Below are 461,373 nucleotides of genomic sequence, written 5' to 3' on the forward strand. Positions count from 1 at the left end.
AACTTTGCTGAAAAATGCTAATCTATTTGAATCTTTAAATTTTAGATACTTTGGGCCAGTTGACGGGCACGATGTTAAAAAATTGGCTAAAACGCTAGAAGATCTTAAACACATACCAGGTCCCAAATTATTACATGCTGTCACTATCAAAGGAAAGGGCTTTGCGTTGGCGGAGAAAGACCAGACGAAGTGGCACGCTCCAGGTTTATTTGATAAAATTACCGGTGAGATCAAGAAGTCTTCGAATGATAAACCGGTGGCTCCCAAATTTCAGGATGTCTTTGGACATACCTTGGTGGAGCTTGCAGAAGCGAATGATAAGATTGTGGGTATAACACCTGCAATGCCATCCGGTTCTTCCATGAATATTATGATGAAAGCTATGCCTGAGCGTGCATTTGATGTCGGTATTGCTGAACAACATGCTGTTACTTTCAGTGCTGGACTTGCAACTCAGGGACTATTGCCATTTTGTAATATTTATTCATCGTTTATGCAACGGGCCTATGATCAGGTAATCCATGATGTTGCATTGCAAAATCTGAACGTCGTTTTCTGTTTAGACCGTGCGGGCGTGGTAGGAGCGGATGGTGCGACACACCATGGAGCTTATGATATCGCATTTATGCGCTGTGTTCCAAATATGACGGTTTCTGCGCCGATGAATGAGGAAGAGTTACGAAATTTAATGTATACAGCTCAGTTACCCAATAAAGGTCCATTTGTTATTAGATATCCTAGAGGAAATGGTGTTATGCCAGACTGGCGTCGCCCGTTTACGGAAATTGAAATTGGAAAAGGACGTCTTATAACAGATGGGGAAGAGCTTGCTATATTGAGCTTTGGCGCTATAGGAAATGAAGCCGTTAAAGCGGTACAGCAGTTGAATGAATTAGGGATACACCCAGCACATTATGATCTTCGATTTGCTAAACCATTAGATGAAGTCTTACTCCATCAGGTCTTTAAAAAGTTTGATAAAATTATCACGGTTGAAGATGGAAGTTTACAAGGGGGAATAGGTTCCGCTGTATTGGAGTTTATGGCAGATCACGGATATCATAGCCAAGTGGTTCGTTTAGGTATTCCGGATAAGATCATTGAGCATGCTGAACAAAATGCACAGTGGAAGAATGCCCACTACGATGCGAATGCGATCATAGCAGAAGCTAAAAAACTTTGTAATGGAAAATTGACCAGTTCAATGGTCGGATAAAAGTTATATACTATAGAAACAAAAAAGGAGATCCATATGGACCTCCTTTTTTGTTTCTATAGTATAGCTTTTTTTGGAGCTCACAATTAATCTCATATGTTACAATATGTTTTTTTCTTTCGGATAAATTATAAAGATTTTTGTTTTACAGTTGGACATAAATAAGTTGAATCGTCCATTAGCAATGATGTTAAGTTGGCTTTAAATTCTTATAAATTTAATATTAAAAATATATGAACTAAAGATTGTAATTAGCTATTATTTTGGTTAATTTAGATTTAGACCTTAAGGACTGAGACGTAGTTAGTTTGCTACTTTTTTTGTTCTTTTTTTTCAAATAAATTTGGAATGTTAATAATTATTTTTAGAGATCAATTTTAGCGCTAGTTTTCCACAATTTTACATAGTAAATATCTGATATATAATGGTTTATTAATTATTTTATATTTTAGTTTTTTAGCTGATATTTTTTTGTCATCTTCGTTCTCAGAGAAAGTTATCAACATATTTTTTGTCGCGTATTGTAAATCAACTTATTAACAATTTTAGAATGGAAAAAACGTATTCAAGTGTCTGGAATAATTGTCTTTCGATTATCAAAGATAATATACCAGCGCAAAGTTTCAAGACCTGGTTTGAACCTGTGAAAGCAGTCCGTTTGGAGGGTGACGTTTTGACTATTCAAGTGCCTAGCTTATTTTTTTATGAGTGGCTGGAAGAACACTATGTAGGAATTCTTCGTAAGACCGTAAAGAAATTTTTAGGAGAACAAGGTAGATTGGAATACAATATTGTAGTGGAGAAGTCTTCAGCTTCTCATCCCTATACGACTAATCTTCCATCGAATGGCAATGGAGCAGAAGGGAAAAGACAATCTATCCCTGTACCGGTATCTTTAAATAGAGATATCAAAAATCCATTTGTTATTCCTGGATTGAAAAAATTGCAGGTTGATCCGCAATTGAATCAAAACTACACATTCGAAAATTTTATCGAAGGTGAATGTAATCGTCTTGCTCGTTCAGCAGGTTATGCTGTAGCGAATAAGCCGGGAGGTACTTCATTCAACCCTTTGATGATTTATGGTGATGTTGGTTTGGGAAAGACACACCTTGCCCAAGCAATCGGAAATGAAATCAAGAGAAATCTTCCCGATAAACTGGTCATTTATGTGTCTTGTGAGAAATTCTGTCAGCAGTTTGTGGATTCATTGAAAAATAATACAATCAATGATTTCGTTAACTTTTATCAAGCAATGGATGTCATCATTATGGATGATGTACATAACTTTGCCGGTAAAGAAAAAACACAGGATATTTTCTTCCATATTTTTAATCATTTGCATCAATCTGGAAAGCAAATTATTTTGACTTCAGACAAAGCACCTAAGGATTTAGCTGGTTTGGAGGAACGTTTGCTTAGTCGTTTTAAATGGGGATTATCTGCAGATATTCAGATTCCTGATCTTGAGACGAGAATGGCAATTTTGAAGAAGAAGATGTATTCCGATGGTATTGATTTACCTGAAAATGTAGTGGAATACGTCGCAACACAGATCGATAACAGCGTTCGTGAATTGGAAGGAGCCATGGTTTCATTATTGGCTCAGTCTACTTTGAACAAAAAAGAGATCGATTTGGGCTTAGCAAAATCGATGTTGAAGAATTTTGTGAAGAATACCCATAAGGAAATTTCAATGGACTTTATTCAAAAATTAGTCTGTGAATATTTTGAAGTTCCTGTGGATATGGTTAAATCGAAAGTTAGAAAGCGTGAAATCGTGCAGGCCAGGCAAATTTCGATGTACCTAGCAAAAGCACATACCAAATCTTCACTAAAATCGATCGGAGCATTCTTCGGAGGAAGAGACCACTCGACAGTCATTTATGCCTGTCAAACCGTAGAGGATTTAATTGAAACTGACAAGAAATTTAAAACTTATGTAAGTGACATTATGAAAAAATTAAAATCTTAATGTCAATTATCGTAAGTAAAGCACTAGAAGGGCTGTCCATATTACTTGGACAGCCCTTTTTTAATGTATTTAAGGCCCTGTAAGGCATAAAAAAGCCTCTGGATATGCCATTACATATCCAGAGGCTTTTCATTCGTTCTCGAATGGTTATTGTTGTTGTTGATTGCTCTGTCCGTTACCGGATTCTTTTTGTTCTGTTGTTTCTTGTGTTGCCGGAATGTTTACCGGAGGTCGCTCAGTTACATATTTCTGATAAGCAACTTTTTGTTCATCTGTTAGCAACTGTGCTATTTTAGTATCTGACTCAACCTGTATTTTGGCAATATTCTCCTTTTTGACGTCAACCTTAGTCGTCGAGTCCTGAATGACAGCCGCTATAGCCTTTTCTTGATCCAATACGATTGTTGATACCGCAGTTTTCTGCTCGTCATTTAATGTCAGCTTTGTGACTAATTCAGTCACTACCTTTGTTGCATTTTCTTCCGGTGTTGTTTGTGTTTGTTGTGCAAATGTTAGGCCCATCGCTAGAAAGAAACCTATGCCTGCTAAAAATAACTTTTTCATGATGTTCAATTTTAGATGAAATTATTCAATGTTTTTCTGCTACCTAATTTTACTTTGTTGTCGATTATTGACCAGATTCAGTTTTCGTAGGCTCAGCTGTGGTCGGCACGCCTTTAGCTGGTCTTTCAGTTATGACTTTTTGATAAAGCGATTTCTGATCTTCGGTAAGTAATTGACTGACTTTGGTATCTACTTCAGTCTGTAGCTTATTAAGTGCTTCGCTTTTCGCTTGAGGAGAAGACCCAGTATCTTTTACTATTGTCTGTTCTGCTTTTACCTGATCCAATAGAATGGTTGATACCGCAGTTTTTTGCTCATCATTCAGATGCAGTTTCTGTACAAGTTCAGTCGTTGCTTTAGCAGCTGCATCCTCGGGACTACCCTGTTGTGCAAACGTCAGGCTAAGCGTCAAACAAAATCCTATTCCTGTTAAAATTAGCTTTTTCATATCTATTGTATTTAAAAAGTTACAATTAAACGATCTTGCTATAAAAACTCGGAAAGGGTATTTATATTGTATCAACTATGTTACTTTAACAAAGTTTTAACATTAACTGATTGTAATTCATTGAAATACGGGTTTTGATATGTGATGTGAAATGCAAAAATTGATGATATCGCTGTTATTGCACTGTTAACAGGATCGATAAAGTTAGACGAGCTTAATTGTGATGACAACGTCAGAATAGAACTGAACGTGACATAAAAAAGGCCTTGTCAAAAAACAAGGCCTTTTCTAAGATAGCTTTATTAATTGTCGGAACGTTTAGACATTCTTTCTTTCATTTTTTCTTGTTGTTCGTCAAATAGCTTAGCTTGGTCTGGAGTAAGCCATGATTTGATTTTGGTTGTTTGTATTTCCTGAAGCTGCTTAAATTTTTCCATACTCGCTTTTCGATCTCCACCATCATTTCGAAGAGCAGCCCGTTGTTGAGCCTGACTTAATGTAAGGTTATAGATCGAATCTTTTTGCGTTTGATTTAGGCTTAATAATTTGTCTAAATGCTCTACGCGCATTTTAGCTTGTTCTTCAGGACTACGTTGCTGACGTTGTTGGGCAAAAACTCCTGTAGCACTTAAAAATAGACAAGCTACTGCCATTAAAATTTTCTTTTTCATCTTTGTATAGTTTATATCATGAGTGCCGAATATCGGGTATACACTCAATTTGTTCATTATAGACAGAGCGAAAACTTTTGAGATTCTCTGTTTACATATAGAATATAAATTTGATGAAAAAGTTTAGTATAGCATCTGATCTTAACAAAATTTAAGGTTGATTAACACTTTGAGCCACTGCATTATATAGCCTTTCATGGAATATTTCCTGTTGGATAGGGTCGTGAAATTGAAGACCGATCGGCAGATAAGCCAAATCAATTGCAGTAAATTGCTGTTTAAAAGGTTTTAGTCGCTGAAAGTCCTTTTCAGTTGTCAATACGATCTTTTTGCTGCTCGCCAGATCGTGGTAAGATTTTGCAATTTGATTGATATCCGATTCAGTAAAAGAATGATGATCTTTAAAGGAAATGTGTTGGATTGAATTGGTTTTGTTTTGGAGATAATCTACTAAGGGTTGAGGTTTAGCAATACCCGTAACCAAAATAATATCTTTGCCTTTGACATCGATTAGATTTCCTTTACTATTGATGGGTTCAAGATAGTCGATATAGCTAAATACTATTAAAGCTTCTTTGTTATAATACCTGATTTTGTTTTCTATCCGTTTTTTTTTGCTCATTAGAAAGATCAATAGGACATTTCGTAATCGTTATGATCTGTGCGCGTTTAGCCTCCATAAGGAGATCCCTAAAGTTTCCTGTGGGAAATACGAACATAGGGTGAGAAAATGATAAAAAATCAAATAATAATATATTGAAAAGAGGCGATAATTTTCGGTGTTGATAAGCGTCGTCCAGAATAATAAGTTGATGAGTTGACTGAAGTTTTTCAACTCCAGTACAACGATCCTCACAAACCGCAACTGTGATCGCTGGAAATTTGTTTTTGAACTGTAAGGGTTCATCACCGACATCCGTAGCCGATGAATCCGTCTGTACCAAAAAGAAACCTTTGGTGCTACGTCCATATCCTCGACTGAGTATTGCCGTTTTAAAGTGGTCTTTAAGACTTGAGACTACAAATTCAGTCATTGGGCTTTTTCCTGTACCACCTACGGCAAGATTTCCTATAACAACGGTTGGAATGTCAAAAGACCGCGATGGAAGCAGCTTAAAATCATATAATCGATTTCTTATCCACACCACAAGGGCATAGATGATGGTAAAAGGAAATAATAGATATCGTAATAAGCGTATCATTTTGGAACAACGGTTAACCCTACGTCTGTGATTTCTTTCAACGGATTTTCTTTCATGTTCTGTTCGATGGAAATCGTATAAATTCCTGTATCCGGAAATAGGTAATCTTTATGGATGATGGATTGATTGTTATACAAGCTACCGGAGGATTTTCCGAGCCATTTTCCATCCGGTCTGGCCATTTTTATTTCTTTACGAAAAGTATATTGCTTTTTACCTGGGCCTCGTTGGTAAATAAGTACAAAAAGATTGGAAAAAGCATATTCCGGTGTATGACGGACATCCATCAATACGTCATATCGTTTGGTCTTGTCGCTGATATGAAATTGAAAACTAGGCGGTGATGTATTCAGCCAAGCTTTATTATCAATGGGTTTATTTTCATTTATGACAAAAGTTTGGTCACAAGAACACCCTATGCCAATACATAACAAACCAATCAGGAAAGGAGAGCTTTTGAGTTTCATGTTTATTTATAAAAAGAATATGCCTAATGGGTTAAAATTAGGCATATTTTTTTTATTCTGCTTTCGGTGCAGCATTGTTGTTATTACCTTTGTTTTTATTCCGATGGCGATTGAAGCGCTTTTTGGGTCTGTTATTAGATCCTTCTTTATTCTCTTTATTCGCGCTTGGAGCTCCAGCATCGGTCGAAATCTGAGGTTTAGTACTTTGTCTAGGTGTACTTTGTTCGGACTTCTCAGTTTTTTGTCCAGCCTTACTTTCAGGTTTGACAGTATTGCTTTTGGATTTTCTTTTTTTCTTTCTTTTATTCCGGTCATCAAGTCGAGTTAAGCTATCCTGTCCGACTACATTTTCGTAATCGTAATTGATATTTTTCTCTTCTCTGACTTCATCGTTATCTACTGCACTCGAAATTGCTTCCGGTTTGATCCCCTGCTTATTCATTTCGACAAACTCTTTGACTTGTTGAACGGGGATAGCGATCCAATTTTCGGCTCCAGGAAAAGAGAACCACATCATTTTTTTGAAGATATCGGTCTTTTGAAGATAAGCAATCCCTTTTAGGGTTTCGATGCGGTCGATATTATTCGGGATGTCTTTTAAAGCATCCATGTAACTATCTAATTCATAATTGAGACAGCATTTTAATTTTCCGCATTGTCCCGCTAGCTTTAACGTATTCAAAGAAAGATTTTGATAACGTGCTGCCGACGTGGACACTGTTTTGAAATCCGTTAACCAGGTTGAACAGCAGAGTTCGCGACCACAGGAGCCGATTCCACCGAGGCGGCTAGCTTCTTGTCGCATACCTATCTGGCGCATTTCAATGCGTATTCTGAAAGCTTCAGCCATTTTTTTGATAAGCTCACGGAAATCCACGCGGCCCTCAGCAGTGTAGTAGAAGGTAGCCTTGGTTTTATCACCCTGGTAGTCAACATCAGAAATCTTCATGGACAAACCCAGGTCCAAAGCCAGTTTACGTGCTTTGTGCATCGTTTCCCATTCGAGATCTTTTGCTGCGTTATACTTCTCTACATCCATTTCATTGGGCTTCCGATAGATTTTCTTAGTTACCGTTTCTGGAGTAACATTGTTCTTTTTTAATTGTAGTCTGACCAATTCACCCGTTAAGGAGACATGTCCGACATCATAGCCACCAGTAGAGGGTTCTACAACGACCATTTCCCCCATTTCAAGGTAGGTATTGTCTACATTAATAAAGAAATCTTTTCGTGATCCCTTGAATCGTACTTCGACGATATTAAATGGTTTATAGTTTGAAGGCATATCCATATCGGAAAGCCAGTCATATACATCTAATTTATTACATCCGCTAGTCATGCAAGAGCCATTGTTCTGACATCCTGCTGGTGTACCATTTGTCGTGGTAGTACCGCAACCTCCGCCGGATGAGCAACTGCCACATCCCATAGTTTTCTATATTATATATTGAGTTCCTTTCGGAAACGTTTTGTACTTGTATATTAATGTTAACTGCAAAGATAAATCTAAAAATAATATTTTGGGATTTGCATTTCTTTCTACAAAATAATGTGTTTCCTCAAATAGATTTATTGTTGCTTCAATTTGTTCAACGGTATAGTGTACGGCAAATTTTTGGACAAAATCCAATTCTTTGGCCGGTAAGAACACTAAGCTGGAAAGCCCTTCTTTGATTAATATAATTTGACGCATCATATTAATTGCATAAAAAAGAAAGCTTTTTTGGTTTTCTCGCCCCATTTTTGAGAGCTCTTCTTCCACTAAAGAGATCATATTGGTTCCCGCATCTGAAACAATGAAACGTAACCAATTGACTAAAATGCCAAAATGATTATTTGTTTGCGACTGGATTTGATTCATTGCTTCTTGTAGGTTTCCATCCGCAATAAAAGCAATTTCAGCCGATTCTTGATCCGAAAGTTGATGTACCGTTTTTAAGTATTGTGTTACCTCACTATGATCCAGTTTCTTTATTTTGACCAATTGCGTACGCGATATGATCGTATTTAATATTTTGTCCTGATTTTCTGCCACAAGAATAAAGAGCGTTTTTTCGGGTGGTTCTTCGATTAACTTTAACAACGCATTGCCTTGTGTGTCCAGGTATTCGGGAAGCCACATAATTAAAACCTTATATTCAGCTTCGAAGGATTTGAGGCTTAGTTTTTTGATGATACCATGCGCCTCTGCAATATTGATATTGACCTGTTTGTTGTCTGCATCCAATTGATTGCGCCAATATTCCAATCCCATGTACGGGTTGGATAAAAAAGATTTTCGCCAGCTGTCCGCATAATCGGATGCCGTATCTTCCTTATGTTTGGCTATGAAAGGATAGGACATGTGGAGATCGGGATGGATCAGCTTATTATATTTTCGACAAGAGGGGCATTCGCCACAACTATCGGTTGACTGTCGGTTTTCACAATTCAAAAACTGTGCATAAGCATAGGCTAATGCAAGGCTACCACAGCCCTCTGGACCAAGAAATAATTGCGCATGACTCACACGATTTTCATGAACCGTGCGAACTAAATGTTCTTTGATGTCTTTGTGCCCAATGATCTCTTTAAACTGCATACACTACTGCTATTATACAAATGTAATAAATATTGTGATTTATCGGGCCGAATTTGCTTTCTATACTTTTGGCGCTGTGCTTATTAATTGAAATACAATTGCTTATTTGAGCGATCGAAATCTCTTTATGTGGAAAGAAAGCGGCCTGTAAAACTGAAAAATATTGATTAATTTGTGTATTATTGCACATAATAATTAGTATTCAGGAAATGAGATTCATTGTATCAACATCAATTTTATTAAAGCAGTTACAAGCTATCAATGGCGCATCCAGTACAAGTACTGTTTTGCCTATCTTGGAAAACTTTCTTTTTGAAATAAAAGACAATAACTTGACTATTTCTGCTACGGATCTGCAAACAAGTATGGTTACTTCTTTACAGATCGAAGCAAAAGAAGAGGGAAGAGTAGCCATGCCTTCGAAGATTTTGATCGAGACGTTAAAAACCTTACCAGATCAGCCAGTAGCATTTTCAGTAGATATGAATACCTTGGCGATTGAGATCAGTGCAGGTGATGGAAAATATAAGTTGAGTGGAGAAAATGCCGACGATTTCCCTAAAATTCCCTCAATCGATAACGGGTCAGTTATTCAGATGCCAGCTCCTATTTTGTCAGAAGCGATCAGTAAAACGATCTTTGCTGTCAGTAACGACGAATTGAGACCGGCGATGTCTGGTGTTTTGGTGCAATTAGCTGAAAAGAATGTGACTTTTGTCTCTACCGATGCGCACAAGTTGGTGCGTTATTCGAGAACTGATATTGGTGCTGAAAAACCAGCATCCCTTATTTTGCCGAAAAAGGCACTTTCATTGCTCAAATCGTCGCTACCATCCGATGATATTACAGTATCGATAGAATATAATCAAACCAATGCGTTCTTTAGCTTTGGCAATATTAATTTGATCTGTCGTTTGATTGATGAACGTTACCCAGATTATGCTGCTGTAATCCCTCAAGTCAACCCTAACAAGTTAACTGTAGATCGATTATTGTTTTTAAATACCTTGAGACGGGTGGTGATTTTTGCTAATAAAACAACCCATCAGGTTCGTCTGAAGATCTCAGGAAGTGAATTGCATATCTCTGCAGAAGATTTAGATTTCTCTAATGAAGCGCATGAACGCTTATCCTGTCAATTTGAAGGGGATGATATGGAAATCGGTTTTAACGCCAAATTCCTCGTGGAGATGTTAAATAACTTAGAGAGTGAAGAAGTTGTTTTGGAGATGAGTACGCCAAATCGTGCCGGTTTATTGATTCCGGCCGTATCTGAAGATCATGAAGATATTTTGATGTTGGTGATGCCTGTTATGTTAAACAACGCTTAATCTTCGTCAGGGTTTGGAACTAATTACGCATCTTATAGACTTTATTCTCCATATTGATAAACATTTGGTTGAAATAGTCAATGATTATCAGACTTGGACGTACCTTATTCTGTTTCTTATTATTTTTGTAGAAACAGGAGTGGTTGTGATGCCTTTTTTACCAGGAGATTCTTTGTTGTTCGCAGCGGGCATGCTAGCCGCACAACCAAATGATCTTAACGTATGGTTGATGATTCTCATTTTATTGGTAGCCGCGGTTTCTGGGGATTCCTTAAACTATGCTATTGGTAAGAATTTTGGTATGCGCCTAACGAAATTTAAGCTCTTTGGTAAGCAGGTAGTCAAAGATGAGCAAATTGCCAAGACTCATTCTTTTTATGAGAAATATGGCAGTAAAACAATCGTTATCGCTCGATTTGTACCTATCGTACGTACCTTGGCGCCTTTCGTTGGGGGGATTGGAAAGATGAATTATGGCACCTTCATTACGTATAATGTCGTAGGGGCTGTCTTGTGGGTGGGTGGTATAACCCTCGCAGGATACTTTTTGGGAAATATTCCGATTATCAGAGATAATTTCTCGAAGGTCGTATTGATCATTATTTTTATATCGATATTGCCAATAATCTTCGAGCTTATTAAAGAAAAGATAAAAACTAAAAAGGGAATCCAATAAGATTCCCTTTTTTTATAGATCAAAAAAATGGAAATCATTTCACAGTTTATTGATTTTATAGTGCATATCGACCAGCATCTTTTGCAACTGATCAATAGTTATGAAAACTGGACTTATCTGATTTTGTTTTTAATCATCTTTGCGGAGACAGGACTTGTTTTTACCCCATTTCTTCCTGGTGATTCAGTTTTATTTGCCCTGGGTGCGATAATTGCCCGCCCCGATTGTCCGCTTTCTTTACCACTATTTATGGTCATCTTAGTTTTCGCCGCTATTTCCGGAGATTTCGTGAATTATGAAATAGGTAAATATGTTGGAATCCGTGTTTTTAAGCCAGGATCAAGGATATTTAAGCCGACTTACCTGCAAAAAACACAGGATTTTTATGCGAAACATGGAACGAGGACCATTATTTACGCGCGATTTGTGCCCATTGTTAGGACTTTTGCGCCATTTGTAGCCGGTATTGGTAAAATGCCGTACAGGATCTTTGGAACATATAATTTAGTTGGCGGTATATTATGGGTTTCATTGTTTATGCTTGCAGGTTATTTTTTTGGACAGCTGCCATTCTTTAAGCATAATTTCTCCCTTGTTATTCTGGCCGTTATCTTTATTAGCCTAATACCCATGCTTATACAGTTTCTGACTACAAATAGATCAAAAAAAGATTAAACGTTGCATACTAAATATGGTCTTTTAGGGTTAAAGGATTGATACGAAATATTCCTATTGAAAAAGTACAGGTACTGTGCCCAAATGTATTTTGGACGCGATAAAATTAAGTTAAGCTGGCAATATCATCTGGATATTTCGTAAGGTCATTGAAGAAGAGATTATTTACGTATGAACTATTTGATTTTAGCATTTACCCTGCTTTTTACACAGTCTATTTTTGCCCAACGTGTGGTTGTCGATCATGGTCAAGCCATCGAGGCCTATGAGCTATTGAACAAAATTCGTACAAATCCCGAAAAGTATAAGAAGGAACTTAAGCTTTTTAATCTGCAGAAGATTAAACGAACCAAACTCAATTGGAATAAACAATTGGCCGAGGTTGCGGTTTATCGTGCAAAAGATATGGCTAAACGTTCTTATTTTGACCATGTCTCACCTGAGGGCTATGGACCTAATTATTTCATTGACGAGGCAGGATATCAGCTTAATCCGGCATGGCTGTCAAAACGAAATGCAAACAATTTTGAGTCCATTGCGGCCAACCGATCCGGTGCTACCGCTGGCATTAAGGCCTTAATTATTGGAAAGGAAGCTCCGGGTTATCATCATCGTACCCATTTATTGGGCATGGATCAGTGGAACGCTTCGCTATATGATATTGGGATTGGTTATGTTGAATGCAAAGGTGCCAAACCTTATGAAAGTTACTTAGTAGTTATCATCGCTAAACACGATTGGTAAAATAAAAAGAAAGGTAATTTGGCGAGTATCAGCAATTAATCGATACAGTGTATTTAATTTTTACTGAAAAGTCATACCTTTGCATATGATAAAATCCATGACAGGATATGGCACAGCTTCCGCTGATAACGGTAAAGTTAAATATAGTGTCGAAATAAAGTCCTTAAATTCAAAATTCCTTGAATTAAATCTTCGTTTGCCCAAAGTTGTTTCGGACAAAGAATTAACCCTGCGTACTGAAAGTAGCAAACTTATTGAACGTGGTAAAGTTAACATGAATGTAACGGTTGAATACACGGATCAAACTGCGAAGGCGTCTTCCATTAATGCTGATTTACTCAAAAAATATTATAGTCAATTGCAGCAGATTGCTGTAGAACTCAACGATACGAATGTCAACCTGTTTGAACTCGCATTAAATATGCCTGAGGTAATCACGAACAATGATGATTCGGTTGATGACGAGGAGTCTAAGGTATTGATGGATGCTTTTTATGATGCCGTCAAACGTTTTAATACATTTCGTGAAGATGAGGGAAATGTACTTGCTGGAGACTTAAAAAAGCGGGCTGAGCTTATTTTAGTTTACCTTGCTGAGGTAGAGGCTTTGGAAGTAGAACGTATACCTTTGATCAGACAGCGTATCGAGCAATTTTTGAATGATACGGTAGGTAAAGAAAATGTCGATCAAAATCGATTTGAGCAGGAACTTGTTTACTACATCGACAAATTGGATGTGACTGAGGAGAAAGTGAGATTGCGCGCCCATTGCAACTACTTTTTAAAAGCGTTTGATTCAGCCGATTCAAATGGTAAAAAATTAGGTTTTATTTCACAAGAAATGGGTAGAGAAATCAATACCCTTGGTTCTAAAGCCAATCATGCCGGAATCCAACAGATTGTGGTTAGAATGAAAGAAGAATTAGAAAAAATAAAAGAGCAATTGCTCAACGTATTATAAGGATGAGCGGTAAATTAATTATATTCTCGGCCCCGTCAGGAGCGGGTAAAACAACAATAGTAAGAGATCTTTTAAGTAAACATGGCGATAAAATAGAGTTTTCCATTTCTGCGAGTACCCGTGACCCTAGAGGACAGGAAGTAGACGGAAAAGATTATTATTTTATGTCAAAGGAGGAGTTCCTACATAAGGTCGCTAAACAGGAGTTCATCGAGTTTGAAGAAGTATATTCAGGAACATTTTACGGTACTTTGCGTTCAGAAATTGAACGTATTTGGAAAGAAGGTAAACATGTTATATTTGATATCGATGTGGTTGGTGGACTACGTTTGAAATCAAAATTCCCAGAACAGGCAATTTCTATTTTCGTACAGCCACCATCATTGGAGGTGCTTAAGGAGCGTTTGACAGGACGTGGAACGGATTCAGAAGAAAAATTGAAGGAACGTTTTGCCAAAGCTGAACTGGAACTTACCTATGCCAATAAATTTGATGTCATATTGAATAACTTTGATTTAGCTACTGCATGTGCCGAAGCTGAAGAAATTGTTATGGGATTTATCAATAAATAAGTCCATGCGAAAAATTGGTCTGTATTTTGGTTCTTTTAATCCGGTGCACATAGGACACCTGATCATCGCTAATTATATGGCCAGTTTCACTGAATTGGATGAAGTTTGGTTTGTGGTCTCTCCTCAAAATCCATTTAAGAAGAAATCTACATTGGCAGATCCCTATGATCGTCTGGAGATGTTAAATCTGGCTTTGGAGGGTGCTGAACACCTGCGGGTAACAGATATTGAATTCCATTTACCAATACCGTCATATACGATAGATACGCTCACCCATTTAAAAGCAAAATATCCCAATCGTGAATTTGTGCTCCTTATGGGAGAAGATAGTTTGGAATCTTTGGAAAAATGGAAAAATGCGGATATTATCTTACGCGACTACCAGATTTATGTCTATCCACGTCCTGGATATGATGGTGGAAAGCTTAAGGATCATCCTTCAATCACCATCACAGCTACACCATTGATGGAATTGTCTTCTACTTTTTTGCGAAAGGCAATCAAGGAAAATAAAAATATTCAATTTTTTGTACCGCAAAAGGTGATAGAGTTTATCGATAAGAAAGGTTTATATTCTTGATATAGACAAAAGTAAAAGAAATATAGTATCCCTGGGTTTTATTAAATCCGGGGATTTTTGTTAGGAGCAGAGGGTATTCATTACAAAAAGGAATTATTGTATTTAGAAATCATTGCAATTCGGAAAAGGCGGATCGGGGCGAAAGGAAGTTCTATATAATAAAGAAGGAATAATTTTTGTAGCAGTAATTTCTTTATTTTTAAAAGATATTAAATCATACGATATGAAAAGGGGACTTTTATTTTTTATTTCTTTCCTGTGTTGGGTAGGTGTTTTTGCACAAACGAATCCGGAGGATGACGAGAGTCTTTTTATGGATCCTGCTGCTATCGAAGAGCGGAACAAAATGACCATCCCGCCCTATGGTTTGGACAAAGTAAAGGCGTTAATCGCAAAAATAATCCCCGAAGAAGATAAAGAAACGACCGATGCTGGAACAAATGCAATTTTGGCTACTGATTTTAAAAAGCTATCCCTGCGCGAAAAGTTTACCTATACCATGATTCACGCAGAACTATATGCGCAGAATTGCGCTATACCTGAATACCAAACGCAGATCGACAAAAAAATCTTTGGTACCTTATTGGACGGTTTTAATGAGTCGTCCTGGTCGCAAAGACAGACCGATTTTTTGCAGGAGAATAGGGATTCAGTAATCAAACTTATCCAGGAATCTGTTATCCGAAGCAAACGGATGGGGGTAAATTATAAGCATGCCCTAGTGGAACTAAACGGTTGGCAAATGATTCCTTTTATTATTGATTATGCCAAGAAGACACCGAAAGACAAAGATGCGCTGACCTTATTGATGTTGCTGATGAAACGTGGTGAATATAGTGAATTTATAAAGTCTACGTCTTTTAAAAAGTTATATGGAGAAAATAGCAATTATTACTCCTATCTAAATTACAATAAAGAAAATGAGGCGCTGATATTTAGCCGGGCGCTTAAATATTACGATGAGAAAAAAAGCAAGTAGTGCAGTTGGATTTTTAGTATTCGAAACTTCAAATTTGTATTATAACAAACGGCAAGGAGAATGAGGAAATTACTCTATTTGATAGGATTGATTGTTTTACATCTCCAATGTGAAGCCCAAGCTGGAAACTATATCCAGATTCCGGCCGGAGACTATCATTTGGGTGATACAGGTAGCCTAGATAATCCCAAAAGAGTTGTAAAAGTTGAATCGTTTTGGATCGCTAAGTTTGAGCTAACGAATGCTGAATTTGAGAAATTTGTTCAAGCAACAGGCTATAAAACATTAGCAGAACGGTATCACAACGCCATGGTCTTTGAGCCTGGATTGGCGGAGTTTCGTTGGCTACAGGATAGTACAGCCTATTGGCGCTTTCCGAATGGTATAAGTCGTGGCGGCATTGAGGCTAAGATGGATCATCCTGTTACCTGCATTTCCTATAAGGATGTGCTAGCATATTGTACATGGGCAAACTGTAGATTGCCCTCTTTTGACGAATGGGAGGTGGCGGCAAGAGCGGGTAGCGAAGGTTATTATTTTGAAGGTTTCAGTAAGGAGAATATGGGTGAATATGCAAATGTATGGCATGGTAGAGATCATTTGAAAGCGGATTATTCCGATGGCTATCTGTATACTTCTCCTGTCGGAAAATTCAAACCCAATCCATGGGGGCTTTATGACATCTTTGGAAATGTCTTTGAATTTTGTACCGGAAAGCTTGAAAGAGATGGTGATCGCTCTATTGTCCATGCCCGAGGAGGCTCCTGGTGGTGTAGTAAAAATAGCTGTGCTGCTTTTAATACAGTCTATATAGGTTCAGTTAGTCCCAATGCATCTTTTAGTAATCTGGGATTTAGAATTGTAAAAAAAGTCTTTACCCCTTCGGATAAAGACTCTTAAAACAAATTCATCGTAAAGGTTGATTGTTATCTTCCCATCCAGCCACCATCCACTGTAAGGATGGTTCCATGTACATAGTCAGACGCTTTTGAAGCGAGGAATACAGCTGGCCCCTTAAAATCTTCTGGAGTTCCCCAGCGACCTGCAGGTATACGGTCCAAAATGGATTTAGAGCGTTCAGGGTCGTCCCTAAGTGCCTCGGTATTATCCGTGGCAATATATCCTGGAGCAAATCCGTTTACGTTGACACCTTTGGAAGCCCACTCATTCGCAAAAGCCTTTACTAAAGATCCTACAGCACCTTTTGAAGCGGCATATCCCGGAACATTGATGCCACCTTGGAAAGTTAACAAAGATGCTGTAAATACGATCTTTCCAGTTCCACGTGAAATCATGTCCTTTCCAATTTCACGTGTTAATATAAATTGCGCATTTTGATTGATCTCGATAATTTCATCCCAATATTCATCTGGATGCTCGGCAGCAGGTTTACGAAGGATATTTCCAGCATTGTTAAACAGGATGTCAATCGTCGGATGCGCTGATTTTACTTTTTCGATAAATTTGTAAAGTTCTGTCCGTTTAGAGAAATCACACTGATAGGCATAGAAATTTTTGCCTAATGCTTTTACGGATTTTTCTACTGCAGAGCCTTCAGTTTCCAATGACGCTGAAACGCCGATAATATCTGCTCCGGCTTCAGCCAATGCTTCGGCAATTGCCTTGCCAATTCCTCTTTTGCAGCCTGTTACCAAGGCTACTTTCCCACTTAAGTCAAAAGATTGCAGTATGGACATTATTTTGAATATTTTATTGTTAACGGTTGATCTAAATTATTTTTAAATGTTTTTAAATAAGACTGCCATTGCTCAAAACTACCTATTTTACCCGCTTTATTGAATGCAGCCCCCGCAAAATAAACCAGTGGTTTATCATTTTTGACGGTGGTTGCCAGTAAAAATTGTTTTGGACTATCTTTGAATACATATTTTACTTTTGGTAGGATAACCGCAGTTCCAGTAATTTTATCTCCTTCTGCAGGTTCCCAATACGCTAAAATGCCATTCTTTACATCATTTAGAATTTGAGGTTTTTCCTCTTTTCTTTTAGCGATCCCCACAACAATTGGCGTAGAGGCAGAGGTTGCGTTTTTGATAGAATAGCTTATTTTGTTCAATTGACTCCCAGCATCTAGGGAAATGGTCTTTTCAACCTGTAGCTGCTGACCCTTTACATTCTCCGGTTCATAGATAAGTTTGAATGTGGAGCGTAGCGGACCGTTGTCCAATACCTCGTATTGGCGATAATGCTTATGGTAAACAACCTGTTCGTCAATAAAGGGGGTTGCATCACCAACACCTAAGGTTTGTCCGACGGAATAATAATCTAATCCTTTGCCATGATCGGCATGATAATCCCCGGTTTTATACCATTCGTCAACAACAAGGTCATTGCTACGTTTTGCCCAGAAGTCAAAACCCTGTGCGTCCTCAGAGCTACCTTCTAAAGCCTTTCCATAGGCTCTAAACGCTGCAATATCGTTTTCCCATGCAAAGTCATCTTTGCGTTCAGGGACGTATCTTGCATAGGTCTTGGAAGCAATAGTTGTGGGTTTATTCCCATTTACCCCGAAGGTTGTTGAACTTTTAGGAGCAACGGTTATTTGGATTAAAATATTTTGTGCCGTCGGTTTTCCTAGTTTTTCAAGTTGATAGGCGAGTTCCTTTTTGTCCTTATCCACAATCGTAAATACACTGTTTTTCAGGTCGAAGTGTTTCTCGAATGTTGTATAAGGGATGCTGATCAACTCTGTTCTTGCGCTAGCGGAAGAGTTGTTTACAGTAATGGTTTTGTTGTTCTGCGCAAAAGCAAGTGTTGAAAGTCCTAGCGCTAAACTCAATACGAGTGTTTTTTTCATATTACTTCAATTCTGTGATGGCACATTTGTCCATATCGTCATAATCTAAATTTTCACCCGCCATTCCCCATATAAAGGTATAATTGGAAGTTCCAGCTCCGGAGTGAATTGACCATGGTGGAGAAATTACAGCCTGATCGTTGTGCATCCAAATATGGCGGGTCTCATCGATGGGTCCCATAAAATGTGATACCGCCTGTCCCTCTGGTAATTCAAAATAGAAATAGACTTCCATACGACGATCGTGGGTATGGGATGGCATTGTATTCCATACAGAGCCCGGTTTTAACTCGGTCATTCCCATCTGTAATTGGCAGGTTTGTACCACTTTGTTCAATAACATCTGGTTTATCGTACGGTGGTTAGCTGTTTCCAATGAACCCAATTCTATTTTATTTGCATCTTCTTTCGTTACCTTTTTAGTTGGGTAGCTGCAATGTGCAGGTGTAGAGTTTAAATAGAATTTTGCGGGCTGTGCGGCGTCCTTGCTTGAAAAATAAACCTCTTGAGCACCCTGGCCGATATAAAGGGCTTCTTTGGTATTGAGATCATAGGTAATGCCGTCAACTTCAACTTGACCGTTCCCACCGACATTGATAATACCCAACTCTCTTCTAGAAAGGAAGTAAGGTTCTTTTAATAATGCGGGAATGGTATCTAATTTGATTTTTGAGCTTACAGGCATTGCTCCACCAGCCATATAGCGATCATAGTGGGTATAGACAAAATTAATTCTGTCTTCTTCAAAAACTGTTTCAATTAGAAAATTTTCCCTTAACCCTTGTGTATCTAAAGTTTTGTATTCCTTTGGCCCTATTGCATAACGGGATTCAAAATTAATGCTCATAACTGAATTATTATCTTTGTTTGTCTGTTTGAATGCTAAATTTAGGGCTAATATTTGTCAATAACGACACAATCTTACGCAAACGATGTCGTAGTGATCGGTGGTAAATCATACCCCTACCAAATTATATCTAATAACAATATTTAACCAATGTTTAGACAGTGATTAATCATTATTTATTCAGTCGTTACTGAGCAAGCACTGAACAAGCACTGAACGAGCACTGAACAAGCACTGTTAAAACATATAACTTGGTTACCATCTCATCTTTGTTTGCTGCGCTTAAACTCAGCGCTCCCTTGCAGCTTCCCTGTGTTCGTTTGAACTCCTGTTTCCACAGTCGCTTATGCTGTTTGCCATGTCCTAATGAGCGACCTTTACAGATAATAATTGCCTGTTGTGTCAATATTATTTACATCTCGGTTTCAGATTTACTAACTTCGTATATGGTTAAAAAGAAATACCCGATTCTAAAAGCATAAACACAGATGGAGAGAACTGGAGATTCCTGATGACCTTTAAAAAAGAAATTATTTACATATGAAACCCAATATTTTAGTTGTTAATGACGACGGTATCACAGCGCCGGGGATTAAGGTGCTATTGGAGGAGATGCAGAAAATCGGAAATGTAGTTGTCGTTGCTCCTGATTCGGCGCAATCTGGAATGGGGCATGCCATTACACTTGGTAGACCGTTACGTTTGGATAAAATCAATTTATATGAAGGGGTTGAAATGTATCAGTGTTCAGGAACACCGGTAGATTGTGTGAAACTTGCGGTGAATAAAGTTTTTAAAGGGCAAAAGCCAGATATATGCGTCTCGGGAATCAATCATGGGCTCAACAATTCAATCAATGTTTTGTATTCCGGTACGATGTCTGCTGCGGTAGAAGGGGCTATTGAAGGGATTCCTTCTGTTGGTTTTTCGCTCGATAACTTTTCTCATGATGCGGATTTTAGCTATTGCAGACCTTACGTGATTTCTATTGCCGAGCAGGTGCTGGCGAATGGTCTTCCTAAAAATACATTGCTGAATGTTAATTTTCCGCAAACAGCAGGTTTTAAAGGGATTAAAATTTGTAGACAGGCTGGAGGACATTGGGTAGAAGAATTTGATGAACGCATTGATCCACACAATCGCGATTATTATTGGACAACGGGTAAATTTGTCTTGCAGGACAGGGGGGAAGATACCGATAGTTTTGCATTGGCCAATGGTTATGTATCTGTCGTTCCGACACAGTTCGATATGACGGCACATCACGCTATCCCAGAATTGAATTCATGGAGCTTTGATCATCTGGGAAATACAAGGGGAGACGATAAACGTGAAAAATAATCTCTGGATAGGATTGGGTATCGGTACTGTATCTCCAGTATTGGCTCATATTTTAGTACGTTTTACGGATCTTGAACTTCATTTTTTACCCGAGAAACCCATGGCTATCTATACCATAGCCGTATTGGTTAATTTAGTGCTTTTACGTTTTGCGTATCGGTCGGGAAACGATCATCTCGGAAAAGGAATTATCGCCAGTACTTTTTTGGCAATGATACTTTACCTGATAACGCATAGAATTACGGTTTGATTAAAATTCATAAATCCCATCTGACGGATGGGGAAAAAATTTTGTACAACATGAAATTAACATTAGGATTTTCTCCATGTCCAAACGATACATTTATTTTTGATGCATTGATTCATCATAAGATAGATACCAAAGGACTGGATTTTGAGGTGGAATATCAAGATGTGGAGACCTTGAACTTGAAAGCTTTTCAAGGCGATCTTGACATCACCAAGCTGAGCTATCATGCCTTTGCCTACGCGGTTGAAGATTATGAACTGCTCGATGCAGGTAGTGCTTTAGGATTTGGTGTAGGGCCTATGCTGATTACGAAGGATCCGAAATTAGCGAAATTACTTCAGCAAAAATTAGAAAGAGCTGAAAGCCTAGAGGGATTCGATCAACTGAAAGTGGGTTATCCAGGAAAGTATACAACCGCTAACTTTTTATTAAGCTTGGCATTCCCCGAATTAAAAAATAAAGTTGAACTTGTTTTTTCGGATATTGAGGGAGCCTTACTTGATGGATCCATTGATTTGGGATTGATTATTCATGAAAATAGATTCACTTATGCTGAAAAAGGACTGCATAAAGTCGTAGATCTGGGGGAGTACTGGGAGAAGACGACAAAATTTCCGATTCCTCTTGGCGGAATTGTCGTAAAACGTAGTTTGCCACAAAAGGTGAAGGATACGTTGAATACAATTTTAAAGGAAAGTGTAGAATTCGCATTTGCCAATCCGAAATCTGGACTTGAATTTATTCGTGCGCATGCACAGGAAATGAGTGAAGAGGTGATGTACAAGCATATTGAACTTTATGTCAATAAATATTCAGTAGAGTTGGGGCATGAAGGACGTGATGCGATTACGAAGATGTTTGAAAAGGCTCAGGAACTGGGATTCATTCCGCAATCAGACCAAAAGCTGTTTTTATCATAATCAGCTGACGGATTAGAGGCATATATTACCCAGAAAAACTTCACGTAAAGGTGGCGTAAAAAGGGATAAATATATATGGGATTCTTGCTGGCTGAAAGGAACTGACATTTTCAATAAAAATAACGTAAAAAAAATGGATGTAAGCTGTTAGATATCATATCTAATAACTAAATTTGCCCGATTAGTGTCAAATTGTCTGCAATTTTACTTTGGAGTCATTATTGTACAAAATCTTAAGTTGAGATAGAAAAAAAATTATGTTAAAGTTTTTAAGTAAATTATTTGGAAGTAAATCCGAGAGAGATATCAAGGGAATTCAGCCTGTGGTAGACCAAATCAAAGCTGAATATGAGAAGCTTTCAAATCTAACCAATGACGAGTTACGTGCCAAGACCGTTGATTTCAAAGAAAGAATTAAAAATTACCTAGCAGATATTGACCAAGAAATTGATACGCTTAAAAAAGAAGCGGATCAAGACGAGGACGATATGGCAAAGAAAACTTCTATTTACGAGCAAGTGGACAAATTGTCCAAAGACCGTGACAAGAAGTTGGAAGAGGTATTGAAGGATATTTTACCGGAGGCATTTGCTGTGGTAAAAGAAACTTCAAGACGTTTGACAGAAAACGAAGAATTAGAAGTTACTGCCAACGATTTTGACAGAGAATTGGCTGTTTACAAATCAAACGTTATCATCAATGGTGATAAGGCGATTTGGAAAAACAAATGGATGGCTGCAGGTACTGAGGTCACTTGGAACATGGTACACTATGATGTCCAGTTAATCGGTGGTATTGTATTGCACAGCGGTAAAATTGCCGAGATGGCAACAGGTGAGGGTAAAACGTTGGTAGGAACATTACCGACCTATCTAAATGCTCTTTCTGGTCAAGGAGTACACATCGTAACGGTGAATGATTACCTTGCTCGTCGTGACTCGGAGTGGAATGCACCGTTATTTGAGTTCCATGGGCTATCTGTTGACTGTATCGATAAACATCAACCAAATTCCCCGCAACGTCGTAAGGCTTATCAATCGGATATCGTATATGGTACGAATAATGAGTTTGGCTTTGATTATCTACGTGATAATATGGTTCAGACTCCAGACGCATTGGTGCAAGGAAAATTACACTTTGCCATGGTCGATGAGGTTGACTCTGTATTGATTGATGATGCGCGTACACCACTAATTATCTCAGGTCCGATTCCTCGTGGCGATCAACACGAATTCTACCAATTAAAACCGCGTATCGAACGTTTGGTACATGTACAGAAAGCTTACATCAATACAGTCTTGAATGATGCTAAAAAAGCGCTGGCGGCAGGAGATTCTGATGTTGAAGGCGGAGGTTTAGCATTATTAAGAGCTTATCGAGGTTTACCTAAAAATAAAGCATTAATCAAGTTCTTAAGCGAAGGTGCTAATCGTTCTATCTTACAAAAAGTAGAAAACTACTATATGCAAGAGCAAAATAAAAATATGCCTAAAGTAGATGCAGAACTTTATTTTGTGATTGATGAAAAGAATAATCAAGTAGAATTGACAGAAAAAGGTATCGAGTTGATTACAGCAACAGGTGAAGATCCTTCATTCTTTATTTTACCGGATGTTGGTACTGAGATTGCCGAAATTGAAAAGTCTTCTTTGACTTTGGAAGAAAAGGCAGCTCAGAAAGAAGACATGCTGCGCGATTATTCAATTAAAGCAGAGCGTATTCACTCGATTAACCAGCTGTTAAAAGCATATACCTTGTTTGAAAATGATGTTGAATATATCGTTGATGAAGGTAAAGTGAAAATTGTTGATGAGCAAACAGGTCGTATCATGGATGGCCGTCGTTACTCAGATGGTTTGCACCAGGCGATCGAAGCAAAGGAGAATGTGAAAGTAGAAGATGCAACACAAACTTACGCAACGATTACACTGCAAAATTACTTCCGTATGTACCACAAGCTTTCGGGTATGACAGGTACAGCGTCGACAGAGGCCGGTGAACTTTGGGAAATTTACAAACTTGATGTGGTCGAAATTCCGACGAATCGTGTTGCACAACGCGATGACCGTCAGGATCTGATTTATCGTACGGCACGTGAAAAATACAACGCAGTAGCTGAAGAAATTCAACGATTGACAGATGCTGGACGTCCAGTATTGGTTGGTACGACATCGGTTGAAATTTCGGAGTTATTGAGCCGTATGCTTCAATTGCGTAAGATTAAACATAATGTATTAAATGCGAAGTTACACCAAAAAGAAGCTGATATCGTAGCTGAAGCTGGACGCCCAGGACAAGTAACCATCGCGACGAACATGGCTGGTCGTGGTACGGATATTAAATTGACCGAAGAAGTTAAAAATGCTGGCGGTCTTGCAATTATCGGTACCGAAAGACACGAATCTCGTCGTGTTGACCGTCAGTTACGTGGTCGTGCAGGTCGTCAGGGAGACCCAGGTTCTTCGCAATTCTTCGTTTCTTTGGAAGATAACTTGATGCGTTTATTTGCTTCAGAGAGAATCTCTAACATCATGGTGAAAATGGGTGTTGAAGAGGGGGAAGTGATGCAACATAGTATGTTGACTAAATCCATCGAACGTGCACAACGTAAAGTGGAGGAGAATAACTTTGGTATCCGTAAACGCCTATTGGAATACGATGATGTCATGAATTCACAACGTACTGTAATCTATTCGAAGCGTAAAAACGCTTTGTTTGGAGAACGTTTGGATGTGGATTTGAACAACATGATTTTTGATGTAGCCGAAGAAATTGTCGTTGAAGCAAAAGAGCAAGGTAACTATGAAGATTTCCAAATCGAAGTAATCCGTATTTTTGCGATTACACCAGAAATTACTGCGGAAGAATTTGCGCAAGGCAAAATTGAAGGCTTGACCGATCGTCTATTTGAGCATGCAATTAATGCTTACCACCATAAAATTGAAGCCGTTGGCGCTTTGACAGTTCCTGTATTGAATAATGTGTATGCGGAAAGAGGTCAAATTGTCGAAAATGTCGTTATTCCATTTACGGATGGTATCCGTGGCATTCAAGTTTCGGCGAATTTGAAAAAAGCGATCGAAAGCAATGGTAAAGAAGTTTTCAAATCTTTTGAAAAAGGAATCGTATTAGCATTAATCGACGAGGCTTGGAAAGAGCACTTGCGTGAAATGGATGATTTGAAACAATCCGTTCAAAATGCTGTTTATGAACAAAAGGATCCGATTATCATTTATAAAATGGAGGCATTTGATTTGTTTAAATCGATGTTGGCTTCCATGAATAAAGATGTCGTTAGCTTTATTTTCAAAGGAGAGATTCCAGGTCAAGAACCGACTTCTATGCAAGCGAGACAAGTACAGCAGGCGCCAGTGAAAACTGTTGAAAGCAAAGCTGAATTGGCTTCGCCTACAGGTGTGAGTGAAGAGGATGTGAATGAGGGTGCAAAAGAACCTGTTCGTAATGAGAATACTGTGGGACGCAATGACGAATGTCCTTGTGGTTCAGGAAAAAAATATAAAAATTGCCACGGCGCAAATAACTAATCGATAAGAAAGGTTAAACTATGCTGAAGAGAGGATTGATTTTCATACATGCACTTGTGTTGTTTGCGCTAGCTCAGGTGAACGCACAAGAAAAAGGTGGAGTAATTGTAACCAAAGATTCATTGATTACACAGCTTCAAAATTTCAGGGCAGCTATGGGGATCAATCCTGTCGAAAGCAAAACGACAGTAGTTCCTTCTAAACCCGTCGTCCGCTCAGCGGCAACGCGGGTCAAAGTAAGGGGATTCCGTGTACAGATCTTCGCTGGATCAAATCGGAATCAGGCATTTTCGGAGCAGACACGTTTCCGAAGCATGTATAAAGATATTGATACCTACATCACCTATGATGAACCCAATTATCGCGTTAAGGTAGGAGATTTTAGAAGTCGTTCAGAAGCAAATGCGTTCATGCGCGAGTTACGTCAATATTTTAGCAACGTCTTTGTTTTTTCAGAGAACGTTTTTGTATATCAATAAATCAATCAACCTTATGGCAAGTACGAAAGAAAAAGTCCTGGCCTTAGCTCATCAATATTTTGAAGATACGGTTTCCAATCGTAGACATCTTCATCAGAATCCTGAACTTTCCTTCGAAGAATACAATACCTCGGCATTTGTAAAAGCGCAATTGGATGAATTGGGAATTCCTTATGAGGCTAAAGCCGATACGGGTATTGTCGCTTTAATCAAAGGTGACCTACCATCAGATGAAGTTATTGCGTTACGCGCAGATATGGATGCTTTACCAATCCAAGAAGTGGAGGGCCGTTCATATGGGTCCAAGAATCCTGGAGTGATGCATGCCTGTGGCCATGATGTACATACCTCTTCTCTTTTGGGGACAGCTAAAATATTGAATAGCCTGAAAGCCGAATTTGGAGGAACGATCAAATTGATCTTCCAGCCCGGTGAGGAGCGCTTGCCAGGAGGAGCTTCCTTAATGATCAAAGAGGGCGCTTTGCAAAACCCGGCTCCTTCGGCCATAATAGGCCAGCATGTGATGCCTTTTATCGAGGTGGGTAAGGTTGGTTTCCGAGAGGGAAAATACATGGCCTCCTGCGATGAACTGTTTATGACAGTCAAAGGCAGGGGCGGGCATGGTGCACATCCGCATCAAAATATTGATCCAATTGTTATTACAGCACAGATCATTACCGCTTTGCAACAGATCGCTAGTCGATTTGCAGACCCACGTACCCCAACGGTTTTATCTTTTGGAAAGATTATTGCCAATGGAGCGACAAATATTATTCCTGATCAAGTATATCTGGAAGGTACATTTCGCACATTTGACGAGGAGTGGCGTGCTGAGGCGCATGAAAGAATGGTGAAAATTGCTGTCGGCATTGCTGAAAGTATGGGGGCAATTTGTGAATTTGAGGTCCGTAAGGGATATCCTTTTTTAATAAACGAACCTCAATTGACTAAAAATGCACGCACTTTTGCAGAAGAATATCTTGGTAAGGAAAATGTTGTAGACTTAGATCTATGGCCTGCCGCGGAGGATTTTTCCTATTATTCGCAAGAAATTAATGCTTGTTTCTATCGTTTGGGTACAGGTAATGCGGCACGAGGAATTTCTTCAGCTGTTCATACGCCTACCTTTGATGTGGACGAAAGCTCGTTGGAGATCAGTACGGGATTGATGGCATACATTACCTTGCGTAGGCTCGGTTATTAAATAGAACCTATGTCATCTCATCATATTGTCCGCGAAAATCAGGAACCCGCATTACTGATTGAAGATCTTTTCCTTATTGATGAAGAGGATTTGGGCCAGCTACTGGAATGGAGCCCAACCATTGTAATCGAAGAAGGAACAATGGATTTACTGGATGCACGAGGGTATAAGTTCGATATTGTTTTTACAAAAAATGCCATTAACGCGTCACAGGAGAATCTGAAGGTAATTTCCTATGATAATGCTTTTCTAAGGACCGCTATTGAATACCTTGTAGCACATCAGTATAAAGCGGTGAATATCTTGACCGATCAGCTTGATGTGGCGTATTACGAGCCCTATCTTGAGCAGATTAATGTTGTCCTTATCACGAATGGGGTTCGCTATTGTTTTGTGACAACAGGATTCACCAAATGGAAGCCGGCAGGGGAAAGGATCCGAATTGAGGGACTTGATACTGATGGAAAAAATACGCACGAAGGCTTGATTAAGATCAGTGACAACGAATACGAAATGGAAAAAGACGGCTTATTTGTCCTTAAATTTTCCCATGTAAAATACATTTTAATAGGAGAAAAGATCGCATGATAACAATAGAATTGGCAGAACAAAGCGATATCAGAAGCATTTCAAATATGGCGCATATTATTTGGCCAGTTACTTATGGAGCCATACTTTCACAGGACCAAATTGACTTTATGCTGGAAAAAAGCTATACCGTTGAAGGACTTGCAGAAAGCATGGTTAATGGCCAATTTTTCTATATTTTGAAAGAAGATGGTATCGGACAGGGATTTATTGCCTTGAGAACTCTTGAAGATCGCGTCCGTATTGAAAAGCTCTACTTGATGCCTAACGTTCAAGGAAAAGGTTTCGGAAAGGCACTGATAGACTTCGCTTCGGAAAAAACACGACTAAAAGGTAAAGGTATTCTTGAACTAAATGTAAATAGAAATAACCCTGCTTACCATTTCTATTTAAAGCAGGGCTTTGAGGTCATTGAAGCTATTGATATTCCTTATTATGATTATGTGCTAAACGACTATGTTATGCAAAAGGAAGTCAACGCTTCAGCTGTTTCTTAATCTTTTAGTTTTTCGACGCGGGAAGGTGTTTGTCTGCCTTCTACAATTCCCGAGATACCTATCGCGATCGCTTCTATACTGGAAATAATGTTCTGAACGTTTAGCGTAGATACCTCATCTTTTACGGTGTGGTAGTATTCATCCTTATCCATTTGAGAGGTTGAGAACGAATGTGCCGGAACTCCCTTGGCCGCTAATACTGCATTGTCACTACGGTAAAACAGATTCTGTTTGGTATAAGGATCTGGGTAGAATTTGAAGGTTGTATTTTTCAGATTCTCCTGCATCAATTCGCCCAGATTGGATTGATCATATCCCGTGATATATACCGTATTGGGACCGAATTTTGAGTCTTTTCCGATCATTTCCATATTGATCATCGCGACTACCTGATCCGCATTGATATGGTTGGAAAAATATTTTGAGCCATACATGCCAAGCTCTTCGGCGGTAAAGGCGACAAAAATAAGGGTCCTTTCATTTTTATTCTGTTTTTTGTAGTAATCTGCCAGGGTCAACATCGCTGTTACGCCCGAGGCATCATCATCGGCTCCGTTGGCAATAGAATCTTGACCCACTGCCGGAAGAATGCCAATATGATCGTAATGTCCCGAAAAGATGACGTATTCGTTGGGTTTACTTTTGCCGGGAATAATTCCCGCCACATTAAACAAGGGGAAATTTTGAAGTTTCCGTTCAATATGAATTTGAAATGCTTTGGGCTTTTCCGCTGTCAAAAGGTAGACAATCGATGGTTTTTGTTTGGTGGATTCCTCTATAAATTTTGGAGCGTTGAGCATTTGACCAAAACGTACAAAATAGCTTTCAAAGGAAGGATCTACCAAGACAAGTGTATTTTCTTTGGCCAGTGAATGTTCTCTAAATACTTTCGCAAAATCATCACCCGATTTTATTTCGACGATGTTAAGGCTACTTTGATTATCCCACTGTAAATCCACATGGTTTCCAAGTGAAATAATATGGTCAGCTGCAATAACCTGCTTATTGATGGTTGCGGATTTGCTTACCGGAGAGATTTTATCCAATTGGAATGTCTGCCTATAATTTTGTTCTGCGTAGGGGGTCAGGCCTATTCTCTTCATTTCAGCAGCGATAAAATCTGCAGCAGGTTCGATGTCTTTTGTCAAAGCAGATCTCCCACGCATATCGTCGGCGGCTAAGGTATTGAGTATACGGCTCACATCTTGGCGTTCCTGAGCGGAAATGACTTGCTGTCCATAAGTTACTGCCGAGAGTGCTAGTAAAGATATAGACAGTATAATTTTAGGTATTGAATTCATATAAAGCTTAGTAAAGTCTGGGTGAAGATAAGGAAAATTCTACAAGCGAATTGTGCATGAAAAAAAAATCCTAAAATGATGCAGACAAAATGATGCGAAGATAGGGAAATCCCGTCTGGCATTTCTAACGCCGTTAATACACTAAAAATTGAGGCTATTTTATGCTATTCTCATTAACAATGGCTGATTTTGAGCATCCATGAAAGCGAACACTTTCGGAAAAAATGTAGTATATTTGAATATTAAATAGTTTGAAAATGAAAGAAGTATCTGTACAAGAATTAAAGAATAAAATCGATAACAACGAAGATTTTCAGTTGATAGACGTTCGTGAATCCTTTGAGTATGAAGTATCAAATTTAAATGGATTGAATATTCCACTTTCAGGTATATTGATCGAAGCGGATAAGATTGCGAAAGATAAACCTGTTATCGTACAATGTCGTTCTGGAAAACGTTCTGCACAGGCGATTATGTTATTGGAGCAACAAGGTTTTGACAATCTTGCAAACTTAAGAGGCGGAATTTTAGCTTGGAAAGAGGAAATCGATCCAGAGTTAGACGTTTATTAAGATGAAGAATTTGGAGCATCAGACTAAGCAAGCTTTCTTGTTTAGTCTTGCTTTTTATAGCGTAGCTATTTTAGCGCGATTATTTAACCTTGGTATATTCCCTATATTAGGTAGCCTTTCCATTTTATTGTCTCTCCTATGGGTAATATTGGTTCTACGGGAAATCATGCTTTCGAGGACAATTTCTAACACGGAGAGGATGCTGATGGCTTTGACGATCGTTTTATTAAACATTGTTGGGGGAGCATTCTATTTCTTTGGAGGATGGAGAAAACGGGTATTGGGATTAATAAAAAAGTAATATGTTAAAGTATTTTTTTCTAAACATCGTGTTGAGTTTGGCTATTGTATTTTTAGTTTACAGTGGTTTTGAAGGGTATAAGGCCGGCAACATGTTGGTAACGGGATTATCCATCGCCTTTTTGGTGGTTTTGATCTACCTCCGCGTTGTTTTAAGCAAACGAGTTCGATCGCTTATTCAACAAAAAGAAAGCGGTAAACAGCAACCTGCTACAAAACAAAAGAAGAAGTGATAAAAAAAGCCTGCTTTAAGCAGGCTTTTTTTATCACTTCACAAATGGTGGTTTTGTTACTTTTGCTTTTATTTTTTGATTGCGGATCAGAATAAAGATCTCGGTGCCGTCTTTTGAAAAGGCTGTATCCACATAACCCAAACCGATTGATTTTTTCAATGTTGGTGATTGCGTTCCCGAAGTAACACGTCCAATTACATTTCCATCAGCATCAACGATTTCGTAATCATGACGAGGAATGCCTCTGTCAATCATCTCGAAACCAACAAGCTTTTTCTTTAGACCAGCTTCTTTTTCCGCTTTAAGCGCCGCAGAATTCACAAAGTCTTTTGTAAACTTCGTTACCCAGCCTAAACCGCCTTCTAAAGGAGATGTATTATCATCGATATCATTTCCGTATAGGCAGAAACCCATTTCTAGACGTAAAGTATCACGGGCACCTAAACCAATTGGTTTGATTCCATAAGCTTTACCTGCTTCAAAAATAGCATCCCATACTTTTTGGGCATCTTCATTGGCCACATAGATTTCAAAACCTCCAGCGCCAGTATATCCTGTTGCAGAAACCAACACATTTTCTACACCCGCAAATGTACCTTTTGCAAAGGTATAGTATTCCATTGGAGCTAATTCGATATCTGTAAGCGATTGAAGTGCATCCGCAGCCTTAGGACCTTGTACTGCAAATAAAGAGGTTTGATCCGAGATATTCTTCATCTCCACACCATCTGTATTGTATTTGGAGATCCAGTTCCAATCTTTCTCAATATTTGACGCATTCACAACCAAAAAATATGTCTTATCGTCTATACGGTATGTTAGGAAGTCATCAACTACACCGCCAGTTTCATTGGGGATATAAGCATATTGAACTTTGCCATCGTATAATTTTGACACATCATTGGAAGAGATTTTTTGAAGTAGATCCAGGGCTTTTTCACCTTTTAGGATGAATTCACCCATGTGGCTTACATCAAAAACTCCTACACCTGTGCGAACTGTTTCGTGCTCATCATTGATGCCTGTGTATTGTACGGGCATGTTGAAGCCTGCAAAGGGAACCATTTTTGCTCCTAAAGCAATGTGCGTCTCCGAAAGGGCAGTATTTTTTAACATAAAAATTAAGTTTTAATCAGCTACAAATTTAATAAAATATACGTGATTCCTCACTGTGAATCCATTTTAGAACAATCGATTTAATTGCTTACCTGGAGCGAATAGATGGTCATATGATCATCTTCGCTATCGGTATCCTCACACAGCAGGAAAACAAGGCCTTGGGTCGTCTTCTCTTTTAACGTGATTCCTTCAAATTTATGCTTTTCAGGAATTTCGAATGTCTCGGGTTTGCCAGAAAGATCTGAAGGTATTTTTCCAAGAAGGGAACCTCCGATTTCTCCATCCAGATAGGTCGATTTTGCGTCTTCCGCGGTAGCGATAAAATAGATTTCATTTCCAACCAGGGTCGCATCTGAGAAGCCTGTCGAGATGCCATTTAGCTTGGGTAGTTCAATCGGGATACATCGGGACTGGCCAGGATAAAGCGGGTGATACTCTAAAATGGCATTTGTGCCTTTAGGACCATTTCCCCGGTTAAAAAATAGGATCTTATCTTTTACATGAACAACACCTTCAATATTGAAGTCTTCTTTGGAAATACTGAATTTTTCCATTAAGGAAGAATAGATTTTACTGAAGTCTTCCTCGAGGATTGTTTTGCCGTCCCAAATAAAACGATTGTTTCTGTTTGGGGTAGAACCAGAACCATAAAGATAATAGCGGCTTCCATCGAAAGTGATCGATTCCAAATCCAATTTAGCTGCTTTAGCAATGTTTTCCATCGGATCAGACTGGCGTAGTACCGTTTTAGACAACTTTTGGTCTGCGATATGATAGCTGTAGATGTAATTGCTATTGTCAGAAATGATATGGATCTGCCTATCCTGATAGACAATACCAGAAGCTGCAGTGATACCGGATATGCTGATAAAGGCTTCGAGAATCAATTTTAACATACTTCATTGAGATTTAATATTTCCAATACTCTGATGAAATCGGGTTGTAGGGGCGCTTCGATATGAACGTCTTCGCCCGATAACGGATGTTTAAAGGTCAGCTCCGAGGCATGCAACAGCATGGTATCCATTTGGTACGTTTCTTTCCAGAACTTGTTTTGTTTGTTGCATCCGTGCGGGCGATCGCCGATAATTGGATGGAAGATATGCGCGAAATGGCGGCGTAACTGATGCATACGACCTGTAATTGGATTGGCTTCGACGAGACTGTATCGTGATGTCGGAAATTTTCCGAAGGGAACGTCCAGCTCGCTTTGAGCAAGTAAACGAAAAGACGTTTGGGCTTCCTGAAGCGTACCATCGTCCCTTTTTAAGGGATAATCAATCAGACCTTCCGCTGGTGCGAAGCCCCTGAGTACAGCGAGGTATTTTTTGTCGACCTTGCGCTCCTGAAAACTTTTTTGTAAATATTGGTCAGTCTCCTTATTTAGCGAAAATAGCAGTATGCCTCCAGTCTTCCTGTCCAAACGATGTGCGGGATAAACTGTTTTTCCTAGTTGGTCCCGAAGGAGCTGTAGCGCAAATTCTGAAGCATCGCGTGCGATAGAAGATCGGTGTACCAATAGTCCATGCGGTTTATTGATTGCAACGATAGATTCGTCTTCGTAGAGTATTTCTAAAGGCATATTAGATCTTTTTCAATGCAGCAATAATTTCGTCTGCTTTTTCATCAATTTTTGGGCTCAGCCAGATGTGTTTAAAAGCGCCTCCGCCTATGATCTGTTCGGTGCCCTGCCATTTTATTTTTGTTAAAGAAAACAAATAGTAGTTGTCTACCACGACCGAAGTTTGAATAAATCTATCGACAATGTCGTTGCCAAAAAGCTGCATCCCCAATCCGAAAAATTCCTGATCTTTTGCATGAAGCTGGCTTTTCAATAGCTGTTCAGCTTTCGCACGTACAATTTTTTCATGTTCCTCTTTGCTGGGGTTCGTCAAAATTGCAGCCAGCATGACGACGATCAAAATCAGTGCAAATATTCTTTTTTTACTCATTTTAAATTCGAGATTAAGTTTTGGATGTCATAACGGGATGACTATCGACATCAAAATTATTAAATAGATATTAGATATAGGTCATTGTTTCCCCAGAAATACCAAGGATTCCAATTTAGCGAGAGAATGACAGGAATTGTTGGCATTAGATACCATTTAGCAGCGAAAAAGCCCAGGAGAATAATGTCCAAATAAGATACAATGTAACAGCGATGAGCAGAAAAAAGACAATCAGGATACTGATGACGATTCCGATACCCGAACCCGTATGTTTTCCTTCATAATAATGTTGTCTCAGTAATTTGATATTCTTTTCGTTGGCTTTGCTAAAAAAATCGAGCAGGTTTCCGAGGAAAGGAATGCTCCCAAGAATTGCATCCAGGGAAATATTGAGGAGCATGCGTATGACGAGCTTGGGACTGGCGCCATTACGCCACATGGCTATGACTAAGACTAGTGATGTTCCAAAACCCGCTATTGCTCCTCCTAGGGGAATAAGGTTTAACAGCGGATCTAACCCAAACCGAAATCCTCCAATTTTAAACTGATTATCCATTAACCAAGATATTCGGTCGATCCAACCGAAATCTTGGTCAATTTGTTTTAATTTATCTGCTGGAGTTTTTTCTCTGTGCATGATTACAATAACTCGAACGAAGCGCTGATCTCACTCGTTACTTTCATCGGTCTGATATTTAAATCAAGCCCATTGCCAGCAGCACTATCTGCAGCTTCGGCCATGGCGCCTTTATACATAGCGTTACGCATCATCGGTTGAACGCCAAATATAATTTGTTGCGGTGTTTCAGATAATACGATGGCTTTGCCAATTTTTTGACCTGCTGCTTCTGCTAGAATCTGTGCATTAGCTTTGGCATCCAATACTGCTTTGGTTTTTAAACTTTTTTCCAGTTCCTTTTTCTTCGAATAGTCATATTCACTGATATAAGTGCTTTGGATACCCGCTTTGTCGACTCCATCTAGTAATTGATCCAAATTATTCAAGTTGGTTACCTTGATACGGTACTGTCTCGAAAGTAGAATATCTGTATCTTTTTTCTTTTTGTCCGGGACGTTATAACTCCAGATATTTTGGATGGTAAAATCCTCTTTTTTAACACCAGCTTTTGTTGCCGAATCAAACAGATCCTTTTCTAATTTGTCTATTGCAGCTTTTTTCTTGGTGTTGCCATTCTCATAAAACTCTTTCAGTGTTACATCGATGTAGATGATATCGGGAGTTACTTCCTCTTCGGCACGTCCTACCGTGGATACAAATTCTTTATTAACCATTTGTTGTGCGTTTAATTGAGTCATCAAACCTAAAAAGGCAAGTCCTAAAAGTATTTTTTTCATGTTTTTTGTCTTAAAGTTTTTATAATAATACGATTGCTATTATCGCTTTGCTACAAGATTGGAGCCAAAGTTGATGAAAAAGTTTAACGGATAAAAAAAATAAAAAGGTTAAGATTTTTGATTTTATTTCTATACCTTTAGGGAAATTAATAATATAGTGCCATGCAAGAAGGTAAAGTAAAATTCTTTAATGAGACCAAAGGTTTCGGTTTCATCATCCCTAACTCAGGCGAGAGCGAAATTTTTGTTCACGTTTCGGGATTAGTAGACAAAGTTCGTGAGAATGACAATGTATCTTACGAAGTTGAACAAGGCCGTAAAGGTCTTAATGCGGTAAATGTAAGAGTTATCTAATTAGATTGAAGATATATTTATTGTGAAAAGGCCTATGCGAACAGCATGGGCTTTTTTATGCAGTTGTATTTTATGAGCCAGGATTTTTATGAGCCAGGATTGATATTATCCTTTAGCATTGGAAATTCGAAAGAGTAGGTGCGAGGGCCGTTGTTATGGTCGGTTAAACATTTTGGACTGATAATTGTAATGAAGTGTTTAAAATATGGAGATTAAGATGAAACGCACTTTATTATTGGTTCTTTCTGTTGTCATAGCGGTTTCCATGTCGGCATGTTATTCCACTCATCATGGCCACAGCCATGGCCGAGGTCCGAAAAAAAATGCCGCCGGGTCAGGCTAAAAAATACTATGGAGAGCAGTCTGCTCGTGATTTTGCTCCCGGGCAACAAAAGAAAAAACACAGACATTAATTCTAATTGGATGCTAGAGAATCAAATCCGTTACTATTCTTGGGGCGGTGAATTTTCGTTAGTTTGATCGGGAAAGATCAAAAATAGAATTTAAATAAAAAAGCGTTTCACAATCTTGTGAAAGCGCTTTTTATATGGGTTAGCCTTAAGCAAAGGGGTCTTTGTCGGGTGCAGGTGGCGTAGGATTTGACGGTTGTGAACTTCCGAATGGATCCTGTGGCCGAGAAGAACCTAATGGATCTTGGCTTTGATTAAAGGGATGATTTGAGCCGCTTTCAATCGCCTTGGGGTCTGGACCATATTGATTTGAAGCCTTGTCACCTTCCAATACCAATAAGTAAAGCAGATAGATCCAACCAATAAATGGAATCAAGGCGACTAATATAAACCAGCCTGATTTATTGGTGTCATGTAATCTTCGGACCGTAACGGCTATCCCTGGAATTAGTAAAGCTAAACTTACTAAGCCTGAGACATACGTAAATAAGCTTGCAATTTGTCCCAGTATTCCAAATACTGCGCTAATGATAAGATTTGCAAGGAAAAACATCCAATATTCCTTTCGGCGGGCTCTTCCTTCAAAGTTGGCATAGTTGTCTCGAACAACCTTTAAAAAGTTTTCTTTAAGTTCCATATCTTTAATACTTTTTTAGGTGAAAATGATGTTAGTAAACCAAATGTTATTTCAATTTTGTTACAATAAATGTACCAAGAATTTATCTGAGAGAACAATTATTAGAGACAATTAGATGGTTACCAAGTAGCTAATTGCTGGTTATTTTGTTTAGGCTGGTTGAGCATTTCAGAAGGGATATTTATTTCCTGTTATCCAAAGAGCGCCTGTTGGATCTTTTGAATAGGAAACTTGGGCTTAATTATCTAAAAATTTCTTCGAGTATATAGAGCGATTTTATTTCTTTAAAATTTGTGCGGTGCAGACGATAGAAGTCGAGCACTTTTTCCAATAGGAATTGCCTATCCGAACTGCTCATTTTAATTCGATCACAATTCGAATATTCGGATTCGATTAAATTTCTGAAAATAGACGTATGTGGTTCCTGTAATACAAGCGGATGTTCAGGAAGGCTATTTGAGAAGGTCGCTTCATGAAGATTAAAATAAGGGTGGGCCTGCTTAGATTCAGCCGGATAAAACCCGAGAAAACGGGTTAGCTTGATTAAAAAAACAAGATGAAAATTGGCCAGATTTAAATGCGTTTCATCCAGCCAACGGATAGATTGGTGGATGAATTCAAAAAGGTAGGGGTCGTTTTCCTGTTCCTTCAGAATTTTATAGAGTATTTCATTCAGAAAAAGAGCGAGGGAGCTTTTGACAATATCATAAGGAATTTCTTGCAGGACAGGAACCTGACGAGCTTCGGCAATCCGCTGTAATGAACCATTATCTTTATGAGTAGCGACAACTTCCAATAAATGTAAGGGTTGAAGGATATTGGCCTTGATCTTTGCTTTAGGCTTCCTTGCGCCGGTAATGAGATAAGATTGCATGCCAAACTGTTCGGTGTAGAGCTGTACTACAAGGCTACTTTCCGAATAGTTGGTTGTTTTTAAGACGATACCTCTAGTTTTGTTCAGCATTCCCTTCTTTATCTTTTTTATGCGCTTCTTCACGCATCTCAATAATGGCATTTCGGTCTACCTTGCGAATCATGCGATAGATTAAAGTTAGAAAACCGATACTAAATACAATAACTCCGACAAGCATCGCTAATTTATACCAATTGGAGCGCTGTTCCATGAGGTAATATCCCAAGATGACAAGTACGACACCGATGATTATTTCCCTTAAGCCCTTGCGAAGATATTTGTTCATAAATGTGAATTGTTGAAAACTATTTTTCTTTACAGAGCAAATATAATACAATAAAATCCTTTATTTTTGCCCTTACCATTCCTGTGTAGAACTATTTTTAAAAATAATTCCAATTATCTTGTTGCTTATCCCAAAAAAAATATAGATATTTGCAAACTCTTTGCAGAGAGTGCAAAGGATTAACATATTGTAATAAAGACAACAAAAAAATAATATCATGTCAAGAATTTGTGATTTAACAGGCAAAGCGGCGTTAACAGGAAATAACGTTTCTCACTCAAACGTTAAAACTAAACGTAAATTCTATCCAAATTTACAAACTAAACGTTTTTACATTCCAGAAGAAGATCGTTGGATTACGTTAAAAGTATCTACTTCTGCTATCAAGACTATCAACAAGAACGGGATTACAGCAGCGATCAATAAATTTATCGTTAAAGGGTCAATCTAATTGATTGTCGCGCCTGTTACATTAAGATTATTCATGAATTTCAATCCTATAATGGGATCAAAATAAAGTAAAACAATGGCTAAAAAAGGAAATAGAGTACAAGTTATCTTAGAATGTACTGAACACAAAGAAAGTGGTCTTCCGGGAATGTCTCGTTACATCACTACTAAAAACAAAAAGAACACAACTGAGCGTTTGGAATTGAAAAAATTCAACCCAGTATTGAGAAAAGTTACTGTTCATAAAGAAATTAAGTAAGTCACACATCTTAGCCCTTGAAAGAGAAGCTAAGTAAAATATTAATATACCATGGCAAAGAAAGCAGTTGCATCGTTACAAAAAGGTGGCGGTAAAGAATTTACAAAGGTTATTGTTACTACTAAATCTGCAAAAACTGGCGCGTATACTTTCAAAGAAGGTATGGTTCACAACGATAAAGTGAAAGACGTAGTTGCAGCAGCTCAAAAATAACTAGTAGCATTTTCCTTTTTTAAAGTTTTTCTTTAAAAAGAATTCGATAAAAATAGCCGTTTTGGTATCCTACCGAAAGGGCTTTTTTTGTTGAGGACATTTGTTTATATTTGGACATCAATTTTCACTACTACACTCCATGGGATTATTTGATTTTTTTAAGAAAAAACCACAAACACAAGAAGAAGAACAGGCCTTAGATAAAGGTTTGGAAAAAACAAAAGAAGGCTTTCTTTCCAAGATTACAAAAGCTGTCGTTGGTAAGTCAACAGTAGATGACGATGTGCTGGATAATCTGGAAGAAGTTTTGGTTACTTCTGATGTTGGGGTTACAACTACCTTAAAAATCATTGATCGCATACAAGCCCGCGTTGCCCGCGATAAGTACGTTTCTACTTCTGAGCTAAACAATCTCCTGAAAGAGGAGATTCAGACGCTACTGGCAGAGAACAATAGTGCTGATTTCGAGAATTTCAATTATGGCGATCATAAACCATACGTTATTATGGTTGTAGGTGTTAATGGGGTTGGCAAAACAACGACCATTGGCAAACTGGCTCATCAGTTGAAACAAGCTGGAAGCAAAGTTGTATTGGGGGCAGCGGATACCTTTCGGGCCGCGGCTGTTGATCAACTTAAATTGTGGGGTGAGCGTGTTGGCGTGCGTGTTGTCGCTCAGGCAATGGGCTCGGATCCTGCTTCAGTGGCCTATGATACCGTGAAATCGGCAGTGGCAAATGGTGAAGATGTGTGTATCATTGATACCGCAGGCCGTTTGCACAATAAGGTTGGCCTAATGAATGAGCTCACGAAGATCAAAAATGTGATGCAGAAGGTTGTTCCAGGTGCACCACATGAAATCTTGTTGGTCTTGGATGCATCGACAGGACAAAATGCCATTGAGCAATGTACGCAGTTTACGCAGGCAACGGATGTGAATGCCTTAGCATTGACTAAACTCGATGGAACAGCTAAGGGTGGGGTGGTTATTGGTATATCTGATCAATTTAAGATCCCGGTGAAATACATTGGTGTAGGAGAGAAAATAGGTGATCTTCAGTTGTTTAACAAAAAGGAATTTGTGGACTCCCTTTTCAAATAGAGTCTACCTTCTAATCATATGAAGACAAAATACGCGAAACCAGCGCCTTTGATCAATAAACCACGTGTCAATGTGGTGACTTTGGGCTGTTCGAAAAATATTCACGATAGTGAAGTCCTGATGGGCCAGTTAAAGGGCAATCAGATGGAAGTCGTGCATGAAGCATCCAATATACAGGCGAATGATATCGTCGTCATCAATACCTGCGGGTTTATTGATAATGCCAAGCAGGAATCTATTGATGCGATCTTACAATATTCGGATCTAAAAGATCAGGGTAAAATCAATAAAGTGATCGTTACAGGTTGTCTTTCTGAACGATATAAGCCAGAGCTACAGTCTGAAATCCCCAATGTTGATGCCTTTTTCGGTACGAATGATTTGCCGGATCTGTTGTCATCCATTGGTGCTGATTATCGGCATGAATTGTTGGGCGAACGCTTATTGACAACACCCTCGCATTTTTCTTACTTTAAGATTGCCGAAGGATGTAACCGTCCCTGCTCTTTTTGTGCAATTCCCTTGATGCGTGGTAAACACGTTTCCAAATCCATTGATGATCTTGTGAAAGAAGCAAAATTTCTCGCGTCGAACGGCACGAAAGAATTGATTCTGATTGCACAAGATCTGACCTATTATGGCTTAGATATCTATGGAAAGCGCAATCTTTCTGATTTAATGCGCCATTTGTCAGATGTTGACGGTATCGAATGGATCAGACTGCAGTATGCCTATCCTTCGGGTTTCCCAATGGATATTTTGGACGCCATGAACGAACGTTCAAATATCTGTAATTACTTGGATATGCCATTGCAACATATATCTGATCCGATGTTGAAGTCTATGCGAAGAGGTACAACAAAACAGAAACAGATCGATCTTGTCAACGCAATACGTGACAAAGTTCCAGATATCGCCTTGCGTACGACATTAATTTGTGGTTATCCAGGTGAAACTGAACAGGATTTCCAGGAGATGTTGGATTGGGTTGAAGAGACCCGTTTTGACAGGTTAGGCTGTTTTACCTATTCTCATGAGGAAAAGACGCACGCACATTCGCTGGAGGATAATGTGCCACAGGAAGTAAAAGAAGAGCGTGTGGAAGCTATCATGGAAGTGCAGCAAGGTATTTCGTATGATATCAATCAGTCCAAAGTGGGTAATACGTATAAAGTATTGGTTGATCGGGTAGACGGCGATTACTTTATCGGCCGCACAGAATACGATTCTCCAGAAGTAGACAATGAAGTTTTGATTCTTGCTGCAGATTCTTATGCACGTATTGGTGATTTTGTTCAGGTAAAAATCGACCGAGCTGAAGATTTCGATCTATATGGTGAAATTGTAAGGAAATAAGTTTAAAAGCTTATAGATGATAATATAAACAAACGGGCTCCTTTATTCAAAGGAGGCCCGTTTGTTTATAGACAATTGTCAGTAAAATGATATAATTTAAAAGCGGGACAAGCTTTTTGTGAAAATTCACTATTTTGTCGACGCAAACTAGATACATTTGTAAACGTACAATCCCCATTTTAAACAATCTATAGCCGTTTAAAATCAGATTCAAGAAAGCCTGTCGTTTCATGGTGAATCATCCTTCTGATTAAAATTGAAAATAGGTTCTATTTAGCGAAAAAGATACACTGCCATGTCAGCTTGCTTTGGGGGATTTTCGTTATCAATTAAGAATAGAGAATAATTAATAAAATTTGCAGATGAAGGCAACTTATATTGAATATAGTGAAACAAATAGCTTCTCTAAGACTTTATTGGCCTATTTGGCGCATGATGAAGCCTTAAAATCTTTTGTAGGAAACTGGCCTACCTGGGCTGGTTTTGAAAAGCAATTGAACGAAAAGAAGAAATTTGAACACCGGGAGATTCTTGTTGAGCGTCTTAAAAAGCAATATGGCGAGCTATTAAAGGATTCCCCTGCTGTAGCGGCCAATATAGAACTGTTGCTCGACCAGAATTCTTATACCATCACGACGGGACATCAGCTCAATATTTTTACCGGACCTTTGTATTTTATTTTTAAAATCATGACGGCAATACGTTTGTCCGAAGATTTGAAGGGCAAACACCCCGATAAAAATTTTGTTCCTGTATATTGGATGGCGACCGAAGATCATGATTTTGAAGAAATCAACCATACGAAAGTCTTCGGTAAGAAAATTAGTTGGGATACGCCTGCTATTTCTGCTACCGGGCGAATGGATACAGCAACAATCGTTGATGCTGTGAAGCAGTACACAAATATTTTGGGGCTTTCCGAAAATTCGACTAAACTTACACGGATTGTGGAAGAAGCCTATTTGAACCATGATCGATTAGCAGATGCAACGCGATATATGGTTAATGAGTTGTTTAAGTCTTACGGTCTTTTGATCGTCGATGCGGATGACCGGGAATTGAAGGAACTGTTCAAGCCAATTATCAAGGAAGATATCTTAACTGAAAAAAGCTTTAAGGCAATAACAGCGCGATCGGAAGAGCTAGAATCAAATGGTTTCTCCACCCAAGTACATGCTCGTGAGATTAATTTCTTTTATTTGACGGATGAATTTCGGGAACGCTTGGTGCTCGCTGCCGATGGTCGATACGAAGTATTGCATCAGAATATTTATTTTACGAAGGCTGAGCTTGAACAGGAGATTGATCATTATCCAGAGCGCTTCAGTCCAAATGTGGTCATGCGTCCGATGTATCAAGAAATTATACTTCCCAATCTTGCTTATATTGGTGGTGGCGCCGAAATGGTCTATTGGATGCAATTGAAGTCTAACTTTGACCAATATCAGGTAGATTTTCCAATTTTGATACCGCGCAATTCAGCGATGATAACTGAGGACAACGTTGCGGCGAAATTATTTCGCGTTGATCTAACGTTTAAGAGTATCTTTCGTCCAGCAGAAGTACTAAAAAAAGAATATGTTCGACGTCATACCAAAGAACGTCTCAATCTCAATGACGAATGGATGGAGCTGAACGCTATTTTTGGTAAGATAAAGTTACGAACCCACAAAATAGATCCAAGTTTAGGCCCTAGTACGGAAGCGGTAAAAGCGCGGTTAAAAAAAGCGATCAATAATTTAGAGAAAAAGCTGATGAAAGCCGAAAAGCGAAATCATCAACATGCTCTAACGGATATTGATAATGTGAAGGAAAAGCTCTTTCCTGGCGGAGGACTACAGGAAAGGTCTGAAAATTTTGCGTTACTCTATGTTAAATATGGAGATAGCCTTTTTAGGGATCTTTACAAATACTTTAATCCATTGGATTTTAAGTTTACGATTTTGTATTAGCATGTCAGCTTCGGCTGACTTTTTTTGTGATGTTATTCGCAATAAAGACCGTCGATTCGGATCATTTCTGTTGGTGTTTACGAATCATGCAGGCTTTTTGCAGATACGGTCTATTTCTATCCCTATTTAAAATGTTTTTGATGCATATTCCGAGTTTTTTTCAAAAGCGCTTTCATTTTTATTAATATATATTTTAAAATGCTTTGTTTATAATTTCATAATATTTCGTTTAGCTCCTGTTAACAGTTTCGGTGTAGTTTTGCTTTCATTATCACAACCAACAACTAAATGAAAGAATTTTTACTCACAACATGTGCCATTGCGCTTGGAACAGGTTTGTACGCCCAGACGACCCAAGCGGGGTTTTCCGGCAAGATTACGGACGAAAATGATAAAGGAGTTCACGGAGCTTCAATTGAAGTACGTAATGAATCAACGGGTTTCACAACGAAGACTTCGACTAATGCAAATGGCGATTTCAACTTTAAGGAGTTGCCTTTAGGCGGCCCCTACACGATCAAAGTAACTTATATAGGCTATGGCGAACAAGTGCGTTCGGGATTTAATTTAAATCAAGGCGATATCGTCCGCCTGAAGATTCCTATCCAAAATACCTCAAATGTATTAGAAACGGTTGAATTAACAGGAATAAGTACCCTAAAGAATAAAATAGAAAATCTAGGTGCTGCTACAGCGGTTACGGCCAAAGATATTGCGAAACTGCCTGTCAACGGTCGGAATTTTACTTCGCTGATGGACCTTTCTCCTTTGAGTAAGGGCGATAATATCGGTGGCCAGTTGGGTTCCTCTACTAATTTTACAATTGATGGTATGAATGCCAAAAACCCGACTTCTGCAGGCTCAACAACCAGTCGTAGTGGTGCTCCGTTCTCCATTTCGATAGAAGCCGTTCGTGAATTTAAAGTGGTCACCAACCAATATGATGTGACTTATGGAAGAGCAGGGGGAGGAACAGTCAGTGCGGTAACCAAACAAGGAACAAATCAAACGCACGGAAGCGCATGGCTTTATTCAAGGGCCGATTGGTTGTCCAGCCCATACGATATTAGAGGAAATAAACGAAGCAATGATTTCTCTACGTATCAATATGGATTTACATTAGGCGGTCCCATCATTAAAGACAAGTTGCATTATTTTGTAGCTTGGGATCATCAACGCGATGCCCGCCCCTTGATTATCGCAGATATCAATTCGCCAGCAGATGAAAAGCGTTTCAATGTTACACAATCGACCCTCGATGAGTATATTCGTATAGGACGTGAAAAATATGGATTGAGTAATGATAGGCAATATGGTTCTTTCGATAAGAAACGAAATTCTGATGCTATATTTGGCCGTATAGATTGGCAGATCAATGAAAAGAATTTATTGACAATACGGAATAACTTTACAAGTGACCTCAATAAGCTTGGTCTAGAGGATAATACCGCCATCAATTTATATGAATCATACGGAAATGACAAGAATATTGATAATAGTTTTTTAGCAACTTTACGTACTTCCATTTCCCCAAAGCTTACCAATGAACTGAAATTGCAACACCTTTATACTTTTCAAAAAAGTAGTCCTGGAGATATGTTGCCTAGTCAAAATATTCCCCGTGCCATTGTAGAGAATGTGGTGTCTACCATTGACGGAAGTAATTTGTCGACTAATATTCAATTAGGCGGTCACCGGTTTGCACAGGAGTCCTTTAAGAATAATGTCGTACAGTTGGTCAATAACCTGTATTATAGTACGGACAATATCAATTACACGTTTGGTGTGGATTTGATGTATACACATGCAAATTCGATTTACGGAAGTGAAGTCAACGGACGTTTTCATTTTAGGGAGGATGCTAACAATACGGCATTGCAAAATTTTGCAAACCTAAAACCTTATGCATTTTACCGGGAAGTCCCTTTGGTGGCCGATCCAACTGTGATCGGTAAGATATTTAATGCCGGTGCGTATGGACAGTTGCAGACCAAATTGGCGAAAGGATTGGATCTGGTTGCGGGACTACGATTGGATTATGGTCATTATCCAACCTCTCCTCTAAATGAAGAATTGCTGAAAGAAGTGGGGGTACGTACAGATCACAAGTTGAAATCTTTTGTTGTACAGCCTCGTTTCCAGATGACTTGGGATGTGAATGAAGAACGAAAAGATTTTTTCCGTGTAGGAGCAGGTATCTTTGCATCTGATATTAATAATTATATGACCATCAATAATTTAACTTTTGATGGGAAGCATTTTGCGACAGTAGATGTTCGTGGTAACGATGTGCCTACACCTAATTTTGTGGGGTACAGACAAGATCCGTCAACAACGCCAACCCTGGCACAATTTCAAGTGCCAACGATCAACACCTATGGAGCTGATGCGAAAATACCAGTGGTGTACAAGGCCAATGTATCTTACACGCATTTCTTTACCGAAAAGTTAAAAGCGAGTCTTTCAGGATATATGAATCTAGGACGCAACAACTATATGTATGTTGATCGTAATATGGTTCAAGATCCGTTCTTTAGATTGGCGAATGAAGATAATCGTGGGGTATTCGTACCGGCTACGGCTATTGTCAATGGTGTTCCAGATTGGAAACAGGGAAGGATTTCCAATAAGTTTGGACGCGTGTTAGAACTAAACTCTGAGGGAAAAGTAAATCAGTTTGCAGTTGTATTGGATGCAAGTTATCAGTACTACAAAGATGGATCGATTTCTGTAAGCTACACATGGAACGATGCGAAAGATAACACGTCCTACAATGGGAATGTTGCCAATACAGCGACCTTATCGCTGGCGGTAAAAGATGATCCAAGAGATTTGAGTAAGATGAGTTATTCGAATAATCAATTCCGAAATAAAATTGTTATTTATGGTACACTACCTACATTTTATGGTGTCAGTGTAGGGGTTCGTTATTCGGGAATTGGTGGAACACGCTACAGCTTGCTTGCTGGAGGTAATATCAATGGCGATTTTGTATCCAATTCGAATGACTTAGCCTTTATTTTCGATCCCAATAGTCCAAATACGCCAAAGGCGTTGGCAGATGCCATGAATGCGTTGTTGGCGAATGGTGAAGCCAGTCAAAGTCTGAAAGATTATATTAAAAAGTACGAAGGTAAGATGGCCGAAAGAAATGGCGGTATCAATAGCTTTTACGGTTTGATTGATTTAAGAATAGCTAAAAAATTCAACCTTTACAAAACACATGCTTTGGAGCTTTCAGCGGACGTATTCAATGTGGCGAATCTCTTTAAGAAAACCTGGGGTGTCAATGAATCTTTAGGTAATCAATCGTTGTATGCTGTATCAAAAACAGCGGCAGCAAATGGAAATCCCGAAATTCCTGCATTCGACCCTGTTAAGCAACAGTTTAATTATAGATTGAACAACTCTGGTATTGTATCACCTTCAGGGAATCCGTACCAATTCCAATTGGGATTGAGGTATTCGTTCTAACTTGACTGGAGAAATAGGAATTAGATTGTTTTAGAAAAGATAATGCCCCTGCGAGCAATGGCTCCAAGGGGCATTTTTATTTGTCTATTAAATAAGCCTGATTAGGCAAAATAGGCTTATTTTAAAAAGAGCAGCCTAACTGCATCATTATGCTTGGGACTAGCTCAGTATGTTTTCTTTCGGAAGAAAAACTTCAGCCATCATGTGGCGTACACTTCCGCCACCACATGTCTCGATAACATGTAGATCTTGATGGATGATTTTACCATGCTTTTCCAATTGTGCTGTTTGGTATAAAGTCAATGAGGATAACGCCTGATTGCTCAGGACAATAAAACGATTACCATATTTATTTCTCACCTGGAGGCAGTTTGCTGCAAAAGATTCGAGTTGGTTCTCATTGATTTCAATGATCTCTTTGCCTGTATCTTTTAGACTCTTCAGCAGCGTTTGGAGCTCAGCCTGATTATCGATTGCCTGTGGGCATAAGATAGCAAAATCTTCGCCTACGGCTAGCACCACATTGGTGTGATAGATAGGTCTCCGCTCTCCATGGACAGTTTGATAGGCGTGAAATACAACAGGTGTGTAGTTTTCAGTCCTGCAGTATTCGTCGAGCATATCCCGGTCTGCCCTTTCGGATAAGGCACAGTAGGCTACACGGTGAGCGCGGTCCAAGACAAGTGCGCCGGTGCCCTCCAAATATTGTTTATTGTTTTCGGCTTCACTGAGATCCTTAGTTAGTTTTACATAATAACCGTTTTGCTTCAATGGACCTTCGAAATCCAATAAATGTTCTTTTCGACGATTGGGAGCAAACATGGGATAAAAAATTATTTTTCCATCCTGATGAAAGGAGACAATATTATTGGGGAATATACTGTCGGGACTTTCTGATTTCTCGTCGTCTTGAATGACAGTCACCAAAATTCCATGTGACTTCAATTCATTTACTAGCGCGTCGAACTCTCCTTGCGCTTCTTTGTTGACTTCTTCTATACTGAGATTTTCGATATCCTTTTGGAAGAAATTGTTGACCGCAGTCTGTTCATTTTTACGGAAGACAGAGGGTCTTACTAAAAGAACGCTGTCTGTTACCTGTTTTCTCATGGTTTATAATCGTTACTTCGCTGTTTTATATTCGTTAAAAAGAAATGATATTCGTTTTTTGTGATAATTTACATTTGTCAAAAGAGATGCTTCCCTAGCTGGATAATGTTTTCTTTGTTAAGATTCCTGATAGCAAAATACCCTTGATATCAGTTGTTCTTAGCAAAAAAGTGTATATCGTTATTTCGAAGTCACTTTACAATTGGTACATATACTAATTTATTGAAAATTCATTGGCATTGCAAAAAAGAATAGTGAAGTAATGAAAGAAATACGCAGGTGAAATAACAGATAACCTGGTATTTTTTTAAAATTGTAGCAAACGATTGTCGTATTGTTTGTTATATTTATAATGAACAGTCTGTATGTTTGAGGTTATTCCAAAAATTAATTTACAAAGACAATCGATTGCATTTCAGTAGCTCAGTAAAACTGACTTTTTATCCACTTTTTTGCTTCGTTTTCAGTCATTTATTTTGCTATCTTTGCTCATCCAAAAAACGACTGTTTATAAGAGAGTTAATTGCCTAATTATTATGTCGCTAACTATCTATAAGCGTTAACTTTTTGCACACATGAGCAATATACACTTCCAAGAAAAATTCGAAAGTCGCCACAATGGCCCAAGTCCAGTTGAAGCGAATGAAATGTTGGCTAAATTAGGCGTTTCGTCAATTGACCAACTTATTGACCAAACGGTCCCTTCTCAAATTCGTGCTCCAAAACCTTTAAATCTTCCTAAAGCATTGTCTGAGGTAGCCTATTTAAAGCGTATTGCGGAAATCGCTGAGAAAAATAAAGTTTTTAAATCTTTTATTGGTCAAGGTTACTACGATGTGATCCTTCCGGGCGTAATTCAACGAAATGTATTTGAAAACCCAGGATGGTATACGCAGTATACTCCTTATCAGGCGGAGATCGCACAAGGTAGGTTACAAGCTTTATTGAACTTCCAGACTGTAATTTGTGACTTTACTGGTTTAGAAATAGCAAATGCTTCTTTGTTGGATGAAGCTACGGCTGCAGCTGAAGCCATGTTTATGCTTTATTCAGCTCGGAAAAATAAAGATGCTAACGTATTCTTGGTGTCGGACAATGCCTATGCGCAGACGGTTGATGTATTGAAGACCCGTGCCTTGTCTTTTGGTATTGAACTTAAAATTGCGGCTATTGCTGAATCAGAATTAACAGATGATGTATTTGCGGCATTTGTTCAATATCCTGCAGCGGATGGTTCAATTGTTGATTATAAATCATTTGCAGCTACAGCGCACAGTAAGAATATTACCGTATGTGCGGCGGCAGATTTGATGAGTTTAGCATTGTTAACGCCTCCGGGAGAATGGGGCGCAGATGTTGTTGTTGGTAATTCACAACGTTTTGGCGTACCGATGGGCTTTGGTGGTCCTCATGCAGCATATTTTGCGACACGCGACAGCTTCAAACGTAATATCCCTGGTCGTATTATTGGTGTTACTTCCGATTCAAATGGAAATTATGCATTGCGTATGGCTTTGCAGACTCGTGAACAACATATCCGCCGTGATAAAGCTTCTTCAAATATTTGTACTGCACAAGCTCTTTTAGCGATTATGGCTTCTTTCTATGCCGTGTACCATGGCCCAGAAGGAATCAAAAATATAGCATCACGTATAAATGCTTTGGCCAATCTGTTGGATCAAGCATTACAGTCGTTGGGTTATACGCAATTGAATGCAGCTTATTTTGATACACTACGTGTAGACTTAGGTGCTCATGCTGGTGCTTTGAAATCTGAAGCATTAAATAACGAGTTAAACTTCTATTATAATGGTTCGGAAGTTTCAATTGCTATCGACGAAACAACCACATACGAAGATATTAAGACGATTATCAAAGTATTTGCTAAAATTCAAGGTAAAACATTGAATGACGTAGATTTCGATGCATTAGAAGAGAATTTAGGCTCTTCAATTCCCGCCGATTTAGTACGTACTTCTGCCTACTTAACACATCCAAACTTTAATAGCTATCATTCTGAACATGAGATGTTGCGCTATATCAAATCTTTGGAAGCAAAAGATTTATCGCTTTGTCACTCAATGATTCCATTGGGCTCATGTACGATGAAATTGAATGCTACAGCTGAAATGGTGCCAGTTACATGGGCGAGATTTGGCGGTTTGCATCCATTTGCTCCTGCAGATCAAACTTCTGGATATATGCAAATGATCGGTGAATTGAACGATTGGTTATCTGAAATTACTGGTTTTGCGAAGATGAGTTTCCAACCAAATTCAGGAGCACAAGGCGAGTACGCTGGTCTGATGGTTATCCGTGCTTACCATGAGAGCCGTGGTGATCATGGACGTAATATCTGTTTGATCCCTGCTTCTGCACACGGAACAAACCCTGCTTCTGCTTCTATGGCAGGCTTAAAAGTGGTCGTTGTGAAATGTGATGAATTAGGAAATATCGATATTCCAGATTTAAGAGCAAAAGCGACTGAACATGCTGCAAACTTGAACTCACTGATGGTGACTTACCCTTCTACACACGGTGTATTTGAAGAGTCGATCATTGAAGTCTGTGAAATTGTTCATGCAAATGGCGGTCAGGTTTATATGGACGGTGCGAACATGAATGCACAGGTTGGATTGACAAGCCCAGGGCATATTGGTGCCGATGTTTGTCACTTGAACCTCCATAAAACATTCTGTATTCCTCACGGTGGTGGAGGTCCAGGTATGGGACCTATCGGTGTTGCAAAACACTTAGTTCCTTTCTTACCTAACCACGAAGTGGTTTCGACTTCTGGTGAAGAGGGTATCTCTGCTGTTTCTGCAGCTCCATTTGGTTCAGCATCAATCTTGCTTATTTCTCATGCTTATATTTCAATGATGGGTGGTGAAGGCTTGACAAATGCGACAAGAACCGCAATATTAAATGCAAACTATATTAAGGCACGTTTAGAAAATGCGTATCCAGTACTTTATTCAGGTACTAACGGACGTTGTGCACACGAAATGATCTTGGATTGCCGTGGATTCAAAAACTTTGGTATCGAGGTTGCAGATATTGCAAAACGTTTAATGGATTATGGTTTCCACGCACCGACTGTTTCTTTCCCTGTTGCAGGAACATTGATGGTTGAACCTACTGAATCTGAGTCTAAGGCTGAATTGGATCGTTTCTGTGATGCATTAGTTGCTATCCGTGAAGAGATCGCTGCGGTTGAAGCAGGAGACGTGGACCAAGCTAACAATGTACTGAAACATGCACCACATACAGCTTCGGTTGTAACTGCAGATGAGTGGGACAGACCTTACAGTCGTCAAACTGCCGCATACCCATTGGAGTATGTAAGAGAACGTAAATTCTGGCCTTCAGTAGGTCGTGTGAACGACTCTCAAGGTGACCGTACATTGATTTGTTCGTGTCCTTCAATTGAGGAATACGCCGAAGCATAATCTCGGTAGTTATAACGGAAGGCCTCTATACTCGCATAGAGGCCTTTTTTTGTGTAGCGCAGTCCCATTCGGCAGTACCTAGGTAATACAAGTAACAGGTAGAAATTTAGGTCGGGCTTTAAGGTCTAAAGATCGTCTGCGAACAGATTTTAAAATTTAGATTAATTATATTATTTTGTTCTTTTTAGCGTTTTAATTAAAACTGATAATCATGAAAAGACAATGGAAAGTAATGCCTGTTCTCTTAGGACTGGGCCTTTTGGTCGCGAGCTGCGGCAACAGCAAATCCAGTGAAGGCGGCGAAGATGCTAAGGAGAAAGAGGCTGGAATTTCGGATGTAGTTAAGGGAGTATCCAACTTGGGCAATCTGAGTGATGGAGCAAAAAAATTGGAAGACCTTCAAGCCAAACTTAAATCCGAGAAACCATTAAGTTCGGAAGAGTTGAAGGCTTTTTTACCGGAAAGCTTAGATGGTTTAAAAAGAACGTCCTATTCTGGCGGATCAATGTATGGGGCAGAAGTTGTATCTGGAGAGGCGACGTATACCGTCGATAACCAGAAGGAAATTAAAGTCAATATCATTGATGGCGCGGGCGAGACAGCTTCGGCAATCGTGGGTTTGGCGCAAATGGGCTTCATGGTAGATTCAGAGAAAATTACAGATACTGAAATAGAAAAAACTGGCGAATTTGAAGGTAAACGGGCAAAAACAACTGATAGTAAAGGAGTGGAAGGCTCAACGGCAAAAAGCTCCGAAATAAGTTATCTTGAGAAAGACCGCTATCTAATTACTCTTCGGGGAAACGGGTATAGCCTCGACGAGCTGAAAGGGTTTTTGGCAAAATTGAACCTAAGCGCATTAAAATAATAAAAAATGTAATTTCAGATAAGCAGGAAATGCATGGTTGACATGGGAAAGGCTCAAACATTGGTTTGAGCTTTTTTTAAAAGCAGGCGGCCTTGTTCCGCAATGTATAAGAAAAGGATATTTGGAAATTATGTCGAACTATAGGACGAAGCTAATAAATTTGTTTTTGTTGGCAAATTTGCCTTAGTTTGTGCTGAAACATTTCAATATGAAGATACTAAAATTTTCCATCAATCTTTGTGTCGCAACAGCATTATTGGCTTCCTGTGCTGGAGGGAAATACGCGAAGACTGAAAAGGTATATAAGAAACAAGCAAAAGAATTTTCAAAACTCTATAAACAATCGCCTGTCACCGGTCAATTGGAGAAGGTGAATGTCAAAGAACAACAATGGATCGCCTCGATTAATTTTGGCATCCGTAAACCCAATTTTGTTGTCATTCATCATACAGCACAGGATTCTTTGGGACAGACCATCCGTACATTTCATTCCGCGAAAGCAGGTGTAAGCTCCCATTATGTGGTTGGTCGGGATGGAAAAGTAGTGCAGATGGTCAATGACCTCTATCGTGCACATCATGCGGGCTTGGGGAAATGGGGCAATGATACGGACCTCAATTCTTCTTCCATTGGCATCGAGCTCGACAATAATGGGACTACTGATCCTTGGACCGATGCCCAAATAAACGCCTTGACGCAGTTGTTGACTTATTTAAAAACGACCTATAGAATCCCGCAGGCAAATTTTATTGGGCATATGGATTTGGCGCCAACCCGAAAAAATGATCCGTCACGTTTTCCTTGGAAAAAACTGGCTGATCAAGGATTCGGCTTTTGGTATGAGGACTATTTAGAGATGCCTCCAGCAGACTTTAACCCAAAAATGGCATTACGTATCATCGGTTACGATGTAAGTAATCTCGATGCGGCAATAAAAGCATTTAAGATTCACTACATTCAGCAGGACGTAAATACAGCGTTCATGAGTGAGAATGATCTTAAAATTCTGTATTCCATCTATAAAAAATTCTTATAGCGATTCGCTAAACTAAAGGAAAAAAAAGATCCTGCTTTTTAAAAAAGGCAGGATCTTTTTTTGCTGGGTATAAGATTGCTATAATTTGTCCTTATATATATTGAAGTACGTATCAAAAGCACGTTGATAGATTAGTTTAAACCAGGGGGTAAACTGCTCGGGTGAGTGTTGTATTTCATTTTGAATTTCCCGTTGATTCATGTATTTTGTTGCGGCAACTTCTTCTTCGTTAATTTCTGGAGTTCCATTAAATTTTCCGAATAAGACATAATCGAATTCATGCTCCGTAAGTCCGTTGTCAAATTGAGCTTTATAAACGAACGAGAAGACATCTTGAAGGGCTGTTGCAGTAATTCCTAATTCTTCCATTAAGCGCCTTTTGGCGGCTTCTATGTTACTTTCTTCCAGACGCTGATGCGAGCAGCAGCTATTGGTCCACAGTCCGCCACAGTGGTATTTACTTAATGCTCTTTGTTGCAGGAGCAATTCGTCTTGGTCATTGAACAAAAATACACTAAAAGCACGGTGCAATAGCCCCTTTTCATGGGCTTCATATTTCTCCATGCTACCAACCATCCTGTCATTGCTGTCAACCAGTATTACATTTTCTTGCTTCATAAGGCACAAAAATAAATATAGCCCAATTTAAGAAAATTGGGCTATATAATAAATTTAAATTTTGTGCGAGATCTGCTTATACGGTTTTTACAAATTTTTCGTCGTAATTTTCAATATCAATGATGTAGCCGTTTTTAATTAAGAATTCAAATAAAGGTTTGGCTTCTTCAGAAACGGGCATATTGTGCGTGGTAATAATCTTATTTTCTTTTTTCAAGAGATAAGGATATGCGTAGAGTTTCACATTTTTATTGAACATCCCCGAGATATAGGAAAGAAGTTCATTGGTGTATAACTCTTTATTATAATTATCTGAATTGAAAATGTTCTTTAAATTGTAAACATTGGTTGCAATTCCAATGTTCTTAGGCTTAAAGTTGCTTATAAACTCTGCTAAATGATTATTTCTTCTAAAGTTGCTAACGATAATATTATTGCCTGTCGCACATAGTTCGTCAGCCCTAGAAGCAAATTCTTGCAGGTCTTCATCTGTAATTTCATGCGTATCTTCCAACACATTTCCCATCAGGACTTCAATTAATACAATGGTGTCTGCGTCAGTTGCACCTGTATTTTTTTTGAACTGTTCAACGGCAAGATTGAAGAGATCAAAGTTTGGAAGGGATTTTTGACGGTATTTGGTGCGAAGTAGAATAATGTTCTTTTTGTACAGATAATCTTTGATTTGTACCGCTTTGCCATCGGGCTGGAATATAGCGGCTTTAGCAAATCCTTTTGCAATCAGGTATAAGTTGATTAGACGTTGGTTGACGTTTTCAAATAGAGGTCCGTTTAATTTAACCAGGTCAATCTCAACGGAACCAACAGAAAGGTTATCGACCAATGATTCGATCATGGTCTGCACATTGTCTGTATAATAATAAGCCGCAAATAATAGGTTTACACCAATTATGCCTAAAACTTTTTGTTGCAATTGGTTGTCGCTGTCTAGTAGTCTTACATGGACAATGATATCATTTGTAGGGCCTCCAACTTCATGTTGGAAGCGAAGTCCGATCCAGCCGTGAGGTTCATTTGTCTTGGTGAAATTGAGGGTTGTTACGGTATCTGCAAAGGCAAAGAATTTTTTGTTGCAGTATTTATCGCCATGAAGTCGTTGGGTAAGAAGATTGAATTCATGGGAGAGCATTTTCTTTAAACGTGTTCTGCTGACATATCGACCATCAGCCTCTTCACCATAAATTGCATCACTGAAAGCCATGTCGTAAGCTGACATTGTTTTAGCAATTGTGCCTGATGCTGCTCCTGCGTTGAAAAAGTTACGTGCGACTTCCTGTCCAGCACCGATCTCTGCAAAGGTTCCATAAATCTCTGGGTTTAGATTTATTTTCAGCGCCTTTCGCTTGGTTTCAAAAATTTCTCTTGCCATGATGCAAAGGTACAAAAATCAACATGCTAGTGAAAATTAAAAGTATGAATGAAAAAAACAGAATAAAATTAGGCCTGTTTTATAACAAGCCTAATTTGTTGAAAGCATAGAATAGCGCACTAGCATGTAATGCCTGACTGAATTTGTTGTCCAGCAACATGCTTTTTGCTTCTTCAAGCGGTATACGATACACATCGATTTCTTCATGTTCATCTAATGCCTGTTCCTGAACTTTTTTGCCCCCTGTCATCAGGTAGGTATAGGTAATATTGCCACTTGTCGCCGGGTTGGCATAAAGCGTGGCGATTTCTTCAATCTGATCAAATTGATAGCCTGTTTCTTCAAGCATTTCACGAACAGCAGCATTTTTAGGATCTTCTCCTGCTTCTGTTGTCCCTGCGGGAATCTCCAATGAAATAATGCCTGCTCCATGGCGGTATTGCTTAATGACCAGAAGTTCGTTCTGCTCAGTAATTCCGATCATATTTACCCAATCTGGATACTCCAGTACGTAATAATGGTCATTGATCCGTCCATCCGGAAGTTCACAGGTATCTCTGCGCAGTGTAGCCCAAGGCTCTTTACAGATATATTCAGAGGATAATAGTTTCCACTTTTCCATTAGCTTACAATATCTTTCATCATACGTTCAACCTTCTCTTCCAAAATAGTTTGCACATCGAAATAATCAGCAGTATCTTTCAAGCTTTCTTTTACAGAACAGTAAAATTTAATCTTGGGTTCCGTTCCCGATGGTCTGGCAGAAATCACATCGCCGTCTACTGTTATAAATTGCAATACATCAGATTTAGGCAATGAGATCGCTCTTCGCTCCCCTGTACTCATATCTGTGATTTGGGAAAGCTGATAGTCCCTGATTTCTTTGACTTTTATTCCACCGAGTGCGGTTGGTAGATTATGACGTAAGCCATTCATCATGGCCTGAATTTCTTCGGCACCAGCCTTTCCTTTTTTGGTTAAGGAAATGAGCTTTTCTTGATAACAGCCAAATTCTTTGTAGATATCTAATAAAACTTCGTAAACTGTTTTTCCTTTTGTTTTAAAATAGGCGGTCATTTCGGCTAGGAAAGCACAAGCGTTTGGAGCGTCCTTGTCACGCACTAGATCGCCTACTAGATAGCCATAACTCTCCTCTCCGCCTGCAAGATATTGTGCTGAATCACCTAGATTGGTAATCAATTCACCAATATATTTGAAGCCTGTAAGTGTTTCATAACAAGGCACGCCGAAATGCTTTGCAATCTCTGACTCGAGATTTGTTGTTACGATAGTTTTTACAATATATGGATTCGATCCGAGTTGTTTTAGTTCACTTTTTGCACTGAGGACATAGTATATCAATAAACTGCCGATTTGATTACCATTGAGCAGTTGAAATTGTCCCTTATTATTTTTTATGGCAATCCCGACACGATCGGCATCGGGATCTGTCGCCAATACAAGGTCAGCATCAATTTCTTCCCCTTTTTTCTTTGCTAAGGCCATTGCATCTTCCTCTTCGGGGTTTGGATAGATTACCGTTGGAAAGTTGCCATCAGGTGTGGCCTGTTCAGCAACGACTGAAACATTTTCAAATCCCCAGGCTTCTAGCATTTTAGGAACAATGGTAATTCCGGTACCATGTATCGGTGAAAAAACAATTTTCAAGTTTTTTTGAGCACTTACCGCTTCCGGATGAATACTTAATGTTTTATTGGCATTGATATAGAGCTGATCGATTTCTTCCCCGACAGGAATGATGTTTTGCGTATTCCCCTCAAATTTAATAGCACTAACTGAGCTGATTGCATTTACTTCGTCGATTACATTTTTATCATGAGGTGCAGTCAGCTGGCAGCCATCGTTCCAATAAGCCTTATAACCATTGTACTCCTTTGGGTTGTGTGAAGCCGTTAGCATAACACCGCTCTGACAGCCGAAATGACGAATGGCAAACGACAACATTGGGGTCGGGCGCAATGCGGTGAACAGATGTACCTTGATGCCGTTGGCTGCAAAGACGTTCGCAACCAGCTGGCCAAATGCCTGCGAATTGTTGCGGCTATCATAAGATACCGCTACTTTAATCTCCTGATCTGGGAACTGTTTCTTTAGATAGTTGGCTAATCCTTGAGTGGCTTTGCCGATTGTATACTTATTCATACGATTGGAGCCGACACCCATAATGCCCCTTAAGCCACCGGTTCCAAACTCAAGATCCCTGTAAAAAGAATCTGTAAGTTCTGTCTCCTCATTATTGTCGATTAAATCCTGAACTGCCTTTCGAGTTCCTTCATCATAACTTGGGGTTAACCAATCTTCGATTTTCTTTTGTATGTCTTTATCTATATTTTTCATTAACGTTAAGTTTGGCTACTAAAATGTGCAACATATTATGCATCACATCCGGCATAAGCGCGGTCTATGACTGTAATATACCATTTTTCTCCCTCTTTTGTCACATGAAAAACAAAGGGTTCTTCATGCTCATTGGAGGTCATAATGGCTCTATAACTTTTGGATTCTATATTTCTTAGTCGCTGTAATTCAGTGTTATTAATTTTGGCGTCAAGAATTTCATTCATGAACTTTGCTGTTTGAGATAATTCATTGGGGCGGGACTTTTTATCATAATAGAATCCGGCTTTATCCCACTTCATCGTACCACAATCAAAAATAGGTAGTTTTCCGGACTTCAAAGGGCCCTTGTACGTTAACTTTTCATAAGAATGGTACTCTGGCACGGGTTTAGAAAAATTAAAACTGTTTTGGTGTACATAAGAGTCTAGCGCGCCTGGACGATAAATAATATAAATTCCCAATTTGGGATGTATATAGGAATTTATTGTTTTACTGTCCTGCTCTGAATATGCCTTGGCAAGTTTCTCCAGTACCTCCTCCAGCGTTTCGGAGTTCTCTTTCTTTACTTCCTTTTCAGTCGTGTCAGGTTTTTGTAGGGTATCCACAGGAATTGAATCCTGTACGATTTTTACAGCCTTATCTTCTTTTTTACTATTTCTGCAGGAGATTGTGCTTGCAGTGAGACAAATAAGAATAAAGAAAAAGAGATTTCTCATGATGATTTTGTTTAATATTACTTCTTTGAAGTCAAGTTTTCAATAATTGACTTTAGAATAGAGCGCGTTGACGGAAGCCACCATTGTTCGAGGATGCGCTGGATTGTCTCTTCTCTATTCTCGCGCAATTTAAGGATTATTTCCTTTCGGAAGTTCAATTTGGATGTCTGCCAGGTCTTTTGGTTGAACTGCGTGATCTGCTTTATCTTTTTTGTTGCGGTATTGAAGAGTATATTAGCGGGAACAATGTCATCGATAAGACCCTGTGTTTTTGCATCTACAGGAGAAAGCAATTTACCTTCGAGCAAATTCTGATAAGCATTCCGTTTTCCGATCCAAAATGCATAAAGCTGAAATATACTTTCAGGGACGATGAGTCCGACTGGAATTTCATTAAGGCCAATCACAAAATTCCCTTCGGCCATAATGCGATAATCGCAGCAGAGCGCCAGTACGCAGCCCCCAGCGGGACTATGACCAGATATTGCGGCAACTATTGGCTTTGGAAAACCGGCCAGTAGCGATGTCGCCTCCAAGAATAAATTCCAGAATTCCCGAATCTGTTCTTCATCGTATTGGAATAAGGTAATTAGATCGAGTCCCGCGCTAAAGAAGTTCTCCTTGCCAATCAATATTGCACCATAAATGGCTTCATTTTGCTGGGAAGATGCTAAGGTATCTATCAGTTCCTTCAATAGCTGTGTGTCGATGGCATTTGATTTTCCCCTGTCGAGGAAAATACTTAAAATATGATCTTCTATTTTGGTTTTAATATGTTCCATAACCTTGTCTTTAAATTTAACGATTTGTTTGCACTGCTATTGTGGTTTTACCTCTATTAAATACTCAAGATGAGCAATCTTGCCATCCATGCTTATTCCCTCAACGGTTAGTTTGTAAGTCCCAGGTTCGTCAGAAGTAAAGAATTCGAAATGCGTTTTCCCATCTTTTGGTATGATCAGATTCGGTTCCCATGCGATTGTTGTCCGTAGATCGCGTGTAAGCTTATGTTGGACTGTGGCATCATATTGGGGTTTGAAAAAGGTTCGGGGCACATATAGCCCTTTTGGCGTGATCGTTAGAATTCCTGTAGGGGTATAAGATGAAGCAATCGCATCTCCGGATTTACTGGTAATCACAATAACGCCGCTGCCTCCGTACATGCCATAAATCGCCGTGTTTCCAATACTACGCAAGACTTCAACACTCGCAATGTCGGCAGTGTTAATCATATCTATTTGTTCGGGTTCAATATACATTCCATCGAGAACAACTTGCATCGGACTATTCATCGATCTTGTGCTATAAGGGATTCCATTTCGAAAAATAACACCATTTAGCCGTCCATTGAGGCATTGAGCAAAAGTAGCACAGCCGGATAATTCGTCCGCAGAGATGACCTGATCGGCATTTCCTGATCCATTGAGGTTTCTGGAGTTCTTGTCAGCTTTATTTGTTCGTATTCTATTGACCTGTACCTCTTCCAACCGAATGCTCTTTTGTATTATGCCCGCAGCTTCCAATTCGCCAAGGAATTGTTGGCTATTTTTCAGTTGTGTAAGCAGCGTGGTATTGATGTCATTAACCAGTAATGGTTGATCTTTACTCGTATTTGGAGGGGGGGTGAGTGGGGTGTCTATAACAATATCAACTCTTTTTTTCTCCTTAGGGCCATCACCTGTCACAATAAACTTGACGCTGTCTGCAAATAAAAGTTCGTCAAATGAAAATCGGCCATTATTGTCTGTCAGCGTATCTACACTCAGCAACATATTGCTCGTCGGTATTAGGGTTACTTTGGCATTTGGAACCACAGCCTTTCGGGCCGTTTTCTTGATGGTCCCAGCGATGGTAAGTCCTTTTTCAGGAAGGAACGAAGTTGTTGATGTACTTATGTAATTCTTCCAGTCCAACTTGCGCCAACCTTGGATCAACATAAGATTGTCCAGCTCTGTCAGTTTAATGTTCGTTAAATCCTCAAAGTAATAATTGGGCCGTTCAATAAAGCCACGAAGATCAGATTTCAATAGGAGCTCCGAGACAATAGATGAATAATAACGGTTTGTCGTGGAATCAACCTTGCTGAGGTTTACCACTGATGCGGAGAGCGCAGCAAACCTAGTGGTGTCACTATCATCATATTTAACGGAAAGATCAGCAATCACTTTATCGCGTGTTGTGAAGCTGGATTTGTTGAGTTCTATGGAGACAGGAAGTAAGGTCGATGTCGTATTGTAATTAAACACCAATCTTTCCACAATAGGAACCATTTGATCTGTTAAGATGGATAATTGTAAAACTCCAGAAGGTAGGTTTTTTTTGGGGATATTGAATAAGATCTCCGTTCCATTTAATTTCTGCTTAGCGGCATGAAGTACAAGGCCATTGTATTGGGCTACCAGATAAATATCTTTGCCATTGGCCAAGTCTGCAGTAGCGGAAAGTTGTGCTGCAATCTTATCCTTTAGTACTGAATTTACGGTTAGAACATATCCGGAATTTTGAACAGGGGGTAAAGAAGCACTTGTTGACGATCCATCTTCGAAAAGGGCTGTAGCGACGTATTTTTTTCCTGCCTGTAAGACGAGTGGTATACTTCCCATCCCCAGTGAATTTGTTTCAAAGTCTGCAATAGTCGTTTGATTTTCTTCCACCACGGTTATTTTGGCTTTTTTTCCCAATCCAGCAGGAGAAAGGATTTTGAATCCTGTCTTGCATAATATGTTGCTGACCAGTTCGCCACTTTCGGGAAAAATTTGAATGCTATTTTGGCTGTTTGGATCCGGGATAACAAAACTTTTGAGAATACGTCTTTTATCCAGAGAAAGAAATTGTAGAGACAGTGTTCCGCCTTTAAAGTCATCTTTCAATTCCAAAGCTATTGTTCCATTATCATTCGATTTTAATCGGCCGGATTTTTCTTTATTGTTGTTAGGTTGTAGGGTATAACTGATGCTGTTATTAATCAGTGGGGCTCCCTGAATGGTTTTGAGATTAATCTGGAACAAGTTTTCTGTTCCGTTTTTGACCAGTTCACTTCTCGTTATGATATTATCAGATCGACCATTTGTAATGGGAACGACGCGTTCGTAGAAATTGGCTACAGAGTCATTTTGCATCCATCTGGTAAATGATCTAACGCGATATGAGCCTTCTTCCAAGGTGTCCGGCAGATTGAAGTCGCCTATACTTAGACCGAGTGTAATTGGAATTTTGATACTTTTGATGATCTTATTGGTTGGAGATATCAATTCTACATTAGCAATTTTACTCATGTTGCTCAAATAATTAAAAGGGGCGGTGGTGCAGTATAATTTAAACCAAATGGTTTCTCCGGCCGAATAATCATTTTTGTCCAAATGGAGATAGATTTTTTCCTTGATGTGCTGCGCATGGTAAGTATCCAGTTTCTGCAACGTCTGATCGATCTGGGCCGACGCCAACAAAGCGAATAGGAGGCAATTTACTAACAGCAGTAATTTAGCGTACATATGACTAATGTTTTATGAAAATTAGAAAATATTTTCCTTTAATCAATTTATAAATCAAAATATTAGTCTCATTTTAAACGATCTGATACCTTAAAATTAGCATAAAAAAAATATCTTTGTGTTATGAATATCCTAATAATCGGTTCAGGAGGTCGTGAATCCGCCTTCGCCTATAAGTTGTCGAAAAGTCCACGTTTAGATCAATTGTTTATTGCTCCAGGAAATGCTGGAACAGGTGCGTATGGTCAGAATGTAAATATTAAAGTTACTGACTTTGCTGCTATTGCTTCCTTCGTTTTGGAGAATAACGTGCAAATGGTGCTCGTCGGTCCCGAAGAACCTTTGGTAAAAGGTATTCATGATTATTTTTTAAATCGGGAAGATTTAAAAGATATCCCGGTAATAGGGCCACAACAAGAGGGGGCTCAATTGGAAGGCTCAAAAGATTTTTCAAAGCAATTTATGGATCGCCATGGCGTACCTACGGCTGCTTCAAGATCGTTTGATGCAACATCATTGGAAGATGGATTGGCTTACCTTGAAACGCAAAAATTGCCGATTGTGCTTAAGGCCGATGGTTTAGCTGCAGGCAAAGGGGTGTTGATCTGCGAGACGCTGGAAGATGCTAAAGCGGAGCTAAAAGCGATGATCGCAGATTCAAAGTTTGGAGAAGCTAGCCGAGTTGTGGTTGTTGAAGAATTCTTAAAAGGAATTGAATTGTCTGTTTTTGTTTTGACAGATGGGAATTCATATAAAGTGCTTCCTTCTGCAAAAGATTACAAACGTATTGGAGAGGGGGATACAGGCCTAAACACGGGTGGTATGGGATCGATATCTCCGGTTCCTTTTGCAGATGAGACATTTTTAAATAAAGTAGAAGAGCGTATTATCAGACCAACAGTTGAAGGACTTAAAAAAGATGGTATTCCGTATAAAGGATTTATTTTTATCGGTCTGATGAATGTAGAAGGAGAACCTTATGTCATCGAGTATAATGTTCGTATGGGAGATCCGGAGACTGAGTCCGTATTGCCTCGTATTGAATCGGATCTATTGGATTTACTGGAAGGTGTTGCACAAGGCAATTTGGATCAACGTTCGTATACGGTATCTCCTAAAACTGCCGTAACGGTGATGTTGGTTGCGGGAGGTTATCCTGGAGATTATGAGTCGGGAAAAGAGATCGTCAATATTGAAAACGTGAAAGAATCCATCGTATTTCAAGCAGGTACGAAAGAGGTGGGTGGTAAGATCGTTACTGCAGGCGGACGTGTAATTGCTGTTACCACATTGCAAGATACACTGTTTGAAGCCCTTCAACAGGCAACTGCAGATGCTGGAAGAATATATTTTGAAGGGAAATACTTCAGAAGAGATATCGGTTTCGACCTTGTTTAAAAAATATTTAATTTTTTTTTTGGAATACTGATTTTAAGGTCTATATTTGCAACTCCAAAAACAACAATGTTATTGGAGTTGCATAAAACGGCCCGTTCGTCTAGGGGTTAGGACGCAAGATTTTCATTCTTGAAACAGGGGTTCGATTCCCCTACGGGCTACACATCTAAAAGTCAAAACATACAAAATCCTGCAAATTAAACGTTTGCAGGATTTTTTGTTTTTCAGCATTTACAAAACCTATAATAATTCCCAATAAAAAAGTGAGTCATTCAGTGAGTCATTTTATCGAATGTGCTTACTCACTGAAAAGTGTTTAACATTTTGATTATCAATATGTTCAAAATTTAAACATCTTGCCCCGTTTTAGTTGCAAGGCTAATTTTGCATCGCTGAAATCTGTTTTTCAGTGGTGATGCAGAGCTCGCCGCAAAGGCGGCTCGGTTTGTTTCACTTAAATGACGTTGTTATGAGTACAAATTATTCCTTGTTCTTCTATCTGAAGAAACCTAAAAATTATGTTAACGGTCCCAAGCCGATCTACATTCGGATTACCGTAGATGGTATCCCAAAAGACGTTGCCACTGGACGGGAACGCGATCCACCTATGGAACTCCAAAGCCAACCGTGCGAAGGGAACTACCGAAGCAGTAAAGATCCTGAACAGCTGTCTTGAAACCCTCGTAACTAAAGTAAGTACGGTCCATGCGGTTATGGTTGCGGCAGCAGAGGAAATTACAGCGGAGTCCATTAAGCTGCGGTTTCAGGGAAAGGGTATCAAGCGAAAGCAATTCCTTGACGTTTTTAGAGAACATAATATGCAGATGGAAGCATTGCTTGGCAATGGATTCAAACCCAATATAGAAACCGGAAACCATCTGGCCTTTGGCTAGATGGAATTTTCGCCTGTCATAGGAGTTTTAGCATTTATCCAAAATTTGTTTCATACATTTTCTAGAAAAGCACGCTTACTCTACACCCCATTTGGCGACCCAATATTCACTATTGTAGCGGATTATCATTTTTAACGTTTATTGAAATATAAGTCTTTAATACATAACTTTACAGTTAATAATCTTTATATGATCATTCCTTTCTGCCATATTTCTAGGTTTAGATCGCTGGGGAAGGATACTGATAAAATTTAATTTAATATAGTCATACTTCATTATGAAATCTTCAACCTCTATCCTTTTGCGAAATTTCGGAATGGCATTGATTGCGATTATTTTTGTGTCGTCCTGCAAAAAAGAGAAGCAGCCTGAAACGCAAGACCTCAAATTTCAACTGGAATCTTATTATGTAACCTCCGGGAATGAAATATCCATTGATATACAGACAGGAAACAATAGATACTCCATCCAGTCTCCTGATGATGATAATTTTGTAGTGGATATCAATGAGGATGCCTGGCCATCGGGGAATATCCATATTAAGGGACTTAATAAAGGACACTCGACACTGATCATCAGGGATGAAATTACAGGTCAGAAAAAAGAGCTAAATATCCACGTGGTCGCTCCGTATCTGACAATGAGAGCCATAGGGCTCATCAGTGGAGTTTTAGGCGCTCCATATGGTAAAGATAATGCTATCCGAAAAGAAGTGAAAGAAGGAGCTGCATACAATGTCGACTTCTTTGGGAAAGACGAACTGCTTGTTCTGCAAGGAGGTAATTTTTTGGTTTTCGGCAATGAAAATGATCTGGCAAACGGTGAAGTATTGACATCTGGAAGCTATAGGATTAGCTTTGAAGGAGAGCTTGGGCATTTACTTCTCTCTTACGGAGATAACAAGCGAACAGTAGACTTTAGAATACCGGAAGGTACGTCAAGCTATTCCATTTTGAAGAATTTTTCAAATGGTATTTTAGCAGGGCCAAAGGATTTCAATCCGCAGAATCCATATCCGCATCTTTATCTTTCAAAGGATTTTACTGCAGATTTTCAGAAGGCCTATCCGGAAATAGAGCGTGTGGACCTAACAGAGGAGATGTACCTGTATCCTTATTTTCATCATCTGAAGATTGCCCAAGGAATTCTGGATTGATTCACATGACGAAAATCGGGAAGCAAAATAAATCTGCTTCCCAGATAATACATTAGCTAAATGAACTTGCCTCTTTCATTTCCCTAAATATCGGATGGAATGTAATCTTTCCAGTTCGAAGAGTCCAAATAGGCCTGTACGCCAAAATTTGATCCCGCCTCTTTCATAATGATCTGCATTCTGGTTATTGGGGAAGATTTTGTTCCAGGAACGGGATCTAAGCCCCAATTAACACCGAAAGCCAAACGGAAAAGTTCATACACTTGTCCATTGCTTCCCCTTAGGTCGATTTTATGGATCACAGAGGACTCAGTTGTCCCCGTAAAATGCCCGTTTTTATCCGAAGTATAGCGTAAGATCAGATAGGGAATCTTGGTCCCACTTTCCTCTTCGCTTAAAAATTCATAGCTCCCCTTTTGCTGTAGCACTAATTTTCCATCCTTTTCCAGAAAGAAAAAGGCATCTTTTTTTTTCATTATTAACTAAGTAAAACCGCATGTTCTGTAACAGCGCAGGGTGGTTACTATTCGAAATGACCAATGGAAGATAAAAATCGGTAACTTTAAGCTTTACTTCTTCGACCGTTCCGGTTACCTTGTCGGTTATTGACATAATTGTTTCTCCTTTTTTCTTTCCCGAAATAATGATCGACCCAAAATTTAGGCTACCACCTCCCATAAAATCAGCCGTAGCTATATCGCTATTCTCGATTTTAATGGAATAGTCACTGTTTCCGCGGACTATGGGAAGATAACTCTGGCTATTTAAAGGAGCTTCCATTGTGTTTGTCGGCAGTATGAAATCAAATGTTTTCTGTTCTTCTTTTTTGCAGCCCATCAAAAAAATAAAGGTGAACAGTGCAATCCATATTCTGTATGGAATATCTAATTTAATCATGTTAGGGTTTTATTTGTTAGTTCTATTTTGTAAAAATCCAAACCTGAGTCTTTTCGTCATATTGACCGGCAATATCATTATGTTTTAGTTCTTTTAATAACATTGCGCTGCAGGGGATGTTTTTATCGGCTTCATTTCTAAATGTTATTTTGTCTATCAGGTCCGGTTTTAGTTCTATATAAAATGTTCCGCTTTCACTACGGTCTATATTTACAGCTATAAATTTCTCATTTCTGTTGATGCTGAAATATACCTCTAACTTCTGCCCGTTGGGCAATATTTGATAGATTTTCAAGTCCTCTGCGGGATAGGATGGATGATCTCCGAAGAGAAGGTCCTTTCCGTCTTTGTCCAGATAATTTATTTTAGTCAGTACCAACATGTCCAATTGCCCGCAAATGGTCTTCTCCTTTTTACATGAATTCGCGGAAACAAAAATCAATGATAATAAAAGTAAAATAGAATAATTTTTCATAGCTATCTTCTCTAAGGGATTAATAAGATGGATTTTTAATATGTGGGTTTTTCGGGATCTCGACCAATCTATATCCTTCCTTGGTAAGGGATTTCTTCAGGGATTCATTGGGCATATTCTTAAAGACGGCAATGGAAAGCGTCTGGCTGGGCAAGATTCCCCAATTAGAAAAAAAAATCACGTATTTTCTTTCTGAAAAGAATACCCCTGAAAACCTTCTCCTTCCTGTCAGCTTTGATATGTTCACTCCCCGGAAACCAAAAGTTGGGGTTGAGTTTTTTAATAGCAATCAAGGGAAGATTGAGTCCGGCAGCAAATTTTTCAAATTCCCGTTCTGACACCTTATAGATAAAGTTTCCCACCGTTTCATGGGAGAACCTATTTTTCCAGATCTTATTGATCATCCTGTCGTTGATCCTTCCCAATAGGTTGGCTAAATATAATAAGGCAGGCATCTTTGATATCGGATCCTGCGGTTCAATAATTATAATGGCTTTTCTGGCTACCCGGATCATTTCGTAAAGAGCTGCGTAGGGTCTTGGAAAATGATGGTAGCTTTCCTTACAGAGTATATAATCGACACTATTGTCTTCCAACGTTAATGATTCAGCGTTTTGGGCGGAGAAATCCTTGATAAACTCTTGTTCATGGGAAACTTTAAGGAAACTGTCATCTAGGTCACTAGCGGTAACATTATGGATATTTTGGTCAAGCAGGTAGCGGGCGTCATGTCCATAAGCATCACCAAGGGTAAGCCATTTCGCATTCTTATCCTTGGTGAAAGGTTCCAGGCATTTGAAAAAAAGCTCCTGGAGCCAGTGATTTATACTTCCTTTATAGCTATTTAGTGACTTGATTACTTTTATTTTTTGTTCTTTTTCTGGATATAGGGTATTATACCAATTGGCATGGAGGTCATAGCTATGTTCATTGAATTGATCCTGTTTTCGCAAATTATTTTCCATGATTAAGTTTATAGTAGTTGCATCATCTGATATTGATCAGACAAATAAATATTCTTTTCTTGAGCTTAACCTTTCTTTAGTCTTATTTATATAAACGGATAATTATTTACGAACGCTACAGTTAAATTAAAATACTGGAATACAATTTATAATTATTGAGATATCGGAGCTATATATATTCGATGGTATGCTTGCTTATAGGGCATTTATCTGGATAATTAGCCTATTGGATATATAGCTTATCGCTGTTAAATTCAAATCTGGCTTAAAGTATACTGGGCGGTATACTAAAAAGAGGCTTAATGGTGTCATTAAGCGAAGAGAGTATCCCCGGAGGATACTCTAACCCCATTTTAGGTAAATAGGGCAAGAAAAGTAGGGCTCTGCCTAGCTTCTGCTTGCTCTATGATAGGTCCTAAAAGGATTTTGAATCTTAGGCGAGATAAAGTTTTTGAGCTGCGGGTTTAGTTTTATGCCTAAAAGAATCGGTGAATTAGGCATTTGCATTAAGCCTTTGCCCGGCAATGTTTTGTTGTTGTGAAAGTCCTTGAAGATATGCGATATATATTTATCGAATTTTACAAAGACAATATCACTTCTTACCATCGTCCGTTTATCTGTAGAATAGCCATTAAAATGAAAATTTTCTCCAAAATAATAGTCATTCCCCTGAGGGTCTTGTGCTGAAGCTCTGAATATGTGAATTAATAAAAATATTAAGAGTAACCTTTTCATCATTTATAGTTTATAAATCGAAAATGCTCAACATATATTGAAACTGCGAATAAGGTTGAGGGATTGGAATGATTTGCTGAGTATTCGGAAAATACACAGTTTAATAGCATCACTTTGTTGATACAAATAAGCAGTTTATTGAGATAATTCTATAGTATCAGAATCTTTACAATCCCTAAATTTGAGTAATCAATTATAGAAAGAAAACCTTAGAGAAGCATTTAGAAAGTCAAGATAGAATTTATCCATTCATTTCCTCGGTAAAAAGAAGAGTAGACAAACCGTCGAAATGAAAAAGGATTAAGGTCGACAGCTATTGTTAGTTTAAAAAAGAAAATAATTAGAAAAGTAATTTTGAAAACAGGAAGACTTTGAAGCAATTGTCATAAAGTCTTTTTTTAGCTTAAGAGGGCTAATACCATTTAGCTTTATATAAAAGTAACCAATTATGTGGAAATTAAAACAAAGTGTTCGCCTGATAATAGGGCGGGTATCGATCCGTTCGTCCTAAAACTATCCTATAAATAGCAGTGATGTTAAAGAAATTTTAAGGAATATATCGCAAAGTCAGCGAATCGAGATTCGACGATGCTGATATAGTAAAGTTTATAGAATAAATTCTAACCAATATATAATATCTTATGAAAACTAAACAAGCAGCGGGCTTTAGCTGGCTATTGTATCGATTAATCTGGGCTGTTGTCGGGCTAAGTTTAAGCGTTGTAAGTTGTAAAAATGATAAGCCTGTCAGTGTCAACGAGGGGATCCCTTTTGATCCTTCCCAACCTGTTGTCGTTTCTGACTTTGCCCCATCATCTGGCGGGGTAGGTCAACGTCTAGTAATCTACGGTAAAAACTTTGGTAATGACCCGAAGAATGTAGCGGTCTTTATCGGCGGAAAACAGGCTGTCGTTGTCAATGCCTTAGGAGAATCTCTGTATTGCCTTGTACCTAAACAGGCATTTAAGGGGGATATTGAGGTCCGCGTCGGTAATCAGGACAAGCAAGTTGTAGGTAAAGCTGAGAAAATATTCGATTATCAACGCAAGATGGTTGTGTCCACACTAGCGGGCTACAGAAATGCGCGTGGTGATGAACCCTGGCGGGATGGGAAATTCAAGGACGCAGACGAAAATAAAATGGCAAGCGGGTTTTGGGAGCCTTCTTTTATGAAGTTTGATCCTGCCAATCCTAAGCATCTTTGGATGACCTTTGACAATAATAATGGGTTATACCTTGTCAATTTTGAGGATAGTACCATCACGAAAAAACGTTCGGATTTTGATCGTCCACGTAGTGTTGATTTTACTTTAGATAAGAAGTATATGATTATTGCTGAGGATCGCGGCGGCGAGAATGACCGGGCAACATATCGCTTATCGCGTGACAAAAATTGGCAGGATAGGGAAGTTCTAACTACTTATAAACAGTGTAATGGCGCCTCAATCCATCCGGTGAATGGAGAGATGTATTTCAATAGCTATGAAAAGGGTCAATTTTTTCGATTTGACCTCAATAAATACTTTAGTGAAGGTTTAGGTGTCAAAGATTATGAAACGTTATTTGTTGTGCATGATCCACAATGGGAGTACAAGATTTTCATTCATCCAACGGGCAACTATGCTTATATCGTTGTCATTAATCAAGGCTATATTCTCCGTGTAAACTACAACTGGGAAAAGAAACGATTTACACAGCCCTACCTCGTATGTGGTCAAATTAGAGCGTATGGTTATCAAGATGGCGTAGGCTCTTCAGCGCGCCTAAATAATCCTTATCAAGGTGTATTTGTAAAAAATCAAGCCTATGTTGATGCAGGTAAGAATGACGCGTATGATTTCTATTTTACAGATCAGATGAATCATGCGATTCGGATTTTAACCCCTGAAGCAAGTGTTACAACCTTTGCAGGTAGGGGAAGTTCTAGCCTCAATAGTAATCCTTATGGCTATGTCAATGGGGATCTACGTTTAGAAGCACGTTTTGATCGCCCTTCAGGTATTGCCTATGATGAAGCTGAAGGTGCGTTTTATATTGGAGATCAAGCCAATCGTCGTATTCGTAAGATTGCGCTGGAAGAGATGGATCAAGCTAGCCAAAACCAATAAAATAAAAAGAATTATGAAAAGATTATTACTGCTATGTACGCTACTGCTCACGGTAATTGGCCTAACCATGGCCCAAGAAAGCGTGGAGGTTATTGGCCTTGTGTCCGATGTTCAGAAGACACCTATGGTTGGTGTGAGCGTGTCGGTAAAAGATGCTCCGGGATGGGGCGTGGTAACCGATAATAATGGACGTTATAAAATCAAGGTTGATCGCTATAAAACCCTTATTTTTTCTTCTGTTGGCTATCAAAAAAAGGAGGTTTTGGTAAAAGATAATTTGACAGTCAACGTAACCCTGCTGGAAGCGGAAACGAGTGTTTTAGATGAGGTTGTTGTAACGGGTACAGGTACGCAAAAAAGACTCACCTTAACAGGAGCTGTAAGTACAGTAGATGTGGAGACCATGAAATCAAATCCTACATCCAGCATTACAAATGCTCTCGCCGGAAATGTCCCTGGGGTGATGGCTATGATGCAGTCTGGTCAACCAGGTAAGAACATTTCTGAATTTTGGATACGTGGGATCTCGACTTTTGGCGGTGGAACCGCTGCGCTGGTGCTGGTTGATAATATAGAACGGGATATCAATGATATCAACATCGAGGATATTGCTACCATTACTGTCCTCAAAGATGCAGCTGTAACGGCAATTTATGGTTCTAAAGGAGCTAATGGCGTTATTTTAATTACAACCAAACATGGTAAAGAGGGTAAAATTAGCATCAATATAAAAGATGAAAATATCTACAATACACGTACCATTACGCCTGAATTTGAGGACGGTGTAACCTATGCAAACTTGCTGAATGAAGCACGTGTTACCCGGAACAATGCGCCGGTCTATCAGCCTGAGGAGCTCGAAATCTTACGGTTGGGCTTAGACCCCGATCTTTATCCGAATGTGAACTGGAAAGACCTGTTGCTCAAAAAAGGAGCGATGACTTACCGTGCTAATTTAAATTTAAGTGGAGGTGGACCAACTGCCCGTTATTTTGTGTCAGGAAGCTATGTTGATGAGGGCGGGATGTATAAAACAGACGAAGCTTTACGCAAGGACTATAATACAAATGCAAATTTTAGACGTTGGAACTATCGTCTAAATACCGATATCGATATAACAAAATCGACTTTGCTTAAGGTTGGTGTGGCTGGAGATCTCAGTAAAAGGAATAGCCCTGGACTAGGTGATGATTTCTTTTGGGGAGTATTATTTGGATATTCCCCCATAAGAACCCCAATAATGTATTCTGATGGCCGGGTACCTGCAATTGGCGAAGGCAATATGACAAATCCATGGGTAGTGGCAACACAAACAGGTTTCAATGAGAACTGGACAAATAAAGTACAGACCAATATTACCCTCGAACAGAATTTCGATTTTATTACAAAAGGTCTTCGTTTTCGTGGAATTGTCGGCTACGACACGTTTAACGAAAATAACATACAGCGACGAAAATGGCCGGAGCAATGGCTCGCCGAACGCGCAAGAGATGAAAACGGCGAAATAGTTTATAGACATATATCAGACCCGAGAGAAATGTACCAATACAGTCTATCCAAAGGAGACCGGCGTGAATTCTACGATATGATGTTTAATTATGATCGAAATATTGGCGATCACCATATTGGAGGGGTCGCTAGATTTACACGTGACGCACTTGTCAAAACGGTCGATCTCGGAGATGATATTAAAAACGGCATCGCGATACGTAATCAAGGGTTGGCCGGCGTGTGACCTACAATTGGAAATCACGTTATTTTGTGGATTTTAATTTCGGATATAATGGGTCTGAGAACTTTGCCATTGGTCAGCAGTATGGGTTTTTCCCTGCATTTTCAGGGGCTTGGAATGTTTCTGAGGAAACTTTTATCAAGGAAAATATGCCTTGGATGAACATGTTCAAGATTCGTTATTCTTGGGGTAAAGTGGGGAACGATCAGCTTAAAATTGGAAATGATCTGGAACGCTTTCCATATTTATATACAATTTCTGGTATTTCTAGTGTTTACAGATGGGGAGACTATGGTGTTGATCGGAATTATACGGGTTTAAGGTATAGTCAGGTTGCGTCACCTTATGTGACCTGGGAGATGGCTGTCAAGAAGAATCTGGGATTTGATCTCGCCCTCTTTAAGGATAAAGTTATCGCCAACTTGGATTTCTTTGATGAAAAACGGACCGGCATTTATATGGAGCGTAGGTATTTGCCAAGCTTGGTGGGATTGGAAAGTACACCAAGGGCAAATGTGGGAGCGGTTAAATCACGTGGTTTTGATGGACGTTTGGAGTACAAGGGAAAATTGGGCGAAGTTAATCTGACAGGACGAAGCAATATTACTTACAGTAAAAATGAAATTACGACGATCGATGAAGAAAATAATGTGTATGGTTATCAAAATCAAAAAGGCTACCGTGTAGATCAAGCTGTTGGATTGATCGCTTTGGGGCTTTTTAAAGACTATGATGACATTCGCAATAGTCCAAAACAAACCTTCGGAACCTACCAACCCGGCGATATTAAATACAAAGATGTAAATGGTGATGGTGTTATCGATGATGGCGACCGCGTTGCTGTCGGTGCAACTAGAAGACCTAATCTAATCTATGGTGTGGGGGCGTCAGCAAGCTGGAAAAATCTAGATATCAGTGTGCATTTTCAAGGTGCAGGCAAATCCACGTTCTTTACTTATGGCAAGACCGTATATGCCTTTAGCGAAGGAGAATGGGGCCAAGTAATGAAAGGTAGCATGGGCGATAATCGATGGATTTCAGCTGATATTTCTGGAAATCCAGCAACAGAAGATCCAAATGCTTCATATCCTCGCCTTAGTTATGGACCTAATCCGAATAATTTTCGGGAGTCTACCTTTTGGCTGCGTAACGGCCAATATCTTCGACTTAAAACGGTGGATATTGGTTATAGCTTGCCCAAACATCTGGCCAATCGTATCCGGGCAAATAGCATTCGATTTTTTGTCATTGGCAGCAATCTCGTAACCTGGTCAAAATTCAAATTATGGGATCCAGAACTGGCAAGCCCAAGGGGAGAAGATTATCCATTGCCAAAATCGTTCACTTTCGGTGTCAATGTTAACCTATAAAATTTAAAGAAATGAAAAATAAGAAATTATATATTGTATTCATGCTTCTGCTTGGCACAGGCGTCATTTCTTCTTGTACAAAGGATTATTTAAAGTCTGATCAATATTTCAAGGATCGCCTCACAACGGAGAAAGTCTTTAAAAGCAAGCTCTATTCGGAAGAATGGTTAGCAAATGTATTTTTAGAATTCAAAGGTGAAAATGCCGATGTGGCAAGTAAAGGGCTTACTCCGCATTGTTTTGCAGATGATATGTACTATGGTGATCGCGATAAAGATTATGATCCATCAAAAAATGAACTGTCCTACAACATGTTTAAGATGGGCCTCTATACGGAGAATGACAAACAGGGCACATGGGCGCAATGCTACCGTGGGATTCGGAATGCAACCACCTTTATTCAGAATATCTATATGAATACTGAAATGTCTGCTGCTGAAATTGCTGACTATCGCGGGCAGGCACGTTTTGCAAGAGCTTATTTCTACTGGCTTTTGCTTCGTAAATATGGCCCCATTCCAGTGCTGCCAGATGCGGGATTAGACTATACAGATAGTTATGATAATTTGGCGGTTCCACGTAATACATATGAAGAATGTGCCAATTATATCAGCACTGAAATGCTGCTGGCGGCAAAAGAAATGGAGGCTTTGGGTATGAAAAGAAGCCAAGATGGCTCCGCCCGTCCGAGTGTAGGTGCAGCTTTGGCAACGCGAGCTAAAGCCTTATTGTATGCAGCAAGCCCGCTGGCCAATGGTAATAATACAAGTATTGGGGCGAGGTTGATTGATAATAAAGGAAAACGTTTGCTGTCTGCGGAATATAACGAAGAGAAGTGGGCAAAAGCAGCGGCGGCAGCACGGGACGTAATGGAACTAGGGGTATATCAATTGTATTGGACAGGATTGCAAACAACAGGAAATGATGCTACAGTAGTACCACCAAAAGACAATAATTTTTCAGAAAAGAGCTGGCCCGATGGCTGGGCAAATATCGACCCGGCTAAATCTTATGCTCAGGTATTTGACGGTACGTTGCCAGCCTCTGGAAATCCTGAGTTAATCTTCACACGTGGTACCAATCAGGAGAACGAGGGGATTGATGCTATGGTTGCCCATCAGCTTCCGCGCTCGGCAACGGGATGGAACACACACGGGCTGACGCAAAAGCTTGTAGATGCTTACTATATGGATAATGGTTTGGATATACCGGGAATGGATAAAGAAATAGGTCGTGGAAATGGTTCAAATCGCTTGAGTGGCTATGTATCGCAAGAAGATTATGACAAGGGAAAATACAAGCCCTTGCGCCCGGGAGTCTCTTTACAGTATGCGAATCGCGAACCTCGTTTTTATGCTTCTGTTGCTTTCAATGGTAGTTTCTGGACGCTGTTGAATGAAACACAAGAGCGTAATCGGAACCAGCAGGTGTTCTATTATCGCGATAATGACAGGGGCAATGGGTTTAACTCGTCCAATGCTTATTGGCTTCGCACAGGTTTCGGTGTTAAAAAGTTTGTCCATCCCAATGATACTTATGAAGGGGGAAGTACGGCTCGTATCGTACCGAAAGCAGAGCCAGCAATTCGCTATGCGGATATTCTGCTCATGTATGCAGAAGCATTAAATGAGCTGGGTGGGTCCTACAGTATTCCATCTTGGCGAGGCGGTGTTTACACAATCAGCCGCGATATTGCAGAGATGAAAAAGGGGATACAGCCTGTACGGATTCGTGGTGGCGTGCCAGATTATAGTGCAAATGTATACAGTAGTAAAGTCGAGCTTAGAAAAACCTTGAAGCGCGAGCGCTTTATCGAGCTTATGGGAGAGGGCCAACGTTACTATGATTTGCGTCGTTGGATGGATGCTCCTGTTGAAGAGGCTTTACCCATCTATGGCTGTAATATTCTCATGAATCAAAAAGATCGGGATCTTTTTCATCAGCCAGTTGCGGTATGGGCTTTAAAAACCACTTTTGCCGACAAAATGTGGTTTTGGCCAATTAGTCATAGCGAACTTAAACGCAACAAAAACTTAACACAAAATCCGGGATGGACTTATAACGATTAACCAAATAGATGTTTTATGAACAAGTTATATATACAATTCATTCTATTGCTGATACCCTTCATTTTTGGAGCCTGCAATGATGAATGGAAGGAAGAACAATATGAACATTATATTTCTTTTAAGGCTCCTTTGGACAACAATGGAGTTTCCAATATTTATGTTCGCTATAAGGATGCTGCGAAGAGCACATTTTTACAGCCTTTGATTGTCAGTGGATCAACCAATAATGAATCAAATTTTGAGGTTCGAGTCGGAATTGATGCGGATACCTTAAATGTGCTGAATTTTGAACGATTTCAAAACCGAAAAGACTTTTATTACCAACAATTAAGCAGCAATTATTTTTCGTTTCCCGCGACAGTCAATATCAATTCGGGCGAAAACACGGGCTTACTGGCAATAGATTTCTCTTTGAAAGGCATTGATATGACTGAAAAATGGGTGTTGCCGCTGACGATTATGGATGATCCATCTGCAAACTATAAAGGACATCCTCGAAAGTATTACAAGAAAGCAATACTTCGGGTTAATCCATTCAACGATTATTCCGGCAATTATTCAGGTGCAGCTCTCTTAACTAGAATGGAGGGACAAGAAAATGAGACACCGGTCGTAAAAAGCGAAATCCGGAGTTATGTCGTCGATGAAAATACTGTTTTTTTCTATGCAGGAAATATTGACGAGGAAAGACAAGATAGGCGGAATTATAAGATATACGCAACCTTTACTAAGACGGGTACAGTGACTTTCCGTTCGGATAATCCTAATATTAAGTTTGTTGTGAACAAAGATGCAAGTTATACCATGTCAGAAGCAATGGATAAAGTACGGCCCTATTTGAAATGGCGTTGGCTTACAATCAATAATATCGATTATGAATTTACAGACTATACGATGATTCCCAATGTGCCAATCCGCTATAAAGTCGCAGGATCTCTCACTTTAGAACGAAAATTGAACACGCAGATACCTGACGAGGACCAAGCTATAGAATGGTAATTTCTACAAACCATTTGTAAGACTATTGGTTATATCTATGATATAAAAATAGTTTTATGATTGGAATAGTAGGTGGACTAGGCCCTTATGGCGGCTTGGATATTACGAAGAAAATTATAGATGAGACGGCGGCAAGATCCGATCAGGAACACTTGCCGCTCTTGTTATTCTCATGTCCAAATTTGATCTCTGACCGAACGGCGTATTTATTGGATAAATCCAATGTTAATCCCGGTAAGGCTATCGCTGCAATTTTAAGACAACTTGAAATGGCCGGAGCGACCATTGCGGCGATTCCGTCCAATACGGCACATGCAGAACCGATTTTTTCTGTTGTTCAAGATGAGATGGCTCGTGTGGGGAGCACGTTGAAGCTATTGCATATCGTCTATGAGACTGTCCGATTTGTAGACGAAAACTATCCCGACACGACAGTCGGGATTTTGTCTACCGCAGGAGAACAGATCTGCAGTTTATATCGGGAAGCATTTATTCGAAAAGGTTTCGTTGTTGTCGAGCCGGAAGGACCGCAGCAAGAGAAGGTAAATAATGCAATCTATGATGAAGATTATGGAATAAAGGCCCAACCCGTACCGATTGCCAATAAAGCAAGGGAAGATCTATTGTTGGTCATGGATGATCTGAAAAAGAAAGGAGCGCAGGTCATTATTTTGGGTTGTGCAGAGTTACCTTTGGCTATCCCTGAACGGGATTACAATGGGATGACTATCATAGACCCGAATAGAATTCTCGCGCGTGCACTTGTTCACGCGCTAGCTCCGGATAAATTAAAGCCACTGTAGTCCTCTCTTTTGACAAATTGTCAGATTTTGGGTTTATATTCCTGTTGGTATGGGTTTTGTCCTTGATAGTTAGAAGCTTATGCAGTAAGGAGGACAACATGCAAAAGATTATACATCGGGAAGGTGATCGTGGCCACGTCGATTTCGGCTGGCTGAAAAGTGCGCATTCATTCAGTTTTGGACAGTATCTTGATCCCGAAAGGATGAATTTTGGTGCCCTGAGGGTATTGAACGATGATCAGGTGGAAGGTGGTCAAGGTTTTGATCGGCATGGACACGACAATATGGAAATTGTTAGCATACCACTGGAGGGGGCACTGGCACATCAGGATAGTATGGGCAATGGCTGTACGATCCATACAGGAGATGTGCAGATTATGTCTGCAGGTACTGGTGTGCAGCACGCCGAGTTTAATAACGATCAGAAGAATCTTGTTAAATTTCTACAAATTTGGGTAATCCCCAACGAAATAGGGTTGGAGCCTAGATACAATCAGAAATCCTACCTTCAATTAGATCGGCACAATAAATTTGCAACGATTGTTTCACCGGATAAAATGGATAACAATGCTGTACACATACATCAGGATGCATATTTTAACTTGGCAGACATCGAGGCGGGTAAAAAGATAGAATATACTGTTCATTCGGAGCAAAATGGGCTTTATCTTTTTGTTTTGGAAGGAAAGATCGGCGTAGCAAATGAAACGCTATCAAGAAGGGATGCCATTGGTTTATACGAAACAGAAAAAATAGCGATTGAAGCTTACTATGATACATCATTACTGCTAATTGAAGTACCAATGTATTAGGTCGAAGAAAAGCTATTCTTTAATAGGGAGATCATTTGATAGATCTCCCTATTTTTCTTAAATTGGATGAAGAAGAAATAAACTCATGGATAGCCTATTACAACCTTTTGAATCGCGTGACGTTTTACTTATCATGTTATCAGTCTTAATAGGTCTGCTGATTGGGATTGAACGTGAATATCGCAATAAATCCGCGGGTTTGAGGACGTTTATATTGGTGAGCTTTGGATCTTGTCTTTTTACTATTCTTTCATTAAAAATTGGATTGGCAAATCCAGATCGATTGGCGGCAAACATTATTACTGGTATCGGTTTCCTAGGAGCAGGCGTGATTTTCAAAGAAGACAATAAAGTAAGTGGTATAACGACCGCTACGACAATTTGGGCTGCAGCTTCTTTGGGTATGTGTGTTGGTGCTGGATATATATTTTTAGCGTTTATTGGTGTAGGCTTGGTTCTGATGATTTTAGCGCTGCTAACTTATTTGCAAACCTATATTGACAATTATCACAAGATAAAAGACTATGAACTGCAGACCTCATCTGAGGCAGATTTTGAACATACCGAGCAGTTAATCCGAAGCATGGGCTTTAAGGCAGTCATTGTCAGTCAACGCTATAACAAAGAAAGTTTGAATACAATTTGGCGATTGACGGGAAATGTGACCAAACATCGGGAGTTTGTAGAAACGGTACGCCGTGATAGGCAGGTCGTGGCTTATCAATATTAGCAAGCTTTAGGATGAGCTGAAATGTATTAGGAAATGATAGCTATATTATGAGTACAGTTAAAATTGAAAAAGGACAGGCTTTTTGGTTAGCGGATCCCCAGGAACATGACTTCCCCGCAGCTTGCGATTATTTGGAGCTTTTATTTGTTCCGGAAGAATGTAAGGCCTTTGTTGAAAACTTAGAGGAGCAACTACGATAAAAAAGAAATCCAAGGATATTTTGCGGGCTAGTGCACTTCCGCTGCTTCCTGATACCAATCGCCACGTCAAGGAAAATCTAAGAAAGATCAAGAAGAAGGAAAAGTTATCTCCAATTCTGTTGGTTCGGGCAAATGGGAAACTTATCATAGCAGATGGTTACCACCGCTTATGTGCCAGTTATTATTTTACCGAGGATCTTGATGTGTCTTGTCGTTTGGTTTAACTATTCGTCATCATCCGTTTCCTGAGCTGGGGATATTTTCTGTAATAAACTGTTTACCTCGTCCTCCGTCGCTGTTAACTTGGCTTTACAGACTTGAATGAGGTCAGAAGCCCTTTTGATTTTTCCCGCGAGCTCATCAATATTTGTTGTGCCATTTTCAATTTCCCTTACGATTGTTTGCAATTCGTTAAAGGCGTCTGTATAGGTATAATTCTGTTCCATTATGATATGCTTTCTTTAAAATTTGTGTACCGATGGCCAAATTAAGCCTGGTTCGCATCCAGACCTTCTTTCGGAGATTTATCCGTTACAGTACTGGTAAGTTCGCCATATTCGAGTATCGTCTGTATCACATCGCCCGGGGATACCTGTGTCACCGACTGCAGTAGTTTTCCGTTAACCTTAGTAATTGAAAAACCTTGTTTCAATAACCGAATTGGATCAGAGAGTTGAATAATTCGCTCGGTATGAGCCAAAGCCGTCTTGTGCTCGTAAAGCCGTAATTTTATCAAGGAGTTCAGCTCATGTTGAAATTGCTGAACAGCGGCTCTCGAGGTTTGAATTTCCCTTTTGCCAATCCATTGTATATGTGTTGCGAGCTGAGATAGTACATTGCGCTCTTCTTTAAATCGGGTAAGAATGAGTTGTTGTATACTTTCCGTTGCCTTATCAACTGGAATAGCAAAGTTATGAAACTTCTGAATCAGAAAATCGGCTAGCTCACTGGGAGTGATCGCGTTTTTATAGGCGACCATTTCGCTAACCGTGTAATTCGTCGAATGTCCAATGCCCGTCAATACAGGGATTGGGAAGATAGCGATAGCACGTGCCAATAAGTAGTTGTTATAACTGGAAAGCCCAACCTCACCACCTCCTCCACGTATGATGGCGACGATATCGTACTTGTCGATTTTTTCAGCAATAACTGCAAGCTGATTGATAATAGAAGGTACTGACTTGTCTCCTTGTAATAATGCCGGAAAGAGCGTGCATTCTATGCGGTAACCCCAAGGGTTTTGATTAATAATTTTGTAAAAATCAGAAAGTCCCTTACTTGTTTCTACTGAAATAATCGCCAATCTTTTGGGAACCACCGGAAAGCCCAATAATTTATTGGACTCATATATGCCCTCTGCTTTCAGCTTTCGAATACTGTCTAACTTCTCCTTTTCAAGTTCACCTAAGGTAAAAGTCGGATCAATATCAACAATGCGCAAACTTAATCCGTACATGGGATCATAGGAAATACTTGCCTGAAATAACATCGTGATCCCTTCTCGCAAAGGTTCTTGGGCGACTTTAAGAAAATTGTTGTTGATACGATTGTAATCAGCTTTCCATAAGATGGACCGAATTTCAGCGACAATTTTACCATCCTGTTTCTCAACCAGTTCAGGATAACAGTGGCCAGAATGCGTATAATGATTGAGCTTGTTCATTTCGGCTTTGATCCAGTACAAACTCTTATACCGCTCCGCAAGTGTCTTTTGGATACTGCGGCTGACTTCCAGCAAGGAAAATATTGTTTTATCTTGAATCAATTCTGGCATTAGTCAAACTTACAGAAAAAACCTTCATGATGCAATCCGGGGATGGTTGAATCTGCTATGACCAAAGGGAGACAGTATTTATTAACCCCGATAGTCAAGTCGAGTAACAAAATTGATTTTTTTTCGAGCGAGTATATTCCTTCGTTATTTAATTCGTATTTTTATTTGATAGAACCTAAAAAACGATAAAAGCAGAATGAAAAAACGATTTTTTGGGGCTTTATTTGCAGGTTTGTTCTGTATTAGCCCCCTGTTTGCTCAATATAAGTCTACAATTAAGAACGAAACGATACTGTTTAATAACCTCGATCAGTTGCTGCCTTTAGAAAACCTGGATCAACTTCGTATTGCAGTTGTCGTTCCTAACGCTGCAAAATATGCGATGTTCACAGAACAGTTGGCCCGCTATGCAAACATCAAAATTTTTGATTTTAATAAATTTGATGAGGACATCAAATATTATAACACCGTTATTGTTGCTGGAAAGGAAGATGACTTAGATGCAGCTTGTCTAGCACAGTTGAAGCAGGCCGTATTAAACAATAAAAAAGTTATCCTTTGTCATTTTTTTGAAAATGAAAAGAGCAAAAAGAGTTTATCGGAGTATCCTCAGTCTGATTTGATCGAATTGCTTGCTCCTTTTTCAGAGATTGGACAGCGTCAGATGGCAATGTCTATTTTTGGTGGGATTCCTATAACCGCCGGTCATGTCAAAACCACACAGACAAGGCTGCAATATGGCGCTGCATCAAGTTCTAATCTGAACCTGACCAAATTGACGAAGAAAATTGATGCCATTGCACAAGAAGCCATCGATAAGCAAGCAACACCGGGAGCTGTTGTCATGATCGTGAAAGACGGGCAAGTACTCTTGGAGAAATCTTATGGATTTCACACATATTCCAAAGATATTCCCACAAAAACAACTGATATTTTTGATCTCGCATCTGTCAGTAAGATTGCTGGTACTACTCCTGTGATTATGCGTCTTACCGAGCGGAATATTATTAATTTGGATAGTACCATGGGACATTACCTATGGCAGGCAAAGTATACCAATAAAAAGGATATCAAGCTTCGTTCCGTCATGTTGCATGAAGCAGGATTTACACCTTTTATTCCCTTCTATAAATATCTGAAAGTTGGAGACGTTGTTTCGGTCCGCGATGATAACCATCAAGTAAAAATGGCCGACAATAGCTATATCCTCAATAATTATTACCGCGATGTTATGTGGCCCGAGATGCTAAAATCACCTGTAAAACCCACTGGAAATTATGTGTATAGTGATATCAGTATGTACGTGATGAAGGAAGTTGCAGAACATCAGACCGCTGAACCGCTGCAAGATTATGTGCAGGAGAACTTTTACAGGCCATTGGGGATGACGCGTGCGGGTTACCTTCCCCGAGAGCGTTTTGAAAAGAATGAAATCGTTCCTACCGAGCAGGATACCTCCTTTCGGAAAACATTACTAGAAGGCTATGTACACGATCAGGGTGCGGCAATGGCTGGCGGTATTGCCGGGCATGCCGGATTATTTGCTACAGCAAATGATTTGGCAATTTATGGTCAACTGTTATTGAATAGAGGAGAGTACGGGGGGGAGCGCTACTTTAAAACCGAAACAATAGATTTATTTACCTCCAGGCAATCGACAAGCAGTCGTCGGGGCTTAGGTTTTGACCGTTGGGATCCAAACCCAAAAAATGAATATCCATCTAAGTTAGCAAATAGCTCTGTATTTGGACATACTGGCTATACAGGGACATGTATCTGGATTGATCCACAAAATCAACTGATCTATATCTTTTTGTCTAATCGCGTACATCCTCAGGTGAGTACTAGGCTGTTGGATCTAAATATCAGAAGCAGGATTCAGGACGCTATTTATGAAACGATCAATGAAAGTCAAAAATGATAAAAGGCCCACTATTACTTGGACTAGCAATGACGACACTCAACAATGTTGGATATAGTCAAGACTATAAACAGATACACCAAGATTTGGTGGTCGTCGACGGACACAATGATGTGATTTACGAATCCATTTTCCAGGGGAAAAATATTGGTCAGCGAATAAGTACGGGAGCTACTGATTTACCGCGACTGCGGGAGGGAGGTGTCGATGTGCAGGTATTTGCTGTGTGGTCCGATGATGCGAAGTGGAAATCCGGGGCATTTAAGCACGCAAATGACCAGATAGATGCATTGGAAAAGATAATTGCGGCGAACACCGATAAAATAAGTTTGGCAAAATCTTCACGTGATATCGATTCGATCTTAAAAACGGGAAAAATAGTCGCTTTGATTGGGGTTGAAGGCGGAAATATGATTGAGGGAAGTGTTGATCATTTAATGCGACTCTATGAGCGTGGTGCCAAATACCTCACTTTGACCTGGAACTACAATTTGTCCTGGGCGAGTTGTGCAGCTATGGAGTCAGGTCGTATGGATCCCAAGGATAAAGGGTTGACGGCAAAAGGTCGAGCAATTATTCGGAAGATGAACAAATTAGGGATGATGGTTGATCTGTCGCATGGAGGAGAGCAGACTTTCTATGATGTGCTGGCGATAACGACCAAACCGATCTTGGTGTCCCATAGCAACGCCTATGAATTATGTCCACATTTCCGCAATCTGAAAGATGCACAATTGGAAGCTTTGAAAAAAAATGGGGGCGTTGTTGGTGTCAATTTTTATTCAGGTTTTTTGGATCCGGCCTATGAAACAAGGCTTAAGGATTTGTATGTGGGTAAATTTGGTGATAAGGGGGATACAAAATTGAGTACTTGGTCTATGTATGAAAAGTTGCCAAAAGAACTTCAACGGCAAGCCGATGCTCCACTGTCGAAATTATTGGATCATATCGACTATTTGGTCAAAAAAGTGGGTATTGATCATGTTGCTGTAGGCTCGGACTTCGATGGCATAGAATCCTCACCCCAAGGTCTGGAAGATGTTTCTAAATTTCCACTACTGACCAAAGCGCTGTTGGAGAGAGGTTATACAAAGACAGATGTTGCGAAGATCATGGGACAAAATTTTTTGCGGATCTTAAAAGAAAATGAAGAATAAACACTTCGGTTTTTTTAAGGTTTGTGAGTAAGGTTCCAGTATACACGCAGCATTGTTGACGGATTGTTAAAATAGTGATGTGGTATATAGTAATATACTGTATATTGACTTAAGCCGCCATAGGAGTAGCATTATGGAAAGGCTGATCAGTCCGTGCATAATATCCTGGGTAATATTATATGTATGGGGCATGATATTACGCTTTTAACAGCTATAAATTTGTAATTTCGTAGCATGGCAAAATCAAAATCAGCATACTTCTGTCAAAACTGTGGCTACGAATCTCCCAAATGGATGGGACAATGCCCTTCTTGCAAGCAATGGAATAGTTTTGTTGAGGAAGTCGTCGAAAAGACGAGTTCAAAAGTGCCCGAATGGCGTAGTTCTACCACAGGCGGAAGCACGAAAAGAGCGAATAAAGCTGCAATCATTCACGAGATTGTCTATCAGGATGAATTACGGATATTGACTCCTGATCAGGAATTTAACCGGGTTCTTGGTGGTGGTATCGTTCCGGGTTCATTGGTACTTATCGGAGGCGAACCCGGTATTGGGAAGTCTACGTTGATGTTACAGCTCGCTTTATCGATCCCACAAGTCAAGACACTTTATATTTCTGGGGAAGAAAGCGAACAGCAAATTAAGATGCGGGCAGAGCGATTGTCACAATCTTCTAAAGCAAATTGTTATATCCTTACCGAGACATCGACTCAAAATATTTTCAAGCAGATCGAGACGGTACAGCCTAATGTCATTGTCATAGATTCTATACAGACTTTACATTCCGCACAAATTGAATCGGCACCAGGGTCGGTTTCTCAGGTACGCGAGTGTACCGCAGAACTGCTGCGGTTTGCAAAGGAAACCAGTACACCGGTTTTTATTGTAGGGCATATTACCAAGGACGGGTCTATTGCAGGTCCCAAGGTTTTAGAACATATGGTGGATACAGTGCTTCAATTCGAAGGGGATCGTCATCATGTATACCGAATTTTACGGGCCGTAAAGAATCGTTTTGGATCTGCTTCAGAACTGGGTATTTATGAAATGCAGGGGTCGGGGCTTAGGGAAGTGTCAAATCCTTCGGAGATTATGATTTCCCAGCGCGATGAACCTGTTAGTGGCGTTTCCATTGCGGCGATGCTCGAAGGAGTGCGGCCTATGATGATTGAAGTACAGGCACTGGTGAGTAATTCGGCGTTTGGAAATGCACAGCGCTCTTCTACAGGTTACGATACGAAGCGATTAAATATGCTGCTGGCTGTTTTGGAGAAACGCTTTGGCTTTAGGTTAAGTGCACAGGATGTATTTTTGAATATTGCCGGTGGGTTGCGTGTTGAAGATCCTGCGATCGATTTGGCTGTTGTTGTTGCAATTATTTCTTCACAACAAGATATCGCGATTCGATCCAATCTGACTTTTGCCGGTGAGGTTGGTTTATCGGGTGAGATAAGGGCCGTAAATCGCATTGAACAGCGTATACAGGAGGCCGAGAAATTGGGCTTCGATGGTATTTTTATTTCTAAATTCAATACCAAAGGATTGGATGCTAAAAAATATAATATTGCCATTCGTCCGGTTGCCAAATTGGAGGACATCTTCAGTGCTTTGTTTGGCTAAGCGAGAAAAAGGGGTAATCAATCGTTTAATATCGTAATTTACTGGGATCATCTTAAAATAGATTTTTTCAGAAAAATGGCCTTCTTCAAAGAATAAAATAAAAAGACCATGCTTTTACTAAAACATGGTCTTTTTTATGGATCGTCTATAGTTTACTTTTTCAAGACTTCTTTCAATTTTGCGCGTAAAGCATCACCATGTAAATTCTTGGCGACGATTTTCCCATTGGGATCGATCAGTACATTCTGAGGAATAGATTTTACGCCGTATAATGTTCCGACATCATTTTGCCAACGTTTGAGATCCGAAACATGACGCCAGTGCAATTTATCTGCATGGATGGCTTTAATCCAAGAATTGCGATCCTTATCAAAGGATATACCCAATATTTCAAAGTTTTCACCTTTAAATTGTTGGTATGTTTTTACAAGATCTGGGCTTTCGACACGGCAATCCGGACACCAAGATGCCCAGAAATCAAGGAGAACATACTTTCCTTTAAAGTCCGAAAGCTTTACAGGGTTACCAGTAGTATCATTTTGCGTAAACGCGGGAGCTATTTTTCCAATTTGAACCGTTTCCAATGTATTTAAGTAGTCTTGGAACTCTTTTCCTTCACTTGAATTCTTGACATTTTTACTCAAGGTATTATAAAGCGCTTGAAGCTCAGGGTATACAGGGTCATAACCGCCGACTCTACGCAAGTCAACCAATGTCGAGATTGAATCCGGAGCGGCCTTAACGCGTGCAATATACTCCTCTTTGGTAAGTTCTTTTTTTTGTGCAGAACCAAAGAACGGCAGAACTAAAAAAAGTAGTGTGATGTATTTTATCATGTTATTATTCTTATATATATTTACAAATATAAGAAAATCCACTAATTTAGTAGATTAATAAAATGTCAAAAAATGAACTTCAACCTAACTTCTAAACTTCCACATGTCGGCACGACGATCTTTACCAAAATGACGATGCTCGCCAATGAACAACAAGCCTTAAATCTGTCGCAAGGTTTTCCTGACTTTGAGACCGATCCGAAGTTGGTTCAATTGGTGTCTAAGGCAATGGAACAGGGGCATAACCAATATGCGCCAATGATTGGGGCACAGGCATTACGTGATATTATCGCAAAAAAATATCGTGAAGTTTATGACGTGGCGGTTGATGCAACGGCAGAGCTTACTGTGACATCTGGTGGTACACAGGCAATTTTTACAGCTATTGCCACTGTTGTTAGGCCACAAGATGAGGTTATTATCTTTGAACCGGCATACGATTGTTATGCGCCGACGATCGAATTGTTCGGTGGTAAAGTTGTTCCCGTGCGATTATTGGCTCCTGATTTTCAGATTGACTGGGATTACGTAGCTACGTTAATTAATTCCAAAACCCGTTTAATCATCATCAATAATCCGAATAATCCAACAGGCAAAGTACTCGGTAGAGAAGAATTGATTAAACTTGGGGATTTGTTATCAGGTACCAATGCGTTGTTGCTGAGCGATGAGGTATACGAGCATATCGTATTCGATGGTGCTTCCCCACAATCGGTGCTGGAAATCCCGACTTTGCGCGAGCGAAGCTTTGTAATTGCTTCCTTTGGAAAATTATTGCATACAACGGGTTGGAAAATTGGTTATTGCATTGCCCCGCCGCAATTAACTCAAGAATTTAGAAAAGTGCATCAATTCAATGTGTTTAGTGTAAATACGCCCATGCAATTCGCTATCGCAGCATATCTAGAGGATATAAGCTATGTCAAAGGCCTATCGGACTTTTTTGAGCGGAAAAGGAATTTGTTGAAGGACGGATTAAGGGGATCCCGGTTTAAGATTCTTCCTTGTGAAGGAACTTATTTCCTTAATATAGATTATACTGCTATCAGTCAGGAGAAAGAATTTGAGTTTGCATGTTCGTTAACTAGACAACATAAAATTGCAACAATCCCACTTTCGGCATTCTATAAAGAAGCTACAAATCAACAAGTTTTGCGGGTCTGTTTCGCTAAAAAGGATGAAACACTAGTAAAAGCAGTCGAGATTTTGAATAAGGTATAACCCTATTATTGAGCTAACAGAATAGCTAAAAGGTTTTATTTAAAATATCGCTAAGAAAGAACCACTTTATTAAAATTTTACTTCAACTTGAGGTACTAATTTTATAAATTTGTAATTCACGTTTATCAACATACCCATAAAATGGCTAGATTAAATTTATTGGAAGAAACGCGCTTCGAAAAAGTCCCTGTGAGCGTCTATCCAGATCAAAATTCAGCTTCGAAAAACGTTGCAAATCGTATTGCTGAAATTATTCGTGCAAAGCAAGAGAAAGGTGAGAAAGCTGTTCTGGGCCTTGCCACTGGTGCCACACCGGTAAAAGTCTATCAAGAATTGATTCGTTTGCATAAAGAAGAAGGTTTAAGCTTTAAGAACGTGATTACCTTCAATCTTGACGAATACTACCCGATGCAACCTGATGCTGATCAGAGCTATGTGACCTTTATGAACAAAAACTTGTTCGACCACGTAGATATTGATGCGGCCAATGTAAATATTCCAGATGGTACCTTAGCTCCTGACCAAGTAAATGCATTCTGCGAGGCGTACGAACAGAAGATTACGGCAGCAGGAGGTTTAGATATTCAATTATTAGGTATTGGCCGTACAGGCCATATCGGATTCAATGAACCAGGTTCTGCACCTAACTCAGGTACACGTGTGGTAACGTTGGACGATTTAACTCGTCGCGATGCTTCCCGTGCTTTTGGTGGAAAAGAAAATGTACCAACAAAAGCGATTACCATGGGTGTAGGTACAATTTTCAAAGCGAGAGAGATCATTTTGATGGCTTGGAGCGAAACAAAGGCTGAGATCATTAAAAAAGCAGTTGAAGGTGAAATCTCCTCAGAGATTCCTGCAACTTATCTACAATTATCGGATAACGTTGAATTTATTCTTGATGAAGCTGCTGCTTCATTGTTGACACGTTTTGATCTTCCTTGGTTGGCAGAAGATGTTACTTGGACGCCTTCGTTAATTAAAAAAGCAGTTGTTTGGTTAGCTTTAGAGATCAAAAAACCAATCCTGAAACTTACCGACGAGGATTATAATGCACACGGAATGGCGAAGTTGGTTACAGAAACCGGTCCGGCATATAATATCAACATCCGTATATTCAACGAACTTCAACATACGATCACGGGATGGCCGGGAGGTAAACCCAATGTTGACGATTCACAACGTCCTGAGCGTGCCAATCCAGCGAAGAAAAATGTAATTGTATTTTCTCCACACCCGGATGATGATGTCATCTCGATGGGGGGTACATTTATTCGTCTGGCAGACCAAGGACACAATGTCCATGTTGCTTACCAAACTTGTGGTAATACAGCTGTTTGGGATGATGATGTGGTACGTTATCTGGAGTTTGCTGAAGATTTAGCAAAACAAATTGGGGCAGAGGCGGAAGCTTCTCAGATCGGTCGAATTTATGATGAGGAAAGAGCAATTTTTGCGACAAAAAAACCAAATCAGATCGATACTGAACTTGTCCGTAAAATCAAAGCATTGATCCGTAAGGGTGAGGCGATCGCAGGAGCTCGTTTAGTTGGTTTGCCAGATGAAAATATCCATTTCCAGGATCTGCCTTTCTATGATAGACAAAAGTTTTCAAAAAATGTATCTTTTGAAGATGATATTCAACAAACAATGGAATTGTTGCGTCAGGTAAAACCACATCAGGTATTTGCTGCAGGTGACTTTGCTGACCCACACGGTACGCATAAAGTATGTTTCGATATCTTGTTTGAAGCATTGAGCAGATTGAGCAAAACAGATGAATGGACCAAAGATTGTTGGTTATGGTTATACAGAGGTGCATGGCATGAATACCCAATCCACGAGATCCAAATGGCCGTTCCATTATCTCCACAAGAAGTTTATCGTAAACGTTTAGCGATCTTCAAACACCAATCTCAAAAAGATTTACCTGTATTCCCTGGAGATGATCCACGTGAATTCTGGGTACGTGCTGAAGACCGTACAAGCGAAACCGCAGCTTTATATGACCAATTAGGTCTTGCAAATTATGAAGCTATTGAAGCGTTCGTAAGATGGAAATTTGACTAAAATACCTGTCTGACTATAAAATAACTGTCTGACGACATAAAAAAGTCCTGAGCCTGAGGTGGTTCAGGACTTTTTTGTTTTTAATCATTCTAAATAGGTTATTTTTTATACCTTTGCGCTATTATTTAGAATAATTAAAAATAATTACCCAAAATTATTAACATGGACAAACACTTACTAGCTCTCGCTTCTACATTTTTAATCGGAGGTGCAGTATATGGTCAAACCTCGGGAATCGTCAAAGGTAAAGTCGTCGATACACAAAATAATCCCTTAAGTTCAGTAACCGTTTCAATCGGAGATAAAACGGTCCGTACAGACTATAGAGGTCATTTTAGACTGCATGGCGTCGACCAAAATACGGTGATTAAATTCACTTATATGGGCTACCAGACAACCGTTATCGATTATGTTTTTAGCACGAAGAGCCCTGAAGTGGTTATTGATCCAATTACCCTGGTGAGCAATGAGCAGGCAATTGATGAGGTAGAAGTGTTTGGTGAACGCAACAAAAAGCCAAAAGGCTTGGAAATGATCACACGTATGCCATTAAAACCTTCGGATCAAATTCAGAGTATTTCTGTCATATCCAATAAGGTAATTCAAGATCAGGGTATTCTTACGTTGACGGACGCTGTAAGAAATATTCCGGGTGTAACCTTGTTTGGTTCTTATGGCGGTGTTAAAGAATCTTTGTCAACACGTGGTTTCAGAGGGGTACCTGTATTGAAGAACGGTGTGCGGATGGACTCTCAATTTCAGACTGCATCTGGAGTCGTTGATATGCAAGGTGTGGAGTCTATTCAAATGATTAAAGGGTCTGCTGCGGTTACACAGGGCGTTATTACTGATATTGGTAATGCTGGTGGGGTAATTAATGTGGTCACTAAAACTCCTAATTTCACGAATTCTGGAGAGATTGGTGTCCGTGCAGGAAGCTGGGGGCAATTCCGCCCAACCTTTGATTTCCAAACGGTACTAGATAAGAAAGAGACCGTTGCTTTTCGAATGGATGGCGCTTATGAACGTAGCGATAGCTACCGCAAAAGTGTATCCTCCAACCGTGTTTATCTAAATCCATCCTTAGCTTGGAAACCAACGGATAAGACGACAATTACTTTGGAGGGTGATTATTTTAACGATAATCGCACGCCGGTTAATTCCGCAGTCAATTTAAATCCTTCGCAAGGGGTGAATGCGCTATATGTTATCCCGAACAATAAGTTTTTGGGCTTCAATTCCGATAATAATAATACAGAGATGAAGAGCTTTATGGCCCAGATAAATCATGAATTGACCGATCGCTGGAGCATCAGAGCTTCTATTGCAACTTCATCTTACCAGGTTGATAACCAATCGTCTTCTTCCTCATTGATTAAAGACGATGCAAAACAATATAATACATTCTCGCGCTCAATGAGCAAAAACCTGCGCGATGACAAGAATAAAACTTTTCAGTTTGACTTGATTGGAAAAGATCTTTATACGGGTAAAGTAAAACATTTGGTTCAAGCTGGGGTGGACTATCGTATTTCTGATGCGACAACAACTTCTTTTGCAGGAAAATTAAGTCCACTGGAGAAAAATGTTCTTTTGAAAAAAGCGGATCAAAATAGTAATGTAATTGATATTATTGATATTCACGGCGATTGGGTAAATGATCTATCCGAGGTTGTCTACGTCGATTCTTTGGGAAACCAGCGAAAAGGAAAGCAAATCGCCTACACAGCAGGAACGCCTGTGCGAAGTTATTATTCTTCTATCGGATTTATGGGGCAGGACGTTATTGAATTTAATAAATACATTAAGGCTGTATTAGGTTTACGTTATTCCGAAATTACAACAAAAGATTTCACATCAAACGGTAATAAAAGGGAGTCTGCATGGAATCCAATGGCGGGGGTGATTGTTACGCCATTTGAGAATTTTAATGTATTTGGGTCTTATACAAACTCAACGAATTTAAGGAATGCTGCGAATCCATTAACCGATGGTACAGCAGCAGGTGCTTCTAAAACCGAACAATTTGAGGGGGGAATTAAATCCGATTGGCTGAATAATCGGTTACGTTTCAATTTAACCTATTTCCATATCTATACCTCTAACTTGACCAATGCGGAGTATAAGGCCGGAACCAATGATCCTACAGGATTATACTTTAAGGCAGGGGATCTGGTACGCGATGGAATTGAGGCTGAGTTGAACGGTCGTGTATTGGAAAATTTAACAGTGATGTTGGGCTATGCCTATTTAGATGCGCGATATAAAAATTCACCTTCTTATATGGATGGATCGGCACCGATGAATGCGCCAAAACATACGGCAAATGCATGGATACAATATGTATTTGATCAAGGAGCTCTTCGGAACCTGAGTTTAAGTGCGGGCATTTATTATGTTGGAGACCGACCTGTCAATGAATATAGCTTAACGCCAAATGGACATGGCGAATATTATGGTACAGAACCTTTCAATATGCCAGCTTATACCACATTAAATGCACAGGTGGGATACAAATGGCGCAAATTTGATGCGAAAGTATTTGTAAATAATATCACCAATGAGATTGGATTGAATTCATACTTCCGAGGTGGTTTTATTAATCAGATCGATCCAAGAAATGCTGCTGTTGCATTGAGTTATAAGTTTTAAGGATACAACATCGATATAAAATAGAAGGGCTGTCCAAAGAAGTTTGGACAGCCCTATTTTATTCTATTTTGCCTTTATCAGCTTAAGTGCCAGTTCAAACAGCCGATTTTTGAAGTGACTGATGTTATTTTAGGCAGCTTTTTTTTATTGTCAATGCCAATAGCGTTTATCATTTTGCGGCCCAATGAATTAATAGCTGATTACATCACCTGATCGTCCTTTCGCATCAAATACTTTAAATAAGTATTTCTTTCCAGTCTGGAATGGTATCGGACTGTTCACTATTTTGGATTTCAAAGTTGGCGTAGTGCCGTTGTCGCTGTAATAGACTTTGAAACCAGGATAATCGGTATTGATAAGGAGTTGGCTACCCTCTTTCTTGATTCCAATTTTAGGAAGTCGATAGGTATAGCCTCCATTTATCTTATCCAGTTTTCTCAATTCATCCTCACCTAATTTTTTGATAAAGGAGGTATACGATTTACGATAAGTGGCCTCGTCAAAAGAATTTCCTTTTTCCCAAGTTTGTTCGGGTGCCCATGCGCGATCAGCAATCGCTATTAAACGTGGAAATATCATTTCCTCAAGACGCTGGTCAGTAGATACCTTTTCTGCCCATAAGGCGCCTTTGATACCGAGGAGGTTTTTCTTCCCTTCCGCTGTAAGCTGTTCTTTATTGGTGTATGCCTCAGGTCTAAGATCTTTTCCGGTGTCATCCTTGCGCAGATTGATGAAGAAATTTTCAGGAGAAAACGAATAAGTTCTATTCAGATTAACCGTACCGACCCAGCTGTGTCCTGGATCAGCAAAATCACGGTCCCAAGACATATCCAGGTAGTTGTTTGCAGCACTCGTATAAACAACTTTATATCCTGCATTTGCCAATCGATAGGCGAGGTCTTCCTGTCCTTGGCCAGGGAGATTGTTCCATACATTCAAATGGATGCCGGATTTTCCTAGATCGGCATTTACAACCATGCCTTTTCCTTTATTGCGCATACCCATTTCTTCCCATCCAGACATCGTTAACCCTTTTTCTTGAACAAGGGTATTAATTTTGGTAATATACAGTGGCCATACATCGAGTACATTGGCGATATTATTTTCCTTCATAAAGGCCAATACCTTTGGCGATTTTTCCCAAACACCACTTGGCGTCTCGTCGCCTCCCAAATCGATAATTTTCAACGGAACTCCAGCTTGATCATGCATCGCTTTGATTTCATCGATCACTTTGCTCAGGAAGTGATAGGTTGACGGTAGGGCAGGGTTCATGACATTGTCATTCCAGTTTTGTGCAGAATTATAAACAGATTTGTCCTCTGCATCGTCAAGCAGGAATTCCTCCGCCTTTTGTTTATCACCAAGTTTTGAGTAATGCGCAAAACGCGCGCGCATCGCTTTGATCGCTGCGCGGGCATGACCAGGAGTTTCTACCTCTGGTATGACGTCTATATGTCTTGCCTGAGCATATTTTAAAATTTCGATATAGTCAGCAACACTGTAGAATTGATGCGGCTTAGCGGTAGCGCCAGATCCATAAGCAGACTGTATTGCCTTTCCATCTTCAAAATTGGCCGAACGGTTGGCTCCGATAGTCGTTAATTCGGGTAGGGCTGGAATTTCCAATCGCCAACCTTCGTCGTCAATGAAGTGGAAATGGAACTTGTTCAACTTGTAAGAAGCCATGAGATCCAATATTCTTAAAACCTCGGCTTTGCTATGGAAATTACGGGCAGCATCCAGCATAAATCCACGGTACCCATAGCGCGGGCTATCTTCAATGTTGCAGAATGGTAATGTGATCGATTTTATGCCTTTGTTCCATTGACTGTGATTGATCAACGATTTTAACGATTGTATGGCATAAAATGCACCAGCTTTATCTGATGCTTCTATTCGTACACCTTTAGCACCAATCGTCAAGTGATAGGATTCGGGCTTTAAGTTGTTTGCTTTGACAATCTCAATGCCGCCTTGTGGACTGGATGAAGCTGCTAGCTTAACGCCTGAATAGCTGGTCAGGAAGTCTGTCAGAAAGCCTCCTTCGCTAGCAAATTCATGGTCAATAAAAAAATTTGTACCTGTCGATAGGTTGAATTTTTCGTTATTATTGATGCTGATATTGCTTGGTAAAGGGATGATATGCTGTGCTGCTATACCCTCTACCAGCTTATTTTGATCGTATTTAAAAGCAAAGTAAGCTGTTTTTTCAGCGTCCGACTGGGGAGCAATTTTAACCGCAGAATAATCCGAAATATTTGTTGCAAGCCCGGTCTTATTATTTTTTAGGTATAGACCAATTGGCCCATCCGTATAATTGACCAGTCCAGTCGTGATAAAATCGATGTGGACTGTATCTTGCGCATTTAATAAAAAGTTATTTTTCTTAAAGCTAACCTGAAAGAGATCTCCGTTTCGGTGGTCTATCGCAAAACGTTTGTCGACCTTATCGGGATCGATAGATCGGATAAAATTAAACCAGAGGCTCCAGTCGTTGAGTTGAACAGCACTTTTTCCCTTGTTTTTTAAAATTAGGGTGGATACCGGATTTTTACGGATATTCTGTCCGTCTTTGACCTTCCAGGTGAGTTGCAGTTGATCTGCGATAGCGCTCGATTTCTGGGCATAGGCTTCCTGACTTAATAAAGCCAAGCCTAGTCCGGCATAGAGTAGCGGTTTTTTGATTTTTTTTAAAATTAGTCATGTTGGTTACTTTTTTCAATGACTCTAAATATAGCTATTCTAGAGGGTTTTATGATCTATTTCAAAAAAAAATGAATAAAAAAAAAGATAAAAATTTTGACACATTTATAAATATTTCTATATTTGCACACCGAAACAGAAAACGGCCCGTTCGTCTAGGGGTTAGGACGCAAGATTTTCATTCTTGAAACAGGGGTTCGATTCCCCTACGGGCTACAGATCGAAAGATTAAAACTTAAAAAAGCTTGCAAATCATATTGCAAGCTTTTTTTTGCTATTAGTATCTACAAAACCAATATGAACTTCCGGGAACAAAGTGAGTCATAAACAAAAGTTGTAGGGGGATAAAAAATAATCTGCTATTGATCATAACCCTGAATGGAAAAACATCCTTCATCAACGAAACTATAAATTTAACGTAAAAAAAATGACAACATTTCCGGTTATAGCCTCTACTCTTTCTGCCAAACAATTAGGAGATTTTGTGAAAGATAGATATGGCCTAGACGACAAATACAATTGTACCCTATTCAGAACAGGAATGAATCACACGTATTTTCTTTCCAACACCGAAACGAAATACGTTTTGCGAGTTTATAGTCATAATTGGAGGTCAAGAACCGAAATTATTGAAGAGCTTGAACTTCTGAAATCATTGAAGAATGAAAATTTAAGTGTTTCTTTTCCAATTGAAGATAAAGATGGAGCATTCATTCAAGAAATAAATGCTCCTGAAGGAAACAGATACGTTGTACTTTTTTCCTTTGCTCAAGGTGAGAAAATTCGATTTATGGACAACGAAACTTGTTTTCGAATAGGTTCTCTAATGGCGAATATGCACAACCATACCGAAAACAAGAACATTAACCGAGTATCTTATCATAAGGAGTCTCTTATAGAACTGCCTTATGCGTATTTAAAACAATTCTTTTCGGACAAGTTGCCAGAAATGGAATTCATTAGGGAATTTGGAGGAAATTTTCAAAATTCAGATTTCGATAATACGAAAACCGGAATTATTCATATGGATATATGGTATGATAATATGGCCGTTACGGCTGAAAAGGAGATTACGATTTTTGACTTTGACTTTTGTGGAAATGGATGGCAAATTTTAGATGTTGGATATTTCTGCAAACAACTGTTTTTCATAGAATCAGATAAAGAGCAGTATGAATTAAAAATTCAAAGCTTCTTACGTGGATACCAGAGCAATAGATTTTTATCTGAAAAAGAGCTCAGCTTAATACCAAAAGCTGGCGCATCTATTTTTATTTTTTATCTGGGCGTACAGGCACAAAGATTTGATTGGTCCAACATATTTTTGACAGAAAACTATCTTAAAATGTTTGTCGGAAGAATTAAAGCTTGGATGGATTATTACACAAAGAACGAAGTCACTGGGGCTATATAAGAAATTACAGGTATTTTCTCCTATTGGTAATTAAAATGTAACGTATTAATTTTACCTTTAATATTCCAAATAATAAAATTTTATGAAGGCACATACGTACGAAACACAATCGACGATTACACCTGAAAAAGCATTAAATTTCCTGAAGGAGGGAAACCAGCGCTTTGTTAATAACCTGAAAGCTAACCGCGATCTACTTGAACAGGTGAACGCTACGCGTGAGGGACAATGGCCATTTGCCGTGGTGCTAAGCTGCATCGATAGCCGTACTTCAGCTGAACTTATATTTGATCAGGGATTGGGCGATATCTTCAGTATCCGGATTGCCGGAAATTTTGTCAATCAAGATATTTTAGGTTCGATGGAGTTTGGTTGCAATGTGGCAGGTTCTAAACTTGTTGTCGTTCTAGGGCATACCAAATGTGGAGCATTAAAAGGAGGATTGGATGCGGCACAGATTGAGGGTATGGGAATGGATAACCTAAATCATTTGATTAATCATTTCGACCCGATCATTAATGAGGTGATCGATAAGGGGGAAGAACGTTCTTCTAAAAATAGTGTGTTGCTTGAAAAACTAAATCAACAGAACATTAAACATGCGATCCGTGACATTCGCAGACAAAGTTCAACGCTTCGTAAACTTGAAGAAGAGGGTAAAATTAAGATTGTTGGCGCAAACTATGATGTTGAAACTGGTAGCGTAAGTTGGATGTAAGTTGTAGAAACAGACAAATAGGTTTTGTCGGTTAAAAAAGATGGACAACCGTATCTGACTTTAGGTAAGATTAGGTATCCCAAGATTCGCTGATCATAAGTCGAATGGGTGTGTACACTTTTTAAGAATAAAAGAAAAAGGGAGGTGCTAACTCATTTTAAAGTTAGCACCTCCCTTTTTTGTTCTATGTATAAATACTAGAGTTTAAAGCAGGAAACATTTCCTGCGAAATCAGCCACATAAATCAAATCGCCATCCACCGTGATGTCTGAAAATATCGGCGAACCCAGGTTGAATTTTGATAGGAGTTTACCCGCTTTATTAAGGACGTAGACATAGCCGTCTGAAGCACCAAAAACTAACTTGTCTTTGACTTCAATAACTGCAGATTCAACTGTACCGACCAGTTTATGGTTATCAGGACTACTGTATGCAGAAGAATAGACAAGCGCTTCTCCAGTGGAAAAATGCCACTTCTCTTCCAAAGTCTGCAGATCATAGGCTTTTATTCCGTTGGTGGAAGTTGGCATAACCAAAAGGTTTTCACTGATCTTTGGTGCAGTCATCACCTTGAAATCGTCGGTTTTAATGCTCTTCTGTGAGATTTCTCCCGTTTTTAGATCGATCTTAAAGATGCCATTGAGGCCGGTCGTATAGATGTAATCATTTTGAGCTGTTACCCCACCACTTCTAAACCGTAAACCATCTTCCTGACGTTTCCAGAGCAGTTTTCCAGTATGGATATCATAAGCACAGAGTGCATTCCAGTTGTATCCAGCTAAAAGAACTTGACCGACAACCGATAGCTCTGCTGGAGTAGCTTCTCCGCCTGACGGTTCTACACCTTCCCATAACGGTTTGCCTGTATGGATATCAATCGCCGACATTCGTTTTCCTAATCCAGTATAATAAATCCCGTTGGCAAGCGCAGCGCCAGAAACAAAGGTCGGGAGACTTGGAGCCGAAGGTTTCTTTGTCCACAGGATTTTCCCTGTATTTGCATCTATTGCATAGACATTGGTTTCAACATCGGTGGCCAACAATATACCATCACTGAAACGTAATCTATGCTTAATGGAATTTATCGTTGGCAGAGACCATAATACTTTTCCACTCCGTCTATCCAGGGCTTTGATTGCATGATTGGTTCCTATGCCATCATCCATTGTGGCTATAAAAAGTTTATCGCCAACTACCAGAGGGCTTGTTTTCCAGATATTTCCATTGACTGAAGTGGACCACTGTAGTTTGATCTTATCATTTTCTGCTGGCGCGAGGCTAAACGTTTCTTTCTTTAAGGTCTGTTCGCCATTCTCGTAGCGAATCGTGATAAGTGCATCGTGTTGTCCTTTGTGATTTTGTTTTTGGAAAGGAACATTTGCTTGCCATGTCCAATCTCCGGAAGCTTTCAGCGAAATCGAGCTTATGCGATTTCCGGTCTCATGTGCGGATATTGTGAGGTCTACGCCCTGTATTTGTCGCTCACTATCGTAGGCGTTGACCAGTATAGGCAGCGTTTGGTCAGCGTTTAACGACTGATTTTCCACGGGCCGTACCAACTGGACGTGATCACGTAAGTTTGTGTAGATCGGCTTGATATTCTTGATACCTTGTTTGTCAATATCGACGACAACAAACTGTGCGGCAGAATTATCAATACCACCTTTGTTAGGGGCATTGGAACAAACGACATAGACACCATTTTGTTTGAAGACGAAATTGTTGTGCCAGTGCCCATAGAACCAGGCCTTAAGGTTATATTGCTTTAAATCGATCTGTTCTTTTTCTCCTTTAAGTACAAAATCAGGCCCTACAAAGAAGTCATGGTTAATAAAGATCAATGGCTTGGATTTATCCATGGCAGCTAGATCTTTTTTGAGCCAAGCTATGATCTGATCAGCGGTGTAGCTGGGTTTATAGTCGCCATTTGGCATTGGTGTAACGACGAAGTGAGCCGGCCCGGCGTCGAATGAGTAATAAGTCGGTCCAAATAGATCTTCAAATAGCTTCTCGCCATATTCACCTTTGACAAGATCATGATTTCCGACAGTATAATAGGTGGGTCTGCCCATGAGTTCACTGTTGACCTGCTTGGCATGAAAAAGCATGCCCGGTTCATAGCAGATATCTCCGGTATGCATGATCAGACTTGCACGCTGTTGCTTGGCGTAGTTTCTGACATTGTCAATCCAAGGTCCGTATAGCGGTGTTTCTGTATCCGTGATTTGGATAAAGCGTAGAAAATCGTTTTGTTGAACCGCATCTTTGACTAAAGCGAAGTCTAGATTTTTGGCATCCGCACGCAATGGAATGTAATGTGTTTTGGTAGCCTTGTAACCACTGGGCACAGTGACAGACAAAAAGCGGGCATTGGGGTTATAGGGCAGCGTATACGTTCCGTCTCTATTTGTTTTTACCACATCATAGCCATCGGATACAGTGATTCCGCCTAGGAGATTTTCGTTCTTTTCGAACAGGTTATTCGCATTCTGATCTTCAAAAACCCGACCAATGCGTTGTTGTGCAAAAAGGGAGGGAATAGGAAGGAGACAGCAGGCAAGTAATTTGAGTAATTTCATGTTGTTTAAATAAAAAAGCTAGCTCCGGTTTCAGAGCTAGCAAAAAGTGATTAAGGTTATTAACTATTTATCCCATCCGAATACTTGTTTTAAATTGGGATTCAATGTTATTTGACCCAATGGGATTGGTTTGTAATAATATTTTGGAGAGACAAATGACCGCTTATTTTTTTGGTCAACAGTCATCATAATATACCCCGAAGTACCATTGCTGAGGTAGAATGCACCTCCATCGAGGTAATATTTTACCAGCTTGGTTTTTACAGCATCCGGTAACTGGTCAATTGGACCTGTTGCTTTCTCATTTTCAAGAATGGCAATATCCGGATTTCCATCACCTGTAACGTCCATAGCTCCTAATGCAGGCACGTAGATTCCATGTGGGGCAACGGCTAGTAGGTCTCCTGTTTTCCAGCGTAGCACATCGTTGAAACGGAAACCTTCACAGGCAAGCTCAACCCGGCGCTCACGACGGATCTCTAACAAGGCCCCTTTATTGGCCCCTTGAGCGTTCGGATAGCGTGCAGCAAGAACAGGATCTACCTGTGTATTGGCCGTTGCTAACAGTAAGGCTGGTACACCGACGCGTCCACGTAAAACATTCACGGTTGCATCCAGATCAGCTTGTGTAAGCGTACCCAATTCAGCTTTCGCTTCAGCATTGATAAGCAATACTTCGGCATAACGCATAATAGGAAGATCGGTGTAGTTTGCATTCCAACCGCCACGAAGAGCAGGATCTCTAGGGTAGAATTTAATCTGTAAATATCCACCAAAACTAGGTTTTATTAAATAAGCTGTGGGGTTATTCGGATCAGTCTTAAATCCGGCAGGCATAATGGTTTCAGCCAGGCGAGGGTCCCTGTTTTGAAATATTTGCGTAAAGGTTTTCGTTTTGTAATCCGGAGTCGATGTAAAAGATTTTCCGTCAGCTGTTAGAAATTCTTCCATCAATTCTCCGCTTAATGCCCACTGCCAGTCCAATACGGTGTGTGAATTGTTTGCAATACCCAGTGAACGGTCATTCTTTTGGATAAAAATCGCTTCTGTATTCGAGGATAAATTGTTGCTGCTGAACAATGTTCTAAAGTCGACCTCTTTGGCACCAGTATTATGAATTTTGTATTTTCCGGAACTGATAACTTCTTGGGATGCTGAAGCTGCTCTTTTTAAGAATTCATCTGCTGTAGCCTGTAAATTTAACTCCTCGTGGTATTTACGGAATGTTCCTTCGTGTAAGGCAATGCGCGCTAATAGTGTTAATGCAGCGCCTTGTGTGACACGCTCTTTGAAATTACCGGCTACTTTATCTTCTCTGATATGGGCTGCGGCAAATTCAAGATCCTCCATAATATGTTTAACGACCACTTCGCGCGAATCTTGGTCTTTGTACATGGCTTCGTCCTCAGCACCCAAAGCCGTATCATACCAAGGAACATTGTTATAATCGCGCACTAAATTAAAGTAGATGTAGGCACGAAAGAAGCGGGCAATTCCAACGTAATGGTCTATTTGTGCTTGATCGCCGGTTACAGTACCAAGGTGATCCATCATATAATTGATGCGGCGTAAATTTTTCCATTCATCCGACCATCCAGATGCGTTGCCTGGTGTTAGTGTGCCACGGAGCATATTGTTGGTTGAACTGCTCCCTGTGAACCCACCGATATTATCGGTGAAGATATCGTCATATGATGCGCCTATAAATCGATAAAAACCATTGGTATAAGTCTTGAGATCTTCTGGAGTTTTAAAGAAATTTTGATCTGTGACAGCCGTCTTGTTGCTGCGATCCAAAAAGTCTTTATTACAGCTTATTGTCAATAGTGATAAAGACAATGCTAGTGTAGTATAATGAAATATTTTCATGAATATGCGTATTAAAACTTAACATTTAATCCAAAGGCATAGGTGCGTTGGAAAGGATATACTTTTGTATCGCCTAACGCTTCTGGGTCTATGCTTACTTTGAGTCCTGAACGTTCAAATAGATTTTCGCCACTTACATAAAAGCGGACGGCCTGTAAGCCTATTCTTTTTGTGAAATTCTGCGAAAGGCTATAGCCGAAAGTGATGTTTTTTACCCTTAAATAGGCTGCATTCTGCAAATAACGTGTATTAGGTATGCCGAGTTCTTGCCCAGTATCTTCTGCACTGTAAGATTTTATCCGTGGGAAATACCCGTCTCTGTTATCTGGAGACCAATGGTCTAAGTTCTGTTTGGTCACATTCGTCCAGGGTTGTGCATAAATTCCCCAGAAATAGATTTGGCTTCCCGGTGGATACCAGTCTCTTTTTCCGACACCTTGAAGAAATACACGTAGATCAAAACCTTTCCATGAACCTGAAAGGTCTAAGCTATAGGGGTATTGAATTTCTGAATTGCCTAGAATCTTGAGGTCACCATGGTCAGCAAGGGTTTGTTTACCTTTAGTGATCTTACCGTCAGGTCCTCCATCGGGCCCGCCCGCAATATCCTTGAACTTGATATCACCAACATAGTATTTATATTGCTGATCATCCGTTCCTACATCGGTTTGATCCAATTTGGCTAGCTCATCTTCATTTTGGAAGAAACCATCTGCTTGAAGACCCCATATCTCACCGATGCGCTGTCCGGCGTAATGCTGTCTAATATCGCCCGTTGGGTTGTCAAATTTGGTAATTGTGGCTTTGCTGTTTGCTAGTGTAAATGTCGCGTTATAATGGAATGGCGATCCAGCTAGGTCGAATTTGTCTTTCCAGCTAATGCGTAGATCCCAACCATTCGTTTTCATGTCGGCCGCATTGAAGTTCGGTGCGTCAGCACCAAAGGCACCGGGAAGAGTTCTTCCTGGGATCAGCATACCCTCATTGGTCCGTTTGTAAATATCAAATGTCGTATTTAGGCGACTGTTGAGTAGATTAAAGTCAATACCCCCATTGATTGTTGAAATACGCTCCCATGTTAAGGATTTGGCGACCACTAATGGTGGATTCAAGGATATCGGACGATTACCTTCAATAAATCTAGGAATGCTGTTATCCACTGTCATAGACGGCAAATAGGGATAACTTAGTGGATTCATATACTTGTCATAGACGGTTTGGTTGCCCAATTGTCCATAAGAGCCCCTTAGTTTCAAAAAGTTGATCGCAGATTTGAGCGGGCTAAAGAATTGTTCTTCAGAAAGTACCCACCCCGCAGATACCGATGGGAAAAATCCCCAGCGGTCTCCTTGAGGAAAACGTGAGGAACCGTCCAGACGGCCATTGGATTCAATAAGGTAACGCCCTTTATAATCATAGTTCAGACGATAAAATACACCTTGCAGTGCATAATCGTCGATACTATGGGTAACTGTTGTCGCTCCACTACCTAAGCCGATGGATGGTATATCAGCCGAATAAAGACCATTTTTAAGCGCATAATTCTTTTCTGTATTTCTATATTCTTGGTTATAACCGACTAAGGCGCTGACATGGTGGTCATTAAACTGTTGTGTATATTGTGTATACACGTTGATTACATCATATCGGGTGTTTTCCTGCTGCTTATATGCGGAAGGTACAGTTCCACCAGCATACTGAGGCGTAGCATTCGGCCCTGTCTTGTACTGCACAGGACGATCATACCCATCTGTTACACCAAAGGAACGACGGAAAGTAACATCTGCGTTAGCTGTCCATATGTTTTTGATCAGATCTGCTTTGGCATTGAATGTTGTTTGGAACTCGTTGATATTTTCTTTTCTTCGTCCCCCTTCTTGTAATAGTCCCAAAAGGCCAGCGCCTGCTTGCGTCCAGCTGCCATCCGGATTTTTTGGAACATCCAAAGATGAGGTACGGTTCACATTCCAAAAGAAATCACCGCCCATGAAAACAGGAGCTTCGTATTGTCGGCTTGTTAATACCGTATTATTTCCGAAGTTCAACCAAGGAGTGACTTGCATATCCATTTTATTGCGAACATTGTAACGGTTAAGTTTGTCATTTCCATATTTTAGCGCACCGCCGAGCTTATAGTATTCTCCAGAGAATAAGTAACTTAATTTGTCTGTTCTTTTACCCAAACTCAAGTTGAGCGTGTTGGTAGGAGCCATTTTTTTATAGGCTTCCTTCATCCAATCGGTTTGGCCATAATAAGCCCATTTTTCTGGGTTTGTAGGGTCCAAGATCGTGTTAGGCAAACTCGGATCCTGCTGAAGCTTTTTAGCATATTCACGTACTGCATCTGGATACAAATCATATAATGGGTAAGCAGCATCGTGCTTATATTGCATCACGGTAAGCGGATCTGTGACAACATCAGGCAATTTACCGGTGGTACGCCATTGTGTGCTCATTCCTACATTCACCTGAAGCTTTTCGGATTTAGCAGATTTGGTTGTTACAAGAACTACACCGAATGCTCCACGAGCTCCATAGATTGCAGCTGAAGCCGCATCTTTTAAGACCGATACGTTTTCAAAATCATTTGGATTGAGTCTCGCTAATTCGTCACCAGTGACAGGAATATTGTCTACTAATATAAGAGGCTCACCACCATTGATTGATGTGATACCGCGGATATTGAATTTTGCACTTTGCGAAGGATTACCGCTCGCGTTGGTGATGTTCAAGTTGGGGATCAATCCCTGCAAGGCAGCACCTAAATTGGTGACCGGTCTATTCTCAATTTCTTTAGCGGAAATCTGGTCTACTGCGCCCGTTAAATTTATTTTCCGTTGTGTACCATAACCAACGACCACCACCTCATCTAATTGTGATGTGCTCGTTTGTAAAGTTACATTTAATGTGTGTTGATTTCCCACCTGTATACGCTCTGTTGTGTAGCCCATATACTGAAATGTCAGCACTGCTTTCTCAGGTATCCGAAGCGAGAAGTGTCCGTTGGCATCTGTTTTTGTAGATAATGCGGAATTTCCCTCTACAGACACCGTTACACCGGCAAGTGCTGCTTTTGAATCGCGAACTGTACCTGTAATTTCGAAATCTGTACGTTGTTTTTCGGAAATAACAATGGTGTTATTGAGAATCTGATAGCTTAGATTCTGTCCTTTAAGTGCTTTGGATAGCACTTGTGAAATGGAAGCATGATTTGCATCCACACTGATGGGCTGTAGATTATCCAGCAGTTTTTCATCATAAAAAAATCGTAAGTCTGTTTGCTTAGAAATTTCTTGTAAAACTTTCTCAACCTTTACTTTTTTTAAGGAGAGATTGACTGTTTGTGCATTTCCCGAGGCATATGCTCCCAAAGCAAGGGAAAGCAAAGAAAGAGTGCTTAACTTTATCATACATAAAGTTTTAAAGGCTGGAGGGATCCGGAATTCCCGTGTTTTCTCCTGCCTTTTCATTGGAGAAAAAAAAATTCATAAATTAGAATGATTTTTGAGGTTTTAAATTTCTGTTGGTAATCAGTAAAATAAGCCTTGGATTTAACTGGGGATGCGTCAACATCCCCTTCTTTTGTTATTGCCAGGCGATAAGTCGATGTTTATGCCATAGATGTATTTTTAGGTAGATAATCAATTTCATTGCACGATTACGTTCCGACCGTTGATGTCGAATTTTCGCCCTGTCGCTAAAGCAAGGATTTCCAATACTTCCGAAAGCTTGCTGTTTCTGCTTATGGAGCCTTTGTAGGTAGAAGCGTTAGTGATGGCTTCGATATTTTTAAATTCAACATTATACCAACGTGCAATTTGCTGCGTGATATCGTTGAAATTGCTGCCGTCGAAATAAAATTCTTCACGCTGCCATGCTGTATTTTTCACTATATCACTTACTTTGACCTGAATATCATTCGCCAATGTTGTCGCTTGCTCACCGGGTTTAATAATAGTCTGCTTACCTTCTTTAAGAACTTTGACACTTCCCTCTACGAGTGACGTGGACACTTCATTTTGATACGCGTTGACGTTGAATGTGGTTCCAAGGACCTCGATCGTTGTGCCATTGGCGTGGATGCGGAAAGGTCGGCTAGCATCCTTAGCGACCTTAAAATAAGCTTCTCCCGTTAATGTAACTTGACGTTGATCTGCCTCAAAATGTGTTGGATAAGAAAGCTGAGTGAGCGAATTGAGCCATACTTTTGTACCATCTTCTAAAATGACCATATAAGTACCGGCCTTGGGTACATCAACACGGAAATTTTTCCCGGCTATAGCTGTCGTTGAACTATGCTGTTGGACAAATGGATCTGCGAGCTGTTGCTCTTTTCCTGTCGGTGTTATAAGTTTTGCATAATGTCCTCCCGGAAGGATGTCGTTGTGAAAAGTCTTGTTGTGGGAACGAACCTCCGCTGCCAATGTAAGCGGTATTTGTGCTGGCGAGGACAATTTTTGATAGAACCAGAAGCTAAACCCCGAAACGGCGATAAGGGTGGCAGCAACCATCGATTTAGATCGTACCCAGCTCATTCGTTTGAGTGGTGCGGGTTCATCAAATAGTTGAGCATCTAATCTTGCATTGATACGTGATGCCAGATCGGGTGGATTTTCGTTCACTGACAGCTCGTTCTCGGATTGGTCCAATGTATAAAACCAACGGAGTACCTGTTGTTCTTCCGCAGCTGTACATTGGCCTTCCAAGTATTTTTTAAGCAAGGCTTTGGCTTGATCTGATGATTCTTGTTCCTTCATACAAACCTATAATCCCCTTATGCGAAGAGAAGTACCGAAGAAAAATCAAAAAAAAGGTATAAATTGCTGTATTACAGTGTTTTTAAATGTGAGGTATTGGGAAATGAGACCGCATGACGCAAGTTCGTCTAGCGGACTATTATTTAAATCGAAGCTTGAGCCAGCCTAGAGCCAGTGAGATATTGTTTTTTACGGTTTGTTCTGATAATGCAAGTTCGGTGGCGATATCTTTAATAGACATGGATTCTTTTCTGCTAAGCGAGAAAGCAGATCGCATTGTTGAAGGCATCTTGTCAATTTCTTGCTCGATCAGTATCGAGAGCTCTTTTGCCAAGAGTTCTTCTTCAGATGTTGCTGTTGTAGACTGTGTTTGGTAGGTCTGTAAGAGGGCTTCAGCGCGGACAACCTTACGCTGCTCTTGTATGGTCCAGTCAATGATTTTGTATTTGGCTGTTTTAAAAAGATACGGATAGAGGGAGGACTCAATGCTGATTTTGTGTCTATTGTTCCAAAGGGCGACAAATACCTCCTGCAGGATATCTTCACAGTCTTCAACACAGGAAACACGGCGCTGTATAAATCGAAAAAGTATAGCAGAATAGCGATTGACTAATTCCGAAAAAGCATGACGGTCATTGGCTTGAATCCCAACGAATAGCACGGTGTCATCTAACTGTTCCATAATTACCGCAATTTATGTACTCCCTTAGTTTAATTTTAGGCCAAATTTATAATTGTGGTGTTAAGTTAGTATTAAAAACAGAAAATATGATGATGTTTTTTTTAATCAAACGATTGCATAAAATGTTAGTTAACAAAAAAATCTTTATCTGCTCCTTTTTGAATAGGGAGCAGATAAAGATGTGAATAGTGCTATTAGAAATCTTTTAAATCTATTCTTACAAACGAGCATCCACTAATTTTCGATCGAGTATGCCCTTGATGTCAAAAACAACGGATGGATTCTTTTTTAAGTTGTTGAGATCCAAATGTAAAAATTCTCGATGTCCAACGGCAAGTATAACGCTGTCATAATCTGCAGATTCAGGAAGAGATGACATTAGATCGAGATTGAAATGTGATTTCACATCATCTACATTTACCCATGGATCGTAGACATCTACCTTTAAACCAAACTCTTGGAGGTCATGGATCATGTCAATGACCTTGCTGTTTCTAATGTCAGGACAATTTTCTTTGAATGTAATACCTAATACCAGCGCTTTGGCTCCCTCAAATTTGATATTTTTTTGAATCATCAGTTTAACAACTTTTGAAGCAATGAAAGAAGCAATTTGATCATTCACCTCTCTGCCAGATAAAATGACGTGGGGATGATAGCCTAGTTGAGTTGCTTTTTGAGCAAGATAATAAGGGTCCACAGAAATACAATGGCCTCCGACTAAACCCGGTTTAAAACGAAGGAAGTTATATTTTGTACCTGCAGCATCTAACACGTCCTGTGTATCTATGCCCACTCGGTCGAAGATTAGCGCGAGCTCATTCATAAAGGAAATATTTACATCACGCTGAGCATTTTCGATCACTTTGGCAGCTTCGGCAACTTTGATTGAGGGGGCCAAATGTGTCCCGGCTTCAATAATATTTTTATAAAGTCCATCTACCACCAATCCTGCCTCAGGCGTACTTCCGGAAGTCACCTTCATGACTTTTTGAAGTGAATTTACTTTATCGCCTGGATTAATGCGTTCTGGTGAATAGCCAACAAAAAAATCTTGATTAAATTTTAATCCCGAGAAAGTCTCCAAAACAGGTATACACTCTTCTTCAGTACAACCAGGATAAACAGTAGATTCATAGATCACCAAATCACCTATTGTCAAAAGCTCTCCAAGCATTTTAGAAGCTTTTAACAAAGGGGACAAGTCTGGAGAATTATAACGGTCTATCGGAGTTGGGACAGTTACAATATAGACATTTGCATCTGCAATGTCAGCTATAGAATTACTCGCATCATAACCTTTGTTTTGGTTAGATGTATGGAATAAATCTCGCGCCCGTTTTAACTCTTTTTGATCCGTTTCTAGGGTGCGGTCAAGCCCTTGCTTAAGCTCTTCGATACGTGTTTTATTTATGTCAAATCCAATCACCGGGAAAAAATCGGAAAATGCTATTGCTAATGGCAATCCTACATATCCTTGGCCGATGACGGCAATTTTTTTTACCTTAAAATCTCTCATATATAGCTGTAAATATACGTTCTTTGCTTTACTTTTAACCTCTTGTCAACCAACCTCTGCGTCCGGCTGTCGCTATCGCATACGGTGTAATCCAGAATAAGCTGAAGGCATAAAATATACTGTAACTATAAGCCCAAAAAGCTTCTTTGGCGTCGGAGTTTTTCGAAGCAAAGAAATAGGCCTGAATGCTGGAAAATATTAAGATACCGACCAACGTTGAGCTTAAGAACATTAATGGATAATGAAATACTGTCCACAGCATCAAAAACATCATTGGATAAGACAATAATACTTTTTTCCATTGCATAAGCAATAAGATACGTGCTCCCCATTTAGGTCCTTGACGGAAATTCTTAAATGCAAATTTACTCATCGCAATGTTTTCGCGCACGTTACTTCGTTCCCAACGGATGAACATTTTGTACAAATTTTTATAACGGACCGGCGTGTCGGTATAAACGTATGCATTGGATTGAAATAAAACATGATAACCTTGTTTTAGGATCATATTGGTCATTGCACGATCTTCACCGATATCGGACGGTTGCCCCATAAAAGTCTGGTTGATCCAATCCTCCAAACAGTTCATGACAGCCTCTTTACGGTAGCCGGACAAGGCTCCTGGTGTACACATGACCGTGCCCAACATACTTTGCGCAGACCGTACAAACTCAAAGCTGAATACGAAGCTAACGTTCAACATACGTGGTATAATCGCTTTTTTAGTATTCAATACGCGCACGTTGCCCGCAACTGCTCCACACTCCTTGTTTGTTACAAAAGGACTCGCCATATTACGTATGGTATCCTTTTTAACAATAGAATCACTATCAACCGTAATAAAGATTTCTCCCGTACCTAACTTAAATCCACGGTATAAAGCATGTCTCTTACCCATATTCTTGGGCTGCTGATAAATTTCAACACGATCGCCCAATTCCATTTTGGCACGTTGTATCCAGGCAAAGGTATTGTCCTTACTACCGTCGTCAATGGCAATGATCTGAAGTTTCTTCTCCGGATAATCACTGCTAGCCAAACTATGTAAGGTATCATAGACTAACTGCCCTTCGTTATAAGCCGGAACAATAATCGTACAAGTAGGTAGCTCATCGTCCGATACAGAAGCAATGGGCTTATATTTACGGTGAAGTACAATTAAAAAAATCAAAAAACTGATGGCAATAGCCGCTAAAAGTATCCCGAAAATAATCAAAAATGTTCCGCCAATACTGTCTAAACGTTGGAAACGTAACGCATCAAAATCGGGTTGAAGCATGTATACGCCAAAAACAGACGCAAATAGTATAAAAAAAGTCGCTCCAAAAATACCATATTCTCTTGGACCAAAGTTGCTTTCCTCGTTTTTGCTCACTGTATGATCAGATCGCTTTTCTCCTGCATTTACATCGTATACCGCAGGCTGCCATGGTTTGGTCATCTGCTTGGATACGATCGAGTTTTCTTTCATGTAATTCATAACCGTTCTATTTTAGATACACATTCGTTCATTCTATATTTAACCGATACCGCAATCGGCATCATTTGTAATGAAAATATTACGATTGCATAAACGCAAAAGACATGCCTTTATTTTGTGCCAAAAATGGCCCCACTGTTCAAATTGTAACGTTCTTGATACAAATTAATGTTAAGTAAGTTGTTCTTTTTCAGTGTTTTAATTTTATTTTGTAATAAAAATCGATTAAAATATAATAACGATATGGGCAGTAGACTTTTAAGGTTTTTTAACATTTGCCTGCTGATTGTTAAGAGAAATTGACAATTTTTGTGACAAACTGTGTAGGAAAGGGGGCAGTCGGTCAGGTGAAGAATTCGGCTGAAACCAAATAAAAAAATGCAAGGGATGGAGAAAAAAAAAGACGCTCCCAAAAGAGAGCGTCTACAATATGATTGAGTTTCTAAATCGTATTTATCCGCCAAATTCCATCAGATAATTTTTTAGAAAATCATTCAGATCACCGTCCAGGACAGCTTGTGTATTGGATGTTTCGTAATTGGTCCGTAGATCTTTAATTAACTTGTAAGGATGTAGGACATAATTTCGAATTTGGGATCCCCATTCTATTTTCTTTTTGTTTCCTTCAATAGCAGCGGTAGCTTCCTGGCGTTTACGCATTTCAATCTCATATAACTGCGATTTCAATAAGCGCATCGCATTTTCTTTGTTTTGTAATTGCGATCTGGATTCCTGATTTTTAATAATAATGCCTGTCGGTTTGTGATGTAATCGGACTGCTGTTTCCACCTTATTAACGTTCTGGCCACCCGCACCACCTGAGCGGAACGTGTCCCATTCGATTTCCGAATCCTTAACATCAATCTCAATATTATCATCAATCAAGGGATAGACATAAACAGACGCGAATGAGGTGTGGCGTTTTGCATTGGAATCAAACGGGGAAATCCGAACGAGCCTGTGTACACCGTTTTCTCCCTTAAGGTAGCCATAAGCAAAATCGCCTGATATCTGTAATGTTACACTCTTAATGCCTGCAACATCACCTTCCTGCGAATCCTGTTCGGTCACTTTATACCCATTTTTTTCGCCCCACATAATATACATACGCATCAGCATGGCAGCCCAGTCACAACTTTCAGTCCCGCCGGCACCAGCTGTAATCTGTAAAATTGCATCGAGCTGATCTTCTTCGGCGCTAAGCATGTTTTTGAATTCGAGCTCCTCAACTTTCTCTAAAGCTAGTTTATATTGGTCGTCCACTTCCTTTTCATTTGCGTCGCCAGATTGGAAGAATTCATACATGACATAGGCGTCCTCAACCGCCGCTGCAACTTCGTCGAAGTGGTCTGTCCATACCTTTTGGTTTTTTATGGCCAAGAGTATTTTCTCTGCAGCTTTGGAATCGTCCCAAAAGCTCGCTTCAAGCGTAATAGCTTGATCTCTTTCTATTTCTTCTTTGCGTGCATCGATGTCAAAGATGCCTCCTCAGGGAAGTAACACGATCCCTCAAGTCTTGAATTTGTTCTTTTGTCATATCTGCTAAAGTAGAAATTTTAATTAATAAATTCGTGCTTCTATCGAATAACTTCGCACCCAATATAGATTGCCAAATAGGGATAATTTGACCTTTTTTTTTTTAGTTTTGGTATTGTCAACGGAATAAACCTTCATTTAAGGATCTACACAATGTGTAACAATGAAATACTGAAGGCTCTAATTGATGTTTAAAACAAATAATTTCAGTAAAAACAGTATGTTCCCAAAAATTAATTTTACAAAAACTGAGGCCTATAAGAATCTAGCGCAGCATTTTGGTTCTTTATCAGGTCTATCTAACAATAGCGGAAAAAATGATCTACGCGCACTTTTTGCCGCAGATCCCGAACGTTTTGAGAAGTTCTCGATCGCTTTCGAAGATATACTTTTGGATTACTCCAAAAATCGGATTACCGAAGAGACAAAAGCGCTCTTGATACAGCTCGCGAATGAATGTGGTCTTGAAGAAGCGATAGCCGCGATGTTCTCGGGTGAGCGCATCAACGTGACCGAAAACAGACCGGTGTTACACACCGCTTTGCGAAATCAATCCGATCAGCCCGTTTATGTGGACGGAAAGGATGTTATGCCCGACGTTAAACGCGTGCTGGCACAAATGAAAGCCTTCACGGAAAAGATTATAGCTGGTGAGTGGAAAGGATATACGGGTAAAGAAATTACAGATGTGGTGAATATCGGTATCGGTGGTTCAGATCTAGGTCCTGTGATGGTAACAGAAGCATTAAAAGCGTATAAAACGCGCTTAAATGTACATTTTGTCTCCAACGTAGACGGTACACACATTGCTGAAACATTGAAAGCTGTGGATCCTGAAACAACCTTGTTTCTGATTGCCTCAAAAACTTTCACAACGCAGGAAACGATGGCCAATGCGCATACAGCTAAAGACTGGTTTTTGGCGAGCGGAGCCCTTCAGGAGGATGTCGCTAAGCATTTTGCAGCATTGAGCACCAATACAGAAGCAGTACGTGCCTTTGGAATAGATACTCAAAATATGTTTGAGTTTTGGGACTGGGTAGGCGGACGTTATTCCCTGTGGTCTGCTATAGGTCTTTCCATTAGCTTGGCAATAGGCTTTGATAATTTCGAGGAACTTTTAAAAGGTGCCTACGATGCGGATGTTCATTTTAGGGAAACTTCTTTCGAATCCAATATTCCGGTAATATTGGCTTTGCTTGGTGTATGGTACAATAATTTTTTCCAGGCCGAAAGCCATGCAATTCTCCCTTACGATCAATATCTGCACCGTTTTGCTGCATATTTCCAACAAGGGGATATGGAGAGTAATGGCAAATATATTGACCGTAATGGTCAACAGGTGGATTATCAGACTGGACCGATTATATGGGGTGAACCTGGTACGAACGGACAGCATGCCTTCTATCAGTTGATTCACCAGGGAACCAAATTGATTCCTTGTGATTTCATTGCGCCTGCCAATAGTCTTAATCCGATCGGAAACCACCACCAATTGCTATTGTCTAACTTTTTTGCACAGACTGAAGCTTTGATGAATGGCAAAACGGAGGAAGAAGTAGTTGCCGAATTGAAGAAAGCAGGTAAATCGGAGCAAGAAATAGAAGCGCTTAAAGCCTATAAAGTCTTTGAAGGCAATCGCCCGACGAATTCCATCCTGTTCAAAATAATGACACCACGTACTTTAGGACGACTTATCGCATTTTATGAGCATAAGATTTTTGTGCAGGGTGTGATCTGGAATATTTATAGTTTTGATCAATGGGGTGTGGAGCTAGGTAAACAATTGGCCAATCAAATCCTTCCGGAATTAAGTGACGCCAATACGGTTACGAGTCATGACTCTTCTACCAATGGATTGATCAATGCATATAAAGCTTGGCGGGATTAAATTTCTAACTAGGATCTAAAAGAGATCCTTTATACAACAGTACTGCCCTCAGAAAGTATTTAACTTTTTGGGGGCAGTGCTTTTTTTGGCATTACATGATCGCTCAGTTTTTAAACTTTTTTATGCTGGATCCGAATGGCATTTAAAATCGCCAGAAGAGCTACGCCCACATCAGCAATGACTGCTTCCCAAAGTGTTGCAATACCTCCGGCGCCGAGGATCAAAACAATGATTTTTATTCCCATCGCCAGGATGACATTCTGCCAGACAATACTTCGGGTTATTTTTCCAATTTTTATGGCCGACAAAATCTTGTGTGGCTCATCGTTTTGGATCACAACATCAGCAGTTTCAATAGTTGCATCAGCTCCCAGTCCACCCATAGCAATGCCAACATGTGCTAAGGCAACTACAGGGGCGTCGTTTACGCCATCGCCGGCAAAGGCAACGCGGCGTCCTTGATTAATCAGCTGCTGTACATGGCTTACTTTATCCTCAGGAAGAAGATCGCCATAGGCTTTGTCAAGTCCAAGTTCTTTGGCGACTTCATCTACTACCGCTGTTTTATCACCAGATAACATGACTGTATACAAACCTTGAGCATGCATGGCTTGGATCACTGCCCTGGCATCTGGTTTAATTCGATCCGCAACAGTAATATAACCCGCATATTGACCTTCGATGGCGAGTAATACAATGGAGTATGCCATTTGCCTTAGATCTGCCGGATAGCTAATATCGAATTTGTCCAGTAATTTGCTGTTGCCCGCGAGTGTGGGCTTTCCGTTAACAGTGGCGAAAAGTCCATGGCCTGCCATTTCCTGGATTTTCTCAGCTTGCAATGCGGCAATGCCGGGATGATAACTGGTGATCGCCTTAGCAATGGGGTGCGTTGAATGTGCCTCAATGGCTTTCGCATAGTTCAGTAATTCCGCTGGATCTCCATTGACGGCAAAAACTTCCGTTACCTCAAAGACACCGGCTGTAAGCGTGCCCGTTTTATCCATGACAACGGTATCGACTGAAGTGATGGCATCGAGAAAGTTCCCGCCCTTAAATAATATGCCATTTCGGGAGGCTAAGCCTATACCACCAAAATAACCCAGGGGAATGGAAACGACCAGGGCGCAGGGACAGCTGATCACCAGAAAGACTAAACTCCGGTAGAACCAGTCCTTAAAACTATAGTCATGAACAAAAAATAGGGGTAAAATAAGAACTAAAAGTGCAAGGCCGAAAATAATAGGAACATATATTTTTGCAAATCGAGCGATAAACAGCTGAGTTTTGGATTTTCGTGCAGTGGCGTCCTGAACCATTTCTAGAATTTTGCTCAACTTGCTATCTTCAAATACGCTGGATACCTCGATTTGAACAACTGTTTCCAAGTTGATCATTCCTGCAAAGACAGCATCACCAGAATATTTTGTATCGGGTTTACTCTCTCCAGTCAAAGCAGCAGTGTTAAATGCGGCTCTTTCCGTTTTCAATGTACCATCTAGAGCCACTTTTTCTCCAGCTTTTACAAGGATAATTTCGCCAATTTTGACAGTTTTTGGATTTATCTGCTGTTGCTGCCCATTTCGTATGACCGTTACTGCGTCAGGGCGGATATCTAATAAGGATTTGATTGATTTCTTGGCATTGTCGACGGCAGTATCCTGAAACCATTCTCCGATTTGATAGAACACCATGACCGCGACGCCCTCTTCAAACTCTCCAATAGCGAAAGCGCCCAATGTTGCAACGGTCATCAAAAAGAACTCATTAAAAATATCGCCACGGCTTGCCTTACGGAATGCCATTTGAATAACGGGGATTCCCGCGAGAAGATAGGCGATGCTATTTAAGGTCAAGTTGATGCCAAAGGGAAGGCTGATCTTAAAAGCATATTTCAATAGGAGCAACGTAAGTAGAATGACAAGAGCCATGAGGAGTTTACGTTGGGTAATCCACCAAGGACGCTCCTGTGTTGGAAGGCCGTGCTCCTGTGTGTCATGGCTATGCTCGTGGTTGTGTTCGCACATATATCAGCGGTTCTTTTAAAGAATTAAATTTAGCGAATTCTGCTATAAAAAGCGAGGAAAATGAGGATAAACTCACCCATAAGGGCAATTATTTTAGACGATTATTTAAAGGAATTGGAACAGTAAACTATCTGTTTTTCAAACGACAGATGCTGTCAGTAAGGGAAGCTGATTTCAGCAAGGAAGGGGGATAATCGTTGAGTAATGAAAAGGCGTCCACATGTATTGATGCGGACGCCCGCTATTTTATGAATGTATTTTTAATCTTTCGAAGTACTGCCAATAATCATTTCCAATATGGCAACGACAATGGCAAACAGTGCGGCAGTCCAGAATCCATCGACATCAAATTTGGAGCCGAGTAGCGAGTCTGATAACAAGACCATCAATACGGTAATAATAAAGGAAACCAGGCCAAGGGTAAGCCAATTCAACGGGAACGTAAATAACCTTAAAATCGATCCCACAGTCGCATTGACAAATCCAATAACGAGTCCTGTAACGATAGCCCAACCGAATCCAGCAACATGAGCGCCGGGGACAATCCAGCACGCTATTGCGACGACTACACCAGTAAGTAAAAGACTAATAATAAATTTCATAATATGTGCTAATTTATAAAGAGTAAATAAAGTAATAATATAATAACTATCGTGCAAACCCGATGCCAAACTTTGTTTAGATTTTGAATTTAAGTCTTTTGGAAAAATGGGCTTGGAGTAGCCTTCAATGTGAAATATTAGGGGCTGTCTGATCGGGAAGGACCAGTATTTTGAAATAAAATATATGCAAGCATAGTAAATATTTTGTATATTTATTCAGAAGCTATGATGCTATTGTTATTTGGTGGTCAGTCATTATACTCGTTAGGGCGATTGCTGATGGTGGAAAAGGATTGGCAGGAGTACTTGGGTGGTTTAAATAAGCGATCATATTGACAATAGGGCGGAAATTGAAAGATTTAAGTTCATAAAATAATAGACCCATGAAGAAAATTATGATGTCATTCATAATGCTGCTGACTACAGTAGCATTATTTGCGCAAACAGATCCCATCATCGGAAAGTGGGAAAACCCAAGCGGCGAAGGCCGCGTTGAAATTTACAAGAAAGGCGATAAGTTTTTTGGTAAGCTCTATTGGCTGAAATTTCCAAATAATGAAGCCGGTCAGCCGAAGAAAGATATAAAAAATCCAGATAAAGCACTGCAGAGTAGAAATGTACAAGGGCTAGAAATCTTGACCAACTTTGATAAAGATGGCAATACGTATGTTGACGGAAAGATCTATGATCCGAAGTCGGGCAAAACGTATAGCTGCAAGATGACCTTAAAAGGCGATAAGCTTGATATCAGAGGTTATGTGGGTGTGAGCTTGCTTGGACGAACCGAGACATGGAAAAGAATTAATTAAGATAGAAAATGGCTGCAAAATCAAAATAATCCGCTTGCATGGATAGGTCAGATTCCACCAAAAAGGCAATTTATTTCTAGGAAGTAAATTGCCTTTTTGGTTTTGTGCTGGAATTACAGTATTTTCATCCCTACAAATTATAAATACCAGCTCTATGGCCGTAAAGATGTCTTATGTTGAAAATGTCAAGCTTGCACTACAGTCCATTGTAGGGAATAAGCTGCGGACATTTTTAACAGCACTGATCATTGCCATAGGGATGATGGCGTTAATAGGGGTATTGACCTCGATTGATGCCATGAAAAACTCGCTGACAGATTCCTTTTCGTCGATGGGATCAAATTCCTTCAACATACGCAACAGGGGATTGAATGTTCGGATCGGTAATGAAGGGACTCGCTCAAAAGTCTTTGCTAATATTACCTACGCACAGTCTGCAAGATTCAGACAGGATTTTCACTTTAATGCGTTGACATCAATCAGTGCCAATGTGAGTTGGAATACGACCGCAAAATATCAATCCAAAAAGACAAACCCCAATATCGGCCTGATCGGAACGGACGAAAATTATCTGCAGACATCAGGGTATGTTGTCAGCGAAGGCCGTAATTTTTCTACGCGGGAGGTTGAAACAGGTAGTGGCGTGATCATCATCGGTAGTGAAGTGAGTAAAATGCTATTCAACGAAATTATTGATCCAATAGGACAGTTTATTACTGTTAACAATATCCGCTATTTGGTGATAGGAGTCTTAAAAAGTAAAGGTTCTTCTGCCGGGATGGGTGGGGATAGAGCCTGCTTTATTCCCCTGATCAAGCCCGGGCCGTGATGCAGGGTACCGAGCCTTCCTATGTGATCACTGTTTCTTCCAATGACCCCATGCGATTGGAAGCCGCAATCGGCGAAGCTACAATCGTATTTCGAAATATTCGCGGACTGTCTTCACGGCAGTCAAATGATTTTGAAATCACCAAATCAGATGCGGTTGCCCAGATGCTGATGCAAAATATGGCTATGGTTACTTTGGGAGCAGTCGTGATCGCTTTTATTACCCTTGTGGGAGCCTCAATCGGATTGATGAATATTATGCTGGTTTCAGTTACCGAACGTACCCGAGAGATCGGTATACGCAAAGCAATTGGTGCAACACCGAGTGTTATACGCAAGCAATTTCTGATGGAAGCAATTGTGATCTGTATGATTGGGGGTGTCGCCGGGATCTTTATAGGCATTTTGATTGGTAATATTCTAGCGCTGCAGCTCGGCACATCTTTTATTATTCCATGGGGAGCGATTATTTTGGGTTTCGCGGTATGTGGACTCGTCGGTATGCTATCGGGCTATTACCCGGCCTCAAAAGCATCTAAACTGGATCCAGTCGATGCGCTTCGTTACGAGTAATTCACATTGCAGCGCCTAACACGCTATTTTCACGAAATTTTTATGGATAAGACCTTTTGTTATGCTATAGCTTAAATCCGCTAGCTTTCGTTCCTATCTGTTATTAAAATTCCGGCGCTTTTCGTCTAAAATGCGAGAGACCAAAGTTGAGATAAGGTTATACCAACTTCGGACTGCAAGCACAATGAGTCCACCTTGAGTCCACGTTGAGTCCACCTTTTCTATGTGGATTTACCATTGAGACACCGCGCATGCACCCTGCTTGCAGGACGAAGATGTCTAGGGCTCGTCGCCCAGTTGGTCGCTATCAAAGCAAGAGGAAGATGAAAAAAGGAATTTTATGCAATCGGTTTAATGTTACCAAATCATTGATTTGGGGTGAATTCTCCGTGAATAGCCCTTTTCTCGAAAGGTAAAGCAACTTATTCCAATGAAAAAACTGTAATATTGTATAAAAAAATAAAATCGAATTATGTACAATACATTACAACCAGTTTTAGAAAAGGAATTGGAAGCAATCAAAGAAGCGGGATTGTATAAACAAGAGCGAGTGATCGTTACTCCCCAAGGAGCAGACATCAAAGTGAGTACAGGACAAGAAGTTGTCAATTTTTGTGCGAACAATTATTTGGGCCTGTCTTCGCACCCAAAAGTAATCGAAGCTGCTAAGAAAGCGATTGATACACACGGTTATGGAATGTCTTCCGTACGTTTCATCTGTGGTACCCAAGATGTGCATAAAGAATTAGAAGCAAAAATTTCTACGTTCCTCGGAACAGAAGATACTATTTTATATGCGGCAGCATTCGACGCGAATGGTGGGGTGTTTGAACCATTATTTGGCGCTGAGGATGCCATCATTTCCGACGAATTAAATCATGCTTCTATCATAGACGGTGTTCGTTTGTGTAAAGCACAACGCTTCCGTTATAAAAATGCGGATATGGCTGATCTGGAAGCGCAATTGCAGGCCGCATCCGGTGCTCGACATAAAATCATTGTTACAGATGGAGCGTTTTCGATGGATGGATCTGTAGCTCCATTGGACCAGATCTGTGATCTAGCCGATAAATACCAGGCGCTAGTGATGATCGATGAATCGCATTGTACAGGGTTTATCGGTGCAACTGGACGTGGTACACACGAGCTTTTCAATGTAATTGATCGTGTAGATATCATTACAGGTACTTTGGGTAAGGCGCTAGGCGGTGCTTCTGGTGGTTTTACTTCCGGTAAAAAAGAAATCATCGATTTGTTACGTCAGCGTTCACGTCCTTATTTATTTTCGAATACCCTAGCACCCGCAATTGCAGGGGCTTCTGTTGCAGTCTTGGACATGCTGAGTGAGACAACTGCATTGCGCGATAAACTGGAATCCAATACGATTTACTTCCGTGAAAAAATGACAGCTGCTGGATTTGATATCAAACCCGGTTTCCATCCAATCGTGCCTGTGATGCTGTATGACGCGAAATTAGCGCAGGAGTTCGCAGCCAAGATGTTGGACGAGGGAATTTATGTGATCGGTTTTTACTATCCTGTTGTACCTCAGGGAAAAGCTCGTATCCGTGTGCAGATTTCGGCAGGACATGAAGTTGCTCACCTGGATAAAGCAATCGCCGCCTTTACCAAAGTAGGTAAAGAATTAGGTGTAATTAAATAAAATACACATAGTTATAAATTTTATGGTGCAAAATGTTTATCTTTGCACCCTAAAATTTTATAAAAATATTCTTGCTCAATGCAAAACATTAGAAACATTGCGATCATCGCTCACGTCGACCACGGTAAAACTACGCTTGTAGACAAAATTTTATATTTTACCAATCAATTCAGAGAAAATGAAAATGCTGGTGAATTAATCCTAGACAATAATGATTTAGAGCGTGAACGCGGGATCACTATTGTATCTAAGAACGTATCAGTAACATATAAAGGTGTTAAAATCAACATCATCGATACACCAGGTCACGCCGATTTCGGTGGTGAGGTTGAACGTGTATTGAAGATGGCCGATGGTGTAGTACTATTGGTAGATGCTTTTGAAGGCCCAATGCCTCAAACACGTTTCGTTACAGGTAAAGCTTTAGGTTTAGGTATCAAACCTATTGTTGTTGTCAATAAAGTCGATAAAGAAAACTGTCGTCCTGAGGAAGTTTACGAACATGTTTTTGACTTATTCTTCAACTTGGGCGCTACTGAAGAGCAATTGGATTTCCCAGTATTGTACGGTTCTTCAAAACAAGGTTGGATGTCTACCGATTGGAAAAATCGTACCGAAGACTTCACTGACTTATTGGAAGCTATCATCAAATATATCCCTGCACCAGAAGTATCTGAAGGTACTTTGCAAATGCAGGTAACATCGTTGGATTACTCAACTTTCGTAGGACGTATCGCTATCGGTCGTGTTGCCCGCGGTACAATCAAAGAAAACCAACCGGTTTCTTTGGTAAAACGCGACGGAAAAGTTGTGAAATCAAGAGTTAAAGAGCTACAGGTATTTGAAGGCCTCGGCCGTATCAAAGTATCTGAAGTACATGCAGGTGATATCTGTGCTGTAGTAGGTATCGAAGGTTTCGATATCGGTGATACAATCGCAGATTTCGAAAATCCAGAGCAATTGGAAGTTATCAGCATCGATGAACCAACAATGAACATGTTGTTCACGATCAATAACTCTCCTTTCTTCGGTAAAGAAGGTAAATTGGTTACATCACGTAACATTTACGATCGTTTGCAAAAAGAGTTGGAGAAAAACTTAGCACTACGTGTAGTTCCTACTGAATCTCCAGATGCTTGGTTGGTATACGGACGTGGTATCCTTCACTTGTCCGTATTGATCGAAACAATGCGTCGTGAGGGTTATGAATTGCAAGTAGGCCAGCCACAAGTTATCATCAAAGAAATCGATGGTCAAAAATGTGAACCTATCGAAGAACTTGTTGTTGACGTACCTTCTGATGTCTCAGGAAAAGTTATTGAGTTGGTTACACAACGTAAAGGTGAGTTGTTGATTATGGAAGCTAGAGGAGATATGCAACATCTTGAGTTCTCTATTCCTTCTCGTGGTATCATCGGTTTACGTAACAACGTGTTGACAGCAACAGCTGGTGAAGCTGTTATGGCGCATCGTTTGAAAGGTTACGAGCCTTGGAAAGGTACAATTCCTGGTCGTTTGGCAGGTGTATTGATCTCTTTGGATACAGGTTCAACAACTGCGTACTCCATTGATAAATTACAAGACCGTGGTCGTTTCTTCGTAGATCCAGGTGTGGATGTATACGAAGGACAAATTTTAGGTGAACACATCCGTGATAATGATTTAACGATCAATGTTACTAAAGGAAAACAGTTGACAAATATGCGTGCATCTGGTTCTGATGATAACACACGTATTGCACCGGCAATCAAATTCTCATTGGAAGAATGTATGGAGTATATTCAAGCTGATGAGTATATTGAGGTGACACCACAATCAATGCGTCTACGTAAAATCTATTTGACGGAAAACGAGCGTAAAGTTAACGCGAAGAAATTTCAATAGTCAATAGCGAAACGCGATATAAAAAAGCCCTCGAACATTGTTCGAGGGCTTTTTTATTGCCTAGCTATTTGATGCGCCAAATTACTTTAGCAGTTTATTTTTTTGTTCTTACCTCTGCTGCACGGTAGGTGTCACCGTCAGTTGTATAGATTTTGAATTGCACATCATAAGCTTCAGGTACATAAATCACAATCGGCATTCTGCCATTGTAACGTACAGTCTCCGGTTGAGCTGAAACAAAAAGGTTTCTTTTTTCTTTGTTTGGGCAAGCCATCATAGTGCTGGCGACGTTGCCATTTGTTTTGAATACATAATAGTCATACCCCCAGCCTTGAAGATCCTTCTTCTCTAAAGTGCCCGATAAATTAAAGGTATTACATCCGTCTACTTCCATCCATTTTCCCACCGAAAACTCTATTTTTTTGTTTTTGTCACTTTCTGAATAGGGAACTTCAATCACCATTTTTTTATACCCTTTTTCTGGGCTAGGAAAAATGCCTAAGTCAATTTTGTCGATAACCATTTGCGCTTTACTAATAGTTGTTGAGGATACTAATGCGATCATCAATAGCATCATTACTTGAAATACATTTTTTTTCATATATGCAATTATTTAATTTTAATGGCCATGAAATATTCCGGTTTTGTATGTGTTGTAAACTCGAATACCCCATTTTCTTATTTTTATTTCTTTTTTAAACGCGCTATCTGTAAAAAATGCTACACGCTTATAACAGATATAACACCTATAGGACTGTAAAGCTTTTGGAAGGATTAATCGAAAAACAAAAAATGTTAAACGATAATTGTTTGGGAAACTAAATTGTTTGATGTATTTCAATTTATAGCTGGTCGTAGATTTGCCTGTTTGCCCTGTATGAAGCCTTTCATCAAAATTTTGCCGACTTTGGAACAGTTCCTCTTTTTTTGAAATTCAGGTGATAGAAAACCGAATAGCTTTTTAATTCGCAGGAATATAATCAGCCAAGAATACGTAACTTTGTGTGAGATAAGGATTATTATGAGTAAACAGGTGGAGCACACTCCAAAAGAATATATTCAGATAAAGGGCGCAAGAGTTAATAACTTAAAGAATATTGACGTTGATATCCCTAAAAATAAATTAGTTGTTATCACTGGAATGTCGGGCTCAGGAAAATCCTCCTTAGCTTTTGATACGCTGTATGCCGAAGGACAGCGACGCTATGTCGAAAGTCTCTCTTCGTACGCAAGACAATTTATGGGACGGATGAATAAACCGGAGGTGGATTACATCAAAGGTATCGCCCCTGCAATTGCCATTGAGCAACGTGTCATTACTTCCAACCCCCGTTCGACGGTAGGAACATCCACCGAGATCTATGATTATCTGAAATTGTTATATGCCCGAATCGGAAAGACAATTTCTCCTGTATCTGGTCGCGAGGTGACCAAAGACAGTGTGAGTTCAGTGGTGGATTTTGCCTTGAATTTGGAAGAGGGGACAACGGTGACACTTCTCGCGCCACTTATTCCTTCTCATGGGCGTAAACTCAAGGAAGAACTGTCTCTCTTGTTGCAGAAAGGTTTTGTGCGTGTCGTCTTTGGGGATAGTATGCAGAAAATCGAAACTATTATCGATGATAAGGCCATCGCCAATAAAGACCTTCAGGATGGTGAAGTGCTTATTGTCGTCGACCGGGTTCGCATTGAACAGGACGATGATACAGTCAATCGACTTTCTGACTCTGTCCAAACAGGTTTTTTCGAGGGTAAGGGTGAGCTCTATATGGAAGAAAATGGTCAAAGACATCATTTCTCCCATAAATTTGAACTTGATGGAATAACATTTGAAGAACCTACACCAAATTTCTTCAGTTTTAATAATCCGTATGGTGCCTGTCGCCGATGTGAAGGTTATGGAAAGATCATTGGTATTGACCCTGATCTTGTTATTCCAGACAAAAGCCGTTCGGTCTACGATGGTGCAATTGCTCCCTGGCGAGGGGAGAAAATGGGGGAGTGGCTACAAGTGCTTGTTAAAAGTTCACTGAAATTTGATTTTCCCATACATCGTGCCTACATGGACCTGACTGCGGCGCAGAAAGAGCTGCTGTGGACGGGAAATAAATATTTTGCGGGTCTTACCCAATTCTTTGAAGAGCTCGAAGCTCAGACCTATAAAATTCAATATCGGGTGATGTTGTCTCGCTATCGCGGGAAGACAGATTGCCCGGACTGCCGCGGAACCCGATTACGTAAAGATGCCACTTACGTGAAAGTAGGGGGCAAGTCTATCACCGATATCGTTTTGATGCCGCTTGAAGAAGCCTTGGAGTTCTTTAAAACTTTACCACTGGTGGGTAATGAACTGGTCATTGCCAAAAGACTTCTTGCTGAAATTAATAACAGATTGCAATTTTTGTGCGATGTTGGATTAAGTTACCTGACCTTGAACCGGCTATCGAATACCCTTTCTGGAGGGGAATCACAGCGGATCAATCTGGCAACTTCATTAGGAAGTTCGCTCGTAGGCTCTATTTATGTGTTGGACGAGCCAAGTATTGGACTTCATCCACGTGATACACAGCGACTCATCTCTGTGCTGAAATCCCTGCGTGATGTTGGGAATACAGTGGTTGTGGTCGAGCACGAACAGGAAATGATGGAGGCGGCTGATTACCTGATCGATATCGGGCCAGAAGCTGGGATCAATGGCGGCGAAATGGTCTTCGCAGGTACATATCAGCAGATTCTGAAAGATACAAAAAGCCTTACGGGTCAATACCTCAGTGGCAAAAGCCAGATTGAGGTACCCAAAAAGCGCCGTCCATGGTCCAATAGTGTGACCATTAAAGGAGCCCATGAGAATAACCTCAAAGGGATTGATGTACAATTTCCATTGAATACGTTTACTGTGGTAACGGGTGTTTCGGGATCAGGCAAGACCTCCTTGGTCAAACGTATCCTTTACCCAGCATTGCAGAAGTCGATAGGCAATTACTCCGGTGAACAGACTGGCGTCTATGATGCGATCGAGGGGGATATTACCCAGATAGAACAAGTTGAAATGGTGGATCAGAACCCGATCGGTCGTTCCTCGCGATCCAATCCGGTGACTTACGTGAAAGCCTGGGATGAAATCAGGGCCTTATATGCCAACCAGACCCCAGCCAAAGCTGCTGGTTTGAAACCGGCCGCATTTTCATTCAATGTTGAAGGTGGACGTTGTGATGTCTGTCAGGGTGAAGGTGAGGTTAAAATTGAAATGCAATTTATGGCCGATATCGTTTTGCCATGTGAGGCATGTGGGGGCAAACGATTTAAACAATTTGTGCTTGATGTACATTATAAGAACAAGTCGGTAGCAGATGTTCTCGAGCTGAGTGTTGATGAAGCGATCGAATTCTTTGCAGACCAGCCTAAAATATTGGCGAAATTGCAGCCTTTACAGGACGTTGGACTAGGCTACGTTAAGCTCGGGCAATCGTCAAGTACATTGTCTGGCGGTGAAGCACAGCGGATTAAACTGGCCTCCTTCCTCATTAAGGGAAATAACAGCAAGAAGACACTTTTTATCTTTGATGAACCAACGACAGGTTTACACTTTCAGGATATTAAGAAGTTATTGAAATCATTTGATGCACTGATTGCCCTAGGAAACAGTATCTTGGTGATCGAGCATAATATGGATATGATCAAATCAGCAGATTGGGTCATCGATATTGGTCCTGAGGGCGGTAATAAAGGTGGAAAGCTAGTCTTTGCGGGACTTCCTGAAGAACTTATTCATTGTAAAGATTCTTATACAGGCCAATTTTTAAAAGCACATTTAAAAGATTAAACCCTACTTTAGCGAAGTGAAGTAATCTGAATCAGGGCAACTGGGCTGCCAATAAGTTCCGATTTATTATTCCTGTTGTTAAGGTCTTATAGAATACTATGCAGTAAATAAAAAACTAATATTTCAATACTTAATACGATTATGATTAAAAGATTTTTTTTAAGTGTCGTCCTTGGAATAGCGGCGCTTTCGTCCATGGCGCAACAACCGGAAAGACCAAAATTGGTTGTCGGCCTGATGGTGGATCAAATGCGTTGGGATTATTTATATCGTTTTGCAGATCGATATGGAAATGATGGTTTCAAACGACTTTTGAAAGAAGGATTCTCCTGTGAAAATACGTTGATTAATTATATTCCGACATATACCGCTATTGGACACAGTTCGGTCTATACTGGATCCGTTCCTTCCATACACGGAATTGCAGGCAATGACTGGATTGAAGAACAGACAGGGAAGAATATGTACTGTACGCAGGACGACAATGTCATCGGTGTAGGTACTACAGCCAAGGAGGGGCAGCAGTCTCCACGCAATTTGCTTGCATCTACCGTAACGGACCAATTGAAGCTCGCCTCTAACTTTAAATCCAAAGTGATCGGTATCGCGATCAAAGACCGTGGCGGTATTCTGCCGGCGGGGCATTTTGCCGATGCAGCGTATTGGTTCGAAGCTAAATCAGGCGATTGGATCACCTCTAATTTCTACATGGATAAACTGCCAAAATGGGTCGTAGACTTCAACAAGAAAAAATTGGCCGAAAAATACCTGAAAGGCGACTGGAAACCAATGTATGATATCAGCACCTATGCTGCCAACAGTATTGCAGATGATAACATCTACGAAGGTAAGTACCCTGGTGAAGAAAAACCGACTTTGCCGCGTGCGACTTCCAAGCTAATGAAAGACGAAGGCTATGAGCTGATCAAAACCACACCAATGGGAAATCAGTTTACGTTGGATCTGGCTATGGAAGCAATCAAAAATGAGCAGATGGGAAATAACCCAACTAAAAATACCGACTTCCTTTGTGTGAGCCTTTCTGCAACAGACTACGTTGGACACCGTTACTCATTGACAGCAGTTGAGATTGAAGATATCTATCTGCAGCTCGATAAACAGCTTGCCGATTTCTTCAACTACCTCGATAAGACGGTGGGCAAGGGTAACTATACGTTCTTCCTGACAGCAGATCATGGCGCTTCTTACAACTCTCGGTTCTTTATGGATATGAAAGGAAATGGAGGGTATTTCTATTCCCGTCAGATTATCACAGGACTTAACAAAACCCTTAAAGAAAAATTTGGACAGGAGAAGCTGGTTAAAAGCATGATGAACTACCAAGTGCACTTAAATAATCAATTGATTGATTCTTTGAACTTGGATCGTGATAAAATAAAAGAGACCATCATTCGTGAGCTTCGCCATACCGAAGGTGTCGCTTATGTTGCTGATATGGAAAAAGGGGAAAGCTTGATGATTCCGGCGCCTATTCGCGAAAAAATGATCAATGGCTACAACTTTAAACGTAGCGGTGCTATTCAGATTGTTTGTGAACCGCAATGGTATGACGGTACCCCGCGCTCCACCGGGACAACACATGGTACCTGGTCTGGTTATGATTCCCATATTCCTTTGGTATTTATGGGTTGGGGAATTAAACCGGGTGTATCTAATACAGAAGTACATATTGTGGATATTGCACCGACAATTTCTTCGCTCTTGCACATTACAGAGCCCAATGGTAGCATCGGAAAACCGATCACGGCGGTATTGGGGCAATAAGGAAACTGTTGCTGCATGCGTGAAATCATGAAGGTTTTATTCTATTGAATAAAAAACGTAAATTTGCAATTCAACAGGGGGTTAACAAATTATGCTGTCCAAAAAGACAAAATATGCAATAAAGGCACTGATGGTGCTTGGTCGTAATTACGGTAATGAGCCGATGCAAATCGTGAAGATTGCGCAGGAGGAGAACATTCCAAAAAAATTCTTGGAACAAATTCTACTTGAAATGCGAAATGCCGGAATTCTCTATAGCAAAAAAGGTGCTGGAGGTGGTTATAGCCTCAATAAGGCTCCCGAAGATGTTTTTCTATCGCAGGTGATGCGCCTGATTGATGGCCCCATAGCCTTGCTGCCATGCGTGAGCTTGAACTTCTACCGCTCCTGCGAAGAGTGTACACAAGAGCATGCCTGTGGCATACGCGATACTTTTGTCGAGGTGAGAAATGCCATGTTGCAGATTTTAAATGATACAAGTATTGCCCATTTAATCAATAAGGAAAAAGAATTGAACCTAAATGTAGATTAAAGGAAATAATATATATTTTTCTATTTAGATTGGAGGCGTAACAAATAAGTTACGCCTCTTTTTTTATGAGATAAAGTTATTGGTATAGAGTGAATTACCGTGTTTTGTTTGAGGAGGGTAAGCTTAATTTATTAATTACATAATTATTTAACATTATTTTACGAATTTTCCGTAGCAACATTTATATATTTACCTCGACAATATATAAACGAAATTTATGAAACTAACCTATTCCCTAGTTTTGTTTCTTTTATTATCCGTACTGAGTTCCAAGTCTTATGCACAACATAAACTTGTGGGATCGGTGGCAGATATCAAAGATCTTGCAAAACTACATCAAGCTTCAATCGCGCTGCTCAGTCCCAAAGATTCGATTTTGGTTAAATTCGGTCGGACGAAGGAAAATGGAACATTCCAAATTGCTAATCTCGACACAGGTACCTATAAAATGGTGGTTTCCTATCCGCAGTATGCTGACTTGGTAAAAGATATCCATGTGGCCGCCGAGGATCTAGATATTGGTATTGTAAAGCTATCCAAAGCAGCTCTACTATTGGAAGAGGTTCAGGTGAACGGTAAAATTCCTGTGGTTATTAAAGGCGACACCATCGAATACGATGCCGGTAGCTTTAAAGTAGAGAAGGATGCTAAAGTAGAGGACCTGTTGAAGGTCTTGCCGGGTATTACGATGGATGGTTCAGGCAAGATCATCGCTCAAGGTAAGGAGGTAAAAAAAGTATTGCTTGATGGGGAAGAGTTTTTTGGTGATGATCCAACCTTGATCACCAAGAATATTCGGTCAGATATGGTTAGTAAGGTACAAGTCTATGAGAAGAAATCAGATCTTGCCGTACGTACAGGAGTAGATGATGGCGAACGAACGCAGACAATTGATATTAAGCTCAAAGAAGATAAGAAAAAAGGAATGTTCGGCCAGGCTGTTGCGGGAGCTGGTACAGATAAATATTATGGCGGAAAAGTCATGCTCAATAAGTTTAAGGGCTCGCAGAAAATTGCTGCTTATGGCATTCTCGCCAATGATGGAATGGTCGGATTAGGATTTGAAGATAGCCAAAAATATGGTGTGGGCGGAAGCAGCAATGTACAGATGATGGACGGCGGCGGCATCATGATTTCTTCTAGTGGTGATGGCTCCGACGGTGGATGGGATGGTAAATACTATGGTGGTGGAGTGCCTAAGGCCGTAAACATGGGAGCAAGTTATTCCGACAAATCCAAAGATGATAAGCATAAGATCAATGTCAACTTCAAACGGAATCAGATCAATGTCAATAATACAAGTACCTATAATGCGCAGAACAATCTTCCTGAACGTGCGCAGGTCGATAATAATGTGACAGCATCGGAAACCGAAACACAGGCCAATATCGCGAATTTAAGGTATGACTATAAGCTTGATTCGCTCGCAGACTTGACTGTCACTATGGGCTTTACCAAATCTAGCCGCGACAATTTATCCAATTCCGAAGCAGACCAGCGTAAATTGGATGGCACATTGATTACACGGACTTCGTCCAAGACGGATTTAAATAACGATCAGGATAAGTTTAATGTAAATGCGATGCTTACACGTCGTTTTAAAAAGGACCGCCGCTCCATTACTTTCAATGTCAATGCGAATACAGATCAAAATCGTAACAAGACACAGTATTTTTCGGAAAATTTCTTCCAAAGTTCCGGAGATACAACCTTGATCGATCAATATAAAAATGATAAGTTGGCCAACAATACGTATGGTGCTTCAGTAACCTATTCGGAGCCTTTGTCTAAAAGGTTGACTGCTGCAATAGGTTATGCATTCAATCAAAATAAATCGGAAACACTCAATCAGTCATTTGATAGAGATCCGGTTACAGGAAAATATACGGTATTGGACCAAGACCTGCTAAACGATTTTGATTTTAACAGTTTAAAAAATGGTGTCAACGCCTCCTTGAACTACAAGTCCAACACATTAACTGTAAATTTGAGCAATAGGGTTGATTTTGAGGAGGTCAAGAGAACCTATAACAACCTGAATACAATACTACAGCGGAACCAGACTTCTGTTGCTCCAGTAGTTTCCGTCAACTACAAAATCTCGAAAAGCAAAAATGTGAGCTTCCGATACAGCGGCCGCACGAGCCAGCCATCGTTGACGCAAATAGAGCCGTTGAAACAAAATGCCCAGCCACTCGTCGAGTATTTGGACAATCCAGATCTGGAAGCGGGCTTTAACAACTCCTATTCAATTAATTTCAACAACTACAAGCAGTTAAAGGACCAGAGTATTTATTTTTATGTCAGTGCAGATCAAGGAAAGAAAAGTATCAACAATAGCGTACGCTATGATCTAGATAAAGGTACGCAGCAAATTTCCTACGTGAATATTGATAAAGACAATTGGCGTATGTATGGCGGTGGAGGATACAGTTTTGTATTGAAGAAAAAATGGGGATTAAAAATGAACTTGGGTATGAACGCGCAGTATAACAGCCAGTTTAGCTATTTATCTACTTACAACGAAGATCCTGAGCTCAATAGAAATCAAACATGGAGTGTGGCGCCGAGCCTTGGCTTCAGTCGGTACAAGGCAAATAAAATGGATTTTTACATCTCCATGAGCCCTGGTGTGGAGCAGATGAATTCCTATTTGCAACCTGAGTTAAATCGCACGACTTTTAAATTTAGGACGTTCTCGGAGATTACGTATTATTTACCAAAAGACTTCAAAATTTCCCTGTCGACAAACCAGAATTATCAGGCAGCGACGAAAACATTGCAGTCCATTAATATCATTAATATGAATGGCTATGTTTCCAAAAAATTATTGAAAGATAAGTCTTTGGAAGTACAGGTATTTGTCAACGATATTTTAAACAAAAATAATGGGGTGTACCGTTATCAAAATGGAACTTCATTTATACAGACCGGCAACGATGTACTGCGTCGTTATGGAATGCTAAAAGTAATCTACAATTTTACAACAATGAAAGGAGATGCCAAATGAGTAAGTATATAAAGTTGATGGTCTGGGTATTATTGCTGAGCTCAGGAGCAGCCCATGCACAACACGCGTATTTTCCGAGCAGCGGAACGGTGACTTATGAACGGAAATTTCATGTACAGAATTTCTTAAAACGTAATTATCTCAGCAAACCCGATTTAGATACCTGGGATAAGCTGATGGTCGATAATGCGGTGAAGAATGGGCCTGCAGAGGTGGTGACCCACCATATTCTGAAATTTTACGATAATGAAACTCTATTTGAAACGGTGCAGGAAGATTATCCTGCAAATTATCGTAATGTGACTCACTATAATTCTATTCTCCCGGATTCAAAAACGTACATTAATTTCCAGAATCAGGAATTCTTAAAATTGCTCCCCTTTGGAGATGATCAGCTCTTGCTTAAAGATTCATTGCCTACTGTAAAATGGAAGTATACCGATGAATACCGAAATATTGCCGGATATGACTGCAGAAGAGCCAATGGAATTATTCAAGATTCGGTCTATGTGGTTGCGTTTTTTGCGGGGCAAATCCCTATCTCCGGTGGTCCTGAACTTATACACGGACTCCCGGGCTTAGTGATGGGGATATCCATCCCAAGTATGAATGTAAATATGTTTGCCACAAAGGTGGAGATTACCAATACCGCATTTTCCAATGTGCTGACTAAAAAGAAGAAAGTTGTTGCGGAATCCAGAACAGAGATCATAAAAAAACTGAAAGATACCGTCTATGATTATCTGGATGAGAAGGCGTTTAAGAAGCGGTTGCAGAGTATACTCTTTTAGGGGATAATGTAGGTGGTCGAGATGATAAAAAAGCCTGTTCAAACGAACAGGCTTTTTGTATAAATGGAGGTAAGTCTTATATTAACGTACCGTACTTCCGACTTTAATTGCTGTATCTGGTTTGACAAAATCCAATCGACCATCAGCGTCTTCTGCCATAAGGATCATTCCTTGTGACATAATTCCTTTTATTTCACGAGGCTCAAGATTGACCAGGATGGATACCTGACGACCTACGATCTCCTCAGGGCTGAAGAATTCTGCGATACCCGAAACGACCGTGCGTGTATCAATACCAGTATCGATTGTTAATTTCAACAATTTTTTTGTTTTCGCAACTTTTTCGGCTGCTGTAATCGTTCCGACACGGATATCCATTTTAACAAAATCGTCAAAACTGATGTTTTCTTTCGCTGGAGCAACTTTTGCATTATCAGCTAGATTTTTTGCTTTTGCTTCGGCAAGCTTATTCAATTGGAAGTCGACTTGTTCATCGGTTATTTTGTCGAATAACAATTGCACTTCACCCAATTGGTGTCCAGCTTGGATCAAAGCATCTGAACCTGCGTCGTTCCAGTTTCCTTGTGGAAAATTAAGCATTTCAAATAATTTGATCGCTGTTTTCGGTAAAAACGGCTGTGCAAGAACAGCAAGGTTAGCAACGATCTGTGCCGCTACATTTAGGATGGTTTTGACACGTTCCTCATCTGTTTTAATGATTTTCCATGGTTCCTCATCGGCAAGATATTTATTGCCCAGACGAGCTACATTCATAAATTCTGCCAATGCCTCACGGAAGCGGAATTGCTCCAAAGACGATTTGATAGAAGTAGGGTATGATTTTAGTTCATCCAGTACCGCTTGATCTACAGCTGTTAGTGGCGAGCCGTTCAATACCTTGCCATCAAAATATTTGTGGGAAAGTACCAAGACACGGTTGACAAAGTTTCCAAAAATAGCAACGAGCTCATTGTTGATCCTAGCTTGGAAATCTTTCCATGTAAATTCTGCATCCGAAGTTTCCGGTAATATGGATGTCAATACATAACGCAATTCATCCTGCTTGTCAGGAAATTCCTGTAGGTATTCATGTAACCAAACCGCATGGTTTCTGGACGTGGATAGCTTATCGCCCTCCAGGTTAAGGAATTCGTTGGCTGGAATATTTTCTGGTAAAATATAGTCGCCGTGTGCATGAAGAATCGCCGGGAAAATAATACAGTGGAAAACAATATTATCTTTTCCAATAAAATGGATCAGCGTAGAATCGTCTGCTGGGTTTTCATGGGTTTTCCAATAGTCTTCCCAGTTTTTACCATGGTCTAAAGCCCACTGTTTTGTTGCTGAGATATAACCGATAGGTGCATCTAACCAAACATATAGTTTTTTACCCGCTGCTTCAGCCAAAGGTACATCGACGCCCCAATCGAGATCTCTTGTCATTGAACGCGGCTGTAAACCGGATTTAAGCCAAGATTGACATTGGCCAAAAACGTTGGATTTAAGGATATTTTTCTTTCCTTCGATCAGCCATTTTTCAAGCCAAGGCTGGTATTTATCCAAAGGTAGGTACCAATGTTTCGTTTCTTTCAAAACTGGCGTTTTTCCGCTTAACGTTGAAATTGGGTTGATCAGATCTGTTGGGCTAAGTGATGTCCCACATTTTTCACATTGGTCACCATAGGCGCCTTCAGACTTACAATTTGGACAAGTTCCCGTAATGTAACGGTCGGCCAAAAACTGATGGTATTCCTCATCGTAGTACTGCTCTGAAAATTTCTCAACAAATTCACCTTTGTTGTAAAGGTTCAAGAAGAAATCCTGCGATAACTGGTGATGTATGGGCTCCGATGTACGGTGATATATATCGAAAGAGATACCAAACTCCTCAAAGCTTTCTTTGATTTGTTTATTGTATTTGTCAATGATTTGTTGCGGGGTGATGCCCTCTTTTTTTGCACGGATGGTAATCGCCGCACCATGCTCATCTGAACCACATACATAGACTACATCTTTTTGATTCAGACGCAAATAGCGGACAAAGATATCCCCTGGGATATAAGCTCCGGCAAGGTGTCCAATATGTAAAGGACCATTGGCATAAGGTAATGCCGATGTGATGGTATAACGTTTTTTATCTAGAATACTCAATGCTTGAAAGTATATTAAAGTGTGTACTTGTTTTCTTTGGCAAACTTAGATAAATTGCTGTTTATATGCAATATAAATGCGTGTCATATCGAACAATTTATTCTTGAATTCTTGTTTTGGCTTATTTCTACGATTGTTTCAACTTGATTAAAATGAGCTTCCATTTAACAACTTGTTATCGTAGAAATATTATTCAAAATAGCGGTAGAAAACTTAGATAAATTTACGTTTATTTGTACATATAAGCACAATATATCAAGTAAATTTATAATCGGACTTTGCAATGTAGAGGTCCTTTTTTTTGAAAGTGTTTGATGTTATTGGCCAGAAAGATTCTTCAGTTCGCTTGCATAGCTGTTGGTGTCTTCGGAGCCATGAAGTTTTTGTTTGATCATTAGCGATAAAAAAGATGTCCAAAATACCTGATTTTCTGAAAGAAGGCGATAAAGTAGCTGTCGTTTGTCCTGCGAGTTTTATACGAGGTTCTATTGATGTTGGGATAAAAACATTGGAGAATTGGGGGCTGGAGGTTGTGGTTGGGAAGACTGTTGGGACATCGTTCCATCAGTTTGCCGGAGATGACAATTTACGCGCTGCCGATCTGCAGTGGGCACTGGATGATCCGTCGATTAAAGCGGTTTTTGCAGCGCGCGGAGGTTACGGTTGTGTTCGTATTGTCGATCAGATAGATTTTTCAAGCTTTGAAAAAGCTCCCAAATGGTTGGTGGGTTTTAGCGATATTACCGTATTGCATAGTCATATTCAACGGAACTATAAAATTGCAACAATACATGGACAGATGCCAAAGTCTTTTGAAACGGGCACAAAAGCATCGTTGGAAACTTTAAAAAATGCATTGTTTGGCCATAATATGAATTTTGCCTACGAGCAAACGTTATTCCCCAATCGTGCGGGTAAAGGCGAAGGAAAATTGGTCGGTGGAAATTTAGCAATCTTACTATCTGTACTTGCTTCTAATTCGGATGTCAATTACAAGAATAAAGTTTTATTTATAGAGGATGTAGGTGAAGCCTATTATTCCGTAGACAGAATGCTAAGGGCATTGAAGCGCGCGGGGAAATTAAAAAAATTGAATGGTCTAATTGTAGGTGGCTTTTCTGCGATGAAAGACAATGATCCTGCTTTTGGGCAAAGTGTAGCGGAAATTGTGTGGGATATAGTTAAAGAATATGATTTTCCGATAGCATTTGGCTACCCTGCAGGGCATATTGATGATAATCACGCACTGGTATTTGGGCGAAAAGTAGCCTTGAATACAACAGTAAATACTGTTCAGTTAACCTATTTGTAGGGGAAGCTGAACAGAATCTCGTTGTTTTATTTATTGATTATCCCGTTTATTGATTATCCCGAATGTACAGGGATGACCATCATGGCAGCCTGACTCTTCCAGGCCATCTTTTGCGCAATGCTCGTATTGAAAATTCGACTTAATAAGCCCTTGTCCCGATGGAAAGTGACCATCATGTCGATATGATTTTCGTTGATGTATTGGTTGATCCCTGCAGCAATGTCTGCGTTGAGGATATAACTATAGATGGGATGATAAGGAGCAAGTAAATCCTGCATGGTTTTTATTTCGGCATTTACCGCCTTATTTGCAGGATCTTCTTTAGTCACATGGACGACATAGACCTCACTTTTCCGTAATACTTCGGACGCATTAACCAAAAGACGGTTTAATTTTAGTTTTACCTCTTTGAGATTGGTGGCGATTAGCATTTTTTTGGGTACCCGAAATTCTGCTCGTGCGGGGACCACCAGTAATGGTGTGTGACAATTTTCGATCAGCTTGAGGGTATTGCTTCCAAGAAGCAGTTTCTTTAAGCCGCTTTTACCTGCAGTTCCGACGATGACAAGATCAATGTCCTCCTCAGCACAGGTACGATTTACGCCATAGCTAAGTTCATATTCTTCAAGAACTGATTTCCAGGCAATGCCCTCAGGGAAAAGCAACATCAGTTCCTGTTGCCAGGTATTGAGGTCCTTTTGTTTTTCTTCCAAGATTTCTGAATTGCTGATGACAACAGGTTCAGTACCTACGGTAGGGATTACTTCGTATGTGTGGTATAGGACAACCTTTTCAATGCCCCAAAGTGGAGCTAATTGTGCGGCATATCGAGCAGCAGCATAGGCATTGTCCGAAAAGTCTGTTAACAAGAGTAGGTTTTTCATCCTTTAGTTATTTGTTGATCCATAATCCGTGGCTAAGGTCTTTTACGCTGTCTTAGCCGTTCCAAAGCATCATAATCGGGTCTATAGTCATCAAATTACGCATTAAGTATTATAAATGCAAAAGCTTTATTTATTATGGTGAGCGCTGTGAGCTGTTCAATTTAAATAATTTCATTAATTTAGGGAGATCGGTAATTCAAGTTTTAATAAATTAAACGTTTTTTATGGCAATTTGGAATTCATTGGGTAAATATAGGGATACGGGACTTTTGGTCTTGCGTGTTGGACTTGGGGTGATGATGATCATGCACGGTCTGCCCAAATTACAGGGCGGTCCTGAGCTCTGGGCAGGTGTCGGAAAATCAATGGGTAATATTGGTATTCATTTTATGCCTACTTTTTGGGGCTTTATGGCGGCTGCGACCGAAACTGTTGGGGGGCTATTTTTACTGTTGGGGCTCTTTTTCCGACCAGCGGCATTATTGCTTGCATTTACGATGGTCATCGCTGGATTAATGCATCTTTCTAAAGGAGATGGTATCTCTGGTGCTTCACATGCGATTGAGCTTTGTTTTGTGTTTTTAGGACTTATCCTTGTTGGGCCGGGTAAACATTCGGTTGACAAAAAATAAGAGAATTCCCGGCAAGAGACTTCCCGGAGGAAGAACTATACGACAAAAACGCCGCAATTTAGAATACATTGCGGCGTTTTTTGTCGTATAATTTGTTTCTATTGGACAACGAGTCCATCGTTGTTGATATTTACAAAGCACAGATTTCTACGATCTATCCATGGGAATAACCAGTAAGTTGGCCGCGCCATTCCAGGCTATTTTTTTAGAAATGCTTGTTTTGAATAGACTCGCTAATAGTCCTTGCTTTTTATGGAATGAAAGTATGAGATCAATATGTTTCTCTTTGGCATATTCTTCAATACCTAGTGCAATATCATCATGACTGATGTAGTCATAAATCGGATGATATTTGTCCAGGCGTTCATGGAGGTGCTTTAATTCCTGTGCCAAATCTGCGGCTGAACCTTCTTTTTTAGCAACATTCAAAACATACAATTGTGCATTGAAAGTATCTAACACCTGATCTAAATTGAATAAATCCAGCTTTCTGTCTACCTCCTTCAGATCGGTTGTAGCCAACACATTTTTGGGGACGGCAGGATTTACCTTATGGGAAACGATAAGCATGGGCTTATTGCAGATGTCCATCAGTGTAATGGCATTACTTCCGACCAGGATCTTAGCAAAACCTGTTTGTCCGGTAATACCCAATGCGACAAGGTCAATGTCGTGCGATTTACACATGTCATTGACTCCCAATGGCAGATCAACATCTTCCATCTGATGTGTAAGTTCCACTTGTGGAGGGAACAATAATCTAATTTGGTCAAACCATTGTGTCAGTTCTTTCTCTTTGGTTTCTTTTACCTCATCATTGACAATGACAATAGGTTCGTTATTGACAATGGTAACACTATTGTAAGTATGGTAGATAATAACCTTTTGAGTTTTCCATGCTTCTGTACACAGGGCTACTTGTTGTGCTGCCAGAAGAGCATTTTCTGAAAAGTCAGTTAACAGGAGGATACGTTTCATGATGTTCTTTTTTATACGTTTAACTTCTATAACCTGGTTGGTGCATCCTGTCCTGCAAAATCTTTAGCGTATGAGCTATTGGAATCATTCGGACTTCAAGCAGTACCAGTATATTACTAAAACAATGAATGTAGCGATAAGTTACAAAGAAAACGTGAATTTAATGTTAAACTCGCCCTATTGTGATGAGTGTCATAAAACCTTCATGGCTTCGTAAGACACCAACAACGATGAAAGCGAACTGAAGGTTCTTTCTAGCCAATAAGATCAGACACTTTCAGAAAAAAAAAAAGGCAACCGCGATTACGGTTGCCTTTTTTAAGAGAGAGAATACGTTCTATTTTTTTGCTTGAAAGTTGATGATATAATCGGTCATCACTTTGGCACTTTCATCTTTCACAAAGTCAAGATCGATTTTAGGTTGGGACTTACCTTCCTCCCAGGCTGGTTTACCCTGCAATTTCAATAAAGCGTTGATGCGGTCCCTATTTTTCTTGAGGTTGTCATCTTTCTCTTTCTTGAATTTGTTTAATTCCAATGGAATTTTAACATCCTCATCTTTTTGAGCTTCTTCAATATCTTCTTTCAGATACTTATATTCCAATGAGTTTTTAATGCGTGCCTCATGCATTGCTTCTAATTTTTTGTCAACAGCACTTAGATCAGCTACTTTTTTGAAATTGCTCGATTGGATCTGATCCCAAGGAAGCGCTGATTTTTCTGAGCTCTCGCCAAATTTCTCTGCGGAGAACTGTGAAGGGAATACGATATCTGGTGTAACCCCTTTATGTTGTGTACTGCTACCGTTTACACGATAGAATTTACCTAGGGTGATATTGATCTGTCCATATTGAGGAGCACCTTCTGGGGTGTCCGGATCTTTTTCACCTGAGGCCTTTAGTAGCAAGCGGCTGGTCGGGCTGATAACTCGAGACATGTCGATTGCCGATTGCACTGTTCCTTTACCATAACTTTGAGATCCCAAGATAATACCTCTTCCATAATCCTGGATCGCTCCAGCAAAGATTTCAGAAGCCGAAGCCGAGAAGCGGTTGATCATGATGCCCAATGGACCATCCCAGGATACACCCGCGTTTTTATCTTCTTCGACATCGATGTTATTTTTTGTGTCTCTTACTTGTACAACTGGACCTTTATCGATAAATAAACCTGTTAAATCAATTGCTTCCGGTAAGGAACCGCCACCATTGAATCGCAAATCGATAACCACAGCATCTACTTTTTCCTGTTTCAAGGTGTCTAAGATTAACCTAACGTCTCTCGTTGTGCTCTTATAGTTTGGATCGCGTCTTCTGTAAGCTTCAAAATCCATGTAGAACTTCGGAATATTGATGATACCCACTTTGTACGTTTTTCCATCGGCACCTTTGACGTTCATAATCTCTTTTTTCGCAGACTCTTCTTCAACAACGATTTTCTCACGTACTAAAGATACAATGCGCGGATGAGAGTTCATTGGCTGACCAGCAGGTATAATTTTCAGGCGAACAATGGTTCCTTTTGGACCTTTGATTTTTGCTACGGCTGCATCAAGTCTCCAGCCAATAATGTCTTCGAATTCACCATCTTTTCCTTGGGCTACAGCAATGATTTTATCATTGACATGAATGCTCTTGTCTTTGAATATTGGTCCACCAGGGATAATTTCGAAGATGCTTACGGCCTCGTTGTCGACGACAAGTCGTGCTCCGATTCCTTCAAATGTATTGGCCATTCCTTCATTGAATGCCTGTGCAAATGATGGGTTAAAATAGGACGTATGTGGGTCAACAGCATCTGTCAATGCTTGCATGACCACTTGAAAAGCATCGTTGGCATTGGTTTTCTTTGCCTGCGAGATCAAATTGACATAGCGTTTCTTTAGTGTTTCCACCTGTTTGGTCCTCGCGCTGTCGGTCGATTTACCACTCGCGGTTTCTAAGTTGAGCAGATCGTATTTTACGCGTTTACGCCATTGGTCGTTGGCTTCATCTGCCGTTTTGAACCAGCCTAATTTTTCACGGTTAGGTTGGTAATACTCATCCTTCGTATAATCCTGTTTCTTGTCGATTTCTGAAAGTGCATATTGCATTCTGTCCAGGTATCTCTTTGAATAGACATTAAAAATATGGAATGCAGCAGAAAGATCTCCATTTTTGATATCCTGCGCAAGATTGTTTCTGTACGCTTGAAATTCATCAATATCCGCTTGAAGCAAATAATTTTTTCCTTGATCCAAAGTCTTGATTAGATTATCGTATATGATACCCGATATCGAATCATTCATTTTGACCTTTTTGTAGCTCGCATTTTCCAATAATCCCGAGACTTCTTTAGCGATAATTTGATGTTGTGTGCTTGGTTTAAGCCCTCCATCATCAGGAAGCGCCACTCGTGGTTTTGAACCACAAGAAACAATGGATACAACAAAAAGTGCAAATATGAGTTTCCTAAACATATTTTCGACGGTTTTAATAATCATTCTTTTTAAAAAATATTCAGCTCCTATTGATGAGCGTGCTAAATTTAGTGAAATTCGTAGCACATTATCGCAGAATCTAAAAATTTATTTGATTTATCCTTCAATATTTACAAAAAGCTTAAAATCTCTTTGTAGACGGCTCTTTCAACAGACCACTAGAAGGGGTAGATTGTTTTAAATGTTTCAATTGTACAATTCATTTTTTAACTGCGTATAGGCTTTGTAGGTCTGATCAGCAGATGGATAATCTTTTAGCACAAGATACACCTCACCCAGTTTATCCAATATAGCAAGTGAGAGCTGTTTGTTATTTTCATCCGAAGCCAATTCAGCGGCCTGCACAAATTCTTTGATCGCCACCTTATAATTTCCATCTTTTTGCTTGGATGAGGCCAGCAAGTATTCGATTTCAGCGAGCTCGCTACTTAGTTTTTTTGCATTGGCCAAGTCGCGGGCTTGTAGCAGAAACCACTGAGCCTCTGTAAATTTATTTTGCTTAAAATAAATTTCAGCAAGCATTTCCCATGCAAAAATCTTCCCCTCATAGGCTTTGGCCTTATTGAGTAAAGGGATCGCACTGCGGATAATATTATTCTCGGCAGTTTTATAATTTCCCTGACCTGCTCGTGCCATAGCAATTAAAAGCCAGGCGTTGGCCTGGTCTGCATAGCTTTTGCTCTTCATGGCATAGGTATGATAATTTTGTGCGCTCTCTTCAGCACGTACAAAGTCTCCACGATACAGCTGAAAATTGCTGATGTTCATATTAATTGTAGCAATATCATCCCTGTTATCGGTACGATTTGCCAAGGAAAGCGACTGATATAAAAATTTTGAGGCATTGATGCTATCGTTGTTTTTAATTGAAAATAAGGCGGCTTCATTGGCAAGCGCATAGCCCGCAATCCAGTTTTCAGCCTTCGTTTGTGTCTCTATAGCACTATCCCAGCTATTTGCCGCAGTAGGCATGGGGTTCATCAAATATTGAAAATGGCCCAAGTTATTGGTGCTCCGCAGTTGCAATAACAGTCGCTGGAGAAGGAGCTGCCTGGCAATTTCTTTGCTGAAAGACTTCTTGCCTGCATAATTCTCTGCTAGTATTTCATTGGCCGTTTTTGGAGGTGGTAAAAAATAGACCTCTGGACCGATACCTTTAAAGGAAGCATCGTATTGTTTTATTGCGCCAGTATAATCTTTGGCGGCATCCTGTGCGATTACCTGACATGGTATATTCATGAATGCAGTCAAAGCGGTAAATATAGAAATCCAGTATTTTGTCATTCTCATAAAATATTACGTTATTATTAACGTCTACATAAATTTAGCTAAAGGACATATTTGAGCAATCTACTACTTAATTCGATAAACCTGTACGGTCGGTTATGCTCTGCCAAAAGCAATTTACATATATAATAGAGCAAATATGACGAAAAATTGTGTGAAAAAATGTTAAAGTAATATCGAACGGCGAATGATGACCCTCAAAACTATGCGTGTGAAAGCTTGATGCTTATCGCTTTGCAGAAGTCATAATAGAAGAGTTTGGATGAATAAAGCTAAAATATTTAGTTGCTGTGCCGTTTAATTTTTAACTTTGTGTTATGGCGACACGAATTCCATTAGCAGAACGACTTAGACCGCGGCAATTGAGTGATTATGTGGGACAACAACATATTGTGGGCCCAGATGCGGTACTCTATCATGCGATCCAGCAAAAAAATATTCCATCCATGATTTTGTGGGGACCTCCCGGCGTTGGGAAAACAAGCTTGGCCTTGCTGATCGCAAGAGAGCTCGACCGGCCTTTCTTTTCATTAAGTGCGATTCAAGCAGGGGTGAAAGATATTCGTGAAGTAATCGAAAAAGCCGAACGGCTGATGAACTTCAACCAAGATCAACCCATTTTATTTATTGATGAAATTCACCGTTTTTCCAAATCGCAGCAGGATTCGCTTTTAGGTGCGGTGGAGCGGGGGCTGGTCACACTTATTGGTGCAACAACAGAAAACCCATCGTTCGAGGTCATTTCTGCATTGCTCTCGCGTTGCCAAGTGTATGTATTGGAACATCTTTCGGAAGAAGATCTGATTGGATTGATTCAAAAAGCATTACATGAAGATGAATATTTACAGAAACAAGCGATTGTTGTAGAAGAATATGAGGCCTTGTTGCGGCTTTCTGGTGGCGATGCACGTAAATTGTTGAATGTTCTCGAATTGGTTGTGAATGCTGCTGTACTGCACAAAGAGCCAATTACAAATGCTTTTGTTTTGAAGCAGGTACAGCAAAATATGGCCATTTATGATAAAGCGGGTGAGCAGCATTACGATATTATTTCGGCCTTTATTAAATCCATCCGCGGGTCTGATCCGAATGCAGCAGTATATTGGCTTGCACGGATGATCGAAGGCGGGGAGGATCCATCCTTTATTGCACGGAGGTTGTTGATTTTAGCTTCTGAAGATATTGGCAATGCCAATCCGAATGCCTTGTTGTTGGCGAACAATTGCTTTCAGGCTGTCAATGTTATTGGGTGGCCCGAATCACGTATCATTCTTTCGCAAACGGTTATCTATTTGGCGACTTCTGTTAAAAGCAACGCTTCCTATGAAGCAATCAATAAAGCACAAGCCTTGGTGAAACAAACTGGAGATCTGTCTGTACCGCTGCATATTCGCAATGCGCCGACCAAATTGATGAAAGACTTAAATTATGGGGCCGAATACAAATATGCACATGCCTATCCGGGAAACTTTGTCGTTCAGGAATTTCTGCCCAAAGAAATTAGTGGTGTCAAATTGTATGAGCCTGGGCAAAATTCACAGGAGGAAAAATTGAGACAGAGTTTACGGGACAAATGGAAAGAGAAATATAAATATTAATGTGGGTATAGCAAAAGGCGAGCGTTAAAGCTCGCCCAGTGCAGATATGAACAACGAATTTTAGATCTCTGTAGCAGGTTTGTTTTTTAGGGCAAATGCTCTCTTAGGTGGCAATGAACTACCTGTACCAGTTGTACTGTCGCCATCGCTGCTATTGCCATACTTCGTATGGCTTTTGATAGTTGCTCCAGTAACTTTTTTTCCATTCGCATTTTCCTTTTTTGCCGTTTGTAACATCTTTTTAAAGATGAGTAGTCCGACTATTCCCAAGGATAACCATAATAGATCTACCAGTAAAATGTCATTTGAGCCTGATCGATAAGTTTCCCATATCCAGTTCCCCGTTTTTATTCCATTCACAATAGGTACTGCTAAAGACAATACCGAGCCGAGTAGGAGTGTTTCTAAGTTTGTTTTCCCTATGTTACGTCGTATAATGTAAAAAACACCTAATGCCAGCCAACTATAGAAATAAACATGGAATATAAAAGGCTGGTCCACTTTCGTCGCCAGCTTGACCGCGATAAAGGTCATTGCGGTGACAGGGAGCATCGTTAGGCAGCTAGCCATAAATACATTTGCTGCCCAAAAGTTAAAGATACGTTTGCGCTTTGGGATATTATTTTTATCCCGTGCCACCAGCCAGATCAGTATGCCCGATATGATAACAAAACAGCCCATGATACCCAGCACAAAATAAATGATTTTGATAGGATAGCCGCCAAAATCTGCAAGATGCAAACGGTAGATGAAACCCTTCATGTAATCTAGATAGGAGCCATTTTCTGCGGCAGATTTTTCAAAAAGAATTTTGTCGTCTGCGACACGATAGATCAGTTTGCCCGAGCCGGCAAAGTTTTTATCGATGTCGGCATCATATAGCGCTACGACATGCATACTTTTATCACCATAATTTTTGATGAATATGCGGTTCATATGGCTGTTTGGCCATTTGCTTTCCAACTTATCCAAGAAGTCACCCATCTTAAAGCTTGTCGTAAGTGGTTCATACAAATACGTGTATTTAGTATTGTCGCTATAGCCAAGTGCTTCATATACTTGATCCTCCTTTCCATCGTAAAGGTACTTGCTAAAGGGAATAATAAGCACCGAGTTCACAATCAGTACGATTCCTGTCAGTGCATACATAAATTGATACGGGAATCCGATCACACCGAGGGCCGTGTGCATATCGGTCCATACCGTTTTCCATTTGTTTCCAGGTCTAAATACAAAGAAGTTGGATTTGATCTTGTCCCAGTGGAGCATGAGGCCTGATATCAGTGCAAAAAGGAAGATAAAAGAAACTAGGCCAGCCAGGGTATAACCAAAGGGACGTCCGATATTAATTCCGATTTGGTTGAGTGGAGCAAGGAAATGGAGACGATAGAGAAACTCCCCCATGGTGTATCCATCACTATAATCTGACGGCCTTTTTGTGGCAAGGTCATAGGTGAAATACATCGAGTCCTCCGCACCACGGCGCCCACGCCCTCTTTTTTTCTTTTTTCCTTCCTCTACGTTCGCTTTTCTATTCTTTTTTTTCCTCCAGTTCTTTTTTTTGCCGCCAACTCTTTGGCCTTATTAGCAATTATCGTATCCTGCGAGGTACCTATATTGACATAACTTGCATGGCCATTATGTTGCATATAAAACGTAATATCCCTACCCTTAAGTTCTTTGATCTGGCCAACTGAGTCCAGAAGATGATCAAAAACCATATTTCGGTACGTGCCACCTTTGTCCGACTCGTTTTTTTGCCAGGCATTGATTTCATTTTTAAAAAAGGAAAAGGAGCCGGCGAAGAAAATTACATATAAAATGGCACAGATGATTATTCCTGAGATTGTATGCGTATTGAAATAGATATTATAACGTCTTAGATTCATAATTTAGGTGATTATAGGTAGATAAATATGCTATAGAATATAGCAATAAGAAGCAGGTAAATGCCCCATATTATCCAACCGTTTCGTGAAAGAAAGGCGATAAGCAATAGCACACCCCAAGCGATAAAACCTGTAACATAAGCCGTAATCAAAATGTCTGTTTTATCAAATACTTTTGTTAGGCAAAGATGGAGATATAACATCACGAAATAACCACCAAAGAATCCGGCGGTCAATTTGAGGAAACGTTGGAATGGGCTGCTCAGATATTTTTTATTGGCCGGCATGTTTTAAAAAATAAAAAAATTCAAAAAGAAGGGCGATTAGAAGGACAGCTGTCAGTTGTTTCCACTGAAAATATCGATAGGGCCATAAAAGTACAACTAGGCTGAAGAATCCCATGGTATAAGCGCCAAAGGCCAGTGTTCCTGAGAGTATGCCCTGCAGATAGATGGTCAGTATCCATGCCAGTCCGAGAAGGACAATGGCTAATATTCTTGAGCGGTTTTTATCTTTTGCAAGATTCAACAAGAGGCTGGGGCCTTGTGTTATTTTGACCTTTTCGGAGGAACAGTACCAGAAAAAGCTACCGGTGAAAATAAGCAGCAATAAAAATGTGTACATAGTGAGTTCTGTTGATTTATGGATATACCCAATATGCTATGAATTCGCATATTGGGTATACGATTATCAGTTAAGAAAGACTAGTCTAGGTGTTCGATTGCGGTAATCGTACCACCTTCAACTTTTAAGCCTTTGGTCGCTGTTGCAGCCGAGGCATCGATCTTATACACATAGCTCTCTCCAGAAGTCAGGTTTACGCCAATGTAGCCTGTTTTGCCATCTTTTTTGCTATAGTTGTTTCTTTGGGTAAATGATTTTACCTCATCTGCTTTTGGTAAACCCGATACAATTTTAAATGTTTTGTCTACGACGTTTACAGCTGCAATTGTTGTCGTCGCGCTGTAAGTGCCATCGGATTGTTTTTTCTTTGAACTTACGATGAAATTATTTCCGCCAACATAGGTCCAGTTAACGATGTTATAACCACCAGAAATCTCAGCCACATTGAAGAAATAGTTTTTATCAAATTCCGTCGTACCTGAGGCAATACGTAGGATCGCTGAAGGGTTAGTTGTCGAGATTTCCGTTACAACTGTGGGTGTAGAACTTATTAATTTTTTAGCATTCGCCGCAGAAAATGCATAGATGTCACCATTTTCTACTGTACCTAGACCGTTGGTAAAGTATTGGCCTATATAGCTTGTACGCTCATCTGAAAAGACTTTTTCAAGCTTCATCTCCGGATAAGAAAATACAGCAACCCAAGCTTTGTTTGGGTATTTTGTTGTAAAAGAAGAGTTTTCTATACAAAAGAAAGGTGCATATACTTTATTGCCTACTTGCGTCAACCAGCTGAAATAGCCAATTTCGCCATTGTTGGCCAGTTCCAGCGCATTCAATGATCCTTCTCCCACAATAGACAGGCTATTGGTGTTGACTCGGTACCAGGTGTGAGTTGGTGCCGCCAGATTTCTGGACATTTTAGTCATCAATACATCTTCTTTGACCGCCGCAAATGCGGCTACAGTTTCCGACTGAAAATTTGTCAATTTTTTTAACTTGCCTTCTGTTAAATTGTAGGCCGTCACTGCTCCTGGATTACCTTGTCCGTATAAGAAGCTGAAGAATTTGTTGTTAGTTGTCAAATAATAGCGGTAAGTTCCGTCTTGCTCGATTCCGTTACCGAGGATCGAAACTGTTCCCTCATCAAGACTATTAGCCGTAACCAGGTAGTCTGCTACGCCAGTGCTTGCAATTGGAGTTACTGCAACGATATATTTGCTGCCACCATCAGTGCTTTCGCCTCCAGAAGATTCGCTTTTTGAGCAAGATCCGAATAAAATAGCTGCTGCTAATAGGGAGAATAGAGATTTTGTTTTCATGTTTGAAATATTTATAAATTATTTTGTTTGTTGAAGAAATAACGTAAGTTGAGGTAGAAACCGCGGCTTGGCTTTTGTAGACTGAAATTGTCAACCAAACGGTTGTCCGTGAGGTTTTTGCCTTCCAGAGCAATATTGTACCGACCATTTGCGATGGAGTATACCACATTGGCATCTACACTTAACTGTGTCGGGATTTTTCTCTTTTCAGCATCTGCGTCGGTAGAACCTAGGCCTGGCCAATACAACCAAAACTCATGAACATACAGGAGGTTGGCTCCAACATTTAACCGGTTGTTTTTGCCTCCGAGCTCTGGAAAAATAACTGACGCGTCCAGATTGCCAAATAGATAGGGAATATTTGGCATCTGATTTTTGTATAGTGGACTTACGCCTGTGTAACCAGGCTCTACTTTTTGCATATTCTTGACAGATTGATAAGTGGCATTTAATCCAGCCATAAACCATCTTTTGTGCGAGTAGCGCAGATCTAAGTCGCCACCGATTGATCGAACGCCATCTCTATTGTCCGATACATATTTGGACTGGTTGTTGTTCAACCGTTGATAAATAAAGTCGTCCGCGTGACGATAGAAAGCATTGGCTATTAAGGCGAAGCGATTGTCCGGATTCAAATTGAAATCATAAAGTACCCCTAAATTCATGTTGTTGCTTTTCTCTGGTTTCAAACTAGCATTTCCCTCGTAATTTTCTACATCACCAAAAAGTTCTGTTGGTGTAGGCATTTTGGTTGTGAGTTCATAAGATCCCTTGATCTGTAAAGTCGGAGCTAGGTAATAAGAAAGGGCTGTTCCATATCCTAATCTTGAAATGTTCTTTTCCAGCTCATTATTGCCGCTCGTATTATGTTGGTTGTAATGTTTTAAAAAGGCATTCAAACTAAATCTATCTTTGATATCGTATTGATAACCGAAGGATAAAACATTCTTTTGACTTAGCTGAGCACGTTCGTTAGCTGCGTTCTGTGGATTTACCTCATCCTGACCGCTGCGTTTGAAGGTATTAAATACGTTTGTCAGTGATAGACTTTGTCTTTCCGAAAGTTTATAGTTAATAATGGCATTTGCTACCCCAGCATTGTTTTTGTATTTGTACATCGAGTAGGAACGTTCGCCGCCTGGTCCGTCGAGATTTTTTCTATTGCCATACCAGTCGAAACGGGCGTGAACAGTGTCAATATTCTGGTTGCTTCCCAAATTGATGTTTCCGTTAATAATCACATCTAGTCCTTTGGTCAGGAAGTTGTTCTTTTTATACTTAAATGTCGGCATTACCGTAGTACCTCTATTGTGCCAACCGCCAAAGACAGATACCATACGAGCTCCTGTTTGTATTTCCTTATAGCTTTGCCCTAGGACGACACCAAAGAGAAGTTTATCTGCATAAGGTTTATTAACGATACCGATATTCGCGATAAGCGATTCGTTATGGTAGGTATCATGGAATCTTTTAAGTTTAACTCCCTCTTTATAAACCCCAGTATTAATGTCAGCTACGTCGACGGTGACTTTATAATTATTGTCAGAATAATTTTGAAACGCATTCAATTGGAAGTATAAGCCTTTCTTTGTTGTATGAGCCGCATTAATCACGGTACGGTGTGTGTTAAAGGATCCAAAAGAGTAGCTGGCATCTACATAACTGTTCATGCGGTCACCTGTAACAATATTCACTGCCCCACCTAAGGCATCCGAACCGAGCCATACTGGTACGACACCCTTGTAAATCTCGATCCTTTCTGCGATATTGATTGGAATATTATTAATTTGGAATGCCGACCCGAAGTTCTCCATTGGGATACCGTCGATAAAATAACGAATCTGATCCCCATTAAAGCCATTCAGCATCAGATTGAAATTAGACCCAACACCCCCGGATTCCCGGACTCGTACACCTGCCACACGATCCAAGGCACTTGAAATATCCATTGTGGTATTGTATAGTTTTGTCGCATCGACTGCCGTCACATTAAAAGCTTGTCGATTCACTTCCTGAGCTTTGGTGCGGCCAAAGACTTCGACCTGATCAATTTCTTTTTGATCCGATATCAACTCAAGGTTTAAATTGTTCTCGCCCGTTTTAAGAACGATGGTTTTTGATAGCTTTTGGAAGCCTACAGCCGAAGCACTGATTGTAATGCTTCCCTCTTTGATATTTTTGATCTCATAGTATCCATTTTCATCAGTTGATAGGTTGACTTTCCCTATTCGCACGGTTGATCCCGCGATGCCCTGTTGGGTCTGGGTTTTTACAAATCCTTTGAGTGATGCTGAGAACTGTTGTGCGTTTACTGTGCAGTGAATAAAAAGGAGAAATAAGATACTATGGAACTTTATGTTTTTCATGATGGATTGATCCGATGATCGTTTATACACTTGTTAAATATTTATTTAGATTAATTATAAACAACGCAAATGTATGAATATTCTTTTTCCTGACAAATCATTTGTTAAAAAATGTTATTTTCTTAAAACCTTTTTTTCTTTTCGGCTGTTTTATTAACGTTTTTCAATAGGTAGTAAACACGCTGGCACTCTCCATAGTTAGCGTGTTTTTTTTATTGCGGATCAACTTAAATTATTTATGTTTGTTTTACAAATGTTTCAACTATGAACTTAGAGCCTTTAAAACAAACAGGACGTTTGGCCACCATAGCACTGACTGGACTTTTTGTCTTTTCCTGCAAAAAGGATAATCCTAAACCCGAGCCCGAGCCGGAACCAGTGGAGCGTACCGAAGCACAGCTGATTAAGGATGATATCTATAAGTATTATAAGTTATATTCACTTTGGGATAAATCCATTCCTGATTATACCAGTGATCCTTCTCAATTCACGGATAAATATGGTTCAGCAGATTTGGTGCTCGATGCGCTGAAGAAGATGACGCCAGCACATACGGCTTATCCAAATGGAGTCTTTGACCGATTTTCCTATATGTTGGGACTAGATGGTTATAATACCGGAGCAGCCGCTTCTGGCAGGCTTAAGATGGATACGAACGATGGGTACGGTCTTTATTTTCAGTTTGGAACAGAAGACGGTAAAATTGCTTTTCCTATTATCTATTTTGTAGAAGGTGGTTCACCCGCGCAAAGAGTAGGTTTAAAACGGTCGGATTATATTACTGCTGTAGGTAATGACACAGATTATTCATTGGCTGTAACCTGTGAGGGCGAGAATTGTAGCTTTAATAGAAGCGATATGGATAAAATTCAGAACAAACTGAATGCTGCCTTGGACGCTGGTACACTTAAGCTTCAGGTGAAACATCAAGACGGGACAACAACCACTAAGGATCTTACATACGCGAATGGTTATACCATTGACCCGATCTATAAAGATTCGATCTACACGTATAATGGAAATAATGTTGGGTACCTCGCTTTATCGTCTTTTGAGGAAATTGAGAATAATAATGTCAATCAACAAAAGATTGATGCAGCTTTTGATAAATTCCAGGCTCAGCAGGTTAAAAGTTTAATTGTTGATTTACGCTACAATGGCGGTGGTTATGTTGACGCTTCTGCTTATGTCGCCGATAAAATTGGCGGAGCCATAACGAAAGGAAAGCTGATGCTAACCTATGAGGTGAACGATTATATTAAAGCGACACCGAGCATCAATAAAATGTTTCAGGATACCAAGTTTGAGGGCAAAAGCAATCTGAACTTGAGTAAAGTTTATTTCCTGGTGAGTGACCGTACAGCATCGGCAGCGGAAATGTTAATTAATGTGCTCAAGCCCTATCTGCAAGTTCAGATCATAGCCTCTGGTGCGCGTACATACGGTAAACCTGTAGGCTTTTTTGAGCAGGTTGTCCAAAAGAAGGTGTCTTTCTGGCCAGTTTCCTTTCTTTTGAAGAATTCTGCGAATTTTTCAGACTATTGGGATGGGTTGGTTCCCGATAAAAGCAATATAACAGATTACGTGTTTGTCGATGTAGGCGATAAGAAGGAGACCATGCTGGCGACAGCATTGAACGATGCAGCACCGGGTATAACCACCAAAGCTTCTATCAATGCAGTAAGCCGAAAGGGCTACCGCACGCTTGACCAAGGCGAGGTTAATATACGACCAGACCGTGGCATGATCAAGAAACGTTAATCAAGGAACATTCGCCTTGTGTTCGTACTTTGTTCGGACAGCGTTCGGGGCTGATCAATACGTGTAGAAACTTTGTGCAGATCCTGACCAGATAATTCCTGTTCAGGATCTGGTCAAGGTCTGTTGCATATTGGGTCAAAGTCTGTCCGCATCCGAAGCAGGTACGAACAAAGTACGAATCTGATCCCTTTTATTCGTTCGAAAAAAGATAAGAATGGCACAGTTCTGCTGCGGCAGCATCCGGCAAACATTTTAAGTAGCCAACAGGAACCTGAGCGATGATTTTTTCAAGAATAGTATTCATGTTGGAAAATAATTCCTTGTTCCACCGGATGGAAGTACAGCTCGGCAATACAGCGATAAAGCCTTTAAGTCCAGTTTGCCATTCGAACTCATTCTTAGGAGCCTGTTGCAAGCGAACGAATCCTTGTAAGGGCAGTTGTTCATTTTTATAACACGGCGTCTTGCCGCTCCAAGGTGTTCCATAAATTAATATACCTTCATCGCTTATTCGAATAGCTGGATTATCGTCGTTGAGTAAAGAGGTGTTTGGGATATGTTTTAACCAAAGGCGGCTATGTGTACTCTTACCGGTACCGCTCTTGCCTAAAAATGCGACACCTCTGCCGGCGTGGTTTGCAACAGAAGCGTGGATCATGATGGTGTTATGCAGTAGGCTGGCTTGCCCAAAGATCATCATTGCCATCCAGGTAATAACGCCGCCCTGTTCATCCGCTGTGCTTGCAGGAACATAAAGTAAAGAACGTTCAAAGTTGCGGTCACTTTGGAGGTACCAGATCCCATTGCCCTGTTCGTTGCTGATTGTTGTGATGAAAGTATCCTCTTTTTCATAAAAGCGAAATCGATCTCCCCATGCAATGGACTCGTCTGTCCGAAGTATACCCATATCCTCAGGTATCGGTGCTTTTGCTACACTGAAAGTGATACTAATGTCTGTTTTTTCGGTGGGGTTTAGCCATTGGAAGTCGCGAAACGAAGGAAGAAGCTGGGCTAGCGGATAATCTGCAGGATGATTAAACTCCAGTATTAATTCCGCGATGCGGTAGCGTGTCTGGGATAATGTTAATAGTTCCGGTATCTCCATAAATGCAATGTAAAAATGAAATTCGTCGTTAAGTATATTGATAAAATCGGTTGTATGAAGGCATAACAAATTCAACCTACGGGCAAATTACAAAACAAAATCAAAAGTTTCATAAAAAGATCGTCTGATCAATTTGTTATGCCATAGATTGTGACAGATTTTCTAAACTAATGGACTCATTTACTTTTCTTATCCGATAAGGTCGTGCTTTTTTTGAGCTTCTGTATCCTTCTTAATTCTTGAATGATACTAGAAGGGAGTATTTCGTATTTTTCTACAGCTTCTTCAATAAATAACCTACCTTCTAATATACTGGCCACTGCCATCTGAAGCCTTTCTTTGAATGGGGGCTTCGCAGCATTATGATCTTCTTTTTTGCGTTTACTCTGCATGTTGATAAGTTTAGGATAATATGTGTCTTTTGTTTTATTATTTTGTTTAAAAAGCCTTAAAGTTTCTTTTAAAGAAAATATAATAACAGAAAATAGCTCTAATGAATTTGTATTATTAAGTTTAAGATTGTTATGACTTTTTAATGAGAGGAATATTAATTTGGATATAATAGACTGGATAGCCATTAAGCTTTTGGCTACCCAGTTTTTTGATTTAGTTTTTAATTATTGACAACTTGTCTTACACAACGAATATTTCTTCCTTCCATTTTATCCAAGTTAGGATAAGTAACATTTCCCCAAGAGAAAAGCCAAGCCAATCGAGTAAAGGAAGATTTAACGGCATAGGCTGTGTTTGTATCGTAATTATTTGAAGTCCAATAATGGCATTCACCAGCAGCCAATGCACCCAGTAAAATACCAGCAGGGCTTCCAGATACAGAGCTTCCGCCAAGAGAGGATGCTTTGGTACGGTACCCTCCGAAGGATAGCGTGAGATTGTTGTCGTCATAAGCGGCATTTGCAGGGTTATCACTGTCACGATTCCATATATAGGCATATTGCGCGCCCCAAAGAAGCCCTAAAATTTCTTTTTTATCATCAGGTTGACCAATGGATTCCCATTCTTGTTTCGTAGACATTCGCCAGGTGCCAGCTGGATAAACCGAAAGACATGGATCGGTGTTACCGGAAGCCCCTGTCGGAGTGGCGGATTTCCAGTTCCAGAATTCTGTATCTTTCGTAGCAGCGGTTGATCCACCGGGATTCGATTTTAACCGGTAGCTGTCTGTGTGGGATGCATCATAGATCAAGTTTGATCGTGCCCACAATACGCCCTTCACTTTAACAGGCGATTCGATCAGTCGGATACTCATCGAGTAGGTGGACCCAATCGTTGGGGTATATGCATTTGGGAAAGTGTATGTATTTGCATTGAATGTACGTATGCGAGCATCGTCTAATGTGACTTTTAAGGTGTTAAATTTAATCTTTAAGCTATTAGCTGCGATAGCATTGGTATTTAAGGTGAAAAAATTGGCAATTTTTACAGTCCCTGTTGGGTTGCCGCTATCTTCGACCATTGCTGAAGCCAAGACTGCACTATTCACGTCAACCACATTAGTAAATTGTCCGGTCAATATATTAAAGTCGCCCATTTGCAACACCGTCGTATTGCTGCTTCCTTTTACCAATGACATACTTGTGCTGTTCTCAATCGTGCCAAAAAGACCACGAACGTTCAATTTTGCTTGAATGCGTGAAGTCATCCGTTTGAATATGATGTCAAGATAATTTGCGCCATCGAGTGCATTGAAACTGCCCGATGCATACAGAACATCTTTATTTTCAAGGCTCGAACGGGCGATGATACCCGAGCTCGGAACATTAGGCATACTGCTATTTTTTTGATTCAAGGATACGGCATACCAAGTGTAGGGTTTGTATGCGACAAGCTCGATCTGTGGATTTACGCCAGAAGTAACTTCCTGATTATAGACTAATGTATTAGTATTGTCGTATATTACTAAGCGAAATTTTACGCCTGTATCCATAATGGAAGCGGCAGCCTTTAATCCATTTGTAGTTGCCTTGCTTGTCGCATTAGCTGCTGTCTGAATCACAGTCGATGTTTGCTGTGCCGCTATACTTGCTTCTTCGGTATTGATTAATGCGTCTACATCACCCAGCGAGACAATGGGCTGTGCAGATGTGCTTGTGTTGTCATTCGCCGCAGCTTTTGTTGCGGCTACAGCCAAGTTGCTCGAAACGACCTCTTCAATACCTTTGACGCCTACATTTAATATGGCTCCTTTAACTGATGGAGTCTGCTCTTCTTTTGATGAGCAGGAAAAAAATGCCGCTGCTATGCCTAGCATGAGCAGAGGTTTATATGCTTTAAATATGTTCTGTAATGACATAAGTGTTGTATTTCATTTGAATGTTTAAACGCGATTATTGATACTCTTATTTTTCTATCGTTTTGCGATACGACATTTTATATATCAAAATCTTTGCTGTTATTGCCTTTATCGGTCCAGTCCTCGACTTTAGGGTTGTTTGGTGTGGAAGAACTCCCAGGATTAATTGTTCCTACGGAAGTTGCCGCAATACCTTGCTCCATGTCAATAGCCAAAATAGACAGGTTGGGAGCACTGTAAGGTTTACGTGTTAATTTTCTTTTCATTATTAAAAAATTTAAAATGATCGTTAGCTTATCGCTCTGTAGTAAAATGGCCGTTATTGCTTACGAAAGTATTAATATGTTTTTTGGAATGGCTGATAATCAATGTTTTTAATTATTTAAATAACGGATCGGCCACAAGTTGTAGCGGAACAGCTACAAAATGAAAATTAGATTTTGTTATTTCAATAAGCATCTTTAACTATAATTGCGTATTTGAATTTAATTGTCGTTAACCGAAATATGGATGGAGTTAATAAGAATTTGGTACTTAAGGCTAGCTAGATAGGCAATTAAACATTGACGGCCTACTTAGTTTTATTGATTAAACTATTTGCATGAGAAACAAGAAAAAAATGTTTAAATAAAAATTATTCATTCATGCTTGTGTCGAAAGTAAGAGAAGATCTTTATTCTGTGGCTGTTCCGCTACAAAGTAGTAGTGGCACTACTACAAAACTACTTGTAAACGAAATAAAGCATACCGGTAATACCTTTTTAATGCAAATTAGTATCGTCTATATTATTATGGGTGCTCTAAGTTGCTAGAACAAGAGCCAACTGATGAGCTAATTACAAGCCAAATTGATAGTAGAAAATGAACTTGGAAATGGATTATAACGACTTATTTACGCTGATTAACTGTATTCTTTCAGTGGTGAACTTTATGTTGTTGATATTTTTTGTACTACGCTATAAGCAATCTCGGCAAAACCTTAATAGGAGTTCTATTCCACTGGTTGACGAAAATGTTATGGACAACAGCAAAGAACCAGAGATAACATGTGTGAGAGACGAGCTCAAGCGCACAGAAGTTCTCATGAGTAAGGTGACGGAAGACCGCTTGGTTGAGCAGTTTGAGAAAGCGCAGGCTGCCCGGTTTTTCCTAAAAAAAGGCGTCAGCTTGCAAGATCTCGCTGATTTGTTAGGGACCAACCAGCGGTATGTATCTTATATTTTAAATCGTTACGTTGGGCTGGATTTTAATAATTATATACAGCAGGCTCGTATTGAATATTTGATTCATTGTGTCGAACGTGATCCGGATCTGCTTAACGTCAAATTCTCTGTTTTGGCCGAAAAGGCCGGCTTTTCAAGCATTAGCAAATTCTCTTCTGTATTCAAAGCGGTAAAGGGTATTCCGCCCTCGGAATATTTTCAACGTTTGCGCATGTCATTATAGTGGCTCACCGCGCATTTAAAGATTTCTCTCTTCTTTACTGTAGCTTTTAAAGTTTTATTCTCTGTAATACATATTACTTCTATTCTCCGCTATTGAAAAATAGAGCACATTCTAGGTACTCGATTCTTTTTAATATTCCTATTAGTACACTCAATTAAGCGGCATCCGAACTATCAGATATCACAATATATGTCGTTATTCTATTTTAACAATGGGGATAAGGAGATGATTTGGTTCTTCTTTTTTAACCATACGTTATAGTTAGCGGAAATCTATTCGCTAATCTAGTTCTATTTGGTGAATTAAAGAATTACGCGACATGGAGTTGGTTTCTATTTTGTAGCTTAATCGCTACATTTTGAGTGTGTTATGATTTTTAGCTATTTTAGAGGCTTACCACTGGCCGAAATTTGATTTCCATTAAAGGAAAAAATGTCTTTGCTAATAGGTAAATATATGTTTCAAATTTCTTCAATCCGGTGTTTAATACATGATTTCCTTTAAATTAAACCTTGTTCCCTTCATTTTTTCTGAAAATGGAAAGTCATAGGTATTAGACGCTATAGCGCATTAAAAGTTTGTTTTGGCCAATTTTGTTGAGAATAACAAAGCAATATTATCAACTATTATTAAACAACTATTTTGACCGAAGATGATTTTGAAAAAGACACTCTTAATGCTTTTAGCTGTCGCGGGCGCCAAGGTTGCCCTGTGCCAGCAAATTGATGTAAAGCCAGATACGGTAGTCTCCGTATCTAAAGATCGCTATCAGATCGAAACAAACCGCTTCTGGGACAACTGGTATATTAATGCCGGCGCTGGCGCCCAAATTTATTTTGGTGATCACGATAAGCAAATGAAATTTTCCGAACGGCTGACACCTAGTTTTGAATTCAACCTTGGCAAATGGTTTAGCCCAGGAATTGGAGTAAGGGCAGGTGTTACGGGCTTTAAAGTGAAAGGACTGACACAAAATGGAAGCCATTCCACCGGCGTTCAGTATGCAGGAAAACCTTGGGATGGATATTGGCTATACAATCAGGAATTTAATTATTTCCACATCCATGGAGATGTATTATTCAATTTATCCAATATCTTCTCAGGCTACAAAGAAGATCGTTTTTATAACATCAGTCCTTACCTAGGATTGGGCTGGATGGTTACAAACGATGTCCCTTCTCAAAAAGAAGTAAGCGCCAACATTGGTATATATAACAGTTTTAGGCTCAGTGATGCCCTTGATCTTACGTTTGACGTGCGCGGAGCTATGGTAAACGATCGATTTGATGGTGAAACCGGTAACCGTAGTCAAGACGGAAATCTCAGTGCTGCACTTGGACTGACGTACAAGTTCAAAAAGCGGGGCTGGAAAAAACCGAGCGCTGTTGTGATCACTTACAGTGATGAACTTTTAAATAGTCTGCGCGAAAGGGTACGCAAGCTTTCTGAAGACAACGAATCGTTAAAAGCACAATTGGCTTCATCGCAAGGCAAAACCATTACCGATATCCGGGTGGAGGAAAAAATATTGGCTGCACCTATACTCGTTACCTTCCCGATCAATCAAAGTGTTGTGAGCAACGAAGCCCGTGTCAACTTAGGCTTTTTTGCGAAAGTGATTCAGGCTGGGAATAAAAATATTACGTATAAAGTGACGGGCTATGCAGACAAGGGGACAGGTACTAAAGCCATTAACGATCGTCTGAGCCGTGAGCGTGCGAAGGCTATTTTTGATGTGTTGGTGCAAGAGTTTAATGTGTCACCGCAGCAGCTTGAGTTGGGGTATGAAGGAGGTGTCGAGAATATGTACTACGATGATCCACGTCTAAGCCGCGCAGTCATTACCATAGCCAAATAATCTGTTTCTAAAGTAGCCTATATCTATTCAAATGAAGTCAATCTATTTATATCTCGCTTGTATGCTTTCAATTTCCTTGTTCGCCTGTCAGGGCAATGGCCGTTATCCTGATAAGCAGCAGGGAAAATTGAAAGCTTCACCAGCAGCGTATGAATTTATAGACATTGAAGGTACAAGGCACTTGCTGAAAGATATTAGGGGAAAGTACAAGCTTCTGTTATTTTATGATCCTGCCGCTACGGAAAGTCAGCAGGAAGTTGTTGCCATGAAGCAATCTGTGCCTTTGGCGCATTTAATCGCATCGGGCAAGGTAAATGTACTGGCTATCTGTGCCTCTGGCGATCTAAGTTTTTGGAGTACATATCAGAAGCATATTCCATCCCGCTGGATCAATGGATTCGATATTAAAGGGGAAACTCGTATGAAATCCTATTTTGGGATCAATTCCTTTCCTCGGCTGGTCTTATTGGATGATAAGAACGAGCTGGTTAAAATGGCGGTGAGTCATGATTCGCTGATTAATCTCCTTGAAAATTAGATATAAACGGGCATTGACCTAGAATTTTTATAACAATAGATTTAGATAACCATGAACAGTTTGGAGTTGATGAAGTATGGGGCTGTGCTTTTGCCTTTTCTTTGTGCCATGCTATTGAGCTGGGGGATGCTCCCCTATATCTTGCTGATTTCTTACAGAAAACGTTTGTTTGATCCCGTAGATTCGCGAAAATTGCACCAGCATATCATCCCCAGGCTTGGGGGTGTAGCTTTTGCGCCTATTCAGTGCTGTATACTTGTCATCACTTTTGTCAGTCTGTATAAGCTCAATATCGGCAATGTCGATCTACAGGTAGCTTCTTGGATCATCCTGCCAAGTATGGCTTTATTGGTATGCGGTCTTGTTATCCTATTTATGATCGGTATCGGCGACGACCTGATCGGGGTCAGTTACAAATGGAAATTTGTCGCCCAGATTATGGTAGGCTGCCTCCTACCACTTAGTGGTGTCTGGATTAATGACCTATATGGGCTGGGCTTTATTATTAGCATTCCGGCCTGGATAGGAATGCCATTTACGGTATTTGTTGTAGTACTGATTATCAATGCCATTAATCTGATTGATGGGATAGATGGTCTATGTTCCGGTGTGGTGACGATAGGGTTGGCTGTTTTGGGAATTCTTTTCTCCTATTATGGCGCTTGGCTACATGCAATTTTTGCGTTTATCACCGTTGCCGTGCTACTTCCTTTCTTCTATTTCAACGTTTTTGGAACGGTACGGCGCAGGCGGCGCATATTTATGGGCGATACCGGAAGTATGACGCTGGGGTTTTCCATTGCTTTTCTGGTGGTCAGTTTCGCTATGAACAATCATTTTATCAAACCTTTTTCGGAAGGAGCCATTGTGGTCGCCTTTTCGACCTTGATCGTGCCGGTACTGGATGTGGCTCGGGTGATGTTTGTACGTTGGCGTACCGGTAAGCCGATCTTTAAACCCGATCGCAATCACCTTCATCACAAATTGCTGCGGGCGGGATTGAGTCGCCATAGTGCCCTCATTTTTATCCTCCTGATGACGCTGCTTTTCTGCTTATTTAACATCCTAGCAGTACAGTACGTCAGTAACAACCTGGTTGTGCTGATCGATCTGCTCTTTTGGGGTGGCTTTCATTACCTGTTCAATTTACTGGAAAAAAGACAGCTCATCGCTAGACTGCAATTATTTATCAATCTATAGCAAGTAAACATTAAAGATGAAAATAGCCCTAATTGGTGGGTCAGGTTTCTTGGGAACGAGACTGACCGAACTACTGCTTTATACCACAGATCACGAAGTCGTGATTATAGATAAAGTAATAAGTGAAAAATATCCCAAGCTTACCCGAATCGGGAATGTGCTGGATCGGGATGCTTTGTGTGGTCTTCTTCAGGGAGTACACCAGGTAGTACTACTGGCGGCAGAGCATCGGGATGACGTTACCCCCCTATCAAAATATTATGAGGTCAACGTGAAGGGGATGGAAAATACCCTATACGCCATGGAAGCCAATTCCATTACGCGCATTGTATTTACAAGTTCTGTTGCTGTGTATGGATTAGGAAAAGAGAATCCGAATGAGGCTACGGCGGTAGCTCCTTTCAATGCCTATGGCGAGAGCAAGCTACAGGCCGAAAAGGTTCTGGAAAATTGGTACGCAAGCCATGCCGATTGGAACATCCAGGTGATCCGGCCTACGGTGATTTTTGGCGAGGGCAATCGTGGCAATGTATATAACCTGTTGCAGCAGATCGCCTCCGGCCGATTTATGATGATCGGTAAAGGGAACAATCAAAAGTCCATGTCTTACATCGGCAATATTGTTGCTTTCATTGCCTATCTAATTTCGGAAGAATCCATGGGGTTCGATCTGTATAATTATGGCGATAAGCCCGATCTAACCACCAATGATTTGGTGTATTATACAGGTAAAGTGTTAGGTAAAAATATTCCTACGCTACGCATACCTTATGCACTTGGCCTCTTGGGCGGCTACGCTTTTGATGCGCTGGCTTTTATTCTTCGCCGCAAGTTTGCGATTAGTTCCGTTCGTGTCCGCAAATTTTGCGCTGTCACACAGTATGATTCGTCGAAAGCTATGGCGAGTGGATTTCAGCCACCATTTCTTTTGCAGGAAGGGCTCCTTCGTACTCTTGAAAGCGATTTTTCAGCTTACATTAAAATCAACAGCCAAATTGCGAGTTATGAAAACAGTTAACTTGATCTATTGGGACGGGAAAAATTTTGGGGATGCGCTAAGCCCCCGATTGATCGAAGAGTTGACAGGTCTTCCTGTGCAGTACAAAAGCTGGGATCCTTCCGCCATTGACCGTTTAAAGAACCTATGTAGGAAGTTTTTACGTTTTCGTTTTTCGGGCGTTCGTAGCATTCTTTGGCCTTCTCAATCATCCTTGATTGCGGTAGGATCAGTCATTCGCTGGGGGAATAGTAAATCATCGGTTTGGGGCGCGGGATTTATGAATGCCGACGATCCTTTTGGAGGGGGGCGCATTTATGCTGTTCGCGGAAAGTATACCAGTCAAAAGCTGGAGGCTATGGGCTTTCCTCCTTGTACTACCTTCGGTGATCCAGCCTTGTTGCTCCCCCTTTGGATTCGTGGCAAGGAAAGAAAAACGAAGCAGCTCGGTGTTATTCCGCATTGGAAAGAGGTGGATACTTTTCGGGAGAAGTTTGGACCGGATACTAATCTGATCGATTTTCGAACGGCCGATGTTGAGCGTATTGTCCACGAGATTACGGACTGTGCATATATCCTTTCATCCTCCCTTCATGGCCTTATCGTAGCCCATGCCTACGGAATACCGGCATTGTGGATTAAAATGGGCTATATCGATACCGACGGATTTAAGTTTGACGATTATTTTAGCTCTGTTGGTATCCCTTCCTATCAGGGATTTGAGCAGCTGGATGACATTTTGGCCAGTGAAGAAGGGTGGATGAGCTTGTTTGCGTCCCATTGGGACAAGGCGAACTGCCAAGCTGATCTTGACGATCTGCAGCGCAGGCTTTTAGCTGCTTTCCCTCTTCCTTTACAACCAAAGTACCAGGCACTAACCAAGCAATTGGCTTAATTACCGATTTCAGATGGAGTTAAAAAAACAAGTCGCGAAAGGAGCAATCTGGGTATTTATGGACCAATTTGGGGTTCAGCTAGTCTCATTTGTGGTCAACCTGGTATTGGCCCGCCTGTTGATGCCGGCAGATTTCGGGACGATTGCTTTATTCAATGTGGTCATTAATATTTCATCCGTCCTGATCAACGGGGGCATGAGCAGCAGCCTGGTACGTACACAATCGGTAGATGAACGCGATTTATCCACCGTCTTCTGGTTTAACATGGCTACGACAGTCCTGTTGTACCTTATTGTATTTATAACCGCTCCCTGGATTGGCCAGTTCTATAAGCTACCCATCCTGGCGCCCATTATTCGCGTTTATAGTATTGTGCTGATCATCGATAGCTTTGTGCATGTGCAAGCGGTTCTTTTTGATAAAAAATTGGATTTTAAGACCACCTTCAAAGTTCGTCTGCCTTCAGTTATTGCCGGAGGAATTGCCGGTATTGGCTTTGCGCTGGCAGGAATGGGGGTCTGGTCATTGGTTTATTCCGCCTTGCTTCAAAATCTCCTATATACCCTTCAATACTGGTTTTACAGTGACTGGCGGCCTACGTTTACATTTGACCGGGAAAAATTTAACTATCATTTTGCTTTTGGATTTAGGCTTACGCTCTCTGCGCTGCTCAATGTGATTTTCAATAATGTGTATTCCATTGTGATCGGAAAGCGATTTTCGGAAACAACGTTGGGTTATTATAATCGAGCAGAGTCACTGAAAAACTTACCTGTCAATAATATTTCAACGGCATTGAACAAGGTTACCTATCCCTTATTTGCTAAGTTTAGCACAGATAATCAGCAATTACGCCATGCCTACAGGCGTGTTCTCAAGCTGGTGATTTTTATTATCGCACCTACGATTTCGCTGATGGTTATTGCGGCCGAACCTATTATCCGGCTCTTGCTCGGTGCGAAATGGTTGCCGGCTGTCCCGTATTTTCAGCTGATGGCATTGGGTGCACTTTTTCAGCCTATTCATAACTATAATCTAAATGTATTGCAGGTCAAAGGCCGTTCAGACCTTTATCTAAAGCTCGAAATCATTAAAAAAATATGTATCGTGATTGCTGTTGTACTGGGCTTAAGGTATGGGGTGTACGGTTTAATATGGGGGCAGGTTGCCGTTTCTGTTGCTTCCCTATGTATCAATACCCATTATACGGCCAGATTTCTCGATTATTCGATGCGCCAACAGCTGTATGATCTGCTCCCTAGTATTTTCATATCCTGTGCACTTGGATTCGCCGTATGGTGGGGTACTGGGCTGCTTCCGTATGAGCTTACGGACGTGATGGAAGCGCTACTGGTTTTGTCCACCTACATCGTAGGATTTGCGACGATATGCTGGCTTATTCAACTCGAGGAATTCCGGTTTTTTAGCGGCGTACTCAACAGTGCATGGAAAAAAATATCAAGTTACAAATAATAGCAACCTAATGATGAAGAAGTCGATCGTAAAAACAGCCTGGAGTATGCTCCGTGAACAGAAGATCTTGCGAAAACACCGTAAGGTTGCCGCGTTTTGGGATCAGATGATCGCGCGGGAGCAGGCAGGTCAGCTCGAATATTTTCCACTTCAGCCAAAAAAAGATCTACCTGTAAATAAAGTCATTTGGCAATATTGGGGGCAAGGTATACAATCGGATCGACTGCCGGATGTCGTCAAAATCTGCTTTCAGTCGGTCGATACCTACCGGGCTGATTATACCGTCATCCGTGTAGATGATCATACTTTGGCAGACTATCTCGATATACCCGATTTTATATGGTCAAAAAGAAAGGCGGATATTATCAGTCGGACTTTTTTTTCGGACATTATCCGGCTGGCGCTATTGTATGTCTATGGGGGTGTATGGCTCGATGCCACAATTTTGTTGAGCGATCAGTTACCGGTTCAATTATGTGAACAGGACTATTTCGTCTACCAGAGAGATGCGCAGGAACCCTATGCCGACTATTGGAAAAATAGCTACGCCTACTACTGGGGCTGGCATGAAGACTATAAGGTAAAAATGCTCAACAGTATTATTTTCGCAAAGAAGGGATATGCCCTGCTCGGCCAGCTATGTCATCTGCTTTTCAATTACTGGAAAGCGGCAGATGGCGCGCTCGATTACTTCTTTTTTCAGATCTTGCACGAGCAGTTGCTGCCCGTTGAAAAATCTTCTGAGCAGGGCCTTCGTATCAGTGATGTTGAACCCCATCTTTTACAGAACAAGCTGTCCGGAGGCAATTACCCGGTCGCTTACGCCGATATTTTTTTGCGGACCAGCATCCACAAGCTGACCTATTTTCCCGATGCTACCATCGCGCATCTCAAGCAGATCCTGAGCCAGACTCAAGCGGAAACTCCCGCAGGAAAGGATAAGGGTATATAATATGGACAGCTTAAAACATGCTTACCTCATTATGGCGCATACCGAGTTTGAGGTGCTCCATACCCTTCTGTTGTGCCTGGATGATAAACGTAACGACATATACATACATTTTGATAAAAAAGTAGCGCAGTTGCCCAAGCTGGCAACGCATCATGCGACGCTATACCTCCTGAAAGAACGTGTCGACGTGCGTTGGGGGGACGTTTCTGTGGTGGCGGCAGAATATCAGCTTTTTGAAGCCGCTGCAAAGCGGCAGAAATACGCTTACTACCATTTATTGTCCGGTGTCGATCTTCCACTTAAAAGTCAGGACGAGATTCATGCTTTTTTTGCTGCACATCAAGGACAGGAATTTATCGGTTTCCAGAAAGGGGATTGTGAAAAGGAGATCGACCGAAAAGTACGGCGGACACATCTGTACCCCAGCAGATTTAGAGCAGGCAAGGGAATTTTTGCCTATTGGTACCGTGCTGCACGTGCCCTTAGTTTACGCTTTCAATGCCTGTTTAGGCTCCGTCGCAATCGAGATGTAGACTTCAAGAAAGGAACCCAATGGGTCAGCCTGACCGACGCATTTGTCCGCTATGTATTGGCCCACAAAAGTGCGGTGCTCAAGATGTATCAAAACACCTTCTGCAGCGATGAAATCTTTATACAGACACTCTGCTGGAATTCCAGTTTTCGGTTGAAGCGGCATCATACGGATAGCGAATATCACGATTGCCAGCGTATGATCGGCTGGCACAATGGCGAGCTGACCGAATGGACGAATGCCGATTTCAATCGCCTGATTGCTTCCGATCTATTGTTTGCCCGCAAGTTCAGCGGGAGGGATATGGAACTTGTCGAACGAATAGTTGAAAAGGTGCGAGCTAAACAGACTTCCACTTCAAATTAACCTTATGAATATACTACGACGCTGCTACTTAACGATTAGATACAGGCTCTTCAGGTTGTTGTTGCCCTTTCCAAAAATTCATACCAATGAAGAGACGCTGGAAAAGCTGCTCCATTCCAATCTTTCGATGGCCCGATTCGGCGATGGCGAATTCCATATGATTAATCAGACCGAACACCTGGGTTTCCAGAATATGGACGAGAGGCTATCACAGCGACTCCGTGCTATTCTGAGCAGCAACAGTGCGTGTTGTATGATCTGTATCCCCTTTGGCTTACGCTCGGTGAAGCATCTTAATGCGCAGGGCAGTTTTTTCTGGCGTCAATTTGTGGTGTTTCATTACCGAAAATATATTCCCTATCTGAATTATTCACGACCCTATTACGATGCCTGTGTGACCCGTCCTTATATCGATTGGCTGGATAAGTCCCATAGCGGTAGCTTTTTTTCCAGGCTCAAGGGGCTCTGGCAAGAGAAGAATATCTTAATTGTGGAAGGTGAAAGGAGCCGCCTTGGGGTGGGGAACGATCTGTTTTCAGGCGCAGCGTCGATAGGCCGTATAATTACCCTGGCTCAACAGGCCTTTACCTGTTATGATGCCTTGCTTGCGGAGACAAGGCGTCTGGCAGAAGCCTATGACCTGGTGTTGCTGGCGCTTGGCCCGACGGCGACAGTACTCGCTTATGATCTTTCCCAGTTGGGGCTGCGTGCACTGGATATTGGGCATGTGGATATCGAGTACGAGTGGTTTCTGCAGAAAGCATCTAAAAAAGTAGCCATCCCTGGCAAATATGTCAATGAGGTGAAGGGGGGCGACCGGCAAGAGGATCGGGCAGATCAACAGTACGAGCAGGAAATTGTAAGCCGCATTTTTACACTTTAACCCATCAAAAGCGAAATGAAGAGTTTACCCTTAGTCAGCATTATCACCCCGGTCTACAACGCACAGGAGACCCTCGAACGGACTTTAGTGTCACTCCGTCGGCAGACCTATGGACATATTGAATTTATCTGTGTCAATGATGCCAGTGCAGATCTCAGCTTAGCGATGCTACAGGTATTTGCCGATGCGGTGGGCGCACAAGATGGTTTTTCAGCTAAAATTATTTCTCATACTAAAAATAAGGGGGTTTCTGAAGCCCGTAATACCGGGCTCAACCATGCTTCGGGCGAGTTTATTCTCTATGTCGATGCAGATGACAGTCTGGAGCCCGATGCGGTGGAAAGCTGTGTGAAGGAAGTACAGCGTGGTCAGGCAGACATCGTGTACTTTCAGTGGTGCCTTGTTTTTGAAAAAAGTGAGCGTACGATGCTGCAGCCTTATTGTGCGAGTCCTTTGGAAGCCATACAAGCCATGTTGGCCGGACGTATGCGCTGGAATCTTTGGTTATTCATGGTGCGGCGATCGCTGTATGAAGATCATGCTATCCGTTTTATACCGGGAGCCAATATGGGTGAAGATCTCTTGGTCACGCTAAAATTGTTTGTCCATGCTGCGCGCATCAGTTTGCTGGACCGCATATTGTACCATTACCGGCAGGATAATACGGGGTCTATTAGCAAAACTTTCTCTGTGCAGCATATGCGGGAGGTTGAAACGAATATCTTGGAGGTCGAGCGCTATCTTCGGGAAAGTAAATATGCACTGGAAATAGGTCCTGGGATCGACTTTCTAAAATTGACGATCAAATTGCCATTGCTCGTCACGGGGCAAAAAGCGGACTATATCCGCTGGACCAACTGGTTTAGTAGTTCCGACCGCTATATTCTCCAAAATCGCGCAGCCTCGCCGCATACGCGCCTGTTGCAATGGTTCGCTTCCAAAAGGCAATACTGGGCGGTGCGGGTCTACTACCTGCTTGTACTACGTTTCATTTATGGTGTCATTTATAAATAACGCTATGATAAAGGTACTTATGATCTGTTTTGTCGGCCTGTTGGTGAGTTGTTATTTTTTCTCTTTCGGGTTTACATTTTTGCCACCGGCGGTCAATACGAAAATTATTTTAGCGGGTATTGGAGCACCACTGCTGTTTACACAGCTTTTTCGCTCGCGACGGGTCGAAATAAGCCGGCAGCTGTTTACGGCGACCGGATTAGCTATTGTTTTTTCGCTGGTTTGTTATATTGCAACTGACCTCAACCGCACAGACGATTTTGCATATGCCACCTATTACCTGAGTTTTGCAATATGGCTTCTTGCCGGTTATACGGTAGTTTTTGCGATCCGTCAGGTACATGGGTATACTAACTTTCATATCCTCACTTACTATCTCGCCGCTGTTTGTCTCGCGCAGTGTATTCTGGCGATATGGATCGATAGCTCGCCGGCCGTGCAATCGCTGGTGGATCGCTACATCGAGCAGGGGCAGGCCTTCGCCCAGGAGGTCGACCGCCTTTATGGCATCGGTGCCTCCTTAGACAATGCCGGCGTGCGGTTCTCACTGGTGTTGATCATGCTTTCCGCATTGTTTACACGAGACCTCTTTCAAAAAAGGACCATGTGGCTGACGGTGATCTTACTGATTCTCTTCTTTGCCATCTTAATTCTGGGCAACATCATTGCGCGGACCACTTCCATTGGCGGAGTGATGGGACTGCTGTCCATATTTTTCACCACGGGGCTTTTCCACCGCATTATCCGTGTGGAGTTTGTCCGGTTTTTTACCGTTCTTTCTATCCTTATGCTGGTTTCAATTCTTGTGGCCATGTACTTTTATACACATAATGAGCTTTTCCGGGGCTATATGCGCTTTGCTTTTGAAGGTTTCTTCAATTATTACGAGACCGGGGAGTTTCGTACCGATTCGACCGACAAATTGAGCACTAACATGTGGGTTTGGCCCAAAGATATGCGCACCTGGCTGATCGGTACAGGCCTTTTTGATGGTTGGATCTTCAACACCGACATCGGCTATTGCCGTTTTGTACTCTATTGTGGCATTGCCGGATTCAGTGTCTTTGCCAGTTTTTTTATATTCAATGCCTTATCATTCCTGTCCAGATATAAACGTTATAAACTTTTGTTTCTTTCGTTATTGGCATTCTCCTTTATCATCTGGTTTAAGGTCTCCACCGATATATTTCTGATTTATGCCCTGTTTTATGGTGTTGAAGGCGTGCAGGGCTCTTTGTTCACTTCCAAATCTACTGTCGAAAATGAAAATAGTCTATTCAATCTTGGGAACGTATAATGCCGGGGGCATGGAGCGCGTACTGGCCAATAAGGCCAATTATCTGGTCAAATTGGGGCACGAGCTAACGATTGTAACGACAGATCAGAAAGCGCGCGAGCCTAATTTTGAGCTGCATCCGCAGATACGGCATGTAGATCTTGGTATCAATTATACCGATGATGATGGCCTAGGGATTTTTCGCAAAATGCTCTCCTATAAGCGTCGACAACGTATCCACCGGGAGCGGCTTGAAGCATTCCTTATGCAGTTAAAGGCCGATATTGTGATCTCCATGTTTGATCACGACGTCAGTTTCATGCACGAGCTTAAGGATGGGAGCAAGAAAGTCCTGGAAATTCACTTTTCAAGGTTTAAACGCTTGCAGTACGATCGTAAGGGGCTCTGGAAAATAGTGAATACATGGCGCACAGCCCAGGATCTGGCATTGGCGAGGAAATACGACCACTTTGTGGTACTTACCCATGAAGACCTGACTTATTGGAAAGGGTTAAAAAATTGTGTTGTTATTCCCAATGCACAGACGTTTTCACCGCCGCAGCGGGCTACCCTTACCGAAAGGCGTGCTATTGCTGTCGGGCGGTTCGATTATCAGAAGGGATTTGACCAGCTTATTTCGATCTGGAAGGTTATCCATGCGCGATGCCCCGACTGGAAGCTCGACATCTATGGGCAGGGCCCTTTGAAAGAAGCAATGGAAGCCCAGATTCATGAGTTGGGATTGGAACAGCAGATTTCGCTTCATGCACCGGTCAAGAATGTTATGGACGTTTATATGCAAAGCTCGCTGGCTTTGATGAGCTCCCGCTACGAAGGGCTGCCGATGGCCTTACTTGAGGCGCAGGCCTGCGGTCTGCCCATGGTATCCTATGCCTGCAAGTGTGGACCACGTGATATCATCAAACCGGGTAAGAATGGATTTTTAATTGCCGAAGGTGATCAGGAGGATTTTGCCGATAAGGCATGTCGGCTGATGGAAAATCAGCAACGGAGACAGCAGATGGGACAGGTGGCATGGGAAATGGCCGAAAGTTTTGATGAAGAACGGATTATGCGGCAGTGGATTTTGTTATTTGAGCGCTTAATGAAAGGAGAGAAACGATGAGAAAGACGATTGTTATCTCAGCGGTAAATCTCGTGGAGGCCGGACCTTTGGCCATACTCAGGGAATGCTTGGCCTGCCTGTCGATTATGGCAGTAGCAGATAATTATCGGGTTATTGCTTTAGTATATAAGCAATCACTGGCCGATTTTCCAAATATTGAATATATCGAAACGCAGTGGCCAAAAAAACGCTGGGTCAATCGCCTATGGTATGAATATGTCTCGATGCGGTCCATATCCAGACAGATCGGTCCCGTTTCCCTCTGGTTTTCGCTTCACGATACCAGTCCGTCGATCATTGCCGAACGACGGGCCGTATACTGTCATAATGCGTTCCCTTTTTATCGTTGGAAGTTGCACGATCTACTTTTTGCGCCGAAGATTGTGCTGTTTGCGCTCTTTAGCAAGTATATCTACCGGCCCAATATTCAGCACAACAATTATTTGGTTGTACAGCAGCAGTGGTTACGTGAGGCATTTCATCGGCTATTTGCTATACCCACGACTAAAATTATTGTAGCTCCAGCTAGTGTCACCGCAAAAGCTGTGTCGGTTTTAGAAAAAGAGGAAAAGCCCGGCTTTTACTCCTTTGTGTTTGCTGGATCACCGAACAGTCACAAGAACTTTGAAGTGATCTGCCAGGCGGCAGCACTGCTCGAACAGCAGGGGCTTGTGCACTTTAAAGTACATCTAACCGTGAAGGGTGATGAAAATAAATATGCGCAGTGGCTTCATCGCAAATGGGGGCATCTACAATCGCTTGATTTTATGGGCTTCGTCACCCGTGAACAGCTTGAAGTTTACTATGCCAGCAGCGACTGTCTTATTTTTCCTTCAAAAACGGAGTCCTGGGGACTGCCCATTACGGAGTTTTCCGCTTATGGCAAGCCTATGTTACTGGCCGATTTACCATATGCGCATGATACTGCCGCGGGAAGTTCGTCTGTATCGTTTTTTGACCCCGACGATCCGCAAGCTTTAGCTACACAAATGGGCGCACTTATGGGCGGAGACGAGTCTTTCTTGCATGCCGTGGCAAAGGAAAAGCTGGTTGAACCCTTCGTATTAAACTGGACCGATCTATTTCATAAGCTCTTACAATAGCACTATTAATAAACTGTTAAACGCAATAATTTGATGAAGATATTACAACTGGGAAAATTTTATCCGATACGCGGCGGTGTGGAAAAAGTGATGTACGATTTGATGCTGGGGCTATCCGAGGCCGGGGTGTACTGTGATATGCTCTGTGCATCGACCGAAGATCATCCCGCGGCTGAAATACAGCTAAACCCCTGTGCCAAATTATTTATCGTCCGTACCTCCGTCAAAATTGCCGGCACCATGTTAGCTCCCGCCATGATTGGCAAACTAAAGAAGATTGCTGCTCAATATGATATTATTCACATCCATCATCCCGATCCCATGGCCAGTCTGGCGCTATACCTATCGGGCTATCGGGGGCGTGTTATTTTACATTGGCATTCGGATATTTTAAAACAGAAAAACCTGCTTAAATTATATAAGCCACTGCAAAGCTGGCTAATCAAAAGGGCCGATCAGATTGTGGGAACCACACCCATATATGTGGAGCAGTCGCCTTTCTTACAACATGTGCGGGCTAAAATTGACTATATCCCGATCGGCGTAAATCCGATGGAATATGATCCGGCGGCTGTTGCAGCGCTGAAAAGCCGTTATCCCAACAAGAAAATTATCTTTTCGCTGGGCCGCCTTGTGGAATACAAAGGTTATGCATATCTCATCCAGGCGATGCAACAGCTAGACGCGCATTTTCACCTCATTATTGGCGGAAAAGGTCCGTTGGAGCAGCAGCTTGTCCAGCTCATTGCGGAGCTGAATCTGCAGGAGCGGATCAGTATGGTGGGTTTTGTGACCGATGATGAAATCCCTACCTATTTTGGCGCTGCCGATATTTTTTGCCTGAGCTCTATCTGGAAAACGGAGGCCTTTGCTATTGTTCAGATCGAGGCCATGTCATGCGGTATACCCATCGTTTCTACGGATATACCCGGTTCAGGCGTGAGTTGGGTCAACCAAGACCAGGTATCGGGTCTGGTCGTTGCGCCCGAGAATGCAACAGCTTTGGCTCAGGCCATCCAGCAGATCGGTTCCGATCAAAGCTTTTATCAAACGTATGCCGAGGGAAGTCGAAAAAGGTATCATGAAAATTTTACGCGCGATAAAATGATCGAAAAGTGCAGGAGGATTTATGGAACGTATTAAAATTCAGGCCGCCTTCTTTTTTCTTTTACGTTGTGGACTTTGGGGAAAGAAACAAAGTGCGCATGAAAAGGAGCTCTTTCCCTTATCCGAGGCGGAATGGTCTGGGCTTTATCGCCGGGCGAACGAGCAGACCGTTCAAGCGATTGTTTATGATGGACTGCTCTGTCTAGAAAAAGCCAATCTGCCGCCACGGCAGCTGCAGCTGAAATGGTCGGTACAGATCGACCGGATCGAACGCAGCCATCACCGCAACAATAGCATGATCGCCCAGCAGCACGCTTTTTTCACAAAACGGCAGCTCCGGCCTTTGCTTTTAAAAGGTCAGGGGGTAGCGGCTAGCTATCGGCTGCCACAGCATCGTGTCTGCGGCGATATCGACTGGTATTTTGAATCAAGGCGGCAGTGTACACTTGCCGGTCTTCACCTCATCAAAAATAGCATACCCCGGGTCAATGCCGGGGGGCAGGTCTATCGTTGGGCTGATACAGAAATGGATTTGCATGACCGCCTTTTTGATTTCTACAACCCTTTTAGTAGGCAGGCGCTGAAACGGTATAGGATCGATTTTCCCGATACCACACTTACGATTGCTGGGCAGCAAGTCGCAGTATTGGCACCACAGGTTCAGATTATTCAGGTGACGGCACACATTCTCAAGCATTCACTGGCTTTTGGGATCGGCCTTCGTCAGTTCTGCGACCTGGCGGCACTGTATCACAGTTACAGTCATCTGTTAGATGGGACGCGTTTAGAAAAGCTTTACCGCCAGATCGGCTTGTTGCGCTGGATTGCTCTGGTACATCAGTTTCTGGTGCATGAACTTGGTTTAGCGAAAGACAAACTTCCTTTTCCTGCACCGCCTGCAACAGCTGGAATGGATATCCTCCAGGATGTCTGGGAGAGTGGCAACTTTGGATTTTATGATGAAGCTTATGTGCGAAGTATTGACGGAGTTTCTGTTGCACGTAAGAATCGGGCCGAAGCACTGCTGAGACGTATTGTACGCCACTTTCCTTATGCTCCTAAGGAGGCTTTTTGGTTCCCTATTATTCATTTTTTTAACCGGCGCGGCATATAATTCAATTTATCAGCGCTCATGCAGCTAAGTGCTCCTGCAGCTCAAACATTTAAAAACAAACGATTATTACGATATGAAAAGACAGATTTTAGGAATGATTTTACTTGGTATAAGCCTGCTAAGTTCGTGCATGGCACCCAAGAAAGTGGTCTATGTCAACGACATGGTTCCAAATATTGCCTATCGGGCACTGGATGTACCGATGTTAAAACTACAGAAGAGTGATCGGCTCAGTATAACGATTAGCGCGAAAAACCCCGAACTCGCGGCTCCTTTTAATGTAATGGGAGGCAGCTACGCTGTCGTGGAGAAGGAGAATAGTCTCAGTTCAAATACCGCTGGAGCCAGCGGTCCAAGTTACCTTATTGACCAGCAGGGTAATATTACTTTTCCAATTTTGGGCAATTTCCACCTCGAAGGCCTGACGCTGGAGCAAGTACGCGATATGTTGGCCAAGCGTTTGTCGGATGGCGGCTATATTAAAGATGCCATCGTGAAAGTCGAACTGCTGAATCTCAGGGTCAACGTCATGGGTGAAGTCAACCGTGTGGGCATTATTGATGTGCCGGATGCTCGTATTAATTTGCTGGAAGCAATTTCCAAAGCCGGTGGACTGACCCGAAACGCTGCATCAGATCGCGTGACGGTGATACGGGAAGAAAATGGCGTCCGAAAAAAGATGCTGACCAACGTCGGGTCTCAGGACATCTTTGACTCCCCGGCATACTACCTTCAACAAAATGACATCGTGTATGTGGAGCCTATAGCAGCCGAAAATACGCCGCGTGAAGATCGAAGCTGGCGGTTCACAACCATTGCTACCGGCGTGGTTACGGTCATATTGACGGCCATAAATCTGCTAAAATAACGGATTGAGAAATGAAAACAACACACTATAATCAATTACAGAAGGACAAATCGATCAATGTGCTGGATGTTTTGGCACATCTGCTTTACCATTGGAAATGGTTTGCATTGTCCATTCTCTTATTTGGATCATACTATTATTATCAGTACGCAAAATCACCCTTTATCTACCGTAGTGCAGAGACGATCATCATTAAAACACCGATGAATACACCGCGTACGGCCCGGATTTCCCGCACGAATGAAGCCTACAACTCCATTAGTGTGGCTAGTGAGATCCTACAGCTCAAATCCAAGGAACTGATGCGGCAGACCGTTACCCGTATTGGTGCCGAGATGAGCTATACAGTAGGCGATGGGTTGCGACGCAAGGAACTTTATACAGCAAGTCCGATTAAGGTAATTGTTCCACAAACAAAACCCGAAGATTCCTTTTCCTTTACGGTCACTCCCGTTGGTGGCAAGGAAGTTGTTTTGAGTAACTGGAGCGAGGGTGATGCCGCACTGGAGGTTGATGCTACCTTAGACAAACCTGTCAACACACCCTTTGGGCAGGTCATTGTACAGTCGGCGCTAAAGCCCAATAAAGCGCTTCCGCAGCAAGAGGTTAAAGTGGAGAAGTTTGCCCTAGAGGGTATGGTCAATTACTTTATTTCGACTATTTCCATCACCCAGATGGAGGAAGATGCTTCATTACTGCAGATTGTTGCCGAAGATACCAATCCGCTGCGCGCGACAGCCCTGATTGCGGAGATGATCAACGTGTACAATGAAGTTGCTTTGCAGGACAAAAACCAGATTGGGGTAAATACCGCTAATTTTATTCGTGAAAGACTGGCCATTATTGAGCAGGAACTAGGATCTGTAGAATCGAGTATTGAAGATTTGCGGACACAAAACCAAGGAATGGATGCTTCCACGGTCGGAACAGCCTATTTTGAGGACAGCAGATTGTATCAATCCGAGCGCAACAAGGTCGAGACAGATATCAATCTTGCGCAGATGATGCGTGGTTATCTGTCCGATGGCAGTAAGAAGAATGAACTTATCCCAAATAATACAGGACTGGTAGATGCCAGTGTCGAAACACAGATCAACGACTACAATACAACTTTGCTTCGGCGCAATCGCCTTATCGAAGGTAGCAGTGATGCCAATCCGGTGGTTCAGGATTTAGATCGGGCTCTCCAGGCCATGCGGGGTAATATCGGGCGGGCAGTGGATAACGCAATCGGTGGATTAAAGATCAAAGCCGGCAACATGAAGAAAGAAGAGAATGTTGCCCGAGGCAAAGCGATGCAGGTACCGCAAAAGCAACGGGTTATGTTATCGGTAGAGCGGCAGCAAAAGGTCAAGGAAGAACTTTATCTGTATTTACTTAACAAGCGTGAGGAGAATGCCATTAACCAGGCCATGACCGAAGATAATATCCGCGTTATTGATCCGGCAATCGTTTCCTTTGATCCTGTTGCCCCGAGCAGAATGAGGAAGCTGGGCTTAGGTATGGCAATTGGTTTTATACTGCCAGCCATTGTGATTATGACCCTTTCCATTCTGGATACCGGCGTACGGCGTCGTCAAGATATTGAGGAAGCCATTGATGTGCCCCTTTTGGGTGAAATTCCCTTGGCCACTAACAAGCGTACATCCCAGAACAATATTTTGGTGAGTGCCATGGGCAGAGACCCGCTCACGGAGGCCTTCCGCATCCTCCGCACCAATATGAGCTTTATGGCGAGGGAGGGTAAACATCCCCAGACTATTACTCTGACCTCTTTTATTCCGGGCGTTGGAAAAACATTCACCTCACTGAATCTATCGAGTACCCTGTCTTTTTTAAATAAAAAAGTTATTGTTGTCGATATGGATCTACGCAAAGGAACATTAAGTGAGCGCATGGGCATTATACACGGTAAGGGATTGAGCCATTATTTATCCGATGTAAACCTCGAACTAGAAGAGATCATTCATTACAACTTGCATGGAAAAAATGTTGACTATATCTCCATCGGTATGGAAGCCCCCAATCCGGTCGAGCTACTGCTCAGCAAAAGATTGGACCAGTTGATCAGCGATTTGCGTAACCGATATGATTACATCATTATCGATGGCGTGCCAACAGGTATTGTGGCCGATGCCACTGTGGTAGACCGTGTGTCTGACCTTACTTTATTTGTGATCCGCGCTGGTAAGATGGATAAACGGCAGTTGCCAGAAATCCAAAAAATCTATGCAGAAAAGCGCCTTTCCAATTTGGCAATTATTCTGAATGGACTCAAATTAGGGCAGTCTGGGTATGGTTATGGCTATGGTTACGGCTATGGTTATGGTCGTGAAGAAGGACAAAATAGTTGGAGAAAAATAGCTCGGTCTATTCGAACGATCTTTACCCGTAAAATCAAGCATTAATGGAAGAGTGCTGTTTTTATGTAGTTATGAAAATATTTTTTTTGATTGAAGAAAACTTTGGAGGTGTCTAGGGGGAATAAATTCCTTTTGTTGAATTTAAAGCGTGTTTTCTTTTTTCGTAATGTTCGGAAACAGAAAGTTTCAGTTAATGGAAATTTGAAATCAGAAAAATTCTGTCAAAATTTGTTCACTGTCCTTTTGCGTTCTATTCGAATGTCTTACAAGATGATGGACTATTGTAAGCGTTCTTTCAAATATTGACAAAGCAAAGGAATAGGTTTTGATTATTTGATGTCATATTTGGATCATGCAGCCGTGACCGGACCACCCGGTTGGTCGCGGCTTTTTAAAACGTTCTACAGTAAGAATCAATTATAATGAAAGATAGAAAAGCCTTTATGTTACAGGTTGCGCGGGAAGTACTCACAGGAAGGATTTCGGTGCAAGAGGCCATGCAACGCAGCAATGTCAAAGATAAACGTACCATTGTGAGCTGGTTGAAGCGAGCGATAAAAGAAAATAAACCGGGCAAGGTGATGGAGTTAACTCTCGAAAATTATTGCTATCAGGAAGATTTAAATGTTCATTCGAACGAAGAAAAAATCACCAAACTGGAATCCGAACTGGAGGGAGCCAAAAAGCGAAATTTAGAGCTATTACATTTTCAAAAGATACTAACCAATAAAATTAACGACCTTGAAGTATTGATACAGTATGCCGAAACAACACATAAAATCGACATTATGAATGTCAGAAGAAAAAAAACCAGATAGTCAAGCTGTTTTAATCCAGATAAATACGTTGGTGGCATCTGTCTGCCAAATGAAGGTCGTGTGTCACAAATAAACACAATTTATGTTTGCCATATTCCAGTAGACGTTGTATCAATGTATCAGCTGTGCTACGGTCCAACGCCGAAGTGATCTCATCGAAGAGCCATATATCACCATTATGCATTAAGCCTCGGGCTATGGCAATTCGTTGCGCCTGTCCTTCCGATAGGCCAATACCAGACTCACCGATTTGGGTATCTATACCGTCAGGAAGATCAAATACAAATTCGGCACAGGCGATGCGCAGCGCTTGCTGTATATCCAGTTGCCCATTTTCTTTAACATGTAGCAACATATTTTCCCGTATTGTGCCGCTGAACAAAGAATTACCCTGCGGTATATAAGCAAAGTTGATGCGATGGCTAGCGGTCAGCGGCCTTACGCCATCTTTGTCGACAAGCGATATCTCTCCCTTTTCAGCTTTCAGCAGCGCCAGCAATAAACGGATCAATGTTGTTTTTCCTTTTCCACTCGGTCCAATGATAGCGGTGGGCTCACCCACCTTTAAGGAAAGATTTAAATTTTGTAAGACCCATTTGTCTTCATATCTAAAAGAGAGGTCGTTGATGCGCAGTTCCTGCGTTTCATGAAGACGTTGTTGTGTCACTTGAGGTTCGATTTCACCAGCCTGGAGTTCCAATAGGCGATCCGCAGAGACGCGGAAGCGGACAAAACCGGGGATGTAAGCGATAAGTGCTAGAATGGGTGACTGTATCCGGGCAACCAGCTGCAAAAAGGCAGTCATCGTTCCGAAGGAAATTTGTCCGGCCTGCAAGCGATAGATCCCCCAAATAAAAGCGACGAGGTAACCGGCATTCATGGCCACTTTCATAGCACCTTGGGTGTAGGTAGAGAAGTTGAGCTGCCGTATTTTTAGCCTAAAAAGTTGCTCTTGGCTTTCGGTCAATTTTGCTCTTCTTTTAGGAAAAGCACCCATCGCCCGGATGAGCAGGCGAAAGCGCAGGTTCTCTTGCAGCACTTTGGAGAAATTACTTTCTTCCGCTTTCACTTCCTTGCTGAGTTTGCGCATTTTGCGGAAATAGAGTTTCGAAAAAACGAAGAGCGGTGATATCGCCAGAATCATCAGGGCCAGCATTGGGTCCATATACCAGAGGAAGCCGACCGAGGCCAGTAATTGGATTGCGGTCAATATAAAAGACAAGCATGTATTGGCGATTGTATTGGCTACTTCCTCGCAGTCTGTCTGAATACGGATCTGAATGTCACCTGTATGCCAGTTTTTGATCAGCTTCCAGATGGATAGCATCTGTGCGTCGAGCATAGTTCGTTGCAACTCTAGTGTAAGCATCAGCTTAATCCGTTCCATCAGACGTCCGGAGTACCCTTTAATGCCGACATTCAGGGCAATAGCGCCAATGATACCTAGTAACAACCATTTTAGCGGAAGTTCACCTGGAGATGTTGCTGTATCAACGGCTTTTTTGGATAGGTATACAAAAACTAAAGAGAGCACAATACAAATCAATTCCAATATGAAATAAAAGAACAGTTTGCTTCGATATCCTTTGCTGATCGACCAAGCCCAGTACAAGTGTTGTTTCAAACTGCTGCTATTCATGTCATCTAAGTGATTGCCTCATCAATGCGTAAGTTTACTATCCAGGTAGTTTTCATTCTTCCAGCAGTCCCTGTTTTTGGAAATCTTCGAGTAAAATTGCTGCATCGGATTGTGCTTGTTCTTTACTGACCTCATAATTTTCAACGAGTAACTCCACGATGGTATCCGTTTCAAAATCTTTACCCTTGAGTTCTTCCCAGAGCCAGGCCGCCGAGCTGTTGAGCGTATATACTGTTGACAGGTCGACCATATCTTGGTTGGGGTCTACAATCAAATGATCTGAACCGATGGTTCTCAAAATTAAATCCGTTCTTAACTTCATAAGGTTTAAAATATAATAATAAGTGATAGCTTGATTCAGGCTATGGTATCAAACATAAATAAATTGTGCCTTAAATACAATATAAAAGACTCGTATTTAAGGCACAATTTTAAATTTTATTTCAGTGCTTGTCCGTTTTGTTGCTTTGAAGTTCAAATATGATTTTACTGTTGCCTGAATGCTCTAATGGTGTCACGTAGACCCTCCTTTGCTGTTTTAGGCAAGCGCTCGATTGCCAGAGCAACTTTTATTTTTTTATTTGAAACAACAAGGTTGCTTGTCAATTTTTTCAAGCGCCATGTATTCAGAGGGAAAGCTCTACTATGGTCGCCGATCTTTGATAAAAAGGAAACTATACGCTTTGGCAGTGGAAAACAAGGAATTTTTAAGCCTGTTTCCTGTTTCATGATATTTACAATTTCATTGGACGATAAAGTTTCATCGTCGGATAGGTGATAGATTCCTGAATTTATCTTTTCATTTTGTAAAAGGATCTGTTCAATAAAGTAACAAAAATTGTCAACGGACAGAAATGAGCGTTTATTCTTAAATCGAACTAAGGGATATGGGATTCCTTTACTGACTATAGAGAATAACTGTCTTAAGTTGCCTTTATCGCCAGCACCATGCACCATTGGAGGACGTAAAATAATTAATTTCTTACCTGCAGGTAACTTCTGACTCATTAGCCATTCTTCGGCTGCCTGTTTAGATTTACCATATGGAGAAACGGAGTTATAAGTGGAATTTTCGGATAGGGACTTGGCAGATTCTACCTCTTCGATCGCTGCTAGGGAGCTGATATGAATAAATAAATTTGCCTGCGATGAGATGAATATCTCAAAAGCTTTCTTTGCCAGTTCAAAATTAGCAAAATAGAAATCATCTTCTGTTGCTTTCCCCGTAAAATCGTGCGCTTTACCCACTAAATTTATAACACAGTCCGTTTGAAGATCATCATTTAACCAACTTAGATTTCTCATCGAAACAAATTGACATTGAAACGGATCTTTGAGCTTTTGGCTTAAATGTCCCCCTATAAAGCCGCTATTGCCCCCTAAAACTAGTACTTTCATCTTAATCCCTTAACCCTTTCTTGTATTTATATGGCTAAATAAATATTTAATTATCGTGCCAATACGAATTATGAATATTTCCCTTTATAATTGTTATGCTTATCAATGTTTAGTTCTCTCTAAAACAGTGGTTTATGTTCTTAATTGAGCCTGTCAATAAAAACTTTGGTTTGAAGTACATCTAAACATCGTAAAAAATTTGCCTCATAATTCTAGCCAGAATAATTGCTGCAAATATACATATATTTACTTATTTTAATTTACTCAACGTTAAATCTAACAAGATTGCTACAGTTTGTTGTTAAAAAATTTTAATATTTTATTTCGGTAGCTGATTAGCAATACGACTATTTATTTTAGGGTTATTTATTCTTTGATTGGATATTTTTATCCGATAGCTTTAATAATATCAGGGAGTTATGCGGGAGATCTTGAAATAAATTGTTTAGGTAAGCAAACATAAGGCAAAGCGATGTAAAAATGGCCTGCCGCTGATGGTATTGATTATTTCAATTTAGCGAAAATACGGCGCAGGAAACGGATATGATACCAAGCTAAACCACGTAATCTTGCCCATCTACTTTCGATATCGATAGCAATATCACCATTTTTTGGATAATGCCTAGAGGCGACAGCGATCACATCTGCTGCTGTTATATACTCGCGGAGGACAAGATTTCCATCGCCTGCCAATATATATTGACCGTTTTTTTTGCTCACAAGACGATGGAAGACAAATTTATCTTTGTCTTTAACGAGTACATTGCAGCCTAAAGCGAGTGATTGTCCCTGGTATACGCTTAGCACGACCGAGTCGCCATCCTGGATAAAAGGACGCATGCTTCCGCCTTTGATTCGAATACGCACTTCTTTACCTTCGCCGAGTATGCGCTGCACCTCTTTAAAATAGTCTTCGTTTGAAATGATCCGTGTTGTGTTATCACTTGTGTTTTCGGACATCGGTTATTGGTTGTTTTTAACAAAATATGCAATGACCTGCTGTAAATAGGTGTCTTTCAATAGAACCTTTTTGTTTTCATTCAGAAGATAAATCGTCGGGGAAGCTTTTAGGTCGTATAAATTAAAGGATAATACTTTGCTTTCACTATCAAAGCCGTTGATCCATTGATCAGCTAGCTGCGACTGGTAGTTTTTCCACTTGGTGCGATCTCCCCATGGGTCGATAGCGAGTACCTGCACCTGTAATTGTGTAAAGAGTTGCACCAATTGGGGGGTATCACGTAGTTGCTGGATCGTTTCTTTACAATGCGAACAGTCAGGATCGTAAAAGATCAAAAAGGTATACTTAGCTTTTGTATCCGATAGCTTTTGTTTTTTACCGTTCACCAATTCATAACTGAAATCTTCGGCGGTTTGTCCCTCTTTATTTCGGAGTACCAATTTATAAGTAGGTCTATAGGCTTCTTTTTCAAGATCAGAAAGTAAATCTGTTTTAATCAGATAGCGTAATACGGATTCGTAGATTATATCGTTGCGCATAGGCGAATTGCCGTCATATAGGTAATGCTCGTATTGCTTAATGAAATAATCGAAGCTGCTTCTGTTGACTTTTGCTTTGTCCAGCATGAGGCTTACTGCGCTATCTCTTGTCGCTGAATCAGGTACTTGTGCCAATAATTGAAGAAAATCGGCAAGTTGCTGTTCTCCTTTTTCCGGATTTTTCACTTGGGCAGTATCCTGCATCTCAAATTTGTCCCAAAAGTGGAATAAAGTGCTATCTGCAGAACTCATTGGTTTTGAATTTTGCTGTACAATGTCATTTTTTTGCTTTTCTGTTTTTTTATTGTCCTTACAGGAGCAAAGGAATAACGACATTACACTTATGGAGAGCCAGAGGCTATAGATTAGAGATTTCATTTAATTTATGCTTAACTTTACGAAGTTAATAAAACTTCATGATTCTACTTGAATGAATCTATTTCTATTCTGCAGGTTTTTATTGATCAGAAGAATAATAATTCAATGTTTTTAATAGCTTGAATAAGTATATAAGAGCGAAGCGAGGAGGAGTGCATTTAAATTTAAACACCGATTGAAGAGGAAAAAGTAGCAAATACTGGTGTAACCTCGTTATGATGTCTTGATAAATCCTTTCGCTAATTAAGGCAAATAGGCGGAGAAAAGGCAATGACGACCTTTGTAAGGTAAATTTTTAAACCATTTAATTAAATAGTTTTACTAATTTTGCGGCAAAATGCCGACGTATCGAATGAAAAGAATAATATTATGGTTATGTATAGCAGGTTTTGTGGGAACAGCACATGCACAGACCAATCCTGCGAATATAAAAGTTGATAATCTTAATGACGCACAGATTGAGCAGTACGTTAAACAGGCAGCATTAATGGGCTATGATGAAAGTCAGCTGGATAGTTTTGCCCGTGCGCAAGGCGTGTCTGCTGTTGAAGTTCAGAAGCTAAAAGATCGTTTGGTGAAAATTAGACGTAAGAAACAGCAGTCTGACCAGCAGGGATCATCTAGACTGGCCGATAATAGTCAGCGTGTTGGCCGCCAATTGGGGAATTCTGCAGCAGATTCACTTCAAAATAAACAACAGAACAAACTAGATTCCGTTCAAAATGAAGATGGGAAGTTAAGGATTTTTGGGTCAGATCTTTTTAGAAATAATACGATCACATTTGAGCCCAACTTACGCATGGCAACACCAAGTTCCTATATCATCGGGCCAGATGATGAAATCTTATTGGACATTACAGGAGATAATGAAGCATCGTATAAACTTCCTGTCAGTCCAGATGGAACAATTAAGGTGGAATATGTAGGACAGATCAATGTTGCCGGTTTATCTATAGGGGCAGCAAAAAGCAAGATCGAACAACGCTTGAGCGGTACATATCCAGCCTTACGTTCTGGAAGGACTCAGGTGAGTGTGACTATTGGGAACATTCGTACCATTCGTGTTACTTTAACAGGAGCCGTTACAAAACCTGGAACTTACAGCCTCCCATCTTTGGCCACTGTATTCAATGCCCTTTATGCCTCAGGAGGTCCCAATAAAAATGGTACCTATAGAAATATTCAGGTAATCCGCGGTAACCGTGTCGTGAGCACGATCGATGTATATGATTTTTTGGCAAATGGTATACAGCAAGGTAATATCCGTTTACAAGATCAGGATATTATTCATATCCCAGTATATGGTGCCCGTGTGCAGTTCGAAGGAGAAGTTAAGCGGCCTGCGATTTTTGAAACGGTACCGGGAGAATCGTTGTCAGATATTTTGCGTTATGCTGGAGACTTTACGGAAAATGCCTATAATGCCAAAATTAAAGTTCTTCAGACAACCGGCCGGGAGCGCAGTGTTCAGGATATTTATGCGGATCAGTTTGCGAATTACGTGCCCAAAGGCGGCGATCAGTATATCGTAGAGCCTATATTAGAACGTTTTGCCAATAGGATCAGTGTTTTAGGCGCGGTATTTCGTCCGGGGATCTTTGGTTTAGAACCAGGCATGACATTGAAACAGGTCCTTGAAATGGCAGACGGTCTGCGTGAAGACGCTTTCCTGGAGAGAGGTATCATTAATCGTCTGAAAGCAGATAATACTTCTGAACTGATTAATTTCAATGTGCGTGAAGTATTGGCCGGTACGGTTGCGGATATTCCTTTGAAAAGAGAGGATAAAATAGAAATAGCCTCTATTTTTGATTTAAGGGATGAATATAAGTTTACTGTTCAGGGAGAAGTTCGTTTTCCTGGCGATTTTCCATTTGCGAGCAATGCTACATTGGAAGATATTATTCAAATGGCTGGAGGACTTACAGAAGCGGCTAAGAATGCCCGTGTGGAAATTGCCAGACGCATAAAAAATCTTGATGTAAGTGATCATCGTTCGTCAAAAACCATTTTGGTCGATATTAAAGATGGTGTTCTGATGGATCCAGCTGTGACATTACAGCCTTATGATGTCATCTCAATCTTAGGCGATGCGGGGTTCCGTACCCAACGTCAGGTAAAAATCGAAGGCGAGGTATTGTATCCGGGCCTTTATACGATTGCACGTGAAGACGAACGTATTTCGGATATCATTAAAAGGGCGGGAGGATTGACTCCTTATGCTTATACGGAAGGAGCTTCGCTGAAACGTACCGGGATGTCTAAGTTGAAAGCAGAAGAGAAAAAGGAAAAAGAGCGTTTGCAAAATCAATTGCATAAGGATAGTCTAGCGGATAGCGAATCTACATCGAAGCAAGAAGCCGGAGAGCTGGACGAAGACAATAAGGATAACTCAAGGGCAAAAAGTACGGCTTTGGCAAAAGTATCTCAACAAGGGATGTCAGCTTCGGATATTGAGCCAAGCGATCTTGTCGGAATCGAGTTGAATACAATTTTGGCTAATCCGCACCAGCGAGGCGATTTATTGGTTTTGGATGGTGATATTATTAGCGTGCCAAAAGAATTGGAAACAGTTAAAGTTGCAGGGGAAGTGTTGAATCCCAACAATGTCGTGTATGTCAAAGGAAAGAATCTTAAATACTATATTAACCAAGCCGGCGGATTCACGGATAATGCGCTAAAGAAGCGTGTTTTTGTGCAGTATGCAAACGGTGCTGTTAAAGGAAAAGACGGAGGATATCCAGATGTGAAACCGGGAGCGGAAATTATTGTTCCCAAAAGAGCTCCCCGAGAAAGACTTACCTCGCAGGCCTGGGTGGGTATTGGAGCTGGGGTCGCATCTACTTTAGCTATTATTTTAAGCTTATTCAAATAACCTATGGATAGAAAGAATAATGAAGAAGTGATAAGCTTTAGGGATCTTCTCCTTGGTTTTAAAGGTTGGATGCGGTATATCCTTTCCAAGTGGTACTTTTTTATCATTGCCGTTTTAATTGGAGGAAGTATCGGCTACTTCTATGCCAAATCCCAAAAGCCGACCTATACGGCGAGCACGACATTTGTATTGGAATCTGGAGAAGGAGGAGGTAATTCTGGTGGACAGATTGCAGGCCTGGCGGCACTCGCAGGCGTGAACTTGGGCTCATCTGGTGGTGATATTTTTCAAGGAGACAATCTTTTTGAGTTGTACAAGTCGCGAAAGATGATCGAGGCGACGTTATTGTTGCCATCGCCGAGCGATAGTTCTATGCTTATCTGGGATCGTTATTTGACTATGATCGATGCACGTAAACGTTGGAAAGCCCAGCAACCAGCTCTTCTTGAACTTGACTTAAAAAAAACTGTGCCAGCACAGCTGATCCGAAGCCGTGATAGTTTATTACAAAAAGCAGTGCTGGATATCAACAAAGATTATTTAGCAGTCGGTAAACTTGATAAAAAATCTTCTTTGATCAAGGTTGATGTCAATTCGACAGACGAGATTTTTTCAAAAGAATTTAACGAGGCGCTGGTGGCTCAGGTCAATGATTTTTATGTAAAGACAAAGACGAAAAAATCATTGGATAATATTGCTATTCTACAGCAAAAAACAGATTCTGTTCGGTCGGTTATGAATGGGAATATTGCGACGAGTGCAGTGACAATCGATGTTACTCCTAATCTAAATCCGACTAGGCAGGCTCAGCGTCTGATTCCTACACAGCGCTCACAATTTTCTGCAGAAACAAATAAAGTGATTCTAGGGCAGATGGTGCAGAATTTAGAATTATCTAAAATGGCCTTAATGAAAGAGTCGCCATTGATACAGAAAGTTGATGAACCTATTTTTCCGCTTTTAGTAGAACGGCCCAGTGGGTTAAAAACTGCTATAATTTTTGCATTCGCAGCCGCATTCTTAACATTTGTTGTGTTAGTTATTAAAAGGTGGTATACTGAAATTTTAAAAAATTAACGAAATACTAAATAATGAATTTAGATAATAAATCGATACTGATCACAGGGGGGACGGGATCGCTTGGCAAAGCATTGGTAAAACATATTACGAGCAATTATCCTGAAGTGAAGCGATTGGTGATATTCTCGCGAGATGAACAGAAACAGTTTCAAATGGCACAGGAATACCCTAATGATCAATACCCTCAAATTCGTTTCTTTATCGGAGATGTGCGGGACAAGAAACGGCTCGTAAGAGCAATGAAAGGGATTGATTATGTTATTCATGCCGCAGCGATGAAGCATGTTCATATTGCCGAATATAATCCCGATGAATGTGTCAAGACAAACATTCACGGGGCTCAGAATGTGATTGATGCTTGTTTGGAAACTGAGGTTGAACGTGTTGTTGCTTTATCGACGGATAAAGCCTGTGCACCAATTAATTTATATGGAGCGACTAAGTTGGCTTCCGATAAACTATTTGTTGCCGCAAATAATATACGCGGCAACAATCCAATTAGATTTTCTGTCGTGCGATATGGCAATGTCATGGGATCAAATGGGTCTGTAATACCTTTTTTTATGAATAAGAAAAAAGAAGGTGTTCTTCCAATAACAGATCCACATATGACCCGCTTTAATATCTCGTTACAGGGCGGTGTGGACATGGTGATGCATGCCTTATTTCAAGCATGGGGTGGGGAAATTTTTATACCAAAAATTCCGTCATATCGTATTACAGATGTTGCGGAAGCTGTTGCTCCGGAATGTGAGCATCGCGTTATTGGTATTAGACCGGGAGAAAAGATTCATGAAGAAATGATCACGCCCTCGGATTCATTTTATACCTACGATTTAGGAAAATATTACACCATTTTACCAGCAGTTCCGAAATGGAAATTATCCGATTTTCTTGAAGCTTTCCAGGGCAGCAAAGTAGAAGAAGGATTTGCTTATACTTCTGGTGCTAATACCGTGTGGGAAACTGTTGACAGCTTACGCACGTTAATTAAAGAGCATGTTGATCCATCTTTTGAGCTATAATTATGTCCAATCAAGTTATTCCATACGGCAGACAGCATATCACAGAGGAAGATATTCAGGTCGTTATTGATACCCTAAAATCTGATTATTTAACACAAGGTCCCAAGATCAAAGAATTTGAAGATAATTTCGCATCTTATGTAGGAGCCAAATATGCAGTCGCGGTCGCTAATGGTACCGCTGCATTGCATCTATGTGCTCTGGCTTTAGACGTGAACAAGGGAGATAAGGTAATTACCACTCCGATTACCTTCGCTGCTTCGGCCAATTGCGTTCGTTATTGTGGCGGAGAAGTTATTTTTGGTGATATTGATCCAAAAACTTATTTATTGAATATAGATTCTGTTAGGACACTATTGAAAGAATCTCCAAAAGGGACTTATAAAGGAATAATTCCAGTTGATTTTGCAGGGCGCGCGGTCAATTTGGAAGAATACAGAAAACTTGCTAACGAATATGATCTTTGGATTATTGAAGATGCTTGTCATGCGCCGGGTGGATTTTTTGTTGATTCACATGGTGAAAAGCAATTTTGTGGAAACGGCAACCATGCAGACTTGGCGATCTTTTCATTCCACCCTGTAAAACATATTGCATCCGGTGAAGGAGGGATGATAACAACGAATGATGAAACGTTATATAAGAAATTATTAACATTACGGACACATGGTATTGTAAAAGACAATGATCTTTACGAAAATACGGTGGCCTTTGCAGGTGGTGATGAATCCTATCCGTTGTGGTATATGGAAATGCAGACACTTGGTTATAATTACCGTATTACAGATTTTCAAGCGGCATTAGGTAATAGCCAATTAAAACGAGCTGATGAAGGCATTGCCATCAGAAGGATGATTGCAGACCGTTATCAGGCTGCATTTGCGGATTTACCTTATATAAAAGGACAGTCTGGTTCTATTGAGGGCCATGCTTATCATCTGTATATTTTAGAGGTAGAAGACCGATTAGGGCTATATAATTTCTTGAGAACCAAAAATATATTTGCACAGATACATTATATTCCTTGTCATTTAATGCCATATTATCGTGAGTTTGGATGGAAAGAGGGAGATCGTCTGCAGGCTGAACAGTATTATAAACATTGTATTAGCCTTCCGATGTATCCAACTTTAACAGAAGCAGAACAGGAATATGTTATTGAGGAGATTAAAGGGTATTACAAATGAATGTTAAGTTAGCAATTTGGGGTGATAGAATTGGGCCTGACATTGGACTTACACATTGGATGCTTCATTTTAGGTTTCTGACAAATTTTTTTTTTGCTGGGTAAATTTGGTCGGGTCGGGACGAATTTCCAGATACGACCTTATGTAAGCATTGTTGGCGGCAAAAATATTCTTATTGGCAATAATGTTACCTTACGTCCATTTACTCAGATACATGCTGGTAAAGATGCCCAAGTGATTATCGAAGATGACGTGTTGATTGCTCCCGGTGTATTTATCACAACCAACCAGCATAATTTTGAAGATATTCTAAAACCGATTCGACTTCAAGGAGGTAACTCAAGTGATATTCATGTTAAGAGCGGTGCATGGATTGGCGCAAATGCGATCATTATGGACGGAGTAACAATTGGGCGCAATAGCGTAGTTGCAGCTGGAGCTGTAGTGACGAAAAATGTCCCTGATTTTTGTGTTGTCGGTGGTGTGCCTGCTAAGGTAATCAAAATGCTCACTTGAAACCATTATGATTTATTCAAACGCGTGAGGGAATGAATAAAATCTGATCGCTTCATCACGAATGAGAGACAAACCGAGTGATACAAGCTCATTGATACCCATGAGACTAACACTTATAAATACTTTAAACGGATGAAAAATATTTGTATTATTCCTGCGCGTGGCGGAAGTAAACGAATTCCTAGAAAAAATATAAAGAATTTTTTGGGAAAACCTATTATGGCTTATTCAATTGAAGCGGCTGTAAATTCAGGATTGTTTACCGAAGTCATGGTGTCAACAGATGATGCAGAAATCGCAGCAATAGCTCGTCAATATGGTGCCAAGACACCTTTTCTTAGATCTCCTGAAAATTCTGATGATTATGCTAGTACCACTGCAGTTATTAAAGAAGTCCTAGCAGCATATGCCGGCTTAGGGGTTTACTTTGATGCTTGTTGCTGTATTTATCCCACGGCTCCGTTGATTGATGCTGGTAATCTAATTCGGGCGAACGATTTGCTCCTTGAAGGTGCTGGTGATCTGGTGATGACTGTGGTTGCTTATAGTTTTCCTATCCAAAGGAGCTTACTAATTAACTCTTCCCGGAAACTCGCCTATAAGTATCCTGATCAACGCTTAATGAGGAGCCAGGATCTTGAGCCGAGCTATCATGATGCGGGGCAGTTTTATTTTTTCTTAGTCAATGGATTTCACACTAGAGCGGGGATTATGAGTGATAGTGCTGTTCCTCTGATACTGTCCGAAATGGATGTACAGGATATTGATAATGAATCCGACTGGATGATAGCTGAATTGAAAATGAAATTAAGATCAACAAATTCGTGACATGATGAATATTGGAATATATGTAGAGGGGGGACATTATTTAGGATTGGGCAATGTGTATCGTATGATTTCATTGGCTAAATCCTTAATGAAAGAATCTTATATCCAGGTCTATTTTATAACGACAAGTGATGAGTCCATTTGTGAATTAATTCAGCATCATGGTTTTGCTCATGTCATCAAGGAAGCTGATCTAAACGGTGTATCCAACGCTTTGCAGCCGCTAAATTTAGCGGTATTAATTGTTGATGTTTTAAATATAGATATTCTATTTATCAAAACCATAAAAGCGAGGTACCCAGTTCAGGTTGTTCTTTTCGGAAATAATAACGAAGCAAATCATGTGTCGGATCTTGTTATAAATGCAATTATCTCGACAGTGCAGTTCCGCAATGAAAATTATATTGATCGTTATCATACGCATTACTTAAAAGGGCCAAAATATCTGACATTACGAGATGAATTTGAATTTCAGGGATATCAATATTCGAATGCGATAAAAAAAATTTTGCTCCTTTTTGGAGGTAGTGATCAGGCCAATTTGAGTTTTAAAATTTTAAATGATTTATTGGCAGATGATCGTGTAAAGCATTTAAAGTTTACTGTTGTTACTGGTGCAGCATATAGCAATGAAGCTAGTTTAGCAAGATTTAGTTCGATGGAGAATGTTCGTATATTAAAAAATATTACTAACGTCAATGAAGTTATGCTTTCGAGCGATTTCTTATTTACATCAGCAGGGACCTCTTTTTTTGAAGGTCTCTATTTGGGAATTCCTTCGGTAGCATTTTTTCAAAATGATGCACAGAAAGATGTGTTTGGCAATTTTTTTAACACGTTTGATTATGAAGAAGTTCCTTCCGTTGTAGAGCTTATGTTGGCCGTTTATGGAAATTATGAATGTTTTTGTAAAGGGATAGCGGATTTGGAAGTCGGCATCGGGAAAAAAGAAATAGTAGAAACGATATTAAATTTGAAGAAATGATTATAGTTATAGGTGGCACAGGCTTTATAGGTGCCTATTTAGTCGATGAGTTGTTAAAAAACGGAAAAAAGGTCTTTGTTACCGGGCGCAATAAGGCGGTATTGGACCATTATAAAAATATTGGAATAGATTCATGTTATTTGGATCTGAGTGACCGTTCATCATTTGAGCAATTGCCTAGCACGGGGATTGAAGCAGTTGTTCTTTTAGGGGCACATTTGCCGGCAAATGTACAGGACTACGATCCTCAGGATTATATTGATATTAATATTACGGGAACATTGAATGTGCTGGAGTTTTGCCGCACGAATCATATTGATACAGTTATTTCAACAACATCCTATTCTGATGTGCGGACATTATGGGTGAAGGATACCCCAATTGACTCGGATGCACCACGCGAAGCGATGTTTAAAGGAGATCATGCTGTCTATTCGATTTCAAAAAATGCAGCAACGGATCTAATCGTACATTATAGTGAAGAATATGGGATCAACGGCAGCGTTTTTAGATTGCCGCCTGTATATGGCTATGGCCCCCACGCTGTCATTTACGTGGACGGCAAATATTATAAATCCGGATTTCAGGTATTTTTAGAAAAGGCCATGGAGGCTGAAGATATTGAAATATTTGGTGATTACACCGCTTCCAGAGATGTTGTTTATGTCAAGGATGTTGTTCAGGCATTTGTGAAAGCAATTGCTACTAAAAATGCACGAGGAGTTTATAATATTACTTCAGGTATATCCACTTCATTGGTCGAACAGGTTGAAAATATTGTCGCGGTATTTGGGCCAAGCGACAGAAAATCTAACATTAGCTTAAATACAGATAAGCCAAACAGCAGTTCAAGTTATATTTTTGATATTTCAAAAGCAACGAAAGACTTTGGTTATTTGCCCCAATATGTGCCATTTACCAGGCTTTTGGAAGACTATAAAGCGGAAATGACGAGTAAGAAATTTGATTTTTTAATTAATTCCAGGATAAAATCATGAAAGAAAAAATTCTGATACTTGGGGCTGGTATGATTCAGGTACCCATCATAGAAAAAGCTAAGCGCTTGGGATATGTTGTCCTTGTATTAGATGGAAGTGCTGAAGCTCCGGGCATGAAGCTGGCAGATTATAGCTTTGTTATTTCAACTTTAGATGCTGAATCTGCATTACAGATTGCTATTGAACATCAGGTAGATGCAGTTATTACAACTTCAGATTATCCGGTTAATGTGGTGGCGATGCTATGTGAGAAACTCAATTTGATCGGGATAAGCCCATTTGCTGCTGAAGTATGTACAAATAAATATTTACAGCGCAAATTGGCCCTTCAATTTGGTATTAAGTGTCCACAGTTTGTTAAGCTAAATTTTAATCATTTATCAGCTTATACTGTTCCTTTCAGTTACCCCGTCATTGTAAAACCATTGGACTCGTCTGCCAGTAGAGGTATTACGATTGTCTATGAAGAATCTGCTTTAGCAGATGCCTTTGTGCAGGCAAAACGTTATAGCCGGACCGATGAATTTTTGATAGAAGAATTTATTGAGGGAAAAGAATATAGTATAGAAGGATTAGTACAGCAGGGCCGGTTACATGTATTGGGAATAACAGAAAAATTTTTGGAAGAAGCCGAGGGTATGCTTTTCCCGGTAGAAATAGGCCATGTCTGTTCGGTTGTTTTTGAGGCGTCCTTACAGGAACGTGTTGTGCATTTTGCGGATTCAGTAGTACAGGCTTTTCAAATCGACAATAGTGCATTACATCTGGAGTTTAAGTTATTTAATAATCAGATTTATTTAATTGAATGTGCAGGTAGACCTGGGGGAGATTTTATCGCCTCAGATTTAATCCCGCTGGCGACAGGTATTGATCTATTGGAGGGGCTTATCAAAATTGCTATGGGTCAAGAATTGCGGATCGAAAGGTCGATAGATAGGTATGCCGGTATTAAATTTTTAGATCGGAGCAATTACCATCGTTTGGCGGCTTATTTACAGCAATCTTCTCATGCTTCAATTTCTAGATTTACTATTGAAGCGTACAAAGATGCACCCTTACAAAGTTCATTAGATCGGCTGGGCTATTTTATAGCTTGTGATAAAAATAAAGAAAGGTTAATTGAGATATTAGATGGAAAATAGAAAAAAATTCGATTACACGCAGTTCAAAGAAAATGGGGAGCTGTTCATTATTGCGGAATTATCTGCCAACCATAATAATGAGTTCGATTTAGCGATAAGAACTATTGATGCTATCGCAGCAACGGGAGCAGATGCCGTTAAAGTGCAGACTTTTACACCGGATTCACTTACGTTGGATGTGGATAATGAATATTTCGGGCCTAGAAAAGATGGTCTTTGGAAAGGAAAACGTCCTTATGATCTATACCAAGTGGGAATGCTGCCCTTCGAATGGCATGAGAAATTAAAGAAACATGCAGAATCCTTAGGCTTATTTTTCTTTTCATCTCCTTTTGATTCGAATTGTGTCGAATTTTTGGAAAGTCTGGATGTGCCGATGTATAAAATCGCCTCGGCTGAGATTACAGACATTGATCTTATCAGGTCTGCAGCGAGTAAAGGCAAACCCGTTATTATCTCTACCGGTATGGCAGGGTTGGAGGATGTGGAACTAGCTATTGAAACATGTTTATCCGTCGGTAATGATCAGGTTATCTTATTGAAATGTACCTCTGAATATCCTGCACCAATAGACATGGCGAATCTCTCGACAATACCGATGCTGAGGGAAAAATTTGATGTTGTCGTAGGGGTATCAGATCATACTATGGGCAATATAGTCCCAACTGTAGCTGTTGCGATGGGCGGGCAGGTGATTGAAAAACACATCATATTATCGCGCGATTTGGGAGGCATTGATTCTCAATTTTCGATGGAACCGGACGAATTCAAGGAAATGGTTGATTATGCCCGGATGGCTGCAAAATCTATTGGGAAGCCCCTTCTTGACTTAAGTGAAAAAAATAAGTTGAGAAGAAGGTCTATTTTCGTTGCAGCAGATATATTGGCCGGCGAGGAGCTGTCCATACACAATATGCGCGTTGTTCGGCCCGGTCATGGGTTAGCTCCTAAATACATGAAAGATCTCCTGGGACGCAAAGTAAAATACTCGGTTAAGAAGGGAACACCGTTGGATTGGAATATGTTAATCGAAAATGATAAATAAATTTAAGCAAATAATTACTGCGGTATTTAGAAATAATGTTGTTCTGTATCTATTTAGCAGATATTTTACATTTTTTCTTCAATTTCTAAACTCCTTGTTTTTAGCTAGTAATCTAGGACCCTACTACCTTGGTATATGGGGCTTTTTTAGTTTGTCTCTGCAATATATAGCGTTTTTAAATTTTGGTATTCAACAGTCTAGCAATAACTATCTTTCACTGAAGTTTTCGAATGAAAAATTACGGGGAAAAATAGCGGCCAATACCTTGAATCTATTATTTGTGCTATTTGGTGTTTTGATTCTAGTGGCTCTGGTATTTCGATTGTTTGCATTTGATTTTGCTGAAAAATATCATTTCTCTACCCTGTATATACCTTTATTGGTCGCTGGGATTATGAATCATCTGATTATTTTCTTTTCTAATATATATCGTATCTACGGGAAATTTCTAAAAATTGCATTAAGCCAATCCTTGTCGGTATTCCTTACTTTATTGGTGGTTTGGCAATATAAAGGAGCATATCTTTTAGATATTTTAGTATTGATACAAGTTGCTTCGGCTATTTTTTCGGTTATCTTGTTTTTGATAGGCATGCCATTCAAGATAAAATTCTCGATGAATACCTATTGGTTGAAACGTATCGGTATTAAGGGATTATATATGTTTTTTTATAACTCCTCATTTTATTTTATGATGCTCGCCAGCCGGTCGTTTGTAAGCACTTATTATGCGGTAGAAGAGTTTGGTTACTTTACTTTTGCTTTTACTTTGGCAAATACATTATTGTTATTATTGGATTCGGTAAATTATGTTATTTATCCTAAAATACTCAATCGGTTTTCAAAGATGGATAAAAGTAAGGTTGTTACCGAGCTGGGCTATATTAGATCCTGTTATACAACTTGCACCCACCTGCTGGCTCATATGGCCATCGCACTGTTTCCTTTATTTTTATATCTATTTCCCAAATATGCGGATAGTCAGAATGCATTTCGGCTTTTGATATTGACCATTATTTTGACGACAAATGCCTTCGGTATTTCAGGATTTATTATAGCAAAAGGGAAGGAGCGAAGCTTGGGGCTGATTGCGTTTAGCTGTTTGTTATTGAATTTGGCCTGTAACTATTTACTTGTTGTTGTATGGCATGTCAGATTTGAATATGTTATTCTATCGACTGGTTTAGCCTATCTTGTTTATATTTTTGGGATTAATTATTTTGGATCAAGTCTCATTGGTGATAAGTTAAATTTCCGACAATTGCTTAACTTTACATTTAATGCCAAGCTTTTATTGCCCTATATGTTAAGTTTAATCTTTATATTTTTGAATTGTCCCAATTATTTTTATAGTTTTTCAACCCTGGTGTTTATCGTTCTTAATATCAATAACTTTAAACAGGTCGCGCGGATGATAAAGCGCTTAATTTTGGATCCGAGTATATTTTCTTTAAAATAGATTATGCAAGTATTTTTTAATATGATGCTATTTTTTCTTGAATTAGCGAAGTAGATTTTATGAAATGGTTTAATATGCTACTTTTATTTATCTTGTTCGGGTGCAATAAGAATAAGTATGATTTTGGACAAATCGAGAATGGCTTTAATCAGGTCAATGTATTGACACAGGAAAAAATTTTTGATAATTCTCTTCATTGTGCCTTTACCGATCTCGTCCGTCATAATGGGGCATACTTTTTAGTTTTTAGAAATGGAAGCGACCATGGTGGTTCCAGGGATGGGACAGTTGTCGTATTAAAATCCGACGATCTGAAAGTTTGGGATAGGGTAAAGGAATTTAAGTACTTGTCTCACGATTTGAGAGACCCTAAATTTCTTATTGATCCTAATGGTAAGCTGGTTGTTAGTTGTGTTGGGTTCTTATATTCTGCAACGGGTTATCTTTTAGATCGAAGTTTTCTACTTTTTGATTTAGATCGAGAAAGAAAGGAACCGATCCTAAAGCAAAATGTTGGATTTTGGCCATGGAAGATTGAAAGAGACGGCGATTCCTATTATACTATTGGATATAATAGCACAACAAACATTTTAAACCTGTATGGGGTTTCCTTCGCACCATCATTTAAAGTTTTGTGTAACTTTAATCATTTAGGAACTTCTTTGACTGAGTCTGTAATCAGATTTTATGATGGTAAGGGATATATTGTTGTCAGGTCAAAGGAAAACTTATATATTGGAATAGTGGAGGATCTGACCGATTTGTGTAATATAAAATGGAAGTCCTTTCCAATTGAAGAGTTTGGTGGTCCTAATTTTTTGAAATATAAAAATACATTGTTGATCGCTGGTCGCGAAAATATTGGGCAAGGAAATAGTGCTGCCTATAATAGAACAGTATTGTTAAAATATGATCTTGCTTCAAATGAGATTATTAGAGCAGCGGTATTAGATAGCCAAGGTGATACAGGATATCCCGGGATGGTCATGGATAAGGATATCTTGGTAATGTCTTATTATAGTACGACCGGAGAGAATAAGGCGGCTATATATTTATCAAAGATTAAGATAAATTTTTAGAATGAGAGCAGTTATTGATAAAGCGAAGCAAAAGTTTAAAAGTGTAAATAGATTAAATAGTCTTCTAAATTTTAGTCAAAATAGACTCGTCGAGAGAATCTGTGAATCCCGTAGAGGGATTTCGCTTTTTGACTATGACGCTTTAACAGATTCAATACCCACTAACAAAAGGTTCTTAATACCTGAAAATAACTTATATGGCAATGGATATAAGTTGTTGAATTATAAATCCAAAATAGATTTTAGCAATGCTGGTATTGAACACGGATTTATATTTGGTTCGCTCGTTCAAGATTTTCATTTGAATTCATGGACAAATCATGTTGTTACTTTTTCTGACTATAGAAAAGATATCATACAGAAAAGGATTAAAAAGGATGTTATTTGTGTAGGTCCTTATATACATTATGCAGATTATATTTTGGGCGAAGATGAGTTAATGAAGTTAAAGAATAGCCTTGGGAAAGTTTTGCTGGTTTTTCCGCAGCATTCTATAGCTGGAGTGCATATGAGCTATTCTAGCAATCCCATTATAGACTGCATTAAATCGATTATTTCTGAATTCGATAACGTTGTAATGTGTTTTTATTGGCATGATATCCTGATGAATAAGCATGTCGAGTATGCCAAAAAGGGCTTTAAGATCGTTTCAGCAGGACATTCGAATGATATTTTTTTCTTGGATAGATTAAAGACTATTTTTTATTTATCAGATCATGTTTTGACAAATTCAGTAGGTACACATGTGGGGTATTCGATTTTTATGAATAAGCCTTTAAAGATAATAGAGCAAAAGGTTCAGATCGATATTGAAAAAAAAAATATAGAGGAAGCTACTCAACGTAGTTTAGCCGACAGAGAAAGCCTCTTGGATGTAAAGTCGCATATAATGGATTTATTTAAAGATAGTTCTTTTGATCTAATCACTGGAGAGCAGCGACAGTTTATTGGGAAACTTTTTGGATTTGAATATGCGGAAAGAAGATAACAATCCCCTTGTTTCAGTAATTGTTCCATGTTATAATGCTGAAGCCTTTGTCGAAGAGGCCGTCCGGTCTATCATGACGCAATCTTATTCAAATTTGGAGATCATCGTCTTAGATGACTGCTCAGTGGATAAAACAGGAGATATTCTGAGGCGACTTGAATTGGAAGATAGTCGTATCATTTACAGTAGAAACTCGACAAATCTGAAGTTGATAGAAACATTGAATAAAGGTATTGCGTTAGCAAAAGGAGCGTATATAGCACGGATGGATGCTGACGATGTTTCTATGCCATTACGGTTAGGCAAACAAGTTGAATATCTTGAAGCAAATCCTGATTGTGGCGTTGTTGGTACTTTTGGGGAGTATTTGCATGATAATTTAATTACGGGAAAATTCTGTAAACCAGTCTTGGATCTCCAAATAAAGGAAGAACTTTTTTTTGATTCTCCTTTTATACATCCATCGATCATGATGAGGAAAAGTTTAATGCCAATCTATGATGCTGATTTCTATCAGGTAGAAGATTACGCCTTATGGGTCAAATTAAGTAAGCTTACCAAGTTTCATAACCTCCCTGAAAAATTGATAAAATATAGAGTTTTAAATAGCAGTGAAACCAGGAAATCCCAATCAGATCATCGAGGTAGACATAACGCTTTAAAACGTGTTCATTCTTCGCTTTTTGAGATTAATGATATTGATTTGAACTCGGATGAGATCGACCAGTATACGTATTCCATGTATAAATATAATTTTTCTTCGATAGAGCCTTCTCTATTAAAGACAGTTTATGATAAAGTAGTAGAGAAAACTACACCTTCGGTAAAGATGCGTTTAGCGGAAAGGTGGTTTGCCACTTTTATATTGTCTCGGCATTCTTTGAGAAATTTTATGCTTTATCTCAGTACATCTTATACATACTTGGGGATGATTAGTATTTGTTACAAAAGAATAAAAAATGTATTTTCTTAAGGTATTTTTATTGTTTTTGGTCGTATTCAATTTTCCGATACCAATCGTGTATAATTCGGCTATACTTGCCGTTTTTATAGCTACTTTTTTCTATTTGTCGAACCCCAAGGAAATTACCGCGTTATATGACATTGTCAGAAATAAATTTGTTGTACGGCTGTTAATCATATTTTTATTAATGAATTTTATGGGCTTTGTCCCAGGGTTGGTTCATCTGACACTTGATTTTACAATAATCAAAGCTTACGTTCTTGTCTTGTTTTTATTTCTTGTTTCGGTCTACTTGTACCCGATATTGGTTAAGGGTGTAGCGGAAGAGAAGAGATTTATTTATATCTTATCCTTGTTGATCAGTGTCTTTTTCGTTCAGTCATGCGTGGAAATTGCTGCCTTTGTTAATCCTTCCATAAAAAGTATTGTTTCTTTTTTTCAAAAGGATCTTGTCTCGCAGAAAGATATGGGTGGAATTCGTGCTTTAGCTTTAACAGGTAATCCTTTTTTTGATTTAGCAGCAGGCTTTGGATTAATATTTATCGTATTTACTTTTAGTATTACAATCAATAGTAGCCGCAGGAAATTTTTTTTCATTAAAAAATTCATTTTTTTTTTATCGTTCTTTTTGTTGGAAGCTTTTTTGCTGGAAGAACGGCTTTTGTCGGCTTAGGGATAGCCCTGGTTTTGTATTTCTTTTCTTTTGGATCTCGATTTAAAAAAGGAATAAGTTTTCTTCGGCTTATATTAATTGTAGCTGTTTCGTCTTTTCTTTTATACAATATTCTATTGCCTTTAGAGACGAAAGATATGGTGGAGAATCAGCTGCTTCCATTTGCTTTTGAAGCGGTTTACAATTATATCGATACGGGAGAAACTGGTACAAAGTCAGGAGAAATACTAGACGAAATGTATTTTCCTATCTCTTGGCAAACATTTTTATTTGGTGATGGTATCTACACTGGGAAAGATGGCGCTTATTATATGCATACCGATGCCGGTATAATGAGGAATATATTGTTTTATGGTATTTTTGGGCTTTTGTTTATTGTGTTTGGACATCTGTTTTATTTCCTCAAGCCACTGGGGCGAATCTTTTCCGATATGAAAAAAGAGATTTCTTTTACGAGTGTAAATAAGCTTCTGTTTTTTCTTAGTTTGCTTTTATATACCATCGTTCTTCAATATAAGGGAGAGGTTTTACTCTTTATGCCTATTATTCAAGTTATGTTATTTTATATTTGCTTTTCTTTTGTAGAACGTTCTCGTGAAATTTAAACCGGCAGAAAAATAGTTTATGGTCAGTGTTGTTTTTGTTGTACATACATTTGATGAAAGTCAAATCGGAGGGGTTTTGAAGATTACCAGCATGCAGGCTAATGCCTTAGCCCGGCGGGGGTGGAAAGTGTGCGTGCTCAGTCTGGGGCAAATAACCAGACCAGCTTACAAATTAGATGATAATGTGGAACTGGTCTGTCTTAACCTGAAATATTATGACACCAGGCAATTGAGTGGGATTAAGAAAATATTTTTCTTTTCTAAGTCCTATAGGAGGGTATTGAATTTCGTAAAGACACAACATAATGCTATTTTTATTACCACTTCAGCGCCCATAAACATTCTTTTTAGCTTATTTAAACAACGGTTTAAAGTTTTTGGCTGTGACCATACGGCGACTACCTATAGTAAAAATGGACTTACTTTTGTTGTTAATCTATTAAAACGCAGGTTAGATTGTATGATAGCTTTGACTCCAGAAGATACATTATATTATAAAAACAGTGGTATTACTTCGAAATGTATACCCAATTTTATAGAAAGGGATATCACTGAAAAGAATCATCTCGGGAACGATGTGGCTTTTATTGGCCGGTTTTCAAAAGAGAAAAATCCATTGGGAGCACTTCGTATATTCTATTTGAGCCGCCTTTACGAGAAAGGAGTAAAAATGAAATTATATGGCTATGGGGATTTGAAGCATGATATGTTGACCCTTATTAAAGACTATGACATCCAATCATTTGTTTCGATTGTAGAAGGCGAAAAAGATCCTAATGTGATGTTAAAAGATGTAAGATGCCTGTTGTTAACTTCAGAGATTGAAGGTTTTCCGATGGTTTTGCTCGAAGCGATGAGTAAGGGAATATACTGTATTTCTTACGATGTTGGTTACGGTCCCAAAAATATCATTGAAAATGGCATTAACGGATTTTTGGTTGAGGAGGGGGAGGAGCAGAAAGCGGCCGGCAAACTGGTAGATATATTTAGCGGTTCAGGAGGTTCCAGTCCCGACAAAATCAGGAATTCAATTGATCAATTTTACACGGAAGGGGTTATAGAAAAATGGGAAATTTTATTAAAAGAGTTCTCTCGCTCGTAGGTTCAGCGTTGTTTCTAGGTATTTTTAGTGGTTGTGCATGTGAGCTGAATGTAAAAAGTTTTGGAGCATCAGAGGAATTAGCGGATAATACCGGAGCTTTTCAAAAATGTTTAAGTGTCGCTGTTGAAAAAGGATGTGTTTGTTATGTTCCTAAAGGGACTTACCTTTTCAGTCAAGATCTTTTTCTGCCAAGCAGGAGTTCGCTGATTGGTGAAGGAGAGGCTTCTAAGCTTGTATTTAATAAAGGAGGTATTCGGGGATATAAAAATGGAAGTCCTAACTTCTATTATACCAATAATTATAATAATGAAGTGGTGCCTAAGGAAAAGTATACACAGCTTAAGCAAATTGTGAATAAGGGGGGAGCGCGTATTGAGGTGGTTGATTCAGGTTTATTTAAGGTTGGTGATGATATTATCATGTTCAACAACAGGTTGGATAGTTGGACAATTCTGGAGGATAAGACGCAATCAGCGAAGTGGACTGGCGTTCAGGGTGATGATTTTGCCAAAGGAGGTAGTTTTAAAATTAAAAGTATTCAAGGAAATACATTATTCTTGGATGCAAAAGTTCCCTTTGACCTGCCGGCGAGGAGTAAAGTTGCCCTGCGATCGGGGATTTCAAATGTTGCCATTAAAAAACTAGCGATAGTCAGAAAGACGGATGGGTATGCCTTGTTATTGGAGCAACCACTTAAGGTCGCAATCAGCCAGCTTACAATTAAGGGCTATGGAGGGATTTTGTTGTCTCATTATGCAAGTAAATGTTTGATTGAGGACAATAATATTGATTCTGAGCGAGGCTATGCTATCTGTGTGGAAAATTTTTCTTCGGAAAATGCTGTCTTGAGAAATAAAGTGGTTTTCCGGAGAACCAACTCGGATAAGGGAGGGGACTGTGCCGTCATCTTATTAATGGGTGCATACAATAATGAGGTTGGTTATAATAATGTAGAGAATATTGGGGGACGGAGCAAGGATTTTGGTGGTATATTTGCTCATGCCCTTTCGTTTAATAATCAAATTATCAATAATCATATAGTTGGAGCTGCGGAAGGTATCGGAACATATTATGGCGCTTTTAATAATGTTTTTAAAAAAAATGTTGCAGGAAAAGTGAGATTTGGTATAGTGTCTTATTATTCACGGTCTAATGTGTATCGCGACAATAAGTTGGAAATTTCTTATATGGGCAAAGAATATTCATATGGGATTTTAGACTATGGTACGTTATCTAATACCTATGAAACTAACATTTTGTCTGGGAAAATGACTTTTGGTGTTCAAAACCAAGGTAGCAAAGGCGTAGAGGTAAGGTAATAAATTTAAAAATGCAGTTTTCCGCGTTGTTTTTAGGAGTAGATTAGTTTTAACTCCATAGGAATTAGTTGTAGATAATTTAAAAAGATATGATGAAATTTTCTGTCTTAATGTCGGTTTATATTAGAGAGAAACCTGAGTATCTCGAAATCGCTTTAGCCAGTATTGTAGAGCAAACTTGCCCTCCTGACGAAATTGTTTTAGTAAAAGATGGTCCTTTAACTTCTCAGTTGGAGGATACCATCAATGAATTTGCTCAAAAAAATCCTGGGCTTTTGAATCTGATAAATCTAACAGAGAATAAGGGCTTAGGTCATGCTTTGAAGGTTGGACTCGAACATTGCAGCCATGAGCTCGTTGCACGAATGGATACTGACGATATGAGCAGACCACAAAGATTTCAAAAGCAGATTGAGTTTATGATTGCTCATACTGAAGTCGACGTTTTGGGTACCAATATAGAAGAATTTCACAATATACCTGGTGATTTGAATAGATTTAAGATTTCTCCTGAACATCATGACGAAATCGTAAATGCGATATATCTTCGCAATCCCTTTAATCACCCATCGATTATGATGAGAAAAACCGCTGTTTTAAAGGCTGGCAGCTATAGGGAGGATTTATTGCTATTTGAAGATTATGCACTTTTTCTTACCTTATGGAAAAAAGGTGCAAGGTTTTATAATATCCAGGATACCTTACTCGACTTTAGGGTTGGAGACGGAGTTGAAACTATTAAACGTAGAAGTGGTTTGCATTATTTAAAAAAAGAAAATGCATTTTTAGCTTACGCCCGTTCCATAAATGCTTTTAATGCTTTACAAGTCTTCAAATACAAGTTGTTTAAATTTCCAATTCGACTGTTGTCTCCCAAAATGGTACTGTATATATATAACACTTTTTTTAGAAAGTAAAGATCGTTTAGAAATTGAGGAATATCTTTTGACTTTTTCATTAAAACATTAAATTTTCATTATGAAATGTGTGTGTGTCATCATATTGTTTCTCAAATGCAATAGGACTTATAACGGAAGTGTTATACATATAAATTGAATCGAAATTAGTAATTTTACCGCGAATTTAGGAGGAGTGATTATGCAATCAGAATTAAGTTTTACAGCGATAGATTTCGAGACAGCTACTGCGAATCAGAACTCCGCCTGCGCAATCGGCTTGGTCGTCGTAGAGCAGGGAATTATTGTTGAAGAATTCTATTCATTGATACAACCTCCCAACAACCAGTATATGTGGCAGACCACCCGTGTGCATGGTATTCGGCCTAAGGATACTGCGCAGGCTCCCACATTCAGGGAGTTGTTTCCGCGGATTTACCCTCTTATTAATAATCGAATTATGGTGGCCCATAATGAATTATTTGATCGTGGTGTGCTACGTAAGACAATGGGGTACTATAATTTGCCTTACGATCATTTGGGGCTAATGGAAAAATGGGAATGCACCTTCAAAATTTATCAAGGAAAAGGATTTAAACCAGCTCGCTTAAATGCCTGCTGCGAAGTACTTGGTATTGAACTTAACCACCATGAAGCGCTTTCCGACGCACGTGCTTGTGCGCAATTATATTTACGGCACGCCGACATTCCCTCTTTGGCATGATTTTTACGTTAAATCTATTTTAAATTCGGTATATCAAGTACGCTAAGTTGGATATTTTTATATCTTTGATTAGCTGTACAGCCGTTTTATTAATAAATTTTACATCCATATTTTTGATGATGATAACAATCCCAGCCAAGGAAATGCGTATAGGTATTACCTTCAGTGCATTCGACCTACTACATGCAGGGCATATTAAAATGCTCGAAGATGCCAAAAGGCAGTGCGATTATTTGATTTGTGGACTTCAGACTGATCCGACATTGGATCGCCCCGAGAAGAATAAGCCAGCGCAGACTGTTGTAGAACGCTATATTCAGCTCAAAGGTTGCAAGTATGTGGACCAAATCGTTCCATATGCCACAGAGCAGGATCTCGAAGATATTCTCCGCTCATTTAACATTGATGTACGTATCGTTGGAGATGAATACCGTGAGAAGAATTTCACAGGAAGGGCATATTGTGAGGAAAAAGGTATTGAGCTCTATTTCAATAGTCGGGATCACCGCTTTTCAAGTTCGGGATTACGCCGAATTGTGGCAGAGGCTAATTCAGAATCCGTAACTGCACCATAAGCTTCTTTTGAGGCGCACATCAGTTGTCTTTTAATGCACTATAATGTCTTAAGAGAAAATGCGCTGATGAATAAAAGATCTACAATGAAACCGAGCTGCTAGCTCTCTTTAACCATTAAAAGATAATTAAATGAAAATTGGAATTACCTTCGGTGTCTTTGATTTATTGCATGCCGGACATATTATGATGCTTGAAGAAGCGAAAAGACATTGTGATTACTTAATTGTCGGTCTCAATACAGATCCTTCAGAGGTATCTCCCGAAAAGGCTAAACCTACGCAGACCATCGTGGAGCGATATATTCAATTAGAGGGTTGTCGCTATGTGGATGAGATTATACCCTACGAAACGGAACAGGATCTGATTGATATGATCAAGGCTTTACCTATCGATATGCGAATTATTGGAGAAGAGTACCGCGATCAGGATTTCACTGGAAGACATTATTGTATCGAAGAAAATGTCGAAATCTATTATAATAAACGTACGCACCGCTTTTCCAGTGAAGGGCTCCGTAAAGTTGTTGCTTCGAAGCAAGTTTAAAATAAGATAAAATTTTTACTAGAAGGCAAAGGCCTTTTTTGTCAGCTGTATTCTTAATTTGGGGATACAGCTGATTTAAATATTTATTTTACATCCCCACACAAATTATTAGCATCTTATTTTGTCGATATTATACCCTATTTACTTATTTTAAAAATAATGTATAGCACTGTTTTTCATTGCGATATACAATTGTCCCTTATTTGTCCCCTATAAATTTTAGTTCTGAAAGTTCCATTAAATTAAATTTGATATATAGTTAATGCAATCCTAAGATTGTATATCACCTAGTCCTATTATCTATTTTATTATGGTACTTATTTTAGCAGTTTCAGTTATCGTTTTATTTATTATTTATTTTATTTTACAATCAAGGCAACGGGAAAAGCTATTTAACGAAGCTGTTTCGATGCAGGTCAACTACCTGTTTCAGGATAGGCCGGGGCAATACAGTGGCGACTATCGGACAAAAAGTGGTGTCTTCGTTTTTCGCACGAAATCCAGAGACAACGAGCTTAAAAATATGGTGATCAAATTGGTCAAACCAGATCATCCGGCTTTGGTCGTCAATCTGGAACAGATTGTGGTGGTGCCTTTTGAAAGCAAAAAAGGCGATTCAGACGTATCAGTTCGATTTAAATTGCAGCGAAGGAAAGGTGAAATAACAGCATTGGAAGGAAAAGGGATACGCATTGCCGGTGTTTTGAATTATGCCAATCGGAAGCCGAAGACATTTAGCACAGTATTGAAGATAGGAGAGCCCTATCAATCGAATGAAAACTCCAATCAAACGAAATAATTAGCATTAAATCTTGTTTATGAGAAAGGGTTTGTGATGGAGCAAACCCTTATTTTTTTGTCTCAGAATTTCAGCAAATGCTGATGTTCGATAGCCCATGACAAGAGCGCGTTGTTTTCTTCCTGGAGATCAAGCTTCCTGCAGATGCGGTGCCTGGTGTTTTTGATGGTGTAGGGACTGAGGAATAAGGTTTCGGCAATATATTTAGTCGTATGTCGGAGGGCTATCAGCTTAAGGATATTTAACTCTGCCGGAGTCAACATTTTTAGTTTTTCCACCGTTTGGTTTTTATCCCTTTGTTGCTGCAGACGCTGGATAACCATATGCGTACCTGCATAGAGCCGGTTTTCTCCAAGGGGTTTGATAATGTAATTTTCAGGATTTAGTGCTGCTGCGCGGTCAATGCTGCTTTTCGATTGATACGAAGTAATAAAAATAAGGCTAAAAAGCTTGGTTGCGGCATATTTTTCCATTAACTCAATTCCATCTAATCGATCATTGAGCTGGATATCACAGAGTACCAGATCTGGTGAGTTTTGCTCCATGTATTGATCTGCCTCGTCAATGGTGAGCGCAATATGCAATTCCAATCCTGTATAAAGGGAATGAAGCTGATATTCAATAAATCGGGCAATAATCATTTCATCTTCTACAATTAAAACTTTTAGGCTCATATCATGTTGTTAAATTCAAATATATACTGAAATCCACGCTCATGCTGGATTGCTACGATCCCTTTGATCTGCCTAGTCAGATCTTTAACTAGGCCAATTCCAAAAGACGTTGATAAAATGGCTTCGGCTGCCCCCACGCCATTATCTTCAAAACGCATGGTTGTCGCAAATTTTTCCTTAATGATACTAAGACTGATGACTGGGGAGCCCGTGCTTCCTTTTGGAAAAGCATATTTATAACTATTTGTCAATAGCTCTGTGATGATCAATGCTAAAGGGATCGACGTGTTTGTGGATATCAACCAGTCTTGTTCAATATTGACGTTGACGGAGACCTTTTTTTCCGGGTCATGCATCTGTCTGAGATAATTGACTGTTTCAATAACCAGCGTTTTTAACTTGAGCTGACTGTTGTGATTATATACCAGGAGCTGGTTGACCAGCATCATGGCATGGATCCGGTCTTGCATCGATTGGATGGCCTGATTATATTGAACGCCATGGTTTTCTCCTGTTTTGTGTAGGCTACCTAGGCTGTACAAAAGCTGCAGGTTGTTTTTGACCCGATGGTTAACTTCATCAATCAAGGTTTCGATATAGCGATTTTTTTGAAGTAGCTGAATCTGCTGTTCATAAAGTGCATTATTTGCTTTTTTGAGTTCGTTTGTCCTTTCCTGCACAATTGACTCGGTCGATTGATGATAGTCCAATTCATTTTTACGCAATTTTAGGCGTATCCCTATCAATAGCAACATGGTAATGCACAGGGCAAAAAACTGCGTCAACATAGATACATATTGTATGGCCTGCTCTTGTAAAGTGAGGGCACAATAGACCATTGCCGTAATGCCAGTGACAAAAAATACACTTCCATACGCTAAGAAGCGCTGCATCAGGTCGATCTTTTTCCAGAGCGAAATAAAAAGGTTGGAAAAATAGAGCATATGAATAATGCCGAGCGTAATATTTACCCAGTTACTTTGTTTATAATTGACAAAATAGAAATTATTGACAAATGTAAATAGTGCCGTTAGACCGATGGCGGCAATAATATAACAAGCTACTTTATAATAACGGGTGTGTAGCTTCCTTAGTTGAAGAAAATCTATGGTCAGCAGATAGAAACTAATGGCGGCAAATCTACTAAAAAGCGACACCATGCTCCAACCCAGTTGGGGACTATCATAAAAGATAAAATCGACAAAGAAGTTTTGGAGTGCAACGCTATACATACCAATAGATAGCAAGAACAGAAAGATCCAGATATAGGGTCGGTAGCGTGACACCATCCATGCCAATGCCATATACAGCAATAGTACGATAATGGCACCTTCCATAAAAGCGTGGACAATCCGGCTACGCTGTTTCTTTTTAACATAATCCAGTTCTGTCTGCAAATGAAAATTATACAGCGGTGTGTAGCCTTTGCTATGTTTGACGCGGAGTAATATGGTATAAGGTTTTTCAGCTTGCAGGTTTAAAACAAAATGATCACGGCCATCTCGCGGATACAGTTCCTTGCGTTTACGGAACAAGCCTGATTTCTTTTTATATACAATTTCACCTTTTGCATCGATTACGGTGAGATTGACATACGTTAAATTGTCGAAGGATAAGACATAATTGCCTGTTGATAAGCTGTCTGATAGATTTATTTCCTTTTTGAGCCAGAAAATCCCTTTTTCTTGATCAACATCTTTTTTAATTTGGCTGAGGGGAACAAATAGGTCAGGGCGATGATAGTAATATATCGGATTGGTATACTCAGTGTATTCCTTTGTAATTCGTATAGGCGAATTTTTGGCGATGCAAGTCTTTATTGCAACCTGATTATTGGCCATCATAGCGTCTCCTCCGAAGCGGATGGTTGCTATGCAGAGCAACATTAAGATGGTGACAATAATATTTGGCTTCATAAGGCAAACAAAAATGCATTATTTTCATTAAATCTAATAAGCTTTTATTTTCCTAATTGTAAATAAGACCCTAGGGTCTCTGTTTCCGTCTACAATTACTTATTACTTTTGTTATACGCATTTAGAGGAATATCTACGAACGCAAGGATATTGACATTCAGATAGAATGATGAGTTGATTATGACGTATTTATATATATTTCTGTTTATTGCAATAGCGTATGCTTTATTTCGGTTTTTTTCTTCTAGAAAGAAAAAACCTACTGATGTCTCAATGTATGTTTACTACCGTTTTCAGGACCATCCTGGACAGTATAGCGGCAGTTTCCGAGCAACCCACGGGGCGCTGGTATTTCGGGGTGAGCGATTTCGGAACGATGTCAATAATATTGTTGTGAAAGACGTCCGGTCTACCGATTCAAAAGTTGAAATAAAGCTGCAGCAGATATTGGTGCTGCCTTTTAAAGAAAATGAAAATACTTCTTTTGAAGTGTCTGTACGCTTTCGGATTGGATCAGATAAGGCCAAAGATGTCGACCTGACTAATTATAAAGTCAGGATACAAGCTGTAGTTAACTACCAAAATGGAGATAAGAGAGTAATTAGTACTGTTCTTCCCATGATGGGGGTATATCATAATCATCCCGAAAAGCCGGGAGATTTAATAAATAAGTAATTTACGTGTTTTTTATTCCATATTACATACCTATTTAACTCAAAGGAACCCTGCTTGCCGGGGTTTCTTTATTTTCTTTGTCATGTTCACGTGGAGTTTATGTGTATATTGTTAAGTTATCAGGTAGTTAATAATTATTTAATTTGGAGCGAAAAATATAAATGAGTACTTTTGTTACTCAACTTAAATGCTATTCCAATGTTGGATACCTTAATTACATCCAAGACACGTTTAAAGTTATTGATCAAATTTTTTGTCTCGGCAGGCAACCGTGGCTACCTACGGGGTTTGGCAGACGAATTCAAAGAATCTACCAATTCAATTCGCAAGGAATTGAATCAATTGACCGAAGCCGGATATTTACTGCGCGAGGAAAGTGAGCATAAAGTTTTTTACAAGGCCAACATTCAGCATTCTTTGTTTTCATCACTTCAAGGTCTTATCCATAGTTTTCTAGGCATTGAAACCTTCGTTGATCAGATATTGGAAAGGGCTGGAGATGTACACGAAGTTGCTTTGCTGGGAGAATATGCTAAGGGAATTGATTCTGGGCATATTGAAGTACTTGTTGGTGGTGAACAACTCAATTTAACCTATTTAATGCAAGCTGCTGTCAAAGCTGGCACAATACTTGGTAAGAAGGTGACCGTGTATACAGAGGTACCTAAAAATGTGCAAGGGATTATTGTTCTCTATCAAAAAGTGGACAGTCCTGCTGCATCGACGAAAGACAATGATATCAAAAAATAAGAATTAACTGCAATAAAATGAAAGAAATTAAAAAAATAGCCTGTATTGGTGCAGGTTATGTAGGGGGGCCTACCATGTCGGTCATTGCACAGAAAAATCCGAATGTGCAGGTTACAGTAGTTGATCTCAATCAGGCACGTATTGATGCCTGGAATGATGCCGATCTGGATAATCTTCCCGTTTATGAGCCTGGTCTTGATGCTGTGGTAGCAGAAGCACGTGGACGTAATCTTTTCTTTTCGACCGATGTAAACAGAGCCATCGACGAAGCAGACATGATCTTTATTTCTGTCAATACACCGACCAAAACTTACGGTAAGGGAAAAGGGCAGGCTGCCGATTTAAAATATATCGAATTGTGTGCACGTCAGATTGCTTCCGTCGCTAAAAATGATAAAATTGTTGTCGAAAAGTCGACTTTGCCTGTGCGTACTGCAGCAGCATTGAAAAGTATTTTGGATAATACCGGTAATGGTGTCAATTTTCAGATTCTTTCCAATCCGGAATTTTTAGCCGAAGGCACAGCAGTTACTGATCTGCACAATCCGGATCGTGTTCTTATCGGCGGCGAAGATGCGGAAGCGGTACAAGCTTTAGTGGATGTATATGCCAATTGGGTTCCACGTGAGCGCATCTTAACAACTAACCTATGGTCTTCCGAACTTTCAAAACTCGTTGCCAATGCATTTTTAGCGCAACGTGTTTCCTCGATCAATGCCATTTCGGAATTGTGTGAGGTTACTGGAGCCAATGTGGATGAAGTATCCCGTGCTATTGGCCATGATAGCCGTATTGGACCTAAATTTCTAAAAGCTTCTGTCGGTTTTGGTGGTTCTTGCTTCCAAAAAGATATTTTAAATCTCGTCTATATTGCACGTACCTATAATTTAACAGCAGTGGCAGATTATTGGGAACAGGTCATTACATTAAATGATCATCAGAAAGCACGTTTTGCTCAGCATATCATTCAGACCATGTACAATACCGTCAATGGGAAAAAGATCGCTTTTTTAGGCTGGGCTTTTAAAAAGGATACCAATGACACCAGAGAATCTGCTGCAATTTATGTTGCTGATCATTTGTTGGAAGAAGAGGCCCATATAGTGGTTTATGACCCTAAAGTTTCCGCTGAGCAGATTTATAAAGATCTTGATTATTTGGGCACGCGTTCAGCCGAAGATAACCGCCGTTTGGTGACTGTTGTTAACGATCCTTATGAAGCCACTTTGGACGCGCATGCCACAGCTATTTTAACTGAATGGGATGAGTTCAAATCGTATGATTGGGCCAAAATAAAGCAACAGATGAAGAAACCAGCTTTTGTGTTTGACGGTAGAAAATTGTTAGATCGTAAACAATTAGACGCTTTGGGTTTTGACTATTATGCAATCGGTGAATAATTTATTGAATAACTATTAAAGAAGATTATCCTAATGAACATCGTACACGTTCTTTTGTCAGGGGGGATAGGTAGTCGTTTGTGGCCACTCTCCCGCAAGCATAGCCCAAAGCAATACTTAGGCTTATTTGATGGCAAATCGCTATTTGAAATGACTGTGCAACGCAACCAACAGGTGGCAGAGCGGGTTATCGTCGTAGGAAACAAAGATAATACGCATTTGAGTCATAAGGCGATGGTATCCTGTGGATTACCTTATAAAAATATTGTTGAGGCGACACCACGTAATACAGCAGCGGCAATAGCTTTTGCGGCGTTTAGTGTAGACCCAGACGACATTCTTATTGTGACCCCTTCCGATCACATGATTGCTGGAGACGAGGCTTATCGAAATGCGATGGAAGAGGGAGTGGAGAAGGCCAAGGAAGGGTTTATTGTAACTTTTGGTATTCGCCCTACTCGTCCGGAAACAGGGTATGGATATATTGAATTTGATGGTGACGAGGTAAAGTCTTTCCGCGAGAAACCCAATCAGGACACAGCCGAAGATTTTATTGAAAAAGGTAACTTCCTGTGGAATTCCGGCATGTTTTGTTTTCAGGCATCTGTCTTTTTAGAGGAGCTAAAGAAATATGAGCCGGTGGTCTATGAAAAAGCACTTGCCGTATGGGAAGCTTCCAAAGAAGGCTTTTTGGATGAAGAGCTTTCGCTTGCTATTCCTTCTATATCCGTTGATTATGCCGTAATGGAGCGATCGAAAAAAATTCGGGTCGTACCAACGAGTTTCGACTGGTCGGATTTGGGTTCTTTTGAATCTTTGTATGACTATTTTATTAATAGTGGCTATCCCAAAGATGATCAAGGTAATATTGTGATAGGTACGGATATTTTCACGGGGTTTGTGGGGCTTAAGAGAGCCATATTTGTACATACCAAAGACGCATTTTTGATTATACAAAAAGAAAAATCTCAGGATGTGAAAAAGATTTACAATATGCTTGAGAAACACCAATCGAAATTATTGGATTAACCGTAATAACATTTTTGATGGAAAAAAATACAAAAATATATATTGCTGGTCATCGTGGAATGGTAGGGGCCGCAATATGGAGAATACTGGAGTCAAAGGGATATACTAACCTTATCGGGAAAACCAGTGTAGAACTTGATTTACGCGACCAAGTTGCTGTTCAAGCATTTTTTAAAGAAGAGTCGCCTGAGGTCGTTATAGACGCTGCTGCACGTGTAGGAGGTATTTTGGCTAATAATGATTTTCCATATCAATTTTTGATGGAAAATATGCAAATCCAAAATAATCTGATTGACACCGCTTTAAAAAACGATGTTGACAAATTTATTTTCTTGGGATCTTCTTGTATTTATCCAAAATTTGCACCTCAGCCTCTAAAAGAAGATTATCTTTTAACCGATAGCCTAGAACCTACCAATGAATGGTATGCGATCGCAAAAATAACGGGTGTAAAAACCTGCCAGGCCATTCGTAAGCAATTTGGAAAAGACTACGTGAGTTTGATGCCGACCAATTTATACGGTACACATGATAATTTTGATTTAAAATCATCGCATGTCTTGCCAGCTATGATTCGTAAGTTTCATGAGGCAAAATTAAACGATCATCAACCCGTTACCTTATGGGGATCAGGTACGCCTATGCGTGAGTTTTTATTTGTAGATGATATGGCTGCCTCGGTGATTTTTGCATTGGAAAATAAATTGCCTGAGCATTTGTATAATGTTGGAACGGGGGAAGACCTCACTATAAAAGATCTTGCTGAGTTAATTCAACAAGTGGTAGGACATACCGGCGAGATTGTCTGGGATAGCTCTAAGCCAGATGGTACTCCTCGTAAATTGATGGATATTTCCAAAATGCATGAGCTTGGGTGGAAACATCAGGTGGAGCTTAAGGAAGGTATTAAGCGTACCTATGCTTGGTTTTTGGAAAATGAAGGACAATATAAAGAAGTAAAATTATAAGATTATTAACCGTTTTGATATAAAGTGTCTTTATATCGGTAATTAGAAGAGAATATAATAATATGAAAACAGCATTAATCACAGGGATTACAGGACAAGATGGTTCTTACTTGGCAGAGCTATTATTGGAAAAAGGTTATATGGTACATGGTGTCAAGAGAAGATCTTCATCCTTTAATACACAGCGGATTGATCACTTATACATTGATCAGCATGAGGCGCATGTTAATTTCAAGTTGCATTATGGTGATTTGACCGATTCGACTAATATTATCCGTATTATTCAAGAGGTTCAGCCAGATGAGATCTATAATCTTGGTGCTATGTCGCATGTGAAGGTATCTTTTGATTCGCCCGAATACGTTGCTAATGTTGATGGAATTGGTACATTACGCATCTTAGAGGCTGTAAGAATTCTAGGATTGGAAAAGAAAACTAGAATCTATCAAGCGTCGACTTCTGAATTGTATGGTGGTTTGGAAGAAAATAAAAATGAAAAAGGTTTTTATGATGAAAATTCTCCTTTCTACCCACGTTCACCTTATGGCGTTGCTAAGATTTATGGTTTCTGGATAACCAAAAATTATAGAGAAGCATATAATATGTATGCTTGTAATGGTATTTTGTTTAATCACGAATCGCCTCGCAGAGGAGAAACCTTTGTAACACGTAAAATTACGATGGCTACGGCTGCTATTGCCTTAGGTAAGCAAGAATGTTTGTATTTAGGCAATTTGAATGCTTTACGGGATTGGGGACATGCTAAGGATTATGTAGAGGCAATGTGGCGCATCTTGCAACAGGATGTTGCGGAAGATTATGTAATTGCTACAGGGGTGACGACTTCAGTACGTGACTTTGTACGTTTAGCTTTTCTGGAAGTTGGTATTGAATTGGAGTTTGAAGGAGCAGAAGAAAGCGAAACTGCTAAAGTAAAATCCTGTTCAAACCCAGAATATCAACTGGAGATTGGGAAAGTTATTGTTCGCGTTGATCCTAAATATTATAGGCCTACAGAGGTTGACTTATTGATTGGTGATCCCACAAAATCAAAGACAAAGTTAGGTTGGGAACCTAAGTATGATTTACGAGGCTTAGTCTGTGAAATGGTAGCAGGAGATCTTGTTTATATGAAGAATAGTCAGAATACTAATTGGGAAAATATCGTTGGTTAAGTATTTAAATGATAATTCAAATTGAAAGATTCACACCGAATAGTTTTTAATACTGCAATTACTTATGCGAAAGCTGTGATTACAGCTTTGCTTTCCCTTTATGCCACTAGGTTAGTTCTACAAGCTTTAGGTGCAGCAGATTTTGGATTGTACAATGTGATTGGTGGGTTGATCGCTATGCTATCATTTCTTAATGCAGCTATGACAACCTCAACACAACGCTATTTATCAGTATATCTTGGTAAAGGTGATTTTGAATCAGTGAAAAGAGTATTTGCCAATAGTATTGTCATACATATAATAATTGGTTTGCTTGTAGTTTTTTTGATTGAAAGTTTAGGACTTTATTTTATACAGCAAAAATTACAAATTAATTCGTCAAGAATAGATGTTGCGCGTTATATACTGCATTTTACAGCGGCCTCAACGTTTTTAACAGTTATTTCTGTTCCGTATGATGCAGTTATTAATGCGCATGAGAATATGTTGTTCCTCGCTGCCGTAAGCATAGTGGAATCATTATTAAAGTTTATAGTTGCTGTAAGTGTATTATATATATCAGGTGATAAATTATTATATTTTGGATTATTTACGCTGTTCGTTGCTATCATTATCCGTATTATTAAACGTGTTTATGCGAGACGTAAATATAATGAATGTAATATAAAAATTGGAACTTGGTATGACAGACGAAGTATCAGAGAACTTACATCTTTCGCGGGTTGGAACTTATTCGGTACATTATGTTCTTTAGGACGAAATCAAGGCGTTGCCGTTGTATTGAATTTATTCTATTCAACGGTAGTTAATGCGGCTTATGGCGTGGCAAATCAGATAAATGCACAATTGATGTTTTTTTCACAAACGATGATGTCGGCAATGCGACCGCAAATTATGAAAAGCGAAGGTGCTAATGATCGCGCAAGAATGATACGCCTTTCATTAAGTGCAAATCGACTGTCATTTTATCTTTTTACTTTTTTTGCGTTGCCTCTGTATTTTCAAATGCCTTATATCTTGAAGTTATGGCTGAAAGATGTTCCTCAATATACTGTGGAATTTTGTCGTGCAATCTTATTGTTAACAATGGCAAATCAAATCAATATGGGACTCATGACTGCCGTACAAGCGATTGGAAAAATAAAGGTTTACCAATCAGTCGCTGGGGGAATTCAGTTATTGACCCTACCTCTAGGATTTTGGTTATTAAAGATTGGATATCCCCCTTTTTATATTGTTTTGGTTTCATTTATTCTAGAATGTATATCGACAATATTTAGGGTGTTTTACTTTAAATATTTGACAGGATATTCAAGTTGGCGCTATTTTACCGGGGTAATAATGCGATGTTTTGCAACATTGTTGCCTGTTAGTGTCGTATTAAGTATTATTGGCGAAAAGCTATCATTTGGAATTAAAGGGTTTTTGATAACTACCATAATTTCCATAATTCTTTATGGAAGTAGTTTAATGTTATATGGCTTAGACAAATCTGAGAAGGGAATTTTCAAAGAAATAATAAGTAAAATAGTCAAAAAAAAAGTATGGTTAATATGTTGAAAAAAATTTTAAATCTATATAAAATCTTTGTTAGCACACGGCTGGCGCCTTATTTTATTTGGTCACGATGGGCTGCTTCCCTTTATTATTTTCTACTAAGTAATAAGTTTAGAAGAGAACATTATGCGGTCTTGGCTGGTAAGGTTAAGCATTTACGTGAAAGCAAAAAGGAGAAAGCAAGTGTAGTTACTTTGATCAGAAATACTCATCGCTTGGAAAAAGGGCTTTTAATGAAACCTCGAAGAGATGTCTTTGCTTTAGATTTCATTAAGGAGACTGTTGATCAGTTTGAAACGATTTATAATGCACATGATTATGTAATAGGAAGCCAATTAAAGTGGTCTTTCGACGTATTGCAAGAGTATTTTTCAGTGACAGGTAATCATCCTAAACTTGATCTACAACGCCAACGTTTTAATAATATAGTTAAGGATGGTCCAGAAAATTGTGAGTTGAGATCTGTCCCTTATCATCGCCATGAGGAAAATAAACCGAATATATCTTTTGATGATTTCTATAAGTTAACAAAATATAGAAGGTCCGTCCGATGGTTTTTGGATAAAAAGGTACCACATGAATTGATAGATAAAGCAATTATGGCTGCAAATCAATCTCCTTCAGCTTGCAATAGGCAACCTTTTGAATTTAGAATTATTGATGGTCAACCTTTACTGGAAAAAGTCTCTAATATACCTGGTGGGGTTAAAGGTTATGCACATAATATTCCTATGTTTATAGTTGCCGTCGGTAATCTTGACGCATATTTCGACGAAAGAGATAGACATGTAATGTATGTGGATGCTTCTTTGGCAAATATGACCCTGATGTTAGCCTTGGAAACACTAGGCTTAAGCTCTTGTGCTATAAACTGGCCTGATGTTGAAAATTTTGAGAGACAGATGGATCAAGCATTAAAGTTAAATGAATGGCAGAGACCAATTATGTGCATGGCAGTGGGATATCCCGATCCAGAGGGGCTTGTTGCGTTTTCAGAAAAAAGAAATATAAACGACATTAGAAAATATAATTAATTGGGATTATGAATATTCAAATAGATGGAATAAATACGCAAAATAAGGGGGCTGAATTAATGTTAGTCGCTATTTTAGAGGAAATTGAGCAAAGAGTGCCTAATGCAACTGTCTGGTTAAATCCAAATGGTACATTAGATATGTCGATGTTACCTAATTATAAATTAAACATAAAGCAACGTTTCTTTTTAAAGCGAGGACGAATTTTTAGAGCTATTTTAAGGAGAATTGGTCTTTCATATTCATATTTTACACATTTTCATGCAAGAAAGGGAATTGATATTATGTTGGATGCGAGCGGTTTTCAATTTTCAGATCAATGGAAGCATTCAGATAAGACATTAAAAATCCGAGAAGAGTATTACAAACAATTGAAAGGTTTTGCAACTAAAATAGTTTTAATGCCCCAAGCTTTCGGACCTTTTGAAACCGAAAATGGCAAGAAATCTGTACATATAATTAGTAAATATTTCGATTTAATCTTTGCGCGGGAAAGACAGTCTTACAACTTCCTGATTAAGGCTGGAGCAGATGTAAGCAAAGTTTCAGAGTCATGCGACTTTACATTGAAAGTAAAAGGTGAAGTCCCTCAGAAATATTTACCTTTAAAAGGTAAGGCATGTATTATTCCAAATAAGAAAATGATTACGCATACCAACGATGGAAAGAAAAATTATCTCTTATTAATGGATAAAATCATTAAAACCATAAATGAGCAAGGAATGGATGTTTTTCTTCTAAACCATGAAGGTGATGGAGATTTTAAACTTTGTGAAGAAATAAATTTAATATTTAATAACAAGCTTACTATAGTTTCTGATTTGAGAGCAAAAGAGGTGAAGGGAGTCATTGGTATATCTAGTCTTGTTGTTTCTTCTAGATTCCATGGTGTTGCAAGTGCATTAAGTCAGGGTGTTCCTTGTTTAGCGACAAGTTGGAATCATAAATATGAGATGTTATTTAATGATTTTGGCCAAGAGAACACAATTTTGAGAGCAAATGATATTATGGAGAATAATATAGATATGGTAAAAAATGTTCTTATAAGAAGTAATGATATAAAGAAAGTTTTAATTGAAAAAAAAGAAGAGAGAGTCCGTGATATTGATATAATGTGGTCTAAAATCTTTAGTTAACTATACGAAATGAGGAAGAAGAGCAAGATTCTCTATGTTCATCATGCTGGGGGCTATGGAGGAGCTCCCAAAAGTATGGGTTACATAATTAAGAATCTAAATTTGGATTTATACCATCCAGTCCTTTTGAATATCTCTCAGGGACCAATTAATGATTTTTTTTCAAAGGAAGTCGGATGTGAGCTCATTATTGATAGTAAATTTATGCGGCCATTCCATGGTTCATATGTTGTGGAAAACAGTATTTCAATATTTTTAAGAAACTGGATTTTTTTTAATACCGACTGTGCTTAAAGCTATATCTTATTTAAGAAAAATCAAGCCAGATTTAATTCATTTAAATTCTACATGCTTATTCGCATTTTCTATAGCTGCTAAAATATTAAGAATTCCAGTAATTTGTCATGTTCGAGAGCCAATTCGTCCTGGGCTAGCAGGTTGGCCTTTACGTTTTTTTTCCAAGTTCTCTGTAAATGGTTTTATTGGCATTAGTAAATTTGATTTGGCTTCTTTGGGTGTTATTCCAAAAAAATGTAATAGTAAAGTTATTTATAATTTTGTTGAAAAATTTAAGATTAAAAAAACCTTTGAGCCTGGTTTATTTAGAAAGAAATTGGGAATAGCAGATAACGATGTTGTATTCCTTTATTTAGCTAGGTTTTCTAAAAGTAATGGTTGGATGCAACTGATAGCTATGGCGGAAAAAGTTGTAGAAGATTATCCACAAGCAAAGTTTGTCTTAGCTGGTGCGACTGAAGACATACATTTTAATCATTCAAAAAACAATATTTTCATCGTTCCATTTGAAAAAGAAATTGATGATTATTTAATTGGTTCGGATATTTTTGTATGTCCATTTGTTTTGCCACATTTTGCACGAGGCATTATTGAAGCAGCAGCATTTAGCTTGCCATCTCTAGGTAATAATATTGACGGTGTCAACGAGTTAATAAATGACAATGTTACTGGATTTTTATATAAAAATAAATCTGATTTTTATGAAAAGGCAGTCAGGCTAATTAAAAATAAAGATCTGCGAAATAAATTGGGTGAAAAAGCATATATAAAAGCTCAAACAGACTTTAATATTTATAACAATTTAAAAGAAACTTACGCTTTTTATGATGAAGTTGTTGAAATTTAAAAGAAAAATTGCTTCTTACATGTATGTTTTGATTAATCTTATTTTAGTAAAGATGACTAAGGGCATCAAAGTTGCTGGAAAACTAAGATTAATTGGGCCAATCTTTATTGATATCAAAGATGGAGGTACTTTAATAATAGGTGATAATTTGCAAATCATTAGTGGATTAATGATAAATCCATTAGGTAGAAATATCAATTCTACAATTAGAATAGATGAAAATGCAACTGTCACTCTCGGTAATAACGTAGGAATGAGTAATGTTTGCTTATGGGCAAAGAATGAGATTGTAATTGGTAATAATGTGAAAATTGGAGCTGATACTATAATATTTGATTCTGATATGCATTCAATGGATCATTTACTTAGAAGGGATATCTTAACTGATAGTTCTAACGCCAAAAGCAAAAGTGTTCATATTGGGGAAGACGTATTCATTGGAACACGTTGCATTATTATGAAAGGAGTTTCAATCGGTTCGAGGTCGATTATTGCGGCCGGTAGCGTTGTTGTAACCTCTATTCCTGCTGATGAAATTTGGGGTGGAAATCCCGCTAAGTTTTTAAAAAAAGCGTCGTAAATGAGAACACTTATTTTTGACTTTGAGTATTCAGGTCACCATTCAGAATACATCGATCATCTCTTATTGTTTTTAAGAAATAGATCAAACGAAAACAACGAATACTTTTTTGTATTGCATCCTAATATTCAGACTAAAATCTCGTCGCTTCGAGAGATCGATGATGCGCATTGCCTACAATTCATGTATTTGGATCCCGCTGAGATAGATATTATAGGCTCCTATCCTCTTTGGAAGAAATCATTCATGATATTTCAACTAATGGATCGGTATGCTCGTCAATTAAAAGTTGATAATGCCATATTAATGTCTTTGAATATCTTTCAATTGGCAATAGCTTTTAAAAATACGTCATATAAGATAAGTGGTATATTATTTAATCAATTTTCGAGAATTGATAAAGATCGTCACAAATATCAATATTATAGAAAATATTTTCAAACCAAACTACTTCTATCCAATAAGTCTTTAAAAAGTGTATTTTTACTTAATGATCAGGAGAGTGTAGATTCTTTAAATAGGCAGTTTAAAACTTCCATTTTTAAAGTTTTGATTGACCCTATTCCGAACTATACTCCTATTAGCAATTTCGATATATATAAGGAATATTCTATTGATAAAGGCAGAAAAATTTTTCTTCACATTGGAGCACTAGATTATAGAAAGGGTTCTTTAGATATATTAAATAGCATACAGTATTTAGCAGACGACATTTTAAACAAAATTCACATACTCTATGTTGGACTAGCTAAAGATGGGTTAAAATTCGATTTAATTGTAAAAAAGCAAGAGATTAGTCACCTTAATTTATTCACTTGGGATGAATCTTTCGTTGATAATGAAAAAATGAGGTCATTATTTGATCAATGCCATATTGTTCTAATGCCTTATAAAAACAGCGAAGCGTCAAGTGGAATTTTGGGGCATGCGGCAAATTCTAATAAGCCAGTCATTGCGACGGGTAAAGGACTTTTGAAAGAATTGGTATTAAAATATAATTTGGGTTCGCTTGTGGATGATGTTACTCCAGAGAATATAGGAAAAGCTATTTCACAGGCTGCTAATAGAGGAATTGAAATAGGAGATACAAAATCTTTTGTTACATTAAGATCGCCAACGGCATTTGCAAAAAAATTATTGGAATAGTGTAATTTATTAGTTTTAATCATTATTTAACATCATAAAAATGAGAATTAGAGCAACTATCTTAATATATATTGTGTTATTTTTTTCGAAAATAAGTGCTCAAAGCCGATTTACAATATATTACTCTAAATCCCTACATAATTCAGACGTTAATAAAGAATTGGAAAGTTTAGGGAATTTTAAAAATTACAGGCTCATAACGCAACACTTTATTGATCCTAAAAATACCGGACAGATTGATATTGATCTTTTGGGCAAAAAGATCATTGAATTTTATCCAAATACTAGTACAGAAGATCTTGTATGCCTAGATTTAGAAAATAATCTTTATAAAGATCTTCTTAAATATGATAAAACAGACAAAAGATTTATCAATGCTGAAGAAGGGTTTATTTCTATGGTAAAATTAATAAATAGAATTAGACCTAATTTAAAAGTTGGTATTTATGCTATTCCACAAAGGTATTATTATAAAAAGTCGAAGCAACTTGATGATGAGAAATTTGATGAAATTCTAAAATATTGTGATGTAATAATGCCGAGTTTATACATGATGTATCCTGATAGGCAAGTGGGTGGGAATAGTAATAAATCTTACTTGGAAGATAATATTAAGCAGGCTCTAGCGTATGGAATAAGATTGAAAAAACCTGTAATTCCATTTGTTTGGAGTATGATCCACCCTTCAAATAAGACGCATGCCTATCAATTAATTTCAGAGAATGAAATGAAAAGTTACATATCTGTAATTAAAAATTACAGATATAAAGGCACTTCTGTAGCTGGATTAGTGTGGTGGGAAACAAATGAAAAAATTTTTAATAATTGGTATAAACAATATTATAAAAATTGCCTTCAAGTCGACTACAGGATAAACTTATACTTAACTATTTAAATACTGCAAAGTGAAAGATAAAGTAAATGTAACAAATAACCTTTATCTAGGACTATTTTTGATGTTGTGGTCAATAAATGGATATTTTATTGGGGGAAACATTCTTAAATATGCAATTTTATTTTCAGGTTTATTATTATTATATAGCTATTTCGTAAAGAAATCTTTAATCAAAGACAAAATTTGGGTCGAAATTACAATTTTTTCGGTGTTTTATTTCGCTATACTTATCTTAAAAGCTTTTTTGCAAAATCAGAATACTACTACAGTAACTATAATTATATTTGGTCTAATAAATATACTGCTATTTACCGTCGGAGTGTTGATATCGAGAAATTTAGCAACATTTTCTAAACCTTCGAAGGGTGTAGTTCTATTTTTATTTCTATTAACAATATTAGGAGTAGTTTTCTTTTTTATTTCTCAGTCTATTTTGCAAAATCAAAGCTTTAGCGCAAATCGTTCATCGGGTGGAGAGGAGGACGGAATTAATGTGATTGGAATTGCCTATACAAATGCTTTGATATTTATTATATTATTTGTTGTTAGCAAAACATTGAAAAGTCAATCTAAGTTCTATTATTATAGTTCGATTTTTTTAATGCTTTGTACCATTTTTGTAATTATTCAAACGCAGTCAAGAGGTGCGCTAATATATTTATTTCTAATCTTTGTAATTAGCTCAATATCCAAACTCAATTATAGAAAGATTTCTTCCCAAGTTATGAAAGCATTCGGTCTTATAATTGGTAGTGGTCTCTTAATATTTATAGCAATTAAATTTAGCCCAACCCTGGAGAAGTCTTACGAAGGTTTATCTAAACGGATGGAGGACCTTGCGGGATTGGTCCAAGGAACAGGGCAAGATCGATCAACAGAAGAGAGAGAGGAAAAATACAGCGATTTTTTTTTTAAATTATGACCAATATTTTTTTGTAGGTCAAGAGAATTATACCCCATATCCGCATAACATTTTTATTGAATTGATTCAACGTTTTGGGATAATATTGAGTGTACCTATTTTAATCTTGATATTTTCTTCACTAATTAAATCCTTAAAAATTGTTCTTAGTAAAAATCCAAACTTATTATATTTTTTCTTTTCAATGGTCTTTTTATTTGCCTTCTTTCAATCATTGAGTTCAATGTCGTTGGAAATGAATAGGACTTTGTGGCTAAGTATGGGGGTATTATATGGAATGCGGAATCTTTAATGAAGATATAAAATGAAAAATGAAATAGTCGAAGATAAAATATGCTTGATTTATAATTTTGCGCAGCATTATAGATTAGGAATATTCAAATTGCTTGACAGAGGTTTAAAAATGGATTTCTATTTTGGTGATAAAATGGGTGATATCAAGAAGCTCAATTACGGTGAACTATCGGGCTTCAAAGGCGAATTGAAAAATATCAGAATTTTATCAAACTTTTATTGGCAATCTGGTGCTGTGAAATTATTTTTTAAAGATAATTATCAGAGCTTTCTTTTGCTTGGCGAGTATTATTGTATATCTACTTGGCTTATATTATTTTTTTCACTTTTTTCAAATAAGAAGGTGTATTTATGGTCGCATGGATGGTATGGTAAAGAGGGGCGGGTAGTAAGCTTTATAAAGAAGATATTTTTTTCGATGTCCGATGCGATTTTTCTTTATGGAGAGTACGCAAAGAAATTGATGGTTGCAGAAGGAATAAAAGAGACTAAACTGCATGTTATTTATAATTCATTAGATTATGAAAATCAAATTAGAGTACGGAAAAGTTTAAGTCAAAATACCTTATACAAAGAACATTTTGGAAATGATGATCCAATTTTATTTTTTATAGGAAGACTGACTAAAGTCAAAAAACTTGATATGGTTATTGACGCGCTAGATCTTTTAAGGAAATCTGGGCAAAACTTTAATTTAGTCATTGTTGGAAATGGAGAAGAGAGAGAATATCTAATTGATAAGTGCGCTAAACTGTTTTTGGATAAAAGAGTTTGGTTCGTTGGGGAATTATATAGTGAAGATAAAATAGGAGAATACATTTTCAACGCAGATTTATGTATCTCTCCGGGAAATGTCGGACTTACTGCTATGCATTCATTAGTCTATGGAACCCCAGTTATTACACATGATGATTTTAAATATCAAATGCCAGAATTTGAAGCTGTTCAGAACGGTTATACAGGTCTTTTTTTTCAGAAAGATAATCTAGAAGATCTTTATGAAAAAATAATGTATTGGAAAACTTTAAATTTTGATCGTCAGGTGGTTAGACAGAGGTGTTTTCAGGTTATTGACGAGAAATATAACCCTCAATATCAATATAAAATATTTAGTAAAAACTTAATTTAGGTAACTGATGAAAGCTTTAAAATTATTATCTAGAATAAGAAATAGCAAGATAAGTGATACAGCAAAGATTTATCCATTTTCAGTAATAAAAAATACGCTAATTGATGATTATACTTATATAAGTTATAATTGTGTAATTAACAATTGCACTATCGGAAGATATTGTTCGATAGCGAAAGATGTTAAAATTGGTTTAGGTATTCACCCTACTACGTTTATTTCTACTAGCCCTATTTTCTATTCTACAACAAACCCCCTAGGTGTGACATTGGTGCAAAATACTTTGTTTAAGGAAACAGAGTCAACATATATTGGAAATGATGTGTGGATAGGCGCTAATGCTGTGATCTTAGACGGCATTAAAATTGGGAATGGAGCTATCGTCGGAGCTAACGCATTAGTAAATAAAGATGTTGAGCCTTACACTATTGTTGGAGGTGTACCTGCTAAGGTAATAAAGAAAAGGTTTTCTGATACTATTATCTCTAGATTGGAGCAAATCCAATGGTGGAATTTTCCGATAAATAAGCTATCAGGAGATCGTTCTTTAAAGATTTTTACAAAGGTTTTCGAAGAAGGAGACTTGGAGGATTTGGAGGAAATACTTAAATAATATAGATATTTTAAATTTATCTGAAACTACATGAAAATCTCAATCATAACAGTTTGTTGGAATTCCGAAGCTACAATTGAAAAAACCATTAAATCAGTTGAATCTCAAGATTATCCTGAATTGGAATACATTATTGTTGATGGCAAATCAAAAGACAACACGCTGAATATTATTAAACAATATCCAAATGTAGTAAGTAAATGGATTTCTGAGCCAGATAAGGGATTGTATGATGCCATGAATAAAGGCATCGATATGGCTACCGGCGACTATATTGGAATTGTAAATGCCGATGATACCTTTTACGATGAAAATGCAATATCTAAGATTGTCAATTTTCTTAAAACAAATAATATTGAGGCCAGTATTGGGGACATTGTACAGCATCGAGAAGACGGTCAGATAGTTCGTCGTTATTCCGCAAAAAACTGGAGTCCCGAGAAATTGAAAATCGGTTTTATGCCGGCACACCCTGCAATATTCTTTCGAAAAGAAATATTTGAAAAATTAGGTAACTATTCTTTGGATTTTAAAATTGCAGCAGATTACGAGCTAATTATTAGATTTTTCTTAAAGCAGCATATATCCTGGAAATACTCGGGAATTACCACGCATAAAATGCTGATGGGCGGTGTAAGCTCTTCCGGATATGAATCGTATAAAAAGGTGAGCGAAGAAATTATAAAGGCACTTCGAATGAATGAGATTCCATTTCAAGCTTGGCGTATAAAATCACGTATTATATGGAAGATATTTGGATTCTTAAAAAGAAAATAATAGCGTTTTAACAATATGGATATCATTATAACAGGAGCTTCTGGTTTTGTTGGTCAAAATCTTGCTGATTACTTAGCAAATGAGGGAAATTGTATTAGAAAGCTTTCACTTAGAAACTCCAATTGGCCAAATGAGTTGAGCGGTGGCGCTGCTGCGATTATTCATCTGGCGGGAAAAGCACATGATACCTCAAATACATCTGCAGATGAAGAATATTTTACTGTTAATTGTGATTTAACCATAAAATTATTTGATCTTTTTCTGAAATCAGACATAAAGGATTTCTTTTACTTTTCTTCTGTAAAAGCTGTTGCAGATACTGTTTTAGATGTTCTTATGGAGAGTACAGAAGCTAAGCCGCAGACGCCTTATGGAAAGTCTAAGCTCAAAGCTGAAAATTACTTGTTGAGTAAGTCGATACCCGAAGGTAAAAGATTATTTATAATCCGACCATGTATGATACATGGACCAGGTAACAAAGGAAACTTGAATCTTCTTTATAAAGTGGTGGAAAAAGGAGTGCCCTGGCCGCTTGCTTCTTTTCCTAATGAGCGCTCTTTTTTGAGTATTGCTAATCTTTCTTTCCTTGTTCAAAAGATGATTGAAAAGGGGGATCTGTCTTCGGGAATCTACAATTTTGCTGATGATGACTCTCTCTCTACAAATGATCTGGTTGCTTTGATTTCAGAAACATTAAATAAGAAGCCCAAATTATGGCATATTTCGGCACCCCTAATTAAGTCAATTGTAAAAATTGGGGATGTGCTTCCCCTACCATTAAACTCTGAACGCTTAAAAAAATTGACAGAATCTTATATCGTATCAAATACGAAAATAAAAAGAGCCCTTGGCATTCCAAATCTGCCAATAAGTACAAAAGATGGGCTTGTACTAACCATTAAATCATTTCGAAATAAGTAGCCTATAATGCATACATATTCTATGATGGAAGCTTTAGATAAAAACATACAAAAGAAAATTGAAGATTGGTTAACCCCCAGTTATGATGATAGAACTCGAAAGGAAGTTCAGGATTTAATCGATAGTAATGAGGAGAAAGAACTTACCGATTCTTTTTACAAAGATCTGGAATTTGGAACCGGAGGGCTGAGAGGCATTATGGGCGTAGGCTCCAATCGGATGAATAAGTACACGATTGGTAAGGCAACCCAAGGTCTGTCTAACTACCTTAAAATACAGTTCCCTGATCAAGAGATTAAAGTGGCGGTATCCTATGACAGCCGCAACAATTCGCAGGATTTTGGTCAGCTAGTTGCCAACGTGTTTGCTGCCAATGGCATCAAGGTATACCTCTTCACAGCATTACGCCCGACCCCAATGTTATCGTTTGCCATCCGTCATTTCGGCTGTCAAAGCGGTGTCATGCTAACGGCTTCCCATAACCCAAAGGAATACAATGGATATAAAGCTTACTGGAACGATGGTTGCCAGCTAACTGCTCCACATGATAAAAATGTCATTGATGAAGTGAACGCAATCACATCGGTTAGTGACATTAAATTTGAGGGAAATACACACAATATCCTTCCTGTGGGGAATGAAATCGATCAGATTTACATTGATGCCAATAAAACATTGAGTATTCATCCAGAAGCTGTAATGGCGCAAAAAGATTTAAAGATCGTTTTTTCTCCGATACATGGTACAGGAATTACAATCGTCCCTAAAATGTTGGCTGCCTGGGGATTTGAAAATGTGTCCGTTGTTGCCGAACAAGCTACTCCCGATGGCAACTTTCCAACGGTAGTCTATCCAAACCCCGAAGAGGAAGATGCAATGGCTTTAGCAAAGAGAAAAGGGGAAGAAATTGATGCCGATCTTGTATTGGCGACAGACCCTGATGCCGATCGCGTAGGTATTGTCGTAAAAGATAACCAAGGACAGTTTCAACTGCTTAATGGCAATCAGATCGGTAGCCTGTTGATATACTATGTTCTTAGCGCAAAAAGTCACCTAAAACAATTGGGAGCCAATCCGTATATCGTAAAAACTATCGTAACAACAAATCTGGAGTCAGAAATAGCAAACCATTTCGGTGTGCCTTGTTATGAAACGCTTACAGGCTTCAAATATATTGGCGAACTGATTACCCGTTTAGGCGATTCAGCGCAATATCTCGCCGGTGGAGAAGAAAGTTATGGCTATCTTGTTGGCGATCTTGTTAGAGATAAAGATGCATTAAATGCTTGTGCTTTTATTGCCGAAATGACTGCTTATTTCAAAACAGAAGGCAAAACAGTTTATGAAGTTCTAATGGAGATCTACAAAGAGTTTGGTTGCTACCAGGAAAAACTGATCTCTTTGACAAAAAAAGGGAAAGCTGGTGCCGAGGAAATTCAGGCTATGATGTCGGGACTACGCGATAATTTACCGAAGAGTCTTGGAGGTGTTCAAGTCAAGGAAATTCGTGATTATCAACTTTCCCAAACAACAGATATGTTTACTGGCGAAAAAACTGCGATCTTTTTGCCCAAGTCGGATGTGTTACAATTCATAACAGTAGATGGTGACGTAATTTCCGCACGACCATCTGGGACAGAGCCTAAAATCAAGTTTTACTGTTCAGTGAAAGAAAACTTAAAGGATTCAGCTGATTATCCTGGCTTACAACTTGTTCTTCAGGAAAAAGTGGACAGAATGATGAAAGATATCATAGGTTAATAGTTTGATTGATGCATACAATTGAGAATGAATTTCTTAGGGTTGGGATAAAAGAGAAAGGTGCAGAATTACAGTCTGCCGTGGACAAAGGTGATAATTATGAATGGATATGGCAGGCCGATGAGCGATACTGGGCAAAATCTAGTCCAATCCTTTTTCCTATAGTAGGCGCACTGAAGGAAGGTCGGTTTATATATGGCGGACAATCCTACAGTCTACCTAAGCACGGCTTTGCTCGCGATAACAGTTTCGAGCTTGTGGAAAAGACAGAAACAAGCATTGTTTTTTCTTTTCAAGCCAATGAAGCTACACGATATTGTTTTCCTTTTGAATTTTCTTTGCGAATAAAGTATGAATTGAAGGGAAACAGGCTGGAAGTCAGTTATGCTGTTTTCAACCAAGGGACAGAGGAAATCTATTTTTCGCTAGGCGCCCACCCTGCATTTAATTGTTCATACGATCAGGTTGATACGAGATGTTATATAGAATTCCCAGCAGATGATAGGGTGGAACGGTATTTTCTTCATGATAATTTGCTGTCTAAAACTTATAATAAGATCAAATTAGAAAATCACTGTCTATTTTTCAATAAGGAAACTTTTAAAGAGGATGCATGGATACTTAAAAATTTAAATTCCACTTCGGTCCGCTTAAAATCCGACAATAAACAGCTGATATTTTCCTTTGAAGGGTTCCCATATTTTGGATTATGGTCTGTGCCGGGTAGTTCTTTTATTTGTTTGGAGCCATGGCAGGGGTTACCAGACCATATTAATCACAATTTGCTGTTTGCCGAGAAAGAGGGAATTGTAATGCTTGACGGAACGAAGTCATGGGAAGCAAAATGGAGTATAGCAATATAACACAACATAAAGATGGAAATTAGGGTTAAGCAAAATGATAGTGGAGATCGTCTTAAGGGCTTTCTCCGGAAAGATGGACCGCGCTGGTTGGTGTTTTTAATCGACCTTTTTATTGTTTGGTTCAATTTTGTTTTGAGCTATATTCTGGTTATGAAGCATCGCGGTGAAATTTCGTGGCCTATTATGTTATTGGAGTCGGCGATCATGTCTTCAATTTATGTTCTTGTCTTCATTTGGTTTAAACCTTATCAAAGTATTGTAAGACGTACGGGCTTGCGCGATCTCAAATTAATTGGAAATTGTATCGCCGTTGCGTTTATTATCGGAGTTTCTTTGTCTTACCTATGGGAAGCGATTGTTTCGAACCCAATTGAGAGCCGTTACTATGTTTCCCAAACCCAGCTGCTGTTTCATGCCCTTTTAACTGGGATTTCCATGGCATCCGTTCGTTTGCTCTATAAAACAGCATATCATAGCTTTTTTTGGAACAGCAGACAGAATGCGATCCCGGTTATTTTATTCGGTGCAGGAAATATGGGTCACAATACGTATAATTTATTGCAATTAGGTTCTCGAAATCGCTATAAAGTAGTCGCTATCATTGACGATAATCCCAATAGAATAGGCCGTTATATTCAAGGGATTCGCGTCAGGCCGCTTGAAGAACTTAATGAGAAATTGCTGGAGCGCATAGGAGGGGCGCAGGAATTGGTTATTGCAATTGATAATTCATCGCCAGAAAGACTAAAGAATATTTCATCGAAAGCTGAGTTGCTCCCAATTAAAATAAAGATCATTCCTAACTCTGCGGCTTTATTGGAAGGAAATGTTGCTGCCCAGCAAATCAGGGCTTTAAAAGTTTCAGATCTTCTCGGCCGCAAAGCGATACAGCTTGACAATCCTGTTATTAAGGAGGCGTTGGCTGATAAAGTAGTTCTTGTTACAGGAGGTGCAGGATCGATCGGTTCAGAATTAGTGCGTCAAATTGCATTAGTTACGAGACATTTAATTGTCCTGGATCAGGCTGAATCTGCATTGTATGATATACAACAAGAACTGCGTTCTAATCCTTTTTTTGAACATTTCAATTTTATAGTTGGGGATGTTCGCGATAAGGATTTCATGGAAAGTGTATTTCAGCACTATCGACCTGAATTGATTTTCCATGCTGCTGCATATAAACATGTGCCGTTGATGGAGGCTAATCCTTATGAAGCTATATGGACTAATATTTTTGGATCTTATAATCTTGCTTTATTAGCAGATAAATATGAAGTCGAAAAATTTGTAATGGTTTCGACGGATAAAGCTGTAAATCCGACCAATGTTATGGGGGCGACAAAGCGTGTTGCGGAAATCGCTGTCAGTGTCGTTAATGAGCATTCAAAAACTAACTTCATTGTAACGCGGTTTGGGAATGTGCTCGGTTCAAATGGATCAGTTATTCCGTTGTTTGAAAAGCAGATCGAGAAAGGCGGGCCAATTACGATAACACATCCCGACATTACACGATATTTTATGACAATTCCTGAAGCGTGCCAGCTTGTGCAGGAAGCGGGTGTTATGGGAAATGGGGGCGAGATATTCGTATTTGATATGGGCGAATCGGTTAAGATAATGGACCTAGCAAAACAGATGATCCGCTTAAAAGGGTTATCTTATCCTGAAGATATCGATATCAAAGTCGTTGGATTGCGACCGGGAGAAAAGATCTACGAGGAATTATTGGCTAACGGAGAAAATACCGAAAAAACTTATCATGAAAAAATCATGATTGCCAAAGTAAATATCCTAAATTTAGCAGAAAAAAAGGTGGTGATTGACCAATTATGTGATTTAGTTAAGCAGGCTAATCCAATGGATGATAAAATGCAGATGGTTTCTTTGATAAAATCCATTGTGCCGGAGTTTAAATCTCAGAATTCTATTTTCGAAAATCTAGATAACAATTTCTTAACAAATTAGTACAGGTTAAATTACAATATTTGAAGTAATGATATATATATTTATTTTAATTGGGCTGTTTATTTTAGAGCTTCTATATTTCAAAGTCGCAGACAAATTTAACATAATTGACAAACCTAATGAAAGATCGTCCCACAGTACGATAACATTACGCGGAGGAGGCATAATTTTTTATTTCGCAGCTTTGATCTACTTCGTTCAATCTGGTTTTCAGTATCCTTGGTTTTTTCTTGGATTGTCGTTAATGACCATCATATCTTTTCTTGATGATATATTCACACTTTCCAATAAGGTGCGGCTATTGATTCACTTTGCATCAGTGTTGTTAATGACTTATCAGTTAGAGGTATTTTCTATGCCTTGGTATTATCTCCTCCTTACATTTATCATTATTGTAGGTGTTATTAATGCATATAATTTTATGGATGGGATTAACGGCATTACAGCATGTTATAGCTTAGCGGTTGGCGTTTTACTCTCGATTGTTAATAATAAGTTGATGTTTATAGACCAGAATTTGTTAACTTATTCCCTATTAGGTGTGATCGTTTTTTCTTTTTTCAACTTTAGGATGAAGGCTAAATGTTTCGCCGGTGACGTTGGGTCTGTCGCTATTGCCTATATTCTACTTTTTTCATTAGGCGCTCTGATAATAAAAACGGGTAACCTTATTTATATCTTATTTCTTGCTGTTTACGGATTAGATGCGGTTTGGACTATAATTAGAAGGTTATTGCGCAGAGAAAATATTTTTGAAGCACATCGTTCTCATTTATATCAGTTCTTAGCAAATGAAGTAAAGGTGAATAAGCTTTTGGTCTCTTTTATTTATGGGTTATTACAATTTGTAATTGGATATATGGTCATCCAATTTGCAGAGGCGACATTCTATTCGCAACTTATATTTGCTATTGTTTTACTCACTGTCTTAAGCGTAGTCTATTTAATATTAAAAACATATATTGTAAAAAAATACGCAATTCATTAATATGATAAGCATGGAACCAAATACAATCCAAGGTGGAATAGCGCAGGATGAACGAGGGTCAATTCGTTTTGTAAATGAATTTGATATGAGTCTAGTCAAACGGTTTTATATTATAAGGAATGCAGATACAGAGTTGACTCGAGGTTGGCGAGGACATAAAATTGAGCAAAGATGGTTTTATGTACTTTCAGGAGAATTTTCATTAGATTTGGTGAAAATCGACAATTGGGCACAGCCTGATCAATCATTACCAGTTAATAATATTATATTAAAAGCGTGTGAGATGAAAGTATTGAATGTGCCAAATGGCTATGCAACAGCCTTTAGAGCGTTGGAGCAGGATAGTCAATTGCTGGTTTATGCAGATTATCCTATATCGCATTCTGTAGAAGATGATTTTACCTGGCCTCTGGAATATTTTAAATCAATTTAGATTATTTGCAGATGAAATTTTTTCAGGCACAAATTTTGCTTATTGGCTTGCGTTTTGTAAACGTCAACGAATTTCAAGTATTTGCAAAAAAAAATATAATTTTATCAATTAATAATAGCAATTAATTCAAATTAGAAATAAAAACATGCAATCAATTTTAAAGTATGGCTTATCAATGGGGCTGTTTTGTGCCTTGATAATTATATTATTTAGTTCATGTGGGTCAAGGAAGAAAATGGTTTATCTGCAAAATGATTCGACGCAGATAAATACTTTATACGATCAGTATGTTCCTAAAATTCAGGTCAATGATATCTTGACTGTTGTGGTAACTGCCGCAGATCCTAAAGTGACAGCACCATTTAATCCTATAAGTTCGATGTCCAGTGGAAATATGACTCAGAATACAGATTTGGCCTTGCGTCCTACTTACACAGTAGATAATGATGGGAATATAACTCTACCGATGTTAGGTAAAACCAAAGTTGTTGGTCTGACCCGTATTGAAGCGATTGAGAAGATCCGATTTGAACTAGGGAAATATATCAAAGATCCTGGAGTTAATATAAATTTTAATAACTTTCGGGTTTCGGTATTAGGAGATGTGGCCCGGCCAGGATCATTTGTTTTACCATCTGAAAGATTAACGGTGTTGGAAGCTATCAGTATGGCTGGAGATCTGACTATTCGTGGTGTTCGCGAAAATGTATTGTTAATTCGAGAAGTGGACGGCAAAAAGACGATGCATCGCTTGGATCTTACAAAGCAAAGTACACTAAACTCGCCTTATTATTATTTGGCTCAAAATGATGTTATATATGTTGAGCCTAATCAAGCTCAGATCAATAGCTCGAAATTAGGAGCAAATACAAATATTATAATTTCGATATCAAGCCTTTTAATTACCGTCATATCAATATTGACCCGATAATATCATTTATGGAACAGAAATCTATTCATATTAAAGAAGATAGGGAAGAAGAAGTTAATCTAAGGCAGCTTTTTGAGCAATATGCCTTCTATTGGAAATGGTTTGTAATTTCCGTTATTCTTTCTTTGGCAGTCGCAGTAGTTTATTTACGTTATGCGCAGAAGACTTATAGCACAACTGCAAAAATTTTGCTGAGAGATGAACGAAGCGCATCTGCTGGAGAATTGGCTGGTATTGCAGAATTAAGTAGTAGCATGGGATTTGGAGGTACCAGATCTGCTTTTGTGACCGATCAAATAGAAGTTTTAACTTCGAGGAGGCTGATGAGGAAGGTTGTAGATCAACACCACCTCAATATAATATATGAGAAAAAAGGTAATATAAGGTCTTCTGAAGTGCTAGAAAATGATATGCCTTTCTATATACAGCCGCAGGGGGATTTGGATAGTATAAAATTATCGATTAAAGTAAGCTTTGATGGGAGTCAAAATTTAAAAATTACGAATTCTAGAACTGATGAGAAATTCGTTGCTGTTTTCAATAAAATAGTGAAAATTGGTGAAAATTCAATTATTTTTCGAAGAAATAATGCTGTATCTTTTCCTAAAAATAATGATTTTGAAGTAACTGTAATTCCTAGAGACTGGGCCGTAGATCTTAACTTAAGCTCGATTTTGATTTCTCCGAGTAAAGAGATGCAATCTTACATTGTAAACTTTGCTATGGTTTCTACATTAGGGAAAAAGGCAGAATTAGTGTTGAATAGTCTTATAGAGACATATAATGCCGACCTGACAAATGATAAACTTCGAATGACGCGCGCAACTTCTGATTTTATCAATAAGAGACTGGTATTGATTTCAAAAGATCTTTCAGGTGCTGATGAAGAAGCCGCGGAGTTTAAAACTTCCAATTCGATGGTGGATATGGCAACGGAAGCAGGAGTATTTCTCAATAATGCCTCTGAAAATGATAAGAAAGTTTTGGAATACCGCACGCAATTGCAGCTCGTTGATCATATGAATGATTTTTTGAGAAATCAAAAGCCAGGTAAATTATTACCATCTAATATAGGACTGCAAGATGCATCAATTGCTGCAACAATAGCAGAATATAATAAACTTGTCTTGGAGAGAGACGATCTATTAAAATCTGCCTCAGAATTAAATCCAACAGTGGTAGCTTTAAATGAGAATATTGAAGAAAGTGATAAAAATATACGACAATCCCTCGAGAACTATCAGAAAGTAACAAAGTTAGCTTTAAATAGTATTGAAAGGAAATCTAACGAAATCAAGGGGCGAATTAATTCTATTCCAAGTCAGGAGCAAGGATTTAAAAAGATTTCTAGACAGCAACAGATAGTAGAGTCTTTATATTTATTATTATTGCAAAAACGAGAAGAAAGTGAAGTCAAAGCTGCAGCTACTCCTGATAATTTAAAAATCATTGATGCTGCATATAACAATGGAGTTCCCGTTTCTCCTCGGAGAGCCATTATCCTCTTTGCAGCCCTAATTATTGGCTTCATTATTCCATTTGCACTTATCTATATCAAATTTTTATTGGATAATAAGGTTCATTCAAGAAAAGATATAGAAGATATTGTGAAGGCTCCTGTATTGGGTGAGATTCCTACAGCAGAGGATACGGTAATCCATTTAAATGATCGCTCATCTTTGGCGGAAGCATTTCGAATTTTGAGAACCAATATGAACTTCATGTTTGGTGCTGAACAAAAGGATAGTTCTAAAGTTGTGTTTGTTACCTCCACAATTTCTGGGGAGGGGAAATCCTTTGTAACGACAAACCTCGCCCAAATCTTATCGATGTCGGGCAAAAATGTACTATTGATAGGTGCGGATATTCGTAGCCCGAAAGTGTTAGACTATTTGGGTTTATCACACTTACAACATACAAATGTGGGTATTACACAGTTTTTGATCAATCCGGATATGGATGTAGATAACATCATCATTAAAAAACCGGGGAATTATGATTTCGATGTAATTTACTCTGGATATATAGCACCAAATCCTGCTGAACTTTTAATGAACGGACACTTTGATGATGTAATTAAGTATGCACGCGAGCATTATGATTATGTTCTTGTTGATACCGCTCCAGTAAGTTTGGTTACCGATACCTTACTAATTGCTCATAATGCTGACCTTACATTATATGTTTCTAGAGCAAATTATCTGGACAAACGCTTATTACAGGTACCTCGAGAGTTATATGTTGATGGCAAGTTGAAAAACTTGGCTGCAATAGTCAATGATGTTGATTTTGCAAAGGGCTATGGTTACGGCTATGGCTATGGCTACGGTTATGGCGATAAAGGGAAGAAGAAAACAGGGATCTCCAAAATTTGGCAGGATCTTAAAGATCGACTAAATATAAAATAAATTTTAGGTCATCGGATTTTTGGCCTTATTGTTGTTTAACCCCAAGTCGATACTTCGACTTGGGGTTTGTTTTTTACAATAAAGGCTGAGCACCGTCGTTTTTAATTATATCGTTTTGATTGCTTAGATTTATATGCGATCTATTCGACCTAACCTTAAGAGTTCTTTTATCAGTGAAAAATAAATTATACAAATGAAAAAACAGTTACTATGCGCTTTTGTAGCCTTACTGTCTTTGATGGCTAAGACTACTTTCGGACAGTTTTCTCGACCTATCAGTGTGGGAGCGGGGGCAGGTGTTGCTTTAAATTTTACAGATTTAGCGAATGTCGAACCTAAATTTGCCTTCTATGGAGAGGCTGATTATTTAATTACACCCTATCTTTCTGTTGGATTGCGAGGTGAAAAAGGAACTTTAGCCGGTAATGGATATGACAGTGAATTTAAAAACAGATATTTTGCTGGCAATATAAATGGTAAAATCCGTATAGGCCAATTTATGGGCCATCCTGATAACTATAGTTATTATACGTTAGAAGCCAATACTTTGTCAAGAATTTTATCCAATATCTATGTAGGAGCTGGGGCCGGGTTAGTGAAAAATAGAATAAATAGAACAACATCAAGTTTCTATAAGGATTATCTTGAGAATAATGGAGGTGAACTTTCTACTGATCTGGGCGAAATCCATTTTGTCGTTCCTTTAAATATTGGGCTTGATATTCCATTTGGCCGCACGTTGTATGGACCCCAATGGGCAATCAACGTTAATTACCAACATACTTTGACAACAAATGATAATCTTGACGGCGTCAAAAATAAGAGCAATGACCAATATGGCTTTGTTTCCGTGGGTGTAAAATATGCGCTATTCAATCGTAAGTAAGCTAATTGAAAAAATAAACGTATGAAAAATATATTTAAAGCGAATAATAAGCGTCAGCTGTTTGGGCTATTGGCTTTTGCTATATTAATCGGCTTCGCTGCCTGCAAGTCTAATTCCGCTATGTATAAGGCGCCAAAGGTAAATGCTTTTAAGGGCGGTAAGTTGCCCCCGCCACCGGGAATGGTGTATATCCCTTCCGGAACAATACTTTTTAAAGGCTCATTGGATAGTGGAAATGTGGGTAAGAACGTTAGTGTAAGTGCTTTCTTTATAGACGAAACGGAAGTAACCAATAAACAGTACCGTGAATTTGTCAATTGGGTAGCAGATTCTGTAGCCGTAACGGATTACCTGCAGGATGATAGTTATTTTTTGGATATTGCTGGAGAGGAAGTTGGTCAGAAACGTATTAATTGGGCCAAAGTCAAGAAAATTTCTCCGCTTTGGAAGAGTAACGATCCGACTGTTCAGGAGCGTTTGGCTCCTATGTTGGAGATGCGAGGGAATAGACGGGCACTCAATCCAGAAGTGATCAGGTACAGGTTCTCCTATTTACAGTCGAAAGGAAATATGAAAAAGAAATACGTAACAGATACGGTTTCGGTTATGCCCATAGAGGATATATGGACCAAAGATTTTCCAAATGCGCAGCTTGCATCGCTAGATGCGAATTATTTTACGCATCCTTCGTTTGACTATTATCCCGTTGTAGGGGTCACATGGAGACAAGCTCGTGCTTTCACAGATTGGCGCGCTAATGAAATGGCTGCAACAGTATTAAAAAACTCGTATTTAAATGGTTATCAGCTAAGTCTTAGTCTTCCTACGGAAGCCCAGTGGCAATATGCGGCTTCTGGTAAATTGGACCCTCAGGATACAATAGCAGGTTCCCGTATGACGATTGATGGAACGGAAGGTAAAAAGAAATTAGCAGTAAATTTCAAGCAGGGCGAGGGGACATATTCCCGTGACGGTGCAACCTTTACATTGCCTGTTAAATCCTATATGCCAAATGCCTTTGGTGTATATAATATGGCTGGGAATGTATCGGAATGGACATTGGATGCGTATAGTCCCTCTGCAGTCGTGTTTGTAAATGATTTGAACCCCGCTTTATTATATGATGCGGATGCGAAGGATGGTGATGCGCTCAAACGTAAGGTGGTACGTGGCGGTTCCTGGAAAGATAATGGTGAGCAGCTGAATAGTGAAACCAGAAACTATTCCGTAGATTATGAACCACATTCCTATATCGGTTTCCGTTGTGTGATGTCGGCGTTCGAAATGCCTACCGTACAAAGTAAAACACGGAAGTATTAATTCATTGATCACCATATAAATTAAACGTGATGAACATAAAAATATTGACGACAGTTTTGATGGGGTTAGGCATTGGAACTGCTACAGCACAAGAAAATATAATTCCCGATACACTTAATGTAAACGTTTCTCAGGAGGTCATCCAGGATACTATTCCGACAACAGATGGATTCTATCAGGCAAATAATATGGAAGATGCTGTGCCCTTTGCTTATCCGGAGGTTAATAAAAAGAATATTCGTTTTTATAAACGCGTCTGGCGAGATATTGACCTGAAAGATGAGAAGAACGCTATATTGGCTGTGCCGGGAAATTCTTTAATAGAGGTGATTATGAAAGCCATTGAAAAGGGAAAGCTATCGCTATATAGCCCAGACGATGATTCTTTTAAAGGAAGATTAAGTGCACAGGAGGGTATGGCAAGATTTGCAGACAGCGTGCTTGTGCCCATTTTTGATGGTGAAGGAAACCAGATTGATTCCAAAATGGCGCTGAACGAATTTGATCCAGCTCGTGTGACTAAATTCCGCGTAAAAGAGGATATCTTTTTTGATAAACAGCGTAGTAGGCTTGAAACGCGTATTATTGGCGTGGCTCCCTTGATGAATATAACAACTTCGGCTGAACTGGCAGAATCGGTCGGTGCTACACCAGCGTTTTGGCTTTACTTTCCGCAGTTACGTTATGCTTTGGTTCAGGTCGATATCTCCGATCCGGACAAAGGGCTGTATGAGATGAGCATGGATGATTTTTTCGTACAGAACAAGTTTGCAAGCACAATTGTACGTGAATCCTCTCCAGGAATGTTACAGAATCTAAAAGATACCGAAAATGGTGGGCAGCAGCTTGATGGAAAGAAAGTCGAGGAAAAGCTGGATGCTTATAAGAAAAAATTATGGAGCAATCCAAAAGGTGTAAAGGCCGAAGAGCTTGAAGGTAATCAAATTCAGCTCCAAAAGAAAGAGAGCAGTACTCCTACTGAACAGAAATTATAACTCTAATATAAAAAGACTTCCCGAACAGGGAAGTCTTTTTATATTTTTTAATCACTGTCTTTGCCAATAAATCTGGAATACGAGTGGACAAGTGTGAAGAAAAAAACTTCTTGCGGCGCATATCGCACGTATCTATTAAAGTTTTTCCATAATCTTTTAGGTCCTTCCGGCAGTGAGGATATGGCATTGATGACCTTTCCATCTTCGAACCGCTCATCATGAAAGCCAAAATTGCCCGAATACCAAATTTCAGTCATCATCCAATCTGCATCTAAATTTTCAGGGTAAGGAAAAGGAATTTCATCGATTGATAATCCCAGATACTCAACTAAAATCTTATGTAATAAATGTATCCAATCTATAATGCCGCTTTTGGTATACATTTCCAATAAATCTTCTTTATTTATCGTAGTATGGGATGCATGATATAAACGAGCTGAATCGCATAATTGACGTAAACCGATACCAAAAGAAATCATATGTTTTAATATATGTCCATTCACTTGGAGAAGCTGCAATTCTGGAGCAAGTAAGCGAATAGAAGTATCTTCGATTGTTAGTGTTTGCTTCAGGTCTCTATAACGTTCTTTTAATCTACGTAGATAGTTGAGCTTAAATGGGCTTCTGATATCAAACAATTTCTTATGATGTTCAATGCAGATATTCCTCCATGCATAGTCAAGACTAAATCCTGCAGTGTCACGAAATTTTATTGAATTCTTTTTTAGATAATCTCTAGCTTCAGCATATCCATTGTTATCAAAATACCAGTCTATATCTCCGCATGTCCGGTGATTGGGGATGCGATAGCAGGAAGCTATGCCCTGTCCCTTTAACAAAATAGGTCTGAGGCCCATTGCGTTAAAAAGGGTGAATTGCTCCGCAATTACAGTATTCATCTTTTCATTCTGTCTTTCAATATTATCCATGCGAACAACCCATTTCATTCTAAGGGACTGGGGGGGAAGCTGCTGTTCCTCTAAAAAAGAAAAACTATCGTAAATAATGCCTTCAACTGTATGATTTATTGCATATTTTCGGATTGTATTCCAATCTTCCGAGGTCATGGGCTGTATCATTGATAGTCGACCTTTCCCCCAAAGCCCTATACGCAATAATTGAAAAAAAATATCCTTAAGCTGATTGTTCATTTAGATGTGTAATATCAATTTGTTATGCTAATATAATAAATTTACTATCTAAGAAGCGTTTATGTTCTAAATACAAAGTAGCGAGGTGATTAAGGTGGGCTTAGGTTACAAATTGTCGATGACTGAGAAATTGTAAAATTAAAGGTTGGGAACGAAGTTCCCAACCTTTTTGCACTTACAAAATATACCTAAATATTTTTTAAAGATACATTAAAAATTGTAAAAGGAGCATGTAACTAATTGAAATGCGCCATGTAAACTTTAATATCCCGGATTTTGTTCCAGATTGCTGTTACCAGCAATAGCTTGGTTGGGCACTGGGAAACGATTCAGATGTGCGGAAGTACTTGGATTATGATCCCACCACTTTTCTGTGGTGAAAGCTTTCCATCGGATCAAATCTGTACGTCGGCGGCCTTCCCCTAAAAACTCAATACTCCATTCATCCAAAATGCGGTACTTGTCCATATTGGCACTAGTCACGGGATTAGGATCGGCAGCATTGGCAAAGTTTCGCTTTCGGACGGTATTGAACAGTTCTGCCGCCTTTTCCTTGTTCCCTAATCTGAAATCACATTCGGCCAGCATATAGTAAACTTCTGCCAGTCGAATAATCGGCATATCGGCTCCCCAGCGTAAGGTATTGTTAGCCAGATTTGGGATCGGTACTTTCACCAGACGTATGCCTGTGTTTTCCTCGCCTTCCGACATTTTAGAGGGCAGCTGATCGATGGAACTGTATTTTTTTCCGGCGCCAACTTCTGAAAAACGACCCACTTGGTCTACAAAGTTCAAGGGCTTGTCCTTGTATTCTTCACCACCAAGAATAGCTTCGCCAGTAGGTGTTTTATGCGGACCTACAATAAACATACCCTCATATTGGTCCGAGCCGTGATAGACGTAAGGTGCTTTGCGTAGGTCGCCTTGGTCGAAGGTTTCAAAGGGTGAACCTAATTTGAAGTCCGCACCGTAGCTTGAGCCATTGGGTTTCTTGGAGGGTGTCAGGTGAGCGCCATTATTCCCGCCCATGTCCTGTGCAAAGAACTGCTTCGTGTTGTAGTGATAGAAGTCTGCATAAAACCAATTGTACTCCAGCATCTTGAATTCGGAAGGCATAGACCAGATAATCTCGGGTGATTCATTGTTTTTAAATCCGTGCACTCCGTTCCATTTGGTATCTAAGGCATAATCACCATAGACCTTATTGACAATGTCCTGTGCCAATTTTTGGCTCTCAGCATACATCGCTTTACCAATATAAGCCTCTGCATTGAAGTAGAGTTGTGCCAGCATGGCTGCAGCCGCAGCTTTTCGAATAGCCCCTTCTTCCCTGTCGCCGGCCTTCTTTGAAGGAAGATTTTCAATCGCAGCCTTAAGCAGCTTTTCGATATGTGCAAAAAGTTCCTGATCGCTATTGCGCGGTAAGGACTCTTGGTCTAATGATTCGAAAATTGGCATCCCGCCAAAATAATCTAATCCACGCAGATAAAAATAGGCTATCAATGCATCGAGTTGTGCGAGATCTGCAGCTTTTCGTTCGTCGCTCAGTGCAAATTTGCCGTAATCCAATTTGCTCAGATCACTCTTTGTATCCAGTGCGAGAGCAACCCCCATCAGGGTGCCGCGCCAGCTTCCCCAAATCCAATTGTCATCCGCTGTCCAACGGTGGTAATGATAGCGCTCATTCTCGCCACCGTTATACCAATGCCGACCCTTGGTGGTTATGGCAAAATTGTCTGCCGTATATTCCTGAAGGCGCCAGCGGTCTTCGCCCATATACCATTTAGCATGGGTAAATGGCCTAAATAGGGCGGCCTTGATATCTTTCTCACTTTTGAAAAAGGTGTCCGGCGTGACCGAACTATAAAACTCCTGATCCAATTTGGTACATCCTGATAGTAATAATGCTACGGATAATGTTGCTATGGAAATGTATTTTTTCATGTTTGTTCGCTTTAAAAATTTACTTGTAAACCCATCATAAAAGTCCTGGTCTTTGGATAGACATTGCGCTCTTCAAAGCCCGGTTCAAGGCCATTGATATTGACCTCGGGATCCAGGCCACTGTAATTGGTGAACAAAAAGAGATCACGTGCAGTAGCATAGACGCGCATCGACTTCAATGGTTTGATCCAATTTTGGTTAAAACGATAACCGATATTCAGCGCGTCAACCTTCAAAAAAGTGCCTTTTTCCAACCAGTAATCGCTTAGCTCTTTTTCTCCTTTGATATTTTTATGTTTGTCGTATGCCTCTTCCAGCACATTCTGTCCTTTTACATTGGGTAGGCTGTAGTACATATTGATCATATTGAACACATCGTGGCCGATCCAGCTACGCATATAGATACTAGCATCCCAGTTTTTATAGGTAAATTGGTTGTTCCAGGAGAGTTGTAAAGTTGGAATCGCATTGCCGACAAAAGACTTGTCGCCCACAGTCTTGTTGCGATCTCGCACATCAAAGGCATTTCCATCCTTGTCATAAAGCTTCCAATAGCCATCATCTGTAAAGCCTGCAAATTTCCAGAGGAAAAACTGTCCAATATCCTCGCCTGGGTACAACCTGACCGCAGAGCCTGGTGAACCGGGTGCCGGGAAGTCTTTTCGGTCGGTAAATGTTTGGCTGCCCCATAAGGTATTGAGCCTACTTTTATTATGTGAAGCGACAATGCTGGTGGTATAACTGAAATGATCATTGTCTACGGCTTTAAAGTTCAGCTCAAATTCATATCCGGTATTTTGCATGCTTCCCACATTCATGGTGGTTTTATCGTGGATCGCCGGCGTTGGGATACGCTGATGTCATAAATCAGATCGTCGATCTTCCGTTTGTAGATATCAAAACGGCCATTTAAACGATTGTTCAGTACCGTGAAATCTAAACCAAGGTTGTATTCTTTTTTGACCTCCCATTTGATATCCGGATTTTGGTTGTGCATCACACCATAGGTTCTAAACCATTTTCCATCCTGCAAAAACCAGGTGTCGGCGCTATACATCCGCGTGGCAACTTTGGCATCAAAACCTTCATTGCCCGTTTCGCCGTAGCCCGCACGTAATTTTAGGTCATTGATAAATGTGACATCGCGTAGGAAAGGTTCCTGAGAAACACGCCATCCCGCGGATAGTCCGGGAAAGAATCCCCATCTGTTTTTAGGCGCAAATTTGCTGGATCCTTCGTAACGTGCCGTTGCGGTCAGGATATAGCGGTCTAAATAGGAGTAGTTGACACGGCCGAAAAAGGCGGCTAGTTTGACCCAAGGATTTTTCCAGGACCCAATACCTGCACGTCCGTCAGGTAAATAGGTTCCTGTACCCATATCGTTTTCCCCAATACCATCAACGGGGAAATTAGAGTTTTCGGCCGAAAACCCTTGTCCGTTAAAATCCTGGTAGCTATAGCCCGCCACAGCATTCAAGGAATGTGCCGCCCAGCGGTTCGTATAGTTGGCGGTCCATTCAAAGACGCGATCATTGAACCGGCTATAATATTGCTTGGCAAATCCGTCCACATTGTTCTCTCGTGAAATGCGATGTTGTGCCGATCGGTAATAATTGCCATGTTCGCTGTTGTTCTTTATCCCGATGGTGGCACTGGTGGTCAGATGTTCTGTGAGGTTTAACTTTAAGGTCGCATTGGCCAACAGGTATTTAAATTGCTTTTCATCGCTGCGGAGGCGAGCTTCGGCAACAGGGTTCCAGGTATCATACCCACCTTCCAAGACGTTATAACCGCTGACATCATTGGCATCATAAGGTGTTTCCGTAGGATTCATCACCAAAGCCATATTAAAAATGTCATTGTTGTTAAAGATGTCTCCGTTGGAGCCAAACGCCTTTACCTGGTTGTAGCTTACATTGGTATTCAACTCCGCAAAACCATCGAAAAATTTAAAGGCACTATTGATCCGTCCACCGATTTCATCCCGCTTTGAGGTGATTGCCATTCCTTTGGCGTCGCGTTTGGTAAAGGTGGTGTAGACATTGGCATTTTCGGAGCCGCCGCTGATGTTGGCGACTTGCCGATGGCTGAATGGATTATTGTTGGTGACCTCATCATACCAGTCGGTTCGATGTCCAAGGTCTTCACCGAGGCCATATTCGACAAATTGCTCTGCCGACAGGACTTTGGGACGTTTGCGGATGGATTCGACAAAATATTCAGAGGTGAAATTTACCTGAGCTTGGCCGATCTGTGGCCGTTTGGTCGTAATCAGGATTACACCACCAGAGGCACGCGTGCCGTAGATCGCAGCAGCTGAGGCATCCCGCAGCACGTTTATGGATTCAATATCTTCCTTTGCAACGGAGTTGATATCGCCGCCGGGCACACCGTCAATAACCACGAGGGGACCCTGTGAGGCGTTGACCGAATTGACGCCGCGCAATTGCAAGGAGATACCGGCATTAGGGTCGGTTCCATTGGTGGAGATAACACTGAGCCCCGGTACTTTTCCCTGGATCGCCAAAAGGGGAGAGACAGTCCCGGCGACCATGTCTTTCTGTTTGATGCTCGATACGGCACTGGTCAATTCTTTTTTGTCAAGGGAGCCATAACCGACAACAACAGCCTCCTCGAGCTGCTGCGTGTCAGATACCAGTTGTACATTCAAACTGGAACCACCCGTATACGTGATTTCCCTAGAGCTAAAGCCGATCATTCGAACGACGAGGATAGCATTTCGCTCCACGTTAGTCAGGGTGAATGTACCATTGGCGTCCGTCGAAGTTCGTAGATTGCTGCCCTTCACAGAGACCGTGGCGCCAACTAGGGGATTGCCTTGCTCGTCTTTTACACTGCCCTTGACTGTGTTCTGAACCTCCTGCACATAGGGTGCATGGGGTAGGGCATAAGCGGCTCCAGCAAAAAAACTGCTGCTGAATAGCAATAATTTAGTAGCCACTTTAAAACTGTTGATTTTAAAATTCATGTGCTAATGTTTATTAAAGAATATTGGTTGTTTACGATAGAAAGGCTTGACAGGCTTTTTGGAGAATGGTCGATATCAGCTGTCGGCTCCAGATAAACTGGATATGTTCAAATTCAAGATACTGCATATAATTGGTGTGATTTGAACATTAAATGTACGGCATTAGCCTTATAGGTTTAATTGCTTGAGACAATATGAGGATACTTTGAGACGATTTGTAGGAAAACAAAAAAGGAGCCGCCCATTTTGCAGTGCCCCCAAAAAGTTAGACACTTTCTGGGGGTACTGCATTTGGACAGCTCCTGATTTAAATACTATTATTACGTTAGCGTACCAACTAATGGCAGGCCACGGGCTCCGGGTAATCCGCTGTAGCCATTCCTTTGACCAATTGGCCACAATGCCGCATCGATGCTGCGTAAGGATTTTCAATCGCCTTGTCGTAACTTAACCAATAGCCTTTTTCCATTGGACAGTACTGTAGATACACCGTTTCATCTGTACATTTCATGGTCTCCATAATGGTGAATAAGGATTGTGTGACGGCAGAAAAGGACTGCTTCATAACCTTCATGTCCGTTGCAGATTTTAAGCTGGCAGCATCGGTCTTCATCGTCTGGCTTACCTTTTTCAGACGCATCATGTCATCGATCTGCAAGCCTTTTAGCCGAAAATTCTGTACTTCCTTTTCGAATTGAACGGAGTGTGCTTTACTGGCAGCAAAATTTTCCTCCATGATATCTTTTTTTACTTCCATGTAGGCATTAAATAACCGGTCGCGTTGTTCCTGTGCAGCATCCTGTCCGTGACTTGATTGACAGGAGATCATCATCAGGCCGATTAAACAGCTGATGTAAAGTGCTTTGAAGTTATTTTTCATCTTTTAGTCTTTATTTATTTGATTTTGAATGCGTTTAATTTCTGACAGCATGAGCGCAAGATGTTGTTTATTTAATGGATCTGTCTGTTGTGTGGAAAGTTGATTGATCGCTGCTACTAATGCGCCCAGGTAATTTCTGACATACAGCTGTACATCGCTACGTTGCGCCTGTGATATGATATCGGATCCTGGTGCTATTTTGGGGTTGATGATCTGATTTACTTTTTCTAGAAAAAAACGTTGTTGTGCACGTTTAAAAGCATTTATTCGAACGTCTCCTCCCGGCAAAGTCCATATCGTTCCCCCGATATCGTTTAGATATTCATCAAGTCCGTAAGGTCTTTGATTGGTCAGGGATTTCATATAGATATTATAGAGCATTCCTGGGCTCATCAACATATTAAGCATCTGCTCTTGTTGATCACTTATTTCCTTATTTGCATCTTTTCCGATCAAATCCTGTATATCTTTGGGATACAGCCACAGGGGTGGGGTTAATACGTTGTCGCTCACATACTGCATGGCAGCTTTTACCTTTTCTCGTGGAATTGCGGCATATACAGGACCTTCTTGACCACGCACTTTTTTTGTAATCTCCTGACTGCCGATGTTTTTCAATACATGGTAGAGATAACGGTCGAACTGTGCGCGCACCGCTTTATGCATATCCTTTAGGTTACTGTAATCATCTCCTGGCTCATACGTCCATTCCACCAAATTGGAAACCACTCGTTTCAGATTTTTGATCCCATAGGAGCTTGCCAACACCGCATCATCACCCAAATCTTCCTTTTGACCACGTGGATCCTCATCGTTTCCCTCCCCGCCAAACCACAGCTTAGGGTTGGCTGTCAGGCTATCGGTTACTTGTCTGCTGAGGTAAATCTGTTCATCTTCTCCACTTGAAAATTGTGGAAGATACTGATAACCCCATTGAATGGCCCATTTATCATAACTTCCAATACGCGGATAAATACCCGAGAGCCCCACCTTATCCTCCGGTTGCGCGACATAATTGAAACGAGCATAGTCCATGATCGATACCGTATGACCATTTTTTTCGACCCACTTTTTGTCGCGCAATTTCTCTACGGGCGTTTGGCTGCTTGCTCCCATGTTGTGACGGAGACCTAAACTGTGCCCCACCTCGTGCGACGAGACAAAACGAATTAATTGGCCCATCACCTCGTCATCCAACTGCATTTTTTGTGCAGCCTTATTTAAGGGCCCAACCTGCACCATAAACCATTGCTGCACGAGTTTCATCACATTATGATACCATCCAACATGCGCTTCGATAATCTCGCCACTTCTTGGGTCTGAAATACGCGGACCATAGGCATTCGCTTTCTCGGAGGCAAAATAACGGATTACAGAGAATCGGGCATCCTCCAAACTCATTGTTGTATCCTGTTCAGGCCATTCTTTGCCCACAATTGCATTCTTAAATCCAGCTTGTTCAAAAGCTTTATTCCAGTCATTGATTCCCGCAATCAAATAGGGACGCCATTTTTTTGGTGTTGCTGGATCAATATAATAGACAATCTGCTTTTGTGGTTCTACCAGCTCACCCCTTAGGTAGCGTTTTATATCTTTCGCTTTGGGCTCAAGACGATAGCGCTGAATAAAATTTAAGGCTTTGGAACGTTGGTCTTTATCCGTGAATAGAATATACTTATTTGCAAAATAGCCCACTCGCTCATCGAAAATCCGTTTTTTCATCGGCACCTTTGGGAGAAGGACCATGGAGGTGTTGGTGGTGAACGTCATCGCTCCGGTCAAACTTGCTGCTGGTGTACCCGCTGTGGAGGAGTATGTCTTTGTTGTCTTTACTTCCAGATTGATCGGAAATACCTTCATGTCGGTAATGAAAGATCGATCGTCGGCCAGAGAGGATAGCTTATTTTCGCTTTTTATCTTGCTATCAAAGGAAACTGCAGCATTGTCTTTTCGAAAAAGATCAGTTACCTCAACCAAATAGCTGTTTTTACCTGCGTTAAGTCCTTTGATATCCATAATAGCAATAATTGGATCTTCTTGAGACTGCACCAATGCGCTACGAATCGCATCGGTCTCCGGCGCATCCTGCCTGTAGATTGCTGCCCGCAACTGTATACGGTCTCCTAAGCCTTTTTCAAAATAAAGTGTCTGCTCATTCAACTTTTCTCCACCATACATCGGAAATCCTTGCGGAGCTGAGACTAAACGTGTAACCGTCAAAAAATAACGGTTCAACAAACTGTCGGGGATCTCCAGGTACCATTTTTTGTCAGACTCCAATACATTAAAAACGCCCGAACGTGCGACTTTTAGCTTACTAAAGATCTTATTGTAGGCCTCATTTAGATCATTTTTTGATTTTACGGTATCTGTCTTGCTTGCGCTTTGCTGGGCTTGCACCATACTGCCCGACAAAAGCAAGGCAAGGGTACTATAGATAATTTTATTTTTCATGTTTATTGTTAGAGCATCTATTAAAAAGGTAGCGTTTCATCTGTATTTAACCGGAGATTTGAATTTAACTTCATGACATCCAATGGAAATGGAATAATGTACATTCTTGAATTCGGAGCCAAGGTATAGGTCTTTTGTTCCACTGTTTTATTGACAATTGGAAATACACGCACAAGCGTTTTGGCGTAGTCGGGCTCGATGTTTAAGCGTTTCAAATCGAAAAACCGATGGAATCCAATAGGCAATTCCCGACGACGTTCGTTAATGACCAGATCCATGACTTCCTTTCGTGTTGTCGGAACAGCTAGGGTCGCTTTTTCTGCTTCGATCCGGGTTTTACGTAAGGTATTCAGCATGTTAATGGCATTTGCATATTGATCCTGACGTGCATAACATTCGGCCAACATGAGATAAATCTCCGGTGTTTTAAGCCCTACTGTAGGAAAGAAAAAGGCGGTATACTTGACGTTGTAATAGCTTGCTCCGGCGCCAATATCTAGAAAACTCGTATTTGTGGTTGTATAGAATAGGCTGAAGCGCTTATCTTCTTTGTCAAACATGCTTGTCAATTCAGGGCTTAATATATAGCTGTAACCAAAGTTCATCTCATTATAACCCGTTACATACATATAACTCAACACTTCAGGGTTATTTTCGGCAATCATGGGTATCTTGCTTGGTCCGCCTAATTTTTCGTATTGAACCAGATCAATCAATTGCCCATTCAGCTGCAATGCTTTTTCGGCGGCAGCTTTTGCTTCGGCAATTTCTCTTTTGAAAAGATGCACTTTTGCCTTTAATGCATAAGCAAAAGCTAAGGACGGATGGTAAGGATTCGTCGGTTTTTCCTGTAAATAAGGCAAAGCATCTTCAATATCCTTTTGGATAAAATCGTATACCTGCTGTACCGTTGATTTTACGGGCTTAGCTTCCAGATCATATTTGTCCATAATACAGATACCTCCATCCTGAGCTGCTGTACTGGCATCATAAGCTTTTGCATAGACGTTGATCAAATGGAAATAATCAAATGCACGAAACATCTTAGCTTCTGCCTTCGCTAGGGACTTTAACCCATTATCTCCTGTACTTTCGTCAACCAAAGAGATAATCATGTTCCATTGGGCGATGTATTTATAACATTGGCTATAAAAATTGGACGAATTAAGACGGCTCACGCGATCCTCCTGTTCCTGGAACAAAAAATTGATGGTATTTATATTAGGCGTTAATCCGATTACGTTGGATTCTTTCATATATTGGTCATCGACCAGATACTGAAAGTTATTGATAGGGTATCCGCGATTGGGATAAGCAACCAAGTCGTAGTAATCTTGTGCAGTACTCACTAACTGTGAGCCTTTAGGTGTTATATCAAGGTATTTATCGCAGGCAGAAAAGACAATTAGAGTCGCAAATGCCGCCGCTAAAGTTTTAAAATTCATCTTAAATTCGGATTAAAAAGTGAGTGAAAGCCCCATGAGGAATGATTTAGCCAATGGAAAAGTACGTGTTCCGCTATTGAGCGCATACGCTTCCGGATCGATATCATCACCAGCGGCACTCCAGGTCCACAAATTATTCACCTGCAAGGTTAATTTTACGTTTTGCATACCGGCTTTACCTGCCCATTGTTTTGGCAATTGATAGCCTACTGCGACATTTCTCAGCTTAACGTAATCTGCCGAAACAATCTGCTTATCGCTATACCGCCATAAGGTAGATACGCTACTTGCATAGGTAACTAATTGTTCTGGGTAATCAACCACCAGTCTTGGGTAATCGTTATCGGCACCTGCTGTCCATCGATTGACCAAACCCGCATTTGTCAGCTCATTACTGCCCAAGTCGATGGCATCTTTGCGTAATTTATGCCCGCCAGAGAATACAAACATCGCCGAGAGATCGAATGATTTGTAGCGTAAACGCTGATTGATGGAGCCTGTATACTTAGGAAACAAGGTCCCCATATTGACCAATGCATCCGGCGAGTTAATGTCTTTGATACTCGTTGGCGTACCATTTTCATCAAAGACAACATTTGATTCACCGTTTTGATCGAGAAAATAAGGGTAACCATTCACCATTCCTCCATAACGATAGGCCATAATCGAGTTATAGCTGCTTCCCTCAAAAAAGTAATCACTTGGAGAACCTATGTAAGACTGTGCTGTAGAGGTCAAGCCATTCACTTTCTCGACTTTATTCTTATTGAATGAAAATACCAGCTGGGTGCTCGCTGCAAAATCTTTCTTTTTCAACCAGACACCATTGATATTAAATTCAATACCTTTATTGCGCAAAGCACCATTGTTAATTACCCGCGAACTAGCCCCCACGGTAGGATCCAATACAGAATTGATCAATAAGTCCGAACTATAGCGATTATACGCATCAATACTTCCGGACAAGCGGTTATCCAAAATCGAAAAATCTACCCCGAAGTTTGTCGTACTTGTTTTTTCCCAGCGCAACATCGGGTTGGGCAGTGAACTTTGCTCCAGATACTGGAGGTAAGGGAAAAGTTTATCTGATTTCCAGGTGGCAGTACCATAACTGGAACTTGCTTGATCCACATTACCGGTAATACCGTATGTCGCCCGTAGTTTGAGGGAATTCAACCAATCTTCTGTTTTCATAAAGTCTTCGTTGCTGACGTTCCAGCCTGCTCCGACCGACCAAAGTGGACGATACTTAAATTTGGCATCCACACCAAATAAATCTGCCTGATCTATCCGGATACTCCCAGTCAGGTTATATCTATTGTTATAGGTATAACCTGCATTGGCATACAAAGAAGTGTACCGATGTAAGGTCTCCTTTTGCGCTCCACTATTCAAGTCAGATAGACGATTATTGCCGCCATAGATATAGCTCGTTATGCCAGACTTGCTTAAGGTTGCCCAATCAATAGTGGTCGAGGTCAGCGTTACAGGATTGTAGCCAACCAGCAATTGTTCAATAGGTCGGGGTACGCGTGACTGGCGCATCTCAAATCCGGCCAATGCCGTCAACTGATGTTCACCGTATTGGCCAAAGGTATTATCGTAGTTAAACTGATTACGGAAGGTGTAACTATAACGTTTGCTCTCGTATTGATAATAACGACCGCCTGCTGGCAAATTCTTTGTATACACGCCTGTTGTGGCATTGTAGCTGACCATTGCATTGGAAGCCATCCGCATCATGTAACTGTCTTCGTCGTAAAAACTCTCACGTGATGTTTGACCTAATTCGTATGAAAACTGTGTTTGAAATGAAAGTCCTTTGTATATATTGGCCCGCAAAGAGGTAAATGCGCGAAGACCTAAACTTTTATTGCTCTCAATACCCTCTCCTAGAACCTCAATCACATTAAATGAAGTACTTTTTAAATTTCCGTTTGCAGCAATCTGTTCTGCTGTTTCGCCATTAACGGCCGATCCTGGCCCCACTGAACTGGGTAATTTTACATATGGGCTGTAAACCAAATTCCCGTTTTCATCTTTGATCTGCGCATACCGTGGCTGTAAAAACAAATTGTTATAATCACCATCCGTATTTTTGTTTACACCATATGTACCATTCAATCCCACTGTTGCCGACAACCATTTGGTGAGATTGAAAGCCGACTTCAAATAAAGGTTAAATTTCTCATTTTTGTTATTGATCACCTGTCCTTTACCTTTATCATAATTAAAGGAAACAAAGGTATTGCTCTTCGTTGAATTTTGAGTGATGCTTGCATTATACCGTTGGCGTGCTTCATTCTGCCATACATTGTCGACAAACTCCTTGATGTAATCGTTGCTCCGCCATGAATTGACCTTTTGTTCTAGCTCCTGCGTGCTAATTTCACCGATAGATTCTTTCCGAAATAGATCGTACAGCGGCGAATAATATTTTAGATTACCACTTCCAAGCGATCCATAGTAATTAAATAAAGCTTCACTATTGGCATAACGGGACAATTCTCGCTTATACACATCTGTTTCGTAATCGATCAGATCAGATGTGCTTGCATAGTGCATCTTCGCGATATCTGGCTTCTGCGTAATGAACTGATCCACATTAAAGTTTACAGAAACACCTTGCCCCTTGCCTCGTTTAGTTGTTACCACGATAACACCATTGGCCGCACGGGCTCCGTAAATCGAAGCTGCAGTTGCATCCTTTAAAACTGTTACAGACTCTACATCATAAGGATTAATATCATTCAAGGTAAATTCGGTCGGCAAATCATCCACCACAATAAGTGGATTGGTGGTTACCGCACTGGAATAGGTTCCAATACCCCGGAGTACGGGTTTGTCTGCATCTGAACGTGTTGCACTTTTGATATAGGTCAATCCAGATACCTGGCCCTCTAATGCAGAGGTTAGGTCGACATTAATCTGTTTGTTCAATTGATCGTTGTTAATCATAGCATAGGCCCCAGGACTACGCTCTTTACTGATACGCTGGTATCCCGTTACCATGATCTCATTGAGCATAGACTCTTTGGGACTTAACATGACACGAATAGGCTTCTCGACTTGTCCAGCGTTAAAACGAACGATTTTTTCATTAAAGGACACGTGTCTAAAAGACAATTGGATGTCCGGGCTCGAAACATTCAGCTCAAAATCACCATCACCCGAACTCGTGGTCGGACTATTGTCCTCTAGACTATGAATAGAAACACCAGGAATGGCATTACCCAAACTGTCGATTACTTTTCCGCGTACAAGCTGATGAGCAGTTGATGCGGCTTTACGGTAGAGAATGATCCGTTTATTCTCTAAACGATAACCGAAGGGCTGATCCTTAAACAAAATAGATAAGGCATCTTCAACGCTTAACAGTTTTAGATTAACGCTGATCGGACGTGCCGATTTTAACAAGTTACCGTCAAAGACAAATTCATAGCCGTAGCGATCCGATAAGCTCGTAATCACCTCTTTGACATCGGCATTTTTAAAGTTCAATTGTACCTGTTGCGCATGTAATTCATAGGGGTCGATCATGCTCATCAAGGCAATTCCAGCGACCAAACTCAGGTATTTTCGCAAAAATACCGGTCGCTTTTGGGTTAGGTGTGACATGGTAGATTAAGGTAAATGTAGTATTTAGTTGTTTTTATTTTTTGATCGTTGTATTAATGTGATTTTTTTATTGTCCAACTGAAAATTTAGACCACTCGCTTCATTTAAGAGGTTTAACATCTCCTGTAGTGGAATATTTTTGCGGACTTTCATATAGATCGATTGATCAGAAGGTAGCGTTGTGGTATCAATATCGACGCCGTACCATCTGGACAGATCAGCCAGGATAACACGAAGCGACTGATCTTGGTAATCAAAGTAGCCAGCTTTCCAGGCTACAGCCTGCTTTGGCGTTAAACGTTCGATATGTATGCCTTTTTGATCGGTAACTGCTGTTTCCCCGGGGCGAAGTACAATTCTTTCTGCTGTTCCCGATTTGCTTAAAGCAATGCGCCCAGACAGGAGGGAAGTCGTAACATGGCCATCGCTTGCATAATTTCTTACGTTAAACACAGTGCCCAACACTTCGACTCTTGCGGCTCCTGCAGTAACGGTAAAAGGTCGTTGAGTATCATGAGCAACCTCAAAGTAGCCTTCTCCTTCCAAGGAAACTTCTCTTTTCGATGGATCAAAAGGAATCTGGAACCTCAAGGTAGATGCAGCATTCATTGTAATCTTGGTACCATCTTCCAGCACAAGCCTGAAATCAGAATTAGGGGTATATATTGTTTGCAAGCTTGGATTTTTCCCTAGTGCGATTACTTTTACAGTTTGGCTGTCGACACGAGAAAATGAAATGTCGCCCATTTCCCATAGCGAATCAGTCTGTGGTAAAATGGCGATTTCTTTGCCATACTTATCCTTTACATATAAAGTGGCTGCTGATGGCGCAGCAACATCGGAACGATGTGCGCGCTGGCCCAAATAAAACCAAGTCGCCAATCCCGCTACAAGTAGAATGGAGGCGGCAGCCCACCATTTCTGATGCAGTCTAAAACGAATAGGTTGCTTCTTAGAATCGTTTAAACTATCGATCAATCGTTCCTTAATTATTTCGATATGCGAAGCAAAGGGGTGTTCGATTTGATCTTCCTCAAAATCATTCGATGCCAGCGAAGTAAGAGCTTCCAGCTCCTCGTCGCTTGCTTGATCGAAATAGTGTAGCAACTTATCGAGATCCACCCGGTTGATGCTTCCATCTAAATAGCTCTTGTAAATATTTTCTATTTTTTTTGCCATATCTATAAGTTAATACGCAACTTATTAGCAAAAACACTATCGTAATCTTGATTTTTTTAAAAAAAATAGAATGTAACAAGAATTACCAAAATCTCATCATAATGGTCCTGTACAAATTGGCGAATATGTTGATTGGATTTGACCATCGCATTGCTTACCGTAGATACAGAAATATTCAATTTTTGGGCAACTTCTTCGTAGCTTTTCTGCTCTAATTTACATAAGACAAATATTTCTTTTCTACGCTCGCTTAAGGTATTGAGTGCTCTTTCTAATAATTCGGCTTGTTTTTCATGCATATCGCTTTCTGTTTCCATGATGTAGAGCTGCTCGAAATGCTGGTATAAATTTTCCTGCATTGCGGTTTCTTTTGCTAATTTTCTGTACCAAGAAATAACATCATTTTTAGCTATGGTAAAAATCCAAGACTTAAAGCTTCGGTTTGGATCTATGGTGGATCTTTTTTGCCAGACTTTTAGGAATACATCTTGCACGATCTCTTCGCTGACCTGTCTATCTTTAACCATTCGAAAGATAGTGGAAAATAAGGTGTGGCTATACTGGTCATATAAAGCAAAAAAAGCGTGTTCGTCTCCATGGGAAAGCGCAATCAATAGCTTATTTTTTGCAGTGATGTCCATCGTAAACTTTTCAAAAGGGCAGATAGTATGCTGTTTAAGCACCTAACAAGTGGACAAATTTACAAATTTTCAACTTAATATTGACGTCAATAATTTCAGGCGAACATATTCTATTCATTTTAATGTTTTAGGTACCAAAGGCTTTTCATCCAGTCGGATTGATCGTTGGGGGTGATAGGCGAAGCAGATAGGAAATATAAAAAAGGGGTACTAACAGAGCTGTAGTACCCCAAATTATAAAGGGATAAAAGGGACAAATTTAGTTTTGATGTTTGATGCTAATGTTTAAATAGCGGTTATTGTCAAACCCGCTCAGGGCGTTGACGATCACTACGCCATACTTTTCGTCTGCTGTCTTAAAGTAGAACATGCTGCCTGCTTTAAGGTCATTTAAAGAAAGATTGGTCGTTTTGCGCGAAATAGCATTGGTCTGAATCACTGCTCCTGAAGTTAACGTGTTCAGAAATGTGGTGGCCTGATTGGTCTGTATGCCTGAAAAATAAGTGGCCCGACCTTTTCCGGTTAGATCCGTAAAGTCAAAAGCATTAAAAGGAATCGGATTGGCTTGCAGCGAATAGATATTATAGGAATAGGTAATTGCACCATTGGCCTCTACCTTATAGGTTCGGTACATCCCCAAATCGATTTTTTCAGGATTGGCTTTGGCTTCAGCATAGGTATAGGTTTTACCTTCCATCAGGTCAATGAAGCAAGCGCTGCTTTGCGCAACACTATCCGGCATATAGAGCACGCGATTATTCAGATGCACGTAATCCGATACGGTATTGTAGGTGACAGAAGTATACCCATCGCCCATAAATACACCTTCGCTGTCAACGGCCATAATCCGAAAAGTGGAAAGTCCTACCTTATCGGCCTTTATTTTATAGACATAGCGAAAGCTCCTTTTTTCCCCTTCTACCAATGGAATTTTGAGTGCTGCCGCCCCGGCGCCATTGTAGAAGATCCATACTTGATGCATATCTTTGGATGCTGAACTGATTGTAAAATCCACATAGATGGAGTCGCCAACTGCAACATCCTTATAAGTTCCAATATTAAATTCATTTTCCTGGTGTAGTGTTACTTTTACATCCTCAAAAAGGTTGAAAATATTGTCGCCTTCCCGTTTACAGGAAAGTAATAGGCCGAAGAGGAGAAGAAGCAAAAAATATTTTTTCATCTGTATATAATTTGTTTTCAATGGTGATGAAGCTACCAGATTTATGCATCCCACTGTGTGGTTTGAAAAATCGTGGTGGTTTCATAATTAGTCGTTTAATGGATCAAATGTACCCCCTTCATAGCCGATCGTTTGTTCCAGCAATGGCGAAGAGTTCATAAAGGTGTTGGGTAGTGGATAGAAATAGTAGTAATCGCGGAAGGCAAAAGCACCATTAGCACTTTCTGCGCGTAGATTATAGGGATACTTGAAATAATTCAATACCGTATCTCTATTGTTCATGTCTAAGCTCTCCCGGTGCATAATGCCGGCAGCATTCTTTGATTCCAATATTTTCTTTAAGGCATCGGATTTTGTTTCGAATAGATACGTTTGGATCGTTCCCTCCAGGGTATGCATGCGACGCGTCCGGCGGAGATCATGATAGCGCTTCCCCTCAAAGGCAAATTCGATCTGTCTTTCGTTGAGGATTAGGTCGCGCATTTGCTCCTTGTTGGATGCCAGTGTTAATCCGTAGTCATAGGTTCCCTGTTCAATACCGGCGCGCTTGCGGATACTGCGAACAAGCTCCTTGGCTAAAGACAAGTTGCCGGTTTCATTTGCCGATTCGGCATAGTCCATCATGACTTCGGCAAAACGGATTTCAATCCAGTCCATACCATTACCGCCCAAATCGTTTGCCACTGCTACAGCAGATTTCGAGAGGGCGGGGTTGACAAATTTTTTGCAATAAAATGATTTAATGGATGTTTCGTTGATGGCATTGGTATAATTCCATTGTTTACGTCCTTCGATTCCACTTAAAGGCCATACAGCTCCATTGTATACAATAGTATTTGCGAAACGGGGATCTCTATTTTTCCAGAATAAAGCGGCATCATAGTCGGTATTGTTACCATCTGCGAGGGTCCCATCTTTCATCCGGTAGGCATCCAGCAATTTGGTGGTGGCAACATAATAATCCTGCGGGGAACCACCTTCTGAGGCGGGTCTGGAATATTGCTCAACGCGGGTATAGCGTTTTTCTGAAATAGAAGAATAGGATCGCAGCACGACAGCTTCGGTGTTGGCTGTGCCCTCTTTTAGAAAGATTTCGCTATAGTTGGGGATTAATGCACGGCCTGCAGCTTGACAGATATCGTAGGCTTCTTTGCTAGCTTGAAATGCTGTCTGCCAGCGTTGGGCTTCATAAGGATGTACCGCATTGTCCGTTGGATTAAACTGTGGGCTGGCCCAATATAGCAGGGCTTTGGCTTTTAAGGAGGCCGCGGCGGCTTTGTTGATTTTGCCCCGTCCTGTCGCATCGTCCCAGCTAACACCATCTAAATTAATCATTGCAGAATCAAGGTCGCTAACGATTTGTGTAAAGCAGGCTTTGGCAGATGCCCGTCCGCTTAATTCTAGCTTATCAGGATTTTGAGGTTCAAGCACAAGGGGGACGCCTCCATAGAGTCTGGTGAGCTCAAAATATACCATCGCACGTAGGGCATAAAATTGACCTAAAAATTTCTTTTTTGATTCAGTAGATAGGGTTCCCGATGGAATATAAGCAATGGCATTGTTGCAACGGGCAATGTCGAAATAACGGTTGTCACCGACATTGGTTCCCTGGTATTTGGTGGCGATGTATTTGACATCGTTGAGGCCGATTTCGCCACTTAAGCCCAATACTTTTTTACTGGGGCTGTTGGTGCCCGAAAAGTAGTTTTCGTCACTGGCATAGTGCATTTGCATATCGTTGGTCGTGACCTCATGGGGATGACCAGGCATAATCATGCTATAGGTGCCGGCCAGATAGTATTCAATGGCACCTTCGTTGTCCCATATACGGGCATCCAGGCCACCATGGTCTACCAGTTCAAAAAAATCGTCTTTACAGCTCTGGGTCATCAGGGCTGTGCTCGATGCCATTAATAAGGCTAGGATATAGGGGAAATGTCTTTTCATGTTCTATGCGATTAGATTCCAAAGTTTAAACCAAAGGAAATGGTACGGATTGTTGGATAATTGTACAAAGAGGACGAATAAGGATCACGGTGTTTAAATGGAGCGACAATTGTCCATAAATTATTGCCAGCTAGCATGAGCTTGAGCGATCGTACATTGATTCGATCGGTAAAGGTTTTGGGCACGCTCCAGTTGAAGACCATATTGTTGATGCGTATGGTGGTACCGTCTTTGGCCCAAAAGGTAGAGTTCCATTTTCTCATCATTGCAGCATCATCATATCGAGGGAATTTCCCGTTCGGATTTTCCAATGACCAATGGTCTTCCCAGAAATCGGGCACATTAACGGTCTCTGTAGGCGCTGTCATGGCCTGCGACTCGTAGAAAGCTTTGCCGCCGAATACAGCTCTAAAATTGGTGTTTAACGAGAACGATTTATAAGCCAATCCGACCGTGATTCCTGTTGAAAAAACCGGCGAGGTGTTATCAAACATGGTTGTTAGATCCTTTTCGGTGATTTTGCCGTCCCCGTTGGTGTCTTCATAGACGGTCCAGCCGACCTGTGGCACCTTGCCATCGATGGTATAGTTGGGATTCTTGGCGAGGAAATTATCGACATCTTGTTGCGTACGCAACATATCGACATAGATCAGGCCATAATTGCTACTATTGTATTTACGGGAATCCGTTCCCATTTCCACTTTCCAGTCGGGATAGGAGAAGTCATAGAGTTGGAATTTGTTAAAGTACATTTGGGTCGTATAGCTTGCCGAATAGCCAAAGTTCATGTTGGTAGAAAGTTTTAGCCCATTGGAAAAGGTATTTTGGTAACCCAGGGAAAATTCGGTACCCCAGCCTTTTCGCTTCTGATAATTGACCACCGGGGCCTTAAATCCGGCATACATCGGAAAATTTTCGTCGTTGCCTTTGTCAAATACATCGTACGAATCGCGGAAATAATATTCAAATCCAAAGCTGAGCTTATTGTCAAACCAGCGCGATTCTACCCCAAAGTTAAAGGTACGGTGTTTCTCCCAGGAGATGTCTGGGTTGGCAATAATGGTGGGGTTGAGTGAAGCAACAGGAGTCTCGCCGTACAGGTAGCCCGTATTGACCAGGTCGACACTAAAGCGATCTTGCCAAAGGCGCGCTGAAACGCGGTCTTCCCCGACGAGTCCATAGTTGGCCCGGAGTTTTAGGTAGCTGATATAATTGAGGTCTTTGAAGAAATTTTCATCACTGACGACCCAGCCTGTTGCCACTGTTGGGAATACCCCCCAGATATTGCCTTTCGCAAAATTGGAAGAAGCATCGACGCGGGTAATAACTTCCAGGAGATACTTTTTCTTATAATCATAGTTTAAGCGGCTGAAGAAGGAACGTTTTACCGATTCCATGATGCTGCGTCCACCATTGGTAAACGAAGACTGATCAAATGCCCAGTATTCATCGAGGTTCAGCAACTGTTGGTTGGTCCAATAGACAGCTAAGTTTTCAGAATTAGAAGCTGACTGCTCGGCTCCGGCCATCACGTCAAGATTATGCTGACCAAAGGTATTACTGTATTGTAATACGATGTTTCCCTGATAGCTACTTCCTTTACCTAATGAAGGAGATATCTTGGTATTACTTGCTGACATACTGGTAAAACTGGCAACTTCATTGGTATAGAGCTTATTATTATTGCCCCAACGTACAAAGTCATAGACATTGTATGCCGGTTTGTACTCCTGTGCGCTGGAGGAGGTGCCCGAATGCGAGATTTGTAGTCGGGCATTAAATCCTTTTAACGCTTTTGGTGCATAGTTGAGGGAAGCATTGATGCTATAGTTTGCGTTATTTTGTTTTTGATAATAACCCGAATTAATAATCGCCAGGGGATTGGTGCCGCTATTGGCGCTGATATTTGAAAAGTTGACCGGCATACCATCGATTTGAATAGGTATCCACTGCGGTGTTGTGATCAGGGTCTGGTAGAAATTTTGATCACGATCGTCCGATAGGCTATTTTGGCTGTTGGTCTTTGTATTGTTGACATTAAAAGCAACGTCAGCTTTCAGACCTTCTATGATTTCGGTGTTGAAGCCAGATCGAAAAGAATACTTCTGTTGGTTCATGCCAGCATAGTTTCCATCTTCTTTTTGGTAGCTTCCTCCGGCAAAGAAGGTGATTTTTTCACTTCCGCCTGAGATGGAAAGGTTATGACGTTCCATCTTGGAAGATTTCCAGAGTTCATCATACCAGCTTTTATAGGGATTGGTTTTCAGGTAAGCGAGGTCTTCATCAGAAAAGAAAAGATTGGGTTGTGCATTATTGAGGGCAAAGGTTTCGTTCAACAATTTGGCATGTTGATAAGCCGAAAGCATTTTAGGCTTTACGGTGGCGTCCGAGATACCGAGGTAGCCGTTGTAACTCAGCTGTGTCTTTCCGATCTGTCCTCTTTTGGTGGTCACCAAGATAACCCCTTTTGCACCTGACGCACCATAGATAGCTGCGGAGGCATCTTTTAGGATCGAAATATTTTCTACCATGGAAGCGTCAAGGTTCTCAAAGACATCAGATGACGAAATAATACCGTCAATGACATAAAGAGGTTCGTTGGTGACCCCCTGCAACTTGGCCTGGTCAGAGGCAAAAGCATTACGGACATTGAGGGTGACCGCAGCGCCGGGCCTGCCCGAAGATTCACTTACACCCAATCCGGCTACGCGATCACGTAAGGCCGCAGCAATGTTGGCCGCAGGGATATCTTGGATTTCTTTAGGGTCAACAGAGGCTACGGCGCCCAGGACTTCACGTCGTTTTTTTGTGCCGTATCCGACAACAACAACCTCATCGATGCTCGTGTTGGATTCGAGGCGGATGGTGATACTTGTCTTACCCGTCATGTCTATTTCCTGTACCTTGTAGCCAACATAGCTCACAATGATAACGGGATTGTCTTCAGGGAGATTGATATGGAACACCCCATCTTCTCCCGTCTTAACACCCGCTTTACTGCCTTTGATCAGGATGGTGGCACCGTGGACAGGCTTGCCATCCTGATCAAGTACGCGGCCTGTGACACCGGCAAATTTTGTGGACAGTAAAAGAGGAGCATTCGTTGCGGGCAAAGCAAAAACAGGCACAGGCGATAGCACAAGCAGCGGGTAAAGAAGCCTGATACTCCGCTTTCGCAAAGATTTTGTAAAAAATTGATAATTCATAAATTAACTTGTTTATAATAGGTTTTAAAAAGCCGTATGACGGCAGATTAATTGGTTACTGTACAAACCCTAACATAAGCGCATCATCCACTTTTTTAGAGCGGATGATATGATTTCAAGAATTGTTATGTAACAGGTTTGTTAGGTAATAATAGGGATAAGCTTTTAATCAACTGTCCTGAACTGTTGGCCGGAGGAGGCAAAAAGCTGAGGAGAAATCGATAAGTCCCTTAATTGATAGGGTAGGTATGATGGTAAAATGCTATTCAGTGCTAGATTCAATTTTGGTACAATTGCTCATACAGTTGAATGACCTTTTTTTGAAGATGGATAATTTCGTCCTCACGTTGCAGTATTTTTTCCGAAATTACTTTTACCTCATCAGTAGGTTCTTTAATCTCTTCTGTTTCAGAATAATATAATAGCTGAACGATTGTCAAATTGAATACCTTTGCGATTTGGTTTAATCGCGAGAGATTAAGATCTGTAACACCGGTTTCAATTTTAGAAAATGCAGGAATTGATATTTCTAATCGCTTGGCAACATCACCTTGACGCCAACCATTTTGATGTCTCAGTAATCTAATTGCTTTTCCTAGTTTGTCCATTGAAAAATTAATTTAAGGTTAAGATACGCGAAATTATCATTGACTGTCCTTCGTTATCAAAATTCTTCAGTCGTTCTTTGCTGAGCCATCATTGAATTGAATAGTGTCCTTAAAACAAATGGCTAATTAATTTAGTTCTTTTTGTTGTATTTGTGTGGAGAACCGAAAACTTAATAATTAGGACTATATTGAAATATATTGGTAAATACGTTGACCCCAATACTGACTTTTGCTGGAAGCTTTATTTCGGGGAGAGGAAAATAAAATTCTCTTGATTGAATTCCTCAATAGCTTATTTGAAGGTGAGAAGATAATTTCTATTTATAGCAGTAATGAGCTGACTCGTGAAGATTATCCGACTACCGTACAGGTTTATCCTGATGGTCGTTTTGAGGCGAGCTTCTTGGCTACGAATCCGAAAACTAGTTACATTATTTTTAAAAATGACCAATTTAAATTTTATATCGAACCGGGGCAAACGCCATTTTTAACAGCATGACAGATAAGTACCATGGTAAAGTCGTTGTTGTCGATTTTTGGGCACAGTGGTGGGGTCCCTGCCGCTCCGGTATTGAGGCATCGCAAGGGAAGCGCTTAAAACTCAAAGACAATCCGAATTTGGTGTTTGTTTTTGTTCCAGATAGCGAGGGTACTCCAGATATGGATTTTTATAAAGATTATATCGTTAAAAATAGCATGTTTGAATCCTATCGGGTTTCTGCCGATGAATATAGTACTGATGGATCCTGATGGTAGAATTAGAAATGATGATTTCCAACTGCATAATTTGACAATTGAACTTCCAAAAAATTATCCACAGCTGTTTACGTATCAATTGATGTAGGGGATCAATTAATGATTTAAAGATATTTGTTATTGCAACTGTATTGCTTTTGAGTTTGGTTTAGTATATTTGCAACTATATTGCAATAATAAATACTATACCAAATGATCAGACCAATAAAAATTATCCTAGCATTTATGCTCGTATCCGAGCTTTTTGTATCCTGTAAAAAAGAGGGTGAGACAAGCGAGGTGGTTTCACCAAAAGCAGAAAACGTAGAAATTGGCTATGCCAATAATAAGCAAGCAATCCGAGGGCGGGATTTTCATTTTAATGCAGATATTCTGGCCGGAGATAAAATCGAGTCTGTTCAAGTCAAAATTTTGCCAAAGGCTGGGCAGACAAATTCATCGCCATGGAAAATGGAAATTGCTTGGGAAGAGTTTAAAGGATTAAAAAATGCCAATGTGCACAAGCATTTTACCATTCCAGTGGAAGCGCCTGAGAGTAAATTTGATTTTTTCTTTATTGTAAATGATGTTAATGGATCAAAGCTTGAGTTAAAGGAAGATTTTCAGATCTTCGATGCGGCTAATATGCCTGTTGATCCGATTGTGGACCGTGATATTTTCTCACGAAACGATGATATGGTATACTATATGAATACCTATGTAGAGGATCCACTGCTTTTCAAAAAAGGAGATAAGTTTACAGCACGTGCGCAGATCAAGCAGATCCAAGGGGATGGTATTTTATATACAGCATTGATCAGACGAACGCTGAATCATTTTCCTGAAACGGTTGATAAACTTGACTTGACGAAGGCTATAATTATATCTAAAGTGGAGCATAAAGACCTGGGGCCAGCATCAAAAGTCAATACCTATAAGTTGGTCAATGGTACGATAAGCGGTGATGATATTTTAATCGGTGCCGAGAAAGATGGTTTGGGCGGTCAGATTTCTGGCGAGAGGCAATGGCAGTCTGGTCAATACAATCTTGTTATATTATATAAAAATACCACTTTTAATATGAGTACCTTTAAGTCGATTCCCATTACTATTTCGTATTAGAAGATATTTGCCTAGTTAAATATATCAAAGCCTTCCCAATTAAGGGAAGGCTTTTACTTTCTTAATAATTGCCAGATACGGATTGTGAATTACATGTTTCACTTTAAGGAATTGCGACTGATGTTATTGTTAATTATATCATTGTCCGTTGATAGGGAGTTTGCTGATGTAAATGATCGCTGTATCGGTAGAAGTTGGATAAGTACGCTCATTGCCTTTAATTGTCCACTCAAAACGTGTTCCTTCAGCACCAATGTAAAGTCGGTTTTTCTTGTCATGGTAAATATAATTCAGTTGTCGACGGAAAGGAAAATCGAGCGTCTGTTCGCCTTTATCAGTAACTCTTACTAGTTTATCTGGCTGCATTAACGGGCGTCCATATTCTTTGTCAATGATTTCATTTGGCTGTGGGCTGATTTTGTAGGATTCAGTTTCACTGATCTTTGTTTCTTTTCGATTGACCCGTACTTTATCATAGACTTCATAGCCATATTTGCCTTTTCCGCTCCAATTTTTGCCCATGTCCAACGAGAATAAAATCGGACTTGTCGAATGGTCCTGGAAATTACTTAAAGCCATCAGTTCTCCCTGATACATACTGAAGCTTGGTATGCCAAATCCCGCATCGTTGACCATTTGCCATGAAGCTCCTTTATTGGTAGTCATATAAATCTTATACATGGTGGCTACAACCAAGGTATCGTCAATATTACCGTAAATAGCTGATGTTCCTCTGAGCTGTCCCGGGATACTCAATTTCGTCCAGGCAGCATCTTTCGTTTCAATATCGATATGATCTTTCGGCTCAGTAGGGTCGTCCTTCTGGCAAGAATAAAAAAACAGGCAGATGGAGCAGACAAAAAGCAGTGGTCGTAGAGTTATTTTAAATTGCATATTTTTTGCTATTTGAGTAAACAAGCTGTGTGATTTTTAAGTTTCATATAATTTTAAAGATAGTTATAATAACTTAAAGTTATTATATGCAAGGTTATTTATTTTATTACCCACTGCTAATACGCAATATAACTGTCCTTTTGAGAATAGTGTGTAATTAAAACGTAGAGATAGGCAAGCGGGAAGAAGCAATTGTCATTGCATTGGAGTTTAAGAAGATGGGTTTACCTAGTGCAATTTTTGGCAGATGAAAACAATGGTTATCGACCTGTGGTATATAGCCAGGAGTTTATGGGAACATCTTTGCGTTACAATTTTAACAGTTACAAGATCCTCGATAAGGAAGAGTTGGTTTTGCTAGCAAATGAGAATCCATTTTCAGTGATTGTCCTTACTGCTCTTTTGGCCATCAAGAACAAGAAAATAAGTGATGAAGGTCTGAAAGCTATTAAGCACGACCTTTATGACGAGATGCTAAATCGAGATATGGATAAGGATACCCTGCAGGGATTATATGATTTCCTTACTTAATGAGGAAGTTTTGAGTATATTTCCTCAGTAGATTAGTTCTGAATGGCAGAGGAGAGATCGATAAATTGCTTTTTATAGGCAATTTATCTAAGTTTGAAAAAGAAATAAAAACAAAAATAGGAAGGAGCGATACTATGGGTACTCAAAAATATTTATTAGATAAGGCTGAAAAAAAAAGGAATTCAGAAAGGCATTGAAAAAGGTAAGCGTGAAGAAGCTATTGCCATTGCACTAGAGTTTAAGAAAATGGGTTTACCTCATACCGATATTGCAAAAGGAACAGGACTTTCTATTGAGGAGATCGAAAAGCTGTAATCAAATACTTTTAAAGTTTATAGATGCTTATTTTGAGCCATTTCCGGAAGGGAGTGGTTTTTTTATTTTAAGAAGGATCCAATATATTACTTAACCCGATTTAGTTTAATATTGATTTCAAATTTAGCTTTCCAAGTTGCCATAATTTAAACATCAATTTGATTCTTTATGACTTTGTAAATTAAATCAGGATCTAGATCACATAGATCTGCCATCTTAAATATATGGGCAAAAGTAAATTTCTGTGGATTATTTAATTTATCTAAGTATGAATTATATTGAAGACCTAAGGCTTTCGCCATCTTTGTCGGACCTTGCTTTTCCAATAACTTCATAGATTTGATAATCTTTGACTCAAATAATGACTTTATTGCAAGAAAATCAGGATCAGTGCTGTTGGATTTAGTCGATGCATTCATTTATTGAATATTAATTTACTAAATGTTGCTTTTTGCGGACGAAATGTGTTTAATAATTTATTATTCGTAAATAATAATTTTGTTTTTTTAAATTTTGATATTTATCTTTGATCTAGTATTCAAGATTAAAAGGTATTAAACTAAAGAGTCTCGACAGCAAATTCCGACAATTTGATTTAGAACGAGACGATAGGATAATGCCTATGATAGCTTTATTTGTACATTTGTACAGCTATAGCGTCATGGGCCCTATCGTAAACCGTTTCTAAAAGGCGTCGGAACCTTGCTGTACGGTGATAGGGCCTGCTATAGCCCTTTCCCCCGAATAAGACTCACAATTATAAACGTGAGCATGAACCTTAAAAAACAAACAACAAAAAATCTTATTACAGCTCCCGAGTAGCTCGGTAGCTTCGTCAAATATGATTTGACCCTACACTGCTATGGATTGCATCACGCCAATATATAACCTTTGTGATAACCATTCAAATGCGATCTAGCTCCTTAATTAATTTATTGTTTACCTGACCTAAGCAAGCTCAGGTCCCGCAAAAAAAACTGATTTCGGTCGGATAGGGAGAGCTATGTGCTAAGGTCACAGCCAAAAACTAAACACATGAAAGCCATTTATGAAGATCTTCTGCATCTCGACAGGCCATTCTACGAGATTCATGAAGACAGTTACGATCCATTGAAATGTATCGAAAGCTTTTGGGATAATTACTCGCTAGTCTCAATACGCGAGTACCTCTATGCATTGGACCTCAAATGCAAAACCCTCAGCGAAGCTACCGAATGCAAATTAGAGGCTCTACAGCAAACGCTGTTTTTGGCCGATATTCTGCGTGCTCTGATGGCGTATTTCCTAACACATAGCCGCCATATAGATACAACCCAATTAAAACTGTCAACTCTGGAAGCCAATATGAAGGAACTCCAGCTGACCAAAAAAATCAACGATTTTTTTCAATCCATTAACCAATCAAAATCTTAAGATGATGAAATCAATATTATACAATTTGTACAAGGTCTTTAAGAGCAAACGAGCACGAGCGATACTGCTGTGTTTGGTTTCTATGTTTAGTTTATCTGCCCAAACGCCCCGCAAGGACAGCGGGGCGGATGGGCTTCCTCCTATAACTCCAATTGGGGTAGATTATTATGTCCCCGAAGATTTCTGGAATCAGCAGTTGGAAGTTTATAGCAACGGTAAGACCGCCGTAGTATCCATGGCGCAGTTCAGAGGCAAGCCATTGATCCTTGATTTTTGGAGTACCTCATGTGCCTCCTGCATCTCCAAATTCCCAAAACTCCATGTTTTGCAATTGAAGTTTCAGCGCGATTTTAATGTGTTACTGGTCAACAGCGAAGAGAATGATCAGATTCATCGTATGCGAAATGATTTTCTCCGTGATAATATACTCCCGACAGTATATGGCGATCGGTATTTGAATGCCTTATTTCCGCATAGAGGCGTGCCCTATTATGTTTGGATTACACCAATCGGCCGGATATCAGCTATCACAAGCGCGGAGTTTGTAGACGAACAAAAAGTTAAGGCTTTTATTGATTATAGTCTGAAATATGAGATGCCTAATTAGTCTGCTGGTCATACTTTGCTATAGCCTAACAGTATCTGCCCAGGGTAGATATAGTGGTAAGGTGATGGATCAACATGGTAAACCCATTGCCAATGTTAATATTAGATTGGAGAAAACAAGGCAGAGTTTTAAGACTGATCAAAATGGAGCATTTGTGATACCCAATGTACCTAGGCATTTGGACGTTGCGGTGTCGATGCTGGGCTTTGAAACGCAGCGCTTATTATGGAACGATTATGCCGATAAGCTTGAGGTAGTCCTGGAAAAAAAAGAACAGGTATTGGATGTTGTAGAAGTTAACACGGGGTATCAGTCTTTCGCTAGGGAGCGATCTACAGCAAGCTTTTCACAGATCGATAGTTCAAAACTAACAACACGGATATCCAACAATATTCTGCAGAAATTGGAATATTTAGCTCCTGGGCTGCAGTTTGACAATCGAACGGGTAAATCGGTTATTAATATTCGTGGTATTAACACGTTCTCCGACAACCTGATGCAACCACTGATTATTGTTGATAATTTTCCTTATTCGGGAGATATTGCCAATATCAATCCCAATGATGTGGAGTCTGTAACCCTACTAAAAGATGCCTCAGCTGCGTCTATCTGGGGTGCGCGTGCAGGAAATGGCGTAATTGTGATTAATCTGAAAAAGAATAGCAAAGGGTACAATAAAATGGAGTTTACCCACAATCTGACTCTCGGCGAAAAACAGGATCTGTTTTACCTGCGGAATATTTCTTCAACGGATTTTATCGATGTCGAGCGTATGTTGTTTGACAAAGGCTTTTACAAGGCATCATTGAATAGTGTCAATAGCAGACTTCTTGTATTCTCGCCGGTGGTGCAGCTGCTCTATCAACAGTCCAAGGGGTTGATCTCCATGGAAGAGGCAGACCGGCAGATCAACTCATTCAGACACCACGATTATAGGAGGGAGGTAATGGACAACCTATACCGCAATCCGATACGGCAGCAGTACCATCTATCTAATGATCTGGCTAGGGATAAATTTACGAATCGTTTTGCCCTTGGATATGATCGCAATAGCGAACAGCAGCAGGCGAGTAATAGCCAGCGACTGACATTGCAGACTTCTAATCGATACGATTTTTCGGATCAGCTAGAGTTGCAGGTGGGCATGGCTTGGTCCAACCAAAAGTCGACTTCAAGCCCTACATTTCCTTCTTTTCCGATCAATCCGTTAGGAGGTAAGGCTGCGCTATATCCTTATGCACAACTGAAAAGTGATGATGGAAGCTCGCTGGCTATCCCGTACAATTATAACCTCTCTTTTGTGCAGAATATCCCTGACCCGCAGTTAGTCGACTGGACGTATAAGCCTCTGGAAGACTATAAGGAAAGCCAGTCAAATAGTAATACAAAGGATATTGTACTAAATGCAACATTGACCTACAAACCGTTTCCGTTTTTGAGTCTTAGTGGTTTGTATAATTATGAGAACCAGTCTGTCGATACAGAAAAGCGAAATGGTGTGAACTCTTTTTACACGCGTGATCTAATTAATCGGTTCAGTCAGGTGGAAAACGGGGTCATTAAACGGATTGTACCATTGGGAGATATTATGCAGAATAATACCAGCCGGATGCTTTCACATAAGGCTCGTTTTCAGGCGAGCTCGGATTTCAGCTTACAGGAGGATTGGAAGTTTAACCTATTTGCCGGTGCAGAAATTAGTCACGCAAGTACGGATACCAGATTGAATACAGCCTATGGTTACGATGAAAATACAATGACCAGCATCAACGTTGATCCCATTAACACTTATCCCATCTATAGTAATCTTTCTGGAAATTCACGCATCCCATTTTATAATGGATTTGGACGGACCAGTAATCGCTTTGTATCCTTATTTGGAAATGCTGCGGTGACCTATAAAAATAGGTATATCGCCAATTTTTCTGCTCGCCGTGATGCATCGAATTTATTTGGCGTAAAAACCAATGATAGGTGGAACCCGCTCTGGTCTGCAGGTCTCGCTTGGGTCGTGACAAATGAAAAATTTATGGATAAGCTGAACTGGATAGATCTGTTGAAATTTAGAACTACGGTCGGCATTCGGGTAACTTAGGCGGGGTATCAACTACACTGCCGATCATCTATTATGACAACCCGAGAAATGATCTGGAGACAGAGCGAAAGGCCAGTGTGGGTGAGCTTCCAAATCCCAATCTAAAATGGGAGGATGTACGGATGAATAATTTTGCCGTAGATTTTGCTTTTCTAAATGGTAGATTGTCGGGGAGTTTTGACTATTACCTAAAAAAGTCTACTGATCTATTGGCGACAGAGAAAATTGACCCGACATTGGGGCTCTATAATATGCGACGTAATGTTGGAGAATTAAAGGGAAGGGGATTCGATCTCAATATCGGCTATCGACAGGCATTGAATAAATCACTGAAAGTCGGTGTAGAGGCGTTGTTTGCTTACAGCACGGATAAGGTGACAAAATATACAGGTACGGTATCCAACGCATTGTTTTATGCTTCTGCTGGTGGAAGGGCATTAATGCCCTATGAGGGAAGAGGTCTCTATCCTGTCTTTTCATATCCATTTAAAGGGCTTGATCCCAATACGGGAGATCCGCTGGGCTGGTATCGCGGTGAAGTCAGCAAGGATTATTCGGGCATGCTGTATGACTCTGTACAGAATCTGAGCTATCATGGTAGAGGCCTGCCAACGTATCAGGGAGGCTTGAGGCCCAGTATCCAATGGAAGGGATTCCAGGCTTCATTCAATCTAGTGTATAAATTTGGTTACTTCTTCCAAAAGGAGACAATCAATTACGCTGCGCTCTTCAAATCTTGGAAAGGAAATGCAGACTTTGCGGATAGATGGCAGCAGCCTGGCGACGAGGCCAGGACTTCGGTACCTTCAATGATTTATCCAGCTAATGCCAACAGGGATGATTTTTATGCCAATTCGTCGATGAATGTGCTAAAAGGTGACCATATACGGATCTCGGATATTCGCCTGGGTTATTCGTTTGCTGCCAAGACAGCACAGAAGCTGATAGCAATAGCTGTGAATGGCTATGTGAACAATGTTGGGATTATCTGGAGGAAAAACAAATATGGGCTTGATCCGGATAGTTATGGTATTCCCGCTATACGTACTTATGGTTTAAATATCAACGTAAAATATTAAATAATGAAAAACTGTATTTTATTAATTATAGGCTCCACATTCTTCACCTTAGTGTCCTGTAAGAAGTATCTTGATCTAAAACCGGATGCATCAATTGCAGTATCGGAAACGATGGAGGATATCCGGGGCTTGCTAAATGATGTCAGTAATCTGAATGTTTTCGCATCTTCGTTATTGGAGAATGGCACCGATGACTATTACCTCGATGATAATACCCTTAGAAATATGAGTGAAACCGATCAGGGAATGTACCTATGGAAGAAGAACTATCCTGCAATTGATCTATCAGGAGATTGGTACAACGGCTATCGGGCAGTGATGACGGTAAATGTAGCTTTAGAGGCGCTCGATCGTATAAAAACGGGTGCAGAATCAGAGAAGAAGACAATGCGGGGCGAAGCGCTGTTTACTAGGGCACTTGTTCATTACTGTGAAGCACAGGTATACACGGAAATCGGTCAGGTGGGTGCAGATGCAAAACCGGGAATACCAATTCGCCTCACCTCAGATTACAGCGTAGTCTCACAACGTGGTACGGTTGCTGAAAATGTTTCCGCCATATTAAAGGATCTCAACGAAGCACTAGATCTTCTCCCCGAAACCGCTGTATCAAAAGTAAAACCGACAAAAGCTGCTGCTTATGTGCTTTTGTCCCGCATTTATCTATCGTTCAATCAATATGAGCTGGCTGAAAAATACGCTGATGAAGCGCTAAAACTTTATCGTAAAGTAACGGATCTCAATACCCTGGATTTAGAAAGCATGAGTCCCTTTCCGATCAACCATGATGAAATAATTTATGCTGTTTATGGCGTGACAGGAAATCTGCTTTTACAGAACAGTGCCAATGTAAATCGCGAACTGTATGAACAATATGCCGATAATGATCTTCGTAAAAGTGCTTATTTCTATGACAAAGGAAATGGACACATTGGCTTGAAAGGGAACTATCCCGGTACATTTTCAACTTTATTCTTTGGACTGACAACGGACGAAGTGCTGTTGATCTCAGCAGAATGTGCTGCACGAAGAGGGAATCTGAATAAAGCAGCTGAACAACTAAATAACGTGTTAACCAATAAATGGAGGACTGGAAGCTATAGTCCAATTGCGTTTTCTGATAAAGAGGCGGCTATTGGACAAATCTTAAACGAACGGCGTAAGGAATTGATTTTTCGTGGGCTGAGGTGGAGCGATATAAAACGTTTAAATCGTGAGCAGGGACGGGAAATTGTTCTGCAAAGAAGGGACGACGCTGGAAATATCATCGCAGAACTACCGCCCAATGATAGCCGTTGTTACTACCTAATACCTGATGAAGTGATCAGGCAGACCGGTATGCAGCAAAATATACGTTAGTAGATAAGGGGAACCCCACTGGAGTATCCCCTTGTTAATCTTAGCAGGAAGTAGCCTAAAATGAACGTAGACTTTTCACGGTATTGTTAATAGTAGGTGTAGGATTCGATACTGAGTTCTGAATATCTGCTCCTACTGTTGACGATCCCACGGCTGCACTCATATCCGGGTGCCCGGGATTTGAAAGGTCTTCTGGCGCTGAAATACGACAGATTGTCTGCGGGGTCCCCCCACAAGAAGTCGATCCGGCTGGAGAATAATTGTCGGCATCAAGAGCCTGAGATAGATTGTTGGACGTACCTTCGTACTTCCATTCAACAAAATCCGCTTTCCGCTCTACTTTCACCTCTTCCTTGTTGGTGAAACTTTGGGCTCCGTATGCGAGCCCTAATCCTAATACTGCTAATGTGCCGGCACGTAGCCAGCTGTTTCTTTTTGTTGCCATGGCAAAAAATTTAGTTTATAAAATGTTTATTAAAGCCAGCACTTTCGCTAGCTCCTTATACAAAGTTGCATGCAAAATAAGTCTGATATAGGCCTGTACCATAGGAGCTATTTTTGAGCATATTTGCCCGTGAGCAGAAAATACTGAGCCTGCTGCACCGTGTGCCGCGATATCCCCAGTAGATCAGCCTGCTCCACCTGTGTGGTAGCAGCTTTAATTTCGGGCAACAACCGGGTAAAGTTAAGGTAGCGCTCAAAGGGAGAATAGCCCAATGTGGCCTGCCTTAACAAAACCAGTTGCCTCTTCTTTTTATTGCCCAATACGTCAATCAAAGTATCGATGGATTTTTCCTGTTCCTGAAACTGCCGAAGTACCGGGTGTGGGATCGCAATAATAATTCCCGAACGGAGTGCCACAATATGCCCGCTGTGTAGATGATGTGTATAGAGGTGATTAGTCGTCATTAAGGCCATGTTCGGAATAGCCAGGCTCATAATCTTGCGCTTGCCGGTTTCAGTATTTTCTTCAACCCGCGCCAGGAGGCCTTTCGCGACAAAATAGGTCATCTCCGAATGACGGTCAGCTGGACTGAGTTGCTCGCCCCGTTTGACGATCTTGACTTTGAGGTTGTCCTTTACCCACTGATAGTGAAAATGATCTATTGTGTGATATTTCCCCCAAAAATCACATAATAGGTTGAATCCCGCCTTGGTGTTATGCTTAATTGACATAATAAAGTTTTTTCGGTTTATCTGGCTAACTGACAGTAATATATGTTGCTTTAACAAAACTACGACGATTGAAAATCATTGACGAAACTACCCCTATAAAGCCTTTTGCCTCTAGAAAAACCTCTTTTGCCTCCCAAATTATCGACAAAATGGAAAGTTTAGGAACCAAATGGTAGATGAAGGCGATGTCCTTTGGCTCTCCAATTATTAGTTGAATTTTTACTTCCGATCGATCCACAGTCTTCAGTGCCTGAAGCCGTAAAGCTGTTGCGAGAACAGCCTATGGTTTTATTTTTTACGAGAAACAACGTGGAAATAAAAACACTATTGGCCCAATTTGGTCTATACAATCCGCAACCTCTGAGCATCACCGACCTGATGTTAGGTATTGATGAAGAGGACGATGGAGGAAAATGCAATATCGTTTTCCCTTAAGAACATGTTAATAATTGAGTATGCTGTGCCTTATTCCTTAAGGTATGGCATATTCCCAATTTTAAACCTAACGTATTTTTTATATGCAATTTACTTGGAAAGCCGCCATGAACGGGTACAACGAAAAGGACTGGCGGGACTTCGTTTTTTTCTCGGCCAATGTGCAGCATCTTTTGGGTATCCATCAGCTCGATATCCAGCAAAATCTACACCGTGCGGCGATCAATTTCTCAAGGCTACAGGCAGAAACGGACGCCACTAAATTTCAGTTCGAGGGCAAAACCTATTGGATTTCTCCAGAACGCGCTCAATTTATCTTAAGTTTTCATTTTGGCTACTATCGGGCTGTTCCTGCCTTTCTGGTTCAGCGCGGCTATAAACTTTGTATTCCTGTGGCTAAAGAGGTTATGTTGCAGCAGTCACAGCATTACGCAGCTTTGCTCGGTGATCGTTGGCAAAAACAAGTTGTATTTCTAGATGCTGAGGATCCTTATCTTTTCTTTAAGTTACGGCAGCAGATGGATCTTGGCTATCACATATTCTGTTACCTAGATGGTGGCGTGAGTGCTGCAAAAGATTTCCATGCGCAAAAATTAAGCGAAATCCCTTTTCTAAATGGCAGCATTAAGATAAAGCATGGGATTCTAAGTATGGCTTTTTTACTTCAAAAAAATATAACAGTTTTAATTGCCAAAATAGCGGCAGAAAATGAGCCCATTGTTATTTGTGAATTGAGTCATTGGTTTGAAAACTGGTTTCCGAGCGCCAGGCAGTTTACGGACTATTTTAGCCGCATTATTTATGAGGATTTTGAGGAAATTTTATTAGAATATCCGGAGGCCTGGGAGGCCTGGCTTTACCTACACAAAATCATGTCACCAAGCTCGGATGTAGCAACCTGGCCGGCAACTAATCGTATAATTTCATTTAGCATGAAAGAGAAACAGCTGCTGCTTGATAAATTTACTTACCTGAGTTATCTCTTGCCTGGAACTATTTTTTGAAAAACTGATCTAGATACTTGTTTAAACATGATGTTGTAATTATCTTTAGGTTATCAATATAAACCAATAATATGAATAGGTTCTTTAAAGGAAAGTGGTTGTTGCACTGCTACTTCTGGATAGGATATAGTTTTTATTTTTTTGCGGTAAATGCACTGGGCAATTCCAGACTGAATTTGGGAGCTTCCTTCATCACCGTATTTTATTGTGCCGTCATCTTCTATGCGGTATATCTGATCTTGAAGTATGTTTACGATCGGGGGCACATACTGGGAACTATAGTGTTGATGATAGGCTTTTATTTACTCTCCGCCCTGATTGTGTACTATGAATTGTATGGTAGATTTGGACTGGAGATAATAAATAATAGGTATGTCATCACTAAACACGCTTTTAGTTGGGCGAAGTATATCCAGACCTTTCTCGTCATGCATAGTAATTATACGGTGATGGCGGTGGGCTATTATTACTATAAGAGTAAGCTTCGTGAATCAAATGATAAGCTTGAAGCTGTAAACGCACGTCTCGCCGCAGAATCAACGATGAAATCTTTTCAATATACGACCTTATCTGCACAGGTGCATCCGCATATGATGGCGAATATTTTTAGCAATTTAAAAAATAAGGTAGACCCCTATGATGTTGAGTTGGGTATGCAGCTTTCGGAAATTTATCGCTTAATGAAATTCTATATGGAGGCTCATCACGTGGAGGGGGCAACCCATATTTTATTAGCGGATGAAGTGACAGCACTAGAGCAGTACCTGTCCATACAGGAGAAAGTCGAACCAAACCCTTTTTACATAAAACTTTCCTGCTCGGGTAACCTGATGCGATTTAGTATTGCACCTACACTATTGCAGACGCTCGCTGGTAACTTATTCAAGCATGCGGACTTGTGGGATAAAGATCACCCGGCCAAAATCGACATTCTTGTCGGTAATACCGGTTATCGGATTACGGTTCAAAATAAAAAACGAAGTGGCCCTCAGATGATGCCAAGTCACGATGTTGGACTTCGGAATGTACGAACACGCATGGAATACCTCTTTGGAACGGACTTTTCGATGGAAGAAAATCAGGACGATGAGCATTATGAACTCACGTTATGTGTGCAGCGCTACAAATAATTAAGGGAACAAAAAAATGACGGAAAATATGAATAGAATATGGATAGGAATCATCATCGATGACCAAAAGCTGCATATAGACCATCTGCTTGAGATGGTCGAAGAGATTGGCTATGTACAGATTGCCAAAACATTTAATGATCCGCAGGATGCCAAAATTTTTCTGCGTGCCAACAAAGTGGATTTTATGATCCTTGATGTCGAATTAGGGAAGACCAACGCTTTTGATTTTTTAAGAACCTTGCCGAGCTCAAATCTAAAAACAATTCTCTATACAGTACATCGCCAGTACGAGGATCCGGGATATGATTTCGGTGTCGTTGATGTGCTGCTCAAAGACGTGTCTAAGAGTCGTTTCTATGCCGCATTGCGCCGGGTGGATGAAGCGCTCGCTAAATTGATCCCACTCTCTGATCACGATTCACTGGAAAATTATACCTATTATTTTATGATCAAAGGGCCGGTGCGTTATCAGCGTACGGAGGTTCGTATGAAAGAACTCGTGTATGTCGAAAGTACCAATGGCCAGGTTAAATTTCACATGATCGGGGGTAAAACACTCAGCTGCAGCAGTACCATGCGGGAAGTATTGGGGCGATTGCCGGTCAGATGGTTTAAGCAATGCCATCAGAGCATTGTAATTAATATCAATTTTTTTTACAGCTATGGGGTCGGCGGTGTCTTGATGACTGAAGGGACGAAAAAAACACTTCCTGTAGGTGATAAGAAACTGTATGTAGACTTCTTTAGCTTCATTAACTCCAATACGCTTGGTGGATAAGCGTATTTGTCATTATAAACAATTAAAAATATGAGAAAAGATTCGTTTAACAATATAGGCCGTAAGACAGATGCTCATCTCTTGCAGGCTTTATATATACTCTTTACAGAAATACAAGTATTAAAAAGAGCAATACAGGATAGCTTTCAGACAGCGGATACCACTGTCGAACTTCGTGATGCAGCATTTGTCAAAGACACCGTAGGCGTATCGGACCGTACGTTGCTGCGGTATCAAAACTTAGGCCTTATTCAGGTGTACCAGCGCGATAAAGGGGGCAAAAAGTATTTTAAGCTTGACGACGTGCTCCGGCTCAAACGTTATTTAAATAGCTGATGTTAAATTACAGCGAAGTTCTTAGTCATCTGGCCGGGCTTCGCTTCTGCTCATGCGCTCGTTCACCTTTGCCATAGGCTTTGTTCATCCCTGTGATGCCCTTTTTTCGCCAATATTCCTAGCTAACTCCTAGTCGAGACCTTGTGTTTACCTATCGAACTAGGTCTTAACTAGGTTAATCATAGGTATGCAATAGGTTAGTCTCAAAGGCAGGTCATAAGCAGTCCTATAGAAGATTATTATAGAGGTTGAATCATGTTTATTGGCGGTCGTCGGACAATCGATAGGAAACCTTCGGACAAGCGTCGGACAATCTGTTTTTGTTTGCATTTTTCTGTTTATGAATGCCTTATGTTTGTTCTGTCAAGCAAAAATACCGGTATAAAAATCTTGACGATTTATTTTTTAATCTTTAAAATTTTTAAAAATGGGAACAATTGTAAACGGAGCCAATGGTGGCTTCAGTGGCAAGGCCGGTTCAGTGATCGGAGCCAGTTGGAAGAGTATCAACTACATCAGAGGGCTCGCTAAAAAGAGCAACAAGCCCTATACAGAAGCTCAGCTGATCGTGCAGGCACGATTTAAGACGCTGATGCGTTTTCTGCTGCCAGTCAATAACTTTCTAAAAATCGGTTTTGGCCAGAAAAAAGCAGACCGTCTCACACCGCTCAATTATGCTTTTCAGCTAAATCAGGAGCTGGCCATTCAGGGTGTCTATCCTGATCTGAGCTTGGACTATAGCAAGATCAGAATTGCCGATGGGATTTACGGTGGTGGCGGAACGGTAGAAGCTGGTTTTGATGCGGATGCCATTACAGTGGTTTGGTCGACGGGCAATAACGATGTCTACGAAACAAAAGGAGACGATCTCTTTTATGTAATCTGTTACCATCCGGCAAAGGATGAATTCATGACTTCGCCAACTTTGCCGAAAAGGCAAGATGGAGTGATCACATTTGGAGTGCCTGAGCATCTGTTGGGTGATGCTGTGCATATCTGGTATTTTATGTCCGACCGGACAAAGACCAAAATCAGCAGAAGCAGTTATCTCGGTGAAATAATGCTTGCCTAGGCTGGAATAATCGCCAGGGGTAACTGTGCCCCTGGCAGATTTTGGAAAGGAAAAATGTAGGTTATAATAAATACAGTTTCAGATGAAAAAAAGAAAAATAAACAAGACGATAGGCATGCTGCTGACGCAGCAGAAGTTTTATCTGGCGAGCCAGTACCTAAAGCCACTTGCATCGGTCATTAAGGACGGCTTTGCACAATGTGTGCGTCGGGAAAAAGGGAAGTATTTGTCTGCTCGCAACCTGGCAATGGCGCATGCGATCAAATATGCGGTCAAAGGCGAATACCCGGAGCTATATGTTGATCCTGCTTTCATTCTGCTCTCCGATGGCTCCGTACAGGGGATTAGTGTAGAAGCTATTACGCTGGAAAATGATGCATTGTGGCTGCATTTTGATGGTGGTGAGATTACGCCCTTGAACCACGATGACGAGCTGCTGTTGGTGGCTTATGATCCAATTGCCGGCGTTGCTATCCGCAATGAGGCCCTGGTTACGCGCTCGAGTTCAGGCTTAAGACTCGAACTACCTAATTATATGCAAAATGTCAGGCTTGATGTCTTTGTCCTGGTGCGCGATCGGAATCGAAACCGCTATTCGCGCAGTCAATATGTAGGCAGTGTATAACTATTTTTTATCATTAATTATATCAATATGAACAGTATAGAAATGAAAGGGCCATGGTATGGTCTAACACAAAAATTGCCGATCGAGCCCAAGTACCTGCTCGGTATGGCGAGTATATTATCGGTCATTATTTTCCTATTTGTTGGGAGTATCTTACAATTTTTCGACCCGGCATCAGCTGCGCTTGATCTGGGGGTATTGTCCCTGCTCTATTTTGGGCTGATGGCCGGACTGGTCTTTATCTGTTGCTGCACCTGGCTGCTGGAATACCTCTGGAGACCCTTCAAATATTATAGACAGGATATTTATTATCATTTTAATCAATTAAACTCATGGCAACAATCCATTCTTTATTTCTCGGTTTTCTTTCTATTGCTCTTTGCATTTCTGCTGCTACTGGAAATGCTGTTTTAGACGGAAGGTGTAACAATAGTTATGCTCGTGTGCGTAACACTGATCTGCTTAGGCAGCAGATTCATGAAATTGCAGCGAATGAAATTGGGGTAAGGGAGACCGGGGGCGATAATAAGGGGCCAGAGATTTCCATGTACCTTGCCTATGTCGGCCTCGGTGATGGCTACGAATGGTGTGCAGCATTTGCCAGCTGGTGTTATGGTCAGGCTGGTCTATCAACACCGCGCAATGCCTGGAGTCCAGCGCTCTTTCCAAAAGCGCGCTGCTATACCAAAGTGCAGTTCTTGAAAGGAGATGTGCGGCAAGCCGATTTGTTCGCGATCTATAGCAGCCAATTGAAACGGATCCATCATGTAGGGCTAGTCAAAGCAATTGATGGCCCGATGTTGATCTCGGTAGAAGGAAATAGCTACGACCGGGTGGAATCACGGCGGCGGCCCCTTACAACCATTTATGCCATTGCTAACTGGATCGATTGAGGAGGGCACGGTCATGAATAAATATCTAATTTCGGTCGGTGGAAACCTCCTGTTTTTCCTCTTCATCATCAGTACTGCTGTAGTCATCAGTTGTAGCGTTTTCCGGGGAAAGCAGCAGCTGGAAGAGAAATCCACGTGGCGTTATAGTCAATATGAGCATCGCGATCTGGCCTATCATCAGAAACAGCAGGATAGTTTATTTTCCTATTGGTATTTTAGTACGGATAGTCCATTATGGTTTCATCCAGATAGCGGATTATGGGCTAAGGAGGGGAAACTTGTCGCCCACCATTCTAATATAAAGCATGCCGAAGAGAATTTGCAGCTTCAGCAGGCCAATAGAAAGGAGGCAAGCGCTTCGGATTTGATTGTGAAGCGAGAAAATAAAGTCGTGTCAACTGAGATCTTTGCTATAGGGGTCGTTATGTTAGCTGGTTTAGGCTATTGGATCTGGTGGCGGCGGAGAAAGTAGGTTATGATTTAAGGTTCAAAACTGAGTTCACCTTAAAAAATGTATGTTATTAAGGTGTGTCGTAGCTAAAAAAAGCCCTGCTCTATCTGGGAGCAGGGCTTTGTATGTAGCAGATATAGGGCGGTTATATTAATTTGCCGTTAAAGCAACTGCATTGAGCTGTCTGGAAGTCCCATCAGGGCCCACGGCAACGATATTGTCGAAGATCACACGCGTGCCTGGTACAATGCCATTAAGGGCTGAAGACATGCTTGAACTCAACTGCCCGCCCGAAGTCGATAACACGATTGCATCCGCACGAGGCTTGGCAATGATCATCGTAAATTTGGTGACCCTAAAAGTAGCATCAAAATCGAAGTTATCCAGTTTCGCAAATAATGCATTTTGTGCTTTAAGTGCCACAGTAGCCATCGAACCGCCTGTTTTACCAGCAAACTTGGCAATCGGATCCGGAATGCGTTTCACACGGAATTCTGTCGAACTCAATGTTTGTGTTTTTCCTGGTGCTACTTCAGCCGAAACCGAAATATGTGCTGTACCCGGAGAACTTACTTTCACATTATACTTACCACCGCCGGCACTAGAAATACTGCCGCCACTCATGCTCACCCGCACTTTATCTGTCGGAGTACCCGGAGCTGATACCGATATCGGATTGTTCACACCGATATAAAGTACATTCATTTTGTCTGGCGATACGACCGCTGAAGGACGCGCAACCTGGTAGGTCTGTACAGGGGTACGATATTCTTTATAAGACCCGTCTGTCTGTTTGACTTTAATCACACCGGTCCAGGTATAGATACCTTCGCGACTGGTGTTGATCGAATAAACACCTTTCCCATCCACCACCTGAAGCGATGATCCATTAACTGAAATGGCCGGTTCAGATTTAGAATCGGATGCCGTCAGAAATACTTCGGCTTTATAAGGTTGCCCTTGGACCAAATAGGAGGTAGGAGCAACAGCAACCGCTGCAAATTTGTCTAAGTTCACAACGGCCTGATCCATTTTGCCCAAGATAAGCTTGACCACATCGGACTCTGCATTCTGCGCATCGGTCTGAATTTTGGTTAAAATGGTCATTGCTGCGGTCAAAGGTGTACCACTACCGAAATTAATTTCTTCCCAGGATTTTTTACCGTTTACAGATTTCTCGGGATCTTTCGCCTCTAGAGAGAACGAAACCATCTTTTGTTCTTCAGGTGTGAGTAGGGCTAACAGTTTAGTACGTGTTGTATTGATTTTATCTTTTAAAACAGTTCCTTTTTTCTCGTTGATCATCAGATTCGGTGAAATGTCTTCGTTTTCACGTTGTGCCAGATCGCCCTTTTCTTCATCGTATCCACCACCTTGTTTAACGAACTCTTCTTTTAAGGAACCAATATACTGATTGAGTTCTCCAATGATAGCCTGTGCTTTTTTTGCCTTATCGTAGATTGGTTTGGCACGTGCCGGTTCTTCTTTTAATTTGGTGTTTTCGAATGCGGTGAACAGTTGTTGAACGGCTGTGCTGACATTCGATTTGGATGTTTCGAGACTGTTGTTGATATTTTTGAATGCATCCAAGATGGAATCCGGTACATTGAGCGCCAATAAGGCGAGCAGGACCAGATAGAGGATGCCAATCATCCTTTGTCTTGGAGTTTCTCTTCCTAATGCCATTGTTTTTAATTTAAGTGATACAAGAATTAATTACACACGCGGTTGATTCATCGCGCTCAGCATATTGCCATAAATGGCATTTAAGGCATTGAGGTTTTTCGCTAGCTTGCCCACTTCATCTTTAAATGCTTTGGAATCATCCAGCGATTCGTTGAAATTTTGCATGGTAAAGCTTAGGTTCTCATAAAACTTGTTCATCGATTGTAAATGTGATGCCGAATCGCGTAACTCACGTTCATACATCGCATTTAATTGGCTTAGGTTGGTTGTCAAACTTTTTACCTGTTCGTGGTAATTGGACGTATCGCCAGAGGTATTCGACATGGCGACTAGGTTTTGCGAAGCTTTTTCAAACGCTAGGCTCAAGTTATCAAACTTAGAAGTTGCTGTTCTGAGTTTATTCGTAAACTCTTCTGTTGCTAATGAAACATCCGATAACTTATTGATTGCTGATACTTTTTCACTGAAATCACGTAGGCCACGACCGAGATTTTCAATGCTTGCGGGTTCAATATTGGCATCGGCAAACATTTTATCTAAAGCAGCTGTGGCCGATGGACCTGCAGGTTGGGCAACAACAGTTTTTCCTCTTTGTGGAAGATCACCATTAAAATTGTCGTCCAATTCAGGATAAACCCGGGTCCAGTCTGGTTCCGGTGCTGGCGGATTGAAACCCATTAAAAAGAAAAGGAAGGCTTCTACACCTAAACCGATTCCGATCATATAATTGGCTGTGGTGCCGCCGATATGTAGAATCTTAAATAGTACCCCGATGATGACGATACTCGCTCCCCAGGATATGGCCACATTCAGCCATCTAGAATTGTCTTTTTTCTTGCTCATTGTTATCTCTATGTTTTGGTTTAATTTTTCTTGGAAAGCTTGAAATTCCTACGCTTTAAACTTTATTATAAACGTTAAATACCTTTTTTATAGTATGCTTAAGTAAAGCACGCCATGTAAAGCTAGTTATCTGTTTGTAATTGGCTCTGTAGGCTCAAAAAACATACCAAAAGGCTATTCATCACTTCCAAAATATTAGATACTGAGAATTTAAGTTAAGAGCATGAAGTTGTTGGATATATTTTTGCTAATCTGCTATAGCTTGATTGGATTTCGTTGTAGAAAATTATAAAGAGCACATTTATTGAGGATTAAATATAAAATAAAAAAAGGTTTTCACTCGGGGAGAATGAAAACCTTCAAATAACCAATTATAAACCTATCAAGGTGATGTAAATATATGGTTTTTTTTTGTTTTGTTTGTAATTTTAATCTGTTTTTTATCTAATTTTTTAAATGAAAGGTGATTTTTGTTGATATTTTAATTATTTATGTGTTTTATTTTGCCTTTTTTTTTATTAATATTTTGGTTTTTTTGTGCAATTGTCTGCTTATTTGTGATAAATAGGTGTTTTATTTGGTTTTTTTTTACTTCTTCTTTGTTGAATAAGGGTGTTTTTGTGTGGTTTTAATCTTATGGAAGGTGTAAAATTTTGTTTTAAATCCCATTTTTTGGATCGGTAAATGCTCGTCTATGTTTATCAATATGCGTAAAATTATTCTTAGCTATCCTTTCAACTGATTTTTTCAAAATAAAACAAACGTTAGACCTTCATGGCAGTTATACTTTAATGAGATATAAGTTGTAAACATAAAGAAATAACACTATGATGAACGAAACATTAATTCAACTTTCACAGAAGTGGCCCGCCTGGCTCTGGAATATTGCATTAATCCTTTTTTCATTTTTGATCGGTATCCTGATTAAACTCATATTTATTCCTCTACTACGGCGTCAGGCCATCCAACAGGAATCCTACTCCCTTTTCCGTTCCTTTATTAAGCGCTTTAACCGTGTCTTGAGTGTATTTATCCCCTTAATTGTCTTTAACAGTTTGTTGCCTTTCGCACAGTTTAACGAAAGAACCCTTCGCGTGGTGAGCAAAACGAATGAACTTTTATTGGTCAGTTTCTTTGCGGTTGTGCTGATACAGGGCATTAAAGTTTTTGAAGATTATCTCTACCATCGTTTTGATATAAATAAGGAGAATAATCTGCGCGAACGAAAGATTAGGACGCAAATCGTCTTTATCCGAAAAGTGGTGGTCACGCTGATTATTGTGATTTCATTGGCGATTATCCTTTTAAGCTTTGATAGTATGCAAAAGATCGGCGCCGGTTTGCTCACGGGAGTGGGCGTTGGCGGAATTATCATCGGTTTTGCTGCACAGAAGTCCTTGGGGAATCTCCTCGCTGGCTTTCAGATTGCTTTTACACAACCCATTCGTATGGATGACGTATTGGTAGTCGAAGGGGAATGGGGGCGTGTGGAGGAAATCAATCTGACCTACGTGGTCGTCAATATCTGGGACAAACGCCGCTTGGTATTGCCCATCACGTATTTTATTGAAAAACCCTTCCAAAATTGGACGCGCACGACTTCTGAAATATTGGGTACTGTATTTATCTATACAGATTTTACCGTACCTGTCCAGCTACTGCGTGAGAAATTGACAGCCTTACTTACCGGACACCCCCTTTGGGACGGTCAAGTCAATGTGCTTCAGGTAACAGATTTTAAAGAGCGTACCATGGAGGTCCGCTGCCTGATGAGCTGCCGGAATTCGGGGCAAGCTTTTGACCTGCGTTGTTTTATCCGCGAGGAGATGATAGCGTATATCCACACAAACTTCCCGAATGCATTGGCCAGAACACGCGTGGATTATATGGAGAGCGAGCAAAAGGGTATGTAATAGCTGAGGAGCGCTTGATAAATGATGGTCTGTTGAAAATAACCGTAATTTGTTTAAGTTTGTTTAAAATGTTTGCGCGAACGATATGCTGATTTTCTATACTGTTTTCTCAGGGTTATTAATTTTACTGAGTGTATTGCCCTTTGCCCAAAGCCAGCATTGGATTTTTCGGGTAGCTGAATTTGTGAAGCTGCAGCTGCTGGTATTTCAGCTGCCAGCATTGGCAATGGGATTTTATCTCGTGGGGAAAGATTCTTGGATCTGGTGCTTGCAAGGTGTACAGCTGGCGCTGATTGTATACCATGCCTATATATTGATCCGCTATACCAAATTTTGGCGTCGCGAAAAATATGAAAAGGGCAAGGATGCATCGGATAGTATCAAAGTGATCTCTTGTAATGTGCTGCAATTCAATACGGCTTATGACCGCTTTATTGACCTGATTCAAAAAGAACAGCCAAATATCTTTTTGACAATGGAAAGTGACGCCGCATGGGAAAAAGCCTTGCGTGTACTGGAAAAGGATTATCCCAATTTTGAGAAGGTAACGCTGGACAACACTTATGGCATGCACTTTTATACCAATCTGAAGATCAACAAATGTCAGGTGCATTATTTTGTGGCGGATGATATTCCGAGTATTGAAGCTGAAATGGAAACCGCCGATGGACACCGTTTTATTTTTTTTGCTGTTCATCCACCACCACCGAGCCCTACGGAAGAAGAAAATTCCAAGGAAAGGGACGGTGATCTGCTCAGTGTGGCCAAACGGGTGCGCGATTATAAAATGCCCGTAGTTGTCACAGGAGATTTTAATAATGTAGCCTGGGCAAAATCTTCCCTTTTGTTCAAGAAAACCAGCAGATTGATCGATGCACGCATCGGACGTGGCGTTCTTTCTACCTTTCATGCCAACTATTGGTTTTTCAGAGTGCCTCTGGATCTGTTGTTTCATAGTCCAACCGTATTTATCGACAAATTGTTTATTTATCCATCTGTGGGATCTGATCATTTTCCGATGGGCTGTACATTCTTTATCGATCGCTATTCCGAAGAGCAGGCGGAAGATATCGAACATTTGGAAGCTGGCGATATGGCGGATGTCAATGAGATGATTGCTGAGGGTAAAGAGGAAGAGAGCGAAAATCGAATTCCAGAAGGGGAATAAGGATATTAAATTCCGTATTGGCTTTATTTTTAATGAAAAAAGGAAGGAATTTTGTTTAAAATGCTTAATTTAACGACACTAAGCAAGATAGCCAAATCCAATCCATGGAAAGAGATCATTCTTCTTCGTTAACTTCGGCAACACTCTTGTCGAAAACCATCGATTTTCTCCGCTTCCCTCTGATCGTAGGGGTCGTATTTATTCATACAGATTTTTCAAATATCATCATTCAGGGTTCAAAACAGGTTAATATGTTCCATTTCCCTGTTTTCGCACAGGTCTTTTTCTTATTTTCGAAGCTCGTCTTCGAAGTCTGTGTGCCGCTTTTCTTTTTTATCTCAGGCTTTCTTTTTTTTTTATCGTACGGAGTACTTCACGTTTGAGGTCTATTTCAAAAAATTAAAGAGCAGGCTGCACAGTCTGTTTATTCCTTATATTTTTTGGAACTTCGCAGTACTACTTTTTTTCTTTCTGGCACAGACTTTTTTCGGTGGACTTTTATCAGGTGTCAATAAGCCAATTGTTCAGTATAGTATATCTGATTGGCTTTGGTCTTTTTGGGATACTTCGCATATCCATGTCCAGGCGACAAAAAACTTACCCATCAATTCACCTTTTTGGTTTATTCGTGATCTCATGGTGCTTGTGGTCCTGTCGCCCATCGTTTATATTTTAATTAAAAAGTTACACCTATTCGCAGTGCTGGTACTAGGATTCATCTGGGTCTGTAATCCCTATTTTTACTTGCCCGGATGGAGTACAGTTTCTTTCTTTTTCTTTTCGGCAGGGGCTTACTTTAGTTTGCATAAAAAGAATTTTGTGCTCATCATGAAGTCTTTCTTGCCCTGGCCAACTCCATGTTATATCTTGCTGCTCGTAGGGGCATTTTATAGTTTGGGCGCAGGTTGGTGGAGCTATAGCTATTGTGCCAGTGTATTGGTAGGCTTGATAACCGTGGTTGCAGTGACAGCTTCCTTTATTGAAAAGGGACACTGGCGTCCCAATTACTTTTTGGCCAGCGCCAGTTTTTTTATATTTGCTTATCACCGTTTACCATTGGTTTTTATTATCAAATTCTTATTTAACCAGATTAGACCGCAAACGGATGCAACACTGCTGTTTTTGTATTTTCTTTGCCCAGCTATTATTATACTGTTGGGACTATTGTTTTATTGGGCTATTAAGAAACTGTTGCCCAGCTTTACGGCAGTTATTTGCGGGGGTAGATTATCATGAAAAAAAAGAATTGGATCATTTTAGGAATCATAGTTGCTATGTTGGCAGCCGTAGCCATACTTTATAGGTTTTATTATCCGAAACATATAAAGTTGCTCAAGTCGGAGTTTGTTTTTACGGAGTTGATCCGATTGAAAAGTACAACAGTGAAGAATCAGGGAGCTTCCAATACCTGTTGGTCGTATACCGGGAATTCCTTTCTTGAATCAGAAATGATCCGAATGGGTAAAACTCCTGTGGCGATTTCGCCGCTATATACCGTCAGGATGGCTTATCTTGAACGGGCGAGAAACTACCTACGCCTGCATGGTGGCCTAAAATTAAATGAGGGGGGGCAGCTTCACGATGTCATGCAAATACTGCGTCTTCATGGGGCGATGCCTAGAGCTGCCTACACGGGAATTAAAGCGGGTAAAAGCTCGAGCAACTTCAAGGGCCTGCGCGCTGTATTGAACAGTACACTATCCATTATGGTAAAAAGCAGGGAACTGAAAAGCAGCTGGGAGCAAGATGTAGAGCTGCTAATGGACGACTATCTGGGCAAAGTTCCCGTTAATTTTGACTATCAGGGCAAATCGTATACAGCACGTAGTTTTGCCGATCAGGTGATAGGCATCGATCCAGATCAGTATATTCATATCGCTTCTGTCACCACCGTACCTTATTACAAAGCATTTGTTTTTTTGATTCCCGACAATTGGTCGTTCAGTCAGTTTTTTAACCTGCCGATGGAAGACCTTACAGCTGTTATTGATCAGGCTTTAAAAAAAGGCTTTACGGTAGCATGTACAATCGACATTTCGGAACCTGGTTTTTCCTGGCCTTATGGAATTGCGTATGTTCCCCAAAAGTCGGCGTCAGACATGACAGCGGAAGAAAAAAAGACGCAGTTCGTCAGGCCACAACCCGAAGGCAAAATCGATGCCTTGAAGCGGCAGAGAGCATTCGATGCATGGCAAACAACAGATGATCATGCGTTACATATTATAGGCCTAGTAAAAGATCAAAACGGAAAAGAATACTATGTTGCCAAGAATTCTTGGGGCAGGGGCAATGCCTTCCAGGGCTTTGTCTACCTCACGAAAGAATATTTACGTTATAAAAGTACTGCCTTAATGCTTCACAAAGATGCACTTGAATCATCTTTGAAAAGGAAATTGTAAAAACTAGCTGCTCAGTTGTTGTTGTGGTCTACTTCGATTTTGATATATGTTTTCCAGGTAAGTACCTAGTGATCGTGTGCGTTCAGTGTCCACATTGCTGATATACCGTTGAAACATTTGTTCTGTACTATGTCCTGTCGCGTCCATCAACAATGCCGTAGGAATTTTACCGTAAAAATTTGTGGCAAAACTTCTTCGGCCAATATGGCTGGTAATCGCCTCACATTTTGGAATAAGCTGATCTGAGGAACGGAATCCGTTCCGCTTCCTGACTTTCACCAGTGTGGTAATACCTGCAAGACGCGCCACTTCCTTGATCTGCTCATTATATTTTTGAGCAGTCATTTTATGGGGGAAGCGATGCCCGTTATTTGACATAATAATTAATGCCGTAGGATGAAGTGGAAGTAAAATGCTTTTCTGTGTTTTCTGCTGGGTGAACGACAAACAGGGCTTGCCATCGAGAATCTCCATCATATCCAAATTAAAATTCATAAAATCCGATACGCGTTGACCCGTGTAACAACTGATTACCAGCCAATCTTTGGCGGCTTTCAGATGAACCGGCACGTCTATATTTTTTATCGTGCTAATTTCATCTTCACTGAGGCTGATTGCACGGTTTATTTTTTTGACCTTGGGCAGTTCTAATTCATAGACAAAAGTTCGTACTCCTCTTTTCTCCAAAAAATTAAGCACTGTACGCACAAAATGTACCGTGCGGTATATGGTACTTATACTGTAGTTTTCGGATTCACCATAGGCAATAAATTGCTGTACAAAAAGGCTGTTTACCTGATCTAACATCAGATATTTTTGCTGATACCCCTCAAAGCGTTTTAATAAACGGAAGAAGACGAGGTAGCGTTTGTGTGTGGTTGAAGTAATGAGGTGAATTCGGCTTTTGATAAAATTGTCGACACTTTGTAGCAGTCCGCCTGCTGGAAGTGAAGGCGTCGCCTCCGAGCAGCATTTTTTGACTAAGCGGTTGACTGCTCGAAGTGAAAACTCCTTTTTATTCGACTTTAAGTCAGAAAGATAAGTCGCTATTGCAATCTTCAGTGCATCCAACTTTGTATTTAGCTTTTTAAAATTTTTTAGATAAATATTATTGGGTCGCTGTTTTTCCTCGTCCCATTGAGCCGGAACAATTTTTAAAGGAGTTTTAATAAGAAATTGCTGTTGTTGATCATCAACAAATGCAAGGTAGATGAATGATATTGAAGTAGGATTCAATAAGGTAAAATTAAAAATCATGAGGTAAACTTTTTGCTATTGTCTGAGCATAAAGATACTAGATTATACAGATTAGTCTAATTCAGACTACAATCCTACCTATTCAAATATAACTATTTTTTTTTAATTACTTACAAGATATGCCTTTAAAATAATCATTCGGTTAGTAAATGTTTTTAATTGTACAAAAGACAAGTTAGAAATCAAAAACTTTTCTACTTAACTTATTTGTAATCAGATTGTAATGTTTTTTTTCTAGTCTGAATTAGACTAATAATTTACAATTAAAATAGCTAGTACAAGCTTGTTGAAAAAATATAATAGACCGAAATATGAACAGTAAACAGAGATATGTCGCGCCGAAAATTGAAATGCTTTTAATTGTATTGGAGAATTGCTTTGATAACTTCATCAACATGTACTCCTGCAATAAATCCAAATACAGCCAAACTGAAAAATCCAAGGTTTCAAATTTATAATTTAACAATTACCTTAATGGACAAGAAATTAAAACTTGCATTTGCAGATGATAACGTATTGCACCTGAAAGTAATTGAGCATCTAGCCAGGGAAATGGGGAACTATGAGATGCTGTATTCCTGTCATAGTGGAAAGGAACTTGTGCATCTGCTTGAGACAAATATGGAGCAGCCAGATGTGTGCATTCTGGATTTGCATATGCCGGAGATGGACGGCATGGAAACTGCCCGTGTACTGAAAAGCCGCTACCCCATGATTCGCCTATTTGGGTATTCGGCCAGCGAAAGTGCAGATGAAAAAAAAAGGTTTCTTGATAGTGGTGTTAAGCTTGTTTTCTCAAAACAGTCTCCCCGAAAGATGTTGACGTCTATCTATCATTATACCATGCTCTGTGAAAATCTAGATATCATTGATTTTGAAAAGAATTTATTTAGGAAATGGAATTTTGTAAATCAGCTATAGGAAAAGAAACGATGCAATTTGGTGCACTAAAACTGGCTGAGTATGGTAGCCAGCTAGGTAAAAGGCTACACGATAAATCGGTTTTTTCTATCATTCGAACCTGTTCTCCTGTCAGCATAAAAATTGGCCCAACGTTATACGATTTTGGGACTAGCGAACTCATATTTATTGGGCCACATTTTGAAGTCGAGATCGCCCAACCTATCGTTGCTGAGGGATATTTACTTTGGTTTACGGCAGATTTTTACGAAAGATCAATAGCGGATACCGAAATACTCAATTCGGGATTGTTTTTTGGAAATCATACTTTTCTGTCTATGCGGGATTGCAGAGCTGATCTGGTTTTCAAGAAACTATTCATGGAGCGTTTGACATGCTGCACTGAATACCGTACGATCGATATGATGGTTGCCCACCACTGCTTTGAATCCTTGTTACTCGAAGGGTATCAAACAATGCTATCGCTAGAAACAACACGTGGATCTGCTGACACCGCTGCCGTTCAGTTATTTAACAGATTTTCGGTCTTATTGCATAAGCACTACCGCGAACATACCAGTGTGCAGTATTATGCGGACCGTCTGCACCTTTCTCCACGGAAGTTGACCGAGCTGTGTTCTGCCGTTGCTGGTAAATCGGCTAAATGTGTGATATCCACTGTTGTGGCCCAACAGGCTTTGCGCTATATAAAGCATACAGATCTTTCAATATCTCAGATCTCCTATGAGATGGGCTTCTCGGATGAATCTAATTTTCGCAATTTTTTTAAAAGGCAGACAGGTAGTAATCCGCTTTTCTATCGCCAGATTTAAATTTGGGAACTCGTTTATGCTTTTGTAGATTCTTTTTTAAAGTATAAATAAGGACGCTTACTGGCCGGCATCCGGCTAACCGTCCTCGGCAAAGCTTTTTTGTCGAGTATTCCACTGCCTAAGTATTTCAACAGTAAGGCATATAATCTTTCCGATGTGAAAGCCGCCTGGTAATCCTTCCTAAAGTCGGCTACCATCGCTTCGAGTGTTTTTGGACTGTTGAAATAGTCGGATCGGTGGATAATATAGGCGATGAGCTCGCGCTGTTGGCGATGGTACTCGCTCTGGCTGCTACTTTCATCAAATGGAGATACCCGACTCTTTAATTCTTGATCCGCAAAGTAGCTCTTTTTAAAGTCCTTTAAATCAGGAAGGTGCTCTTCGTCGATCTTTAAATATAAGGCCGCATCAAAAAAATCGGCTAGTCGAATGGCAAATGGCCGACAGATTTTTGAAAGGCTATCCACAGATAATGAACTTGTTTTACGGTAAGCGCTCCGGATAGTGGATGTGGAGACACCCACGAAACTGGCTAGGCTTTCGATCGTCAATCCCGTTAAATCAATGATTTCCAGTATTCTTCTTGAAATTAGTTCTGCTAATTGCTGATCTGATATTTTTCCCATACTTAATCTTTTCTTGTCTGCAATTTTACCATGTGAGCATATTACAACACTATTTAATCCATAAGTTCCAATAGGTACACGAGGGTCTAATGTGGCTTGTTTTCAGAAACTGATCGTCAAAGCTAGTCTAATAAAATGAATAATGACGTGTAAGAAATGTGTATTATCGTGTGTAAATTCCCATTTCTTTCCATATTTCAGCTACAGGTTTGTGTTATGAAATATAATAAGCAAACAATGATACCCTGGCGATTTCTTTGCCTGTGCTGCAGTCTGTTCTTTTCCTGTATTATTCTCGCCCAGGAGAATAGAAACTTACTGGATAAGGTACACCATGCCGAACCTCTCTATAATGACCTTGTACGCGACCTTGGCGCGAGGAAAGGGGAAAAAGAATTTAATCTAGGAGCCGATATCACACGTACGAGTCTAAAGGATGATTTTGGATATCTCATGGAATATGAATTTGCACCAATTGATCGCTTAGGACTCGAGGTCGAAACGGATTTTACCTATGTTAAAAGCCGTATTGCCAATGTACCTTCAACAAATCAATTGGAAAGACTACGTTTGTCCTCGCAATATTCATTCTATGTCTCAAAAAAGAACGCGGCAACCTTGGCTGTTGGATATACACAGATCTTTAACTTTGTCAACGGTGGTACCGCCTTTAATCCTTTTTTTATAGCCGCCAAAAACTGGCACCGTCATTGGCATACGTTAATTTACACCGGGCCTGAGATTGCTTATCAATATGGTACATCCAAAACGGCTATGGATTGGCAGGTCAATACGTCGTTTCATTATACTGTGCCGAATACCGATCATTTTGTCGGTGTTGAGATCAACCAGGAAATTTCGTCCGAAGGCATACATACAGTTTTGCATCCCCAGATCAAACTCGGCCTCAGCAAAAAATTGGCCGTTGGTGTGGCAATTGGCCTACCGATAGGCGGGGCGGAAAATAGGCTAAGTTCCTTTTTGCGCATTATTTATCAGCTTTAGCGGAACCGGTTTTCTGATCGCTAAATGTCGCCTGCTGCGACCGGTATTTAACTTAAAGCAGTTATTTCTCCAGGTTTTAAAATCTCGTTGGAGGAAAATTTTATATCGATTATTAATATATAATTATTTTCAAATAACTATATTTGATCTGTCCATATTATTGAACTTAGTCGATTGTGTTTGAAAAAGCGCTAAAATTTCTATTGCTATTGAGCACTTGTTTTGCTATGCCTGTTTTTAACAGGGTAATGGCTTTAGGCTATTTTGAAATCGAGATTCTTTCGGGAATAGATCCCTTTCACCGTAATATAGAATCTGCGGCCCGCGATAAACAAGGGTTTATCTGGTTTGTTGCTGGAAGCCTTCTTTACCGATATGATGGCGTTGCAATCAAACCTTTTAATGAGCTTTATACAGGGCCGTTAGGTTTTACAGAAGTGAATAAACTCACCACCGATGATACGGGACGGCTATGGTTAGAGACAAGAAATGGGCTGTTCATCTTTGATACACAGCTATGGCGATTTATTGAAAAAGATACGTTTTCAAAAGGGCTCGTGGGCGAGGATGTCATTGCGCTATCTAATCAAGGGAAAAATCTTTTTGTGGCAACCCGATCGGGTATTCTCTGGCAGATCAGCGGTTTTCGGAAGAAAAAGCTGATGCAGTTTCAGCCAGCTTTATCCGAATTGCGGCGGCCGGTAGGTAAAAGTCTTATTGCGGATGAAAGTAGGCTTTGGTTTGCTTACAACAGCTTACTCTTTTTTGTAGATTTAAAATCGGGAAAAACGCAGCAGGTTCAGATGCCAAAAAGGGTTTATCGGGAGCTAGATGATCTATTTTTATTGGAAAATGGTCTGCTACTGCGAAATTATGGTTTAGGCTATATGACCTTTGACGGAAGGGAATTTCACCAATTACATCTGAAGGGCCTCAATACAGGTGATATGCGCGATTGGGCCCATTGGTCCTTTGCTGAAACGGAAAAGATCATTTTCCTTTTCGGTGATGGCCGCTATTTTGAATTTAGAAATAACCTTGAAATGACGCTCTTACGTCAGGATAAACACGATATCCGCAGCAGTCTGTTCAAATCAAGGCTCAACCAGCTCGATTTTAATGGGCACGAAGGACTCTGTGCAACAGAGAATGGCTTGTATAGCCTTGTAAGAAGAACCTTTGAGCTGGATTATTGGAATACGGGTACGGCCAGGGCAATCGTAAAACAGCAGGATAAATACTACGTGGGCGGCTATGCCCCGTTAAAATATTTTATGTCAAATAACCTAGCCATAAAAGAATCGGCCCCGCTCAATAATTATTATGCTTTTCTGCCAATCGACAAAGATACTGCGCTTGTCGGGTTGGAGGGTAACTTTCTGGGGTTACTGGCCAATGGAAAATTTAGATCCTTATCTTATAAAAAGGCAAAGGGAACCCTAGAAGATGTGTCCACCATGGTGTACAGCCTCTGTCACTATCGGGAAAACAGCTATCTGTTAGGGACATCATGTGGGCTATGGATCTATAATCGCGATACGGGATCAGTAAGTCCATTAAGGGATAATATGGGAAAGCTTGTTGGGATGGGTGAACGAGTCAATTCCATTCAAGTGCGACAACAGGTCATCTCATTCACTACCGAAAATGGATATTTTGAATACTTGGCGGGCCAGCTGCGGAAAATTTATCCGCAAAAAAGTGAGAAACTCCAGGTGTACAGCCATTCATTTCGACATAATAAGGTTTTCCTGGCAACAAAAGGAAAGGGGCTGATAGCCATAGACGCCAGTACAGGACATGTTGACACCTATAACACGAATGGTGGGTTAGCACATAATGTGGTTTTTAATATGGCGTGGATAGATGATCTGTTGTTTTTGGGGACATTCCGGGGCCTGTCGGTCTGGGACGGTAAAAATTTTTATAATGCTTATGCGATGCATGGGCTTCCATTTGAAGAATTTAATCAGGCTTCTATACTCGAAGATAAGCCTCAAGGGCAATTGTTTATTGGTGGTGTACTCGGCTGTATTGCCATCCAGCCGCAGCAGTTTTTGTATAATCTGAAGCAGGAAACAGTGCCGCCGCCGGTATTGTCAACAATTTCTATGGGTACCAGCTCCGGGAATATCGTAACTTCCTTTACACCAAAGGATGGTCAGGACACGCTAATTTTCGACAAAAAAATTGAATTTGCAAATCTTAGAATAGCAAAAATAGATGCTTATAAGCAAAATTACAAAATCTACTTTCGCCTCCGGCCCCTCATTAAATCTTTTCAGGAAGTGCCGGCATCGGGAGAAATTAACCTTTCCGATCTGAAAACAGGCGAGTACGAACTTGAATTGAAGACGATAAGCGACAATGGTCTAAGTGTGAAAACCAAGCGGTGGCTGTTTTATAAAAAGCCGAAATTTTATGAGACACAGCTTTTTTATGTGCTGGTTACCCTAGGGCTGGGCGTTGTTCTTTATGTCATTGCTATTCTGCGATCTTCGCAGCTCAAGCGGGATAAAAAGCTCCGGCTGGAACTCGCGCGCGATCTGCATGACGAGGTTGGCGGCCTGCTCACGGGAATTGCGATGCAGACTGATCTTATGGCTATAGGTCAGCAGTCCGCAGGGCGGCATCAGTCGCTGGAAAAAATTGCAGCCTATAGTCGGGAGGCGGTACAAACGATGGATGACGTCATCTGGGCAATAGACTCGCGCAATAATAGCCAGGGAAGCTTAGAAGACCGGATGAGGTTTTTGGTTTCGCAGATCCTGCCGATGCAGGATGTCGATGTCAAATTTGATATAAATCTGCAAAGTGCCGGCCAGCTGCCTCAATATGTACGTCAGAATGTATATCTCATCTTTAAAGAAGCATTGCATAATATCTGCAAGCACAGTCCCAATGCGAAAGTTGATATATTTTTAAAAATAGATCGTCATCAGCTGATTTTAAGGTTGTGTAATACCATACAATTGACGGAAGGAACAATCTCACATACGAAGTATCCGAGACATGGTCAGGGTACGGCCAACATGAAACGTCGGGCAGAGGCGATAGGGGCTAAATTCGAAGCCGAAAGGTCCGCAACACGTTATCAAATTCAATTAGCTGCGAAACTCAACGTGAATAAACTTTTTCTTGACTTTTTTAATTGATATGATGCAGCATAATCCCCAATTTTGGATAAGTTTAAGCTTCGCTATATTGGGGGGAGCTTTTTGCATATCAGGTCTTTTATTCCGCTTTTATCGTTTTTTTAAATACAAAGATATAGGACAGCTACTGATCAGTGTGGGGGTGATGGCCTTAATTTGGCATGTCATGATCTATTGCATGATCTATACGGGGGAAATTCAATATTATCCGCGTATTTATAACAAAGGAATTCCATTTTATTATCTGGTGGGCCCCTGCTTTTATTTTTATGTTTGGCTCAAATTTAATCCCAATTCGACACTGCCTAAATATTGGCTACTACATTTATTGCCCTTTTGTTTTGGATTGATTGATGTCATTCCGTATGCAATAGCCCCGCTAGAAGAACAAAAAAAACTGCTCAGGATGCTGGTGGAAGACATCCCCCTAGGATTTAAGCACCATTATGGTTTTGTGGATCAACAATTACATTATATGCTGCGATTTGGACTCGCTATTGCTTATATTATTGGACAATGGCGGTTATATTATAATGCAGATGTAGATGCGAAAGCCACAAAAAGAGAAGTGCTGATTTTTAACAGCGTTTACAGCATTTATCTTCTGCTGCAATGTAGTATAGTCTTAGCCATTATCCTTAACAGCAGTCAGGAGGCCTATATTCTTAAAAGTCTGGATAAGCTGGTCTGGGTAAGTTTTTGCTTTCTTTTGTTTAGCCTGTGGTTTATGCTGGATGGAAATAAAAAATCAACATTATACTACTTAAAATAAAACATACTTATCTTTATTTTTTATGCCAAACACAAAATTTAGACTTGCAATCATAGAAGACCGTATGCCTGTTCTCGAATCATTAAAATCTTACTTCGAGGATAACACTCAGTTTGATCTGGTGGTTGCTGCACGTGAACTTGATGAGCTGCTAGAAGCGAAGTGGAGTCCTGAATGTTTAGATTTGCTGCTCTGCGATATTGGACTACCGAATAAAAATGGCATTGAAATAACTTGGTATATAAAGCGCAAATTTCCGCATATACAGGTCGTTATGTTTACGGTGTTTGATGATAAAGAACATATATTTCAGGCACTTTGCGCGGGTGCCGCCGGCTACCTGCTTAAAAGTACGCCGTTACCCGAGATGGAGCAGTTGCTCGTGGAAGTCATGAAGGGAGGTTCGGTGATGAGTCCGCAGGTGGCTCGTCTGGTCATATCTCACTTTAACCCAGCACTCGAGCATAAAGTCGATTACCGGCATCGCGAACAGCTTACCCCTCGCGAGATCGAAATTGTTTCCCTTTTGCAACAGGGGTATACCTATAAAAAGGTTGCTGAAACTGCATTTATTAGTGTAGATACCGTGAAATTCCATATTAGGAATATCTATGGAAAATTACAGGTTAACAGCCGTTCGGAGCTTATGCTGAAATATAATAAACCGATTTGACAGAACTTCTTTTCGTGAAAAACAATACCTAAAGAAAACATGCTGCTCGTTTCAATCGATGGATTAACTATGCGGTGTGTACACTATCTGTTTTTGAGATCTTCTTAAGAGCATCTTAAGAAAATTCTATCTTACCGATAAATACCTATTTTAAGTTAAATTTTTTTGTAAAAACCACCCTTATGGGTAGGTAATCACTTTGCTTGTATTTTTAAATTTGTGATGCCATTTTAAAGCAACTTAATCTATTTAATTAAAAGTATGCAAAGTTATGATCTCCCACCTAAGCAATGTAGGGTGTTTTCGGTATTGCATGCAGACAGCGATCTGCTCATGCGAAAAATAATTTCGAATGTTTTCTCCAATGAGGCATTTCAGCTGGATTCTGCTGCCAATGGAAAAGAAGCCTTTGCCCTTTTGGAAGCGAAGGACTATCAGTATGATATCGTCATTACCGAAATGCATATGCAATATGCAAACGGGTATGAAATTATCAATAAGGTGCTGAAAGAATCTCCAAGTACCCGGACAATTATAACATCCAACATGAGTTACCTCCATATTCGTGAGGGACTGGAAATTGTCCGTGAAGACTGTTTTAAAAAGCCGCTGGTCGTGGGAAAACTATTGGAAAGAGTCAAGCTAATCATGGAAGGAGATACGCATGTTGCCGAACAATTACTTCCAGAAGTCGGGTCTAAGGTCGTAAATATCTCCGAGAGCCAGAACAACGAAGCTGAGCCGCATCAAATGCAGTTAGATTCTTTTCTGCAAAATGCTAAAATAGCTCATTCCGAACAACCGCAGGGAATAGTTCCTGTACAGGAACTAATAGCTGTGGAGGAGCTGGTAGATGTGCATGAGATAGAAGAGATACAGGAAAAGATAGATATGCAGGCGGTGGTACGTGCGCAAGAAGATGCGATGAATGAGCTTTTTGTCGCTGAATATGTGGCCAGGGAAGAAATCTTGGCAATAGATATTGTACCTGAACAACCTGTTTTACTAGCGGCTACACAGAAGTTGCCAGTCATGTCAGGTAAACGATGGTGGTAAATAATTAGTACACACGAAAAATTTTTATGTATACAATACAGTCATTCTCAAGCCTAATGCAGGCAACAAATTCACCCTTGGTAAACACCGCCAACTCACTATTGACCGGCTTGAAAATACAAATGGGACAGCAGTGGTATATCTGTGGTAAATTGGCACTAAATGAAGGGAATAGCCCTAGAAGACCGCTGAATGCATCTCCGGAATCATTGGAATGCCAACTGTTGTTTAAGGCAGCAATTTTAAGCAGTGGTGTTAGCGCCGACACTCCGCTTATGGTAACCATCGGCTTGCCCAATAGTACCTATCGCTTGTATCGGGAAACTGCCGAACAAACGCTTCGTGGTAAACATATCATCCAGTCGGATCCCGCTGTTTATGGTGAGGACGGATCCGGTATATTACCAATTGAGGTCGCGCATATTGACGTTTTGCCGGAGGTGGTGAGTTGTATGGTGGCGTTGCGCAGGGGAGAAAGTTGCGAAAGGGGAGCTTTCTTCGTTTTTAGTTTTGGGTTTGGTACATTGGAAACTGGGCTAAGTACCGATGAAGGCGTAGTAGAAAATGCGATGGGGAGTGCTCCGGGTATGCATTATGCTGTCAATATCCTCCGCGAACAGCTCCAGCAGACGTATGACCTCTCTTTTCAGAGCATTCAGCAGCTCGATGAGGCTTTTCGAAACGGCTACCTCTATATCAACCGTAAAAAAATTGACCTCCAGGGACTGCGCAAAAAGGCGATACAGAACTATTATGCCGAAATTGTGTCACCAGCATTGGGTGATGTGGTCAATGATAGAAATCTGGCTAAATCAAATCGAATCTTTCTATGTGGTGGTGGGGCGCATTATGGCGATCTCATCGATTGTATTCTCGAAGAGTTTGGGGATATTGCCGGTGTTAAAATTGTCGACCAGCCTGAATCCCTCGCTGTAAAAGGCTATTTACTCAATTCCATGCGTTACATTCAGGATCAGTCCAAATTACCGGTCGGAATCGATCTTGGGAATATACAAACGCGTGTTGCCCTTGCTGAAAACTAAGGTATGATGGTAGATCAAACTTTTATTGCGGTGATTCAAGGGATTGTGGCAACATCCTTTATTGGAACTTTTGTCGCTTATGCTGTGATCATGGTACTCCGTTTTCGAACGGCAAAAGCACAGCGTCGGCAAAATAAGCTTGACCAACTGATAGAAGATCGTATACTGCCGCAGTTTATTCAGGAAATGGGTAATGAAAGCGCGCATGTATCCATTGATCAGGCTGTGCTGGATGAGTTGGCGCTGATGGACAAAAGAAACCGCCAGACCCTAATTGATACTTTGATCCGTCTCCGATGGCATGTGGCCGGAACAAATGCACTGATTCTTCATCGTATCTATGTGCTTCTTGGGCTAAATCTGGATTCGTTGCAAAAGATGAAATCGCGCAAATGGTATCGTAATGTTCAGGGATTGCACGAGCTGACGCTAATGGACTACGCGATCTCCGATATTGATATTCTCCGATTCAATCTCAGTGAAGAATCTGAACTGCGCTCTGCCGCCCGAAGCGCTTTCATGCGTTTCAGCAAGAATGAGCCTTTCCGCTTTTTTGATGAAGTGCGCGATCCCTTGAGTATTTGGGAATTGATCGGTTTTTTTCGGATTCTCGAGCAATCCCGCGATACCGTAAAATCCAATTTTGCCAATTGGATCCGTTATTCGCGCAACAAAACAGTTGTTATTTGCTGCATGAAGCTTGCTGCGCACGAGCAGAGCCTGGAGGCTATCGACAGTATTGAAGGATTGCTCAATGTGAACGACCATAGCCTTCGTTCGCATGCCATCAATGCGCTGGGGCATTTGAGGGCTGTACATACACAGGAAACACTGATTAAAATGTACCCGAACCAGCCGGTAGACTGCCAATGCGAAATCCTGTTTTCGCTCGGCATGTTTCGAACGCCGAGAGCCATGGAATTTCTGACGGAACAATTTCAATCGGCCTTTGATTTTGAAATTGAAAATCATGTTGCCGCGATACTCGCCCGTTTAGTACGCAACAAACAATTGGCCTGGAATCCTTTACATCTGCCTTCACGAAAAGAGCGCATTCTAAACTATTATCTGCACGAACAATAACGCATACACTATGATCCAAGATATAATTGACGTTTTCCAACTTTTTATATTTTCCTACAGTAGCCTGACCATGGTGATCTATGTCATCATGGCGGTGCTATCGTATAAGGGAATTATGTTATATAGACGGAAAAATAGAGAGCACTATACCCAAAATGTAATTTCGAGCCCACTTTCACCGGGCATCTCGGTCATTGCCCCGGCTTACAACGAGGGCCTGACAATCATTGATAATGTATATGCATTAATGCATCTGAATTATCCATTGTATGAAGTTATTATTGTCAATGACGGTAGTACGGATGATACATTGGAAAAATTGGTGCAGCATTTCGAACTTAAGGAAGTAGATCTCCCTTACAATGAAAAGATCAAAACGAAGACTGTGAAGCGCTTTTTTCGATCTACTAATCGTGCCTACGAAAAGTTGCTAGTCATTGATAAAGAGAACGGAAAAGGTAAAGCAGACGCTTCGAATGCCGGTATCAATGCCTCAAAATTTGATTATTTTCTCTGTACAGATGTAGATTGCATCCTGCATGAAGACACACTTTCCAGACTAATGCGTCCCATTTTAGACGAAAAGAGCCGGAGCCGCCTAAAAGACATCCAGGTGATACCCGATACCGGATACATCCACGTGGAGAACAATCAACGGCGGGTCATAGCGGTGGGGGCGCCCCTGCGGATGATCAATTCGTCTGAAGTGGATAATGGCGTAATAACACGCTTTAAACCGCCACATAAAGTACTCCCACGTTTTCAGGAACTGGAGTATATTCGTGCATACCTGCTTTCAAAAATGGCGTGGAGCTCAATCAATTGTGTTCCAAATGTGTCGGGAGGACTTGGTCTTTTTGACAAGCATATTGCCGTTAAGGTTGGGGGCTATGATCCACGCTCATTTGCCGAAGATATTGATATGGTGACACGCATGAGTGTTTACATGATCCAGAATAATCACAAATATGCGATTCGGTATATTCCTGTTTCATTGTGCTGGACGGAAGGACCACAGACCTTGCCGGTATTCAGTAGACAACGTGTACGCTGGGCTAGGGGATTGATCCAGATCATGCTGCTCCACCGTCATGTTTTATTTAATTTTAAGTTTAAAAGGCTCGGGCTTATAGTCTTTCCTTATAACTTTCTATTTGAGTTTTTGGCGCCTATTTTCGAGGTATTGGGGCTGTTGTTTTACATCTATCTTATTGTAATAGGCGCCATCAATTGGGAAAATACATTTACGTTACTCGCTTTTCTTTATATGTTTTCCGTCTTGGTAAGCTCTATAGCCGTACTTTGGGATCAATTGATTGAAAGGCATTACCGCAAAACGAGTGAGGTGATAGGCCTTTGCCTAACGGCCTTTGCTGAGCCGTTTATTTATCATCCGCTCATTGTTTTTTTTAGTATTAAAGGCTACATACAGTCCATGTTCAGGCAAAAACTGGTGTGGGGAAATATGCAGCGTAAAGGTTTTGCAAGCCAAAAATCTTCCGACAAAAATCAAGCTTAAGCTATTATGAATTTCCGTTATACTATTTTTATTCTCTTCCTGTTGTCTACACCTGTCCTGCAAGCGCAGACCTGGAATTCCGTGCGTGCCGAAAAATTGTACCAGCAGGCTTTGGTAGACATTAAATCTGCTCAACAGCAGAAAGCTTTAAAGTCATTGGAGGAGACCATAAAGCTCAATCCAGCCCATATCGATGCGCAGGTGCAACTTGCCCGAATTTATATGGCGCAGAAACAATATGATCAGTCGATCCGCACTGCACAACTGGTCCTGCGTGCTTCGCCCCAATATGAAGATGTTTATTATTATATTATAGGTTCTTATTTATCAAAAAATCGACCTGCTGAAGCTTTGCGTTACGTCGAAATGGGATTGGCGCGTTTTGCTACCAATAAAGATTTCGGGATCAAAAAGCTTAATATATTGGATATGCTCAAACGCTATCAGGATGGAGATTCCTGGGCACAGGTTCTTATACGGCGTTTTCCGACCGATGGGAGCGTAAGACTTGCTATGGCCGGTCATTATGAGGCAAAAGCGGATTGGTATAAAGGAAATAAAATGGATAATCTCGCCAATTCATATTATGAAAGGGCGCTCGAACTCGCGCCGAAAAATACAGATCTCATCGAAAAAATGAACAATATTGTGTCCCAAGGCGGTGATTATGATGCCCGAATTGCCAAGGTAAATGCGCTATTGAACAGCGATAGTAAATCTTACAAAGCGTTATTCCAAAAGCTCAGTCTGCTACAGGAATCACATCGTTATGCAGAGGCACTAGAAGTTTTACGGCTGATCTTACGCTATTATCCGAAAGATAAAAAAGCCCTTGACCTAAACAATAGTTTACGGAAAGAAGCAGCCGGATATTATCAGAACACAGATACTTATGCTCTTTATCAGTCGATTTTGGATCAGAATCCAGGCGACCGGGAAGCCTTGGAAAAGGTGGTGGGCATAGCTGCGTCTCGGGGGGAGACGACACAGGCACTGTATTGGGTAGACCGTGCCTTACAGCGAAATGCAGCCGATCGTGTACTACTGCGCCGAAAAATGGATTTTGAATATCAGCTACATCGCTATCAGACAGCGGCAGATATTGCTGTTAAGCTCTATGGGAGCAACGGTGATAAAGCTTTCCGATCAGAAGTATTGCAAATGATCAATGCCTGTGGGAGTTATTATTTGCAACAGCAACAAGCCGACAGCGCCATCGTTTACTACGATCGTACGCTTCACTTAGATCCGAGCAATATGCCAGCCCTGCAAGGGCGTATTTCCGCCCTTATCCTGCAAAACAATTTATCCTCGGCCCTTCGGGAATTGGAGCAGGCGATCAGTTATTATCCAAATGATATCGATTTACAGTTAAAAAAGGCGGGTTTCCTGGCACAATCGGGCAAAATACAGCAGGCTGTAGCTTTAAGCGAAAAACTTTACGCCAGTTATCCGGGAAATCCGAAAATTAAATCGCTTTATTTGGAGCAAAAGCTGGCCGCAGCAAATGCCTGCATACTGGTGGAAGAGTACGGAGAAGCGGAAACGCATCTTCGTCAATTACTCATTGAAGATAACGATAATAAAGAAGCCCTACACTACCTTTCTAATATTCTTGACCTCAGAAGACGCTATCCGGAAGCTTTGCTCGTTGTTCAGCAGGCCCTGCAAAGTTATCCGGGTGACCGCGAATTTCTTCAGAAGAAAGCTTCAATCCTTCATAATAGTGCGCAGTATATGGCAGCTGCTCAGGTCGCCACTATGCTGCGGACAGAATATCCGTACAATCAAAAGTACCGTACAATGGTACAGGATGCATGGATGTCGGCGGGATTGGCTTTTCAAAAAAAAGGATTAGCCGATAGCGCAATCTTTTGTTTTGATCGCGTGCTCAAGGACAATCGAACAGATTCGCTAGCCTATAGTAATAAATTAAACCTTCTGATGGCAAAAGGAGACTTTGAATATGCCTTGCAGAGTGTGGATACGGCATTGCAGCATTTTGAGTATGCAGAACCTTTTCTCCTAAAGAAAGTAATCGTACTTGACAGTTTGGGGCGGTTTGTTGAAGCGGCACATTATGCCGATACACTCTCCAAGCGCTTCGATCTACGGAAGCACAGGGAATATGCAGCTCTTTTGCGAAGTAAAACCATGCAGAACGCTTTTGGAATTTCTTTGCTGAATAGCTCCTTTTCAGGTGTTGATGATAATCCAGCGCCACCTGCATACCGTATTGCGACACTGTATTACACCCGTCGATTGTCGCCAAAAATAAGCTATGGTGCACAGCTGTTATTCACGGGAAGGCAATCAGGTACGGGCATTATGGGAGAAGGCGACCTGACGTATACGGCGAATAAATTACTTTATTGGAATGCTTCGATAGGTATATCCAATAATGTGCTGCTTCCCAAATATAGATTGGCCTATTCGCTTTATCGGCAGCTCGGAAAAGGTTTCGAAGGGGAGATTGGGGCGCGTTTTCTGGAAGTTGTAGCGATCAAAGCAGCATCACTGGTTGTTGGTGCGAGTAAAAGTTTTGACCCTTTTCTGCTGAATGCACGAATCTTTGCCATCAAGGAGGAAAAGGATTTCTACTTTGCTTTTCAGGCAGGCGCAAAATATGAGCTTACTGAAGCTGATTTATTGCAGGCAAATTTTGGACTTGGAACTTCACCAGACGATAGAAGCAGGCTTATTTTGTTGCCTGAATTGGGGGGTGTTATGAGTCGAAGTGTGGGTGCGGGATACAGGCGTACAATAAATTATCGTACATCGTTAGGTCTAAATGGTACCTACACGAGTCAAAAAATTGGTACGGCAACATTTCGTAATCAATACGATCTACTGCTCGCTTTACAGGTGAAATTTTAACTCTAGCCAATAACTGAACAATGAATGGTACAATTTTAATTTTAGGCGCCGAAGGGTATTTGGGCTGGCCGCTGGCCATGAAGTTAGCGCTGCACCATCCAGACCAAAAAATTATATTGCTGGATAATGGCTGGCGCAAAAGCACGGTTGCCAATCTCGGATTTGGGCCCTGGCTACAGATTCCGGATCTCTCAAGTCGTATCGAAGTATTTGGCCAAAAATATGGTTTAGCTAATATGTGCGCTGTGCACGCTGAGGTTTGCTCGGACGAATTGGCAGAACTGATTCGCCGGGAACGGCCGCATACGATTTATCATCTCGCACAGCAGTGTTCGGCGAGTTATTCGATGTTGGGATTACAACAGGCTCTTTACACCATCCGTAACAATGAAGAAGGAAATATGCGTTTGCTCTGGGCAGTACGCGAATATGTTCCGCAAGCCCATATTATTAAGCTTGGATCTTTTGGTGAATATGCCAAGGGTGGATTGCCGATCGCAGAAGGCTATTTTAAGCCTGGTTATCAAGGACAGTTGGCGTCGACGCCTTTACCTTACCCTAGGGCGGCAAACGATATTTATCATGTTTCCAAAATAAATGATTCGAATTACGTAGCGATGGCGGCGCGTACCTGGGGGCTTCGCATCACGGAAGTGATGCAAGCAACGGTCTTTGGTCTGCTAACATCCGAAATGGATGCCTCGCATGATCTTTTTACCCGTTTTGATTACGATCCGATATTTGGAACGGTAGCCAACCGTTTTATAGCGCAGGTAGTTTCTGGTTCTCCGATGACAGTATATGGTAGCGGAAATCAGCGTACTGGACTCATGGCGTTGAACGATGCGGTCAATTCGCTGGCCCGATTTGCTGTAGATATACCACCGATGGGTGAACATCGTGTGGTGAACCATGTGACAGAAACACACTATTCCATCAATGAATTAGCGGCGGATATTGCTGACATCGCCAGAGGTGTTGGATTGGATCCCAAGATTTCTTTTACCTCCGATCTTAGAGGGGAAAGTGCTGCCAAGAAAGCTATATACAGCATTGAGACAAGTTTGCAGGGAAGTCATTTGTATCATACCGATTTCCATACCGTGATAAGAGAATCCATTAGTCTTTTACAGAAACAATATAGTAGACTTCTACCGCATCATTTTTCACCCCATAGCGCCTGGAACGAATGTTCTGATGGGATAAATCTTGATCCTAAAAGAGTAGATGCCGTCCGAAAAATAGAAAATGAAGCGTATTGGGATCAGATCAGGATCAATACATTTCCTTCGACCAGGGTAAATCTGAATCCGGGCTGCCTGGCTACGTTGCCACAGGATCGGCTCGAAACCATCAAAAATCAGGTAAACGGCAATCCACTTTCTTTATATGCTTTAGGGAGGGAAGCTTTCAATGCCATACAGGAGGAATGTGCTAAATTGTGGCCGGCTGCCGGTTATCGCTGTAATGTGACTACCAGCACATCTCAGGCCATGAATTTATTGGCATTGGCGCTTTTACGTAGGTTGGAGGAGGATGGGAAGAGGTGTTTTCAGGTCCTGACAAGTGAGCATGAACATCCGGGCGGTATTGGCCCCTTTGAACATTTGCCAGAATATAAGCTCACTTATCTCCCTGATGTTGTCCTCAATGACGCGGAGGAATTTAACAGATGCTTGCGCGAAATGCAACCAGACATCGTCTTCTTATCCCATGTCTATTATCCCACAGGAAAACTGATGCAAGACAAGTGGCGCCTGAGCAATATAAAAAAGGCTGTTCCGAATGCAATTCTGATTCTTGACGTAGCCCAGTCATTAGGGATTCAGCAACTTCCTTTTGGGGATGCCGATGTATTGATCGGGAGCACGCATAAATGGTTGCATGGACCATTGGGTGGTGGTTTAGCTTGGTTCAAAGAAGATTTTGCAAGTTGGATCGGCGCCTTATATTGGAATAAGCAGCATCTTTTTGAAGATCCGCAAACCCATGGGTTCAGCATTCCTGGGGGGCAGGATTTCTTATTGTATGAAAGGTTGAGGCAAAGCTTAAAGCACTATCGAGAAATTGGGCCGAAAGCGATTCTGGAGCGCAGTACCTATCTGGCATCTTATCTGAAAAGAGAGCTTAATGGGATCTTGAGCCATGCAGGCATTACGCACTGTTTTATGGGAGATGATGTGTCTCCGGTCGTAAGTCTACTGGTGTCAGATTATGATCCTTATCCGCTGTACGAGTTTTTGAGAAAGAAAGACATCCATATTAAATGCATTAAGCACTGTAGAGTAGAAGCGAAGGTTGGACATGTACTGCGTTTTGGTATACCTTATTATGAAAATATGGGCCGCTTGCGCATGGTACTTGATACGATAGCTTCTTTTGTGGATTGTGCCATCATGGATAAGCAAGAAGTGGAGTTGGTGATCTAGTTTAATGCGGGATGATGATGAATGCAAATTATAAACTGAACCTGTTCGTTCTTGTTGGATTACTGTTCATTAGCAGCTGTATGGCACAGCAAGTGGACATCGTTCGCGATAAGAAAGCCGAAACTGAAATCGTTATTTCCTCGCGTCCATCAAATTTGGAACGAAAGGCGGCTCTGGTATTACAGGAGTATATTAAACGTATTACTGGTGTGCCATTAGCGATATTGTCGAGCCCTTCTGGGACGAAAAAACACGTAGTATATATCGGGAATAATTTTTATCAACAGCGGATTGGAAAGAAGGTTGGGCTTGGAAACGAAGGTTTTGAAATTAGTGTTCGGGACGGACAAGTATATCTAACTGGAGGTTCAGGAAAAGGACTACTGTATGGCGTATATGAACTTATCGAGAAGCAATTTGGCGCTCGGAAATATGATCAAGGGCCTGCATGGGTTCCGAAGCGTGCGAATCTGACGCTTCCTCAGGATTTCAATTTGCGTTTTGAACCCCCTTTACGTTATCGGGAGTCTTACTACCCCGCTTCTGCAGATGCTGAATACCTGGATTGGCATCATTTGCATCGATTTGAGGATCTGTGGGGCTTATGGGGGCATTCATTTTTTAAAATTATACCACCGGAAGACTATTTTCAGCAGCATCCTGAATATTTCGCTTTAACAAACGGAAAGCGCAGTGCAACACAACTCTGTCTGACAAATCCTGACGTCCAGAAAATTGCAATCAATTACTTTCGACGGGCCATTGCCGATAATCCTGATGCGGTCTATTGGTCTATAGCGCCAATGGATGGAAAAGGTTACTGTACCTGTGATCGCTGTACGAAGGTTGATCAGGAGGAGGGGGGGCCTCAGGGCACGCTCATCCGATTTGTGAATCGTATTGCGGCTCAATTTCCAGAACAGAATTTTACGACCTTAGCCTATGGTTACACCGCAGAAGCTCCCAAAGTAACTCGGCCATTGGACAATGTATATGTGTTGCTAAGTACGATAGATGCAACGCGGGAGCGGGGGCTGGCGGTTAATCCAACAGCTGCTCCTTTTCGACGCCAGCTCAATGACTGGTCGAAGATCTCATCGCATATTTTTGTGTGGGATTATACCACGCAATTTACAGCTTATATAAATCCTTTTCCGATGTATGATCATTACCAGGGCAATATCGCCTATATGTATCAAAATGGTGTAAAAGGTATCTTTGAACATGGACCTGGCCATACGCAGGCTGATATGTCCGCCTATGCCAGTTATTTGCAGGCCAAAAGCCTATGGAACCCTGAGCTAGATCAAGCTGAGGTGGAAGAGGATTTTTTGGACGGTTATTATGGTGCCGCATCAAAGGATATTAAAAAGTATCTAAAACAACTTATTGATGCTCGAAAAACAAGTCGCTCGACGCTTGATATATATGGTAATCCGATCCTTTCGCGACATGGATATCTAAGTTTAGAAAAGATGAGATTTTTAAAGGAACTTGTGAATAACGCGCAAAAAGCTGTAGCTGGGGATCCGAAATTTTTAAGTCGCGTGAATTTGATTGCTTTAGGTCTCGAGTATGCAGCTTTGGAGCAGTCAAAGGCTTATGGTGATCATCCATTTGGCTTTTTAAACAGGAAAGCTAGTGGTAAGTGGATGGTCAATCCCAATTGGATGACGCGGATTGATGAATTTTTGGACCATGCACTTCGAGGCGGAGCTATCGAATTGGCTGAAACTGGTGGTAGTCTTGAGCAATATCGGCAGCAATGGCTAACACTATTAAATAAACCCTATTTGCCTTCAGTGCTCCAAGGAATAAATCCTCAGTTTAAACCTTCTTTCTTGGAAGATTTTCCCGCAAATGGAAAAACAACACTGAATGATGGCTTATCGGGAACGACAGATTACAGTTACAATTGGCTATTATTTGATAGTGAGGATGTCGAGATTACTTTTCCTTTTCCGAATGAAAGAATGGCTTCGCAAATTCAGCTTAATTTTCTATTTGATCCGGCGCATTATCTTTTCCTTCCGGATGGAATAGCGGTAGAAGCCTCAGAAGATAATATTTCGTATGTGAACATCGGGAAATATAAGATTGACACTGGTCTTATGGCCGAAGGTCCAATATGTTTTCCAGTTTCATTTGGCTTAAAACAACAAGAAGGACGTTTTTTAAAAGTGAAAATTTCTTTTTCGCAAGAATTTCCGCATTGGTTTGAAGGGTCGAAGCATCGCAAACCGCTTTTTGCCATTGATGAAATTCATGCTGATCAAGCAGATTAGCTAAATCGGGTAGGTCAATCCGCTTCGTGCATAATAATTTAAGGTTGGAATTTGAGATCAGATCAAATCAGGAAATTGGTGCTTTAATGAGGTTTATAAGGGGTTAAAAATAAATGGGGCGAACGCCTTCGCCCCATTATATCCATTAATATTATCAAGTCGAACGCAAAAAAAATGACTTGATGGCCCAAATGTAAAAAAATATTATTGAAATTCTCCTGTAAAAATTTACGATAATCGTGTAAAAACCTACGCCGTAGTTGAAGGGCTACGTCATTCATAAAAAAAAGACGGCTAGAATTTCTAGCCGTCTTCGTTTGGTTGCCGAAGCTAAAATTATTACAATTTTTTAGTTTGAACGCACGCAACGAACGTTTTTAAATGATGTACTTAATACGTTTGCACCTAATGCGCTAACTCCATTCAAAAGTTGACCGGTATTGTTTGCCATATGGAACCTAGTACCTAACGATAGAGGAATTAAAGTTAGACCACGACCAGCGTTACCATAATAACCCCATGTACCTGCGCCAACTAAGCCAACAATATTAGCTCCTTGTTCATTTGTCCAAAGCGTTGTTGCTCTGCCGTAACTATCCAACAACGGAATATTTAAATTTACAACTTGGAAGTTTGCAATATCTACGCTGAGATCATTCAAGCCAATATTTGCTAAACCACCATTTCCAAGTAGTGGCAAGATATTTACGTTTGAAATTTCACCATTATAGTAAAAGCGAAGTCTGTTTGATGCACTGTTTACATCACCAAAAGCATTCGAACCTGAAGTAGGAGCACCGTTTGCACCAGAAGCTAATGTATATTGACCATAATTAAATGGACTGGAAGGAGCTAATGATGAATTAGGAGCTGCTGTATTTACTAGCAAAGATGTTGCATTGCCCAAGAGATTAGTTATTATGTTTAAAAGCCCTGTAGTACCCGTTGCATCAACTACTTGGCCCAAGCCACCTAACGCTCCAGTAAGTTGATTTACTTCGATATCTCCTCGAACCATGTTAGCAAAGTCTGCCTTAGCAGGTTGTTTCCAAAGGCCTGCTGGATATACCAAAGCACATGGATCGCCATTATTCGTTGTTGTAGTCGCAAATTGTCCAGGAACAATACTTCCGAAAGCAAAATAGCCATTTGCTCTAGCGGTCAGCTGATTGTTTGCATAGAATGCGTAATTGCGGCCATTTCCAATGTTGCCTCTGTAAAACAGATTCGAGCGTCCCCATTTGACTGTACGGCCACCATAGTTGGTAATTAATGGCGATTCCACAACGTTTAGCAACAAGTGATGGCTATTGCCCAATTGTGGTGTTACAGAAAATCCAAAGTTAGATGCGGTTGTAAAATAGGTACGCGCTAGGCTACCGTCTACGTGGCTAATATTTAAGTTTTGAACTTGAACATTAATGGCGCTCTGAGCTGCAGTAGATGCGGTATAAACATAGGCAATTTTTGCATCATTGAAGGCAGGATCAATATTTGTAAAGTTGGCATACGTTAAAGTTGGTGTAAAACTAGCTCCTGCAGTAACAGTTCCACCCAGCAATGCGATACTACCTGTTGCTAAATTTAAACCCGTTACGTTCACTGTAGGATTGCCTGTGATATTACCAAAAACGCCTTTGGTATTCAATTCAATTCCTATGCGTGAAAACTTGTGGCTGAATTGGATACTGATGTTTGAATTGGTTGCCAGGTTGACAGTTCCACTAGCATAAAGGACATCTTTATTTTGCGCAAGAGCAATTGATCCATTTGTTGGTGTAAGTGCAGGTTGATTAGCATCTGAAGTATTGTAAGATAGTGCTACCCATGTATAGGTAGTCGCTGGATTAAGCCCTTCAATGGTACCTGCTGTTCCTGCTACCAACTCCTTGGAGGTAACTAATGTTGTTCCTGAGTAGATATAAACGACGTACTTTGTGCCTGCTACCATATTTTCAGTGACCCCAGGAACGGCATCAGCAGCTAAGCCACCGCCGCGTTTTACGCCTATCGCATCACTAGTAATAGTTGGTAAATTATTGTCAGTAGAAACAACCATGTCTACGTCCGAGAATGAATGTACTTTGCTGGTTGTTGCACTCGATTTTGTCGAGCCGACTTTCACTGCGTCACCAGTATCGCTCGTCTTAATGCCGCCTACGGCGAAAGTAAGTACATTGCTTTTGTTTTCGACATTTTCAGTCTTGTTGTCCTTGGAACAACTTGTGATTAATGTCCCGGGGATTGCTAGCATTGCCATCGCAACAACCCAGTTTGCTCTTTTAGTCAGATTAAATCTCATTTTAGTGCTTTTTCGTGTTGTTAGTAATTTGATGATAATGCTTAAGCGCCTTCGCCGGTAGTAGTACCGTCTGGACCTGCTCCCCAACCGTCGGTTTGTGGTGTTACACCTGGTTGTGCCTGAGAACCTGCAGCAATTCCTTGCTCAAGCTCTACAACGTGCTCCTTGATGGACGGAGCTACGTACATTTTTTTTGCGTTCTTATTCATGATAATATTATTTGGATAATCCATGCTGTTAACAACATGGGGTTTAAATTTAATGGACAATTTAACCCTCGTTTATTTGATAGGAATACTTAAGCATATAACGGCATGCCTTTGCGTATAGGCAATATATTGCTGTTATCACTTAGGTGCTCCTAAATTTTTTGTCTGTTTGTTGATTCCTAATTTAATTGTTAATACTTATTTTGCTATCGGCTAGTTATACTTTTCCCGAATTGAATTGTAATATTACGACTTAATATCAACTTGTGCAAAAATAAATTGTAAACTTTTTTCTTTGTGTTATTAAATTCGAGATAAAACAACTTTCTTCATTGTTATAATCATATATGGATTTCCGGTAAATCGCCGTTTTAGGGCATTTTTTATCTAAAAAAACCGGATACAGTTAGCTTTCTTCTTGCCAACTTTCGAATAAACAAATCATAATTTATTTTGTTTAGCGTTTTTTAAAAATATTTTTTTGGCTATTTATTATTCTATAATTAATATGTTTAAACAGATTGTTTTTTATGGTCTATAATTGTAATTATACAAATTTATTTGGAAATATATTTCTTAAAGAGATACGTTTAGTGTTAAATAATTATTTCCTTATAGTCATTAAGTGTCCTCTTTTTATATTTTTTGATTTGTAAAATTTATTGAAATTCAATATTAATATTGCTTTATTATTTCTAAATGATATATAATATCTCTATTTATAAATTAAACATTCTGTTTGTTGATTAGTTGTATTGTTTCATTTTAAGAAAATTGTGGATGCAACTAATCTCTTTTATAATTTTATTTTTTTGTTAATAAGTGTTAAAAAACACGCTTCATAGCTTTTAAGTATAGTTCGCCAAATTGTATTTGTTTAAACTAAATTATGTTTTGGTTGTGAAATTTGCTGTCTATTTGTATAGGTTGAGTAGCTATTTCTCTAATATTTGTTTTGCCAACCTATTTGTATGCTATTTCATTTAGTGTCTCCAGGTTTTCCTGATGCGCTCTGAAAAAGCATATTGCAAACGCATGGTTTCTTTGGAAATGAATTTTTTGTGTTTGGCTTTTATTTCCTAAATTGCCCGTATTTCAGTAATATGAAATGCTTGTCGAGCCTTATATGCATTAGATAAAAATATGGAATTTGGAGTTCATCGGGTCATTGGTGTAGCGCAGGAGCCTTCCGAAATTACGGATGCAACAGCAAAAGAAAATTATGTTGTTCTTTTTGTTTCAAAGGGTGGCTGTAGCGTGGAGATCAATAATCAGATTACAGAAATTGAAGAATTCTGTTTGGTGTTAATTCCAAGAGGTATTAAAATTGAAGCCAACCCAGATGAACAGCGATCGTTTCTTATTATTTATTTTTCGGAAAGTTTTTTTTGCGCGTACGGAGATAGATACCGCTTTTCTGCATAACTTTAAGTCATTCAATAAAAACGAATATACCTACCGTGTATTGCGTGTTCCTGAAGAATACGCAAGCTATTACGAATTTGTAAGCATGCAACTTAAGCTTTCTAAGCAGAATTATAATCTGGCGATTTATCGCGATTTAGCGCATAATATCGTTAAACAGATTGTGCTCCTTGCTGCAATTTCTGCTGAGGATAGGCCGTCAAATGGATTAGTGTGCCATGGTGCTGATGCAAAGCTGATAACACTTTTTCAGGAACTGATCAAAAAACATGTAAGAGAAGAAAAACAGGTTGCCTTCTATGCTGAGCACCTCCATGTCGGAAATAAAAAATTAACAAACTTGACAAAGGAAATTTTAGGAGCGACGCCAAAGGAGCTTATTGTCAAAGAATTGCTGCGTGTAAGCAAAAAGCTTATCGTTGAATCCTCCCTGAGTATTAAACAGATTGCCTGGGAACTTGGTTATGCTGATGTCAATAACTTCAGTACCTTCTTCTTAAAGGAAACTACTTTGACGCCGACAGAGTATCGAAAGAGGTGGCAAAAATAACCCTTATAGTTAAATATCTTTTTGTTAGTTATAAACTCTTATTTGTAGTTCGCGATGTCCCGTTGTAGTTGAAGCGCTACAAGATTTGTGATTTATACTGTAGTTGTGTATTTTATCCCATTCTCATCTCAATTAGTTATATCTTTGTCTTAAACAGTTCGGCCTTAATATTATTAGTAAAGCCAAGTATTAAAGTCTTGTGACATCTATGATGGGGCTGTTTGGTATTGATCTATTATTATTTAATTATGTATAACAGAAAAAGCTTAAATCTCTTCTTGGTGGGTCTCGCAGGGATTACGCTCTTCGGGGCAAGTTGTTCAAAAGTAAAAGATTTGTACAACGAAACCGAAAAAGGATCTGATTCGTCCACCCTACTTCCTGGGGGAGGCAATATTTCAGCCGATTTTATGTGGAATTCAACGCGCTCTGTAGATGTGCGTGTTGCTGTAGACGATCAATTTAGCAGTAAATACTTTTATCGGATTGAGATTTTTGATAATGATCCGACTTTAGCTAGTGGAGCAAATCTGCTGGCTGCAGGGCAGGCGAAATCGGGTCAGGATTTTGTTGGTAAGCTGATGATTCCGACAATTGCAAAATATATCTACTTAAGAGAGACTTCTCCGCTAGGTGTTGCAGCAGTCAGCATGATCGAAGTTGGACAACAGAATACAATCTCTGTCGACGGTACAAAAGTGGGATCAAGCAGCAAAGCGAGCGTTTTGCGTGCTGCAACCACAACAAGTGCATTGGCTAGTAGCGGTTTAAAAGCGGCTACGGTTGAAGCGACACCAGTAGTCGTTCCTTCGGATGCAATCGCGCTATCGGGAAACTCGATAATTTCGGTCGAGTCCAATAAATCCTATGTCGTCAAGTCTGGAGTTACCTTTACAGGTAAGATCGATGCCAACAACGGTACAAGTAATGTGAAGATTTACATTCAGGGATCTTGGAAAAATACAAGCTTTGAGCTAAACCTTGGAAGCAATAATGGATTGTATATTACACAGGCGGGTTCCATTGACCTCGTGAATGTAACGCAGAATACAGTTGGAGGTTTTGTTAATTATGGATCGGCTTCGCTTTCCAAAATGGAAACGAAAAATAATACATTGTACGTCAACTATGGTACACTTACAGCTGATAAAGCAGATATCACCAATGGTAACTTTACTAACTATGGTGTGGCGACAATCCAAAATCTGAGCAGTACAACAAATGGTACAGTCGTACGCAATGAGGGCACACTTACTGTGCAAAATGCGACTTTGACAAATGCAACTTTGGAAGCTGTTTGTCATACGGTAATCAATTCATTGACCACCAATGGAGCAACAATTTCGGTGGCGCAAGGAGCTTTATTAAGCTTAGATAAGTTAGATGCTGGTGGTACAAAAATTAATTTGGCAGCGTCATCAATTCTAGATGTCAAGACCCTGGCCAAATTTAACAGCCAGTCGAGCACCATGACTGGCCCAACTTCAGGTCAGGCATTGGCTCGTCTCAAAAAAGTTGATGTAAACAACCAGTGGATGGCAATCACGTACGGTGGTAACCTAGAGGTAGCCTGCTCAGATCATACAGCGAATGCCCAATGGAGCACCTATTATGTGATTAATAGTCCAGCGAAATTGGTTCCTTACGATAAATCAACTGTGGTGATTGCTGGGACATCCTGTAATGCTGGTGGTAACAATGCGTCCGGTGGCAATCCAACAGACCAAACCATAACCGAAGTTAATTTGGGTACATATTCTTACATCTTCGAAGATAAGTGGCCGGCTAAAGGTGACTATGACATGAATGACTGTGTGCTGGATATGAACATCACCAAATTCCAAAATACAGCGAATAAAGTGACTAAAGTGGCCTTGAAAGCAAAATTAAGGTCAATAGGTGCTTCGATCCGTTTTTCTACAGCAGTACAGCTTGATGGTATCGCAACAGGGAATGTCAAAAATGTAACGTATTCACGCAAAGATTTGGTAGGTACAGCCTTGCCTCTTGGCGCAAATGGTACGGAATCTGGACAAACGTATGCAGTGCTTCCATTATGGGATGATGCTCATAAAGCTTTTGGCGTGTCGGATACACGTTTTATATCGACTCAAACTGGCCAATATGCACCAGTGGAGGTACTTGTAACTGTTGAGTTCAATACACCGATAGATAACTTTACTTATGGCACATTAAATGCCTTTATTGTCAACTTCAACCAAAACCTTGCTGGCCGAAATGAAGTGCACTTGGTTGGTTATAAAGCGACCGATAAAATCAATAAAAGTTTGGTGTTGAAGGAAACAGGCAACCTGCTGTCAACTACGGATCCATTTAAGACAAAAGCGAATGAGCCCTTTGGTTTATTAGTTCCAGTTTCTTTTGTATATCCATCCGAAGGACAGGCGATTACCACTGCTTACCCGCTCTTTGAATCTTGGGCGACAAGCGGAGGTAGCCAAAATACAGATTGGTATTTACATAAGAAATAATTGAGATAGCAACATCTCCATGTACCAAAGGAGTCCAACAGAAAGGAGTGCTTTGGTACATGGAGATCGCTTAAATAACGCAATCCATACGCCTAAACCATTATATTCTAAAGACGTGATGAAAAAAAAGATTCTAATAATTGATGACAAACCAGCAATTGGCCAGTTGATTACACTTTATTTAAGTGCAGATTATGACTTTCGTTTCTTTAGCAATGCGATGGACGCCTATAATTGGCTGAAGGAAGGTAATAGCGTTGATTTAATTTTATCGGATTACACCATGCCAGAGATGAATGGATACGATTTGCTCATTATGATTAAGCAAAACGAGTTTCTAAAGAATATTCCGGTTATCTTTTTGTCTGGTGAGGATAATTCCAATACACGTATAAGTTTACTCGAAGCTGGCGCAGATGATTTTATCTTAAAACCATTTAATCCCCTTGAATTAAAACTACGGATTAAAAAAGCATTAAAATAATGCCTCAATATAGCGATTATATATACTTTGGTGATAATCTCGAAACTTTTGATTATTTTCATCAACAAGTCCAAGACATCTTGGGTGTTGACTTGAAGTTTTTTGATTCTTTCGAAGCCATGGATATGTATTTCCAAGAACAAGAAGGACAGTTTTTTTCTGTGGTATTCTACGAGAAAAGCAAAAGCCTAAGTAAAGATTTATCACAGTTGAAAAAGCTTGTCCAACATGGAAAAGATACATTACTGATCTTGATTGGGAATGATCTTTCGCGTTTTGAGAAACAATCTTATTTTGAGACTGGTATCACAAATACCATTAGTCCGCGTGCGCATGCGGATGTTTTTGAATCGATTAGAAAATACATCAGGCTATATTTTGAGGCGACAACGCAGACTGAAAAATTTGAAACAGCAAACACATCTTTTCCTCAAATAGGAATTCCGCTGGGAAAAAGATTGTTTGATATTGCAGTTTCTTCGATTTTAATCCTCTTACTTTCCCCCATACTGGCAATTGTTTATATTGCCATCAAATTGGAAAGTAAAGGTTCGGCAGTGTATAAGTCGAAACGGATAGGATCTGGCTATTATATGTTTGATTTTTATAAATTCAGATCGATGTACCCGGATGCTGACAAGCGTTTAAAAGAGTATATGGCGCTTAACCAGTATGCAGATGCAGCATTAAGTGTTAATCATCGTGCTATGACCGCTATGATAAGCGATACCGATGCACAACTTTTTACAACAGATGAGCTACGTGATGTGCTTATTGATGATGAAAGTGTTGTAAAAAGTTCTGAAAGCGGCGGAAGGCAAAAAAAAGCAGCTTTCTTTAAACTTGAGAAAGATCCACGTGTGACCAAGGTGGGGCGTATTCTCCGAAAATATAGCATTGACGAACTGCCCCAGTTGTTTAATGTGCTCAAAGGCGATATGTCTATTGTAGGAAATAGACCGTTACCACTTTATGAGGCCGAGATGCTGACGACAGACGACAGCGTCGAGCGGTTTATGGCACCGGCAGGTATAACCGGCCTTTGGCAGGTAGAAAAACGGGGCGATAATGGAAGTATGTCCGATCAGGAAAGAATAAAACTGGATATTGACTATGCACAGCATTATTCGGTCTGGATGGATTTGAAGATATTATATAAAACGTTTTCCGCATTCATCCAAAAGGCGGATGTTTAATAACATAAATATTTATTTCGATGAACTTATTGCTTAAAAGGGCTTTTTTGCTTTTATATTTAGTAACAGTAGGTCTATTGCTAAAAGCACAATCTGTAATGGATCCAACGGATATGGTTGATTTTACAAAGCTGAAATTGCCGCCCTTGGAAACCCTCTATCAAAATGCCAAACAAAGTCCCGGAGTGGAAATGTATGAGGCAAAAATGGAGGCTCAGGCTAATCAGTTGATAACCGAAAAGAGAAGCTGGTTAAAATATTTCAGGGTTGGTGGATCTTGGCAGTATGGCAATATCGCGATCAATTCTGCGTTCACGAATGAATATACTCCTCTTTTCTATCAATCTTCCGGCGTAACCCAAAGTTCCTACTATGGAACTGCCGGAGTGAATATTCCTTTGGATGATCTTTTCGATCGAGGCAATAAAATCAAACGTCAGAAGATGGAACAACGGTTTACACAGCTGGAATTGGACAAGTGGCTCGATGAGCAACGGATCCGTATCGTCAACTCCTATACGAAAGTAAAAACAGCTCTTTCTACACTCAAGAAAAAAATAGAAGATTACAATATCGCCTTAGCGAATTACAAAATGACTGAAAATGAGTTTAAGTCGGGCAATGCAAATATTAGCGATCTTAATACAGCAAAGAAGTTGGAGACAGAGGCTTATGAAATTCTGAAAACCAACGAATCTATTATTACCAATGAAATCCTTACCTTAGAGATCCTGAGTAAGACAAAAATTATAAGCCAATAGCATCATGAATATTTTCCATTATATCTTTCGGGCCATTTTCAGAATTAAGTGGTGGCTATTGATTTTGCCGCTAGGTTTTGCTTTGTTGGCGATCTATCTGACACGTCAAATGGACCGGCAATATAAAACCGATATTACGATCTATACAGGTGTTATTTCAAGTTATGGAAGTGATCCGGGCGAATCCAATGCTTCGCAAGACTGGAACGTATTAAACAATTCGATTCAGAATATTATCAATACCATCAACTCGAAAGAAACGATCAAAAGGCTTTCCATGCAGCTTTATGCACGTCTTATGATTCACGGTGATCCCACGAAAGATAATGTATATATTACCGCAAAACATTACAAGGAGCTTGTGGCAATTACACCGAAAGATGTACAAAAGTTGATTGATAAGCATTCGGAAGAGAATACGGTAAAAAATCTGGAAAAATATGAGAAAGCGGATCGTAATAATTTTGTCTACGGTCTTTTTAACTGGAACCACCCTTATTTCAGCTATAATGCTCTCCGCGAAAACATTAAAATCAATAGGGTAGACAATAGCGATATTTTACAGATCAACTATCAGGCAAACGATCCAGGTGTTGCTTTTCAGACATTGGATATTTTGAGTAAAGTTTTCGCGATCGAATATACCAATTTGCAATTTGGTAGTACCAACAACGTCATCCGGTATTTTGAGGCTGAGCTTGAACGTATAGGTCGAGAACTTCGCGGACAGGAAGATTCCCTGACTATGTATAACGTTGAAAACCGGGTGATTAATTATGACAAACAGACAGAGGCGATTGCGTTATTGGATAAAGAGTATGAACTAAGGCACCAGGATGTGCTATTTGTGTATAACAGTGCGCAAGCAGCTATAAAACAACTGGAGTCGGGAATGGATGCCAATATGCGTGCGATTAAAAATAATACAGAGTTTTTGGCACGCATGAACCAAATTGCAGATATCAACTATAATATTTCAAAAATCAAAACGTTGAGCGTGGATTCCCTAAAGCAAAAGCAGGGCGGAGCAGATCTCGACGTACTGTCGCATGAGCTGGATCAAAAGGAAAAGGGATTCCGTTCATTTATGGATCAATATACAGCGGAAAAATATACCAAAAATGGCTATCCAAATGCAAATTATGTAAAGCAATGGGTAGAAGAACTGTTACGTTTTAAGCGTTCGGAGGCAGAACTTAATGTCGCCCGTGATTTTAAACAGGAACTGGATCACAAATACACACAATATTCACCTATCGGCTCGGTGTTAAAGCGTAAGGAACGCGGCATATCTTTTACAGAACAATCTTATCTGTCTATCTTGTCTAGTCTAAATGCGGCCCGCTTACGATTGAAGAGTCTGGAGATGAATTCAGCTACGCTAAAAGTGATCAACCCGGCAAGCTTTCCGCTAAACGCTCTTCCGCATAGTAGAAAACTGATCGTATTTGCTGTCTTCTTTGGAACAATTGCATTTATACTCGGAATATTGCTTATTATTGAACTTTTTGACCGTACGCTAAGGGATAAAACGCGAACCGAACGGATTACAAAGGGAAAAGTAATTGCGGCATTGCCCAAACTTGGTAAAACCGGTGCCAAACAGACTAAAATCGAAGAAAGAGCAATACATGTTTTGGCCAATAGATTATATGGTTTTTACAATAACTCGAATCCTATAAATTTTATCAATATCGTCAAGTTTTCTTCTACACTAGATTTAGGCTCACTGACAGACATATTAACAGCCTACTGGCAGGGATTGGGTATTAATGTACTGGCCTATAAAGAAGGAACTGATTTTAGTGCAGAATCGAGGGAATATTTAGTGGATGGTGCCTGGGCTGAAAAACTCGGTAATTATGATATTTCATTAGTCAAGCATGGCTCTATGGCATTACGCCCTATTCCTTCTCTATTTTTAGAGCGGGGGATGGCAACGTTATTGGTATTAAGGGCTGACTCGGTATGGAAAACAGAAGATGAGTTGATGTTTGCAGATCTATTGCAACGTTCGGCCGGTAAACCAATTGTTATCTGTTTAATGAATGCTGAAAAATATGTTGTGGAAGAGTTTACAGGAATGTTGCCTCCGTTTACCTTTTTGAGACGCCTGGAATATCAATTGGGTAATTTTGGTCTGACATCGCTGGGAAAATAGTGGGCTATGATGCAGTATGATCATACAAAATCGATGATAACCAGTCGGCATTTGCTCCTGCTTTTCCTCATACTCGGGGGATTGGCAGGAACTTGCATTTTTATTTTTGCAGGTGTGTCATCGGCTTTGGTGTTCTATATGTTGCCCGTATTTCTATTGGTTATTATTGTCCTGCTGTCTTCGCCAATAAGTTGTTTCTTTTTATTGTATAGTGTATCCTACCTGGTGATGGGTTTTGGACGCTATATCACATTTCCGCTCCCGGTAGGCGTCATACTCGATCTTTTGATCTTATTTAATTTTCTCTCGCTAGCTTTACATTTTATTCGGGGAAATCCTTTAGGCAAGGTTTACTTTAATTCTTTTCTCCTGATCTCCATCCTTTGGATGCTTTATTGCATGCTGGAGATTATAAATCCAATGTCCAGTTTTGCGAACTGGATCACGACAGTCCGTAGCATTGGAATGCATATTGTCTTATTTCAATTATTGGTTTTTATTAGTCTGGATAACATTCCCAAATTGCGCTTATTTTTTAAAGTTTGGGGTATACTTGTTCTGTTGGGAGCTTTAAAGGCGATAGGCCAAAAGTATATCGGTTTAGACCGATTCGAGACTGCTTGGCTATATACATTCGGCGCTCATACGCATGTTATTTATAGTGGGATCCGTTACTTTTCATTTTTCAGTGATGCAGCAAACTTTGGCTGCCATATGGGTTTGGCTGTGGTTGTTTTTACGATCTTAGCTATTTATGAGAAGCAGGCAAAAAGACGTTTTCTTTATATTGTTGTTGTCGCTTTTGCGGCTTACGGGCTAATGATATCCGGGACAAGGGCCGCCATTGCCGTTCCTTTTGCAGGCTTTGCTTTCTTCATTATCCTTGTAAAGGAGTGGAAGTGGGTAATCTTTGGTCTTTCTTTATTAATAATGGCTTTTGCTTTCTTTAATTTAACGACCATTGGCAATAGCAGTTCCGATATTCGTCGTATGCGGACGGCTTTCTCTTTTTCAAAGGATGCTTCTTTTAATGTTCGCTTGGAGAATCAGAAAAAAATGCGAACCTTTATGGGCGACCATCCTTTTGGTATAGGATTGGGCGGGTCTAAACATGCGAATGAAGGAGATGCAATACATGGTATCGCAACAGATTCTTCCTTCGTTTTTATATGGGTAGAAACGGGAATTTTCGGTCTTATATGCTATATTATTTTATGCCTCACGATATTGGGATATGGCACATACTACGTGCTATTTCGACTAAAAGATAGGCGGGTCAAATCTATTGCAATGGCTTCTACAGCCGGACTTGCAGGAATTATGGTCGCGGGGTATGCGAATGAAGTACTCCATCAAATGCCTACCGGGCAGACCGTATACATTCTAATGGGGGTTATCATGCTTTCGCCTTATTTGGACAAAAAACTGAGCGATGGAAGCGAAACCCTATAAAATATCGTTCATAACGGTCAATTATAACGGATTGGCTGATACCATTTCCTTATTGGAAAGTATTCGGAATGCGAGACTATCTTTTGCATATGAGGTTATTGTCATCGATAATGGTTCGTTAAAAGATGAATATAGTCTGATGAAACATCTATTTCCTGATATCAAAGGCTATTATAATAGAATGAACCTTGGATTTGCAGGTGGAAATAACTTGGGGCTGGAAATAGCTACTGGCGAATTTATTTATTTCTTAAATAATGATACGCTTCTTCCAAACGACGCCGATAACGAGATTTTGGCTATGTTGGAAGTGTTTGCGCTCGATTCACGAGTAGGTGGAATTTCACCTAAAATAATGTATTATCACCCAAACGGAATGATCCAATTTGCGGGCTGCACACCGCTTACATCAATTACCCTTCGAAATAAGCAGATCGGTTATCGGGAACAGGACAGAGGACAATATAATAACTGTGCTGAGATTCCATATTTACATGGTGCAGCTATGGTGGTACCCAACAGAATTATCAGAGAAATTGGTGTAATGTCGGAGCTATTCTTTCTGTATTACGAGGAGCTGGATTGGAGCTGTCGGATTAATAAAAAATATAAGTTAGTATATTTTGCAGGTGCTCATATCTTTCATAAAGAAAGTGCTTCGACAGGTCAGGATTCTCCATTAAAAACATTTTATCTCACACGTAACCGCTTGTTGTTTGCTTATCGAAATAGGTCTGGAATAAACCGGATTTTGGCTGTTTTTTATCTTATTTGGATAGCGAATAGCATAAGATTAATTAAATTTGTTTTTTGGGGTAAGTGGAGGCATGTTGGTGCAGTATGTTCAGGTACATGGTCTGGGATTAAATTATTTTCTAAAAAGAATTTGAGCTGATGGGAACGGTTTTGTTTATTATTGAAACATTAATTTTTATTCCTTTCCTGGTCTGGATCATGTATTTCTTTGTATTTGCAGTCGGCTTTCGCATTCCCAAGAAATTAGTCTTTGAACGATCGGATATTCAACATCGATTTCTTATCCTATTTCCAGCATATAAGGAGGATGCAGTAATTGTTGATAGCATACGCTCTTTTTTAGAACAAGACTATCCAAAAGAGCTTTTTGAAATTGTCGTTGTTTCTGATAGTATGACGAGAGAGACAAACCGGGAACTTGAAAATTTAGGCGTTCGAATACTTATTCCTACGTATGAAAAAAGATCCAAAGCCGCGGCTCTAAATCTGGCAATGAACGTTATCAAAGAAGGAGATTTTGATGGCGTGGTTATATTGGATGCTGATAATTTAGTTTCTCCAAATTATCTAGCACTTGTCAACGATTGCTTTGCATCTGGCGCGGTTGCCATCCAAACACATCGCATTGCAAAAAACAGCAATACCGATACTGCATACCTCGATGGGATCAGTGAGGAAATAAATAATTCAATTTTTAGGCAGGGGCATGTGAACTTGGGATTACCTGCCGCATTGACGGGCTCGGGCATGTTGTTTGAAATTAAGTGGTTTAAAAATACGATGGCTAAAATAAGCTCCATGGGAGAGGATAAAGAGCTGGAGTATTATTTGCTCTTGGATAAGATTTTCACGGTTTATCTGGAGGATGTGTATGTACTAGATGAGAAAGTACAGAACCGTCGCGATCTGTCCAATCAGCGAAAAAGATGGATTGCTGCTCAAATTGACACTTTTTTGAATACTTTAAAGCGATTTCAAACAATAATTCGTACCCGCAACTGGCCTATGCTCGACAAACTGATCCAATGGTCGATTCCACCCCGGATAATTTTGCTCGGAATGGTTCCTATTTTGGGCTGTATCGTCTATTTGGTGGCGCCAGCATTGGCCTATAAATGGCTTATACTCTATGGCTTGTTTATCATGTCACTTGCTTTGGCTATACCAAATAAATTTTATACGCGCAGGACTCTGCTCTGCTTTTTAAAATTACCATTTATTTTTATGGCAATCTTACGTAGCTTTATGGGAATCAAATCGGGACGTAATACTTTTGTGCATACACCGCATGGCGAAAAAAAAGAAGACTATAATCATTGAGGCACAAAGAATCTTTCGCCTTAATAAACACGGAATGGATTTTGTGGCTTTGGAAGTAATCCGTGCGCTTCAAAAGTTGGATACCTTTAACCGGTATATTATTGCTGTCGGACCGGGAGAGGACCGCTGTTTGGAAGGTTCAGCAAATTTTGAGATTAAAGTTTTGGAAAGCTCCAATTATTTTATTTGGGAGCAACTTCTCTTACCTAAACTTATTAAAACCAGTAATGCGGATATCCTGCACTGTACCTCCAATACTGCCCCATTGGGGTTATCGATTCCACTGGTACTTACGTTGCACGATATCATCTTTATGGAGAAAAAGATTGGTAGCAATTCGTCCATGTACCAAAATTTGGGACGTATCTATAGGCGTTGGGTCGTGCCGCGTGTATTGAAAAAGGTTCATACCGTGATCACTGTCTCTAACTTTGAAAAAAGAAATATTGAAGTGGCCTTTCCACATTTACATAAAAAAATTATCACGGTCTATAATGGTGTAAGTTCAAGATTTAAATCGATGGATATACCTTCAGAAAGCACATTTTTAAAGCTCGAGAAGGGGGCTTTTTGGCTTCTTTTAGGTAATACCGATCCCAAAAAAAACCTGAGGAATACCTTGATGGCTTATGCTTTTTATTTGGAGAGAAGTACCCACAAGAAAAGGTTGCTCCTTGCCGATTTAGATCATGCATATTTGGAAAAACTATTAAAAGAACTCGATCTGTTGGCGATAAAAGATTTTATTGCAGTCGAAGAATATATAGCTCATGACAAATTGGTTGAGGTTTACAATGATGCTTTTGCTTTTTTGTATCCTTCTGTCCGGGAAAGTTTTGGACTTCCCTTGCTTGAAGCTATGGCTTGTGGCACACCTGTAGTTACTTCCAATACATCTGCTATTCCTGAGGTAGCAGAGGATAATGTGGTATATACAGACCCGATGGATATAGAATCCATTGCAGCAGGCATGTTGAAATTGGAAGATGAACCACAGTTATATAGCTCGCTTGTTAGTAAAGGTTTGGCGCGAAGCGAAGCTTTCAGTTGGGAACATACAGGAAAACATACATTAGCAATATATGAAAGCGTACATTCATAATCATCCTAAATTTAAGCGCTTACTGCACTGGTTTATCATGAGTCCTGTGCGTACACGGCCGCGCTGGTATGTTCGTATGCTGCAGTTTTTTTATGTTAAACGGGGGGCTGGCTCAGTAATTTATCGTAGTGTACGCCGTGATCTGGTTCCTTTCCGTAAGTGTGCTATAGGACCCCGATCCGTCGTCGAGTCATTTGCTGTATTGAATAACGCTGTCGGCGATTTATTTATCGGTAACAATAGCCGAATAGGAATTTCGAATACGATCATTGGGCCAGTGACGATTGGGAATAAAGTGAATATCGGTCAGAATGTACTTATTTCAGGATTAAACCACGGGTATGAAGATGTGACCAAAGCTATTGCAGATCAAGGAGTCAGCACCGCTCCAGTGACGATTGCTGACGATGTCTGGATCGGTGGAAATGTGGTTATTCTAGCAGGTATTACCATAGGTGAACATGCTGTAATAGGTGCGGGCTCTGTGGTTACAAAAGATGTTCCGCCATATAGTGTTGTCGTTGGAAACCCAGCCAAAATTGTGAAGAAGTACGATTTTAATCTTAATGCCTGGATCAAACCATGAATGAAAGACCGTTGATTAGCATTATAATGCCTGTTTATAATACAGCTATGTATGTTGACCAGGCTATACAGAGCATTATTCATCAGGAATATGCTGATTTTGAACTTATACTAATCAACGACGGTTCGACCGATCAAAGTCTCTCCATACTGGAAAAATGGGGTTCATGGGATAACCGTGTCAAATTATTTTCCCAGGAAAATCAAGGCCTATCTGCAGCCAGAAATAGAGGCCTTTCTCTAGCGAACGGCCAGTATATTTATTTTATGGATAGCGATGACCTGCTGCGTGCAGATGCACTATCCATGTGTTTGGATTATTGTGAAAAGAACGACCTCGATTTTGTTTATTTTGATGCTATGGTTTTTGCGGATAATTCGGATAGCTCAATACTAAAGGATTTTAATTATTCCCGACAAAAAATGCCGGCTTATACTGTCTTTAATGGACCGGACGCATTACAACAGCAACTGAAGGCAGACGACTTTTTCTCTTCAGCTTGTATGTATTTAATTCGTAAAGACATACTTGATCGTAACGGATTTGGATTTGAACCCGGTATAGTGCATGAGGATGAGTTATTTACAGTCTTATTGTATCTAGCGGCAGCTCGCGTTGCTTATATACCAGAGCAATTTTTTCAGCGGCGTGTCAGGCCAGATTCCATTATGACAAGCCGATTAAAACTTTTTAATATAACATGTTACTTCACAGTTGCCCTGCGTTTGAGGGAGTATGGACGAAAGCATTCGGATAGCAGACAAATTATTGAGTTGTATCTGCATCGTATGTTGGACGCAGTGGTATGGAAAGCACATGCGTTATCGATCGCTGACCGTTGGAAAGTATTTTTCTTGGTTTTGAAGCATTGGCGAAGATATGTTTCATTTAAAACTATGGGAGTTCTACTGTTTAAGAAAGGCTTTTTGAATGGATAACATAAAAAAGGAAATCGTTTCTGGGGTATTTTTTACGGCATTGGCCAAATATGCGAATTTGGTGATTTCGCTGGTCGTTACCGCGGTTTTAGCACGATTGCTCGCACCAGATCAGTTTGGCGTAGTAGCCATAGCTACGGTGGCGATTGCTTTCCTAAATTTAATAGCTGATTTCGGACTGTCTCCAGCAGTTATACAGCACAAAGAGCTGGATATAAAGGCATTAGGTTATTTATTTTCGCTGTCTGTATATATTGCTATCACTTTGTCAGTACTATTCTTTTTGTCTGCTGAAATTATCGAAACATGGTATGCCCAGCCTCAATTGAAACCAATCTGCCAATTACTGGCGCTAAGTCTATTTTTCTCGGGAATTACCGTAGTTCCTAATGCCTTATTTTTTCGCGATAGGTTATTTAAATCGATCGCTTTACGAAGTTTGAGTGTTCAAATTATCGGCGGCGGTCTATCTATAATTGCTGCCTTTAAAGGAATGGGGGTTTACGCGCTTATTTTAAATCCGATATTCTCATCACTATTTATTTTTATTATTTCATATTTAAAGTATCCATTAAAATTTAGCCTACGTTTTCCATTTCAACCTCTTCGGCCTTTATTTTCTTATTCTATTTTTCAGTTTTTATTTAATATTATCAACTATTTCAGCAGAAATTCGGATACCCTATTAATTGGTAAATACCTGGGCATGGTACCGCTGGGGTTCTATGATAAATCTTATCGATTAATGTCCCTGCCACTTCAGAATATTACGCAGGTAATTACACCGGTAATCCATCCGATATTAAGTCAGAAGGGAAAGGATAATGGCTATCTTTATGAAGCAAATCTAAAATTAACCAGCCTATTGTCGCTGATCGGATTCCCATTATCCGTTTTCTTGTTTTATTCAGCTGAAGAACTTATTTTATTATTTTTTGGACCGCAGTGGGGATTAGCTATCCCTTCTTTTAAAATATTGAGTCTAACAGTGGGGATCCAATTGGTCCTCTCGTCATCTGGCTCCATTTTCCAAACAGCGGGAGATACCAAAAGTCTTTTTATTTGCGGTTTGTTTTCGGCCGTATTGAATGTTGCGGGAATACTATTTGGTGTATTTTATGCTAAAAGTATTGACGCAGTAGCCATGTGTTTATTGGTTACATTTAGTGTCAATTTTGTACAGGCCTACTGGCTAATGTATCGCGTGGTATTCAGACGGAGTATGGTTGGCTTTTTCAATAGCCTATGGCGACCCATCTTTTTTGCACTCGTACTTGGGCTCATTTTTCATTTAGTTGTAGGGTACCATTTGTCCGATAATTTAGTTTTTCGATTAATGCTCAAAACCGCTATTTATCTTTTTTCTGTGATCTTAATGATTTGGTTCGGAGGGTATCGCAATCTGTTGTTGGCATTTTTACGCAAGTCACCACTTTAGCAGGATTAAAACAGCTTATTAAGCATTTTATTCAACGCATTTTGATCATTTTTTCTTGTATTCATATTCTTTTCGTATTTTCCAGTCCAGCATCAAAAGTATTTAAAAACAGTCGAACGTGAAGGTCCCGGTGAAAGATAAATCGTATAAGGTACTTTTTTTAGTATTCCATGGTTTTAGCGAACATAATGGTATAAGTAAAAAAATATGGGGTCAAATTAATGGCTTGAAAGCTATCGGTGTGGATGTTATACTAAGTTATTACAGTGTAGAGGCTGACGGTTCGCGCGTATGGAAGGTTGGAAACGAGATTCTTGTGGATTTCGGTAGAGGTCCAATAGCCAAAATACGTAAACGGATAGACTATCGGGCGATTTCAGAATACGTACAGAAAAATAAGTTCCAACTGATTTATATCCGGTCTGACCATAATGCCAATCCTTTCACATTAAACATGGTGAAGATGATGCGGCTTTCGGACGCAAAAGTGTTAATGGAGATTCCGACTTATCCCTATGATCAGGAGTATGTCACCTTGCGCATGCGCCTCGAATTAGCGGTCGATCGTCTTTATCGTAAAAAGCTAGCAAAACAATTGGATGCTTTTGTCACTTTTTCTGATGCCCGAACAATTTTTGGGCAGCGAGCGATAGCGATCTCCAATGGGATAGACTTCAGTGCCATTCCAGTTCGTAAACCGCAGGAAGGAGCAGAAAAACAAACGATCCATTTGCTGGGTGTTGCTGAAATACATTATTGGCACGGATTTGATCGACTGGTTCGCGGACTTGGTATCTATAAACAAAGTCACGCTGATTGTCAAATTATCTTTCACTTGGTGGGGCAATTCAGCGGCGAACGTGAACGGTCGTCTATTTTGGAACCGATAGCACAATTCAATCTTCAGCAAAATGTCGTCTTACACGGTCCGCTTTGGGGAGAAGAATTGGATGCCATGTTTAATCTGGCCGACTTTGCAATCGGTAGTTTAGGCCGTCATCGCAGTGGTATACAGGTCATAAAAACCTTAAAAAATAGAGAATATGCCGCGCGTGGAATTCCCTTTATCTATTCGGAATCTGACGCTGATTTTGACGGTCAACCTTATGTACTTAAAGCGAGTCCTGATGAATCCGCTATTGATATCACTAAAATACTGGAATTTTTAAAGAAGGAAAAATTTGACCCAGCCTGTATTCGCAATAGTATTTTGGACTTATCATGGGCCGAACAGATGAATAAAGTGCTGCAAACAATTTAATGCTTTAACAAAATAATTGACACTAGGATGGCTAAATGGTATACACAATATGCGAAGGTTTATGACCAAGAAGTGGTTTCTGTAGATAATGATGTTATCGAGAAGGTTCGGGCACAGGTCCAGCTTTCTTCAAGTTCTGACCCGATCATAAGTATTGTGGTCATCGCCTATAATGAAGAAAAGAAGCTTTTGGCATGTATTTGGTCTTTAGCAGAACAGCGTTGTCATTTGCCCATGGAATTAATTGTCGTTAACAATAATTCGACGGATCAAACAGAATCACTTTTAAAGCGACTTGGTGTGACTTATCACAATGAACTAAAGCAGGGGCCTGGATTTGCTAGGCAATGTGGTCTTGATCAAGCACGCGGTAAATTCATGCTTTGCGTAGATGGAGACACCATGTATCCCCCAAGCTATGTTGAAACGCATGTGAAATTATTAGATAGGCCAGGTATATCCGCCACATGCAGTTTGTGGAGTTTCTTGCCCCAGGCTGGGCAGTCGAGAACTTTCCTTTGGTTTTATGAAGGACTTCGGGATATTTACCTGAACCTGCAATTTATAAAAAGGCCCGAATTGTGCGTACGGGGGATGGTCTTTTCCTTTAAGACCGAGCTGGGGCGCAAGGTTAATTTTAGGACCGATATAAAACGTGGCGAAGACGGGTCAATGGCTTTGGGACTTAAGGCCTATGGAAAGATTCAGTTTATTCGAAGTAAAAAGGCGCGGGCGATGACAGGGCAGAACACGCTCGGTGCCGATGGATCTCTTGCAAATAGCTTTTTTGTCAGGTTGCGAAAAGCGATAACATCAATGGGCGGACTATTTTCTGGTAAGAAGCATTATCAGGATGAGGACTCGAATAGGATTCAGTAAAAATAATTGTCTATTTTTGTCTAAAATCTATCCAGCCTATGCTTCAATTTGTCTTCTGGACTTGCATATTCTTAGTGCTATATACATATATTGGTTATGCTATAGTCATTTATACATTGGCCAGGGTATTTCCATACCCTATAAAGGAGAGGGCTCAAAATAGCGACAGGCATGAGCTTCCCCCGTTGACACTATTTATTACAGCCTACAATGAGTCAGAAATAATTCCAGATAAAATGCTGAACTGCCTTGAGCTTGATTATCCTAAACATAAATTAAACATTCTATGGGTTATAGATGGAAGTACTGATGATAGTCGTGAGCTGTTAGCAAAGTATCCGATGGTTAAGATTATCGGTTCAGCTCATAGGAAAGGTAAAACAGCTGCCGTTAATCACGGTATGGAATATGTAAAAACTCCAATTGTTGTCTTTAGCGATGCAAATTGTTTACTGAATGCCGGGGCGTTAAAGATTATTGCTCGCCAATTTGAAGATCCGACAATTGGATGTGTCTCGGGTGAAAAAAGAGTGGCTTTTGATAATGACGATACTGTTTCTTCAAAAGGGGAGGGAGCCTATTGGAAGTATGAATCCCTCTTGAAAAGATTAGACTTCGAATTTTATTCAGCAGTCGGAGCCGCTGGAGAACTCTTTGCTGTGCGGACAGAATTATTTGCTGCGATGGAAGAAGATACCTTATTGGATGATTTTATGCTTTCAATGCGCATTGCATTAAAAGGCTACCGTATTGCATACACAGCTGACGCTTATGCTGTTGAATATGGTTCGCTGAATATGGAAGAGGAAGGAAAAAGGAAACGACGTATTGCTGCTGGGGGATGGCAGTCTATAGGAAGATTACTGCCATTGCTAAATGGCTTTAAATTTGGGAAGTTGAGCTTCCAATATATTTCACATCGTGTGTTGCGTTGGTCTGTTACACCTTTTGCCCTTTTTACAATCTTCCCCTTGGCGGCAATTCTTGGATATCGGTGCTCGTCACCTTCCAATGTGTTTTCTGTCATTTTTGTGTTTCAGTGTGTCTTTTATCTTTGTGCGGTTTTAGGGTATTTGATGCGAAATAATCCCAATAGTACAAAGTTGTTTTATATTCCATATTACTTTCTATTTATGAACATCAATGTAATGCGTGGAATTTATTATTTGTTTAGCAGAAGCTTTATTGGCGGATGGGAGAAATCTCAAAGAAAATAATCTAATGAATGTTATGGAAAAAAAAATATTACATGATTTAAAATTCTTGGAGAAGGTCTTGAATATGACTTGTGATACATTGTTGCTGGTGAATAAGGATAATATCTGCGTGGATGCAATAATGAAAACAAATAATCCGGTTTTAAATTCCAATATAGATCCAATTGGGAAAAATCTGTTGTCTATTTTACCCCAGCCAACATCGAGTCTAATCGAACAGGAATTTAATTTTTGCCGCCAAACTGGGGAAACTTCCAATCTTAATTATGACTTGCCTACTGAAGAGCAGATGTATTATTTTAAGTTTGTCATTCACAAATTTGACGAGGAACATCTGATTTGCCAATATCGGGATATCACACAGCGTAGTAACATGAAGTATCGCCTTAAATCTGCACTGACTGCCCAACTTGAAGTGGGGAAGGTCGCTATGATTGGGCATTGGACTTATGATCTGCATCAGCAGGAATTTACGCATAATGGCTATTCGAACCTTCGGAAGAAAAATCTTGAAGAGCCTGAGAAAATAGCTTTGCAGGATCTGCTCGCACAGGTTCACCCGGATGATAGAAAGAAGATGGAGGCTTTTCTGCATAATGACGCTATTGAGTATAGCACATTTGAGTACCGGATAAAACAGCCCGATACACCCATCACGTATGTACGGGCGACAAAATATGCCAAACGCCTTGAAAACAATATTCGTATCATAGATGGCTTTTCACAGAATGTAAGCGATTTTATTAAGAATCGAAATGAACTTGAAATGGTGCTTGCTGTTGTTGATAATGCACCATACAGTATTTTCGCATGCCATAAAAATGGGACGATGGCTTTTGCGAATAAGGCATGCCGACAGCAAAATGGCCTGAAAGAAGAAGAGATCATTGCTGACTTAAAAGTTTTTGAATGCCTGCGGGAGTTCACAACAGAAGAAGCCTGGGCCTTATCTGTGCAAAAAATCATTTCTGCTTCGGGTTATTATCAATATCGTTGTGATACGGTGTATCCAGAACTGGATATTATTGGCTCAGAATGCAGTTCGTTGATGATCAAAAATGGGAACGGTGAAGATATCATCTGGACCATTAAGCGGGATATTTCGGATCAGCTTCGTTACGAGGAGCAGCTGTTGCGTTCAAAAGAAGCTGCTGAGGAATCTGAGCGGTTGAAATCTGCATTTATCTCGAATATGAATCATGAAATCCGGACGCCGCTTAGCGCCATTATGGGCTTTGGAAGTATTATTGCCGATACGCCAGATCCTGAGCTGCGAAAGGAGTATGGTGAGCTCCTCAATGCAAATAGCAGCCAGCTGCTACGGCTGATAACAGATGTACTGGAAATGTCGCAGATGGATGCAGGTAAAGTAAGGTTAAAGAATTCGGACGTGTCCCTTAAAGGGATATTGAATGAATTATCAATGAGTTTCTTGTCAAATGAGGAACAGCCAGCCATAATTTTTGACATTCCTGAAAAGGAATTGGTGGCAAGGCTGGATCGTGGAAGAGTGATTCAGGTACTCGTCAATTTAATTAATAACAGCTTGAAATTTACGCCACCTGAGGGTGCTATACACGTTGGTTACGGGCTAAGTAATGATCATGTAGAATTTTATGTTAAAGATAATGGTATTGGGATAGCCAAGGAAAATCAAGAGATGATTTTCAATAGATTTTATAAGATTAATTCAATGGATAAGGGTACCGGATTGGGGCTGGCAATTTGTAAAGGTATTGTTGAGCAGATGAACGGGCAGCTGGGGGTCGAATCAGAGCTTGGACAAGGCGCTACTTTTAGCATAAGATTGCCTTTAAGCGAACAAAATTAAAATAGCATACCATGACTAAAGATATTGAATTTAGGCCGGTGAGTATCTCCGGAGTACTGATCCGGATTGTCATCATATTGGTGGCTACACTTGCCTCCTTATCGTTTTTGGCTTTGCTTATTTCGCCACAGACCACTGTTATTTTCCAATGGATTGGTGTGTTGTTACCTGCACTTATATGTGGTAATTTTCTTTTTTTTTATTATCGGATTATATAAACGTAGTTGGTACAGTATTTGCCCGTTAATAGCACTATTGGCCAACTTTCATTATTTTATAAAAGTAATTCAGATAAACCGAATAGCGCAAACAGAAACGTCAGACATACGTTTCGCGTCTTATAATGTTCGTGAATTCAAAATGATTTATAATCTATCTTCGATGCAACAGATTGCTTCCTATATTGATTCGCAGCGAGTAAATACCTTATGTTTACAGGAAGTTCCGGCCGACTGTTCCGTGTCGGAACTCAAGCAGTCATTTGGCCAGTTTCAATATTTCATAATAACAGGGAGTAAATCAGGGCAGAATCAACTTGCTATCTTAAGTAAATTTCCACTGGACTCGGTACAGGTTGTTTCGTTTAAAGAGCGGCCCAACTGTGCACTTTTTGCCGATCTTTCCCTCAGAGGCAAAAAGATCAGGATCGGAACCTGTCATTTGCAGACAACAAATTGGAACCAGGTAAAAGGGGATTTACTGCCTGCTGAAAATACGGCCTTTAAATGGTGGAGTGCAATTAAAACAATGTCTGAAAATTTTAGGTTGAGAGGTGGACAGGCTGATTATTTAAGAAATTTAATCGATCAATCTTCTTTTCCTACGCTTATTTGCGGTGACTTTAATAATAGCCCTAATTCCTATAGTTATCATAAAATTAAAGGAAATTTGAAGGATGCATTTCGCGAAGCAGGTAATGGATATGGATATACTTACAGTAATTTAATGAAGCTCTTTCGCATTGACTTTGTATTCTTTTCTGGAGCTACATTTCAGGCTGTAAATTACAGAACGGGACAGGTTGACTATAGTGATCATCTTCCTGTATTGGTTGATTTTAAAGTAAATTGATATATAACATTTTTGCTACACAAATTATTACAGTAATTAATAGCGTAATATTGATTTATAAATTTTAAAAGAGGGATGGCACCCTTTTGGATAATGCTACATAAGCTATAATTAATCTATGGAAATCGATTTTTCAACCTATAATATTCTCATTGTAGAGGATTCTGAGCTTAATCTTTTTGTATTAAAAGAGATCTTAGAACGTGAGCATTTTAACGTATTCTCTGCTTCTAGTGCTAAAGGAGCTTTTGAAAACTTGCGACTGCAAAGAATAGATCTTATTTTAATGGACGTCATGATGGGGGAAACGAACGGTTTTGATCTAACCAAGGAACTGAAATCCATGGAGCTGTATAAGCATATTCCAGTGTTATTTATTACGAACTTAAAATCTCCGGATGATGTTGTGCGTGGATTTGATAGTGGCGGTGTAGATTATATTCCGAAGCCTTTCAATAAAAAGGAATTACTTCAGCGCATCAAACATCAAATCAGGCTTATTGAATCGGGCCATACCATTGCGATGCAGACAGCACAGCTTCAGGAAGCGATATTAAACCGCGATAGAATGTATGCTATTCTTGCTCACGATCTACGAAGTCCGATTTCTTCACTCAAAATGATCTTAAATATTTTGACCATGAGTCCTGAGGGAAGTAATACTGGTTATGGAGATATGATCAATACAGGCAATGATATTGCGGAACAACTTTTCAGTGTTTTGGACAATCTACTTAAATGGACCAAAAACAGTCTGGGGGTGTTAAGCTATATGCCGCAGGAAATTGAGTTCGATGAAATGATCAAAGGTGTAGTGGAGACGCTCCAACCCACAGCTAAATTGAAAAATACCGAAATACAATTAAAGTTACAGCCCGGTCTGCAGATCTTTTTTGATGCGGACATTATGAAAAGTATCTTAAGAAATCTTTTAATTAATGCGGTGAAGTTTAGTCACGAAGATTCCCTGATCAAGCTCAATCTATATCGCAATGAAGATGATGCTGTCGTCGAATTTATTGATACTGGGGTGGGAATGAGTTTGGATGCACAGCGCCAATTAAAAGACCAGATAATGGAAGAGGGAAAGATTACCCCTATGCGGGAGAAAGGTAAAGGTTTAGGCTTATGGGTAGTTTATCATTTTATTCAGCGCAATGGAGGTACATTCTTTTTTGAGTCGGAAGAGCATGTAGGCTCCCGTTTCGGCTTTCGTGTTCCGTTGCTGCAAATAACATCTAATCAGTAATCTCGATATTATAAATTGATAATTTATGTATAACCTAAAAAAAAGAATATTAGTCTCTGGCGGAGCTGGATTTATAGGTTCCCATCTGTGTGAACGATTACTTAAAGATGGGCATGAAGTCATTTGTATGGATAATTTTTTTACAGGCGATAAATCGAATATTGTTCACCTGTTACAGAATCCATATTTTGAGCTTGTAAGGCATGACGTAACAGAACCTTTTTTAGCGGAGGTGGACGAAATATATAATCTGGCCTGTCCAGCAAGTCCGGTTCATTATCAATACAATCCGATTAAAACCATCAAAACATCGGTTATGGGGGCTATCAATATGCTTGGGCTTGCGAAGCGGGTAAATGCTCGTATTTTACAAGCTTCTACCAGTGAAGTATATGGCGACCCAAAGGTTCATCCGCAACAAGAAAGCTATTGGGGAAATGTTAACCCTGTCGGTATTCGATCCTGCTATGACGAAGGAAAGCGATGTGCAGAAACTCTTTTTATGGATTATCATCGCCAACATCATATTGCTATAAAAATCGTACGGATATTTAATACCTATGGCCCACGCATGCACCCTCAGGATGGACGTGTAGTTTCTAATTTTATTATGCAAGCTCTGCAAAATAAAGACATTACCATTTATGGTGAAGGAAATCAGACACGTAGTTTTCAATATGTAGATGATCTTGTCGAAGGAATGATACGGATGATGGATACCGAGAAGTCTTTTATTGGCCCAATAAATATCGGTAACCCCCATGAATTTACGATACTACAATTGGCTGAGCAGGTGATTCTACAGACTGGATCAAAATCAAAGATTAAGTTTTTGCCCTTGCCAAAAGACGATCCACAGCAACGAAAGCCAGATATCGAACTTGCGAAGAAAAGCTTAGACTGGAGTCCTACAGTTCAGCTGGAAGAGGGGTTGTCCAAGACAATAGCATATTTTAAAACATGCTTATAAAGATAATGAGGCCGCGGAAATCGAATTATCCAGCAATAACTTGGGCTTTGTGTTGATTGATATGATCAAGAAGTGTCTCATTCAAAATGGGTGAAGTTCTCAACATCTCACGGATCGGATATTTCTCGACAATATTTTTTAAAGCGTCCAGATGGCGTTGGTGGTGCAGGTCGGTTCCTACAAAATCGTACATGCCTGACTTTAAAAGAGTCATTGCTATCGCTTTTACATCTACACCATAGTATCGGCTCAAAGAAAGTAGGTTTAACTGGAGCAAACAACCAGCATCTTTAATTTGCTTATAAATATTAAAATTGCTATGATAATAATTATACCTTTCGGGATGGGCAAGAATGGGTTTATAGCCTAATTTTTGAATATCTCTAATTGTGTGAAATAAAGCTTTCGATTCCGAAAGGTAGGACATTTCGATTAACACATAGTCACCGGGCATTACACACAACTCATTTTCACGGATCAGTAAAGGAAGATTTTCGTCAATCATATGTTCGGCAGCCCCGAATATATCGACATCATTGCCAGATTTTTTTAGTCCATCGACAAGCGAATCTTTCGCATGTTCAATACTAAATTTGGTGTTTTGATGCACGCCAGCCATAATATGTGGTGTACAGATAAACTTTTTAAGTCCTAGGCGTTGAAGTTGCTGGATATAATGTAAGGATTGTTGTACCGAATCACTTCCATCATCAATACCTGGTAGCAGGTGATTGTGCATGTCCACTTGTAAAAATTCCAACTGCGCTAAAGAGTGGATTGATGAAGTCTTTTTCCCAAACAGGTTGCTAAAAAATCCCATGATGCAAATCTTATTATTGTTGTGCAAATAGTGCAGTGAAGGAGTGGCGTTTCAGTCTAATATTAAGCGAAGGTGTATATCTTAAATTCCTTTCCATGACTATGAGTGAATTGATACAAACAATATGCCAATAATTGTGTTAGTACCTAAAGTGTTGCATGGACTACCGGATTGTATCGAAGGATGACGGCAAAAATTGTTCTTTTATGAGCCTAAATTATTAATTGTAACGGGATTCATATTATTATTTTGTCAATGTAACAGTTTCGGTATAATAGTTGCTTAATCCACGTTGATAAATTGATCGAAGGGATAGGGTTCTTTTTTAATGATATTTTATCAAAGAGGTATTTTAGGTGTGAAAATTTGACTATCTTGCATCTCCTTTGTAAAATATTATAATAAAAAGCCATATCAGATCGTGTTCGTTTGTCGCATACATGGTCAGTAACATTTTAATTAAATAAGAGATAAGCTTATGATGGGTTCTCTAGGAGATTTAAGAAGACGCCTGAGAAAGGACAATCCACGATGGGTCATTTTAATGATCGATATGTGGTTTGTATTTGCAAGCTATGTGTTTTCTAATTATGTAGTTAACAACTTCAGGGGTGTATTTGATATTGAATTGATGCTGAAGAAAGTTGTCGTCATATTGCCGATATATTTCTTAATGTTTTTATGCTATGATACTTTTCGGGGTATTGTTCGGCAGACGGGCATTAGGGATACCATTAAAATCTTTAAGACGGTTGGTTCTGCCTATGTGATTTTAATGGTGCTAACCTTAATTATCAAAGCTGTTTTTGAAAAAGGTAGCGTGGCAGGAGATTATCTTCGCCTATCTTATGGTGTGTTGACCATGCAAGCCACAATTTTGCTGGTTATTATGGTGGGCGCACGTGTAATCTATCGGACGATTTACGAATATCTCTTCTTGCCTAGCCGGAAAGGTGAAAATGTGTTGATATTTGGAGCTTCGAGACCAGGCCTAGTATCATTCTCCTTATTGAAGGAAGATCCGAGAACGAAATATCAAGTGGTTGCTTTTGTGGAAGATAAAATATCACGGATAGGTAAGCGGTTGGCAGGAATAAAAATTAAAGATATTACCGAAATCACAAGGGAATATGTTGAAAAATGTCAGATTACTCAGGTCATCATCGCGGTTGAAAATAACGATCCGGAGCGTTTGGAATATGTCTCAGATTGGTTTCAAAATATTGGACTTGAACTGAAGATCATGCCTCCGGCACGAATTTTACTTAATTCAGGTGCGAAGCGTGAAATCAGGCCATTAAAGATTGAGGATTTATTGGGACGCAAGCCAATTAAATTAGATCATCCGGAAATTGAACAAGAGATGCAGGGTAAAGTCATCTTGGTGACCGGTGCCGCCGGATCTATCGGTTCGGAATTAGCCCGCCAGATCGCTAGACGTCATTATAAGACCTTAATTCTATTGGATCAAGCCGAGTCTGCGCTATATGATATCCAACAATCGATTAAGGCTACGCAACCCGAGCAGATGCACTGCGTGGTAGGTGATGTGCGTAACTATGCCTTTATGCAGAAGATATTTGCGCAATACAAACCCGATTTGGTCTTTCATGCGGCGGCCTATAAACACGTGCCTTTAATGGAAGCGAACCCCTACGAGTCCATTCAGACCAATGTATTGGGAAGTAAAAATGTGGCCGATCTGTGTATGCAATATCGGACTAAAAAAATGGTCATGGTGTCCACGGATAAGGCTGTCAATCCGACCAATGTTATGGGGGCGACTAAACGCATGGCTGAGATCTATGTAAGCAGCTGCAGCGGTAAATCCAATACGAGTTTTATCATTACCCGATTTGGAAATGTACTTGGTTCAAACGGTTCGGTTATTCCACTTTTTGAGAAGCAAATGGCAGAAGGAGGGCCGCTTACATTGACCCATCCTGAAATCACTCGTTTCTTTATGACGATACCTGAAGCGTGTCAATTGGTGCAAGAGGCAGGTGTGATGGGGAAAGGGGGTGAGATCTTTGTGTTCGATATGGGCAAGTCTGTCAAAATCATCGATCTTGCAAAACGCATGATCAAATTGAAAGGGTATCGTTACCCGGAAGATATCGATATAAAAATTGTTGGATTACGTCCAGGGGAGAAGATTTATGAGGAATTGTTAGCGAATAATGAGAATACGGTAAAGACACACCATCCAAAGATTATGATTGCTAACGTAAATCACGATAGTTTATCGCTTAAAGCAGAGCGTATTAATGCAATCTGCCAACGGATTTTGGATGCGGATAAGCAGTTGCCAGATTTTATGGAGCTTGTGGCCGGCATGAAACAGATTGTTCCAGAATTTAAATCTCAAAATTCAGAATATGAAATGCTGGATACAGTGACGGAGGAAAAAGAAATTGAATTGATTCATGAATCCACAGCGGAAGTACCAGTATATTCGTTGGTAAAGAACGTATTGTAAAGCTGTTATAAGACAGGTAAGTTTTAGATAATAACACGATAAAGAAGTGAAAAGCCCTCTGAATAGAAGGCTTTTTTTGTTTATTCCATTTACTCATGGATTAAAACTTGTCAATTAACAAAAATCATCCTAATTTTAGCGAACTATTTGGTGAACTCATCATTCGCAGACCAATGGTCTAAATATTCGAAAATCATTCTATGAATAAAACAATTTTAATTACTGGGGGAGCAGGCTTTATAGGATCACACGTTGTCCGTGAGTTTGTGTTGAAATATCCTGAATATCAAATTATAAATTTAGATGCTTTGACCTATGCTGGTAATCTGGAGAATTTAAAGGATATAGAGCATTTGCCCAATTACAGTTTTGTTAAGGCGGATATTACGGATCAGCATGCTGTCGCGGCTATTTTTCAGGAATATCAGCCCGACGGTATTATCCACTTGGCTGCGGAGTCGCATGTCGATCGTTCAATTGTCGATCCCATGGCTTTCGTTATGACTAACGTGATTGGTACGGTCAATTTATTGAATGCGGCGAAGACAATTTGGAAGGATAATTTTGAAGGAAAGCGATTTCATCATGTGTCAACAGATGAGGTGTTTGGTGCGCTCGGTGATACCGGATTTTTTACGGAAGAAACAAACTATGATCCCCATTCGCCGTATTCGGCATCTAAAGCAAGTTCAGATCATTTTGTGCGGGCTTACCATGATACCTACGGCCTGCCTATTGTGTTGACAAATTGTTCCAACAATTATGGCCCGAATCATTTCCCAGAGAAATTGATTCCTTTGTGCATTCATAATATTTTAAATCATAAATCACTCCCTGTTTATGGTGATGGAAAATATACCCGCGACTGGTTATATGTGATCGACCATGCAAAAGCCATTGATCTGGTTTTTCATGAAGGGAAAAATGGGGATTCCTATAACGTGGGCGGATTCAATGAATGGCAAAATATAGATCTGATCAAGGAGCTGTGCAAACAAATGGATGAGAAATTGGGGCGTGAAAAGGGCAATTCGGCACAGTTGATCACCTTTGTTAAAGACAGACCGGGGCATGATTTGCGCTACGCCATCGATGCCACAAAGATCAATAAGGAGTTGGGTTGGAAACCTTCGGTAACTTTTGAAGAGGGTTTGTCGCGAACCATAGACTGGTTTTTGGCTAATCAAGAATGGTTGGACCATGTAACATCTGGAGATTATCAAAAATATTATGACAATCAATACAAAGACGCATAAGGATGAGGTATACGGAAACTAAACTAAAAGGCTGTTTTATACTTGAACCGGCTGTGTTTGAAGATGAAAGGGGTTATTTTTTTGAATCATTTAATGAAACGAAATTAACGGCGATACTCGGTTATACACCACACTTTGTGCAGGATAATCAATCTAAATCACAGTTTGGCGTCGTCCGCGGACTACATTTGCAGGCTGGTGAACATGCACAAGCTAAATTGGTCCGTGTTGTTGAGGGAAAAGTGCTGGATGTTGCCGTCGATGTTCGTCCAGGATCCCCCACCTTTGGACAATATGTTGCGGTGGAACTTTCTGCCGAAAATAAACAACAAATGTATATTCCTCGAGGCTTCTTACATGGCTTTTCTGTATTGTCAACGCATGCTGTTTTTTTCTATAAATGTGATAATAACTATCATAAAGAATCAGAAGATGGTATAAATCCCTTAGATCTGGAATTGGCGATAGATTGGCAAATTCCCGCAGAACAAATGATTCTCTCACAAAAAGACCAAGAGGCGCAGTCTTTTGAAGAATTACGAATGAAATTAATTTAGGAGGATATGCGGATTGTTATAACAGGAGCTACAGGACAACTTGGGTCAGAATTAAGGGATCTCTTACAGAATAATACAGAAAAAGAGTGTTATTTCTTAGATCGGAAGCAATTGCCGTTGGATCAAATACAGATTATACAGGAGATCTTGGGAATGTATCAACCTGATCTCATTATACATGCAGGAGCATATACAGCCGTAGATAAAGCGGAGGAAGATCAGGTGACTCCGAATCTGGTCAATCATTTAGCCTCAGAAGAAATTGCACAGTATTGCCGTCTGCACGATACAAAACTTATTGCTATTTCGACAGATTATGTTTTTGATGGATCTTCTGCTTCTGCTTTAACAGAAACTGCAGAAACCGCCCCCATCAATGTATATGGTCAAACGAAACTAGCCGGAGAACAGGCGATTCAGAAATGGTGCCCCGACGCAATCATTATACGCACCTCTTGGGTATATTCCACCTACGGCAAAAATTTTGTTAAAACCATGTGTCGTTTAATGGATGAGCGTGATGAAGTGGGGGTAATTAACGATCAAATTGGAAGCCCTACTTATGCAGGAGATCTTGCTAGAGCGATATTAAAAATTATAGATTCGCCCGTCTGGGAGCCCGGTATTTATCATTATAGCAATGAAGGTGAAATTTCCTGGTACGACTTTGCTGTAGCGATACGTGATTTCCGATCGTTCGATTGTCAGGTAAAACCGATTCCCACAAGTGCGTACCCCACACCTGCTCGCAGGCCAAAGTATTCGCTACTTGATAAATCAAAAATTAAGAGAATATTTGGCGTGGAAGTGCCGGATTGGAAAATAAGTTTGGGTAATATGCTCGCTGAAGAATTTAAATAATTAGAAAAAATAAGGAGACTTTGTCAATATCGTTGTAAAGTCTTTTTCGTTAAATAACAGTAAAATGAAAGGAATTATATTAGCTGGGGGCTCAGGGACTCGATTACACCCACTTACATTGGCCGTAAGCAAGCAATTGATGCCTGTATATGATAAACCTATGATATACTACCCCTTGTCGACATTGATGCTGGCTGGTATACGGGAGATTTTGATTATATCGACACCGCAAGATTTGCCAAATTTTGAAAAGTTATTGGGGGGCGGTTCGCAATTAGGCTGTCGCTTCGAATATAAAGAGCAGCCAAGTCCAGATGGACTGGCGCAAGCATTTTTGCTTGGAGAAGAATTTATCGGTGACGATAAAGTAGCCTTGATTTTAGGCGATAATATCTTTTATGGCTCGGGGCTTTCAAAACTATTGCAGTCATCGGCAGATCCTGATGGCGGGGTAGTTTTTGCCTATCCAGTGCAGGACCCGGAACGATATGGTGTGGTTGAATTTGATGAAGGAAATAACGTTATTTCTATTGAAGAAAAACCACAATTTCCAAAGTCGAATTATGCTGTTCCTGGTGTTTATTTTTATGACAACGAGGTGGTTAAGATTGCTAAAAATATAAAACCTTCTCCTCGCGGTGAGCTCGAGATCACCGATATCAATAAAGAGTATCTTCGCCGGGGCAAATTAAAGGTTGGTATTTTTGATCGTGGCACAGCATGGTTGGATACCGGGACTATACAGTCGCTCATGCAGGCAGGTCAATTTGTGCAAGTAATCGAGGAGCGACAAGGAATGAAAATAGGGGCAATTGAAGAAGTTGCTTACAGAATGGGCTACATTGATGGACAGCAGTTGCTAAAACTTTCTCTACCGCTCTGCAAGTCGGGATATGGAGAGTATTTAAAGCGTATTGTAAAAAGCTTTTAATCATTTATTAGCATTCTGTTTTCTGGGCAGAATGCTATTTTGGTATATGAACGATAAATGTACTTCCAAAACCTTCACTACTTTCAACCGTAATTGAATAACCCATACGGTTTGCGAATTCATGGCAAAGCATTAAGCCGATACCTGATCCCTTTTCTTCAAAAGTGCCTTCTAGACTGTGTTGCTGTTTCTGCATATTTTTAAGTGCGGCGATTTTTCGCTCGTCCATTCCAATTCCCTGATCTGTAATTGAAATAAGTACTCCCCTTTCGCTTTCCCGCTGGTCGAAAATAATAGTCTTACCACTAAAGGAAAACTTAATAGCGTTGTTAAAGATATTGCGAATGATAAATTCAAATCGTTTAACATCACTTTGGATGGTCAATTGAGGGGAAATACGGACGTCTATCGATAAATCTTTTAGATTAATCCGATCGATAAATAATGCCTCACATTCTCTAACAATTTCATAAGGTGAAATTTCCTGTATTTCAAGCTTTTCATTTGCCATTTGTTGTGAAGACCATACGAGCAGGCTGTCGAGCATTTTGGAGGCTGTTGTAACTTGATTGCCTATATTGATTAGCATACTTTTAATTTCGTCTGCTGGGAGTTCGACAATTTTGGATACAGCAAGCAGCGCTTGGAAAGTTGACAAAGGACTTCGAAGGTCATGTGACACAACGGAAAATATACTGGATCGAAATCGATCTGCCTGGATGAGCTCTTCGTGTTGATGCCTGATCTCGGCGGCCTGCTGATCGACTTTCCGTTTCTCTTCACGTAATAATCTATTCTTTTTGATCAGTAACAGTACCATAACGGAGATAATTAGAAGGACAAAAAAGGTGGCTAGCCAAATCAGTTTTATCCAATGGGCTTCTCGTTCTACATTCGCATTTTTCAGTAATAAATTTTTATTTTCAAGCTCTTTCTTGTCGCTTTCATACTTTTCTCGGAGTTCTTCCCGGATACGGACGCGTAAAACCTCAGCGTCTTCGTGAAACTTACGGTCCAAACTATCTTGATCACTTAGAATTAAATGTTCATCCTGCTTTTTGATCGCTTTTGCTATTTTATCGAAATCGCCTTGAAGATCTTCCGTCAGATTTGTGAAGCCGCTTTTTGCGATCACACCTTTGATAAGAGCTACTTCTTTTGCTGCCAGATCAAAACGCTTTTCTTTGACGTAAATATTGGCTCGATTAATACGTGCATAACTTTCACCAACAGGGTCTTTTTTTGTCGTGGTGATGTCAATGGCAAGGTCGGTATAGTACGTACTCCACTCGAGCTTATCTGCCTTGAGATAGAGATAGCTTAGTAAAATATAAGTATTAAAAAGATCAACGTCCGGCGCATTGGCTTTACAGAATTCAACCGTCTTTACTAAGTATTTAATAGCATGGTCTACATCCTTCTTGCTCTCTCCATTCAATGCTTTTTGCGCATATATATTCCCAATATTGGTCGATATATTGGCTCGATTCCTAGTGTCATGAAGTTCCTTTGAAAGGTCTAGCGCGCGTTCGTAGTATTTTAAAGCCTGATCGGGATCATAACTCTTATTAAACACATTTCCTATGTTAAGGTAAGAAAGCATCATCCCTTTCTTATCGTTGCGTTCTTCCCGTTTTTTGAGTACGTTGAAATGGGTTTTTACACTTTCATCGAACTTATTTAGCTTCAGATAAATAACACCTTGTAGATTAAGCAGGTCAATTTCCAACGCTGCAAACTTCTTTTCTGAAGCCATATTAAGGCCTTTCGAAACAATTTCCTGGGCTTCTTGGGGATTGCTGCGGTAAATTTCTGAGGCGGTTTTGTAATAAGCCAATACTCGGGTAGAATCGCTGTTTGCCTCTGCAAGTTGTTTGTCTAACTTGTCCCAGCCACTATTTTGGGCGTATGCACAAAAGCTACACAATATTGTTGAAATAACAGTAAATAGGATAGATAGGCGGCTCATTAGAATTTTTTTTCCAAATATAATTAAGTTTTTAGTAAAGTTTAGATCGCTGCCGGTAGCGCTATCAATCGCAGATAATACGATTGTCTTTAATTTTCCAACAAGGAAATTTGAATTTCTAAATAATAAAAATTATATTTATATAAATTGTTTTCAATCTATTTAGTGGCCTTAAGTAAATTATTGTGAAATTCATTTTTAATGTTGTTAATTTCGCTTAGTTGTAAATTTTATTTCGGCTGTTTTTTTTCTTTAGAAACAATTTTAAGAACAGGTTTGTCTATACTACAATAGGTTCATAAGAGTGGGACGAATATAGCGTGAAAGATCAGTTAAGCATATAGTTTTCAATTTAATAAAATGTGAAATATTATGATTACAGTTGGGATAATAGACATGGATGAGCAAGAACGGGTGGAAACAAAAAAAATCATCTCGGAAAAAAATATAGCTGAATCAACAATCCCGATTCATGTACTCTTTGATCGGGATACACTTGCGTCTTCAGGGCGCAATCAAATCCCTGATGTGATGATTGTCGACATTGATCATCAGGATATCTTAATTGTCGAAAGGGTGAAAAGCGTGTTCCCAAGGGCTGAAATACTGGTTCTGACCAATAATTGTGATGTAAGGATGGTACGTAGCTGTTTTAGGCAAGGTGCGGTGGGGTATATGTTGAAGAAAACATGTCTCCAATCTTTAAAAAATGCGATAACAATGACATTGGGAAATGGTTCTTTTATTAGCCCTTTTGTTAATCGCGCTTTGATTGAACAGGCCTTCAGTGCCAAACAATCCGAAAATTTGCTGACTGCGCGCGAGTTGCAGATCGCTAATGGTATTATTGAAGGCCTTAGCTATAAAATGATTGCCCAAAAATATGCAATCTCGTTGGACACGGTACGTATTTATATCAAGCGAATATATAGAAAGTTTCAGATCAATAGTAAAGGTGAACTGATCGCGCAATTGACGGCTTAATAATTCATTACATGAATATGTGACCTCCTAAATTTCGATCTATTTAAATTTAGCCTGATTTTTATAGCTACTTGAATGATATGCTATGCCAATAAGAAGCCTTTTAATTTTTGTGTTTCTTTTCTGCTATACTGCTCTTTTCTCATCCATAGCGAAAAGTCAGCAACGATACGATATTGCCTATCATTTCGAATTCGATACCGTTCGGATCACGCCATCCCAGACATTTTCAAACAAACTAACGATTGTTAACTACACGGATAGAACAATTGAACTAAACCCTGAGTCCAATGATACGAAGGCATTGCAGGGATTGATCAAATTGCCTCCATTAATACAACTGAAGGCATATGAAACGAAAAGCTTTCCCTTGAAATACATGACCGATCGACGGACGATCTCGGATGCGATACAAAAATTTAGCATAGGGTTGAATTCGAAAGACGCTGCTGTAACTATACAGCCCCCTCAAATTTTCTGCACAAAACTGGATGTTCAGACAGCGCTATTGATTCAGTCTGAACAACCCGAGTATTTTATTGATCAGTCAACTGGACAAACGCAATTTTTGGTACGCGTCGTCAATATGGGTTTAATACCGTTTACCTTTCAACTGCAGTTTGTCAACCTTCCTTCGGAACTGGAGGTCGTAGGTGAAACATTGCCAACAACATTGGCAGCAGGAGGGCAGTCATTATTGAGATTTATTGTTCGTATGCGCACAAAGAAAATAGCCACGGATGTAGAACTGACGATGATAGCTATTGAAGCAGGCGGTAAACAACTTGCGACGAGCCGAGTGCGCATCATGACAGTAGGCAGCGTAAAACAGTTTGGTTCGGCCATGAACTTACAGAATCAGCCCTACAGCAATATGGCTGCCTTACGTTATCTCAATATGGGACAGGATATATCGGTGTATCAGCTTCAGGGATATGGTAATCTTGCGCTGAATAAAGAGAGCTCGTTGAGCTATCGCATGAATATGGACTATTTTAGAAACCAACGTGCATTTAATATGTATGATAGTTATTTGAATTATCAAACGGAAAAATGGGGCCTGAAAGCAGGTAATATTTATGAAAATTTGGATCAATATGTTAACGGCCGTGGACTGAGAGCAAACTATAAATTTGATAAGTCGCGTTCGATCAACGTATATGCCGTCCAAAACAATTATTTTCTTTGGAATCAGATGAATACTTTTTCGCCTGGAGGTGGGGCCCTGGGACTTAAGTATGCTCTTACATCGGAAAAAAACCAAGAAATTAGCCTGGCTTATTTGCACAGCAAAGACAATTACCGGAATGTCCGGAGTCATCTGCTCAGTGGAAAAGGATACAAAGACTGGTCGGCGAATCAAAATCTCACCTGGGAAGCCGGGACAAGTGTTGAACAGTTGGATGCTGGAGGCCATAAATTCGGATTGGCAGGTGGTGTGAGTTATAACGGAGTCTTCAATGATTTTCAGATTTCAAGTATCAATTATTATAGTTCCCCCTATTATGTCGGGCTCAGAAGGGGGCTCTTGCAGTCGGACTCACGTGTTGTCATTCCGCTGAAGGAAGCTAAGAGCCTCTCCGTCAGGATGAGTTTTATGGATAATCAACCGAAGTATCAGTTTGGGGATAAAAATTACCTTTTTAGTAACAGCAACCGGATTGAAATTTATGAACTTGGGTATCGTACAGCGTTTGGGCAATTGAATGTTGATTTGAGACCCTATTGGATGACGCAGCGTGCAGATTATCACAGCTGGTTAGGAGTTGGGAGTAATGCGGTAAACTGGAAATCCAGTTCAGTAAGAACCGTTGTAGATCTTAATTTTTTTTACGAAGTACCATCGCTTTTCGCTGCAGACAGACTATGGTTATACTTACAAAAATACAGCTGAAGAGCCCATTGCACCTTTTCATTCATTACGTGTATCGGGTAACTATGACAATGCACTCGTTGGCTTTAATGCATTTGTTCAGATCAATCCTTATTATTTGAGTGATCTTTTGGCTACCTATACCAATTCTAACTATAGCATGTATTCGCTAGGACCTAATACACACTTTGAGGCATTCGGCCATAATTTACAGGTACAGCTTGCGACCATGTACAGTTATTATGGTTTTTCCAGTAGCAATAATTTGTCCATCAATGGAAATGCGCGCTGGCGAATGAAGGACAACTGGAGTCTCACTGCAGATATTTTTTATACGTTTATCAAAGGGAAATTACTGTTTATAACAGGTCCAATAAATCCACCGCAACCGCAACCCCTGGATCGCTATTCGTTTAACAATAGGCAAATTAGAGTGGGGATAGAAAAGAATTTTGGGCGTACTGGCAGTTATAAAGGCTATAGCTTACAGCTGACCTGTTTTGACGATAAAAATAACAACGGAATCCGGGATGATGATGAGGCATTTGTAGAATCTGTGTTGATTCGAATCGGAAAAGAAGCTGCCATAACAGATGGAAAGGGGCGGGTCAAGTTTGTTGACATGGAAGCTGGCTCTTTTTCCATTCAAACAGAAAACCATCAAGGTTGGGTTTCTCAGGGACCTTCGACGGTTGTATTGACCAAGAACCAGTCCATGGATATTCCGCTGATCAAAACAAAGTCCGCAAAGGGTAAACTGCAGCTAATCGCCAGTAAATATCTGGAATCAAAGCCTGATTTGAGTGGTATCCGAATTACCGCGAATGATAGACAGGGCAAGAGATATAATACATTAACCAACGAAGAGGGAGAATATGTTTTCTATCTGCCTATTGGTTTTTATAAGTTGACGGTTGAGACGGAAGGAATGCCTTTTGTTATTGAAAATTCAAATTGTGAGGTTGAGGTGAAAGCCGAAGGAATCACTGATCTACCGGCCCTGAGATATCAAGATCAAAGGCGCAAAGTTGGCATTAAAAGATTTTAGGGTGCGACAAAGCTATAGATGATATCTGCGGTATAGGTGCCGGCTGGTTTACCCAGAAGATTGCTGGTCTGCGAAGCGGGGATGCTGTACTGCATATCGAGTGTTCGATCGATGACAGGATCGGCATTTTGGATGAGTTGCTGGGCCGTTGTAGACAGGGTAACTGTATTCACTCCGGTCTGACCGGCCATTGGGCCGATACGCAAAACACTTAATGGAATACTGTTGACGCCGGAGGTAAAACTAGAAGATGTGGCCCGTACATACAAGTTGTAAGGCGTGGTTTTACTCAGTTTTATATGGGTGGGCATATTCGTACTAACTCCGTTAACATAATTACTGGTGGTCGTAAAAGGAAGATTAACGGACTGCTGATTTGCGATGATTTCTCCCAGGTCGCTGACCACAACATTCAAACTTCCACTAGCCTGCGCCTGCACCGGAGTTGTAGGGTAGGCTGAAGACAATTTGTTCCAGGTGTAGGTGAGGGGAGCAGTATAGGTTCCGGCTTGTATAAAGTTGCTTTTTAGGAGTGCGGTGCTAATGGCGTACGTATGTGTGATCGAACTGCTGTTATTGGCAGGGACAGCTATTCCGGCAGCGCTTGTCAATGTTTGATCACTGGTCGACAAAATGGCCGAGGTTGCTGTGCCGACTCCGCTTAGTGTGGCGCTCACTGTGGAGACAGGTGAAACAGGCAATGTATTGTAGGGAAGGCCAGTACTAAAACTAAACTGAGCGCTGCTTGATCGGATGCTTGGGACGTAAGGTACGGTGCTTGATACTGGTATAATCTGATTGGCGCTGATCCCATTGGCAGAACGGTAAAAACTAAGATCATTTACAGCTATGCTCGTTGTGCCTATGCTGCTTGGTGGGCTGATAAACCCAGGGATGATAATGGATAGGGTGTAGCTTGCTGGAGAGATAGACCCCGCCAATACTCCTTGCGTGTAAAAGCTGACATCATTTGTAAATACCCCTGCAGTCCAAGTCTGGCTTGCCGTAGCAATGCGTGCATTGGCGGTTACCGCGCCCGAAGCGACACTAGCTACAGCCGCATAGAGTACACCGCCACCAGTTGATAGGGCGACTTCATTATTTGTGCTCAAACCAAGTAAAACAAGGCTGCCAATACTTGAAAGTTTCATGTGCACTAAACTGGCCGGAAAACTGCCACTTGTCGTGCTGGTAAAAGTCGCTGCAGTGGATTTTACGTAAAAAGAAGGAAGTAAGGTGATTACACTTGTATAGGTGCCCACGTTAATAGCCGTATTATAGTCGGTTCTAGCCTGTATGTTCGCTTGAGGTAAGTTGATGGAAGTCGTCGTCTGTGCATAAGTACGATGCCCATAGAAGCTAAATAGGCCTAGGAAGTATAGCGCAAAATTCCGCTTAATATGTAATTTCTTTCTCTGCAATTTTCAAATCATATTGGCTGCCTGCATCTAATATTGCAACGGCAAGATAGCGACCGGCAGCAAGTTTCTCTGGAAGGTCGATTTGTACCCATTGTTCCGATTTAGGGAGCATCGCGATAGCGACGGCTTTAATAGGGATTTCTTCACCTGTCTCTGTGTTTGTTAGCTCAAAACGTACATAAGCATCCTTGTTAATCTGTCCGGTGTTTTTAACCTGTACATCCATGCGGCGCACAGACTGACCCGTCTGACTTGGAATAATATGTCTGTCCTCAAAAGCAAGGAATTCCAGATCTCCAGGATTTAATCCGGAAGGGGTATGGTAAACCTGAATACCGACTTCAATAAGCACGTTCATATTAAGGCCATTTTGGAGTGCGGCTTTTTGTTCTTTCACTTGTGTAAAAAAAAGCATAGTGTTGCTTAGCTGTTGCGGAGCTGGGTTTTTGGGGATCGTCATGGAAAGATTCACCGATTTGGTCTCTCCCGGAGCCAGGCGTACAGTATTTTCTGCTAGCGTAAGCCAAGCGGCATTTGATTGCCGTTTTTGACCCGGAGAATAATATTTTTTTACCCCAATAGAATCGCGGTCCCAATCTTTCAGGTTGGCGACAAAATTGAGCTCAGCGTTCGAGGTGTTGCTAAAAGTAATCACCTGAGAAACCGTCTGTCCCGGCTCGCCAGTAAAAAAAATGCGGGATGGAGAAATTGAAATACCCTGTCCATAGATCAGGGTATTACAGATATAAAGGACTAATAGTGTTAAATAATATCTCACGGATAAAATTATCTTTCTAGTTAGCGTTGTGTCGCTGTATAAGTGACTGTTGTACTATAGGCCGATGCGGCTAGATTCAGCAAAGATGCCGGGTTCGAAATCGTATAATCTACGGTGTAAGTTGCTCCTGTAGTGGCGGTCGAATTATTGACCAAAGGTGCTGCTGTTGTGCTAAGTGGTACGTTGTTAACCGGAGTTCCCCCATTGGCTGTAGCTGCTGGAACAGTAACAGTGACAACATTCAATGCTGGTCCGCCTGCCGGTGCAAACGCCGCTGTTGCAGCAACAGTCAAATCATAGGGTTTGTTGCTGACTACGGTGAAGTGTGCTGCCTTCTCTACAGTCTTAGCTCCAGCATAATCCGCTGCTGTTGTATAGTTAAAATTGACAGTTGGAGCGGCTCCCAAGGTGATCGAAATGGCATCTGTCAAGTTGATATTGACGGTGACTGGTTGAGAGGTCGCTGATGGATTTTGTGCTTTCACCAGCTGGCCGAAACATACAGCGACGGCGATAAAAAGGGCTATTAATAAGGTCTTTTTCATAATTTCCTCGATTTTACGGTATTAAACTCTAGTAAAGTTACTCAGCAACTGCGCTAAATGCAATGCAAACAAGTCACATAATGATGTTATAAAGTTGATTGATAGCGGCCGCTTTTTGTCGGTGTCTTTTAATAATAGCTGTTTTATGGCATCTATTATATGGCGAGTATATTGCTCCTTAAAATTTTCCGGAAACAGCGTATATTTGCAGCCAAATGTCTGAGTCTAAAAGAATCTATCAAATCGATCTGTTTCGCTTTATCGCAGCATCCGCGGTTGTATTATATCATTATTTATATCGGGGGTATGCAGCCGGAAATATGTCGCTATTGGGTTTCGATGGCGTCGGAGAATATTTTAAATACGGCTACCTGGGCGTAGACTTATTTTTTATCATTAGTGGTTTTGTAATTGCTTTTTCCATCAAACATCTTTCGCTGCGGAAGTTCTGTTATTCCCGCTTCAAGCGCTTGTATCCGATGTATTGGATTTGTTTGCTGTTGACTTTTATCGTTTCTTATTTTTGGGGCGCACCGCGTTATCATGTCACATTTACACAACTATTGGCCAATCTGACTATGGTTCAAAAACTATGGGGACAGGGGGATGTCGATGGCGCTTATTGGTCACTCTATGTGGAGTTGAAATTTTACCTGATCATCGCTTTATTCCTAATTCTAAATCAATTTAAAAAAATAGGTTTAGATTATCTGGTTTATTTTTGGCTGCTATTGTCCAGCCTACGCTTTTTTGTTGGGCCTTCTGAAATTTATGACGCAATCCATGAGTTCTTTTTACTCGATTGGAGTGCATACTTTATTGCTGGAATTATATTTTGTCAGATCTTTTTGCATGGAGCAAAAGTTCAGCATTTTGTGGCCTTACCTTGGTGTTTGTACATTTCCATCGATGGTGCTGTGGGACGTATTCATTGGCTGGAACGAACCTTCCACAGTGACTTTTCACCTTATATTATTGGTGCGACCATCGTTGCGTTTTACCTGCTCATGTTACTGGTTTCCTGTAAAAAGCTCCAGGCGATCAATTCGTCCAGATTTGTTAAAATCGGCATGTTGACCTATCCGCTGTATTTAATCCATCAACACATCGGCTTTATTATTTTTAATCACCTGTATCTGTATCTGAATAAATACCTGCTCCTTTCAGGTGTTATAATTCTTATGCTTGCCCTGGCTTATCTGCTGAGCGATCGGATTGAACCGCGGATCATGAAGCATTTTAAATCATAAACAAAAGGTCCGAAGGTAATGATTACCCCGAACCTTTCTGGTTTTCATAGGAGATGTTTTCTGCTTAGCTGGATTGTTTTTGATAACCAAGCTGAAATACTGCGTCGTTTATTGGCTTGTCTTACGGCTAGAAAACAAGATTTCCTTGATAGATAAGTGATTTTACGGGCGATATTCTTGAAATAGCTTCCGCTGAGCAACTTGCGTCAAGGAATGCAATATCTGCACTGTCTCCGACTTTTGGCCATTGCATATTGCCTTTGTCATCCAATGGAGTAGGGCCTGCGGTAGCAAGTTTCAGCATACGGGATAATGCATATTCAGTAGCCTGGCCGTATACCTGAGCTGCAAGATTGGCTTTTTGTAGCACGCTGCCTGTTCCGAAAGTATTCCAATGATCTACAATACTGTCATTCCCCGTCATGACTTTAACATTATTTTCCATGAGCGTCGGAATAGGCATAATCAACCCTCCAAATGGGATCGTAGAAACGATACCGATTTGTGCGGCACCCAGTTTCTCGGCCATTTCTTGTTGTTTGGCTTTTTCCAGCCGACCAAGCACAAAACAATGACTGAGGTAGGTCTTGCCTTTAAGTACAGGGTTTTCGTTTACCTTATTAATTAAGTATTCTACAGTTTTCAAACCGGATTCTCCAGACTCGTGTAAGTGAATGTCAATTCCTTTGTTGTTATCCAATGCCAGTTGAACCGTAAAATCCATTGTTTTTTCAATAGCGCCATCGATGGAAAAAGGATCGACCCCACCGATAAAATCAATATTGGTTTTAGCCGCTTCCTTGAGATAAGGTACCGAATCGGTATAGAAGACACCGTGTTGTGGAAAAGCAACCAATTCAGCTCCAAATCCATTTTTCTTGTTTTCAAGTGCCAGTTGCAGATGATGTAAAGAATCTAGTTTGGATGTCGGTTCAATATTGACATGACTACGTGCAAAGGCCGTTCCCTTGGATTGTAACAGTTCAATTAGTTTTTCTGCTTTATGGGTAGAGTTTTTGAGCAGTTCGGGCAAAATTTTCTGTTCAAGAGCAATCATACCCTTTACACCTCCGGGGCCACGTCTTACTGCCTGCCATTTGTCGCCATAATAGGTCTTATCCAAATGGATATGCATATCTTTAAAAGAAGGCAGCATCAAAAGTCCTTTTGCATCGATCGCATCAGCACTGTTGCTGTTAGCACTGATATTTTTGATTTTCCCGTTTGCGATCTGAATGGAAAAAAGACCGGTCTTTGTTGCGGTTACATTACCATCAACATCGTACTCAAATCCGGTTTCCAACAACACGTTTTTCAGCGTATAACTTTTTTTACCTTGGTAGCCGCTCAAAAGTCCTTGATGAACCGCATTATGTTGATTTTCTGCAAATAGCATTCCCGGGATAAATGTTGCACCCGCAAGAGCCAGAGCGGAGTTTCTGATAAATTCCTTGCGTGTAAGGGCCGTTGATTTCATTTGATTTCCTATTATGTTATTTTGTGACCGGAATAAAAAGCCTACCAGTCTTTTACAAAGTTACATAGCTGGCATCCTATTATTGCTGGGAGATTTCTGCCATTCTTTGTGTGATTTATCTTTTTTCAAGTTGTTTTCAAAGGACTTGGAGTTTCCCCCACATGAATATTTTCTCTAAAGTCACTTGGACTTGCCCCCGTTTGCTGTTTAAAAAAATTCGAAAAATAAGCTTGATCTGCAAAACCCAATTCAAAGGCAATTTCTTTGATGGACCGCTCGGTGCTTTGCAAAAGACGTTTGGCTTCAATGCTGATCCGTTGGTGAATAAGTTGTGTAGCGGATATTTTCAGATGTTTTTTGCACAGTATATTCAGGTAATTGGGCGAAATATGAAGCTTTTCGGCATAAAAAGCGACGAGCTTTTGCTCCCTAAAAAATTCATCAATGAGCATATTGAACTTTGCAAGTCGTGGAACAGACTGATAGACTTTGAATTCAGTGAAGGTAGACTCCGCCTCTCGACTTACAATTGCTGCGATGACTCCCGCTCGGGCAGTTATCAATGGAATAAGTGAATTTTCTCTTTTTAACTCCTGCTTCACAGATTCAAATTCATAATGCAATTGCGCAAAAGCATCTGCGGTAAGATCAATGACGGGATGGTTTTGGTAATTGGTGAATGAAAAGCGAAAGAAAGGGGCGAAGTGCTCAAAAAAAGAGCGTTCAATCATGAGTTGATAGCCTATAGTACCCGCATAGACATGCCATTTGTGCATTTGCCCCGGAAAGAGCACATGAACCTGATGGTCTTTGATGATATGGTCAATCGAATCGATCGTATGGACGCCTGATGCTTTATCGAACAGATTTATGATAAAGAAGTCATGTTTATGCGGTTTGTCGATGAGCCGCTCGCCATGCAGTTCATTAAATAGGAGTTCGTCGCGCCCTGCAGTCTGTTCCTTACGGAAACCATCCAGACTGATCACTGGTGCCCAAATTTTTGAATTTCGTTTATCCATAGTAGATCATATCGAATCTAAAATACAAAATACCGAGGAGTAATCGATCATGGCGAGCTGAGTTTGCGCATGTTTCTATCTTCGTAGCATATTGGCATTTTTACCTCTCCTGGCAGACGGTAGGAGTTGTGGGGCTATGGACGACAGTATACTCGATACACCTTAGTTAAAATCTGGAGAATATCGGCTAAAATAAACCTATGTATAATGATGTAGAGTAATTAATTTTATAAATGTCAAATAGACAGCAATACAGAAAATATTCTTCGACTTTGGAAGCTTATTAATAGGCATTGCTTTTCTTCTTGTTCGTCATCTGTTGAAGACAATCAAGGAAAAGGATACGGTAATAGCTTTCACCTGGCTAGAGGGTGATCTTTAAACAATAAATCATTAGCGAATAAAAGATAGCGATATGAAAAGATATACGATATATTTTGCAGCAATTCTCACAATTTTTATCAAAATGACAGCTGTAGCTGTGGCACAGGGTGGGGATCAGATCCTGGATGGTATTGGAGAGACAGGCATGGTGGCCCGTTACGTCTTTGATGGTGATTTTAAGGATTGGTCGCGCAATGGACTACATGGTAAATTCCAGGGGACAAAAGCGTCATTTGTGTCAGATAAGCAATTTACAAAGGTGCTTTCTCTCGCTGGAGGAAAGGACGATTTTGTCGTACTTCCAGCGCAAGTACTCGCAGATCTCGAGTCGATTAGTATAACAGGCTGGATGTACTTACGTGCAGCGCAGTCTGGCCAGTATTTATTCGATTTTGGACAAGATATCACCAGGCATTTTGCAGGGACACCAACAGGTACAGCGCTACAAAATGGCTATATGGGGATAATCGCCCAAAAGAAGGCCGAAGTAAAAAATGCGGTCTCTTCGGCAGTGCCTTTAAACAAATGGGTGCACTTGGCCATTGTAGTTGATATTGCTACAGGGGCTATGCAAACATATTTAGATGGTATGCCCGCTGGAGAAGTTAAAGATATCCCACAGGAGTTGACCGAGGTTTTTGGACAGACAGGTAGTAAGAGGACACTATACATTGGAAAATCCCTGTTGGGTGGAAATGTAAGTTTAAATGCACTGTTGCATGATTTTCGCATTTATCGGGTGCCACTGAATCAAAACCAGATCGGCATGGTGTACAGAAATGCGCTGAAAGGTGTGCGTGAAGATGTTGCTTCTAAAGGTAAGGCTGAGGATGACCTACCGCGATTTCCAATGAATAAAGCTGAGCTTTATAATGCCTTCTTAACAGGGGTTGCAGATGTCACCGTAGAAACAGCGGTAGGCGAGCTGCCACGATTGCCGAGTTATATCGTCGGTACATATAAAGACGGTATGGTGGGACCAAAAGTGCGTGTGTTGTGGCCTGCACCAACCGACAATAGTGCCGTCGCGCAGCAAACAGCTTACACCGTCACGGGACGTATTCCCGGGACTGATCTGAAACCCAAAGCCATCATTACAGTTAAAGGGAAGGTAAAGTCAAATATGCCTAGCTTAAAATTGGACGCATTTCACTTGGATCAGGTTTCCCTTAATACGGATGTAAAGCAGCATCAAACGAAGTTTATTGAAAATCGCAATAAATTCATTGATACATTGGCAAAATCGGATCCTAATTCATTCCTCTATATGTTTCGACACACGTTTGGGCAAAAACAACCGATCGGTGCGCAACCTTTGGAGGTATGGGACAGTCAGGATATCAAGCTGCGCGGTCATGCTACAGGACATTACCTGACGGCAATTGCACAAGCTTATGCGAGTACAGGGTATGATAAGGCACTCCAGTCAAAATTTTTGGGGAAGATGGATACCATGGTCAACGTGCTTTATTCCTTGTCAAAGTTGTCGGGTACGCCGAGACAAGCGGGTCAGGCTTCTATTGCGGATCCTGCTGCGGTGCCATATGGTCCCGGTAAATCAGCTTATGATTCTGACCTGAGTGACGAAGGAATCCGTACAGATTATTGGAACTGGGGACTTGGCTTTATCAGTGCCTATCCCCCGGATCAGTTTATTATGCTTGAACATGGCGCAAAATATGGCGGGCAGAAGAACCAGGTTTGGGCACCTTATTATACCCTGCATAAAATCCTGGCCGGCCTGATGGATGTTTATGAGGTAAGTGGAAATAAAAAAGCATTGGAGATCGCACAGGGAATGGGCAATTGGGTGTATACACGTTTAAATAAAGTCCCAACAGAGACATTAATCAAAATGTGGAATACGTATATCGCAGGTGAATTTGGTGGAATGAATGAAGTGATGGCGAGGTTATATCGTATAACGGGTGAAGAGAATTACTTAAAAACCGCCCGCTTATTTGACAATATTGATATGTTCTATGGTAATGCCGCGCATACGCATGGACTGGCCAAAAATGTAGATACTTTTAGGGGCTTACATGCCAATCAGCATATTCCTCAAATTGTGGGTAGCATGGAGCTATACCGGGTGTCCAATGAGCCCCAATATTATAAAATTGCGGACAACTTTTGGTATAAGGCCACCAACGATTATATGTATAGTATCGGTGGTGTGGCTGGGGCCAGAAATCCGGCCAATGCCGAATGTTTTATTAGCCAGCCGGCAACATTATATGAAAATGGATTTTCTGCAGGCGGGCAGAACGAAACCTGTGCAACCTATAACATGCTGAAATTGACAAGTGACTTGTTTATGTTCGATCAGCGCGCAGAGTTGATGGATTATTATGAACGTGGATTATACAATCATATCTTAGCTTCTGTTGCTGAAAATAGTCCAGCAAACACGTATCATGTGCCTTTACGCGCGGGATCTATTAAGCAGTTTGGAAATGCCGATATGAAAGGCTTTACCTGCTGTAATGGTACGGCTATTGAGAGCAGTACTAAATTGCAGAATACAATCTATTTTAAAAGTAAGGATGACCAGGCGCTGTATGTCAATCTGTATATTCCTTCTACCTTACACTGGACGGAACGCGGAATCAGCGTCGAGCAACAAACCAGTTTTCCTAAAGCGGATCAAACAGCGCTGACCATACGGGGGAATGGCAAATTTGAACTTCATGTGCGGGTGCCAAGCTGGGCAACAAAGGGATTTTTTGTTGCAATAAATGGAGTCGATCAAAAAATTAAAGCTGAGCCCGGGACTTACCTGGCCTTAAACCGCACCTGGAAAGATGGGGATGTGATCAACCTTAAAATGCCGTTTCAGTTTCATCTGGACCCGGTTATGGATCAGCCCAATATTGCAAGTCTGTTTTATGGACCAATCTTATTGGCAGCCCAGGAACCTGCAGCAAGAAAAGACTGGCGTAAAGTAACTTTGGATGCAAAGGATATTGCTAAGTCGATTAAAGGAAATCCAGAAACATTGGAATTTTACATTGATGATGTGCTTTATAAACCATTTTATGATACCTACGGACGTCATTCGGTTTACCTGGATGTCAGCTTAAAATAGGAGGCTAGCAGTGTATTCCTAAATCTTTCCCAAATTCAAGGTACTTTTGTCATAAACAATTGTGTATGTAAATTTGTCATTTAGCATGGACAGATTACTATTGTTTACACGGGTTTTCCTCTAAATAGAATTAAGAAGATGAAAATATTGGTTATTGAAGACGAAGCGGATTTAAGGGAAATTGTGAAGACATCTTTACTTAAGGAAGAATATACGGTAGAAACTGCCGCTGATTACGAATCAGCCCTTGAGAAAGTCGCTGTTTATGATTACGATTGTATCCTGCTTGACATCATGCTGCCTGGAGGTAATGGTTTGCAGATCCTCGATCAGCTCAAAAATGAGGGTAAGTCCGATAATGTGATCATTATCTCCGCAAAGGATTCTTTGGACGATAAGCTAAAGGGACTCGAACTTGGGGCCGATGACTATTTGACAAAACCCTTTCATATTGCTGAGCTGAATGCACGGATTAAAGCCGTGTTACGAAGGAAACAACGGGAAGGTAAGAATACATTGGAAATGGGAAACATCGTGCTGGATCTCAATGAACGCTGCTTATTTATTGCACAGGAGCCTGTGCCGTTAAATCGGAAAGAGTTCGATATGCTCAACTACTTCTTATTGAACAAAAATAGACTGGTCAGCAAAAGTGCGCTGGCAGAACATGTATGGGGTGATAATACGGACCAGGCGGATAATCTTGATTTCATCTATTCACAGATAAAAAACTTGCGCAAAAAATTCTTGGCTAGTCATGCTGATGTGGATTTTGAAGCGGTATATGGAATCGGTTATAAACTTGTCGAAAAATGAGATTAGCCAACCAAACACTAAAGTATCTTTCTATCTCCGTGTTGGTGGTCATCGCCCTCTGGTCAACAGTGTTCTATCTATTTATGCTGGAGGTGATCCACGATAATATCGACGAAGAACTCGAAAACCAAAAACGGCTCATTATCCAGGAACTTTCCAGCAATCCTACCGTAGCCCCAGATTTAGAGTTTGGGATAAATAACTATAAGGTACGCCAGATCTCCGAAGAACAAGCTCTTAAAATGCAAAACGTTTATAAGGACACCATGTTGTATATGCAGGACGATGATGATCCCGAACCGGAGCTGGAACCAGTCCGAATGTTGACGACAGCATTTGAACATCACGGACATTATTATGAACTTTCGATCATCAATTCTATGATCGAAGAAAGCGATCTAATTAAGAATCTCTTTTATTCTGTTGTTATTTTATTTGTTTTGTTGGTCATCAGTATCGTATCCATCAATAAAGTCGTAATAGAACGTTTATGGGGACCATTATATACGTTCTTGGATCAGTTGACACGGTTTCGTTTAGGCAAAACCAAGGAGAAGCCTACTATGGATACGCAGATCCAGGAATTTAAAGATCTACAGCTTGCTGTGGCTACCTTAATTCGCCATAACGAGGAAAGCTATGAACAGCAAAAACAGTTTATTGGCAATGCTTCGCATGAATTACAGACACCGTTGGCCATTATGATCAACAAATTGGAAATCATGGCGGAAACAGAGGGGATGAACCAGGAACAGTCAGAGACTGTCGCAGCAGTATTAGCAACTGCCGAGCGGCTTGTGCGCCTCAATAAATCCTTGTTGCTGTTGAGTAAAATTGAGAATAAACAATTTTTGCACAATGAGGATCTTTCGTTCAATACGCTTGTACTAAATATTGTGGCGGAGTTTGAGGCTATTACTGAATTTAAACAGGTAAAAATCAATGTTGTACAAGAAGATCAGCTGACTGTACAAATGGATGGTGCTTTGGCAAATATAGTGGTATCAAATCTCCTACGAAATGCTTTGTTCCACAATAGATTAGGTGGCGAGGTGAATATCCATATAACGAACAAAAGGCTTACCGTGTCCAATACGAGTACACATGCAGCGTTGGATGCTAACCTGGTATTCTCCCGTTTTTATAAATCAGATGCAGCATCCAAAGGTACTGGCTTGGGTCTGGCCATTGTGCAGGCCATCTGTCACCTCTATGGTTTTGCAATCGTCTACCATTATGAAAACAATCAGCATAGCTTTCAGCTCAATATGTTTCCTTAGAAAATATAGCAGGAGAAGGTAAGTGTTCCCAAATCTTTACAGATTCGCTTTTTTACTTTGTAGTACACTTAAAAATAGAATCATGAATTGTAAATTAATCTGGAGTGCTTTCGTACTTGCACTGACAACAACAGGAGCTATTGCTCAGGATATACCACAAAGTCAAGTTCCCGCTGTCGTGGTGAATAGTTTCCAACAGAAATTTCCAAAAGCCAAAAAAGTAGATTGGGAATTGAAGGGGAATGTTTATGAAGCGGAGTTTGAAACGGGCTTATTTGGTATTGACCAGGAAGCTTGGTTTCAGCATAACGGAAAACTTTTGCGGTATAAAACTGAAATAAACAAAAGAGAACTACCGAAGAGTGTGCTGGACCGGGTGAAAAGAGATTTTCCGGGATATCGCATTGAAGACGCAAAAAAGATTACCGCCGAGCAGAAAGTGAGCTATGCGTTTGAAGTGAAAAGTCGAAAAGAGGAGTGGAAGTTGGTACTCGATCCACAGGGAAATGTTCTTACGAAAGTAAGGGACTAAGCAGATATTTCTGTATAAATAAAACCTTCATGATTTTACACGCACTCATAGCGGCGAAATCATGAAGGTTCTTTTGGGCAAGTAAACTGAGTTTATTGCGCTAGCTAATCTTCTCCTTCTTCTGCGTGGAGTTCAAAAGATAGCTTTATGAGGTCCTGACCAGCAAACTTAGTGGCATAATCCGATAAGTTCCATTCAGTACGGGTAACTTTTGCCTTTGTGCTGGCATCGTTAAACTTACGAAGTATAAAGAATACATTTTTCTCGCCTTCATTATCTTTTCCTGCCGTAAAATAAGTGATAATCCCTGTCGTCTCCGTTGCTCCGTTGACTGCAGAGCCATCACCATAGGTCGTTTCTTTCGTTTGAAAGATTGCACCATTTCCTGTACTGCTATTCGGATTTAAAACAAAAGAACCACCCGTAAGGAATGCTTTGTAGTAATCTGCAGTTGCTTTATTGCTGATGTATTGGCCCTGAATTTCTTTTGAAGAAGCATCAAATTGTTTTAATTCAATTTTATAGATGCCTGCAGGATTGAGGTGAGCATGTCCTCCAGCCAATGCTGTCCCCTTCTCATCAAAGCTGATAGCAATTGGTTCTACCTTTTCTTTCTCGGCAAGATCATGGAAATGGTCTCCATGTGCTTCGCCGGCTACTTCCGTAAATACAAGCTTATAAGCAACTTTGGCATCTGAACCTTGTATAGTCAACGGTGATTCAGCTGTAGTCGCATTTCCGGCTTTGTCGGTTACCGTAAAATGAAAATGATATGCCCCAGCTGGAGCATCAGTAGGGACATCGATGTGTTCATGAAATGTTGCATTTTTCACGCCAATGTATTTTCCATCCGTATAGGCTTTTGTAAACTTATACTGACCGCCACCTTCTTGATGAACCTCAATTTCGATTTTAGCAATCAGTGCTTCGGCAACAATATCGCCTTCAAGATGTAGATCTGATCCCGCTTGGACAGTTTTGTTATTGCCACTGCCGATTTCAAGTGTGCCTATCTGGGGCTTTGCAAGTGCTGGAATTTCTTCGTTATCTTTCTTACAGGACGATAGGAAGCCTAAAAGAATTGTACTTAACAGGAAGAAGAAGCGAATGTTTCTAGTTTTCATGTAAAATGGATTTAATTAAATTGAGTTGATAAATATGTATGGTATTACTCGAGTATACGGATGCTGATTCCCTTCTGGCTGCTCCATCCCGCCAGGTCAGTCACCTGAATCATAAAGTGATAATTACCCGGATCGATATCTGCTGGCACATCGATTTTTAATTCGGCATCATATTGCTGTGGTTGCCCCGGAATATTGACTGTCTTGACCAAGGTGAAGGGCTTGATGGGAGTTTTGATCGCTTCAACCGTGCATTCGCCGATTTCTGTACTATGCGAATGATGGTCAAAATTATGGTGTACGTCGATGCTATAGCTCCCGAGCGCTACATTATCAGATAGCTTACTGTGGAAAGTAAAACTTGTGCCTCGTTTAATTGTGCTACATTGTTTTGGGAAAGCCGTTTCCGAATCGATGGCGATGGTAGGTTTTTCGGTATCAATGCTTTCCTTATCTTTCTTACAGGCAACAGTCATGGCAAGTAACACTGTAATAAGTGTGTATTTTTGAAGTGTTTTCATATATAAATTTTATTCATTCGTGTATGTGTTAAGCGATATTCATAAGTTTGCGATGCTCGTATATTGCTCAACGGTTGTTTATCGGGAGCAAAGGGTTTCGTTTTAATAATCTTATGATCGGGACTGTTTCCCAAAGGGAACTCCAATGGATAGCATAAAATTCCTTCCCTGTTCAGGCAAAGAGATCAGCCGATAAAAGCTGGTATGATCCATATAGTTCTTGTCAAAGAGATTTTGAACCTGTAAGCGTAATTGGAGGACAGATCCCGAAAACCGAAGTTGTGTTCCTGCTCGAAAGTTGAAGACCTGATAAGCTGCTGTGGACTCTTCTGGTGGAACAACATGATGTTGCGCTGCTGTCCATTTGCAATCGACGGAAAGGTAGGTCTCTTTAAAATGTTTGCTATTTTTTGCTGTCCAGCTGATGTCCATCAAAGCTGAAGGTGCCGGAGAGAAAGGAAGTGTATATCCTTTCTTTGCACCCGATAGTTGTTCCGATCGAACATATTCACCCAATAATTCTACTTTCCATTGTTTCAGAGGCTGGTAGCTGAGTTTCAATTCTGCTCCATAACGGCGAACACGGCTTTCCATATATTCAAAGATTTGATTGCCGGCACCATAATATTGATCGTAGCTTGACGTGGGATTGAGATAGATATAATTGGAAAAGTAATTAAAGAATGGCGTAAAGGCGATAAAGACTTTTTTTGGACTCCAGGTTAAGGATAAATCCAGCTGGTAGGACTGCTCGGGCGATAATGATCCGTTGCCTTTTTCATAACTGAAGTAATGATAGTTGACTCCATTGGCGGCAAGTTCCTGTGCAATGGGGGTCCTGAAACTTTTTCCTACATTGATTTTTGTTTCCAGATCTCCGAATTGATGTGCCGCTCCTATAGACCAAACCAGACTATTGAAATGGCGAGTTAGCGCCGAAGCCCGGACTATTCTGCCCGACTGATTATCTTCCAGCTGTGATTCGAACCAATCCTGATAAGGTGATGTCTGAATATGGCTGTAATCGTAACGCAATGCCCCATATAGCATGGTTTCGTCCGCGAGTTTGTATTGATCATAGACGAATAGGCCCATTGCCTTTTGGCGAAAAGTGGGGATAAGGAAGCTCCAACCATCAATACGGTTATCCTGATACTCTCCATTTGCGCCAATGGTAAGTCGATGTGTGGCCAACTCAAATTGGTCTTTTACAGTGATACTATAGACCTGTTTGTCATATAACCTTTCCAAATTGATGGGGATAGTCATATCTTTTGGATAAACAGGTGGCATATAACCATGCGCGGTGTAATTGTTATATTCTTGCCGGTAATTTTTCTGATAGCCCAGGTCTATCCAAAGCTTATGCTTATCCAGATCGATAAAGTTGCGGTTAATAAGTTTCAGGTGATTGACCGTCTGGCTTGGGAAACCAATGTCACGACTGGATTTGTCATAAAGTGCTGTATCTACCCCCCTTGGTTCCAAGCCGTGCGCATTGGCAAAGAAGCCAAACTTTGTATGATAATTACTCAGGTAGAAAATCGAAGAAAAACGATCCGATAGATATCCACCGCGTAGTTGAAAATGTGTCTCTCGTCCCGCAGTGTTGCGAACATGCCGATCTTTCAGGCGTACCGCATAATTGTAAACATAGACTGTATCTGTGGGGACACGGTAATCGCCATATTCCAGATGCGTGAATCCTCCTCCAAATACCCAATTCCCTTTTTGGCCCTGTGCTTGTAGCGATCCGCCAAAAGTAGCGTTGTTTGACTTTGTCAATAGGTTAAACTGCCCTTTAAAACCTGTCTCCTGTAGTTCCGCTGGCGGTGATAGCCGAATGACACCGCCAATGGCATCTGAACCATACATAAATGAGCTGGACCCCTTTAGTACCTCGGCACTTCCCACACTGAATTGATCGATTTCCAATCCATGATCCAGTCCCCACTGCTGGCCTTCATGTTTAATGCCATTTTCTACCGTGGCCACACGATTAAATCCGAGCCCTCTAATCTGCGGTTTAGACTGATTGGCTCCTATGCCTATGGCACTGACACCGGGAAGTCTGCTTAATGTCTGCATTAAACTACCTGCCTGGTATTTTTGTATAGAGTCGGCAGTCAATAGTTGGATCGATAATGCTCCTTCTGCTGCCCGGTGATAACGTCGCCCTCCAACTTTTACTTCTTCAAGCTCGATACTCTTCTCCTGTCCATAACATGGGAAAAATAGCTGTTGTGCTGCGATAAGTGAAAAAATGATATACCTATTCATCTATGTGGATTCGATTCGTAAAGCGTAATTAGTGCAATCAATATGTATTACAATTAATATGTATTGCAATTAAGTTGCAACAAATATAAGCAAAAAGATTTTAAAAGCAATATAGTTGCATTATAATAAACAGAATTGACTTTACGATACAGTGGCAAAGTTTTTGTTGCTTTTTGGCGCCTAAAGAGTATAAAAAGCATGTTTTACAAGTAGTACATACGATGATATATGAAGTTAAGTGAAGAATATTCTATTAAAGTTGCCGCATTGCAATCGGCTGAACATCAATTGACAGTTGACCTTTCGAAGCGCATTACGCCCGATATATGGCTTGATGTCCTAATTTATTTTGAGCACAACTTGGAGCAGTCCAGTGCGGCTGAACTTTATGATGCATTATTTGAAAAAGGAACTGATTTTGCCGCAAACGTATATCTGAACGAAGAGGATTATACCTTTTTTATTGATAAAATACGAACAATATTAGCGCGCTATGCTGCGCTCAATTCTCATGCATGGGTGGAGCTTGGCTTACAGCATATTTTATGTCGCCGACATGTGGTAGAGAAAGAAAAGGCTTCTCTTTATTTGAAGAGAGGCATCGATGCTGGGGTTGAATGGGCAAGACCCCTTTATTTATACTACAATTATTTAGGTTTGCTGGCCGATATCGACCGCGATAACGCCAAGGCCGAACTGGATGCACTCGCTTTGGGCGGAGATCTTTGGGGAATCGCATATGCTGCCCATATCGATGTCTGGACCGATAAATATGAAGAAGTCTTTGACCGTATTCAGCTGCTCAAGCAATCTCCGGAAAGGAAAATACTGCGCCATTATTATGAGGCACTGCAATTTTACTATGCGCGTAAAGAGGACAAGGGCAAACGCCTGCAAACCCTGGAAGAGGGTATTGCGATGACTGAATCTCGTTACTGCAGATTTGTGCTGAATGAAATAAAACGTGCGGAGGCGGCTTCCATAGGTGAACAGGAGCTTCTTGTACCGGAATATCGAGAACTGTTTGAATACGGAATGATGGACGCCGCGGTGCAAATTGCACTTATCAAACTTCAGACACTGGGCAACAACAATCAGGAAAAACAGGATTTCGAAGAACCGCTGTGGTATCTTCAGAAAGCATACGACTATAATAATAATTATGCGGGTTATCGTCTAGCCTGTCTGTATCTCTATCAGGAGGCTGTGCAGGACATCGAAAAGGGACTATCTTTATTGCGTCTGCTCGACGAGAAAGAAGGGTATGTGGAAGCTCAGGTTGAACTCGCTGAAATTCTCCTCGAGGGTAGGTTCCTCCCAAGGGATGAAAAATCAGCCTTTCTGCGTTTCAGTGCAATGGCGGAAAAAAACATTGCTTACGCCAAGTTGCGCATGGGTAATATGGTCGAATCTGGCTATGATGGAGTTGCTCCGGATTACAAAACCGCCTTTGCTTACTATCAGGATGCAGCAACAGATAAATTGCCTCAAGCTTTATATCAGGTTGGTAGGTACCTAAAATATGGTATCCATGGAGAGGAACCAGATTTGGCGGCTGCATTGCCTTATTTTGAAGAAGCGGCAGGATATAATAACGCTACAGCGCTAACGGAAATGGGTTTAGCGGCTGAATTAAAGTCCGAACCGGATTATAAATTGGCCTTTGATTATTTCTCGCGTGCGGCAGAGCTTGGTTATCCATATGCGTATTATTTAAAAGGTATTTATTTGGAAAATGATTATCACCAGTCCGGAGCTCCCCAACCGAAAGCAGCTTTTACGGCGTTTGAAATTGGAGCCGATATGCAGGAGCTAAATAGTATATATGAACTGGCGCGCTGCTATCGGGGGGGCATAGGTACGGAGATAAATCTGGACCGGATGATTGCTTTATACCAACAGGCTGCTGAACGAAATCACGTACAGGCTTTGACAGATCTGGGTCTCTGTTATGAATATGGTTATGGATTGAACCAAGATACATTTAAAGCACAGGAAAATATTAAGAAAGCTGCTGATCTGGGGTTCCCTTATGCAACTTATGTATTGGGACGATACTATTTGACCGGATTGGTGCAAAAGGATGCAGCTCATGGTCTTCAGCTTTTGGAAGAGGCCGCACAAAAAAATGTAGCTGAGGCACTCTTGCTGCTTGGCGACTACTTTTTCTTCGACTATGATCAGCGGGAAGAATACGACAAAGGCTTTGATTACTACACGCGTGCCGAAAAACTTGGCTATCTGACGGAGGGAATTGGCATGTGTTATGAGTTTGGTATCGGCGTGGAAGCACAGCCAGCGAAAGCTTTTGGATATTATAAACAAGCTGCAGAGCGACGAAATCAGGAGGCGAGCTACCGATTAGCCCGTTGTTATTATTTTGGAATAGGTACCGAGATCGATAAAGTAGCTGCCTATGGGTATTTTATGGAAGTAGCGCAGCAAGGGAATGTGTATGCCTCTTACTTTGTTGCTGTGCAACTGCTGGAAGGAGATGGCATACCGATGGATCTTCGCGACGGTGTAGAATGGCTTATGAAGGCCGCTGAAGCCGATCATGCTGAAGCACAATATAAACTGGCCAACTGTTATCTTATGGGTGATGGGGTAGAAGAAAATGAAGATCTTGCCCTGGAGTGGTTTGAACGGGCGGCAGACAATGGACATGAAGATGCTATTCGATTGACAAAGAAAACGAGAAAGTAAGAAAAACATGCAAGAAGAAAAATCCTATTCCTTTCAGGTCAATCTGAAAGGAATGATCGCACTGCTCTCAGAGCACCTGTATAGCGATCCCAATACATTTATTCGGGAACTGCTTCAAAACGGCGTGGATGCAATTACAGCATTGAAACATTTGGATGAACAGCATCAGGGAAAAATAACGATTGAGCTCCCAAGTGTTGAACAACCTAAGTTTCTGTTCAGCGATAATGGAATAGGCCTCAAGGAGACCGATATTCATCAGTTTTTGTCGGTTATAGGCGAGAGTTCAAAGAGTAAGGATATTAAGGATGCTCAGGATTTCATTGGTAAGTTTGGTATTGGACTGCTTTCTTGTTTTGTGGTCAGCGATGAGATAATTGTGGAAACAAAATCGGCTCTTGAACAAATGCCTCTACGTTGGACCGCAAGAGCTGAAGGGGACTATAAAATCGAGCGGCTTACTGAAGATATTCCTGTCGGAACACGTGTTATCCTAAGCCCTAAAAAACAATTCAACTATATTTTTGAAGCGGATTATTTTGAGAAAAAAATCAAGTTTTATGGAGATGCGCTGCGAGAAAACATTTCGATTGTAGTTGGAACTACCGAAAAGATTATTCATAAAGAAGAACCCAAATGGCTTGCTTCATTAGTTTCGAAAGCAGAATTGCTGGCTGTTGGAAAAGAACTCTTTCATGTCAACTTTTTAGATGCAATTCCATTTGAAACGACGGCGGGAAAGGCAAAGGGGGTATTGTATATTTTACCTTTCCGTACGCAGTTTAGCAGCAAGCAGCGTCACCGTATCTACTTGAAGCGCATGTTTCTTGCTGAAGAAGATCAATCTATTTTGCCAAATTGGGCATTTTTTGTCCGGATGCTTGTCAACACAGAGGAACTTAGTGCTACCGCTTCACGGGAGTCTTTGATGAAAAATGATCTACTACGGCAGGCTCGAAAGGAAATAGCTGTTGTGCTGAAAACGTACCTGCAACAGGTGAAGAAGATCGATTTCGATATATATATTCGCATTATCCAAACTCACTATCTCCACTTGAAAGCTTTCGCGCTCGAAGATCCGGACTTTCTAGAAATATTTTTGGCAGATATTCCGTTTGAAACCAATCGCGGACAACGAAGCTTTCAAAATATCATTGATCATCAGCAACAGCTCTATTACTGTGCTGATTTTGAAGATTTCAAACAGATTGACCGTATGGCCGATACACAGGGAATGATTCTTGTGAATGCGTCCTACACATTTGATACCGAGTTGCTCCGCAGGATCAAACAAAAATATCGCGACTATAAGATAACAGAGATGTCGCCCAATCAGCTTCTGGAAACGTTTCAGCCGATTCATGAAGATGAGCACAATCACTATGTTTCTTTTCAGAAAGAAGTGCAGCGCATTTTAGACGATTATAGCTGCGTCCTTGAAATTAGACGGTTTAAACCGATTGATACGCCGGCTATTTTTACAAAAATGGAGCAAAATAATGTAGAGAATACGATTAGCCAATTAAAGGAAAATGCAAATCCTTTTGCCCAGGTACTCAAGACATCGAGGCCGAATAAGATCCAGAATACGTTATGTTTAAATGCTGACAATGCGTTGATCAAAACACTAATGGATATAAAAGATGTCTACATGCTTCGTTCAGTTATGGAAGTGCTTTACGTGCAGGCGCTAATTTTGGGCAAGTACCCTGTCCAGGAGCGGGAAATGAAGGTCATGAATGAGGCCCTGAAAAGCCTCATCGTCATGGGGCTGGATAATTTTGTGAATCTTTAAAGTGGTTGAGTATACTCCACCGCGTACGGATTTCCTTGTATTGCATAGAAAATATATTAAAAAGTAAATATACTCAAAAAAAAGAGGGAGTAATTAGATGTATACACTTAAAATTCAGAAACTTCGCAATCAGATTGCGCGAGTAGACAATACCTTGGAAAAGGTTAACCTGTTGACACAGGCTATTCGGATTGCAGATGAAAATCAAGATATTGAATGGGGATATGACCTTCGCTTAGATTTAATCAGCGAAGAGATAGACCTTGCTTTTTCAACCGAGTCATTACCTGCATTTGCGTGGATATTACAGGCTTACGATGAAAATCCTGAACTCTTTAATGAAGAAGACTTCTTGTGGCAATACAAATGGATGATGTCCGAATTATACGATAATCCTGCTGTCAGCCGTGAGCAGATTGAAGCGGCTTTGCGCGACTTTGAACAACGATTGATCCGCAACGGTTATGGTAAGCGTGCCATATACAATGAGGAGCTGAGTGATGCGCTGGCGCAAAAAGATATTGTCGCCATCGATCGCGCATTGAAGAACGTAAATGCTATGCAAAGAGATGACATGAGCGATTGTGAAGCCTGTGAAATGGATGCAGAAGTATCAGCAACACTATTACAGGATGGCTATAGCCAAGCAGTCGATAAAGCCTTACCTTTAATTGAAGGCCAGTTTACCTGTTCGCATGTCCCTTTGCGTACGGCCGTGAACCTGGCATATGAAGGTCTTAAGCAAGGTGATACTGAACAGGCCGATAAAATGGCGCAGCTGGCAGAAAAGGAGGCGTTTAAGAAAGAAAAGGACTCCGCAATTTTGATTTCGGCTATTAAACTAGCAACCTATTTTTCCTATACCGATACGGGTAAAGCCAAGGAATGGATCGAACGATTTTTGCCTTGGGCCGATGGTCCCCACAATCGATCCATGTTTCAGTTGGCCTGCTATATCTGTGAAGCCATGAGGAACTTTGGCCCTGATGAATCTTTTATGCTTGAGCTCGGCAATCAGCACAATCTTTTTCAAGGGAAAAATACCTACACCGCAAGCGAATTGGCTGATCATTATGGGAAACTGGCGGATCAACTCGCAGACCGCTTTGACCAACGTAATGGCAATCACAACTTTCGCAATCAGTTAATGTCCCTTTAGCTGGGAATAGCTGCAGAAATCCCTGATTTCCGTGATGAAATTCAGTTGTTATGAAGGCTATCTTTGTGTAAATGAGCATTAAATACTGAAATATAACGACAAAATAGATCAATATGATTAAACAATTTATTACAGGCATGTTGACCGCAGCGGTTTTGACTATGTCAAGTTGTGGTTCGGGAGAAAAAGATCCTGCAGCATACAACAATTCAATTATTACCGTGATCAACAGTAGTGAAAAACATGTGACAGACATGAATGCCGCCATGAATGGCTCCGATTATACGAAAGCCGAACAGGTCCGCGCAGATTGGGAAAAATCTTTGAATAATGATATCAAGAAAGTCGAAGATCTGGGAGATTTCAAAGGCGATGCGACATTCCAAAAAGCAGTTCTTGATGGCTTAAATGGGTATAAAAAAATCGTTACGGAGGATTATCCGAAATTGATTGAACTCCGAAAAAATAAGACACCTGATGCTGCTAAAGAGTCTGCATTGCTTGAAAATATCAATAAAGCGTTTGAAAATATGAGCAATGGTGTCAATCAAGCATCCACAGCATTTGAAAGTAAATATAAAAGTTAATCTTTTTGCAAAAGCAATCAGTTAAGCCACATCACCGAAAATGATGTGGCTTTGTTTTTTGCAGTACAGCTGTTGTTGCTTGAGAAATACGGCTGTATCGACTTGTATTGTTAGGGATCGTTTTTAGGGACCCTAAAATCTTTGCACGATATTGTAGGAGTGCGCCTAGTAAAACAAAATGCTAACAAACGTTAAAACTCCGAAGGCCGAACTTGAATTTCATATTTTTATGTAGTTTTACATGAAGCTTGGACGGAGAGTGCCAAGTATATCATTAATACAATCAAAATAGGTTAATAGGTGCATAAGCTATTGACAAATACAGAGTCCAATGAAAGCCATATCAATTTTAACTGCCGTGATTTTGTCTTCCTGTGTAGGGATCTCGATCACAGCTCACGCACAGGAAGTCGCCAAAAATTTAGACTACTTAGTGCTTATGAATGCAGATACCCTTTATGGGAAAATCTCCTCTGTAAAAGATCAAAAACTCAAATTTGAGAATCAGCAAAAAGAAAAGTTAACGTTTGAGCCAGGCGATATCTATCGTGTATATTGGCAATCCAAAAAGAAAGTTTATGCGCCCTCTTATGTAGAAGATGGACTAGAAGTGGTGCCTGGAACATCTCCAAAGATGTATCGAATTCAGAAGGGGCTCAATCAAAATCCCACTTTCGCAGAAGTACTGGCTGATGGAGAAATTATTGCATATTATGTTTCGGAAACGAAGGTCAGTGGTGGAGCCGGGATAGCTATTGGTGGTGGTGCAGGTACGATGGGAAATATCATGGTCAATAAATATAAACATGCTTATGCATTGAAAAAATCAACTGGCGAGGTCATTGAAATCAATAGCAACCATAATGGGTGGTTTAGTGATGTGAAAAAGAAAAGACCCATTACTTTTGGTAAATTGATCAATGACGAACCGGAGTTGTTTGCTGAGTTTGAAAATGAAAAAAAGTATGATTATGATCTTTTTATTAAATACATCATGCGATATAACGAATTACAAAAATCGAAGAGCTCTCCGGAATCAACAGAGCGATTGTTTATTTATTAAAACGAATTTATGATACTTACCATCTTTATTATATTGACTATAGTCGCAGCCTATGGCTTTTGGTTGCTATTTGAAAAGGCAGGGCGCAAAGGCTGGGAGGGAATTGTGCCAGTCTATAGTCAGTGGATCCAATCGCGTATACTCGGTAAGAAGACCTGGCAGCTTATCCTTTTGCTTGTTCCGATCGTCAATGTTTTTGTTTTTTATAATCTCTACCTTGATTTTATTCATTGTTTTGGAAAAAGAAGATTTTGGGAAAACTGCGCCGCGGTGTTGGTTCCGTTTATCGTACTGCCACTTTGGGGAAGAGATAAAAACGTGCAATTTCTGAATGGGCTATATGCCAAAAATCTGAAAGCAGCGCATGCCGAAGGTCGCGTGGCGACAAAGGAATCTGAACTGGAAATTTCTCATGAATCGTATATAGACTATAAGAAGAAATATCCCTATAAAAAATCGATGGTACGAGAATGGGCGGATGCGATTGTTTTTGCGACTGTCGCTGCAACTTTGATTCGTGGTTTTTTATTGGAGGCATTTATGATTCCTTCGGGGTCTATGCAACAGTCTCTCCTCATTGGAGATTATCTTTTTGTCAGTAAACTAAATTACGGCCCCCGTATTCCAAATACACCTATAGCCTTTCCTTTTGCACATCATACGATGCCATTAGTAGGAGGAAAAGCATTCTCCGAACTCATTAAAATTCCTTACAAACGATTGCCCGGATTTCAAGAAATAAAACGGAATGATGTGATCGTTTTTAATGCACCTGCTGGTGATACCGTTGCTGTTGAAAATCAAGACCTGCCCTATTATGACTTGGTGCGTAGCATGGGACGTGAAGCAGTACATCAACAATTTACAATTCAGACCCGCCCAGTCGATAAACGCGAACATTTAATTAAACGCTGCGTGGGAATGCCTGGGGATAAAATTAGCATGACAGAAGGAGTATTGTTTGTGAACGACAAACCAGGTTTTGTAGCCCCGGAAAGCCAGATGGATTATACCGTGATCACAGATGAGGCAGGTCTGGACGAACAGCGCCTAAGAGATATGGGAATAGAAGTCTCTGCTATTCAGCCCGGCGTTTATGTAATCTTTTTAACGAAAGATCAGGCAGCCATGGTGAAATCCTGGTCTAATGTCAAATCCATGCAAATGAACTTGCGTAAACCTGGGGAAGCCGAAGCAAATACCTTTCCGAACGACCCACAATACAAATGGAATTATGATAATTTCGGCCCCTTTGTTATTCCTCGAAAGGGCATGACTATTCCACTGAATGCACAGACATTGCCGCTCTATGAGCGAGCCATACGGGTGTATGAAAATAACCTGTTGGAAAAGAAAACGGATGGGCTTTATATCAATGGAAATCGAACAGATTCCTACACCTTTAAAATGGATTATTATTGGATGATGGGAGATAATAGGCACAACTCGCTCGATGCGAGGGATTGGGGATTTGTTCCTGAGGATCATATTGTCGGAAAAGCATTATTTACCTGGATGAGCTGGAACGCAAATGGCAATGGGCTTTCCAAAATACGGTGGAATAGAATTTTTAAAGGTATCCATTAAAAAAGAAAGGATATTAAAAAGAAAAAGGGGAAATGATTACTATAATTATTTCCCCTTTTATTTTTTAGTCATTCTAGAAATGCAGTGAAAAGCCTATCCTTGCGCTGAAAGCATTGATGCCATCGGCATTGTCGTTTAAGCCATGATCATAATGTACTGCCGGCTCGCGAGCGCTAAAAATAATAAGACCAAATGGCGAACAAGAAAAATCAAAAAATATTGCTTGTTGATATACCGTATTAATAATCGCTATTTCCTTTCGATATAACCTGTGTAGATCAATCAGTTAAGGATGTAATTACTTGGGATTTAAGTGTATTATTATTTTTTATAACTACCTAATTTGCAGCGTTTTACACTTTATTTTAGTTGTTTTTTTGATTTGATCGAATTAATTTAGCTTCCATAAATAACCCAATTAACAATTATTTGAACGCTAAATTTCCATAAATTATGGCCAAACAATTAACGCTCCTGATTACAAGTGTACTTGCATGTACCTATATGGCAAATGCACAAAATCGGACAGTCAGTGGTACTGTAGTGGATAGCCAAGGGAAGCCAATTCCACAAGTATCTATCAAACTGAAAAATCGTTCTGGGGGAACGACAACGGATGACCAGGGGAGGTTCTCTATTGCGGTCTTTCCTAAGTCTACGCTTGTATTGTCAAGTGTGGGCTTTCTGAATAAGGAGCAGGACGTCGATGGACAGACAACGTTGAATATAACCATGGACTCGGGCAATACCGAATTGACCGAAGTTGTTGTCATCGGTTATGGAACCGCTTCCCGGAAGGATGTCACGGGCTCCATTGCAAGTGTAAAAGCTGAACAGCTTGAAAACGAGAACCCGCAGAGTGTTGCGGATCTGCTAAAAGGGAATATCGCAGGTCTTAGCGTCTCACAAAATACTTCTGCGAAGGGAGGCGGAGATCTATTGGTGCGTGGTAAAACCACGCTCAGTGCCTCGACTTCACCACTGATCGTATTGGATGGGATCATCTACAATGGTCAGCTTTCTGATATTAACCCCAATGACATACAAACCATAGATGTTCTGAAGGATGCGAGCTCATTGGCTGTTTATGGTGCTAAAGCTGCTACAGGGGTAGTTGCCATTACCACCAAAAAAGGAACAAGCGATAAACCCGTGTTGACGGCGAATACCAACTGGGGATTAGCGACACTAGCGCGTAATCAACGTGTTTACGATGGCCCTGGTTTTCTGAAATGGCGGGCAGATGTGGGAAGAGCTGGTGGTACAAGGCCATCCTATTTCTATGACGATCCGCGTAACCTCCCTTCCGACGTGACATTTGATCAATGGCTTTCTGGGGGAAATAAAGATTTGGATCCAGTAGATATTTGGTTAGATAGGCTTGGTCTAGTGGCGAATGAAAAAGCCAATTATATGGCGGGTAAGACCATAGATTGGTACGATGAGATCTTTAGAACAGGAATTCGTCAGGATCATACGGTAAGTATGAGCGGAAGAAAGGAAGATGTCAATTACTACATGTCGGTTGGGTATAACAAAAATCAAAATCTGATCGAAGGTGGTGAATTCAGTACATTTCGGGCACGATTGAATCTCGAGGGTAAGGTGACGAACTTTCTGCGTATGGGGGCCAATGTGCAATATGCTGATCGCGACGAGGGAGCAATTGAGGCCGACTGGGCACAGTTAACAAATCTATCGCCTTATGGTGATAAATACAATGCGGATGGTACATTAAGAAGGATTCCGACCGATGATAGCGGATTGAATGCCCGTAATCCTTTTCTAAATATGACCTACAATGACCGGATGAACAAGCAGAATACCCTTTTTGCAAGTCTCTTTGCAAAAGTGAACTTGCCTTTTGGTATTACTTATCAGTTCAACTTTAGTCCCGGGATTGATATGTATCGTACCTTCAACCATAACTCCTCAGCAAATCCCAATGTGACTATTGCTGGAGGCTCGGCAAGTCGTGATCAGGAAACGCGTTATAATTGGCAGATCGATAATCTCCTGAAATGGAACCGGAAATTTGCTGAAATCCACAATGTGGATGTAACCCTTTTGGCAAATTCTGAAAAATATCAGACTTGGTGGACGCAGGCGGCCAATCAAGGTTTTGTCCCCGGGGACTATCTTGGCTATCATAATCTGGCCAGTGGTAATCTGCCTACCGTCAATAGCGAGGATAAAGTATATACCGGGGACGCCCTAATGGCTCGGGTTAATTATAGTCTTATGGATCGCTATAATTTGACTTTATCGGTGCGTAGGGACGGGTACTCGGTGTTCGGAGTCAATAGTAAGAGAGCGACTTTTCCGGCTGTAGCTGGAGCCTGGACCTTCTCGGAGGAATCGTTTATGAAAAATCTTTCCTGGCTAAACTTCGGTAAACTTCGACTTTCATATGGTATCAACGGTAACAGGGATCTTCGTAATCCAGATAATGGAACTGTCGATCCTTATGCCGCTTTATCGCAACTGACGGTCAATAAATACCAGACCGTCGACGCCAACGGTACACCGGCTGAGGTCAATACAGTAGTGGTCGGTTCGCGAATGGGAAATGAAAATCTCAAATGGGAGCAAACCACCTCACTCAATGCAGGATTGGATTTTTCAATTTTCAAGGATCGAATCAGCGGCTCAGTAGATGTGTATAGTAAAAGGACAAATGATCTATTGGTTAAACAAACGCTTTCCAGTGTATCAGGCTACCAATTTGTTTATTCCAATTTGGCAGAGGTGAAAAATAAAGGACTCGAAGTCAGTTTGACAAGTCGCAATATTGTCGACGGAAATGTCAAATGGAATTCCAATTTTATTCTCTCCTTGAACCGAAATAAGATTTCACGTCTTGCAACACCAAATAATGACCCCGGCAACGGTTGGTTTATAGGACAGGATATCGATGTCATATGGGATTATAAAGTATTGGGCGTATGGCAGGAAAATGAGATCGAGGAGGCTAAAAAGTATACAAAAGCAAGTATTCGTCCCGGGGATTTTAAATTAGAGGATGTAAACGGTGATTATGTCTATAATGATGAAGACAAGCAATTTATAGGTTACACTTCCCCACGTTTTACTTGGTCCTTACGGAATGAGTTTAACTTATTTAAGAACTTCGACTTTTCATTTCAGTTGATTTCTAATTGGGGTCAGAAAAAACAATTTAATCAGGCGAAGAACAATCCCGGAAGTGTGGGCTTTATGCGTTCAACGTCTTACGTTCAACCGTATTGGACGCCCGAAAATCCGAGCAACGACTATGCGCGCTTAGGAAGCGGCGCGAACGGAACAAGTTTCAATGTGTATTGGAAAAATAGTTTTATACGTCTGAACAATATATCGCTGGCCTACTCTCTGCCGAAAACGGTGTCAGAACGACTTAAAGTAAGAAACCTGAAAGTATATATGAACGTCAACAATGCTGCGGTATATGCACCGGTTTGGAACTATTGGGATCCACAGAACGACGGTCCTACGCCACGATATTATACACTAGGTTTGAATGTATCTCTTTAATTAAAACGAAGAAAATGAAGAAAATAAATATAAAAGTAGCTGCCGTTTTTGCGTCAATCACCTTGTTGGCTGTCCATGGATGCAAAAAGAGCTTTTTGGACTCCGATCAGCTATCGCAGTACTCTCCGGATAATCTAAACAATGTCGATGCTCTTAAAGGTGTATTGAACGCTTTGGGTAAAGCTGCTCGGGGCGAATTTTTTGGTGATGCTGCTCCCATGTTGACCGAATCTATCTTCTCGGATGTTGCTGTGGAAGGAACAACAGACAAGGCAACACCGGCTCAGAACCTTGTTTCGTTGATTACACCAGATGCCAACCTCAATAGTGACGACTTCAATAAAATTGGTTGGTATTGGACCAATTTTTTCGCTGCAGTCCGGTCTGCTAATACGGTGATTAGTAATATCGATCGCCCAACATATAGTTCAGAGGCGCAGAAAAATGAGATTTTGGGTGCTGCTTATTTCTACCGCGCTTATTTTTATTATCGATTGGTGCACGAATTTGGCGATGTACCGCTACAGTTGAAAGATCTTTCGGCTCCGAAATATGATTTTTACTCAACCAAAAGAGAGGTTATCCTGAAAAAGATGAAAGAAGACCTGGAGTTTGCACAGCTTTGGGTTAAAGATGGTGTTAATAAAGGGGAAGTGACAAATGGGGCCGTCAATCACCTATTGACAAAAATAGATCTCGCATTGGGAGACTTTGACGGAGCTATTGCTGCTGCCAGTAGAGTTATTGACGGTGGTAAATACACCCTGATGAAAAACCGCTTTGGTAGTACCGCGGCAGACCAATCTAAAAATGTCGTATGGGATTTACACCGCATGGACAACAAAGCAATCCCTGCAAATAAAGAGGCTTTGTTTCTGGTGATTGATCGACAAACGCTGCAAGGCCGTACGGATCTTGGTTCTCAATTGATGCGGAATACAGTCCCAGCTTGGCATTTTGCCAACTTAAAAATCCCACAAGGCGGACTGCAAGCCATTGTGGATGCTGTGAGCGCAGAGATCCCGCTGACACGGATGTATGGTCGTGGCATCGGTCGCTATCGCGGTACGTACTACAGTACCAAAGAAATATGGACAGATCAGACAGATTATCGCCATGCAAAGGGAATGTGGATGGATATGACGGATCTTGTTTACAATAATCCGGCAATCAAAGCCTCAAAAGATCCCGAAATCAGTAAACTTTATGGTCAGCCGATCCAGCAGTTTACAAAAGAAAATATCAATAAAGTGTTTACCAATGGTTCGTTGGATACCATTCGTCACTGGTTTGGATGGCCTCATTACAAGGTTTTCATCAATTCAACCAATCAATTTGCCGAGGATCCAAATTGGAATCCACCGCGCGGAACCAACACGGACTGGTATGTCTTTCGCTTGGCCGAAACATACTTGTTGCGTGCAGAAGCCTATGTATGGAAGGGCCAGCAGGCACAGGCTATGGCAGATATCAATGCCGTTCGGGGAAGAGCAAATGCTGCGCTACTGCAAAATGCGGCAAAAGTTACCATCGGTACCGTATTGGATGAAAGGGCACGAGAACTCTTTTGGGAAGAAGCACGCAAGTCAGAGTTGACACGTATTGCTTATATTTTTGCGCAGACCGGCATCCCTGCTTATAATGGCAAAACATATAGCATGGCCAACTTCTCGCAAAGCAATTTCTTCTACGACCGTATTATTGAAAAAAATTCCTTCTATCGCGATAAGGTTCCTACTGTACAGGGGGTACATTATGAGATTGCTCCATACCATGTGCTGTGGCCTGTACCTGCATCCGCGCAACGGTTTAATACCAATGGGATGATCAATCAGAACCAGGGTTATGCCGGTGCAGAAAACAATGTGCCGCCGCTCGATAAGATTGTTGATTAGCTGTGGAGGTCAGGTCGTAAAAGAGCACTATACGCTTTCTGATAATTTTGTTATTTTGACCTTCTAAAAACCGGATAGGATCCGTATCCAAATACGAATGCCTATCCGGTCATAAATAACCAAAAGAAAGAGGTGAGACGAGCTATGTATACTGTAAAAAGGATGAAAATACGCGGATTTGCGCTATTGCTATTGTTATTCCAAATGGGTTTGCTATTTGGTCAAAAGCCTATTGCGCTATTGCCCGGTACAGCCGAACATATTTTTAAGACCACAGAAGTATACTATATTGAAGATAGTACCAATGCACTGTCATTTGCAGAAATAAGATCGGCGGAACACGCAGAACAATTTAAACCTAATGAGCGATACTATCCAAAAAATTTCAACCGGTCCTCAACGTATTGGTTTAGGGTGCGAATGTCTTTTGATCAACACATATCCCGTGACCGGATTATCGAACTTTTCGATCAGACTGCCGACATGGTGGAAGCATTTATTCCAAATGGAACGGGCGGTTTTGTCCATTATCAGGCCGGCGCTTCGATCGATTTCGAGAATAGGCAATTTATGCACAAGAATTTTGAATTTCTAATTCCTGCATTGCAGAAAGGTACTTACGAGGCTTATTTTAAGGTACGATCAAGACAGATGGTCAATGTAATTTTGGTCTATCGTACCTTAGATCGTTTTGTTCAATATACGCTGACTGAATATTTTACGTTCGGCCTGTTCTATGGGATGATTATTCTGTTTAGTTTCAATAATTTACTCATGTATTTTGCTGTCAGAGGGCGCCAATACCTGTATTATGTTCTCTATATCTTGTGTGTAGGACTATACGAGATGTCTTCGGATGGTATTGCTTTTCAGTACCTATGGCCCGAAAATCCCTGGTTCAATCAATACGCAACAGCAGTTTTTGTCTGCTGTGTCAGCGTTTTTGCCTTGTTATTTACGAAATCCTTACTGCATGTAAAGCAAAAAGAGCCTAAATTGAATCGTTTGTTGGATTTGGTCATTATTTTGAGAATAGTATTCTTTCTGTACTGCTTAGGTTTTAACCAGAACTGGTTTATCTACAAATTTGTTGAGATCGTTCCATTGTCAGTTGCCTTTTTTTCGGGGATATGGCTTTGGAAGAAAAACTATCGTCCAGCCCGGTATTTCGTGCTTGCTTATACGTTTCTTTTCCTCGGCTTTGTGTTGAAGGTAATCTATGTATTGGGCTATGCGCGTTTCCTGCCCAGTTCGATCGGGCATTATAGCATCACATTTGGCTTTGTCCTGGAGATGACTTTTCTCTCATTCGCAATTCATGATAAAGTTCGGCTCTTGAAAAGCAAGAAAGAGCGGGCGCAAAAGAGAGTTATTGAACAGATGCAGATCAACGAGAAACTCCAGGAGAAGCACAACAGAGATCTTGAACGGAAAGTGCAGGAGCGCACGCTGGAAGTGATACAGAAATCAAAAGAACTACTTGAAAAATCCGAAATTATTAACGATCAGAATCGCGAACTGAAAGAGATGAATAGCCTGTTATGGGCTCAGTCGGAAGAGATTGGCCGGATGAACCAGTTGTTGACAAAGGATAATAAAAACCTACAGACCAATATTGAACGGATTACAGATGATCGGGTGCTTTCCAAGGAAATGAATTTTGAAGAATTTGGGGTAAAATATCCAGATAAGGAGACCTGTTATAAGGTCTTGTCCGAGTTGAAATGGAAAAAAGAATACCGTTGTATAAAATGTGGGTACGATAACTATTGTGCCGGTAAAACACCCTATAGCCGAAGATGCACCAAGTGTACCTATGAAGAATCTGTATTGAACAATACGATTTTTGAAAATGTACGTATTCCAATTAATAAAGCTTTTTATCTGGTTTATCTCGTCCATTTCCATCAGGGCGATATCTCTTCCTATAAGCTTTCGCAGAAATTGGGTATTCGGCAGAGTACCTGCTGGAATTATGCAAGCAAGGTAAAAGACATCCTGACAACAAGCGGTAAAAAACATAAAAAAAAATGAAAAATCAGGTTGGACGAGATTGGTGCTGCAGGCACTGGATCGACCAACATAAATGCTATACATGAATATTATATTTAAGCAACTCATCAGCCTAGGCTATATCGCCTGTCTATTTTTCTCTTCGAGCGTACATGCGCAAACCGTACTAGATGGAAGAGTTTCAGTTGATTTCTCGTCAAACTGGAAATTCAGGAAGGAGGAATCTTCCACAGACCGTATAGTTAAACAAAAACAACGGGAAGAGATTGTTGATCTACCGCATACCTGGAATATAGCTGATGTCATGGACGATACGCCAGGCTATTATCGTGGTGCCACCCAATATCAAAACACCCTCTATTGGAAAACCGTCTGGCAAACTAAACGAATAGTACTTCATGTAGGGGCCGCCAATCAGGAAGCAACCGTGTTTGTCAATGGTAAACAGGTGAAAGCGCATATTGGCGGTTATACGGCTTTCAATGTCGACATTACAGACTATCTCAATCGAAGAGTAAATGGAAAAAATACGATAGTCATTCAAGTCACCAATCGCTTCAACCAGGATATCGCGCCATTAAGTGGCGATTTTACTTTTTTTGGAGGTATTTACAGAAAAGTGTCTTTGCTGCTGTTGGATCAGATCCATTTTGCAGATCCAGTTTACGGAAGTAGTGGTTTGCGCGTAAATACAAAGATTGATTCCTCAGAAAATGCGACGATTAATCTTGACGGAGTTATTCAGAATGCTTCAGCATCACAACAAGCTATTGTGATTGAAACTACGCTTGTGGATGCCGATGGAGTGGCGGTAAAAAAAGTACAGCAGAAAGAAAATCTAAAACCTCATTCACAGCACAATTTCCAATTGAACATAGCTGAAATTGAGCATCCAAAATTGTGGTCGCCAGACTTGCCGTACTTGTATCGTTTGATAACGCGGATTTATAATTCCAAGGGCCGACAGCTGGACCAGCTGGATAATTCCGTTGGTTTCCGCTGGTTTTCATTCAATCCCGAAAAAGGCTTTTTCTTAAACGGGAAACCACTAAAATTAGTAGGAGCCAGCCGGCACCAGGATTTTAAAGGTATGGGCAATGCTGTTCCCGATAGCCTACAAGTACAGGATCTTGTGAAATTAAAAGCGATGGGCGGTAACTTCCTGCGCGTGGCACATTATCCACAGGATCCTGCCGTATTGAAAGCCTGTGACAGCTTGGGCTTGTTGGCATCGGTGGAAATTCCGCTTGTAAATGAGATTACCGAAAGTCCAACTTTTGCAGCTAATAGCTTTCAGATGCAGAAGGAGATGATTAGACAATATTTTAACCATCCGAGTATCATTATCTGGGGTTATATGAACGAAATCTTTCTCCGGCCCCATTTTCCAAAAGATAAGGAACGTCAGGAAAAATATTTTAAATCAGTGGTATCATTGGCGGAAAAACTGGAAGCGCTCACACGAGCCGAAGATACTACACGCTATACGATGATCGCCAATCATGGAAACTTTGATCTCTATCATCGGACGGGGCTGACCAAGGTTCCTATGCTTGTGGGCTGGAATTTGTATCCGGGCTGGTATGGTGGCAAAATTGCAGATTTTGGCAAGCAGTTGGAACATATTCATCAACAGCTGCCCGAGAAACCTTTATTGGTAACTGAATATGGAGCAGATGCCGACTATCGAATACATTCGGATAAACCAGTTCGTTTCGACAAAAGTATTGAATATGCCATTAGGTACCATCAGGGCTATCTCAATGACATCCTACAGAAAGCATTTGTCGCTGGCGGGGTGGCATGGAATTTATCCGATTTTAATTCGGAGACCAGGGAGGAAAGCATGCCACATATCAATACCAAAGGATTGCTGACCTGGGACCGGAAAGCAAAGGATAGCTATTTTCTATACCAAGCTTATCTCAAGAAAGCCCCTTTTGTAAAAATAGGAGGTACTTTTGGAAAAAAATGGGCTTTAAGGGCCGAGCCGGACCGAGCATTGATAGGATCCGGATGGCTAAAGCTGCCCATATTCAGTAATGCTGATTCGGTGGAACTCCTGCTGGATGGTATGTCGTTGGGCGTAAGCAAGCCTGTGGATCGGATGATATTATGGCCTGTAAACCTAAGCCGTGGATCACACGCTGTGAAAGCCCAGGCTTTCCATAACGGAAAATTAAGTTCAGTCGATGAAACTGTAATGGATTGTGAGGTATTGCCCTATGATCTGAAGAAGGATAGTGACTGGCAAGAACTCCGCATCAATGTTGGCGACAATCGAGAATACATAGATTCCTTGGGAAATCGGTGGTTCCCAGACCAGCCTTATGAAAGGGGAAGCTGGGGTTATTTAAAGGGCGAAAAATATCGTCTGAAAAATACAGGGCGTGAAAACCTGGGGACCGATGTAAATATTAGAGGTACAGGAGATGACCCGCTCTTCCAAACACAATTACAGGGACTGGAATCCTACCGATTTGATCTGCCTAATGGCAATTACGAGGTCGAGTTATTTTTAGCCGAATTGGATGGCTCGAATGACAAGGAAAATCTCTTATATGATCTTGAACAGCGAGAGAAGAAACAGGAGCAAAAGGGGATGGATCGCATTTTTGATATTCGCATTGGAGGCCATGCTCTTGCTACGGATTTAAATGTGTTGCGTGAAGTCGGGGCTTTTAGCGTGCTTCGTCGAAAATTTCCAGTGAAAGTGCACAGCGACGGTAACTTGGTGATTTCCTTTATTCCTAAGAAAGGTGAACCGATGCTGAATGCGATCCGACTTAAAAAGATAAACCAGTCAGTCAACCCATAAAAAATGAAATTTATGCAGCCATTTAGAAACTATATCAAGCCTATTATCGCATTGTTGATGATACAACACGCATTTGCAAAAACTAGCTATAAGCTAAGTAAACCAGTCTATGCTGGGGTGCAAGGAACTTCATTAACCGCCGTCGTGACACATCAACCTGATCCAAGCGAGCTCGCGAAAAGTCCAAATGGCCTAAGGAAAACGACCGCGGCAAAAGCCAGGGCGCAAACTGCTGTTGTGAAAGATAAATCCAAGGTAGGTAGTCCCGAAGTCTTCATCCAAAAGGGGCGAATATGCCTTAACTTTAGTAAACGGCTGACCGATAAAGAGATAAAAGGGCCCTTTCTTATCCGACGGAGCCAGGGCAGGTTGGGCGATTATCAAACTATTGCCAAAGTCACACAGCCCAAATTTGTGGATCAAGTGCTCGTAGGTAGTCCATACGACTATTATTATGAGATCCAGACCGTAAAAGGAGAGTTTGTTGCACGTTTGAGTTTAGAACTTCAGCTGTTTGGTGAAAATACATTTGTTTATAGTCCAACAGATAATAAGGCACGTGTCGGCAATGAAATCAATCAGCTCCATGAAAAGATGTTTGGTAAAGAATTTAGTCCCAATCGTTATGCATTGCTGTTCAAATCGGGAGATTACAAAGAGGCAGGGCTATTGAAGATTCCTTTTTATGTGCAGATTGCTGGCTTGGGCAAAGTGCCTTATGATGTTGCGATTTCAAATATACACACGCCACCTCATCTTGCCGATGGGAATGGGACATGTACATTCTGGCGTGCTGCTGAGAATCTGTCTGTCATTGGTCCGGAGAGCTATGAGGAAGAACAAACTTTTAAATGGGCGGTTTCCCAAGCCGCCCCCTTGCGTCGTATTTATTCCACACGGGTGGTGCGCAATCAATGGGCAAATGGATGGGTTAGTGGTGGTTATACCGCAGACTGCTATTTTGAAGCAGCAGCAGGTTCCAAAAATCAACAGCAGTGGTATACACGAAACTCATTTCTAAACAAAGGAAGAGGGAAGTTTGAAGAAATTAAATACAATTATTGTTTTCAGGGGGTCGATTTTGGACCTTCTGTTGATAAGAATAGCTATCAAAATAATTGGGCAACAGGGGGCAACGTGACGGTCATTCCAACAACACCCGTGATTCGTGAAAAGCCCTTTGTGTTTTTTGATAAAGATGGACGTTATAAGGTGTTTCGACCAGCATTAAAACATAATCATACAGGCGTATCCTATACACGGGACAATATGGGGGCGGGAGATATCATTGATGTGGAGAAGGAGTTTTATGTCGTCAAACCTGGTGATTCGGCAGCGGAGATGAACCGACAGTTAGGGAATGGCAAGCATTTGCTGATTACACCTGGGATGTATGAGTTATCCGAACCCCTTCATGTCAGCAAGGCCAATACCATCATACTTGGACTTGGGTTAGCCACATTGATACCCGGCTCAGCAAATCCGCAGACGGCAATTGACGTTGATGATGTTGCAGGTGTCACTGTTGCCTCATTGATGTTTGATGCGCATTATAGTTCGCATAGTTTGATTCAGGTCGGGCAGGAAAAGAGCGGAATAAGACATGACAGTAACCCAACCCTGTTGGCAGATCTATTTCTGCGTATTGGCGGATTTCGGGCCGACAAAGTTCATGTGGACCAATCGGTTATTGTCAATAGCAATGATGTGATCGGTGATCACTTTTGGATATGGCGAGCTGATCATGGGGTGAAAGGTAGTGTTGGCTGGGATATTAATACGACACGCAATGGCTTGGTGGTTAATGGAGACTATATGACTATGTATGCCTTGTTCAATGAACATTTTCAGGAGTATCAAACCTATTGGACCGGTAATCATGGCCGCACCTATTTCTTTCAATGTGAAAGCCCTTATGATGCGCCGAATCAGGCGGCCTATCGAAGTGAGCATGGAACGCGTGACGGATATGCGGCCTATAAAGTTGCCGATGCGGTACAGCAACATGAGGCCTATGCTTTTGGGATATATGATGTGCTGGTCAATCCGATTCGCATTGAAAGTTCGGTGGAAGTGCCGGTAAAACCTGGTATTAAGCTCAAACATATCTGTAACAACAGCTTGTCCAGTGGTCCCAATCGCGGCTATGGCTATGTGATCAATCAAGTGGGAAAAAGTACCTATAATACCTGGCGCGATAACCGGACGTATGTGGTGGAGTTTCCTTAAGGGCCAATTTCCGAATCAACTAATTGTTTTAAAAAAATAGCGCTTTCGATAGGATGGCGCTATTTTTAGTTTATTAGGCACTTTGTCTTCTTTTTTCGGATGCTTTTTTGATAATAAATGGACTAATCTGGAAGATCAAATCCTAATTTAACCTCTTAGTCAATAGACATTCTGTTTTATATTAGTTGTATTAATTAAGTCATCGAAAAGTTCGTAGATATTTTGGTTTGTATTGATTAATTTTTAAGACCATTGAGTATTTAGGCTTCATATTGTTATTAACTAATAGGATATATTGCTATGCCTTCGAATCGTGTATTGTTTGTTGTTATTTGTCGCCCGTTTTTGCAGTTGTTGTTTTAAGATGACGTTTAAATAAGCCTAATATGATCTGTTACTGATACAAATTCAACTTTTTGTAAAATTTACTCAAACGATTGCGTAAAAGTAGCGCAATCGTTTGACTGTGTTATTTGGAAATTTAATATTCTAATAGTTATTTATTTGTCTCTTCTTTTTTGTGGCGTCAAGATTTTTGATCTACCTTCACTTCACTAACACTAAATTAATATGAAGAGAATTCTACCGATTATTATTCTCGTGGTGATGTCCTATTTTCATGTTTTCGGTCAAACAATTCCTGTGGAAGGGACTGTTCGAGATGCAAATGGGCAGCCGTTGGCGGGCATGACCGTCACAGAGCGAGGAACAACGAATCAAGCGTCGACAAATCAGCAAGGTTCGTTCACTTTGGCTGTAAAAAGCCTTCCCGTAACATTGGTTTTTTCTGGTGTCGGCTTTAAAAGGCAGGAAGTCCATGTGACAACAAAACAGGCTCCAGCCGCAGTCCTTCAAAAAGATGACTCCTTCTTAGGAGAAGTTGTGGTTGTTGGATATCAAAAGCAGTCTGTTAAAAAAACGACTAGTGCTGTTCAGGTTATTTCAGGCCGGACAATTGAAGATTTGCCAGCACCGAGTTTCGAGAGCTTGTTGCAAGGAAGGGTCGCAGGTGTCAATATCCAAAACTTTACAGGAGAACCTGGAGCTAGGAATACGTTTACTGTGCGTGGTAATACCACTATTTCCCCCGATCTGAATAGTGAGGTCGACTTGGCAAATACAATGAGCTCTCCGCTATATATTATTGATGGGATGCCACTATCAGTCTCTGACTTAGGTGGTTCATCAGCTACAGGAACCAATTATATTGCGGGTATCAATATCAATGATATTGAAAGTATTGTTGTACAGAAAGATGCTGCAGCGACAGCGGTATGGGGTTCTCGTGGTGCTAATGGGGTTATTGTGATCAAAACAAAACAGGGCCGGGTAGGAAAGCCATCAATTAGAGCATCCTATTACAGGGGAATTACGGAAAGGCCGCAATTGCAAAGAACCTTAGGGGGAGCTACAGAAAGAAGGACAAAGATGGATATTCTAAGTCAATATGCTTCATGGGCTCAGATGGGTGGATTTACGCAGCCCTTAACAGACAGTTTGAATAGTAGCTACAATAATGCAACGGATTGGCAAGATTTGTTTTATACAACAGGAAATATTGATAACGCAGATGCGAGTATTGCAGGTGGAAGCGAGTCTGTTAATTACAGATTGTCAGCTGGTTACTATAATGAGGATGGTGTTGTGCGTAATACCGGATTTAAGCGGTACTCGATAAGAGGCAATTTTGGGTTTACGCTTTCGCCAATTATCAAATCGGATTTTATGGTGTCTGCAGCGAGAATAAATCGCAAACGTGGACTTGGTAGAGGGATTGACCAGGTCGTTCCGGTAAATCAAGGGGAGATGCCTTCATCTTTCGTGGGGCTTGGTCAGGCAGATTATGATTTCTACTTAGGACAATATGATAAGTTGACAGATGATAATCAGACCGATAATATCAATATTTTTTCAAAAACGTATGTCGATATCATAAAGGGATTGCAATATTCATTAGAGGGTTCTGTTCAGGCAAATATGGATAGTAGAAATCAATTTCAGCCTCGTGAACTTAATCAAGGGATCAACTATGCTGCATCAACGGGGAGAAATGCCTATACCTATAATATTGCGAACGTATTGAATTATGTAAAAACATTTAATGAAAAACATACGATTAATGTAACGGCACTACAATCGTTTCAATATGATAAGCAGTTGTCCCATAAAACAGAGGGATACAATCTGCCTACAGACGATATTCATGTAATCCAAGGTGTTGCAACAAAAGATTTAATAGCAAGTACAAACAAGGTGGAGTCTGGGCTTCTATCTTATATGGGACAGTTTTCCTATGATTACAAATCCCGTTATATTTTTAATGCATCTTGGCGTTCAGATGCTTCATCAAGATTTGGTGTTAATACCAAATGGGGTTCTTTTCCTGCATTATCAGCGGCTTGGGTGATTTCCGATGAGAATTTTATGAAAAAATTTGATTGGGTTAATATGCTTAAATTGAGGGGAAGCTGGGGTAAATCAGGAGTCCTTCCGGAAGATTTTTATGCACCTTATAACGTTTGGGCCTTGTCATCGGATACATATAATGGAACTACATTCGCGGTGCCATCATTTAAAAAACCGTTGACATTAAAAAATCTGACATGGAATAAATCTGAGCAAACAAATATTGGATTTGACTTGGGGCTTTTCAATGATCGTTTAACAGTGACGTTCGATGCTTATCGAAAAATTTTGAAAGATCCAATTATGGGTTTCTCATTCCCATATTACACAGGTTACACAAAGTTGTCGTTTAACGTGCCAATGACGGTTTATAATGAAGGGATTGACCTGACTATTATGACAAGAAATCTGTCTAAAACGAGCGTATTGCAGTGGAACACGAACCTAAATATGACTTTTAACAAAAATAGAATCGGTTCACTGCCATTTGGTAACCGTAGTTTCTATGCAGATTCCAGAGGTTATAATCAACAATTGTTGTATACGGTAGGAAGTCCAATTTATCGATGGGCTCAAATGATCTATCAGGGCGTGTATTCGCATCAAGATCAAATACCGGTCAATCCTGTAACTGGAAAACCTATCACTGTTTTTAAAGGGAATTATCCTGTTAAGCCAGGATATCCGAATTGGGCAGATGTGAATCAAGATTGGGATACTTGGAGTGACGAAGATAAAGGTGCGGCGGATGGTGACTTGATGTTAACAGGTAACCCGAATCCGCGCATAACGGGTGGTTTGTATAATGAATATATATATAAGGGTTTTTCTATCAGTATGTTGAATACATTTACCATCGGTCGTGATATCATCAATAATTTAAAAAGTAATCAGTTCAATGCGATCGGTGGAAGCATAAATAAATTTACAAACAACAGATTACCTGATTTAGAAGGTTTAGATTATTGGACACCTGAAAAGGCAAAGGATCCTAATTATCAGGCGAGTTTCCCTTCGATATCTCCTTATGGAAGTTATTTCTACCAGTATCTTCCGTTTAGCACGATGTTTAATGAAAATGGTACTTATTTCAAAATTAAGACAATTTCTGTCGGGTATATTTTACCTAAAAATGTCGTGGAACGGTTAAAGATAGGGGCTAGAAATATTAGATTCTATGGTATGGTGGATAATCTCCATACTTTTCAGAAAGCTTCAGTCCCTGATGCTGAATTGGTGACACCGCAAGGGGAATATAGCGGCGGGGCTTATCCATTGCCGAGGAAATATACAATCGGTCTAGAAGTCAACTTTTAAAAACGATCAAAATGAAATTTAAATATATATTATCATTAGTCGGAATATCAGGAATTTTATTATTTAATTCCTCTTGTTCGAAATATCTGGACTTAAAGCCAGAGAATAGCACTTACGATGAGGTGTTTTGGAAAGATGGAGAAAATGTAAATAGGGCAACACTTGGCGCATATGCATTGTTGCGTAACTCGCTTAGGGCAGATCGATCTTATTTCATATTTGGTGATATCGCATCTGGAATAGTACATCAGGCGGGGGACGATTGGAATATGAATGAGTTTGCAAGGTCAGGGGGATATAGATTTAGCTACGCAGCATACTTGGAGGGTAGTCTTTGGAACTGGACGCGTTTTTATGGTATCATCAATCAATGTAATTTGATTGTTGAACAGGCTCAGGGGATGGACAATAAATTGTTCAGTGACGGTGAAGCAGAGAAAAATAGTTACATCGCAAATGCAAGATTTTTGAGAGCATTTACCTATTTCTACATGCAGCGGGTTTGGGGAGATGTATTATTGGTCAAAGAGACTTTTAAAGATCCTCAAAATATTCCTGATATGACAAGGACAGCAGAAAAGGAAACTTTAGCATTCTGTAAGGAGGATTTATTGTTTGCGATCGCTAATCTTCAACAAAACTCGACAAAGAGTTTTGCATCTAAGGGAGCTGCTAATGCACTGATGGCGGAGGTTTGTGCTTGGGAACATGACTATGTTAATGCGGAGAAGTATACGAACGAAACATTAAAACTCGGATATGCCCTAGAAGATGTCAAAGACTATCGGAAGATATGGTTGGGTAACTCTAAAGAATCCATCTTCGAATTGAATATGCTCTATAGTGAGAGCGGAAATGAATTCTCAGAAGACTTTTTTAGTAGATTTCTAACAAGTGCCACTATTCCCGGTAAAGGTAGCAGCTCTGCTTGGTATATTGAACCTGAATTTCTTGAGAGTGAATTTGATAAACCTGAATCAAGGTTAGATTCAATGTCCCTTCCTTTTCCTGATAATGGTCAACAACGAACTATTCGCAAGTACGATAATAAAATTGAATACAGGGAAGGTAAATATGCCATCAGTAATAATTTGGTGCTGATTCGTTTAGCAGATATTATTTTGCTGCGGGCGGAGGCCTATTATAAGAACGGCAAGCCAGCGCTTGCATTGAATGACCTGAATACAATTAGAAAAAGAGCTGGTCTCGAAGAAATACAAGTTTCTGGAGAGGAATTGTTTAAAGAGATATTCAGAGAACGGAGAAGAGAGCTGATTGGAGAAGGAATTATTCAATTTGATTTGATTCGGATGAATATGTTTGAACAATTTGATGAATACTCGGGCGCATATTCGCAAGATAGAATAGCCAACAAAGGATATTATTGGCCGCTGGATATGCGTAATTTATTGCCGCAAAACGAATTGCTGACTCAAAACCCTTGGTGGAGAAATCATTAATAAGGAAATTATGAAAAAGATTATTTTAAATATAGCTTGTTTGCTTGGAATTATAGTAGCTATTAGCTCATGCAAAAAGAATGACTATTTTGTGGGTGGAGAGTTGCATAATCCAAAGATCAATATGACAACGTATGATTGGATGAAAAGTAATAAGTATGGTGTGTTTGATACTGTTTTGATGTTGATTGATAAAGCAGGGGTGAAGGATAAGATCAACGCGCCAGGTGTTACTTTTTTTGCTCCGACAGACTACGATGTTTATAACTATGTACAGGCTCGTACAAGACAGGTCCAAAAAGTTGATCCTAAGAAAATGTGGACAGTAGATTCAATTATGAAATATGAATTGGGTCGATTTGCAGATTCAATTGATATGTATATTACAAAAGAACAATTGACGAATGATAAACTCACCGCATCGGGTAAAAAATATAAAAATAACAAAGGGGGTAATTTTATCATTTCTTATGAAGAAACACGAGATCCTGCTTTAGGCTATAATGAAAATTCCACTGTTTTGCCGAAGGTCGTCATGTTCACTTACCTTTATCAGTCTATTGGAGATGTTTTTGATGTTAAGACTATTATCCCACCTGTCGGCAGCAGAACATTGGTTCAAACTTCTAATGCGCAAACGACTACAGGTGTAGTGCATGTATTAAATAACTCCCATGTTTTATTCTATTATCGTTAAGGGCTATGAAAAGTAAATTATTATATAGTATTGGACTCGCGGCAATTTCGCTTGTGGGCTGTAAAAAAATACCTGAAGGCAACTTGAGCGATATTATTCGTTATGAACAATTGCCTGTCGAAATTAGGATGGGAAGATCCGAAGTTTCAACCGCAATAAACCCAGCTGGATCCAGTAAACCAATTGAGGTTAAATTGCTGAAAGTGTACCAAAAGGAAACTGGAAAAGATGTTACTGATATTTTTATGCAAACATTTCCGATTAAGATCTGGAAAAAATTGTATGATTCTAAAGTTGATACCACGTTGGATCTGATTGCTGCAAAACAAAAAGATACCGTAATGACGGCATTAAGTATCAACAAATTTTCCGGAGCGATTGAGTCGACACCAAATACTTTAAAACTTCCGCAGGGTCATTATGTTTATGATTTAGAAATAAAGAATGCCGTTGGCACGAAAATTTATCCAGCTATCGGTGAGTTTAAATTGGTTGAGGCTCCATACTTTGATGTTCCTGCTGTAAGATCGACAGTCGCGATGAAAGTTGGCGCTGAAACGACGACAAAGTCTATTCCAAGCAATGCTAGTCATATTAAAGTAACCTATTTGGGTCTTGGAGACAATAAAGTTGTTGTAAAAATAGTTGATAAAAATGGTGTTCCATTTAACCCTAAAAAGGGTGAAATAGCCAGACGTCCTAACTCAGGTACTGCAGGCGGTTATTTACAAACTATGCAGGATTACTCTATTTCCACAACGTTATTTGATGATCGGATGGAGTTTGTTTATGGGGTTTTGCCTTTTCCATTAGTTTCTTTAGGGAATGGATTTAATTATTATTATCGTATCCCTGCTCCTTATGTCAATTTTGATGATAGCTTGGGATTACCCTATAATACTTATTCTTGTAACGCAAGATTTTCATTTCAGGCATTTGTGCCAGGTACTTATCAGGTGGATGTTATTGTTCCACAAGTGACGAGAGTAAAGTAGATGAATTTATATTATTAAGAAGGGGAGGTGTGCTTTTGTGCGCCTCCTCTTCCTATTAATATTAATAATGTACCGATACGCTCAAACTATATGCATTGACTAAAATGCACAGAAATTAATAACAAGTTGTAAACCAAATTCCATTTATTATAATTATGATGAAAAGAAAATTTATCGCTTTCGGGTTAGGTCTTATGCTAAGCGCCAATCTGAAAGCTCAAACAGCTCAGGATTTCAAACAGACCTATGCTGATCTTTCCGTATTCGAAGATCCCATGGCGTTAACACTAAAAAAGGGGATTAAGAAAAAACAGCTCAATCAGATTGCTGATACTACCCTGCGCCGGGTTGCGCAGTCTATACTTGATGGCAACTATAACAAGGATTATAAATATGCAACTTATTATGCCTTGTTGAATCCGACAACATTAGGGCATCAATTAAGTATTGGGGACGGTTACAGTAAATATGAAAATATGACCGGTGTGTATCTTCCCAAAGGGAAGCATATTGTTATTGTGGACGGTATTGCAGCTGGTAAAGAGGTAAACCTTGTTGTACCTAACTGGTTGCGAAAAGCCCCTAATCCGCAGGAGCCTACAAAGGACCCGAAAGGTTGGGGATTGGAAAAACAGGAATTCAGATTGCGGAATGGTGTCAATATTATCCAACTCGATGATTACGGAAGTTTAGCTTATATCGATTATTTCTCGGAAGAACCTGAAAAGGAAAACCCCATTAGGGTTCATTTTCCTACGGGGCAGGTAAACGGTTACTTTGATCTTAAAAAACAGGGGAATAAGGAGTGGGATAGTCTGATCGATCATGCTGTATTCCCGATTATGGATGCAAAAGGCGAGCATATTCAGACCGCTTATCCAATAGAGGCATTGAAACAGTATGCTTATGGAAAAGGCGTCGAGCTAATTCGTAATTACGATTCGCTGGTGTATAGGCAACATCGGTTGATGGGACTGGAGAAGTATAATAAAGTACCTAAAAATCGTATTCTAGCGCGGGTGAACTATAATTATTACATGTTCCGTGATGGAGATGGTGTTGCTTATATGGGCGATAAAGTTGGTTACGCGATGAAGATGGTGGTTACGCCGGAATCGGTGATTAAAGGGGATCCTTGTTGGGGTTTCAGTCATGAAGTGGGCCACGTACACCAGACACGTCCCATGTTTAATTGGGGTGGCTTGGGTGAAGTGAGCAACAACCTGTTCTCCTTATACGTAACACGTTCTTTTGGTAATAAAACTCGGGTTTCAGAACAGAACAATTTTGAGAAAGCGAAGGCCAATATTATTGAAAAACGAATTTCTTATTTGTCCGATCCGGATGTATTCGATCGTTTGATTCCTTTTTGGCAGTTACAGCTATATTTTGAGGGAGAAGGAAAACGTCCCGATTTTTATGCGGATCTATTTGAAGCCTTCCGTCAGCAGAATATGAATAAACCCAGAAGACAGCGTTCGGATTGGAGTTCTGATCGAATGATGGGAGAGCGTAATCCTGCCGTTCATCAACTGAATTTTGTTAAAACAGCCTGCGAAGTGGCCAAATTGGATTTGACAGATTTCTTTGATAAATACGGATTCTTTTTTGTTGGTACGTTGGAATACGACGATTATGGAAAGTATACCTATGCCATGACGCAGGAAATGGTTGATGCCTGTCGCCTGGCAATTAAAAACATGAACTTGCCCAAGCCTAAGGCTGATCTTACAGCATTAAGAGATTAGAGCATGTAAACTATAATAACGTCTGAGGCTCCGAATCATCTAAATTGATTCGGAGCCTTTTGTTTGATTGTTATGTCTTTTGAGCCTAGTCGTTATTCTAAACGTGTTACAAGCTGAACGCTTTCTCCTGCTCATTTTCTTTGATCCCATAAACCCTCCAAAAATGCCTATATCATGGCTATTTTGGTTGTATGCTGGGGCACTTGTAGGCTTATTTACGTAGTGTTCTATTTATTCGCTTTTATTTAGTTCTTCTTTAAGCTAGATTTTAATTGGTATTTACTTAGCTTTTGGTTAGGGTTTATTTAGGTATAACCTAAGCTATACCTAAACAAACCCTAACTAAACCCTAACTAAACCCTAAGTAAAGAGGTAAGAAATTATAGCTATAAAATGGGCAATCAGAAGTGCTGTCTGCTGTCACCCTTTTATGTGCTGGGCTGCAGTATCCTTGCGGTGCCATTCTTTCCGGTGGCACAATTTTCCGTCTTTCCGGTACGGATCTTACCCGGGATGCCGCGCAGGCTTTTGGGAGAAGATCCCGACCGGATTATGCAGCCGATTATATCTTATCACTATTATATATATCAATCGTATTAAACTATGCGGTTTTCTGTTCGGCTACGTTTGCGTTTTCCGATCTCCCTTTTCTATGCTGCGGCGGTGGGGCAGTAGACCCGGCAGGTGCATTTCAGGATGTTTTCGTTGCCAGGTGCCGCTACCTGTCCCATTTCGGGTGCAGGATCAGCCTTTTTTCGCCTCCCTCTGCAGCTTCCGCCGCTAAAATGAAAAAGAATCTTGCACCGTTACAGGTAGTTAGAGGCAAAATGAAAATAATAAGAACAAAAGGCTTGGAAGTTTGTTACTAAACTCCCTATCTTTGCACCACTCCGCAAGGGAGGGACGGTTGCTTCGAAAGAAGGAATCCTGAAAAAAAGAAGGGTTTAGGTGAGCGCGGCAGGATTTAAAATCCCGCCCAGTTTATTTTAAACGCGGAAATCGAAAAAAGGGAAAAGAAAAAAAAACTTGAAAAAGTTTTTGGGAGTTCAGAAAAGATTTCTACCTTTGCAGTCCCAACGGAAACGAAGGGAAAAACAAAAAAGATAAAGAGGGGCGCAATGCCCATCGGAATATAGCGGATACGGAAGTTGAAGCGACAAAGTTCTTTAAGAAAACACAATCATGTAAGCGTGACGAGTAGACAAACGAAAGTCATGAACAAATTCAAGTAATTCGTTCAATTCGATCCAAGATCAGAGATATAAAAAAAGAATTCTGATTATTATAAATAGTTGGAATCAAAAACTTCATTTTACAATGGAGAGTTTGATCCTGGCTCAGGATGAACGCTAGCGGCAGGCCTAATACATGCAAGTCGGACGGGATCCATCGGAGAGCTTGCTCGAGGATGGTGAGAGTGGCGCACGGGTGCGTAACGCGTGAGCAACCTACCTCTATCAGGGGGATAGCCTCTCGAAAGAGAGATTAACACCGCATAACATCAACAGTTCGCATGTTCGGTTGATTAAATATTTATAGGATAGAGATGGGCTCGCGTGACATTAGCTAGTTGGTAGGGTAACGGCTTACCAAGGCGACGATGTCTAGGGGCTCTGAGAGGAGAATCCCCCACACTGGTACTGAGACACGGACCAGACTCCTACGGGAGGCAGCAGTAAGGAATATTGGTCAATGGGCGGAAGCCTGAACCAGCCATGCCGCGTGCAGGAAGACTGCCCTATGGGTTGTAAACTGCTTTTGTCCAGGAATAAACCTCTTTACGAGTAGAGAGCTGAATGTACTGGAAGAATAAGGATCGGCTAACTCCGTGCCAGCAGCCGCGGTAATACGGAGGATCCGAGCGTTATCCGGATTTATTGGGTTTAAAGGGTGCGTAGGCGGCCTATTAAGTCAGGGGTGAAATACGGTGGCTCAACCATCGCAGTGCCTTTGATACTGATGGGCTTGAATCCATTTGAAGTGGGCGGAATAAGACAAGTAGCGGTGAAATGCATAGATATGTCTTAGAACTCCGATTGCGAAGGCAGCTCACTAAGCTGGTATTGACGCTGATGCACGAAAGCGTGGGGATCGAACAGGATTAGATACCCTGGTAGTCCACGCCCTAAACGATGATAACTCGATGTTGGCGATAGACAGCCAGCGTCCCAGCGAAAGCGTTAAGTTATCCACCTGGGGAGTACGCCCGCAAGGGTGAAACTCAAAGGAATTGACGGGGGCCCGCACAAGCGGAGGAGCATGTGGTTTAATTCGATGATACGCGAGGAACCTTACCCGGGCTTGAAAGTTAGTGAAGAGTGCAGAGACGCACTCGTCCTTCGGGACACGAAACTAGGTGCTGCATGGCTGTCGTCAGCTCGTGCCGTGAGGTGTTGGGTTAAGTCCCGCAACGAGCGCAACCCCTATGTTTAGTTGCCAGCATGTAATGGTGGGGACTCTAAACAGACTGCCTGTGCAAACAGAGAGGAAGGTGGGGACGACGTCAAGTCATCATGGCCCTTACGTCCGGGGCTACACACGTGCTACAATGGATGGTACAGCGGGCAGCTACATAGCAATATGATGCTAATCTCTAAAAGCCATTCACAGTTCGGATTGGGGTCTGCAACTCGACCCCATGAAGTTGGATTCGCTAGTAATCGCGTATCAGCAATGACGCGGTGAATACGTTCCCGGGCCTTGTACACACCGCCCGTCAAGCCATGAAAGTTGGGGGTACCTAAAGCATGTTACCGAAAGGAGCGTGTTAGGGTAAAACCGATAATTGGGGCTAAGTCGTAACAAGGTAGCCGTACCGGAAGGTGCGGCTGGAATACCTCCTTTCTAGAGTATCGAAGATCGGTGCTCGTCACGTTACATATGATTGCAAGAAGAAAAAACATCAGAAGAAAGTGCCCGCCCCGAAAGGAGCAGGACCGAGAGAAAGAGATGAACAAGATAAGCTAGTCCCGTAGCTCAGTTGGTTAGAGCACTACACTGATAATGTAGGGGTCAGCAGTTCAAATCTGCTCGGGACTACGAAAACGATTGGGGAATTAGCTCAGCTGGCTAGAGCACCTGCCTTGCACGCAGGGGGTCAACGGTTCGAATCCGTTATTCTCCACATCACCGGTGAAGTATAAAAGATATACTTCAGGATACCGGAAAAAGAGTTCTTTGACATATTGAAAGAGAAAAAAAATTACAAGAGAAGACAACAGTATAGAGACAATACGTGTATGTGTTCGATGTAAAGAGGAGACCCTCGGTCAAGGCCGAACGAATCTTTACGTAGCATACGGGTATATATATCAAAAGCAGCCGCATAGTAGCAAAAGGCTATGCCGGTGAAGAAAGTAAATAAGGGCACACGGGGGATGCCTAGGCTCTCAGAGGCGAAGAAGGACGTGATAAGCTGCGATAAGCTTTGGGGATTGGCAAATGCGACTTGATCCAGAGATTTCCGAATGGGGCAACCTGACTATTTGAAGAATAGTCGTATAAAACGCGAACGCGCTGAACTGAAACATCTAAGTAGGCGTAGGAGAAGAAAATAACAATGATTTCCCAAGTAGTGGCGAGCGAACGGGAAAGAGCCCAAACCGATCATGTTACGGCATGGTCGGGGTTGTAGGACCACGAGATTGTACAGCGCTATGAACTGGAAGCAGGTGGGAAACTGCGCGACAAGGGTGAGAGCCCCGTACAGGTAAAGAATGTTGACATAGTGGTATCCTGAGTACCGCGGGACCGGAGAAATCCTGTGGGAATCCACCAGCACCATCTGGTAAGGCTAAATACTCCTGAGAGACCGATAGTGAACCAGTACCGTGAGGGAAAGGTGAAAAGAACCCCGAACAGGGGAGTGAAAAGAACCTGAAACCGTGTGCTTACAAGCGGTTGGAGCAGGCAGGTCCTGTGACAGCGTGCCTTTTGCATAATGAGCCTACGAGTTACTCTTGTCTGGCAAGGTTAAGTCCTTCAGGGACGCAGCCGAAGCGAAAGCGAGTCTTAATAGGGCGCATAGTCAGATGAGGTAGACGCGAAACCTTGTGATCTACCCTTGGGCAGGTTGAAGTTGCAGTAACATGTAATGGAGGACCGAACCGATAAACGTTGAAAAGTTTCCGGATGACCTGAGGGTAGGGGTGAAAGGCCAATCAAACTGGGAAATAGCTCGTACTCCCCGAAATGTTTTTAGGAACAGCGTCGGCGTAGAGTTTGATAGAGGTAGAGCTACCGATTGGGTGCGGGGGAGTCAAATCCTACCAAATCCAGACGAACTCCGAATGCTATCAAATATAGCCGGCAGTGAGGCTTTGGGTGCTAAGGTCCAAGGCCGAGAGGGAAAGAACCCAGACCATCAGCTAAGGTCCCCAAATTCGTTCTAAGTTGAACTAACGAGGTCCGGTTGCCCAGACAGCTAGGATGTTGGCTTGGAAGCAGCCATTCATTTAAAGAGTGCGTAACAGCTCACTAGTCGAGCGGCCGGGCGTGGATAATAAACGGGCATCAAGAACGGTACCGAAGCTATGGATTTGTACTGAAAGATGTGCATCTGGTAGGGGAGCATTCCATCGCCGGGGAAGCAGTTTGGCAATGAACTGTGGAGGTTATGGAAAAGCAAATGTAGGCATAAGTAACGATAAGGCGGGTGAGAAACCCGCCCACCGAAAGACCAAGGTTTCCTGATCAACGTTAATCGGATCAGGGTCAGTCGGGACCTAAGGCGCACCCGAAGGGGGCAAGCCGATGGACAACTGGTTAATATTCCAGTACTCTTCATAACTGCGATGTGGTGACGGAGTAGTGACACTGCCGCGAACTGACGGAATAGTTCGTTGAAAGGCGTAGGTATAGGGACGGTAGGCAAATCCGCCGACCCTGCTGAACCCCAATAGTACAGCAAAGCTCCGGTGGCGCTGATAGAGCAGGTAAACAGACTTCCAAGAAAACCCGCTAAGCTTCAGGTTATGAAGACCCGTACCGCAAACCGACACAGGTGGTCGAGGAGAGAATCCTAAGGTGCTCGAGTGAGTCATGGCTAAGGAACTCGGCAAAATGGCCCTGTAACTTCGGGAGAAGGGGCGCTGTCTCGTAAGAGCAGCCGCAGTGAAAAGGCCCAGGCGACTGTTTAACAAAAACATATGGCTTTGCAAAATCGCAAGATGAAGTATAAGGCCTGACACCTGCCCGGTGCTGGAAGGTTAAGAGGGGATGTCATCGCAAGAGAAGCATTGAATCGAAGCCCCAGTAAACGGCGGCCGTAACTATAACGGTCCTAAGGTAGCGAAATTCCTTGTCGGGTAAGTTCCGACCTGCACGAATGGTGTAACGATCTGGGCGCTGTCTCAGCCATGAGCTCGGTGAAATTGTGGTATCGGTGAAGACGCCGATTACCCGCAACGGGACGGAAAGACCCCATGCACCTTCACTATAGCTTAACATTGAGATTGGGTACAGGATGTGTAGGATAGGCGGGAGATGTTGAAGTGGCTTCGCCAGGAGTCATGGAATCAACCTTGAAATACCGCCCTTTCTGTATTCGGTTTCTAACTCGGCAATGCCGAGGACATTGTTTGGTGGGTAGTTTGACTGGGGTGGTCGCCTCCAAAAAGGTAACGGAGGCTTTCAAAGGTAAGCTCAGTACGCTTGGTAACCGTACGTGGAGTGCAATGGCATAAGCTTGCTTGACTGTGAGACCGACAAGTCGAACAGGGTCGAAAGACGGACATAGTGATCCGGTGGTTCTGTATGGAAGGGCCATCGCTCAAAGGATAAAAGGTACGCTGGGGATAACAGGCTGATCTCCCCCAAGAGCTCATATCGACGGGGAGGTTTGGCACCTCGATGTCGGCTCGTCACATCCTGGGGCTGGAGAAGGTCCCAAGGGTTGGGCTGTTCGCCCATTAAAGTGGCACGCGAGCTGGGTTCAGAACGTCGCGAGACAGTTCGGTCCCTATCTGTTGTGGGCGTTGGAAGTTTGAGTGGATCTGACCTTAGTACGAGAGGACCGGGTTGGACAGACCTCTGGTGAACCTGTTATGCCGCCAGGTGTACGGCAGGGTAGCTACGTCTGGAATAGATAAGCGCTGAAAGCATCTAAGTGCGAAACTAGCCACGAGATGAGACTTCCTTATAGGGTCGTAGAAGATGACTACGTTGATAGGCCATAGGTGTAAAGGTTGAGAGACCAAAGCCAAGTGGTACTAATAGCCCGAAGCTTTCTCAAGCAGACAGACACTGTTGTCTTCCTCTTTAATTTTTAAGAAACAAACAGGAAACGAACCTCTTTCAATAGCTATGTCAGTTGGCATGAATCACATGATAAGAATATCATAGATCATCCAATAAAGATTTTTAGGTGCCTATATCGGCGGTGTCTACCTCTTCCCATTCCGAACAGAGCAGTCAAGCCCGCCAGAGCCGATGGTATTGCCGTAACAGGTGGGAGAGTAGGTCGGTGCCTTTTTTTACACGGAAGCCCTTGCTGGAAACAGTCAAGGGCTTCTTTCGTTTAAGTACTTCCGTATTTCTATGTACAGGCTATTGCATATCCTCCGCCTATCGGTTATCGCAGCACAGGACCGTCGGTGAGCCGGTCCATCGGTAGCTGTTCCGCAAACGGTAACAGCCCTGCAACCGCAACTGTCACTGTCCAGCAGTGGTAATGGTACATTGCTCCTATCTCTCTTAAACCCAATACCCTTTTCTTTAAACCTGCAAGCTGCAGCATTACTTCCCGAATAACCGGATATTCCTCAGGAACTCTTTTCATCCCTTTGCGGGAGATAGCTAGAATATGGCGAAGTTTTGAATTAGGACTATTGGCAGCGGCCTTTATTGCTATTTCTGTTGTCTATAAACAGCTTCGTAATAAGGTTTTTAGCTTTTGCCTATGCTAGCGCTGGACTATATGGTCTTTGTTTGTAAAACTGGAGTTAAGCAAGAATAGGAAAGCTATCCAATTCCATAAAGAATGTTGATACGGCAGGTAGTTTTTTTACACAGGTATTGAAGAGTAATGTTTTACTTAAATACCGAAAGTAAACGCGAGTAGGAGTCAAAAAAATTAGGGAAGGTCAAAAGGCCTTCCCTAATTTTTTTGACTAGCACGCTTACAAAATCTTTGCTATAAGCTGAGCAAGGATAGCTTTGTCCAGAGGTTTGGTCATGACGCCATCAAATTGATGTAGCTGCCCTTCTGGAATCTGTACGGTTACTTGTGATTCATCTGACGTCAGTGCAATAACTTTGCTATTCCATCCCTTTACACTATTGTTGTCTTTGACCGTATTGAGGATATCCCAACCGGTAGGGCCATGCATTTTGAGATCGGTGATAATAATATCCGTTCTATTTTCCTTCAGATAGGCTATTGCAGTAGATGAATCCTGATAGATTTTCACATCTTCGAAATGTTGCAATGCTTGTTTTACGAATAGATTATTGATCGGATTGTCATCAATAACGACAAAGCGTAGCTCTTTTGAGAGCTTATCCAAGCTCGTAATTTGTTTCCTATTTTTCTTTTCTTCGGTGAATGGAACGAGTAACGTAAATGTTGATCCCTTGCCCTGTTGACTGCTAACACTTAACGTTCCGTTTAGCTGTTCGGCCATGAGTTTAGCAATATGTAATCCCAATCCAAAACTATTCTTGGATTTCTGATCGGTCATATAATACTGTTCGAAAATATGCTCCTGATCTTTTGCCGAAATACCTTTTCCTGTATCGTTGACTAATATATGTAATTTGGATCCCTGGTCTCTGCTGATAAAGGCTTTTACCTCTATCTGCCCCTTATCTGTATATTTAATGGCGTTGCTCAAGAGGTTAGAAATAATCTGTCGTACACGATACGTTCCGCTTTTGATTAAGATGTCGGGATCGATATCAATGTAACTGATGAGTTTTAACCCTTTTTTGTCTGCTTGAGCCTGCTGCATTTTTATGAGGTTCGCGAGCAATTGAGTTGGCGAAAAATACTCAGCCTTAATTTCGAGTGTACCAGACTCTAGTTTACCGAGATTCAGAATATCTTCCACAGTATCATTGATCACATGGATATCTTGTGTAATAGAGTCTAATAAAATAGGGTTGACCCGATTGTTTGCCGCATTGCTCTTTAGCAGATCAATAACACTGACCAAAGAATTGACCGGTGTGCGCACATCATGACTTACATTTGCCAGTATACTGGCCTTCTCTTTCGCTGTTCGCAAGGCATAATCTCTAGCGGCAGTAAGCTTACGCTCATACACAAGTGTATTGTAGTGGTAGGACAACAAGAGTGTCACCATAATAATCATGAGAATAATAGAAGCGATGACCTGTTTGCCAAAAATAGAAGAGTTTTCCCGATAAAGCTTGAAATCTTGAATTTCAGCAGCCCTTAATACCTCATCTTCATGGGTCTTAATGCGAAGTAAGGCCGTACTGATCGTACTGAACAAATTGTAGTTAGACTGTAGAAGCTGTCTTTCCTTTTGTTGCAGCTCAGTAAATGAACGACGGATTTTACTGAAATCTTGCCGGTGGAATGTTTCATTTTGTTCGATCAAATTTTGGATCTGGCTATGTATTGCCTTGATTTGATTAACGTTAAAATTCTGCTCCAGCTTATCAGCAACCAAGGTGTCGTTTTTAGCTTTGAAAATACGTGTAAAGAGTTTTTCTTTCTTTCGCACTATGGTATCCTTCTTACTTACATTGAGTGCTGTATCTCGTAATATTTTATTGACAACCGAATCTGCGAGGATACGATTGTTTCCGGGGCGAATTGTTCTATTCGTTTTCGTTAAGAGTGACAGCGAGTCTTTGGCCAAAAAAATCATGTTGTCAACAGATTTTTTAATGTGCGCGAACTCGTCTGAAAGGGAGATATTTTGTTCCAAGGAAGTATTCGTAGAGAAAGTAAGTCCTTTTTGGGAAGATAACTTCGAAAGGGAATCAATATAAAATCGTAACGTATCTAAACTATTACTGTAATTCTTTAAATTTTCGGCACTGAAGTCCACGGTATAAGAGCGAAAGGCATTTCCGGCAGCATTATACGAGGAAAAGAGTTCGTAAAAAAGATTCGTCAATTGATTTTTAGAACTGTAAGCTTTATTTAAACGGGCTTCGGTCTTTTGGTACTCAATATATTGATAGGTAAATATCGAACCGATATAAACCAAGGAAAGAATCAGGAAAGCAATTAAAACTGTCCTGATAATAAATAATTTTTTACTGTTTTTCACGTTATTGTTCTTTCACCCCAATAAGTTAACTATAGCCTATTTTGTTTTGTCTGGAAGTCAAATTTAATACTAAAAAATGATATCCTCTTGGTGTGCCTGTAGCCAACGAGCTACTTTTTGAAAATCTTACACAATCGTTTGATTGAAAGTTGGAGTAGAAGGATCATTTTTTATTTTTTATTTTGCATAACGAAACCAATAAACGGTCTTTTTTTTGTCTGTTTATTTAAAAATAAAAACTTAAATTTTAATGAAAACACTCCTCTGTTCAGTAGCGTTATCCCTTTTATTTGCGCAAGGGCTGCATGCGCAATCTGGGATTGATATTATCCCCAAGCCTCAGGAAATCAATATAGGAGCAGGCCAGTTTCAGTTGAATCCACAAACTTCCTTAAGTTTTAAGAACTGCGATGTGAAAGATGTGTCTTTGTTTGTTGAGCAGCTGAGAAAAGTAACGCATTATCCCCTGAACATAAAAAAACAGGCGAGCAATAGCATTGAATTTAAACTAGACCCTAAATTGACAACGCCTAATGATGAAGGCTATCAGCTTGAGGTTTCCAATCGGGGAGTGGTCGTGACAGCAAAAAGCTCCCATGGGCTTTTCAATGCAACGCAATCACTGCGGCAACTTTTACCGACAGCTTTCGAGGGTAGTAACCCAACCAAAGAAATAAGCTGGAATATTCCAGCAGTGAAAATTAAAGATTATCCCCGCTATCATTGGCGTGGTTATATGAAAGATGTGAGCCGGACTTTCTTCGATGTGAAAACTGTGAAAAAGTATTTGGATGTCATGGCATTATACAAAATGAATACGTTCCATTGGCATTTGACGGATGACCAGGGCTGGAGGATCGAAATAAAGAAATATCCGAAATTGACCATGGAAAATGTGACGGTATTTTATCGAACAGAAAAACAACCTGCAGAACGCAGTGGATTTTATACACAGGAGCAGATCAAGGAAGTTGTTCAATATGCTCGAGAGCGTAATATTACGATTGTGCCCGAGATTGATGTTCCTGGACATTCATGGCCGACAATATTGGCCTATCCTGAACTTGGGGTCAACAAAAATTCCTACCCGAATCACATTTTTCCTTTTGTGTCATCTTGGGGCTATTGGGGAAATCAATTTACCCCCAATACATTGGATCCGACAAAAGAGTTTACGTATGAATTCTTGAATAATGTGTTCACTGAAATCGCTAACCTCTTTCCGGGTAGTTATATCCATTTTGGGGGGGACGAAGTCCGTCATGACTTGTGGGAAAAAGAGGCGCATGTGCAGGATTTTATGAAACAGCACCAGATTAAGGATGTCAAAGCACTTCAGAGCTATTTTGTTCAACGCGTTTCTGATATCATCGTCCAGAAAGGGAAAAAACCGATCGGGTGGAATGATATCTTAGCTGATGCTAAAAACTTGCCGAAGAGTACAGCAATCATGAGCTGGCTTGGTGAGGAAGCGATCAAGGAAGCGACCAAAGATGGATTTAAGGCCGTAGCCACACCAGCATCGCATCTCTATTTTGATATTACACAGGCCGATCGGAATGATGGTACCATGACTGACCTGGCCTATCCGCAGATAAACTCGCTGAAAAGAGTGTATGAATTTGATCCTTCTGCGGGACTTAGTCCGGCTGAGGATCAGCTTGTCCTCGGTGTTCAGGGAAATATGTGGACAGCGTTGGCCCAGGATATTAAAGACCTGAATGTGCAGAATTTTCCGCGACTGCTTGCGGTTGCTGAAATTGGATGGGCTGCTAAGTCAGCGAAAGATTATACAGCGTTCAGCCATCGATTGGATGCCAATCTTCCAAGATTAGATTCCATGCGTATTGATTATTATCGTCCCGGGGGATATATTGCGGGATCATGGGGACCTAATGATATCAAGGAAACGTATAGTTTTCTAACTTTTGACGTGAGCAGGAAGATTTACGATAATGGACGAGCGCAAGCTGGATTTTTCTTTGTGGAGGGGAAGAATTTTCTGGAGATTGATGCCGTACAATTGCTACAGGACGGGCAGGTCATTGCAGAGGATGGACATCATGCGCTTGCGGATAAATTTAGGGGAACCAACAAGATCAAACCTTTTTACTACAATTTTACGGTAACGAACTATAATCCGCAATCGAAATACGAAATCAAAGCCCGCGTCAGAGGCGCTGGCGGTGTGGATTCAAAAGGAAATTTTACATTTAATTTGTCTCCGAATAGGCCTTTTGATAAGATAGAAAAAAAATAAAGGGTATTACCCTTTATTTTTTACTTATTTGAGTTCGATCATCTTTTGATTTGCATTCTCTTCTTTTACTTCTTGAAGGATTGCAATTTCAATAGGTGCAATCAGACTTAAAATAATCAATGCAATGAAAGCTACAGGGAAAATAATTCCGATGATTACAGCTAATAGCAGGGAGATATTTAAGTATTCTTGTCCATTCTTGGAGGAAACTTTTAAACGGGAGCTTTTGAAGGAATCAAAAAGATCTTGAAAAACTTTAGTAATTGTTTTACTGTTGATGCTGAATGTTGTTTTAGTTGCCATGATGTTTATTTTTTAATTTTTTTATTTCTTATTTGATGACTCAAAGATAGGAAGCAAATATGGCCCTGAAGAGGGGCATTAGGCCAGTCTCGAGACAATCTCGGTAAACGACCCGCTTTTATCGGTTAATACTTTTTTGAAATTAGGGTAAGTGATATGATGATCAATATAGCCGAGGGGGATATATCCTTAAACAAAAAACAGGGGTAGCTTTTTAGGCTACCCCTGTTTTTTGTCTATTATTTTGCTAGCGTGATTATAGACCTACGTGCTCTGTTTTCGATTTTGTTGGTCCCGATGGTCCTTGTTTAAACGCTGGGTCATAGTTCCATTCAATCGTGTCGGTTAATACCTTACCGTCTTTTTGGATTACTTTTGCTTCCACAGCATTCTTTCCCGGTTTTAGCTTTACGTTTTCGAAGATGTAGTGTACATTGGTCTGACCAATTTTGGCTCCTTTGATCGTTTGCCCATTGATGATCAATGTTGGCTCACCTCTGTTCGAATAAACCGTAATAGGCGTAATTTCATTACCTCTATTGATCATACGACGCTGTGTAATATATAACACGGGTTCTTTGCTCCAATTGGCTTTGTACCAATAAAAGCCATCCTTCTTCAGTTTACGGTCAAAGGAAACCAGTCCTTTATAATTCCGGGGGTTAACGTTCAGCGCAGTAATGGGCGTGGCAAAATCGAATGTGTTCCAGACATAAGAACCTAGGAAAATTGGACTTTTGGATATCACGCCCCAATGTACTTCATGAAATTTGGTTGCATATTCTTCAGGGAAAAACGATGGATTGCTCCATTGATTTCCAAAATTTCCAACTTCTTCTGCTTGATCTTCGGGAATGGCTTCTGCACCATATTCCGAAAAGATAATCCGGTAATCTTTGAATTCTTCACTGATACGTTTTGCCCAGGAGGCGACATCATCCTCTTTATCTGATTTATCTTCCAGTTCACCATTGTACCAGCCAAAGTAATGATTGATGCCTTGTACATCTGCATTATTGTTAACTGGATGGTCGATAACATTGTAACCGCTGACAGAAACGGTATAGCGATCAGGATCTTCGGATTTAGCGAGGTCATTTAATTTGGTCGTTAGTTCGACGGTATAGGCAGAAGGAGAGTATACCTCATTGTGCATACCCCATATATAGATGGAAGGATGGTTGAAATTTTGGCGGATCAGTTCTTTCAACTGTTGTTGTGCGTTGTTGTCTTCCAAGGTGGTTACCCGATTGACAAACGGGATTTCGGCCCAGATAACGAGACCCATGCTATCGCATTTTGAATAGAAGTACTCAGACTGTTGGTAATGTGCCAATCGAATCGATGTTGCTCCCATTTCTTTGATGATTGCTAAGTCTTCGTCGTGGTCTGCATTGCTTAGGGCCGATCCTTTACCTAGTCGATCCTGATGGCGACAAACACCATATAGCGGATATTTGATATCATTTAGGAAAAATCCTTCACCGGTTCGTAATTCAAATTTACGAAGACCAAGAGGTGCTGTTACCTCATCAATTACCTGGTTGTTCTTTTTGATCTGTGTGACCACCTTATAGAGATAGGGATCATCTAAACCTTGCCATAAATGTGGACTTTTGACTAGGATTTGTTGCGTAACAGTTTGACGACCTTGCGGTAACAACGTGTACTGTGTGCTTTGTTTGCCTTTAATCGATCCGTCTTTTTCGAAAACGGTTGTCAATAACTCAATTGGTTGTTTTTTTCCGGATTTGTTGTCTATTTTTATTTTTACAGCAACATCGGCTGTTTTCTTGGAGACATTTTTTTGCGTGATATAGATTCCTTTAGCTGCAAAATCATTCACCGCAATATGGATGTCGTCGGTTACAATAAGCTCGACAGGTCTATAAATGCCGCCGTACATGGGGAAAAGGGTATGGTTAACAGGAATGACCTGTGGAGTAGCTTCATTGTTTACCTTCACCAAAATCTCGTTTTCTTTTCCAAATTGGAGCATATTGGTCAGTTCGAATACAAATGCAGAATAACCACCCTGATGTCTGCCCACGAAGTTATAATTTCCATTGCGTTTCGTATTGTCGTAGGTAATATCATTTTTGCCTTCTTTGGTAGGAAGGGGCTGATTGTTTACGTATACTTCTGTGTTGGTATTGACCCCTTCAAATCGAATGAAAATGCGTTTGCCTTTCCAAGCTGTTTCGGGAACAAAAGATTTACGATAATAAGCATCACCGGTATAAAAACGCTCATTTTTTCCTAAGCTACCGGACTTAATCTCTTTGGTCTGCATATCGTTTGCATTCCAGGTGTGCGGTAAATTGACAAGTTGCCATTTCCCTTCAAACAGTTGATTATAGTCTAATGTCGAAGTAGAAAAAGGTCCCTTTTTGAAAGTCCAGCTGGTATTAAATGGAACTACGGTTCGCGCTTGTACGTTCAATAGCAGTATTCCAATAAAGATTAAGGTATAAAAGATCTTTTTTATCATACGGTTTTAACTTAGGGTGTTGTATTTGTGTCTTCAAATATAGCTAACAAAATGATAATGACTAATTGGACTAGCCTCGGTAGAACTGCTATTCGATCTTGTTTTTAATTAATAGTGATCAAAATATCGCTATTAATAATTGTTTTTTCTTTATTCGCTTTGTTGCGTCCATCCACTACAACGTTTTCGAGATTTGCGCAAACGATTGACTATACTTAGACTACAGTAATAAATAATAAATTCTTTACCATTGCATTACAAGATAAACTGTGGACAGAACCGATATAAACAGTTCATACGATGGATTTTCGTATTCCTTTTACATCGCGTGCTGGCTGTGGTGAGCCGATTATAGCACAAACTAGGTTTGAATAATGTAGGATCGAACCTCGTTAGAAACAAATACTTTACACAAGCAGATTTAATCTGATCAGTTGAAAATAACTATAGAACGGATGAAACATAGATTAATAGGAACATTTCTTTTGGTATTCTTGACGATACAGTTTGTGGAGGCACAGGTTGCTATTATCCCACGTCCGCAACAGCAGGAAGCGCGGAAGGGGAAACTGATCCTGGGTAGAAATATAGGCATTATAAGCGATCCTTATTTTGATCCCACGATATTGTATTTCAAGAAGCTCCTACTTGGGCGTTTCGGAATTTCGGCCTATGTTGCGACCAAGGTCGACGAAGCCCAGGTTATGGTAAGCTGGGATAAAACACTTGAACATGAAGCCTATCGTTTGCAGATAGATGCTACTCATATTCGAATTTACGCTTCAGATAAATCAGGACTTGTCAATGGAATTGCAAGTTTAGACCAATTGTTGTCCGTTGCAGCCCAAAGCGGTGATCAGCGTGAGTTGGATGCTGTTGAAATTAAAGATAAAGCACAATTTACATGGCGCGGTTTTATGTTAGATGAGTCGAGACACTTCTTCGGAAAGGAAAAAGTAAAGTCATTGTTGGACTGGATGGCTTTCTATAAACTGAACAAGTTTCATTGGCATTTGACGGATGAGCCTGCGTGGCGCCTTAGTATACAACGTTATCCCTGGCTGGCTCAAATAGGTGGGATAGGCAATTATTTAGATCCCTATGCTGGAGTACAGTATTATACGCAAAATGATATCAGTGAGATTATTGCTTATGCTGATGAACGTAATATTGAGGTCATTCCTGAGATTGATATGCCTGGACATGCAACAGCGGCAAACCGCGCGTATCCGTTTTTATCGGGCGGAGGTAATGAAAAACACCCTGATTTTACTTTTCACCCAGCAAAAAATACGACATATTCATTTTTAAGCCATGTGTTGCGCGAAGTAAAAGCGCTTTTTCCTTCGACCTACATTCATTTGGGCGGAGATGAGGTTGCTTTTGGTAGTGATGCCTGGAACAATGATCTAAAGGTGCAGGAGTTAAAAAAGGCAGAAGGGCTGAAATCCAATAAGGAAGTGGAAGAGTATTTTATTCGACGTATGGCAGATTCCGTTGCCCGAATAAATGGAAAAATCATTGTTTGGGATGAGATGGTAGACGCAAAACTGAACAAAGCGCAGACTGTGATGATGTGGTGGCGCCATGATAGACCCGAACAGCTCAACAAAATTTTGGATAAAGGATATCAGGCAATTCTTACACCGCGTTTACCTTTATATTTTGATTTTGTGCAGCAGGAAAACCATCGGTATGGACGGAAATGGGGCAAAGGGTTTAACCCTATTCAAGATGTCTATAATTTTGCAGGCGAACAGTTGGATAGTTTAGGTGGTCGAAGAAAACAGATATTGGGTATCCAGGCCAATCTATGGACTGAAACCGTGACAAATACCAATCGATTGGATTATCTCGTCTTTCCGAGAATTGCGGCATTGGCGGAAGCAGCATGGACATCTGGCAAGCAACGTAATTTTGACCAATTCACTAAAGTGTTAAAGAAACATTTAGCATTGTATCGGGAACAGGGACTCTATTACTTTGATCCATTTCAGGACAGTAACCCTGAACCGGTCGTCATGAAGAAAGTACAGAAACAGTATATTGATCGTCCCGACTAGTTGCGTTTTTGTCTTTGAATAAGTTGGACTATATAGAATCGTGGTAATAAACAATTAGATAAAATATGATAAGCTATAACAGATTGATGATGCCCTTGCTCTTGGCTGGTGCGCTATTGGCCGGGAAAACTGTTTCTGCCCAATGGACTGGGCCACGCAAAAAGGTGGAGCAAAGAATTGACGTAAAATACGGGCCTTTAACACCGGCACATCGAACCGATGAAGCGATGGAACGTTTTCGGACATATGGTTTAGGACAGTTTATCCATTGGGGGCTTTATGCAATTCCTGGCAATGAATGGGAAGGAGTAAGCGCTCGTAAAGGTGCGGCCGCTTCCGAATGGATTCGTACCTGGAGTGGACCTACTGCACCAAAGGACTGGAAAAACACCTATGATAATTTATACAAGCAATTTAATCCCAAAGGATTTGACGCAAAGCTATGGGCTAAGCAGGCTAAAGAAATGGGGGCAAAATACCTGATTTTTACCACCAAGCATCACGATGGATTTGCCTTATGGCCTTCGAAGTATACAGACTATACCATTAAGAAAAGCCCTTATAAAAAAGACATCGTCAAGCAGGTTGTAGACGCTTACACAGCTGAAGGGATAGATGTGTTTTTGTATTTTTCGATCTTAGAATGGAATAATTCAAACTATATGGGTAAGGCGCCGTCTACACCGGAAGAAAAGGCAAAATTCAATAAGTTTTTGGAGTATACCCGTAACCAATTGTTGGAGCTGCTTCAAAACTATCCGCAGATAAAAGGATTTTGGTTCGATGGTACCTGGGATCAGTCCTGGATTCAGTCCTATGACTTTACCTATAAACTGGAGAAGGAACTCCGCGAGAAACACCCGGGCCTAATCATTGGTAGTCGTTTTCGAAACGATGAATTTGGAAAGCGGCATTTCGACTCGAATGGTGATATGTTGGGAGATTATGAGCAAGGCTGGGAACGCAAAATGCCGAAAGAATTTGAATGGCTAGAGGGGCGTGATTGGGATTGTGTGATGACCATCCCGCCTAACGGTTGGGGTTATATGAAAGATTGGTCGGGTATTTATACAAAGACATCCGACGATTTGATCGATATGTTGATGAATTGTGTGTCGATGAACGGGAATTTCGTGTTGAATTTTGGCCCAGATGGAAATGGTCGGATGCATCCAGGAGAGGATAAATTGGCGAAAGAGATTGGTGACTGGATCAAAATCAATGGTGAAGCTGTTTATGGTGTGAGACATGCAGGACTTGCTCCATCTAAATTGGGTTATTTTACAAAAAAAGAGGACAACCTCTATCTTACTGTCTTTAATCGACCGGTCAATAATATTGTCCGCATTGCTGTACCGAAGAATTCAGCTGAGGTTCCGGTAGAGGCTGTTTTATTGCAAAATGGTCAATCATTAGCTCTTAAACGTTCCGATATTGGTTTGGATCTTGATAAGAATACATATTATGATGTTGTTCTTCCGGCAACGTTTAGTACAGATAAAGCTTTTGTTTTAAAAATGAAGCTTGGTAGGCCAAAAGTACAGGGTGATCAACTCATGGATGCAAAAATGTAACTTTTGGCATTCGCGCGAAGGTTTTCGCGATCTCATCGGCATTTCAAATGTATATGTGCGCTATTCCAGACCACTGGGAGTGATCGAAAAAGGCGGGACTTAAATCAGTGTTGATTTAGGTCCCGCTTTTCTTTTATAGAATTTCCAACAGTTCCTGTGGATGGTGGATAATATGCTGTGCACCGTGTTGTCTTAACTCGCTCTCTTCCCGAAAGCCCCAAGTAACACCGATAGCTGTTACCCCTGCATTATTGGCGGTATCCATATCCACGGATGAATCGCCTACATAAAAGCAATCTTGTTTGCTAACACCGAGTGTTTGGATACTGTCGAAGACAATATCGGGATCAGGCTTGGCGGGGCGACCTGTTCGATGCCCCAGGACGAGATCAAATGAAATGTCGGGAAAGTATTCGGCCATCAAAGGTATCACCGCTTCATGGTATTTATTTGATGCTACCGAGATTAGATAGCCTAATGATTTCAGTTCTTGTAGTAGCGGTATAATCCCTGTGTAGGGTCGTGTATGCGATACAGGTTTTTGTTCATAATATGTCTTAAAAGCTGCAAGTAAGACTGTGATCGTCTCTACTGTCCGTGCTTCTTCGGGTAATGCCCTTTCGATAAGTTTCTGTACGCCATTGCCTACAAATTTCTTATAGGCAACGAGTGGATGCGTTGGGTATCCATGTTGTTCAAGAATAGCATTGCAGCTGTCCCCGAGGTCCTGTAATGTGTCTAGCAGTGTTCCGTCCAGATCAAATAGTATAAGCTTCATCTGATAAATCTAGTAAAAATTGCGGTTGAACCATGGTATAATAATGAGATTAAATGGTAGTTTATATCTTGTGTATAATAAAAGATTACTGAAGACTGGGGGAGATCAAAAAAAGATAGGAGCTCATATATAACGAGCTCCTATCTTTAATTCCGCTTAAGAAGAGTTAATCGGATTTCATTTATATTATTTTACCAAATAGATCAATGTTGGAAAGTGATCTGAGTAGCCATTGATAAATACTCCCCCAGAAAATGTTCGGTGCGGATAACCTTTGTTTCGACCTTCTTGTTGCACCAAAAAATCCCGATTGAAGATTTCAGCTTTGACAAAACGTAAACCCTTATTTTTATTGTCCAATAAAGGTCTGGAAATAATGATTTGATCAAAGAGATTCCATTGTCCCTGATAGCCCAGTGATCCAATGCCCTTATCGTAAAACGTCCACATGGTATTATATAAGCCCTGCGCAGGTACATCCTGCGGATTTTTCTTGGCCTTTAATACTTCCTTTACACTTTTATCTTTGGGATCATCATTTAAATCGCCCATGATAATAATCTTGGCCTCGGGGTTTTCGCGATATAACGAATCGCATATGCCTTTGGTAATACCTGCTGCAAATTCGCGAAGTTCAGAAGATTTATTGCCATAACGCGAAGGCCAGTGATTGACAATGATATGTACCGTATCTCCAGCAATCGTGCCGGATACCAATAGTTGATCTCTCGTCTTAAAGCCAGGGTTTTCTGGTAGGTTGAATGGATGAACCTTGTCATTAAAAGGCGTGAAGAATTCCGGATTGTAAAGGAACCCAACATCCACACCGCGACGGTCAGGAGAATCGTGATGAACGATCTTTAATCCCAGCTCACGGAGCTGGGGATCTCGTGTAAGATCTTCCAAAACCCGACGGTTCTCAATTTCGGCTACCCCAAGAGCAATGGGACCCAAACTAGAACTAGGTGAACCGATGGCACGAATCGCTCGTGCCATGTTTTTTATTTTTTGCTGATACTTAGCTTCTGTCCATGTATTGGCACCCTTTGGTGTAAACTCATCATCATTGATCGTTGAATCTTTTACAGGATCGTATAGATTCTCCAAATTGTAGAATGCGATGGGGTAAACCCGACGGTTGGTTTGTGCGAAACTTGTGTGTACAACAAATAAAAGGAGAAGAAAAATACAGCTGATGTGTTTATAGTTCATCTTTAATTTATTTAGTAACGATAATCGTATTGCCAGAACCGTTTCCGCCAGTTGCGCTTACGATTTTAATATTATCTAAACGGAAGCCAAAGGCATTGTCAGCGCCAGTCATTATAAATTCGACGGTACTTGTCGCTGCAGGTGTAATGTTTGGAATACTGACGGTGTAATATTTATTACGATCATCTGTTGAGTTGATCGCTACTGGTGTGCTTGGAATCGTATAAGTTGTTCCGTTGACCTTCACCTTCATAGCATTGAGGTTGGTCGCTTCACCAACATTGTAAATATTAGGAACAAGCTGGTAGCTCAATGTAAGATCCGTTTTGTTGGCCGTTTGTATTCCAGCGATTTTCAGTGTAATATCTTTGTTTGCCGTAAGCCATACTGAGGCACTGATTCCTGTCGCTGTACGAATATCTGCCGAACCACTTTCCTCGCTGTACGTCACCGGAGCTTTCATATCGAAATCGGTGAAATCTGCAATTTTAGGACGGTTGCCACTTGGGTAGGTACCATTTCCAAATGTCTCGTTGAAAATTGTTCCTCCGGTTTCAGGGTCAGTTGGTGTTGTTCCGGCGTCAGTTCCATCAAAGTCAATCACATCTGTTTTATCGCGCAGGAAGAGCTGCCAGCCTCCATTGTAACGGCCCAATATTCCGACTAATGTTCCATTCCCTTTAGGAAGAATATCTTTAGCAAAACTGGAGAAGTTACTGTTGCGGACATCCAATGTTTTGCCATTCGCATCTTTGACTACTTCGCTAACAGTCGCCGTTCCACCTGCGAAAGCATTGATACCACCATTGTTAAAACGCACATTTTTAATGATAATCAACTTGTTGACCATCGAAGCGTCTAATTTAGAAAGATCAACTTCCAATGGCGTTAAATTGGCCGCATTTGGCCATCCGTTTACTTTGGTATGCTCTTTGAAAATTTCCCAGGCGATACGGTTGGCATTTGTTCCACTGAAACCGATCTGTAGCTCACTACCATATTTCACCATGGACAGGCCTTTTAAGTTGATAAACACTTCCTGGCCTGCGCGGAAAGTTGTGTACATGCTATTTTGGTCGACTCCTAGATTGATGGCAGCAGTTTCATCCTGGATGTACAATTGTTTGTAGATATTACCCGAAATGTCGTTTCCGGTCACCAGTGCTTTAATGATCAGATCCTCATCGATTACTTTTGGATCGGTAATGTTAGCATATTTTTCTTTCAATGCGGCTATCGTTGTGTTGGCATTGGGCCCGTCATAGATCGGTTGAGTCAATAGGGGGGCTTCAGGATCACGCTTACAGGCTCCTGTAAATAAGATGAGTCCAATACAGATAACCGATAGCATCGATGTATAGACAGCTTGTATATTTTTTTTGTTCATTATTGTCGAGATTAAAATCTATAGGATACATTCATAAAACAGTTGATTCCCTGCATGTAATAATATTTGGATGCAAACTTATTTGCTGCAGTAATATCCAAACGTGCATTTTCGAAACCTCCAGTTCTGATGTTTTTGTTATTTAAGACGTTATTGACCGCTAAATTGAAGTTCATTGAATTGCGATTTTTCAGGTAAAGAATTTTACCGATTGATAGATCGACTGATGTGCTATTTTTGAACTTTTCTTGATCAGTAAGGATATGATAAGCATTATCGAGCTCTGGATCGTAAGGATTGATGGTGCTGTAGTTAGATGCCAACTGACGAAGAGGAGCTTTCGATAGATACATATCGCCAGCGTAATTTAAATTAGCGCCAAAAAACCAGTAGTTTACGAAATAACGGACTCCTAAAGTTCCTGCGGTCTGTGGCATTCCACCAACATAGTAGTTATTGAGGTACACCATCTCGCGTTCATTATTGATCAATCCATTTTCGGAGTTTTGTGCTCCCATTGGGTTGTTGCTGTAATAGTATTCAGCCTTTGTTGCTGCGAGATCAATGCTCCAATTGTTGTCAACTTTATAGGTCAATCCGAGCTCTATCCCTCTATTGACCTGGTTCATGTCTTTTAGACCATGGTTGATAAAGGTACGGGCGGCATCGTTATAGTAACTTTGTCTGCTGATGAGATCTGTAAAGTTGGTCTGAAATACCGATAAACGACCATTTAGTTTCGGCAAGGAGAAGACATAACTGATATCTGTAGAGAATATCTTGGCACTTTTGAGGTCTTCAAAAGTAAAGTCACTTACCCTTGGTGAGATATAAGCATCATTAGCCAATGGTGCTTTGGTCTGATAGCTGATTTTGGCGTTTAATAAATGACGGCCATTGAATTTGTAGGTCATTCCCCCCTTGAAAGCATAGTCAAAAAAATGGTGTTCTTGCCCTTTACCATATGAATTGGTCGGGAAGCGTCCATTTTTCATGTAGCCTACACGTTGAAAACTGGTGTAAGAAAGCTGTGTAGCGTAGAAAAAGTCGATGTTCGAATACGTGTATTCGTTTTGTAGCCATGCATTCGCAGACTTGATATTGATGTTGTAACGATATCCAAAAATATCATCTTTGCGTGCCTTAAAGTTGGGATTTAACAAGTCGTTTTGGCTCTGACCTGTATTTTGTCCAAAGTCACGTTCAGAGAATTTGTCAATATCCAGTACATATTCAGCGCCCAGCAGATCCGCTACAGTTTTATATTGTTGGGATTGTGATCCTTTGGCGCCGATACCGAGCGTCAATTTAGCATGCTCATTGATCGTTTTGTTGAGTGTTGTATTGAAACTGCTTTCCAATAGGTCGCTATGGCGTTTCTCCAACATGTAGATGGCTGCACCATCGTTGATTTTATTTTCGAGCTTGTTGACGAGGTATAAATTGTCCCAATCCACTTGCGATACTTTTGCCGATTGCCAAAGGTTGCTGTAGTATTGATTTGTGATGGAATCCGTAAAATAGCTCGGCAAATTGCGGTAATAGTCGGGTCTTGGATCCGGACCGTTGTACCAGTTTAATGCTGTACTGGCATACTTGCCATAGTGCAGCGATATACCTGTCGTTAGTTTTGTATTTGGATCGATTTTCCAGATATGTGAAAGGATTGCGGTAGGGTCATAAGCAGTGACGATACGCGAGTTCCTGATTTTTCCGTCTTGGTAGCCCCAATTGGGGTTGTATAGGTTGTTGTCGAGGAGATCATAGGCTTCCTGGAAAGAACCTGATTGTTGGCCGCGCTCTACCGGTGAACCAAAGGTGACCAGTGATAAACTATGTTTGCCTTGCTGGAATTGTTTTTCGATGGAAAGTGCGTAGGAGAAGTTTTTGTAAAATGTACCTTCAATATTTCCTTTGTCTGCATAACGACCACCGATTAAGCCTGTAAATGCCCAGCCATTGTCCATTAGTCCCGTTGAATAGCTCAGCATACCTCGGCTATAGTAATTGCGGTTGGTGTATGTGGCTGTTGCTTTTGCTCCTTTGGCGAAGGCGCTGGCGCGCATATTGATATTTTCGGAACCGCCGATGGAGCCGAATGTAAAGGTCGAGGCGTCCATAGCATTGTCTTGGTCTCCATTTCGGGTCAAATCATTGATGGCACCGATGGAAGCATAGTTGAAGACTCCGCGCAATTGGTCGTTGAAGTGTACGCCGTTGATGTATTTTTGTTCGTAGCGGTTGTTGTATCCGCGGAGGCGAAAACGGAATTGAGAGAGCTGATAACCAATTTTGTTGATGTATATGTCGTTAGAAAGGATAATCTTGGCTGCAATGTTTTGGTCGAAAGATTCGTTGTCATCATCCAATAGATCATCGGCAGCCATGCTTAGTTGTACCATGTTGTCGTTGTCGGTACTTGGAAGGACGTAGATATCGTCCATTTTGAGCAGGCCGGAGGCCGGGATCTGAACGGTAATTTTGATCTCCTGGATATTACCACCTGTGATCAAGATAGTTTCCTCACCCGAGTTTAACTTCGGTAGACTGAAGTTCCCTTTGGAATCGGTGACGACCGACTTTTGATTTTTCTCAAAGACGAGACGTACATTGGAGAAAGGTTCTTTGCTCACCTGGTTGCGGACAATACCCTGTACATTGGCCCTTTGGGCAAATATAGGTGTACTGGCAGCAGATAAGAGGGCAAAAAGTATGTATTTTTTATACATAGCTTGAGGTTAAATAGTGAAATGTATTTAGATGACAAATGCAACACATTTTAGATGTGTTGCATTTGAAGATGTTTTTATTGTATTTTATTTTTGGCCTTTAAGAGAAATATTGTCAATACGGATACCAACAGTATTATTTGTTGCTGTCGTTGAGAATGTTAATTTGGAGCTAGCAGGAACAGATGTTGCCGCCGAAAGATCAACTTCTACCGTGTAAAAAATATTTGCATCATTATTGTCTTTCGACAATACTTTGGAAATGGCGCTGAATTTTTGGCCATTTAGATCTATCGACAAGTCTTTTACATCGAATTTCGTACCTGCATTGAATACATTGGCTGCGATGTCAAATGTAAGTTTCAATTTAGCAGCTTTTTCTGTATTGATGTTGCTGATCGCTAATTCAGCTTCCTTATTAGCAGGTAGCCATACGTGATTTGTTTGATTTTCTCCACTTTTTAAGTAGCGAATATCAGATACAGCAAATTGATCTGCATAAGTTACAGAAGTATTTGACCAGCCGTTGAATGACGCAATCTTAATGTTTGAGACTGTTGTTTCACCAAAATTCTCTTCATACAATGTTTGTTCTACAGGATCAGTTGTACCGTCGTTATCTTCGTCTTTACCGATCACGTATGAACCCGACGGTACATCGGTCCAGTCTGTAATATTGCCAGAAGCCACAATAGCAGCATTGTTTCCAGCCTGCTCTTGTAAAGTGATATTGTAGCTGTATTTTTTACCCGCTTCGTAAGTTGTTGATGATGGTAAAGTCCAGGTATAGATCTCGTTACCAATTTTGAATTCAACTTTTGCACCGGCAACGCTAGCTACAGGTAATAAGATAGTCTCTGCCGCTGTTGTTGTTGTTCCTGCTGTTGTTTTTGCTTTGATGGCAGCTGGATTAGCACCTGCAGCTAGTGTTCCTGTTGCTAGGTCGAAGTTCGCTGTAGTATTAAATCCATTGTAAGTTACGGTAAGACCAGTTAAAGAGCTTACACCAGTTCCTGCAGCAATAGTCAATTCGACTTTGCTGAGTTTGTGGCCAAATTGCAGTTGCGCATTTGGCTTATTCTTGTTGGCTCCAGTTACGTTATTAGCGTATAACAGATCAATTTTATTTTGTTGGGTTTGATCAGCTACATTAACTGGATAAATGTTGTTTGTGATTGTTGTTTGGTAAGGGTAGTAGGCAATAAAATCTACATTGGAGCCATCAGCTGGATAATTGATTTCTTCTGTAGTGCTATTCGCTTTGAAGTTTCCGTCTCCACTTGTCGTTACATACTGTTTGTTGCTTGCTAATGCATTGCTTAAACCGCTGCCGGTTTTCATGAAAACACCGATTGCATCGTTGCTTTCCCAATTTGCGCCAGCAGCCTTTGTGGTCACTTGGTTAGAGATTGTTGACGAAAAAGTCACCGCTTTGGTGATTTCTTGTTCTGAAACAGGTGCCTTTTGGCAGGAGCTCGTTACGGCAGCTGCCGCAGTCGCTAGGAATAAAAGTTGGTTTACTTTCATAATTAAACTGAATTGATATGACTAAATCGTTTATTAATTATTTCCAAATGGAGGTATTTATGTTCCCTTTTTGTGTATCATTTAGATCAGGAAAAAATGTGAAGCCAGTTGCTTTTTCGAGATCGCTTACGGTTAATCTATAATTTTCGAAGGTTACTCCTGAAGGCGGGGTTTCATTGTTTATTTTGTAGGCAATGGTATAAAATTCGGAACCTTTCTTCATGGCTAATGCTTTGAAGTAATATTTGGGTTTGGCGATATCTTTTCCGTCATTGTCCTGAGCAAAATCTAGGCTATTTTCGGTGCTTGTCTTAGGCATTGCACCAGTTACAATATACATGGTGTCGCACTGTGCCGTCCATGTTCTGACTTTGGTTTCCAGGTTTGCCCAAATTCCTTGGTTAAGTCGAGATACCTGAGCTGTCATGTTGGTAAAATAAAACGTTGTTTTATTTTGGGTTGTATTTAAGTTGCGGTCTGCACTTGGTAACTGGTGACCTCTGTCATAGCCTGTTGGCTGGAAACCTTTAAATAGATTGGGTTGAAACGCAGTAGATACTTGCGGATCATATCCCCATGCATCTGTACGATTGCCTGATCCAAGGATGCTGCTGTATAATGGATAGGCTACCCAATAAGCCATTTTTAACTTTTTATCATAGAGCATCGCGTAATTCCTACTGTCGCTTGCATCAGGCATAAAATGTTGAATAAATACCTCGTCATTGCCTAGGTTACTCATTTTTGGGATTTCCAAATAAGCTTGTGAATCACCGATTCCACCACTTGGCTTGCCATTGTCGATTTTAATATCGAAGCTATATTGATTTCCAGCTATTAAATTTTTTAAATTCTGATTTTGCGGGATTGTCCAGGTATAGGTATCTCCATTAGCGGCCATAAACTTAATAGCTTTTCCTGTAATGTCTTCATCAGGGAGTAGTATAAATTCTATGCGAGCCGTTTTATTGGCATTTACTGATACTTTTCCTTGAACATCTTTTTTCTCCGTCGAATTGACCGTCAATTTTCCTGTTGTTAAGTCAAATCCTCCTTGCGTGCTTATGGACGGCATTTTTACGGTAATCTGGTTTGCTTCCAATGCGGCTGTATTGGTAATGGATAGATTAATGCTGACTTTACTCAATTGACGTACGAAAATAAGGGGGACCGTATTGTTACTCTTGTCGATGTTTTTAGCATTGTTTGCGTACATCAGATCTAAAGCTGTGGGATTAGACTGATCACTTAAATCAATTGGATATTGAAAATCTGTAAGGGATTTATAAGGATGATAGGCTATAAAATCTACTTTTTCAGCAGATAGGAAGATTGGGCGGGCACTTTGGAATAGTGAGCCATTGAAAGTAAATAACTGATTTTTGACCTGATCAACAATGGAAGCTGCTTCCAGGGGCTGGCCAGATTTGAACATAAATACTCCGATTTGGTCATTCTGGTCCCAGGAAGTTCCGGTAGCTTTTGTGTTGATTTGACCGACAATAGTTGGGGTAAATTGTACTGCAGCCTGCTCAATTCGAGATTCAGTTTTCTGACATGAATTAAATGTAAGCAATGCAATCATAAAATAAGCTATTCGCAACATATTCTGTCTTCGAATAGTTATGATCTTGTTAATCATATTGATAGTTAGTGTTTGTTAATAAAGTAATGACAAAAATACTTAAGTTAAGTTAAATTAAAGTGAAGCTTTTATATTCTTTTGTGTAATTAAATGTTTGGTTGATGTATCAGTTTGATTTTTAGGTATATTTGTTGCGATTTTAATTGTGTTTTGATGAATCCCATCTGGTTTAGAATATTTTTGGTGTTTTGCATGCCAATTGTTATGCTGTTAAATAGTTGCAATGACAAAAAAGATACTGCGATAGAGAAAGATAGCAGAGTTGTGTTGGTTTATATTGGGGCCAATAATAACTTGGTTTCAGATGCTTACAATAGTATTAATGCAATGGAAGAGGGAATGGTTGGATTAGATGCAGATGTATATGTGTATGCGACTTTGGCAGGTTCTACACCTAAAATTTATAAAATTGTTGCTGACCAGAGCCCGGAAATAAAGAGTACGGTCATCAAATCTTATGGGGATCAAGATTCGGCGAATCCAGTAGTGATGAAGCAAATCCTGCAGACGATGAAAGGATATGTTGGTAATCGTCCATCAGGTCTGGTTCTATGGTCACATGCAACAAATTGGCTGCCGAATGTTGGGGTCAAGTTAATGTCGTTTAATGAAGATCGGGGAAATAAAACGGAGTTGCGAGATTTGCAGTCGATCATTCCTTCTGGGCTTGATTTTCTCTTATTTGACGCCTGTTCCATGGCAAGTGTCGAAGTATTATATGAACTTCGGGATAAAGCGAAATATACGATAGCTTCTCCAGCAGAAGTGCTTTCAACCAGTATGCCTTATCATTTGGTCTTGAAACACTTGATCGACCCTGATCTTGAACGGGGGCTGATATCTACTGCGACAACGTATTTTAATTTTTATAATCAGTTGACAGGACTCTATCGATCTGCGACTATTTCTGTGGTCAATAATGCCTATTGGTCGGATCTTGCAAAGAACGTTCACGTCGCACTGACCAGAGCCCCGCTCACAGGGATCTATCGCGATAACTTACAGCGATTGGATTTTGATGAAAAATCCTTATCGGCTGGCTTTGATTTTCTTGATTTTGTACATCAGAATATGTTGCCGACTGAGACTACCGCTATCGAGGCTATAGTTTCGAAATTGGTTATTTATAAGGCGAATACAGAAACTTTTTTAGGTAAACCCATTTTGCGATTTTCTGGACTGTCCTGTTATGTCCCCAATGATTTAAATAAGTGGATACATCCCTATTATAATTCGCTCCAATGGGCTAAGGATAGCGGTTTTAATTCCTTTGTGAAGGAGTAATAGCATTGCATTGGTTTTCTTCATTTTTCCCTGAAATCAGGTAGTAAACTGCATTCTCGTTTTTAATAAATTTGTCAATAGGAAAAAAATAGCACAATGTTTGCTGTTCATGTCAAAACATATATTGATTTGACAAATTATTAATCGTTACAACGTTGTAATGGAAGAAGTACTTAAAGTGAAAGGAAAATTGAAAAGATTTTATACGATAATCTGTGCCGTTGTAATGGCGTTGACATTATCGAGCTGCTTTGATTTTGTTGAGCAGATCGACTTAAAAACGAATGGTTCTGGGCATATTGCAGCGACATTGAATTTAAGTAAAAGCAAAACCAAGGTAGCTTCTTTAATGAAGATGAAAAGTATCAAGGGAATCCAGATCCCTTCTCAAGCCGACATGGAGAAAGAAATTCGATCTGCTGTTCAGCTGCTCAAGCAGACTAAAGGTATTTCTAATGTACAGTACAGCACAGATTTTACCAATTATATCGTTAATATTTCATGTGACTTTAGTCAGATAGAATCGTTGAATGCCTTTTCAGATATATTGGCAAATCGATTTAAAGCGAAGATATCGAATTCAAACCGCTATTATTATAACGCGCAAAGCAATGTGTTTGAACGCAAATTTGTGGCTTCTGCTGACTGGAAGACAAAATTCAATCAGCTGGGAAGCGATAATACGACCCAGTTTGCAGATGCATTCTATACGCAGATTATTCGTTTTGAAAAACCGATAGCATCTCAGGTAAATGGCCTGGCAAAGGTTGCCGGAAATAAGAAAGGGGTCTTGCTAAAGCTACCTTTTATGGATTTGGTATATGGTAAATCGAGTTTGGCAAATAAAATCACATTAACAAAATAACCTAATAACATTGGTGAAACCAGGGCCATATTTAGTTGCTGAAAGCGCTTCTATAGAGTAGGTTGGGTGTAGCTGAAAAATTATTTATAAGATGAAATCAAAATTTATACTGGTAGGATTAGCCTGTTTGTCTTTTGGGACAAGTGTAAAGGCGCAGGACTTGATCAAACAGATCCCTGAAGATGCAGAAATGATTGCGGCCTTTAACGTAAAAGATATTGTACAGAAGGCTAATGCAAATAAGCTGAACGAATTGCTTCAGAAAGCAGGTTTTTTTGAAAAATCAGGAATTTCAGCGAGCAATGATATTAAAAATTTAGGAGTAGACCTATCCCAGACGGCCTATTTTTATACCAGAAAGACCGATAGTATCAGTTTTACGGAATTTATATTTTCCTTGAACAACAAGGGGCAATTTGAGAAACTGCTTCATGAGGCGGGAGAACCCCAGGCATTTGCCAATGGTTATACGAGCATAGGTCTCAAAGCCGGCAGTATGTTGGTGTATAACGATCGGATTGCTCGATTTATTTCGGCGACGACAAATACCACCTTTTTGGATAATGATTCGATCGCTAGTCGTTATGGAATCAAAAAGGTGGATTACGTTGCACGTCCAGCCGACGACGAAGATGCTTGGGCAGATACAACTGTAGCCGCTGTGGATTCGGTTGCCGTAGTCTGGGATGCAGATGAAAATCTAGCTGTACCGGTATCCCCACCGGTTGCGATAGCTGTGGAGCCTGATACGATAGTAGGTGCTACGGAAGTACTGCCACCTGTTGCTGATATTGCGATGGATGAAGCGGCAGAAATACATGATCCTAGTTATTATGATTCACTTTATACGGCCTATGAAGATCAAAATCGGAAAAACGATTCTATTCGTAACGGCTTACGCGATAAATGGTTGTTGAATGAGGTTACCCGTTTGCTTTCAGGAAATCATAAGTCCCTGTCAATTTCAGATCAGGAGAAAGTTCTAAAAAATCTGGGACTTATTCGATTGTATGTTCCTCATGTAGAGGATCTATATCGTGGTCTATTGCCTTATACCACCTCTCTTCCTTATTATTACATGGGGATCAAACTGGATAAGTTCAAGACCGGTTATCAAGACGGTCTATTGGATTTAGTGCAAGAGGGGAATGTGCTGAAATTAAAGGGATCTGTGGGTTTAGATAAGGCCCTTGCTGAGATGACCAAAAGAATGTATGCGCGAAAACCTAATTCGAAGTTCAGTAAATATTTAACGGATAAAACCTTAGGTTTTTTTAATGTGAATATTAATTCGGAGGCTTATCTGAGAGAGATGCCTGCTTATATGGCAAAATATTATAGCGGTTTGTTGGGGCCTCAACAGGATGTTGTAGAATGGGGACTGATGGCTCTCGAAATAGCGCTAGATGAAAAGGCCATTGCCCAGGTGATGCCAGGAGACCATTTGGTTGTCGTGAACGGTCTTCGGAAGTTCAAAAAAGACTATATCGATTACACCTACGACGATGATTACAATGCAACCGAAGTGAAAAAGACGAAGGAAGAAACACTTCCAGTATTTATTTGGATGTTCACATCAAAGGATCAACGTCTGATAAAAAAAGGCTTGGACATGGCTGTTTCAAAGCAAGTTGGGCAGGTCTATGACGGTATTTATTCGTTTTCAAAACAGAAAGCCAAGGATTTTCCAATGTATGTTCTCTTGAAAGAAGACCTTGTAATGGTCAGTAATGATTCATTGTCTCTAAATGATATCCGTCAGAATAAGATGAATGCTCCGGGAAATAAAGATTTTGTAAAACTGATGAAGCAAAACAAGATGTCTGCGGCTATTGACCTACAAAAGTTACCGACAATGTTAAAGGAAATGGGGGTTGCACCTGATAAACAATGGGAAGGAACACTGGCGCAACTCAATCAATATGGCAGTACCGCAATTACTTCCAAAGGTGTGGTTGGTAACCGTGCTGAGGTTGAAATGTCGACAAGATTGCCGCAGACCAGTGATGGTGCGATCAGTTATTTACTCGATCAAATTTTGGCGGAATTAAATAAAAAGTAACTAAAGGAGGGTACTGAACAATTTTATTGCACTATTGTTTGGTTTTCTTTTGTAATATTATGGTTATATTTTTATAATGTTAAAATAATATTAAGATCGTTTACTGTGTTTGTCGTACTTTTGGTGTTTAATTATTCGCAGGGAAAACAAAATAACTAAACGATTTATATATCACGATATGGGGATATTTTCAAAACTGTTTGGAAACAAAACTCAGGATTCAAAAGTAAAGGTTGTCGGTAAATTGGCCTTCTTGGAGGTGGATATGCATAACCATATCCTTCCTGGAATAGATGATGGAAGTCAATCAATTGAACAATCATTAGTATTGTTGAAAGGGCTTGGCCGAATGGGCTTCGAGAAATTTATCTGTACACCACATATTATGGATGGTGTACATCCAAATTCGATTCGTACGATTGATGCTGCTAAGGACAAATTACTAGCTGGTATGGCTGGGATGCCTAATATGCCGGAAATTCATGCTGCAGCTGAACATATGATTGATGACGGGATCGTGAATCTCATCGGATCAAATGAACTCTGTGTTATGCCCGGTGGTTATGTGCTTATAGAGATGTCCTATTTACAAGAATCCAAAGCGCTATTTCAAACGATATTGGATATACAAAATCTCGGTTATCAACCTATTTTAGCGCATCCAGAACGTTATAATTATTACCATTATAACTTTAATATGTATAAACAGATTAAGGATGCCGGTTGCATGTTGCAGCTAAACTTGTTGTCTATCAGTCGGTATTATGGTGTTGAGGTGAAATCGGCAGCTTTGACGATGATTAAATCTGGGATGTATGATTTTGTGGGGTCAGACGCACATCATGAACGCCATTTGGCCGCTTTGGAAGATGTGGTGGCTAAATATCCTGTACGTGATTTACTCAAAACATGTACCATATTGAATCCGACATTGCAAGACCATTTGGGAAGTAGTAAGAATGTAATTGCTACTGGCTAACATCAAAATATATTCATTGGAAAAAGAGATACTTTTTTAGGTATCTCTTTTTTGTGACAATTTTTATCTTTCCTGGCGGATACCGCCTGCTTTTAGTCCAGTTAGTCTTCTTTGCAGTAAGGACGTATTTTAGAATTTCACGAGGGATTCTTGGGTGTTATTTGCTGTTTGCGGTTGCTTTAACTCATGGATATTATTTTCGTCCGCGTTTGTGTTTTGCCCGTATGGATATTTCGAAAATTTGGCTACTTTTGGTTTTAGCATTTTTCATATGAGAGGAAACAGAATTTTTTATTCAAGACTGGATAGCACACCATACTTATCAAAAAACAAACGAAATAGATAGTTATTACTTACGCGTTGCAAATGAAATCAATGATAGTTTATCTACACTATGGTTTGAGGAGCAAGAGACAAATGATCTCATCCATACCGATGCTTTAAAGACATTGAGTATCTATCTAACGTGTTACTTAGAGGACGTTATTGCGAAAACAGGAATTTTTGCTGCTTTTAGAACGATCCATACAGAACTATACAATCAACTTTTGCCTTTTTATAATGATAATGACCTAACGGATTATTATGCTGAGGATATTAATAGTGAAGATATTGCTGTATTGACCTGGTTATTTTTCAGTGAACGTAATCCACATTTATTTATTGATCCCCGTGGTCGTTTGATCCAATTGGTTACAGATTTGGCTTATTCGATCTTGGAAGAACATTATGAAGTTGCTCCTGAAAATGAAAAGTTAAAACTAGAATATGTTTTGAACGAAGGGGCGAACTATTTTGAAGTCCGTAATTTTATTGAAAAGCTTGTTGCCACAAATTACCTGACAGCGGGTGAATATAACACCAATCTCAATCATTTGATGCAAGTTGCGGAGATAGGGCGATATCAGCACGATCAGAATCAGTTACAACAGATGATCTATCGCGTTCGAGATAACCATTTCAATAATTACAGACTGCATCTGTTTGCATTGAAGGCATCTGAATTTGTAGCTGAGGTGGTTGGCAAAGAACATGCGCTATATGGTATTGTCAAAACTTTAGGTAATCGTATTAATAGTTTTTTTGAATATGTAAAAGCGGACGAGCTTTATGTGCATGTAAAACATATCGGTACAAAGACAGCATTTAAAATCTTTAAGGACTCTATACAGCAATTTGTTGAACCTACGGAAACCTTATCTTTCTATATGGAAATTGTGCCATGGAAAGATGCTTGGAATCTCTCTGGAATCATGACCGTTGTGAATACCGACGAGGTAAATTTTGATTTACCGGAGCAGTATGAGATGACTTATCGCATTGAGGCCTTGAATGGTAAGGATAAGAGCTTGAAGAAAACGGAAAAGCAGCTGAAAGATATGGGAAAATTGTTCCAGTCAGAGCATAAGGCGGCTGTTGCGTTTATGGAAGGAAAAGAAGTGAAGGAATTTGCAACAGATTTCTTTAAGAAGTATCAACAAAAATATCCGAGCAAAGAAGAATCTCCACTTCCAGAATCAAATTTGGATCTTACGGAAGATGCCCAAGTTACGGTATTCTTTAATCCAAAAACGGGTTTAGAAGTTTTTGGCGGTATAGCGGAATTTTTTCCATTAAAGAATAACAACTTTGTAGAGAAAGATGATCAAAGTGAGGTACCTTATGCACGGTATTTTTTGAATCTTTTGGTTGAAGATTTTTTCCCAAGCGAGTTGCCGAAGTACTATGTTAATCTATTTAAGGCGGAGGTAGATAAACAGTTCTTCTTTCCAGTGGACGATGCGGTACTTGATTTCTTTCTCCGTTTTTATAAACGAGGAACTTACTTCTTGGGGCCATTTCCGTTATTAAAATAGTAAGCAGTATTGTAATCAATAGAAATAAATAAAAATTCCATGGCATACATGTCATGGAATTTTTTTATGTATTTAAGTCAGGTTATTCTTTGCTATAGAAGATTGCGTGGTCTCCTGGCCATTATTTTGTTGATCGAATACCCCATCCATGCATATGTGTTAATTTAATATAAATTGATTATAACTAAATTGTTATCACTTGTTGAGCTTGAGCTTACATGCCGCACATCCTACGCATTTCATGGGCATATTTTAAAAAATTCTCACTAAACTTGTAGGATCAATTATATGTGATGAAGAATGCCTATTGAAAATAATAATGCCCTGGATTTTAAAACCTTCTTTTTGTTGTATAAGGACAAAGTCTATAAATATGCTTATTTACATCTGAAAGAAGAACCAGCTGCTGCGGATTTAGTCCAGGAAACATTCTCCCGAATTTGGAAAAAATGGGCGGAATTAGACGGGAATAAAAATCCGCAGTCTTACCTCTATACGATTGCCCGAAACCTTGTATTTGACGAATTGCGGAAACAAAAGATCAGATTCCAATTTCAAGCTTCAGATATCGATCAGACCAAATTGGTAGACAATTCGAATGAGGAAGCTATTCGGTTTAAAGATTTGGAGCGAGTTTATCGTGAGGCTATTTCAAAACTCCCAAAAGCGCGACTCGAAATTTTTCTTTTGAGTAAAGAAGAGTTTTTGGATAATCAGGAAATTGCAGATAGGCTTGGGATTTCCGTTAATACCGTCCGTGATCAATTGGTCAAAGGCAATAAGTTCGTTCGGCAATATATTATTGATCATTTTGAGATTTCAATAGCCCTATTGATTTTTTTAAATATTTTTTAGAGCCGCATCGTCTTTCGGTCATCTAGGTACGTATATGTATTTAAAGATGGGCATAGATGATGAATTCCAAAATAGCTGCTTTATATAAAAAATTCCTTAAGGGAGAACTTAGTCCCGAGGAAAACGCCATATTTCTTGATTTACTGACATCTTGTGACAGGGATGAACTTCCAGGTGTGGAGGAAGTCGTTGCGCTGGACGATCGCGATTGTGAACTAAATAAAACAACTTCCGAGGATATCTTCTTTACGATCACAGGGACCTCGTTGACTCAGCCAGTAATACCTATTTGGAAAAGGCGTTGGTCTGTCATTTCTGTAGCCGCCTGTTTACTGTTGATCGGTCTCGCCTGCCTATTCCAATTTAAATTTAAGGAACAACATGGGACGACAGCTTCTGAAATTGTTTATTATTCCAATCCGACAAAATTTGTTAAGCGCCTTATATTGCCAGATGGTACACATGTTTCTCTTCGACAAGGGGCAGAGATTGAATTGTTGTCAGATTTCGATACAGACAGTTTACGTCGGATAAAGCTTTCTGGGGAAGCATTTTTTGAGGTAGCGAGGAACCCGGAGCAACCTTTTGTTATTGCCAATTCTGGCGACTTTGATGTACGTGTATTGGGTACAGCATTTAATTTAAATTGTTCTGAAGGACGTAGCAGCCTGGTGTTGAATCATGGTAAAGTACGGGTCTCACGTGCCGGACAATATTCTGTTGTTAGTCCCGGTGAGAAAGTCGCCTATGATAAGCAACACAAGCAATTTGATATATCCAAAGCGGATACGAGCACTGCATCGAACTGGAAAAGTGATCTTTTGTCATTTAATCAAGTTCCACTCACGCAGATCGTAGCCGATCTAAATAATCTTTATCCTGACAGTCATCTCGAATTAATCGATTCTTTCCGGACTGAAAGTTATACCGGTTATCTACCGGCTAGCGATTTGGAAAAGTCTCTCAAGATGCTCAATACTGCATTTAATCAAACAATTATCCATAAAAAGTAATTTATGAAAAGAACCAATTACTATTTAAAACTTATGGGAAGTGCGCTGCTCTTACAGTCGCTCGCACTTCATACCATGGCCTCACAATTTTCTACCAGTGAAGGGATCGGGAAAATCCTCACGCGGATGGAACAGAAATTCAACGTCAAATTTGGTTATGACGCTTCGATCTCGAACCAAAAGATCAATGAAGCCGCTGACCTTGATAAATTGAAAAAGGAGCAAATTGTTCAATTTATCCAGACAATTTCAGACGGAAATCTTGAGGTCAAAAAAATTGATGAGAAGCTTTATGTGATATCGAGAAAAACCGGCAACGATACTAAGGTGAAAAACGACAAGCCAGTTTCTAACGCCGCCAAAGAGATCCGAGGTAAGGTTGTCGACCAAGAAACGGGACAGCCTATTGCTGGTGTGACCGTACGGGTTAAAGGGACTGCCATTGCTGTAACTACCGACGGAAGCGGTGTTTTCAAACTGCCAGATACTGCTGACGATGCGATCCTCCAAATTTCCTATATAGGGTATGAAAGTGTTGAAATTTTGTCGACACAAGCAGGGACTATTAAACTAGCCAAATCTTCCGAAGCATTGGAAGAGGTTGTTGTTACAGCGTTGGGAATAAAAAGAGAGCAAAGGGCTTTGGGGTATTCAACTCAAAGTGTGAAGGGAGAAGATTTGACTCGTGTGAAAGGAGTGGATGTCGGAACCACATTGACCGGACGTATTTCTGGTGTACGTGTTATGAATAGTACAGAATTTAACAAAACACCACAAATCGAAGTACGTGGACTGACACCTATTTTGGTCATTGATGGCGTAGCTTACGAAAATATGGACCTCAGGGATGTCCCTGTCGACAATATCCAGGATATGACCGTCTTGAAAGGAGCTACCGCTACCGCCCTTTATGGAAGTAAGGGACAAGGAGGAGCAATCATGATCACGACCAAAAAAGGTCTAGCAGAGAAAGGAACGGAGATTACGGTGAATACCAATAATATGTTCTTTTCAGGCTATCTTGCGTTGCCTGAGGTACAGCATAGCTATTCTTCGGGCGAGTCCGGAAAATTTAACAATGATGATTATGTCTGGGGGGATAAGTTGGATATTGGCCGAACTGCCGAACAATGGAATCCAATTAGCAAACAGTATGAAGTAAGTGAGCTTACGTCAAGGGGTAAGGACAATTTTAAAAACTTTCTGGAACCAGGCTTCATCACCAACAATACAGTCAGCTTTACTAATCAAGGGGACCATGGAAGCATAAGAACATCCATTAATCATATTTATAATAAAGGACAGTACCCCAATCAAAAGTTGAACCTGACAAATATTTCGGTGACAGGAACAACCAAGATCAGCGAGAAATTTGACTTGGAAACTAGGCTTGGGTATAACCGAAGTTCTTCCTCTAATAATTTTGGTTCTGGCTATAATGATCAAGGATACATCTATAATATCTTAGTGTGGACCGGCCCTGAATATAATTTGAAAGATTACAAAGACTATTGGCTGGTGAAAGACCAGTCTCAAAATTGGATGTATAAAGGATGGTATGACAATCCATACTTGATCGCGCACGAAAAAACTACTCCCGAATTAGTCAATAAGGTGAATGCTGCTGTTACCTTGAATTATAAGGTTAACGATTGGGCGAAATTCATGGTGCGATCTGGTTATGATTATTATGGCAAGTCAAGGACTCAGCAAAATCCGATCGGAATATATGGAACACGGGGCGGATTTGAAGATTTTGGTGGATTTGATAGTAAAGGGAAGTATATGAAAGCCGATTATGATGGCTTTGCGACGACGAATGATGCGATCTTTACTGCCAAGAAAAATTTTGGCGACTGGGGAGTTGATGGATTATTAGGGGGGTCTATTTTCTATAGCAAGGATAATAATTTGATCGCGAATACGGTTAACGGTTTGTCAATTCCAGGATTTTATTCATTACGGAATTCAATCGATCCGGCAAAAGCGGTTGAGTCGCGTGTTAAAGAAATGCGGAATGGCCTTTATGGACGTCTTTCTTTGTCTTGGCGAAATGCGATCTTTTTGGAAGCTACTGGACGTAATGATTGGGTATCAACGTTAACGAAGGATCATCGCTCTTATTTTTATCCTTCAGTTTCAGGAAGTGTTGTTGTTACGGACCTACTTCCATCAAAGCCTCTCTGGTTGGACATGTTCAAAGTACGGGGATCTTGGGCTATTACAAAATCTGTACTGAATCCATATGAGATAAATTCAACTTTTACGGTTACAAGCAATGTTTGGAATGGCTTGCCAACAGCCTCCTATCCGAATATTATCAAAGACTATTCGATTTCACCTACGCAACGCGATTTGACGGAGTTCGGGTTTGACTTCGCGGTATTGAACAATCGGTTGTATGGTAATTATACCCGCTACTATCGTTTATTACACAATCAGATTGTCAAAGCTAAGATTTCAAAAACTACAGGATTTGAGGAGCGCTTGATAAATACAAAGGAAGAGGAGATGACTAAAGGGCATGAAATCACATTGGGAGGTACACCGATTAAGCGTGAAAATTTCCAATGGGATATTACGATGAACCTTTCTCAGAACATGCGCTATTTCCACAAGTTAGATCCTCAATATTCAAAAGATGCATTATATGTTAAGGAAGGATTGCGGGCCGATTATATCGAATATAAGGATTGGGAGCGTTCTCCGGATGGACAGATGATACTAAATAGTTCTGGGATGCCAATTTCAGCTCAGTATGCCAATCAATTAATAGGATATACTGCGCCAAAATGGTTTTGGGGTTTTTCAAATCAGTTTCGTTATAGAGACTTCTCATTTGGTTTTAGCCTAGATGGTCGAATTAAAGGGATGTCCTACTCAACAATGAATGGTCGTTTATGGCAGACAGGTTCTCATCCTGATTCAGATACACCATACCGTTATGAGGAGGTGGTTAATGGCAATAAAACCTTTATCGCTCCGGGTGTTAAAATTGTTTCCGGTAGTGTGACCTATGATAAATACGGTCAGATTACAGAGGATACACGTGTATTTGCTCCAAATGATAAAGTGGTTTCATATGAGGGGTATTACAAACGAGCCTATTCAGGCCGATGGAATTATTGGGACGAAACATTCATTAAACTTCGTGAATTGTCGCTTAGTTACCGAATGCCCGATAAGATCGCTTCGAAGTTTAAAGCGAAACGCGCCAGTGTCGGTTTGACTGGGCAAAATTTATTGTTGTGGACCAAAGAGTTCCGTTTCTCAGATCCGGATGTTGGATCTGAAGATTTAAGTTCACCATCGATGCGTTACATTGGTTTCAATATTAACCTTACTTTTTAAAAATTACATGACAAATATGAACATGAAAAGATTATTGACGTATATCACCCTTGGTACTTTGGTGATGTCGACAAGTTGTTCCAAATTTGATGAGATCAATACCAATCCTGAGACACCATCGGTTGTTAAACCTTCCATGTTGGCTACTCGTATAATATTAAATTTGGCACGCCAGTCCTCAACTAAAGGTTTTATGCAGCCTTATATGCTTACCAAAGAGATTGCTTGGACAGAATTAACAGAGGGGTATCAATACAATAGCCTCGGCGAATGGGATATCTCGATGACTTCGATCAACGATGCTCATTTTATGGGAGAGTTTGCAACAAGTGAAAAACTCAAGAACTCATATAATGGTCTGATGTATTTTGCTCGTGCCATGAAGTTTTACGAGGGGACAATGAGTGTTGGAGATATTCCCTATAAAGATGCATTAAAAGGGGAAACGGATAAAGTTTATTTCCCTAAATATGATACTCAAAAAGATGTTTTTCTGGGTATTTTGAACGAGTTGGAGCTTGCAGATAAGCTCTTTTCGGAAGGTGAAAAATTTGATGGTGATCCATTGTTCGCTGGAGATATCACGAAATGGCGCAAATTGGTAAACAGCTTTGCATTAAATGTTCTTATTCAATTAAGCAAAAAAGAAAGTGATGCCGATCTAAAGATAAAAGATCGTTTTAAATCAATCTTGACCAGTAAACCGATCTTTGGTAGTAATGCAGATAATTTTCAGGTCGTTCATGAGGACAAAGCCAGCCAAACTTATCCTTTCTATAAGATTAGTAATAGCTTTGTTATTTATCCTATTGTTTCGACAGAGGTTATTGACCGATTGAAACAATATCAAGATAGAAGATTGTTTTATTATGCGAATCCTTCCGCATTACAGATCACAAACGGCAAACAGTCTAATGATTTTAGCGCGTACATAGGGACAGATCCTTCTCTTTCCTTTAGTGAAATTGCTGAGTTAAAGAAGAAAAATGATTATTCTAAATTGAATGACCGTTATACGGAACTAGTTAGTGGTGAACCAACACAACAATACAGTTATGCACATCTATGTTTTGTGATAGCTGAAGCTGCCGCACGGGGCTGGGTTGCCGAATCGTCCGTTAATTGGTATAAGAAAGGAATTGAAGCCGCAATGAAATTTATAGCGGATAATACGCCGAATACGGCTCAATATACCCATAATATGCCATTGGATGCCAACTACATCAATACAGCAGTAGCAACTTATGGAAATCAATTTCCGGTCGTACTTGAAGCACAACTGGAGGCTATTATGACACAAAAATATTTAGCCAGTTACTTGCAGGGGCGTATGACTCCATATTATGATTACAGAAGAACGGGCTATCCTAAATGGAAAATCAATCCAACATCAAGTTTGAATTCAGTCGCACCGGATAAAATACCGATGCGGTGGCGTTACCCATCATTAGAGTACAATTATAATTCTGCAAATTTGGACGAGGCAATGCAGCGCCAATATAAAGGCAATGATGAGATCAACCAATTGATGTGGCTTTTGAAATAAGTCCTTCGAAAAAAACAATCCCCGTAGATGAGATCAATCGTTTGCGGGGATTTTTGTTAAAAACGTTACATTAAAAACGACAGCGAATGGATATATTCGCTTTAGACCATTGAATTTAGTAGAGAGATAACAAATTTATTTATGGATAGCAGAAGAGATTTTATTAAGAAGGCTTCCTTGTTAGCTGGTGTTTTTGGCTTACAGAGTGCTATGCCAGATGCCATACAACGTGCATTGGCTATTGAACCGATCACTGGAAGTACCTTTTTAGATGCCGAGCATATTGTATTATTAATGCAAGAGAATCGTTCTTTTGATCATAGTTTTGGAACACTTCGTGGGGTTCGAGGGTTTAATGATCCACGGGCGATTAAATTGCCTAGTGGTAACCCTGTATGGTTGCAATCGTCGGCTGCAGGTAACACCTATTCGCCGTTCCGACTGGATATCAAAAATTCAAATGCTGCCTGGACCGGAAATTTACCACATTCCTGGGAAAATCAGATGGCAGCCCGTAATCAGGGAAAACACGATAACTGGATTGAAGCGAAGCGTCCAGGAGGAAAGGTCTTGAAAGAAATTCCGCTAACAATGGGTTATTATACACGGGAGGATATTCCTTTCTATTATGCGTTAGCTGATGCCTTTACCATTTGTGACCAGCACTTCTGTTCGTCCATTACAGGTACAACAACCAATCGCCATTTTTTCTGGACAGGAACCTGCGTACCACACAAAGGAGCAAAGCCATTGGTGCGGAATTCAGATATCTATTTTAACCGTTGGGCACATTGGAAGACTTTTCCGGAACGACTGGAAGAAGCAGGGATCTCCTGGAAAGTCTACCAAAATGAAGTCAGTATAGAAAGTGGCTTAGACGGTGAGGATCTGTTGGGAAATTTTACAGACAATAATTTGGAATGGTTTGCGCAATATCATATTGAATTCAAGAAAAGCCATCTTGATTTTATGCGTAAACGTGTGGCAGAAATACCCGCTGAAATTCAAGAACTTGAAAAGGCATTAGCGAATAATAGCTCTGAGAGTGTCCAAAAAACACAGAATAAACTTAAGCAGAAGCAGGAGCAGCTGAATAGCTACCAAAAACATTTGGCACGTCTTACGGATCATGCTTTTCAGCAGCTTCCTAAAGAACAGCGTACCTTGCATGAACGTGCTTTTCAAACGAATGAGGGTGATTCTTTCTATCGTGAGACAAGCGTGGTGGCACAGGAGGGTGAAAAGATTAGAGTTCCTAAGGGGGATGTTTTGCACCAATTTAGACATGATGTGAAATCTGGGAAGTTACCTGCAGTATCTTGGCTTGTCGCACCACAAAGCTTCTCAGATCATCCGAGTGCACCTATGTATGGTGCTTGGTATGTATCGGAGCTTTTAAATATTCTGACAGAAAATCCCGAAATCTGGAAGAAGACTATTTTTATTCTGAACTATGATGAGAATGATGGTTATTTTGACCATATCCCTCCGTTTGTAGCACCTAACCCAGCAGATCATCGTTCTGGAAAAACTTCACCGGAATTGGATTATAGTGGCGAATATGTGAGTTTAGCCCAGGAGCTTGCCGATGGTGAAGAAAAAAGTAATGCAACGGAAGGTCCGGTGGGGCTGGGCTACCGGGTGCCTTTAATTGTAGCGTCACCTTGGTCAAAAGGCGGTTGGGTCAATTCGGAGATTTGCGATATCACATCGACGATTCAGTTTATGGAGCATTTCTTTGAAAAAAAGTTGGGCAAGCATGTGAAAGAGGAGAATATCAGTTCGTGGCGCCGGGCCATCACAGGTGATTTGACATCGGTATTTCGGAAAGCTGAAGGATCGAATGCTGTTAATTTGACTTTCCTTGATCGGAATCAGCAGATCTATGCGATTGATCAGGCGAAAGCGAAACCATTGCCCAATAATTTTCATGTTTGGTCGAAAGAGGATGTAGCAGGATTGCGGTCTAAAGGTCATTCGAAGCTGTTGGCAAGACAGGAGAAAGGTCAGAAAAACTCCAACGCTCTGGCGTACGAGCTTTATGTTAAGGACTCTTTTGCTAAGGAACACAATCAGATTCATCTGACACTAGAGGCGGGCAATAAGGTATTTGGTAGTAAATCGCTAAACAGCCCATTTAATGTCTATAGTGGACCCAGCTATAAGGAAGGTGTGAGATTTTGGCCATTTGCAGTTGTCGCTGGGCAGGAACTAAGCTTTGACTGGAACTTGGCAGACTTTAAAGATCACCATTACGATTTAACAGTGTACGGACCTAATGGTTTTATGCGCGGATTTAAAGGACAGGAGGAACCCTTATCTGTTGGAGCGACCTATGAAATCGGGAAGAAAGGTTTGTTGACGGGTAATCTTGTACTGGAGGTTCATAATCACGGGGAAAAATCATTCCGTGTACATGTAGAAGATAATGCTTATAGTACATGGAAGAAATCGATTGTACTTGCGGCAGGGAAATCTACGAAGTGGATTGTGGAATCTCATAAAACCCATGGTTGGTATGATGTGACGCTGCATGTTGAGGGAACCAAATTTATACGTCAGTTCGCTGGTCGCGTAGAAACGGGTAACCATTCGAAAACTGATCCTCAGTTGGGTTGATTATGATTCGTTAAGTATTTAAATAATGAGTAGATGACTCATACGCTGACTTTATAATGGAAGATCCCAGTTTTATCTACTGGGATCTTTTTGTATAGGTAGGCTGTAATTCGGTTTTTATTTTTTACTCCATTCTTCGAGTAGTGCCTTCAATTTAGGGTCGCTTGGTCTCGGACTATCGGCTGAGATCAGGTTGCCAGATTTGTCGATGAGGATATAGCGTGGAATCGAGTTGACTTTATAGGCGTCTGATAGGGTATTTCCAGATCCTGCGTTTAATTGGATACCTTTTAAGTTTTTTTCCTTTACATAAGCCTCCCATTTGGGTTTATCTTGATCAACGGAAACCCCAACAAAAGCAACTGATTTGTTTTTGAATTCCTCGTTCAATTTTTCCCAATGTGGTTCTTCTGCACGACAGGGACCGCACCAGGTTGCCCACATATCGATTAAAACAACTTTACCTTTTAGGTCCGCAAGGCTAACTTTTTGACCACTAATATTCGGATAGCTAAACTGAAATGCAGGTACACCAGTTTTTGTCTCTACAAGCTTAGCTTCAACAATCTTTGTACGTTCAATCTGCTCAGGTAAAGTAAAGTATTTTCTATAGGTATTATTCATTTCTTGAAAGTCGCTGTAAGAGCGTGCTCCTTCGAGACGTTGTAGCACATATTGTCCTTTAAGCACATCGGGACCTATCGCAGCAACCTGTTGATCAAATGTCGGTTTCGTTGCCAAGTCTAACTTCCTGTACACCATATTACTCATGAAGCGATCTCCGTAAGGAAATTTAAGAAGCTCAGTTGTGAGAAAGCGATCAGCATTAAATTGCGTATAATAATCGCTCATTTCCTCTTTGCTCGGGTGTGCCGTACGGGGCATGTATAAATAGGAGATGGCATAATAAGCAAAATCGTAATCTACTATTTCAGGGAAGAATTTATCGAAGTTTGTGTTTCCGGTTTTAACTGCTTTTTTGATACCATCGAGTTTTCCTTTGAATTGTTCCACCTCAGGAAAGAAATCTACATAGGTACTCATACCTCCCGGTGTTGTTCCTTTATCATGGAAACTTTTTGAAAGTTTGTCCCAATGATAAAGGGCCTCATTTTCGGGACTATTCTTGCCAATAAGTTCATATTCACTCGGTGTCAATTTTAGCTTGAGTTCTTCACTGCCTTTGAAATAGAAACGGAATAATCCCTGTTGATTTTGTGCGGTTCCGCTACCAATCGAATATAAGCCTTCATACTCTGGTGTAAAACGGAATCCAAATCGGCCAGCAGCATCCGGAATAGCTGTTGCAATTTCTTTTAGTCGTCCATTGAGTACTTTGAATAGGCCTACACGTTTTACTTTAATAGGATCTGTTGTTCCGGTAACATTGCTCGGTTGTTGTGCTAACACAACAATCGATGAAACGAATGTCGTCAATAATAAAATGGTTTTTCTGATCATGATTGAATTGGTTTAACTAAGTGTAAATGGAATAATTTTCTTGATATCTTTCGCTTGAAATAAATCTGGATTCTTTTTGTCTATGGCATCTTTCAAGGCAAGTATTTCTTTTTTTAGTGTGGAATGATTGGAGCTAGACAGATCAGCGTTTAAGAGTGTTTGCACAGATTTTGTTGCGTTTTTAAAGTCTTTTAGATAGTAATAAAGTAAGGTCAAGCGGTAGTTGTCGATGACATCTAGTTGCTGCATACTTTGCTGTTGCTGGTATTCGGCTAATATTTTATTTAGTATTTTAGGCTCCTTTGCTTGGTCTATGATGACTTGTCCCAATGCGTTGCTTCTAAGATCCCAAGTCGTATAAAGATTGAATTGCGTGATCAATTTCAAATAGGTATTGGCATCTTTGGAGCTTGTGTAATAATTGGAGATAAACGTGGGTAAAAAGGTATCCCATAATTTGTCATTAAAAGTTGGACGAATATACGTGAGCATATTTTCTAAGCTGTCCAGCTGTTGCGCAGAACCATATTGTTTGCTTTTCTTTGATGCCATTGCTGAAATTTTATTCCGAAGTAGATTACTACCGTACATCTTGATGAGTTGAGGTAGGTGTGTGTAAACCCAATCGTTGTATTTCGGGAATGAGGTAACGCTATTGGCTAAAAATGCTGTTTCGCCGAAAAGGTCTTTTTGTTGATCCAGATAGCCTTCTAATTCTGCAAAATCGTGCTTCTCATCAGTCTTGATAAACCGCTCACTATAGGGCGCTGGATAGTTATTGTCCAGACTATTATTAAAGGCTAGAAATAATTCGGATTTGCTGCGCTGAACGGCTTCTTTTAACAAGGGGACAAATCGGTCTACCCCAAAGAACCCTGATTCGGTCAATAGCGTTTTTCCATCTGGATTTACAATAACATAAGTTGGGAAACCGGGGGCACCGTATTTTCGGGCCAGTCTTTTGCCGTCCATCTCCTTCATCACGTCGGTTTTGTAGAGAATATAATTGGCTTTGAGTTCACTGACCACAGCAGGGTCTGGGAATACTTGCTTATCCATTTCCGCACAGGGCATGCATCCGACAAAGTAAAGGTCAATAAGGATAAGTTTGTTCTCTTTTTTTGCCAGCGCTTGACAATCGGCATAAGTTCCTTGAACTATTTTTTCCTGCGCATACAACATGCATGACAAGAGCAGACCACAACAGGTTGCGACCATATAAAAGATATTTTTTTTCATCTAATCTGTGTTTTGGGCGATTGTATGTTTAGGGCCTCTCAGTTGTTAAATTGTAATCGTTTTATTGTCCGCAACTGTAATGACAATGGACTGTTCCTTTGCTTTTAGTCTTATTTCTTCAATCAGCATCGGTTTTTTCTTCAGTTGATCTTCGGTGTAATTGTCGATCCTTTGAATTATGGTCCCTGCTTTTAAGCCATCGGGGTTTTCAAGAGCACCTATTATTCCTAAAGCTTTCAGCCGACCAACATTGTCCCATCCAAATTGATAGTTTTTTACCAGAAAGTCTTGCGGGGCGGTATGTAGCTTATTCGGTGAAAAATGGACCTCATTATCTGCTAGATTGATTGTGATATTGTATCTGCTGAGGAGTCGGACACCTATGGATCCGTCAAATCCTGGCTTCCATTGCTCGTTTGCCGAACTACCTCCCATTAGTGTAATGGGTAAACCTTTTACGGCGGGCAGTGGTGAAATAGCAAATTGATAACTGTTACCGGAGAAGGTTGGTGAAGAGACGCCCATGCTTACGGTTGCTGCCTGAGCTTCGGGCTTAAATCCACTAACAAGTAACTTATTTTGGCGTACAAAAGGACGGAAACAGATGAGGTCATAGGATGCTCCGGTATCGAATACAAAATGTCCTGTATACGTTTTGCCTTGTATGATTTCAAGTTGGCCGGGAAGAATCATTACTCCCGCGGGCATTGTAATCGGAACGGTAGTTCCTTTGTCTTTATATTGAAAATCTCCAAAATCATACAGCGAAATTAAGTTTTTGTCGTAATCGATGTGGGTAATAAATTGACGAATCAATGAATTACCAATGATACCATCCCCTTCTTTACCCATTTCTGGGAATATCGCAATACCCTGTCCGTTTAATTTTAAGGTATCTAATAGAATGCTGTTATTGTCTGACACTTGAATTTTGGTATTGCCACCAACCACAGAAGCATTATTCTCTCTTGTGACCTTTAGGCCAATAGCATCGGCTAATTGTTGATTTACAGCCATGCCGTCCGCTCCAGTATCAAACAATAGTCGTAATGGTTTTTCGTACCCGTTGATTTTGACCTGGAGATAAATGGAGCCGTTTTTGTTTTCGAAGGGGATAATAGCACGTAATTTTGTTTTCTCCTTACGTTGCATACCATAGAGTTGGTCAAATAAGGAATGGCGCACTAACTTACCTGATTTGTCGATAAATGCCTCTGTATTAAGCTGTTTATTGGCTCCAGATGTGATGTTCAATTGCAAGGTAGTTCCGTTTGCTGTTTTCTTTTTTGTTATAACTTCAATTTTTGAAACTGGATAATTTTTAACAATTTGGTTCAAACGAAATCTGGCTCCAGCATCTGTATGTCCGGCGATGGAGAAGTTGGGGGCCAATTCTCCAGCTATGAAAGCGGTGTCTTTCTGCTGGAAAGTTTGGAAAAGGGTTTTAGTAAAGGAAGTCCCGGATTGCGCGTGACAATAGAATCCTGTCAACGCATATAATCCAAGCAAAAATGACCTTTTAATTTGTAGATATTGCATAAAATCGCTTATAATCTCTATCACGCCCCTATGCCTATTGGCTTGAAGGATGATTTAATCTCTTTAGTGTATTACAATGGTTATTTAATTATCGACCAAGCTCGCAATCCACTTCGGACTGAAGCTTGTTGAAATTCATACTATTCCCTCAAATCGATATATGGGAATAGTATGAAGAAGAATATATTTTGACATTTAGCGTTCGCGATAAGTTAAGCTTTTGATTCGGCCAAAACCTGTATATGATTTATCTAGCACAATGTTTGCATTTAGCCCTGGAACGTTATAAATGTTTAAGCTCCCTTCGGTACCATCTGCTTTGCTAGGGTTATAAAAGCCTACCATGAGTTTATTCCCACTAGTATATTTTGTAGTATTTTTGAATTCATAGAAATTCAAATAACTAATTTTTTTATCCCCTAGGTCCACCATTAGTTTGGAGGTTTTGTAGGTCATGTCGTATTCATAAATTTTACTACCAACATTGTAAAATAGGTATCCGAATTCGGGGTTAAATGCAAAGAGTTCTGCTTTATCTATGTCTGTGCCAATTATTTCGCTGTAGTAAGTTTGTGCGGTGCTGACAGCGTTGAACCTCACAAGGTATTTTTTTGACCCATTGGGCTCTTTTAGGATAGCGAAGATCTCACCACCATTGTAGGCCATCCAGCGCATATACAGCATATCTAGACCTGTATTAAAACTGAATAACCTAAGATCTTTTTCTGGGTCGAAAAGAGTAGTACAAGTTGAGGCAGTGGATACATGACGCACAAATCTTCGATTCGTTTTATCATATAATATAATGGGATTGGAGATGTCTGTATGCCGTCCCCCTATGAAAGGGGCTACCTCAAATCCTTTTTCTTCGGCAGCAATGTAATTGATCGGAGTCGAGTAAAAGATATTGAGTGCCCGTTCGTAAAAGTAGGCATTTCCGTCACCTAATAAATAGGACGATCCGCCATTTCTTTGTTGGATTACATCGGCATAAAATCCGGCTGGAATTGTGCCAATCATTTCATAGGACAGTCCCATGGTATTTGTCCATTTAAAGGTATTGGGATCTACCTTGGTTGTGCCGGTTGTTGTGCCCAAATACAGCCCATAGCTGATCTTGTCTGGTCCGAGCAGTAACCCCGTTGCGTATGTGTAGGTCATGACAGGTTTGCCTGTTAATGTGAGCTCCGATCCAGTATATGCTAAAATGTCGTTATACACATCAAAGGTGTTGGATGAATTTAACACGAGCATATCAGCTCTGGCCTTTCCATTGGCTTCGTTCATCATAATCCAACCTTCATTGATTTCGTTGACCACTTTAAGTTTGAAAGGACGTGTATATTTTATTCCAGTCTGTTTGTCTGTGACTGAAAAATATGCCTGATAGCTTCCTGCAACGAGATTCATTTTAATGTTCAGATCTTTTTCTTCACTTAGTGAGAATATTTCCTGACCTCCCAGACCATTGGAGCCAATGTAAGCCCACTGGTATTGATAATTATCTTCAACAAACTTACTGTCTTGCGTAAATTGTATTTTGGGGTTTAACTTCAGGTCCTTGCCGATAAGGGCAGTGACTTCATTGGGTAGTTCTGTAATCGTATCCAATTCATTTATTTGAGAATAATTATAATTTCCAAGATCCTTTTTACAGCCTCCCAAGAACATACATGTGATCAAGAAGCTAATAATTGAATATGAGATGTTTATTTTCATTTTTTTTATTTTAAGTCTGTAAGCTATTGCGCGGAACTACCCATGTTCATCGGTTGGCCATCTTCGTCTAAGATGAGGTTGCCCGCTGCTTTCTGCTCATTCAGATACCGTTGCATAAATTTACCATAAGCCAATGTTTCAGCAATTGAAATATTGGTATCCATATATTGTGGGTCGACATTAAGGACTTCAACCATTAAGTTGAGTTTTTTACGGGAAAAAGTCCCGAGATAGAAGTCCAGCCAACGCGCCGGCTTTTTTATTATATCATTAATAAACCATCTATAATTAATAAAATGCAGCTTTTGACCAGTTGTCTGGTTCGTCACTTTATACTGCATATCGGCTGAAAAATTTTCATTTTCGAGGAGGTCAAAACTGAGTATGAAATTTTGATCCTTCATATCAGGAGTTCTCATAAATCTGAGCCATATCGTATCCCGAAGTTGATTCTTTTTGATCGATAAATCTTTGGTTATCATTTGATAGTGCTTGCCTTCGATTGCAGTAGAAGATGAATTTATGGCTATTTTATAAGGCCGATCTTTATCTACTGAGTTTCCTATTGTGGCAATGACCATATGCACAAGCGAATCGACTGTTGTTCCTTTAATCAGGCTGAAAGAGATCACTGTAGAATCTTTAAGGACCTCTGAAGAATAGGCGAGGGGCCGTGCAGTTTCATTAAAATAAACGGTAGGTTTTCCTTCATACTTGTGGAGCTCTTTTTCACATGAAAAGAGGCAAGCAATAGTTGCGCAAGCTAGGAATAGGTAGTGTATATTTTTCATGGTTAGCATTTTATTGTCTATAAATAGATTCAGAGTCTGGGAGAGGAACGTTGTAGTTTATCGTTACGTTGCCACTTGTTGCAGAGCCATTGGCCACGGAGGTTACGTTTCTTCGCTTGTAGTAATAAAAAAGCTGTCCTTCTCCGAATAAATCCTTTTGATACTCTTTTTGTAGCTCGGTCGAAATGTTTACAGTTGTTGCCAAAGGTAATAAGCCCCGGTTGGCGCGGACTATATTGAGCAGAGCTATTCCGTCGGCAGTATTGGGCTCACATTCGGCTGCGATATAATATATTTCGCTTATTTTGAGCAGTGGAACGCTAAAACGAAAAGTTTTGGTCTTGTCGACGACATCTGCGTATTTAAGAAAAGTTTTATATGGTTTTGATCCATTGGAAGGCATCTGCCAGTTTAAATTGTATCGATAATCATTTTCATTATTTTCATATACGGTTGCTAAGCGACTTGGCGTTGGAGCCAATATTTGCCTTTCACTAATTGAAGGATCGAACCAGGTTAGATAACGATTGTATAGTTGGGAGTTCATCACGCCAAATAGCATTTCTGTTGAAAATACACGATCGGGATTTTGTTTTTCAACTAAAGCATTGGCGGAAGTCGTCCATGGAAACTTGTCGCTTGCAGCGATCACCTCTTTAGCTGTAGTTAATGCACTGGCTTTGTCACCACGATAGAGATAAGCTCGCGCCTTGAGGCCTTTTACGGCGTAATAATTAAGCCTGTAATTTCTGTTATTGCTTAGAAAATCGACGAGATCTTCTGGTTTGGCAACGTTTACCCCCTTTGTGATAATAGGATCGTTTTGAAGTAAGGTTTCGGCAATGTTTAAATCCGCTAATACGATGTCCATAAATTCATTGGCGGGTAATAAAGGATTTACTTCAGTTTTACTGTTTTTATAATAAGGTAAACTCTGCTTGGTAGAATCTGCCGTTGAGTATCGAGGGCCATATAAACGTAATAGATCGAAATGCAGGAATGCGCGCATGGCAATTGCCTCCCCCCGATAGTTATTTTCTGTGGATTGATCCAAAATACCTTTGTATTTATCCAGATTCTCCAAAAAGACGTTAATATTTAAAATGGTCGCATATGCATTCGACCAGATGTTCTCCATACGGTCTACAGTTGGTTTATCTTTGTAGGCATAAGTTGAAGTCTTATACTGATTGTGCTCAGAACTAATATTGTAGCGCTGACCGAGGATTTCGATGGTAGAAAGTGTAAGATTATCTCCATATAACTGGTTTCCTGCAAGATCTAAATAGATACCATTGAGTACGGATCTGATGCCGTTTTTGGAACTGTATAACTCAGATTCGGAGACTTTGTCTTCTGGTTGGACATCTAAAAATTTTTTGCAGGAGAAAAACGTTATAGTTGTCAACAGAATTAGGAGAATTTTAATAGTGCGTTTCATAAGTCAATAATTAAAATGATGCTCTGAAAGAGAAGGCGAATGTTCTAGCATAAGGGTAGGATATACCGCGTTCTCTTCTGACGGTAGAAAAATAAAGGAAGTCATTGGCCATCAAGTTGACAGATAGTGATTTTAGTTTCATGCGCTGTAGCCAAGGACCTTTGTCAAAGAGATAACCGATGTTTAAGGTTTCGCTACTGAGCGTGTTTAAGGATTGGACAAATCGTGACGATATCGGTGTAGTTGTCGTTTGGGAGATTGCTTTAAATTGTGCAATATCTCCTGGTTGTTGCCATCGGTCATATAGTGCACGTTTGTCCTGGTTATTTACAATGTTGGTGAAGTTAATATTCTCCACTTTGTCAAATAATGCAGTATTGAAGATATCGCCGCCTAGTCTATAGCGGAGCCCTAGTCCAAATGTAAATCCTTTGATTCGAAGGTTTGTAGAAATTACCCCTTCGACTTTAGGAGCGGTATTTCCGACATTGGCTACGTCAGCACCGCTATAATCAAAAGTGTATTGTCCATCTTTAGTCAAGAAAACTTCTTTTCCTGTGGTCGGATCAATCCCCAGGGATTTGGTCGCCCAAATAGCTTCAGCACTATTTCCGTCTATATATCTGATTAAGGATTTGGATGTTTCCTGCTGTTTGTTGAGGGTTCTTAGAATGTCTCCAAATCCGCCATATTGGCTCTTGTAGCTTGCGGCGGTAAGCCCAATATTCCACGTGACTCCTTTTTCAAGATTATAAATCGGATAAATCGTAAGTTTAGTCTCCAGTCCTTTATAGGTTAGACTGCCAATATTATAGGGATAGGAAAATACGCCTGTTGAGGACGGTAAGTCTACCGGAACGATTAAAGGATCTGTTTTCTTGTTATACGCATTGATATAACCTGTAAAACGATTGTTGAATAGGCTGAAATCTAAAGAGGTACTGATCTGTTGTGTTTTTTGGGGCTCTAAATTGGGATTCCCCAACATATTAAGTGTTACGCCCTGACCGAACTGGTTGTAATTTGTACTGGTATAATTGTATAATGAAATTGAGCTGATGTTAGCGAAATTCTGATTACCTGTGACACCCACATTTCCGGTTAGCCGTAACGAGTTTATCCAGGGCATTTTTTTTGCGAATGCTTCTTTGTGGATATTCCATCCTAAACCGACGGCATAATAGGGAGAGAATTGTTTATTACTTCCATAAGCCGTTGATCCATCAAGCCTGTACACGATATCAAATAGGTAGCGGTTATCATAAGAATAATTTGCGCTTAGTGTTGTATTGACCGTACGATATGTGCTACTTGATGCTAGTGGAGCGCCATCGAGTAAATAATTATAGGCAAAACGCGGATTGCCCGTGTTTCCTGCCGGAAATCCTTCAGCTACAGTTTGATAGGCATCGTTTTTGTTTTCAGCGATTGTATTGCGCCAGTTTGCATTTAATTGATGCTTTTGTGCGAAGGTTTTATAAAAGGTCAACATAAAATTTCCTTGATAGGAAAAATTGTTATTTCGACTGTCCGTATATCTTCCTTTCCTTAAGGTTGGTGTTTCGAAGAAATCGCTCATCTCGGGCGATTTATAGATTTTTCCTTCTGTTGTCCCTTTTGTTATTTGTAACGCAGCATTTGCTCTTAGATAACCCGTAATGTCATAGTTGGCATTAAAGTTATTCTGTACCTCTAGGTTTTTGGATTTATTATATTGTGGCAGCATAGCATCATATAATGGATTGGCAACATAGAAGTCGACAGAGGAGTTTGATTTACGACTGATTTCCAAATATGGGGTTTCCAAATTTTTTTCATAATAGGGATTTGTATTTACCCAGGTGGAAAATGAACCATATTGAGATTCGGTTGTCTTGTTCCCTCTGATGTAGGTAATATTGTTGATATTTACCTTATTTTTTCGATAAGTTAGGTTGATACTACCACTATAGCTATCCCTTCCTGATCCAATCATGGCTCCTTTTCCTGTCCTATAGTTTAAGCCAAGGTTGTAGATAAAGGTCTCGTCTCCACCAGCGGCATTAATTGAGTTATTGGTTGAGAAACCATTTTGTAACGGTTCACTTAACCAGTAACTATCAACTCCTTTTTTTACAAATGAAAGGTGTTGATTGTATAGGCTATCGAGATAGATTTGATGTGTGGGGCTTACCGATGAATTGTAACGCCCGGAGAGTCTTTCGAATTCCAATTTTTCGGTGGCATTCATCATATTGTATGCGGACAAATCGGGCATTTCGAACCTAAAATCCTGTGTGTACGTAAACTGTAGCTCACCTGGTTTTGGTTTTATAGTCTCTATAACAACAACGCCGTTAGACGCTTGTGAACCATATAACGCTGTTGAAGCAGCATCTTTCAATATGGTTACTGATGCGACACGATTCATGTCAAGATCAACAATAGTCTGTATTGTTGTTGGAAACCCATCCAATACAAATAATGGCTGATTGGGATCAGCCCCAAATTGGTCTGTAAGTGTTGAGCTGGGAATACTACTCTTGCCACGTACTTCAATCACTGGCATGACATTGGGATTCGAACCTGCTAGATTGTTCTCAATTTGCAGAAAAGAAGGATCTAAAGTTTTCAAACTTTGAATAATGTTGTTGTTGCTTACTGCTTTTAATTCAGTACCAGAGAATTTTGTGGTCGTACCTGTAAAGCTGTCCTTATTTCTATTGATTCCTGTTCCTGTAACTACGACTTCTTCGATCATGTTGTCCTGCCTGCGAAGTTTAATAACCATTCCGTTGATAGACAAGTATGCTTTGATTTCCTGATTTTCGTAACCAATGAAGGAGACAATGAACATTTCATTCAATGAAGTGATAGGCAGAACGAATACTCCATCCGTATTGGTTTTAACGGATTTCTTATCATCATTTTTTTGCCGTATGGAGGCACCTTCAACGGGTTTTCCGTTTTCATCAAGTACCTTCCCAGTAATGTACTGTTGCCGGATTTGGCTCACATTGCTGTTATTCGAGGACTTTTTGGGCGCTGGTTTAATCACCACTGTCTTATTAACAATCTCATAGTCGAGGCCATTCGGTTTTAGAATGGCATCCAGTGCCTGCTGTAAGGTTCCGTTTTCAAATTTAACACCGGTATCCTTGATCTTTTCGAGTACAACGTCTTTATAGAAAAAACTATAACCAGATTGTTTTTCCAGTTGTTGAAAAACTTGTTTGACGGACGATTTGTTTGAGTTGATAGAGATGCGCTGTGCATTTGTTGTACCATAGAGCTGCATCAAGCTGATCGTCAAAAGTGCCGAAACAAGGTGAAAACGCAGTTTGTTTTTTCGGTTAAATACGGGGGGTAATTTGCTGTCATTACTGCTCTCCAGAATAGCCCGAGGCCAGGTGATGGCATCTGAGTTTGATGAAATTTGGACATGGTTATCCCATGGGACCGAAGGTTTGGCCTTCCTATTGTTTTGCATTAGGTTAATGTTTTTTAAGTTCAGTATTAATAATTTAGTTTTTCAGTAGGATTGTTTTTTGTTGATTTTTATTCTGTACGATGTCGAAATTCAATCCAGCAGTTTGGAGGACGGTTAGGATTTCCTGCAAATTCATCTGCTTATTGATTTTTCCACTAAATCGTTCGTTTATTTCGGAGTCGTCAAGACGGACGTTGAGATCGTACCATCTTGCTAACTGTTGCATAATTTCATTTGCTGTGGCATTATGGAAGGTAAAATAACCTTCACGCCAGGTTATATACTCCGCGGCATCCACATTTTTCTTACTAAGAGCAGTGCCTTTAAAATTCGCTTGCTGGTTGGGTGTCAAGAGTATTTTCTGCTGCTGATGTTGTACTTCAATTTTACCTTCAACAAGTGTTGTTTGCGTCGTAAGATCATTATCATAGGCATTGATATTGAAATGGGTACCCAAAACTTTGACTTGTTGATCAGTTGTTTTTACAATGAATGGTTGTTCTGGATTTTTGCTAACTTCAAAATAGGCTTCACCATGTAATTCAACTAAACGCTCTGGGCCTATGAATTTCGAAGGGTAGCTCAAGGAGCTATTCGCATTCATCCATACTTTGGTCCCATCTGGAAGTACAATTTTAAATAGTTGCCCTCGAGGTGTTGAAAGCGTATTTTGAACGATGTGATTTGCATTGTCATTATAGACAAGTTCTCCGTTTTTGATTTCCTGAACGCCTTCAATGGCTTGGGTAGCTTTACCTTGGTTGTTGAGTATGACGACTGCTCCATTTTCAAAAGTAAGTTGTACATTTTCCTGAACGGGGCGTATCATCGCTACTTGCGCAGGTGCTATTTTGTCGAACACTGCATGCTGATAGTAGAAGTAGCCCATGGCAAAACCGAGCGCAATCGTAATCGAAGCCGCTATACGAATCCCATACCTATAGCCAATTGATTTAGGTTCGGGGAATCTCATACTATGATTTAGACGTTGTAGTATACGGTGCTGACTTGCTTGAATATCGTTATCCTTGGGCATGTTGTTTGCCTCAGCTTCTTCAAACCATTTTTTCAAGGTATCGTATTCGGCTTTATTTTCGAAGCCCAATAGATAGTTTTTGATTAGTTTTTGCAGCGTATTAGGTACTTTCATCTAGTTAAATCTATTTATTCATTTGTAAGCAGTCTCTTTAAGAGATTTATGTTGCCTTCGACTGTTTCAGCTATGATTGAGTTATCAGTGATATGCATTATCCTGTATCACTTGAATACATCATGATGACTTCACAGGTCGTTTGGTTAGCCTTGTATAGATATAGTCATCGAAAAAACTGAAAGCACCTACGCTAAAATGAAAAAAAATTAAAAAAATGAGAGAAAGGTGTGGAAGTCTTTGGTAACTAGGCGTAAACGTTTTAGAGCTTTGTTTATTTGATTCTCAACGGTACTTTTTGATAGGCCGTATTCAAGCGCTATCTGGTTGATGGATTTGTGGTTGATGCGGCTTTCATTGAAAATAATTCGGCAACGTTCAGGAAGATTTTGTATTTCTTCTTGAATGAGGTCCAATAGATAGCGGTAATGTAAGCGATCTTCGATTGGCGCATCATCGAGGATGATATCTACTTTATCGATATCCACCCTATGCTGTTCGTGATTTTTATTGAAGTAGGAGAAGGTGAGGTAGCGTGCGCCAGTTTTGAGGTAGGATTCGATATTATTGATTTCTTGCAATCTACTCCGGTTTTTCCAGATACTCAAGAATAAGTCATGCAGGATATCTTCAGTTGCTTCGGTGTTTTTAGTTTTGGGGTAGACGTATTGGTAAATTGTTTTCCAAAAATGATTATATAGTGCATCGAATGCAGTTCGGTCGCCTTCTGCGATTTGTTTCAGCCAAAGTGCAATTGTACTATCCATTTTAGTTTCCAATTATGGCACAAATGTATCTAAAAAAAGATAGTTAAAAAAGGTTAGCGGGGGAACTGCTTTAGAAGCGTTTCCCCGCTAACCTTTTCTGTTGTAATCTGCGAGATCAAAAAATGCATGTAAGGAAATCGCTGTTATTTACCTTACCAAGTATCGTCGCAATAGTTATAATTTTGTTGGCATTCGCACTATTTGCTATAGTTCTGTTCTGTAAATGCAGTATAGAAATAATCGATGGAAACTTGTACAGGTTTGTAAACAGTTCTGTATTTGACTGTACTTGGACTTACAATGTTTTTTAAGCTTGCAAAGTCCTCATAGGGGGTAATGCGAACTGTCGTGGAATCTCCTGAAGTGTTAAGATAAGTAACTTCCGTAAACTGCATTGGGTAAAATGTGCCCTGTCTAGGTAGGTTGTTCTCTCGCGCCAACACTAGGAAATGCTCGCTGGCATTTGATTTGTCAAATTTTGAAAATGAGCGATTTACAAGGGTCCGTATATAACTCTGACCGTAAATAAACTGACTCGAGGTTACTGATCGAGAACTATCACCCTGACTGGTAAATGAATAAACGTTTGCAGTATATGTTGCTTCCGAAAGTGCATCTAAGGTGATGAGTTTGATTTTACCATGTTCGCTACCTTCTATCGGATAATTTTTTACTTCTGGCGTAGGCGAGAGACTGCTCCTTAGATAGACTCTAACACTATTCACTTTGGGGTCTGTCGTTACCTTAAACCGTAGTATCCCTCTTTGGTTACCGGGGATAATAGATAGCGAATCTATCCGGCCCGGATAGTAAATTTCCCCATTTTTTAGGTATTCCCCATAATAGTAGTCTGACGGCTTGCAACTGTAGGTTAAAAGGACAGTACCCAATACGATCAGCATATAATTCAATATCTTTTTCATAATTTATCAGTCTACGTATTTTCCATATAATTTCAATTCTGATATAGCAACTGTGAGGGCATTACCTAGTGGTTGTTCTCGAACGCCGTTCCATGTACAGTTTACTTTTATGCGGAAATATTTGAATCCGCTCGGGTTGTCCCAGTTTACTTCAAAATCTTCTCCCTTACGTGCATAATCTTGATCCTCACTATTTGCGTTAGTGCCAAAGGCTAGGCCGGATGGACGGACGCCTTCAAATGTTCCAAGTAATGTCCAAGAATCCCAGGAGCCATCTTGTGCAGGTGAATTACTGCCATAAAGTTCGAATTCTTTTGGGTGTGTAGCTTGAAACAATAGCCCATAATTGTCGTTTCGACCCCAAAGTTTGACCCGACTTACCTGTGCCTTTTTACGGGCATCCAACGTGAATTGGAATGGGATCGGAGCAGCCTTCCCCCACCACTGCTTGTTTGTGATATAATATGGTGATCCTTCAATTCCATCAAATAGTGATACCTGCATTTCGGCACTTCCGCCTTGTGCATTGTAATTGCTGATGTAATCACCATTTCTATTCATATCGCTATAGGCAGTAATGCCGTTGTAAATTAATAAATTGTTGATTTCATATTCTTCTTGTGGTGTTAAATTGCGACGAATGGTGTCTGATACGTTACCCCATTGATCGCGTATTACGATGCCGTAGGTGGTTGCGATCGGTTGTTCTCCACGAACGCGAATAACACCTTCTTTGGATTTTGTATAGGTCTCGTTTAAGACATTCCAACCGATCTCTTTGGTGGTTGGATTTTCCCCATATTTGAATACACTTAAAATAATATTTGCCGCATCTTTATTTTCAAATTTGAGGTTTACGCCACCAAATGTGCTATAGAAAAAATCATTAGATTTAAACGATTCGGCTAAAATGATATAATTGGGCTTTCCTGTCTTGATTTTAATAGTAACAGGATCAGACTCCACATCACCAACCGCAACAGCAACAAGCTTAACTTCGTGCTCACCTATCGCAGCATATCCTTGCACAGCAAGTTGGTTATCGTATATGCTGGCCTTAGTGACCATTTCTTTCCCATTTTCCAATGTATAGGTTGCCTTCACATAGCGTAAGTCGGCTGAAGTCGGTAAATCGTAGCTGATCTTTGCTCCGCCGGGAGCTTCTTCATAGGCAAGATTCTTTAAGGTATTCGGTTTTTCTCCTTGTCTTGCTGCGATAATGCCTATGTCTTCCTTGCAACTTGTCCATAGTAATGGAGCCATCAAAAGGATTGCTAGCATGATTGGAGCGGTTTTATTTATTAAATTTTTCATTATGCGATATTTGTAATTTAAATTACCATCCTGCACTTTGGACAAGATTTGGGTTACGTCTTCTTTCATTTAAGCTCAATGGCCAAAAGTAATCCCGATCCATGAATGACCGTGTATATAATAGTGTTGTCCGATAGTAAGAGCCTTCGGATGATTGATTGATATCCCATCCTAAAATTGGATTGTTTAGTTCTTTGACGGCATCTTTCCAACGGCGAAGATCCCAAAAACGGACACCTTCCAAAGCAAACTCATTTGTACGTTCACGTTTGATAATTTCACGAAGTCCATCTTTTGTTGCAGGTTTGTTTGGCCAAGAGGAGAAATTTTGCCAAGATTCTACTACACCTTTAAGACCACTGCGCGTTCGGACAGCATCAATGAAGGAATATACCTCTGCTGAGGGGCCATTTGCTTCATTTAGTGCTTCTGCATAATAAAGGTAAAGATTGGCTAAACGCATAATGGGATGGCCAAACAACCGCGCAGTATATGCATTACTTGCACCGACTGTACTTCGATAATTATAATGTTTTTTTGAGGCGTATCCTGTCCAATTGAATCGTGTGGGGTCCACTTTTCCTGAAGATCCCGAATATTTGAGATCAATATTGTAGGCATTTGCGTCCGAACCGGCTTGCAACATAAAGACACGTCCGGCATCAAACATTAAGGTTCCATAAAACCGGTTTTCTCGATTTAAATTCATTCGGGCTGTTTGTTTCCCGGCGACCAAATCATATTTATAAGCATCTGTGTTGGGAACTGTAATCAAATCAAATCTCGATGTATATGGATAAGTAATATCTTCCTCAATAGGTACTCCATTGTTGGAATAGAATTTCTCCACAATATTTAGAGTCGCAGACATAAAGCCCAACAAGGTTCCCGACGTTGCATTGGCGGTATATCGAGGCAGCATAAAATAACCTTGAATGGTTCCATTGGCTGTTGATTTCGTATCTAGCCATAATACTTCAGGGTTTTCGGTATTTTCGTTATATGCTTCTCGAATATTCATTTGAAACTGTGTACTCGCTTGAGGTGTGAATCCTCCAGTGGGCGTCCAGGTATGCAATTTCTTGCCATGTTCAGTAGCAAAATCGATGGCTTCTTTACAAGCTTTTGCTGCCAATTGCCATTTTTCAGCCGAATAGGTATGGTTAAATAACTCTTTCCCATCGCTGTTTTTAATAGAAGCTTCCGTACCAACATTTCCATTGAAAAGAGGGCTGGCGGCATAAACCAATATCTCAGCCTTCATTGCTTTGGCGACGATTTTTGTGATGCGTCCTGTTTCACTGTTCACCGCAGTAACGTCATCCATTAAATTGGGGATGGATTCATCAATCATACCGATAACATAGTTGAAGCATTCATCTACACTATTTCGAGGCAACTGAGAAGATCCCGGGCTATCATAGATAGGGATATTCTTGTCTCGGACAGGTACTGGACCATACTGTTTCATTAGGAGAAAGTGATAGTAGGCTTTCAGAAATTTGACTTCTGAGATCCACATCTGTTTCTCTTCGTCTGTCATATCCGGTACCGACATAATATTGTCGAGAAATGTATTACAGTTTGTGATACCCACCCAAAGATTTGTTGCACCATTGTTCCCATCCCAAGCATTTAATAGGGGGGTGTCGCCATTTTGGTTACCCAAAGCGATTCTCCAATTGAAGTACCCCGAATAGGTCGATTCGGAGTTTAACCAAAATTCATCTCCAGAGAGCCAGCCTGGGTTATTGGTCATCGAAAAGCTTTGTGGTAATTGACTATAGCAAGTCACTAAATAACGCTCGGCCATTGTACGCATTGCAAATGCTTGGTCGAGTACAGGTGCATTATCTGGAACAACATCCAGAAACTTATTACAGGAGGTCGAAAGACCTACGAACAACCCTAGCGCGATTATACTTTTCTTAAATCTCATTTTCATAGTTTCTTATAAATTAGCATTAATACCAATGTTAAATACCCTTTGCAGCGGATAGTTTAGCGCATTACCACCCATTTCAGGATCCCATAATTTGAAAGAGCTAAATCGCAATAGATTTGTTGCACTGGCATAAATACGTAGGTTTTTGAATTTGTATCGTTGCGTTAGTTTTTTGTTGAATGTGTAGCCTAATTCGACTTGTTTTAACCGAAGCAGACTGCCATTACGCATCCAAAAAGTACTTTGAACCGTATTGTTGGCCATTGGCATTACGCTTAAACGAGGCCATGCTGCATAGATATTTTTATTGTCTTCGGACCAATAGTTATTTGCCCATTCTTGGAAGACAGCGTTGGGTGATGTTTCAACACCGAATGGAGCAATTCCTCGACTCAATGGACTGCTCGTATTATTCGTTGTTGGATTAATAAATAACGATGTTCTTCCAACTCCGCTAAAAAAGAACGAGCAGTCGAAACCTTTATAGCCAGTGCTTAAACCAAATCCATAATTTATTTCTGGAGTCGTAGGATAGCCAATTGGCATGCGGTCGTCGTCATTGATTAAACCATCTCGGTTAACGTCCAAGTATTTGATATCTCCACCACGGACTGTTGATCCGAATTCTTGGGCAGGACTATTATAGACTTCGTTGTCATCAATAAACAAGCGCTCCGCTATATAACCGAACTGATTGCTGACAGAAGTTCCTTGACGTTGACGGTACTCGTTTTTATACGCGGGCTCTTCGAAAAATGCATATTCCCCAGTTGCAAAAGTGAATGTTCCTCTACCTTGGAACCATAAATCACTGTTAACAGACTTATTGTAGACCAATTCTCCGTCAAATCCCTTACTCTTATATTTCCCGACATTGGCAAAAACAGAGGCGGTTAGACCATTGATTGAGGATAATGAACGTGCTTGAACGATATTGTCGCGTTCTTGCTGATAAAAATCACCTGTAAATGTTAATGCGCCTTTAAATAAGCTTAAGTCAATTCCTAAATTGGTTTGTTTGGAAATTTCCCATCTAATGTCGGGGTTGGCATACCGATTGACCACAATACCGTTGACGGTTCTACGCCCTGACTCGGCAGGTAATCCAAAGGAATAACCATAGTCTGTGCTATTAAGGTTGACATCTGAAAGATAGAAGAATCGAGTATCAAGTATCTGGTCATTCCCGAGAATACCACGAGTGAAGCGGAATTTTAAATTACTGACGACGTCCTTAATTGGTTCGAAAAACTGCTCATTGGAGACATTCCACGCTAAACCGAAGGAAGGGAAAAATCCCCAACGAAATTTGTCCGAAAACTTCTCCGAGCCATTGTACCCAAAAGCAAATTGAGCGTGATAACGATTATCATAACCATAGGTGAAACTACCTGATAAGGACACATTTCTGTTTGGAAGCGTATTGATTAGGGAAATGTTATTGTCGACGGGTGTTTTGACATTATCCCGAATGGTGTTGATCAACATTCCAAATACATTATGCTTCTCATTAAAGGTCCGTTGATAGGAGAGCTGATTCTCCATATAGAAAACAGCGGATTGGGTTCTTTCTCCAGGAACAAAGTCGAGATATTCTGTTCCTGTTTCAGGATTGATCTCGCGAAAGAGCAAAGAGTTGTTTTTTGGATCGGTTCCTATTGGCTCATAATAAAACGGGTTGTACTGGCGTGATTGGGCAAAATAAGAATTTCTGCTTAGATTAAAGAGTCCTCTATAATTTAGACCTTCCAAAAGAATTGTTGAAAAATCTTGTTTTAATTCCAATTGTACCTGAATATCACTTCGCTTTCTTTCCGAGTATCCGCGCATAATCTGTGCGTAAGGGTTGGCATACTGTCCCTTATCGGCATTTCCGAAGAGTGGATGCTGAATATAGGACTGACTAGGACCGGCTTGATATACAGGGAGAAATAAAACAGGATTTGCACGAAGTGCAAGATTGTAGGCCTCTGCTCCATTTGTCGGTGGACCACTGTAGTTTTGCAGATTGGCCACGGTGCGAACCATAGCGAATGTTGATTTGGTTAAGTTGATACCAATATTGCTCCGCAGGTTCATCACTTTGAAATTAACGTTATTGTTAAAGTTGTTCAAAGCATCCATTTTAAGTAGACCATTGTCATTGGTAAAATTTCCACTCACGTTATAAGTTGCAATTTGTCCACCACCAGATACACTTAAGTTGTAGTTTTGGGTTGTTGTGGTCTTCTTAGTGAGGGCATTGAGCCAATCTACTGCTGGGTAGGTGATAGGATCATCTCCAGCAGCGGTGCGTTCAATTTTATATTGCCCATAAGGTTCTACTCCCAAGGGGTCACGAGTTGTAACAGCTTCGTTGTACATTTTCATCCAAGTGACAGGATCAGCAAATTTCAACGTTTGGGTAGGTGTTGATATTCGTTGTTCGGCTCTAAAGCTGATCGTTGCAGGTCCGTCACGTCCTACCTTTGTTGTCACGAGGACAACTCCGTTTGCTCCACGAGAGCCATACACGGCTGATGCGGTGGCATCACGTAAGATCGAAAAGTTTTCGATGTCATCAACTGGGATACGTGCCAAATCATCCGCTGTGACCTCCATGTTATCGACAAGGATTAACGGCTTGTTATTTGTTCCAAAAGTTCCTACACCTCTGATGAAGAAATCGGCATTATCGCCTCCCGGCTCTCCGCTACGTTGAAATGAAACGACACCGGCAACTTTGCCTTGTAATGCTGCCGTAAGATTGCTTACCGGTGCACGTAATTCTTTGGGGCTAAGTGATGAAACGGAACCAATAAGGTCGCTCTTCTTGGAGCGTTGACCAAATGCTGTAACAACGACTTCATCAATGGAACTTGATGCAGATTCTTTTAATATGATGTCAAATTTTGATTTTCCGTTAATAGCAACTTCCTGTGGGTCATATCCAACCATTGTGAAAATCAGGGTCGCATTGGCGGGTACTTTTAGTACAAAAGCTCCATTGATATCTGTTGCTGTACCATGGCCTGATTTCCCTTTGATACTTACACTTACACCGGTAAGTTTTCTACCTAAGGTGTCACTGACAGAGCCTGTTACTTGAGTTTCTTGCTGTAGGTCTAAACTCTTATTGATTATTGGTTTGCTAATAATCTTGTTAAGGTCATCTCTCAGCGGTTCATTTTTTTTCTTAATGACAATTGTTTTGTCAAAGAAATCGTAAGTAAAATTTGCATTCCCCAATACAATTTTTAAAACCTGTGAAAATGGCTGGTTTTTTACATCGATAGAGATGTCTTTATTGGCGGATATTTCATTCTTTTTATAGAAGAAAGTATATCCACTTTGTTTCTCAAGATCTTTTAAAATAACTTGAAGACTCGCATTATGCTTTTTAAGCGTAATTTGCTGTGCATAGGTATGAGCATCCACTTGGGATAGTCCTATGCCGATCAATAAAGTGATTAAGTTGACCCTCATAAGAGATCTAGGTAATGGTCGCGCAAAAAAAGGTATTTGTTTTTCACTTTTAAGGCTTTTATTAGGCGTCATGTGAACGCCCAACAAACCTTCATGAAAATCCCTCTCCTTCTTCATAAACGGAGTTATTGAAAATTTCATTAAATTCGTTTGGTTTTAATGTATTAATAATTGAGATGTTATACGATGCTTTAATACCAATTACTACTACGGATTCTGCGCCAACAGGGTCCGTTTTTTATTGGTATATCAATAAGGATTTATGGTGGCAGTTTTGTACTTGTCATAATTTTAGCAATTGGTTATGTAATGATTAATTTAATTCGGCTGTTGTCACCCACCAAAGCTTTTGTATTGATATCCGCAAAATTGAGCAGCTCAATCAATTTGTTTAAGCTTAGATTGCGGGGAATTGTACCCGTGTATTGTTCTTTGCTTTTACTTCGTCTGTACGTAATGTCAATATTATACCAGCGGGCAATTTGTTGCATTACCTCTTCCGTGTTATTACCATTGAAATAAAACTGACCTTTTTTCCAACTTAATACTTCTTCGAGATCTATGTGGCGGGAATTTAGTGTGCCATGTTGCAGAGTAGCCTGCTCATTTGGTTTTAGGTAAAGATTGGATTGAGGTACATCTTGTGCTGAGACTACCACAGAACCTTCCTCTAAGGTTGTTTGTGTTCTATCTGTTTCAGGGTATGCGTTGACATTGAAGCGGGTTCCAAGAACTTCAATTTTCTGACCACGTGTTTTAACGATAAATTTGCTTTGATTGGTTGTTTTCTGTACATGAAAGTAGGCTTCACCCTGTAATTCAACTTCTCTGTTTCCATTATCAAAGGAGGTAGGGTAAGAGATTTTCGAATCAGCATTTAGTGTCACTAATGTGCCATCCGATAAGGTCAGGTCATAGGTGGCACCCTTTGGCGTATACATGCTATTTTTTTGTATACTTATTTGTCCTGTTTTAACATCATGATAGCTGATTTGTCCCTTACCATCCTTTTTTATA

At 40.3% G+C, this 461,373-nt stretch carries 367 protein-coding genes, 4 tRNA genes and 3 rRNA genes (2 of these 374 only partly in view); 246 read left to right on the forward strand and 128 right to left on the reverse strand.

Annotation, left to right across the window (positions count from 1 at the left end):
* Together dxs and dnaA are read left to right on the forward strand one after the other, a co-directional pair.
* Window positions 1–1,216: the 3' portion of a 1-deoxy-D-xylulose-5-phosphate synthase gene (dxs, locus tag BV902_RS01270; protein WP_075990428.1), read on the forward strand. 713 nt of this gene lie to the left of the window's left edge; 1,216 of the gene's 1,929 nt are visible here — the last part of the coding sequence; the start codon falls outside the window, past its left edge; its stop codon occupies window positions 1,214–1,216.
* 550 nt (window positions 1,217–1,766) lie between these two features.
* Window positions 1,767–3,191 (forward strand): chromosomal replication initiator protein DnaA, encoded by a 1,425-nt coding sequence (gene dnaA, locus BV902_RS01275; protein ID WP_046672557.1) that lies wholly within the window; start codon window positions 1,767–1,769, stop codon window positions 3,189–3,191.
* Between the two features lie 147 nt (window positions 3,192–3,338).
* Here the strand turns inward: dnaA and BV902_RS01280 are convergent, their stop codons facing one another.
* The 8 genes from BV902_RS01280 to BV902_RS01310 form a co-directional block, all read right to left on the reverse strand.
* A complete protein-coding gene (locus BV902_RS01280; RefSeq protein ID WP_075990429.1) occupies window positions 3,339–3,755 on the reverse strand; it encodes a hypothetical protein in 417 nt (138 codons plus the stop codon).
* Between the two features lie 64 nt (window positions 3,756–3,819).
* The gene (locus BV902_RS01285) at window positions 3,820–4,203 is read right to left on the reverse strand and encodes a hypothetical protein (protein WP_075990430.1); all 384 of its coding nucleotides are present in this window, start codon (window positions 4,201–4,203) and stop codon (window positions 3,820–3,822) included.
* A 302-nt stretch (window positions 4,204–4,505) separates the two neighbouring features.
* Complete coding sequence (locus tag BV902_RS01290; RefSeq protein ID WP_145328250.1) at window positions 4,506–4,874, reverse strand: hypothetical protein; 369 nt, start codon at window positions 4,872–4,874, stop codon at window positions 4,506–4,508.
* 151 nt (window positions 4,875–5,025) lie between these two features.
* Window positions 5,026–5,496: a tetraacyldisaccharide 4'-kinase gene (locus tag BV902_RS28340; protein WP_083663421.1), complete on the reverse strand. Its 471-nt coding sequence runs from the start codon at window positions 5,494–5,496 to the stop codon at window positions 5,026–5,028.
* Window positions 5,453–6,076, reverse strand: coding sequence for a tetraacyldisaccharide 4'-kinase (gene lpxK / locus BV902_RS28345; protein ID WP_083663422.1), 624 nt, complete (start codon window positions 6,074–6,076; stop codon window positions 5,453–5,455). Before lpxK ends, BV902_RS28340 begins: the two co-directional genes overlap by 44 nt.
* Window positions 6,073–6,543 (reverse strand): gliding motility lipoprotein GldH, encoded by a 471-nt coding sequence (locus BV902_RS01300; protein WP_075990432.1) that lies wholly within the window; start codon window positions 6,541–6,543, stop codon window positions 6,073–6,075. Before BV902_RS01300 ends, lpxK begins: the two co-directional genes overlap by 4 nt.
* Before the next feature lie 52 nt (window positions 6,544–6,595).
* Complete coding sequence (locus BV902_RS01305) at window positions 6,596–7,972, reverse strand: PSP1 domain-containing protein (protein WP_172840624.1); 1,377 nt, start codon at window positions 7,970–7,972, stop codon at window positions 6,596–6,598.
* Between the two features lie 6 nt (window positions 7,973–7,978).
* On the reverse strand, window positions 7,979–9,124 hold the full coding sequence (locus BV902_RS01310; RefSeq protein ID WP_075990434.1) for a DNA polymerase III subunit: 1,146 nt from the start codon (window positions 9,122–9,124) through the stop codon (window positions 7,979–7,981).
* A 209-nt stretch (window positions 9,125–9,333) separates the two neighbouring features.
* Between BV902_RS01310 and dnaN the strand changes: the two genes are divergently transcribed.
* From dnaN to BV902_RS01355, 9 genes are all read left to right on the forward strand, one after another.
* On the forward strand, window positions 9,334–10,455 hold the full coding sequence (gene dnaN / locus BV902_RS01315) for a DNA polymerase III subunit beta (RefSeq protein WP_046672565.1): 1,122 nt from the start codon (window positions 9,334–9,336) through the stop codon (window positions 10,453–10,455).
* A 13-nt stretch (window positions 10,456–10,468) separates the two neighbouring features.
* Window positions 10,469–11,131 carry a DedA family protein gene (locus tag BV902_RS01320; RefSeq protein WP_075990435.1) on the forward strand — a complete coding sequence of 221 codons (663 nt, stop codon included), beginning with the start codon at window positions 10,469–10,471 and terminating at the stop codon, window positions 11,129–11,131.
* A gap of 27 nt (window positions 11,132–11,158) precedes the next feature.
* A complete protein-coding gene (locus tag BV902_RS01325) occupies window positions 11,159–11,806 on the forward strand; it encodes a DedA family protein (RefSeq protein WP_075990436.1) in 648 nt (215 codons plus the stop codon).
* Window positions 11,807–11,977: 171 nt separating this feature from the next.
* Window positions 11,978–12,550, forward strand: coding sequence for a CAP domain-containing protein (locus tag BV902_RS01330; protein WP_075990437.1), 573 nt, complete (start codon window positions 11,978–11,980; stop codon window positions 12,548–12,550).
* Between the two features lie 85 nt (window positions 12,551–12,635).
* The gene (locus tag BV902_RS01335) at window positions 12,636–13,511 is read left to right on the forward strand and encodes a YicC/YloC family endoribonuclease (RefSeq protein WP_083663423.1); all 876 of its coding nucleotides are present in this window, start codon (window positions 12,636–12,638) and stop codon (window positions 13,509–13,511) included.
* 2 nt (window positions 13,512–13,513) lie between these two features.
* A complete protein-coding gene (gene gmk / locus BV902_RS01340; protein WP_075990439.1) occupies window positions 13,514–14,083 on the forward strand; it encodes a guanylate kinase in 570 nt (189 codons plus the stop codon).
* Window positions 14,084–14,087: 4 nt separating this feature from the next.
* Window positions 14,088–14,663: a nicotinate (nicotinamide) nucleotide adenylyltransferase gene (gene nadD, locus BV902_RS01345; protein ID WP_075990440.1), complete on the forward strand. Its 576-nt coding sequence runs from the start codon at window positions 14,088–14,090 to the stop codon at window positions 14,661–14,663.
* A 223-nt stretch (window positions 14,664–14,886) separates the two neighbouring features.
* Window positions 14,887–15,642, forward strand: a complete 756-nt coding sequence (locus tag BV902_RS01350; protein ID WP_157625822.1) for a hypothetical protein — start codon at window positions 14,887–14,889, stop codon at window positions 15,640–15,642.
* Between the two features lie 60 nt (window positions 15,643–15,702).
* Complete coding sequence (locus BV902_RS01355) at window positions 15,703–16,542, forward strand: formylglycine-generating enzyme family protein (protein WP_083663424.1); 840 nt, start codon at window positions 15,703–15,705, stop codon at window positions 16,540–16,542.
* A gap of 26 nt (window positions 16,543–16,568) precedes the next feature.
* Here BV902_RS01355 and BV902_RS01360 read toward each other — a convergent pair whose 3' ends face one another.
* Genes BV902_RS01360 through kduI form a run of 3 tightly spaced genes read right to left on the reverse strand, consistent with a single transcriptional unit; the run spans window position 16,569 to window position 19,307 of the window.
* The gene (locus tag BV902_RS01360; protein ID WP_172840746.1) at window positions 16,569–17,333 is read right to left on the reverse strand and encodes an SDR family oxidoreductase; all 765 of its coding nucleotides are present in this window, start codon (window positions 17,331–17,333) and stop codon (window positions 16,569–16,571) included.
* 5 nt (window positions 17,334–17,338) lie between these two features.
* Window positions 17,339–18,460, reverse strand: a complete 1,122-nt coding sequence (locus BV902_RS01365) for a DUF4861 family protein (RefSeq protein WP_075990443.1) — start codon at window positions 18,458–18,460, stop codon at window positions 17,339–17,341.
* Between the two features lies 1 nt (window position 18,461).
* Entirely contained in the window at window positions 18,462–19,307 is an 846-nt protein-coding gene (kduI, locus tag BV902_RS01370; RefSeq protein WP_075990444.1) for a 5-dehydro-4-deoxy-D-glucuronate isomerase, read from the reverse strand.
* Window positions 19,308–19,847: 540 nt separating this feature from the next.
* Here kduI and surE point away from each other — a divergent pair.
* The 8 genes from surE to BV902_RS01410 all read left to right on the forward strand — a co-directional run bounded on the left by surE (window position 19,848) and on the right by BV902_RS01410 (window position 28,131).
* Window positions 19,848–20,648 carry a 5'/3'-nucleotidase SurE gene (surE, locus tag BV902_RS01375; protein ID WP_075990445.1) on the forward strand — a complete coding sequence of 267 codons (801 nt, stop codon included), beginning with the start codon at window positions 19,848–19,850 and terminating at the stop codon, window positions 20,646–20,648.
* Complete coding sequence (locus BV902_RS01380) at window positions 20,638–20,898, forward strand: hypothetical protein (RefSeq protein WP_075990446.1); 261 nt, start codon at window positions 20,638–20,640, stop codon at window positions 20,896–20,898. Before surE ends, BV902_RS01380 begins: the two co-directional genes overlap by 11 nt.
* 50 nt (window positions 20,899–20,948) lie before the next feature.
* Window positions 20,949–21,818, forward strand: coding sequence for a menaquinone biosynthesis family protein (locus BV902_RS01385; protein ID WP_075994567.1), 870 nt, complete (start codon window positions 20,949–20,951; stop codon window positions 21,816–21,818).
* A 257-nt stretch (window positions 21,819–22,075) separates the two neighbouring features.
* The gene (gene secA, locus BV902_RS01390) at window positions 22,076–25,363 is read left to right on the forward strand and encodes a preprotein translocase subunit SecA (RefSeq protein WP_075990447.1); all 3,288 of its coding nucleotides are present in this window, start codon (window positions 22,076–22,078) and stop codon (window positions 25,361–25,363) included.
* 20 nt (window positions 25,364–25,383) lie between these two features.
* Entirely contained in the window at window positions 25,384–25,842 is a 459-nt protein-coding gene (locus tag BV902_RS01395; RefSeq protein ID WP_075990448.1) for an SPOR domain-containing protein, read from the forward strand.
* 13 nt (window positions 25,843–25,855) lie between these two features.
* On the forward strand, window positions 25,856–27,046 hold the full coding sequence (locus BV902_RS01400) for a M20 metallopeptidase family protein (protein WP_075994568.1): 1,191 nt from the start codon (window positions 25,856–25,858) through the stop codon (window positions 27,044–27,046).
* 9 nt (window positions 27,047–27,055) lie between these two features.
* On the forward strand, window positions 27,056–27,634 hold the full coding sequence (locus tag BV902_RS01405; RefSeq protein WP_075990449.1) for a hypothetical protein: 579 nt from the start codon (window positions 27,056–27,058) through the stop codon (window positions 27,632–27,634).
* A complete protein-coding gene (locus tag BV902_RS01410; RefSeq protein WP_075990450.1) occupies window positions 27,631–28,131 on the forward strand; it encodes a GNAT family N-acetyltransferase in 501 nt (166 codons plus the stop codon). The genes BV902_RS01405 and BV902_RS01410 overlap by 4 nt, the downstream gene beginning before the upstream one ends.
* Here BV902_RS01410 and BV902_RS01415 read toward each other — a convergent pair.
* Entirely contained in the window at window positions 28,128–29,432 is a 1,305-nt protein-coding gene (locus BV902_RS01415; RefSeq protein ID WP_075990451.1) for a M20/M25/M40 family metallo-hydrolase, read from the reverse strand. The genes BV902_RS01410 and BV902_RS01415 overlap by 4 nt on opposite strands.
* Before the next feature lie 257 nt (window positions 29,433–29,689).
* Here BV902_RS01415 and BV902_RS01420 point away from each other — a divergent pair, with 257 nt between their 5' ends.
* Entirely contained in the window at window positions 29,690–30,004 is a 315-nt protein-coding gene (locus tag BV902_RS01420) for a rhodanese-like domain-containing protein (RefSeq protein WP_075990452.1), read from the forward strand.
* Between the two features lie 302 nt (window positions 30,005–30,306).
* A complete protein-coding gene (locus BV902_RS01430; protein WP_075990454.1) occupies window positions 30,307–30,537 on the forward strand; it encodes a DUF6358 family protein in 231 nt (76 codons plus the stop codon).
* Between the two features lie 33 nt (window positions 30,538–30,570).
* Here BV902_RS01430 and gcvT read toward each other — a convergent pair whose 3' ends face one another.
* The 6 genes from gcvT to BV902_RS01460 form a co-directional block, all read right to left on the reverse strand.
* On the reverse strand, window positions 30,571–31,653 hold the full coding sequence (gene gcvT, locus BV902_RS01435; RefSeq protein WP_075990455.1) for a glycine cleavage system aminomethyltransferase GcvT: 1,083 nt from the start codon (window positions 31,651–31,653) through the stop codon (window positions 30,571–30,573).
* 80 nt (window positions 31,654–31,733) lie between these two features.
* Window positions 31,734–32,552, reverse strand: coding sequence for a DUF6929 family protein (locus tag BV902_RS01440; RefSeq protein ID WP_075990456.1), 819 nt, complete (start codon window positions 32,550–32,552; stop codon window positions 31,734–31,736).
* Window positions 32,546–33,238, reverse strand: coding sequence for a pseudouridine synthase (locus BV902_RS01445; RefSeq protein WP_075990457.1), 693 nt, complete (start codon window positions 33,236–33,238; stop codon window positions 32,546–32,548). Before BV902_RS01445 ends, BV902_RS01440 begins: the two co-directional genes overlap by 7 nt.
* 1 nt (window position 33,239) lies before the next feature.
* Window positions 33,240–33,608, reverse strand: coding sequence for a DUF4359 domain-containing protein (locus tag BV902_RS01450; protein ID WP_075990458.1), 369 nt, complete (start codon window positions 33,606–33,608; stop codon window positions 33,240–33,242).
* Window positions 33,609–33,753: 145 nt separating this feature from the next.
* Window positions 33,754–34,245 carry a DUF4112 domain-containing protein gene (locus BV902_RS01455; protein WP_075990459.1) on the reverse strand — a complete coding sequence of 164 codons (492 nt, stop codon included), beginning with the start codon at window positions 34,243–34,245 and terminating at the stop codon, window positions 33,754–33,756.
* 2 nt (window positions 34,246–34,247) lie between these two features.
* The gene (locus BV902_RS01460) at window positions 34,248–34,964 is read right to left on the reverse strand and encodes an SIMPL domain-containing protein (RefSeq protein ID WP_075990460.1); all 717 of its coding nucleotides are present in this window, start codon (window positions 34,962–34,964) and stop codon (window positions 34,248–34,250) included.
* Between the two features lie 162 nt (window positions 34,965–35,126).
* Here BV902_RS01460 and BV902_RS01465 point away from each other — a divergent pair, with 162 nt between their 5' ends.
* Complete coding sequence (locus BV902_RS01465) at window positions 35,127–35,318, forward strand: cold-shock protein (RefSeq protein ID WP_046672593.1); 192 nt, start codon at window positions 35,127–35,129, stop codon at window positions 35,316–35,318.
* A gap of 558 nt (window positions 35,319–35,876) precedes the next feature.
* Here the strand turns inward: BV902_RS01465 and BV902_RS01475 are convergent.
* From BV902_RS01475 to BV902_RS01485, 3 genes are all read right to left on the reverse strand, one after another.
* Window positions 35,877–36,365 (reverse strand): DUF805 domain-containing protein, encoded by a 489-nt coding sequence (locus BV902_RS01475; RefSeq protein ID WP_075990461.1) that lies wholly within the window; start codon window positions 36,363–36,365, stop codon window positions 35,877–35,879.
* A 241-nt stretch (window positions 36,366–36,606) separates the two neighbouring features.
* Window positions 36,607–37,329, reverse strand: coding sequence for a DNA repair protein RecO (gene recO / locus BV902_RS01480; protein WP_075990462.1), 723 nt, complete (start codon window positions 37,327–37,329; stop codon window positions 36,607–36,609).
* On the reverse strand, window positions 37,313–37,564 hold the full coding sequence (locus BV902_RS01485; protein WP_075990463.1) for a hypothetical protein: 252 nt from the start codon (window positions 37,562–37,564) through the stop codon (window positions 37,313–37,315). The genes recO and BV902_RS01485 overlap by 17 nt, the downstream gene beginning before the upstream one ends.
* A gap of 217 nt (window positions 37,565–37,781) precedes the next feature.
* Between BV902_RS01485 and rpmB the strand changes: the two genes are divergently transcribed.
* The 7 genes from rpmB to BV902_RS01525 all read left to right on the forward strand — a co-directional run bounded on the left by rpmB (window position 37,782) and on the right by BV902_RS01525 (window position 46,370).
* On the forward strand, window positions 37,782–38,015 hold the full coding sequence (rpmB, locus tag BV902_RS01490) for a 50S ribosomal protein L28 (RefSeq protein ID WP_046672597.1): 234 nt from the start codon (window positions 37,782–37,784) through the stop codon (window positions 38,013–38,015).
* A 75-nt stretch (window positions 38,016–38,090) separates the two neighbouring features.
* Window positions 38,091–38,273, forward strand: coding sequence for a 50S ribosomal protein L33 (rpmG, locus tag BV902_RS01495; RefSeq protein ID WP_002998409.1), 183 nt, complete (start codon window positions 38,091–38,093; stop codon window positions 38,271–38,273).
* Between the two features lie 51 nt (window positions 38,274–38,324).
* Window positions 38,325–38,486 carry a DUF4295 domain-containing protein gene (locus BV902_RS01500; protein ID WP_075990464.1) on the forward strand — a complete coding sequence of 54 codons (162 nt, stop codon included), beginning with the start codon at window positions 38,325–38,327 and terminating at the stop codon, window positions 38,484–38,486.
* A gap of 139 nt (window positions 38,487–38,625) precedes the next feature.
* The gene (gene ftsY / locus BV902_RS01505) at window positions 38,626–39,588 is read left to right on the forward strand and encodes a signal recognition particle-docking protein FtsY (protein ID WP_046672598.1); all 963 of its coding nucleotides are present in this window, start codon (window positions 38,626–38,628) and stop codon (window positions 39,586–39,588) included.
* Window positions 39,589–39,606: 18 nt separating this feature from the next.
* The gene (gene rimO / locus BV902_RS01510; RefSeq protein ID WP_075990465.1) at window positions 39,607–40,944 is read left to right on the forward strand and encodes a 30S ribosomal protein S12 methylthiotransferase RimO; all 1,338 of its coding nucleotides are present in this window, start codon (window positions 39,607–39,609) and stop codon (window positions 40,942–40,944) included.
* A gap of 362 nt (window positions 40,945–41,306) precedes the next feature.
* Window positions 41,307–42,896 (forward strand): bacillithiol biosynthesis cysteine-adding enzyme BshC, encoded by a 1,590-nt coding sequence (bshC, locus tag BV902_RS01520; RefSeq protein ID WP_075990467.1) that lies wholly within the window; start codon window positions 41,307–41,309, stop codon window positions 42,894–42,896.
* A 288-nt stretch (window positions 42,897–43,184) separates the two neighbouring features.
* The gene (locus BV902_RS01525) at window positions 43,185–46,370 is read left to right on the forward strand and encodes a TonB-dependent receptor (protein WP_075990468.1); all 3,186 of its coding nucleotides are present in this window, start codon (window positions 43,185–43,187) and stop codon (window positions 46,368–46,370) included.
* A 159-nt stretch (window positions 46,371–46,529) separates the two neighbouring features.
* On the opposite strand, the gene ctlX is transcribed toward BV902_RS01525, so the two are convergent.
* Window positions 46,530–47,480 (reverse strand): citrulline utilization hydrolase CtlX, encoded by a 951-nt coding sequence (gene ctlX / locus BV902_RS01530; RefSeq protein WP_075990469.1) that lies wholly within the window; start codon window positions 47,478–47,480, stop codon window positions 46,530–46,532.
* Between the two features lie 575 nt (window positions 47,481–48,055).
* On the opposite strand from ctlX, the gene gcvP reads away from it, so the two are divergent.
* From gcvP to BV902_RS01545, 3 genes are all read left to right on the forward strand, one after another.
* Window positions 48,056–50,929 (forward strand): aminomethyl-transferring glycine dehydrogenase, encoded by a 2,874-nt coding sequence (gcvP, locus tag BV902_RS01535; RefSeq protein ID WP_075990470.1) that lies wholly within the window; start codon window positions 48,056–48,058, stop codon window positions 50,927–50,929.
* Window positions 50,930–51,140: 211 nt separating this feature from the next.
* On the forward strand, window positions 51,141–51,797 hold the full coding sequence (locus BV902_RS01540) for a hypothetical protein (RefSeq protein ID WP_075990471.1): 657 nt from the start codon (window positions 51,141–51,143) through the stop codon (window positions 51,795–51,797).
* 208 nt (window positions 51,798–52,005) lie between these two features.
* Window positions 52,006–52,833, forward strand: a complete 828-nt coding sequence (locus BV902_RS01545) for an N-acetylmuramoyl-L-alanine amidase (RefSeq protein ID WP_075990472.1) — start codon at window positions 52,006–52,008, stop codon at window positions 52,831–52,833.
* Window positions 52,834–52,911: 78 nt separating this feature from the next.
* Here the strand turns inward: BV902_RS01545 and idi are convergent, their stop codons facing one another.
* From idi to BV902_RS01580, 7 genes are all read right to left on the reverse strand, one after another.
* Window positions 52,912–53,451: an isopentenyl-diphosphate Delta-isomerase gene (idi, locus tag BV902_RS01550; protein WP_075990473.1), complete on the reverse strand. Its 540-nt coding sequence runs from the start codon at window positions 53,449–53,451 to the stop codon at window positions 52,912–52,914.
* A gap of 76 nt (window positions 53,452–53,527) precedes the next feature.
* Window positions 53,528–54,841 (reverse strand): nicotinamide mononucleotide adenylyltransferase, encoded by a 1,314-nt coding sequence (locus BV902_RS01555; protein WP_075990474.1) that lies wholly within the window; start codon window positions 54,839–54,841, stop codon window positions 53,528–53,530.
* 79 nt (window positions 54,842–54,920) lie between these two features.
* A complete protein-coding gene (locus BV902_RS01560; RefSeq protein ID WP_075990475.1) occupies window positions 54,921–55,463 on the reverse strand; it encodes an NUDIX hydrolase in 543 nt (180 codons plus the stop codon).
* Window positions 55,463–57,199: a phospho-sugar mutase gene (locus BV902_RS01565; RefSeq protein ID WP_075990476.1), complete on the reverse strand. Its 1,737-nt coding sequence runs from the start codon at window positions 57,197–57,199 to the stop codon at window positions 55,463–55,465. Before BV902_RS01565 ends, BV902_RS01560 begins: the two co-directional genes overlap by 1 nt.
* Before the next feature lie 35 nt (window positions 57,200–57,234).
* Window positions 57,235–57,918, reverse strand: coding sequence for a hypothetical protein (locus tag BV902_RS01570; RefSeq protein WP_075990477.1), 684 nt, complete (start codon window positions 57,916–57,918; stop codon window positions 57,235–57,237).
* A gap of 17 nt (window positions 57,919–57,935) precedes the next feature.
* Entirely contained in the window at window positions 57,936–58,700 is a 765-nt protein-coding gene (locus BV902_RS01575; protein WP_075990478.1) for an enoyl-CoA hydratase/isomerase family protein, read from the reverse strand.
* Window positions 58,701–58,736: 36 nt separating this feature from the next.
* On the reverse strand, window positions 58,737–61,409 hold the full coding sequence (locus BV902_RS01580) for a carboxypeptidase-like regulatory domain-containing protein (protein WP_075990479.1): 2,673 nt from the start codon (window positions 61,407–61,409) through the stop codon (window positions 58,737–58,739).
* Between the two features lie 123 nt (window positions 61,410–61,532).
* On the opposite strand from BV902_RS01580, the gene purD reads away from it, so the two are divergent.
* The 4 genes from purD (at window position 61,533) to BV902_RS01600 (ending at window position 64,856) form a co-directional block, all read left to right on the forward strand.
* Window positions 61,533–62,807: a phosphoribosylamine--glycine ligase gene (gene purD / locus BV902_RS01585; RefSeq protein WP_075990480.1), complete on the forward strand. Its 1,275-nt coding sequence runs from the start codon at window positions 61,533–61,535 to the stop codon at window positions 62,805–62,807.
* Between the two features lie 89 nt (window positions 62,808–62,896).
* A tRNA-Glu gene (locus BV902_RS01590) sits at window positions 62,897–62,968 on the forward strand.
* A 399-nt stretch (window positions 62,969–63,367) separates the two neighbouring features.
* A complete protein-coding gene (locus BV902_RS01595; RefSeq protein WP_075990481.1) occupies window positions 63,368–63,700 on the forward strand; it encodes a hypothetical protein in 333 nt (110 codons plus the stop codon).
* A gap of 277 nt (window positions 63,701–63,977) precedes the next feature.
* On the forward strand, window positions 63,978–64,856 hold the full coding sequence (locus BV902_RS01600; protein ID WP_075990482.1) for a hypothetical protein: 879 nt from the start codon (window positions 63,978–63,980) through the stop codon (window positions 64,854–64,856).
* Window positions 64,857–64,939: 83 nt separating this feature from the next.
* Here the strand turns inward: BV902_RS01600 and BV902_RS01605 are convergent, their stop codons facing one another.
* The 5 genes from BV902_RS01605 to BV902_RS01625 all read right to left on the reverse strand — a co-directional run bounded on the left by BV902_RS01605 (window position 64,940) and on the right by BV902_RS01625 (window position 67,931).
* Complete coding sequence (locus tag BV902_RS01605; RefSeq protein WP_075990483.1) at window positions 64,940–65,284, reverse strand: hypothetical protein; 345 nt, start codon at window positions 65,282–65,284, stop codon at window positions 64,940–64,942.
* A complete protein-coding gene (locus BV902_RS01610) occupies window positions 65,259–65,636 on the reverse strand; it encodes a hypothetical protein (RefSeq protein ID WP_172840625.1) in 378 nt (125 codons plus the stop codon). Before BV902_RS01610 ends, BV902_RS01605 begins: the two co-directional genes overlap by 26 nt.
* Before the next feature lie 139 nt (window positions 65,637–65,775).
* A complete protein-coding gene (locus tag BV902_RS01615) occupies window positions 65,776–66,228 on the reverse strand; it encodes a hypothetical protein (RefSeq protein ID WP_157625826.1) in 453 nt (150 codons plus the stop codon).
* Between the two features lie 164 nt (window positions 66,229–66,392).
* Window positions 66,393–67,193: a class I SAM-dependent methyltransferase gene (locus BV902_RS01620; RefSeq protein WP_237241906.1), complete on the reverse strand. Its 801-nt coding sequence runs from the start codon at window positions 67,191–67,193 to the stop codon at window positions 66,393–66,395.
* Between the two features lie 387 nt (window positions 67,194–67,580).
* Window positions 67,581–67,931, reverse strand: coding sequence for a hypothetical protein (locus tag BV902_RS01625; protein ID WP_157625828.1), 351 nt, complete (start codon window positions 67,929–67,931; stop codon window positions 67,581–67,583).
* 638 nt (window positions 67,932–68,569) lie between these two features.
* On the opposite strand from BV902_RS01625, the gene BV902_RS01630 reads away from it, so the two are divergent.
* The 10 genes from BV902_RS01630 to BV902_RS27635 all read left to right on the forward strand — a co-directional run bounded on the left by BV902_RS01630 (window position 68,570) and on the right by BV902_RS27635 (window position 78,975).
* The gene (locus BV902_RS01630; protein ID WP_075990487.1) at window positions 68,570–70,036 is read left to right on the forward strand and encodes an IPT/TIG domain-containing protein; all 1,467 of its coding nucleotides are present in this window, start codon (window positions 68,570–68,572) and stop codon (window positions 70,034–70,036) included.
* Window positions 70,037–70,049: 13 nt separating this feature from the next.
* The gene (locus BV902_RS28350; RefSeq protein ID WP_216640418.1) at window positions 70,050–71,771 is read left to right on the forward strand and encodes a SusC/RagA family TonB-linked outer membrane protein; all 1,722 of its coding nucleotides are present in this window, start codon (window positions 70,050–70,052) and stop codon (window positions 71,769–71,771) included.
* 26 nt (window positions 71,772–71,797) lie between these two features.
* Complete coding sequence (locus BV902_RS28355; RefSeq protein WP_216640419.1) at window positions 71,798–73,138, forward strand: SusC/RagA family TonB-linked outer membrane protein; 1,341 nt, start codon at window positions 71,798–71,800, stop codon at window positions 73,136–73,138.
* A gap of 11 nt (window positions 73,139–73,149) precedes the next feature.
* Window positions 73,150–75,207, forward strand: coding sequence for a RagB/SusD family nutrient uptake outer membrane protein (locus BV902_RS01640; protein ID WP_075990488.1), 2,058 nt, complete (start codon window positions 73,150–73,152; stop codon window positions 75,205–75,207).
* A gap of 15 nt (window positions 75,208–75,222) precedes the next feature.
* Window positions 75,223–76,206, forward strand: coding sequence for a DUF4973 domain-containing protein (locus BV902_RS01645; RefSeq protein WP_075990489.1), 984 nt, complete (start codon window positions 75,223–75,225; stop codon window positions 76,204–76,206).
* A gap of 56 nt (window positions 76,207–76,262) precedes the next feature.
* Window positions 76,263–77,009 (forward strand): aspartate/glutamate racemase family protein, encoded by a 747-nt coding sequence (locus BV902_RS01650; RefSeq protein WP_075990490.1) that lies wholly within the window; start codon window positions 76,263–76,265, stop codon window positions 77,007–77,009.
* A 98-nt stretch (window positions 77,010–77,107) separates the two neighbouring features.
* Window positions 77,108–77,821, forward strand: a complete 714-nt coding sequence (locus BV902_RS01655) for a pirin family protein (RefSeq protein ID WP_075990491.1) — start codon at window positions 77,108–77,110, stop codon at window positions 77,819–77,821.
* 85 nt (window positions 77,822–77,906) lie between these two features.
* Window positions 77,907–78,551: an MgtC/SapB family protein gene (locus tag BV902_RS01660; protein WP_075990492.1), complete on the forward strand. Its 645-nt coding sequence runs from the start codon at window positions 77,907–77,909 to the stop codon at window positions 78,549–78,551.
* A 47-nt stretch (window positions 78,552–78,598) separates the two neighbouring features.
* Window positions 78,599–78,751: a hypothetical protein gene (locus BV902_RS27630; RefSeq protein ID WP_216640420.1), complete on the forward strand. Its 153-nt coding sequence runs from the start codon at window positions 78,599–78,601 to the stop codon at window positions 78,749–78,751.
* A gap of 20 nt (window positions 78,752–78,771) precedes the next feature.
* Window positions 78,772–78,975 carry a hypothetical protein gene (locus BV902_RS27635; RefSeq protein ID WP_216640421.1) on the forward strand — a complete coding sequence of 68 codons (204 nt, stop codon included), beginning with the start codon at window positions 78,772–78,774 and terminating at the stop codon, window positions 78,973–78,975.
* On the opposite strand, the gene xseB is transcribed toward BV902_RS27635, so the two are convergent.
* Both xseB and xseA read right to left on the reverse strand, forming a co-directional pair.
* Window positions 78,976–79,197 carry an exodeoxyribonuclease VII small subunit gene (xseB, locus tag BV902_RS01670; RefSeq protein ID WP_075990493.1) on the reverse strand — a complete coding sequence of 74 codons (222 nt, stop codon included), beginning with the start codon at window positions 79,195–79,197 and terminating at the stop codon, window positions 78,976–78,978. It lies immediately after the preceding gene.
* Window positions 79,198–79,238: 41 nt separating this feature from the next.
* Complete coding sequence (xseA, locus tag BV902_RS01675; protein WP_075990494.1) at window positions 79,239–80,525, reverse strand: exodeoxyribonuclease VII large subunit; 1,287 nt, start codon at window positions 80,523–80,525, stop codon at window positions 79,239–79,241.
* Window positions 80,526–80,721: 196 nt separating this feature from the next.
* Here xseA and BV902_RS01680 point away from each other — a divergent pair, with 196 nt between their 5' ends.
* The 3 genes from BV902_RS01680 to radA all read left to right on the forward strand — a co-directional run bounded on the left by BV902_RS01680 (window position 80,722) and on the right by radA (window position 85,223).
* On the forward strand, window positions 80,722–82,446 hold the full coding sequence (locus BV902_RS01680) for a serine hydrolase domain-containing protein (protein ID WP_075990495.1): 1,725 nt from the start codon (window positions 80,722–80,724) through the stop codon (window positions 82,444–82,446).
* Entirely contained in the window at window positions 82,443–83,603 is a 1,161-nt protein-coding gene (locus tag BV902_RS01685) for a dipeptidase (protein WP_075990496.1), read from the forward strand. Before BV902_RS01680 ends, BV902_RS01685 begins: the two co-directional genes overlap by 4 nt.
* Window positions 83,604–83,837: 234 nt before the next feature.
* Window positions 83,838–85,223 carry a DNA repair protein RadA gene (gene radA / locus BV902_RS01690; RefSeq protein WP_075990497.1) on the forward strand — a complete coding sequence of 462 codons (1,386 nt, stop codon included), beginning with the start codon at window positions 83,838–83,840 and terminating at the stop codon, window positions 85,221–85,223.
* 152 nt (window positions 85,224–85,375) lie between these two features.
* Here the strand turns inward: radA and BV902_RS01695 are convergent, their stop codons facing one another.
* Entirely contained in the window at window positions 85,376–86,059 is a 684-nt protein-coding gene (locus BV902_RS01695; RefSeq protein ID WP_075990498.1) for a peroxiredoxin family protein, read from the reverse strand.
* Window positions 86,060–86,131: 72 nt separating this feature from the next.
* Between BV902_RS01695 and BV902_RS01700 the strand changes: the two genes are divergently transcribed.
* The 3 genes from BV902_RS01700 (at window position 86,132) to BV902_RS01710 (ending at window position 92,002) form a co-directional block, all read left to right on the forward strand.
* Window positions 86,132–87,280, forward strand: a complete 1,149-nt coding sequence (locus BV902_RS01700) for a methionine aminotransferase (protein WP_075990499.1) — start codon at window positions 86,132–86,134, stop codon at window positions 87,278–87,280.
* A gap of 141 nt (window positions 87,281–87,421) precedes the next feature.
* The gene (nagB, locus tag BV902_RS01705) at window positions 87,422–89,350 is read left to right on the forward strand and encodes a glucosamine-6-phosphate deaminase (protein WP_075990500.1); all 1,929 of its coding nucleotides are present in this window, start codon (window positions 87,422–87,424) and stop codon (window positions 89,348–89,350) included.
* A 162-nt stretch (window positions 89,351–89,512) separates the two neighbouring features.
* Window positions 89,513–92,002 (forward strand): TonB-dependent receptor, encoded by a 2,490-nt coding sequence (locus BV902_RS01710; RefSeq protein WP_083663425.1) that lies wholly within the window; start codon window positions 89,513–89,515, stop codon window positions 92,000–92,002.
* 189 nt (window positions 92,003–92,191) lie between these two features.
* Here the strand turns inward: BV902_RS01710 and BV902_RS01715 are convergent, their stop codons facing one another.
* Window positions 92,192–94,657 (reverse strand): family 20 glycosylhydrolase, encoded by a 2,466-nt coding sequence (locus tag BV902_RS01715; protein WP_083663426.1) that lies wholly within the window; start codon window positions 94,655–94,657, stop codon window positions 92,192–92,194.
* A gap of 195 nt (window positions 94,658–94,852) precedes the next feature.
* Between BV902_RS01715 and BV902_RS01720 the strand changes: the two genes are divergently transcribed.
* The 3 genes from BV902_RS01720 to BV902_RS01730 all read left to right on the forward strand — a co-directional run bounded on the left by BV902_RS01720 (window position 94,853) and on the right by BV902_RS01730 (window position 96,840).
* A tRNA-Glu gene (locus BV902_RS01720) sits at window positions 94,853–94,924 on the forward strand.
* Between the two features lie 211 nt (window positions 94,925–95,135).
* Window positions 95,136–96,122, forward strand: a complete 987-nt coding sequence (locus BV902_RS01725; RefSeq protein ID WP_075990502.1) for a phosphotransferase — start codon at window positions 95,136–95,138, stop codon at window positions 96,120–96,122.
* 82 nt (window positions 96,123–96,204) lie between these two features.
* Complete coding sequence (locus BV902_RS01730; RefSeq protein WP_075990503.1) at window positions 96,205–96,840, forward strand: carbonic anhydrase; 636 nt, start codon at window positions 96,205–96,207, stop codon at window positions 96,838–96,840.
* 197 nt (window positions 96,841–97,037) lie between these two features.
* Here BV902_RS01730 and BV902_RS01735 read toward each other — a convergent pair whose 3' ends face one another.
* From BV902_RS01735 to prfB, 8 genes are all read right to left on the reverse strand, one after another.
* Window positions 97,038–99,419, reverse strand: a complete 2,382-nt coding sequence (locus tag BV902_RS01735) for an outer membrane protein assembly factor BamB family protein (protein WP_075990504.1) — start codon at window positions 99,417–99,419, stop codon at window positions 97,038–97,040.
* 63 nt (window positions 99,420–99,482) lie between these two features.
* The gene (locus tag BV902_RS01740; protein WP_075990505.1) at window positions 99,483–101,288 is read right to left on the reverse strand and encodes a RagB/SusD family nutrient uptake outer membrane protein; all 1,806 of its coding nucleotides are present in this window, start codon (window positions 101,286–101,288) and stop codon (window positions 99,483–99,485) included.
* Window positions 101,289–101,299: 11 nt separating this feature from the next.
* Window positions 101,300–104,698 carry a TonB-dependent receptor gene (locus BV902_RS01745; RefSeq protein WP_083663777.1) on the reverse strand — a complete coding sequence of 1,133 codons (3,399 nt, stop codon included), beginning with the start codon at window positions 104,696–104,698 and terminating at the stop codon, window positions 101,300–101,302.
* Window positions 104,699–104,935: 237 nt separating this feature from the next.
* The gene (locus BV902_RS01750; RefSeq protein ID WP_075990507.1) at window positions 104,936–106,045 is read right to left on the reverse strand and encodes a FecR domain-containing protein; all 1,110 of its coding nucleotides are present in this window, start codon (window positions 106,043–106,045) and stop codon (window positions 104,936–104,938) included.
* A 139-nt stretch (window positions 106,046–106,184) separates the two neighbouring features.
* Window positions 106,185–106,727, reverse strand: a complete 543-nt coding sequence (locus BV902_RS01755; RefSeq protein ID WP_075990508.1) for an RNA polymerase sigma factor — start codon at window positions 106,725–106,727, stop codon at window positions 106,185–106,187.
* A gap of 217 nt (window positions 106,728–106,944) precedes the next feature.
* Complete coding sequence (locus BV902_RS01760; RefSeq protein WP_075990509.1) at window positions 106,945–108,246, reverse strand: nucleotide sugar dehydrogenase; 1,302 nt, start codon at window positions 108,244–108,246, stop codon at window positions 106,945–106,947.
* Between the two features lie 34 nt (window positions 108,247–108,280).
* Window positions 108,281–109,726, reverse strand: coding sequence for a glycosyltransferase (locus tag BV902_RS01765; protein WP_216640422.1), 1,446 nt, complete (start codon window positions 109,724–109,726; stop codon window positions 108,281–108,283).
* Between the two features lie 453 nt (window positions 109,727–110,179).
* Window positions 110,180–111,263, reverse strand: a protein-coding gene (gene prfB / locus BV902_RS01770) for a peptide chain release factor 2 (RefSeq protein ID WP_157625830.1) whose coding sequence is annotated in 2 segments (ribosomal slippage) — window positions 110,180–111,202 and window positions 111,204–111,263 — 1,083 coding nt in all. Because the reading frame shifts where the segments join, the coding sequence is not laid out codon by codon here.
* A 219-nt stretch (window positions 111,264–111,482) separates the two neighbouring features.
* Here prfB and pgi point away from each other — a divergent pair.
* Window positions 111,483–113,153 (forward strand): glucose-6-phosphate isomerase, encoded by a 1,671-nt coding sequence (pgi, locus tag BV902_RS01775; protein ID WP_075990511.1) that lies wholly within the window; start codon window positions 111,483–111,485, stop codon window positions 113,151–113,153.
* A gap of 110 nt (window positions 113,154–113,263) precedes the next feature.
* On the opposite strand, the gene BV902_RS01780 is transcribed toward pgi, so the two are convergent.
* Together BV902_RS01780 and BV902_RS01785 are read right to left on the reverse strand one after the other, a co-directional pair.
* Window positions 113,264–115,180: a heavy metal translocating P-type ATPase gene (locus tag BV902_RS01780; protein WP_075990512.1), complete on the reverse strand. Its 1,917-nt coding sequence runs from the start codon at window positions 115,178–115,180 to the stop codon at window positions 113,264–113,266.
* 260 nt (window positions 115,181–115,440) lie between these two features.
* Window positions 115,441–115,782: a phage holin family protein gene (locus BV902_RS01785; protein ID WP_075990513.1), complete on the reverse strand. Its 342-nt coding sequence runs from the start codon at window positions 115,780–115,782 to the stop codon at window positions 115,441–115,443.
* Window positions 115,783–116,165: 383 nt separating this feature from the next.
* Between BV902_RS01785 and BV902_RS01790 the strand changes: the two genes are divergently transcribed.
* The 5 genes from BV902_RS01790 to typA all read left to right on the forward strand — a co-directional run bounded on the left by BV902_RS01790 (window position 116,166) and on the right by typA (window position 121,539).
* Window positions 116,166–116,591 carry a DUF2147 domain-containing protein gene (locus tag BV902_RS01790; RefSeq protein WP_046673759.1) on the forward strand — a complete coding sequence of 142 codons (426 nt, stop codon included), beginning with the start codon at window positions 116,166–116,168 and terminating at the stop codon, window positions 116,589–116,591.
* A 154-nt stretch (window positions 116,592–116,745) separates the two neighbouring features.
* Window positions 116,746–117,420: an ABC transporter permease gene (locus tag BV902_RS28515; protein WP_335682255.1), complete on the forward strand. Its 675-nt coding sequence runs from the start codon at window positions 116,746–116,748 to the stop codon at window positions 117,418–117,420.
* Window positions 117,420–117,992 (forward strand): ABC transporter permease, encoded by a 573-nt coding sequence (locus BV902_RS28520; RefSeq protein ID WP_335682256.1) that lies wholly within the window; start codon window positions 117,420–117,422, stop codon window positions 117,990–117,992. Before BV902_RS28515 ends, BV902_RS28520 begins: the two co-directional genes overlap by 1 nt.
* A 472-nt stretch (window positions 117,993–118,464) precedes the next feature.
* Window positions 118,465–119,655: a glycine C-acetyltransferase gene (gene kbl, locus BV902_RS01800; RefSeq protein ID WP_075990514.1), complete on the forward strand. Its 1,191-nt coding sequence runs from the start codon at window positions 118,465–118,467 to the stop codon at window positions 119,653–119,655.
* Window positions 119,656–119,733: 78 nt separating this feature from the next.
* Window positions 119,734–121,539 carry a translational GTPase TypA gene (typA, locus tag BV902_RS01805; protein WP_075990515.1) on the forward strand — a complete coding sequence of 602 codons (1,806 nt, stop codon included), beginning with the start codon at window positions 119,734–119,736 and terminating at the stop codon, window positions 121,537–121,539.
* Between the two features lie 94 nt (window positions 121,540–121,633).
* On the opposite strand, the gene BV902_RS01810 is transcribed toward typA, so the two are convergent.
* Window positions 121,634–122,140, reverse strand: a complete 507-nt coding sequence (locus BV902_RS01810) for an ecotin family protein (protein ID WP_075990516.1) — start codon at window positions 122,138–122,140, stop codon at window positions 121,634–121,636.
* A gap of 420 nt (window positions 122,141–122,560) precedes the next feature.
* On the opposite strand from BV902_RS01810, the gene uvrA reads away from it, so the two are divergent.
* The 5 genes from uvrA to BV902_RS01835 all read left to right on the forward strand — a co-directional run bounded on the left by uvrA (window position 122,561) and on the right by BV902_RS01835 (window position 131,480).
* A complete protein-coding gene (uvrA, locus tag BV902_RS01815; protein WP_075990517.1) occupies window positions 122,561–125,362 on the forward strand; it encodes an excinuclease ABC subunit UvrA in 2,802 nt (933 codons plus the stop codon).
* A 141-nt stretch (window positions 125,363–125,503) separates the two neighbouring features.
* The gene (gene pafA, locus BV902_RS01820) at window positions 125,504–127,147 is read left to right on the forward strand and encodes an alkaline phosphatase PafA (RefSeq protein ID WP_157625832.1); all 1,644 of its coding nucleotides are present in this window, start codon (window positions 125,504–125,506) and stop codon (window positions 127,145–127,147) included.
* 91 nt (window positions 127,148–127,238) lie between these two features.
* On the forward strand, window positions 127,239–127,679 hold the full coding sequence (locus tag BV902_RS01825; protein ID WP_046673766.1) for an RrF2 family transcriptional regulator: 441 nt from the start codon (window positions 127,239–127,241) through the stop codon (window positions 127,677–127,679).
* A gap of 217 nt (window positions 127,680–127,896) precedes the next feature.
* On the forward strand, window positions 127,897–130,689 hold the full coding sequence (locus tag BV902_RS01830) for an outer membrane beta-barrel protein (RefSeq protein WP_075990519.1): 2,793 nt from the start codon (window positions 127,897–127,899) through the stop codon (window positions 130,687–130,689).
* Window positions 130,686–131,480: a GLPGLI family protein gene (locus BV902_RS01835; protein ID WP_237241908.1), complete on the forward strand. Its 795-nt coding sequence runs from the start codon at window positions 130,686–130,688 to the stop codon at window positions 131,478–131,480. Before BV902_RS01830 ends, BV902_RS01835 begins: the two co-directional genes overlap by 4 nt.
* Before the next feature lie 81 nt (window positions 131,481–131,561).
* Here the strand turns inward: BV902_RS01835 and metG are convergent, their stop codons facing one another.
* The gene (metG, locus tag BV902_RS01840) at window positions 131,562–133,631 is read right to left on the reverse strand and encodes a methionine--tRNA ligase (protein ID WP_083663428.1); all 2,070 of its coding nucleotides are present in this window, start codon (window positions 133,629–133,631) and stop codon (window positions 131,562–131,564) included.
* 409 nt (window positions 133,632–134,040) lie between these two features.
* Between metG and BV902_RS01845 the strand changes: the two genes are divergently transcribed.
* The gene (locus BV902_RS01845) at window positions 134,041–134,943 is read left to right on the forward strand and encodes a S66 peptidase family protein (RefSeq protein WP_075990520.1); all 903 of its coding nucleotides are present in this window, start codon (window positions 134,041–134,043) and stop codon (window positions 134,941–134,943) included.
* Between the two features lie 53 nt (window positions 134,944–134,996).
* Here the strand turns inward: BV902_RS01845 and BV902_RS01850 are convergent, their stop codons facing one another.
* Window positions 134,997–135,827: a universal stress protein gene (locus BV902_RS01850; RefSeq protein ID WP_075990521.1), complete on the reverse strand. Its 831-nt coding sequence runs from the start codon at window positions 135,825–135,827 to the stop codon at window positions 134,997–134,999.
* Between the two features lie 224 nt (window positions 135,828–136,051).
* Here BV902_RS01850 and BV902_RS01855 point away from each other — a divergent pair, with 224 nt between their 5' ends.
* Window positions 136,052–136,459 carry a DoxX family protein gene (locus tag BV902_RS01855; RefSeq protein WP_075990522.1) on the forward strand — a complete coding sequence of 136 codons (408 nt, stop codon included), beginning with the start codon at window positions 136,052–136,054 and terminating at the stop codon, window positions 136,457–136,459.
* 147 nt (window positions 136,460–136,606) lie between these two features.
* Here the strand turns inward: BV902_RS01855 and BV902_RS01860 are convergent, their stop codons facing one another.
* The 3 genes from BV902_RS01860 to BV902_RS01870 form a co-directional block, all read right to left on the reverse strand.
* A complete protein-coding gene (locus tag BV902_RS01860; RefSeq protein ID WP_075990523.1) occupies window positions 136,607–137,437 on the reverse strand; it encodes a universal stress protein in 831 nt (276 codons plus the stop codon).
* A 337-nt stretch (window positions 137,438–137,774) separates the two neighbouring features.
* Window positions 137,775–139,895 carry a carboxy terminal-processing peptidase gene (locus BV902_RS01865; protein ID WP_157625834.1) on the reverse strand — a complete coding sequence of 707 codons (2,121 nt, stop codon included), beginning with the start codon at window positions 139,893–139,895 and terminating at the stop codon, window positions 137,775–137,777.
* Between the two features lie 207 nt (window positions 139,896–140,102).
* On the reverse strand, window positions 140,103–141,206 hold the full coding sequence (locus BV902_RS01870) for a tetratricopeptide repeat protein (protein WP_157625836.1): 1,104 nt from the start codon (window positions 141,204–141,206) through the stop codon (window positions 140,103–140,105).
* A 314-nt stretch (window positions 141,207–141,520) separates the two neighbouring features.
* Between BV902_RS01870 and BV902_RS01875 the strand changes: the two genes are divergently transcribed.
* Entirely contained in the window at window positions 141,521–142,801 is a 1,281-nt protein-coding gene (locus BV902_RS01875; RefSeq protein WP_046673775.1) for a replication-associated recombination protein A, read from the forward strand.
* Window positions 142,802–142,861: 60 nt separating this feature from the next.
* Here the strand turns inward: BV902_RS01875 and BV902_RS01880 are convergent, their stop codons facing one another.
* The 6 genes from BV902_RS01880 to BV902_RS01905 all read right to left on the reverse strand — a co-directional run bounded on the left by BV902_RS01880 (window position 142,862) and on the right by BV902_RS01905 (window position 149,002).
* Window positions 142,862–144,265 (reverse strand): PepSY-associated TM helix domain-containing protein, encoded by a 1,404-nt coding sequence (locus BV902_RS01880; RefSeq protein ID WP_237241910.1) that lies wholly within the window; start codon window positions 144,263–144,265, stop codon window positions 142,862–142,864.
* 53 nt (window positions 144,266–144,318) lie between these two features.
* Window positions 144,319–144,690 (reverse strand): PepSY domain-containing protein, encoded by a 372-nt coding sequence (locus BV902_RS27935; protein ID WP_075990527.1) that lies wholly within the window; start codon window positions 144,688–144,690, stop codon window positions 144,319–144,321.
* Window positions 144,691–144,701: 11 nt separating this feature from the next.
* The gene (locus BV902_RS01890; protein WP_075990528.1) at window positions 144,702–144,977 is read right to left on the reverse strand and encodes a hypothetical protein; all 276 of its coding nucleotides are present in this window, start codon (window positions 144,975–144,977) and stop codon (window positions 144,702–144,704) included.
* Window positions 144,964–145,314, reverse strand: coding sequence for a hypothetical protein (locus BV902_RS01895; RefSeq protein WP_075990529.1), 351 nt, complete (start codon window positions 145,312–145,314; stop codon window positions 144,964–144,966). Before BV902_RS01895 ends, BV902_RS01890 begins: the two co-directional genes overlap by 14 nt.
* Window positions 145,315–145,394: 80 nt before the next feature.
* Entirely contained in the window at window positions 145,395–146,636 is a 1,242-nt protein-coding gene (locus BV902_RS01900; RefSeq protein ID WP_075990530.1) for a DUF4374 domain-containing protein, read from the reverse strand.
* Between the two features lie 11 nt (window positions 146,637–146,647).
* The gene (locus BV902_RS01905; protein ID WP_075990531.1) at window positions 146,648–149,002 is read right to left on the reverse strand and encodes a TonB-dependent receptor; all 2,355 of its coding nucleotides are present in this window, start codon (window positions 149,000–149,002) and stop codon (window positions 146,648–146,650) included.
* Window positions 149,003–149,266: 264 nt separating this feature from the next.
* Here BV902_RS01905 and BV902_RS01910 point away from each other — a divergent pair, with 264 nt between their 5' ends.
* Window positions 149,267–150,763: a S41 family peptidase gene (locus tag BV902_RS01910; protein ID WP_075990532.1), complete on the forward strand. Its 1,497-nt coding sequence runs from the start codon at window positions 149,267–149,269 to the stop codon at window positions 150,761–150,763.
* Between the two features lie 190 nt (window positions 150,764–150,953).
* Here the strand turns inward: BV902_RS01910 and BV902_RS01915 are convergent, their stop codons facing one another.
* The 4 genes from BV902_RS01915 to BV902_RS01930 all read right to left on the reverse strand — a co-directional run bounded on the left by BV902_RS01915 (window position 150,954) and on the right by BV902_RS01930 (window position 154,445).
* Window positions 150,954–151,868, reverse strand: a complete 915-nt coding sequence (locus tag BV902_RS01915; RefSeq protein WP_075990533.1) for a hypothetical protein — start codon at window positions 151,866–151,868, stop codon at window positions 150,954–150,956.
* 176 nt (window positions 151,869–152,044) lie between these two features.
* The gene (locus BV902_RS27510; protein ID WP_172840626.1) at window positions 152,045–152,260 is read right to left on the reverse strand and encodes a hypothetical protein; all 216 of its coding nucleotides are present in this window, start codon (window positions 152,258–152,260) and stop codon (window positions 152,045–152,047) included.
* A gap of 221 nt (window positions 152,261–152,481) precedes the next feature.
* The gene (locus tag BV902_RS01925; RefSeq protein WP_083663429.1) at window positions 152,482–154,137 is read right to left on the reverse strand and encodes a hypothetical protein; all 1,656 of its coding nucleotides are present in this window, start codon (window positions 154,135–154,137) and stop codon (window positions 152,482–152,484) included.
* Between the two features lie 119 nt (window positions 154,138–154,256).
* Window positions 154,257–154,445, reverse strand: coding sequence for a hypothetical protein (locus tag BV902_RS01930; RefSeq protein ID WP_075990536.1), 189 nt, complete (start codon window positions 154,443–154,445; stop codon window positions 154,257–154,259).
* Between the two features lie 607 nt (window positions 154,446–155,052).
* Between BV902_RS01930 and BV902_RS01935 the strand changes: the two genes are divergently transcribed.
* From BV902_RS01935 to BV902_RS02025, 19 genes are all read left to right on the forward strand, one after another.
* Complete coding sequence (locus tag BV902_RS01935; RefSeq protein ID WP_172840627.1) at window positions 155,053–155,625, forward strand: helix-turn-helix domain-containing protein; 573 nt, start codon at window positions 155,053–155,055, stop codon at window positions 155,623–155,625.
* 658 nt (window positions 155,626–156,283) lie between these two features.
* Window positions 156,284–157,483 (forward strand): OmpA family protein, encoded by a 1,200-nt coding sequence (locus BV902_RS01940; RefSeq protein ID WP_075994573.1) that lies wholly within the window; start codon window positions 156,284–156,286, stop codon window positions 157,481–157,483.
* A 31-nt stretch (window positions 157,484–157,514) separates the two neighbouring features.
* Entirely contained in the window at window positions 157,515–158,021 is a 507-nt protein-coding gene (locus tag BV902_RS01945; RefSeq protein WP_157625838.1) for a thioredoxin-like domain-containing protein, read from the forward strand.
* A 51-nt stretch (window positions 158,022–158,072) separates the two neighbouring features.
* Window positions 158,073–159,221 carry an MraY family glycosyltransferase gene (locus BV902_RS01950; protein ID WP_237241912.1) on the forward strand — a complete coding sequence of 383 codons (1,149 nt, stop codon included), beginning with the start codon at window positions 158,073–158,075 and terminating at the stop codon, window positions 159,219–159,221.
* A 16-nt stretch (window positions 159,222–159,237) separates the two neighbouring features.
* On the forward strand, window positions 159,238–160,239 hold the full coding sequence (locus tag BV902_RS01955; protein WP_075990539.1) for an NAD-dependent epimerase/dehydratase family protein: 1,002 nt from the start codon (window positions 159,238–159,240) through the stop codon (window positions 160,237–160,239).
* Window positions 160,226–161,113: a polysaccharide pyruvyl transferase family protein gene (locus BV902_RS01960; protein WP_075990540.1), complete on the forward strand. Its 888-nt coding sequence runs from the start codon at window positions 160,226–160,228 to the stop codon at window positions 161,111–161,113. Before BV902_RS01955 ends, BV902_RS01960 begins: the two co-directional genes overlap by 14 nt.
* Before the next feature lie 13 nt (window positions 161,114–161,126).
* A complete protein-coding gene (locus BV902_RS01965; protein WP_075990541.1) occupies window positions 161,127–162,587 on the forward strand; it encodes a lipopolysaccharide biosynthesis protein in 1,461 nt (486 codons plus the stop codon).
* Window positions 162,588–162,597: 10 nt separating this feature from the next.
* Complete coding sequence (locus tag BV902_RS01970) at window positions 162,598–163,539, forward strand: capsular polysaccharide synthesis protein (protein ID WP_075994575.1); 942 nt, start codon at window positions 162,598–162,600, stop codon at window positions 163,537–163,539.
* Between the two features lie 31 nt (window positions 163,540–163,570).
* Entirely contained in the window at window positions 163,571–164,437 is an 867-nt protein-coding gene (locus BV902_RS01975; protein ID WP_237242141.1) for a beta-1,6-N-acetylglucosaminyltransferase, read from the forward strand.
* Complete coding sequence (locus BV902_RS01980; RefSeq protein WP_157625840.1) at window positions 164,397–165,320, forward strand: GT-D fold domain-containing glycosyltransferase; 924 nt, start codon at window positions 164,397–164,399, stop codon at window positions 165,318–165,320. Before BV902_RS01975 ends, BV902_RS01980 begins: the two co-directional genes overlap by 41 nt.
* Before the next feature lie 15 nt (window positions 165,321–165,335).
* Window positions 165,336–166,334, forward strand: a complete 999-nt coding sequence (locus BV902_RS01985; protein WP_075990544.1) for a glycosyltransferase family 2 protein — start codon at window positions 165,336–165,338, stop codon at window positions 166,332–166,334.
* 4 nt (window positions 166,335–166,338) lie between these two features.
* A complete protein-coding gene (locus tag BV902_RS01990) occupies window positions 166,339–167,631 on the forward strand; it encodes a hypothetical protein (protein WP_075990545.1) in 1,293 nt (430 codons plus the stop codon).
* Window positions 167,597–168,736 carry a glycosyltransferase family 4 protein gene (locus BV902_RS01995; RefSeq protein WP_075990546.1) on the forward strand — a complete coding sequence of 380 codons (1,140 nt, stop codon included), beginning with the start codon at window positions 167,597–167,599 and terminating at the stop codon, window positions 168,734–168,736. The genes BV902_RS01990 and BV902_RS01995 overlap by 35 nt, the downstream gene beginning before the upstream one ends.
* Window positions 168,733–169,839, forward strand: a complete 1,107-nt coding sequence (locus tag BV902_RS02000; RefSeq protein WP_075990547.1) for a glycosyltransferase family 4 protein — start codon at window positions 168,733–168,735, stop codon at window positions 169,837–169,839. Before BV902_RS01995 ends, BV902_RS02000 begins: the two co-directional genes overlap by 4 nt.
* Window positions 169,840–169,872: 33 nt before the next feature.
* On the forward strand, window positions 169,873–170,982 hold the full coding sequence (locus tag BV902_RS02005; protein ID WP_075990548.1) for a glycosyltransferase: 1,110 nt from the start codon (window positions 169,873–169,875) through the stop codon (window positions 170,980–170,982).
* Window positions 170,969–172,060, forward strand: a complete 1,092-nt coding sequence (locus BV902_RS02010; protein ID WP_075990549.1) for a nucleotidyltransferase family protein — start codon at window positions 170,969–170,971, stop codon at window positions 172,058–172,060. The genes BV902_RS02005 and BV902_RS02010 overlap by 14 nt, the downstream gene beginning before the upstream one ends.
* A gap of 73 nt (window positions 172,061–172,133) precedes the next feature.
* Complete coding sequence (locus tag BV902_RS02015) at window positions 172,134–172,928, forward strand: polysaccharide biosynthesis/export family protein (RefSeq protein WP_075994576.1); 795 nt, start codon at window positions 172,134–172,136, stop codon at window positions 172,926–172,928.
* A gap of 11 nt (window positions 172,929–172,939) precedes the next feature.
* A complete protein-coding gene (locus BV902_RS02020) occupies window positions 172,940–175,336 on the forward strand; it encodes a GumC family protein (RefSeq protein WP_075990550.1) in 2,397 nt (798 codons plus the stop codon).
* 377 nt (window positions 175,337–175,713) lie between these two features.
* A complete protein-coding gene (locus BV902_RS02025) occupies window positions 175,714–176,109 on the forward strand; it encodes a hypothetical protein (protein ID WP_075990551.1) in 396 nt (131 codons plus the stop codon).
* A gap of 10 nt (window positions 176,110–176,119) precedes the next feature.
* Here the strand turns inward: BV902_RS02025 and BV902_RS02030 are convergent, their stop codons facing one another.
* The 5 genes from BV902_RS02030 to BV902_RS02050 form a co-directional block, all read right to left on the reverse strand.
* Window positions 176,120–177,748 (reverse strand): ABC transporter ATP-binding protein, encoded by a 1,629-nt coding sequence (locus BV902_RS02030; protein WP_075990552.1) that lies wholly within the window; start codon window positions 177,746–177,748, stop codon window positions 176,120–176,122.
* Between the two features lie 52 nt (window positions 177,749–177,800).
* Entirely contained in the window at window positions 177,801–178,070 is a 270-nt protein-coding gene (locus BV902_RS02035; protein ID WP_075990553.1) for a PqqD family protein, read from the reverse strand.
* 164 nt (window positions 178,071–178,234) lie between these two features.
* Window positions 178,235–179,146, reverse strand: a complete 912-nt coding sequence (locus BV902_RS02040; protein ID WP_075990554.1) for an NAD-dependent epimerase/dehydratase family protein — start codon at window positions 179,144–179,146, stop codon at window positions 178,235–178,237.
* A 504-nt stretch (window positions 179,147–179,650) separates the two neighbouring features.
* Window positions 179,651–180,106: a S24/S26 family peptidase gene (locus BV902_RS02045; RefSeq protein WP_075990555.1), complete on the reverse strand. Its 456-nt coding sequence runs from the start codon at window positions 180,104–180,106 to the stop codon at window positions 179,651–179,653.
* A 3-nt stretch (window positions 180,107–180,109) separates the two neighbouring features.
* Window positions 180,110–181,024, reverse strand: coding sequence for a DUF5106 domain-containing protein (locus BV902_RS02050; RefSeq protein ID WP_083663432.1), 915 nt, complete (start codon window positions 181,022–181,024; stop codon window positions 180,110–180,112).
* Window positions 181,025–181,376: 352 nt separating this feature from the next.
* Here BV902_RS02050 and BV902_RS02055 point away from each other — a divergent pair, with 352 nt between their 5' ends.
* The 23 genes from BV902_RS02055 (at window position 181,377) to BV902_RS02165 (ending at window position 204,432) form a co-directional block, all read left to right on the forward strand.
* A complete protein-coding gene (locus tag BV902_RS02055; protein WP_157625842.1) occupies window positions 181,377–183,899 on the forward strand; it encodes an SLBB domain-containing protein in 2,523 nt (840 codons plus the stop codon).
* 3 nt (window positions 183,900–183,902) lie between these two features.
* The gene (locus BV902_RS02060; RefSeq protein WP_075990557.1) at window positions 183,903–184,976 is read left to right on the forward strand and encodes a hypothetical protein; all 1,074 of its coding nucleotides are present in this window, start codon (window positions 183,903–183,905) and stop codon (window positions 184,974–184,976) included.
* Window positions 184,977–184,990: 14 nt separating this feature from the next.
* Entirely contained in the window at window positions 184,991–186,004 is a 1,014-nt protein-coding gene (gene pseB, locus BV902_RS02065) for a UDP-N-acetylglucosamine 4,6-dehydratase (inverting) (protein ID WP_075990558.1), read from the forward strand.
* Between the two features lie 2 nt (window positions 186,005–186,006).
* Window positions 186,007–187,191, forward strand: coding sequence for a UDP-4-amino-4,6-dideoxy-N-acetyl-beta-L-altrosamine transaminase (gene pseC / locus BV902_RS02070; RefSeq protein ID WP_075990559.1), 1,185 nt, complete (start codon window positions 186,007–186,009; stop codon window positions 187,189–187,191).
* 93 nt (window positions 187,192–187,284) lie between these two features.
* On the forward strand, window positions 187,285–187,707 hold the full coding sequence (locus BV902_RS02075; protein ID WP_083663433.1) for an acyltransferase: 423 nt from the start codon (window positions 187,285–187,287) through the stop codon (window positions 187,705–187,707).
* A 132-nt stretch (window positions 187,708–187,839) separates the two neighbouring features.
* The gene (pseF, locus tag BV902_RS02080) at window positions 187,840–188,535 is read left to right on the forward strand and encodes a pseudaminic acid cytidylyltransferase (RefSeq protein ID WP_075990560.1); all 696 of its coding nucleotides are present in this window, start codon (window positions 187,840–187,842) and stop codon (window positions 188,533–188,535) included.
* Window position 188,536: 1 nt separating this feature from the next.
* Window positions 188,537–189,520, forward strand: coding sequence for a glycosyltransferase (locus tag BV902_RS02085; protein ID WP_075990561.1), 984 nt, complete (start codon window positions 188,537–188,539; stop codon window positions 189,518–189,520).
* Complete coding sequence (locus BV902_RS02090; protein ID WP_075990562.1) at window positions 189,517–190,518, forward strand: NAD-dependent epimerase/dehydratase family protein; 1,002 nt, start codon at window positions 189,517–189,519, stop codon at window positions 190,516–190,518. Before BV902_RS02085 ends, BV902_RS02090 begins: the two co-directional genes overlap by 4 nt.
* A complete protein-coding gene (locus BV902_RS02095; protein ID WP_075990563.1) occupies window positions 190,515–191,660 on the forward strand; it encodes an ATP-grasp domain-containing protein in 1,146 nt (381 codons plus the stop codon). The genes BV902_RS02090 and BV902_RS02095 overlap by 4 nt, the downstream gene beginning before the upstream one ends.
* Window positions 191,650–192,705, forward strand: coding sequence for a pseudaminic acid synthase (gene pseI, locus BV902_RS02100; RefSeq protein WP_075990564.1), 1,056 nt, complete (start codon window positions 191,650–191,652; stop codon window positions 192,703–192,705). The genes BV902_RS02095 and pseI overlap by 11 nt, the downstream gene beginning before the upstream one ends.
* Window positions 192,695–194,164, forward strand: coding sequence for a lipopolysaccharide biosynthesis protein (locus tag BV902_RS02105; RefSeq protein WP_075990565.1), 1,470 nt, complete (start codon window positions 192,695–192,697; stop codon window positions 194,162–194,164). Before pseI ends, BV902_RS02105 begins: the two co-directional genes overlap by 11 nt.
* Before the next feature lie 74 nt (window positions 194,165–194,238).
* A complete protein-coding gene (locus BV902_RS02110) occupies window positions 194,239–195,243 on the forward strand; it encodes a hypothetical protein (RefSeq protein WP_157625844.1) in 1,005 nt (334 codons plus the stop codon).
* Between the two features lies 1 nt (window position 195,244).
* Entirely contained in the window at window positions 195,245–196,231 is a 987-nt protein-coding gene (locus BV902_RS02115) for a hypothetical protein (protein ID WP_075990567.1), read from the forward strand.
* Window positions 196,215–197,204: a glycosyltransferase family 2 protein gene (locus BV902_RS02120; protein WP_075990568.1), complete on the forward strand. Its 990-nt coding sequence runs from the start codon at window positions 196,215–196,217 to the stop codon at window positions 197,202–197,204. Before BV902_RS02115 ends, BV902_RS02120 begins: the two co-directional genes overlap by 17 nt.
* Window positions 197,205–197,580: 376 nt before the next feature.
* Entirely contained in the window at window positions 197,581–197,868 is a 288-nt protein-coding gene (locus BV902_RS27200) for a hypothetical protein (protein WP_157625846.1), read from the forward strand.
* A gap of 137 nt (window positions 197,869–198,005) precedes the next feature.
* Window positions 198,006–198,473 (forward strand): hypothetical protein, encoded by a 468-nt coding sequence (locus tag BV902_RS02130; protein ID WP_172840628.1) that lies wholly within the window; start codon window positions 198,006–198,008, stop codon window positions 198,471–198,473.
* A 19-nt stretch (window positions 198,474–198,492) separates the two neighbouring features.
* Window positions 198,493–199,575 (forward strand): glycosyltransferase, encoded by a 1,083-nt coding sequence (locus BV902_RS02135; RefSeq protein ID WP_075990571.1) that lies wholly within the window; start codon window positions 198,493–198,495, stop codon window positions 199,573–199,575.
* Window positions 199,539–200,894 carry a glycosyl hydrolase family 28-related protein gene (locus tag BV902_RS02140; protein ID WP_075990572.1) on the forward strand — a complete coding sequence of 452 codons (1,356 nt, stop codon included), beginning with the start codon at window positions 199,539–199,541 and terminating at the stop codon, window positions 200,892–200,894. Before BV902_RS02135 ends, BV902_RS02140 begins: the two co-directional genes overlap by 37 nt.
* A gap of 89 nt (window positions 200,895–200,983) precedes the next feature.
* Window positions 200,984–201,811, forward strand: a complete 828-nt coding sequence (locus BV902_RS02145; protein ID WP_075990573.1) for a glycosyltransferase — start codon at window positions 200,984–200,986, stop codon at window positions 201,809–201,811.
* A 181-nt stretch (window positions 201,812–201,992) separates the two neighbouring features.
* A complete protein-coding gene (locus tag BV902_RS02150; RefSeq protein ID WP_075990574.1) occupies window positions 201,993–202,514 on the forward strand; it encodes a 3'-5' exonuclease in 522 nt (173 codons plus the stop codon).
* A gap of 116 nt (window positions 202,515–202,630) precedes the next feature.
* A complete protein-coding gene (locus BV902_RS02155; protein ID WP_237241915.1) occupies window positions 202,631–203,089 on the forward strand; it encodes an adenylyltransferase/cytidyltransferase family protein in 459 nt (152 codons plus the stop codon).
* 130 nt (window positions 203,090–203,219) lie between these two features.
* Window positions 203,220–203,633 (forward strand): adenylyltransferase/cytidyltransferase family protein, encoded by a 414-nt coding sequence (locus BV902_RS02160; protein ID WP_075990575.1) that lies wholly within the window; start codon window positions 203,220–203,222, stop codon window positions 203,631–203,633.
* Window positions 203,634–203,943: 310 nt separating this feature from the next.
* Entirely contained in the window at window positions 203,944–204,432 is a 489-nt protein-coding gene (locus BV902_RS02165; RefSeq protein ID WP_075990576.1) for a hypothetical protein, read from the forward strand.
* Between the two features lie 62 nt (window positions 204,433–204,494).
* Here the strand turns inward: BV902_RS02165 and BV902_RS02170 are convergent, their stop codons facing one another.
* Together BV902_RS02170 and BV902_RS02175 are read right to left on the reverse strand one after the other, a co-directional pair.
* Window positions 204,495–205,106, reverse strand: a complete 612-nt coding sequence (locus BV902_RS02170; RefSeq protein ID WP_075990577.1) for a response regulator transcription factor — start codon at window positions 205,104–205,106, stop codon at window positions 204,495–204,497.
* Window positions 205,103–207,022: a 7TM diverse intracellular signaling domain-containing protein gene (locus BV902_RS02175; RefSeq protein WP_075990578.1), complete on the reverse strand. Its 1,920-nt coding sequence runs from the start codon at window positions 207,020–207,022 to the stop codon at window positions 205,103–205,105. The genes BV902_RS02170 and BV902_RS02175 overlap by 4 nt, the downstream gene beginning before the upstream one ends.
* A 180-nt stretch (window positions 207,023–207,202) precedes the next feature.
* Here BV902_RS02175 and BV902_RS02180 point away from each other — a divergent pair, with 180 nt between their 5' ends.
* From BV902_RS02180 to gldN, 28 genes are all read left to right on the forward strand, one after another.
* Complete coding sequence (locus tag BV902_RS02180) at window positions 207,203–207,697, forward strand: hypothetical protein (RefSeq protein WP_157625850.1); 495 nt, start codon at window positions 207,203–207,205, stop codon at window positions 207,695–207,697.
* Window positions 207,698–207,895: 198 nt separating this feature from the next.
* A complete protein-coding gene (locus BV902_RS02185; protein ID WP_075990580.1) occupies window positions 207,896–208,447 on the forward strand; it encodes a transcriptional regulator in 552 nt (183 codons plus the stop codon).
* Between the two features lie 17 nt (window positions 208,448–208,464).
* On the forward strand, window positions 208,465–209,847 hold the full coding sequence (locus BV902_RS02190) for a nucleotide sugar dehydrogenase (protein WP_075990581.1): 1,383 nt from the start codon (window positions 208,465–208,467) through the stop codon (window positions 209,845–209,847).
* A gap of 33 nt (window positions 209,848–209,880) precedes the next feature.
* Entirely contained in the window at window positions 209,881–210,876 is a 996-nt protein-coding gene (locus BV902_RS02195; RefSeq protein ID WP_075990582.1) for a mannose-1-phosphate guanylyltransferase, read from the forward strand.
* A gap of 17 nt (window positions 210,877–210,893) precedes the next feature.
* On the forward strand, window positions 210,894–211,844 hold the full coding sequence (locus BV902_RS02200; protein WP_216640424.1) for a GDP-L-fucose synthase family protein: 951 nt from the start codon (window positions 210,894–210,896) through the stop codon (window positions 211,842–211,844).
* A 62-nt stretch (window positions 211,845–211,906) separates the two neighbouring features.
* Window positions 211,907–213,019, forward strand: coding sequence for a GDP-mannose 4,6-dehydratase (gmd, locus tag BV902_RS02205; protein ID WP_075990584.1), 1,113 nt, complete (start codon window positions 211,907–211,909; stop codon window positions 213,017–213,019).
* Window positions 213,020–213,040: 21 nt separating this feature from the next.
* Window positions 213,041–214,579 carry an MATE family efflux transporter gene (locus BV902_RS02210; RefSeq protein WP_075990585.1) on the forward strand — a complete coding sequence of 513 codons (1,539 nt, stop codon included), beginning with the start codon at window positions 213,041–213,043 and terminating at the stop codon, window positions 214,577–214,579.
* Window positions 214,573–215,610, forward strand: coding sequence for a nitroreductase family protein (locus tag BV902_RS02215; RefSeq protein WP_216640425.1), 1,038 nt, complete (start codon window positions 214,573–214,575; stop codon window positions 215,608–215,610). The genes BV902_RS02210 and BV902_RS02215 overlap by 7 nt, the downstream gene beginning before the upstream one ends.
* A gap of 8 nt (window positions 215,611–215,618) precedes the next feature.
* Entirely contained in the window at window positions 215,619–216,746 is a 1,128-nt protein-coding gene (locus BV902_RS02220; protein ID WP_075990587.1) for a polysaccharide pyruvyl transferase family protein, read from the forward strand.
* A gap of 286 nt (window positions 216,747–217,032) precedes the next feature.
* Window positions 217,033–217,890: a glycosyltransferase family 4 protein gene (locus tag BV902_RS02230; protein ID WP_075990589.1), complete on the forward strand. Its 858-nt coding sequence runs from the start codon at window positions 217,033–217,035 to the stop codon at window positions 217,888–217,890.
* Window positions 217,868–218,470 (forward strand): acyltransferase, encoded by a 603-nt coding sequence (locus tag BV902_RS02235; RefSeq protein ID WP_075990590.1) that lies wholly within the window; start codon window positions 217,868–217,870, stop codon window positions 218,468–218,470. Before BV902_RS02230 ends, BV902_RS02235 begins: the two co-directional genes overlap by 23 nt.
* Window positions 218,471–219,616 carry a glycosyltransferase gene (locus BV902_RS02240; protein ID WP_075990591.1) on the forward strand — a complete coding sequence of 382 codons (1,146 nt, stop codon included), beginning with the start codon at window positions 218,471–218,473 and terminating at the stop codon, window positions 219,614–219,616.
* 40 nt (window positions 219,617–219,656) lie between these two features.
* Entirely contained in the window at window positions 219,657–220,511 is an 855-nt protein-coding gene (locus BV902_RS02245; RefSeq protein ID WP_075990592.1) for a hypothetical protein, read from the forward strand.
* A gap of 10 nt (window positions 220,512–220,521) precedes the next feature.
* A complete protein-coding gene (locus tag BV902_RS02250; protein ID WP_157625852.1) occupies window positions 220,522–221,433 on the forward strand; it encodes a hypothetical protein in 912 nt (303 codons plus the stop codon).
* Window positions 221,434–221,737: 304 nt separating this feature from the next.
* Window positions 221,738–222,856 (forward strand): glycosyltransferase family 4 protein, encoded by a 1,119-nt coding sequence (locus BV902_RS02255; RefSeq protein WP_075990594.1) that lies wholly within the window; start codon window positions 221,738–221,740, stop codon window positions 222,854–222,856.
* Window positions 222,857–222,863: 7 nt separating this feature from the next.
* Window positions 222,864–223,469: a CatB-related O-acetyltransferase gene (locus BV902_RS28635; RefSeq protein WP_075990595.1), complete on the forward strand. Its 606-nt coding sequence runs from the start codon at window positions 222,864–222,866 to the stop codon at window positions 223,467–223,469.
* Window positions 223,470–223,499: 30 nt separating this feature from the next.
* On the forward strand, window positions 223,500–224,246 hold the full coding sequence (locus BV902_RS02265; RefSeq protein ID WP_075990596.1) for a glycosyltransferase family 2 protein: 747 nt from the start codon (window positions 223,500–223,502) through the stop codon (window positions 224,244–224,246).
* Window positions 224,247–224,261: 15 nt separating this feature from the next.
* Window positions 224,262–225,167 (forward strand): NAD-dependent epimerase/dehydratase family protein, encoded by a 906-nt coding sequence (locus BV902_RS02270; RefSeq protein ID WP_075990597.1) that lies wholly within the window; start codon window positions 224,262–224,264, stop codon window positions 225,165–225,167.
* 24 nt (window positions 225,168–225,191) lie between these two features.
* A complete protein-coding gene (locus BV902_RS02275) occupies window positions 225,192–226,928 on the forward strand; it encodes a phospho-sugar mutase (RefSeq protein WP_075994579.1) in 1,737 nt (578 codons plus the stop codon).
* 11 nt (window positions 226,929–226,939) lie between these two features.
* Window positions 226,940–227,791: an aldose 1-epimerase family protein gene (locus BV902_RS02280; protein ID WP_083663436.1), complete on the forward strand. Its 852-nt coding sequence runs from the start codon at window positions 226,940–226,942 to the stop codon at window positions 227,789–227,791.
* A 12-nt stretch (window positions 227,792–227,803) separates the two neighbouring features.
* Window positions 227,804–229,756 (forward strand): polysaccharide biosynthesis protein, encoded by a 1,953-nt coding sequence (locus tag BV902_RS02285; RefSeq protein WP_075990599.1) that lies wholly within the window; start codon window positions 227,804–227,806, stop codon window positions 229,754–229,756.
* A gap of 28 nt (window positions 229,757–229,784) precedes the next feature.
* Window positions 229,785–230,744, forward strand: a complete 960-nt coding sequence (locus tag BV902_RS02290) for an MraY family glycosyltransferase (protein WP_075990600.1) — start codon at window positions 229,785–229,787, stop codon at window positions 230,742–230,744.
* Between the two features lie 10 nt (window positions 230,745–230,754).
* Entirely contained in the window at window positions 230,755–231,177 is a 423-nt protein-coding gene (locus BV902_RS02295) for a WxcM-like domain-containing protein (RefSeq protein WP_075994580.1), read from the forward strand.
* A 145-nt stretch (window positions 231,178–231,322) separates the two neighbouring features.
* Entirely contained in the window at window positions 231,323–232,108 is a 786-nt protein-coding gene (locus tag BV902_RS02300; protein WP_075990601.1) for a polysaccharide biosynthesis/export family protein, read from the forward strand.
* A gap of 8 nt (window positions 232,109–232,116) precedes the next feature.
* Window positions 232,117–234,516, forward strand: coding sequence for a GumC family protein (locus tag BV902_RS02305; RefSeq protein ID WP_075990602.1), 2,400 nt, complete (start codon window positions 232,117–232,119; stop codon window positions 234,514–234,516).
* Window positions 234,517–234,709: 193 nt separating this feature from the next.
* A complete protein-coding gene (locus BV902_RS02310; protein WP_075990603.1) occupies window positions 234,710–235,402 on the forward strand; it encodes an outer membrane beta-barrel protein in 693 nt (230 codons plus the stop codon).
* Window positions 235,403–235,423: 21 nt separating this feature from the next.
* Window positions 235,424–236,722 (forward strand): type IX secretion system lipoprotein PorK/GldK, encoded by a 1,299-nt coding sequence (locus tag BV902_RS02315; RefSeq protein WP_075990604.1) that lies wholly within the window; start codon window positions 235,424–235,426, stop codon window positions 236,720–236,722.
* A gap of 29 nt (window positions 236,723–236,751) precedes the next feature.
* Complete coding sequence (gene gldN / locus BV902_RS02320) at window positions 236,752–237,717, forward strand: type IX secretion system ring protein PorN/GldN (protein ID WP_075990605.1); 966 nt, start codon at window positions 236,752–236,754, stop codon at window positions 237,715–237,717.
* A 47-nt stretch (window positions 237,718–237,764) separates the two neighbouring features.
* Here the strand turns inward: gldN and BV902_RS02325 are convergent, their stop codons facing one another.
* The 14 genes from BV902_RS02325 to BV902_RS02390 form a co-directional block, all read right to left on the reverse strand.
* On the reverse strand, window positions 237,765–238,868 hold the full coding sequence (locus BV902_RS02325; protein WP_075990606.1) for a nucleotidyltransferase family protein: 1,104 nt from the start codon (window positions 238,866–238,868) through the stop codon (window positions 237,765–237,767).
* Between the two features lie 261 nt (window positions 238,869–239,129).
* The gene (locus BV902_RS02330; RefSeq protein ID WP_075990607.1) at window positions 239,130–240,812 is read right to left on the reverse strand and encodes a RagB/SusD family nutrient uptake outer membrane protein; all 1,683 of its coding nucleotides are present in this window, start codon (window positions 240,810–240,812) and stop codon (window positions 239,130–239,132) included.
* Window positions 240,813–240,823: 11 nt separating this feature from the next.
* Window positions 240,824–241,615, reverse strand: a complete 792-nt coding sequence (locus BV902_RS02335) for a hypothetical protein (RefSeq protein WP_157625854.1) — start codon at window positions 241,613–241,615, stop codon at window positions 240,824–240,826.
* An 11-nt stretch (window positions 241,616–241,626) separates the two neighbouring features.
* Window positions 241,627–243,801: a SusC/RagA family TonB-linked outer membrane protein gene (locus tag BV902_RS02340; protein WP_075990609.1), complete on the reverse strand. Its 2,175-nt coding sequence runs from the start codon at window positions 243,799–243,801 to the stop codon at window positions 241,627–241,629.
* Window positions 243,802–244,138: 337 nt separating this feature from the next.
* On the reverse strand, window positions 244,139–244,681 hold the full coding sequence (locus BV902_RS02345) for a DUF3347 domain-containing protein (protein WP_075990610.1): 543 nt from the start codon (window positions 244,679–244,681) through the stop codon (window positions 244,139–244,141).
* A gap of 3 nt (window positions 244,682–244,684) precedes the next feature.
* Complete coding sequence (locus BV902_RS02350; protein WP_075990611.1) at window positions 244,685–247,135, reverse strand: zinc-dependent metalloprotease; 2,451 nt, start codon at window positions 247,133–247,135, stop codon at window positions 244,685–244,687.
* Window positions 247,136–247,155: 20 nt separating this feature from the next.
* Window positions 247,156–248,580 carry a RagB/SusD family nutrient uptake outer membrane protein gene (locus BV902_RS02355; protein ID WP_075990612.1) on the reverse strand — a complete coding sequence of 475 codons (1,425 nt, stop codon included), beginning with the start codon at window positions 248,578–248,580 and terminating at the stop codon, window positions 247,156–247,158.
* Between the two features lie 12 nt (window positions 248,581–248,592).
* Entirely contained in the window at window positions 248,593–252,198 is a 3,606-nt protein-coding gene (locus tag BV902_RS02360) for a SusC/RagA family TonB-linked outer membrane protein (RefSeq protein ID WP_075990613.1), read from the reverse strand.
* Window positions 252,199–252,222: 24 nt separating this feature from the next.
* The gene (locus tag BV902_RS02365; RefSeq protein WP_075990614.1) at window positions 252,223–253,377 is read right to left on the reverse strand and encodes a FecR family protein; all 1,155 of its coding nucleotides are present in this window, start codon (window positions 253,375–253,377) and stop codon (window positions 252,223–252,225) included.
* A 56-nt stretch (window positions 253,378–253,433) separates the two neighbouring features.
* Entirely contained in the window at window positions 253,434–254,018 is a 585-nt protein-coding gene (locus tag BV902_RS02370) for an RNA polymerase sigma factor (RefSeq protein WP_075990615.1), read from the reverse strand.
* 259 nt (window positions 254,019–254,277) lie between these two features.
* On the reverse strand, window positions 254,278–255,201 hold the full coding sequence (locus BV902_RS02375; protein WP_075990616.1) for a hypothetical protein: 924 nt from the start codon (window positions 255,199–255,201) through the stop codon (window positions 254,278–254,280).
* An 87-nt stretch (window positions 255,202–255,288) separates the two neighbouring features.
* The gene (locus tag BV902_RS02380; RefSeq protein ID WP_075990617.1) at window positions 255,289–257,148 is read right to left on the reverse strand and encodes a RagB/SusD family nutrient uptake outer membrane protein; all 1,860 of its coding nucleotides are present in this window, start codon (window positions 257,146–257,148) and stop codon (window positions 255,289–255,291) included.
* A gap of 11 nt (window positions 257,149–257,159) precedes the next feature.
* Entirely contained in the window at window positions 257,160–260,354 is a 3,195-nt protein-coding gene (locus BV902_RS02385; RefSeq protein WP_083663438.1) for a SusC/RagA family TonB-linked outer membrane protein, read from the reverse strand.
* A 278-nt stretch (window positions 260,355–260,632) separates the two neighbouring features.
* Complete coding sequence (locus tag BV902_RS02390; protein ID WP_075990618.1) at window positions 260,633–260,962, reverse strand: helix-turn-helix domain-containing protein; 330 nt, start codon at window positions 260,960–260,962, stop codon at window positions 260,633–260,635.
* 229 nt (window positions 260,963–261,191) lie between these two features.
* Here BV902_RS02390 and BV902_RS02395 point away from each other — a divergent pair, with 229 nt between their 5' ends.
* The 3 genes from BV902_RS02395 (at window position 261,192) to BV902_RS02405 (ending at window position 262,819) form a co-directional block, all read left to right on the forward strand.
* Complete coding sequence (locus BV902_RS02395; RefSeq protein ID WP_075990619.1) at window positions 261,192–261,461, forward strand: hypothetical protein; 270 nt, start codon at window positions 261,192–261,194, stop codon at window positions 261,459–261,461.
* On the forward strand, window positions 261,458–261,712 hold the full coding sequence (locus tag BV902_RS02400; RefSeq protein WP_075990620.1) for a TlpA family protein disulfide reductase: 255 nt from the start codon (window positions 261,458–261,460) through the stop codon (window positions 261,710–261,712). Before BV902_RS02395 ends, BV902_RS02400 begins: the two co-directional genes overlap by 4 nt.
* A gap of 198 nt (window positions 261,713–261,910) precedes the next feature.
* Window positions 261,911–262,819, forward strand: a complete 909-nt coding sequence (locus BV902_RS02405; RefSeq protein WP_083663439.1) for a DUF4625 domain-containing protein — start codon at window positions 261,911–261,913, stop codon at window positions 262,817–262,819.
* A gap of 138 nt (window positions 262,820–262,957) precedes the next feature.
* On the opposite strand, the gene BV902_RS02410 is transcribed toward BV902_RS02405, so the two are convergent.
* On the reverse strand, window positions 262,958–263,713 hold the full coding sequence (locus tag BV902_RS02410; RefSeq protein ID WP_075990621.1) for a hypothetical protein: 756 nt from the start codon (window positions 263,711–263,713) through the stop codon (window positions 262,958–262,960).
* 240 nt (window positions 263,714–263,953) lie between these two features.
* Between BV902_RS02410 and BV902_RS02415 the strand changes: the two genes are divergently transcribed.
* Window positions 263,954–264,244 (forward strand): hypothetical protein, encoded by a 291-nt coding sequence (locus BV902_RS02415; protein ID WP_172840629.1) that lies wholly within the window; start codon window positions 263,954–263,956, stop codon window positions 264,242–264,244.
* Between the two features lie 461 nt (window positions 264,245–264,705).
* Here BV902_RS02415 and BV902_RS02420 read toward each other — a convergent pair whose 3' ends face one another.
* A complete protein-coding gene (locus tag BV902_RS02420; protein WP_075990623.1) occupies window positions 264,706–264,978 on the reverse strand; it encodes a hypothetical protein in 273 nt (90 codons plus the stop codon).
* Between the two features lie 616 nt (window positions 264,979–265,594).
* Between BV902_RS02420 and BV902_RS02425 the strand changes: the two genes are divergently transcribed.
* From BV902_RS02425 to BV902_RS02445, 5 genes are all read left to right on the forward strand, one after another.
* Window positions 265,595–265,972, forward strand: a complete 378-nt coding sequence (locus tag BV902_RS02425; protein WP_075990624.1) for a hypothetical protein — start codon at window positions 265,595–265,597, stop codon at window positions 265,970–265,972.
* 1 nt (window position 265,973) lies between these two features.
* Window positions 265,974–266,579, forward strand: a complete 606-nt coding sequence (locus BV902_RS02430) for a TlpA family protein disulfide reductase (protein WP_075990625.1) — start codon at window positions 265,974–265,976, stop codon at window positions 266,577–266,579.
* Entirely contained in the window at window positions 266,563–268,674 is a 2,112-nt protein-coding gene (locus BV902_RS02435) for a TonB-dependent receptor plug domain-containing protein (RefSeq protein ID WP_083663440.1), read from the forward strand. Before BV902_RS02430 ends, BV902_RS02435 begins: the two co-directional genes overlap by 17 nt.
* A gap of 122 nt (window positions 268,675–268,796) precedes the next feature.
* Window positions 268,797–269,753, forward strand: a complete 957-nt coding sequence (locus tag BV902_RS02440; RefSeq protein WP_172840630.1) for a hypothetical protein — start codon at window positions 268,797–268,799, stop codon at window positions 269,751–269,753.
* 3 nt (window positions 269,754–269,756) lie between these two features.
* Window positions 269,757–271,112, forward strand: coding sequence for a RagB/SusD family nutrient uptake outer membrane protein (locus BV902_RS02445; protein ID WP_083663442.1), 1,356 nt, complete (start codon window positions 269,757–269,759; stop codon window positions 271,110–271,112).
* Window positions 271,113–271,167: 55 nt separating this feature from the next.
* On the opposite strand, the gene BV902_RS02450 is transcribed toward BV902_RS02445, so the two are convergent.
* A complete protein-coding gene (locus tag BV902_RS02450; RefSeq protein ID WP_075990629.1) occupies window positions 271,168–271,557 on the reverse strand; it encodes a hypothetical protein in 390 nt (129 codons plus the stop codon).
* A 107-nt stretch (window positions 271,558–271,664) separates the two neighbouring features.
* A complete protein-coding gene (locus BV902_RS02455; RefSeq protein WP_075990630.1) occupies window positions 271,665–272,288 on the reverse strand; it encodes a Crp/Fnr family transcriptional regulator in 624 nt (207 codons plus the stop codon).
* A gap of 192 nt (window positions 272,289–272,480) precedes the next feature.
* On the opposite strand from BV902_RS02455, the gene BV902_RS02465 reads away from it, so the two are divergent.
* From BV902_RS02465 to BV902_RS02510, 10 genes are all read left to right on the forward strand, one after another.
* Window positions 272,481–272,723, forward strand: a complete 243-nt coding sequence (locus BV902_RS02465; RefSeq protein WP_157625858.1) for a hypothetical protein — start codon at window positions 272,481–272,483, stop codon at window positions 272,721–272,723.
* A gap of 83 nt (window positions 272,724–272,806) precedes the next feature.
* Entirely contained in the window at window positions 272,807–273,727 is a 921-nt protein-coding gene (locus BV902_RS02470; RefSeq protein ID WP_075990633.1) for a hypothetical protein, read from the forward strand.
* 71 nt (window positions 273,728–273,798) lie between these two features.
* A complete protein-coding gene (locus BV902_RS02475) occupies window positions 273,799–274,857 on the forward strand; it encodes a histidine kinase (protein ID WP_075990634.1) in 1,059 nt (352 codons plus the stop codon).
* Window positions 274,858–274,885: 28 nt separating this feature from the next.
* Window positions 274,886–275,638 (forward strand): LytR/AlgR family response regulator transcription factor, encoded by a 753-nt coding sequence (locus tag BV902_RS02480; protein WP_172840631.1) that lies wholly within the window; start codon window positions 274,886–274,888, stop codon window positions 275,636–275,638.
* 30 nt (window positions 275,639–275,668) lie between these two features.
* A complete protein-coding gene (locus BV902_RS02485; protein WP_075990636.1) occupies window positions 275,669–275,974 on the forward strand; it encodes a hypothetical protein in 306 nt (101 codons plus the stop codon).
* A 427-nt stretch (window positions 275,975–276,401) separates the two neighbouring features.
* A complete protein-coding gene (locus tag BV902_RS02490) occupies window positions 276,402–277,046 on the forward strand; it encodes a DUF6266 family protein (RefSeq protein WP_075990637.1) in 645 nt (214 codons plus the stop codon).
* Window positions 277,047–277,128: 82 nt separating this feature from the next.
* Window positions 277,129–277,671: a DUF6266 family protein gene (locus BV902_RS02495; protein ID WP_075990638.1), complete on the forward strand. Its 543-nt coding sequence runs from the start codon at window positions 277,129–277,131 to the stop codon at window positions 277,669–277,671.
* 27 nt (window positions 277,672–277,698) lie between these two features.
* Window positions 277,699–278,085, forward strand: a complete 387-nt coding sequence (locus BV902_RS27205) for a hypothetical protein (RefSeq protein ID WP_075990639.1) — start codon at window positions 277,699–277,701, stop codon at window positions 278,083–278,085.
* Entirely contained in the window at window positions 278,004–278,564 is a 561-nt protein-coding gene (locus BV902_RS02505; RefSeq protein ID WP_083663443.1) for a CHAP domain-containing protein, read from the forward strand. Before BV902_RS27205 ends, BV902_RS02505 begins: the two co-directional genes overlap by 82 nt.
* A 13-nt stretch (window positions 278,565–278,577) precedes the next feature.
* Entirely contained in the window at window positions 278,578–279,036 is a 459-nt protein-coding gene (locus BV902_RS02510; protein WP_075990640.1) for a hypothetical protein, read from the forward strand.
* A 129-nt stretch (window positions 279,037–279,165) separates the two neighbouring features.
* Here the strand turns inward: BV902_RS02510 and gldM are convergent, their stop codons facing one another.
* Together gldM and gldL are read right to left on the reverse strand one after the other, a co-directional pair.
* A complete protein-coding gene (gldM, locus tag BV902_RS02515; RefSeq protein WP_075990641.1) occupies window positions 279,166–280,701 on the reverse strand; it encodes a type IX secretion system motor protein PorM/GldM in 1,536 nt (511 codons plus the stop codon).
* A 30-nt stretch (window positions 280,702–280,731) separates the two neighbouring features.
* The gene (gene gldL, locus BV902_RS02520) at window positions 280,732–281,544 is read right to left on the reverse strand and encodes a type IX secretion system motor protein PorL/GldL (RefSeq protein ID WP_075990642.1); all 813 of its coding nucleotides are present in this window, start codon (window positions 281,542–281,544) and stop codon (window positions 280,732–280,734) included.
* 827 nt (window positions 281,545–282,371) lie between these two features.
* Between gldL and BV902_RS02525 the strand changes: the two genes are divergently transcribed.
* The 4 genes from BV902_RS02525 (at window position 282,372) to BV902_RS02540 (ending at window position 287,024) form a co-directional block, all read left to right on the forward strand.
* A complete protein-coding gene (locus tag BV902_RS02525; protein WP_237241917.1) occupies window positions 282,372–283,457 on the forward strand; it encodes a mechanosensitive ion channel family protein in 1,086 nt (361 codons plus the stop codon).
* 85 nt (window positions 283,458–283,542) lie between these two features.
* Window positions 283,543–284,625, forward strand: coding sequence for an endonuclease/exonuclease/phosphatase family protein (locus tag BV902_RS02530; RefSeq protein ID WP_075990643.1), 1,083 nt, complete (start codon window positions 283,543–283,545; stop codon window positions 284,623–284,625).
* Between the two features lie 264 nt (window positions 284,626–284,889).
* Window positions 284,890–285,861, forward strand: coding sequence for an acyltransferase family protein (locus BV902_RS02535; protein ID WP_335682270.1), 972 nt, complete (start codon window positions 284,890–284,892; stop codon window positions 285,859–285,861).
* Window positions 285,858–287,024, forward strand: a complete 1,167-nt coding sequence (locus BV902_RS02540) for a C1 family peptidase (protein WP_075990644.1) — start codon at window positions 285,858–285,860, stop codon at window positions 287,022–287,024. The genes BV902_RS02535 and BV902_RS02540 overlap by 4 nt, the downstream gene beginning before the upstream one ends.
* 3 nt (window positions 287,025–287,027) lie before the next feature.
* Here the strand turns inward: BV902_RS02540 and BV902_RS02545 are convergent, their stop codons facing one another.
* Window positions 287,028–288,281: a tyrosine-type recombinase/integrase gene (locus BV902_RS02545; RefSeq protein WP_075990645.1), complete on the reverse strand. Its 1,254-nt coding sequence runs from the start codon at window positions 288,279–288,281 to the stop codon at window positions 287,028–287,030.
* A gap of 474 nt (window positions 288,282–288,755) precedes the next feature.
* Here BV902_RS02545 and BV902_RS02550 point away from each other — a divergent pair, with 474 nt between their 5' ends.
* Together BV902_RS02550 and BV902_RS02555 are read left to right on the forward strand one after the other, a co-directional pair.
* Complete coding sequence (locus tag BV902_RS02550) at window positions 288,756–289,202, forward strand: response regulator (RefSeq protein ID WP_075990646.1); 447 nt, start codon at window positions 288,756–288,758, stop codon at window positions 289,200–289,202.
* Window positions 289,178–290,014: a helix-turn-helix domain-containing protein gene (locus BV902_RS02555; protein ID WP_075990647.1), complete on the forward strand. Its 837-nt coding sequence runs from the start codon at window positions 289,178–289,180 to the stop codon at window positions 290,012–290,014. Before BV902_RS02550 ends, BV902_RS02555 begins: the two co-directional genes overlap by 25 nt.
* Window positions 290,015–290,028: 14 nt before the next feature.
* On the opposite strand, the gene BV902_RS02560 is transcribed toward BV902_RS02555, so the two are convergent.
* A complete protein-coding gene (locus BV902_RS02560; protein WP_075990648.1) occupies window positions 290,029–290,640 on the reverse strand; it encodes a helix-turn-helix domain-containing protein in 612 nt (203 codons plus the stop codon).
* Between the two features lie 216 nt (window positions 290,641–290,856).
* Here BV902_RS02560 and BV902_RS02565 point away from each other — a divergent pair, with 216 nt between their 5' ends.
* The 11 genes from BV902_RS02565 (at window position 290,857) to BV902_RS02615 (ending at window position 308,537) form a co-directional block, all read left to right on the forward strand.
* A complete protein-coding gene (locus BV902_RS02565) occupies window positions 290,857–291,645 on the forward strand; it encodes an HAEPLYID family protein (protein ID WP_083663445.1) in 789 nt (262 codons plus the stop codon).
* Between the two features lie 176 nt (window positions 291,646–291,821).
* Window positions 291,822–294,800 carry a sensor histidine kinase gene (locus BV902_RS02570; RefSeq protein WP_083663446.1) on the forward strand — a complete coding sequence of 993 codons (2,979 nt, stop codon included), beginning with the start codon at window positions 291,822–291,824 and terminating at the stop codon, window positions 294,798–294,800.
* Between the two features lies 1 nt (window position 294,801).
* Complete coding sequence (locus BV902_RS02575; RefSeq protein ID WP_075990650.1) at window positions 294,802–295,572, forward strand: hypothetical protein; 771 nt, start codon at window positions 294,802–294,804, stop codon at window positions 295,570–295,572.
* Between the two features lie 22 nt (window positions 295,573–295,594).
* Window positions 295,595–296,245 (forward strand): response regulator transcription factor, encoded by a 651-nt coding sequence (locus BV902_RS02580; RefSeq protein WP_075990651.1) that lies wholly within the window; start codon window positions 295,595–295,597, stop codon window positions 296,243–296,245.
* Between the two features lie 261 nt (window positions 296,246–296,506).
* Window positions 296,507–297,301, forward strand: coding sequence for a response regulator (locus tag BV902_RS02585; RefSeq protein ID WP_075990652.1), 795 nt, complete (start codon window positions 296,507–296,509; stop codon window positions 297,299–297,301).
* Between the two features lie 26 nt (window positions 297,302–297,327).
* Window positions 297,328–298,344: a ParM/StbA family protein gene (locus tag BV902_RS02590; RefSeq protein WP_075990653.1), complete on the forward strand. Its 1,017-nt coding sequence runs from the start codon at window positions 297,328–297,330 to the stop codon at window positions 298,342–298,344.
* A 3-nt stretch (window positions 298,345–298,347) separates the two neighbouring features.
* Complete coding sequence (locus BV902_RS02595; RefSeq protein WP_157625860.1) at window positions 298,348–299,427, forward strand: HEAT repeat domain-containing protein; 1,080 nt, start codon at window positions 298,348–298,350, stop codon at window positions 299,425–299,427.
* A gap of 10 nt (window positions 299,428–299,437) precedes the next feature.
* On the forward strand, window positions 299,438–300,946 hold the full coding sequence (locus BV902_RS02600) for a glycosyltransferase family 2 protein (RefSeq protein WP_075990655.1): 1,509 nt from the start codon (window positions 299,438–299,440) through the stop codon (window positions 300,944–300,946).
* Between the two features lie 6 nt (window positions 300,947–300,952).
* Window positions 300,953–303,823 carry a tetratricopeptide repeat protein gene (locus BV902_RS02605; RefSeq protein ID WP_075990656.1) on the forward strand — a complete coding sequence of 957 codons (2,871 nt, stop codon included), beginning with the start codon at window positions 300,953–300,955 and terminating at the stop codon, window positions 303,821–303,823.
* Between the two features lie 20 nt (window positions 303,824–303,843).
* Window positions 303,844–306,252 (forward strand): aminotransferase class V-fold PLP-dependent enzyme, encoded by a 2,409-nt coding sequence (locus tag BV902_RS02610; protein WP_075990657.1) that lies wholly within the window; start codon window positions 303,844–303,846, stop codon window positions 306,250–306,252.
* Between the two features lie 80 nt (window positions 306,253–306,332).
* The gene (locus BV902_RS02615) at window positions 306,333–308,537 is read left to right on the forward strand and encodes a DUF4838 domain-containing protein (RefSeq protein ID WP_172840632.1); all 2,205 of its coding nucleotides are present in this window, start codon (window positions 306,333–306,335) and stop codon (window positions 308,535–308,537) included.
* Between the two features lie 349 nt (window positions 308,538–308,886).
* Here the strand turns inward: BV902_RS02615 and BV902_RS02620 are convergent, their stop codons facing one another.
* A complete protein-coding gene (locus BV902_RS02620) occupies window positions 308,887–310,839 on the reverse strand; it encodes a fimbrillin family protein (RefSeq protein WP_075990659.1) in 1,953 nt (650 codons plus the stop codon).
* 41 nt (window positions 310,840–310,880) lie between these two features.
* The gene (locus BV902_RS02625) at window positions 310,881–311,048 is read right to left on the reverse strand and encodes a hypothetical protein (RefSeq protein ID WP_153848297.1); all 168 of its coding nucleotides are present in this window, start codon (window positions 311,046–311,048) and stop codon (window positions 310,881–310,883) included.
* A gap of 1,143 nt (window positions 311,049–312,191) precedes the next feature.
* Here BV902_RS02625 and BV902_RS27210 point away from each other — a divergent pair.
* From BV902_RS27210 to BV902_RS02735, 22 genes are all read left to right on the forward strand, one after another.
* Window positions 312,192–312,473, forward strand: a complete 282-nt coding sequence (locus BV902_RS27210) for a hypothetical protein (RefSeq protein ID WP_075990661.1) — start codon at window positions 312,192–312,194, stop codon at window positions 312,471–312,473.
* Window positions 312,391–313,023, forward strand: a complete 633-nt coding sequence (locus BV902_RS02635) for a helix-turn-helix domain-containing protein (RefSeq protein WP_083663449.1) — start codon at window positions 312,391–312,393, stop codon at window positions 313,021–313,023. The genes BV902_RS27210 and BV902_RS02635 overlap by 83 nt, the downstream gene beginning before the upstream one ends.
* Window positions 313,024–313,271: 248 nt before the next feature.
* Window positions 313,272–315,515, forward strand: a complete 2,244-nt coding sequence (locus tag BV902_RS02640) for an LruC domain-containing protein (RefSeq protein WP_075990663.1) — start codon at window positions 313,272–313,274, stop codon at window positions 315,513–315,515.
* Window positions 315,516–315,534: 19 nt separating this feature from the next.
* Complete coding sequence (locus BV902_RS02645; protein ID WP_237241919.1) at window positions 315,535–315,999, forward strand: response regulator; 465 nt, start codon at window positions 315,535–315,537, stop codon at window positions 315,997–315,999.
* Window positions 315,999–317,195: a sugar transferase gene (locus BV902_RS02650; protein WP_075990664.1), complete on the forward strand. Its 1,197-nt coding sequence runs from the start codon at window positions 315,999–316,001 to the stop codon at window positions 317,193–317,195. Before BV902_RS02645 ends, BV902_RS02650 begins: the two co-directional genes overlap by 1 nt.
* A 47-nt stretch (window positions 317,196–317,242) precedes the next feature.
* Window positions 317,243–317,956 carry a TolC family protein gene (locus BV902_RS02655; RefSeq protein WP_172840633.1) on the forward strand — a complete coding sequence of 238 codons (714 nt, stop codon included), beginning with the start codon at window positions 317,243–317,245 and terminating at the stop codon, window positions 317,954–317,956.
* A 4-nt stretch (window positions 317,957–317,960) separates the two neighbouring features.
* Window positions 317,961–320,117: a hypothetical protein gene (locus BV902_RS02660; RefSeq protein ID WP_075990666.1), complete on the forward strand. Its 2,157-nt coding sequence runs from the start codon at window positions 317,961–317,963 to the stop codon at window positions 320,115–320,117.
* A 6-nt stretch (window positions 320,118–320,123) separates the two neighbouring features.
* Complete coding sequence (locus BV902_RS02665; RefSeq protein ID WP_075990667.1) at window positions 320,124–321,569, forward strand: O-antigen ligase family protein; 1,446 nt, start codon at window positions 320,124–320,126, stop codon at window positions 321,567–321,569.
* Window positions 321,550–322,464, forward strand: coding sequence for a glycosyltransferase family 2 protein (locus tag BV902_RS02670; RefSeq protein ID WP_075990668.1), 915 nt, complete (start codon window positions 321,550–321,552; stop codon window positions 322,462–322,464). The genes BV902_RS02665 and BV902_RS02670 overlap by 20 nt, the downstream gene beginning before the upstream one ends.
* A complete protein-coding gene (locus BV902_RS02675; protein WP_075990669.1) occupies window positions 322,464–323,645 on the forward strand; it encodes a glycosyltransferase in 1,182 nt (393 codons plus the stop codon). The genes BV902_RS02670 and BV902_RS02675 overlap by 1 nt, the downstream gene beginning before the upstream one ends.
* Before the next feature lie 34 nt (window positions 323,646–323,679).
* Complete coding sequence (locus BV902_RS02680; protein WP_216640426.1) at window positions 323,680–324,747, forward strand: glycosyltransferase family 4 protein; 1,068 nt, start codon at window positions 323,680–323,682, stop codon at window positions 324,745–324,747.
* Window positions 324,728–325,333, forward strand: coding sequence for an acyltransferase (locus BV902_RS28505; RefSeq protein ID WP_075990671.1), 606 nt, complete (start codon window positions 324,728–324,730; stop codon window positions 325,331–325,333). Before BV902_RS02680 ends, BV902_RS28505 begins: the two co-directional genes overlap by 20 nt.
* Entirely contained in the window at window positions 325,330–326,271 is a 942-nt protein-coding gene (locus tag BV902_RS02690; RefSeq protein ID WP_075990672.1) for a glycosyltransferase, read from the forward strand. Before BV902_RS28505 ends, BV902_RS02690 begins: the two co-directional genes overlap by 4 nt.
* Entirely contained in the window at window positions 326,264–327,709 is a 1,446-nt protein-coding gene (locus BV902_RS02695) for a lipopolysaccharide biosynthesis protein (RefSeq protein ID WP_075990673.1), read from the forward strand. The genes BV902_RS02690 and BV902_RS02695 overlap by 8 nt, the downstream gene beginning before the upstream one ends.
* A gap of 118 nt (window positions 327,710–327,827) precedes the next feature.
* Window positions 327,828–328,970: a hypothetical protein gene (locus BV902_RS02700; protein ID WP_216640427.1), complete on the forward strand. Its 1,143-nt coding sequence runs from the start codon at window positions 327,828–327,830 to the stop codon at window positions 328,968–328,970.
* A gap of 27 nt (window positions 328,971–328,997) precedes the next feature.
* Complete coding sequence (locus BV902_RS02705) at window positions 328,998–329,849, forward strand: glycosyltransferase family 2 protein (RefSeq protein WP_075990674.1); 852 nt, start codon at window positions 328,998–329,000, stop codon at window positions 329,847–329,849.
* A 38-nt stretch (window positions 329,850–329,887) separates the two neighbouring features.
* A complete protein-coding gene (locus BV902_RS02710) occupies window positions 329,888–331,066 on the forward strand; it encodes a glycosyltransferase family 2 protein (protein ID WP_075990675.1) in 1,179 nt (392 codons plus the stop codon).
* A 13-nt stretch (window positions 331,067–331,079) separates the two neighbouring features.
* Complete coding sequence (locus BV902_RS02715; RefSeq protein WP_172840634.1) at window positions 331,080–332,897, forward strand: sensor histidine kinase; 1,818 nt, start codon at window positions 331,080–331,082, stop codon at window positions 332,895–332,897.
* Between the two features lie 11 nt (window positions 332,898–332,908).
* On the forward strand, window positions 332,909–333,115 hold the full coding sequence (locus BV902_RS02720; protein ID WP_075990677.1) for a hypothetical protein: 207 nt from the start codon (window positions 332,909–332,911) through the stop codon (window positions 333,113–333,115).
* Window positions 333,078–333,968, forward strand: a complete 891-nt coding sequence (locus BV902_RS02725; protein ID WP_257787011.1) for an endonuclease/exonuclease/phosphatase family protein — start codon at window positions 333,078–333,080, stop codon at window positions 333,966–333,968. The genes BV902_RS02720 and BV902_RS02725 overlap by 38 nt, the downstream gene beginning before the upstream one ends.
* 118 nt (window positions 333,969–334,086) lie before the next feature.
* Window positions 334,087–335,217: a hybrid sensor histidine kinase/response regulator gene (locus BV902_RS02730; RefSeq protein WP_075990679.1), complete on the forward strand. Its 1,131-nt coding sequence runs from the start codon at window positions 334,087–334,089 to the stop codon at window positions 335,215–335,217.
* A 25-nt stretch (window positions 335,218–335,242) separates the two neighbouring features.
* Window positions 335,243–336,187, forward strand: a complete 945-nt coding sequence (locus BV902_RS02735; RefSeq protein ID WP_075990680.1) for a UDP-glucuronic acid decarboxylase family protein — start codon at window positions 335,243–335,245, stop codon at window positions 336,185–336,187.
* Between the two features lie 25 nt (window positions 336,188–336,212).
* Here BV902_RS02735 and BV902_RS02740 read toward each other — a convergent pair whose 3' ends face one another.
* On the reverse strand, window positions 336,213–337,007 hold the full coding sequence (locus BV902_RS02740; protein WP_075990681.1) for a tyrosine-protein phosphatase: 795 nt from the start codon (window positions 337,005–337,007) through the stop codon (window positions 336,213–336,215).
* Window positions 337,008–337,485: 478 nt separating this feature from the next.
* On the opposite strand from BV902_RS02740, the gene BV902_RS02745 reads away from it, so the two are divergent.
* The 5 genes from BV902_RS02745 to rfbA all read left to right on the forward strand — a co-directional run bounded on the left by BV902_RS02745 (window position 337,486) and on the right by rfbA (window position 343,091).
* Window positions 337,486–339,486, forward strand: a complete 2,001-nt coding sequence (locus tag BV902_RS02745) for a polysaccharide biosynthesis protein (protein WP_237241925.1) — start codon at window positions 337,486–337,488, stop codon at window positions 339,484–339,486.
* Window positions 339,487–339,686: 200 nt separating this feature from the next.
* Window positions 339,687–340,742, forward strand: coding sequence for a dTDP-glucose 4,6-dehydratase (gene rfbB / locus BV902_RS02750; protein ID WP_075990683.1), 1,056 nt, complete (start codon window positions 339,687–339,689; stop codon window positions 340,740–340,742).
* 2 nt (window positions 340,743–340,744) lie between these two features.
* Window positions 340,745–341,299, forward strand: a complete 555-nt coding sequence (rfbC, locus tag BV902_RS02755) for a dTDP-4-dehydrorhamnose 3,5-epimerase (protein WP_075990684.1) — start codon at window positions 340,745–340,747, stop codon at window positions 341,297–341,299.
* 6 nt (window positions 341,300–341,305) lie between these two features.
* On the forward strand, window positions 341,306–342,160 hold the full coding sequence (rfbD, locus tag BV902_RS02760) for a dTDP-4-dehydrorhamnose reductase (protein ID WP_075990685.1): 855 nt from the start codon (window positions 341,306–341,308) through the stop codon (window positions 342,158–342,160).
* A 64-nt stretch (window positions 342,161–342,224) separates the two neighbouring features.
* A complete protein-coding gene (gene rfbA, locus BV902_RS02765) occupies window positions 342,225–343,091 on the forward strand; it encodes a glucose-1-phosphate thymidylyltransferase RfbA (RefSeq protein WP_075990686.1) in 867 nt (288 codons plus the stop codon).
* 34 nt (window positions 343,092–343,125) lie between these two features.
* Here the strand turns inward: rfbA and BV902_RS27065 are convergent, their stop codons facing one another.
* Window positions 343,126–345,060, reverse strand: a complete 1,935-nt coding sequence (locus BV902_RS27065; RefSeq protein WP_083663450.1) for a tetratricopeptide repeat-containing sensor histidine kinase — start codon at window positions 345,058–345,060, stop codon at window positions 343,126–343,128.
* A 372-nt stretch (window positions 345,061–345,432) separates the two neighbouring features.
* Between BV902_RS27065 and BV902_RS02780 the strand changes: the two genes are divergently transcribed.
* The 3 genes from BV902_RS02780 to BV902_RS02790 all read left to right on the forward strand — a co-directional run bounded on the left by BV902_RS02780 (window position 345,433) and on the right by BV902_RS02790 (window position 348,965).
* Window positions 345,433–346,044: a LuxR C-terminal-related transcriptional regulator gene (locus BV902_RS02780; protein WP_075990687.1), complete on the forward strand. Its 612-nt coding sequence runs from the start codon at window positions 345,433–345,435 to the stop codon at window positions 346,042–346,044.
* Between the two features lie 85 nt (window positions 346,045–346,129).
* Complete coding sequence (locus tag BV902_RS02785) at window positions 346,130–347,938, forward strand: hypothetical protein (RefSeq protein WP_075990688.1); 1,809 nt, start codon at window positions 346,130–346,132, stop codon at window positions 347,936–347,938.
* A gap of 97 nt (window positions 347,939–348,035) precedes the next feature.
* Window positions 348,036–348,965, forward strand: a complete 930-nt coding sequence (locus tag BV902_RS02790; protein ID WP_157625864.1) for an MSCRAMM family protein — start codon at window positions 348,036–348,038, stop codon at window positions 348,963–348,965.
* On the opposite strand, the gene BV902_RS02795 is transcribed toward BV902_RS02790, so the two are convergent.
* Genes BV902_RS02795 through BV902_RS02805 form a run of 3 tightly spaced genes read right to left on the reverse strand, consistent with a single transcriptional unit; the run spans window position 348,962 to window position 351,709 of the window.
* Window positions 348,962–350,386 (reverse strand): hypothetical protein, encoded by a 1,425-nt coding sequence (locus BV902_RS02795; protein WP_075990690.1) that lies wholly within the window; start codon window positions 350,384–350,386, stop codon window positions 348,962–348,964. The genes BV902_RS02790 and BV902_RS02795 overlap by 4 nt on opposite strands.
* The gene (locus tag BV902_RS02800) at window positions 350,361–351,164 is read right to left on the reverse strand and encodes a hypothetical protein (RefSeq protein WP_083663451.1); all 804 of its coding nucleotides are present in this window, start codon (window positions 351,162–351,164) and stop codon (window positions 350,361–350,363) included. The genes BV902_RS02795 and BV902_RS02800 overlap by 26 nt, the downstream gene beginning before the upstream one ends.
* 20 nt (window positions 351,165–351,184) lie before the next feature.
* Complete coding sequence (locus tag BV902_RS02805; RefSeq protein ID WP_075990691.1) at window positions 351,185–351,709, reverse strand: hypothetical protein; 525 nt, start codon at window positions 351,707–351,709, stop codon at window positions 351,185–351,187.
* A 215-nt stretch (window positions 351,710–351,924) separates the two neighbouring features.
* On the opposite strand from BV902_RS02805, the gene BV902_RS02810 reads away from it, so the two are divergent.
* Entirely contained in the window at window positions 351,925–352,959 is a 1,035-nt protein-coding gene (locus BV902_RS02810; protein WP_075990692.1) for an acyltransferase family protein, read from the forward strand.
* Window positions 352,960–353,086: 127 nt separating this feature from the next.
* Here BV902_RS02810 and BV902_RS02815 read toward each other — a convergent pair whose 3' ends face one another.
* The gene (locus BV902_RS02815; protein ID WP_075990693.1) at window positions 353,087–354,436 is read right to left on the reverse strand and encodes an amidohydrolase; all 1,350 of its coding nucleotides are present in this window, start codon (window positions 354,434–354,436) and stop codon (window positions 353,087–353,089) included.
* A 125-nt stretch (window positions 354,437–354,561) separates the two neighbouring features.
* Window positions 354,562–355,458, reverse strand: coding sequence for a helix-turn-helix domain-containing protein (locus BV902_RS02820; RefSeq protein ID WP_075990694.1), 897 nt, complete (start codon window positions 355,456–355,458; stop codon window positions 354,562–354,564).
* A 415-nt stretch (window positions 355,459–355,873) separates the two neighbouring features.
* Here BV902_RS02820 and BV902_RS02825 point away from each other — a divergent pair, with 415 nt between their 5' ends.
* The 4 genes from BV902_RS02825 to BV902_RS02840 all read left to right on the forward strand — a co-directional run bounded on the left by BV902_RS02825 (window position 355,874) and on the right by BV902_RS02840 (window position 361,558).
* Window positions 355,874–358,930: a beta-L-arabinofuranosidase domain-containing protein gene (locus BV902_RS02825; RefSeq protein WP_075990695.1), complete on the forward strand. Its 3,057-nt coding sequence runs from the start codon at window positions 355,874–355,876 to the stop codon at window positions 358,928–358,930.
* Between the two features lie 138 nt (window positions 358,931–359,068).
* Window positions 359,069–359,746, forward strand: coding sequence for a response regulator transcription factor (locus tag BV902_RS02830; protein ID WP_075990696.1), 678 nt, complete (start codon window positions 359,069–359,071; stop codon window positions 359,744–359,746).
* The gene (locus BV902_RS02835; RefSeq protein WP_075990697.1) at window positions 359,743–361,026 is read left to right on the forward strand and encodes a sensor histidine kinase; all 1,284 of its coding nucleotides are present in this window, start codon (window positions 359,743–359,745) and stop codon (window positions 361,024–361,026) included. Before BV902_RS02830 ends, BV902_RS02835 begins: the two co-directional genes overlap by 4 nt.
* Window positions 361,027–361,108: 82 nt before the next feature.
* A complete protein-coding gene (locus tag BV902_RS02840; RefSeq protein WP_075990698.1) occupies window positions 361,109–361,558 on the forward strand; it encodes a PepSY-like domain-containing protein in 450 nt (149 codons plus the stop codon).
* 104 nt (window positions 361,559–361,662) lie between these two features.
* On the opposite strand, the gene BV902_RS02845 is transcribed toward BV902_RS02840, so the two are convergent.
* The 3 genes from BV902_RS02845 to BV902_RS02855 form a co-directional block, all read right to left on the reverse strand.
* Window positions 361,663–362,682 (reverse strand): DUF4625 domain-containing protein, encoded by a 1,020-nt coding sequence (locus BV902_RS02845; protein ID WP_075990699.1) that lies wholly within the window; start codon window positions 362,680–362,682, stop codon window positions 361,663–361,665.
* Window positions 362,683–362,726: 44 nt separating this feature from the next.
* Window positions 362,727–363,203, reverse strand: a complete 477-nt coding sequence (locus BV902_RS02850) for a DUF4625 domain-containing protein (protein WP_075990700.1) — start codon at window positions 363,201–363,203, stop codon at window positions 362,727–362,729.
* A 111-nt stretch (window positions 363,204–363,314) separates the two neighbouring features.
* Entirely contained in the window at window positions 363,315–365,483 is a 2,169-nt protein-coding gene (locus BV902_RS02855; protein WP_075990701.1) for a TonB-dependent receptor, read from the reverse strand.
* 228 nt (window positions 365,484–365,711) lie between these two features.
* Between BV902_RS02855 and BV902_RS02860 the strand changes: the two genes are divergently transcribed.
* The 22 genes from BV902_RS02860 to rrf all read left to right on the forward strand — a co-directional run bounded on the left by BV902_RS02860 (window position 365,712) and on the right by rrf (window position 401,961).
* Complete coding sequence (locus BV902_RS02860) at window positions 365,712–368,189, forward strand: tetratricopeptide repeat protein (RefSeq protein WP_075990702.1); 2,478 nt, start codon at window positions 365,712–365,714, stop codon at window positions 368,187–368,189.
* 7 nt (window positions 368,190–368,196) lie between these two features.
* Complete coding sequence (locus BV902_RS02865) at window positions 368,197–369,984, forward strand: HSP90 family protein (RefSeq protein ID WP_075990703.1); 1,788 nt, start codon at window positions 368,197–368,199, stop codon at window positions 369,982–369,984.
* A gap of 97 nt (window positions 369,985–370,081) precedes the next feature.
* Complete coding sequence (locus tag BV902_RS02870) at window positions 370,082–371,143, forward strand: hypothetical protein (protein ID WP_075990704.1); 1,062 nt, start codon at window positions 370,082–370,084, stop codon at window positions 371,141–371,143.
* Window positions 371,144–371,256: 113 nt separating this feature from the next.
* A complete protein-coding gene (locus tag BV902_RS02875) occupies window positions 371,257–371,730 on the forward strand; it encodes an LIC11966 family surface protein (RefSeq protein WP_075990705.1) in 474 nt (157 codons plus the stop codon).
* A 331-nt stretch (window positions 371,731–372,061) separates the two neighbouring features.
* Window positions 372,062–372,793: a hypothetical protein gene (locus BV902_RS02880; protein WP_075990706.1), complete on the forward strand. Its 732-nt coding sequence runs from the start codon at window positions 372,062–372,064 to the stop codon at window positions 372,791–372,793.
* Between the two features lie 9 nt (window positions 372,794–372,802).
* Entirely contained in the window at window positions 372,803–374,380 is a 1,578-nt protein-coding gene (lepB, locus tag BV902_RS02885) for a signal peptidase I (protein ID WP_075990707.1), read from the forward strand.
* 453 nt (window positions 374,381–374,833) lie between these two features.
* Window positions 374,834–377,911, forward strand: coding sequence for a SusC/RagA family TonB-linked outer membrane protein (locus tag BV902_RS02890; RefSeq protein WP_075990708.1), 3,078 nt, complete (start codon window positions 374,834–374,836; stop codon window positions 377,909–377,911).
* A gap of 14 nt (window positions 377,912–377,925) precedes the next feature.
* On the forward strand, window positions 377,926–379,806 hold the full coding sequence (locus BV902_RS02895) for a RagB/SusD family nutrient uptake outer membrane protein (RefSeq protein WP_075990709.1): 1,881 nt from the start codon (window positions 377,926–377,928) through the stop codon (window positions 379,804–379,806).
* A 162-nt stretch (window positions 379,807–379,968) separates the two neighbouring features.
* Window positions 379,969–381,840 carry a 7TM diverse intracellular signaling domain-containing protein gene (locus BV902_RS02900; protein WP_172840635.1) on the forward strand — a complete coding sequence of 624 codons (1,872 nt, stop codon included), beginning with the start codon at window positions 379,969–379,971 and terminating at the stop codon, window positions 381,838–381,840.
* A gap of 61 nt (window positions 381,841–381,901) precedes the next feature.
* Complete coding sequence (locus BV902_RS02905) at window positions 381,902–384,637, forward strand: glycoside hydrolase family 2 (RefSeq protein ID WP_075994590.1); 2,736 nt, start codon at window positions 381,902–381,904, stop codon at window positions 384,635–384,637.
* A 12-nt stretch (window positions 384,638–384,649) separates the two neighbouring features.
* A complete protein-coding gene (locus BV902_RS02910; protein ID WP_216640428.1) occupies window positions 384,650–386,866 on the forward strand; it encodes a hypothetical protein in 2,217 nt (738 codons plus the stop codon).
* A 570-nt stretch (window positions 386,867–387,436) separates the two neighbouring features.
* Entirely contained in the window at window positions 387,437–390,589 is a 3,153-nt protein-coding gene (locus BV902_RS02915; protein WP_075990710.1) for a SusC/RagA family TonB-linked outer membrane protein, read from the forward strand.
* Window positions 390,590–390,600: 11 nt separating this feature from the next.
* Window positions 390,601–392,049 (forward strand): RagB/SusD family nutrient uptake outer membrane protein, encoded by a 1,449-nt coding sequence (locus tag BV902_RS02920; RefSeq protein WP_075990711.1) that lies wholly within the window; start codon window positions 390,601–390,603, stop codon window positions 392,047–392,049.
* 10 nt (window positions 392,050–392,059) lie between these two features.
* The gene (locus BV902_RS02925) at window positions 392,060–392,746 is read left to right on the forward strand and encodes a hypothetical protein (protein ID WP_075990712.1); all 687 of its coding nucleotides are present in this window, start codon (window positions 392,060–392,062) and stop codon (window positions 392,744–392,746) included.
* Window positions 392,747–392,751: 5 nt separating this feature from the next.
* The gene (locus tag BV902_RS02930) at window positions 392,752–393,741 is read left to right on the forward strand and encodes a DUF5007 domain-containing protein (protein WP_075990713.1); all 990 of its coding nucleotides are present in this window, start codon (window positions 392,752–392,754) and stop codon (window positions 393,739–393,741) included.
* A 155-nt stretch (window positions 393,742–393,896) separates the two neighbouring features.
* On the forward strand, window positions 393,897–395,489 hold the full coding sequence (locus tag BV902_RS02935; RefSeq protein WP_237241927.1) for a M60 family metallopeptidase: 1,593 nt from the start codon (window positions 393,897–393,899) through the stop codon (window positions 395,487–395,489).
* A 393-nt stretch (window positions 395,490–395,882) separates the two neighbouring features.
* A complete protein-coding gene (locus BV902_RS27215) occupies window positions 395,883–396,089 on the forward strand; it encodes a hypothetical protein (RefSeq protein WP_157625866.1) in 207 nt (68 codons plus the stop codon).
* Between the two features lie 714 nt (window positions 396,090–396,803).
* Window positions 396,804–398,333: ribosomal RNA gene (locus BV902_RS02945) — 16S ribosomal RNA — on the forward strand.
* Window positions 398,334–398,454: 121 nt separating this feature from the next.
* Window positions 398,455–398,528: transfer RNA gene (locus tag BV902_RS02950), tRNA-Ile, on the forward strand.
* Window positions 398,529–398,539: 11 nt separating this feature from the next.
* A tRNA-Ala gene (locus BV902_RS02955) sits at window positions 398,540–398,613 on the forward strand.
* Window positions 398,614–398,839: 226 nt separating this feature from the next.
* Window positions 398,840–401,721: ribosomal RNA gene (locus tag BV902_RS02960) — 23S ribosomal RNA — on the forward strand.
* 128 nt (window positions 401,722–401,849) lie between these two features.
* A 5S ribosomal RNA gene (rrf, locus tag BV902_RS02965) occupies window positions 401,850–401,961 on the forward strand.
* The 16S, 23S and 5S rRNA genes sit together here with 2 tRNA genes alongside, the layout of an rRNA operon.
* A 646-nt stretch (window positions 401,962–402,607) precedes the next feature.
* Here the strand turns inward: rrf and BV902_RS02975 are convergent.
* The gene (locus BV902_RS02975; RefSeq protein WP_075990717.1) at window positions 402,608–404,734 is read right to left on the reverse strand and encodes an ATP-binding response regulator; all 2,127 of its coding nucleotides are present in this window, start codon (window positions 404,732–404,734) and stop codon (window positions 402,608–402,610) included.
* 250 nt (window positions 404,735–404,984) lie between these two features.
* On the opposite strand from BV902_RS02975, the gene BV902_RS02980 reads away from it, so the two are divergent.
* Window positions 404,985–406,994 (forward strand): beta-N-acetylhexosaminidase, encoded by a 2,010-nt coding sequence (locus BV902_RS02980; protein ID WP_075990718.1) that lies wholly within the window; start codon window positions 404,985–404,987, stop codon window positions 406,992–406,994.
* Between the two features lie 24 nt (window positions 406,995–407,018).
* Here BV902_RS02980 and BV902_RS02985 read toward each other — a convergent pair whose 3' ends face one another.
* Window positions 407,019–407,297 carry a DUF4342 domain-containing protein gene (locus BV902_RS02985; protein ID WP_075990719.1) on the reverse strand — a complete coding sequence of 93 codons (279 nt, stop codon included), beginning with the start codon at window positions 407,295–407,297 and terminating at the stop codon, window positions 407,019–407,021.
* 256 nt (window positions 407,298–407,553) lie between these two features.
* Complete coding sequence (locus tag BV902_RS02990) at window positions 407,554–409,788, reverse strand: glycoside hydrolase family 2 protein (RefSeq protein ID WP_075990720.1); 2,235 nt, start codon at window positions 409,786–409,788, stop codon at window positions 407,554–407,556.
* Between the two features lie 455 nt (window positions 409,789–410,243).
* Between BV902_RS02990 and BV902_RS02995 the strand changes: the two genes are divergently transcribed.
* Entirely contained in the window at window positions 410,244–411,851 is a 1,608-nt protein-coding gene (locus BV902_RS02995) for a beta-N-acetylhexosaminidase (protein ID WP_075990721.1), read from the forward strand.
* Between the two features lie 65 nt (window positions 411,852–411,916).
* On the forward strand, window positions 411,917–413,425 hold the full coding sequence (locus BV902_RS03000; protein WP_075990722.1) for an alpha-L-fucosidase: 1,509 nt from the start codon (window positions 411,917–411,919) through the stop codon (window positions 413,423–413,425).
* Window positions 413,426–413,558: 133 nt separating this feature from the next.
* Here BV902_RS03000 and BV902_RS03005 read toward each other — a convergent pair whose 3' ends face one another.
* The 6 genes from BV902_RS03005 to BV902_RS03030 all read right to left on the reverse strand — a co-directional run bounded on the left by BV902_RS03005 (window position 413,559) and on the right by BV902_RS03030 (window position 422,700).
* Entirely contained in the window at window positions 413,559–414,203 is a 645-nt protein-coding gene (locus BV902_RS03005; RefSeq protein WP_075990723.1) for an HAD family hydrolase, read from the reverse strand.
* A 186-nt stretch (window positions 414,204–414,389) separates the two neighbouring features.
* Entirely contained in the window at window positions 414,390–415,415 is a 1,026-nt protein-coding gene (locus BV902_RS03010; protein ID WP_075990724.1) for an endonuclease/exonuclease/phosphatase family protein, read from the reverse strand.
* Between the two features lie 7 nt (window positions 415,416–415,422).
* On the reverse strand, window positions 415,423–416,802 hold the full coding sequence (locus BV902_RS03015; protein ID WP_075990725.1) for a DUF5689 domain-containing protein: 1,380 nt from the start codon (window positions 416,800–416,802) through the stop codon (window positions 415,423–415,425).
* An 11-nt stretch (window positions 416,803–416,813) separates the two neighbouring features.
* Window positions 416,814–419,531 carry a TonB-dependent receptor gene (locus tag BV902_RS03020; protein WP_075990726.1) on the reverse strand — a complete coding sequence of 906 codons (2,718 nt, stop codon included), beginning with the start codon at window positions 419,529–419,531 and terminating at the stop codon, window positions 416,814–416,816.
* 87 nt (window positions 419,532–419,618) lie between these two features.
* Complete coding sequence (locus BV902_RS03025) at window positions 419,619–421,058, reverse strand: fimbrillin family protein (protein ID WP_075990727.1); 1,440 nt, start codon at window positions 421,056–421,058, stop codon at window positions 419,619–419,621.
* A gap of 37 nt (window positions 421,059–421,095) precedes the next feature.
* Entirely contained in the window at window positions 421,096–422,700 is a 1,605-nt protein-coding gene (locus BV902_RS03030; protein ID WP_075990728.1) for a fimbrillin family protein, read from the reverse strand.
* Window positions 422,701–422,907: 207 nt separating this feature from the next.
* Between BV902_RS03030 and BV902_RS03035 the strand changes: the two genes are divergently transcribed.
* The 10 genes from BV902_RS03035 (at window position 422,908) to BV902_RS03080 (ending at window position 439,133) form a co-directional block, all read left to right on the forward strand.
* Window positions 422,908–423,987 (forward strand): clostripain-related cysteine peptidase, encoded by a 1,080-nt coding sequence (locus tag BV902_RS03035; protein WP_172840636.1) that lies wholly within the window; start codon window positions 422,908–422,910, stop codon window positions 423,985–423,987.
* Between the two features lie 160 nt (window positions 423,988–424,147).
* Window positions 424,148–424,852: a hypothetical protein gene (locus BV902_RS03040; protein WP_075990729.1), complete on the forward strand. Its 705-nt coding sequence runs from the start codon at window positions 424,148–424,150 to the stop codon at window positions 424,850–424,852.
* A gap of 91 nt (window positions 424,853–424,943) precedes the next feature.
* Window positions 424,944–426,914 carry a DUF4836 family protein gene (locus tag BV902_RS03045; RefSeq protein WP_075990730.1) on the forward strand — a complete coding sequence of 657 codons (1,971 nt, stop codon included), beginning with the start codon at window positions 424,944–424,946 and terminating at the stop codon, window positions 426,912–426,914.
* A 178-nt stretch (window positions 426,915–427,092) separates the two neighbouring features.
* Complete coding sequence (locus BV902_RS03050; protein WP_237241929.1) at window positions 427,093–427,893, forward strand: tyrosine-protein phosphatase; 801 nt, start codon at window positions 427,093–427,095, stop codon at window positions 427,891–427,893.
* Between the two features lie 293 nt (window positions 427,894–428,186).
* Window positions 428,187–429,749, forward strand: a complete 1,563-nt coding sequence (locus BV902_RS03055; protein ID WP_083663455.1) for a DUF3843 family protein — start codon at window positions 428,187–428,189, stop codon at window positions 429,747–429,749.
* Between the two features lie 300 nt (window positions 429,750–430,049).
* Entirely contained in the window at window positions 430,050–430,604 is a 555-nt protein-coding gene (locus BV902_RS03060; RefSeq protein ID WP_075990732.1) for an RNA polymerase sigma factor, read from the forward strand.
* A 56-nt stretch (window positions 430,605–430,660) separates the two neighbouring features.
* Window positions 430,661–431,617 (forward strand): FecR family protein, encoded by a 957-nt coding sequence (locus BV902_RS03065; RefSeq protein WP_083663456.1) that lies wholly within the window; start codon window positions 430,661–430,663, stop codon window positions 431,615–431,617.
* Between the two features lie 3 nt (window positions 431,618–431,620).
* Window positions 431,621–434,968 carry a SusC/RagA family TonB-linked outer membrane protein gene (locus BV902_RS03070; protein ID WP_075990734.1) on the forward strand — a complete coding sequence of 1,116 codons (3,348 nt, stop codon included), beginning with the start codon at window positions 431,621–431,623 and terminating at the stop codon, window positions 434,966–434,968.
* 22 nt (window positions 434,969–434,990) lie between these two features.
* The gene (locus BV902_RS03075) at window positions 434,991–436,514 is read left to right on the forward strand and encodes a SusD/RagB family nutrient-binding outer membrane lipoprotein (RefSeq protein WP_237241931.1); all 1,524 of its coding nucleotides are present in this window, start codon (window positions 434,991–434,993) and stop codon (window positions 436,512–436,514) included.
* Window positions 436,515–436,655: 141 nt separating this feature from the next.
* Window positions 436,656–439,133: a phosphocholine-specific phospholipase C gene (locus BV902_RS03080; RefSeq protein WP_075990735.1), complete on the forward strand. Its 2,478-nt coding sequence runs from the start codon at window positions 436,656–436,658 to the stop codon at window positions 439,131–439,133.
* Window positions 439,134–439,250: 117 nt separating this feature from the next.
* On the opposite strand, the gene BV902_RS03085 is transcribed toward BV902_RS03080, so the two are convergent.
* The 14 genes from BV902_RS03085 to BV902_RS03150 form a co-directional block, all read right to left on the reverse strand.
* Window positions 439,251–440,594 carry a TlpA family protein disulfide reductase gene (locus BV902_RS03085; protein ID WP_075990736.1) on the reverse strand — a complete coding sequence of 448 codons (1,344 nt, stop codon included), beginning with the start codon at window positions 440,592–440,594 and terminating at the stop codon, window positions 439,251–439,253.
* A gap of 12 nt (window positions 440,595–440,606) precedes the next feature.
* A complete protein-coding gene (locus BV902_RS03090) occupies window positions 440,607–441,833 on the reverse strand; it encodes a thioredoxin family protein (protein WP_083663458.1) in 1,227 nt (408 codons plus the stop codon).
* A gap of 45 nt (window positions 441,834–441,878) precedes the next feature.
* Window positions 441,879–443,372: a retropepsin-like aspartic protease gene (locus BV902_RS03095; RefSeq protein ID WP_075990738.1), complete on the reverse strand. Its 1,494-nt coding sequence runs from the start codon at window positions 443,370–443,372 to the stop codon at window positions 441,879–441,881.
* A gap of 195 nt (window positions 443,373–443,567) precedes the next feature.
* A complete protein-coding gene (locus BV902_RS03100; protein WP_083663459.1) occupies window positions 443,568–445,091 on the reverse strand; it encodes a PKD-like family lipoprotein in 1,524 nt (507 codons plus the stop codon).
* Window positions 445,092–445,114: 23 nt separating this feature from the next.
* Complete coding sequence (locus BV902_RS03105) at window positions 445,115–445,882, reverse strand: DUF4843 domain-containing protein (RefSeq protein WP_172840637.1); 768 nt, start codon at window positions 445,880–445,882, stop codon at window positions 445,115–445,117.
* Between the two features lie 10 nt (window positions 445,883–445,892).
* Window positions 445,893–447,323, reverse strand: coding sequence for a RagB/SusD family nutrient uptake outer membrane protein (locus BV902_RS03110; RefSeq protein WP_075990741.1), 1,431 nt, complete (start codon window positions 447,321–447,323; stop codon window positions 445,893–445,895).
* A 10-nt stretch (window positions 447,324–447,333) separates the two neighbouring features.
* On the reverse strand, window positions 447,334–450,792 hold the full coding sequence (locus BV902_RS03115) for a SusC/RagA family TonB-linked outer membrane protein (RefSeq protein ID WP_083663460.1): 3,459 nt from the start codon (window positions 450,790–450,792) through the stop codon (window positions 447,334–447,336).
* A 34-nt stretch (window positions 450,793–450,826) separates the two neighbouring features.
* Entirely contained in the window at window positions 450,827–451,942 is a 1,116-nt protein-coding gene (locus BV902_RS03120; protein WP_075990742.1) for a FecR family protein, read from the reverse strand.
* Window positions 451,943–452,151: 209 nt separating this feature from the next.
* Window positions 452,152–452,709, reverse strand: coding sequence for an RNA polymerase sigma factor (locus BV902_RS03125; protein ID WP_075990743.1), 558 nt, complete (start codon window positions 452,707–452,709; stop codon window positions 452,152–452,154).
* 197 nt (window positions 452,710–452,906) lie between these two features.
* The gene (locus tag BV902_RS03130; protein ID WP_075990744.1) at window positions 452,907–453,632 is read right to left on the reverse strand and encodes a DUF4998 domain-containing protein; all 726 of its coding nucleotides are present in this window, start codon (window positions 453,630–453,632) and stop codon (window positions 452,907–452,909) included.
* 6 nt (window positions 453,633–453,638) lie between these two features.
* The gene (locus BV902_RS03135) at window positions 453,639–454,913 is read right to left on the reverse strand and encodes a DUF5000 domain-containing lipoprotein (protein ID WP_216640429.1); all 1,275 of its coding nucleotides are present in this window, start codon (window positions 454,911–454,913) and stop codon (window positions 453,639–453,641) included.
* 55 nt (window positions 454,914–454,968) lie between these two features.
* Window positions 454,969–456,885, reverse strand: coding sequence for a RagB/SusD family nutrient uptake outer membrane protein (locus tag BV902_RS03140; protein ID WP_083663781.1), 1,917 nt, complete (start codon window positions 456,883–456,885; stop codon window positions 454,969–454,971).
* Window positions 456,886–456,897: 12 nt separating this feature from the next.
* Window positions 456,898–460,356: a TonB-dependent receptor gene (locus BV902_RS03145; RefSeq protein WP_083663782.1), complete on the reverse strand. Its 3,459-nt coding sequence runs from the start codon at window positions 460,354–460,356 to the stop codon at window positions 456,898–456,900.
* Between the two features lie 302 nt (window positions 460,357–460,658).
* Window positions 460,659–461,373, reverse strand: the 3' portion of a protein-coding gene (locus tag BV902_RS03150) for a FecR family protein (RefSeq protein ID WP_172840638.1). Its footprint extends 413 nt past the window's final position; the window shows 715 of its 1,128 coding nt (coding positions 414–1,128); its start codon lies off the right edge, out of view; its stop codon occupies window positions 460,659–460,661.

It is taken from the genome of Sphingobacterium sp. B29 (genome assembly GCF_001952815.1).
GTDB lineage: Bacteria > Bacteroidota > Bacteroidia > Sphingobacteriales > Sphingobacteriaceae > Sphingobacterium > Sphingobacterium siyangense.

What these genes read in the sequence shown, in the direction of transcription:
- BV902_RS02385 (WP_083663438.1), bottom strand. Translation starts at nt 260,354, where the DNA reads ATGAATTATCAATTTTTTACAAAATCTTTGCGAAAGCGGAGTATCAGG.
- BV902_RS01855 (WP_075990522.1), top strand. Translation starts at nt 136,052, where the DNA reads ATGGCAATTTGGAATTCATTGGGTAAATATAGGGATACGGGACTTTTG.
- BV902_RS01730 (WP_075990503.1), top strand. Translation starts at nt 96,205, where the DNA reads ATGAAGGCACATACGTACGAAACACAATCGACGATTACACCTGAAAAA.
- BV902_RS02865 (WP_075990703.1), top strand. Translation starts at nt 368,197, where the DNA reads ATGCAAGAAGAAAAATCCTATTCCTTTCAGGTCAATCTGAAAGGAATG.
- BV902_RS03010 (WP_075990724.1), bottom strand. Translation starts at nt 415,415, where the DNA reads ATGAACTATAAACACATCAGCTGTATTTTTCTTCTCCTTTTATTTGTT.
- BV902_RS27065 (WP_083663450.1), bottom strand. Translation starts at nt 345,060, where the DNA reads ATGAGCCGCCTATCTATCCTATTTACTGTTATTTCAACAATATTGTGT.
- BV902_RS02010 (WP_075990549.1), top strand. Translation starts at nt 170,969, where the DNA reads ATGGAACGTATTAAAATTCAGGCCGCCTTCTTTTTTCTTTTACGTTGT.
- BV902_RS02525 (WP_237241917.1), top strand. Translation starts at nt 282,372, where the DNA reads ATGATGAACGAAACATTAATTCAACTTTCACAGAAGTGGCCCGCCTGG.
- BV902_RS03100 (WP_083663459.1), bottom strand. Translation starts at nt 445,091, where the DNA reads ATGAAAATAAACATCTCATATTCAATTATTAGCTTCTTGATCACATGT.
- BV902_RS02555 (WP_075990647.1), top strand. Translation starts at nt 289,178, where the DNA reads ATGGAATTTTGTAAATCAGCTATAGGAAAAGAAACGATGCAATTTGGT.
- gldM (WP_075990641.1), bottom strand. Translation starts at nt 280,701, where the DNA reads ATGGCATTAGGAAGAGAAACTCCAAGACAAAGGATGATTGGCATCCTC.
- BV902_RS02635 (WP_083663449.1), top strand. Translation starts at nt 312,391, where the DNA reads ATGAACAGCGATCGTTTCTTATTATTTATTTTTCGGAAAGTTTTTTTT.
- BV902_RS01910 (WP_075990532.1), top strand. Translation starts at nt 149,267, where the DNA reads ATGAACTTAGAGCCTTTAAAACAAACAGGACGTTTGGCCACCATAGCA.
- BV902_RS28520 (WP_335682256.1), top strand. Translation starts at nt 117,420, where the DNA reads ATGCAGGGTACCGAGCCTTCCTATGTGATCACTGTTTCTTCCAATGAC.
- BV902_RS03125 (WP_075990743.1), bottom strand. Translation starts at nt 452,709, where the DNA reads ATGGATAGTACAATTGCACTTTGGCTGAAACAAATCGCAGAAGGCGAC.
- gcvT (WP_075990455.1), bottom strand. Translation starts at nt 31,653, where the DNA reads ATGTTAAAAAATACTGCCCTTTCGGAGACGCACATTGCTTTAGGAGCA.
- BV902_RS02215 (WP_216640425.1), top strand. Translation starts at nt 214,573, where the DNA reads ATGTTGAAAAAAATTTTAAATCTATATAAAATCTTTGTTAGCACACGG.
- secA (WP_075990447.1), top strand. Translation starts at nt 22,076, where the DNA reads ATGTTAAAGTTTTTAAGTAAATTATTTGGAAGTAAATCCGAGAGAGAT.
- BV902_RS02270 (WP_075990597.1), top strand. Translation starts at nt 224,262, where the DNA reads ATGGATATCATTATAACAGGAGCTTCTGGTTTTGTTGGTCAAAATCTT.
- BV902_RS02410 (WP_075990621.1), bottom strand. Translation starts at nt 263,713, where the DNA reads ATGCAATTTAAAATAACTCTACGACCACTGCTTTTTGTCTGCTCCATC.
- BV902_RS02540 (WP_075990644.1), top strand. Translation starts at nt 285,858, where the DNA reads ATGAAAAAAAAGAATTGGATCATTTTAGGAATCATAGTTGCTATGTTG.
- BV902_RS02060 (WP_075990557.1), top strand. Translation starts at nt 183,903, where the DNA reads ATGGATAGAAAGAATAATGAAGAAGTGATAAGCTTTAGGGATCTTCTC.
- BV902_RS01740 (WP_075990505.1), bottom strand. Translation starts at nt 101,288, where the DNA reads ATGAAAATATTTCATTATACTACACTAGCATTGTCTTTATCACTATTG.
- BV902_RS02330 (WP_075990607.1), bottom strand. Translation starts at nt 240,812, where the DNA reads ATGAAAAAATACATTTCCATAGCAACATTATCCGTAGCATTATTACTA.
- BV902_RS02090 (WP_075990562.1), top strand. Translation starts at nt 189,517, where the DNA reads ATGATTATAGTTATAGGTGGCACAGGCTTTATAGGTGCCTATTTAGTC.
- BV902_RS02245 (WP_075990592.1), top strand. Translation starts at nt 219,657, where the DNA reads ATGAGAATTAGAGCAACTATCTTAATATATATTGTGTTATTTTTTTCG.
- lpxK (WP_083663422.1), bottom strand. Translation starts at nt 6,076, where the DNA reads ATGATACGCTTATTACGATATCTATTATTTCCTTTTACCATCATCTAT.
- BV902_RS02115 (WP_075990567.1), top strand. Translation starts at nt 195,245, where the DNA reads ATGAGAGCAGTTATTGATAAAGCGAAGCAAAAGTTTAAAAGTGTAAAT.
- rpmG (WP_002998409.1), top strand. Translation starts at nt 38,091, where the DNA reads ATGGCTAAAAAAGGAAATAGAGTACAAGTTATCTTAGAATGTACTGAA.
- nagB (WP_075990500.1), top strand. Translation starts at nt 87,422, where the DNA reads ATGGCTAGATTAAATTTATTGGAAGAAACGCGCTTCGAAAAAGTCCCT.
- BV902_RS01655 (WP_075990491.1), top strand. Translation starts at nt 77,108, where the DNA reads ATGCAAAAGATTATACATCGGGAAGGTGATCGTGGCCACGTCGATTTC.
- BV902_RS02910 (WP_216640428.1), top strand. Translation starts at nt 384,650, where the DNA reads ATGCAGCCATTTAGAAACTATATCAAGCCTATTATCGCATTGTTGATG.
- BV902_RS01580 (WP_075990479.1), bottom strand. Translation starts at nt 61,409, where the DNA reads ATGTACGCTAAATTACTGCTGTTAGTAAATTGCCTCCTATTCGCTTTG.
- BV902_RS01440 (WP_075990456.1), bottom strand. Translation starts at nt 32,552, where the DNA reads ATGTTAAAATTGATTCTCGAAGCCTTTATCAGCATATCCGGTATCACT.
- BV902_RS02455 (WP_075990630.1), bottom strand. Translation starts at nt 272,288, where the DNA reads ATGTCAATTAAGCATAACACCAAGGCGGGATTCAACCTATTATGTGAT.
- BV902_RS01395 (WP_075990448.1), top strand. Translation starts at nt 25,384, where the DNA reads ATGCTGAAGAGAGGATTGATTTTCATACATGCACTTGTGTTGTTTGCG.
- BV902_RS03040 (WP_075990729.1), top strand. Translation starts at nt 424,148, where the DNA reads ATGGAAGAAGTACTTAAAGTGAAAGGAAAATTGAAAAGATTTTATACG.
- BV902_RS02315 (WP_075990604.1), top strand. Translation starts at nt 235,424, where the DNA reads ATGAAAAATATATTTAAAGCGAATAATAAGCGTCAGCTGTTTGGGCTA.
- BV902_RS01935 (WP_172840627.1), top strand. Translation starts at nt 155,053, where the DNA reads ATGGATTATAACGACTTATTTACGCTGATTAACTGTATTCTTTCAGTG.
- BV902_RS28635 (WP_075990595.1), top strand. Translation starts at nt 222,864, where the DNA reads ATGAAAGCTTTAAAATTATTATCTAGAATAAGAAATAGCAAGATAAGT.
- BV902_RS03130 (WP_075990744.1), bottom strand. Translation starts at nt 453,632, where the DNA reads ATGAAAAAGATATTGAATTATATGCTGATCGTATTGGGTACTGTCCTT.
- BV902_RS02015 (WP_075994576.1), top strand. Translation starts at nt 172,134, where the DNA reads ATGAAAAGACAGATTTTAGGAATGATTTTACTTGGTATAAGCCTGCTA.
- ftsY (WP_046672598.1), top strand. Translation starts at nt 38,626, where the DNA reads ATGGGATTATTTGATTTTTTTAAGAAAAAACCACAAACACAAGAAGAA.
- BV902_RS02880 (WP_075990706.1), top strand. Translation starts at nt 372,062, where the DNA reads ATGAAAGCCATATCAATTTTAACTGCCGTGATTTTGTCTTCCTGTGTA.
- BV902_RS03110 (WP_075990741.1), bottom strand. Translation starts at nt 447,323, where the DNA reads ATGAAACGCACTATTAAAATTCTCCTAATTCTGTTGACAACTATAACG.
- BV902_RS28350 (WP_216640418.1), top strand. Translation starts at nt 70,050, where the DNA reads ATGAAAAGATTATTACTGCTATGTACGCTACTGCTCACGGTAATTGGC.
- BV902_RS28340 (WP_083663421.1), bottom strand. Translation starts at nt 5,496, where the DNA reads ATGAGCAAAAAAAAACGGATAGAAAACAAAATCAGGTATTATAACAAA.
- BV902_RS02035 (WP_075990553.1), bottom strand. Translation starts at nt 178,070, where the DNA reads ATGAAGTTAAGAACGGATTTAATTTTGAGAACCATCGGTTCAGATCAT.
- BV902_RS01970 (WP_075994575.1), top strand. Translation starts at nt 162,598, where the DNA reads ATGATGAAGAAGTCGATCGTAAAAACAGCCTGGAGTATGCTCCGTGAA.
- BV902_RS02720 (WP_075990677.1), top strand. Translation starts at nt 332,909, where the DNA reads ATGACTAAAGATATTGAATTTAGGCCGGTGAGTATCTCCGGAGTACTG.
- BV902_RS03095 (WP_075990738.1), bottom strand. Translation starts at nt 443,372, where the DNA reads ATGCAATATCTACAAATTAAAAGGTCATTTTTGCTTGGATTATATGCG.
- BV902_RS01975 (WP_237242141.1), top strand. Translation starts at nt 163,571, where the DNA reads ATGGCGCATACCGAGTTTGAGGTGCTCCATACCCTTCTGTTGTGCCTG.
- BV902_RS02430 (WP_075990625.1), top strand. Translation starts at nt 265,974, where the DNA reads ATGATGAAATCAATATTATACAATTTGTACAAGGTCTTTAAGAGCAAA.
- BV902_RS02690 (WP_075990672.1), top strand. Translation starts at nt 325,330, where the DNA reads ATGAATGAAAGACCGTTGATTAGCATTATAATGCCTGTTTATAATACA.
- BV902_RS02150 (WP_075990574.1), top strand. Translation starts at nt 201,993, where the DNA reads ATGCAATCAGAATTAAGTTTTACAGCGATAGATTTCGAGACAGCTACT.
- BV902_RS02875 (WP_075990705.1), top strand. Translation starts at nt 371,257, where the DNA reads ATGATTAAACAATTTATTACAGGCATGTTGACCGCAGCGGTTTTGACT.
- BV902_RS02730 (WP_075990679.1), top strand. Translation starts at nt 334,087, where the DNA reads ATGGAAATCGATTTTTCAACCTATAATATTCTCATTGTAGAGGATTCT.
- BV902_RS02900 (WP_172840635.1), top strand. Translation starts at nt 379,969, where the DNA reads ATGAAAATACGCGGATTTGCGCTATTGCTATTGTTATTCCAAATGGGT.
- BV902_RS02675 (WP_075990669.1), top strand. Translation starts at nt 322,464, where the DNA reads ATGGGAACGGTTTTGTTTATTATTGAAACATTAATTTTTATTCCTTTC.
- BV902_RS28515 (WP_335682255.1), top strand. Translation starts at nt 116,746, where the DNA reads ATGGCCGTAAAGATGTCTTATGTTGAAAATGTCAAGCTTGCACTACAG.
- BV902_RS02850 (WP_075990700.1), bottom strand. Translation starts at nt 363,203, where the DNA reads ATGAAAACACTTCAAAAATACACACTTATTACAGTGTTACTTGCCATG.
- rpmB (WP_046672597.1), top strand. Translation starts at nt 37,782, where the DNA reads ATGTCAAGAATTTGTGATTTAACAGGCAAAGCGGCGTTAACAGGAAAT.
- BV902_RS02285 (WP_075990599.1), top strand. Translation starts at nt 227,804, where the DNA reads ATGGAAATTAGGGTTAAGCAAAATGATAGTGGAGATCGTCTTAAGGGC.
- BV902_RS02020 (WP_075990550.1), top strand. Translation starts at nt 172,940, where the DNA reads ATGAAAACAACACACTATAATCAATTACAGAAGGACAAATCGATCAAT.
- BV902_RS02695 (WP_075990673.1), top strand. Translation starts at nt 326,264, where the DNA reads ATGGATAACATAAAAAAGGAAATCGTTTCTGGGGTATTTTTTACGGCA.
- BV902_RS01330 (WP_075990437.1), top strand. Translation starts at nt 11,978, where the DNA reads ATGAACTATTTGATTTTAGCATTTACCCTGCTTTTTACACAGTCTATT.
- BV902_RS02485 (WP_075990636.1), top strand. Translation starts at nt 275,669, where the DNA reads ATGAGAAAAGATTCGTTTAACAATATAGGCCGTAAGACAGATGCTCAT.
- BV902_RS03035 (WP_172840636.1), top strand. Translation starts at nt 422,908, where the DNA reads ATGCTGTTAAATAGTTGCAATGACAAAAAAGATACTGCGATAGAGAAA.
- BV902_RS03005 (WP_075990723.1), bottom strand. Translation starts at nt 414,203, where the DNA reads ATGAAGCTTATACTATTTGATCTGGACGGAACACTGCTAGACACATTA.
- BV902_RS03080 (WP_075990735.1), top strand. Translation starts at nt 436,656, where the DNA reads ATGGATAGCAGAAGAGATTTTATTAAGAAGGCTTCCTTGTTAGCTGGT.
- BV902_RS01900 (WP_075990530.1), bottom strand. Translation starts at nt 146,636, where the DNA reads ATGAAAACAAAATCTCTATTCTCCCTATTAGCAGCAGCTATTTTATTC.
- BV902_RS02265 (WP_075990596.1), top strand. Translation starts at nt 223,500, where the DNA reads ATGAAAATCTCAATCATAACAGTTTGTTGGAATTCCGAAGCTACAATT.
- BV902_RS02200 (WP_216640424.1), top strand. Translation starts at nt 210,894, where the DNA reads ATGGAAAAAAATACAAAAATATATATTGCTGGTCATCGTGGAATGGTA.
- BV902_RS03000 (WP_075990722.1), top strand. Translation starts at nt 411,917, where the DNA reads ATGATAAGCTATAACAGATTGATGATGCCCTTGCTCTTGGCTGGTGCG.
- BV902_RS01460 (WP_075990460.1), bottom strand. Translation starts at nt 34,964, where the DNA reads ATGAAAAAAATACTTTTAGGACTTGCCTTTTTAGGTTTGATGACTCAA.
- BV902_RS02375 (WP_075990616.1), bottom strand. Translation starts at nt 255,201, where the DNA reads ATGAAAAAATATTTTTTGCTTCTTCTCCTCTTCGGCCTATTACTTTCC.
- gmk (WP_075990439.1), top strand. Translation starts at nt 13,514, where the DNA reads ATGAGCGGTAAATTAATTATATTCTCGGCCCCGTCAGGAGCGGGTAAA.
- BV902_RS01630 (WP_075990487.1), top strand. Translation starts at nt 68,570, where the DNA reads ATGAAAACTAAACAAGCAGCGGGCTTTAGCTGGCTATTGTATCGATTA.
- BV902_RS02290 (WP_075990600.1), top strand. Translation starts at nt 229,785, where the DNA reads ATGATATATATATTTATTTTAATTGGGCTGTTTATTTTAGAGCTTCTA.
- BV902_RS01780 (WP_075990512.1), bottom strand. Translation starts at nt 115,180, where the DNA reads ATGTGCGAACACAACCACGAGCATAGCCATGACACACAGGAGCACGGC.
- bshC (WP_075990467.1), top strand. Translation starts at nt 41,307, where the DNA reads ATGAAGGCAACTTATATTGAATATAGTGAAACAAATAGCTTCTCTAAG.
- BV902_RS01825 (WP_046673766.1), top strand. Translation starts at nt 127,239, where the DNA reads ATGCTGTCCAAAAAGACAAAATATGCAATAAAGGCACTGATGGTGCTT.
- BV902_RS02830 (WP_075990696.1), top strand. Translation starts at nt 359,069, where the DNA reads ATGAAAATATTGGTTATTGAAGACGAAGCGGATTTAAGGGAAATTGTG.
- BV902_RS01600 (WP_075990482.1), top strand. Translation starts at nt 63,978, where the DNA reads ATGAAATCTTCAACCTCTATCCTTTTGCGAAATTTCGGAATGGCATTG.
- BV902_RS02985 (WP_075990719.1), bottom strand. Translation starts at nt 407,297, where the DNA reads ATGGCAACTAAAACAACATTCAGCATCAACAGTAAAACAATTACTAAA.
- BV902_RS03115 (WP_083663460.1), bottom strand. Translation starts at nt 450,792, where the DNA reads ATGCAAAACAATAGGAAGGCCAAACCTTCGGTCCCATGGGATAACCAT.
- BV902_RS01595 (WP_075990481.1), top strand. Translation starts at nt 63,368, where the DNA reads ATGGTATCCCAAAAGACGTTGCCACTGGACGGGAACGCGATCCACCTA.
- BV902_RS01445 (WP_075990457.1), bottom strand. Translation starts at nt 33,238, where the DNA reads ATGCCTTTAGAAATACTCTACGAAGACGAATCTATCGTTGCAATCAAT.
- BV902_RS01410 (WP_075990450.1), top strand. Translation starts at nt 27,631, where the DNA reads ATGATAACAATAGAATTGGCAGAACAAAGCGATATCAGAAGCATTTCA.
- pseF (WP_075990560.1), top strand. Translation starts at nt 187,840, where the DNA reads ATGAAAAATATTTGTATTATTCCTGCGCGTGGCGGAAGTAAACGAATT.
- BV902_RS01420 (WP_075990452.1), top strand. Translation starts at nt 29,690, where the DNA reads ATGAAAGAAGTATCTGTACAAGAATTAAAGAATAAAATCGATAACAAC.
- BV902_RS02845 (WP_075990699.1), bottom strand. Translation starts at nt 362,682, where the DNA reads ATGAAAACTAGAAACATTCGCTTCTTCTTCCTGTTAAGTACAATTCTT.
- BV902_RS02855 (WP_075990701.1), bottom strand. Translation starts at nt 365,483, where the DNA reads ATGAATAGGTATATCATTTTTTCACTTATCGCAGCACAACAGCTATTT.
- BV902_RS02475 (WP_075990634.1), top strand. Translation starts at nt 273,799, where the DNA reads ATGAATAGGTTCTTTAAAGGAAAGTGGTTGTTGCACTGCTACTTCTGG.
- BV902_RS02925 (WP_075990712.1), top strand. Translation starts at nt 392,060, where the DNA reads ATGAAAAAGATTATTTTAAATATAGCTTGTTTGCTTGGAATTATAGTA.
- BV902_RS02390 (WP_075990618.1), bottom strand. Translation starts at nt 260,962, where the DNA reads ATGGACAAACTAGGAAAAGCAATTAGATTACTGAGACATCAAAATGGT.
- BV902_RS01880 (WP_237241910.1), bottom strand. Translation starts at nt 144,265, where the DNA reads ATGTATTTCACCTATGACCTTGCCACAAAAAGGCCGTCAGATTATAGT.
- BV902_RS02045 (WP_075990555.1), bottom strand. Translation starts at nt 180,106, where the DNA reads ATGTCCGAAAACACAAGTGATAACACAACACGGATCATTTCAAACGAA.
- BV902_RS02355 (WP_075990612.1), bottom strand. Translation starts at nt 248,580, where the DNA reads ATGAATTTTAAAACTTTAGCGGCGGCATTTGCGACTCTAATTGTCTTT.
- BV902_RS03145 (WP_083663782.1), bottom strand. Translation starts at nt 460,356, where the DNA reads ATGAGGGTCAACTTAATCACTTTATTGATCGGCATAGGACTATCCCAA.
- BV902_RS01555 (WP_075990474.1), bottom strand. Translation starts at nt 54,841, where the DNA reads ATGGCAAGAGAAATTTTTGAAACCAAGCGAAAGGCGCTGAAAATAAAT.
- BV902_RS02680 (WP_216640426.1), top strand. Translation starts at nt 323,680, where the DNA reads ATGGATTTTGTGGCTTTGGAAGTAATCCGTGCGCTTCAAAAGTTGGAT.
- BV902_RS01615 (WP_157625826.1), bottom strand. Translation starts at nt 66,228, where the DNA reads ATGAAAAATTATTCTATTTTACTTTTATTATCATTGATTTTTGTTTCC.
- BV902_RS02025 (WP_075990551.1), top strand. Translation starts at nt 175,714, where the DNA reads ATGAAAGATAGAAAAGCCTTTATGTTACAGGTTGCGCGGGAAGTACTC.
- BV902_RS03030 (WP_075990728.1), bottom strand. Translation starts at nt 422,700, where the DNA reads ATGATTAACAAGATCATAACTATTCGAAGACAGAATATGTTGCGAATA.
- BV902_RS02030 (WP_075990552.1), bottom strand. Translation starts at nt 177,748, where the DNA reads ATGAATAGCAGCAGTTTGAAACAACACTTGTACTGGGCTTGGTCGATC.
- BV902_RS02990 (WP_075990720.1), bottom strand. Translation starts at nt 409,788, where the DNA reads ATGATAAAAAAGATCTTTTATACCTTAATCTTTATTGGAATACTGCTA.
- BV902_RS02365 (WP_075990614.1), bottom strand. Translation starts at nt 253,377, where the DNA reads ATGGCAAAAAAAATAGAAAATATTTACAAGAGCTATTTAGATGGAAGC.
- BV902_RS02505 (WP_083663443.1), top strand. Translation starts at nt 278,004, where the DNA reads ATGGCAACAATCCATTCTTTATTTCTCGGTTTTCTTTCTATTGCTCTT.
- typA (WP_075990515.1), top strand. Translation starts at nt 119,734, where the DNA reads ATGCAAAACATTAGAAACATTGCGATCATCGCTCACGTCGACCACGGT.
- BV902_RS02590 (WP_075990653.1), top strand. Translation starts at nt 297,328, where the DNA reads ATGTATACAATACAGTCATTCTCAAGCCTAATGCAGGCAACAAATTCA.
- BV902_RS02440 (WP_172840630.1), top strand. Translation starts at nt 268,797, where the DNA reads ATGAATAATTTTGCCGTAGATTTTGCTTTTCTAAATGGTAGATTGTCG.
- BV902_RS01525 (WP_075990468.1), top strand. Translation starts at nt 43,185, where the DNA reads ATGAAAGAATTTTTACTCACAACATGTGCCATTGCGCTTGGAACAGGT.
- BV902_RS02735 (WP_075990680.1), top strand. Translation starts at nt 335,243, where the DNA reads ATGTATAACCTAAAAAAAAGAATATTAGTCTCTGGCGGAGCTGGATTT.
- BV902_RS01300 (WP_075990432.1), bottom strand. Translation starts at nt 6,543, where the DNA reads ATGAAACTCAAAAGCTCTCCTTTCCTGATTGGTTTGTTATGTATTGGC.
- BV902_RS01990 (WP_075990545.1), top strand. Translation starts at nt 166,339, where the DNA reads ATGATAAAGGTACTTATGATCTGTTTTGTCGGCCTGTTGGTGAGTTGT.
- BV902_RS01950 (WP_237241912.1), top strand. Translation starts at nt 158,073, where the DNA reads ATGAACAGTTTGGAGTTGATGAAGTATGGGGCTGTGCTTTTGCCTTTT.
- BV902_RS03140 (WP_083663781.1), bottom strand. Translation starts at nt 456,885, where the DNA reads ATGAGATTTAAGAAAAGTATAATCGCGCTAGGGTTGTTCGTAGGTCTT.
- BV902_RS01725 (WP_075990502.1), top strand. Translation starts at nt 95,136, where the DNA reads ATGACAACATTTCCGGTTATAGCCTCTACTCTTTCTGCCAAACAATTA.
- BV902_RS02400 (WP_075990620.1), top strand. Translation starts at nt 261,458, where the DNA reads ATGACAGATAAGTACCATGGTAAAGTCGTTGTTGTCGATTTTTGGGCA.
- BV902_RS01870 (WP_157625836.1), bottom strand. Translation starts at nt 141,206, where the DNA reads ATGAGAATGACAAAATACTGGATTTCTATATTTACCGCTTTGACTGCA.
- BV902_RS01680 (WP_075990495.1), top strand. Translation starts at nt 80,722, where the DNA reads ATGAAAAAACGATTTTTTGGGGCTTTATTTGCAGGTTTGTTCTGTATT.
- BV902_RS01960 (WP_075990540.1), top strand. Translation starts at nt 160,226, where the DNA reads ATGAAAACAGTTAACTTGATCTATTGGGACGGGAAAAATTTTGGGGAT.
- BV902_RS02580 (WP_075990651.1), top strand. Translation starts at nt 295,595, where the DNA reads ATGCCAAACACAAAATTTAGACTTGCAATCATAGAAGACCGTATGCCT.
- BV902_RS02000 (WP_075990547.1), top strand. Translation starts at nt 168,733, where the DNA reads ATGAGAAAGACGATTGTTATCTCAGCGGTAAATCTCGTGGAGGCCGGA.
- BV902_RS02295 (WP_075994580.1), top strand. Translation starts at nt 230,755, where the DNA reads ATGGAACCAAATACAATCCAAGGTGGAATAGCGCAGGATGAACGAGGG.
- BV902_RS01625 (WP_157625828.1), bottom strand. Translation starts at nt 67,931, where the DNA reads ATGATGAAAAGGTTACTCTTAATATTTTTATTAATTCACATATTCAGA.
- BV902_RS02110 (WP_157625844.1), top strand. Translation starts at nt 194,239, where the DNA reads ATGCTACTTTTATTTATCTTGTTCGGGTGCAATAAGAATAAGTATGAT.
- pseI (WP_075990564.1), top strand. Translation starts at nt 191,650, where the DNA reads ATGGAAAATAGAAAAAAATTCGATTACACGCAGTTCAAAGAAAATGGG.
- surE (WP_075990445.1), top strand. Translation starts at nt 19,848, where the DNA reads ATGAAACCCAATATTTTAGTTGTTAATGACGACGGTATCACAGCGCCG.
- recO (WP_075990462.1), bottom strand. Translation starts at nt 37,329, where the DNA reads ATGCTGAACAAAACTAGAGGTATCGTCTTAAAAACAACCAACTATTCG.
- BV902_RS02650 (WP_075990664.1), top strand. Translation starts at nt 315,999, where the DNA reads ATGCCTCAATATAGCGATTATATATACTTTGGTGATAATCTCGAAACT.
- BV902_RS02145 (WP_075990573.1), top strand. Translation starts at nt 200,984, where the DNA reads ATGATGAAATTTTCTGTCTTAATGTCGGTTTATATTAGAGAGAAACCT.
- BV902_RS02235 (WP_075990590.1), top strand. Translation starts at nt 217,868, where the DNA reads ATGATGAAGTTGTTGAAATTTAAAAGAAAAATTGCTTCTTACATGTAT.
- BV902_RS02820 (WP_075990694.1), bottom strand. Translation starts at nt 355,458, where the DNA reads ATGGATAAACGAAATTCAAAAATTTGGGCACCAGTGATCAGTCTGGAT.
- BV902_RS01955 (WP_075990539.1), top strand. Translation starts at nt 159,238, where the DNA reads ATGAAAATAGCCCTAATTGGTGGGTCAGGTTTCTTGGGAACGAGACTG.
- gldL (WP_075990642.1), bottom strand. Translation starts at nt 281,544, where the DNA reads ATGAGCAAGAAAAAAGACAATTCTAGATGGCTGAATGTGGCCATATCC.
- BV902_RS01565 (WP_075990476.1), bottom strand. Translation starts at nt 57,199, where the DNA reads ATGAAAAATATAGATAAAGACATACAAAAGAAAATCGAAGATTGGTTA.
- BV902_RS02625 (WP_153848297.1), bottom strand. Translation starts at nt 311,048, where the DNA reads ATGAATAAGAACGCAAAAAAAATGTACGTAGCTCCGTCCATCAAGGAG.
- BV902_RS02120 (WP_075990568.1), top strand. Translation starts at nt 196,215, where the DNA reads ATGCGGAAAGAAGATAACAATCCCCTTGTTTCAGTAATTGTTCCATGT.
- BV902_RS27205 (WP_075990639.1), top strand. Translation starts at nt 277,699, where the DNA reads ATGAACAGTATAGAAATGAAAGGGCCATGGTATGGTCTAACACAAAAA.
- BV902_RS02180 (WP_157625850.1), top strand. Translation starts at nt 207,203, where the DNA reads ATGACGTATTTATATATATTTCTGTTTATTGCAATAGCGTATGCTTTA.
- BV902_RS02620 (WP_075990659.1), bottom strand. Translation starts at nt 310,839, where the DNA reads ATGAGATTTAATCTGACTAAAAGAGCAAACTGGGTTGTTGCGATGGCA.
- BV902_RS02780 (WP_075990687.1), top strand. Translation starts at nt 345,433, where the DNA reads ATGATTACAGTTGGGATAATAGACATGGATGAGCAAGAACGGGTGGAA.
- gcvP (WP_075990470.1), top strand. Translation starts at nt 48,056, where the DNA reads ATGAGCAATATACACTTCCAAGAAAAATTCGAAAGTCGCCACAATGGC.
- BV902_RS03060 (WP_075990732.1), top strand. Translation starts at nt 430,050, where the DNA reads ATGCCTATTGAAAATAATAATGCCCTGGATTTTAAAACCTTCTTTTTG.
- BV902_RS02480 (WP_172840631.1), top strand. Translation starts at nt 274,886, where the DNA reads ATGAATAGAATATGGATAGGAATCATCATCGATGACCAAAAGCTGCAT.
- BV902_RS01385 (WP_075994567.1), top strand. Translation starts at nt 20,949, where the DNA reads ATGAAATTAACATTAGGATTTTCTCCATGTCCAAACGATACATTTATT.
- BV902_RS02610 (WP_075990657.1), top strand. Translation starts at nt 303,844, where the DNA reads ATGAATGGTACAATTTTAATTTTAGGCGCCGAAGGGTATTTGGGCTGG.
- BV902_RS01400 (WP_075994568.1), top strand. Translation starts at nt 25,856, where the DNA reads ATGGCAAGTACGAAAGAAAAAGTCCTGGCCTTAGCTCATCAATATTTT.
- BV902_RS01850 (WP_075990521.1), bottom strand. Translation starts at nt 135,827, where the DNA reads ATGAAAAACCTACTCTTGTTAACAGACTTTTCGGACAATGCCTATGCT.
- BV902_RS02980 (WP_075990718.1), top strand. Translation starts at nt 404,985, where the DNA reads ATGAAAACACTCCTCTGTTCAGTAGCGTTATCCCTTTTATTTGCGCAA.
- BV902_RS02425 (WP_075990624.1), top strand. Translation starts at nt 265,595, where the DNA reads ATGAAAGCCATTTATGAAGATCTTCTGCATCTCGACAGGCCATTCTAC.
- BV902_RS02710 (WP_075990675.1), top strand. Translation starts at nt 329,888, where the DNA reads ATGCTTCAATTTGTCTTCTGGACTTGCATATTCTTAGTGCTATATACA.
- BV902_RS02530 (WP_075990643.1), top strand. Translation starts at nt 283,543, where the DNA reads ATGCTGATTTTCTATACTGTTTTCTCAGGGTTATTAATTTTACTGAGT.
- BV902_RS01760 (WP_075990509.1), bottom strand. Translation starts at nt 108,246, where the DNA reads ATGAGAGATTTTAAGGTAAAAAAAATTGCCGTCATCGGCCAAGGATAT.
- BV902_RS01845 (WP_075990520.1), top strand. Translation starts at nt 134,041, where the DNA reads ATGTCCAAAATACCTGATTTTCTGAAAGAAGGCGATAAAGTAGCTGTC.
- BV902_RS02745 (WP_237241925.1), top strand. Translation starts at nt 337,486, where the DNA reads ATGATGGGTTCTCTAGGAGATTTAAGAAGACGCCTGAGAAAGGACAAT.
- gmd (WP_075990584.1), top strand. Translation starts at nt 211,907, where the DNA reads ATGAAAACAGCATTAATCACAGGGATTACAGGACAAGATGGTTCTTAC.
- BV902_RS02920 (WP_075990711.1), top strand. Translation starts at nt 390,601, where the DNA reads ATGAAATTTAAATATATATTATCATTAGTCGGAATATCAGGAATTTTA.
- BV902_RS01350 (WP_157625822.1), top strand. Translation starts at nt 14,887, where the DNA reads ATGAAAAGGGGACTTTTATTTTTTATTTCTTTCCTGTGTTGGGTAGGT.
- BV902_RS02715 (WP_172840634.1), top strand. Translation starts at nt 331,080, where the DNA reads ATGGAAAAAAAAATATTACATGATTTAAAATTCTTGGAGAAGGTCTTG.
- BV902_RS01995 (WP_075990546.1), top strand. Translation starts at nt 167,597, where the DNA reads ATGAAAATAGTCTATTCAATCTTGGGAACGTATAATGCCGGGGGCATG.
- BV902_RS02130 (WP_172840628.1), top strand. Translation starts at nt 198,006, where the DNA reads ATGGTGGAGAATCAGCTGCTTCCATTTGCTTTTGAAGCGGTTTACAAT.
- BV902_RS01310 (WP_075990434.1), bottom strand. Translation starts at nt 9,124, where the DNA reads ATGCAGTTTAAAGAGATCATTGGGCACAAAGACATCAAAGAACATTTA.
- BV902_RS02825 (WP_075990695.1), top strand. Translation starts at nt 355,874, where the DNA reads ATGAAAAGATATACGATATATTTTGCAGCAATTCTCACAATTTTTATC.
- BV902_RS01280 (WP_075990429.1), bottom strand. Translation starts at nt 3,755, where the DNA reads ATGAAAAAGTTATTTTTAGCAGGCATAGGTTTCTTTCTAGCGATGGGC.
- BV902_RS03120 (WP_075990742.1), bottom strand. Translation starts at nt 451,942, where the DNA reads ATGAAAGTACCTAATACGCTGCAAAAACTAATCAAAAACTATCTATTG.
- BV902_RS02280 (WP_083663436.1), top strand. Translation starts at nt 226,940, where the DNA reads ATGCATACAATTGAGAATGAATTTCTTAGGGTTGGGATAAAAGAGAAA.
- BV902_RS28505 (WP_075990671.1), top strand. Translation starts at nt 324,728, where the DNA reads ATGAAAGCGTACATTCATAATCATCCTAAATTTAAGCGCTTACTGCAC.
- BV902_RS01305 (WP_172840624.1), bottom strand. Translation starts at nt 7,972, where the DNA reads ATGGGATGTGGCAGTTGCTCATCCGGCGGAGGTTGCGGTACTACCACG.
- rfbA (WP_075990686.1), top strand. Translation starts at nt 342,225, where the DNA reads ATGAAAGGAATTATATTAGCTGGGGGCTCAGGGACTCGATTACACCCA.
- BV902_RS02195 (WP_075990582.1), top strand. Translation starts at nt 209,881, where the DNA reads ATGAACATCGTACACGTTCTTTTGTCAGGGGGGATAGGTAGTCGTTTG.
- BV902_RS02645 (WP_237241919.1), top strand. Translation starts at nt 315,535, where the DNA reads ATGTACCAAAGGAGTCCAACAGAAAGGAGTGCTTTGGTACATGGAGAT.
- BV902_RS02915 (WP_075990710.1), top strand. Translation starts at nt 387,437, where the DNA reads ATGAAGAGAATTCTACCGATTATTATTCTCGTGGTGATGTCCTATTTT.
- purD (WP_075990480.1), top strand. Translation starts at nt 61,533, where the DNA reads ATGAATATCCTAATAATCGGTTCAGGAGGTCGTGAATCCGCCTTCGCC.
- BV902_RS02255 (WP_075990594.1), top strand. Translation starts at nt 221,738, where the DNA reads ATGAAAAATGAAATAGTCGAAGATAAAATATGCTTGATTTATAATTTT.
- BV902_RS01485 (WP_075990463.1), bottom strand. Translation starts at nt 37,564, where the DNA reads ATGAACAAATATCTTCGCAAGGGCTTAAGGGAAATAATCATCGGTGTC.
- ctlX (WP_075990469.1), bottom strand. Translation starts at nt 47,480, where the DNA reads ATGAGAAAACAGGTAACAGACAGCGTTCTTTTAGTAAGACCCTCTGTC.
- BV902_RS01570 (WP_075990477.1), bottom strand. Translation starts at nt 57,918, where the DNA reads ATGAGAAATCTCTTTTTCTTTATTCTTATTTGTCTCACTGCAAGCACA.
- BV902_RS01650 (WP_075990490.1), top strand. Translation starts at nt 76,263, where the DNA reads ATGATTGGAATAGTAGGTGGACTAGGCCCTTATGGCGGCTTGGATATT.
- BV902_RS01610 (WP_172840625.1), bottom strand. Translation starts at nt 65,636, where the DNA reads ATGGAAGCTCCTTTAAATAGCCAGAGTTATCTTCCCATAGTCCGCGGA.
- BV902_RS03105 (WP_172840637.1), bottom strand. Translation starts at nt 445,882, where the DNA reads ATGAAAAATATACACTACCTATTCCTAGCTTGCGCAACTATTGCTTGC.
- BV902_RS02585 (WP_075990652.1), top strand. Translation starts at nt 296,507, where the DNA reads ATGCAAAGTTATGATCTCCCACCTAAGCAATGTAGGGTGTTTTCGGTA.
- BV902_RS02740 (WP_075990681.1), bottom strand. Translation starts at nt 337,007, where the DNA reads ATGGGATTTTTTAGCAACCTGTTTGGGAAAAAGACTTCATCAATCCAC.
- BV902_RS02170 (WP_075990577.1), bottom strand. Translation starts at nt 205,106, where the DNA reads ATGAGCCTAAAAGTTTTAATTGTAGAAGATGAAATGATTATTGCCCGA.
- rfbC (WP_075990684.1), top strand. Translation starts at nt 340,745, where the DNA reads ATGAGGTATACGGAAACTAAACTAAAAGGCTGTTTTATACTTGAACCG.
- BV902_RS01810 (WP_075990516.1), bottom strand. Translation starts at nt 122,140, where the DNA reads ATGAAAAAAAATGTATTTCAAGTAATGATGCTATTGATGATCGCATTA.
- BV902_RS01355 (WP_083663424.1), top strand. Translation starts at nt 15,703, where the DNA reads ATGAGGAAATTACTCTATTTGATAGGATTGATTGTTTTACATCTCCAA.
- BV902_RS27510 (WP_172840626.1), bottom strand. Translation starts at nt 152,260, where the DNA reads ATGCAGAGTAAACGCAAAAAAGAAGATCATAATGCTGCGAAGCCCCCA.
- BV902_RS01575 (WP_075990478.1), bottom strand. Translation starts at nt 58,700, where the DNA reads ATGGAACATATTAAAACCAAAATAGAAGATCATATTTTAAGTATTTTC.
- pseC (WP_075990559.1), top strand. Translation starts at nt 186,007, where the DNA reads ATGTCCAATCAAGTTATTCCATACGGCAGACAGCATATCACAGAGGAA.
- BV902_RS01790 (WP_046673759.1), top strand. Translation starts at nt 116,166, where the DNA reads ATGAAGAAAATTATGATGTCATTCATAATGCTGCTGACTACAGTAGCA.
- BV902_RS02495 (WP_075990638.1), top strand. Translation starts at nt 277,129, where the DNA reads ATGAAAAAAAGAAAAATAAACAAGACGATAGGCATGCTGCTGACGCAG.
- BV902_RS02640 (WP_075990663.1), top strand. Translation starts at nt 313,272, where the DNA reads ATGTATAACAGAAAAAGCTTAAATCTCTTCTTGGTGGGTCTCGCAGGG.
- BV902_RS02660 (WP_075990666.1), top strand. Translation starts at nt 317,961, where the DNA reads ATGAATATTTTCCATTATATCTTTCGGGCCATTTTCAGAATTAAGTGG.
- BV902_RS01945 (WP_157625838.1), top strand. Translation starts at nt 157,515, where the DNA reads ATGAAGTCAATCTATTTATATCTCGCTTGTATGCTTTCAATTTCCTTG.
- BV902_RS02565 (WP_083663445.1), top strand. Translation starts at nt 290,857, where the DNA reads ATGAAATATAATAAGCAAACAATGATACCCTGGCGATTTCTTTGCCTG.
- BV902_RS02805 (WP_075990691.1), bottom strand. Translation starts at nt 351,709, where the DNA reads ATGAAAAAGACCTTATTAATAGCCCTTTTTATCGCCGTCGCTGTATGT.
- pafA (WP_157625832.1), top strand. Translation starts at nt 125,504, where the DNA reads ATGATTAAAAGATTTTTTTTAAGTGTCGTCCTTGGAATAGCGGCGCTT.
- BV902_RS02575 (WP_075990650.1), top strand. Translation starts at nt 294,802, where the DNA reads ATGATGCAGCATAATCCCCAATTTTGGATAAGTTTAAGCTTCGCTATA.
- BV902_RS01540 (WP_075990471.1), top strand. Translation starts at nt 51,141, where the DNA reads ATGAAAAGACAATGGAAAGTAATGCCTGTTCTCTTAGGACTGGGCCTT.
- BV902_RS01700 (WP_075990499.1), top strand. Translation starts at nt 86,132, where the DNA reads ATGAACTTCAACCTAACTTCTAAACTTCCACATGTCGGCACGACGATC.
- BV902_RS02595 (WP_157625860.1), top strand. Translation starts at nt 298,348, where the DNA reads ATGATGGTAGATCAAACTTTTATTGCGGTGATTCAAGGGATTGTGGCA.
- BV902_RS01430 (WP_075990454.1), top strand. Translation starts at nt 30,307, where the DNA reads ATGTTAAAGTATTTTTTTCTAAACATCGTGTTGAGTTTGGCTATTGTA.
- BV902_RS01335 (WP_083663423.1), top strand. Translation starts at nt 12,636, where the DNA reads ATGATAAAATCCATGACAGGATATGGCACAGCTTCCGCTGATAACGGT.
- BV902_RS03090 (WP_083663458.1), bottom strand. Translation starts at nt 441,833, where the DNA reads ATGAAAAAAAATATCTTTTATATGGTCGCAACCTGTTGTGGTCTGCTC.
- BV902_RS02545 (WP_075990645.1), bottom strand. Translation starts at nt 288,281, where the DNA reads ATGATTTTTAATTTTACCTTATTGAATCCTACTTCAATATCATTCATC.
- BV902_RS27210 (WP_075990661.1), top strand. Translation starts at nt 312,192, where the DNA reads ATGGAATTTGGAGTTCATCGGGTCATTGGTGTAGCGCAGGAGCCTTCC.
- BV902_RS01640 (WP_075990488.1), top strand. Translation starts at nt 73,150, where the DNA reads ATGAAAAATAAGAAATTATATATTGTATTCATGCTTCTGCTTGGCACA.
- BV902_RS02305 (WP_075990602.1), top strand. Translation starts at nt 232,117, where the DNA reads ATGGAACAGAAATCTATTCATATTAAAGAAGATAGGGAAGAAGAAGTT.
- BV902_RS03050 (WP_237241929.1), top strand. Translation starts at nt 427,093, where the DNA reads ATGGGGATATTTTCAAAACTGTTTGGAAACAAAACTCAGGATTCAAAA.
- BV902_RS02670 (WP_075990668.1), top strand. Translation starts at nt 321,550, where the DNA reads ATGGAAGCGAAACCCTATAAAATATCGTTCATAACGGTCAATTATAAC.
- BV902_RS01710 (WP_083663425.1), top strand. Translation starts at nt 89,513, where the DNA reads ATGGACAAACACTTACTAGCTCTCGCTTCTACATTTTTAATCGGAGGT.
- BV902_RS01415 (WP_075990451.1), bottom strand. Translation starts at nt 29,432, where the DNA reads ATGAATTCAATACCTAAAATTATACTGTCTATATCTTTACTAGCACTC.
- BV902_RS27630 (WP_216640420.1), top strand. Translation starts at nt 78,599, where the DNA reads ATGAGTACAGTTAAAATTGAAAAAGGACAGGCTTTTTGGTTAGCGGAT.
- BV902_RS02550 (WP_075990646.1), top strand. Translation starts at nt 288,756, where the DNA reads ATGGACAAGAAATTAAAACTTGCATTTGCAGATGATAACGTATTGCAC.
- BV902_RS01985 (WP_075990544.1), top strand. Translation starts at nt 165,336, where the DNA reads ATGAAGAGTTTACCCTTAGTCAGCATTATCACCCCGGTCTACAACGCA.
- BV902_RS02560 (WP_075990648.1), bottom strand. Translation starts at nt 290,640, where the DNA reads ATGGGAAAAATATCAGATCAGCAATTAGCAGAACTAATTTCAAGAAGA.
- kbl (WP_075990514.1), top strand. Translation starts at nt 118,465, where the DNA reads ATGTACAATACATTACAACCAGTTTTAGAAAAGGAATTGGAAGCAATC.
- BV902_RS02105 (WP_075990565.1), top strand. Translation starts at nt 192,695, where the DNA reads ATGATAAATAAATTTAAGCAAATAATTACTGCGGTATTTAGAAATAAT.
- BV902_RS02220 (WP_075990587.1), top strand. Translation starts at nt 215,619, where the DNA reads ATGAATATTCAAATAGATGGAATAAATACGCAAAATAAGGGGGCTGAA.
- BV902_RS02055 (WP_157625842.1), top strand. Translation starts at nt 181,377, where the DNA reads ATGAAAAGAATAATATTATGGTTATGTATAGCAGGTTTTGTGGGAACA.
- BV902_RS03065 (WP_083663456.1), top strand. Translation starts at nt 430,661, where the DNA reads ATGATGAATTCCAAAATAGCTGCTTTATATAAAAAATTCCTTAAGGGA.
- xseA (WP_075990494.1), bottom strand. Translation starts at nt 80,525, where the DNA reads ATGCCAGAATTGATTCAAGATAAAACAATATTTTCCTTGCTGGAAGTC.
- BV902_RS02095 (WP_075990563.1), top strand. Translation starts at nt 190,515, where the DNA reads ATGAAAGAAAAAATTCTGATACTTGGGGCTGGTATGATTCAGGTACCC.
- BV902_RS01835 (WP_237241908.1), top strand. Translation starts at nt 130,686, where the DNA reads ATGAGTAAGTATATAAAGTTGATGGTCTGGGTATTATTGCTGAGCTCA.
- BV902_RS02890 (WP_075990708.1), top strand. Translation starts at nt 374,834, where the DNA reads ATGGCCAAACAATTAACGCTCCTGATTACAAGTGTACTTGCATGTACC.
- BV902_RS01785 (WP_075990513.1), bottom strand. Translation starts at nt 115,782, where the DNA reads ATGAAATTTATTATTAGTCTTTTACTTACTGGTGTAGTCGTCGCAATA.
- BV902_RS02835 (WP_075990697.1), top strand. Translation starts at nt 359,743, where the DNA reads ATGAGATTAGCCAACCAAACACTAAAGTATCTTTCTATCTCCGTGTTG.
- radA (WP_075990497.1), top strand. Translation starts at nt 83,838, where the DNA reads ATGGCAAAATCAAAATCAGCATACTTCTGTCAAAACTGTGGCTACGAA.
- pseB (WP_075990558.1), top strand. Translation starts at nt 184,991, where the DNA reads ATGAATTTAGATAATAAATCGATACTGATCACAGGGGGGACGGGATCG.
- BV902_RS01560 (WP_075990475.1), bottom strand. Translation starts at nt 55,463, where the DNA reads ATGGAAAAGTGGAAACTATTATCCTCTGAATATATCTGTAAAGAGCCT.
- rfbB (WP_075990683.1), top strand. Translation starts at nt 339,687, where the DNA reads ATGAATAAAACAATTTTAATTACTGGGGGAGCAGGCTTTATAGGATCA.
- BV902_RS27215 (WP_157625866.1), top strand. Translation starts at nt 395,883, where the DNA reads ATGGGCAATCAGAAGTGCTGTCTGCTGTCACCCTTTTATGTGCTGGGC.
- nadD (WP_075990440.1), top strand. Translation starts at nt 14,088, where the DNA reads ATGCGAAAAATTGGTCTGTATTTTGGTTCTTTTAATCCGGTGCACATA.
- BV902_RS02190 (WP_075990581.1), top strand. Translation starts at nt 208,465, where the DNA reads ATGAAAGAAATTAAAAAAATAGCCTGTATTGGTGCAGGTTATGTAGGG.
- BV902_RS01830 (WP_075990519.1), top strand. Translation starts at nt 127,897, where the DNA reads ATGAAACTAACCTATTCCCTAGTTTTGTTTCTTTTATTATCCGTACTG.
- idi (WP_075990473.1), bottom strand. Translation starts at nt 53,451, where the DNA reads ATGAAGCAAGAAAATGTAATACTGGTTGACAGCAATGACAGGATGGTT.
- BV902_RS02450 (WP_075990629.1), bottom strand. Translation starts at nt 271,557, where the DNA reads ATGGCAACAAAAAGAAACAGCTGGCTACGTGCCGGCACATTAGCAGTA.
- BV902_RS02490 (WP_075990637.1), top strand. Translation starts at nt 276,402, where the DNA reads ATGGGAACAATTGTAAACGGAGCCAATGGTGGCTTCAGTGGCAAGGCC.
- BV902_RS02930 (WP_075990713.1), top strand. Translation starts at nt 392,752, where the DNA reads ATGAAAAGTAAATTATTATATAGTATTGGACTCGCGGCAATTTCGCTT.
- BV902_RS03020 (WP_075990726.1), bottom strand. Translation starts at nt 419,531, where the DNA reads ATGTATAAAAAATACATACTTTTTGCCCTCTTATCTGCTGCCAGTACA.
- BV902_RS02420 (WP_075990623.1), bottom strand. Translation starts at nt 264,978, where the DNA reads ATGAATGCATCGACTAAATCCAACAGCACTGATCCTGATTTTCTTGCA.
- BV902_RS02905 (WP_075994590.1), top strand. Translation starts at nt 381,902, where the DNA reads ATGAATATTATATTTAAGCAACTCATCAGCCTAGGCTATATCGCCTGT.
- BV902_RS01765 (WP_216640422.1), bottom strand. Translation starts at nt 109,726, where the DNA reads ATGAATTACATGAAAGAAAACTCGATCGTATCCAAGCAGATGACCAAA.
- BV902_RS02310 (WP_075990603.1), top strand. Translation starts at nt 234,710, where the DNA reads ATGAAAAAACAGTTACTATGCGCTTTTGTAGCCTTACTGTCTTTGATG.
- BV902_RS02340 (WP_075990609.1), bottom strand. Translation starts at nt 243,801, where the DNA reads ATGAATTTTAAAATCAACAGTTTTAAAGTGGCTACTAAATTATTGCTA.
- BV902_RS02605 (WP_075990656.1), top strand. Translation starts at nt 300,953, where the DNA reads ATGAATTTCCGTTATACTATTTTTATTCTCTTCCTGTTGTCTACACCT.
- BV902_RS01500 (WP_075990464.1), top strand. Translation starts at nt 38,325, where the DNA reads ATGGCAAAGAAAGCAGTTGCATCGTTACAAAAAGGTGGCGGTAAAGAA.
- BV902_RS01930 (WP_075990536.1), bottom strand. Translation starts at nt 154,445, where the DNA reads ATGAAAAGAAAATTAACACGTAAACCTTACAGTGCTCCCAACCTGTCT.
- BV902_RS02785 (WP_075990688.1), top strand. Translation starts at nt 346,130, where the DNA reads ATGCCAATAAGAAGCCTTTTAATTTTTGTGTTTCTTTTCTGCTATACT.
- BV902_RS02470 (WP_075990633.1), top strand. Translation starts at nt 272,807, where the DNA reads ATGCAATTTACTTGGAAAGCCGCCATGAACGGGTACAACGAAAAGGAC.
- BV902_RS01865 (WP_157625834.1), bottom strand. Translation starts at nt 139,895, where the DNA reads ATGTTTAGGAAACTCATATTTGCACTTTTTGTTGTATCCATTGTTTCT.
- BV902_RS01285 (WP_075990430.1), bottom strand. Translation starts at nt 4,203, where the DNA reads ATGAAAAAGCTAATTTTAACAGGAATAGGATTTTGTTTGACGCTTAGC.
- BV902_RS01860 (WP_075990523.1), bottom strand. Translation starts at nt 137,437, where the DNA reads ATGAAACGTATCCTCCTGTTAACTGACTTTTCAGAAAATGCTCTTCTG.
- BV902_RS03070 (WP_075990734.1), top strand. Translation starts at nt 431,621, where the DNA reads ATGAAAAGAACCAATTACTATTTAAAACTTATGGGAAGTGCGCTGCTC.
- BV902_RS02600 (WP_075990655.1), top strand. Translation starts at nt 299,438, where the DNA reads ATGATCCAAGATATAATTGACGTTTTCCAACTTTTTATATTTTCCTAC.
- BV902_RS01890 (WP_075990528.1), bottom strand. Translation starts at nt 144,977, where the DNA reads ATGCCGGCCAATAAAAAATATCTGAGCAGCCCATTCCAACGTTTCCTC.
- BV902_RS02350 (WP_075990611.1), bottom strand. Translation starts at nt 247,135, where the DNA reads ATGAAAAATAAAATTATCTATAGTACCCTTGCCTTGCTTTTGTCGGGC.
- BV902_RS01465 (WP_046672593.1), top strand. Translation starts at nt 35,127, where the DNA reads ATGCAAGAAGGTAAAGTAAAATTCTTTAATGAGACCAAAGGTTTCGGT.
- BV902_RS01325 (WP_075990436.1), top strand. Translation starts at nt 11,159, where the DNA reads ATGGAAATCATTTCACAGTTTATTGATTTTATAGTGCATATCGACCAG.
- BV902_RS01405 (WP_075990449.1), top strand. Translation starts at nt 27,056, where the DNA reads ATGTCATCTCATCATATTGTCCGCGAAAATCAGGAACCCGCATTACTG.
- dnaA (WP_046672557.1), top strand. Translation starts at nt 1,767, where the DNA reads ATGGAAAAAACGTATTCAAGTGTCTGGAATAATTGTCTTTCGATTATC.
- BV902_RS03075 (WP_237241931.1), top strand. Translation starts at nt 434,991, where the DNA reads ATGAAAAGATTATTGACGTATATCACCCTTGGTACTTTGGTGATGTCG.
- BV902_RS01905 (WP_075990531.1), bottom strand. Translation starts at nt 149,002, where the DNA reads ATGAAAAACATAAAGTTCCATAGTATCTTATTTCTCCTTTTTATTCAC.
- lepB (WP_075990707.1), top strand. Translation starts at nt 372,803, where the DNA reads ATGATACTTACCATCTTTATTATATTGACTATAGTCGCAGCCTATGGC.
- BV902_RS02840 (WP_075990698.1), top strand. Translation starts at nt 361,109, where the DNA reads ATGAATTGTAAATTAATCTGGAGTGCTTTCGTACTTGCACTGACAACA.
- BV902_RS02240 (WP_075990591.1), top strand. Translation starts at nt 218,471, where the DNA reads ATGAGAACACTTATTTTTGACTTTGAGTATTCAGGTCACCATTCAGAA.
- dnaN (WP_046672565.1), top strand. Translation starts at nt 9,334, where the DNA reads ATGAGATTCATTGTATCAACATCAATTTTATTAAAGCAGTTACAAGCT.
- kduI (WP_075990444.1), bottom strand. Translation starts at nt 19,307, where the DNA reads ATGAGCATTAATTTTGAATCCCGTTATGCAATAGGGCCAAAGGAATAC.
- BV902_RS01645 (WP_075990489.1), top strand. Translation starts at nt 75,223, where the DNA reads ATGAACAAGTTATATATACAATTCATTCTATTGCTGATACCCTTCATT.
- BV902_RS02275 (WP_075994579.1), top strand. Translation starts at nt 225,192, where the DNA reads ATGGAAGCTTTAGATAAAAACATACAAAAGAAAATTGAAGATTGGTTA.
- BV902_RS02870 (WP_075990704.1), top strand. Translation starts at nt 370,082, where the DNA reads ATGTATACACTTAAAATTCAGAAACTTCGCAATCAGATTGCGCGAGTA.
- BV902_RS01875 (WP_046673775.1), top strand. Translation starts at nt 141,521, where the DNA reads ATGGCGACACGAATTCCATTAGCAGAACGACTTAGACCGCGGCAATTG.
- BV902_RS03135 (WP_216640429.1), bottom strand. Translation starts at nt 454,913, where the DNA reads ATGCTAGCAATCCTTTTGATGGCTCCATTACTATGGACAAGTTGCAAG.
- BV902_RS01755 (WP_075990508.1), bottom strand. Translation starts at nt 106,727, where the DNA reads ATGGAACAGTTAGATGACACCGTGCTATTCGTTGGGATTCAAGCCAAT.
- BV902_RS02895 (WP_075990709.1), top strand. Translation starts at nt 377,926, where the DNA reads ATGAAGAAAATAAATATAAAAGTAGCTGCCGTTTTTGCGTCAATCACC.
- BV902_RS02995 (WP_075990721.1), top strand. Translation starts at nt 410,244, where the DNA reads ATGAAACATAGATTAATAGGAACATTTCTTTTGGTATTCTTGACGATA.
- BV902_RS03025 (WP_075990727.1), bottom strand. Translation starts at nt 421,058, where the DNA reads ATGAAAGTAAACCAACTTTTATTCCTAGCGACTGCGGCAGCTGCCGTA.
- BV902_RS01695 (WP_075990498.1), bottom strand. Translation starts at nt 86,059, where the DNA reads ATGATAAAATACATCACACTACTTTTTTTAGTTCTGCCGTTCTTTGGT.
- BV902_RS01750 (WP_075990507.1), bottom strand. Translation starts at nt 106,045, where the DNA reads ATGAAGGAACAAGAATCATCAGATCAAGCCAAAGCCTTGCTTAAAAAA.
- BV902_RS02175 (WP_075990578.1), bottom strand. Translation starts at nt 207,022, where the DNA reads ATGAAGCCAAATATTATTGTCACCATCTTAATGTTGCTCTGCATAGCA.
- BV902_RS02335 (WP_157625854.1), bottom strand. Translation starts at nt 241,615, where the DNA reads ATGCAAAATACCGGATATGAATTTGAGCTGAACTTTAAAGCCGTAGAC.
- BV902_RS02860 (WP_075990702.1), top strand. Translation starts at nt 365,712, where the DNA reads ATGAAGTTAAGTGAAGAATATTCTATTAAAGTTGCCGCATTGCAATCG.
- BV902_RS02405 (WP_083663439.1), top strand. Translation starts at nt 261,911, where the DNA reads ATGATCAGACCAATAAAAATTATCCTAGCATTTATGCTCGTATCCGAG.
- BV902_RS02040 (WP_075990554.1), bottom strand. Translation starts at nt 179,146, where the DNA reads ATGAAAGTACTAGTTTTAGGGGGCAATAGCGGCTTTATAGGGGGACAT.
- BV902_RS02140 (WP_075990572.1), top strand. Translation starts at nt 199,539, where the DNA reads ATGGGAAATTTTATTAAAAGAGTTCTCTCGCTCGTAGGTTCAGCGTTG.
- BV902_RS02165 (WP_075990576.1), top strand. Translation starts at nt 203,944, where the DNA reads ATGGTACTTATTTTAGCAGTTTCAGTTATCGTTTTATTTATTATTTAT.
- BV902_RS02050 (WP_083663432.1), bottom strand. Translation starts at nt 181,024, where the DNA reads ATGAAATCTCTAATCTATAGCCTCTGGCTCTCCATAAGTGTAATGTCG.
- BV902_RS03085 (WP_075990736.1), bottom strand. Translation starts at nt 440,594, where the DNA reads ATGATCAGAAAAACCATTTTATTATTGACGACATTCGTTTCATCGATT.
- BV902_RS01925 (WP_083663429.1), bottom strand. Translation starts at nt 154,137, where the DNA reads ATGCTAGGCATAGCAGCGGCATTTTTTTCCTGCTCATCAAAAGAAGAG.
- BV902_RS02445 (WP_083663442.1), top strand. Translation starts at nt 269,757, where the DNA reads ATGAAAAACTGTATTTTATTAATTATAGGCTCCACATTCTTCACCTTA.
- BV902_RS02325 (WP_075990606.1), bottom strand. Translation starts at nt 238,868, where the DNA reads ATGAACAATCAGCTTAAGGATATTTTTTTTCAATTATTGCGTATAGGG.
- BV902_RS01660 (WP_075990492.1), top strand. Translation starts at nt 77,907, where the DNA reads ATGGATAGCCTATTACAACCTTTTGAATCGCGTGACGTTTTACTTATC.
- BV902_RS01545 (WP_075990472.1), top strand. Translation starts at nt 52,006, where the DNA reads ATGAAGATACTAAAATTTTCCATCAATCTTTGTGTCGCAACAGCATTA.
- BV902_RS02810 (WP_075990692.1), top strand. Translation starts at nt 351,925, where the DNA reads ATGTCTGAGTCTAAAAGAATCTATCAAATCGATCTGTTTCGCTTTATC.
- BV902_RS02085 (WP_075990561.1), top strand. Translation starts at nt 188,537, where the DNA reads ATGATGAATATTGGAATATATGTAGAGGGGGGACATTATTTAGGATTG.
- BV902_RS01620 (WP_237241906.1), bottom strand. Translation starts at nt 67,193, where the DNA reads ATGGAAAATAATTTGCGAAAACAGGATCAATTCAATGAACATAGCTAT.
- BV902_RS01735 (WP_075990504.1), bottom strand. Translation starts at nt 99,419, where the DNA reads ATGAAATTACTCAAATTACTTGCCTGCTGTCTCCTTCCTATTCCCTCC.
- BV902_RS01685 (WP_075990496.1), top strand. Translation starts at nt 82,443, where the DNA reads ATGATAAAAGGCCCACTATTACTTGGACTAGCAATGACGACACTCAAC.
- BV902_RS02155 (WP_237241915.1), top strand. Translation starts at nt 202,631, where the DNA reads ATGATGATAACAATCCCAGCCAAGGAAATGCGTATAGGTATTACCTTC.
- BV902_RS02815 (WP_075990693.1), bottom strand. Translation starts at nt 354,436, where the DNA reads ATGAAATCAACGGCCCTTACACGCAAGGAATTTATCAGAAACTCCGCT.
- BV902_RS01745 (WP_083663777.1), bottom strand. Translation starts at nt 104,698, where the DNA reads ATGATAAAGTTAAGCACTCTTTCTTTGCTTTCCCTTGCTTTGGGAGCA.
- BV902_RS02665 (WP_075990667.1), top strand. Translation starts at nt 320,124, where the DNA reads ATGATGCAGTATGATCATACAAAATCGATGATAACCAGTCGGCATTTG.
- BV902_RS27935 (WP_075990527.1), bottom strand. Translation starts at nt 144,690, where the DNA reads ATGAATCTAAGACGTTATAATATCTATTTCAATACGCATACAATCTCA.
- BV902_RS01450 (WP_075990458.1), bottom strand. Translation starts at nt 33,608, where the DNA reads ATGAGTAAAAAAAGAATATTTGCACTGATTTTGATCGTCGTCATGCTG.
- BV902_RS02005 (WP_075990548.1), top strand. Translation starts at nt 169,873, where the DNA reads ATGAAGATATTACAACTGGGAAAATTTTATCCGATACGCGGCGGTGTG.
- gldN (WP_075990605.1), top strand. Translation starts at nt 236,752, where the DNA reads ATGAACATAAAAATATTGACGACAGTTTTGATGGGGTTAGGCATTGGA.
- BV902_RS01365 (WP_075990443.1), bottom strand. Translation starts at nt 18,460, where the DNA reads ATGAAAAAAACACTCGTATTGAGTTTAGCGCTAGGACTTTCAACACTT.
- rfbD (WP_075990685.1), top strand. Translation starts at nt 341,306, where the DNA reads ATGCGGATTGTTATAACAGGAGCTACAGGACAACTTGGGTCAGAATTA.
- BV902_RS01915 (WP_075990533.1), bottom strand. Translation starts at nt 151,868, where the DNA reads ATGGAGATACCGGAACTATTAACATTATCCCAGACACGCTACCGCATC.
- BV902_RS02360 (WP_075990613.1), bottom strand. Translation starts at nt 252,198, where the DNA reads ATGTCACACCTAACCCAAAAGCGACCGGTATTTTTGCGAAAATACCTG.
- BV902_RS02370 (WP_075990615.1), bottom strand. Translation starts at nt 254,018, where the DNA reads ATGGACATCACTGCAAAAAATAAGCTATTGATTGCGCTTTCCCATGGA.
- BV902_RS02615 (WP_172840632.1), top strand. Translation starts at nt 306,333, where the DNA reads ATGGCACAGCAAGTGGACATCGTTCGCGATAAGAAAGCCGAAACTGAA.
- uvrA (WP_075990517.1), top strand. Translation starts at nt 122,561, where the DNA reads ATGAGTAAACAGGTGGAGCACACTCCAAAAGAATATATTCAGATAAAG.
- rimO (WP_075990465.1), top strand. Translation starts at nt 39,607, where the DNA reads ATGAAGACAAAATACGCGAAACCAGCGCCTTTGATCAATAAACCACGT.
- BV902_RS02160 (WP_075990575.1), top strand. Translation starts at nt 203,220, where the DNA reads ATGAAAATTGGAATTACCTTCGGTGTCTTTGATTTATTGCATGCCGGA.
- BV902_RS02510 (WP_075990640.1), top strand. Translation starts at nt 278,578, where the DNA reads ATGAATAAATATCTAATTTCGGTCGGTGGAAACCTCCTGTTTTTCCTC.
- BV902_RS03015 (WP_075990725.1), bottom strand. Translation starts at nt 416,802, where the DNA reads ATGAACAAAAAAAATATACAAGCTGTCTATACATCGATGCTATCGGTT.
- BV902_RS01475 (WP_075990461.1), bottom strand. Translation starts at nt 36,365, where the DNA reads ATGGAACTTAAAGAAAACTTTTTAAAGGTTGTTCGAGACAACTATGCC.
- BV902_RS02380 (WP_075990617.1), bottom strand. Translation starts at nt 257,148, where the DNA reads ATGAAAAGACATTTCCCCTATATCCTAGCCTTATTAATGGCATCGAGC.
- BV902_RS02935 (WP_237241927.1), top strand. Translation starts at nt 393,897, where the DNA reads ATGATGAAAAGAAAATTTATCGCTTTCGGGTTAGGTCTTATGCTAAGC.
- BV902_RS02345 (WP_075990610.1), bottom strand. Translation starts at nt 244,681, where the DNA reads ATGAAAAATAACTTCAAAGCACTTTACATCAGCTGTTTAATCGGCCTG.
- BV902_RS02135 (WP_075990571.1), top strand. Translation starts at nt 198,493, where the DNA reads ATGGTCAGTGTTGTTTTTGTTGTACATACATTTGATGAAAGTCAAATC.
- BV902_RS01965 (WP_075990541.1), top strand. Translation starts at nt 161,127, where the DNA reads ATGGAGTTAAAAAAACAAGTCGCGAAAGGAGCAATCTGGGTATTTATG.
- xseB (WP_075990493.1), bottom strand. Translation starts at nt 79,197, where the DNA reads ATGGAACAGAATTATACCTATACAGACGCCTTTAACGAATTGCAAACA.
- BV902_RS02185 (WP_075990580.1), top strand. Translation starts at nt 207,896, where the DNA reads ATGTTGGATACCTTAATTACATCCAAGACACGTTTAAAGTTATTGATC.
- BV902_RS01290 (WP_145328250.1), bottom strand. Translation starts at nt 4,874, where the DNA reads ATGAAAAAGAAAATTTTAATGGCAGTAGCTTGTCTATTTTTAAGTGCT.
- BV902_RS01455 (WP_075990459.1), bottom strand. Translation starts at nt 34,245, where the DNA reads ATGCACAGAGAAAAAACTCCAGCAGATAAATTAAAACAAATTGACCAA.
- BV902_RS03045 (WP_075990730.1), top strand. Translation starts at nt 424,944, where the DNA reads ATGAAATCAAAATTTATACTGGTAGGATTAGCCTGTTTGTCTTTTGGG.
- BV902_RS01895 (WP_075990529.1), bottom strand. Translation starts at nt 145,314, where the DNA reads ATGTACACATTTTTATTGCTGCTTATTTTCACCGGTAGCTTTTTCTGG.
- pgi (WP_075990511.1), top strand. Translation starts at nt 111,483, where the DNA reads ATGTTCCCAAAAATTAATTTTACAAAAACTGAGGCCTATAAGAATCTA.
- BV902_RS02300 (WP_075990601.1), top strand. Translation starts at nt 231,323, where the DNA reads ATGCAATCAATTTTAAAGTATGGCTTATCAATGGGGCTGTTTTGTGCC.
- BV902_RS02435 (WP_083663440.1), top strand. Translation starts at nt 266,563, where the DNA reads ATGAGATGCCTAATTAGTCTGCTGGTCATACTTTGCTATAGCCTAACA.
- BV902_RS02705 (WP_075990674.1), top strand. Translation starts at nt 328,998, where the DNA reads ATGGCTAAATGGTATACACAATATGCGAAGGTTTATGACCAAGAAGTG.